Source organism: Mesorhizobium robiniae, assembly GCF_040545535.1.
Classification (GTDB): domain Bacteria; phylum Pseudomonadota; class Alphaproteobacteria; order Rhizobiales; family Rhizobiaceae; genus Mesorhizobium; species Mesorhizobium robiniae.
Map to the genome: position 1 here is coordinate 55,855 of NZ_JBEPMC010000004.1, position 451,542 is coordinate 507,396.

At 61.9% G+C, this 451,542-nt stretch carries 437 protein-coding genes, 5 tRNA genes, 6 pseudogenes and 2 riboswitches (1 of these 450 only partly in view); of the genes and pseudogenes, 256 read left to right on the plus strand and 192 right to left on the minus strand.

Annotated elements, in window-relative coordinates; genetic code table 11:
- The first annotated feature begins 91 nt into the window (after nucleotides 1-91).
- Nucleotides 92-832 (plus strand): pyridoxine 5'-phosphate synthase, encoded by a 741-nt coding sequence (locus ABID19_RS12145; RefSeq protein ID WP_354490765.1) that lies wholly within the window; start codon nucleotides 92-94, stop codon nucleotides 830-832.
- A 103-nt stretch (nucleotides 833-935) separates the two neighbouring features.
- Nucleotides 936-2,849, plus strand: coding sequence for a potassium transporter Kup (locus tag ABID19_RS12150; protein ID WP_354490767.1), 1,914 nt, complete (start codon nucleotides 936-938; stop codon nucleotides 2,847-2,849).
- A 154-nt stretch (nucleotides 2,850-3,003) separates the two neighbouring features.
- Here the strand turns inward: ABID19_RS12150 and ABID19_RS12155 are convergent, their stop codons facing one another.
- The gene (locus ABID19_RS12155; protein WP_354490769.1) at nucleotides 3,004-3,894 is read right to left on the minus strand and encodes an SDR family oxidoreductase; all 891 of its coding nucleotides are present in this window, start codon (nucleotides 3,892-3,894) and stop codon (nucleotides 3,004-3,006) included.
- A 135-nt stretch (nucleotides 3,895-4,029) separates the two neighbouring features.
- Between ABID19_RS12155 and ABID19_RS12160 the strand changes: the two genes are divergently transcribed.
- Both ABID19_RS12160 and ABID19_RS12165 read left to right on the plus strand, forming a co-directional pair.
- Complete coding sequence (locus ABID19_RS12160; protein ID WP_354490771.1) at nucleotides 4,030-4,440, plus strand: winged helix-turn-helix transcriptional regulator; 411 nt, start codon at nucleotides 4,030-4,032, stop codon at nucleotides 4,438-4,440.
- Nucleotides 4,441-4,536: 96 nt separating this feature from the next.
- Nucleotides 4,537-5,775 (plus strand): FAD-dependent oxidoreductase, encoded by a 1,239-nt coding sequence (locus ABID19_RS12165; protein WP_354490773.1) that lies wholly within the window; start codon nucleotides 4,537-4,539, stop codon nucleotides 5,773-5,775.
- On the opposite strand, the gene ABID19_RS12170 is transcribed toward ABID19_RS12165, so the two are convergent.
- The gene (locus tag ABID19_RS12170) at nucleotides 5,723-6,499 is read right to left on the minus strand and encodes a glutathione S-transferase family protein (RefSeq protein ID WP_354490775.1); all 777 of its coding nucleotides are present in this window, start codon (nucleotides 6,497-6,499) and stop codon (nucleotides 5,723-5,725) included. The genes ABID19_RS12165 and ABID19_RS12170 overlap by 53 nt on opposite strands.
- Nucleotides 6,500-6,595: 96 nt before the next feature.
- On the opposite strand from ABID19_RS12170, the gene ABID19_RS12175 reads away from it, so the two are divergent.
- Entirely contained in the window at nucleotides 6,596-7,054 is a 459-nt protein-coding gene (locus tag ABID19_RS12175) for a MarR family winged helix-turn-helix transcriptional regulator (protein WP_354490777.1), read from the plus strand.
- A 34-nt stretch (nucleotides 7,055-7,088) separates the two neighbouring features.
- Here ABID19_RS12175 and ABID19_RS12180 read toward each other — a convergent pair whose 3' ends face one another.
- Nucleotides 7,089-7,517, minus strand: coding sequence for a DUF1772 domain-containing protein (locus ABID19_RS12180; protein WP_354490779.1), 429 nt, complete (start codon nucleotides 7,515-7,517; stop codon nucleotides 7,089-7,091).
- 164 nt (nucleotides 7,518-7,681) lie between these two features.
- Between ABID19_RS12180 and ABID19_RS12185 the strand changes: the two genes are divergently transcribed.
- The gene (locus tag ABID19_RS12185; RefSeq protein ID WP_435528718.1) at nucleotides 7,682-8,335 is read left to right on the plus strand and encodes a TetR/AcrR family transcriptional regulator; all 654 of its coding nucleotides are present in this window, start codon (nucleotides 7,682-7,684) and stop codon (nucleotides 8,333-8,335) included.
- A gap of 138 nt (nucleotides 8,336-8,473) precedes the next feature.
- Nucleotides 8,474-9,493 carry a ketol-acid reductoisomerase gene (gene ilvC / locus ABID19_RS12190; RefSeq protein WP_112618716.1) on the plus strand — a complete coding sequence of 340 codons (1,020 nt, stop codon included), beginning with the start codon at nucleotides 8,474-8,476 and terminating at the stop codon, nucleotides 9,491-9,493.
- 225 nt (nucleotides 9,494-9,718) lie between these two features.
- On the opposite strand, the gene ABID19_RS12195 is transcribed toward ilvC, so the two are convergent.
- Nucleotides 9,719-10,297 (minus strand): BA14K family protein, encoded by a 579-nt coding sequence (locus ABID19_RS12195; protein WP_354490781.1) that lies wholly within the window; start codon nucleotides 10,295-10,297, stop codon nucleotides 9,719-9,721.
- 166 nt (nucleotides 10,298-10,463) lie between these two features.
- On the opposite strand from ABID19_RS12195, the gene ABID19_RS12200 reads away from it, so the two are divergent.
- Nucleotides 10,464-11,576 carry an endonuclease/exonuclease/phosphatase family protein gene (locus tag ABID19_RS12200; RefSeq protein ID WP_354490783.1) on the plus strand — a complete coding sequence of 371 codons (1,113 nt, stop codon included), beginning with the start codon at nucleotides 10,464-10,466 and terminating at the stop codon, nucleotides 11,574-11,576.
- Nucleotides 11,577-11,748: 172 nt separating this feature from the next.
- Nucleotides 11,749-12,477 (plus strand): hypothetical protein, encoded by a 729-nt coding sequence (locus ABID19_RS12205; protein WP_354490785.1) that lies wholly within the window; start codon nucleotides 11,749-11,751, stop codon nucleotides 12,475-12,477.
- Nucleotides 12,478-12,567: 90 nt separating this feature from the next.
- Here the strand turns inward: ABID19_RS12205 and ABID19_RS12210 are convergent, their stop codons facing one another.
- The 4 genes from ABID19_RS12210 to ABID19_RS12225 all read right to left on the minus strand — a co-directional run bounded on the left by ABID19_RS12210 (nucleotide 12,568) and on the right by ABID19_RS12225 (nucleotide 16,162).
- Nucleotides 12,568-12,810, minus strand: a complete 243-nt coding sequence (locus tag ABID19_RS12210) for a hypothetical protein (RefSeq protein WP_352932113.1) — start codon at nucleotides 12,808-12,810, stop codon at nucleotides 12,568-12,570.
- Nucleotides 12,811-12,940: 130 nt separating this feature from the next.
- Nucleotides 12,941-14,158, minus strand: coding sequence for an ABC transporter permease (locus tag ABID19_RS12215; RefSeq protein WP_354490787.1), 1,218 nt, complete (start codon nucleotides 14,156-14,158; stop codon nucleotides 12,941-12,943).
- The gene (locus tag ABID19_RS12220; RefSeq protein ID WP_354490789.1) at nucleotides 14,155-14,868 is read right to left on the minus strand and encodes an ABC transporter ATP-binding protein; all 714 of its coding nucleotides are present in this window, start codon (nucleotides 14,866-14,868) and stop codon (nucleotides 14,155-14,157) included. The genes ABID19_RS12215 and ABID19_RS12220 overlap by 4 nt, the downstream gene beginning before the upstream one ends.
- A gap of 4 nt (nucleotides 14,869-14,872) precedes the next feature.
- Nucleotides 14,873-16,162, minus strand: a complete 1,290-nt coding sequence (locus ABID19_RS12225; protein ID WP_354490790.1) for an efflux RND transporter periplasmic adaptor subunit — start codon at nucleotides 16,160-16,162, stop codon at nucleotides 14,873-14,875.
- Between the two features lie 114 nt (nucleotides 16,163-16,276).
- Between ABID19_RS12225 and ABID19_RS12230 the strand changes: the two genes are divergently transcribed.
- Entirely contained in the window at nucleotides 16,277-17,188 is a 912-nt protein-coding gene (locus tag ABID19_RS12230; RefSeq protein ID WP_354490792.1) for a PhzF family phenazine biosynthesis protein, read from the plus strand.
- Nucleotides 17,189-17,292: 104 nt separating this feature from the next.
- Nucleotides 17,293-17,368 (plus strand) — tRNA-Lys (locus ABID19_RS12235).
- A 111-nt stretch (nucleotides 17,369-17,479) separates the two neighbouring features.
- Here ABID19_RS12235 and ABID19_RS12240 read toward each other — a convergent pair.
- The 8 genes from ABID19_RS12240 to cbiE form a co-directional block, all read right to left on the minus strand.
- A complete protein-coding gene (locus tag ABID19_RS12240; RefSeq protein WP_354490793.1) occupies nucleotides 17,480-18,016 on the minus strand; it encodes an MgtC/SapB family protein in 537 nt (178 codons plus the stop codon).
- 107 nt (nucleotides 18,017-18,123) lie between these two features.
- The gene (gene cobT, locus ABID19_RS12245) at nucleotides 18,124-19,134 is read right to left on the minus strand and encodes a nicotinate-nucleotide--dimethylbenzimidazole phosphoribosyltransferase (RefSeq protein ID WP_354490794.1); all 1,011 of its coding nucleotides are present in this window, start codon (nucleotides 19,132-19,134) and stop codon (nucleotides 18,124-18,126) included.
- 24 nt (nucleotides 19,135-19,158) lie between these two features.
- On the minus strand, nucleotides 19,159-19,926 hold the full coding sequence (cobS, locus tag ABID19_RS12250) for an adenosylcobinamide-GDP ribazoletransferase (protein WP_354490796.1): 768 nt from the start codon (nucleotides 19,924-19,926) through the stop codon (nucleotides 19,159-19,161).
- On the minus strand, nucleotides 19,923-21,236 hold the full coding sequence (locus ABID19_RS12255) for a cobyrinate a,c-diamide synthase (RefSeq protein WP_354490798.1): 1,314 nt from the start codon (nucleotides 21,234-21,236) through the stop codon (nucleotides 19,923-19,925). The genes cobS and ABID19_RS12255 overlap by 4 nt, the downstream gene beginning before the upstream one ends.
- Nucleotides 21,233-22,051, minus strand: coding sequence for a uroporphyrinogen-III C-methyltransferase (cobA, locus tag ABID19_RS12260; RefSeq protein ID WP_354490800.1), 819 nt, complete (start codon nucleotides 22,049-22,051; stop codon nucleotides 21,233-21,235). Before cobA ends, ABID19_RS12255 begins: the two co-directional genes overlap by 4 nt.
- Nucleotides 22,048-22,812 carry a precorrin-4 C(11)-methyltransferase gene (gene cobM, locus ABID19_RS12265; protein ID WP_354490801.1) on the minus strand — a complete coding sequence of 255 codons (765 nt, stop codon included), beginning with the start codon at nucleotides 22,810-22,812 and terminating at the stop codon, nucleotides 22,048-22,050. Before cobM ends, cobA begins: the two co-directional genes overlap by 4 nt.
- A complete protein-coding gene (locus tag ABID19_RS12270) occupies nucleotides 22,809-23,195 on the minus strand; it encodes a cobalamin biosynthesis protein (protein ID WP_354490803.1) in 387 nt (128 codons plus the stop codon). Before ABID19_RS12270 ends, cobM begins: the two co-directional genes overlap by 4 nt.
- Nucleotides 23,192-24,433 carry a precorrin-6y C5,15-methyltransferase (decarboxylating) subunit CbiE gene (gene cbiE, locus ABID19_RS12275; RefSeq protein WP_354491593.1) on the minus strand — a complete coding sequence of 414 codons (1,242 nt, stop codon included), beginning with the start codon at nucleotides 24,431-24,433 and terminating at the stop codon, nucleotides 23,192-23,194. Before cbiE ends, ABID19_RS12270 begins: the two co-directional genes overlap by 4 nt.
- Nucleotide 24,434: 1 nt before the next feature.
- Between cbiE and ABID19_RS12280 the strand changes: the two genes are divergently transcribed.
- Nucleotides 24,435-25,202, plus strand: a complete 768-nt coding sequence (locus ABID19_RS12280) for a cobalt-precorrin-6A reductase (protein ID WP_354490804.1) — start codon at nucleotides 24,435-24,437, stop codon at nucleotides 25,200-25,202.
- On the opposite strand, the gene ABID19_RS12285 is transcribed toward ABID19_RS12280, so the two are convergent.
- The 8 genes from ABID19_RS12285 to ABID19_RS12320 form a co-directional block, all read right to left on the minus strand.
- Nucleotides 25,166-25,930, minus strand: coding sequence for a precorrin-3B C(17)-methyltransferase (locus tag ABID19_RS12285; RefSeq protein ID WP_354490806.1), 765 nt, complete (start codon nucleotides 25,928-25,930; stop codon nucleotides 25,166-25,168). The two genes, ABID19_RS12280 and ABID19_RS12285, sit on opposite strands and share 37 nt — an antisense overlap.
- Nucleotides 25,927-26,688 carry a precorrin-2 C(20)-methyltransferase gene (locus ABID19_RS12290; protein WP_354490807.1) on the minus strand — a complete coding sequence of 254 codons (762 nt, stop codon included), beginning with the start codon at nucleotides 26,686-26,688 and terminating at the stop codon, nucleotides 25,927-25,929. The genes ABID19_RS12285 and ABID19_RS12290 overlap by 4 nt, the downstream gene beginning before the upstream one ends.
- Nucleotides 26,685-27,317 (minus strand): precorrin-8X methylmutase, encoded by a 633-nt coding sequence (locus ABID19_RS12295; protein WP_354490808.1) that lies wholly within the window; start codon nucleotides 27,315-27,317, stop codon nucleotides 26,685-26,687. Before ABID19_RS12295 ends, ABID19_RS12290 begins: the two co-directional genes overlap by 4 nt.
- 2 nt (nucleotides 27,318-27,319) lie before the next feature.
- Complete coding sequence (gene cobG / locus ABID19_RS12300) at nucleotides 27,320-28,810, minus strand: precorrin-3B synthase (protein WP_435528719.1); 1,491 nt, start codon at nucleotides 28,808-28,810, stop codon at nucleotides 27,320-27,322.
- Entirely contained in the window at nucleotides 28,807-32,466 is a 3,660-nt protein-coding gene (cobN, locus tag ABID19_RS12305; protein ID WP_354490810.1) for a cobaltochelatase subunit CobN, read from the minus strand. Before cobN ends, cobG begins: the two co-directional genes overlap by 4 nt.
- A gap of 18 nt (nucleotides 32,467-32,484) precedes the next feature.
- Nucleotides 32,485-33,522, minus strand: coding sequence for a cobalamin biosynthesis protein CobW (gene cobW, locus ABID19_RS12310; RefSeq protein ID WP_354490812.1), 1,038 nt, complete (start codon nucleotides 33,520-33,522; stop codon nucleotides 32,485-32,487).
- Nucleotides 33,519-33,953, minus strand: a complete 435-nt coding sequence (locus tag ABID19_RS12315) for a DUF1636 family protein (RefSeq protein WP_354490814.1) — start codon at nucleotides 33,951-33,953, stop codon at nucleotides 33,519-33,521. The genes cobW and ABID19_RS12315 overlap by 4 nt, the downstream gene beginning before the upstream one ends.
- Nucleotides 33,954-33,992: 39 nt before the next feature.
- Nucleotides 33,993-34,196: riboswitch (cobalamin riboswitch) on the minus strand.
- A gap of 29 nt (nucleotides 34,197-34,225) precedes the next feature.
- Entirely contained in the window at nucleotides 34,226-35,425 is a 1,200-nt protein-coding gene (locus tag ABID19_RS12320) for a winged helix-turn-helix domain-containing protein (RefSeq protein ID WP_354490815.1), read from the minus strand.
- Between the two features lie 335 nt (nucleotides 35,426-35,760).
- Between ABID19_RS12320 and ABID19_RS12325 the strand changes: the two genes are divergently transcribed.
- The 22 genes from ABID19_RS12325 to ABID19_RS12430 all read left to right on the plus strand — a co-directional run bounded on the left by ABID19_RS12325 (nucleotide 35,761) and on the right by ABID19_RS12430 (nucleotide 59,305).
- A complete protein-coding gene (locus ABID19_RS12325) occupies nucleotides 35,761-36,126 on the plus strand; it encodes an NADH-quinone oxidoreductase subunit A (protein ID WP_023798850.1) in 366 nt (121 codons plus the stop codon).
- Complete coding sequence (locus tag ABID19_RS12330) at nucleotides 36,117-36,698, plus strand: NuoB/complex I 20 kDa subunit family protein (protein ID WP_027156092.1); 582 nt, start codon at nucleotides 36,117-36,119, stop codon at nucleotides 36,696-36,698. The genes ABID19_RS12325 and ABID19_RS12330 overlap by 10 nt, the downstream gene beginning before the upstream one ends.
- A gap of 8 nt (nucleotides 36,699-36,706) precedes the next feature.
- Nucleotides 36,707-37,309 (plus strand): NADH-quinone oxidoreductase subunit C, encoded by a 603-nt coding sequence (locus ABID19_RS12335; RefSeq protein WP_354490817.1) that lies wholly within the window; start codon nucleotides 36,707-36,709, stop codon nucleotides 37,307-37,309.
- Nucleotides 37,310-37,511: 202 nt separating this feature from the next.
- Nucleotides 37,512-38,702 carry an NADH-quinone oxidoreductase subunit D gene (locus tag ABID19_RS12340; RefSeq protein ID WP_354490819.1) on the plus strand — a complete coding sequence of 397 codons (1,191 nt, stop codon included), beginning with the start codon at nucleotides 37,512-37,514 and terminating at the stop codon, nucleotides 38,700-38,702.
- The gene (locus ABID19_RS12345; protein WP_354490821.1) at nucleotides 38,703-40,025 is read left to right on the plus strand and encodes an NADH-quinone oxidoreductase subunit E; all 1,323 of its coding nucleotides are present in this window, start codon (nucleotides 38,703-38,705) and stop codon (nucleotides 40,023-40,025) included. It abuts the gene before it with no gap.
- Between the two features lie 10 nt (nucleotides 40,026-40,035).
- Entirely contained in the window at nucleotides 40,036-41,340 is a 1,305-nt protein-coding gene (nuoF, locus tag ABID19_RS12350) for an NADH-quinone oxidoreductase subunit NuoF (protein WP_354490823.1), read from the plus strand.
- A 128-nt stretch (nucleotides 41,341-41,468) separates the two neighbouring features.
- Nucleotides 41,469-42,158 carry an NADH-ubiquinone dehydrogenase gene (locus ABID19_RS12355; protein WP_354490825.1) on the plus strand — a complete coding sequence of 230 codons (690 nt, stop codon included), beginning with the start codon at nucleotides 41,469-41,471 and terminating at the stop codon, nucleotides 42,156-42,158.
- Between the two features lie 75 nt (nucleotides 42,159-42,233).
- Nucleotides 42,234-44,315: an NADH-quinone oxidoreductase subunit NuoG gene (gene nuoG / locus ABID19_RS12360; RefSeq protein WP_354490826.1), complete on the plus strand. Its 2,082-nt coding sequence runs from the start codon at nucleotides 42,234-42,236 to the stop codon at nucleotides 44,313-44,315.
- 2 nt (nucleotides 44,316-44,317) lie between these two features.
- Nucleotides 44,318-45,361 carry an NADH-quinone oxidoreductase subunit NuoH gene (nuoH, locus tag ABID19_RS12365; RefSeq protein ID WP_095483491.1) on the plus strand — a complete coding sequence of 348 codons (1,044 nt, stop codon included), beginning with the start codon at nucleotides 44,318-44,320 and terminating at the stop codon, nucleotides 45,359-45,361.
- On the plus strand, nucleotides 45,361-45,852 hold the full coding sequence (nuoI, locus tag ABID19_RS12370; protein WP_352932055.1) for an NADH-quinone oxidoreductase subunit NuoI: 492 nt from the start codon (nucleotides 45,361-45,363) through the stop codon (nucleotides 45,850-45,852). The genes nuoH and nuoI overlap by 1 nt, the downstream gene beginning before the upstream one ends.
- 232 nt (nucleotides 45,853-46,084) lie before the next feature.
- Nucleotides 46,085-46,705, plus strand: a complete 621-nt coding sequence (locus ABID19_RS12375; RefSeq protein ID WP_354490828.1) for an NADH-quinone oxidoreductase subunit J — start codon at nucleotides 46,085-46,087, stop codon at nucleotides 46,703-46,705.
- Between the two features lie 3 nt (nucleotides 46,706-46,708).
- Complete coding sequence (gene nuoK, locus ABID19_RS12380; RefSeq protein WP_006335669.1) at nucleotides 46,709-47,017, plus strand: NADH-quinone oxidoreductase subunit NuoK; 309 nt, start codon at nucleotides 46,709-46,711, stop codon at nucleotides 47,015-47,017.
- 11 nt (nucleotides 47,018-47,028) lie between these two features.
- The gene (gene nuoL, locus ABID19_RS12385) at nucleotides 47,029-49,002 is read left to right on the plus strand and encodes an NADH-quinone oxidoreductase subunit L (RefSeq protein ID WP_354490830.1); all 1,974 of its coding nucleotides are present in this window, start codon (nucleotides 47,029-47,031) and stop codon (nucleotides 49,000-49,002) included.
- The gene (locus ABID19_RS12390; protein ID WP_352932048.1) at nucleotides 49,002-50,507 is read left to right on the plus strand and encodes an NADH-quinone oxidoreductase subunit M; all 1,506 of its coding nucleotides are present in this window, start codon (nucleotides 49,002-49,004) and stop codon (nucleotides 50,505-50,507) included. The genes nuoL and ABID19_RS12390 overlap by 1 nt, the downstream gene beginning before the upstream one ends.
- 18 nt (nucleotides 50,508-50,525) lie before the next feature.
- Nucleotides 50,526-51,962, plus strand: a complete 1,437-nt coding sequence (gene nuoN, locus ABID19_RS12395; RefSeq protein WP_354490831.1) for an NADH-quinone oxidoreductase subunit NuoN — start codon at nucleotides 50,526-50,528, stop codon at nucleotides 51,960-51,962.
- Nucleotides 51,963-51,966: 4 nt separating this feature from the next.
- The gene (locus ABID19_RS12400) at nucleotides 51,967-52,788 is read left to right on the plus strand and encodes a biotin--[acetyl-CoA-carboxylase] ligase (RefSeq protein ID WP_354490833.1); all 822 of its coding nucleotides are present in this window, start codon (nucleotides 51,967-51,969) and stop codon (nucleotides 52,786-52,788) included.
- 66 nt (nucleotides 52,789-52,854) lie between these two features.
- Nucleotides 52,855-54,525, plus strand: a complete 1,671-nt coding sequence (locus tag ABID19_RS12405; RefSeq protein ID WP_354490834.1) for a ribonuclease J — start codon at nucleotides 52,855-52,857, stop codon at nucleotides 54,523-54,525.
- Between the two features lie 142 nt (nucleotides 54,526-54,667).
- Nucleotides 54,668-55,072 (plus strand): methylmalonyl-CoA epimerase, encoded by a 405-nt coding sequence (gene mce / locus ABID19_RS12410; RefSeq protein ID WP_354490835.1) that lies wholly within the window; start codon nucleotides 54,668-54,670, stop codon nucleotides 55,070-55,072.
- Entirely contained in the window at nucleotides 55,069-55,353 is a 285-nt protein-coding gene (locus ABID19_RS12415) for a DUF1467 family protein (RefSeq protein WP_354490836.1), read from the plus strand. The genes mce and ABID19_RS12415 overlap by 4 nt, the downstream gene beginning before the upstream one ends.
- A gap of 660 nt (nucleotides 55,354-56,013) precedes the next feature.
- Nucleotides 56,014-57,342 carry a proline--tRNA ligase gene (proS, locus tag ABID19_RS12420; protein ID WP_354490838.1) on the plus strand — a complete coding sequence of 443 codons (1,329 nt, stop codon included), beginning with the start codon at nucleotides 56,014-56,016 and terminating at the stop codon, nucleotides 57,340-57,342.
- On the plus strand, nucleotides 57,339-58,625 hold the full coding sequence (locus ABID19_RS12425; protein WP_354490840.1) for a lipoprotein-releasing ABC transporter permease subunit: 1,287 nt from the start codon (nucleotides 57,339-57,341) through the stop codon (nucleotides 58,623-58,625). Before proS ends, ABID19_RS12425 begins: the two co-directional genes overlap by 4 nt.
- The gene (locus tag ABID19_RS12430; protein WP_174654574.1) at nucleotides 58,622-59,305 is read left to right on the plus strand and encodes an ABC transporter ATP-binding protein; all 684 of its coding nucleotides are present in this window, start codon (nucleotides 58,622-58,624) and stop codon (nucleotides 59,303-59,305) included. Before ABID19_RS12425 ends, ABID19_RS12430 begins: the two co-directional genes overlap by 4 nt.
- A gap of 371 nt (nucleotides 59,306-59,676) precedes the next feature.
- Here the strand turns inward: ABID19_RS12430 and lipB are convergent, their stop codons facing one another.
- Entirely contained in the window at nucleotides 59,677-60,420 is a 744-nt protein-coding gene (gene lipB, locus ABID19_RS12435) for a lipoyl(octanoyl) transferase LipB (RefSeq protein WP_354490842.1), read from the minus strand.
- A gap of 304 nt (nucleotides 60,421-60,724) precedes the next feature.
- Here lipB and ABID19_RS12440 point away from each other — a divergent pair.
- Nucleotides 60,725-60,809, plus strand: a tRNA-Leu gene (locus tag ABID19_RS12440).
- 381 nt (nucleotides 60,810-61,190) lie between these two features.
- Nucleotides 61,191-62,897 (plus strand): GH32 C-terminal domain-containing protein, encoded by a 1,707-nt coding sequence (locus ABID19_RS12445; RefSeq protein ID WP_354490844.1) that lies wholly within the window; start codon nucleotides 61,191-61,193, stop codon nucleotides 62,895-62,897.
- Nucleotides 62,898-62,937: 40 nt separating this feature from the next.
- Here the strand turns inward: ABID19_RS12445 and ABID19_RS12450 are convergent, their stop codons facing one another.
- From ABID19_RS12450 to ABID19_RS12470, 5 genes are all read right to left on the minus strand, one after another.
- The gene (locus ABID19_RS12450; RefSeq protein WP_354490846.1) at nucleotides 62,938-63,711 is read right to left on the minus strand and encodes an HAD-IIB family hydrolase; all 774 of its coding nucleotides are present in this window, start codon (nucleotides 63,709-63,711) and stop codon (nucleotides 62,938-62,940) included.
- Entirely contained in the window at nucleotides 63,708-65,045 is a 1,338-nt protein-coding gene (locus ABID19_RS12455; RefSeq protein WP_354490848.1) for a glycosyltransferase family 4 protein, read from the minus strand. Before ABID19_RS12455 ends, ABID19_RS12450 begins: the two co-directional genes overlap by 4 nt.
- 152 nt (nucleotides 65,046-65,197) lie before the next feature.
- Entirely contained in the window at nucleotides 65,198-66,523 is a 1,326-nt protein-coding gene (locus ABID19_RS12460; protein ID WP_354490850.1) for a HAMP domain-containing sensor histidine kinase, read from the minus strand.
- Nucleotides 66,520-67,284 (minus strand): response regulator transcription factor, encoded by a 765-nt coding sequence (locus ABID19_RS12465; RefSeq protein WP_354490852.1) that lies wholly within the window; start codon nucleotides 67,282-67,284, stop codon nucleotides 66,520-66,522. Before ABID19_RS12465 ends, ABID19_RS12460 begins: the two co-directional genes overlap by 4 nt.
- Before the next feature lie 27 nt (nucleotides 67,285-67,311).
- On the minus strand, nucleotides 67,312-68,172 hold the full coding sequence (locus ABID19_RS12470; RefSeq protein ID WP_352932013.1) for a MipA/OmpV family protein: 861 nt from the start codon (nucleotides 68,170-68,172) through the stop codon (nucleotides 67,312-67,314).
- Between the two features lie 420 nt (nucleotides 68,173-68,592).
- Here ABID19_RS12470 and mgtE point away from each other — a divergent pair, with 420 nt between their 5' ends.
- On the plus strand, nucleotides 68,593-70,011 hold the full coding sequence (mgtE, locus tag ABID19_RS12475) for a magnesium transporter (RefSeq protein WP_352932011.1): 1,419 nt from the start codon (nucleotides 68,593-68,595) through the stop codon (nucleotides 70,009-70,011).
- A 113-nt stretch (nucleotides 70,012-70,124) separates the two neighbouring features.
- Complete coding sequence (locus ABID19_RS12480; protein WP_023685221.1) at nucleotides 70,125-70,511, plus strand: MerR family transcriptional regulator; 387 nt, start codon at nucleotides 70,125-70,127, stop codon at nucleotides 70,509-70,511.
- 3 nt (nucleotides 70,512-70,514) lie between these two features.
- On the opposite strand, the gene ABID19_RS12485 is transcribed toward ABID19_RS12480, so the two are convergent.
- Both ABID19_RS12485 and ABID19_RS12490 read right to left on the minus strand, forming a co-directional pair.
- Entirely contained in the window at nucleotides 70,515-71,021 is a 507-nt protein-coding gene (locus ABID19_RS12485) for a methyltransferase family protein (protein ID WP_354490855.1), read from the minus strand.
- The gene (locus tag ABID19_RS12490) at nucleotides 71,018-72,013 is read right to left on the minus strand and encodes a DUF1624 domain-containing protein (RefSeq protein WP_354490857.1); all 996 of its coding nucleotides are present in this window, start codon (nucleotides 72,011-72,013) and stop codon (nucleotides 71,018-71,020) included. The genes ABID19_RS12485 and ABID19_RS12490 overlap by 4 nt, the downstream gene beginning before the upstream one ends.
- A 314-nt stretch (nucleotides 72,014-72,327) precedes the next feature.
- Between ABID19_RS12490 and ABID19_RS12495 the strand changes: the two genes are divergently transcribed.
- Complete coding sequence (locus ABID19_RS12495; protein WP_354490859.1) at nucleotides 72,328-73,527, plus strand: MFS transporter; 1,200 nt, start codon at nucleotides 72,328-72,330, stop codon at nucleotides 73,525-73,527.
- Between the two features lie 3 nt (nucleotides 73,528-73,530).
- Here the strand turns inward: ABID19_RS12495 and ABID19_RS12500 are convergent, their stop codons facing one another.
- Complete coding sequence (locus ABID19_RS12500; protein WP_354490861.1) at nucleotides 73,531-74,712, minus strand: aromatic ring-hydroxylating oxygenase subunit alpha; 1,182 nt, start codon at nucleotides 74,710-74,712, stop codon at nucleotides 73,531-73,533.
- 117 nt (nucleotides 74,713-74,829) lie between these two features.
- On the opposite strand from ABID19_RS12500, the gene ABID19_RS12505 reads away from it, so the two are divergent.
- The 5 genes from ABID19_RS12505 to cobO all read left to right on the plus strand — a co-directional run bounded on the left by ABID19_RS12505 (nucleotide 74,830) and on the right by cobO (nucleotide 77,923).
- Nucleotides 74,830-75,522, plus strand: coding sequence for a gamma-glutamylcyclotransferase (locus ABID19_RS12505; protein ID WP_354490863.1), 693 nt, complete (start codon nucleotides 74,830-74,832; stop codon nucleotides 75,520-75,522).
- A gap of 66 nt (nucleotides 75,523-75,588) precedes the next feature.
- Nucleotides 75,589-75,784: riboswitch (cobalamin riboswitch) on the plus strand.
- Nucleotides 75,785-75,821: 37 nt separating this feature from the next.
- Nucleotides 75,822-76,001 carry a CbtB domain-containing protein gene (locus tag ABID19_RS12510; protein WP_091575531.1) on the plus strand — a complete coding sequence of 60 codons (180 nt, stop codon included), beginning with the start codon at nucleotides 75,822-75,824 and terminating at the stop codon, nucleotides 75,999-76,001.
- A gap of 15 nt (nucleotides 76,002-76,016) precedes the next feature.
- A complete protein-coding gene (locus ABID19_RS12515; RefSeq protein WP_352931994.1) occupies nucleotides 76,017-76,784 on the plus strand; it encodes a CbtA family protein in 768 nt (255 codons plus the stop codon).
- A gap of 19 nt (nucleotides 76,785-76,803) precedes the next feature.
- The gene (gene cobU, locus ABID19_RS12520) at nucleotides 76,804-77,304 is read left to right on the plus strand and encodes a bifunctional adenosylcobinamide kinase/adenosylcobinamide-phosphate guanylyltransferase (protein WP_435528725.1); all 501 of its coding nucleotides are present in this window, start codon (nucleotides 76,804-76,806) and stop codon (nucleotides 77,302-77,304) included.
- A gap of 1 nt (nucleotide 77,305) precedes the next feature.
- The gene (gene cobO, locus ABID19_RS12525; protein ID WP_354490868.1) at nucleotides 77,306-77,923 is read left to right on the plus strand and encodes a cob(I)yrinic acid a,c-diamide adenosyltransferase; all 618 of its coding nucleotides are present in this window, start codon (nucleotides 77,306-77,308) and stop codon (nucleotides 77,921-77,923) included.
- A 217-nt stretch (nucleotides 77,924-78,140) separates the two neighbouring features.
- On the opposite strand, the gene cbiB is transcribed toward cobO, so the two are convergent.
- On the minus strand, nucleotides 78,141-79,109 hold the full coding sequence (cbiB, locus tag ABID19_RS12530; RefSeq protein ID WP_354490870.1) for an adenosylcobinamide-phosphate synthase CbiB: 969 nt from the start codon (nucleotides 79,107-79,109) through the stop codon (nucleotides 78,141-78,143).
- Between cbiB and cobD the strand changes: the two genes are divergently transcribed.
- Together cobD and ABID19_RS12540 are read left to right on the plus strand one after the other, a co-directional pair.
- Nucleotides 79,108-80,151, plus strand: coding sequence for a threonine-phosphate decarboxylase CobD (cobD, locus tag ABID19_RS12535; protein ID WP_354490872.1), 1,044 nt, complete (start codon nucleotides 79,108-79,110; stop codon nucleotides 80,149-80,151). The genes cbiB and cobD overlap by 2 nt on opposite strands.
- On the plus strand, nucleotides 80,148-80,657 hold the full coding sequence (locus ABID19_RS12540; RefSeq protein WP_354490874.1) for a tyrosine phosphatase family protein: 510 nt from the start codon (nucleotides 80,148-80,150) through the stop codon (nucleotides 80,655-80,657). The genes cobD and ABID19_RS12540 overlap by 4 nt, the downstream gene beginning before the upstream one ends.
- Before the next feature lie 57 nt (nucleotides 80,658-80,714).
- Here the strand turns inward: ABID19_RS12540 and ABID19_RS12545 are convergent, their stop codons facing one another.
- Together ABID19_RS12545 and ABID19_RS12550 are read right to left on the minus strand one after the other, a co-directional pair.
- On the minus strand, nucleotides 80,715-81,518 hold the full coding sequence (locus ABID19_RS12545) for a creatininase family protein (RefSeq protein WP_354490876.1): 804 nt from the start codon (nucleotides 81,516-81,518) through the stop codon (nucleotides 80,715-80,717).
- 102 nt (nucleotides 81,519-81,620) lie between these two features.
- Entirely contained in the window at nucleotides 81,621-82,004 is a 384-nt protein-coding gene (locus ABID19_RS12550) for a RidA family protein (protein WP_354490878.1), read from the minus strand.
- Nucleotides 82,005-82,258: 254 nt separating this feature from the next.
- Here ABID19_RS12550 and ABID19_RS12555 point away from each other — a divergent pair, with 254 nt between their 5' ends.
- From ABID19_RS12555 to ABID19_RS12585, 7 genes are all read left to right on the plus strand, one after another.
- Nucleotides 82,259-83,263 (plus strand): ABC transporter substrate-binding protein, encoded by a 1,005-nt coding sequence (locus ABID19_RS12555; protein ID WP_354490879.1) that lies wholly within the window; start codon nucleotides 82,259-82,261, stop codon nucleotides 83,261-83,263.
- A gap of 9 nt (nucleotides 83,264-83,272) precedes the next feature.
- The gene (locus ABID19_RS12560) at nucleotides 83,273-84,103 is read left to right on the plus strand and encodes an ABC transporter ATP-binding protein (RefSeq protein ID WP_354490881.1); all 831 of its coding nucleotides are present in this window, start codon (nucleotides 83,273-83,275) and stop codon (nucleotides 84,101-84,103) included.
- Nucleotides 84,090-84,941: an ABC transporter permease gene (locus tag ABID19_RS12565; protein WP_354490883.1), complete on the plus strand. Its 852-nt coding sequence runs from the start codon at nucleotides 84,090-84,092 to the stop codon at nucleotides 84,939-84,941. The genes ABID19_RS12560 and ABID19_RS12565 overlap by 14 nt, the downstream gene beginning before the upstream one ends.
- Nucleotides 84,942-85,391: 450 nt before the next feature.
- Nucleotides 85,392-86,690, plus strand: coding sequence for a cytosine deaminase (locus ABID19_RS12570; protein WP_354490884.1), 1,299 nt, complete (start codon nucleotides 85,392-85,394; stop codon nucleotides 86,688-86,690).
- Nucleotides 86,687-88,087, plus strand: a complete 1,401-nt coding sequence (locus ABID19_RS12575; protein ID WP_435528720.1) for an FAD-binding oxidoreductase — start codon at nucleotides 86,687-86,689, stop codon at nucleotides 88,085-88,087. Before ABID19_RS12570 ends, ABID19_RS12575 begins: the two co-directional genes overlap by 4 nt.
- Nucleotides 88,088-88,118: 31 nt before the next feature.
- Nucleotides 88,119-88,700, plus strand: a complete 582-nt coding sequence (locus ABID19_RS12580) for an NAD(P)H-dependent oxidoreductase (protein WP_354490886.1) — start codon at nucleotides 88,119-88,121, stop codon at nucleotides 88,698-88,700.
- Nucleotides 88,700-89,287, plus strand: a complete 588-nt coding sequence (locus ABID19_RS12585; protein ID WP_354490888.1) for an NAD(P)H-dependent oxidoreductase — start codon at nucleotides 88,700-88,702, stop codon at nucleotides 89,285-89,287. The genes ABID19_RS12580 and ABID19_RS12585 overlap by 1 nt, the downstream gene beginning before the upstream one ends.
- Before the next feature lie 147 nt (nucleotides 89,288-89,434).
- Here the strand turns inward: ABID19_RS12585 and ABID19_RS12590 are convergent, their stop codons facing one another.
- The 5 genes from ABID19_RS12590 to ABID19_RS12610 are packed head-to-tail and all read right to left on the minus strand — an operon-like array spanning nucleotide 89,435 to nucleotide 97,040.
- Entirely contained in the window at nucleotides 89,435-91,909 is a 2,475-nt protein-coding gene (locus ABID19_RS12590; protein WP_354490890.1) for a GcvT family protein, read from the minus strand.
- A complete protein-coding gene (locus tag ABID19_RS12595) occupies nucleotides 91,906-93,087 on the minus strand; it encodes a pyridoxal phosphate-dependent aminotransferase (protein ID WP_354490891.1) in 1,182 nt (393 codons plus the stop codon). The genes ABID19_RS12590 and ABID19_RS12595 overlap by 4 nt, the downstream gene beginning before the upstream one ends.
- Nucleotides 93,087-93,986, minus strand: coding sequence for a homocysteine S-methyltransferase family protein (locus ABID19_RS12600; protein WP_354490893.1), 900 nt, complete (start codon nucleotides 93,984-93,986; stop codon nucleotides 93,087-93,089). Before ABID19_RS12600 ends, ABID19_RS12595 begins: the two co-directional genes overlap by 1 nt.
- The gene (locus tag ABID19_RS12605; protein ID WP_354490894.1) at nucleotides 93,983-96,436 is read right to left on the minus strand and encodes a GcvT family protein; all 2,454 of its coding nucleotides are present in this window, start codon (nucleotides 96,434-96,436) and stop codon (nucleotides 93,983-93,985) included. Before ABID19_RS12605 ends, ABID19_RS12600 begins: the two co-directional genes overlap by 4 nt.
- Before the next feature lie 16 nt (nucleotides 96,437-96,452).
- Entirely contained in the window at nucleotides 96,453-97,040 is a 588-nt protein-coding gene (locus tag ABID19_RS12610) for a helix-turn-helix domain-containing protein (RefSeq protein WP_354490895.1), read from the minus strand.
- A 291-nt stretch (nucleotides 97,041-97,331) separates the two neighbouring features.
- Here ABID19_RS12610 and ABID19_RS12615 point away from each other — a divergent pair, with 291 nt between their 5' ends.
- The gene (locus ABID19_RS12615; protein WP_352931955.1) at nucleotides 97,332-98,036 is read left to right on the plus strand and encodes a nitroreductase; all 705 of its coding nucleotides are present in this window, start codon (nucleotides 97,332-97,334) and stop codon (nucleotides 98,034-98,036) included.
- Nucleotides 98,037-98,090: 54 nt separating this feature from the next.
- On the opposite strand, the gene ABID19_RS12620 is transcribed toward ABID19_RS12615, so the two are convergent.
- Genes ABID19_RS12620 through ABID19_RS12635 form a run of 4 tightly spaced genes read right to left on the minus strand, consistent with a single transcriptional unit; the run spans nucleotide 98,091 to nucleotide 103,273 of the window.
- Nucleotides 98,091-98,708, minus strand: coding sequence for a sarcosine oxidase subunit gamma (locus tag ABID19_RS12620; protein ID WP_354490897.1), 618 nt, complete (start codon nucleotides 98,706-98,708; stop codon nucleotides 98,091-98,093).
- Entirely contained in the window at nucleotides 98,701-101,709 is a 3,009-nt protein-coding gene (locus ABID19_RS12625) for a sarcosine oxidase subunit alpha (RefSeq protein WP_354490899.1), read from the minus strand. The genes ABID19_RS12620 and ABID19_RS12625 overlap by 8 nt, the downstream gene beginning before the upstream one ends.
- A complete protein-coding gene (locus ABID19_RS12630; RefSeq protein WP_354490901.1) occupies nucleotides 101,706-102,002 on the minus strand; it encodes a sarcosine oxidase subunit delta in 297 nt (98 codons plus the stop codon). Before ABID19_RS12630 ends, ABID19_RS12625 begins: the two co-directional genes overlap by 4 nt.
- A gap of 11 nt (nucleotides 102,003-102,013) precedes the next feature.
- Complete coding sequence (locus tag ABID19_RS12635; RefSeq protein ID WP_354490903.1) at nucleotides 102,014-103,273, minus strand: sarcosine oxidase subunit beta; 1,260 nt, start codon at nucleotides 103,271-103,273, stop codon at nucleotides 102,014-102,016.
- Between the two features lie 218 nt (nucleotides 103,274-103,491).
- Here ABID19_RS12635 and ABID19_RS12640 point away from each other — a divergent pair, with 218 nt between their 5' ends.
- The 14 genes from ABID19_RS12640 to ABID19_RS12705 all read left to right on the plus strand — a co-directional run bounded on the left by ABID19_RS12640 (nucleotide 103,492) and on the right by ABID19_RS12705 (nucleotide 121,472).
- Nucleotides 103,492-105,981 carry a mechanosensitive ion channel family protein gene (locus tag ABID19_RS12640; RefSeq protein ID WP_354490905.1) on the plus strand — a complete coding sequence of 830 codons (2,490 nt, stop codon included), beginning with the start codon at nucleotides 103,492-103,494 and terminating at the stop codon, nucleotides 105,979-105,981.
- 291 nt (nucleotides 105,982-106,272) lie between these two features.
- Nucleotides 106,273-106,536 carry a hypothetical protein gene (locus ABID19_RS12645; protein WP_354490906.1) on the plus strand — a complete coding sequence of 88 codons (264 nt, stop codon included), beginning with the start codon at nucleotides 106,273-106,275 and terminating at the stop codon, nucleotides 106,534-106,536.
- Nucleotides 106,537-106,803: 267 nt separating this feature from the next.
- Complete coding sequence (locus ABID19_RS12650) at nucleotides 106,804-108,237, plus strand: UbiA family prenyltransferase (RefSeq protein WP_354490908.1); 1,434 nt, start codon at nucleotides 106,804-106,806, stop codon at nucleotides 108,235-108,237.
- Nucleotides 108,238-108,239: 2 nt separating this feature from the next.
- Nucleotides 108,240-109,592: an FAD-binding oxidoreductase gene (locus tag ABID19_RS12655; RefSeq protein WP_354490910.1), complete on the plus strand. Its 1,353-nt coding sequence runs from the start codon at nucleotides 108,240-108,242 to the stop codon at nucleotides 109,590-109,592.
- Nucleotides 109,593-109,715: 123 nt separating this feature from the next.
- Nucleotides 109,716-110,162, plus strand: coding sequence for an EamA family transporter (locus tag ABID19_RS12660; RefSeq protein WP_354490912.1), 447 nt, complete (start codon nucleotides 109,716-109,718; stop codon nucleotides 110,160-110,162).
- The gene (locus ABID19_RS12665) at nucleotides 110,159-111,166 is read left to right on the plus strand and encodes an NAD-dependent epimerase/dehydratase family protein (protein WP_354490913.1); all 1,008 of its coding nucleotides are present in this window, start codon (nucleotides 110,159-110,161) and stop codon (nucleotides 111,164-111,166) included. Before ABID19_RS12660 ends, ABID19_RS12665 begins: the two co-directional genes overlap by 4 nt.
- A 23-nt stretch (nucleotides 111,167-111,189) precedes the next feature.
- Nucleotides 111,190-112,662 (plus strand): aspartate aminotransferase family protein, encoded by a 1,473-nt coding sequence (locus tag ABID19_RS12670; RefSeq protein ID WP_354490914.1) that lies wholly within the window; start codon nucleotides 111,190-111,192, stop codon nucleotides 112,660-112,662.
- A gap of 21 nt (nucleotides 112,663-112,683) precedes the next feature.
- Entirely contained in the window at nucleotides 112,684-113,913 is a 1,230-nt protein-coding gene (locus ABID19_RS12675) for a hypothetical protein (RefSeq protein ID WP_354490915.1), read from the plus strand.
- A 279-nt stretch (nucleotides 113,914-114,192) separates the two neighbouring features.
- On the plus strand, nucleotides 114,193-116,754 hold the full coding sequence (locus ABID19_RS12680) for a GcvT family protein (RefSeq protein WP_354490917.1): 2,562 nt from the start codon (nucleotides 114,193-114,195) through the stop codon (nucleotides 116,752-116,754).
- 118 nt (nucleotides 116,755-116,872) lie between these two features.
- Complete coding sequence (locus ABID19_RS12685; protein WP_354490918.1) at nucleotides 116,873-117,721, plus strand: DUF1194 domain-containing protein; 849 nt, start codon at nucleotides 116,873-116,875, stop codon at nucleotides 117,719-117,721.
- A 232-nt stretch (nucleotides 117,722-117,953) separates the two neighbouring features.
- Nucleotides 117,954-118,871 carry a metal ABC transporter substrate-binding protein gene (locus ABID19_RS12690; protein WP_354490920.1) on the plus strand — a complete coding sequence of 306 codons (918 nt, stop codon included), beginning with the start codon at nucleotides 117,954-117,956 and terminating at the stop codon, nucleotides 118,869-118,871.
- Nucleotides 118,868-119,773, plus strand: a complete 906-nt coding sequence (locus ABID19_RS12695) for a manganese/iron ABC transporter ATP-binding protein (RefSeq protein WP_354490922.1) — start codon at nucleotides 118,868-118,870, stop codon at nucleotides 119,771-119,773. The genes ABID19_RS12690 and ABID19_RS12695 overlap by 4 nt, the downstream gene beginning before the upstream one ends.
- Entirely contained in the window at nucleotides 119,770-120,627 is an 858-nt protein-coding gene (gene sitC, locus ABID19_RS12700; protein WP_354490924.1) for an iron/manganese ABC transporter permease subunit SitC, read from the plus strand. The genes ABID19_RS12695 and sitC overlap by 4 nt, the downstream gene beginning before the upstream one ends.
- Nucleotides 120,627-121,472, plus strand: coding sequence for a metal ABC transporter permease (locus ABID19_RS12705; RefSeq protein WP_354490925.1), 846 nt, complete (start codon nucleotides 120,627-120,629; stop codon nucleotides 121,470-121,472). Before sitC ends, ABID19_RS12705 begins: the two co-directional genes overlap by 1 nt.
- A 10-nt stretch (nucleotides 121,473-121,482) precedes the next feature.
- Here ABID19_RS12705 and ABID19_RS12710 read toward each other — a convergent pair whose 3' ends face one another.
- Nucleotides 121,483-121,926 carry a Fur family transcriptional regulator gene (locus tag ABID19_RS12710; protein ID WP_354491596.1) on the minus strand — a complete coding sequence of 148 codons (444 nt, stop codon included), beginning with the start codon at nucleotides 121,924-121,926 and terminating at the stop codon, nucleotides 121,483-121,485.
- A gap of 256 nt (nucleotides 121,927-122,182) precedes the next feature.
- On the minus strand, nucleotides 122,183-123,121 hold the full coding sequence (locus tag ABID19_RS12715) for a GlxA family transcriptional regulator (RefSeq protein WP_348627380.1): 939 nt from the start codon (nucleotides 123,119-123,121) through the stop codon (nucleotides 122,183-122,185).
- A gap of 343 nt (nucleotides 123,122-123,464) precedes the next feature.
- Here ABID19_RS12715 and ABID19_RS12720 point away from each other — a divergent pair, with 343 nt between their 5' ends.
- Nucleotides 123,465-123,746, plus strand: a complete 282-nt coding sequence (locus tag ABID19_RS12720; RefSeq protein ID WP_354491645.1) for a hypothetical protein — start codon at nucleotides 123,465-123,467, stop codon at nucleotides 123,744-123,746.
- A gap of 303 nt (nucleotides 123,747-124,049) precedes the next feature.
- On the opposite strand, the gene ABID19_RS12725 is transcribed toward ABID19_RS12720, so the two are convergent.
- The gene (locus tag ABID19_RS12725) at nucleotides 124,050-124,238 is read right to left on the minus strand and encodes a hypothetical protein (protein ID WP_354491598.1); all 189 of its coding nucleotides are present in this window, start codon (nucleotides 124,236-124,238) and stop codon (nucleotides 124,050-124,052) included.
- 219 nt (nucleotides 124,239-124,457) lie between these two features.
- Here ABID19_RS12725 and ABID19_RS12730 point away from each other — a divergent pair, with 219 nt between their 5' ends.
- A complete protein-coding gene (locus ABID19_RS12730) occupies nucleotides 124,458-125,357 on the plus strand; it encodes a LysR substrate-binding domain-containing protein (RefSeq protein ID WP_354490927.1) in 900 nt (299 codons plus the stop codon).
- 1 nt (nucleotide 125,358) lies between these two features.
- Here the strand turns inward: ABID19_RS12730 and ABID19_RS12735 are convergent, their stop codons facing one another.
- The 12 genes from ABID19_RS12735 to ABID19_RS12790 all read right to left on the minus strand — a co-directional run bounded on the left by ABID19_RS12735 (nucleotide 125,359) and on the right by ABID19_RS12790 (nucleotide 135,084).
- On the minus strand, nucleotides 125,359-126,342 hold the full coding sequence (locus tag ABID19_RS12735) for an alpha/beta hydrolase (RefSeq protein WP_354490928.1): 984 nt from the start codon (nucleotides 126,340-126,342) through the stop codon (nucleotides 125,359-125,361).
- 261 nt (nucleotides 126,343-126,603) lie between these two features.
- A complete protein-coding gene (locus tag ABID19_RS12740; RefSeq protein ID WP_354490930.1) occupies nucleotides 126,604-126,789 on the minus strand; it encodes a hypothetical protein in 186 nt (61 codons plus the stop codon).
- Between the two features lie 287 nt (nucleotides 126,790-127,076).
- The gene (locus tag ABID19_RS12745) at nucleotides 127,077-129,107 is read right to left on the minus strand and encodes an ASKHA domain-containing protein (RefSeq protein WP_354491599.1); all 2,031 of its coding nucleotides are present in this window, start codon (nucleotides 129,105-129,107) and stop codon (nucleotides 127,077-127,079) included.
- Between the two features lie 38 nt (nucleotides 129,108-129,145).
- A complete protein-coding gene (locus tag ABID19_RS12750) occupies nucleotides 129,146-129,487 on the minus strand; it encodes a hypothetical protein (protein WP_354490932.1) in 342 nt (113 codons plus the stop codon).
- Between the two features lie 37 nt (nucleotides 129,488-129,524).
- On the minus strand, nucleotides 129,525-130,499 hold the full coding sequence (locus ABID19_RS12755) for a methyltetrahydrofolate cobalamin methyltransferase (RefSeq protein ID WP_292714590.1): 975 nt from the start codon (nucleotides 130,497-130,499) through the stop codon (nucleotides 129,525-129,527).
- Between the two features lie 79 nt (nucleotides 130,500-130,578).
- Entirely contained in the window at nucleotides 130,579-131,670 is a 1,092-nt protein-coding gene (locus ABID19_RS12760; protein WP_354490933.1) for a methylenetetrahydrofolate reductase, read from the minus strand.
- Nucleotides 131,667-132,278: a methylenetetrahydrofolate reductase C-terminal domain-containing protein gene (locus ABID19_RS12765; RefSeq protein ID WP_354490935.1), complete on the minus strand. Its 612-nt coding sequence runs from the start codon at nucleotides 132,276-132,278 to the stop codon at nucleotides 131,667-131,669. Before ABID19_RS12765 ends, ABID19_RS12760 begins: the two co-directional genes overlap by 4 nt.
- Nucleotides 132,271-132,573 (minus strand): virulence factor, encoded by a 303-nt coding sequence (locus ABID19_RS12770; RefSeq protein ID WP_354490937.1) that lies wholly within the window; start codon nucleotides 132,571-132,573, stop codon nucleotides 132,271-132,273. The genes ABID19_RS12765 and ABID19_RS12770 overlap by 8 nt, the downstream gene beginning before the upstream one ends.
- A gap of 225 nt (nucleotides 132,574-132,798) precedes the next feature.
- Complete coding sequence (locus tag ABID19_RS12775; RefSeq protein WP_354490939.1) at nucleotides 132,799-133,314, minus strand: GNAT family N-acetyltransferase; 516 nt, start codon at nucleotides 133,312-133,314, stop codon at nucleotides 132,799-132,801.
- The gene (locus tag ABID19_RS12780; RefSeq protein ID WP_354490940.1) at nucleotides 133,302-133,559 is read right to left on the minus strand and encodes a type II toxin-antitoxin system TacA family antitoxin; all 258 of its coding nucleotides are present in this window, start codon (nucleotides 133,557-133,559) and stop codon (nucleotides 133,302-133,304) included. The genes ABID19_RS12775 and ABID19_RS12780 overlap by 13 nt, the downstream gene beginning before the upstream one ends.
- A 67-nt stretch (nucleotides 133,560-133,626) precedes the next feature.
- Nucleotides 133,627-134,409: a formyl transferase gene (locus ABID19_RS12785; RefSeq protein WP_354490942.1), complete on the minus strand. Its 783-nt coding sequence runs from the start codon at nucleotides 134,407-134,409 to the stop codon at nucleotides 133,627-133,629.
- 102 nt (nucleotides 134,410-134,511) lie between these two features.
- Nucleotides 134,512-135,084 carry a DUF4893 domain-containing protein gene (locus ABID19_RS12790; protein ID WP_354490944.1) on the minus strand — a complete coding sequence of 191 codons (573 nt, stop codon included), beginning with the start codon at nucleotides 135,082-135,084 and terminating at the stop codon, nucleotides 134,512-134,514.
- A gap of 123 nt (nucleotides 135,085-135,207) precedes the next feature.
- On the opposite strand from ABID19_RS12790, the gene ABID19_RS12795 reads away from it, so the two are divergent.
- Nucleotides 135,208-136,131: an NAD-dependent epimerase/dehydratase family protein gene (locus ABID19_RS12795; RefSeq protein WP_354490946.1), complete on the plus strand. Its 924-nt coding sequence runs from the start codon at nucleotides 135,208-135,210 to the stop codon at nucleotides 136,129-136,131.
- Between the two features lie 8 nt (nucleotides 136,132-136,139).
- On the opposite strand, the gene ABID19_RS12800 is transcribed toward ABID19_RS12795, so the two are convergent.
- Nucleotides 136,140-136,769: a DUF1638 domain-containing protein gene (locus tag ABID19_RS12800; protein ID WP_354490947.1), complete on the minus strand. Its 630-nt coding sequence runs from the start codon at nucleotides 136,767-136,769 to the stop codon at nucleotides 136,140-136,142.
- A gap of 52 nt (nucleotides 136,770-136,821) precedes the next feature.
- On the opposite strand from ABID19_RS12800, the gene ABID19_RS12805 reads away from it, so the two are divergent.
- Entirely contained in the window at nucleotides 136,822-136,962 is a 141-nt protein-coding gene (locus ABID19_RS12805) for an EncA/B family entericidin (RefSeq protein WP_352931893.1), read from the plus strand.
- Between the two features lie 266 nt (nucleotides 136,963-137,228).
- On the plus strand, nucleotides 137,229-137,441 hold the full coding sequence (locus ABID19_RS12810) for a hypothetical protein (protein ID WP_354490949.1): 213 nt from the start codon (nucleotides 137,229-137,231) through the stop codon (nucleotides 137,439-137,441).
- Nucleotides 137,442-137,564: 123 nt separating this feature from the next.
- On the opposite strand, the gene ABID19_RS12815 is transcribed toward ABID19_RS12810, so the two are convergent.
- Nucleotides 137,565-138,263 carry a corrinoid protein gene (locus tag ABID19_RS12815; protein WP_008876431.1) on the minus strand — a complete coding sequence of 233 codons (699 nt, stop codon included), beginning with the start codon at nucleotides 138,261-138,263 and terminating at the stop codon, nucleotides 137,565-137,567.
- A gap of 265 nt (nucleotides 138,264-138,528) precedes the next feature.
- Here ABID19_RS12815 and ABID19_RS12820 point away from each other — a divergent pair, with 265 nt between their 5' ends.
- From ABID19_RS12820 to ABID19_RS12845, 6 genes are all read left to right on the plus strand, one after another.
- Nucleotides 138,529-140,103, plus strand: a complete 1,575-nt coding sequence (locus ABID19_RS12820) for a trimethylamine methyltransferase family protein (protein ID WP_354490950.1) — start codon at nucleotides 138,529-138,531, stop codon at nucleotides 140,101-140,103.
- Between the two features lie 137 nt (nucleotides 140,104-140,240).
- A complete protein-coding gene (locus ABID19_RS12825) occupies nucleotides 140,241-141,023 on the plus strand; it encodes a hypothetical protein (protein WP_354490951.1) in 783 nt (260 codons plus the stop codon).
- 20 nt (nucleotides 141,024-141,043) lie between these two features.
- Complete coding sequence (locus ABID19_RS12830; RefSeq protein WP_354491600.1) at nucleotides 141,044-141,715, plus strand: hypothetical protein; 672 nt, start codon at nucleotides 141,044-141,046, stop codon at nucleotides 141,713-141,715.
- 102 nt (nucleotides 141,716-141,817) lie between these two features.
- On the plus strand, nucleotides 141,818-142,549 hold the full coding sequence (locus tag ABID19_RS12835) for a dienelactone hydrolase family protein (RefSeq protein WP_354490953.1): 732 nt from the start codon (nucleotides 141,818-141,820) through the stop codon (nucleotides 142,547-142,549).
- A 90-nt stretch (nucleotides 142,550-142,639) separates the two neighbouring features.
- The gene (locus ABID19_RS12840; RefSeq protein ID WP_354490955.1) at nucleotides 142,640-143,200 is read left to right on the plus strand and encodes an RNA polymerase sigma factor; all 561 of its coding nucleotides are present in this window, start codon (nucleotides 142,640-142,642) and stop codon (nucleotides 143,198-143,200) included.
- Between the two features lie 2 nt (nucleotides 143,201-143,202).
- Entirely contained in the window at nucleotides 143,203-145,287 is a 2,085-nt protein-coding gene (locus ABID19_RS12845; protein ID WP_354490957.1) for a YfbK domain-containing protein, read from the plus strand.
- A gap of 112 nt (nucleotides 145,288-145,399) precedes the next feature.
- Here the strand turns inward: ABID19_RS12845 and bmt are convergent, their stop codons facing one another.
- Nucleotides 145,400-146,416 carry a betaine--homocysteine S-methyltransferase gene (gene bmt, locus ABID19_RS12850; protein ID WP_354490958.1) on the minus strand — a complete coding sequence of 339 codons (1,017 nt, stop codon included), beginning with the start codon at nucleotides 146,414-146,416 and terminating at the stop codon, nucleotides 145,400-145,402.
- A gap of 89 nt (nucleotides 146,417-146,505) precedes the next feature.
- Complete coding sequence (locus tag ABID19_RS12855; protein ID WP_029351899.1) at nucleotides 146,506-147,348, minus strand: helix-turn-helix domain-containing protein; 843 nt, start codon at nucleotides 147,346-147,348, stop codon at nucleotides 146,506-146,508.
- 229 nt (nucleotides 147,349-147,577) lie between these two features.
- Between ABID19_RS12855 and ABID19_RS12860 the strand changes: the two genes are divergently transcribed.
- Nucleotides 147,578-148,588: a fatty acid desaturase gene (locus ABID19_RS12860; protein WP_354490960.1), complete on the plus strand. Its 1,011-nt coding sequence runs from the start codon at nucleotides 147,578-147,580 to the stop codon at nucleotides 148,586-148,588.
- A 95-nt stretch (nucleotides 148,589-148,683) separates the two neighbouring features.
- Nucleotides 148,684-149,484: a phosphate/phosphite/phosphonate ABC transporter substrate-binding protein gene (locus ABID19_RS12865; RefSeq protein ID WP_354490962.1), complete on the plus strand. Its 801-nt coding sequence runs from the start codon at nucleotides 148,684-148,686 to the stop codon at nucleotides 149,482-149,484.
- Between the two features lie 5 nt (nucleotides 149,485-149,489).
- Here ABID19_RS12865 and ABID19_RS12870 read toward each other — a convergent pair whose 3' ends face one another.
- The 5 genes from ABID19_RS12870 to ABID19_RS12890 all read right to left on the minus strand — a co-directional run bounded on the left by ABID19_RS12870 (nucleotide 149,490) and on the right by ABID19_RS12890 (nucleotide 157,393).
- Nucleotides 149,490-150,809, minus strand: coding sequence for a M24 family metallopeptidase (locus tag ABID19_RS12870; protein ID WP_354491602.1), 1,320 nt, complete (start codon nucleotides 150,807-150,809; stop codon nucleotides 149,490-149,492).
- Between the two features lie 66 nt (nucleotides 150,810-150,875).
- Nucleotides 150,876-152,546: an ArnT family glycosyltransferase gene (locus ABID19_RS12875; RefSeq protein WP_354490963.1), complete on the minus strand. Its 1,671-nt coding sequence runs from the start codon at nucleotides 152,544-152,546 to the stop codon at nucleotides 150,876-150,878.
- Nucleotides 152,547-152,584: 38 nt separating this feature from the next.
- Nucleotides 152,585-155,170 (minus strand): GcvT family protein, encoded by a 2,586-nt coding sequence (locus tag ABID19_RS12880; protein ID WP_354490965.1) that lies wholly within the window; start codon nucleotides 155,168-155,170, stop codon nucleotides 152,585-152,587.
- Nucleotides 155,167-155,652, minus strand: coding sequence for an endonuclease domain-containing protein (locus ABID19_RS12885; RefSeq protein ID WP_435528721.1), 486 nt, complete (start codon nucleotides 155,650-155,652; stop codon nucleotides 155,167-155,169). Before ABID19_RS12885 ends, ABID19_RS12880 begins: the two co-directional genes overlap by 4 nt.
- Nucleotides 155,653-155,815: 163 nt before the next feature.
- Nucleotides 155,816-157,393: a trimethylamine methyltransferase family protein gene (locus tag ABID19_RS12890; protein ID WP_354490967.1), complete on the minus strand. Its 1,578-nt coding sequence runs from the start codon at nucleotides 157,391-157,393 to the stop codon at nucleotides 155,816-155,818.
- A gap of 210 nt (nucleotides 157,394-157,603) precedes the next feature.
- Between ABID19_RS12890 and ABID19_RS12895 the strand changes: the two genes are divergently transcribed.
- A complete protein-coding gene (locus ABID19_RS12895; protein ID WP_354490968.1) occupies nucleotides 157,604-158,764 on the plus strand; it encodes an MFS transporter in 1,161 nt (386 codons plus the stop codon).
- A 26-nt stretch (nucleotides 158,765-158,790) separates the two neighbouring features.
- Here the strand turns inward: ABID19_RS12895 and ABID19_RS12900 are convergent, their stop codons facing one another.
- The gene (locus ABID19_RS12900) at nucleotides 158,791-159,330 is read right to left on the minus strand and encodes a hypothetical protein (RefSeq protein WP_354490969.1); all 540 of its coding nucleotides are present in this window, start codon (nucleotides 159,328-159,330) and stop codon (nucleotides 158,791-158,793) included.
- Nucleotides 159,331-159,465: 135 nt separating this feature from the next.
- On the opposite strand from ABID19_RS12900, the gene ABID19_RS12905 reads away from it, so the two are divergent.
- The 3 genes from ABID19_RS12905 (at nucleotide 159,466) to ABID19_RS12915 (ending at nucleotide 164,410) form a co-directional block, all read left to right on the plus strand.
- Nucleotides 159,466-161,541: a prolyl oligopeptidase family serine peptidase gene (locus ABID19_RS12905; protein ID WP_354490971.1), complete on the plus strand. Its 2,076-nt coding sequence runs from the start codon at nucleotides 159,466-159,468 to the stop codon at nucleotides 161,539-161,541.
- Between the two features lie 218 nt (nucleotides 161,542-161,759).
- A complete protein-coding gene (locus ABID19_RS12910; RefSeq protein WP_352931861.1) occupies nucleotides 161,760-163,139 on the plus strand; it encodes an aspartate aminotransferase family protein in 1,380 nt (459 codons plus the stop codon).
- Nucleotides 163,140-164,101: 962 nt separating this feature from the next.
- Nucleotides 164,102-164,410 (plus strand): DUF6422 family protein, encoded by a 309-nt coding sequence (locus ABID19_RS12915; RefSeq protein ID WP_354490974.1) that lies wholly within the window; start codon nucleotides 164,102-164,104, stop codon nucleotides 164,408-164,410.
- 310 nt (nucleotides 164,411-164,720) lie between these two features.
- Here the strand turns inward: ABID19_RS12915 and mmsB are convergent, their stop codons facing one another.
- Together mmsB and ABID19_RS12925 are read right to left on the minus strand one after the other, a co-directional pair.
- Complete coding sequence (gene mmsB, locus ABID19_RS12920; protein ID WP_354490976.1) at nucleotides 164,721-165,605, minus strand: 3-hydroxyisobutyrate dehydrogenase; 885 nt, start codon at nucleotides 165,603-165,605, stop codon at nucleotides 164,721-164,723.
- Nucleotides 165,606-165,683: 78 nt separating this feature from the next.
- Nucleotides 165,684-166,850: an isobutyryl-CoA dehydrogenase gene (locus tag ABID19_RS12925; protein ID WP_354490978.1), complete on the minus strand. Its 1,167-nt coding sequence runs from the start codon at nucleotides 166,848-166,850 to the stop codon at nucleotides 165,684-165,686.
- A 131-nt stretch (nucleotides 166,851-166,981) separates the two neighbouring features.
- On the opposite strand from ABID19_RS12925, the gene ABID19_RS12930 reads away from it, so the two are divergent.
- Nucleotides 166,982-167,596 carry a dimethylsulfonioproprionate lyase family protein gene (locus tag ABID19_RS12930; RefSeq protein WP_354490980.1) on the plus strand — a complete coding sequence of 205 codons (615 nt, stop codon included), beginning with the start codon at nucleotides 166,982-166,984 and terminating at the stop codon, nucleotides 167,594-167,596.
- Nucleotides 167,596-169,065 (plus strand): cobyric acid synthase, encoded by a 1,470-nt coding sequence (locus tag ABID19_RS12935; protein WP_354490982.1) that lies wholly within the window; start codon nucleotides 167,596-167,598, stop codon nucleotides 169,063-169,065. Before ABID19_RS12930 ends, ABID19_RS12935 begins: the two co-directional genes overlap by 1 nt.
- On the opposite strand, the gene ABID19_RS12940 is transcribed toward ABID19_RS12935, so the two are convergent.
- From ABID19_RS12940 to ABID19_RS12950, 3 genes are all read right to left on the minus strand, one after another.
- Entirely contained in the window at nucleotides 169,062-169,484 is a 423-nt protein-coding gene (locus ABID19_RS12940) for a VOC family protein (RefSeq protein ID WP_354490984.1), read from the minus strand. The two genes, ABID19_RS12935 and ABID19_RS12940, sit on opposite strands and share 4 nt — an antisense overlap.
- Before the next feature lie 98 nt (nucleotides 169,485-169,582).
- Nucleotides 169,583-170,416 carry a helix-turn-helix domain-containing protein gene (locus ABID19_RS12945; RefSeq protein ID WP_354490986.1) on the minus strand — a complete coding sequence of 278 codons (834 nt, stop codon included), beginning with the start codon at nucleotides 170,414-170,416 and terminating at the stop codon, nucleotides 169,583-169,585.
- 204 nt (nucleotides 170,417-170,620) lie between these two features.
- Nucleotides 170,621-170,791, minus strand: coding sequence for a hypothetical protein (locus ABID19_RS12950; protein ID WP_095486751.1), 171 nt, complete (start codon nucleotides 170,789-170,791; stop codon nucleotides 170,621-170,623).
- A gap of 219 nt (nucleotides 170,792-171,010) precedes the next feature.
- On the opposite strand from ABID19_RS12950, the gene ABID19_RS12955 reads away from it, so the two are divergent.
- Entirely contained in the window at nucleotides 171,011-171,442 is a 432-nt protein-coding gene (locus ABID19_RS12955) for a TerB family tellurite resistance protein (protein WP_354490988.1), read from the plus strand.
- An 18-nt stretch (nucleotides 171,443-171,460) separates the two neighbouring features.
- Here ABID19_RS12955 and ABID19_RS12960 read toward each other — a convergent pair whose 3' ends face one another.
- The 5 genes from ABID19_RS12960 to ABID19_RS12980 all read right to left on the minus strand — a co-directional run bounded on the left by ABID19_RS12960 (nucleotide 171,461) and on the right by ABID19_RS12980 (nucleotide 177,857).
- Entirely contained in the window at nucleotides 171,461-173,104 is a 1,644-nt protein-coding gene (locus ABID19_RS12960; protein WP_354490990.1) for an ABC transporter ATP-binding protein, read from the minus strand.
- Entirely contained in the window at nucleotides 173,101-173,970 is an 870-nt protein-coding gene (locus ABID19_RS12965) for an ABC transporter permease (RefSeq protein ID WP_354490992.1), read from the minus strand. Before ABID19_RS12965 ends, ABID19_RS12960 begins: the two co-directional genes overlap by 4 nt.
- Nucleotides 173,967-174,914 (minus strand): ABC transporter permease, encoded by a 948-nt coding sequence (locus tag ABID19_RS12970; RefSeq protein WP_354490993.1) that lies wholly within the window; start codon nucleotides 174,912-174,914, stop codon nucleotides 173,967-173,969. The genes ABID19_RS12965 and ABID19_RS12970 overlap by 4 nt, the downstream gene beginning before the upstream one ends.
- Nucleotides 174,915-174,936: 22 nt before the next feature.
- The gene (locus ABID19_RS12975; protein ID WP_354490995.1) at nucleotides 174,937-176,418 is read right to left on the minus strand and encodes an ABC transporter substrate-binding protein; all 1,482 of its coding nucleotides are present in this window, start codon (nucleotides 176,416-176,418) and stop codon (nucleotides 174,937-174,939) included.
- A 164-nt stretch (nucleotides 176,419-176,582) separates the two neighbouring features.
- A complete protein-coding gene (locus tag ABID19_RS12980) occupies nucleotides 176,583-177,857 on the minus strand; it encodes an acetylornithine deacetylase/succinyl-diaminopimelate desuccinylase family protein (RefSeq protein ID WP_354490996.1) in 1,275 nt (424 codons plus the stop codon).
- A gap of 213 nt (nucleotides 177,858-178,070) precedes the next feature.
- On the opposite strand from ABID19_RS12980, the gene ABID19_RS12985 reads away from it, so the two are divergent.
- Nucleotides 178,071-178,499, plus strand: a complete 429-nt coding sequence (locus tag ABID19_RS12985) for a L,D-transpeptidase (RefSeq protein WP_354490997.1) — start codon at nucleotides 178,071-178,073, stop codon at nucleotides 178,497-178,499.
- Nucleotides 178,500-178,554: 55 nt separating this feature from the next.
- Here ABID19_RS12985 and ABID19_RS12990 read toward each other — a convergent pair whose 3' ends face one another.
- The 3 genes from ABID19_RS12990 to ABID19_RS13000 all read right to left on the minus strand — a co-directional run bounded on the left by ABID19_RS12990 (nucleotide 178,555) and on the right by ABID19_RS13000 (nucleotide 182,480).
- Nucleotides 178,555-180,414 (minus strand): ABC transporter ATP-binding protein, encoded by a 1,860-nt coding sequence (locus ABID19_RS12990; RefSeq protein WP_352931828.1) that lies wholly within the window; start codon nucleotides 180,412-180,414, stop codon nucleotides 178,555-178,557.
- Between the two features lie 265 nt (nucleotides 180,415-180,679).
- Nucleotides 180,680-181,723, minus strand: a complete 1,044-nt coding sequence (locus ABID19_RS12995) for an aldo/keto reductase (RefSeq protein ID WP_354490999.1) — start codon at nucleotides 181,721-181,723, stop codon at nucleotides 180,680-180,682.
- A 130-nt stretch (nucleotides 181,724-181,853) separates the two neighbouring features.
- Nucleotides 181,854-182,480 (minus strand): SDR family NAD(P)-dependent oxidoreductase, encoded by a 627-nt coding sequence (locus tag ABID19_RS13000; RefSeq protein WP_354491001.1) that lies wholly within the window; start codon nucleotides 182,478-182,480, stop codon nucleotides 181,854-181,856.
- A 122-nt stretch (nucleotides 182,481-182,602) separates the two neighbouring features.
- Here ABID19_RS13000 and ABID19_RS13005 point away from each other — a divergent pair, with 122 nt between their 5' ends.
- Nucleotides 182,603-183,238 (plus strand): TetR/AcrR family transcriptional regulator, encoded by a 636-nt coding sequence (locus ABID19_RS13005; RefSeq protein ID WP_354491003.1) that lies wholly within the window; start codon nucleotides 182,603-182,605, stop codon nucleotides 183,236-183,238.
- Between the two features lie 230 nt (nucleotides 183,239-183,468).
- Here ABID19_RS13005 and ABID19_RS13010 read toward each other — a convergent pair whose 3' ends face one another.
- The 6 genes from ABID19_RS13010 to ABID19_RS13035 all read right to left on the minus strand — a co-directional run bounded on the left by ABID19_RS13010 (nucleotide 183,469) and on the right by ABID19_RS13035 (nucleotide 189,270).
- Nucleotides 183,469-184,464 (minus strand): lipid A biosynthesis lauroyl acyltransferase, encoded by a 996-nt coding sequence (locus ABID19_RS13010; protein WP_354491005.1) that lies wholly within the window; start codon nucleotides 184,462-184,464, stop codon nucleotides 183,469-183,471.
- Nucleotides 184,465-184,502: 38 nt separating this feature from the next.
- A complete protein-coding gene (locus tag ABID19_RS13015) occupies nucleotides 184,503-185,531 on the minus strand; it encodes a zinc-binding dehydrogenase (protein ID WP_354491007.1) in 1,029 nt (342 codons plus the stop codon).
- 37 nt (nucleotides 185,532-185,568) lie between these two features.
- A complete protein-coding gene (locus ABID19_RS13020) occupies nucleotides 185,569-186,840 on the minus strand; it encodes a beta-ketoacyl-ACP synthase (protein ID WP_352931816.1) in 1,272 nt (423 codons plus the stop codon).
- A gap of 16 nt (nucleotides 186,841-186,856) precedes the next feature.
- Nucleotides 186,857-188,050 carry a beta-ketoacyl-ACP synthase gene (locus ABID19_RS13025; protein ID WP_354491009.1) on the minus strand — a complete coding sequence of 398 codons (1,194 nt, stop codon included), beginning with the start codon at nucleotides 188,048-188,050 and terminating at the stop codon, nucleotides 186,857-186,859.
- A gap of 57 nt (nucleotides 188,051-188,107) precedes the next feature.
- Complete coding sequence (locus ABID19_RS13030; protein WP_006335407.1) at nucleotides 188,108-188,389, minus strand: acyl carrier protein; 282 nt, start codon at nucleotides 188,387-188,389, stop codon at nucleotides 188,108-188,110.
- 392 nt (nucleotides 188,390-188,781) lie between these two features.
- Nucleotides 188,782-189,270, minus strand: coding sequence for a RidA family protein (locus ABID19_RS13035; RefSeq protein ID WP_354491012.1), 489 nt, complete (start codon nucleotides 189,268-189,270; stop codon nucleotides 188,782-188,784).
- A 193-nt stretch (nucleotides 189,271-189,463) separates the two neighbouring features.
- Between ABID19_RS13035 and ABID19_RS13040 the strand changes: the two genes are divergently transcribed.
- Complete coding sequence (locus ABID19_RS13040; protein ID WP_354491014.1) at nucleotides 189,464-190,159, plus strand: TetR/AcrR family transcriptional regulator; 696 nt, start codon at nucleotides 189,464-189,466, stop codon at nucleotides 190,157-190,159.
- A gap of 35 nt (nucleotides 190,160-190,194) precedes the next feature.
- Here ABID19_RS13040 and ABID19_RS13045 read toward each other — a convergent pair whose 3' ends face one another.
- On the minus strand, nucleotides 190,195-190,743 hold the full coding sequence (locus tag ABID19_RS13045) for a histidine phosphatase family protein (RefSeq protein WP_354491016.1): 549 nt from the start codon (nucleotides 190,741-190,743) through the stop codon (nucleotides 190,195-190,197).
- A gap of 167 nt (nucleotides 190,744-190,910) precedes the next feature.
- On the opposite strand from ABID19_RS13045, the gene ABID19_RS13050 reads away from it, so the two are divergent.
- The 3 genes from ABID19_RS13050 to ABID19_RS13060 all read left to right on the plus strand — a co-directional run bounded on the left by ABID19_RS13050 (nucleotide 190,911) and on the right by ABID19_RS13060 (nucleotide 194,655).
- Nucleotides 190,911-191,858, plus strand: coding sequence for an AEC family transporter (locus ABID19_RS13050; protein WP_354491018.1), 948 nt, complete (start codon nucleotides 190,911-190,913; stop codon nucleotides 191,856-191,858).
- A 209-nt stretch (nucleotides 191,859-192,067) separates the two neighbouring features.
- Nucleotides 192,068-193,525 carry an NAD-dependent succinate-semialdehyde dehydrogenase gene (locus ABID19_RS13055; RefSeq protein ID WP_354491020.1) on the plus strand — a complete coding sequence of 486 codons (1,458 nt, stop codon included), beginning with the start codon at nucleotides 192,068-192,070 and terminating at the stop codon, nucleotides 193,523-193,525.
- Nucleotides 193,526-193,623: 98 nt separating this feature from the next.
- On the plus strand, nucleotides 193,624-194,655 hold the full coding sequence (locus tag ABID19_RS13060; protein WP_354491604.1) for an aldose epimerase family protein: 1,032 nt from the start codon (nucleotides 193,624-193,626) through the stop codon (nucleotides 194,653-194,655).
- A gap of 163 nt (nucleotides 194,656-194,818) precedes the next feature.
- On the opposite strand, the gene ABID19_RS13065 is transcribed toward ABID19_RS13060, so the two are convergent.
- Nucleotides 194,819-195,574 carry an SDR family oxidoreductase gene (locus ABID19_RS13065; protein WP_354491021.1) on the minus strand — a complete coding sequence of 252 codons (756 nt, stop codon included), beginning with the start codon at nucleotides 195,572-195,574 and terminating at the stop codon, nucleotides 194,819-194,821.
- A 142-nt stretch (nucleotides 195,575-195,716) separates the two neighbouring features.
- On the opposite strand from ABID19_RS13065, the gene ABID19_RS13070 reads away from it, so the two are divergent.
- Entirely contained in the window at nucleotides 195,717-196,607 is an 891-nt protein-coding gene (locus tag ABID19_RS13070; protein WP_354491023.1) for an AraC family transcriptional regulator, read from the plus strand.
- Nucleotides 196,608-196,877: 270 nt separating this feature from the next.
- Nucleotides 196,878-197,666 carry a DUF899 domain-containing protein gene (locus ABID19_RS13075; RefSeq protein WP_354491025.1) on the plus strand — a complete coding sequence of 263 codons (789 nt, stop codon included), beginning with the start codon at nucleotides 196,878-196,880 and terminating at the stop codon, nucleotides 197,664-197,666.
- A gap of 197 nt (nucleotides 197,667-197,863) precedes the next feature.
- Here the strand turns inward: ABID19_RS13075 and ABID19_RS13080 are convergent, their stop codons facing one another.
- On the minus strand, nucleotides 197,864-199,837 hold the full coding sequence (locus tag ABID19_RS13080) for a putative bifunctional diguanylate cyclase/phosphodiesterase (protein WP_354491606.1): 1,974 nt from the start codon (nucleotides 199,835-199,837) through the stop codon (nucleotides 197,864-197,866).
- Nucleotides 199,838-200,160: 323 nt separating this feature from the next.
- Between ABID19_RS13080 and ABID19_RS13085 the strand changes: the two genes are divergently transcribed.
- The gene (locus tag ABID19_RS13085) at nucleotides 200,161-201,207 is read left to right on the plus strand and encodes a class I SAM-dependent methyltransferase (RefSeq protein WP_354491027.1); all 1,047 of its coding nucleotides are present in this window, start codon (nucleotides 200,161-200,163) and stop codon (nucleotides 201,205-201,207) included.
- 62 nt (nucleotides 201,208-201,269) lie between these two features.
- On the opposite strand, the gene ABID19_RS13090 is transcribed toward ABID19_RS13085, so the two are convergent.
- Nucleotides 201,270-202,190 (minus strand): sugar kinase, encoded by a 921-nt coding sequence (locus ABID19_RS13090; RefSeq protein WP_354491029.1) that lies wholly within the window; start codon nucleotides 202,188-202,190, stop codon nucleotides 201,270-201,272.
- A gap of 234 nt (nucleotides 202,191-202,424) precedes the next feature.
- On the opposite strand from ABID19_RS13090, the gene ABID19_RS13095 reads away from it, so the two are divergent.
- Both ABID19_RS13095 and ABID19_RS13100 read left to right on the plus strand, forming a co-directional pair.
- Complete coding sequence (locus tag ABID19_RS13095; protein ID WP_354491608.1) at nucleotides 202,425-202,874, plus strand: FixH family protein; 450 nt, start codon at nucleotides 202,425-202,427, stop codon at nucleotides 202,872-202,874.
- A 38-nt stretch (nucleotides 202,875-202,912) separates the two neighbouring features.
- Nucleotides 202,913-204,076: a cytochrome-c peroxidase gene (locus ABID19_RS13100; protein WP_354491610.1), complete on the plus strand. Its 1,164-nt coding sequence runs from the start codon at nucleotides 202,913-202,915 to the stop codon at nucleotides 204,074-204,076.
- A 261-nt stretch (nucleotides 204,077-204,337) separates the two neighbouring features.
- Here ABID19_RS13100 and ABID19_RS13105 read toward each other — a convergent pair whose 3' ends face one another.
- Nucleotides 204,338-204,790, minus strand: coding sequence for an Lrp/AsnC family transcriptional regulator (locus ABID19_RS13105; protein WP_023676441.1), 453 nt, complete (start codon nucleotides 204,788-204,790; stop codon nucleotides 204,338-204,340).
- Nucleotides 204,791-204,952: 162 nt separating this feature from the next.
- Here ABID19_RS13105 and putA point away from each other — a divergent pair, with 162 nt between their 5' ends.
- On the plus strand, nucleotides 204,953-208,564 hold the full coding sequence (putA, locus tag ABID19_RS13110; protein WP_354491032.1) for a bifunctional proline dehydrogenase/L-glutamate gamma-semialdehyde dehydrogenase PutA: 3,612 nt from the start codon (nucleotides 204,953-204,955) through the stop codon (nucleotides 208,562-208,564).
- Nucleotides 208,565-208,661: 97 nt separating this feature from the next.
- Here putA and ABID19_RS13115 read toward each other — a convergent pair whose 3' ends face one another.
- From ABID19_RS13115 to ABID19_RS13130, 4 genes are all read right to left on the minus strand, one after another.
- The gene (locus ABID19_RS13115; protein ID WP_354491033.1) at nucleotides 208,662-208,976 is read right to left on the minus strand and encodes an antibiotic biosynthesis monooxygenase family protein; all 315 of its coding nucleotides are present in this window, start codon (nucleotides 208,974-208,976) and stop codon (nucleotides 208,662-208,664) included.
- A 69-nt stretch (nucleotides 208,977-209,045) separates the two neighbouring features.
- Nucleotides 209,046-209,924, minus strand: a complete 879-nt coding sequence (locus ABID19_RS13120) for an energy transducer TonB family protein (protein ID WP_354491035.1) — start codon at nucleotides 209,922-209,924, stop codon at nucleotides 209,046-209,048.
- A gap of 226 nt (nucleotides 209,925-210,150) precedes the next feature.
- Complete coding sequence (locus tag ABID19_RS13125; protein ID WP_354491036.1) at nucleotides 210,151-210,594, minus strand: hypothetical protein; 444 nt, start codon at nucleotides 210,592-210,594, stop codon at nucleotides 210,151-210,153.
- A 5-nt stretch (nucleotides 210,595-210,599) separates the two neighbouring features.
- Complete coding sequence (locus tag ABID19_RS13130; protein ID WP_354491038.1) at nucleotides 210,600-212,840, minus strand: TonB-dependent hemoglobin/transferrin/lactoferrin family receptor; 2,241 nt, start codon at nucleotides 212,838-212,840, stop codon at nucleotides 210,600-210,602.
- 210 nt (nucleotides 212,841-213,050) lie between these two features.
- Between ABID19_RS13130 and hemP the strand changes: the two genes are divergently transcribed.
- From hemP to ABID19_RS13155, 5 genes are all read left to right on the plus strand, one after another.
- On the plus strand, nucleotides 213,051-213,257 hold the full coding sequence (hemP, locus tag ABID19_RS13135; protein ID WP_352931786.1) for a hemin uptake protein HemP: 207 nt from the start codon (nucleotides 213,051-213,053) through the stop codon (nucleotides 213,255-213,257).
- Between the two features lie 21 nt (nucleotides 213,258-213,278).
- On the plus strand, nucleotides 213,279-214,340 hold the full coding sequence (locus tag ABID19_RS13140; RefSeq protein ID WP_354491039.1) for a hemin-degrading factor: 1,062 nt from the start codon (nucleotides 213,279-213,281) through the stop codon (nucleotides 214,338-214,340).
- Between the two features lie 68 nt (nucleotides 214,341-214,408).
- The gene (locus ABID19_RS13145; RefSeq protein ID WP_354491040.1) at nucleotides 214,409-215,299 is read left to right on the plus strand and encodes a heme/hemin ABC transporter substrate-binding protein; all 891 of its coding nucleotides are present in this window, start codon (nucleotides 214,409-214,411) and stop codon (nucleotides 215,297-215,299) included.
- Between the two features lie 11 nt (nucleotides 215,300-215,310).
- On the plus strand, nucleotides 215,311-216,411 hold the full coding sequence (locus ABID19_RS13150; RefSeq protein ID WP_354491041.1) for a FecCD family ABC transporter permease: 1,101 nt from the start codon (nucleotides 215,311-215,313) through the stop codon (nucleotides 216,409-216,411).
- Nucleotides 216,412-216,453: 42 nt separating this feature from the next.
- The gene (locus tag ABID19_RS13155) at nucleotides 216,454-217,242 is read left to right on the plus strand and encodes a heme ABC transporter ATP-binding protein (RefSeq protein WP_354491043.1); all 789 of its coding nucleotides are present in this window, start codon (nucleotides 216,454-216,456) and stop codon (nucleotides 217,240-217,242) included.
- Between the two features lie 154 nt (nucleotides 217,243-217,396).
- Here ABID19_RS13155 and rirA read toward each other — a convergent pair whose 3' ends face one another.
- The gene (gene rirA / locus ABID19_RS13160; protein ID WP_354491044.1) at nucleotides 217,397-217,858 is read right to left on the minus strand and encodes an iron-responsive transcriptional regulator RirA; all 462 of its coding nucleotides are present in this window, start codon (nucleotides 217,856-217,858) and stop codon (nucleotides 217,397-217,399) included.
- Between the two features lie 199 nt (nucleotides 217,859-218,057).
- Between rirA and ABID19_RS13165 the strand changes: the two genes are divergently transcribed.
- The 3 genes from ABID19_RS13165 to ABID19_RS13175 all read left to right on the plus strand — a co-directional run bounded on the left by ABID19_RS13165 (nucleotide 218,058) and on the right by ABID19_RS13175 (nucleotide 220,580).
- Nucleotides 218,058-219,353 (plus strand): DUF445 domain-containing protein, encoded by a 1,296-nt coding sequence (locus tag ABID19_RS13165; protein WP_354491045.1) that lies wholly within the window; start codon nucleotides 218,058-218,060, stop codon nucleotides 219,351-219,353.
- A gap of 96 nt (nucleotides 219,354-219,449) precedes the next feature.
- Nucleotides 219,450-219,878: a phasin family protein gene (locus ABID19_RS13170; protein ID WP_354491046.1), complete on the plus strand. Its 429-nt coding sequence runs from the start codon at nucleotides 219,450-219,452 to the stop codon at nucleotides 219,876-219,878.
- A gap of 204 nt (nucleotides 219,879-220,082) precedes the next feature.
- Nucleotides 220,083-220,580 (plus strand): MaoC family dehydratase, encoded by a 498-nt coding sequence (locus ABID19_RS13175; RefSeq protein ID WP_354491047.1) that lies wholly within the window; start codon nucleotides 220,083-220,085, stop codon nucleotides 220,578-220,580.
- Between the two features lie 11 nt (nucleotides 220,581-220,591).
- Here the strand turns inward: ABID19_RS13175 and ABID19_RS13180 are convergent, their stop codons facing one another.
- Entirely contained in the window at nucleotides 220,592-221,995 is a 1,404-nt protein-coding gene (locus ABID19_RS13180) for an aminotransferase-like domain-containing protein (RefSeq protein WP_354491048.1), read from the minus strand.
- Nucleotides 221,996-222,101: 106 nt separating this feature from the next.
- On the opposite strand from ABID19_RS13180, the gene ABID19_RS13185 reads away from it, so the two are divergent.
- Nucleotides 222,102-222,965: a DMT family transporter gene (locus tag ABID19_RS13185; RefSeq protein WP_354491050.1), complete on the plus strand. Its 864-nt coding sequence runs from the start codon at nucleotides 222,102-222,104 to the stop codon at nucleotides 222,963-222,965.
- 54 nt (nucleotides 222,966-223,019) lie between these two features.
- On the opposite strand, the gene ABID19_RS13190 is transcribed toward ABID19_RS13185, so the two are convergent.
- From ABID19_RS13190 to maiA, 3 genes are all read right to left on the minus strand, one after another.
- A complete protein-coding gene (locus ABID19_RS13190) occupies nucleotides 223,020-223,946 on the minus strand; it encodes a hypothetical protein (protein ID WP_354491052.1) in 927 nt (308 codons plus the stop codon).
- Between the two features lie 223 nt (nucleotides 223,947-224,169).
- The gene (locus ABID19_RS13195) at nucleotides 224,170-225,210 is read right to left on the minus strand and encodes a zinc-dependent alcohol dehydrogenase family protein (protein WP_354491054.1); all 1,041 of its coding nucleotides are present in this window, start codon (nucleotides 225,208-225,210) and stop codon (nucleotides 224,170-224,172) included.
- A 32-nt stretch (nucleotides 225,211-225,242) separates the two neighbouring features.
- Nucleotides 225,243-225,893, minus strand: coding sequence for a maleylacetoacetate isomerase (gene maiA, locus ABID19_RS13200; RefSeq protein WP_354491055.1), 651 nt, complete (start codon nucleotides 225,891-225,893; stop codon nucleotides 225,243-225,245).
- A gap of 113 nt (nucleotides 225,894-226,006) precedes the next feature.
- On the opposite strand from maiA, the gene ABID19_RS13205 reads away from it, so the two are divergent.
- Nucleotides 226,007-226,690 carry a response regulator transcription factor gene (locus tag ABID19_RS13205; RefSeq protein ID WP_354491056.1) on the plus strand — a complete coding sequence of 228 codons (684 nt, stop codon included), beginning with the start codon at nucleotides 226,007-226,009 and terminating at the stop codon, nucleotides 226,688-226,690.
- A 452-nt stretch (nucleotides 226,691-227,142) separates the two neighbouring features.
- Here the strand turns inward: ABID19_RS13205 and ABID19_RS13210 are convergent, their stop codons facing one another.
- Both ABID19_RS13210 and ABID19_RS13215 read right to left on the minus strand, forming a co-directional pair.
- Nucleotides 227,143-228,483, minus strand: a complete 1,341-nt coding sequence (locus tag ABID19_RS13210; protein ID WP_354491057.1) for an ATP-binding response regulator — start codon at nucleotides 228,481-228,483, stop codon at nucleotides 227,143-227,145.
- An 8-nt stretch (nucleotides 228,484-228,491) separates the two neighbouring features.
- Nucleotides 228,492-229,661, minus strand: coding sequence for an FIST signal transduction protein (locus tag ABID19_RS13215; RefSeq protein WP_354491611.1), 1,170 nt, complete (start codon nucleotides 229,659-229,661; stop codon nucleotides 228,492-228,494).
- A gap of 220 nt (nucleotides 229,662-229,881) precedes the next feature.
- On the opposite strand from ABID19_RS13215, the gene ABID19_RS13220 reads away from it, so the two are divergent.
- From ABID19_RS13220 to ABID19_RS13240, 5 genes are all read left to right on the plus strand, one after another.
- The gene (locus ABID19_RS13220) at nucleotides 229,882-230,313 is read left to right on the plus strand and encodes a DUF6841 family protein (protein WP_354491058.1); all 432 of its coding nucleotides are present in this window, start codon (nucleotides 229,882-229,884) and stop codon (nucleotides 230,311-230,313) included.
- A 261-nt stretch (nucleotides 230,314-230,574) separates the two neighbouring features.
- A complete protein-coding gene (locus tag ABID19_RS13225) occupies nucleotides 230,575-231,066 on the plus strand; it encodes a (2Fe-2S)-binding protein (RefSeq protein WP_354491059.1) in 492 nt (163 codons plus the stop codon).
- A gap of 108 nt (nucleotides 231,067-231,174) precedes the next feature.
- Nucleotides 231,175-233,523: a xanthine dehydrogenase family protein molybdopterin-binding subunit gene (locus ABID19_RS13230; RefSeq protein WP_354491060.1), complete on the plus strand. Its 2,349-nt coding sequence runs from the start codon at nucleotides 231,175-231,177 to the stop codon at nucleotides 233,521-233,523.
- A gap of 116 nt (nucleotides 233,524-233,639) precedes the next feature.
- Nucleotides 233,640-234,437: an FAD binding domain-containing protein gene (locus ABID19_RS13235; protein WP_354491061.1), complete on the plus strand. Its 798-nt coding sequence runs from the start codon at nucleotides 233,640-233,642 to the stop codon at nucleotides 234,435-234,437.
- Nucleotides 234,438-234,666: 229 nt separating this feature from the next.
- Nucleotides 234,667-235,689, plus strand: a complete 1,023-nt coding sequence (locus ABID19_RS13240) for an acyltransferase family protein (RefSeq protein WP_354491063.1) — start codon at nucleotides 234,667-234,669, stop codon at nucleotides 235,687-235,689.
- Nucleotides 235,690-235,699: 10 nt separating this feature from the next.
- Here the strand turns inward: ABID19_RS13240 and ABID19_RS13245 are convergent, their stop codons facing one another.
- The 3 genes from ABID19_RS13245 to ABID19_RS13255 form a co-directional block, all read right to left on the minus strand.
- Entirely contained in the window at nucleotides 235,700-236,200 is a 501-nt protein-coding gene (locus ABID19_RS13245; RefSeq protein WP_354491064.1) for a GNAT family N-acetyltransferase, read from the minus strand.
- Nucleotides 236,197-236,961 (minus strand): copper homeostasis protein CutC, encoded by a 765-nt coding sequence (locus ABID19_RS13250; RefSeq protein WP_354491066.1) that lies wholly within the window; start codon nucleotides 236,959-236,961, stop codon nucleotides 236,197-236,199. The genes ABID19_RS13245 and ABID19_RS13250 overlap by 4 nt, the downstream gene beginning before the upstream one ends.
- Nucleotides 236,962-237,064: 103 nt before the next feature.
- Nucleotides 237,065-237,973 (minus strand): LysR family transcriptional regulator, encoded by a 909-nt coding sequence (locus ABID19_RS13255; RefSeq protein WP_354491068.1) that lies wholly within the window; start codon nucleotides 237,971-237,973, stop codon nucleotides 237,065-237,067.
- A 122-nt stretch (nucleotides 237,974-238,095) separates the two neighbouring features.
- Between ABID19_RS13255 and ABID19_RS13260 the strand changes: the two genes are divergently transcribed.
- The 4 genes from ABID19_RS13260 to ABID19_RS13275 all read left to right on the plus strand — a co-directional run bounded on the left by ABID19_RS13260 (nucleotide 238,096) and on the right by ABID19_RS13275 (nucleotide 240,773).
- Complete coding sequence (locus tag ABID19_RS13260) at nucleotides 238,096-238,599, plus strand: nuclear transport factor 2 family protein (RefSeq protein WP_354491069.1); 504 nt, start codon at nucleotides 238,096-238,098, stop codon at nucleotides 238,597-238,599.
- A gap of 58 nt (nucleotides 238,600-238,657) precedes the next feature.
- Nucleotides 238,658-239,653 (plus strand): alpha/beta hydrolase, encoded by a 996-nt coding sequence (locus ABID19_RS13265; protein WP_354491071.1) that lies wholly within the window; start codon nucleotides 238,658-238,660, stop codon nucleotides 239,651-239,653.
- Nucleotides 239,650-240,201 (plus strand): nuclear transport factor 2 family protein, encoded by a 552-nt coding sequence (locus tag ABID19_RS13270; RefSeq protein WP_354491072.1) that lies wholly within the window; start codon nucleotides 239,650-239,652, stop codon nucleotides 240,199-240,201. Before ABID19_RS13265 ends, ABID19_RS13270 begins: the two co-directional genes overlap by 4 nt.
- 125 nt (nucleotides 240,202-240,326) lie before the next feature.
- A complete protein-coding gene (locus ABID19_RS13275) occupies nucleotides 240,327-240,773 on the plus strand; it encodes a nuclear transport factor 2 family protein (protein ID WP_354491073.1) in 447 nt (148 codons plus the stop codon).
- Nucleotides 240,774-240,825: 52 nt separating this feature from the next.
- On the opposite strand, the gene ABID19_RS13280 is transcribed toward ABID19_RS13275, so the two are convergent.
- Nucleotides 240,826-241,257 carry a cupin domain-containing protein gene (locus ABID19_RS13280; RefSeq protein WP_354491074.1) on the minus strand — a complete coding sequence of 144 codons (432 nt, stop codon included), beginning with the start codon at nucleotides 241,255-241,257 and terminating at the stop codon, nucleotides 240,826-240,828.
- 69 nt (nucleotides 241,258-241,326) lie between these two features.
- Nucleotides 241,327-242,145, minus strand: coding sequence for an AraC family transcriptional regulator (locus ABID19_RS13285; RefSeq protein WP_354491075.1), 819 nt, complete (start codon nucleotides 242,143-242,145; stop codon nucleotides 241,327-241,329).
- A 105-nt stretch (nucleotides 242,146-242,250) separates the two neighbouring features.
- On the opposite strand from ABID19_RS13285, the gene ABID19_RS13290 reads away from it, so the two are divergent.
- Entirely contained in the window at nucleotides 242,251-243,423 is a 1,173-nt protein-coding gene (locus tag ABID19_RS13290; RefSeq protein WP_354491076.1) for an amidohydrolase, read from the plus strand.
- 82 nt (nucleotides 243,424-243,505) lie between these two features.
- On the opposite strand, the gene ABID19_RS13295 is transcribed toward ABID19_RS13290, so the two are convergent.
- Nucleotides 243,506-243,949: a hypothetical protein gene (locus ABID19_RS13295; protein WP_354491077.1), complete on the minus strand. Its 444-nt coding sequence runs from the start codon at nucleotides 243,947-243,949 to the stop codon at nucleotides 243,506-243,508.
- A gap of 71 nt (nucleotides 243,950-244,020) precedes the next feature.
- The gene (locus ABID19_RS13300; protein ID WP_352931734.1) at nucleotides 244,021-244,320 is read right to left on the minus strand and encodes a DUF1236 domain-containing protein; all 300 of its coding nucleotides are present in this window, start codon (nucleotides 244,318-244,320) and stop codon (nucleotides 244,021-244,023) included.
- Between the two features lie 247 nt (nucleotides 244,321-244,567).
- Here ABID19_RS13300 and ABID19_RS13305 point away from each other — a divergent pair, with 247 nt between their 5' ends.
- From ABID19_RS13305 to ABID19_RS13315, 3 genes are all read left to right on the plus strand, one after another.
- Entirely contained in the window at nucleotides 244,568-244,759 is a 192-nt protein-coding gene (locus tag ABID19_RS13305; protein ID WP_352931732.1) for a DUF3606 domain-containing protein, read from the plus strand.
- A 227-nt stretch (nucleotides 244,760-244,986) separates the two neighbouring features.
- Nucleotides 244,987-246,396 (plus strand): sensor histidine kinase, encoded by a 1,410-nt coding sequence (locus tag ABID19_RS13310; RefSeq protein WP_354491079.1) that lies wholly within the window; start codon nucleotides 244,987-244,989, stop codon nucleotides 246,394-246,396.
- Entirely contained in the window at nucleotides 246,396-247,070 is a 675-nt protein-coding gene (locus ABID19_RS13315; protein ID WP_354491080.1) for a response regulator transcription factor, read from the plus strand. The genes ABID19_RS13310 and ABID19_RS13315 overlap by 1 nt, the downstream gene beginning before the upstream one ends.
- Before the next feature lie 30 nt (nucleotides 247,071-247,100).
- On the opposite strand, the gene ABID19_RS13320 is transcribed toward ABID19_RS13315, so the two are convergent.
- Together ABID19_RS13320 and ABID19_RS13325 are read right to left on the minus strand one after the other, a co-directional pair.
- Nucleotides 247,101-247,619, minus strand: coding sequence for a hypothetical protein (locus ABID19_RS13320; RefSeq protein WP_354491082.1), 519 nt, complete (start codon nucleotides 247,617-247,619; stop codon nucleotides 247,101-247,103).
- Nucleotides 247,620-248,401: 782 nt separating this feature from the next.
- Nucleotides 248,402-249,190 carry a DUF1236 domain-containing protein gene (locus ABID19_RS13325; protein WP_354491084.1) on the minus strand — a complete coding sequence of 263 codons (789 nt, stop codon included), beginning with the start codon at nucleotides 249,188-249,190 and terminating at the stop codon, nucleotides 248,402-248,404.
- Between the two features lie 460 nt (nucleotides 249,191-249,650).
- On the opposite strand from ABID19_RS13325, the gene ABID19_RS13330 reads away from it, so the two are divergent.
- On the plus strand, nucleotides 249,651-249,953 hold the full coding sequence (locus ABID19_RS13330) for a DUF982 domain-containing protein (protein ID WP_354491085.1): 303 nt from the start codon (nucleotides 249,651-249,653) through the stop codon (nucleotides 249,951-249,953).
- Nucleotides 249,954-250,354: 401 nt separating this feature from the next.
- Nucleotides 250,355-250,810 (plus strand): BA14K family protein, encoded by a 456-nt coding sequence (locus ABID19_RS13335; protein WP_354491086.1) that lies wholly within the window; start codon nucleotides 250,355-250,357, stop codon nucleotides 250,808-250,810.
- Between the two features lie 112 nt (nucleotides 250,811-250,922).
- Here the strand turns inward: ABID19_RS13335 and ABID19_RS13340 are convergent, their stop codons facing one another.
- The 7 genes from ABID19_RS13340 to ABID19_RS13370 form a co-directional block, all read right to left on the minus strand.
- A complete protein-coding gene (locus ABID19_RS13340; protein ID WP_354491088.1) occupies nucleotides 250,923-251,453 on the minus strand; it encodes a dihydrofolate reductase family protein in 531 nt (176 codons plus the stop codon).
- A 249-nt stretch (nucleotides 251,454-251,702) separates the two neighbouring features.
- The gene (locus tag ABID19_RS13345; RefSeq protein WP_354491090.1) at nucleotides 251,703-252,452 is read right to left on the minus strand and encodes a ribonuclease activity regulator RraA; all 750 of its coding nucleotides are present in this window, start codon (nucleotides 252,450-252,452) and stop codon (nucleotides 251,703-251,705) included.
- A 23-nt stretch (nucleotides 252,453-252,475) separates the two neighbouring features.
- The gene (locus tag ABID19_RS13350; protein WP_354491092.1) at nucleotides 252,476-253,639 is read right to left on the minus strand and encodes a mandelate racemase/muconate lactonizing enzyme family protein; all 1,164 of its coding nucleotides are present in this window, start codon (nucleotides 253,637-253,639) and stop codon (nucleotides 252,476-252,478) included.
- A gap of 33 nt (nucleotides 253,640-253,672) precedes the next feature.
- Nucleotides 253,673-254,770, minus strand: coding sequence for an ABC transporter ATP-binding protein (locus ABID19_RS13355; protein WP_354491094.1), 1,098 nt, complete (start codon nucleotides 254,768-254,770; stop codon nucleotides 253,673-253,675).
- A 10-nt stretch (nucleotides 254,771-254,780) separates the two neighbouring features.
- A complete protein-coding gene (locus ABID19_RS13360) occupies nucleotides 254,781-255,671 on the minus strand; it encodes a carbohydrate ABC transporter permease (RefSeq protein WP_354491096.1) in 891 nt (296 codons plus the stop codon).
- Nucleotides 255,668-256,627 carry a carbohydrate ABC transporter permease gene (locus ABID19_RS13365; RefSeq protein ID WP_354491098.1) on the minus strand — a complete coding sequence of 320 codons (960 nt, stop codon included), beginning with the start codon at nucleotides 256,625-256,627 and terminating at the stop codon, nucleotides 255,668-255,670. Before ABID19_RS13365 ends, ABID19_RS13360 begins: the two co-directional genes overlap by 4 nt.
- A gap of 77 nt (nucleotides 256,628-256,704) precedes the next feature.
- Nucleotides 256,705-258,183 (minus strand): ABC transporter substrate-binding protein, encoded by a 1,479-nt coding sequence (locus tag ABID19_RS13370; protein ID WP_354491100.1) that lies wholly within the window; start codon nucleotides 258,181-258,183, stop codon nucleotides 256,705-256,707.
- Nucleotides 258,184-258,395: 212 nt separating this feature from the next.
- On the opposite strand from ABID19_RS13370, the gene ABID19_RS13375 reads away from it, so the two are divergent.
- The 5 genes from ABID19_RS13375 to ABID19_RS13395 all read left to right on the plus strand — a co-directional run bounded on the left by ABID19_RS13375 (nucleotide 258,396) and on the right by ABID19_RS13395 (nucleotide 263,385).
- Nucleotides 258,396-259,106: a GntR family transcriptional regulator gene (locus ABID19_RS13375; RefSeq protein WP_352931706.1), complete on the plus strand. Its 711-nt coding sequence runs from the start codon at nucleotides 258,396-258,398 to the stop codon at nucleotides 259,104-259,106.
- Nucleotides 259,107-259,160: 54 nt separating this feature from the next.
- On the plus strand, nucleotides 259,161-260,327 hold the full coding sequence (locus ABID19_RS13380) for a mandelate racemase/muconate lactonizing enzyme family protein (RefSeq protein WP_354491102.1): 1,167 nt from the start codon (nucleotides 259,161-259,163) through the stop codon (nucleotides 260,325-260,327).
- Nucleotides 260,328-260,392: 65 nt separating this feature from the next.
- On the plus strand, nucleotides 260,393-261,748 hold the full coding sequence (locus ABID19_RS13385) for a mandelate racemase/muconate lactonizing enzyme family protein (RefSeq protein ID WP_354491104.1): 1,356 nt from the start codon (nucleotides 260,393-260,395) through the stop codon (nucleotides 261,746-261,748).
- Nucleotides 261,749-261,849: 101 nt separating this feature from the next.
- Nucleotides 261,850-262,176, plus strand: a complete 327-nt coding sequence (locus tag ABID19_RS13390) for an NIPSNAP family protein (RefSeq protein WP_095486584.1) — start codon at nucleotides 261,850-261,852, stop codon at nucleotides 262,174-262,176.
- 9 nt (nucleotides 262,177-262,185) lie between these two features.
- Nucleotides 262,186-263,385 (plus strand): mandelate racemase/muconate lactonizing enzyme family protein, encoded by a 1,200-nt coding sequence (locus tag ABID19_RS13395; protein ID WP_354491106.1) that lies wholly within the window; start codon nucleotides 262,186-262,188, stop codon nucleotides 263,383-263,385.
- 269 nt (nucleotides 263,386-263,654) lie between these two features.
- On the opposite strand, the gene ABID19_RS13400 is transcribed toward ABID19_RS13395, so the two are convergent.
- A tRNA-Asn gene (locus ABID19_RS13400) sits at nucleotides 263,655-263,729 on the minus strand.
- 220 nt (nucleotides 263,730-263,949) lie between these two features.
- On the opposite strand from ABID19_RS13400, the gene ABID19_RS13405 reads away from it, so the two are divergent.
- From ABID19_RS13405 to ABID19_RS13445, 9 genes are all read left to right on the plus strand, one after another.
- On the plus strand, nucleotides 263,950-264,213 hold the full coding sequence (locus tag ABID19_RS13405) for a hypothetical protein (RefSeq protein ID WP_352932233.1): 264 nt from the start codon (nucleotides 263,950-263,952) through the stop codon (nucleotides 264,211-264,213).
- A gap of 329 nt (nucleotides 264,214-264,542) precedes the next feature.
- Nucleotides 264,543-264,616 (plus strand) — tRNA-Cys (locus ABID19_RS13410).
- A 107-nt stretch (nucleotides 264,617-264,723) separates the two neighbouring features.
- A complete protein-coding gene (locus ABID19_RS13415) occupies nucleotides 264,724-265,392 on the plus strand; it encodes a protein-L-isoaspartate O-methyltransferase family protein (RefSeq protein ID WP_354491108.1) in 669 nt (222 codons plus the stop codon).
- 184 nt (nucleotides 265,393-265,576) lie between these two features.
- Nucleotides 265,577-266,968: a TolC family outer membrane protein gene (locus ABID19_RS13420; protein ID WP_354491110.1), complete on the plus strand. Its 1,392-nt coding sequence runs from the start codon at nucleotides 265,577-265,579 to the stop codon at nucleotides 266,966-266,968.
- A gap of 213 nt (nucleotides 266,969-267,181) precedes the next feature.
- Nucleotides 267,182-268,039: a PopZ family protein gene (locus tag ABID19_RS13425; RefSeq protein ID WP_354491111.1), complete on the plus strand. Its 858-nt coding sequence runs from the start codon at nucleotides 267,182-267,184 to the stop codon at nucleotides 268,037-268,039.
- Between the two features lie 294 nt (nucleotides 268,040-268,333).
- A complete protein-coding gene (locus tag ABID19_RS13430) occupies nucleotides 268,334-271,117 on the plus strand; it encodes a valine--tRNA ligase (protein ID WP_354491113.1) in 2,784 nt (927 codons plus the stop codon).
- A 432-nt stretch (nucleotides 271,118-271,549) separates the two neighbouring features.
- On the plus strand, nucleotides 271,550-272,815 hold the full coding sequence (locus ABID19_RS13435) for an OmpP1/FadL family transporter (RefSeq protein WP_354491115.1): 1,266 nt from the start codon (nucleotides 271,550-271,552) through the stop codon (nucleotides 272,813-272,815).
- Between the two features lie 290 nt (nucleotides 272,816-273,105).
- A complete protein-coding gene (gene ilvD / locus ABID19_RS13440) occupies nucleotides 273,106-274,830 on the plus strand; it encodes a dihydroxy-acid dehydratase (RefSeq protein ID WP_354491117.1) in 1,725 nt (574 codons plus the stop codon).
- Nucleotides 274,817-275,653, plus strand: coding sequence for a tetratricopeptide repeat protein (locus ABID19_RS13445; protein ID WP_354491119.1), 837 nt, complete (start codon nucleotides 274,817-274,819; stop codon nucleotides 275,651-275,653). The genes ilvD and ABID19_RS13445 overlap by 14 nt, the downstream gene beginning before the upstream one ends.
- 81 nt (nucleotides 275,654-275,734) lie before the next feature.
- Here the strand turns inward: ABID19_RS13445 and ABID19_RS13450 are convergent, their stop codons facing one another.
- The 4 genes from ABID19_RS13450 to erpA form a co-directional block, all read right to left on the minus strand.
- On the minus strand, nucleotides 275,735-276,028 hold the full coding sequence (locus ABID19_RS13450; protein WP_354491120.1) for a hypothetical protein: 294 nt from the start codon (nucleotides 276,026-276,028) through the stop codon (nucleotides 275,735-275,737).
- Between the two features lie 99 nt (nucleotides 276,029-276,127).
- Nucleotides 276,128-276,922: an exodeoxyribonuclease III gene (gene xth / locus ABID19_RS13455; protein ID WP_354491121.1), complete on the minus strand. Its 795-nt coding sequence runs from the start codon at nucleotides 276,920-276,922 to the stop codon at nucleotides 276,128-276,130.
- A gap of 7 nt (nucleotides 276,923-276,929) precedes the next feature.
- A complete protein-coding gene (locus ABID19_RS13460) occupies nucleotides 276,930-277,322 on the minus strand; it encodes a VOC family protein (RefSeq protein WP_354491123.1) in 393 nt (130 codons plus the stop codon).
- A 2-nt stretch (nucleotides 277,323-277,324) separates the two neighbouring features.
- A complete protein-coding gene (gene erpA, locus ABID19_RS13465) occupies nucleotides 277,325-277,672 on the minus strand; it encodes an iron-sulfur cluster insertion protein ErpA (RefSeq protein WP_354491125.1) in 348 nt (115 codons plus the stop codon).
- A 73-nt stretch (nucleotides 277,673-277,745) separates the two neighbouring features.
- On the opposite strand from erpA, the gene ABID19_RS13470 reads away from it, so the two are divergent.
- The 13 genes from ABID19_RS13470 to ABID19_RS13530 all read left to right on the plus strand — a co-directional run bounded on the left by ABID19_RS13470 (nucleotide 277,746) and on the right by ABID19_RS13530 (nucleotide 294,158).
- Complete coding sequence (locus ABID19_RS13470; RefSeq protein ID WP_354491127.1) at nucleotides 277,746-278,960, plus strand: deoxyguanosinetriphosphate triphosphohydrolase; 1,215 nt, start codon at nucleotides 277,746-277,748, stop codon at nucleotides 278,958-278,960.
- Nucleotides 278,961-279,021: 61 nt separating this feature from the next.
- Nucleotides 279,022-280,779, plus strand: a complete 1,758-nt coding sequence (gene argS / locus ABID19_RS13475; RefSeq protein WP_354491128.1) for an arginine--tRNA ligase — start codon at nucleotides 279,022-279,024, stop codon at nucleotides 280,777-280,779.
- A 103-nt stretch (nucleotides 280,780-280,882) separates the two neighbouring features.
- Nucleotides 280,883-284,515, plus strand: a complete 3,633-nt coding sequence (locus ABID19_RS13480; RefSeq protein ID WP_354491130.1) for an SPOR domain-containing protein — start codon at nucleotides 280,883-280,885, stop codon at nucleotides 284,513-284,515.
- A 158-nt stretch (nucleotides 284,516-284,673) separates the two neighbouring features.
- Nucleotides 284,674-285,693, plus strand: coding sequence for a beta-N-acetylhexosaminidase (nagZ, locus tag ABID19_RS13485; protein WP_354491132.1), 1,020 nt, complete (start codon nucleotides 284,674-284,676; stop codon nucleotides 285,691-285,693).
- A gap of 61 nt (nucleotides 285,694-285,754) precedes the next feature.
- On the plus strand, nucleotides 285,755-286,555 hold the full coding sequence (locus ABID19_RS13490) for a segregation and condensation protein A (protein ID WP_354491613.1): 801 nt from the start codon (nucleotides 285,755-285,757) through the stop codon (nucleotides 286,553-286,555).
- The gene (scpB, locus tag ABID19_RS13495) at nucleotides 286,552-287,331 is read left to right on the plus strand and encodes an SMC-Scp complex subunit ScpB (protein WP_354491134.1); all 780 of its coding nucleotides are present in this window, start codon (nucleotides 286,552-286,554) and stop codon (nucleotides 287,329-287,331) included. The genes ABID19_RS13490 and scpB overlap by 4 nt, the downstream gene beginning before the upstream one ends.
- A gap of 180 nt (nucleotides 287,332-287,511) precedes the next feature.
- Entirely contained in the window at nucleotides 287,512-287,733 is a 222-nt protein-coding gene (locus ABID19_RS13500) for a twin-arginine translocase TatA/TatE family subunit (protein ID WP_352938419.1), read from the plus strand.
- Nucleotides 287,734-287,762: 29 nt separating this feature from the next.
- Nucleotides 287,763-288,452, plus strand: a complete 690-nt coding sequence (gene tatB, locus ABID19_RS13505; RefSeq protein ID WP_354491137.1) for a Sec-independent protein translocase protein TatB — start codon at nucleotides 287,763-287,765, stop codon at nucleotides 288,450-288,452.
- Nucleotides 288,453-288,496: 44 nt separating this feature from the next.
- Nucleotides 288,497-289,306 (plus strand): twin-arginine translocase subunit TatC, encoded by an 810-nt coding sequence (gene tatC / locus ABID19_RS13510; RefSeq protein WP_354491615.1) that lies wholly within the window; start codon nucleotides 288,497-288,499, stop codon nucleotides 289,304-289,306.
- 217 nt (nucleotides 289,307-289,523) lie between these two features.
- Nucleotides 289,524-290,828 (plus strand): serine--tRNA ligase, encoded by a 1,305-nt coding sequence (gene serS, locus ABID19_RS13515; RefSeq protein ID WP_354491139.1) that lies wholly within the window; start codon nucleotides 289,524-289,526, stop codon nucleotides 290,826-290,828.
- A complete protein-coding gene (gene surE, locus ABID19_RS13520; RefSeq protein WP_128241825.1) occupies nucleotides 290,828-291,586 on the plus strand; it encodes a 5'/3'-nucleotidase SurE in 759 nt (252 codons plus the stop codon). The genes serS and surE overlap by 1 nt, the downstream gene beginning before the upstream one ends.
- Nucleotides 291,583-292,248 (plus strand): protein-L-isoaspartate(D-aspartate) O-methyltransferase, encoded by a 666-nt coding sequence (locus ABID19_RS13525; protein WP_354491141.1) that lies wholly within the window; start codon nucleotides 291,583-291,585, stop codon nucleotides 292,246-292,248. Before surE ends, ABID19_RS13525 begins: the two co-directional genes overlap by 4 nt.
- Before the next feature lie 419 nt (nucleotides 292,249-292,667).
- Nucleotides 292,668-294,158 (plus strand): peptidoglycan DD-metalloendopeptidase family protein, encoded by a 1,491-nt coding sequence (locus ABID19_RS13530; RefSeq protein WP_354491143.1) that lies wholly within the window; start codon nucleotides 292,668-292,670, stop codon nucleotides 294,156-294,158.
- 224 nt (nucleotides 294,159-294,382) lie between these two features.
- On the opposite strand, the gene ABID19_RS13535 is transcribed toward ABID19_RS13530, so the two are convergent.
- Nucleotides 294,383-295,258, minus strand: a complete 876-nt coding sequence (locus ABID19_RS13535) for an ATP-binding protein (protein ID WP_354491145.1) — start codon at nucleotides 295,256-295,258, stop codon at nucleotides 294,383-294,385.
- Between the two features lie 263 nt (nucleotides 295,259-295,521).
- Here ABID19_RS13535 and yajC point away from each other — a divergent pair, with 263 nt between their 5' ends.
- The 5 genes and pseudogenes from yajC to ABID19_RS13560 all read left to right on the plus strand — a co-directional run bounded on the left by yajC (nucleotide 295,522) and on the right by ABID19_RS13560 (nucleotide 300,971).
- Nucleotides 295,522-295,860, plus strand: coding sequence for a preprotein translocase subunit YajC (gene yajC, locus ABID19_RS13540; protein ID WP_354491147.1), 339 nt, complete (start codon nucleotides 295,522-295,524; stop codon nucleotides 295,858-295,860).
- Between the two features lie 52 nt (nucleotides 295,861-295,912).
- Nucleotides 295,913-296,977, plus strand: a pseudogene (locus ABID19_RS13545) (SecDF P1 head subdomain-containing protein); the annotation flags it as partial.
- 148 nt (nucleotides 296,978-297,125) lie between these two features.
- A complete protein-coding gene (gene secDF, locus ABID19_RS13550; protein WP_354491148.1) occupies nucleotides 297,126-299,678 on the plus strand; it encodes a protein translocase subunit SecDF in 2,553 nt (850 codons plus the stop codon).
- Nucleotides 299,679-299,692: 14 nt separating this feature from the next.
- Nucleotides 299,693-300,082, plus strand: coding sequence for an Mth938-like domain-containing protein (locus tag ABID19_RS13555; protein WP_354491149.1), 390 nt, complete (start codon nucleotides 299,693-299,695; stop codon nucleotides 300,080-300,082).
- A 1-nt stretch (nucleotide 300,083) separates the two neighbouring features.
- Nucleotides 300,084-300,971, plus strand: a complete 888-nt coding sequence (locus ABID19_RS13560; RefSeq protein WP_354491151.1) for a phytoene/squalene synthase family protein — start codon at nucleotides 300,084-300,086, stop codon at nucleotides 300,969-300,971.
- 58 nt (nucleotides 300,972-301,029) lie between these two features.
- Here ABID19_RS13560 and ABID19_RS13565 read toward each other — a convergent pair whose 3' ends face one another.
- From ABID19_RS13565 to trmFO, 3 genes are all read right to left on the minus strand, one after another.
- A complete protein-coding gene (locus ABID19_RS13565) occupies nucleotides 301,030-301,362 on the minus strand; it encodes a type II toxin-antitoxin system RelE/ParE family toxin (protein ID WP_354491153.1) in 333 nt (110 codons plus the stop codon).
- Entirely contained in the window at nucleotides 301,346-301,636 is a 291-nt protein-coding gene (locus tag ABID19_RS13570; RefSeq protein ID WP_354491155.1) for a type II toxin-antitoxin system ParD family antitoxin, read from the minus strand. Before ABID19_RS13570 ends, ABID19_RS13565 begins: the two co-directional genes overlap by 17 nt.
- 74 nt (nucleotides 301,637-301,710) lie before the next feature.
- On the minus strand, nucleotides 301,711-303,120 hold the full coding sequence (gene trmFO / locus ABID19_RS13575; protein WP_354491157.1) for a methylenetetrahydrofolate--tRNA-(uracil(54)-C(5))-methyltransferase (FADH(2)-oxidizing) TrmFO: 1,410 nt from the start codon (nucleotides 303,118-303,120) through the stop codon (nucleotides 301,711-301,713).
- Nucleotides 303,121-303,210: 90 nt separating this feature from the next.
- On the opposite strand from trmFO, the gene ABID19_RS13580 reads away from it, so the two are divergent.
- The gene (locus ABID19_RS13580; RefSeq protein ID WP_354491159.1) at nucleotides 303,211-303,819 is read left to right on the plus strand and encodes a hypothetical protein; all 609 of its coding nucleotides are present in this window, start codon (nucleotides 303,211-303,213) and stop codon (nucleotides 303,817-303,819) included.
- Between the two features lie 375 nt (nucleotides 303,820-304,194).
- Here the strand turns inward: ABID19_RS13580 and ABID19_RS13585 are convergent, their stop codons facing one another.
- A complete protein-coding gene (locus ABID19_RS13585) occupies nucleotides 304,195-304,335 on the minus strand; it encodes a DUF1127 domain-containing protein (protein ID WP_095485458.1) in 141 nt (46 codons plus the stop codon).
- A gap of 54 nt (nucleotides 304,336-304,389) precedes the next feature.
- The gene (locus ABID19_RS13590) at nucleotides 304,390-304,530 is read right to left on the minus strand and encodes a DUF1127 domain-containing protein (protein WP_006335194.1); all 141 of its coding nucleotides are present in this window, start codon (nucleotides 304,528-304,530) and stop codon (nucleotides 304,390-304,392) included.
- 237 nt (nucleotides 304,531-304,767) lie between these two features.
- Between ABID19_RS13590 and ABID19_RS13595 the strand changes: the two genes are divergently transcribed.
- The 3 genes from ABID19_RS13595 to ABID19_RS13605 are packed head-to-tail and all read left to right on the plus strand — an operon-like array spanning nucleotide 304,768 to nucleotide 307,946.
- Entirely contained in the window at nucleotides 304,768-305,883 is a 1,116-nt protein-coding gene (locus tag ABID19_RS13595; protein WP_354491162.1) for a DUF2157 domain-containing protein, read from the plus strand.
- Nucleotides 305,880-306,461, plus strand: coding sequence for a GDYXXLXY domain-containing protein (locus ABID19_RS13600; protein ID WP_354491164.1), 582 nt, complete (start codon nucleotides 305,880-305,882; stop codon nucleotides 306,459-306,461). Before ABID19_RS13595 ends, ABID19_RS13600 begins: the two co-directional genes overlap by 4 nt.
- 36 nt (nucleotides 306,462-306,497) lie before the next feature.
- Complete coding sequence (locus ABID19_RS13605) at nucleotides 306,498-307,946, plus strand: aromatic amino acid lyase (protein WP_354491166.1); 1,449 nt, start codon at nucleotides 306,498-306,500, stop codon at nucleotides 307,944-307,946.
- Nucleotides 307,947-308,325: 379 nt separating this feature from the next.
- On the opposite strand, the gene ABID19_RS13610 is transcribed toward ABID19_RS13605, so the two are convergent.
- Nucleotides 308,326-308,410, minus strand: a tRNA-Leu gene (locus ABID19_RS13610).
- Nucleotides 308,411-308,851: 441 nt separating this feature from the next.
- Here ABID19_RS13610 and tig point away from each other — a divergent pair.
- The gene (tig, locus tag ABID19_RS13615) at nucleotides 308,852-310,324 is read left to right on the plus strand and encodes a trigger factor (RefSeq protein WP_354491617.1); all 1,473 of its coding nucleotides are present in this window, start codon (nucleotides 308,852-308,854) and stop codon (nucleotides 310,322-310,324) included.
- 58 nt (nucleotides 310,325-310,382) lie between these two features.
- On the opposite strand, the gene ABID19_RS13620 is transcribed toward tig, so the two are convergent.
- From ABID19_RS13620 to dgoD, 3 genes are all read right to left on the minus strand, one after another.
- Nucleotides 310,383-311,132, minus strand: a complete 750-nt coding sequence (locus tag ABID19_RS13620; RefSeq protein WP_354491168.1) for a FadR/GntR family transcriptional regulator — start codon at nucleotides 311,130-311,132, stop codon at nucleotides 310,383-310,385.
- An 80-nt stretch (nucleotides 311,133-311,212) separates the two neighbouring features.
- Nucleotides 311,213-311,989: an SDR family oxidoreductase gene (locus ABID19_RS13625; RefSeq protein WP_354491170.1), complete on the minus strand. Its 777-nt coding sequence runs from the start codon at nucleotides 311,987-311,989 to the stop codon at nucleotides 311,213-311,215.
- A 24-nt stretch (nucleotides 311,990-312,013) separates the two neighbouring features.
- On the minus strand, nucleotides 312,014-313,186 hold the full coding sequence (gene dgoD / locus ABID19_RS13630) for a galactonate dehydratase (RefSeq protein WP_354491172.1): 1,173 nt from the start codon (nucleotides 313,184-313,186) through the stop codon (nucleotides 312,014-312,016).
- A 289-nt stretch (nucleotides 313,187-313,475) separates the two neighbouring features.
- On the opposite strand from dgoD, the gene ABID19_RS13635 reads away from it, so the two are divergent.
- The 5 genes from ABID19_RS13635 (at nucleotide 313,476) to ABID19_RS13655 (ending at nucleotide 319,078) form a co-directional block, all read left to right on the plus strand.
- Entirely contained in the window at nucleotides 313,476-314,453 is a 978-nt protein-coding gene (locus ABID19_RS13635) for a substrate-binding domain-containing protein (protein WP_354491174.1), read from the plus strand.
- Nucleotides 314,454-314,590: 137 nt separating this feature from the next.
- Nucleotides 314,591-315,640: a zinc-dependent alcohol dehydrogenase family protein gene (locus ABID19_RS13640; RefSeq protein WP_354491176.1), complete on the plus strand. Its 1,050-nt coding sequence runs from the start codon at nucleotides 314,591-314,593 to the stop codon at nucleotides 315,638-315,640.
- Nucleotides 315,641-315,643: 3 nt separating this feature from the next.
- Nucleotides 315,644-316,534: an aldose 1-epimerase gene (locus ABID19_RS13645; protein WP_354491178.1), complete on the plus strand. Its 891-nt coding sequence runs from the start codon at nucleotides 315,644-315,646 to the stop codon at nucleotides 316,532-316,534.
- 14 nt (nucleotides 316,535-316,548) lie between these two features.
- Nucleotides 316,549-317,544, plus strand: a complete 996-nt coding sequence (locus ABID19_RS13650) for an ABC transporter permease (protein ID WP_354491180.1) — start codon at nucleotides 316,549-316,551, stop codon at nucleotides 317,542-317,544.
- 22 nt (nucleotides 317,545-317,566) lie between these two features.
- Nucleotides 317,567-319,078 carry a sugar ABC transporter ATP-binding protein gene (locus ABID19_RS13655; protein ID WP_354491182.1) on the plus strand — a complete coding sequence of 504 codons (1,512 nt, stop codon included), beginning with the start codon at nucleotides 317,567-317,569 and terminating at the stop codon, nucleotides 319,076-319,078.
- Between the two features lie 35 nt (nucleotides 319,079-319,113).
- Here ABID19_RS13655 and ABID19_RS13660 read toward each other — a convergent pair whose 3' ends face one another.
- Entirely contained in the window at nucleotides 319,114-319,440 is a 327-nt protein-coding gene (locus ABID19_RS13660) for a hypothetical protein (RefSeq protein WP_354491184.1), read from the minus strand.
- Entirely contained in the window at nucleotides 319,437-320,402 is a 966-nt protein-coding gene (locus ABID19_RS13665; protein WP_354491186.1) for an alpha/beta fold hydrolase, read from the minus strand. The genes ABID19_RS13660 and ABID19_RS13665 overlap by 4 nt, the downstream gene beginning before the upstream one ends.
- Before the next feature lie 294 nt (nucleotides 320,403-320,696).
- On the opposite strand from ABID19_RS13665, the gene ABID19_RS13670 reads away from it, so the two are divergent.
- The 3 genes from ABID19_RS13670 (at nucleotide 320,697) to ABID19_RS13680 (ending at nucleotide 323,316) form a co-directional block, all read left to right on the plus strand.
- Nucleotides 320,697-321,077 (plus strand): c-type cytochrome, encoded by a 381-nt coding sequence (locus tag ABID19_RS13670; protein WP_354491188.1) that lies wholly within the window; start codon nucleotides 320,697-320,699, stop codon nucleotides 321,075-321,077.
- A gap of 135 nt (nucleotides 321,078-321,212) precedes the next feature.
- A complete protein-coding gene (locus ABID19_RS13675; RefSeq protein WP_354491189.1) occupies nucleotides 321,213-322,160 on the plus strand; it encodes a heme o synthase in 948 nt (315 codons plus the stop codon).
- Between the two features lie 337 nt (nucleotides 322,161-322,497).
- Nucleotides 322,498-323,316, plus strand: a complete 819-nt coding sequence (locus ABID19_RS13680) for a DUF2189 domain-containing protein (RefSeq protein WP_354491190.1) — start codon at nucleotides 322,498-322,500, stop codon at nucleotides 323,314-323,316.
- A 58-nt stretch (nucleotides 323,317-323,374) separates the two neighbouring features.
- Here ABID19_RS13680 and ABID19_RS13685 read toward each other — a convergent pair whose 3' ends face one another.
- From ABID19_RS13685 to coxB, 6 genes are all read right to left on the minus strand, one after another.
- Complete coding sequence (locus ABID19_RS13685; protein ID WP_352938339.1) at nucleotides 323,375-323,848, minus strand: aminoacyl-tRNA deacylase; 474 nt, start codon at nucleotides 323,846-323,848, stop codon at nucleotides 323,375-323,377.
- 191 nt (nucleotides 323,849-324,039) lie between these two features.
- Nucleotides 324,040-324,444 (minus strand): cytochrome C oxidase subunit IV family protein, encoded by a 405-nt coding sequence (locus ABID19_RS13690; protein ID WP_354491192.1) that lies wholly within the window; start codon nucleotides 324,442-324,444, stop codon nucleotides 324,040-324,042.
- 30 nt (nucleotides 324,445-324,474) lie between these two features.
- Nucleotides 324,475-325,197: a heme-copper oxidase subunit III family protein gene (locus ABID19_RS13695; protein ID WP_354491194.1), complete on the minus strand. Its 723-nt coding sequence runs from the start codon at nucleotides 325,195-325,197 to the stop codon at nucleotides 324,475-324,477.
- Nucleotides 325,198-325,210: 13 nt separating this feature from the next.
- Complete coding sequence (locus tag ABID19_RS13700; RefSeq protein WP_354491195.1) at nucleotides 325,211-325,915, minus strand: cytochrome c oxidase subunit 3; 705 nt, start codon at nucleotides 325,913-325,915, stop codon at nucleotides 325,211-325,213.
- Nucleotides 325,912-327,681 (minus strand): cytochrome c oxidase subunit I, encoded by a 1,770-nt coding sequence (gene ctaD, locus ABID19_RS13705; protein WP_352938329.1) that lies wholly within the window; start codon nucleotides 327,679-327,681, stop codon nucleotides 325,912-325,914. Before ctaD ends, ABID19_RS13700 begins: the two co-directional genes overlap by 4 nt.
- A gap of 85 nt (nucleotides 327,682-327,766) precedes the next feature.
- Nucleotides 327,767-328,582, minus strand: a complete 816-nt coding sequence (gene coxB / locus ABID19_RS13710) for a cytochrome c oxidase subunit II (protein ID WP_354491198.1) — start codon at nucleotides 328,580-328,582, stop codon at nucleotides 327,767-327,769.
- Between the two features lie 461 nt (nucleotides 328,583-329,043).
- Between coxB and ABID19_RS13715 the strand changes: the two genes are divergently transcribed.
- Nucleotides 329,044-329,568 (plus strand): hypothetical protein, encoded by a 525-nt coding sequence (locus ABID19_RS13715; RefSeq protein WP_354491200.1) that lies wholly within the window; start codon nucleotides 329,044-329,046, stop codon nucleotides 329,566-329,568.
- A gap of 52 nt (nucleotides 329,569-329,620) precedes the next feature.
- Here ABID19_RS13715 and ABID19_RS13720 read toward each other — a convergent pair whose 3' ends face one another.
- The 8 genes from ABID19_RS13720 to ABID19_RS13755 all read right to left on the minus strand — a co-directional run bounded on the left by ABID19_RS13720 (nucleotide 329,621) and on the right by ABID19_RS13755 (nucleotide 337,848).
- On the minus strand, nucleotides 329,621-330,937 hold the full coding sequence (locus ABID19_RS13720) for a M20 family metallopeptidase (RefSeq protein ID WP_354491202.1): 1,317 nt from the start codon (nucleotides 330,935-330,937) through the stop codon (nucleotides 329,621-329,623).
- Between the two features lie 3 nt (nucleotides 330,938-330,940).
- Entirely contained in the window at nucleotides 330,941-331,897 is a 957-nt protein-coding gene (locus ABID19_RS13725; protein WP_354491204.1) for an ABC transporter permease, read from the minus strand.
- Complete coding sequence (locus ABID19_RS13730; RefSeq protein ID WP_354491206.1) at nucleotides 331,894-332,871, minus strand: ABC transporter permease; 978 nt, start codon at nucleotides 332,869-332,871, stop codon at nucleotides 331,894-331,896. Before ABID19_RS13730 ends, ABID19_RS13725 begins: the two co-directional genes overlap by 4 nt.
- Nucleotides 332,872-332,881: 10 nt before the next feature.
- Nucleotides 332,882-333,868, minus strand: coding sequence for an autoinducer 2 ABC transporter substrate-binding protein (locus ABID19_RS13735; protein WP_354491208.1), 987 nt, complete (start codon nucleotides 333,866-333,868; stop codon nucleotides 332,882-332,884).
- Between the two features lie 33 nt (nucleotides 333,869-333,901).
- Entirely contained in the window at nucleotides 333,902-334,672 is a 771-nt protein-coding gene (locus ABID19_RS13740) for an ATP-binding cassette domain-containing protein (RefSeq protein ID WP_354491210.1), read from the minus strand.
- 25 nt (nucleotides 334,673-334,697) lie between these two features.
- A complete protein-coding gene (locus ABID19_RS13745) occupies nucleotides 334,698-335,474 on the minus strand; it encodes a glutamine amidotransferase (RefSeq protein ID WP_354491211.1) in 777 nt (258 codons plus the stop codon).
- On the minus strand, nucleotides 335,471-336,736 hold the full coding sequence (locus ABID19_RS13750; protein WP_354491212.1) for a carbohydrate kinase family protein: 1,266 nt from the start codon (nucleotides 336,734-336,736) through the stop codon (nucleotides 335,471-335,473). The genes ABID19_RS13745 and ABID19_RS13750 overlap by 4 nt, the downstream gene beginning before the upstream one ends.
- A 221-nt stretch (nucleotides 336,737-336,957) precedes the next feature.
- Nucleotides 336,958-337,848 carry a LysR family transcriptional regulator gene (locus ABID19_RS13755; protein ID WP_354491214.1) on the minus strand — a complete coding sequence of 297 codons (891 nt, stop codon included), beginning with the start codon at nucleotides 337,846-337,848 and terminating at the stop codon, nucleotides 336,958-336,960.
- A 146-nt stretch (nucleotides 337,849-337,994) separates the two neighbouring features.
- Between ABID19_RS13755 and ABID19_RS13760 the strand changes: the two genes are divergently transcribed.
- A complete protein-coding gene (locus ABID19_RS13760) occupies nucleotides 337,995-339,437 on the plus strand; it encodes an MFS transporter (RefSeq protein ID WP_435528726.1) in 1,443 nt (480 codons plus the stop codon).
- A 127-nt stretch (nucleotides 339,438-339,564) separates the two neighbouring features.
- Here ABID19_RS13760 and ABID19_RS13765 read toward each other — a convergent pair whose 3' ends face one another.
- Nucleotides 339,565-340,137, minus strand: coding sequence for a TetR/AcrR family transcriptional regulator (locus ABID19_RS13765; RefSeq protein ID WP_354491217.1), 573 nt, complete (start codon nucleotides 340,135-340,137; stop codon nucleotides 339,565-339,567).
- A 214-nt stretch (nucleotides 340,138-340,351) separates the two neighbouring features.
- On the opposite strand from ABID19_RS13765, the gene ABID19_RS13770 reads away from it, so the two are divergent.
- From ABID19_RS13770 to ABID19_RS13795, 6 genes are all read left to right on the plus strand, one after another.
- Complete coding sequence (locus ABID19_RS13770) at nucleotides 340,352-340,972, plus strand: (2Fe-2S)-binding protein (protein ID WP_354491219.1); 621 nt, start codon at nucleotides 340,352-340,354, stop codon at nucleotides 340,970-340,972.
- A gap of 3 nt (nucleotides 340,973-340,975) precedes the next feature.
- A complete protein-coding gene (locus ABID19_RS13775; protein WP_354491221.1) occupies nucleotides 340,976-341,992 on the plus strand; it encodes an FAD binding domain-containing protein in 1,017 nt (338 codons plus the stop codon).
- A complete protein-coding gene (locus ABID19_RS13780; protein ID WP_354491223.1) occupies nucleotides 341,992-344,106 on the plus strand; it encodes a xanthine dehydrogenase family protein molybdopterin-binding subunit in 2,115 nt (704 codons plus the stop codon). The genes ABID19_RS13775 and ABID19_RS13780 overlap by 1 nt, the downstream gene beginning before the upstream one ends.
- Before the next feature lie 68 nt (nucleotides 344,107-344,174).
- On the plus strand, nucleotides 344,175-344,609 hold the full coding sequence (locus tag ABID19_RS13785; protein ID WP_354491225.1) for a DoxX family protein: 435 nt from the start codon (nucleotides 344,175-344,177) through the stop codon (nucleotides 344,607-344,609).
- A gap of 47 nt (nucleotides 344,610-344,656) precedes the next feature.
- Nucleotides 344,657-345,886: a PQQ-dependent sugar dehydrogenase gene (locus ABID19_RS13790; RefSeq protein ID WP_354491227.1), complete on the plus strand. Its 1,230-nt coding sequence runs from the start codon at nucleotides 344,657-344,659 to the stop codon at nucleotides 345,884-345,886.
- Between the two features lie 120 nt (nucleotides 345,887-346,006).
- A complete protein-coding gene (locus ABID19_RS13795) occupies nucleotides 346,007-346,396 on the plus strand; it encodes a nuclear transport factor 2 family protein (protein WP_435528727.1) in 390 nt (129 codons plus the stop codon).
- Between the two features lie 76 nt (nucleotides 346,397-346,472).
- Here the strand turns inward: ABID19_RS13795 and ABID19_RS13800 are convergent.
- Together ABID19_RS13800 and ABID19_RS13805 are read right to left on the minus strand one after the other, a co-directional pair.
- Nucleotides 346,473-346,634 (minus strand): annotated as a pseudogene (locus ABID19_RS13800) (JAB domain-containing protein); the annotation flags it as partial.
- A gap of 106 nt (nucleotides 346,635-346,740) precedes the next feature.
- Complete coding sequence (locus tag ABID19_RS13805; RefSeq protein ID WP_127670121.1) at nucleotides 346,741-346,971, minus strand: helix-turn-helix transcriptional regulator; 231 nt, start codon at nucleotides 346,969-346,971, stop codon at nucleotides 346,741-346,743.
- A gap of 265 nt (nucleotides 346,972-347,236) precedes the next feature.
- Between ABID19_RS13805 and ABID19_RS13810 the strand changes: the two genes are divergently transcribed.
- Nucleotides 347,237-347,560, plus strand: a complete 324-nt coding sequence (locus ABID19_RS13810; RefSeq protein ID WP_354491618.1) for an OsmC family protein — start codon at nucleotides 347,237-347,239, stop codon at nucleotides 347,558-347,560.
- Nucleotides 347,561-347,576: 16 nt separating this feature from the next.
- Here ABID19_RS13810 and ABID19_RS13815 read toward each other — a convergent pair whose 3' ends face one another.
- Complete coding sequence (locus tag ABID19_RS13815) at nucleotides 347,577-348,461, minus strand: LysR family transcriptional regulator (protein WP_354491231.1); 885 nt, start codon at nucleotides 348,459-348,461, stop codon at nucleotides 347,577-347,579.
- A gap of 137 nt (nucleotides 348,462-348,598) precedes the next feature.
- Between ABID19_RS13815 and ABID19_RS13820 the strand changes: the two genes are divergently transcribed.
- The 7 genes from ABID19_RS13820 (at nucleotide 348,599) to ABID19_RS13850 (ending at nucleotide 353,922) form a co-directional block, all read left to right on the plus strand.
- The gene (locus ABID19_RS13820; RefSeq protein ID WP_127670118.1) at nucleotides 348,599-349,249 is read left to right on the plus strand and encodes a hydrolase; all 651 of its coding nucleotides are present in this window, start codon (nucleotides 348,599-348,601) and stop codon (nucleotides 349,247-349,249) included.
- 284 nt (nucleotides 349,250-349,533) lie between these two features.
- Nucleotides 349,534-350,268: a nuclear transport factor 2 family protein gene (locus ABID19_RS13825; RefSeq protein WP_234843589.1), complete on the plus strand. Its 735-nt coding sequence runs from the start codon at nucleotides 349,534-349,536 to the stop codon at nucleotides 350,266-350,268.
- A 35-nt stretch (nucleotides 350,269-350,303) separates the two neighbouring features.
- A complete protein-coding gene (locus ABID19_RS13830) occupies nucleotides 350,304-351,377 on the plus strand; it encodes an LLM class flavin-dependent oxidoreductase (protein WP_354491234.1) in 1,074 nt (357 codons plus the stop codon).
- A 35-nt stretch (nucleotides 351,378-351,412) separates the two neighbouring features.
- Complete coding sequence (locus ABID19_RS13835) at nucleotides 351,413-352,243, plus strand: SDR family NAD(P)-dependent oxidoreductase (protein WP_354491236.1); 831 nt, start codon at nucleotides 351,413-351,415, stop codon at nucleotides 352,241-352,243.
- A 33-nt stretch (nucleotides 352,244-352,276) separates the two neighbouring features.
- Nucleotides 352,277-352,567: a GNAT family N-acetyltransferase gene (locus ABID19_RS13840; RefSeq protein WP_127670112.1), complete on the plus strand. Its 291-nt coding sequence runs from the start codon at nucleotides 352,277-352,279 to the stop codon at nucleotides 352,565-352,567.
- 8 nt (nucleotides 352,568-352,575) lie between these two features.
- Nucleotides 352,576-353,469 (plus strand): pirin family protein, encoded by an 894-nt coding sequence (locus ABID19_RS13845; protein ID WP_354491237.1) that lies wholly within the window; start codon nucleotides 352,576-352,578, stop codon nucleotides 353,467-353,469.
- Between the two features lie 51 nt (nucleotides 353,470-353,520).
- Complete coding sequence (locus ABID19_RS13850) at nucleotides 353,521-353,922, plus strand: RidA family protein (protein ID WP_354491238.1); 402 nt, start codon at nucleotides 353,521-353,523, stop codon at nucleotides 353,920-353,922.
- A gap of 41 nt (nucleotides 353,923-353,963) precedes the next feature.
- On the opposite strand, the gene ABID19_RS13855 is transcribed toward ABID19_RS13850, so the two are convergent.
- The 3 genes and pseudogenes from ABID19_RS13855 to ABID19_RS13865 form a co-directional block, all read right to left on the minus strand.
- Nucleotides 353,964-354,308 carry a nuclear transport factor 2 family protein gene (locus ABID19_RS13855; RefSeq protein ID WP_354491620.1) on the minus strand — a complete coding sequence of 115 codons (345 nt, stop codon included), beginning with the start codon at nucleotides 354,306-354,308 and terminating at the stop codon, nucleotides 353,964-353,966.
- 72 nt (nucleotides 354,309-354,380) lie between these two features.
- Nucleotides 354,381-355,232: pseudogene (locus ABID19_RS13860) on the minus strand (alpha/beta fold hydrolase); the annotation flags it as partial.
- A 117-nt stretch (nucleotides 355,233-355,349) separates the two neighbouring features.
- Entirely contained in the window at nucleotides 355,350-356,090 is a 741-nt protein-coding gene (locus tag ABID19_RS13865) for an SDR family NAD(P)-dependent oxidoreductase (protein ID WP_354491240.1), read from the minus strand.
- Nucleotides 356,091-356,605: 515 nt separating this feature from the next.
- Between ABID19_RS13865 and ABID19_RS13870 the strand changes: the two genes are divergently transcribed.
- Both ABID19_RS13870 and ABID19_RS13875 read left to right on the plus strand, forming a co-directional pair.
- Nucleotides 356,606-357,103 carry a nuclear transport factor 2 family protein gene (locus ABID19_RS13870; protein ID WP_354491242.1) on the plus strand — a complete coding sequence of 166 codons (498 nt, stop codon included), beginning with the start codon at nucleotides 356,606-356,608 and terminating at the stop codon, nucleotides 357,101-357,103.
- Nucleotides 357,104-357,222: 119 nt separating this feature from the next.
- Nucleotides 357,223-357,954 (plus strand): SDR family NAD(P)-dependent oxidoreductase, encoded by a 732-nt coding sequence (locus ABID19_RS13875; RefSeq protein ID WP_354491244.1) that lies wholly within the window; start codon nucleotides 357,223-357,225, stop codon nucleotides 357,952-357,954.
- A gap of 140 nt (nucleotides 357,955-358,094) precedes the next feature.
- Here ABID19_RS13875 and ABID19_RS13880 read toward each other — a convergent pair whose 3' ends face one another.
- From ABID19_RS13880 to ABID19_RS13890, 3 genes are all read right to left on the minus strand, one after another.
- The gene (locus ABID19_RS13880; RefSeq protein WP_354491245.1) at nucleotides 358,095-359,207 is read right to left on the minus strand and encodes an alpha/beta hydrolase; all 1,113 of its coding nucleotides are present in this window, start codon (nucleotides 359,205-359,207) and stop codon (nucleotides 358,095-358,097) included.
- Entirely contained in the window at nucleotides 359,176-360,093 is a 918-nt protein-coding gene (locus ABID19_RS13885) for a LysR family transcriptional regulator (protein ID WP_354491247.1), read from the minus strand. Before ABID19_RS13885 ends, ABID19_RS13880 begins: the two co-directional genes overlap by 32 nt.
- Before the next feature lie 200 nt (nucleotides 360,094-360,293).
- Entirely contained in the window at nucleotides 360,294-361,322 is a 1,029-nt protein-coding gene (locus ABID19_RS13890; protein WP_127670099.1) for a LysR substrate-binding domain-containing protein, read from the minus strand.
- Nucleotides 361,323-361,438: 116 nt separating this feature from the next.
- Here ABID19_RS13890 and ABID19_RS13895 point away from each other — a divergent pair, with 116 nt between their 5' ends.
- From ABID19_RS13895 to ABID19_RS13905, 3 genes are all read left to right on the plus strand, one after another.
- The gene (locus ABID19_RS13895; protein WP_127670097.1) at nucleotides 361,439-362,305 is read left to right on the plus strand and encodes a pirin family protein; all 867 of its coding nucleotides are present in this window, start codon (nucleotides 361,439-361,441) and stop codon (nucleotides 362,303-362,305) included.
- A gap of 127 nt (nucleotides 362,306-362,432) precedes the next feature.
- The gene (locus ABID19_RS13900) at nucleotides 362,433-363,068 is read left to right on the plus strand and encodes a hydrolase (protein WP_127670095.1); all 636 of its coding nucleotides are present in this window, start codon (nucleotides 362,433-362,435) and stop codon (nucleotides 363,066-363,068) included.
- Nucleotides 363,069-363,183: 115 nt separating this feature from the next.
- A complete protein-coding gene (locus ABID19_RS13905; RefSeq protein WP_354491249.1) occupies nucleotides 363,184-364,026 on the plus strand; it encodes an alpha/beta fold hydrolase in 843 nt (280 codons plus the stop codon).
- Between the two features lie 126 nt (nucleotides 364,027-364,152).
- Here the strand turns inward: ABID19_RS13905 and ABID19_RS13910 are convergent, their stop codons facing one another.
- The 3 genes from ABID19_RS13910 to ABID19_RS13920 all read right to left on the minus strand — a co-directional run bounded on the left by ABID19_RS13910 (nucleotide 364,153) and on the right by ABID19_RS13920 (nucleotide 366,775).
- A complete protein-coding gene (locus ABID19_RS13910; RefSeq protein ID WP_354491250.1) occupies nucleotides 364,153-364,374 on the minus strand; it encodes a helix-turn-helix domain-containing protein in 222 nt (73 codons plus the stop codon).
- Between the two features lie 557 nt (nucleotides 364,375-364,931).
- Nucleotides 364,932-365,660 carry an SDR family NAD(P)-dependent oxidoreductase gene (locus tag ABID19_RS13915; protein WP_354491252.1) on the minus strand — a complete coding sequence of 243 codons (729 nt, stop codon included), beginning with the start codon at nucleotides 365,658-365,660 and terminating at the stop codon, nucleotides 364,932-364,934.
- A gap of 44 nt (nucleotides 365,661-365,704) precedes the next feature.
- The gene (locus ABID19_RS13920) at nucleotides 365,705-366,775 is read right to left on the minus strand and encodes an alcohol dehydrogenase catalytic domain-containing protein (protein WP_354491253.1); all 1,071 of its coding nucleotides are present in this window, start codon (nucleotides 366,773-366,775) and stop codon (nucleotides 365,705-365,707) included.
- Between the two features lie 206 nt (nucleotides 366,776-366,981).
- On the opposite strand from ABID19_RS13920, the gene ABID19_RS13925 reads away from it, so the two are divergent.
- The 5 genes from ABID19_RS13925 to ABID19_RS13945 all read left to right on the plus strand — a co-directional run bounded on the left by ABID19_RS13925 (nucleotide 366,982) and on the right by ABID19_RS13945 (nucleotide 371,726).
- Nucleotides 366,982-367,869, plus strand: coding sequence for a fumarylacetoacetate hydrolase family protein (locus ABID19_RS13925; protein ID WP_354491255.1), 888 nt, complete (start codon nucleotides 366,982-366,984; stop codon nucleotides 367,867-367,869).
- Between the two features lie 93 nt (nucleotides 367,870-367,962).
- Nucleotides 367,963-368,763, plus strand: coding sequence for an SDR family NAD(P)-dependent oxidoreductase (locus ABID19_RS13930; protein ID WP_354491257.1), 801 nt, complete (start codon nucleotides 367,963-367,965; stop codon nucleotides 368,761-368,763).
- An 11-nt stretch (nucleotides 368,764-368,774) separates the two neighbouring features.
- On the plus strand, nucleotides 368,775-369,788 hold the full coding sequence (locus ABID19_RS13935) for a zinc-binding alcohol dehydrogenase family protein (RefSeq protein ID WP_354491259.1): 1,014 nt from the start codon (nucleotides 368,775-368,777) through the stop codon (nucleotides 369,786-369,788).
- A 42-nt stretch (nucleotides 369,789-369,830) separates the two neighbouring features.
- A complete protein-coding gene (locus tag ABID19_RS13940) occupies nucleotides 369,831-370,721 on the plus strand; it encodes a sugar phosphate isomerase/epimerase family protein (RefSeq protein WP_354491260.1) in 891 nt (296 codons plus the stop codon).
- Nucleotides 370,722-370,856: 135 nt separating this feature from the next.
- Nucleotides 370,857-371,726 (plus strand): sugar phosphate isomerase/epimerase family protein, encoded by an 870-nt coding sequence (locus tag ABID19_RS13945; protein ID WP_354491261.1) that lies wholly within the window; start codon nucleotides 370,857-370,859, stop codon nucleotides 371,724-371,726.
- A 45-nt stretch (nucleotides 371,727-371,771) separates the two neighbouring features.
- Here the strand turns inward: ABID19_RS13945 and ABID19_RS13950 are convergent, their stop codons facing one another.
- Nucleotides 371,772-372,653 carry an NmrA family NAD(P)-binding protein gene (locus ABID19_RS13950; RefSeq protein WP_354491263.1) on the minus strand — a complete coding sequence of 294 codons (882 nt, stop codon included), beginning with the start codon at nucleotides 372,651-372,653 and terminating at the stop codon, nucleotides 371,772-371,774.
- A 153-nt stretch (nucleotides 372,654-372,806) separates the two neighbouring features.
- On the opposite strand from ABID19_RS13950, the gene ABID19_RS13955 reads away from it, so the two are divergent.
- The 10 genes from ABID19_RS13955 (at nucleotide 372,807) to ABID19_RS14000 (ending at nucleotide 382,801) form a co-directional block, all read left to right on the plus strand.
- A complete protein-coding gene (locus tag ABID19_RS13955; protein WP_354491264.1) occupies nucleotides 372,807-373,898 on the plus strand; it encodes a sugar ABC transporter substrate-binding protein in 1,092 nt (363 codons plus the stop codon).
- Nucleotides 373,899-373,906: 8 nt separating this feature from the next.
- Nucleotides 373,907-374,953, plus strand: coding sequence for an ABC transporter permease (locus tag ABID19_RS13960; RefSeq protein WP_354491266.1), 1,047 nt, complete (start codon nucleotides 373,907-373,909; stop codon nucleotides 374,951-374,953).
- Nucleotides 374,950-376,467, plus strand: coding sequence for a sugar ABC transporter ATP-binding protein (locus ABID19_RS13965; RefSeq protein ID WP_354491268.1), 1,518 nt, complete (start codon nucleotides 374,950-374,952; stop codon nucleotides 376,465-376,467). The genes ABID19_RS13960 and ABID19_RS13965 overlap by 4 nt, the downstream gene beginning before the upstream one ends.
- Before the next feature lie 58 nt (nucleotides 376,468-376,525).
- Nucleotides 376,526-377,500 (plus strand): ABC transporter permease, encoded by a 975-nt coding sequence (locus ABID19_RS13970; protein WP_354491270.1) that lies wholly within the window; start codon nucleotides 376,526-376,528, stop codon nucleotides 377,498-377,500.
- A 50-nt stretch (nucleotides 377,501-377,550) separates the two neighbouring features.
- Nucleotides 377,551-378,444 carry a VOC family protein gene (locus ABID19_RS13975; protein ID WP_354491272.1) on the plus strand — a complete coding sequence of 298 codons (894 nt, stop codon included), beginning with the start codon at nucleotides 377,551-377,553 and terminating at the stop codon, nucleotides 378,442-378,444.
- 16 nt (nucleotides 378,445-378,460) lie between these two features.
- A complete protein-coding gene (locus ABID19_RS13980; protein WP_354491274.1) occupies nucleotides 378,461-378,859 on the plus strand; it encodes a nuclear transport factor 2 family protein in 399 nt (132 codons plus the stop codon).
- Between the two features lie 93 nt (nucleotides 378,860-378,952).
- On the plus strand, nucleotides 378,953-379,909 hold the full coding sequence (locus tag ABID19_RS13985; RefSeq protein ID WP_354491276.1) for a VOC family protein: 957 nt from the start codon (nucleotides 378,953-378,955) through the stop codon (nucleotides 379,907-379,909).
- Between the two features lie 54 nt (nucleotides 379,910-379,963).
- A complete protein-coding gene (hisD, locus tag ABID19_RS13990; protein WP_354491278.1) occupies nucleotides 379,964-381,271 on the plus strand; it encodes a histidinol dehydrogenase in 1,308 nt (435 codons plus the stop codon).
- Nucleotides 381,268-382,047, plus strand: coding sequence for an SDR family NAD(P)-dependent oxidoreductase (locus tag ABID19_RS13995; protein WP_354491280.1), 780 nt, complete (start codon nucleotides 381,268-381,270; stop codon nucleotides 382,045-382,047). Before hisD ends, ABID19_RS13995 begins: the two co-directional genes overlap by 4 nt.
- 91 nt (nucleotides 382,048-382,138) lie before the next feature.
- A complete protein-coding gene (locus tag ABID19_RS14000) occupies nucleotides 382,139-382,801 on the plus strand; it encodes a GntR family transcriptional regulator (protein ID WP_354491281.1) in 663 nt (220 codons plus the stop codon).
- Between the two features lie 1,359 nt (nucleotides 382,802-384,160).
- Here ABID19_RS14000 and ABID19_RS14005 read toward each other — a convergent pair.
- From ABID19_RS14005 to ABID19_RS14040, 8 genes are all read right to left on the minus strand, one after another.
- Entirely contained in the window at nucleotides 384,161-384,793 is a 633-nt protein-coding gene (locus tag ABID19_RS14005; protein WP_354491283.1) for a hypothetical protein, read from the minus strand.
- A 318-nt stretch (nucleotides 384,794-385,111) separates the two neighbouring features.
- Nucleotides 385,112-386,170 carry a 3-carboxy-cis,cis-muconate cycloisomerase gene (locus ABID19_RS14010; RefSeq protein WP_354491284.1) on the minus strand — a complete coding sequence of 353 codons (1,059 nt, stop codon included), beginning with the start codon at nucleotides 386,168-386,170 and terminating at the stop codon, nucleotides 385,112-385,114.
- Nucleotides 386,167-386,781, minus strand: coding sequence for a protocatechuate 3,4-dioxygenase subunit alpha (gene pcaG / locus ABID19_RS14015; protein ID WP_354491286.1), 615 nt, complete (start codon nucleotides 386,779-386,781; stop codon nucleotides 386,167-386,169). The genes ABID19_RS14010 and pcaG overlap by 4 nt, the downstream gene beginning before the upstream one ends.
- On the minus strand, nucleotides 386,781-387,539 hold the full coding sequence (gene pcaH / locus ABID19_RS14020; RefSeq protein WP_354491288.1) for a protocatechuate 3,4-dioxygenase subunit beta: 759 nt from the start codon (nucleotides 387,537-387,539) through the stop codon (nucleotides 386,781-386,783). The genes pcaG and pcaH overlap by 1 nt, the downstream gene beginning before the upstream one ends.
- Nucleotides 387,536-387,940, minus strand: coding sequence for a 4-carboxymuconolactone decarboxylase (gene pcaC, locus ABID19_RS14025; RefSeq protein ID WP_354491290.1), 405 nt, complete (start codon nucleotides 387,938-387,940; stop codon nucleotides 387,536-387,538). Before pcaC ends, pcaH begins: the two co-directional genes overlap by 4 nt.
- A complete protein-coding gene (gene pcaD, locus ABID19_RS14030) occupies nucleotides 387,937-388,737 on the minus strand; it encodes a 3-oxoadipate enol-lactonase (RefSeq protein WP_354491622.1) in 801 nt (266 codons plus the stop codon). Before pcaD ends, pcaC begins: the two co-directional genes overlap by 4 nt.
- Before the next feature lie 5 nt (nucleotides 388,738-388,742).
- Entirely contained in the window at nucleotides 388,743-390,635 is a 1,893-nt protein-coding gene (locus ABID19_RS14035) for a bifunctional sugar phosphate isomerase/epimerase/4-hydroxyphenylpyruvate dioxygenase family protein (protein WP_354491292.1), read from the minus strand.
- A gap of 84 nt (nucleotides 390,636-390,719) precedes the next feature.
- The gene (locus ABID19_RS14040; protein WP_354491294.1) at nucleotides 390,720-391,403 is read right to left on the minus strand and encodes a TetR/AcrR family transcriptional regulator; all 684 of its coding nucleotides are present in this window, start codon (nucleotides 391,401-391,403) and stop codon (nucleotides 390,720-390,722) included.
- Between the two features lie 177 nt (nucleotides 391,404-391,580).
- Here ABID19_RS14040 and ABID19_RS14045 point away from each other — a divergent pair, with 177 nt between their 5' ends.
- From ABID19_RS14045 to ABID19_RS14080, 8 genes are all read left to right on the plus strand, one after another.
- Nucleotides 391,581-392,489: a shikimate dehydrogenase gene (locus tag ABID19_RS14045; protein ID WP_354491296.1), complete on the plus strand. Its 909-nt coding sequence runs from the start codon at nucleotides 391,581-391,583 to the stop codon at nucleotides 392,487-392,489.
- A 48-nt stretch (nucleotides 392,490-392,537) separates the two neighbouring features.
- Nucleotides 392,538-393,524, plus strand: coding sequence for a TRAP transporter substrate-binding protein DctP (gene dctP, locus ABID19_RS14050; protein WP_354491298.1), 987 nt, complete (start codon nucleotides 392,538-392,540; stop codon nucleotides 393,522-393,524).
- A 79-nt stretch (nucleotides 393,525-393,603) separates the two neighbouring features.
- Nucleotides 393,604-394,122 carry a TRAP transporter small permease gene (locus ABID19_RS14055; protein WP_354491300.1) on the plus strand — a complete coding sequence of 173 codons (519 nt, stop codon included), beginning with the start codon at nucleotides 393,604-393,606 and terminating at the stop codon, nucleotides 394,120-394,122.
- Nucleotides 394,119-395,420 (plus strand): TRAP transporter large permease, encoded by a 1,302-nt coding sequence (locus tag ABID19_RS14060; protein WP_354491302.1) that lies wholly within the window; start codon nucleotides 394,119-394,121, stop codon nucleotides 395,418-395,420. The genes ABID19_RS14055 and ABID19_RS14060 overlap by 4 nt, the downstream gene beginning before the upstream one ends.
- Nucleotides 395,421-395,424: 4 nt before the next feature.
- Nucleotides 395,425-395,859 carry a type II 3-dehydroquinate dehydratase gene (locus ABID19_RS14065; RefSeq protein ID WP_354491304.1) on the plus strand — a complete coding sequence of 145 codons (435 nt, stop codon included), beginning with the start codon at nucleotides 395,425-395,427 and terminating at the stop codon, nucleotides 395,857-395,859.
- A 173-nt stretch (nucleotides 395,860-396,032) separates the two neighbouring features.
- Nucleotides 396,033-396,788, plus strand: coding sequence for a cyclase family protein (locus tag ABID19_RS14070; RefSeq protein ID WP_354491306.1), 756 nt, complete (start codon nucleotides 396,033-396,035; stop codon nucleotides 396,786-396,788).
- Nucleotides 396,789-396,929: 141 nt separating this feature from the next.
- On the plus strand, nucleotides 396,930-397,766 hold the full coding sequence (locus ABID19_RS14075) for a beta-keto acid cleavage family enzyme (protein WP_354491308.1): 837 nt from the start codon (nucleotides 396,930-396,932) through the stop codon (nucleotides 397,764-397,766).
- A 609-nt stretch (nucleotides 397,767-398,375) separates the two neighbouring features.
- Nucleotides 398,376-398,732 carry an iron chaperone gene (locus tag ABID19_RS14080; RefSeq protein ID WP_354491310.1) on the plus strand — a complete coding sequence of 119 codons (357 nt, stop codon included), beginning with the start codon at nucleotides 398,376-398,378 and terminating at the stop codon, nucleotides 398,730-398,732.
- Nucleotides 398,733-398,810: 78 nt separating this feature from the next.
- Here the strand turns inward: ABID19_RS14080 and ABID19_RS14085 are convergent, their stop codons facing one another.
- Entirely contained in the window at nucleotides 398,811-399,293 is a 483-nt protein-coding gene (locus tag ABID19_RS14085; RefSeq protein WP_354491312.1) for a DUF2867 domain-containing protein, read from the minus strand.
- A gap of 331 nt (nucleotides 399,294-399,624) precedes the next feature.
- Complete coding sequence (locus tag ABID19_RS14090) at nucleotides 399,625-399,903, minus strand: hypothetical protein (RefSeq protein WP_354491313.1); 279 nt, start codon at nucleotides 399,901-399,903, stop codon at nucleotides 399,625-399,627.
- A 206-nt stretch (nucleotides 399,904-400,109) separates the two neighbouring features.
- Between ABID19_RS14090 and ABID19_RS14095 the strand changes: the two genes are divergently transcribed.
- On the plus strand, nucleotides 400,110-401,336 hold the full coding sequence (locus ABID19_RS14095) for an alpha/beta hydrolase family protein (protein WP_354491315.1): 1,227 nt from the start codon (nucleotides 400,110-400,112) through the stop codon (nucleotides 401,334-401,336).
- A 73-nt stretch (nucleotides 401,337-401,409) separates the two neighbouring features.
- A pseudogene (locus tag ABID19_RS14100) lies at nucleotides 401,410-402,449 on the plus strand (NADP-dependent oxidoreductase).
- Here ABID19_RS14100 and ABID19_RS14105 read toward each other — a convergent pair.
- Entirely contained in the window at nucleotides 402,450-402,872 is a 423-nt protein-coding gene (locus ABID19_RS14105) for a winged helix-turn-helix transcriptional regulator (protein WP_354491316.1), read from the minus strand. It abuts the pseudogene before it with no gap.
- 95 nt (nucleotides 402,873-402,967) lie between these two features.
- Here ABID19_RS14105 and ABID19_RS14110 point away from each other — a divergent pair, with 95 nt between their 5' ends.
- A complete protein-coding gene (locus ABID19_RS14110) occupies nucleotides 402,968-403,696 on the plus strand; it encodes an SDR family NAD(P)-dependent oxidoreductase (protein ID WP_354491317.1) in 729 nt (242 codons plus the stop codon).
- Nucleotides 403,697-403,828: 132 nt separating this feature from the next.
- Here the strand turns inward: ABID19_RS14110 and ABID19_RS14115 are convergent.
- A pseudogene (locus tag ABID19_RS14115) lies at nucleotides 403,829-404,097 on the minus strand (recombinase family protein); the annotation flags it as partial.
- 502 nt (nucleotides 404,098-404,599) lie between these two features.
- Here ABID19_RS14115 and ABID19_RS14120 point away from each other — a divergent pair.
- Together ABID19_RS14120 and ABID19_RS14125 are read left to right on the plus strand one after the other, a co-directional pair.
- Nucleotides 404,600-405,022 carry an AtaL-like protein gene (locus tag ABID19_RS14120; protein ID WP_354491624.1) on the plus strand — a complete coding sequence of 141 codons (423 nt, stop codon included), beginning with the start codon at nucleotides 404,600-404,602 and terminating at the stop codon, nucleotides 405,020-405,022.
- A 67-nt stretch (nucleotides 405,023-405,089) separates the two neighbouring features.
- Nucleotides 405,090-405,745, plus strand: a pseudogene (locus ABID19_RS14125) (NAD(P)-dependent oxidoreductase); the annotation flags it as partial.
- A 21-nt stretch (nucleotides 405,746-405,766) separates the two neighbouring features.
- On the opposite strand, the gene ABID19_RS14130 reads toward ABID19_RS14125, so the two are convergent.
- Complete coding sequence (locus ABID19_RS14130) at nucleotides 405,767-406,522, minus strand: SDR family oxidoreductase (protein WP_354491319.1); 756 nt, start codon at nucleotides 406,520-406,522, stop codon at nucleotides 405,767-405,769.
- A 98-nt stretch (nucleotides 406,523-406,620) separates the two neighbouring features.
- Here ABID19_RS14130 and ABID19_RS14135 point away from each other — a divergent pair, with 98 nt between their 5' ends.
- The 24 genes from ABID19_RS14135 (at nucleotide 406,621) to ABID19_RS14255 (ending at nucleotide 435,113) form a co-directional block, all read left to right on the plus strand.
- Nucleotides 406,621-407,583 (plus strand): AraC family transcriptional regulator, encoded by a 963-nt coding sequence (locus tag ABID19_RS14135; RefSeq protein ID WP_354491321.1) that lies wholly within the window; start codon nucleotides 406,621-406,623, stop codon nucleotides 407,581-407,583.
- Nucleotides 407,584-408,081: 498 nt separating this feature from the next.
- Nucleotides 408,082-408,780, plus strand: a complete 699-nt coding sequence (locus ABID19_RS34335; RefSeq protein WP_435528722.1) for a sulfotransferase — start codon at nucleotides 408,082-408,084, stop codon at nucleotides 408,778-408,780.
- 174 nt (nucleotides 408,781-408,954) lie between these two features.
- Complete coding sequence (locus ABID19_RS14150) at nucleotides 408,955-409,812, plus strand: adenylate/guanylate cyclase domain-containing protein (protein WP_354491323.1); 858 nt, start codon at nucleotides 408,955-408,957, stop codon at nucleotides 409,810-409,812.
- 713 nt (nucleotides 409,813-410,525) lie between these two features.
- Nucleotides 410,526-411,779 (plus strand): SGNH/GDSL hydrolase family protein, encoded by a 1,254-nt coding sequence (locus ABID19_RS14155; protein WP_354491325.1) that lies wholly within the window; start codon nucleotides 410,526-410,528, stop codon nucleotides 411,777-411,779.
- A 393-nt stretch (nucleotides 411,780-412,172) separates the two neighbouring features.
- Nucleotides 412,173-413,333, plus strand: a complete 1,161-nt coding sequence (locus tag ABID19_RS14160) for an ABC transporter substrate-binding protein (protein WP_435528728.1) — start codon at nucleotides 412,173-412,175, stop codon at nucleotides 413,331-413,333.
- Nucleotides 413,334-413,430: 97 nt separating this feature from the next.
- A complete protein-coding gene (locus ABID19_RS14165) occupies nucleotides 413,431-415,605 on the plus strand; it encodes a YbhB/YbcL family Raf kinase inhibitor-like protein (RefSeq protein WP_354491327.1) in 2,175 nt (724 codons plus the stop codon).
- Nucleotides 415,606-415,642: 37 nt separating this feature from the next.
- On the plus strand, nucleotides 415,643-416,047 hold the full coding sequence (locus ABID19_RS14170) for a hypothetical protein (protein WP_006326052.1): 405 nt from the start codon (nucleotides 415,643-415,645) through the stop codon (nucleotides 416,045-416,047).
- Nucleotides 416,048-416,068: 21 nt separating this feature from the next.
- On the plus strand, nucleotides 416,069-417,025 hold the full coding sequence (locus ABID19_RS14175) for an alpha/beta fold hydrolase (protein ID WP_352932840.1): 957 nt from the start codon (nucleotides 416,069-416,071) through the stop codon (nucleotides 417,023-417,025).
- Nucleotides 417,026-417,054: 29 nt separating this feature from the next.
- Nucleotides 417,055-418,428: an ABC transporter permease gene (locus tag ABID19_RS14180; RefSeq protein ID WP_354491330.1), complete on the plus strand. Its 1,374-nt coding sequence runs from the start codon at nucleotides 417,055-417,057 to the stop codon at nucleotides 418,426-418,428.
- Complete coding sequence (locus tag ABID19_RS14185; RefSeq protein WP_354491331.1) at nucleotides 418,425-419,828, plus strand: ABC transporter permease; 1,404 nt, start codon at nucleotides 418,425-418,427, stop codon at nucleotides 419,826-419,828. Before ABID19_RS14180 ends, ABID19_RS14185 begins: the two co-directional genes overlap by 4 nt.
- A gap of 9 nt (nucleotides 419,829-419,837) precedes the next feature.
- A complete protein-coding gene (locus ABID19_RS14190; RefSeq protein ID WP_354491333.1) occupies nucleotides 419,838-420,527 on the plus strand; it encodes a bacteriorhodopsin in 690 nt (229 codons plus the stop codon).
- A 59-nt stretch (nucleotides 420,528-420,586) separates the two neighbouring features.
- The gene (locus ABID19_RS14195; RefSeq protein ID WP_354491335.1) at nucleotides 420,587-422,779 is read left to right on the plus strand and encodes a flotillin family protein; all 2,193 of its coding nucleotides are present in this window, start codon (nucleotides 420,587-420,589) and stop codon (nucleotides 422,777-422,779) included.
- A gap of 27 nt (nucleotides 422,780-422,806) precedes the next feature.
- Entirely contained in the window at nucleotides 422,807-423,271 is a 465-nt protein-coding gene (locus ABID19_RS14200) for a hypothetical protein (protein WP_354491337.1), read from the plus strand.
- Nucleotides 423,268-425,145, plus strand: a complete 1,878-nt coding sequence (locus tag ABID19_RS14205; RefSeq protein WP_354491339.1) for a hypothetical protein — start codon at nucleotides 423,268-423,270, stop codon at nucleotides 425,143-425,145. The genes ABID19_RS14200 and ABID19_RS14205 overlap by 4 nt, the downstream gene beginning before the upstream one ends.
- 12 nt (nucleotides 425,146-425,157) lie before the next feature.
- Complete coding sequence (locus ABID19_RS14210) at nucleotides 425,158-426,108, plus strand: LysR family transcriptional regulator (RefSeq protein ID WP_354491341.1); 951 nt, start codon at nucleotides 425,158-425,160, stop codon at nucleotides 426,106-426,108.
- Between the two features lie 77 nt (nucleotides 426,109-426,185).
- Nucleotides 426,186-427,148 carry a LysR family transcriptional regulator gene (locus tag ABID19_RS14215; protein WP_354491342.1) on the plus strand — a complete coding sequence of 321 codons (963 nt, stop codon included), beginning with the start codon at nucleotides 426,186-426,188 and terminating at the stop codon, nucleotides 427,146-427,148.
- 116 nt (nucleotides 427,149-427,264) lie between these two features.
- Nucleotides 427,265-428,431: a CaiB/BaiF CoA transferase family protein gene (locus tag ABID19_RS14220; RefSeq protein WP_352932865.1), complete on the plus strand. Its 1,167-nt coding sequence runs from the start codon at nucleotides 427,265-427,267 to the stop codon at nucleotides 428,429-428,431.
- On the plus strand, nucleotides 428,428-429,762 hold the full coding sequence (locus ABID19_RS14225; protein WP_354491344.1) for an MmgE/PrpD family protein: 1,335 nt from the start codon (nucleotides 428,428-428,430) through the stop codon (nucleotides 429,760-429,762). The genes ABID19_RS14220 and ABID19_RS14225 overlap by 4 nt, the downstream gene beginning before the upstream one ends.
- A complete protein-coding gene (locus tag ABID19_RS14230) occupies nucleotides 429,762-430,919 on the plus strand; it encodes an acyl-CoA dehydrogenase family protein (protein ID WP_354491346.1) in 1,158 nt (385 codons plus the stop codon). The genes ABID19_RS14225 and ABID19_RS14230 overlap by 1 nt, the downstream gene beginning before the upstream one ends.
- Nucleotides 430,920-430,931: 12 nt before the next feature.
- Nucleotides 430,932-431,792, plus strand: coding sequence for an HTD2 family dehydratase (locus ABID19_RS14235; protein WP_354491348.1), 861 nt, complete (start codon nucleotides 430,932-430,934; stop codon nucleotides 431,790-431,792).
- A gap of 41 nt (nucleotides 431,793-431,833) precedes the next feature.
- Nucleotides 431,834-432,619, plus strand: a complete 786-nt coding sequence (locus tag ABID19_RS14240; RefSeq protein ID WP_354491350.1) for an HpcH/HpaI aldolase/citrate lyase family protein — start codon at nucleotides 431,834-431,836, stop codon at nucleotides 432,617-432,619.
- An 11-nt stretch (nucleotides 432,620-432,630) separates the two neighbouring features.
- Entirely contained in the window at nucleotides 432,631-434,118 is a 1,488-nt protein-coding gene (locus tag ABID19_RS14245) for an NAD-dependent succinate-semialdehyde dehydrogenase (RefSeq protein ID WP_354491352.1), read from the plus strand.
- Nucleotides 434,119-434,287: 169 nt separating this feature from the next.
- The gene (locus ABID19_RS14250; RefSeq protein WP_354491354.1) at nucleotides 434,288-434,554 is read left to right on the plus strand and encodes a diguanylate cyclase domain-containing protein; all 267 of its coding nucleotides are present in this window, start codon (nucleotides 434,288-434,290) and stop codon (nucleotides 434,552-434,554) included.
- Nucleotides 434,555-434,723: 169 nt separating this feature from the next.
- Nucleotides 434,724-435,113 (plus strand): M20/M25/M40 family metallo-hydrolase, encoded by a 390-nt coding sequence (locus tag ABID19_RS14255; RefSeq protein ID WP_354491356.1) that lies wholly within the window; start codon nucleotides 434,724-434,726, stop codon nucleotides 435,111-435,113.
- Nucleotides 435,114-435,131: 18 nt separating this feature from the next.
- Here the strand turns inward: ABID19_RS14255 and ABID19_RS14260 are convergent, their stop codons facing one another.
- The 3 genes from ABID19_RS14260 to ABID19_RS14270 form a co-directional block, all read right to left on the minus strand.
- Nucleotides 435,132-436,025, minus strand: a complete 894-nt coding sequence (locus ABID19_RS14260; RefSeq protein WP_354491358.1) for an IclR family transcriptional regulator — start codon at nucleotides 436,023-436,025, stop codon at nucleotides 435,132-435,134.
- A gap of 168 nt (nucleotides 436,026-436,193) precedes the next feature.
- Nucleotides 436,194-436,439, minus strand: a complete 246-nt coding sequence (locus ABID19_RS14265; RefSeq protein WP_354491360.1) for a hypothetical protein — start codon at nucleotides 436,437-436,439, stop codon at nucleotides 436,194-436,196.
- Nucleotides 436,440-436,864: 425 nt separating this feature from the next.
- On the minus strand, nucleotides 436,865-437,293 hold the full coding sequence (locus ABID19_RS14270; RefSeq protein WP_354491362.1) for a YidB family protein: 429 nt from the start codon (nucleotides 437,291-437,293) through the stop codon (nucleotides 436,865-436,867).
- Between the two features lie 231 nt (nucleotides 437,294-437,524).
- On the opposite strand from ABID19_RS14270, the gene ABID19_RS14275 reads away from it, so the two are divergent.
- The 4 genes from ABID19_RS14275 (at nucleotide 437,525) to ABID19_RS14290 (ending at nucleotide 439,414) form a co-directional block, all read left to right on the plus strand.
- On the plus strand, nucleotides 437,525-437,743 hold the full coding sequence (locus ABID19_RS14275) for a KTSC domain-containing protein (protein ID WP_354491364.1): 219 nt from the start codon (nucleotides 437,525-437,527) through the stop codon (nucleotides 437,741-437,743).
- A 357-nt stretch (nucleotides 437,744-438,100) separates the two neighbouring features.
- A complete protein-coding gene (locus ABID19_RS14280; protein ID WP_354491366.1) occupies nucleotides 438,101-438,385 on the plus strand; it encodes a DUF982 domain-containing protein in 285 nt (94 codons plus the stop codon).
- 451 nt (nucleotides 438,386-438,836) lie between these two features.
- Complete coding sequence (locus ABID19_RS14285) at nucleotides 438,837-439,136, plus strand: DUF1236 domain-containing protein (protein ID WP_354491368.1); 300 nt, start codon at nucleotides 438,837-438,839, stop codon at nucleotides 439,134-439,136.
- Nucleotides 439,137-439,252: 116 nt separating this feature from the next.
- On the plus strand, nucleotides 439,253-439,414 hold the full coding sequence (locus tag ABID19_RS14290; RefSeq protein WP_354491370.1) for a hypothetical protein: 162 nt from the start codon (nucleotides 439,253-439,255) through the stop codon (nucleotides 439,412-439,414).
- A gap of 257 nt (nucleotides 439,415-439,671) precedes the next feature.
- Here the strand turns inward: ABID19_RS14290 and ABID19_RS14295 are convergent, their stop codons facing one another.
- Nucleotides 439,672-439,857 (minus strand): hypothetical protein, encoded by a 186-nt coding sequence (locus ABID19_RS14295; protein ID WP_354491372.1) that lies wholly within the window; start codon nucleotides 439,855-439,857, stop codon nucleotides 439,672-439,674.
- Between the two features lie 357 nt (nucleotides 439,858-440,214).
- Here ABID19_RS14295 and ABID19_RS14300 point away from each other — a divergent pair, with 357 nt between their 5' ends.
- Nucleotides 440,215-440,415, plus strand: coding sequence for a hypothetical protein (locus tag ABID19_RS14300; RefSeq protein ID WP_354491374.1), 201 nt, complete (start codon nucleotides 440,215-440,217; stop codon nucleotides 440,413-440,415).
- 12 nt (nucleotides 440,416-440,427) lie between these two features.
- Nucleotides 440,428-441,102 carry a hypothetical protein gene (locus tag ABID19_RS14305; protein ID WP_354491376.1) on the plus strand — a complete coding sequence of 225 codons (675 nt, stop codon included), beginning with the start codon at nucleotides 440,428-440,430 and terminating at the stop codon, nucleotides 441,100-441,102.
- A gap of 3 nt (nucleotides 441,103-441,105) precedes the next feature.
- On the opposite strand, the gene ABID19_RS14310 is transcribed toward ABID19_RS14305, so the two are convergent.
- Entirely contained in the window at nucleotides 441,106-442,905 is a 1,800-nt protein-coding gene (locus tag ABID19_RS14310; protein ID WP_354491378.1) for a PAS domain S-box protein, read from the minus strand.
- A 187-nt stretch (nucleotides 442,906-443,092) separates the two neighbouring features.
- On the opposite strand from ABID19_RS14310, the gene ABID19_RS14315 reads away from it, so the two are divergent.
- Nucleotides 443,093-443,275, plus strand: coding sequence for a CsbD family protein (locus ABID19_RS14315; protein WP_354491380.1), 183 nt, complete (start codon nucleotides 443,093-443,095; stop codon nucleotides 443,273-443,275).
- A 111-nt stretch (nucleotides 443,276-443,386) separates the two neighbouring features.
- Nucleotides 443,387-443,596: a hypothetical protein gene (locus ABID19_RS14320; RefSeq protein WP_354491382.1), complete on the plus strand. Its 210-nt coding sequence runs from the start codon at nucleotides 443,387-443,389 to the stop codon at nucleotides 443,594-443,596.
- A gap of 1 nt (nucleotide 443,597) precedes the next feature.
- Here the strand turns inward: ABID19_RS14320 and ABID19_RS14325 are convergent, their stop codons facing one another.
- Together ABID19_RS14325 and ABID19_RS14330 are read right to left on the minus strand one after the other, a co-directional pair.
- Entirely contained in the window at nucleotides 443,598-443,786 is a 189-nt protein-coding gene (locus ABID19_RS14325; protein WP_354491384.1) for a hypothetical protein, read from the minus strand.
- A 12-nt stretch (nucleotides 443,787-443,798) separates the two neighbouring features.
- Nucleotides 443,799-444,032, minus strand: coding sequence for a hypothetical protein (locus ABID19_RS14330; RefSeq protein ID WP_354491386.1), 234 nt, complete (start codon nucleotides 444,030-444,032; stop codon nucleotides 443,799-443,801).
- Between the two features lie 210 nt (nucleotides 444,033-444,242).
- Here ABID19_RS14330 and ABID19_RS14335 point away from each other — a divergent pair, with 210 nt between their 5' ends.
- A complete protein-coding gene (locus tag ABID19_RS14335) occupies nucleotides 444,243-444,377 on the plus strand; it encodes a hypothetical protein (protein ID WP_354491627.1) in 135 nt (44 codons plus the stop codon).
- A gap of 888 nt (nucleotides 444,378-445,265) precedes the next feature.
- Here ABID19_RS14335 and ABID19_RS14340 read toward each other — a convergent pair.
- From ABID19_RS14340 to ABID19_RS14355, 4 genes are all read right to left on the minus strand, one after another.
- The gene (locus ABID19_RS14340; protein ID WP_354491388.1) at nucleotides 445,266-445,511 is read right to left on the minus strand and encodes a hypothetical protein; all 246 of its coding nucleotides are present in this window, start codon (nucleotides 445,509-445,511) and stop codon (nucleotides 445,266-445,268) included.
- Between the two features lie 186 nt (nucleotides 445,512-445,697).
- Nucleotides 445,698-446,390 carry an SOS response-associated peptidase gene (locus tag ABID19_RS14345; RefSeq protein WP_354491390.1) on the minus strand — a complete coding sequence of 231 codons (693 nt, stop codon included), beginning with the start codon at nucleotides 446,388-446,390 and terminating at the stop codon, nucleotides 445,698-445,700.
- Between the two features lie 9 nt (nucleotides 446,391-446,399).
- Nucleotides 446,400-446,675, minus strand: coding sequence for a hypothetical protein (locus ABID19_RS14350; protein ID WP_354491392.1), 276 nt, complete (start codon nucleotides 446,673-446,675; stop codon nucleotides 446,400-446,402).
- 99 nt (nucleotides 446,676-446,774) lie between these two features.
- On the minus strand, nucleotides 446,775-447,371 hold the full coding sequence (locus ABID19_RS14355) for a hypothetical protein (protein ID WP_354491394.1): 597 nt from the start codon (nucleotides 447,369-447,371) through the stop codon (nucleotides 446,775-446,777).
- Nucleotides 447,372-447,577: 206 nt separating this feature from the next.
- Here ABID19_RS14355 and ABID19_RS14360 point away from each other — a divergent pair, with 206 nt between their 5' ends.
- Nucleotides 447,578-447,748, plus strand: coding sequence for a hypothetical protein (locus ABID19_RS14360; RefSeq protein ID WP_354491396.1), 171 nt, complete (start codon nucleotides 447,578-447,580; stop codon nucleotides 447,746-447,748).
- A gap of 102 nt (nucleotides 447,749-447,850) precedes the next feature.
- On the opposite strand, the gene ABID19_RS14365 is transcribed toward ABID19_RS14360, so the two are convergent.
- Nucleotides 447,851-448,090 (minus strand): hypothetical protein, encoded by a 240-nt coding sequence (locus tag ABID19_RS14365; protein WP_354491398.1) that lies wholly within the window; start codon nucleotides 448,088-448,090, stop codon nucleotides 447,851-447,853.
- A 946-nt stretch (nucleotides 448,091-449,036) separates the two neighbouring features.
- Nucleotides 449,037-449,519, minus strand: a complete 483-nt coding sequence (locus tag ABID19_RS14370) for a pyridoxamine 5'-phosphate oxidase family protein (protein WP_354491400.1) — start codon at nucleotides 449,517-449,519, stop codon at nucleotides 449,037-449,039.
- A 194-nt stretch (nucleotides 449,520-449,713) separates the two neighbouring features.
- Between ABID19_RS14370 and ABID19_RS14375 the strand changes: the two genes are divergently transcribed.
- The 3 genes from ABID19_RS14375 to ABID19_RS14385 form a co-directional block, all read left to right on the plus strand.
- Nucleotides 449,714-450,079, plus strand: coding sequence for a low affinity iron permease family protein (locus tag ABID19_RS14375; protein ID WP_095485146.1), 366 nt, complete (start codon nucleotides 449,714-449,716; stop codon nucleotides 450,077-450,079).
- 241 nt (nucleotides 450,080-450,320) lie between these two features.
- Nucleotides 450,321-451,241, plus strand: coding sequence for an endonuclease/exonuclease/phosphatase family protein (locus tag ABID19_RS14380; protein WP_354491402.1), 921 nt, complete (start codon nucleotides 450,321-450,323; stop codon nucleotides 451,239-451,241).
- A gap of 61 nt (nucleotides 451,242-451,302) precedes the next feature.
- Nucleotides 451,303-451,542, plus strand: the 5' end (the start) of a protein-coding gene (locus ABID19_RS14385) for a phospholipase D family protein (RefSeq protein WP_354491404.1). It continues 1,161 nt past the right edge of the window; 240 of the gene's 1,401 nt are visible here — the first part of the coding sequence; its start codon is at nucleotides 451,303-451,305; the stop codon falls past the right edge of the window.

A 451,542-nucleotide genomic window follows, 5' to 3' on the forward strand; every position in this document is an offset into this window, starting at 1 on the left:
TCATCCGTCCCTCTGGAACACCGGAAACCCCCTGTCTGTTCCCGCCAAAGGCGGTATAGATGGCCGCTAATACATCCGGACCAGAGAAGCCATGCCTGCAAAACTCTCCGTCAATCTCAATGCCATCGCCATGCTTCGCAACCGGCGAGACCTGCCATGGCCGAGCGTCACAGGGCTCGGGCGCATCGCACTTGCCGCGGGTGCGCATGGACTGACGGTGCATCCGCGACCCGACGAGCGGCACACAAGGCATTCCGACCTGCCGGAGATCAGGGCGCTGATCGACGACGAATTCCCCAAGGCAGAGTTCAATATTGAGGGCTATCCGAATGAGGATTTTCTGGCGCTTGTGGAAAAGCACCAGCCGGAGCAGGTGACGCTGGTGCCGGACGACCCTGCCCAGGCTACCTCCGATCATGGTTGGAACTTCGTTGCCGACGCGGCGTTCCTGACACCGATCGTCAAGCGCCTGAAGAAAACCGGCATTCGCGTGTCGTTGTTTTCTGATTCGGACCCAGCAGGCGTGAGGGCCGCGCGCGACACCGGCGCCGACCGGATCGAGCTCTACACGGGCCCGTATGGCAGCTATCATTCCGATTCTGCAAAAGCGGCGGAGGAGCTGGAAAGATTGGGAAAAACCGCGGATGCTGCGCTTGCCGCCGGGCTTCAGGTCAATGCCGGGCATGATCTGGTGGTGAACAACCTGCCGGCATTGGCAAAGCGCATCCCGGCGCTGGCCGAAGTGTCGATCGGACATGGGTTGACAGCCGATGCGTTGGAGTATGGCATGGCCGGCACGGTCAAAAGGTTTCTGAAGGCCTGTGGGTGGTAGAGATGGAAGCTTCGCTTTGCGGACATGGCAGCCATCACGTTGGGGCACTTGATATTGCATCGCAGCAAGCGTAGAGCACCGCGCGCTTATCGGAGTGTTGTCCATGGCCCTTACCAATAGTGGTAGTGAGGCAGAACCCGTCGAACAATCAAGCCATTCTGAAGTTGGACAGCACAGCACCAAGGTACTGATGCTAGGCGCACTCGGCGTGGTCTATGGCGACATCGGTACCAGCCCGATCTACGCGCTTCGCGAGGCGCTGCATGCTTCGTCCGGCACCGATCCGCGCAGTGCCGTTCTGGGCATTCTGTCGCTGATCGTCTGGGCGCTGACGATTATCGTGACAATAAAATATGTCGCCTTCGTGCTTCGGGCGGATAACAAGGGTGAAGGCGGTACGCTGTCGCTGATGGCGCTGGCCCGGAAAGCTTATCCAGCTGGTTCCGGCAGCATTCTTGTCATTGGTCTTTGCGGAGCCGCATTGTTTTTCGGCGACGCGATCATAACGCCGGCCATCTCGGTGCTTTCAGCGGTGGAAGGCTTGAGCGTCGTGACCCCGGCGTTCGATCCGTATGTGGTTCCCATTACATTGGTGATTCTTGCGGTTTTGTTTGCCGTGCAGCGCTTCGGGACCGGTAGAGTGGCCTCCGTTTTCGGGCCGGTGACGGCGCTCTGGTTTTTGGCGATCGGCATTGCCGGATTGCTGCACATTCTTGACGACCCCTCGGTACTTTTGGCGATCAACCCCTACTATGCAGTCGTCTACCTTGCCGAAGCCAAAACGGGCGCATTTCTCACAGTCGGCGCGGTTTTTCTGGCGGTCACCGGTGCTGAAGCACTGTACGTCGATCTCGGCCACTTCGGCCGCCGTCCAATCGTCCTAGCCTGGTTCTGGATCGTCTTCCCCTGCCTGCTATTCAGCTATTTTGGGCAAGGCGCATTCGTTCTTGCGCACGGTGGGGTGCCCGACAACCCGTTTTTCCAGATGCTGCCGGATTGGGCACTGATACCGATGGTCGGGCTCGCAACAGCGGCGACTGTCATTGCCAGTCAAGCCGTCATCTCCGGGGCGTTCTCGCTGACTCGGCAAGCGGTGCAGCTCAATCTTCTGCCCAGAATCGAAGTTCAGCATACTTCCGAGATGCAACTCGGCCAAATTTACATGCCGCGCGTGAATCTCATTCTCGCGCTCGGCGTAATGCTGCTGGTCGTCGGCTTTGGCAGTTCGAGTTCGCTCGCTTCCGCCTATGGAATTTCGGTGACAGGCGAAATGCTGATGACGACTATTTTGCTATTCGTGGTGATGCGCTGGCAATGGAAATGGCAGACCGCGCTCGCTGCAGCGCTCGCGCTGCTCTTTGGCACGATAGACACCGGTTTCTTCCTGGCAAATATTGTGAAATTCGTGGAAGGCGGATGGGTTTCGATCGCTGTTGCCTGCATCATGGGGCTGATCATGGGAACCTGGATACGCGGCAGTCGCTATCTATTCGACAAGACGCGCAGGAACGAGATCCCGCTCGATTTCCTTGCCGGCAATCTGTTGAAGAAGAAACCGCAACTGGTGTCCGGTACGGCCGTGTTCCTCACCAGCGATCCCGTCAGCGCGCCGACCGCGCTGATGCACAGCCTGAAGCATTATAAGGTGCTGCACGAACAGAACGTCATCCTCTCGGTGGTGACGGCGCAGCAGCCCGTCGTGCCCGACAGTGACCGGGTCAAGATGGAAACGATCAACGAGCTGTTCATGCGGGTGACGCTGACCTTCGGCTACATGGAGCAGCCCAACATTCCGCGTGCGCTGGCGATCTGCCGCAAGCAAGGCTGGAAGTTCGACATCATGACGACGTCCTTCTTCCTGTCGCGGCGCTCGCTCAAGGCATCACCCAATTCCGGCATGCCGGTGTGGCAGGACAAGCTGTTCATCGGGCTAGCGCGCACGGCAGCGGATGCGACCGAGTATTTTCAGATCCCGACCGGGCGTGTGGTGGAGATCGGAACGCAGGTGGCTATCTAGGCATGCCGATATTCAGGTGAGGCCGGCCTGCGAACGGCGGGTTCCTGCGCTTCCGGTACTCACGGACCAATGTCCGCTCCGTTCCGGTTCTCGGAACCCACCATTCTCGACTCGGCCTGACCTGAATCTCGACATGCCCCTGACCACGGCCGACTCAGCCGGCTAGCACTGCTTTGTTCGCTTCAAGAAATTGCTTCAGCGGTTGCGGCTTTTTGCCTGAAAGCGTCTCGATCGTGTCCGTCACCATGTTGATGCGGCCGGATCTCGTGTTGGTGTCGAAGGAGACGATGATGGGGGCGAAGCCTTCGGGAACGCCTGCCGCCTTCAGCCCTTCGGTCAGGGCCTCGTCCGAAAGCTGGATGACCTCGATGGGCTTGCCGGTGACGTCGGTCACCAGGGCTGCGATCTCAGCGACCGTGTGGGCCTGCGGACCCGTCAGTGTGTATGTCGTGCTTTCGGTCGCGCCCGAGGCAAGGCCGGCGGCGATCGCCGCGGCCATGTCGTCGCGAGCGCCATGGGCGATGCGGCCATCGGCCGCCGATGTGTACCACTGCCCTGAGGCAATGGCGTGTGGCAGCGACATGAACAGGTTCTCCTGATACCAGCCATTGCGGAAAATCGTGTAGGGGATGCCGCTCGCCTTGATCGCCTGCTCGGTGCCGTAGTGATCGCCCGCAAACAGCACCGGCGATCCTGGCTCAGGATTGGGCATCGAGGTGTAGAGCAGATGCGAGACGCCGGCCGTCTTGGCGGCTGCGACAGCGGTCTGGTGCTGCTTCAGGCGTTTGCCCTGAAGTGCGAGCTCGTCGGTTGAGATGATCAGGACCCTGTCAGCGCCCGTGAATGCCTCGACGAGCGACGCGGTATCATCGAAATCGGCCCGCCTGATGGCGATGCCGCGCGCCGCGAGGTCGGCGAGATTTGCCGGATTGCGTGTGGTGGCGATGATGCGTGCGGGCGAGACCTTGAGCGTATCCAAGAGGTGATGGATGACGCCGCGGCCGAGCTGGCCGGAGGCGCCGGTTACGAGAAGAGTTTCGGTCATGGGAGGTCCTGTCGTTGCGCCAAAGCGGCGGGTGCTTATTTAGTCTCAAAAAGAGACCAGCACTAAAATAGGAATTGACCGACCCTCGTAAAGAAGGCAGTTTTGCGGGAGGTAGGCACACGCAGGGAACCAGTCGTGGACAGCAAGATCGTCAATCTGAGATCGAAGATAGCGGTCTACAAGGCCATGACCGACGGGGGCAATTTTGCCGACTGCCCCGTTCGCGACGTGATCCAGGGCATCAGCGGCAAATGGAGTTCGTTGCTGGTGATGGCGCTGGCGGAGAGGCCTTATCGCTTTGGCGAATTGCGGCGGCTGGTGCCTGACATTTCACAGCGCATGCTCACCCAGACGCTGCACGATTTGCAGCGCGACGGCTACGTCCATCGCGAGGTATTCCCGACCAAGCCGCCGAGCGTCGAATACAGTTTGACCGATCTCGGACGCTCGATGTTCGGACCGCTGCAGCAGCTGCTCCAGTGGGCCGAGCTCAATCATGGCGCTGTGCGCGCCGCGCGCGCCGCCTTCGACGCTACCGAGGCCTAATCATGGATGCCAGGAGCGGCAATGCCATGAGCGATGGCTTGATTTGGCGATACTGCTGAAGGACTGTCCGGCCCGGGCGGAAAGATTCGGCGGGCAATGGGCATTTCTTTGGACATCGCGATTGCCGGGGCAGGTCCGGCCGGACTGGCCACGGCACTCTATCTGAGGCGCGCCGGGCATCGGGTCACCATCTTCGAGCGCTTCGACGTGCCAAAGCCGGTCGGATCCGGGCTGATCCTGCAACCGACCGGGCTGACGGTGCTTGCCGATCTCGGTTTGCTCGACGACATCCTCGCGTTGGGCAGCCGCATCGACCGCCTGCATGGCGCCGATGCGAAAACCGGCCGCACCGTCCTCGACGTCCGCTATGATGCACAGCGCCACGGTCGTTTCGGGCTGGCGGTGCACCGGGTGGCCTTGTTCGGCGTGCTTTTCCGAGCTGTCTGGCGCGAGGCGATCGTCATCGAAACCGGCGTCGAGCTCGAGACACAGGAAGCCGGCGAGCGCGCAATGCTGGTCTGCGGCAACGGGCGAAGGACAGGGCCATTCGACCTGATCGTCGATGCCAGCGGTTCGCGCTCCAAATTGCGGCAGTGTGTGCAGAATCCGGGTGAACCGCGGCCGCTCGCCTATGGCGCGTTCTGGGCGTCGCTCGGCTGGCGCGGCGACAGTTTCGATGCGCACGCCCTGCTGCAGCGTTACGACAGAGCGAGCGTGATGATCGGCGTACTGCCGATCGGCCGGCCGGAGCCGGGCGCCGAGGAGATGGCGGCGTTCTTTTGGAGCCTGAAGCCGGCGGACGCCGGGCAGGTGAGGGCGGCAGGCCTTGACGCGTGGAAGGCGAGGGTTGTTCGGCTTTGGCCCGAATGCGAGGCGTTCACGAGCCAGATCGACAGTTTCGACCAGCTTTCGCTGGCGCGCTACGGCCATCACACGCTCAAGGTGCCGGCCGCAAGGCGATTGGCTGTGATAGGCGATGCGGCGCATTCGACCAGCCCGCAGCTCGGGCAAGGGGCGAACATGGCGCTGCTCGACGCGGCGGCGCTCAACTACGCGCTGCTGCAGACTGACGGCGTCGACGCGGCGCTGGAGACTTATGCCAAGGCGCGGCGGTGGCACGTCCGGGTCTTTCAGGCGCTGTCGCTGATGCTGACGCCGTTCTATCAGTCGGATTCGACCGTGATGCCGTTTGTCCGCGACAGACTGGTGGCGTCGGTGGCAAAAATTCCACCGGCGCCAAACATCCTTGCCTCGATGGTGGCTGGAACACTGGTCGATCCGTTCAGGCGGATCGGGATTGAGGAAGCGCAGTGGCTGCCTCGGTGCGGCGGATGAGTTTCGAAAGATGCGAACCCCTCGCTAGCAGGAATGCATGAAGGCGCTGTGGATAATCCGGAGTGACAGCGCCCTTCACCGACTTGCGTTCGTGCAATCCTTTGCGCCAGGCGTCGACAAGCGGCTTTCCGCTCAGGATGCCGAAATCGCCGATCCGATCGAAAGCGTCGAAATAGCGGAAGATTGGTCCATAGACAGCATCGACCAATGAAAAGCGCTCGCCGGCGAACCATGGTCCAGCTCGGCCAGCCGCCAGTTCCGCTTCGAGACGATCGAACATCGCCGACAGACCTTCGCTTTCGACAAGGAAGGCGGCCTCGGTCGGTGCGGAATAGAGGCGACCGATGGCGTTGAGGATCGCCGAGCCGTACTCGATCCAGGCGCGATGGCGGGCGCGGGCCAGCGGGTCGGCAGGGTGGAGTGAGTTGATCTGCGTCTCTTCAAGGAATTCGAGGATGACCGCCGATTCGAAGATCGCCGTTTCCTCGCCATCCCGCTGCACGCGCAGCAGCGGCACCTTGCCGAGCGGCGATATCGCCTTGAACCAGGCCGGTTTGTTGGCGAGATCGATGGTGATCCGTTCGAACGGCACGTCCTTTTCGGCGAGCGAGATCGCCGCGCGCTGCACATAGGGACAAAGGTGGTGGCTGACGAGAACGAGCTTGTCGGTCACCAGGCTGCCCGTCTCCGGGATGTCGGCGATCTTGCAGATTTCATGTTCCATGACAGCCTCCGTTATAAATGCAATTGCATCTATATGGACGCAATTGCATCCACTGGCAAGCTTGATGCATTTGCATCTATCACCTATGCTGCAACCATGACGGAGAAAACCAATCCTTCGCCCGTGGCCATCAAAGCCTGGGCGCGCCTGATGCGCGTTTCGCGCCAGCTGGTGGAAAGAGCTGAAGACGCGCTGAAGGACAGCAGCTTACCGCCGCTTGCCTGGTACGACGTGCTGCATGAGCTTGCCGAAGCGGGTGAGGGCGGGTTGCGGCCGTTCCAGCTGATCGAGCGCACATTGTTTGCGCAATACAACATCTCCCGGCTGCTGGCGCGGCTCGAAGCCGACGGGCTGGTCGAGAAGCTCAGGGTTGCCGATGATGGGCGAGGACAAACTATCCGCATTACGGGCAAGGGGCGCGAGACGCGCCGCCGCATGTGGGCCGTCTACGGACGATCGATCGCGGAGCTGGTCGGCGCCAAGCTTTCCAACGACGACCTCGAAATCTTGTCGGCTCTGCTTGGGCGGCTGCGCCATCCAGCCGCCCTGGAGTGATGTCGCCGTTGGCGCTGAAGGTCGATTGCAGCCGTCAGGCACTGCCCCACAGAAATGCCGACGCCGCCAGAACGCCAAGCGCGACGCGGATCAGGTGCAGATTGCCCCATTTGATGATTAATGCCCGGGACTGTGGATTGGCGGCGGCCGCGTCCATCGCCTCCAGCAATCGGTTGGTCGGCATCATTGCGATCAGCGTCCATGGCCAGGGCAGGATGATTAGCACTGCCCCGGCCAGATAGGCGAGGCTGCCGGTCTGCCACCAGGCAACGACACCAAGAACACAGGCGACAACGGCGATCGACGCCTGCATGGCGGCGCCGCGCTTGTAGGAAGGCTGCCATTCCTGCAGCAACGCCCGGTCATCGAGGCGAAGCCGCGCCGGCTGCTCGGCGACGCTGACATAGATGGCGGCGCCGGCGAAGGCGGCGGTAAAGGTCAAGGCGAGCAGGCCGATGAGCATCTTCCCTCCGTGATACGCCGTTCCCGTAAGGGCCGTCCTACTGGAAAGCGTCAAAATGGAGATAGGGGCTTGCACCGGTTCGGACAATACGTCATAGAGTCAGAACCGTAACGTACGGTACGGCCTTCTGATCGAATGCCGCCGTCTTCGAGCAGGAAAAGAGTTTGTTGCAGGCAAGCGCCGACATCGAGACCAGCGGGGTGCTGACGGAGCGGCAGAAAGCCGTGCTCGACGCCGCCCTGCGCCTGCTGGTCGAGGAGGGCGATCAGTTGACCATGACCGCCGTAGCGCGGCGGGCGAGCTGTTCCAAGGAAACGCTCTACAAATGGTTCGGCGATCGCGACGGGCTTTTGACGGCAACGGTGCAATGGCAGGCGTCCAAGGTGCGAGTGGTGCCGGTCGACCGCAAGGGGCTTGACCTTGCCTCACTGACGGCGAGCCTCGAGCGCTTCGCTTCGGATTGGCTCAAGGTGATTTCGAGCGACACCTCGATTGCGCTCAACCGCGTCGCGGTCAGCCACGCCGGATCCGGCAAGGACGATCTCGGCGCGATCGTGTTGGAGAATGGCCGCTTCGCGCTGGCCAGGCGCCTGAAACCGGTGCTGGACGCAGGCCAGCAGGCCGGGCTTCTCGAATTCTCGGATGCCGAAGCGGCATTCCGTACCTTTTTCGGGCTGGTCGCCCGTGACGTGCAGATTCGCCTTCTGCTCGGCGACCGGCTGGAAATGACTGATGCGGCGATCGGCGGCGATGCCGTCCGGGCGACGCAGCAGTTTCTCGCTCTCTACGGAGCAAAAACCGGGCCGCGAGGCCTCTAGAGCCGGATGATTCCAGGTCAAGTCGATCTGAAATCGGAATCCGGCTCTAATTCAAAGAGATAGAGCATGATGTCGTCCGAAAACCGCTTCACACTTTTCGGCATCATGCTCTGAAATTCACAACGGGAAGGAAGAAAAATGCGTGTCTATTACGATCGCGACGCCGATCTCAACCTGATCAAGGGCAAAAAGGTCGCCATCATCGGCTATGGCAGCCAGGGCAGGGCGCATGCGCTCAACCTCAAGGATTCCGGCGCCAAGGACATCGCCATCGGCCTCAAGGCCGGCTCGGCGACCGCCAAGAAGGTAGAGGCTGACGGGCTCAAGGTGATGAGCGTGGCGGACGCTGCCAAATGGGCCGACCTGATGATGATGGCGACGCCGGACGAATTGCAGGCCGACATCTACAAGAACGAGATCGCGCCGAACATCCGCGACGGCGCAGCGATCGCTTTTGCCCACGGCCTCAACGTGCATTTCGGCCTGATCGAGCCGAAGGCCTCGGTCGACGTCGTCATGATCGCGCCGAAGGGTCCCGGCCACACCGTGCGTGGCGAATACCAGAAGGGCGGCGGCGTGCCGTGCCTGGTCGCCGTCAACCAGGACGCTTCGGGCAACGCGCTCGATCTGGCTTTGTCCTATGCCTGCGGCGTCGGTGGCGGCCGTTCGGGCATCATCGAGACCAATTTCCGCGAGGAATGCGAGACCGACCTGTTCGGCGAACAGGTTGTGCTGTGCGGCGGCCTGGTCGAGCTGATCCGCGCCGGTTTCGAGACGCTGGTGGAAGCCGGCTACGCGCCTGAGATGGCCTATTTCGAGTGCCTGCACGAGGTCAAGCTGATCGTCGACCTGATCTATGAGGGCGGCATCGCCAATATGAACTACTCGATCTCGAACACTGCCGAATGGGGCGAATATGTTTCGGGTCCGCGCATCATCACCGCCGAGACCAAGGCCGAGATGAAGCGCGTGCTGAAGGACATCCAGACCGGTAAGTTCACCTCGGAATGGATGCAGGAATACCGCGCCGGCATGTCGCGCTTCAAAGGCATCCGCCGCAACAACGACAGCCATCAGATCGAGGAAGTCGGCGCCAAGCTGCGTGCGATGATGCCGTGGATTTCGAAGAACAAGCTGGTTGACAAGGCCAAGAACTGATCGAGATCCAGTTCATTTCCTTGCGCGTCCTCGGGCTTCGGCCTGCGGGCGCGCGGGAGATTTCCAAGAACAAGCTGGTCGACAAGGCCAGGAACTGATCCGCAATTTCATCTTGCGCAGGCAGAAGCCGGCGGATCGCTCCGCCGGCTTTTCCACGAGTGCGAAGGCATGCTGTTCCCGCCTCGCCTCTCCTAGTTTCGTCGACCGCCGGAATGCATCAGTCGATCAGCTGTAGGGCGACCAGCACTGCTGGCGTGGACCGCCATAGGGCTGGAATGTGTTGTCCCAGGCGCGATACGAGCGGTAACGATTATAGCACCAGCGGACGTGAGCGCTCGACCCTGCACGATAATAGCGGCGCGGGGGCGGCGCATCGTAATAGTTGTAGTTGTTGTACATGCTGCCAAGGCCGAGCCCGAGGCCCAGGCCGAGAATCGCGGCACCCGCGCCATCATCGTAGTAGCGGCCGCGGTAATGGCGGCGATGATGACGCCAACGCCAGTCGTCTCCGCGATTCCAGTGTCTGCGGTTCCAGTTTCGGCGGTTCCAGTCACCGCGGTCCCAGTTACCCGACCTTGAGAAACGGCGCCCGTCATTGCGACGCCATTGCCACTCGTTGAAGCGCGGGTTGTTGCCGCCGGCCCAGCTATCGCGGACAGGCGTGATTGTCGGTGCAACGGTGCTGGCGGGCACCGAGATTTCGGGTTGCATGATCGGGCCGGCGGCGGACGGCGCCGTGATGCCGGAGATGAGACCCAGGGCTATCAGCCCGGATTTTACCGTCGAAGAAAAGAGCGAGTTCATTGCACTCTCCAAGAGATTTCAGGCCCCACGCCCAGAATACCCCGGGGAAGAACATCATTCATGGAACCTCCCGCCTGAACGGAGGATGAACGAAAAGGTTCCGTCAACCATAACGGGCAAGGCAGGCTCTTGTTTTCGGGCCCGCTTGTGGGCAAAGGTCACCGCCATGTCGCTGCGCCTCGCTACTTTCAACGTCGAAAACCTGATGAACAGGTTTGATTTTTCCGGATACCGCAACCAGCTCAACGAAGATCGCACGCTGGCGCTCTTCGATATCCAGAGCGAGGCCGAATACAGGATGCTGGAGCAGGCGCGGGCGATCGCGCAATCCGACGATACGCGCCAGCTGACGGCGCTGGCCATTGCTGCCACCCGCGCCGACATCATCTGCATGCAGGAAGTCGACAACATCGAGGCACTGAAGGCATTCGAGTACGGTTATCTGTTCAAGATGGTCGGGCACGGCTATCGGCAGAAATACACCACCGCCGGCAATGATTCGCGCGGTATCGACGTCGCCGTGATGATGCGCAACGAGACCGCGCAGGGCCAGCCGATCGAATTCGTGCGGATGACAAGCCACGCCTATGTCACGTTCGAGCAGTTCGGCCTGCACACGCCTGAACTGGCGGCGCTTGGGCACCAGGCCAATCAGCGCATCTTCCGGCGCGACTGCCTTGAAATCGACCTGAAGGTAGGCGGCGTGCCGCTGACGCTTTATCTCGTGCACTTCAAGTCGATGGGCTCGCCCCGCAACGGTCTTGACGGGCGCGAGGCGACGATGCCGCTGCGCATTGCCGAGGCGCAAGCGGTGCGCCGGATCATCGAGGAGCGTTTCGGTGAGGATCATGCAGCCGACAAGCGCTGGGCGATCTGCGGCGACATGAACGACTATCGGCAGCGCGTAAAGGTCTCCGGCGACGCCTTTGACGGCTACCGCTTCGAGGTGATCAACGAGAGCCAGTCCTGCCTCAACGTGCTCACCGCCGGCGGCTTTTGCGAGAATGCGGTCGAGCGGCGGCCGGAGATGGACCGTTGGACTTTCTATCATACGCGCGGGCCGGAAGAGCGGCATTTATGCCAGCTCGATTACATTCTGTTGTCGAAGGCGCTGGCCAGCACGAATGCGACGGCCGTTCCCGACATCATCCGCAACGGCCAGCCATGGCGCACGATTTTTCCGGCGGGCCAGGAGGTGGACCGCTTTCCGCGTGCCGGCTGGGACCGGCCGAAGGCGTCGGACCATTGTCCGGTGGCGATCACCCTGGACATGGCATAGAGCGAAACGAGGTCAAATTGGAACTTCTCCCGGGCTGGTTTGGGCCAAATCCATCGGCCTTTGTCTTGTCCGTACTTCCGGTACGGCCTGCGACAAAGCCGTCGACCTTGACCCAAACCACAACCGGCAGAATGCTCCAATTGGACCTCATCTCGCTCCGAGGATCGCTCCGTTGAGCTTCGACCTGCCGCGCAACGTCATTCTGCCGGTCGACGCCGTCGACGTCAGGCTCGACCCCGGCCCGCACCCGTTCGAACGCGATAATGCGCAGGCGATCGCCGAGAACTGGGGCCGTGAGATCGCGGCCAACCCGGCGCTGTTCGATGGCACCGTGGTGCTGCTTTCGGCGCTGAGCTATCGCGATAACAGCCTTGTCGGCCGCTGCCATGCGGTGCGCTATTCGACCTTCATGCTTTGGCGCGGCAATCGGCAGGTGGCTGGCGCCGAGCACGCCTATGCCCATGCCATGCTGGTCGCCGGCGACAATGCGCTGGTGGCGATCCGCATGGCGCCGCACACGGTCAATGCCGGCCGCGTCTATTTCGCCGCCGGCTCATTCGAGCCGACCGATTTCCGCGACGGGCTCGTCGATGTCGACTTCAACATGATCCGCGAGGTGCAGGAAGAAACCGGCCTCGACCTTGCCGGCGTGACACGCGGCAAGCGCTACTATGCCCTGTCGACGGCAAGCGGCACGGTGATCTTTCGCCGCTATCGCGCGCCGGCATCCGCCGATGAGATCGCGCAGCGCATCAGCGCCTTTGTTGCCGCAGAGGCTGATTTAGGGGCAGAGCCGGAAATCGAAGGGCCTGTCATCATCCGCACTGCCAAAGACCTGCCGGACGGGCTGATGCCGCACATGAAGCCGCTGATCGAGTGGCATTTTGCCGGCGGGGATTAACGATCGGCCCGAAAATCGGAATCGATTTTGGGAAGAGCAGATTCAAAGTGTTAGAGCGCGTTTTGTGCGTCCAACTGGACGCACGTCGCTCTAGCGACGCGTTTTGCCTGCGGTGGCTTTGCGGTCGTTGCGGGCGGCAACGAAAAACAGGACGATCCCAAGACCCAGCAAGCCCCCCATCGCAATTCCCATCGTCTGGCCGATGACTTGCTGGAAATCGGCGGTGACGCGATCGGGATTGGCCATGCCATAGCTGGCCAGATACCACCAGAGGCCTGCCAAGGCGGCCTCGACGATCACCATCGCCAGAATCAGGCGTTCTTTCTTGCTCATACTTCCCACCCCCCCTGAGGGTCATATTAGCCCTGACGACTATACTAGCACCGCAGGTTGACTGACGACAGGGAGGAGGCGAAAGACCACCAAAAGAAATTTAAACAGCCGAAACGTCGCGTGACGCCGTCTATTCATGCCTCAACGCGTCGATCGGATCGAGCCTTGCGCCACGCAGAGCCGGGAAGAAGCCGAATACCATGCCAATCAGCGCGGAAAAACCGACCGCGAGCAGCACGACCGCCGGGCTTGGCGCGAACGGGATGGCCAGCGTCAGCGAGGCAAGACCGGCCAGCGCCAGGCCGATCAGGATGCCGATGATGCCGCCGAGCAGCGACAGCACGGTCGCCTCGACCAGGAACTGGATGAGGATGTGCTTTTCATGCGCGCCGATGGCCAGCCTTATGCCGATCTCGCGGGTGCGTTCGGTGACCGACACCAGCATGATGTTCATGATGCCGATGCCGCCGACGAGCAGGCTGACGCCGGCGACCGCGCCCAGCATGCCGGTCATCGTCGTGGTGGCGCTCGCCATGGCGTCGGCGATCTGGGTCATGTCGCGGATGGAGAAATCGTCCTCCCGGTCCGGCGTGATGCGGCGCGTGTCGCGCAAAATGTCCTCGACGCGCGGCAGCAACTCGGTGGTCGGCGTCCTGTCGTCGGCGGCGACGTAGATCGATTCGATGTCACGGTTGCCGGCGATGCGACGCTGATAGGCGGCGAGCGGCATCAGCACGACATTGTCCTGGTCCTGGCCGAAGCCGGTATAGCCCTTCGGCTCGAGCAGGCCGATGATCTTGCAGGAGGTGCGATTGACGCGGATGATCTCGCCTTCGGGGTCGCCGGCGCCGAAGAACTGCTGGCGCACCGTTTCGCCGATCAGGCAGACGCCGGTGCCCGAGCGGGCCTCCGAATCGCTGAACGGGCGGCCCGAAACCAGCTTCCAGTCGCGTGCATCGAGATAGACGCTATCGGTGCCGGTGACACCCGACGTCAGGCTTTCCGTGCCGAAGATGACGCGGACCTGCTTTTGCGAGGCCGGCGAGATGGCGCGGGCGCCGCTCAGATGGGCGACGAGCGCGGCAAGGTCCTTTTCGGCAAGCGGACGGACCACCTGGTCGAGCCCTCCCGGTCCGCCGGGCCCGGCCGGGCGGCCGGAACGGACGACGAGCAGATTGCTGCCGAGCTTGGAGATATCGGCCTTTACCTTTTCGGTGGTGCCCGAGCCGATGGTGAGCATGGCGATGACGGCGGCGACGCCGATCACGATGCCGAGCAGCGTCAGAAACGAGCGCAGCACGTTGCGGCGGACCGAAAGCAGCGAGAGGCGGACGGTTTCCCAGATCATAGCGAGGCCATATCGAGATTCACGGTGTCGGAGGCGACGTGGCCGTCGAGGAAGCGAATTGTGCGCTCGGCATAGGCGGCGACGTTGGCCTCGTGCGTGACCATTGCGATGGTGAGGCCAAGCTCGGTGTTCAGCCTGGTCAGGAGTTCCATGATCTCGTGGGTGCGGGCGGTGTCGAGGTTGCCGGTCGGCTCGTCGGCGACGAGCAGGGTCGGCCTGGTGACGATGGCGCGTGCGATCGCTACGCGCTGCTGCTGGCCGCCGGAAAGTTCGGCCGGCGTATGGTGCTCGCGGCCGATGAGACCGACTTCGGCCAGCGCTTTCATGGCGAGGTCATGGCGTTCGCGGGCGGCGACGCCGCGATAGATCAGCGGCAGTTCGACATTTTCCACCGCTGTGGTGCGCGGCAGGAGATTGTAGCCCTGGAAGACGAAGCCGACATAGAGATTGCGCAGCATGGCGCGGCGGTTGCGGTCGAGACGGCCAGCATCAATGCCTATAAAGCTGTAGGTTCCGGCCGTCGGCGTGTCGAGACAGCCAATGATGTTCATCGCCGTCGACTTGCCCGAGCCCGACGGTCCCATGATGGCGACGAATTCACTGCTGCGGATCGCAAGGTCGACACCAGCCAGCGCATGGACCGTGGCCTCGCCCTGGCCATAGCTCTTCCAGACCTTGTCGAAGGTGATGAGGGTCGCGCTCGCCGCCACGGTCTTAGTTCCGCTGCTGCGCGGTAATGACTTGGGCACCCTCTCCGAGGCCGGAGATGATCTCGGTCAGTTCGCCGTCGGTGGAGCCAGTCTTGACGTTGACCGGCCTAGGCCGGCCATTCTCGAGCACGTAGAGCGTGCGTGAGCCGTCGGTAGGGGTCGTCGTCGCCTGGCGCTGGCGGTTGCCGCCCGGACGGCCCATGCGGCCTGTGAACAGGTCGCTCAGGCTCCACCCGCGGGCGGCCGTTTGCGCCGGCCGGTAACGGAAAGCCGTCGACGGCACGGTGAGCACGCCCTTGGCCTCTCTGGTAACGACGGAAACGGTGGCAGTCATGCCCGGCCGCAACAAAAGCTCGTTGTTGTCGACGTCGAACCGCGCGTCGTAAGTGACGACGCCGTCAGTGGTGACCGAGGCATAGGAGATGTCGCGGATCTCGGCATCGAACGGCCGTTCCGGAAAGGCGTCGACAGTGAAGCGCGCATGCTGGCCGGGCTTGACCGCGCCGATGTCGGCCTCGTCGACCGCTGCCTTCAATTCCATGTTCCTGAGGTCGGCGGCGATGACGAACAGCACCGGCGCCTGCAGCGAGGAGGCGACCGTCTGGCCGGGATCGACCGAGCGCGTCAGGACGATGCCGTCGATGGGGGCATAGATGGTGCTCTTGGCAAGGTCGGTCTGCTGCGCCTTGAGGTCGGCATTGGCGATGGCAAGATTGGCTTTGGCGCTGTCGAGCGCTGCCTTGGAGCGGTCGCGCGTGGCGGTCGCCGCTTCAAGCGACTGGTCCGTCGCCATGCCGCGCTTGGTGAGTGCCGCGGCGCGCACAAGCGCTCTTTCACTTTCGGTGAGGGTTACCGTGGCGGTCTCGACATTGGCGGCCGCCGCCTTGGCGGAAGCCTCGGCGCGTTCGATCTGCACCTCCAGCTTGGCCGTGTCGAGCGCCGCCAGGACATCGCCCTTCTTCACCTGCTGGTTCTCGTTGACCGCGACCGAGCGGACGACGCCGGACAGTTCGCTCGAAATGTCGACCTGGGTGAGCGGTTGCAGCGTGCCGGTCGCCGACACCTCGACGGTGAGGTCGGCGACAGCGGCCGGCGCCGTGGTATAGTCGATCTTGGCGGGAGATCCGGCATACCATTGGTAGCCGGCGATGCCAGCCGCGACGACGATCAGAGCAAGCAGGCCATAGAGCCAGAAGCGACGCCGTTTTTTCTTCAGGCCCTGGTGGTCAAGCCCGAGCGCCGTCTCGATGGTGGAAGCGGATTCCACTTTTGGCAGATTGACAATCTGGTCCACGCCGGACCCCTATAATATCAGTGATGTCCCAATCAGTGCACAGATCAGGCCTAATGGTTCAAATATCAAATTAAATTTCGCCCATGTTGGGATTGAGGCAGAAGGCTTACTACGATGCTGACCCGGAATTACTTACTTTACGACGTGTTCACGAACGAGCGGCTGGCCGGCAATCCGCTGGCCGTCGTGCTTGACAGTAAGGGGCTGGACACGGCCGCGATGCAGGCCATCGCACGCGAGTTCAACCTGTCGGAAACGGTCTTTGTGCTGCCGGCGGACAATCCCAAGCACCGCGCCCGCATCCGCATCTTCACGCCCGATTACGAAATGCCGTTCGCCGGCCACCCGACCGTCGGCTCCGCGATCGCGCTTGCCGAAATGGCTGCGAACAGCGACACCGCCGGCATCTTTGTCCTGGAAGAGAATATCGGCCCTGTGCGCTGCGCCGTCAGCAAGCATGATGGCGCGGCCTTTGCCGAGTTCGACCTCGCCAAATTGCCGGAGCAGTTGGAATTGTCCGCCGACCCGGAGGCGATCGGGGCAGCACTTGGCCTGGGGCCGCACGAAATCGGCTTCGAGAATCACCGCGTCTCGTTCTGGTCGGCCGGCGTGCCCTATGTGACCATTCCGGTCGCCGATCTGGAGGCGGCGGCGCGGATAAGACTGGACAACCAGGCGTGGTCGGAATTGGCACCCCGCAAGAGCGAATGGGCCTTCGCCAGCCCGTATGTCTACTGCCGCGAGACGGTGAACCACGACAGCGCGTTCCATGTCCGCATGATCGTGCCGGGCAATCCTTCCTATGAAGATCCGGCGACCGGTTCGGCAGCGGCGGCCTTTGCCGGCGCGATCATGCATTTCGACGGCCCGAGAGAGGGTGTTTCTCGGCATTGGATCGAGCAAGGGCTGGAGATGGGGCGGCCTTCGCGCATCCGCCTCGAATTGACTGTCGAAGGCGGCAAACTCGCCGCCGCCCGCATCGGCGGCCATGCCGTCAAGGTGGCGGAAGGCCGGTTGTTTGTCTGATCGCGATCGGCTCAAGGCGATTTGTCGGGAAATGAATCCTGCAGGGCTGGACATGGCGGATGGCGGCGGCTATATGCCCGCCGACGCTGGTTTTACCGGCGAGTGGGTGCGTAGCTCAGTTGGTAGAGCAGCTGACTCTTAATCAGCGGGTCACAGGTTCGATCCCTGTCGCACCCACCATTTATTCCGTTGATTTCCCGCTTTTTCGCTGCTTGGAAAGAGTGTTGCGAACATAGCGGTTTTCAAACCTGACGGTTGATTTCCAATTCGCGTTCGGTTCCAGTTGCAGCCTCAGCCTTTGGGCCGCTTGGGCACGTCTTGTTCAGACATGCGCTTTTCTGGTCCGGTGTTCTCGCCAATACCGGACTTGGCGGCAAAACTATAGAGAAGGCCTGCTACGACAAGTACCAAAAGCGTGCCGAGTGCTGCCACTTGCCACAGACCGAGCCCGCTCGCCACGCCAATTGCCCCTGACAGCCACATGCCAGCTCCGGTCGTCAGCCCGTGGATCTCGCCTTTCGAAAACAAAATCGATCCGGCAGCAAGGAAAGCGACGCCAGCGGTAACCGCTTCGACAACACGAATCGGATCGACCCTCACGGAATCCTGCAGAAACATCGGCGCGTGAATGATTTCAATCGTCAGAATACCGAACGTAGCCGCTGCCACGCAGACCAGGATATGGGTGCGAAGCCCGGCAGGACGATTTCGCCATTCGCGCTCGAACCCGATCGCCGCACCGAAGATCGACGCCAGTAGAAGCCTCGCCGCAATAACGGGAAACGGGACGTATGTCGGATGGCCGAACTCCTGGAAAAGCTGTTGCATGCGTAACCCCGGGCTGACCGGCCACAACGTGCTCGGGCCTGCCAGGTTCCCCGATGCCGCCGTGATCCATCGAGGAATCGATCGAGACTTGATTCAGTTTGAGGAGATTAGTTCTCTGAAACACCAGCCTCGGCGAAGCTTGCCATGCGGGCATGGCATTCGAGCGCCGAGCGGACGATGTTGACGGCGAGGCAGGCGCCGGAGCCTTCGCCGAGCCGCATGCCAAGATCGAGCAGCGGCGGCAGTCCGAGCGCTTCGAGCAGGCGGCGATGGCCGGATTCGGCCGAGACATGGGCGGCAAGCGTGTGGGCGAGGCCGGCAGGGTGCAATCTTGCCAGCGGTGCGGCGGCGGCGGTGCAGACGAAGCCGTCGAGCAGCACCGGTACGCCGTGATGTCGCGCGGCTAGCGTCGCGCCGAAAATGGCGGCGAGTTCGCGCCCGCCAAGGGCTGCCGCGACCAACAGCGGGTCGGCAAGGGCCTCGTTATGGCGCTTGAGGCCGGTCTCGATGGCGGTGATCTTGCGCACTAGACCGGCATCGTCGACGCCGGTGCCGCGCCCGGTCCATTTTTCCGCGCCGCCGCCGAACAGGGCGGCCGAAATGGCAGCCGCCGGCGTGGTGTTGCCGATGCCCATTTCACCGAAACAGACGAGATCGAGGTCTTTCGTCACCGCGCCGTAGCCGGCCGAGACGGCGGCGAGGAAGGCTTCGTCGTTCATCGCCGGCACTTGCGTGAAATCGCCGGTCGGGTGATCGAGGTCGAGCGGAATGACGTCGAGCTCCGCACCGGCGATGCGGGCAAGCTGGTTGATGGCGGCACCGCCGCCGGCGAAATTCGCCACCATCTGCACGGTGACCTCCGACGGGTAGGCCGACACGCCCTGTGCGGTGACGCCGTGGTTGCCGGCAAAGACGAAGACTTTGACGCGGTCGAGCTTCGGCATGTCGCGGCCCTGCCAGCGCGCCAGCCACGCCGCGATGCCTTCTAGCCGGCCAAGGCTGCCTTGCGGCTTGGTCAACGTGTCCTGACGGCGGGCAACGGCACTGGCCGCGGCGTCGCTGCCCAGAGGCAGATCGAGGCAGGCCGCGCGCAGTTCATCAAGCGATTTGAATGGCATGGGGGCAAAGTCTCCGAAACAGAGTCAGGAAAGGCAAACGGAAGCGACGAGCAGGACTGCGATTTCGCCAAGCTGCTGCAGAGCGCCGACCGTATCGCCGGTCTGGCCGCCGATCTGGCTGAGGCACAGCACACGGAAGGCGGCAAACACCAGGCCGAGCAGGATGAGCGCAGCGACCGCGCCACCGAGCCCGAGCGTCAGCAGCGCCACGGCGCCGAGCACGGCGCCGGCAATGGCGGTCTCGGCCGACACCATGCCTGCATCCGCCGAGAGGCCGTCAGAGCGAGCCGCCGGCAACAGATGCATGAAAGCGCCGAACAGGCCGCGCGAAGCGGCATGCGCGGCGATGAGAGCGGCGAGAACTTGCGCCGGGCTGGCGAATTCCGAAAGCGCGCTCCAGCGTATCAGCAGCGTGAGACCAAGCGCGCAGGCGCCGTAGGCGCCGATGCGGCTGTCGCGCATGATCTCCAGCTTTTTCTCGCGCGTCTTGCCGCCGCCAAAACCGTCGGCGACATCCGAAAGCCCGTCTTCATGTATGCAGCCGGTGATGAGCAAGGTTGCGGCAAGGGTCAGTGCTGCCGCCGGCCCACCGGGAAGACCGAGCCTTGTCCCGATGGCGTAGACCACGGCGCCAATCAGCGCGGCGGCGAGACCGGCGATGGGCGCTGCCCAGATCGCACTGGCCAGTCTGCGATCGCGAAAGTCGAAAACTGGCAGCGGCAGCCGGGTGAAGAAGACAAGGCAGAGCGCGATGTCGTCGAGGGCTTGCCGGGGTGAGGGGACGACCGTCATTCGCCTCTCGCAATGGCATGGAAGAACGTGCCGCTGACATGGCCGCGCCGATAGCCGGAGGCACCGAGCGGATTGCCCTGGCCGTCGGCGAGGTCGGCCAATGGCTCGTCATTGCCGGTCGCAATCATCTGCGCATAGTGGAATTCGTGGCCGCGGATCTGCGTGCCTTGGGCTCCCAGCGGGCAATCGGCCCGCAGCCGCGCCTCGCGGTAGCCGAGATTCATCTTGCGTTTGGCGAAGCTGGTCGAGTGGCCGAGCAGACCGAGCATCTTGTGTGTCTCGCCCGATGCATCCTCCAGCGCTTCGCCGAGAGCCATGAAGCCGCCGCACTCGCCATGCACCGGCCGCGTTGCCGAAAACGCTTCCATGCCGGCCCGGAAATGCGCAGCCGCCGCGAGGCGGCCGGCATGCAGCTCGGGATAGCCGCCGGGCAGCCAGCAGACATCGCAATCGTGGCTGGGCGCTTCGTCGGCGAGCGGCGAGAAGGGGACGATTTCCGCCCCGGCCTTGCGCCAATGCGCGGCGACATGCGGATAGAGGAAAGTGAAGGCGGCATCCTCGGCCAATGCGATGCGCTGGCCGGGCGGCGGCAGTGCGTCGCTGAAGCTGCCCGATGCAGGCGTCAATGGCGCCGCCAGCGCCATAATGGCGTCGAGGTCGAGCGACCTTTCGACCATGTCGGCCAGTCGGTCGAGATGCGCCATTAAATTCTCATATTCGCCGGCCTGAACGAGGCCGAGATGGCGCTCGGGAAGGTTGAGCGAGGGGTCACGCAATATGGCGCCGACGACAGGCAGGCCGATCGCCTCGATGGCATCGCTGCAAAGCCGCCGGTGACGCTCGCTACCCAGCCGGTTGAGCACGACGCCGGCCATGCGCGCGTCGGGGTCATAGGTAGCAAAACCCTTGGCAACGGCCGCCGCCGTGGTCGACTGCCCGGAAACGTCGAGCACCAGCAGCACCGGCAGGCCATAGAGCCGGGCAAGATCTGCCGCCGAGCCGGTGCGGCCCGGAGCAGCGGGAATGCCGTCGAACAGGCCCATTGCGCTTTCCAGGAAGACGAAATCGGCATCTTCAGTAGCGTCACCGGCCAGCGCGTTGAGCAACGCAGGCGGCATCGCCCAGCTGTCGAGATTGACGCCGGAAAGTCCGGTCGCGGCGGTGTGGAAGCCGGGGTCGATATAGTCGGGACCGGATTTGGCGCCGCGCACTTTCAGGCCGCGCCGGGCGAGCGCGCGCAGAATACCGATGGTGACGCTGGTCTTGCCCGAACCCGAGCGCGGCGCGCCAATGATGATCGCGCGGGTCATGGCTCGCCCGCCAGTGCCGCGCGCATCGCGACGATGCCGCCGACGACGATCAGCGCCGGTGCGGTCAACCCGGCTGCCGCCGCTTCCTCGGCGATGGTGGCGAGCGTGGCGACGACGATGCGCTCCTGCGGCGTTGTCGCGGCAACGATCACCGCCGCCGGTGTCGACGGCGCCAGTCCGCCCTCGAGCAGCGAGGCTGATATCAGCGGCAGATTGGCCATGCCCATATAGACGACGACCGGCTGGCCGGTGCGGGCGATTGCCGCCCAGTCGAGGTCGTCATCGGTGCCGGCGGCGTGGCCGGTTGCCAGGATTACCGCCTTGTTGATGCCGCGCATGGTGGCCGGGATGCCGGCGCCGGCAAGCGCGCTGAGGCCCGAAGTCAGGCCGGACAGAACGCGGAACGGAATGTTTTCACGGGCAAGTGCCAACGCCTCTTCGCCGCCGCGCCCGAAAATATAGGGGTCGCCGCCTTTCAGCCTGACGACGCGCCGGCCTTCGTGCGCCAGCCTGACCAGCAAGGCGGTGATGTCGTCCTGCTTCATCGACGGCTGACCGCCGCGCTTGCCGGCATAGAACAGCTCGGCACTGGCCGCCACTGCCGCGACATCGGGAGACACCAGCGCGTCGTAGACGAGGGCATCGCACTGCCCAAGTGCCGCCAGCACTTCCAGCGTCAAGCAGCCGGGATCACCGGGGCCGGCGCCGGCCAGCCAGACATGACCCGGCTCCAGCTGGCGCGGCTTAAAGTTCAGCCGGGCCAAAGCCTGTTCGACTGAAGCGTTTCCATTTCTGTTTCCGGTACCGTCGTTCACAAGCCGTCCCGTCCGCGAAAACGCCGCTGGTAGTGGGCGTCGTAAAGTGAACTCTCGCTAAAGCCTTCCGCTGCCAGCGAACGGCCGACGAAGATGATCGCCGTGCGTTCCATCGGATCGGCGGCCAATTGCGCCTCGATCGTCGCCAGCGTGCCGGTCAGCACGCGCTCGTCCGGCCAGGAGGCGCGGAAGACGACCGCCACCGGGCAGTCGGCGCCATAGAATGGCGTCAGCTCGGCGACGACACGGTCGATGGCGTGGATGGCGAGGTGGATGGCCAGCGTCGCGCCAGTGCGGCCGAAGCCGGCCAGCGTCTCGCCGGGCGGCATTTTCGAGGCGCGGCCGGAAATGCGGGTCAGCACCAGGCTTTGCGCGACTTCGGGAATGGTCAGTTCGCGGCGCAGCGCTGCCGCGGCGGCGGCGAAGGAGGGCACGCCCGGTGTCAGCGTATAAGGGATGTCGTGCCTCTCCAGCCGACGGATCTGCTCGGCGACGGCGCTCCACACCGAGAGATCACCGGAATGGAGGCGGGCGACATCGTGGCCGGCCTGGTGAGCTGCTAAATATTCCGCTTCGATCTCGTCGAGCGACATCGGCGCGGTATCGATCAATTTCGTGCCAGGTGCGCAGTGCTGCAGCAGCTCCGGCGAGACGATCGAGCCGGCATAGAGGCAAACCGGGCAGCTTGCCAGCAGTCTGCTACCGCGCAAGGTGATGAGGTCTGCCGCGCCAGGTCCGGCGCCGATGAAGTGGACGGTCATGCCATGTCTCCGCTGATGGCGATGGCGCAGGTGACCGGGCCGAGCACGGTGCGCGGCCCAAGCAGTTTCGCGCCTTTTCCGGCAGCGGCAAGCGCGGAGGCTTCGGAAACCGACGGCGTGCCGGCATGTTCCTGCGACAGGCTCGAGCGGCTGATGACGTGCGAAGACGCGGCGTTGAGCGCATCGTCCTCGACAACAATCACGGGCAGGGCGAGCTCCCCGCCCGCGGCGAAGATTGCCTGCTCGCCCTGCTTCAGAGAAGCGGTGGCGAGCGCCGAAAGCGCCGTCATCGCCAGGCCATGCGTTTCCAGCGCGGTTTCTATCGCGGCAAGCACATCCCTTGCGCTGACGTCTTTGCGGCTGCCGATGCCCGCGACCATCATGGCTTGACCCAGCTCCATTGGGTGACCGGCATCGCTGGCCGCCAGGCCTGCATCGAACCGACCGGTGACACGCGCGACAGCGCGATGCGGGTGAGATCGCCACCGAGCGCAGCGTGACGAGCGAGAAGCAGCGCCTCCATCTCCAGCGTCACGGCATTGGCAACCAGCCGGCCGCCGACGCGTAGCGCCTTGATGGCCGCGCCCAGCACGCCGGTATCGCTGCCGCCGCCGCCGATGAAGATCGCATCGGGCGTGTCTAGCTTGGCAAGCGCCTTTGGTGCAGAGCCTTCGACCACGACAAGGCCGGGCACGCCGCAGTGTGAAGCGTTGCGGCGGATGCGGGCGGCGCGGGTCGGATCGGCCTCGACGGCAATGGCGCGCATCGAGGGACGGGCCAGCATCCATTCGATGCCGACCGAACCGGAGCCGGCGCCGATATCCCACAGCAACTCGCCGCGCCTGGGGGCGAGGGCGGAGAGGGTAATGGCGCGGATCTCGCGCTTGGTGATCTGGCCGTCATGCTCGAACAAATGGTCGGCAAGGCCTGAAGACAGCGGCAGGATGCGTGCTTCGGAAGTTGAGTCAACCTCGATCGCCAGCACGTTGAGCGGGTTGATCTTTTCGAGATCGAAGGCGTCGGCTCGCGCCGAGCGCAGCCTTTCGTTCGGGCCGCCCATTGCCTCCAGGATTGTCAGCCGCGAGGCGCCGAAGTCGAGCTCGGTCAGCAGCCCCGCAATCGCCGCCGGTGCATCGCCGTTCGAGGTCAGCGCGAGGATGCGGTTGCCCTGGTGCAGCAGCGGCCGGATCAGGTCGAGCGAGCGGCCATGCAGCGAAATGGTCTCGATATCCTGCAGCGCCCAGCCGAGGCGGGCGGCGGCCAGCGAGAAGGCCGAAGGGGCGGGGATGACGCGCGTCTCTTGGGAAGGAACCTTGCGAGCAAGGGTGACGCCGACACCATGGAAGAACGGATCGCCGGAGGCCAACACGCAGACCTTTTTGCCCGCAAGTGCCAGCACGTCGCGCATCTCGACGTCGAAAGGGATCGGCCACGCACGTGCTTCGCCTTTGGCAAGTGACGCGACAAGGGCAAGGTGACGCGTGCCGCCGAACACGAATTCAGCCTCGGCTATCAACCGCTTGGCCTCGTCACCGAGACCCGCTACACCGTCCTCGCCGATGCCAACGATTGTGAGCCATCTTGAGTTGAGCTTGGCGCCGCGCGGACCCTCAGCAGGCATGATGACCCACCGCATTCTGATCCTCGGCGGAACGACCGAAGCCCGGCAACTGGCGGGAAAACTGGCCGCGCGCGCCGATCTTGCAGTCACGCTGTCGCTGGCCGGCCGCACCGAAAACCCTGTCGCGCAGGACGTGCCTACCCGTACGGGTGGTTTCGGCGGCGCCGGCGGGTTGGCGGCATATCTCCGCCAGAACTACATCGACCTGCTGATCGACGCCACGCACCCCTATGCGGCGCAAATCTCCGCCAACGCGGCGGAAGCGGCGGGCAACACCGGCGTGCCGATCGTTGCGCTGAGGCGCCCCGGCTGGGAGCCTGTCGAAGGCGACCGATGGACGCTGGTCGCCAATGTTGCCGGCGCGGTGACGGCGCTGGGATCGGCTCCACGCCGCGTTTTCCTGGCGCTCGGACGGCAGGAGGTGGCCGCTTTCGAGGCCGCACCCCAGCATCACTATCTCATCCGCAGTGTCGATGCGGTCGAGCCAAGGCTTGCTGTGTCCGATGCGACTTATCTCTTGGCACGTGGGCCGTTCCGGGAGCCGGACGAACGCGCGCTTCTCGAAAGCAGTGGCATCGATGTCGTCGTTTCCAAAAACAGCGGAGGCGAGGCGACCTACGGCAAGATCGCCGCAGCGCGGGCGCTCGGCATCGAGGTGGTCATGATCCGCAGGCCGGCGCTGCCGGATGTCCCGTCGGCGGAAACGGTCGAAGCCCTTGCTGCGATGGTCAGTCATTTTCTTGGGCCCGCTGCCGAACGCGGCGTGTAGACCAGCGCCGGTTTTTCACCGCGCTTGATGATCCTGGTTTCCGGCGAGCCGATGATGATGCAGGTCGCCATATCGGCCTTTTCCGCATCGGCGTCCGCCAGCAGAAACACCTCGATGCGCTCGTCGGGACGGCCGGCAGCGCGGCCGAAGATCACCGGCGTGGTGCCGGGCAGGATCGCGGTGAGGCATTCGAAGGCGCGGCCAAGCTGCCAGGGGCGCGCCTTGCTGATCGGATTGTAGAGCGCGATGACGAAACCGGCGCCCGCCGCCGCCAGCAGCCGTAGCTCGATCAGGTCCCATGGCTTTAGATTGTCGGACAGCGAAATGGCGCAGAAATCATGGCCGAGCGGTGCGCCGATGCGGGCAGCGACCGCGAGCATTGCGGTGATGCCGGGCAGCATCGCGACATCGACGGCGCGCCATTCGGCCGGGCCGGCCTCGATCGCCTCGCAGACGGCCGCCGCCATGGCAAAGACGCCGGGATCGCCGCCCGAGACGACGGCGACATCGTGGCCCTGCGCAGCCTTTGCCAGAGCGTCCTTGGCGCGGGACAGCTCTTCTCGATTGTCCGAGGCGACGCGGGTCTGGTCGGAGCGGAGATCGAGCCGGTCGAGATAGGGTTTGTAGCCGTAGAAGAATTTTGCCTCGGCCACGGCGCGGCTCGCTTCCGGCGTCACCTGGTCGGCATTGCCGGGTCCGAGGCCGATGACGGTCAGGCGGCCGCTCATGCCCCGGCCTCCATCAATGCTTCGGGACGGCCGGACCAGCCGGCCACCAGCACGATGGCAAAATAGGGCGCCTTGTCGTCCTGCTTGTCGGCCAGCCGCATCGAGACGCCGCCCGGCATGGTGCCGCGCTCGACATAGACGGCACGCGCCAGCTTGTCGGTCGCCTCCAGAGCGCGCCTGATCTTGGGCAGGTTGCGGCCAACCTTCATGATGACGGCGGCATCGGTGTCGGCGAGGCGGCGGGTCAGCTCGAATTCGCTCATCGTGCCCGGCAGCACGGTCAGCACGTCGTCGCCCTGCACGATCGGCGTTCCGGTCGCCGACCAGCAGCCGGACATGGCAGTGACGCCGGGAATGACCTCTGTCGGGAAGCGGTGCGCCAGCCTGACGTGCAGATGCATATAGGAGCCGTAGAAAAGCGGATCGCCCTCCGAGAGCACGGCGACCATCCTGCCTGCGCTGAGGTGCTCGGCGACCTTTTCGGCCGACTCTTCATAGAAATCCGTTATCTGCGACCGGTAATCGCCGTGGTCCTTGTCGATTTCGGTGGTCACGGGATAGAGCAGCGGCAACTCTATCAAATCGGGACGAAAATGGGCGCCGACGATGGCGCGCGCATTGCTGTTGTTGCCGCGCTTGGCGAAATGCGCAACCACGTCGGCCTCGGCCAGCGCGCGCACGGCCTTGAGCGTCAGCAGCTCGGGGTCCCCGGGACCTGTGCCGACGCCAATAAGCCTGCCTTTTGCAATCGCGTTCACAGGCCCGGCCTCGCCAATGCGTTGAGTGCTGCGGCGGTCATGGCGCTGCCGCCCAGCCTGCCGCGCACCATGGCGTAGGGCACGCCATAGGAATTTTCGGCCAGTGCGTCCTTCGATTCGGCGGCGCCGACGAAACCGACCGGCATGCCGATGATGACAGCCGGCTTCGGCGCGCCGTCGCGCAACCTTTCCAGCAGGTAGAAAAGTGCTGTCGGCGCATTGCCGATGGCGACGACCGAACCGGCCATCCGCTCGCCCCACAGGTCGATGGCCGCGGCCGAGCGGGTGTTGCCGATCTTTTTGGCGATATCAGGGGTTTGCGGATCGCGCAGCGTGCAGATCACCTCGTTGCCGGCCGGCAGCCGGGCGCGGGTCACGCCGCGCGAGACCATCTCGGCGTCGCAGAAGATCGGCGCGCCACCCGCCAAAGCCGTGCGTGCTGCGGTGACAAAACCCTCGGAAAAAACAAAGTGCTGCGCGGCCTCGACCTGGCCGCAGGCATGGATCATGCGGATGGCGACATCGGCCTCGGCATCGGAAAACCGCGACAGGTCGGCCTCGGCGCGGATGATGGCGAAGGAGCGCTCATAGATCGCCGTGCCGTCATGGATATAGTCGTAGGCGGTCATGTTCATTCCTGTCGGTAGAGTTCGGTGACACCGGCCGCGCCAAGCCTTGCCAGGCAGGCGGCGGTGGTCTCGCCGCGAAGTCGTGCGCGGCTGACCGCTGCTGCAATACGGCCGATGCCGCGCGCGGCCTCATAGCCCGGCCTGTATCCGGCAGGAAGGGCCTTTGCCGTCCCGTCCACGACAAGTCCGGCTCCGTTTTCGCCGCCGACCAGTGTCAGCGCCGCTGGCCCGGGATGCGCGCAGCCCTTGGCGCAGCCGGAAATGTGAAGCTTGAAGGAGGAATCGAGGATGTCACCGTCTTCCGCTGCGATAGTCTCGGCGATATCGCGCGTCGCGATCCGGCCGGAGGCGCAGGCGGGAGCCCCGGGGCAAGCGGCGATCCTGGTGCGCGGATCGGTGGGGTTGGTGACGAAGCCGAGGGTGGCGGCGGCTTGCTGAAGGCTCTGATTGGCGGCTGCAGGCTGACCAAGGAAGAGAAGCGTGCGGCCTGGTGCGAGGCGGATTTCGGTTGTGCCGAGGGTGAGAGCACTCTGCGCGAGGTCGATGAGCTTGCCTGCTGGCATGCTGCCGAAGGGCAGGCCGATGCCGAGGGCACGGCCGTTGCTCAGGTCGAAGACACCAATGGGCGGGCGAGAGCGCTCGACGGCGCCCCCCTCTGTCCTGCCGGACATCTCCCCCTCTAGGGGGGAGATTGCCCCTTGGTATCCGCCTTCGCTAATCGCCGAAGTCGCGCCGAATACCAAGGCAGCAGAAGGACGGCCGTCGGCGGAACTGCCGATCTCCCCCCTAGAGGGGGAGATGTCCGGCAGGACAGAGGGGGGCGCGAAGGAATGCCAACTTGCGAGAGATCTCAGCTGTCTCTCCGTCAAATCCCGTGCATGGGCTTCGCGGCCTTTTTCGGCGACCATCCTGAGCATCGCGACTGCGATATCGCGCGCCGCATCCTCCTCGACTATGACGAGGGATTTCGCATGTTGTCCGTCTCCGGCAACGGACATCTTCCACTGAATTGCCGCGTCCATCCGCACCGCAGCCAGCCTGACGTCCGCCGTCACGGCGTCCATAGCCAACTGCCCACCGCCATCGACAATCACCGAAACCTTCGGGCCAAGGCGTTGCGTAAGCCCGGCATCCTCGATGGCTTTGCGAATCCGCTCCGCCAGCGGGCGCGGGTCAGCAACTTCTTCCGGATCCAGCCCCGCCAGCGGGCCGGTCTCGACTGGTACGCCGGTGCGCACCGCAATCCCGAGCGCGTCGACCTCCATTGCCAGCAGCCGTGCGCTTGCCGGCGTCAGGCCGCGGATCTGCAGGCTGCCGCGGGCCGTCACTTCCATGATGCCGTTGCCATGGCGCAAGGCGGATTCACCTAGCCCGATCAAGAATTTCGGCAAGAGTCCTCCGGCGACCGGGTTGAGTCGCACCAAAAGGCCGTCGCCGGTCTGCATCGGCGCGGACAGAGCAGGGCAGGCGCCACGTCGGGAGAAGGCGTTCATGCCGCCACCCCCAGCGCCTGGGCCTCGGCGATCAGCGCGGCGAGATCGTCATCGATGGAATTGCGCAGCGGATGCCACAGACCACGCCGCCGTGCCGACAACAAGCGCTCGGCGATGACCTTCGCGGCGGAAGGGTTTTCGCGCAGGATGAAGGCGCGAACCACGGGGTCGCCTAGATAGGCATCGTGCACGGCCTCGATCAGCGCGCCCGGTATGGCGTGGGTGGTCTCGGCGAAACCGACCAGCCGGTCGACCGTCTCGGCGAATTCCGAGGCACCGCGCGGCCCGTGCCGCATCTGGCCTGATATGAAGCGCGGGTTGACCGCGCGGGCGCGAACTACCCGAGACACCGCCTCGCCAATCGAGCGCGGCCTCGGCTTTTGCGGGTCCGTGGTGTCGAGCACGATGACATCGGCGTTCTTGCCGAGTGCCGCAAGCGCTGCTGAAAAGCCGCCGATGAAGGCGACGTCGGCGGAGCCTTCGAGGATGTCGCGGCCGGGGTCGTCGCCGGTGTGGACGAGAAGGTCGGCCTCAGCGATACGATCCTCGAAGGCGCCGGGCACTGAGACACCTTCGCCCTCGGCGCCGCCATAGGCGTGCGAGGTGGCATCGAGGTAGGCGCGGCCGATCTCCTCGCGCGCGCCCCAGTCGCCGCTCGACAATAAATCCTCGACGCCGGCGCCGTAGGTGCCAGGCGAGGTGCCGAAAATGCGCGGGCTGATCTTCCCGTCCGCGCGGGTCCTTGCCGCGAGCGGGTTTTCCGAAGCGTCCTCGTCACGGGCTGCGACGGCGTTGGCGGCGGCATCGATCAGGGCGATCTGGGTCGGGAACATGTCACGGAATAGGCCTGATATACGCCAGGTGACGTCGACCCGCGGGCGGCCAAGGGCGGCCGGCGGCAGCACCTCGATGCCGGTGACGCGGCCGGTGGCGGAATCCCATTGCGGCCGGCAGCCCATCAGCGCCAGGCCTTGCGCGATCTCCTCGCCGCCGGTGCGCAGCGAGGCCGAGCCCCACAGGTCGATGACCAGCGAGCGCGGCCAGTCGCCATGCGATTGCATGTAGCTGCGTACCACCTCTTCAGCCGCCGCCTTGCCGAGATCGAAGGATGTCGGCGTCGGCATGGAGCGCGGATCCGATGTGAACAGGTTGCGGCCGGTCGGCAGCACATCGCGCCGCCCCCGCGCCGGCGCACCGGCAGGACCGGCGGCGACATGGCGGCCGTCTAGGGCGGCAAGCAGCGCTGCTTTCTCGGCCGCCGCACTTTGTTCGCGCAGCGGATCGGCCTCGCCTTCCGGCGACCGGCCGTAGATGTGCAGGCCGTCCTTGACGGCGAAGTCCTTGAGGTCGCAGAGCCAGGCGTCGATGCGGCGCAGTGCTTCGTCTGGCGCGTCGGTTTTGGCAACGCCGGCTTCGGAAGCGAGACCGGTCTTCTGCGCGGTCTCGACGATCAGCTTCGCCAGGCGGTCGCGGCGGCGGCGGTCGAGCCCGTCGGCCTGGGCATATTCGTCGACCAGCCGTTCAAGCCGGTGCTGGTTTTCGTCGAGCCCGGCGCCAGTCAGCGGGGGCGGCAGATGGCCGAGGGTGACGGCGGCGATGCGCCGCTTGGCTTGTGCTGCCTCTCCTGGGTTGGATACGATGAAGGGATAGATGACGGGCAGGGGACCGGTGACGATCTCGGGAAAACAGGTTTCGCTGAGCGCAACGGTCTTGCCAGGCAGCCATTCCAGCGTGCCATGGGCGCCGACATGGATGAGGGCATGGACGCCGAGCGTCTTGCGCAGCCAAAGACCAAAGGCGATCAGCGCATGGCGCGGCGGCAATGTCGGGTCGTGGTAGTCGGCGCGGCGGTCGGCCGAGCGCCCGCGGTCAGGGGCGAGGGCTACGGTGATGTTGCCGAGGATGGCGGCGCGGAAGGGGAATTTTGCAAAAGTAGGCGCTTGAACACCCCCCTCTGTCCTGCCGGACATCTCCCCCTCAAGGGGGGAGATTGCGCTGTCGTCTCTGCCTTCGCCAATTACCGAGGATGTTGAGGGAGAGCCGTCGTCGAAACTGCCAATCTCCCCCCTTGAGGGGGAGATGTCCGGCAGGACAGAGGGGGGCGCTTCGCGCAACCCTGTCTCATCTTCCGCCTTCCCCCAAGCCGCCTCTACTGCAGCGAGCGCCGCTGTCGGCAATTCCGTGGAGAAGGTCAGATAATCCGCAAGTCCCAGTCCTTCGTCACCGCGCTCCAACGCATCCAGCAACTCACGCGGCGTTCGCGGAATCCCTTCAACGGCGTAGCCCTGTTCGCTCAGGTCATGTAGCATCGCCAACACACTGGACGGCACATCGAGACCGACCGCGTAGCCGGTGCGGCCGGGGGCGCTTGGATAGTCGGGGATCAGGATCGCAAGCCTGCGTTCCGCGCGCGATGTGCGCTGCAAGCGGATGAAAGCCTCGACACGGTTCGCCACCTGCGCCACCCGGTCCGGCTCTGGCCGGTTGGCGAAGGCGCGAAAAGCCAGCGCTGGATCGGTTTCGACCTCGCCTTTGAAGGAGATCGCGCCGGCAAGGATGCGGCCGTCGAGCTCGGGCAGGACGACATGCATGGCAAGGTCGGCAGGCGCCAGGCCGCGCTGATTGTTTTGCCAGATGTCACGGCGTGTTGTCGCGACGATGACCTGGAACACCGGCACGCCGGCGCGGTCGAAGATGGTTTCGACGCCGGGCCCGGCGCTGGAGGCGAACGCCGTGGCGGTAATGATGGCGGCGGGCTTCAGGGTCGCGAGCGCGGTTTCGACAAAGGCGAGCGATGCCGGGTCCTTGAGGCTGGAGACGAAGATGGGAACGGGGACCATGCCGCGCTGTCCGAGCGCCTCGAACAATGCATCGATGGGCGCGACATCGGCGGCAAGAAGCATCGAACGGTAGAAGAGGATCGGGATGATGGGCGCGGCGTCTCCCTCCCCCTCGAGGGGAGGGTGGCCCGCAGGGTCGGGTGGGATCGCTGCGGCAGTGCTCGACGTTTTTTTCTGTTGGCGCGTGTCAGAGGCGACCCCACCCCCGGCCTGCGGCCGGACCCTCCCCTCGAGGGGGAGGGGGACGCCGCGCTCGAGAACCCCCAGTCCCGGTTGATAGTAGCCGGCTTTTGGCACGCTGACAGGTTCAGCGACCGCTACACTCGATCCGGCAAGACTTGCCAGCCTCTGCACCAGCGTCTTCATATTCTCCGGGCCGCCCTCGCGAAAATAGCCGAGCAGGCCGTCCAACTCCTCGCGGGGCAGCGTCGAGCCTTCGATCAGCCGCAAATCCTCGTCGTGGCTCTCGCCGGGTAGGAGCGCCAGCTTGATACCGCGATCTCGTGCGACAACGGCAAGCTGGTCGCAGCCATAGCGCCACCAGTCATAGCCGCCGAGGATACGAACCAGGACGACCTTGGCGTGCTGGGCGACGCTGTCGATCCAGAGGTCGACGGACATCGGATGGCGCAGGTCGCGCAGAGCCGCAAGCCGCATCGACGGCAGGCGATCCGCGTCCGCCTTCCACGCCGCCGCCAGCCCGGCCAGATCGCTGTCGGTGAAGGACAGCGCCACGACATCCGCAGGCGTCTGCCTGAGATCGACAGGCTCGGCAAGGTCGTCGAGCGAGGCGGATGTTGTGGTGAGGATGTGCATCGCGGCTCGTGCCTGAGGTCAGCCAGCGAGGATACGTTCGATGGCCGGGCGGTTCAGCCCTTTCAGGCCGATGACGACGAGGCGCGAGCGGCGGTCATCTTCAGCGGTCCAGGCGCGGTCGTAATAATGATTGACCCGCGGCCCGACAGCCTGCAGCAACAGCCGCATCGGCTTGCCGCCGACCTCGACGAAACCCTTGACGCGCAGCACATTTTCTTCCTCCGCCGCCGTGGCGACGCGCAAAGCCAGCTCATCGGGATTGGCGATCGACGGAATATCGATGACGAAGGAATCGAAGTCGTCGTGCTCGTGGTCGAGCTCGTCGTCGTGATGGGTCTTGCGGTTCTCGATGTCGTCCTCGACGGCGAGGCCGAGGCCGAGCAGCACAGATGGATCGACCTTACCCTGCGAGGCCGGCACGATCTTGACGGCGCGCGCGGCGTGCTCGCCGATGATGGCCTTGGCACGGGCCGAGCCGGCGGCGTCCATCAGGTCGCTCTTCGACAATATGATCAGGTCGGCGCAGGCGAGCTGATCCTCGAACACTTCCTCGACCGGATCGTCGTGGTCGAGCGTCTCGTCCTGCGCGCGCTGCGCCTGCAGGGCGTCCATGTCGTTGGCAACGCGGCCTTCGGCCAGCGCCGGTCCGTCGACCACGGCAATAACGCCGTCGACCGTCACCCGGCTTTTCACCGTCGGCCACTGGAAGGCTTGGACCAGCGGCTTGGGCAGAGCGAGGCCGGAGGTTTCGATCAGGATGTGGTCGACCTTCGGCGTCAGCGACAGGATCTGGTCGAGCGCCGGGACAAAGTCGTCTGCGACGGTGCAGCAGATGCAGCCATTGGCCAGTTCGACGATGTTTTCCTCGGGGCAGGTGTCGATGCCGCAGCCTTTCAGGATCTCGCCGTCGATGCCGATATCGCCGAACTCGTTGACGATGATAGCCAGCCGCTTACCCCCGGCGTTTTCGAGCAGATGGCGGATCAGCGTCGTCTTGCCGGCGCCGAGGAAGCCGGTGACGACGGTGCAGGGCACGCGGGAGACGGAAGTGGTCATGTCTGGTCCTTCAAAAGGTCGAGGGGAGGAATGCGGGCGACGAGGCCGCGCTTCAGGCAATCGGGGCGGCCGCGCCATGGAATGAGGCCATCGGTCGAGGTGGCGAAGAGCTTTGCGCCGGCGACGAGATCGGCGCCGCTGGTCGCGGTCAGGTCGCCGAAGACATAGCTCCAGCAGCCGTCGCGCAGGATCGCGGCGCTGAGGCGGCGCTTGCAGTTGCCGAGGCACTCGACGGTGCGGATACGAATATTTTCGCCTGATGCGGCGCGGCGCGTGTCCTCGGCAAGCAGTTCGCCGGCGCGGGGATGGCCGTCGGAGCCGGTCTCGTCGCGGCAGGAGGCGCAGACGATCACGGTGACGCCGGCCAAGGTATCACAATCGCCGGACGATACGTCCGCTGTCTCAGCTGGAAAACTGCTGTCGCGTTCCAAATCAGGCTCCTTGCCCGGAAAACCCGCCAGGCGATCGGATTCTTTAAGTCCTAGACGGCAGGTCTCCTGGCTCGCGGGTCATCGCCTTGGTGCCACCTTCCCGGGACCGTCCCAGTGGTTTTCGGCCTTGGCTCGTCGCTTACAGTTGCGGGGACAGCCGCGGATTTGAAATCGAGATTTCGCACCGCATTCCCTCTTGGCTCCTCCCTTTGCCGAGAGGAGACCGTCTGAACCGGATTTAGGCTTGTGTATGCAGGCGTGTCAACGCGTGTCTACGACGCGATGATGTCGGCCAACGCCGGACCTAGATCGCCTGCGGGCGTGACTTCAATCTGTTCCAGGCCGAGCCAGCCCTGCATCTGCTTCAATTCCTCGACCAGCGCGGCCGCTGTTTCGGCCGGTGCGCCGGGTTCGGCATAGGCCGCATGGACGCGCAGCACGCCGGCGGGGCGGTCGGCCTTGAGGTCGACGCGCGCCACGATCCTCTCGCCGAGCAGGAACGGCAGCACATAATAGCCGTATTGGCGCTTTTCGGCCGGGGTGTAGATCTCGATGCGATAGCGGAAGTCGAACAGCCTTTCCGTTCGGGAGCGCTCGAAGACAACGGGATCAAACGGAGCGAGCAACGCGCGCGCCTGGATCTTGCGCGGAAAACGGGCGTCCTTGTGAAGGTAAGCCGGCTTGCTCCAGCCTTCGACGCGCACCGGCAGCAATTCGCCCAACTCGACCAGTTCCTCCAGCCGGCCCTTCATGTCGGCCGGCGACAGGCGGAAATAGTCGCGCAGGTCGCCTGATGTCGCGATGCCATGGGCACGGGCGGAGATGCGCAACAATTCGCGATGCGCATCCTCAGGGGAGGGCACCGGCAGGTCGAGCACCGCCGGCGGTAGCGCCCGTTCGGGCAGATCGTAAAGCCGCTCGAAGCCACGACGCGATGCCGTGGTGATGCGGCCGGCCCAGAAAAGCCATTCGAAAGCGTGCTTGGCATCGCTCCAACCCCACCAGCCGCCGTTTCCCTTTTGGCCTTCGAGGGCGGAAGCAGCGATCGGGCCGCGCCCGACGACCTCGCGATAAATCTCTTCAATGTAGGCGGCACGCTCGTGGCCCCACTTCGCCAGCCCGTTATACATTTCCTCGCCGCGCTCGGCCCGCTGCATGCGCCAGCGCATCAGCGGATAGGTTTCGACCGGCAGAAAGGAGGCTTCGTGCGCCCAATATTCGAAAACCAGGCGCTTGCGTGTCACGGCGGCATTGTCGAGCAGTGCCAGCGGGTAGGGGCCGAGGCGTGAATAGAGCGGCATGTAGTGAGCGCGCACCACCGCGCTGACGGAATCGATCTGCAACAGGCCGGTGCGGGCAAGCACCCGGGTCAGATGGCGGCGATCCGGCGTGCCGTTAGGCCGAGGGTCGGTGAAACCCTGGGCGGCGAGCGCGATGCGCCGGGCTGCGGCGAGTGAGATTTTTTCCTTCATGCAGGCGAGGCCCTGAGGGTGTTTCGAACGAGAAGCGACCAATGATTCCGCGCTATGCTAGCAGGGTTTTGGCGGGATATATGTCAGGAGAGAAAAGTGGAGTAAAAAGTGAAGGAAATCAAACAGGAGCGGATCGGACCAGTTTATCCGGATATGCCGTCCAGCACCGTGTTTTGAACAAGGTTTGACTTGCTTCGCCGAAAGCCCTGCGCTAACCCTCGCCGCGTTGCAGCATAGAGCCCCCTAAAACGGTTCAGTGGTTAAACTGTCACGCTTCCGCAAGTGGGTCCGGTGCTGTAATCAGAGTGGATTGGCCGCTAACGGAAAGCCGCAGCATGAACGCATTGTTGAGTTCGTACCTGCCCATCGTCCTGTTCATCGGCGTGGCGCTGGTCGTCGGCCTGGCGCTGCTTGCCGCACCCTTCCTGGTGGCCTACCGCAACCCAGATCCGGAAAAGCTTTCCGCCTATGAGTGCGGTTTCAACTCGTTCGACGACGCCCGCATGAAGTTCGACATCCGCTTCTACCTGGTGTCGATCCTGTTCATCATCTTCGATCTGGAAGTGGCCTTCCTGTTCCCGTGGGCGGTGTCTTTCAGCCAGATCGGCATGCTCGGGTTCTGGTCGATGATGGTGTTTCTGGCGGTGCTGACCATCGGCTTTGCCTATGAATGGAAGAAAGGAGCGCTGGAATGGGATTGAGCGACAATTCCGGCACGCTCGTCGCGCCGAAGCCAAAAGGCATTCTCGACCCCAGCACCGGAAAGCCGGTGGGGGCGAATGATCCTTTCTTCCTCGAGATCAACAACGAGCTGGCCGACAAGGGTTTTCTTGTCACCTCGACCGAGGCGCTGATCACCTGGGCCCGCAGCGGCTCGCTGATGTTCATGACCTTTGGCCTCGCCTGCTGCGCGGTCGAGATGATCCATACCTCGATGCCGCGCTATGACAGCGAGCGCTTCGGCGTCGCACCGCGCGCGTCGCCGCGCCAGTCCGACATCATGATCGTTGCCGGTACGCTGACCAACAAGATGGCGCCGGCGCTGCGCAAGGTCTACGACCAGATGCCGGAGCCGCGATACGTCATCTCGATGGGCTCCTGCGCCAATGGCGGCGGCTACTACCACTATTCCTATTCGGTGGTGCGCGGCTGCGACCGCGTCGTGCCGGTCGACATCTACGTGCCCGGCTGTCCGCCGAGCGCTGAGGCGCTTCTCTACGGCATCCTTCTGTTGCAAAAGAAGATCCGCCGCACCGGCACGATCGAGCGGTGAGCGGGATGATGAGCCTGTCGTTGAATGAACTCTCGACCTATCTCGGCGAGAAGCTGAGCGGCCGGATAAGCGATGCGGTGTTTGCCTATGGCGAACTCACCATCTCTGTCGAGCCGCACGATCTGATCGAGGTGGTGACCTTCCTGCGCGACGATAAAAACTGCCAGTTCATTTCGATCATCGATGTCTGTGGCGCCGATTATCCGTCGCGGGCCAAGCGCTTTGACGTTGTCTATCATCTGCTGTCGCCGAAGCAGAATATTCGCATCCGCATCAAGGTCCAGGCCGACGAGGAGACCGTGGTGCCGTCGATCACCGGCGTTTATCCCGGCGCCGACTGGTTCGAGCGCGAAACCTACGATCTCTATGGCGTGCTGTTCTCGGGCCATCCCGATCTCAGGCGGATTCTGACCGATTACGGCTTCGAGGGTCATCCGCTGCGCAAGGATTTCCCGCTGACCGGTTTCGTCGAGGTGCGCTACGACGACGAAGCCAAGCGGGTCATCTACGAGCCGGTGGAATTGAAGCAGGAATTCCGCAATTTCGATTTTCTCTCGCCATGGGAAGGGACGGATTACGTCCTGCCAGGAGACGAGAAGGCAAAACAATGAGGGCGTGTTGATGGGCAGCTTCTCCGTTTTTCATTGGCTGATTATCATGATCATTTTTGCGTCTTTGATCGTGCCGTACTGGCGAATCTTTCCGAGAGCCGGTTGGCCCTCCGCATTGAGCATCTTGATGGTTGTCCCGCTTCTGAATCTCGTTCTTTTGTGGGTTGTGGCGTTCAAGAAATGGCCTGGAGACGCGTGAGCCGTGGCTGAGACTTCTGTCCGCAACTTCAACATCAATTTCGGCCCGCAACATCCTGCGGCGCATGGCGTTTTGCGCCTCGTGCTGGAGCTCGATGGCGAAGTCGTCGATCGCGTCGATCCGCATATCGGGCTGTTGCATCGCGGCACTGAAAAGCTGATCGAAGCCAAAACCTATCTGCAGGCCGTGCCTTATCTCGATCGGCTCGACTATTGCGCGCCGATGAACCAGGAGCATGCCTTCGCGCTTGCCGCCGAGCGGTTGCTCGGCATCGAGGTGCCGAAGCGCGGCCAACTGATCCGCGTGCTCTATTGCGAGATCGGCCGCATCATGTCGCACATTCTCAATGTGACGACGCAGGCGATGGATGTCGGCGCGCTGACGCCGCCGCTGTGGGGCTTCGTCGAGCGCGAAAAGCTGATGGTATTCTATGAGCGGGCCAGCGGCTCGCGCATGCATGCGGCCTATTTCCGGCCCGGCGGCGTCCACCAGGACCTGCCGCAGAGGCTGGTCGAGGATATCGGCAACTGGATCGATCCGTTCCTGAAATCGCTCGACGATCTCGACGCACTGCTGACCGGCAACCGCATCTTCAAGCAGCGCAACGTCGACATCGGCACCGTCTCGCTGGCCGATGCCTGGGCCTGGGGCTTTTCCGGCGTCATGGTGCGCGGATCCGGCGTCGCCTGGGATCTGCGCAAGTCGCAGCCCTATGAATGCTATGCCGAGATGGATTTCGACATTCCGATCGGCAAGAACGGCGATTGCTACGACCGCTATCTCGTGCGCATGGAAGAGATGCGCCAGTCGGCGAAAATCATGCGCCAGTGCGTCGACCTGCTGCTCGGCAAGGAAGGCAGCGGGCCGGTGTCGAACCTCGATGGCAAGGTGGTGCCGCCGAAGCGCGCGGCGATGAAGCGCTCGATGGAAGCGCTGATCCATCATTTCAAGCTCTATACCGAGGGCTACCGCGTGCCGGCAGGCGAGGTCTATGCGGCGGTCGAAGCCCCGAAGGGCGAGTTCGGTGTCTATCTCGTCTCCGACGGCACCAACAAGCCCTACCGCTGCAAGCTGCGCGCGCCAGGTTTCGCCCATCTGCAAGCCATGGATTTCCTCTGCCGCGGCCACATGTTGGCCGACGTCACCGCCGTGCTTGGCTCCCTCGACATCGTGTTTGGTGAGGTCGATCGCTAAATGTCAGTCCGCCGTCTCGCAGAAGCCAGCCTCCAGCCAGCCTCCTTCGCCTTCAACCGGGCGAATGCGGCAGCGGCGAAGCAATGGATCAAGAAGTATCCGAAGGGCCGCGAGCAATCCGCGATCATCCCGTTGCTGATGCTGGCGCAGGAGCAGGAAGGCTGGGTGACCAAGGCGGCGATCGAGACGATCTCCGACATGCTCGACATGCCTTATATCAGAGGGCTCGAAGTTGCGACCTTCTACACACAGTACCAGCTCAATCCGGTCGGCACCCGCGCGCATATCCAGGTCTGCGGCACCACGCCCTGCATGCTGCGCGGCTCGGAAGCGCTGATGGACGTGTGCCGCTCGAAAATCCATCACGACCAGTTCCACACCAACGACAAGGGCACGCTGTCGTGGGAAGAGGTCGAATGCCTCGGCGCTTGCGTCAACGCGCCGATGGTGATGATTTTCAAGGACACGTTCGAGGACCTGACGCCGGAGCGGCTGGCCGAGATCATCGACCTCTATGATGCCGGGAAGGGCGCCTCGGTGACGCCGGGGCCGCAGAACGGCCGCACCACCTCCGAGCCGCTTACTGGCCTGACGACGCTGAAGAGCGAAAAGGCAATCCTCAAGACGACCCGCGACAAGGAAGCCAAGGCAGCGGCCGAGGCCGCGCAAGGTGCAGCGTCGACTGTCGCCGCCGCGCCGGCAGCCCCGGTCGCGCCGGCATCGGCTTCCCCCGTTGCGCCGTCGAAAGCCAGCAAGCCGAAGACCGACGCGCCCGAAACCAGCCCGGCGCTGGAGTCGCCTTCGGCCACAAAGGTCGCACCAGAGACCGAAAAGGCGGCAAGCGTCGCCGCACCGCGGCATTCGGCTGCGAACGCCAACAAGGCCGCGCCGGAGGTCGAAAAGGTTTCGAAACAGCGTAGCGGCCCCAAGAGCAAGGCTGAGCCAGCGGCTGCTTTCAAGGCGCCGGAGTTGAAGGAGGCGCCGTTCGGCGCTGCCGGCAAAAAAACCGGCGCCAAGACGACCAATGCCAAACCTTCACTCGAGGACAAGAATCGCCCGGCCGGCATCGCAAGGCCGGCACTGGCCGACGATCTCAAGCTGATCTCAGGCGTCGGTCCGAAGATCGAAGGCATCCTGCATTCGCTTGGCATCTTCACTTATGCGCAAGTCGCGTCCTGGAAGAAGGCCGAGCGCGAGTGGGTCGACGGCTATCTCAGCTTCCACGGCCGCATCGACCGCGAAGACTGGGTCAAGCAGGCCAAGGCGCTCGCCAAGGGCGGGGTCGCCGAATATATCCGCGTCTTCGGCAAGAAGCCGGTCTGAGGAACGAACAATGCTTCAGGACAGAGACCGCATCTTCAACAACATCTACGGCCTTTTCGACAAGTCGCTGGCCGGCGCGATGGCGCGCGGTGCCTGGGACGGCACGCCCGGCATCATCGCCAAGGGGCGCGAATGGATCGTCAACGAGATGAAGGCCTCGGGCCTGCGCGGGCGCGGCGGCGCCGGCTTTCCAACCGGGCTGAAATGGTCGTTCATGCCCAAGCAGAGCGACGGCCGGCCGAGCTATCTCGTCGTCAATGCCGACGAATCCGAACCCGGCACCTGCAAGGACCGCGATATATTGCGCCACGACCCGCACACGCTGGTCGAGGGCTGCCTGATTGCCGGCTTCGCCATGGGCGCGGTCGCCGCCTACATCTATGTGCGCGGCGAGTTCATCCGCGAGCGCGAGGCGCTGCAGCGCGCCATCGACGAGGCCTACGAGGCCAAGCTGATCGGCAAGAACAACACGTCCGGCTACGATTTCGACATCTACATGCATCATGGCGCCGGCGCCTATATCTGCGGCGAGGAGACGGCGCTGCTCGAAAGCCTCGAAGGCAAGAAGGGCCAGCCTCGGCTGAAACCGCCGTTCCCGGCCAATGTCGGCCTCTACGGCTGCCCGACGACGGTCAACAATGTCGAATCCATCGCTGTGGCGCCGACCATCCTGCGCCGTGGCGCTGCCTGGTTCTCGTCCTTCGGGCGGCCCAACAATGTCGGCACAAAGCTGTTCTGCATCTCCGGCCACGTCAACAATCCGTGCACCGTCGAAGAGGCGATGTCGATCCCGTTCCGAGAGCTGATCGAGACGCATTGCGGCGGCATTCGCGGCGGCTGGGACAATCTGCTGGCGGTCATTCCAGGCGGCGCTTCGGTGCCGCTGGTGCCGGCCGAACAGATCATCGACGCGCCGATGGATTTCGATGCGCTACGCGACCTGAAATCGGGTCTCGGCACGGCAGCTGTCATCGTCATGGACAAATCGACCGATATCGTGAAGGCGATCGCGCGGCTTTCCTACTTCTACAAGCACGAGAGCTGCGGCCAGTGCACACCGTGCCGCGAAGGCACCGGCTGGATGTGGCGGGTGATGGAACGGCTGGTGCGCGGCGAGGCGCAGAAGCGTGAGATCGACATGCTGCTCGACGTGACCAAGCAGGTCGAGGGCCACACGATCTGCGCGCTGGGCGATGCGGCGGCATGGCCGATCCAGGGCCTGATGCGGCATTTCCGCGGCGAGGTGGAGCGGCGTATCGAGGAGTTTTCGCGCAATGCGCACCGGGCAGAGCCGGTGATGGTGGCGGCGGAATAGACAAGAATTCGAAGCGGGCAAAAGCCCGATTTGAAATACGGGCGAACGCCCGATTTGAAATACGAGCGAGAGCTCGATTTGAGGAAACAGGCTCGGGGCATACGGAAGAAACGACCAGGAGACCACCTATGTCGCTGAATTCGAAACCCGATCATTTGATGCCAGATTTGGACCCGTTCGAGAAGATGAACCAGGACCTGACCAGGATGATGCCGAAGGAGATGGCGAACGCCGTCAATCTCCTGGCGCACCCTGTCGCGGGTGCGGCAGCGATGTCGGCGCTCGGCATCGGGCTTGCCAATCATGCCTTCGGCGTTTGGATGGGCGCGCTCTCGGGCGCCGCCGAGGCCTCGCAGCGCCTCTTTCAGCCGATCGTCGACGATTTCGAGGCCAGGGTCGAACGCTTTTCCGAGACAGGAACGAGTTCCTCGACCAAGGCGCGCGCGGCGACGAAAACCTTGATTGCCGAGGCGCAGTCCTTCGCCAGGGACGTGAATGACATAGCGGCAAACAGCATGGATGATGCACGGAGCGTGGTGGATACGGCTGCCGAGCCGACCAGGTTGATTCCGGAGGATTTCAAGCAGCCCAAAGCTATGGAAAGGCCGGCAAATCCGGCCGATCTCAAGGCGATATCCGGCATCGGGCCAAAGCTGGAAACGGTGCTGAACGGCTTGGGCATCTGGACGTATGGCCAGATCGCGGCATGGACGCCGGAAGAGATCGCCTGGGTCGACGATTATCTGTCGTTCAACGGCCGGATCGACCGCGACGACTGGCTTGGTCAGGCGGCGGCGTTGGCCGAGGCCAAACATTGAATTGAATACGTGGCGCGGCTTCGGCTGTGGCCCGGAAAGAAAGATTGCGGAACGTCCGCAGGGGTTTGAGACGACATGGCAAAGCTCAAGGTCGACGGGAAAGAGATTACTGTACCCGACCACTACACGCTGCTGCAGGCGGCCGAGGACGCCGGCGCGGAAGTGCCGCGCTTCTGCTTCCATGAGCGGCTGTCGATCGCCGGCAATTGCCGCATGTGCCTGATCGAGGTGAAGGGCGGGCCGCCCAAGCCGCAGGCGTCCTGTGCCATGGGCGTGCGCGATCTGCGCCCCGGCCCGAATGGCGAAACGCCGGAAATCTTCACCAACACGCCGATGGTCAAGAAGGCCCGGGAAGGCGTGATGGAATTCCTGCTGATCAACCATCCGCTGGATTGCCCGATCTGCGACCAGGGTGGCGAGTGCGACCTGCAGGATCAGGCGATGGCGTTCGGCGTCGATTCCTCGCGCTATCACGAGAACAAGCGGGCAGTCGAAGACAAATATATCGGGCCGCTGGTCAAGACGATCATGAACCGCTGCATCCATTGCACGCGCTGCGTCCGCTTCACCACCGAAATTGCCGGCATTTCCGAGCTCGGCCTGATCGGCCGCGGCGAGGACGCCGAGATCACCACCTATCTCGAAAGCGCGATGACCTCGGAACTGCAAGGCAACGTCATCGACCTTTGCCCGGTCGGTGCGCTGACCTCCAAACCCTACGCCTTCCAGGCGCGGCCGTGGGAGCTGACCAAGACCGAATCCATCGACGTGATGGATGCCGTCGGCTCGGCGATCCGCGTCGATAGCAGGGGCCGCGAGGTGATGCGCATCCTGCCGCGCACCAACGAGGCGGTGAACGAGGAGTGGATTTCCGACAAGACCCGCTTCATCTGGGATGGCTTGCGCACCCAGCGCCTCGACCGGCCATACGTCCGCAGGGGCGGCAAGCTGGCCCCGGCAAGCTGGGCCGAGGCTTTCTCCGCGATCAAGGAAGCGGTGTCGAACGCAGCGCCCGACAAGATCGGCGCCATTGCAGGCGATCTCGCCGCCGTCGAGGAAATCTATGCGCTGAAGCTGCTGATGGCCTCGCTCGGCTCGAAGAACACCGACTGCCGTCAGGATGGTGCCGCGCTCGATCCGTCGCTCGGCCGGGCAAGCTATGTCTTCAACCCGACCATCGAGGGCATCGAGCAGGCCGACGCGGTGCTGATCATCGGCGCCAATCCTCGCTTCGAGGCGTCCTTGCTCAACGCCCGCATTCGCAAGCGCTGGCGGGTCGGCAACCTGCCGGTCGGCGTCATCGGCGATGTCGGCGATACGCGCTACGACTACGAGCAGCTCGGCGCCGGGCCGGAATCGCTGAAGGAGCTGGCCGACGGCAATGGCAAGTTCTTCCAGGTGCTGAAGAAGGCGACGCATCCGCTTATCATCGTCGGCCAGGGCGCACTGGCACGGGCCGATGGCGCGGCCGTGCTCGGCCAGGCGGCCAAGCTTAGCCTGGCCGTCAACGCCGCGAGGGCCGACTGGAACGGCTTTGCCGTGCTGCACACTGCTGCAGGGCGTGTCGGCGGTCTCGATGTCGGCTTCGTGCCGGGCGAGGGCGGCAAGAACGTGGCCGGCATGCTGGGTGATGCGGACGTGTTGTTCCTGCTCGGCGCCGACGAGATCGACATGGCCAAGACCGGCGGCGCCTTCGTCGTCTATATCGGCACGCATGGCGATCAGGGCGCGCACCGTGCCAACGTCATCCTGCCGGGTGCTGCCTATACCGAAAAGTCGGGCACCTACGTCAACACCGAGGGCCGCGTGCAGCAGACCAACCGCGCCGGCTTTGCGCCGGGCGATGCGCGTGAGGACTGGGCAATCCTGCGGGCGCTGTCGGATGTGCTTGATAAGAAGCTGCCGTTCGATTCGCTGCCGCAGCTTCGCGCAAAACTCTATTCGGAATACCCGCATTTCGCTCGCATTGACCAGGTCGCGGCAGGCAATGCTGACGATATCGCCGAGGTGGCGAAGCTCGGCGGGCGGCTGAACAAGGGCGCCTTCACCTCGCCGGTCGAGGATTTCTACCTGACCAACCCGATCGCGCGGGCTTCCGCCGTGATGGCGGAATGCTCGGCGCTGGCGAAAAACGGCTTCAGGCAGGCGGCGGAATAAGCATGGACACCTTCTTCTCCTTCTACGTGCTGCCGGCGCTGATCATCCTGTTGAAGTCGGTCGTGCTGATCGTCGTGCTGTTGATCTTCGTCGCCTACATCCTGTACGCGGACCGCAAGATCTGGGCGGCGGTGCAGTTGCGCCGTGGCCCGAACGTCGTCGGCCCATGGGGCACGCTGCAGGCTTTCGCCGACCTTCTGAAGTTCGTGTTCAAGGAGCCGGTGATTCCGTCCGGCGCCAACAAGGGCGTTTTTCTGCTGGCGCCGCTGGTGTCGGCGGTGCTGGCGATCTCGGCCTGGGCGGTTATTCCGGTCAATGAGGGCTGGGCGATCGCCAACGTCAATGTCGGCATCCTCTATGTCTTCGCCATCTCCTCGCTCGAGGTCTATGGCGTGATCATGGGCGGCTGGGCGTCCAACTCGAAATATCCATTCCTCGGCGCGCTGCGCTCGGCGGCGCAGATGGTGTCCTACGAAGTCTCGATCGGTTTCGTCATCGTCACCGTGTTGCTTTGCGTTGGTTCGCTCAACCTGTCCGACATCGTGCTGTCGCAGCAGGATGGGCTGGGCACCCGGGTTGGCCTGCCCAACACCTTCCTCGACTGGCATTGGCTGTCGCTGTTCCCGATGTTCGTCATCTTCTTCATCTCGGCGCTGGCCGAGACGAACCGCCCGCCTTTCGACCTTGTGGAAGCAGAATCGGAACTCGTCGCCGGCCACATGGTCGAATACTCGTCGACGCCGTTCCTGCTGTTCTTCCTCGGCGAGTATGTCGCCATCGTCTTGATGTGCGCGCTGGCCACCATCCTGTTCCTCGGCGGCTGGCTGCCGCCCTTCGACTTCGCTCCCTTCACCTGGGTGCCGGGCCTGATCTGGTTCGTTCTCAAGGTCTGCCTGGTGTTCTTCATGATCTCCATGGTGAAGGCCTTCGTGCCGCGCTACCGCTACGACCAGCTGATGCGGCTCGGCTGGAAGGTCTTCCTGCCGATCTCGCTGGCGATGGTGGTGATTGTCGCCGCGTTCCTCAAGATCACGGGGTTTGCGTGATGTCCGCTCTATCCCAAGCCGCAAAGTCGCTGCTGCTGCAGGACTTCGTCAGCGCCTTCTTCCTGTCGATGCGCCAGTTCTTCGCGCCGAAGGAGACGATCAACTATCCGCATGAGAAGGGACCGGTGAGCCCGCGCTTTCGCGGCGAGCATGCGCTGCGCCGCTATCCGAACGGCGAGGAACGCTGCATCGCCTGCAAATTGTGCGAGGCCATCTGCCCGGCGCAAGCCATCACCATCGAGGCCGGCCCGCGCCGCAATGACGGCACGCGCCGCACCGTGCGCTACGACATCGATATGGTGAAGTGCATCTATTGCGGCTTCTGCCAGGAGGCCTGCCCGGTAGACGCCATTGTCGAGGGGCCGAATTTCGAATTCGCGACCGAGACGCGCGAGGAACTTTATTACGACAAGGACAAGCTGCTGGCCAATGGCGACCGCTGGGAGCGCGAACTGGCGCGCAACCTCTCGCTGGATGCGCCGTACCGCTGACATTTGACGCATGGACGAGGCGAGGGCCTCGTTCAGAGGATGATCCCGAAAAGGTACAGACCTTTCGGACAAGATCATCCTCAGGAATTGAAAAGTGTCGCATGTTTTTCTTTCGATCGGGTCTTTCAACCCGATCGAAACATGCGATAGGACAACGCAACTTGCCGGCCGGAGGCGGTGGCAAACATCGAACAGGACGAACGTCCTGTTTGGACAGGAACCGGGGGAACCCATGCTGAACGGACTAGAGGCGGCCTTTTTCTACCTCTTCGCCTTTATCGCGGTGGCGTCGGCGTTCATGGTCATTTCGGCGCGCAATCCGGTACATTCGGTGCTGTTCCTGATCCTGACCTTCTTCAACGCCGCAGGCCTGTTCATGCTGACCGGCGCCGAGTTCCTGGCGATGATCCTGCTCGTCGTCTATGTCGGCGCGGTCATGGTGCTGTTCCTGTTCGTGGTCATGATGCTCGACGTCGATTTTGCCGAAATGAAGGAAGGCGCCTTGCAATACGCGCCGATCGGCGCACTGGTCGGGCTGATCCTGGCGGCTGAGCTGATCGTCGTGCTCGGCGGCTATTCGTTCGCGCCGCAACTGGCCGCGACAGTTTCGAAACCCATTCCGGACCTTGCCGCACGTTCGAACACGGCAGCGCTCGGCGACATCCTCTATACCGACTACCTCTACTACTTCCAGATTGCGGGCCTCATACTGCTGGTTGCCATGATCGGTGCCATCGTGCTGACGCTGCGCCATAAGCCGGGCGTCAAGCGGCAGTCGATCGCAGCCCAGGTCGGCCGCACGCCGGCAACGGGAATGGAAATCCGCAAGGTCAAGACGGGCGAAGGAATCTGAGAGATGACCGTCGGCATCGCACATTATCTGACCGTATCGGCGATCCTGTTCACGCTCGGCGTGTTCGGCATTTTCCTCAATCGCAGGAACATCATCGTCATCCTGATGTCGATCGAGCTGATCCTGCTCGCGGTCAACATCAATTTCGTCGCCTTCTCGGCAGCACTCGGCGATCTCGTCGGACAGGTATTTGCGCTGTTCGTGCTGACGGTCGCGGCGGCTGAAGCGGCGATCGGCCTCGCCATTCTCGTCGTCTTCTTCCGCAACCGCGGTTCGATCGCGGTCGAAGACGTGAACATGATGAAGGGTTGACGGAAACCAACATGTATCAGGCCATCGTCTTCCTTCCGCTGCTCGGCTTCCTGATCGTCGGCCTGTTCGGCACGTCGCTCGGCGCCAAGGCGTCCGAATACATCACCTCAGGCTTCCTGGTGATATCAGCCGTGCTGTCGTGGGTCGCCTTCTTCTCGGTCGGCTTCGGCGAAGGCGAGGTATTCACCGTGCCGGTGATGCGCTGGATCCAGTCGGGCGGGTTGGAGGCCGCATGGGCGCTCAGGATCGACACCCTGACGGTGGTGATGCTGGTCGTGGTCAACACGGTGTCGGCGCTGGTCCACATCTACTCGATCGGCTACATGCATCACGACCCGAACCGGCCGCGCTTCTTCGCCTATCTGTCGCTGTTCACCTTCGCCATGCTGATGCTGGTGACATCGGACAACCTCGTGCAGATGTTCTTCGGCTGGGAAGGCGTCGGCCTGGCCTCCTATCTGCTGATCGGCTTCTGGTACAAGAAGCCGTCGGCCAATGCCGCCGCGATCAAGGCCTTCGTCGTCAACCGCGTCGGTGATTTCGGTTTTGCGCTCGGCATCTTCGGGGTGTTCGTGCTGTTCGGCTCGGTCAATCTCGGCACCATCTTCGCCAATGCGGCGACGTTCATCCCGGCCGAAGGCGCACCGCAGGGTGCTGCCGTGCTGACCTTCCTCGGCTATGCGCTCGACAAGCAGGCTGCGATGACCGTCGTCTGCCTGCTTTTGTTCATGGGTGCCATGGGCAAGTCGGCACAGGTGCCGCTGCACACCTGGCTGCCTGACGCGATGGAAGGCCCGACGCCGGTCTCGGCGCTTATCCACGCCGCCACCATGGTGACCGCCGGCGTATTCATGCTGGCGCGGCTGTCGCCGCTGTTCGAGCTGTCGCATTCGGCGCTGATCGTGGTCACCTTCATCGGCGCCTTCACCGCTTTCTTCGCGGCGACCGTGGGCCTCGTCCAGAACGACATCAAGCGCGTCATCGCCTATTCGACCTGCTCGCAGCTCGGCTACATGTTCGTGGCGCTCGGCGTCGGCGCCTATGGCGCGGCCATCTTCCATCTGTTCACGCATGCCTTCTTCAAGGCGCTGCTGTTCCTCGGCTCCGGCTCGGTGATCCATGCCGTCTCCGACGAGCAGGACATGCGCAATATGGGCGGCCTCAGGACGCTCATCCCGAAAACCTACTGGATGATGGTGATCGGCACGCTGGCGCTGACCGGCGTCGGCATTCCGGTAACGGTCATCGGTACCGCCGGCTTCTTCTCCAAGGACGCGATCATCGAAAGCGCCTTTGCCGCGCACAATCCGGTCGCCGGCCTTGCCTTCGTGCTGCTGGTCGTCGCCGCCTGCTTCACCAGCTTCTACTCCTGGCGGCTGATCTTCATGACCTTCCACGGCCAGCCGCGGGCGAGCCACGAGGTGATGCACCATGTCCATGAATCGCCGCCGGTCATGCTGGTGCCGCTGTTCATTCTGGCGGCGGGCGCACTGTTCGCCGGTGTGATCTTCCATGGCGCCTTCATCGGCGAGGGCTATGCCGAGTTCTGGAAGGCGTCGCTGTTCACGCTGCCGGAAAACCACATCCTGCACGACATGCACGAAGTGCCGTTGTGGGTGAAGCTGGCGCCGTTCGTCGCCATGCTGATCGGCTTTGCGATTGCCTGGCAATTCTACATCCGCGCGCCGGAGATGCCGAAGAATCTGGCGGCGCAGCATCGCGGGCTCTACGCCTTCCTGCTCAACAAGTGGTATTTCGACGAGCTCTACGACTTCCTGTTCGTGCGGCCGGCAAAACGACTGGGCCACTTCCTATGGAAGACCGGCGACGGCACCGTTATCGACGGGCTCGGTCCGGACGGCATTTCGGCGCGCGTCGTCGACGTCACCAACCGCGTCGTCAAGCTGCAGACCGGCTACCTCTATCACTATGCCTTCGCCATGCTGATCGGCGTTGCCGCATTCGTCACCTGGATGATGCTCTGATGACCGCCTGGCCGATCCTCTCGCTGGTCACCTTCCTGCCGCTGGTTGGTGTGCTGCTCATCCTGTTCGTGCGTGACGACAGCGAAAATGCCCGCCGCAACATTCGCGCCATCGCTTTGTGGACGACGAGCATCACCTTCATCATCTCGCTGTTCATCTGGACCGGCTTTGACAATTCCGAGCCCGGCTTCCAGTTCGTCGAGAAGGTTGCCTGGCTGGATTCCGGCATCTCCTACCATATGGGCGTCGACGGCATCTCCATGCTGTTCGTCATCCTGACCACCTTCCTGATGCCGCTCTGCATCCTGGCTTCATGGGAATCGATCGAGAAGCGCGTCAAGGCCTACATGATCGCCTTCCTGTTGCTGGAGACGCTGATGATCGGCGTGTTCTGCGCGCTGGACATCGTTTTGTTCTACGTCTTCTTCGAGGCCGGCCTGATCCCGATGTTCATCATCATCGGCGTGTGGGGCGGCAAGCGGCGCGTCTACGCCTCGTTCAAGTTCTTCCTCTATACGCTGGCCGGCTCGGTGCTGATGCTGCTCGCCATCATGGCGATGTTCTTCCAGTCCGGCACCACCGACATCCCGACGCTGCTGACGCACAACTTCCCGGCCACCATGCAGACCTGGCTATGGCTGGCCTTCTTCGCGTCGTTCGCCGTGAAGATGCCGATGTGGCCGGTGCACACTTGGCTGCCGGATGCCCATGTCGAGGCGCCGACGGCCGGTTCGGTGATCCTGGCCGCCATCCTGCTGAAGATGGGCGGTTATGGCTTCCTGCGGTTCTCGCTGCCGATGTTTCCGATCGCCTCGGAGATGTTCGCGCCGCTGGTCTTCGCGCTGTCCGTCGTCGCCATCATCTACACTTCGCTGGTGGCGCTGATGCAGGAGGACATGAAGAAGCTGATTGCCTATTCGTCGGTCGCTCATATGGGCTTCGTCACCATGGGCATCTTCGCGATGAACCAGGAAGGCGTCCAGGGGGCGATCTTTCAGATGCTGTCGCACGGCCTGGTCTCCGGCGCGCTGTTCCTCTGCGTCGGCGTCATCTACGACCGCATGCACACGCGCGACATCGACGCCTATGGCGGGCTGGTCAACAACATGCCGAAATACGCCACCGTGTTCATGATCTTCACCATGGCCAATGTCGGCCTGCCCGGCACCAGCGGCTTCGTTGGCGAGTTCCTGACCATGCTCGGCGTGTTCCGGGTCAACACCTGGGTGGCGTTCTTCGCCGCCACCGGCGTTGTCCTGTCGGCGGCCTATGCGCTCTGGCTCTATCGTCGGGTGATCTTTGGCGCGCTGACCAAGGACAGCTTGAAAAATCTGCTCGACCTGTCGGCGCGCGAGAAGGTGATCATCTATCCGCTGGTCGTGCTGGTCATCTTTTTCGGCGTCTACCCGGCGCCGGTCTTCGACGCGACTGCCGAATCGGTCAAGGCGCTGGTCACCAATGTCACCGCATCCATCGACGCCGCGCAGACCGCGGCGGCGAACTGACTGGGAAGTTTGCGAACCATGACGCCGGACCTTCTCTCCAGCCTGTCGCTCTCGACGCCAGAGCTGATCCTCGCCATCGGCGCCCTGGCGCTCCTGATGCTGGGCGCCTATTCGCGCGCCAACACGACAACCACGGTGAGCGGCCTTGCCGTCGCCGTGTTGGTGGTTGCCGGCGTCTGGACGATCTTTTCGACCGGGCAGGGCAGTGCCTACGGCGAAGCCTTCGTCCAGGATCCCTTCGCCCGCTTCATGAAGGTGCTGGCGCTGATCGGGTCGGCGGTAACGCTGGTCATGTCGATGCGCTTCGCCAAGGCGGAGCATTTCGACAAATTCGAATATCCGGTGCTGATCCTGCTGTGCACGCTCGGCATGATGCTGATGATCTCGGCCAACGGCATGATCGGGCTCTATCTCGGCCTCGAATTGCAATCGCTGGCGATCTATGTGCTGGCGGCGATCAACCGCGACAATCTGCGCTCGACCGAGGCGGGATTGAAGTATTTCGTCCTTGGTGCGCTGTCGTCGGGCATGCTGCTTTACGGCATCAGCCTGGTCTACGGCTATACCGGCAACACCGGGTTCCAGGAGATCGCCACGGCGCTGGGCGGCGGCGAGCGCCAGCTTGGCCTCGTCTTCGGCCTGGTCTTCGTGCTGGCCGGCCTCGCCTTCAAGATATCGGCGGTGCCGTTCCACATGTGGACGCCCGACGTCTATGAAGGCGCGCCGACACCGGTGACGGCCTTCCTCGCGGCGGCGCCGAAGATGGCGGCGATGGCGCTGATCGTGCGCGTTACCATGGGCGCGTTCAAGCCGATCGCCGCCGACTGGCAGCAGATCATCGTCTTCATCTCGATCGCCTCGATGGCTCTCGGCGCGTTCGCGGCCATCGGCCAGACCAACATCAAGCGGCTGATGGCCTACTCCTCGATCGGCCATATGGGCTACGCGCTGGTCGGCCTCGCCGCCAACAGCCAGGCCGGCGTGCGCGGCGTCGCCATCTACATGCTGATCTATCTGGTGATGACGCTCGGTACCTTCGCCTTCATCCTCGCCATGCGGCGCAAGGAGGGCAATGTCGAGCAGATCGGCGATCTGGCCGGCCTGTCGTCGACCAATCCGATCATGGCGACGATCCTCACCATCCTGATGTTCTCGCTGGCCGGCATCCCGCCGCTCGCCGGCTTCTGGGGGAAATGGTACGTGTTCCTCGCCGCCATCAATGCCAATCTCTACGCGCTGGCTATCATCGGCGTGCTGGCCTCGGTGGTGGGCGCCTATTATTATCTGCGCATCATCAAGATCATGTGGTTCGACGAACCGGTCGGCGGCTTCCTGCCGATGGCGACCGAGCTTCGCGTCGTGCTCGGCGTCTGCGGCGCCTTCGTGCTGTTCTACGTGCTGATCGGCGGGCCGATCGGCACCTATGCCGAAGCCGCCGCCAAGACATTTTTCTGACAGGATGGCATTTCGGCTGGCCCCAACAGCTGAGACGGAAGGGTTCCGACTCGAGGCACATGACACGGTTGGTTCCACGAATGCGCTGGCGCTGGAGCACGCGCGGGCGGGAGACCCGGGCAAGCTCTGGGTCGTTTCGAAAAAACAGGAAAGCGGGCGTGGCCGGCGCGGCCGGGTGTGGGCGACGCCCGAGGGCAATCTTGCGGCGACGCTGCTGGTGGTCACCAATGCCGATCTTCGCTTGGCCGCGACGCTCGGCTTCGTTGCCGGCCTGGCGCTCGCCGATGCGCTCGACGCCGTTGTGCCGAAGGGCAGGATAGCAATCGGCCTCGACGGCGGCAGCGATGGGAAGAACCGTTTCGAGCTGAAATGGCCGAACGATGTGCTTGCCTCCGGTGCCAAGCTTGCCGGCATCCTTCTGGAATCGGCGATCCTGGATGGCGACCGCTTCGCGGTGGCGGTGGGCATCGGCGTCAATGTTGTGGCTTATCCCGAAGATTTGCCTTATCCGGCGACATCGCTTAGCGCGCTGGGCTCTGCTTGCGATGCCGAGACATTGTTTCTGGCGCTGTCGGATGCCTGGAGCGCGAATGCGCGGCTGTGGAATGAAGGGCGTGGGCTTTCTGCCGTCAGGCGGCGCTGGCTGGCACGCGCGGCAGGGCTTGGCGGGCAGGTTGCTGTCAGAATTGACGGTAATGTGGTGCGCGGCACGTTCGAGACCATTGACGAGGACTGCCGTTTCGTGATCCGCGACGATGAGGGTTCGGTTCTGACGATCGCCGCCGGCGATGTGCATTTTGGCGCGGTCGCGTCGGCTCAGGTTTGACGGGCCCAGGTTGGACGGGCCCTAGATTTGATGGGCTTGGTTTGACCGGCCAGGAAAGGAAAGATCATGGCGAAAGCTGAAAACGCCGAACTCGTCTTCGTGCCGCTTGGCGGCGTCGGCGAGATCGGCATGAATTTCGCCCTCTATGGCTATGGGCCGGCCAATGCGCGCGAATGGATTGTCGTCGATGTCGGCGTCACCTTTCCCGATGCCAGCCTGCCTGGCGTCGACCTGGTGCTGCCCGACACGCGCTTCATCGAGGAGAACATCGCCAATCTGCGCGGCATCGTCATCACGCACGCGCATGAGGACCATTACGGCGCGCTGCTCGACACATGGCCGAAGCTCAAGGCGCCGGTCTGGATGACGCCGTTCGGCGCCGGACTGCTGGAAGCCAAGCGGCAGGGCGAGCAAGGCGCACCGAAAATCCCGTTGACGATCTACCGCGCCGGCGAAAAATTCACCATCGGCCCGTTCGAGATCGAGGCCATTCCCGTCGCGCATTCTATACCCGAGCCGATGTCGCTGGCGATCACCTCGCCGGCCGGCACCGTCATCCACACCGGCGACTGGAAGATCGATCCGGCGCCGACGATCGGGCCGATGACCGACGAGGCCCGCTTCCGCGCCTATGGCGACAAGGGCGTGCTGGCGCTGATCTGCGATTCCACCAATGCGCTGCGGGAAGGGGAGTCGCCATCGGAAGTGGCGGTGGGCGAAGGCCTCAAGGGTGTCATCCAGAGCGCCAAGGGGCGTGTCGCGGTCACCACTTTTTCCTCCAATGTCGGGCGCATAGTCTCCATTGCCAGGGCGGCAAGGGACGCCGGCCGGCAGTGCCTGGTGCTCGGCCGCTCGCTGAAGCGCGTCATCGATGTTGCCGGTGAGCTCGGCTATATGGACGGGCTGCCCGAATTCATCGCCGAGGAGGATTTTGGCTTCATCCCGCGCGAGAATCTCGTCATCATCTGCACCGGTAGCCAGGGCGAGCCGCTTGCGGCACTGGCAAAACTGTCGCGCGACGAGATGAAATCAGTGTCGCTGACAGCAGGTGACACGGTGGTGTTTTCCTCGCGCACCATTCCCGGCAACGAAAAAGGGATACTCGAGATCAAGAATCGCCTGATCGATCTCGGCATCAAGATCATCGAGGACGGCGATGCGCTGGTGCATGTCTCCGGACATCCGCGCCGCAGCGAATTGCGCAAGATGTATGAATGGGTGCGCCCGCAGATCGGCGTTCCCGTGCATGGCGAGGCGGCGCATCTGGTGGCGCAGGGCTCGCTGATGTCGACGTCGGGCATCGGCCAGGTGGCGCAGGTGCGCGACGGCGACATGCTGAGGCTCTATCCGGGTGCTGCGACGATCATCGATCAGGTACCGTTCGGCCGCATCTACAAGGACGGCAGGCTGATCGGGACCGACCAGGCGATGGGCATTCGCGACCGTCGCAAGCTGTCCTTTGCCGGTCATGTCGCGGTCAATGTCGTGCTCGACGACAAATATGAACTTGCCGGCGATCCCGATCTGGTCGCAATCGGCGTCGCCGAGGCCGACGCGCGCGGCGAGAGCCTGGAAGATCTGATGATCGATGCGGCAATCGGCGCCGTGGACTCCATCCCTCGTCAGCGCCGAAAAGACCTCGACCTCGTGCAGGAGGCAGTGCGTCGCGCCGTACGCGGCGCCGCCAACGAAGCGTGGGGCAAGAAGCCGCTGGTGACAGTGTTCGTCACACGGTGACGAACAAGGGAGTAGGGGAGTAGGGCAGTAGGGGAGTAGGCAAGTAGGAGGTAGGAGCGCAAACAGTCTGCACTTCTAGATCCTGTTTTTCCCTACTCCCCTACTGCCTTACTCCCCTACTCCCCTAACCCGGGAGTATCCTATGCTCGGACGCCTGAACCATGTCGCGCTTGCCGTGCCGGATCTGGCCGCGGCGACAGCGGCCTATCGTGATACGCTCGGTGCTCGGGTGACCGCGCCGCAGGCGCTGCCTGAGCATGGCGTAACGGTGGTGTTCGTCGATGTCGGCAACACCAAGATCGAATTGCTGGAGCCGCTCGGCGAGGGTTCGCCGATCGCGGCATTCCTCGAGAAGAACCCCTCGGGTGGCATGCATCACGTCTGCTATGAGGTCGACGACATTCTCGCCGCGCGTGATCACCTCAAGGCCAGCGGCGCCCGCGTCCTGGGCGACGGCAACCCGAAGATCGGTGCGCATGGCAAGCCGGTGCTGTTTCTGCATCCCAAGGATTTCTTCGGCACGCTGGTCGAATTGGAGCAAGCATGAGCTGGGTTTCGTTTATCGCCCTGTTCTTCATCACATGGTGGGTGGTGCTGTTCGCCATCCTGCCGTTCAGCGTGAGAACGCAGGACGAGGATCAGGACGTCACGCTGGGTACGGTGCACAGCGCGCCTCGCGGACCGCATATGCTGCGCGCCGCGTTGCGGACGACGATCGTCACAATGGTTCTTCTTGGCATCTTTTACGGCATCACGAGGGGGCTCGGCCTCGGCATCGACGACATCCCCCACATCGTGCCGGACTTTAGCCAGAGCCCCAAGACTTAGCTTAGCCGGCAACGCACAATTCGTTGCCCTGAACGCGAGCGCCGATGGGGTGGCAAAACAAAGCCGGCTTCCGGATTTGTCAGCCGCCGCGAGAGCGCCGCACACCCCGCGGAATGTATATTTACGCGCGTCAATTTCTTGTTTTATGCATGGCGTTATCTCAGAAGCGGTCGCGCATCTTCGACTGACACGTCTGGATAAACTGATTTGGCAATCCGTCGTGCTAACCAAATGATTGCACAAAAAAAATGCAAGGCACGAGGCCTTGCAATTTAAACGCGTCCGATCTGTTTCCGGTGTCCGGCGGCAGCGAGTAACCGCGCCTAGATCGCATCCTCCCAAGACTTTGACCGCGTAGGAGGGCAGATTTTTTTCCGCCCTCTCGGTTATCGGGGCACATTAGACCAAGGCGGGTTAAAATGTCACGCAGAATTTTGCCTGGAAATAGGCAATCTCGTGCTGCACTGCACAATAGTATGGCAGGCGTTGCTTGCGAAACGACCAGCAAGTCGGATGCGGCACTGCGGCACCTTTGCGGCGCCCCAATGGGCGCCCTAGGGGGCGGGTTTCCATTCGGTCATGAAATGGCTATGAAGCCGGGGCAAGCAAGCCAGCGCTGCGCCGATTCCGGTGCGGCAACTCTCTCTCACGGACCAGTCCATGCGTTTGTCGCGCTATTTCCTGCCTATCCTCAAAGAAAATCCGCGCGAGGCCGAAATCGTCTCGCACCGGCTGATGCTACGCGCCGGCATGATCCGCCAACAGGGGCAAGGCAGTTTTTCCTGGCTGCCGCTCGGCAAAAGGGTGCTGGACAAGGTCTGCCGGATCATTCGCGAGGAGCAGAACCGTGCCGGCGCGCTCGAGATCCTGATGCCGACCATCCAGTCGGCCGAGCTGTGGCGCGAAAGCGGCCGTTATGACGATTACGGCAAGGAGATGCTGCGCATCAAGGACCGGCAAGATCGGGACATGCTCTATGGGCCCACCAACGAGGAGATGGTCACCGAGATTTTCCGCGCCTATGTGAAGTCGTACAAGGATCTGCCGCTCAACCTCTATCACATCCAGTGGAAATTCCGCGACGAGGTGCGGCCGCGATTCGGCGTCATGCGTTCGCGTGAGTTCCTGATGAAGGACGCCTATTCCTTCGATCTCGACTTCGAAGCCGCCAGGGCGGCCTATAACAGGATGTTCGTGTCCTATCTCAGGACGTTCACGCGCATGGGGCTGCAGGCAATCCCGATGCGTGCCGACACCGGGCCGATCGGCGGCGACCTCAGCCACGAATTCATCATCCTGGCCGACACCGGCGAGAGCCAGGTCTATTGCCATCGCGACTATCTCGCGCTTGATGTGCCGGGGGCGGACACGGACTTCTCCAACGATGCCGCGATCGGCGATATCGTCAAGACATGGACGACGCCCTATGCCGCGACCGACGAGATGCACGACGAGGCGGCGTGGGAGAAGGTTGCGACGAGCGACCGTGTCTCGGCGCGCGGCATAGAGGTCGGCCACATCTTCCATTTCGGCGACAAATATTCGAAACCGATGGGCGCCAAGGTAACCGGGCCCGACGGCAAGGATCATTTTGCTTCCGGGGGATCCTACGGCATCGGCCCGTCGCGACTGGTTGCGGCGATCATCGAGGCCAGCCATGACGACAACGGCATCATCTGGCCGGAGGCGGTGGCGCCTTTCGACATTGGCCTGATCAACATGAAGGCCGGCGACGCCGACTGCGACCGCGTCTGCGATGAACTCCATGCAGCGTTTGTCGCCGCCGGCAAGGACGTGCTCTACGACGACACCGACCAGCGGCCGGGCGGCAAATTCGCCACCGCCGACCTGATCGGCCTGCCGTGGCAGGTGATCGTCGGGCCGCGCGGCGTGGCAGCCGGCGAGATTGAAATCAAGAACCGCAGGACCGGTGAGCGTGAGACGCTGCCGATCGCAGACGTGAAGAAGCGTTTCGGTTCTGCCGCATGAGCGAAGCCGCAGTAGCGAAACCCCTGGCCGCCGGACCCTTTTCCGTCTTCGAACGCATGGTCGCGTGGCGCTATCTGCGCTCGCGCCGCAAGGAGACGGTGATTTCCGTCATCGCCTCGATCTCCTTTCTCGGGATCATGCTGGGCGTCGCCACGCTGATCGTGGTGATGGCCGTCATGAACGGGTTTCGCGCCGAACTCCTGACGCGCATTCTTGGCGTCAACGGCCATCTGATTGTGCAGCCGCTCGACATGCCGCTGGAGGACTACGCGCAGGTTGCCGACCGCATCAACGGCGTGCCTGGCGTCAAATACGCCATTCCCCTGATCGACGGGCAGGTGCTGGCGCAAGGCAATGTCGGCGGCGGCTCAGGGGCGCTGGTGCGCGGCATACGCGGCGAGGATCTGGGCAAGATTTCTATCGTCGCCGACAACATCAAGCAGGGCTCGATCGCCGGCTTCGACACAAGCGAGGGCGTCGCCATCGGCAGCCGCATGGCCGAGAATCTCGGTCTTGTGCTCGGCGACACCATCACGCTGATCGCGCCCGATGGCGATGTCACCCCGCTCGGCACGACGCCGCGCATGAAGGGCTATCCGGTTACGGCGATCTTCGAGGTCGGCATGTCGGAGTATGACAGCTCCATCGTCTACATGCCGTTTTCGGAAGCGCAGCTCTATTTCAACATGGACGGAAGGGCCCAGACGATCGAGCTCTATGTCGACAATCCCGACAATGTCGACGCGCTGAAGCCGAAGATCGAGGAGGCGTCGCAGCGGCCGATCACCATGGTTGACTGGCGAGAACGCAACAGGACATTTTTCGATGCGCTGCAAGTGGAGCGCAATGTGATGTTCATGATCCTGACGCTGATCGTGCTGGTGGCGGCGCTCAACATCATTTCGGGCCTGATCATGCTGGTGAAGGACAAGGGCCACGATATCGCCATCCTGCGCACCATGGGCGCCACGCGCGGCGCGATCCTGCGCATCTTCCTGATGACTGGCGCGGCGATCGGCGTGGTTGGCACCATCGCCGGCGTGCTGCTCGGCGTCGTCATCTGCCTGAACGTCGAGCGAATCCGCCAGTTCTTCTCCTGGCTTGCCGGCGAGAGGCTGTTCAATCCCGAGCTCTATTTCCTGAGCCAGCTGCCTGCCCGCATGGACGCCAGCGAGACGATCTCGGTGGTGCTCATGGCGCTGGTGCTGTCGTTCCTGGCGACGCTGTTTCCGGCATGGCGCGCGGCCAGGCTCGATCCGGTCGAAGCGCTGAGGTACGAATGATGGCCGAGGCCATTATCGAGCTGAAGAGTGTCGAACGGCACTATGTCCAGGGGCCGCGCAAGCTCACGATCCTCAACGGCGCCGATTTTTCGCTGAAGCGTGGCGAGATCGTGGCGCTGGTGGCGCCTTCGGGCACCGGCAAATCGACGCTGCTGCACACTGCCGGACTGCTGGAACGGCCGGACGCCGGCGATGTCATTCTGGCCGGCCGCGCCTGCGGGCGGCTTTCCGACGACGAGCGCACGGCGATCCGGCGCAATGATGTCGGCTTCGTATATCAGTTCCATCACTTGCTGCCGGAGTTCACGGCGCTGGAAAACATCATGATGCCGCAACTGATAAAAGGGCTGACGCGCAAGGAGGCCGCCGAGCGGTCGGCGCAACTGCTCGACTATATGCAGATCGGCAAGCGCGCGCAGCACCGCCCCTCCGAACTATCCGGCGGCGAGCAGCAGCGCGTCGCCATCGCGCGCGCCGTCGCCAATGCGCCGCTGGTGCTGCTGGCCGACGAGCCGACCGGCAACCTCGACCCGGTCACCGCCTCCTATGTGTTCGAGGCATTGGGAGCGCTGGTCCGGCAATCGGGCCTGGCGGCACTGATCGCCACCCACAATCACGAGCTTGCCTCGCGCATGGACCGTCGCGTCACGCTGGCCGACGGCAAGGTTGTTCCGCTCTAAGCGCGCCGTCCGGCATGTCCTGATGTTCTTTTCACGGGCGTTCGCCGTGCGAACGGCCGATATTTGCCCATAAACCTTTCCTTAACCGTGCCGAACTGAGCGTCCGGAATTTCGCGGCACACTAGGATTGCGGTCGTTGACATTCGAACAAAATCAGAACAAAATACGAACATACTGAAAACAGGAGAGAGTTATGACCGGTCTTGTTCAGGATGTCGTGTCACTGGTGTGCATGAGCACGTTTCTCATTTCCATGGCGATCTGGATCGGAGCGATGTAAGGCAGCGCTGAAGGGCGCGGCTCAAACCCTGACCTCCCGTTCTTCACGGGTGAGGTGCGGCGCCGGAACTCATTGGTTCAGCGCTGCTTTGTCAGCCGGCCTTGCGGACCGTTTCGGCAAGCAGGGGTGCGGCGGGTCCGAAGACATCCTCGAAAGCGGATTTCAGCGCGAGATCGAGGTCGGCCATCCCCAGGGGAAGTCCGAGGTCGACGAGACTGGTGACGCCGTGTTCCTGCACGCCGCACGGCACGATGCCGCTGAAATGGCTGAGATCGGGCTCGACATTGATGGCGATGCCGTGAAAGCTCACCCAGCGTCTCAATCTGATGCCGATGGCGGCGATCTTGTCCTCGGCCGGCGATCCGTCTGCCAGGGTGGGGCGATCCGGCCGCACCACCCAGACGCCGACGCGGTCCTCGCGCCGTTCGCCGCGCACGTTGAAGGCGGCAAGCGTGCCGATGATCCATTGTTCAAGTGCGGCGACGAAGGCGCGGACATCCTCGCGCCGACGCTTCAGGTCGAGCATCACATAAGCGACCCGCTGGCCTGGCCCATGATAGGTGTACTCGCCGCCGCGCCCGGCGGCGAATACCGGGAAACGGTCGGGCTCGATCAGGTCCTCGATACGGGCGCTGGTGCCGGCAGTGTAGAGCGGCGGATGCTCGACCAGCCAGACCATCTCGCCGGCGGCGCCGCTTCGGATCGCTTCGGCACGCGCCTCCATTACGGCAAGCGCATCCGGATAGGCGGTGAAGCCAGGTTCGATCCGCCATTCGACCGGCGCCGAACCGGGCAGGGGCAGGAACGACGTGGCGATCTGGCTGCGTTGTGTCATGGCGTATCTCGTCTAAAGCGGCCGCGTTTGAAGGAACCGTGGGCGCGCTTTAAATTTTGTTTTATGCATATCGTCGTCCCAAACCGCTGCGCACCTTCGGTTCAAGCCCGAGGGCATGTTTTTGGGCGACATGCATTGGCCTCACATATGGCGGCAATCGGCTGAAACGTCCAGTTCCGAACACGTTCCAACCCTTTGCAGGCTAATGCCGAATCCTGGGGCAATTAATGCACGACGCGCCCTTGTTTCGCCGGAGACGATTTGCTACACGCCGCGAGCCGGTTCGTTTCGGCTCCTACCACGTGCGGTCGTGGCGGAATTGGTAGACGCGCAGCGTTGAGGTCGCTGTGGGGCAACCCGTGGAAGTTCGAGTCTTCTCGACCGCACCAGCTTTACCCAATAAGCTGCTTTTTTTATTGCGCAATTTTCTGTTTCCCCGCAGCTCTTCCCAAGACTGTTTGTGCGAACTGAAACACTGCGCGAAGCTGCAGATGGTTGGGCGCGGAATGCCGCGCCCTGGTTTGCCCCGCCTCAATGCCGGATGCTTCGAAGACCGACCTGTGCCGCGAAGCGGACCACCGAGAACCCTGCCTTGCGCCAAGGAGCTGAGACCGACGCTGGCGGCGATTGACGTCGAAGACCGTCGATCCGGGGAATGGCTTTGCCAAAGTGAAAATCCAGTTTTAACCTCCTGCGACACATTTCCAGTTCGATAACCGGGTTTGATACTCTATCTGTCCGGGAACGCCGCACAGAACGGAGCCATCTTCATGAGTGACAGCCAGGTAAGGATTGCGGGGAACACCATTCGAAGCCTGCATGCCGACCTGCCAGTCAACGCCACGTTCCATATCTGGCTTAAAGCGACCAAGCCGGACGTTCCGGGCTCACTGTCTTTTTCCAATGTCCGTGGCAAGTTCGGCGAGGTCAGCGTTACGAACGCCGAAGAGTATGAATTCAGAATTTTTCACGTCTTTGGCGGTGGCAGCGTCGAACTGGATTACGACACGGATCAAACCTCGGTATCGGTTGCCTACTGGTTCGCACTGGCCGATGTGCTGGAGACAGGTATTACAGTTCTCCACACCAATCCGGGAAATGCCCCGCCGAACATCCCCGACAGCTATCATTTTCGTCCGCCGTTCGGCTGGATGAACGATCCAAACGGATTTGGCCGGTTCGAAGGCCGCCCACATCTCTTTTATCAGCATTATTCCCATGGGCTTCGGTGGAATACGATGCATTGGGGGCACGCCGTATCTTCGGATTATTTGCGATGGCGCCACATGCCTATCTTCCTATTCCCATCGGAAGATCTTACCGCAAGGCCCGACAAACGGGGCGGTGCGTATTCCGGCTCGGCCATTCCGCTTGCCGATGGTCCGGGCATTCGCGTCTTTTTCACCGAGCAGGTGCAGGACCGTATCCCAGAACAGCAAATCCAACTCACCGCCACTTCCAGCGACCTGATCACGGCGGGAAATGCGGATGTCGTCCTGCCCTACCGCCCGCTTGACCAGGGACTGACAGCGGATTTTCGCGATCCATACGTATTCAAGGGACCGGATGGCCGCTGGAAAATGCTGCTGGGCAGCCAGAGCGATGAGGGTGGCGTCGTCCTGCTCTACGAAACCCATGACCATACGGCCGCCACCGGCTGGACCTATATCGGCAAGCTTCTGGTCGAGAAACACTATCGGACGACGGCGATCGAATGTCCCTGTCTGCTGCCGCTCGACGGCCCTGCGACCGATCCCGCGACGCGATGGGTTCTAATCCTCGGGCTGATGAACAGCGAGGACCAGTCCACCCGGCGCAAGAACCTGACAATGGCCATCGTGGGCTGGTTCGATGGCCAGACCTTTGCCAAGGAATTCGAACAGGAACTGGACTTCGGGACGGACAACTACGCCTTCCAGGCCTTCGTCGATGGCGATGCTATCGTCGGCGTGGGCTGGCTCGCCAACTGGGCCGATACTGGCCCGGCGATCGATTTCCCCACGGCCATGACGCTGCCTCGCAATATCCGTCTGTCTGCCGGCGAGCTGTATACCCCGCCCATCGGGGCTGCCGAGAGCCTGCGGAGCCATATTCTGGACCGAACACGCCTTGCAGCCGGAGAGCAGGTGAGCTTTATCAACGGCGCCGTCGAAATCCTGTTCGAGTTGGAAAAGCCGGGTGCCCATTTCCACCTGAAGCTCGAACATCCAACTGTCCGCCTCGAAGTTGTGGGCGATGAGGAGGGGCTTGCCATTCGCCATGAAGACGGCGGCGCGGGCCCTCACTATATCGCCAAGGGAGCCCGCCCAAAACGGCTGCGGATATTCCTCGACTACGGATCGATCGAGGTCTTCGCGGATCGCGGTCGTTGGGCTGGCACGAAACGGATCAACGGTTTTGAGCCGGTACAATCCGCACGTCTTATCGCCGAACCGGGCGCCGTTCTACACGCGACGGTATGGGCGCTCAAACCGTGACAACGAGATACTATTTCCAGTTCAGGATTGGACTTCCAGCTCAGGATTGGGCGTTCTCAAACACCGACCAGTGAACGAGACCCTCGACGACACCAAGCGCGAACTGTTCCTTAGCGCTGTAAATCAGCGGGTTGTCCCGAGCCATGTCGAGCAGTTCGGGAAGCGCGTTGGCGACGACAATCCCCCGCGCATCCGGCAGCTCGAACATACTGCGATCATTGTTGGTATCGCCGGCGACGACCACCTCATCGAGGCCGATGCCGAGTTCATTGCAGAGCCAGGTCAGCGCCTGTCCCTTGTCGGCTGAGCGCGGCAGTATGTCGAGATCGCGTCCGCTCGAATAGACCATCGTCACCGACAGGCCGGCTTCGATCAGCGCACGCTCGATATCGGCTAGGGCGTCCGGACTTGCGTCATGCAGGTACCAGCTCGATTTGAAGGCGTGTTGGTAACCGTCGGGTTGCCGGACGGTGTCTTTAAGCGATCCGAGCACCGCATCGACCTTTTCAAGGGACCAGCCTTCCGAAAACCTCTGGGTAAAGTGCGCCAAATCGGTAAGCTTTGCGGGGCGCGAGCTGTGCCGCGGGCCGGAGAGCATCGTGCCGACACCCCCGATCACGTAGTCCGGCGTTGGCAGGCCGACGTCGTCGACGAAGTTCAAAATGTCGTCGGCCAGACGACCGCTGTTGTAGACGAGAACCGGCCGATGCGCGGGGTCGAGCGCTTCCCATTTGGAACGAAAGCGCGCCGTCGCCGGCGCATCGCCTGTGAGGGTGCCGTCGAGATCACTCGACAAAAGTGCGATCGGTCTCAATCGCCGTCGTTCCACGGCTCGTCCCAATCATGGTCGTCGACCGCCTTCAGCACCGGACGTCCCTCGACGAGGCTGACCAGCTGCTGCGCGATACCTGTCCAGGTGAACAGGCTGCGCGCCTTGTGCGCACCCATGCGACCCAGTCGGCCGTAGAGGCGCGGGTGCTTCATCGGCTTGACGATCGTGATGCCCAGATCTTCCTTGTCGAACGGATCGCCGAAGAGCGCGTGCCGGCCATAACTGATGCCGCGATAGAGGCCGCCATGGATCGTAACCACGGTGGGCGTCCCGCAGGCCATGGCCTCGATCGCGGTCATGCCGAACGGCTCGTAGCGGCTCGACAGGACGAACATATCCGCCGCCCGATAGGTGTCGGCCAGATCCTCGTCGGCAACATAGCCTGAAAAGACGACACGATCCTGCAAGCCTAGCTGTTCAACCTGTTCCTTGAGCTGGTTCAGGATTTTTTGTTCTTGCTCGTCCATGTTCTCGCCGCCGACCGCGAGCCTCAGGACCGCATCCGGCACACGCGGCGCCACTACGGAAAACGCGTCGATCAGCAGGTCGTAGCCCTTGTTGGTGGCGAGCCGGCCGAGCGCCAGGATCGTTCGGCCCTCGAAGCCGAGCCGGTGGCGGATCATGCGGCGAGACGCCTCGCTGACGGGGAAGAACCGGTTGTCGTCGTAACCGGGTGGGATCATGTGCACGCGGTCACGGTCGACGCTGTAGTCCTCGACCAGCATATCGACCTGCGGCGGCGTTGTTGCAATCACCATGGCGCAGCTTCGATAGATGATCGTCTCGTGCTTTATGCGCTCGGTGAAATTGAATTCGGCTTCGAATGTATCGGCCTTATCAGGGTAATCCGTCTTCATCTGACGCTGCTTCCATATGCCAAGGGAATGCGGCGTATGGATGTGCGGGATGGTGAGCGCTTCCGAGAGTCGTTGCCCCGCGACGCCCGCGTCCCAGTAGTGACTGTTGATGAAGTCGTAGGAGAGGTTTTCCCTGCGGATTAGGCGCAGCGCGTTTTCACACCACTCGAGCAGGTGGCGATGGAGGTATTCCTTCGGAATGAAATCGGGTCCGCCACAGGCGACACGCAGAACACGAACCCCATCGGCCACTTCATCGACAGGAGGTTGGTCTTCAAATCGTCGTGTCCAGATATCGACGGCATAGCCCAGCTGGGCCAGTTTTTTGGCCAGTTCCAGGACATAGACCACCTGTCCGCCGGTATCGGCCGCACCAAGTGGCGGGTTGGCTGCAACGTAGCCGTGGGTTGAAATGAGTGCAATTCTAGGTATCGCCGCATCCGAGTTGTCGTTCGGCATCTCTATCCTTCTCTACGATTGATCTCCGCACGCCCGCGGTCGAAGCAAGCGCAGGTTCAACTATATAGGGAACCCAGCCTTCATCGGCAAATGTTGAGAGACCCGATTTGCCGCCCTGCTCCAACGCATCGTGTCCTCTCGGTGCGGACCGTCTATGACGGCTGGACACTTGGTCCATTCGGCAGATCGACGGTAACGACGAGTCCGGTTGGCTGGTTGTCCTGCAATTCGATCTTGCCGCCGTGGCCCTGGATGATGTCCGCAACGATCGAGAGGCCCAGACCGAAGCCATGCTTCGACGTACCGCCGCGCGATGTGTCCTCCTTGAAGAACGGTTCGAAGACACGGGCGCGCGCGGGTGTCGGAATGCCCGGCCCATCGTCAACGACCTCGATGCGCGCCGCTGTATCGGTCTGCGTCAACGCGACGGTGACGTTACCGGCGAACCTGACCCCGTTGTCGCACAGATTTGTGATCGCCCGCGCCAACGCGTTGGGTTTGCACCAGCCCAGAAGCCGATCCGGCCCGGAATATGAGACCGGAAACCCGACATCCGAAAATTCGGCGCAGACGGTTTGCAGCACGCTGGCAATGTCGACACGCTGCAGCTTCTCCGTCGAGACATCGTTGCGCAGATAGGTCAAGGTCTCGTCGATCAGATCGTCAATATGCTGGATATCGGACAGCATCGCGGTTCGGATGAGCCCATCATCCATGCGCTCGGCGCGAAGGCGCAGTCGCGTCAAGGGTGTGCGCAGATCGTGGCTGACGCTGCGCAACATGCGCGTGCGGTTTTCGATCATCGTCCGGATGCGTGTTCGCATCCTGTTCAGCGCGCGCGCCAGCCCGGCCATCTCGATAGAGCCGCGTTCGACGAAAAGCTCGTCGCCATTCTCGATCTCGGCCGAGCCGACGGCCGCCGAGATGCGTTTCAATGGCTCCGTCACGGCCCATACCGCAAAGAACCAGATCAAGGTCGGCAAGGCGATGAAGGCCATAAACTTGTAGAACAAGGAACGGATGAGGTCTGATGTCAGTAAGGCATCGGGTACTCCGAGGTGAGCCAGGATGGTCTGCTGATCCAGGCCAATGACAAACGCGGATCGACCATCGACAGTCACCCACCGTCCCTCAATCGGCCTCTTCCCGAACCCGAGAAACCGTTCGACGTTTCGCCACTGCGCATAAGAATATGGAATACCGTCGATCTGTTCTTTCGAAAATATCTTGAAATCCAGGCCCGCACGAGCCGTCGCTGCCAGAATCTCGTCACGAGCCTCCGCTGGTGCTTCGCGCAACAGGCCTGCAATCACGGTGGCGCGCAGGAGACTGTCGTCAATAACGGGCAGGTCGATATTCCTGGTAAACCTTTCGACGACCGATCCGGTAGACATGATCACAATCACCGCGACGAAAATGATTGCCGCGAGTTGCCCACGCACTGACTGCGGCAGGCTACGGCGGATGAAATTCCTCATGCTTCCTCCACCGTCGCGGTGAAGATGTAGCCGCCCAGCCGAACAGTCTTGAGAAGCACCGGATCGCGTGCATCCTTTTCGATCTTCTGGCGGATCCGGCTGATATGGACATCGACGCTTCGCTCGATCGGGCCGGCAAGCCCGGCATGGGTTACGCCGAGCAGTTCCTCGCGTGAGAGAACCCGGCCGGCATTGCGGCAGAACGCAAGCAACAGGTCGAATTCATGCATCGTGGTTGAAACCCGCGCATTGCTCGGATCATGCAATTGCCGGCGTACCGGATCGAGCCGCCAGCCGTTGAAGCGAAGCACCCTCGAGCGATCCCGCTCTTCGGGAGCGCTGGCGGTGCGGCGCAGCAACGCTCGTATCCTGGCCGTCAGCTCGCGCGCGCTGAATGGTTTCGTCATGTAGTCGTCAGCGCCGATCTCCAGCCCGAAGATACGGTCGATTTCTTCGCCAAGCGCGGTCAGCATCAGGATCGGAACGTTCGTGTGGGCGCGAAGACGGCGGCAGATGCTGAGGCCGTTTTCGCCGGGGAGCATGACATCGAGCACGATGAGATCGAATTTCTGCTTGCGAAGCGCGGCGTCCATCCGGATGCCACTCTCGGCTATTTCCACGATCATGCTGTTTTCAGTGAGCGTCTCGCCCAGCATGCGCGCGATTTCGACATCGTCTTCGACAATGAGGACATGCCAAACTTGGCTTGTCGATTTGGACTCGGCGTTCAAATCGCCTTGGTGTCGTGCGACGTTTGCCATTGCCTGGACTGGTACCTGTGTGGGCGGTCAGAACCGATATCCGACGAGAAGCATGCCTGAAGGCTGGATCTTTTCGGCGACGATCGGACTGTCGGCGGCGTCACCGACGAGAACGCCGACTCCCGCTTCGCCGCGCACCATCCAATTCTGGTTGAGCATATATGTGGCGGACACCGAAAAATCGGCGCGCTTCAATCCGGCGCCGGCATCGTAGCGCGCCAGCCCCGAGCGAGCCGATTGTTCCGGCGTGACGCCGAAATAGGCCTGCATGTGATTTTCGTCGGCAAAGACGGCGGAGGCGCGGGCGCCGACCATCAATGATTGGGACAGCGGGTGGTTGACCTCGATCCCGACCTCGCCCACCAGGCCATCGCTGCCGCCGATGGTCTTGTCCACTTGCGCGAAGATTTCAGCCGGGCCGAAATTCACCGTGGCCTTCGCGCCCACGGTTCCACCCATGCCGATGTCTCCCAGCCCGCGCAGACGGTCGGCATCGTCTTCATCGCGGCCCATTTCATAACCAAGCCGCGCACTGAACTCGAACCGGTCCTGTTCATAGATGGCGATGTCGGCGCCTCTCGGATCGATCGTCACCACGTCGCGGAATGTCGCCGTGACAAAGGGCACCGGCATGACCTTGAACTCGTCGCTGCCCTCGTATTTTGGAACGATGATCGCGCCGCCGCCCAGGACGACATGCCAGTCGGACAGTTTTTGCTCGAAACGGGCGAAACGGGAAGGTTCGGGCGGTGGAAGGGTGAGATCGTCCGAATTCACCGCAATGGCGTCGGCGGCAAGTGCTATTCCCGGATGCGTTGAAAACAGGATGGCCATTGCTGCAAGAGATGCCCGGCCGGCAAATATTCCAGAATCCATTTTGGCGAACATGCGTGCTCCAGTATAGCGAGGCGATATGCCTCCGATGCTCTCACCATTTCAGATGAAAGTGGCCGCATGCGTGGAGTGATGTTAAGTTTTGTTGCGCAATCGTGGTTTCATCTTGGCGCTTCTAAGAGAGAACGATGATGGCAGATGATCGATCCGTTCCCGCCTCGGGCGATCAAGAACGACCTCCCGTCCGCTAACCCGGTCGCATCGGCTTCCGCCTCGTACAGAACAGGGCGCATTTTCGGCTGATATTTCCGTGCGTTGCGCCATGGGAGCAGCGGACTCCCAAGCCGGAATCGTTCCACTGCCCTATCTTTGTGTTTGGGCATCGGATTCTGCCAAAACCGGTTTCCACTTTTAGGTCCGATGCTCTAGACCTGACGGGCACCTTTTCCGGAATTCTGATGGCGGGAGGCGCTGGTGGAAGGCCAGGACGAACAGACGACCGGCGCCAGAGCCGCTGAAGACAGCCACGCCGACATCTATGGCGAGGACGGCGCCATTCTGTCCTCGTTCCTGGCTCAGATCGGCGCTGCGATCGCCGATCGCGACACGCTGACGCTGAAGCGTGAAGTCGACGACCTGCACCAATCGGAACTCGGCGATCTGCTCGAGGCGCTTCATCCTGAACAGCGCCGCGCGCTTGTCGAATTGTTGGGTACCGACTTCGATTTTTCCGCGCTGACCGAGGTCGACGAGGCGATCCGCCGCGATATCGTCGACAGTCTGCCCAACGCGCAGATCGCCCAGGGGGTGCAGGACCTCGATTCCGACGACGCGGTCTACATTCTCGAGGATCTCGAAAAGGAAGACCAGGACGAGATCCTGTCGCAACTGCCGTTCACCGAGCGGATCAGGCTGCGCCGCTCTCTCGACTATCCCGAAGAGACCGCTGGCCGCCGCATGCAGACCGAGTTCGTCGCGGTGCCGGCGTTCTGGACGATCGGCCAGACCATCGACTACATGCGCGAGGACCAGAACCTACCCGACCGCTTCAGCCAGATCTTCGTCATCGATCCGAGCTTCAAGCTGCTTGGCGCCATCGATCTCGACCAGATCCTGCGCACCAAGCGCTCGGTCAAGGTCGAAGAGGTCATGCATGAGACCAGGCACGCCATTCCGGCGACCATGGACCAGGAAGAGGCCGCGCGGGAATTCGAGCAGTATGACCTTTTGTCGGCTGCCGTCGTCGACGAGAACGACCGGCTGGTCGGCGTGCTGACCATCGATGACGTGGTCGACGTCATCCAGCAGGAAGCCGAGGAGGATCTGCTGCGCATGGGCGGTGTCGGCGACGAAGAACTGTCGGACAGCATCCTTTCGACCTCGCGCTCACGCGTTCCGTGGCTGCTGGTCAATCTGCTGACGGCTTTCCTGGCGGCTTCGGTAATCGGTCTGTTCGACCGCACGATCGAGCATATCGTGGCGCTGGCCGTACTGATGCCGATCGTGGCCGGCATGGGCGGCAATGCCGGCTCGCAGACGATGACGGTCACGGTGCGAGCGCTGGCGACCAAGGATCTCGACATCTACAATGCCGGCCGCATCATCCGTCGCGAGATGGGCGTGGGCTCCATCAACGGCATCATCTTCGCCATCCTGATCGGCCTCGTGGCGGCTGCCTGGTTCCGCGATCCCAACCTGGGCGGCATCATCGCAGCGGCGATGATCATCAACATGTTCGTGGCCGCACTTGCCGGCATCCTGATCCCTCTGCTGCTCGACCGGTTCAAGATCGACCCGGCGGTGGCGTCGGCGGTTTTCGTCACGACGGTCACCGACGTTGTCGGCTTCTTTGCCTTTCTCGGCCTCGCCACATGGTGGTTCGGCGTGCGCTGAGCGAACGCGCGGTTACGCCCACAATTGACTTTTACGTAAGTGCCATGCGAGGTTCCGACGCTGGCGGGGTCCGGCCGATTCCGGCGCGGCCGATTAGGCATTTTGGAGTGATGATGCGGGAATATTATTCGATCACCGAACTGACCCGCGAATTCGACGTTTCGACGCGGACGCTGCGCTTCTACGAGGACGAGGGGCTGGTGCAGCCGGTGCGGCGCGGCCGCACGCGGCTGTTTCGCCCGTCGGACCGGCATCTCATCCGTCAGATCATGCGCGGCAAGAGGCTCGGCTTTTCGATCAACGAAATCCGCGAAATCATCCAGATGTACAAGGAACCGCCCGGGGAGGTCGGTCAACTCAATCTGATGATCAAGCGCATCGAGGAAAAGCGCGAGGATCTGCGCCAGAAGCGCCGCGACCTCGAAGAGACGCTGGCCGAGCTCGACCAGGCCGAGGAATCCTGCGTCGAGCGGTTGGTGGAGCTCGGCGTCAACACCTGAACCTTAAATCCAGCGTCGCACCTTTTTCGCGTAATCCCGGTATTTCTTGCCGAATTTCGCCGTCAGAACTCTTTCCTCGCCTTCGATCGCCATCTTTTGGGTAAGGAAAGCCGCGATGATCGCCAGCGGCAGGAACCATACGATCCCCGAGACAAGCGCCACGCCGATCAGCAGCAGCGTGTTGGCCAGATATATCGGGTTGCGGCTGACAGCGAAGGGGCCTGATGTGACCAGATGATCCGGCACGGCATTTGGGTGGAGCGTCGTCTTTGCCCGGATCATGGCGCGGATTGCCGTGAACCAGAGTGCGACGACGCCGAACAATGCCACGCAGCCGGCAGCGAACAGGATGTCGCCCAAAAGGCCGCCGATCCATGGCAGCGGGTAGAGCAAGCCAAGCGCGATGCTGACGGCGATGGCTGCGAGATAGATCAGCGGCGGCCACGGTATAAGGCCCGGTTTCGGCTGCCCTGGTTTTGGCTGACCCGGTTTGGTCTGATGGTCGGTCATCGTGCTCCTCCCTCCATCAAAGTGCTGTCGGCCTTGGCAGTGCAGGCACCGGCGAGCTCGTCGAGATGCGTCTTCCAGTCCGCAGCCTGGTCGTTGCGGTAGAGCCGATCAAGCGTGGCCTCGCCCTCGAGCGTATCGAGCATGCACACACAATAGCTGGAGCAGAACTCCGTGTCGCGCGATTGCTCGCACGACATCTGGCATTCTTTCAGGAAGGTCACCTGCCTGGTTTCGACCGGTGCCGGCATGATCTGCGAAAACAGCCAGACCGAGCCGATCAGCACCGGCTGGTGGATCAGATAGAAGGCGAGGCTGTGCCGGCCGATAAAGACCAGCGGATTTGTCCAGCGGCCGGGCGTGACGCTCGCCAGCCGCATCAGCAGGCCGGAAGCCGAGGCGAGCTTTGCCGCCGCGACGCCGGCAAGCACGGCGCCGAACCACGGCAACAGCGGGACATAATCGTTAGAGCGTGGATTGGTTGCCGACAGGCCGACCCACCACAGGGCCGGATGGTCGAAGATCCCGGACCTGAGATAGGGCGGAGCGGTGATGACGAAAGCTGCGACGACAAGCGTCAGCAGCGCCGGCAGCCGCAGAAACGCCAGGCCGAGCAGGCTGGCCAGCGCGATCTCGTGCAGGATACCGAAGAAGATGAAGCTGTCGGGCGTGGCAAACCTTGTGGCGGCCGATATGGCGAGCGCCGCCCCGGCGACCATGGCGAAGCGTTTCCAGAAGCCGTTCCAGCGGATCTGTTTGCCATGGGCGAGGAACAGGCTGACGCCGACCAGGAACAGGAAGGTCGAAGCGATGCAGCGCGCGTAGAATTTCCACCAGCCGACGGCGGTCAGGCCGGGATCGGTGTAGCCGAAGAATTCGAGATCCCAGGTGAAATGGTAGCTCGCCATGGCAAGCAAAGCGATGCCGCGGGCGACGTCGATGGCGATGATGCGCTTCGTCTTCGATTGATCCTGAACGGGCGTGTCGATGCTCATGGTCTCGCAATTCTGATTCAGCAGAGCACGACGACTATCACGATTGCCCCGGACAAAAGAAGGCGGCCACGCACGGCCTCTGCGCCGGTTCGTGCCGGCTTTAGAGCGACGTGCGTCCAGCTGGACGCATCGTGCTTTTTCGAAGATCGATGCCGATTTTCGGGCCGACGCGTTAGGCCAGCGCCGGAAAGCCTTTGACCAGCTTCGCTTTTTGCCGTGAACGGGTCGGTTTCCTGTTACCGGCCCAGGGATGGCCACGGCAGATTTGGCCCCCACGTCCTGCATTGGGCGATTCTGCTTCGGGGGGAACAGAAATGGCTACCCATGTGCGCCATCCAATCGGGCTTCCGGCGTTGCGGCCGGCGGATGCGCGCACCTTCGCCTCGCTCTATGCGGTCGAATCCTTCGCGCGCGCCACCGTGTCGAGCGTCATCCCGATTCAGGCCTACGAAATCCTCCGCAACGAGCAGATCGTCTCGATCCTCTACACCGTCGTGGCGCTGCTCGGCCTGTCAGTGACGCTGTTCATGCCGATGCTCATCCGGCGCTTTGCCCGCCGTTGGGTCTACACTGCAGGTGCCTGCCTGCTTGCCGTCGGCTCGCTGTTCTTTCTCACGCACACGCTTGCCGGGCAGTTGGCGGGCATGCTGTGCCGCGTGATGGGCGCCAGCGCGTTGTCAATCACGCTCAGCCTCTACATCATGGACCACATCCGCAAGACCGATTTCATGAAGGCCGAATCGCTGCGCATGGCGTGGTCGATGCTCGCCTGGACCAGCGGACCGACACTCGGCATTTTCCTCTACACGCGTTTTGGCATCTATGCCGCGCATGGCGCGGTCGCCATTTTCGCCATGGTCCTGCTGGCGCTGTTCTGGACCTACCGGCTCGGCGACAATCAGTCGATCCGCCCGGGCAAGACGCGGCCGGCCAATCCGCTCGCCAACATCGGCCGCTTCGTCGCGCAGCCGCGTCTCAGGCTGGCCTGGCTGATCGCCTTCGGTCGCTCCTGCTTCTGGACGACGTTTTTCGTCTACGGGCCTTTGTTCATGGTGATCACGGGCGAGGGCGAGATCGCCGGCGGCCTGCTGGTTTCGGCGGGCAATGCGCTGCTGTTCACGGCCATCTTCTGGGGCAAAGTAGGACAACGTTTTGGCGGCCGGCGAACCATGACATCAGCCTATTTCGCCATGTCGGCCACGCTGTTGGCGGCGGGCGCCGTCGGCGAATCCGTGCCGTTTCTTACCGGCGCCTTGCTGCTGTGCGGCGCGTTCTTCGCCATCGCTCTCGATGCGCTGGGCTCGACCGCCTTCATGCGTTCGGTGCGCTTCTATGAGCGGGCGCAGATGGCCGCGGTCTATCGCACCTATCTCGACTTTTCCGAGCTGACGCCGCCGCTGGTCTATTCGGTGGTTCTGGCGTTTTTCGGGCTGGGCTCAGTGTTCGCCACGCTCGGTGTTTTGGCCGCGGCCTGCGGCTATGTCACGTGGCGCTATCTGCCGAAATCGTTCTGACGCTCATGGTTTGGATATAGGCGCAGAATGGCGTTCGCGTACCCAGTTGTGGAAGCGGTGCAGTTCATATTCCTCGGGCATCAGCACCCCGGCCTTGTGGCGCATCGAGCGCAGGCCCTTCTGGTTGACCTCGCAGATATCAGCATCTTCCTCCAGCACCTGCCTGCCGAAGGCGACGATGTTGTCGATATCGGTCGTCGGATCGGCGAGCGCTTCGGGCGAAAAAAGCCATTCGGCGGTCAGTTCGGTCTGCTCCGGGCCGAGCGGCACCAGCCGCACGGTCCTGACATAGTCGACATGGCCAACGATGAACATCGACGGCAAATGGGTGGCGTAGGTCTGCCCGGCGGCGCGCTCGGCTGAAGTCAGGTCGGAAAAGACTGGGCCGTGGACGCGCCCGTCGCGCGACCAGGTCTCGGCTCCGGCCCGCAGGCCACCGGAAAACTCCGGCGCATCATTGTCGGCGTGACGGGCCCATTCGGGATCGTCATGCCGCCCCATCAGGCCGCGGCCATAGATCGGCACCAGCCGCGACAGGTCCTTGTGAACACCAGGGCAATGCAGGCACTCGTTGAAGTTCTCCCAGAAGATCTTCCAGTTGCAGTTCATCACCTTGCGCAGCACATGGCCCGACACCAGCGTTTCCAGCGGCCAGTTGGCGAGATCGCCGGATGCGGGATCGAAGGATGTTTCAGCCGAACCGGCGGCATCCTCCTCCAGATTGACGAAGATAAAACCGCGCCATACCGACAGGTCTACGCGATAGAGCGGGTGATCGGCCTTGTCGAAACCTTCGGGCAGCGATTTCGACGGCACCCGCACGAGATCGCCGCGCAGCGAATAGGACCAAGCGTGGTAGGGACAGGTGATCAGCCGCGCCTTCAACCGTCCCTCGCTCTCCCGGCAGAGCTGCGAGCCGCGATGCCGGCAGGTGTTGTGGAAGGCTCGCAGCTCGCCGGTCTCGTCGCGCAGCACGACGATCTCCTGCGTGCCGACACGGAATGTCCTGAAAGCCAGCGGCTGCGCAAGGTCAACCTCGCGGCAGACGAGCAGCCAGCTTCGATACCAGATGGCGTCGAGATCGCGCTGATGGACGTCGGCGTCCCAGTACGCCGATGACGGCAGTGCCGGTTCAAGCCGGGTCAAACCGCTATAGGGATCGTGCTCGCTCTGGCTGGGTTGCATGGCTGGCTCCTGTTATGGGCCAGCCGACACCCCGGCAAATCTTTTGTCAATTGGGGCGACAGCATTGCCGGATTCGGTCGTGATGCCTAATCATGCAGGAAGCAAAGGGATTGGGACATGGCCGCACGACAGATGTCGCTAACAGCCGAACTGGTGGCGCGCTGTTGGCGCGAGATCGAGGATGCCGGTCCCGATCCGGATGCGGCGCATCTGGACGACCGCGACTATGACGCAATGCTCGACGAATTCCAGGCTGAACTCCCAACCTCCGAACCGCTGTGGTTGTTCGGCTATGGCTCATTGATCTGGAAGCCGGAAATCGACCACGTCGAGGAACGTGTCGCCGTAGCGCGCGGCTGGCACAGATCTTTTTGCATGAACATGACGCGCTGGCGCGGCACCAAGCAGAGCCCGGGGCTGATGATGGCGCTGAACCGTGGCGGACAGTGCAAGGGTGTAGCCTTTCGGCTGAGCGATGGCGATCGCCGGGCGCAGCTCGACAAGCTTTTTCGGCGTGAGGTGACGCTGAAGCCGACGAGCTATCGTCCGCGCCTGCTCTCGCTGGCAAGCGACAGCGGGCCGTTCAAGGCGCTGGCCTTTGTCATCAACCGCAAGGGGACGACCTATGCCGGACCGCTCGGGGAAGAAGAGGTGGTCGAAAAGCTCTCGACATCCTGCGGGCACTGGGGATCAGGCGCCGACTACCTCTACAACACGGTGAAAAACCTGGAAGAGCGCGGCATTCACGACCGCCATCTGTGGCGGCTGCAGCAGCTGGTTGCCGAGCGGATCAGTGCCTCGAGGCCTTGAGACCGCATGGCGCATTCACGCTGGTAACGGGCGGAATTTGGTTTGCCGGCCGCGACGATTCTGCCTATAGTCAAAGCTGTCGTCGGTTCCGTTAGGGACCAAGAGGGAATGCGGTGAGGGTAAATTTCTTGCCCAATGCCGTGGCTGCCCCCGCAACTGTGTGCGGTAGTCCTCTCCATATGCCACTGAAGAGTTTCTTCGGGAAGGTGGGGAAGGGCGCTGATCCGCGAGCCAGGAGACCTGCCGGCGACAGGAGAACTGACTTCTATGCCCTCGGGTGGAGGGCGAAAGGACAAGACATGAATACCGCTTCCGTCTCGCTCGGCGCTTCCGTCTCCTCGCAGTCGCGCTTCATGCAGCTGGCGCTTGCTGCATTTCTCGGCATTTTCGTCATGGGCTTTGTCGGCTTCTCGCATATCGATGCGGTCCACAATGCCGCCCACGATTATCGCCATTCGATGGCGTTTCCCTGCCACTGACGAGGGGCTGACATCATGACACTGTTTCGCAACGTCGTGTTCATCGCGGCGATCGCAGGGCTTGTGGCCGGCGTCGTCCTCGCCTGCATGCAGGCCTATGCCACCGTGCCGCTGATCCTGAAGGCGGAGGTCTACGAACAGGCCGGCGGAGGCCACACGCATGACCATGCCGCTGTCCCCGCCGCAGATACCAATGCCATGGCCAGCGCCGCACCGGCGCCGGCCGAAGTTGCCGCTCCAGAAGACGACGGCTGGGCGCCGGCCGATGGTTTTGAGCGCTTTGCCTTCAACGTGGTTGCCAATGTCGTCACTGGCATCGGCTTTGCGCTGATCCTGGTGGCCGCTTCGGAGTTCGCCGGCGGCATTGGCAATTGGCGTCAGGGCCTGTTCTGGGGCCTGGCCGGCTTCGCCGTGTTCACGCTCGCTCCAAACCTTGGCTTGCCGCCCGAACTGCCGGCGATGCCGGCCGCCGATCTCACCCAGCGCCAGATCTGGTGGATGGCGACAGTGGTGGCGACGGCCGCCGGTCTCGGCTTGCTCGCCTTCCGCAAGTCGCTGCCGCTGGCGCTGCTTGCCGTGGCGTTGATCGTGGCGCCGCATATCGTCGGCGCGCCGCAGCCCGACAGTTTCGAGTCGCCGATTCCGGAAGGCTTGCACCACCAGTTCGTGGTGGCGGTGACGCTGACCAATCTGGTGTTCTGGCTGGTGCTCGGCGCCGTCGTCGGCGTGGTGCGTGGCCGCTTGACCGGTACAGCGACCGGCCTGCGCGACAGCTTTGCCTGATCGCGTTGCTTCTGGCGGGATGCTGACCCTGGTCATCGGCGGTGCGCGCTCCGGCAAGAGCGCGCATGCCGAAAGACTGGTGACGGCCTGTCCGGCGCCATGGGCCTATATCGCCACGGCGCAAGCCTATGACGACGAGATGCGCGAGCGCATCGCGCTGCACCGGTCGCGGCGCGGCGGGGGCTGGACAACCGTCGACGCGCCGCTCGATCTCATCGGCGCGATCGAGGCGCTGCCTGACGGCCGGCCTGTCCTGATCGACTGCCTGACGCTGTGGCTGGCCAACCATATGCTGGCCGAACACGACATCGAGGCCGAATGCCAGGGGCTGGCGGATGTGCTGTCGCGACCGCGCGGGCCATGGTTCGTGGTTTCCAACGAGGTCGGCCAGGGCATCGTGCCGGATAATGCGCTCGCCCGTCGGTTTCGCGACGCCGCCGGCCGGCTCAACCAGCAGGTCGCGGCCGTGGCCGACACGGTGCTGATGATGGTGGCGGGGCTGCCGCTCAAGGTGAAATGACATGGCCGATACTATCGATCCCAAGGACGAGGAACGCCACCGCGCCAAGATGGCCAAGCGCAAGGCAGTGCAGGACGCCGAGGTCGCGGCAAAGACGGTCGAGAAGGGGCTGCTGATCGTCAACACCGGTCCAGGCAAGGGCAAGACCACCGCCGCCTTCGGGCTGGCGCTGAGGATGCTCGGCTACGGCAAGCGCGTCGGCGTCGTCCAGTTTATCAAGGGCAAATGGCACACCGGCGAGAAGGACGCTTTTGCGGCTTTCGGCGATCGGGTCGTTTGGCACACGATGGGCGAGGGTTTTACCTGGGAGACGCAAGATCTGCAGCGTGACATCGCTGCCGCCGAAGCCGCCTGGGCCAAGGTGCTCGAGCTGATGGCCGACCCGTCGATCAGCCTTCTGGTGCTCGACGAGCTGAACATCGCGCTGCGCTACGACTATCTCGATCTGGACAAGGTGGTGGCGGCGCTGAAAGGCCGCCGCGATGGGCTGCATGTCGTCGTCACCGGCCGCAACGCCAAGCCGGCGCTGGTCGATGCCGCCGATCTCGTCACCGAGATGGGCGTGACCAAGCATCACTTTTCCGCCGGCGTGAAGGCGCAGCAAGGCATAGAGTTCTGAGAGGTTTGCCCGCTTGCTGGGTAGGGCTGTACGGGGAGAAGTGCCCGGCAGGGCGATGAGGGGCAGCGCAAACCTGAAGCGATTGGCCACGTCGTGGTCCGAAATCAGTTGCTTTGTGCCGGCAGTTATGCTAGGAATTTATTCATGGTGCAGATTCGCGCCAGCGACCTGCCCTTGAGGCAGGTTTTTGTTTCGCCGATCTCGACCGGATTAAGCGTCACGCAGCGATGACGATCACCGACAGCAAGCCGAACAGCGCGATCAGCAGAAGGTCGGCCGTCCGGTAGAGTTTCAGCGCTCGCCTGATGTCGGCGCTCTCGATATCGCGGCGGCCGCCTTCGCCCATGAACGCGTCGTCGACCATGACGCCGTCATACGACCGCGGCCCGGCAAGTGCCAGGCCGAGCGCGCCGGCCATCGCTGCTTCCGGCCAACCGGCATTGGGCGAGCGGTGCTTTTTCGCGTCGCGCTGCACGGTGCGCCAGGCGTTGCCGGCATCGGCGTCTTTGACGAAGAAAGAGGCACCCACGATGAGCAGTGCGGTCAGCCGCGACGCCGGCAGGTTGATCAGATCGTCGAAGCGCGCTGCCGCCCGGCCGAAGGCCTCGTGGCGCGGGGTGCGGTGGCCGATCATCGAATCGGCGGTGTTGGCGGCCTTGTAGGCGACGCCGCCGGCCAGCCCGCCGACGCCGATCCAGAAGACGGGAGCAACGACGCCGTCGGAAAAATTCTCGGCCAGGCTTTCGATCGCCGCGCGGCAGACGCCTGATCTGTCCAGCTTTTTAGGATCGCGGCCGACGATCCGTGAGACGGCAACACGGCCGATATCGAGTCCACCATTGTCGAGGCCGTCGGCCACCGCCTCGACATGCTCGGTCAGGCTCTTCTGCGACAGCAGCGACGTCGCCAGAATTGCCGTGAGGACCAGCCCGGCGGGAATGCCCGCAAGCATGGTTTCAACTGCGAAAGCGATGGCGGCCGGCACCAGCACGATGATCAGCAGCGCATGAACACCGCGCCGGCGACGCAGGGCGTCGGAATCAGTATCGCGGTTGAGCCTGGTATCGAGAAAGGATATCAGCCTGCCAAACCAGGTGACGGGATGGCCGATGGCGCCGAACAGCCAGGCTGGGTAGCCCACGGCGAATTCAATAACCAGTGACAGGAAAGCGATCAGGATCGACATGAAGTCTCTTGATGGAGCGGCGACAGTGGTGGATCACGGCGGAAGCCTTGGCCGGGCGAGGGCGCTTTTCCCGCACGCTCCACAACCCTTCGTCGACCTCTCGACCGGTATCAATCCGCACTCCTATCCGTTTTTCGAGTTGCCCGCCACCGCCCTTTCGCGATTGCCGGAAGCCGCGCGGGTTCGTGATCTGGCCGAGATCGCGGCAAGCGCCTATGGCGCGCCGTCGGCGGCGAATGTGATGGGAGCGCCGGGCACGCAGATCCTGTTGCCGCGCGTCGCCTCGCTGGTGCGGCCCGGCAAGGCGGTGGTGCTCGGACCGACCTATGCCGAACATGCCCGGGCAGCGGCGATCGCCGGTCATGCGGTGACGGAGGTCGATGATTTCGAGGCGCTGGCAGGGGCCGACCTTGCCATCGTCGTCAACCCCAACAATCCGGACGGGCGCGTCGTCGAACGCGAGAAGCTGCTTGGGCTTGCCGGAAAATTGCGCGCCGAAGGCGGGGTGCTGGTCGTCGACGAGGCGTTCATGGATGTCGGTCCGCTTGGCGAGAGCCTGGCCGGCGATGTCGAGCAAGGCGGCATCGTCGTGCTGCGTTCCTTCGGCAAGTTCTTTGGGCTGGCCGGCCTGCGGCTTGGCTTTGCGCTGGCCGACGCCCTGACGGTCGAACGGCTGGACGCGCAATTCGGGCCGTGGGCGGTGGCCGGACCGGCGCTCGAATATGGTATCCGCGCGCTTGCCGACACCGGCTGGCAGGTCGAGATGCGGCGCCGTTTGACCGAGGAGGCCGCGCGGCTCGATGCGCTGTTCGGCCGCTTCGGCGTGCCTGTCGTCGGCGGCACCACGCTGTTCCGCTACATCAGGCTGGCGGACGCCGCCGGCCTGTTTTCGACGCTTGGCGAGCGCGGCATCCTGCTTCGGCATTTCTCCGGCCGGCCGCATGTGCTGCGCGCCGGGCTGCCGGGCCCGGAGGAGGAATGGCAGCGGCTCCAATCGGCTCTTGCCGAGTGGGCGCAGCAGATAGAGGAAAAGGTACGATGATCCATGTCTGCTCTCTATCGAAGGTCGAGGAAACGGTTGCGAGGACCGGCGCCGAGCGGCTGCTTTCCCTGCTGGCCGCCGGTACCGAGGTGACGCGCCCGGCCTCGATCGCCAGGGAAAACCATCTGCATCTGGTCATGCACGACATCGCCGTGGCGCAGGATGGCATGACCATGCCAGGCGAGGAGCATGTCCGGGACCTGCTCGATTTCGCGCGCCGATGGGATCGTTTAAGGCCGCTGGTCGTGCATTGCTATGCCGGCATCAGCCGTTCGACGGCCTCGGCCTACATCATCGCGGCGGCATTGGCGCCGAAGCGCGACGAGGTCGAATTGGCTGAGACGCTGCGTGCGCTATCACCCTCGGCGACACCCAATCCCCGGCTGATCGCGGTCGCCGACGCGCTGCTCGATCGCAACGGCCGCATGACCAACGCGATCCAGGCGATCGGGCGCGGCGCGGATGCCTTCGAGGGCACGCCTTTTGCGCTGAAGATCGACGGCTAGAGTTTGACCATGATCTTTTCCGAAAACCGGATTCCACTTTTCGGGATCATGGTCTGACTACGCCAACCAGTCGGCGAGCTTCGCCTTGCGCACGTCCTTCAAGAGGCTGATGAAACCGTCGGCTTGATGGTTGGCGGTCAGTCGGCCCTTTTCGGCCGTTGCAATGCTGGCGTCGCCGACCACGCCGTTCGGGTTGAGGTCGGTGGCGATCCAGGCGAAAGCGTGGGTTCCGGTGTGGCGCAGCAGTGAAAATTCCTTTTCAGCGCGGGCGACGTTGGACACGAAATTGTCGGCCTTTGCCATGTCGACAAGATCCGGCCGGAAATGCAGCATCAGCGAGGTCTCGACATCGCCGCCATGGATGCCTTGGCGATCCTCAAGCTCGGTGTACATGCCGGCCGGCCGGCCAAAGCGCTGCCAACTCGTCTTTACCGCCAGCATCTTTGCACGCACGCGCAATTCGCGGGTGATGATGCCCATGATCTCCTCGTTGCCGCCATGCGAGTTGACGACGACCAGCTTCCTTAACCCGGCCCGCGCGATCGACAGGCCAAGCTCGGTCCAGGCCTCTATCAAGGTCGCCGCCGGCAACGTCAGGGTTCCCGGCGCATGCAGGTGCTCGTTCGACTTGCCCACCGCCTGGACGGGCAGGATGCGGATGTCGAGATCGCCAGGCAGGCGCTCGATCACCGTTTCGAGCATGCCGTTCATGATCGAGGTGTCGGTCGAAACCGGCAGATGCGGCCCGTGCTGTTCGATTGCCGCCACCGGCAGAACGGCGATCGTCGCCTCCGGGTCGATGGTGGCGTATTCGGTGGTCCGATAGTCTCCCCACCACACGCGTCTTTTCGCAACGGTCATGTCACGCCTTTTTTCGATAGACCGGCCTTTTTCGATAGATTGGCCTTTTCGATAGGCTGGCCTCTTCGATGCAGACCTAGCGCGGGAAGGATCGCCTGTCGATCACCCTGCCGCGATGACCTCGATCTCGACCTTGAATTCCGGCCGGGCGAAACCGGACACGATCATCAGCGTCGAGGCGGGTGCCGGGCTGGTGAACAGGCGGTCGCGGACGTCCATATAGGGTCTGAGGAAAGCGCGGTCCGTGACATAGGCGTTGATGCGCACGATGTCGGAGAGTCCAAGTCCGGCCTCGCCGAGAATCGCGGCAATACTGCGAAAACAGAGTTCAGCCTGTGCGCCGGCATCCTCCGGAATCTGATCGTCCGGAGTGATGGCGACCTGGCCAGAACACAGCACCAGCCTCTTGCCCGGCGGCACCTCGACGCCATGGCTGTAGCGGGCGAAGGGCGGTTTGATCGACTTTGGCGTCAGGAATTTGAACATGGCAATCTCCGGTTCGGCGCCAGCCTAAGACCAGATTAGCCAAGCCTTCAAGATGCAGTGCATGTTGTCAGGGCGATTGTGGACAGGCGTCCAAAAAATAGGCACGATGCCTCCGGTACGGCATGACCAGTCCGGCCTTCGCGCACGACTGTTGCGCAGGCAGGCGGTCCCGGCGATGGCATGTGTCTTGCTTCTTGAATCGATGGTGTCGAGCTCGGCGTGTGATGCGCCCGAGGCAACAAAGGGTGGTGTGGATGGACGGAAAACTTAAGATTTCGGCTGGCGCGATCGTGCTGCTTGCCGCTAGCACGCTGATCGCGGCAGCGAACGAGAAAGTCACCTTCGGCACCAACTGGCTCGCCCAGGCCGAGCACGGCGGCTACTATCAGGCCGTGGCGGACGGCACCTATGCCGCTTGCGGGCTTGACGTAACGATCATGCAAGGTGGCCCGCAGGTCAGCGGGCGGCCGCTGTTGCTCGCCGGCAAGATCGACTTCTACATGGGTGGCAACATGCTGCAGGCCTTCGACGCCGTCCAGCAGGAGATTCCGCTGCGCGTGGTCGCCGCCTCCTTCCAGAAAGAGCCGCAGGTCATCATGGCCCATCCGGGTCAAGGGCTCGATAAATGGGAGGATCTGAAGGACGCGGACCAGTACATCATCGCTGACGAAGGTGCACAGAGCTTCTTCCAATGGATGGTAACGGAATTCGGCTTCGATCCGGCCAAGCGCGTGCCCTACACGTTCAACCCCGCACCTTTTATCGCCAACAAGAAGTCGATCCAGCAAGGCTACGTGACCTCGGAGCCGCATGCGGTCGCCAAGGAAGGCGGCTTCCAGCCCAATTTGTTCCTGCTCGCAGACTACGGCTTCGATACGTATGCGACGACGATCGAGACCATGCAGGCGACGATCGACAAGCGGCCGGAGGTGGTTCAGTGCTTCGTCGATGGCTCGGCCAAGGGCTGGTACAACTATCTCTACGGCGACAACGCTGCCGCGAATGCAGCGATCAAGAAGGATAATCCAGACATCAGCGACGAGCAGATCGCGTTTTCGATCGAGCAGATGAAGAAATTCGGCATCGTCGATTCCGGCGACACGGAAAAACTCGGCATCGGCGCGATGACCGAGGAGCGCATCCAGAGCTTCTACGACAAGATGGTCAAGGCCAAGGTCGTGCCGGCCGATATCGACATCAAGAAGTCCTACACGCTGACCTTCGTCAACAAGGGCGTCGGGATCGACCTGAAGAAATAGTACCCGGGCATGATGCAGGAGAAAGTGGCGCAAGCGCCGGCAAGCGCATCGGGCAAGGGTCCGCTGCTGCTGGCGCTGCGCGGCGTCGGCAAGGTTTTTTCCAATGGCGTGACAGCACTCAGCGATGTCGACCTGACGATCCGGGAAGGCGACTTCCTCAGTCTGCTCGGACCGTCGGGTTGCGGCAAGTCGACGGCCTTGCGGCTGATTGCGGGTCTTGCGACGCCGACCTCCGGCCTGCTCGACTGGCGCGGCAGCAGCTCTGTCGACCGCTCTGACATCGGCTTCGTCTTCCAGGAGCCGACGCTGTTGCCCTGGGCCGATGTTTTCGACAATGTCTGGCTGCCGCTTCGGTTGAAGGGCGTGTCGCGGACCAGGGCTGCGCCAGCGGTGAGGGAGATGCTGGCGCGGGTTCACCTGACCGGCTTCGAGAACGCCGTGCCGCGCGAATTGTCCGGCGGCATGAAAATGCGCGTCTCGATCGCCCGCGCCATGGTGACCAAGCCGCGCGTTCTTTTGATGGACGAGCCGTTCGCGGCACTGGACGAGATCACCCGCTTCAAGCTCAACAACGATCTTCTGGAACTATGGCAGGACGAGCGCTTTACCGTCGTCTTCGTGACCCACAGCGTCTTCGAAAGCGTTTTTCTCTCCAACCGCGTCGTCGTCATGGCGGCGCGACCGGGCCGCGTATTCAGGGAAATTGCCATAGACGCGCCCTATCCGCGCAACGAAGCCTTCCGCACCTCGCCCGCCTATGCCGCGCTCTGCCGCCAGGCATCCGATGTGCTGATCGGCGCCATCAACTCAACCGCCGGACCGCATTATGACGGCCATTGAAGAACACGCACTGACGCTCGACCCCGAGGAGGCGCGTCGGGTCCGCCAGGAGCGGCTCGAGCGCATCGGCCGTTGGCTGCTGCCGCTGGCGATCATGATCTCGGCCATCTGGCTGTGGGATCGCATCTGCGTCTGGAACGACATCCCGAAATACATTCTGCCGCGCCCCGGCGTGGTGCTGCAAACGCTCTTCGACGATGCCGGGCTGCTGTTCTCCTCGCTGCTGGTGACGCTGCGGATCACCTTTCTCAGCCTGCTTCTCGCCGTCATCGGCGGGGTCGGACTTGCGGTGCTGTTTGCGCAATCGAAATGGGTGGAGATGTCGTTCTTCCCGTTTGCCATCGTGCTGCAGGTGACGCCGATCGTCGCGATCTTCCCGCTGATCAACATCTATGTCGACAATCAGACGACGAAGCTTCTGCTGTGTGCCTGGATTGTCGCCTTCTTTCCGATCCTGTCCAACACCACGCTCGGGCTCAACTCAGTCGATCGCAATCTGCGCGACATGTTCAAGCTCAACGGCGCGACCCGCTGGCAGCAATTGCGTTATCTCAGGCTGCCGGCGGCGATGCCCTATTTTCTCGGCGGGCTGAAGATCGCCGGCGGCCTGTCTTTGATCGGCGCGGTGGTGGCGGAGTTCGTCGCCGGGGCCACCGGCCAGTCGTCGGGACTGGCCTCGCGCATCATCGAGGCCGGTTATCGGCTCAACGCGCCGCGGCTGTTCGCGGCGCTGATCCTGATCTCGTTCACCGGCATTCTGATCTTCCTGGTGCTGTCGCTGATCTCGCATCTCATTTTGCGGCGCTGGCATGAAAGCGCGCTGAAGCAGGAGCGGTAGGATGGGTGACGCGATTGAGAACGGTGAGGGGCTGCTTGGGCCAGAGATACGGCGAACCGCCGTGCGGAGACATCGTGAACAGTTTTGCGCCACCGCTACGCTCGAAGGGAACGGCATGGATCCTAGGGTCTGCGCGTCCGCTTCGCTCCCGCTCCGCCCTAGGATGACGAAGGGAAAGGATGCCGCCACCAATCGCAAACGTTGGAGATACCGGGGTTCCCACCAATCCGCAGCATTGGCGATTTGCATATGCCTTCCCGTCTTTCGTCATCCTCGGGCGGAGCGGGAGCGAAGCGGACGCGCAGACCCGAGGATCCATGCCGTTACGGTCACCGAAGAATACGGCGGTGCAAAACTGTTTGCGATGTCTCCGTCCGCCTGTTCGCGGTGTCTCCGATCCAAACGACCCCTTGAGGGAACGGCGTTGCATAGGTCAGAGGGGGGGAAGTCTTGATACCAGCCTCTGGTTCTTACCGTCTCAGCAACGTCCGCCTTCACCGGTCGCTGACACCTGGTCTTGCCGCTGCTTTCGACTCTGACGGCCTCGCACTCGCCGACATCGCCGTCGCCGACGGCAAGATCGTGAGCACCAGCGCGCATGGAAAGTTGCCAAAGGCAGAGGCGACCGACCTTGGCGGCCGCATCGTCATGCCGTGCTTCGTCGACTGCCACACCCATATCGACAAGGGCCATATCTGGTCTCGGAAACCAAATCCCGACGGCACGTTCATGGGCGCGCTCAATGCCACCGGCGCCGACCGCGCTGCACGTTGGAGCGCCGAGGACGTCGCCCGTCGCATGGATTTTTCGCTGCGCTGCGCCTACGCGCACGGCACCAAGGCTTTGCGCACCCATCTCGACAGCGTTGCGCCGCAGGAAGAGATCTCCTGGCCGGTGTTCGAGGCTATGCGGGAGAAATGGCGCGGCCGCATCGAACTGCAGGCGGCCTGCCTGCTCGGCATCGAAGCCGTTCGCGACAAGCCATGGTTCGAAAAATTGGCCAAACGCGTGGCTGCGGCCAAGGGCGTGCTCGGTGTCGTCACCTATATGTTGCCGGACCTGGAGGAGCTTCTCGACCAGGTGTTTGCGCAGGCGATCAAGCATGGCCTCGACCTCGATTTCCATGCCGACGAGACCGACGCCGTCTCGGCGATCTCGCTGAAGAAAATCGCCGAGGCCGCCCTGTGGAACGGTTTTGAGGGAAACATCCTCGTTGGTCACTGCTGCTCGCTGGCGCGCCAGCCCGATCTCGATGTGCTCGACACGCTGGACAAGGTGGCGAAGGCGGGGCTTGCCGTGGTGTCGCTGCCGATGTGCAATCTCTATCTGCAGGACCGGCGGGCTGATAACACCACGCCGCGCTGGCGTGGTGTTACGCTGCTGCACGAGATGAAGGCGCGCGGCATTCCCGTCGCCGTCGCCTCCGACAACACCCGCGATCCGTTCTACGCCTATGGCGATCTCGACATGCTGGAGGTCTATCGCATGGCGACGCGCATCCTGCATTTCGATCACCCGGTCGGCGACTGGCCGCAGGCGGTGACGTCGACGCCGGCCAAGGTGATGCGGCTCGATGGTTTCGGCATGCTTGCCGCCGGTGGTGCCGCCGATTTCGTCGTCTTCAGGGGACGAAGCTGGACGGAATTGCTGTCGCGGCCCGAATCGGATCGCATCGTGGTGCGCGAGGGTCGCGCCGTCGAGCGCCGATTGCCCGACTATGCCGAACTCGACGATCTGATGGTGGGATGATGGATATTGCAGCGCTCAAACACGACCTCGATGGCCTGAAGCTCGACGACCATCCAGCAATCGTCCAGCAGAAGAGCCGCGACTTCTACTGGTATAGCCCGGTGCTGAAGCAGCAGCTCGACCACGTCACCGGCGACCTGATCGTGACGCCGAAATCGGAGGACGAGGTTATCCGCGTGCTCGCCGCCTGCCACCGACATGGCGTGCCGGTGACGCCGCGCGGCAGCGGCACCGGCAATTACGGGCAGGCCATGCCGCTGTCCGGCGGCGTCGTGCTCAATCTCGCCGAGATGAATGCGGTCAAGGCGATCGCGCCCGGACGCGTCGTCACTGGGCCTGGCGCGGTTCTGGCCGAGATCGACAGGGCGACGCGCGCGCATTCCGGACAGGAGCTTCGGATGTCGCCGTCGACCTACAACACCGCGTCGATCGGCGGTTTCGTCGCCGGTGGATCGGGAGGCGTCGGCTCGATTCGCTGGGGTGGACTGCGCGACCTTGGCAATGTGATCCGGCTCAGGACCGTGACGATGGAGGCGGAGCCGCGCGTCATGGATCTCACTGGCGAGGAGGTGCTCAAGGTGATGCATGCCTACGGCACCAACGGCATCATCACCGAAGTCGAGATGCCGCTGGCCGCGGCTTACGACTGGGTCGACGTCATTGTCGGCTTCGACGATTTCATGGATGCGGCCGGCTTCGGCGACGACCTCGCCGTCCAGGACGGCATATTGGCGAAACTGATCACGCCGATCGCAGCGCCCATCCCGTATGATTATTTCAAGCGCCATCAGAAATTCTTCCGGCGCGAGCAGAGCATCGTCGTCCTGATGATCGCGCCGCATGCGATGGACGCCTTCCTCGCGTTCACGGCGCGCAGCAAGGGCGAGATCGTTTTCCGCGCCGACAAGGAGGCCGACCTGAAAGGCCTGCCGCCGGCTTATGAACTGACCTGGAACCACACGACATTGCGCGCCATCAGGGTCGATCCCACCATCACCTACCTGCAGGCCCGCTACCCGTCGCCCGACCATCTTGCTCATGTCAAGGCGATGGTCGACCGCTTCGGTGACGAAGTGCCGTCGCATCTGGAATTCATCCGTTTCGACGGTGCGATCGGCGTTGCCGGCCTGCCGCTGGTCCGCTTCACCACGACGGAGCGGCTCGACGAAATCATCCGTATCCATGAGGACAATGGCTGCTGGATCTTCAACCCGCACCGATACACGCTGGAAGAGGGCGGCATGAAGCGGACCGATGAGGTGCAGCTTGCCTTCAAGCGCGAGACCGACCCGCAAGGGCTGCTCAACCCCGGCAAGATGATCGCCTGGGAAAACCCTGACTACGACTATCGCTCGAACAAGTCGTTCCTGTTCAAGGGGTTGCAGAAGGCAGGGTGATGAGGAGCGTGTGGCGCCTGCGAGGACTTCGATGAACATCCTCGTGCTTTACGCCCATCCGGTCGAGACCAGTTTCAATGCCGGTCTGCACCGGACGATCGTCGAGCGGTTGACAGCGGCCGGCCACGCCGTCGACGACTGCGATCTCTATGCCGAGGATTTCGATCCCAGGCTGACGCGCGCCGAGCGGGTTAGCTATCACGACGAGCGCAGCGCCGACGATCCGGCGGCCGCTTATGTCGAGCGTTTGCAAAAAGCCGAGGCGCTGGTGCTGTCGTTTCCGGTGTGGAATTACGGCTATCCGGCGATCCTAAAGGGCTTCTTCGACCGCGTTTTCCTGCCCGGCGTGTCGTTCAAGCTGGTCGACGGCAAGGTGCAGCCGTCGCTGCACAACATCCGTAAGCTGGCGGCGGTCACCACCTATGGCGGCAGCCGGTTCCGCGCCATGCTGATGGGGGATCCGCCGCGCAAGCTGGTCAAGCGCGTGCTGCGCGCCACCATCAAGCCAGGTGCCTCCGTGTCCTATCTCGCGCAGTATTCGATGAACCTGTCGAGCAACGAAACGCGCAAGAGGTTCCTGGCGAAAGTCGCCGCCGCCATGGACACCTTCTGATGCGGGTCCTGGTGGTTTACTGCCATCCGATGCCCGAGAGCTTTTGCGCCGCGATCCGCGATAATGCCATCGAGGTGCTGAAGGCGAGAGGTTGGGAGGTGCGGCTGCTCGACCTCTATGCGGAAAATTTCGATCCGGTCATGGGCTGCGGCGAGCGACGCTCCTACAATGAGCATGCCCCGCAGGACCCGGCGCTCAAGCCGCACATCGACCACCTCAACTGGGCCCAGGCAATCCTCTTCATCTATCCGACATGGTGGTACGGGCTGCCGGCAATGCTGAAGGGGTGGCTAGACCGGGTCTGGGCAACCGACGTCGCCTTCAAGCTGCCGGCGGGCAAGGGACGGATCCAGTCGCTGATGAGGCACGTGACGAAGATCGGAGTGATCACGACCTGCGGCGCACCGACCTGGTGGAGCGTGGTCGTCGGCCAGCCGGGACGCAAGACAATCCTGCGCGGCATGCGGGCGCTCTGCGCCACCCGCTGCAGGACGTTCTTCCTGGCGCACTACCTGATGGATGCATCGACGCCGAAGACGAGGGCGGCGTTTCTCGCGAAAGTGCGAAAGAGGCTGGAGCGGTTTTGAGAGATGAGCGTCCTTCTCCCCGTTTACGGGGAGAAGATGCCGGCAGGCAGATGAGGGGCAGCGCAAACATTGCGGAAGCTGGCGCCGCCCCTCATCCGACCCTTCGGGCCACCTTCTCCCCGTAAACGGGGAGAAGGAAGGGGTGCCTTACATCCGCACCCGTTCCGCTTTCGGATCGTACATCGGCTTCAGCGACACTTCGGCGGCGAAGCGTTCGCCGGCGATCTCGATTTCGTAGGACGACGACAGCAGATCCACCTCGCTCTCGCCCTTGCACTCGATGTAACCGAGCCCGATGGCGCCGCCGAGATGGTGGCCGTAATTGCCTGAGGTGACCGGGCCGACGATCTTGCCGTCGCGCAGGATCGCCTCATTGTGGAAGAGCAAGGGTTGCGGGTCTTTCAGGCGGAACTGCACCAGCTGCCGGCTCAATCCGGCTTCCTTTTTCCTCAGCACGGCATCGCGGCCGATGAAGTCGCCCTTGGCCGTTTTGACCGCGAAGCCGAGGCCTGCTTCGAGCACATTGTCCTCGTCGGTGATGTCATGGCCGAAATGCCGGAAGGCCTTTTCGATGCGGCAGGAATCCAGCGTGTGCAGGCCGCAGAGTTTCAGGCCGACATCTGCGCCGGCGTCCTCGATCGCCTCGAAGACATGGGCGGCCTGGTCGGTCGAGACATAAAGCTCCCAGCCGAGTTCGCCGACATAGGTGACGCGGTGGGCACGGGCAAGTCCCATGCCGATTTCTATCTCCTGAAACGTCCCGAATGGATTGGTTTCGTTGGAGAAATCGTTGGGACTCACCTTCTGCATTAATTTTCGCGAGTCCGGGCCCATCAGGCAGAGAACGGCTTCGGCAGCGGTCACATCTGATATGACGACGAACTCGTCGGCAAGATGCTTGCGCAGCCACGCGAGATCACGCTGCAGCGTCGCGCCGGGCACGACGAGGAAGTAGGCCGTTTCAGACAGCCGCGAGACGGTGAGGTCGCTCTCGATGCCGCCGCGCCGGTTGAGCATCTGGGTGTAGACGATCTTGCCCGGCGCCACATCCATGTCGTTCGCGCAAAGCCTCTGCAGGAAGGCACAGGCGTCACGGCCTTCGACGCGGATCTTGCCGAATGAGGTCATGTCGAACAGGCCGACGCCGTTTCGGACCGCCAGATGTTCGTCGCGCTGGTTATCGAACCAGTTCTGCCGCTTCCATGAATAGCGGTATTCGCGCTCCTGGCCTTCGCGGGCGAACCAGTTGGCGCGTTCCCAGCCGGCAACCTCGCCGAATACCGCGCCGCGTGCCTTCAGATGTTCATGCAGGGGGGAGCGCCTGATGTTCCGCGAGGTCGCCATCTGGCGATACGGAAAATGATCGGCATAGAGCAGGCCGAGCGTCTCGGAGACGCGCTCTCTGAGGTAACGGCGGTTCTTCTGGAATGGCTGGGCACGGCGAATGTCGACCTCCCAGAGATCGAAAGGGGCTTCGCCATCGTTGATCCATTGTGCCAGCGCCATGCCGGCGCCGCCGGACGAGACGATGCCGATCGAGTTGTAGCCGGTCGCCATCCAGTAGCCGGAAAGCTCGGGCGCCTCGCCGAGATAATAGCGATCATCGGGGGTAAAACTCTCGGGACCGTTGAAGAAGGTGTGGATGCCGGCGCTGGCCAGCATCGGCATGCGGTTGACGCCCATTTCAAGGATCGGCTCGAAATGCTCGAAATCCTCGGGCAGCTGGTCGAAGCAGAAATCTTCGCTTATGCCGTCCATGCCCCAGGGCTTGGCCACCGGCTCGAAGGCGCCGAGCATCATCTTGCCGGCATCCTCCTTGTAGTAGGCGCATTCGTCGGGCACGCGCAGCACCGGCAGGCGGGAGAGACCGGGGATCGGCTCGGTGACGAGATAGAAATGCTCGCAGGCATGCAGCGGGATGGTGACGCCGTTCTGGCGCCCGACCTCGCGCGCCCACATGCCGGCGCAGTTGACGACGATGTCGGCTTCGATCGTGCCATGCTCGTCGCCTTGCGCCCAGGACACGCCGGTGACGCGGCCATCCCTGGTATTGACCTTGGTGACCTTCACATTCTCGACGATCGTCGCACCGCGCTGTCGCGCGCCCTTAGCCAGCGCCATGGCGATGTTGGCGGGATCACACTGGCCGTCGAGCGGCAGGTGGACTGCGCCGACCACGTCGGAAATGTTGAGGTGCGGATACATCTCCTTGACTTCACCAGGCGAAATTTCGCGCACGTCGATATCGAAGGCGCGGGCGAGGGACGCCTGCCTATAAATCTCGTGCTTGCGCTCCTTGGTCAGCGCCACGGTGATCGAGCCGACCTGGCGCATGCCGGTGCCGACATCGGTTTCGGCTTCCAGCTTGACGTAGAGGTCGGCCGAATATTTCGCCAGCCGCGTCATGTTCTGCGAGCCGCGCAACTGGCCGATCAGGCCGGCGGCATGCCACGTCGTACCCGATGTCAGCTGCTTGCGTTCGAGCAGCACGATATCGGTCCAGCCGAGCTTGGCCAGATGGTAGGCGACCGAACAGCCGGAGACGCCGCCGCCGATGATGACGGCCCTTGCTTTCGGAGGAATGGTCTTCGTCGGGATTGCTTTCGGGGGCAGGGCGCTCATGCGGCCTCACGGCGATAGGTGGAAGCGAAGCGGCGCAAGCGAAGGGCTGCTTCTAAAAGTATCGCCTCGGGCTGGCAAAGGCTGACGCGAATATGGCCGGCGGCCGCCTGGCCGAAGCTCGAGCCCGGCATCACGCCGACCTTTTCCTTGTCGAGGAGAGCCCAGGCGAATTTCTCGTCGTCCGGCTCGACAGCCGATATGTCGAGCATGACATACATGCCGCCTTCGGAGCCGCGCACGGTGACGTTGTTCATGCCGCGCATGGCGTCGAGGACGACGCTGCGCCTTGCGGCATAGCGTTCGGCGATCTCCTTGACGCCGTAGCCGTTTTCCAGCGCCTCGGCGCAAGCGAGGCTGATGAAGGCCGGCAGGCCGTAGGTCGTCACCAGATTGAGATTGATCAGCAGCGAGATCATCTCTTCGGGCCCGGTCAGCCAGCCCATGCGCCAGCCGGTCATGCCGTGGCTCTTCGACATGGAATTGATGACCAGCGTGCGTTCCGCCATGCCGGGCAGCGAGCGCGGCGAGATGTGCTCGCCGCCACCCAGCGTCCAGTAGACCTCGTCCGATAGCAGCCAGAGGTCATGTTCCCGGCAAATCTGCGCCAGCTCTTCCAGCCGCTCTCGTGAATAAACCGCACCCGTCGGATTGTTCGGCGTGTTGATGAGAATGGCCCGCGTGTTCGGGCGAAGGGCGGCGCGAATGTCGGCGGCGCGCGGCTGAAAACCATCCTCGGCGGGTGTCTCGACCACGGTGAAATCGGCGCCCGCCGCGCTGAATGTGTTGGGATAGGTCGCGTAATAGGGCGCGACCACGATGGCATGGTCGCCCTGGTCGAGAACGGCCTGCACTGCCGCATACAGCGCTGCCTGCCCACCCGGCGTGGCGATGACCTGGTCGGGGTTGGTGGCAACGCCGGTGCAGAGGGTCGAGGTCGCCGCCATCGCATTGCGCAGACGCGGAAGGCCCGGCAGCGGGGTGTAGTGGTGATTGCTGGCGCGTACCGCCGTCACGCAGGCTTCGATCGTCTGCGCCGGCGTATCGAAATCATGGTCGCCGACCGACAGCACGATGATGTCCTCGCCGGCCTCCCTGCGTGTCCAGGCGGCGAAATGGACCTCCCAGCCGTCCTTGCCGGAGGGCACGATGCCGGAAATGCGCGATGATGGTCTGGGCATTATGGTACTCCCGAAATTTCATAGCCGGCCTGCTCGAGCCGGTCGCGCAGGGCGGCGATATGGGGCGGTCCGACTTCGCAGCAGCCGCCGACGATGTCGACGCCAGTCTCGACCCAGCCGACCGCCTGGCCGGCATAGGCATCCGGATCAAGGTCGTGGCGGGCGTGCAGCACTTCCACTGTGCCGCCATGCTTGAGCGCCTCAATCGAGGTGAAGCCGTTGGCATAGGCGCCGACCGGGCCGCCGAGACCGATCAGTTCGGGCAGCGCTGCAGCGATCGCTTCGGGCCGGCAGCAATTGATCAGTCTAGCTGCGACGGGCAGGCCGTCGAGAGCGCTCGACGCAGCCGCAATGGTTTCGCCGCTGCGCAGCCGTGGTGCGCCGTGATCGGCAAGCGTCCACGACACCCAAACCGGTTTGTCGCTTTCCGACGCCGCGGTGACAGCCGCGCGCGCCTCCTCGGCCGACGCCATGGTCTCGCACAGGAACAGATCGACGCCATCAGCCTGTTCGGCAACGATGCGGCGGTAGATGTCGAGTGTATCCTGGAAGGATATCGTCAGCGCCGGTGCGTAGCTGCCGAACAGGGGAGACAGGCAGCCGGCGATCGCCGCGTCGCCGGCCTGGTCGCGAGCCTGCCTTGCCAGCTCTATGCCGCGCTTCTGCAGCGGCCTGAACAGTTCTTCCGCTCCCTCCCGCGCCAGCCGCTCGGGTGTTGCGGAATAGGTGTTGATGGTGATGACACGGGCGCCGGCCCGGATGAACTCCGCATGCAAGTCGCGCACCAGGTCCGGTTCGTCGATCAGCACCCTGGCTGACCACAGCGGCGTCGGCTCGGAACTGCTGCGGCGTACCAACTCCTGGCCCATACCGCCGTCTGTGAGAATGATGGACTTCATGCACGCAATCTCTCGTTCTTTGGATCCCATAGCGGTTCGTCGTTCTGCACGACCGCCTGAAAACGCTCGCCGAAGATCTCGACCTCTACCGTGGTTCCCGGTTCGGTCAGATCGGCGCGCAGCATGCCGAGCGCGATCGACTTGTCTATGCGATGACCCCAGCCGCCGGACGTCGTCTCGCCGACGATCTCGCCGTCATGCCACAGCGTTGACATTGTGGGCGCGTCGCAGTCGCCGGGGTTTTCGACGACCAGCGTGACGAAACGCTTCTTCACGCCCTGCTGCTTCTCGTTTTGCAGCGCCGCCCTGCCACGGAAATCCGGCTTGTCCCATTTGACGAAACGCTCCAGCCCGCCCTGCAGGATCGTATAGTCGGTCGACAGGTCACCCTTCCAGGCGCGATAGCCTTTTTCGAGCCGCAGCGAATCCAGCGCATACATGCCGAATGGCTTTAGGCCATGCCTCTGCCCGGCCGCCCAAACGGCGTCGAAGATTGCGGCGGTATCACCGACCTTGGTGTGGATTTCCCAGCCGAGTTCGCCGGCGAAGGACACGCGCACCAGCTTCGCCCAGCGGCTTGCGATTATTGTCTCCTGGTGCGTGAGCCAGGGCAGAGCAAGATCGGCGGCGCAGACATCGGCGAGGATTTTTCGTGAGTTGGGCCCGGCGAGGATCTGCGTGGAGTAGTCCTCGGTCCGATCGACCAGCTTGAACGTCGCGTCTTTCGGCATGCGCGATTTCAGCCACTCGAAATCATGCCACTGCGCCACCGCGGCGGTGATCAGCGTCATCAAATTCTCGTCGTGGCGAACGACAGACATTTCGGTGACGATGCGGCCCTTGTCGTCGGCAAAATAGACAAGGCCGATGCGGCCGGGTTTTGGCACGATGCCGGTGACCTGCTGGCTCAGCCACTCGGCAGCGCCGGGACCATCGAGATTGAAGCGGGAAAAACCAGGCAGGTCCAAAATGCCGGCGGCGTCGCGCACGGCGAGGCATTCTTCGCGGACGCGATGCTGCCAGGGCCCGTCGCGGCGGAAAGTCAGCGTCGCGGCTTCGGAGACGTCGTCGCCGGCTTGCGCGTACCAGGTGGCGCGCTCCCAGCCATTATAGGCGTCGAAGCAGGCGCCGAACGCCTTGATGCGATCGTGGATCGGCGACAGTTTGCGGTCGCGTCCAGCCGGCCAGGCATGGCGCGGAAACTGGATCGCGTATTCGTTGCCGTAGATCTCCATGCCCTTGGCGACGCAGTAGTCCGGGGCCGAGGCAAAGCTGGTGAAACGGCGCGGATCGCAGGACCACATGTCCCATTCGGTCTGGCCCTCAGTCACCCATTCGGCCAGCACCTTGCCGGCGCCGCCGCCCTGGGCGATGCCGAAGGTGAAGACGCAGGCCTCGAAGGCGTTCGGCACGCCGGGCATCGGGCCGATCAGCGGGTTGCCGTCCGGTGCATAGGGGATCGGGCCGTTGATGACCTTGGACAGGCCGGCGGTGCCGAGGATAGGCACGCGGGCGACGGCATCGGCCAGATAGTCCTCCAGCCGGTCGAGATCGTCGGGGAACAGCTGGAACGAAAAATCATCGGGCATCGGATCATTGTGGCCGACCCAATGCGCACGGCAATTGCGCTCGTAGGGCCCGAGATTCATGCCGTTCTTTTCCTGGCGCAAATAGTAGGAGGTGTCGACGTCGCGCAGCAGCGGCAGTTTCTTGCCTTGCTCCTTCGACCATGCGGCCAGTTCGGGAATTTCCTCGAACAGGATGTATTGATGGCTCATCACCATCATCGGCACGTCGCGGCCGAACATCCTGCCGACTTCGGCCGCACGATAGCCAGCGGCGTTGACGACGATTTCGCAGCGGATCTCGCCTTGCGCTGTTACAACCACCCACTCGTCCTTGTCGCGGCGCACGCCGGTGACCGGACAGAAACGGATGATCTTCGCACCCATGTCGCGGGCGCCCTTGGCCAGCGCCTGGGTCAGCTGCGCCGGATCGATGTCGCCGTCGCTTGGATCGTAGAGCGCGCCTTTCAGCTCATGTGTTTCGATGAACGGGTAGCGGCGCTTGATCTCGTCGAGCCCGACCACATCGATGTCCATGCCTTGATAGCGGCCCATGCCCTTGGCCCGCTGGAACTCCTGCATGCGCTCGGCCGTATGGGCCAGCCTGAGCGAGCCGGTGACGTGGTAGTTCATTGGATAGCCGACCGCGTCGGCCAGTCCGCGATAGAGCTCGGTCGAATAGCGCTGCATGTTCATCAGCGACCATGAGGAGGAGAAGGTCGGCACGTTGCCGGCCGCATGCCAGGTCGAGCCGGAAGTGAGCTCGTTCTTTTCGAGGAGTACGCAGTCGGTCCAGCCCGCCTTGGCGAGATGGTAGAGCGAGGAGGCGCCGACGACACCGCCTCCGATGATCACCACACGTGCCGTGGTTGGCAAACCGGCCATGTTCTTCTCCAAACCTCTAGTAAACAGGTGGTGAAACCACCCAGATGACTACTGCCGGCTCCGCTCCAGGATTGCGCCAGCGGAACGGCTTGCCGTCGAAGCGAAAGGAGTCGCCCTCACCAAGCCGGTGCCAGACGCCTGATATCTCGATGTCGAAGCTGCCGGACGCGACATATCCGGCTTCCTCCGTCGGCCGGCGCGCTTCGGTCTTTAGTTCCGCACCCGGCGCGAAGACCGAACGCAGCATCTCGAAGCTACCGCCGAGATCGGGCGACAGAAGCTCCTCCACAAGGCCGGAATCGCTTGTGCCAAGGGTGCGGCGGCTGCCGGCGCGCACGATGACGCCGCGCTCGTTCTCGACAGGCACGTCGTGGCTGAAGAACAGGCTGACCGGCACCCCGAACACTTCCGCGAAGGTCCTGAGATCGCCGAGCGACGGGATCGACAGGCCGCGCTCGACCTGACTGACCCAGCCGACGGAGCGGCCGAGCTTCAGGCCGATTTCGGCAAGCGTCAGCCTGCGCGCCTTACGCAGCGCCCTGATATCGCCGGCCAGCAGCCGTTCGCGGTTTTCCTGCTCCGATCTGACGGCTGTTGCGGGCAACGTTATTCTCTTGAAATTCCCATGGTGAAAAATTGGGTGCAAATTTCATGAGAGGTCAAGTTCGTGAAAAAATCAAGACGATTTTCATGATGCCACAAGATTTGCTTGCGCCATTTTGGCGGTTCAGGCAAAGGCTCGGCCACGTACGGCGAGTGAGGGCGCCCGGTCGAGGTTTGCGATAGAGCGCCACGCGTCAATTGGATCCGCAATGATGCTCTCTCATTTTCTGGACGGCGCATGATCTTTCCGGAATCGATTCCGGGTTAGGGATTACGCGTAAAGGGACGGCCCATGCTGGAAAACAACACCCGGATTGCCAAGGATGCGGCGATCGTCGACGAGGCGATCACGTCACGCCGTTCTGTGCGGGCCTTCCTGCCCGACATGGTCGATGATGAGACGATCCGCGCCATTCTCTCTGTTGCCGCGCGTGCCCCTTCGGGCACCAACATGCAGCCCTGGCGGGTCTATGTCACCAAGGGCGAGGTCAAGCAGCGGATCACCGACGCCATCCTCAATTCCGGCATCCGCGCCGAAAAGGCCGACTGGGACGAATATCGCTATTACCCCGACCAGTTCTTCGAACCGTATCTCACCCGGCGGCGCGCGAACGGCTTCGGCCTCTACGGCGCGCTCGGCATCGGCCGGCGCGAGGTGGACAGGATGCGTGCGCAGCACGACCGCAACTTCGTCTTCTTCGACGCACCGGTCGGCATGATTTTCACGGTCGACCGGCGGCTGAACAAGGGCTCGTGGATCGATTACGGCATGTTCCTGCAGAACATCATGGTAGCGGCGCGGGGCAGGGGCCTGCATACCTGTCCGCAGGCGGCCTTTGCACCGTATCACAAGCAGATCAGGCCGGTGCTCAACATTCCCGACGAGGAGATCGTCGTCTGCGGCATGGCGCTCGGCCATGAGGACAGATCCAAGCCCGAAAATGAGTTCCGCACCGACCGCGCGCCGCTGGAAGAGTGGGTGACGTTCGCCAAATGAGGTGAGGCGCCAAATGAGGTGGCGCCAAGTGAGGTGACGACGCGCCGCCTCTGTCTACTGCACTTCGTAGCCGACTTCCTCGCTGGCGTGACAGAGCGCCTTCCAGAACGAGCGCGCAAACGACCGGAATACGTAGATGTCGAACTGGTCGGCGCCGGTGCGCTGGATCTGGGCGAAGACGTCATGATGCGTGGTCGAGCGGCCGGCACCGATCGGGAAAGCCGGCAGCGCGAAGTCGATGGCGAAGAATTTCGCCAGCACCCATTCGGCCTTCGGTCCGGCGATGCGGATCGCCGTGCGGCCATGCGATAGATCGGTCACCGTGCCGATATCAGGGGTGACGGCACTGGCAAAGGCCGATGCCAGGCCTTCGGCCTCGTCCACTACGGTGAATTTTCCAGGCGCAAAGCCGAATGCGGACCTCGCGCCGTTGGTGCTGCCGGCGCCGGCGCCGTCGGGCAGGGCAATGCCGGTAACGGCGCGGATACCAGAAATCAAATTCTTCTCCTGGCCCGGCCAGGCAGCGAGCTGCAGGATCGACCCCGGCCTGGTTTCGGAGAGGATGACATCGATGCCGTGTTCGAAGTCGCCATGCGAGCCGGTGCGCAGTTCCGGCTCAAGCGGGGCCAACTCGATGGGTGCCACATCAAGCGGTGATTGGCGCTCAACCATGCATGCGGCTCCCGTCAGGGTCAAAGAAGTGGTTGGAGACGATCTCGACCGGGCCGAACCGGTTGCGCAGGGGATCGGAGATATGGGCGCGCGTGCCGCGCCGTGCCTTGCCGTCCTTGACCAAAGCGAGCGCGATGTACTTGCCGAGTGCGGGCGAATAACAGCAAGCGGTGATGTGGCCGATGGAATCGTGCGGATTGGCTTCGTCGAGTTCCTCGACGATATGTGCGCCGCCGTTGAGCGGCTGGTTATCAAGCGAGATCAGGCCGACGAGTTCCAGACGGCCGGGCGCGATCAGGCCCTCGCGATCCATCATCGCCGAGCCGATGAAGGGCTTCTTCTTCGACAGCATCCAGTCGAGATGCAGATCGCGCGCCGTGGTGCGGCCGTCGATCTCGGCGCCGGTGACGTGGCCTTTCTCGATGCGCATCGTGCCCAGCGCCTCAAGCCCGTAAGTCACCAGTCCGAACGGCTTGCCGGCTTCGATCAACGCTTCCCAGACATGGGTGCCGTACCCGGCGCCACAGTACACTTCGAAGGCCATTTCGCCGGAGAAGGAAAGCCGGCAGATCATGACAAGCACGCCTGATATCTTGCCACGCACGATGCCCATGAATGGCAGAGTGGCGTTGTCGACGGCAGTGCCGGTGACGCAAGCAGCAAGAATGTCTCGCGCCTTTGGCCCGCCAATCGCGGCACCCGCCCATTCGTCGGTCACCGACGTGACATGGACCTTCAGCTCCGGCCAGATGACGTCGAGGAAATACTCCAGATGCTGCATCACCCTGCCGGCATTGGCCGTGGTGGTGGTCATCAAGAAGTCCTGTTCGCCGAGCCGCCATGTCGTGCCGTCGTCGAAGGCCAGGCCGTCCTCGCGCAGCATCAGCCCATAGCGGGCCTTGCCGACAGCCAGCGTCGAGAACATGTTGGTGTAGACCCGATCGAGGAATTCCGCCGCATCCGGACCCTGGACGGCGATCTTGCCCAGCGTCGAGACATCGACGATGCCGGCGCTCTCGCGCGTCGCCCTGGCTTCGCGCACATAGGCCTGCTCGATCGTCTCGCCGGGATGGCCATAAATCATCGGGCGATACCAGAGGCCGGCCGAATACATGGTCGCGCCGTTGGCGACGTGCCAGTCATGCATCGGCGTCAGCCGCTCGGGCCTTAGATCGCCGAACCGCTCGGCGGCGAGTGAGCCGATCGACACCGCCGAAAAGGGTGGGCGAAAGCGGGTCGTGCCGACTTCCGGGATCGGCTTGCCCAATGCTTCCGCCATGATGGCGAGCCCGGGTATGTTGGAACTCTTGCCCTGGTCGGTCGCCATGCCGAGCGTGGTGTAGCGTTTCAGATGCTCGACCGAGATGAAGCCTTCACGATGCGCCAGTCGCACATCCTCCGCTGTCACGTCGTGCTGGAAATCGACGAAGCTTTTTCCATCGGCCTTGATTTCGAACACCGGCGCCGGATCGGGATTGCCGGGGGCTGCTTCGACGACCGGCAAGGCTGTTGGTGCACCTGTTCCACCCGACGCCGAAAGCCCGGCGGCACGGCCTTCGGCGATTGCCTCGGCTGTGGAAAAACTGCCGGTGAAGGCGCCGGCGCCAATCCATCGCTGGGTTGGCCATTGCTGGTTGGGCTTCGGTGGCAGGAAAGCCTGTCGGGCGGCATTCCACTCCGCCTTGGCCCCGGCCTGGCTGGCCAGATGGATGGTCGGCGACCAGCCTCCCGACATCAGCAGGCAGTCGGCGTGAATGCTGCGCGCATCGCCGGCAAGGGCGCCGTTGGCCATGTCGAAGCGCTGCACCTTGACGCCGGACAGCGCCTTGCCGCCCTCGGTGGCGACCACGGCGTGACCGGCAAGGCTCTTGGCCTCCGCTTCATTGGCGAGCCCGCGCATCTCGCTCGATAGCTCCGGGCGCACGTCGACGATGGCGACGATGGCAGCACCTGCCTTCTTCAGCGCAAGGGCGGAGCGATAGGCGCTGTCGTTGTTGGTGAAGATTGCGATCTTGTTGCCTGGCAGCACGCCGTATTCGTTGGCATAACGTTCGGCGGCATGCGCCAGCATCACACCCGGCCGGTCGTTGCCCGGAAACACCAGCGGCCGCTCGTAGGAACCGGTGGCCAGCACCACCGATTTGGCGCGGATGATCCAGTAGCGGTGGCGCGGTTCGCCCTTGCCAGGGCTTTCCTTATGATCGCTGACCCGTTCGAGCGCGGCGAGCGTGTTGCCGTCGTAATAGCCCCAGACCGTGGTGCGCGGCAGCAGGCGGACATTGTCATAGCCTCCGAGCTGGCCGGCGGTTCGCGCTGCCCAGTCCGCCGCCGGCATGCCGTCGATCGTCTCGCCCGACCAGTTGGCCGAGCCGCCGAAATGCGGTTCGAGCTCGCTGAGAATGACACGCGCGCCCTGGTCGGCGGCTGCCCTGGCGGCCATCAGCCCGGCCGGACCGGAGCCGACCACCAGCACATCGCAGAAAGCATTCATGCGCTCATAGCGCGCCGTGTCGCGGGCGACGCCGGCGCGGCCGAGACCGGCGGCGCGGCGGATGAAATGCTCACAGAACATCCAGAAACGCGTGCCCTTCAGCGGGCCGATCGCGGGTCCCATGAAGGTCTTGTAGTAGAAGCCGGCGGATAGAAGCTTGCCGCCGAGCTGGTTGGCCGCGCTGACATCCCAGGACAGCGACGGAAAGCGGTTCTGGCTGACAGCGGTCAGCCCGTCATAGATCTCGACCATGGTCGCGGCGATGTTGGGCTCGCGGACCTCGCCGCGCAGCACCGTCACCAACGCGTTCGGCTCCTCGACGCCTGATGTCAGCACGCCGCGCGGGCGGTGATATTTGAACGAGCGACCGAACAGGGTGACGCCGTTGGCCAGCAGCGCTGAGGCAAGTGTGTCGCCGGCATGACCTGTGTAAGGCGCGCCGTCGAAGGTGAACCGGATGGTCCGCAGCCGGTCGATCCGACCACCGGCATGGGTACGGCGAGGGCTCATGACTTGCCCCCCGCCTTGTGCCGGGCCGCGATTTTGTGGTCGCCGCGCGCGAAGGCGACGCTGGAGATCTCGTGCGTCAGCGTGTTGCGCACGACCCTGAGATGGGCGCGGCAGCCGCCGGAATGCTGCCAGATCTCATTGTGGTCACCCGCCGGGTTCAACCGGTCATAGACATAGGCGTTCCAGGCATCGAGGTTCTGTGAGGCAGGCTGAGGGCGCTCGCGGTTGCCATCGCCCTGATAAGTGAACTCGATGACGTCGCGCGGGCCGCAATAGGGGCAGGTAATCAGCATGGAGTCCTACCCTAATGCAGCCTAGGCGTCGCGCCCTGGCCCTTGTCGTCGATCACCAGGCCGCGATAGAAACGGTCGAGCGTGAAGGGTGCGTTGAAGTCGTGCGGCTCGTCCTTTGCGATGGTCCAGGCAAAGCACCAGCCGGAGGCTGGCGTCGCCTTGAAGCCGCCGTAGCACCAGCCGCAATTGAGATACATGCCCGGCAGCGGACCGGTGGTGATGATCGGCGAACCGTCCATCGACATGTCGCAGACGCCGCCCCATGAACGTAGCATGCGCACGCGCGCAAGCCCCGGAAACAGCGCCAGCATCTCGCTCATCACCTCATCGACGACAGGCAAACTACCGCGCTGGGCATAGCTGTTGTAGCCATCGAGGTCGCCGCCATAGACCAGGCCACCCTTGTCCGACTGCGAGATATAGAAGTGGCCCATGCCGAATGTCAGGATCGTGTCGATGATCGGCTTCAGCGATTCCGACACGAAGGCCTGCAGCACATGGCTTTCGATCGGCATGGTTTCGATGCCGGCAAGCTGCATGACGCGTCCGGTGCTGCCGGCAACCGCAAGCGCCACCTTCTTGGCGCGGATCTCGCCGCGCGTCGTCGATACGCCGGTAATGCGGTCGCCGTCGCGCAGGAAGCCGGTGACCTCGCAATTCTCGATGATGTCGACGCCGCGGCGATCGGCGCCGCGTGCATAACCCCAGGCGACAGCGTCGTGACGGGCGCTGCCTGCGCGCCGCTGCATCAGGCCGCCGATAACAGGGAACCGCGCCGAACCGGAAACGTCGAGCGCCGGGACAAGGCGCTTTATCTCTGCCGTCGTCATCAGTTCGGCGTCGACGCCGAGATGGCGCATGGCGTTGCCGCGTCGGGCAAGATCATCGAACTGGCCGGACGTATGGGCAAGATTGAGGCAGCCGCGCTGCGAGAACATGACGTTGTAGTTGAGATCGTGCGAAAGGTTCTCCCACAGCTTCATCGAATGTTCGTAGAAGCGGGTGTTGGCAGGCAGCAAATAGTTGGAGCGGACGGCCGTCGTGTTGCGGCCAACATTGCCGGAGCCGAGCCAGCCCCTTTCCAGCACCGCGACATTGGTGATGCCGTGCTCCTTGGCCAGATAATAGGCGGTCGACAGGCCATGACCGCCGCCGCCGATGACGATCACGTCATAGGATGACTTCGGGTCCGGCTTGCGCCAGGCCGGCTTCCAGTCCTTGTTGCCGGTCAGCGCGTTTTTGAGAAGCGAAAAGGCCGAATATTCCGCCATTCTTTCTGTTATCCGTTCTGGCTTTTTGTCGCCCGTTCCGGGCGATGCGGCACAGTATAGAGCAGGCCGTCGCCGCAAAGCCAATATTGCGCCATCGCTTTTCGAATGGCCGACGCCGAAATCGGCGGGCGGAGCGGGACGGCTTGCTCCCAGGTATGAGCGTCTTTATCAAGGGCAAGCTTTAGAACGCCTTGCCGCCCGTGAGTCGCCAAACAATCATGCTTTTCCGACTGCTCCGCTTCGTTCTGATCTTGGCTATCGTCGCCTCAGCGCCGCTGTCGCATGGCGCGGCGGCACAGGGGCTTGATCAGGCTTCCTCCGGGATAGTCGCCGATCAGCAGAAAATCCTCCAGGGCCTGACAACAAGGACCGACAATCTCGAAAAGAAGATCCAGGAAGACGGTGTCGACGACGCCAGCCTTGTCGATATCCGCCTACAGCTCGAGGAATTGTCGCGCGACGCACTGAACAGCGCGCTTGCCTTCCGCCCGCGCCTTTCGGAGATCAACGCAAGGCTCGATCAGCTCGGGGCGCCGCCGGCTGCGGACCAGCCACCCGAGCCAGACATCGTGGCCACCGAACGCCAGGCGCTGGCGTCCGAAAAGGCCGAGATCAATGCTGTCATCGCCGGGGCGCAAAACCTGTCGATCCGCATCAGCGGCCTCATCGACAAGATCGCCAATATGCGCAGCGAGCTGTTTCGCAACCTGCTTACCAAGCGCTACGTGCTGTCCGATGCACTGAGCCCTGAGGTCATTTCCGACGCCGACGCTGAATTCACCGGGTTCTACAAGGCGGTGTCATCGTGGCTAACCTTCGCCTTCAAGTTCAAGTTCCAGGCCGTGCTGGCCGCGACCTTGACGGCACTTTGCCTGGCGGCAGTGCTTTTTGTCGGGGGGCGGCGTCTGTTCGGGCGTGTTTTCGAAGCCGACCCTTCCGTGGAGGACCCCTCCTATCTCAGCCGGCTGTCGGTGGCGTTCTGGTCGACACTGCTGCCGACGCTGGCGGTCGGCGTCTTCCTGGTTTCGACGGTGTTCTTTTTCAACTACTACAACGTGTTGCGCGGTGACATTGGTGTTTTCCTGAATGCGCTGGTCGCGGTCATCGCGGTGGTGTTCTGCGTCAACCGGCTGACCAACGCGGCGCTGGAGCCGCGGCTGCCGAACTGGCGGCTCATACCGGTTGAAACGGGCCCGGCACGCTGGCTGGTGCGGCTGACGACCGCGATGGCGGTGGTGATCGGCGTCAACAACTTCCTGTCGGTCGTAAACGACAAGATGGGCTCCCCGCTGTCGCTGACCATCGCCAGAAGTTTTGTCGCCACGATCATCGTCGGCGTCATCCTGATCCTGATGGGACTGTTGAAACCGTTCAAGGCGCCAGACGGAAGCTGGCGGCCCTGGCCGGCGTGGCTGCGCTACACCGCCATCGCGCTAGGCCTATTCACCATCGCTGCGGCGCTGCTCGGCTATATCGGTCTTGCCATCTTCGTCTCTCTGCAGGTCGTGGTTACCGGCACCATCCTGGTCACCGCCTATATCGGCTTCCTGTCGGCGCGGGCGATCAGCGAGGAAGGCGGCTTTGCCAACACGTCGATCGGGCGCTGGCTGTCGGTCAATTCCAGCTATGAGCCGACCGCGCTCGACCAACTCGGCCTGGTCGTCAGCGTCGCCATCAACGTCATGATCGTGCTGGTGTTCCTGCCGCTGATCCTTTTGATGTGGGGCTTCCAGCCCGGCGACATCCAGGCCTGGGGCTACAAGCTGGCGACGGGCCTTACCATCGGCTCTGTGACGATCTCGTTGACCGGAATCCTGAGCGGCATCGTTGTCTTCATCATCGGCTATTTCCTGACGCGCTGGTTCCAGGGCTGGCTCGACGGCTCGGTAATGGCGCGCGGCAAGGTCGATACCGGCGTGCGGAATTCGATCCGATTGGCGGTCGGCTATGCCGGCGTCGCGCTCGCAGCACTCGTCGGCGTCTCGGCGGCGGGCATCGACCTCTCCAACCTGGCGCTTGTCGCCGGCGCCCTGTCGCTCGGAATCGGTTTTGGCCTGCAGAATGTCGTCTCCAATTTCGTCTCCGGCCTAATCCTGTTGGCCGAGCGGCCATTCAAGGTCGGCGACTGGATCGTCGCCGGTGACATCAGCGGCACGGTCAAGAAGATCAGTGTGCGCGCCACCGAGATCGAGACGTTCCAGCGACAGTCGGTGATCCTGCCCAATTCGAACCTGATCAACAATGCCGTCGGGAACTGGACGCATCGCAACAAGCTCGGCCGCATCGACATCAAGGTCGGCGTCGCCTATGGCAGCGACGTCAAGCAGGCCCATGCCGTCCTGTTGGAGATTGCGAGCAGCCATCCGCTGGTGCTGAAGAATCCGGAACCTTTCGTGCTGTTCACCAATTTCGGGCCGGCCGCTCTCGAATTCGAAATCCGCGTGTTCCTGGCCGACGTGATGAACGGCAATATCGTGCAGAACGACATCCGGTTTGCCGTCCTCGATGCGTTCGCCGATCAGCATATCGAAATTCCATCGGCGCCGCGCGCCGTCGTCGAGACCAAGAAGCATGAGGCGTGGCCAATCGACGACGATAAGATCGAAGTCGATTTCGCCGAACAGGAGCGTGCGGCGGCTGAAGCCGCAGCCGAGACGAAACGCCTGGCCAAACCGAGGCGCAGGACCCGCAAGCCGGATCCCGATTAGGATATATCGATATTCAGGTGATGCCGGCCTGCGAGCGGCAGTTTCCTGCGCTTCCGGTACTCACGTACCCAAAAGTACGCTCCGTTCCGGTTCTCGGAACCCACCACTCTCGGCTCGGCCTGACCTGAATCTCAACATATCCTCAAGTCAGGCTCCAAAGCAGCGAAAGCAATTGCGGCATGAATGCGGCATTCAGTTGCCGTTCAGCTTCCATGTCATATAAGCTCGTATGCAAAGGGCGAGAATGCCTTGCGAAATGCAACAGAGGCGGTGGAAACACCGATATTGCAAATGTGGAAGTCTCTCGTCGCCGCCGTCGCTTTTCTTGCCGTGGGCGGTTCAGCCTTCGCCGCTAGCGCGACCAACAAGGACGCCGAGACCCGCACGCTCGTCGTGACCGAAGGCGGCGGCAAGACGGAGCTGGCGCTGGCCGCCGGCGAAACCGCGGAATTCTGCCCGAGCGGGTGCTTCGTTACCATGCCGAATGGCGACCTTGAGGCGCTGACCGGTTCGGAAACGATCGAAATCTCGGGCGGCGTCGCCCGTATCAAGTAACCCGCGTCAAGTAGCGTTGGCTGCTTGTTTCGAAGGCCGGGCAAATGCCCGGCCTTTTATCGTTTCGGGTCATCGCTGCTTAACGATGAAGGGGGAAATACCGTCACGCGGACCAGGCCGTGCCGAGCGTTTTAACGTTCGCTGCGCTGTTCCCCGCTATACCGGGCCGAAGACGCCAAAGCACGGCGCAGGTTTTGGATTCGGCGCGTGATCCTTTCCGAAAAATCGGTTTTGGGGTCATGCGGTTTTAGGCAGGGCAACGGAAAAATGGACGCGCGGTCGGACAGGAACGCAATTCCGCTTGCGGTCGATCTCGACGGCACGCTGATCGCGACTGATTTGTTGTGGGAGGGGCTGTTCATCCTTCTTAAGAAGAATCCGTTTTATGTTTTCCTGGTGCCGTTCTGGCTCGCCGGCGGGCCGGCGAGGTTGAAACAGGCCATCGCTCACCGCGTCGATATCGATCCTGCGTCGCTGCCTTACCGTGAGGCGCTGCTTCAGCGCCTTCGCTCCGAACATGGTGAGGGCCGCCAAATCGTGCTTGCGACCGGCACGCCGCGCAAATTCGCCGAGGCAATCGCCGCACATCTCGGCATATTCGACCGCGTCCTCGCGACCGACGGCCCCTACAACATGACTTCGGGCAGAAAGCGCGCTTCGCTTGTCGCCGCTTACGGCGATGGCGGATTCGACTATGTCGGAAACAGCCGGCACGATCTTCAGGTGTTCGACGCTGCGCGCACGGCAATCGTCGTCGCGCCCGACCGTCATGCCGCGCGCTGGCAGGCCGTGCACAGTGCTGAAATGATGCCGGCGCCGAAGCCGACAATCAGAACCATCGTCAAGATGCTGCGTGTCCATCAGTGGCTGAAGAACTCGCTGATCGCGGTGCCGATGGTGCTATCGCACGAATACTTCAACGCCGACATGATCTGGGAATGTCTGCTGGCATTCGTCTCGTTCAGCGCGGTGGCTTCCGCCATCTACATCCTCAACGATTTCTTCGATCTCGCACTCGATCGCAAACACCCGACCAAGCGCAACCGGCCATTCGCCAGCGGCGCGCTGTCGATTCCGTTCGGCCTCGGTTCGATGGCGGTGCTGCTTGCAATAGGTCTTGGTGCAGGACTTCTGCTGCCGATCGAATTCCTCGGCGTGCTCGGCGGCTATATCATTGTCACCACCGCCTATTCATTGTCGTTCAAGCGCATGTTGCTGATCGACGTGCTGACGCTGGCCGGTCTTTACACGATCCGCGTTCTGGCGGGCGCCGCGGCGACCGGTGTCGACGTCTCGTTCTGGCTGCTGGCCTTCTCGATCTTCTTTTTCCTGTCGCTGGCGCTGGTGAAGCGTTTCGTCGAGCTGCGCACGACCGCCATTCCGGCCGGCGAGCGCATTGCCGGCCGCGGCTACCGCACCGAAGACCAGGAGATCGTCGCCCAGGCGGGCATGGCCTCGGCCTTTTCCTCGGCACTGGTACTGGCGCTCTATATGGACAGCGTTGCGGTGCGCGAGCTCTATCCGCACCCCTGGCTGGTCTGGCCGCTGGCCCCGATCGTGCTTTACCTGACTATGCGCGTCTGGATACTTGCCCGCCGCGACGAGATGCATGACGATCCGGTCGTCTTCATCATCCGCGATTGGCGCAGCCAGATCGTTGTGCTCATCGGCGCCGTGTTTCTGGTCGCCGGAGGCTGGTAGGCATGGCGAAGGAGCGGTTCCAGAGCTTTGGTCTTGCCACCCCGCCGGCGTCCGGCGCGATCATGGCGGCTGAAGCCATCGCGCTGCTGAAGAGCGGCAAGGCGACAAGCGATGCCTTGCTCGCCTACGGCAACGGCCGCTCCTATGGCGATTCCTGCCAGAACGAGGCCGGCAGCGTCGTCGACATGCGGCTGCTGAACCGCATCCGCGCTTTTGATGCCGAGACCGGCGTGATCGAGGCCGAGGCCGGCGTGCTTCTGCCCGACATCATCGCCCATGCGGCGCCCTACGGCTTCTTTCCGGCGGTCGTTCCGGGCACGCAGTTCGTCACGCTCGGCGGCGCCATCGCCAATGACGTCCACGGCAAGAACCATCACCGGCGCGGCACCTTCGGCTGCCACGTCGAATCCTTCACGCTGCTCAGGTCGGATGGACGGACCCATTACTGCTCGGCCACCGACAATGCACGCCTGTTTGCGGCGACGATCGGCGGCATGGGGCTGACCGGATTGATCCTGTCGGCATCGATCCGGCTGATGCGGGTGCCATCGCTCGACATCGTCGAGACGGCGACGCCGTTCCGCGACCTCGGCGAATTCTTCGAGCTTGCCGAAGCGGCCGACCAGGCCAACGAATACGTCGTCGCCTGGATCGACCAACTTGCCGGCGGCCGCCGACGTGGGCGCGGGCTGCTGTTCACCGGCAATCACGCCGAGCATGGCTCCCATGTTGCCCTGCGTGCTGGCGGCAATCTTTCGGTGCCGTTCCAGCCGCCGTTCAACGTGCTCAATCGGCCGTTCCTGACCGCCTTCAATGCCGCCTACCGGTGGAAGAAGGGCCGGTCCACGGCGCCGCGCAAGGTCGGCTACCAGGGGTTTTTCTTTCCGCTCGACGGCGTCGGTAACTGGAACCGGCTCTACGGACCGAACGGGCTTTTCCAGCACCAGAGCGTGGTGCCGGAAGACGCTGCGCGGCGCGCGGTGCCGGCGTTGCTTGCGGCGGCAAAGCGGGCCGGGCAGGGATCGTTCCTGACAGTTCTGAAGCGCTTCGGCGGGGTCCGTTCGCCGGCACTGCTGTCGTTCCCGCGCCCGGGTTTTACGCTGACGCTGGATTTTCCCAACCGTGGCCGGGCGACCCTGGCGCTGCTGAAGGAGCTCGACCACATCACGATCGAGGCCGGCGGCGCGGTCAATCCTTATAAGGACGCCCGCATGGACGCGGAGGTCTTCGCCGCGTCCTTTCCGGAATGGCAGCACCTCGAAGCCATCCGCGACCCCGCCTTCATGTCGAGCTTTTGGGCGCGAACGGCGAAAAAGCTCGAAGCGCGGCACGCAACCGCCGAAGCCGCGGAATAGCTAAAATCCGAATAGTTCATGGTTAATGGATCGTTAAAATGCAGGGTTTGATCGAAGTGTTTGCTACTTCACGAAATGTTTGCAGATTTTAGATAGACCGATGAATGGGCTTGTGGAAATAACATGAAATACATCATTTTCATTCTATTCACGGTCATGACCAATGCCGCCGCGCAGCTCATGCTGAAGCAGGGCATGATGTCGCTCGGTCCGATTTCCTTCGAGGGCGCCAATCCGTTGTTGAAACTGTTGCAGATCGTCTTCAGCCCGTGGGTTTTCCTTGGCCTGTGCACCTTCGTCATCTCGATGGCGTCGCACCTTTATGTGCTGTCCAAGGTCGAGCTCAGCTTCGCCTATCCGTTCCTCAGCCTTGCCTACGTCGCCGTTGCGATCTTTGCCTATTTCATCTTCCGTGAAGACCTCAATGCCTGGCGTGTCGCCGGCATCGCTTTCATCTGTGTCGGCACGGTGCTGATCGCGCAAAGTGGCCGGGATTTGGGTGGGCGCGGGCATGACGAGGAAACGGCCTCCCTTTCGTCCGACAAGATTCACAGCGGGATCGTTCGATGAGACATGTGATCTTCGGCGGTGACGGTTTCGTCGGCCGCCACCTAGCCCCGAAATTGGTGGCAGACGGCGAGGAGGTGATTGTCGCCGACATCGCCAAAAGCGATCTGCCGCATTACCGCTCGGTCCGATATGCCAGGTGCGACGTAACCGATCCCGCCTCGGTCAGTTCGGTCGGGCTGAAGGCCGACGACATGGTCTACAATCTGTCGGCGAAAATGCTGTCGCCGATCCAGGTGCGCGCCAAGCGGCACGAGTTCTTCTTCCCAGTGAATTTCCACGGCACCGAGCACATCATCCAGGCGATGGACAGGGCCGGTGCGGCCAAGCTCGTCCATTACACGACCGACATGATCTACGGCCATACCGTCACGCAGCCGATGACGGAGGAACATCCGGTCGCGCCGCTCGGCGAATATGGCTGGTCGAAGCAGAAGACCGAGGAACTGGCCGCCGAATGGCGCGAGCGCGGCATGTCGATCTCGCTGTTTCGGCCGCGCCTCATCATCGGCCCCGGCCGCCTCGGTATCCTCGAAAAACTGTTCAAGCTGATCGACTGGAACCTTCCGGTGCCGATGATCGGCTCGGGCAAGAACCCGTATCAGTTCATCTCGGTGTTCGACTGCGCCGAGGCCGCGCGCGCCGCCTGGAAGGCGGGGGTGCCTGATGAGGCCTATAATCTCGGCTCGCTCAATCCGCCGCCGGTCAGGAAACTACTCGGCGATCTGATCAGGCATGCCGGTTCGAAGTCGATCCTGATCCCGACACCGGGTTGGGCAGTCAAGCGCACGCTCGACCTGCTCGACCTCTTGAACATGCCGATCATGGATCCGGAGCAGTATCTGATCGCCGACGAAGATTGCGTGCTCGACGTGTCCAAGGCCGAACGCCAGCTCAGCTGGGTGCCGCAATATCGCGACGAGGACATGCTGATCGCCGCCTACGGCGAATACCGCGCCAACAAAGACGGCCATGCCGTCGCCGCCAAACATGTGCCCGCCGAGTGAAGGGCCAGCAGGAGACTCTCGAGATGACCGTCATGACCAAGCCAGACCACACGACTGCGCGCGCCACGGTCAGTGCGCCGGCGCTTTCGCCCGCCACCATCGCCAAGCCCGATCTGATCAGCGTCGAGCAGGCCAAGGCGATGGACGTCGCGCGCATGACCGACCTGTTCAAGGCGCATCTCAACCCCGGCCAGCTGCATTTCATGAAGCTGCTCGGCTTCCACAAGATCAAGATCGAGCGCGCCGAAGGCATGTTCTACATCGATCAGAACGGCCGCAGGATCTTGGATTTCTTCGGCGGCTTCGGCTCGCTGGCTTTCGGCCACAATCATCCGCGCCTTCTCGAAGCTCGCAAGAAATTCCAGGAGGAGAAGCGGCAGGAGATCGCCATCGCCTTCATGTCGCAATATGCGGCGGCTCTGGCGCACAATCTCGCCAAATGCTCGCCCGGCGATCTCGACATGGTGTTTCTGGGCTCGTCCGGCTCGGAAGCCATGGAAGCGGCGGTGAAGCTCGCCGAGCGCGCCGCCGGCCCGAAGCGGCCGAAGGTCGTCTACGCCGAGAATTCCTTCCACGGCAAGACCAAGGGCGTGCTGGCGATCACCGACGGCTCGCTTTACCGCGCCGACTTCAAGGTCGCCGACAATGCCGTGCGTATCCCGTTCGCCGACATCGAGGCGGTCGAGCGCACCTTCCGCTCCGATCCCGAGGTCGGCGTCATCGTGCTGGAAACCATCCAGGGCGGTGGCGGCATCATCCAGGCGCCTGCCGAATACTGGCAGAAGCTGCGCGCGCTCTGCGACCAGTATGGCGTGCTGTGGGTCGCCGACGAAGTGCAGTGCGGCTATGGACGCTCCGGCCGCTTCTATGCCTTCGAGCATTACGGCGTCGTTCCTGACGTGACGGCGCTGGCAAAGTCGCTCGGCGGCGGCAAGGCGGCGGTCGGTGCGATGATCGCGCGGCGCGAGGTCTACATGAAGGCCTATGGCACGCCGAAGACGGCGATGATCCATGCTATGGCCACCTTCGGCGGCATGGGCGAAGCCTGCGTCACTTCGATCGAGGCACTCAACGTGCTTTACGACGAGGGGCTGATCGACAACGCCGCAGTGACCGGCGATTACCTCCTGCAACGCCTGCAGGCGCTGAGGGAGAAGTACCCGAAGATCATCAAGGACGTCCGTGGCAAAGGCTTGATGGTCGGGCTGGAATTCCACGACTTTTCGCAGACCTTGCCGATGGTGCTGCGACCTGTGGTCAGCGTGCTTGACGAGAAGCTGAAGGGATCCTTGTCCGGCTTCGTCGGAGCACTGCTGCTGCGCGACTACGACGTGCTCGTCGCCTTCACCGAATACAACCGCAACGTCATCCGTCTCGAACCGCCGCTGATCTGCCAGCGCGAACATGTCGACCGCTTTATCGAGGCGCTCGACAGCTTGCTGTCGCGTGGCATCGTGTCGATCGTGAAGGATTTCGTCAAAAGCCAGGTCCGCTAGGCAGGTCCGCTGAGCGAAACCATGCTGACCAAATCCCCCGTTCCGACAAACCTGCTCGACCGGCTCACCGAGGCCGGTCTGGCGTGGGGCGAGGGCGCCTATGCGCGTCTTGCTGCACCGATCGGGGCGGCAGCCTTCGCGCTCTACATCCTTTTGACCGCCGGGATGGCATGGTTCATGCCCGACGCCAATTGGGACATGCTGCCCTATCTCGCGATCGCCGAGGAGGGCACCTATCCTGATGTGCAGGCGCTGCACGACTATGCCTATGGCACGGTCAGGGACGGTGTATCGGCGGGCGACTACAAGGCGCTGGTCGATGACGGTGGCGGTTTCCGCAGCCATATGGCTGGAAATGCCACCGACTTCCATTCGCTGCTCGGCATGTATCGGGTCAAGTTCCTCTACGCCGAAATCCTTTCGACGATGAGTTCTGTAATGTCGCCGGTCGAGGCGATGCGGCTGCTACAGGTATTGTCGGTGCTGTTGTTCGGTGCGATCGCGCTGCTCTGGCTGCGTGCGGAAGGCGCGCTGGCGCTGGCGCCGGTCGCCGGCGCGGTACTGATCATGGCCGAATTCGGCGATGTGGGGCGGGCCGCGACGCCGGATCTGCTGTGTTCGGCGCTGTTCCTCGGCGGGCTTTTTGCCTATGTGCGCGGTCGCGAAGTGGCAACGGCGATCTTGCTTTTCCTCGCCTTCATGGCGCGGCCCGATAACATCGTCTTTCTCGCCATCTTCGCCGTGCTGCTGGTCGCCTTTCGGCAGAGGGCGTGGGGCGCGCTGGCCGGCTTCGCAGCCTCCCTGGTTGCCTATTTCGCCATCTCGCATTGGGCGCAGCATCCCGGCTGGTGGCCGCATCTGTGGTTCTCCAGCATCGAGCAGCACTACAATATGGACGGTTTCGATCCGCCGTTCTCGGCTGTCGCCTATGTCCGGGCCTTTGCCGCCTCCCTGGTCCGCGCCGTCAGCCTGAACAACTGGGTCGGCGTCTCGGTGCTGGCGCTGGCGGGGTGGTATGCGACCAGCCGCGCCGACTTCAAACTCGACCGCCGCGCCGGCATCCTGTTTGCGGCGCTGGTGCTCGGCGTGCTGGCCAAGTTCACCGTCTTCCCGATCCACGACACCCGCATCTACTTTCCCAACCTGATCCCGCCGTTCCTGTTGCTCGCCGGGCCCTCCATGGCGCTGTGGGCCAGCATCAAAGGGCGTCGCGCCGCAGTGTTGCACGTCGTTCCGGGAGATAGACCATGAGCTCCGTCTGCAACCTGGCGCGCATCATTTCCCCTTGAAACAGCTGATCTCAAAGACCCGTGCCGCGCGTCCTTTTAAGCCCACGAGGACGCTGTAGAGGTTTCTTCGGCGCGTGATCCCGGCGAAAACCGATTCCGATTTTTCGGGGTTATGCGCAGGGGTCGCGCCGCACGTGCGGCGTGTCGCAAACAGGCGGTAGCGCGATGGCCGTCGCCTGCATATTGTGCGCCGGTCACGCGGGCGCCGGCGCCCGCAACAGCACTTTTGGAGTCGCGGGCAATGGCTGGATTTCCGGAAAAGGCGAAGGTCGTCATCGTCGGGCTCGGCGGTATTGTCGGCGCATCGGTCGCCCATCACCTTATCGAGCGCGGATGGGACGATATCGTCGGCATCGACAAATCAGGCATCCCGACCGATATCGGCTCGACAGCGCACGCCTCCGATTTCTGTTACACGACCAGCCATGATTTCCTGTCCTGCTGGACGACGCTCTACTCCATCGATTTCTACGAGAAGATGGGTCATTACGCCCGCATCGGCGGCCTCGAGGTTGCTCGCGTCGGCGACGACGATCGCATGGCGGAGATCAAGCGCAAGATCGCCTCGGCAAAGGCTTTTGGCACACGCGCGCGCTTGATCGAACCGGCTGAGATCAAGGAAAAATTTCCGCTGATCGAAGAGCAGATGGTGCAGGGTGGCCTGTGGGATCCCGATGCCGGTCTTGTCATCCCGCGCTCGCAGACCGTTGCCGGCAAGCTGGTCGACCAGGCGGAAGCCTCGGGCAAGCTCAAATCATTCGCCAACACGCCGGCCAAGTCGCTTATCGTCGAGAACGGCCGCATCAAGGGGGTGGTGACCGACCGCGGCACAATCAAAGCCGACTACGTGATTGTTTGCGCGGGTATCTGGGGCCGGTTGATCGCGGAAATGGTGGGCGAGGACCTGCCTGTCATGCCGATCGATCATCCGCTCACCTTCTTCGGCCCGTACACCGAGTTCGCCGGCACGGGCAAGGAGATCGGCTGGCCGCTGCTGCGCGACCAGGGCAATTCGGCTTACATGCGCGACACCGGCGATCCCAAGACCGCCGAAGGCGGGCAGATCGAATGGGGCTATTACGAAGAGACCAATCCGCGCCTCTGCCACCCGCGCGACCTTCTGGAGAAGAACCAGGCCCGTCTTTCGCCCTCGCAGCGCGACCTCGACATGGAACAGATCCTGGCGCCGCTCGAGCGCGCCATGGAACTGACGCCGATCCTGGGCGAACTGGGCTACAATGAGAGCCATTCCTTCAACGGGCTTCTGCAGGTGACGGCGGATGGCGGCCCCTCCATGGGCGAGAGCCAGAAGGTGCGGGGCCTCTGGTATGCCGTCGCGATCTGGGTCAAGGACGGCCCAGGCATGGGCAAGCTCATCGCCGACTGGATGACGGATGGCCGGACGTCGATCGACCACCACGCCATCGACTATGCGCGCTTCTATCCGCACCAGACGCAAGAGCAGTTCATCTGGGACCGCTGCACCGAAACGGCGATGAAGGTCTATAATCCGGCGGTCCATCCGCGCGAGCCCTTTTCAAAAGGCCGCAATGTGCGCCGCTCGCCCTTCTGGGAGCGCGAGAAGGAACTCGGCGCCTATTTCATGGAACTGGGCGGCTGGGAGCGTGCCCATGGCTATGCCGCCAACGAGCATCTGCTCGAGAAATACGGCAACCGCGTGCCGGTGCGCGAAAGCGAATGGGACAACCGCCATTTCTGGCGCGTCTCCAATGCCGAGCATCTCGCCATGAGCGAGGATTGCGGCATCGTCAACCTATCGCATTTCGCGATGTACGACGTCGAAGGCCCGGACCATGTCGCGCTGATGGAATGGCTTTGCGCGGCCAAGATCGGCGGTGATACCAACGTCGGTAAGGGCATTTATACCCACTTCCTCGACGACCAGGGCATGGTGCGTGCCGACCTGACCGTCATCCGCATGGCCGACCGCTGCCGCGTGATCGACGGCGCCGATGCCGGTCCGCGCGACTTCCAGTACATCAGGCGGACGGCGCAGGACAAAGGCTTCGACGTCACCGTCACCGACGTGACCGAGAAGTACGTCACCGTCGGCATCTGGGGCCCGAATGCGCGGTCGACATTGCAGAAGGTCGTCGAGGACCCGGATGGCCTGACGCCGGAGAATTTTGCCTTCGCAGCGATCAAGCCTGTCAGGATTGCCGGAACGGACGTGACCGCTTTCCGCATCTCCTATGTCGGCGAGCAGGGCTGGGAACTGCATATGCGATACGAAGACGGCCTGGCCGTCTGGGATGCGCTGCGTTCGACCGGCGTGATGCCTTTTGGCGTCGAGACCTATGCCAACAGCCGCCGCATGGAGAAGAGCCTGCGCCTGCAGAACGCGGATCTTCTGACCGAGTACAATCTGCTGGAGGCCGATCTTGCCCGTCCGAAGGTCAAGGAGGCCGACTTCAGCGGCAAGGCAAAGCATCTGGAATATCGCGCGCGCGCCCATCAGCCGGCCATGCTTTGCACGCTCGTCATGACGGACAATGTCGATTCCAAGGGCGTTGCCCGTTATCCGGTCGGCACGATGCCGGTGATGGACCCGCAAACGGGCGAGACGCTGGTCGACGAACTCGGCCGCCGATCCTTCACGACCTCGATCGCCTACGGCCCGACCATCGGCAAGAACATCGCGCTCGCCTACCTGCCCTGGACGTATTGCCAGGAGGGCCGCAAGCTGACAGTCGAATATTTCGGCGAGACGTACCCGGTCGAAGTGGCCGCTGTCGGCTACAGGCCGCTCTACGACCCGGAGAACCTCAATCCACGCAGCTGAGCGTTGATGGCATGCCGACCGCTACGACGGCTGGCCTCGCAAAAACGTGAACGCAAGAGCCCAGCCCAGCGCTGGGCTTTTCGCTTTGTGACGCGACGATTCTCGCTTACCTTGCGGCATGTCTGCTTTTTCCCGCGCAAGACATCTCCTCTCAGGCGCCGCCGCGCTGGTATTGATGCTCGTGCTGGCGCCGGACTCCCGCGCCGCCGAGCCGGTCGACATCGAGCTGGTTCTTGCCGTTGACGTTTCGCTTTCGATGTCGCCGGCCGAGCTCGAAATCCAGCGTCGCGGCTATGTGGCGGCACTGACGCATGACACGGTACTGCAGGCCATCGCCGATGGCGCCTATGGCAAGATTGCCGTCACCTATGTCGAATGGGCCGGCACGACCTGGCAGCACGTCATCGTGCCATGGACGGTGATCGCCAATCGTGCCGACGCCGAGCGGGTGGTCAAGCAGCTCTCCGCCCATGCGCCCAACAGCGCCCGCCGCACCTCGATTTCCGGCGCCTTGCAATTCGGCAGCGATCTCTTCGCCGAAAGCGGCTTTCGGGGCGCCAAGCGCGTCATCGACATTTCCGGCGATGGCCCCAACAATCAAGGTGCTCCTGTCGATATGGTTCGTGACGGGTTGGTCAAGCAAGGCATCACCATCAATGGCCTGCCGCTGATGACCCGGAGCGGCTTCACCAGCGTTTATGACGTCAACTATCTCGACCGCTACTATACCGACTGCGTCATCGGTGGGCCCGGCGCGTTCATGATCCCGGTCAATGAGTGGACGCAGTTTCCCGAAGCGATTCGCCGCAAGCTGGTGCTCGAGCTTGCCGGGCCTGCCTCGCCGCAATGGGCTGCGGATGAAGCGGCGCATCCACCGGTGGTGCTGGCACAAGACAAACCGGGCACCGATTGCCAGGTCGGCGAGAAAATGTGGCGCGACCGAAGCTGGATGTACGAAAGCCGCTAGAGCGGTTGCGTTTCACGGTAACGCCGAACCGCTCTATCTCTTTGTTTTTGCGCAAACACATCCTCTGGCCGACCGTCGTGCGGTCAAGCTTTCTCCAAGTTTTTCCTGGAACCGTCTTGCAATTAAGTCGCATTTGCAGAATATGAGCATGTGGCACCCCCGCAGCGTCATGCAAATGATTTCAATTGCACAATCGGCGCCGCTAGGCATTGAAGCGCGAGAGGAAAAGCGAATGATTGAGAGGGTACTACGATCGGCACTTGTAGCGCTGATGGGCGTGACAATTGCTGCCGCGGTTTTCGGTCCCGCGGTCGCGCAGGAGAAATTCAAGGCGGTCACGACCTTCACGGTCATCGCGGATATGGCGAAGAACGTGGCGGGCGATGCCGCCATCGTGGAGTCGATCACCAAGCCTGGCGCGGAGATCCATAATTATGCGCCGACGCCTGGAGATATCCAGCGTGCGCAAGGAGCGCGGCTCATTCTCTGGAATGGGCTCAATCTCGAACTTTGGTTCGAAAGGTTCTTCCAGAACCTGAAGAACGTGCCGGGCGCCGTTGTTTCCGAAGGTGTGGAGCCGATGGGCATTGCGGAAGGGCCGTATACCGGCAAGCCGAACCCGCATGCCTGGATGTCGCCGCAGAACGCGCTGATCTATGTCGACAACATCCGCGACGCCTTCGTGAAACATGATCCGGCGAACGCCGGAACCTACAAGGCCAACGCCGAGGCGTACAAGGCCAAGATCGAGGCGACCATCACGCCGATCCGCGAGAAGCTCGGTACGATCCCCGAGGACAAGCGCTGGCTGGTGTCGAGCGAGGGCGCCTTCTCCTATCTCGCCCGCGACTTCGGTATGAAGGAACTCTACCTCTGGCCGATCAACGCCGACCAGCAGGGCACGCCGCAACAGGTACGCAAGGTGATCGATGCGGTCCGGGAGCACCAGATCGCCACTGTGTTCAGTGAAAGCACCGTGTCCGACAAGCCAGCCAGGCAGGTCGCGCGCGAGACGGGCGCGCACTATGGCGGCGTGCTTTACGTCGACTCGCTTAGCGAGACCGACGGTCCGGTGCCAACCTACATTGATCTTCTGCGCGTGACCTCCGACACCATCGAAAAAGGTCTCGCGGAAGGGCTGTCGCAATGAATGCAGCCGTTGCGAATCCTGTCCCCCCGTCGTCTGATGCAGGGGCAGGCATTTCCGTGATGAGCGCCACCGTCACCTATCGCAATGGTCACACCGCCTTGCGCGACGCCACTTTCAACACTCCGACCGGAACGATCACGGCGCTGGTGGGCGTCAACGGATCGGGCAAGTCGACGCTGTTCAAGGCGATCATGGGTTTCGTGCGGCTCGCCAAGGGCGAGATACGAGTGCTCGGCATGCCGGTCAAGCTGGCGCTGCGCAACAACCTCGTCGCCTATGTGCCGCAAGCCGAGGAGGTCGACTGGAACTTCCCTGTGCTGGTCGAGGATGTCGTCATGATGGGGCGCTATGGCCATATGGGCATGATGCGCATCCCAAAAGCGGCAGACCGCGAAATTGTCTCGGCCGCGCTCGCCCGCGTCGGCATGAGCGAGTTCCGCAAGCGCCAGATTGGCGAATTGTCCGGCGGCCAGAAGAAGCGCGTCTTTCTTGCCCGCGCGCTGGCGCAGGACGGGCGGGTCATCCTGCTCGACGAGCCCTTCACCGGCGTCGACGTGAAGACCGAAGACGCCATCGTCGACCTGCTGCGCTCGCTGCGCGACGAGGGCCGCGTGATGCTGGTCTCCACGCACAATCTGGGCAGCGTGCCGGAGTTCTGCGATCGTACCGTGCTGTTGAAGAATACCGTGCTCGCCTACGGCTCGACCGCCGAGACCTTCACTCAAGCCAATCTGGAAAAGACATTCGGAGGCGTGCTCAGGCATTTTGTGCTCGGCGGAGCCGGGCTGCACGAGGACGACGACAAGCGCCGCCTCGCGGTCATCACCGATGACGAGCGGCCGCTGGTCTTCTACGGCGAGAACGCGGCCATGCGGCAGCAGGTGCGGGAGCCGGACGAATGATGGATCTGCTTCTTGAACCGTTCAGCTATCAATACATGCTCAACGCCATGTGGGTTTCGGCACTGGTCGGCGGGGTCTGTGCCTTCCTCTCCTGCTATCTTATGCTCAAGGGCTGGTCGTTGATCGGCGACGCACTCTCGCATTCGATCGTGCCCGGGGTGGCCGGTGCCTATATGCTCGGGCTGCCTTTCTCGATCGGTGCTTTCTTCTCCGGAGGGCTCGCCGCCGCCGCCATGCTGTTCCTCAACCAGCGCACCAAGCTGAAGGAGGACGCGATCATCGGCCTGATCTTCTCGTCCTTCTTCGGGCTCGGCCTGTTCATGGTCTCGCTGTCGCCGACCTCGGTGAACATCCAGACCATCGTGCTTGGCAACATCCTCGCCATCACGCCGGAGGACACGCTGCAGCTTGCCATCATCGGTGTCGCCTCGCTCGCCATTCTGCTCGTCAAGTGGAAGGACCTGATGGTTGTCTTTTTCGATGAGAGCCATGCGCGCTCGATCGGCCTCAACCCGACGGCACTCAAGATCATGTTCTTCACATTGCTCTCGGCCTCGACCGTGGCAGCGCTGCAGACCGTCGGGGCCTTCCTCGTCATCTGCATGGTGGTGACGCCCGGCGCGACGGCCTATCTGCTGACAGACCGCTTTCCGCGCCTTCTCGTCATTGCGGTCGTGATCGGTGCTGCGACCAGTTTCGTTGGCGCTTATGTCAGCTATTTTCTCGACGGCGCGACCGGCGGCATCATCGTCGTGCTGCAGACGGCGATCTTCCTCGTCGCCTTCTTCTTCGCACCCAAGCACGGCATGCTCGCTGCCCGCCGCCGCGCTGCGCAAGCGCTGGAGAATGCGTGATGAGCCTCATCGACACGCTTCTGTCGCCTTTTCAGTTCGGCTTCATGATCAATGCATCGGTGATCTCAGTGCTGGTCGCCTTGCCGACAGCGCTGCTGTCTTGTTTTCTCGTGCTCAAAGGTTGGTCGCTGATGGGCGACGCAATCTCCCATGCCGTGTTTCCCGGTGTGGTCATTGCCTACATCGTCGGCTTTCCTTTCGCTGTCGGTGCTTTCGCCGCCGGCATGGTCTGTGCACTCGCCACCGGATTCCTCAAGGACAACAGCCGGATCAAGCAGGACACGGTGATGGGGATCGTCTTTTCGGGCATGTTCGGCCTTGGGCTCGTGCTCTACGTCAAGATCCAGTCCGACGTGCATCTCGATCACATTCTGTTCGGTGACATGCTGGGCATAGGCCTGCGCGATATCGTCGAGACGGCCGCCATCGCGGCAATCACGGCCGGCACCATCGCCATTAAATGGCGGGATTTCCTGCTACACGCCTTCGATCCGGCGCAGGCGAGGGCCGTCGGCCTGAAGGTCAATCTGCTGCATTACGGCCTGCTCTGCCTGATCTCGCTCACCATCGTGGGGGCGCTGAAGGCGGTCGGCATCATCCTCGCCATAGCCATGCTGATCGCACCAGGAGCCATCGCCTTCCTGCTGACGAGGACGTTCAGCACGATGCTGGTCCTGTCCGTGGTCATTGCGGCCGCCGCGTCGTTTCTCGGTGTCTACCTGTCTTTCTTCATCGACAGCGCGCCGGCTCCGACCATCGTGCTGCTGCTATCGCTCGTCTTTGTCGCCGCCTTAATCGTCACGACGCTCAAGGCAAGTCGGATGGAGACCGAGGAGGGCGCTTGACGTCAGGCGGTCACTTGCCGGGTTGAGGCGCGCGCCGCGGCTTCTGGATCGGCTTCACGTAGATCTCCAGGCGGTGGCTGACGATCGTGAAACCATGTTTCCTGGCGATCTCCTCCTGAAGCCGCTCGATCTCCGGCGAATGGAATTCGACGAGGTCACCAGTTTCGATGTTGATCAGATGATCGTGATGCTCCCGGGGAGCGGTCTCGTATCTGGCGCGCCCGTCGCCAAAGGTGTGCCGCTCGAGAATACCCTTTTCCCGCAAAAGATTGACAGTGCGGTAGACGGTAGCCAGCGCAATCGTCGGTTCGATGGCGATGACACGGCGGTGGAGTTCCACGACGTCCGGATGGTCGCTGGATTCGGAAATGACGCTCAGGATAACGCGCCGAGGGCGGGTGAGGCGCAGGCCGAGTTTCTTACAGAGGGCGGCGATCGTCTGTTCCGAGGGCAATATGTGCAGCTCCGATTGTCTCGACAGGCGTGTCGCAACCCGGTACATGCCGCGGGCTGGTACATGCCGCAAGACACGTCAGTGTCCTATCTCAAATGCGTCGCAATTGCAAAAGGAGCGCGAGACAGGCTACATGCCAAGATGCTGGAAGTTGCATCGTCGAACCGCTTCCCGACCGGCGCGTCCCCCGGCATCGTCTTACCGTTTCTGGCGCCATTTCGACATATTGTTCGACCTCGACCTCACGCCGAGCGGGTCAGGCCGCCAGCAACTGCTTGCGATCTACGCGCTCCTGCTGCGGCGAGCGCGCATAGAGCTCGCGGTAGCATTTGGAGAAATGCGAGGCGGAGACGAAGCCGCAAGCGACCGCCACTTCGACCACCGGCATCGACGATTGTATCAGCAAGTGCCGAGCCCGATCGAGCCGGATTTCCAGATAGTAGCGGGCAGGGGATCTGCCCATCTCGGTGCGGAACAGGCGCTCGATCTGCCGGCGCGACAGGTCGACATGGTCGGCGATCTCGATCAGCGACAGCGGCTCGGACAGGTTCGCTTCCATCAATTCGATGATGGTCAGCACCTTGGAGTTCTGCACGCCAAGGCGCGCGCGCAGCGGCAGGCGCTGGCGATCGGTCGGGCTGCGCACGCGGTCGGTCAAAACCTGCTCGCACACCCGGTTGACGAGATTGTCGTCGAAATCGTCGCCGATCAGCTTCAGCATCATGTCGAGCGCCGCAGTGCCGCCGGCGCAGGTGTAGATGTTCTGGTCGATCTCGAAGAGGTCGGCGAAGACATTGGCTTTCGGGAACGCCTCGGAAAAGCCCGGCAGGTTCTCCCAATGAATGGCGCAGCGCTTGTTGGACAGGAGGCCGGCGGCGGCCAGTATATGCGCGCCGGTGCACAGGCCGCCGAGGGCGACGCCGCGGTTGTATTCCTCGCGCAGCCAGGCGAAGGCCGATTTGTTTTGGTAGCGCTCGACATTGATGCCGCTGCAGACCACCGCCATGTTCGGCCGCTCCGGTCCGGACATCTTCTTACGTTCGTCCTCCAGCGAGGTGTTGACGGCGCATTCGACGCCGTTCGAGGCGCGCACCGGCTTGCCGTCGATGCTGGCGAGCCGCCAGCGGTACGCCTCGTAGCCGAGCATCCGGTTGGCCGAGCGCAGCGGATCGAGCGCCGTCGCAAAGGCGATCATGGTGAAATCCGGAACCAGGAAGAATACAAACGATCGCTTGATCGGATGATTTACGACGTTCACAGGGTAACCCTCACGCTGTAATGGCGCGAACAGGATGTCGCGATCAGCATAGCGACATCAGGAAAAACCTTTCCTGTCAATTGGCTAGGTGCCAACAGAGGGACTTTATTTGCGACATGGGTCGCAAATGGGCAATCGCTATGCGGTGACCGACCCAACATGCTGCCGGATTGAGCAATGCCGGATGTGGTCTGTGAACAACAAAACACCGCCTCGGCAAAACCGAAGCGGCGCTGTTACCAGTCCCTGCCTAGCGGCAAGCTGCTATAGGGAAGTCATTATGTTAGGCGACGAAACCGAGGCGCGCCGCATTCATGGCGCCGGTCTGGCCGGGCATGGTGTTGGCAAGGCGCTGGCGCTCGAGCGCAGTTGTCAGGTTCATTTCGCGACGGGGAAAGAGGCGGGCAAAAAGCTTCATGATCATCTCCATTCGGTTGCTCAGCGCATCGGCCCGAAATCGGAATCGATTTCGGAAAGCGCGATGCGCAGACTCAAAGTGTTAGAGCGTACTTTGTGCGTCCAAATGGACGCACGTCGCTCTAAACGGGTCGCCTTCGCTTGATGGAGTGGGGCAGCTCGTTTGCTGGCGCTGATATAGGCTTACGTGAGGGGAAACTAAATCGCAAAAGCGAAGCACTTGATATGAAAAGCGACACGGAATGCGACATATCTAGGCATTTTCTAGGCATTTCGCCTAAGATTTATGATCACTTACAAGGCGTTAGTTCGAAATTTCGTGTGCCATGCAGCCCGTTCATATGCGTCATGCAGCCGCGACATGGCTCGGAAAGTCATTTGACTGCAAATAAAAAGGCCTGCCGGGCAGCGTCTGCGCGGCAGGCCTTCAGCTTTGAATACACACGATCTATTTTTCTCCACCAGCCCAGGATCCGACGCCGTAACGCGTGCTGGTCTTGCTGTCGGCGGCTTCAGGCCAACCGATATCCTTCTGCAATTCGATCGGCAGAGAACGGATGGCGCGTTCGGTCTGATAGCGGGTGCGGGCCGCGTTGAATTCGGTCGCAATGCGGCCGATGGATGACAGGATAGACATTTCAATCTCCTTTGCGTTGGTTGGGGAGTTGCCGGTCACTGGGCTACCTCATGTTTGTTTCAGCTTCATTTCGTGTCGATTGCAGATCGATGTCGTGATCGTTTCAAGACCATTTTCTATACGTCTGCCTTCGATGGAGTTGACTATCCTCCCAAAGTGATGTTCAATCAAACGAAATGGAATGATGGTTTGCATCAGAAAAATTGAAGGCTGGCTCCCATGAACGCCCCACTCAATCATCCGTTGCCGCTGCTCGATCTCGACGTTTTGCGTACTTTCGTGGCGATCGCCGAGACCGGCAGTTTCACCACTGCTGCCAATGCCGTCTTCCGCACGCCGTCGGCTGTTTCCATGCAGATCAAGAAGCTGGAGGACATTCTCGGCCGCTCGGTGTTCGCGCGCGACGCGCGTTCGGTGACGCTGACCACGGATGGCGAGATGCTGCTTGGCTATGCGCGCCGGCTGTTGTCGATCAACCGCGAGGTGGTGTCGAAGTTCATCATTCCCGACATTGTCGGGGTGGTGCGGCTCGGCTCGCCGGACGATTATGGCGAGCGGGTGCTGCCGCATGTGCTGAAACGTTTTGCGCAGTCGCATCCCTCGATCGCTGTCGACGTGACCATCGACCAGAGCAGCAATCTGCGTCGGCGCATGGACGACCGTGCGCTCGACATCACGCTCCTCACCAATTCCTACAAAACCAGCGCGCTCGGCGCCGAAGTGCTGCTCACCGAGCCGATCGTCTGGGCCGGCGCCAAGGGCGGCTGCGCGCATCTGCGCGAGCCGCTGCCGGTCTCATTGTGGGAAGAGGGCTGCGCCTGGCGGGCAGGCGCCCTCGAAGCGCTCGGCCGTGAGGGCCGCAACTATCGCGTCGCCTATATGAGTGCGCACACGGCCGGCCAGCGTGCCGCGATCATGTCCGACCTCGCGGTGGCGCCGCTGCCGAAATCGTTCCTCGGCAGCGATATGGTTGAGCTTTGCCCGAAGGACGGCATGCCTGACATCGGCACCTACAATCTGGCCATGATCGTGGCGCCGGACGCCAGCGCGCCGGTGAAGGCCGTCGCCGATCATATCCGCGCGACCTTCGAGGTGTTCAGGGAAACCGGGAAGTTCTGATTTAGAACCTCGACGGCGCAGCCAGGTTGTGAGCGGGGGCGCCACGACCTGTCCTTTGCAGCGCCAATTCGCCGGCTTTGGCGTGATAGCTTTCGGTGTCGCTGGTTAAAAACGTCACGATGCTGTCTCGGGCGCGCCGCGCTTCAGGCATGTCGATCAGTGGCCAGACATGGAACATGCCTTGCTCGTGGACGACCTCTATCTCGACACCGGCGGCACGAGCCTTTTGTGCGAAAATCAGATTGTCGGGGGTTAGCATATCGCGCGAACCGGTCAGAAGCAGCGTTTTCGGCAACACCGAGAGGTCGCCGTAAAGCGGGCTGATGCGCCAGTCGCTGGAATTTATGCCGGCACTGTAGAGCCGGACCGCCTCCAGCCCACCCGGAATTCCCAGCCACGGATCGTAGCGTTCCGCCTCGAACACTTCGGGGTTGGCGAGCGACACGTCGAGGCCGGGCGAAATCAGCACATGGCGCGACGGCAAGGGCTGGGCGTCTTCCGCGGCCATCATGGTCAGCACCACGGCCATGTTGCCGCCGGCGGAATCGCCCATGAAGACGATGTCCTGCGCTTCCGTTTCATCGAGCATCTGGCGGTAGACCTCGCCGACCATGCCGAACATGGCGTGGAAATCGTGTTCGGGAGCAATGGGATAGATCGGCACGGTGATGCCGAAGCCCAACCGGTCGGCCATATCGGCGATCAGTCCCCAATGATAAGACGTGATTTGAAAGACATAGGCGCCGCCGTGCAAGTAGAGGATACGCTTTCGCTCGCCGCCCTTGGGCGCGATCTCGTAGACGGGAAAGCCGTCCACGCTGCGCGTCGTGATCTCTAAACGCGATCGCAGCGCTACGGGCGGCTGGTGGTTTTCCGTCTTGCGCGCATAGGCAATCCAGCGCTGCAGGTTTTCCGGGCTGGAGAAGGCCTGCTTGCGGCTGTACCTGAGCACGAAGGAAACGACGTGGCTTTTGAGACTGGGCATGCGGACACACGGACTTCGGCTGAGCCGACTAAGAGAACCCCCAAGTCTCCGAAGATCGTGTCTTCGCCAAAATTGTCAAGATTTGCAGTGGGACAACACGGTTGTGTGATCTGGCTGGCAATCAAGGCCAGCATCCGGTCGTGGCTCGCTGCAATGCTCAGCGCCGGGGCAGCAGCGCGGCGCGCAGCCGATTGTCGCTTGCCGGAGCCGCATGACGGCTCCGGCGCTTGGCCAGCAGCTTGCATTTGTCGGCGAAGGTCATCAGCGCGCCGAACCCAGAAGCAGGGCCGAGAAGGTGACCTGCGGGTCTTCGCGCGGTGACACGGGCCAGCCGATGTCCTTCTGAATTTCGGGCGGCAGGCTGTTCAGGGCCCGGACGGACCTGTTCCTTTTGTGTGCATTCCTGATGGCCGTACCATAGCGGCCGAGGCTTTCGAACATCGACATCTTCATCTCCCTTGGAGTGCTGCAGCGGCTGAAAGTTATTTCCTGCCTGCCGTTCGATGCCGGTTAAATGCGCCGCACATGTATCTGGTGGATTTCACGAAAAACAGCGCCTTGTTTCAGTTTGGGCTGATCCGGAAACATTTGCATGCATATGAAATTGAGTGAGGGTGGCGCCCCCTCTCATCCGTCGCCTTCCGGCGTTGGTGATCGGCGAAAAGCCGAAGCGACTTCCGATCTCCCGCGCAAGGGGGAGATCGGAAGCGTCGCCGACGACGCCTGTTGTCTCCTTAGTTCCCTCGGCCGCGGCGGGCGGCGTGGCCTTCGCGCGAACGCCGCCGCGGGGCGGCATCGCCGGCAATGCCGTCCTCGCTGACCGTCTTGCGCGGTGGCAGTTTCACTGCTGCCGACAGTTTAGGGAACGGGTCCACCTTGTTCGGCAGCGCCATGGCGTAGACGAAGTGCTCCTGGAATTTCGGCTCCAACGCGGTCTCGATCTTCTCGATCCGGCTCACCGTTTCCTCGATCTCGCGGCGATAACCGCGGTTCAACAGTGCCATGCGCGCGCCGGCGCCGGCCGCGTTGCCGACAGCCGAAACCTTGTCGAGATCGCAGTCGGGGATCAGTCCCAGCACCATGGCATATTTCGGATCGATGAACGAGCCGAAGGCGCCGGCGAAGTGGATGCGGTCGACATGATCGGTGTTCTGCTTTTCCATCAACAGCTTGGTACCGGCATAAAGGGCGGCCTTGGCGAGCTGGATGGCGCGCACGTCGGTCTGGGTTATGGTGATCCTGGGCTCGCCTTCCTTCAGCACGTAGGAGAATGTACGGCCACTGGCGGTGACGCGCGGCGAACGGGCGGCAAGTCCGCCGTCGACGACGCCGTCCTCGGAGATGATGCCGGCCAGATACATCTCTGCGACCACCTCGATGATGCCGGAGCCGCAGATGCCGGTGACGCCGGTCGCCTGCACGCTGTCGAGGAAGCCCGGCTCGTCGGACCACAGCTCCGAGCCGATAACGCGGTATTTCGGCTCCAGCGTATCGGGATCGATGCGGACACGCTCGATCGCGCCGGGCGCCGCGCGCTGGCCGCCGGAGATTTCCGCACCCTCAAAGGCCGGGCCGGTGGGCGAGGAGGCCGCCACGACCCGTTCCCGATTGCCGAGCACGATCTCGGCATTGGTGCCGACGTCGACGATCAGCATCATTTCGTCCTGGCGGTGCGGGCCTTCCGACAGCGTCACCGCCGCCGCATCGGCGCCGACATGGCCGGCGATGCAAGGCAGCATGTAGAGCCTGGCGCCCTGGTTGAGCTTCAGGCCGATGTCAGACGCCTTGATATGCACGGCGCCCGAGACGGCCAGCGCGAACGGCGCGCCACCGAGCTCGGTCGGGTCGATGCCGAGGAAAAGGTGATGCATGATCGGATTGCCGACGAAGACGGAATCCAGGATGTCGTTGCGCTGTACATTGCCTTCCGCGCAGACCTTGTCGACGAGGCCCGAGATCGCCTCGCGCACCGCGACCGTCATGCCTTCGCGACCGTCCGGGTTCATCATCACATAGGAAACGCGGCTCATCAGATCCTCGCCGAAGCGAATCTGCGGGTTCGAGGTGCCCGACGAGGCGGCGACGCGGCCCGACAGCAGCGACACAAGATGCATGGCGATGGTGGTCGAACCGATGTCGCAGGCAAGCCCGTAGGCCTCGTTCTTCAGGCCTGGCCACAAAGAGATGACCCGCGCGGTCTCGCTCTCGGCATCCTTGTGGATGGCCGCGGTCGCAGTCCAATTGCCCTTGCGCAGGATACCTTGCACCTGCGGCAGGAGATGGAAATCGAAATCGAGGCTCTTGAGCCCCCAGTCCTTCATCAGCGCGATCTTCAGGCGGTCGAGATCGCCCAGCGGCTTGTGCATGTCGGGCTCTTCGATCTCGACATAGCACATGTGGATTGCCGAATCGCGCGCGATGACCCTGGTGTCGGCGTCCTTGCGGATGGTCTGCGCGTTGATGACCGTGTCCTGCGGTACATCGACGACGAGGTCGCCGAGGATTTGCGCCGAGCAGGACAGGCGCCGCCGTTCGGGAAGGCCGCGCACGCGTTCGTAGCGCTCTTCCTTGGCGCCCTTGGGCGAGATGTGGTCGTTGGAGGAGACGATCTTGTGCTTGGCGAAATTGCCTTCCTGCACCTCGATCTGGCAGCGTCCGCAAGTGGCGCGTCCACCGCATACGCTCTCGACATAGACGCCGAGCTGGCGCGCAGCATCGAGCACCGGCGTGCCGACCGGAAACCGGCCGCGCTTGCCCGACGGCATGAACAGCACGAGGGGGTCGGTGATGTTGGCAGGAGAGTTCAAAGCACTACGACACTTTCACCGGTTTCGTTCAAAGATGGATTATGTTGCAACTTAACGCTGGCAAAGACGGCGACTATGGCCAAGATTAGCACGGCCAAACTGGACCAGAAGAAAATATTTAATATTCGTTTCTGTCGAGAGTGGTCGATTTCGTTCACTATCATAATAATCACGACCCAAACGGCTAACGATGCTACGATTAGCGGAGCCACATATCGCCTCAATTCTTTTGCAAACAAGGCGAATTCACTGGCATTTTCGAACAGCGTATAGCGCGCGATCGCTACCACTGGCAGCAGGATCACTATCGTAAAAAAAAGCCGTTTGAGCTCAAACAACAAGGTTAGCCACTCGCTGCTTTCCTAAGAAGTGCCTCTATCCTCGGGCCATACGGGCTTCACGGCCACCGCGCCGGCGGCCGCCATTGCCATTGCCTTCACCCGGCGCGTTGACTTGCGTGGGCGCCGCGACCGCCTGGCCGCCTTCGGCCGGCTTATAGTCCTTGTAGGTCCTGATCCAGTTGGTGCAGTTCTCGTCGGTGCCATTCAGCACGTTGGCGCCGCGTACGGCTTCCATCTCCTGCGGACGCACCGGGTTCATGATCGCCGAGGTCATGCCGGCGCCGATCACCATCGGGATGAAGGCGGCATTGATGCCATGGCGATGCGGCAGGCCGAACGAGATGTTTGACAAACCGCAGGTGGTGTTGACCTTGAGCTCTTCACGCAGGCGGCGCAGGAGCGCAAAGACCTGACGGCCGGCATCGCCCAGCGCGCCGATCGGCATGACCAGCGGATCGACGACCACATCATGGGCCGGAATGCCGAAATCGGCGCAACGCTCGACGATCTTCTTGGCGACGGCGAAGCGCACGTCCGGGTCCATCGAAATGCCGGTCTCGTCGTTTGAGATGGCGACCACCGGAACGTTGTATTTCTTGACCAGCGGCAGGATCGCCTCAAGCTTTTCCTCCTCGCCGGTGACGGAGTTGACCAGCGGCCGGCCCTTGGCGACCTTCAACGCCGCCTCGATCGCTGCTGTGACCGAACTGTCGATCGACAGCGGCAGGTCGACCAGTCCTTGCACGATCTCCAGCGTCTGCACCAGCAGGCCGGGTTCGGTCTCGTTCGGGTTGACAGAGGTGACGCCTGCATTGACGTCGAGCATGGTCGCGCCGCAGGCGGCCTGTTCCAGCGCGTCCCTAATGACGGTGTCGAAATTGCCCGCGATCATCTCCGCCGCGAGCTTCTTGCGCCCGGTTGGATTGATGCGCTCACCGATCACGCAGAAGGGCTGGTCGAAGCCGATGATGATTTCTCGTGTCGCTGAAGCGACGATCGTCCGGGTCATGAAATCTCTCCGTCGTGATATAAAGACTTCTTTATATCGTTTCTGATTTCGATCAAGCGAATGGTGGCCGTCCGCACCTTCAATGCGCGGTCTTGACCATGTCGACCTGCGTTTCGGTTATCTCATCGTGCAATATGTGGTCGAGCCGATCGGCGACGAGCTGGTCGTCGCGGCGGATTTCGCGTTTCCAGGGCTGGCGGCCCTTCAGCACGCCCGATTCATCGACGATCTCGGCGACATATTCTTCCTGGCGATAGGCCATCACATGGACGCCGGAGACGCCGGGAATTTCCTTCACTTCGTTTATGATGTCGATGCAGAGCTGCTTGCCTTCCTTCTTCTGATCCTGAGCGCCCTCCAGTCGCTTGACGACCTGATCGGGGATATGAATGCCCGGCACGTTGGAGCGGATCCATTTGGCGGTCTTGGCTGAAGCCAGCGGTCCGACGCCACACAGGATGAAGCACTTTTCCGTAAAACCGAGATCGCGGACCTGCTGCATGTAGGTGCGGAACATCGGCACGTCGAAACAGTATTGGCTCTGCACGAATTGCGCGCCGGCGGCGATCTTCTTGCCCAGCCGGTAGGGGCGGAAGTCGATCGGTGGCGCGAACGGGTTGATCGCCGCGCCGAGGAAAAGCTGCGGCGGCGTCGTCAGCTTGCGGCCGGACAGGAACTTGCCGTTGTCGCGCATGATGCGGCAGGTTTCGAGCAGCGACATGCAGTCGAGATCGAATACCGGCTTGGCGCCGGGCTGGTCGCCGGCCTGGACGCCGTCGCCGGTCAGGCACAGCATATTGGCGACGCCCATCGCCGCCCCGCCCAGCACGTCCCCCTGGATGGCGATGCGGTTCCTGTCGCGGCAGGCTATCTGCATGATCGGGGCATAGCCCATGCGGGTCAGCAGCGCACAGATGCCGACCGACGACATGTGGCAGTTGGCGCCCGACGCGTCGACGGCGTTGATGGCGTCGACCCAGCCGTCGAAAATCTTTGCGCGGTTGTAGACGTCTTCCGGATCGGCGCTGTCGGGCGGGTTGAGTTCGGTCGTTACTGCGAACTCGCCGCGCCGAAGCACGCGCTCCAGGCGCCCGCGCGAGGTGTGGCCCGGCAGGGGTTCGAGCGGCAGATGAATGCCGGCCGGGTTCTCGTCGCGCTGGCGGCCGATCATGCCGATGCCCCGGTGTTCGAAGTATTCTGGGCCGCATGGCGGGCGGTTTCGCGCGCGGTGGCAGCCTGTGCTGTCACCCGCAACCATGCCGAGGTTTCGCGCAGCGACTGGTCGACCGGCTTCTGCACGTCGAGGATCTTGTCGCCCTGCACCATGTTGCGCGAGCCTTCCCACGCCTTGACCCAGACGCAGGGCATGTCAGGCTCGACCTCGCAATTGCCGTTGGCGCGCACACCGCCGCAGGGGCCATTGCGCAATTGCTTGGGGCAATTCATCGGGCACGACATGCCGGTCGAGGAAAGGATGCATTGGCCGCACATGCGGCAATCGAACATAAAACCCTTGACGCGTTTTTCGACGAATTTGATCGGTCTTTCGACCCTGCCGTAGCCGATGCCTTTCCACAAGGGATGCAGCAGCAGGAACATATCGGCGAACCTGGAATAGAACCATTCGAGCAATCGCGAATGGCGGATCGACCACAGCCGCACTGCGAAGGAGCGCTGGACGCGCCGCTGCGGCGACACGTCGGCTGGCTTGTAGTCGGACTTCGGCGCTGCCTTCTTGACCAGAGTGGCCTGGGTAACCGCCGGGGTTGTTTCAGACATTTTCTTTTCCGCCCGCCTTGACCAGAGCGACCAGCCGCTCGCGGTCGTATTTCGCGTCGAGCTCCTGAAAGGCTTTTTCAACCTCGGCTTCGAGGTCGTCGCTGACCGGCACGGGATCGGCCTTGCGCCATTCGGCCAGGTAATCGTCGGTGCCGCCGGCGCCGGTGCGCATGGCACACATGTCGATCGCCTCGGTAAAGCGGAGCGGCAGTTCGCGCTTGGCGTTCTGCCGGCCCTTCTTGACGATGACCTGGGCGGGGATGTCGCGCCAGTAGACGACAATCAGATCGGCCATGAATTCTCACTCCTGCAGGGCGCTTTACGTCTGGTTGGAAAGGGCGCCCTACCAACTTAGCGCAGCCGCATCGTGCTTTCCGACGATCGATTTCGATTTTCGGGCCGATGCAGTGGTTTCGAGCATTGCCGCAAGCGCCACTAGCCTGCTTGTTATGGGACGACGCGCGCGCATTCAAAAGCGACGCAATCGCTTGCCGCCAAGGGAAAGCCATCCAGGCCTCCCTCATTCGTCGCCAAAGCCATTGTGCCTCAAATCGGCGATCCGGACGATCATGCTTCGTTTTGGATCGAATGGTAGGTCTTGGAAATCAAAGCCGCGATAGAAGGCTCTCACGGTCTCGTCGAGCGGGTGTGAGAGAACGCCGAAGCAGCCGATCTCACTGGAGAAGCGAACCGCTGTCCTGAGCGCGAACAGAAGCAGGGAGCGCCCACAGCCGCGCCCTTGATAGCTGCGGTCGACGGCAAGTTGGCCAAGCAATATGACGGGAATGGGATCGGGCCGGTTGCGTTGCGCCGGTTTTGGCAAATACGCGCGTTCGATTTGACCGGCGCTCAAGGCTACATAGGCGGCGATGCCGCCGTTCGCCGCATCGCAGACGACGGTCGTGCGCGATACGCCATCTTGCTGATTGCGCCAGGCATGGCGGCGAAGCCAGTTGTTGAGCGACTCGCGACCGCAATCGAACGTGTCCCTGTCGTCATCTGTAGCAAGCGGCCGCGGCGGCGTCAGTCCTGCCATACTGGCCGTGACGCCGCGAGCCTACGCAGCCCGGGAAGGGTCTTCGGCGGCGACTTCGCCCACGCCTCGAATTTTTCCCAGTCGGCTGCGGGAATCGTCACAACGCGCCCGTCCAGCACCTCCATTTCGGCGGCTTCTACCGCCTTGCGTCGGATGAAGTCGCTGAGGTTGGTATGTGCCTGCCTGGCGGCGGCTTCGAGAATGTCACGTTCGTCCGCGGTGACGCGAACGCTAACGGGGGCCATGCTGGACATCGGATAAAATCTCACTTTCTGTATGACAATAGCATACGAAGTGGCCGGCCGCCAGCGCCTACCACACGCCGCGACGCAATCCGGTCCAAAGGTAGAACCAGATCGTTGGATGGTACCATTGTTTCGAGGGCAGGCCGGGATCCGATGTAGCAAGCTTGCCCGCCAACGCGTCCCTGACCGCCTCGACGCAGATGTCGCGCGAGAAAGCCGCCTGCCGCAGCGCGTAGCTTGAAATGGTGTCGCCCGGGTCAGGCTTGCCGCGCGCCTGCCGCAGCACGCCGCCGGTGTCGACGCCGGCGTCGACCAGATGCACCGTAGTGCCGAAATTTTCCGTATCGCCCGACGCCAGCGCCCAGTAGCCGCCGTTCGTGCCGCGATATTTGGGAGTGATGCCGGCATGGTAATTGAGGACCGGGCAAGGGATATTCGCCAGCGTCTGTCTCGACAGCAGGCGGCAGCCGGCGAGCAGCACGACGCCGGGCCGGATATTCGCGATCGCCTGCAGGCACTCCGGCGCGTTGGCCGAGGGAACATGGGTGATTGCCTGTCCGGGCCTGGGTTCGGTTTGCAGCTTCTGTTCGGCGATGATGCGTGCTGCGTGCCCGGCGAAAAACCGCTTGCCGAGCCGCGTCAGCACCATGGTGCCGAACTGCCCAATCGCCTGTGGCCAGCCTTGGCGGCGGGCACGCCCGAGCAGCAATTGCTTTTTGGATTCAGGGGTTTCGAGAATGACGCTGACGGGACCTAGTCGGTCAGTAATGGCGTTGACGATGGCCCAGATATGCGGACCGCCTTCGGTAATGACGACGATCGGCGGCAGGTTCGATTTCTGGCGTTCCATGGTTCGCGACGTGCCGCCCGTAAAGACATGGTCCTAGCGCGCGGGATGTTAGGCGGCCCGGGTTAATCCTTGGTGATAGGCCAAGGTGTCAGAGCCGCAGGCTCAGCGCTTGAATTCAAGGATGTCGAGCTTCGATTCGTAGTAGGGCGCCGGGAACTCGATGCGCCATTCGTCGGCACTGCTGCGAAGGGCGTAGCCGACCTGGTCGCTTTCCGGGCCGCTGCCATAGGGTTTCGCGGGATCGTTGTTGACGGAAAAGGAGCCGAGATAGATCGCACGCTTTTCGCCATCGTCGAAGAAACGGCCCTTGGTGCGTTGCGAGCCGGTGGTCTTTTCCAGCCTCCAGCCCGAACCATCGTCGCTCACCTTGCATTTGAACCAGCCATAGATGACCAGCGCGCCGGGCCCGCCCGCCTTGATGGTGCGGCATTGCCAATTGCCGGTCAGGTCCTTGTCGGAAAACGAGACCAGCGGCTTTGCCAGCAAGGCGTCGAGCTCTTTGACCTCGGCGGCGTTACCGGCCTTGGCTTCGTCGAGCGCTGCCTTGCGCGTCTCGTCATATTTGTCGAGCCGCGCCTTGTCGGCGGGCGTGATCAGCTTCTGCACCTCGCCGTCGGCGAGCGCGGGCAGGGCGAAGCAGACAATTCCTGCAGCAATCAGGAGGCGAGTGATCATCGGTGCGTTTCCCGGTCGATGGCTGGAGCAGCCTGTTTTCTCGTTTGGCACATAACTTACCTGTTCGCGGCTGCCTGTCATCCGTGCTTAACAGCAGTCAGATTAAAAATCGTGGTTTCGCCGATGCGGATCTTGCTTACGGGATCGTCAGGCTGGCTGGGCAGCGTGCTCGCGCCGCGCCTGCGGGATCTTGGCCATGACGTGATCGGTTTCGATCCCGTTCCGTCGGCGCAAACGCAAATGATCGGCTCGGTTGCCGACCGTGATCTGGTCATGCGGACAGTCAGGGAAAACCGCATCGAGGCTATCGTCCACAGCGGCGCGTTGCACAAGCCTGATATCGAGCACAACCGCAATGAGGATTTCGTCGAGACGAATGTGCGCGGCACGCTGAACCTGCTCGATGCGGCGGTGGTATCAGGCGTTCAGCGCTTCGTTTTCACGTCGACGACGTCGCTGATGATCTCGCAAGCCATCCGCGCCGGCTTCACCGGCGGTGCGCGCAAGGCTGCCTGGCTGACGGAAGAGATGTCGCCCGAGCCGCGCAACATCTACGGCGTCACCAAGCTCTCGGCCGAACATCTTTGCCGTCTGTACCACATCGAGCACCGCCTGCCGGTGATCGTGCTGCGCACGGGGCGCTTCTTTCCCGAAGCCGACGACATGGCGCATGCGATCGAACAGTCTGACGCCAACACCAAAGCCAATGAGCTGTTGTTCCGCCGGCTGACTGTGGAAGATGCAGCGGATGCCCATGTCGCGGCACTGGAGAAGGCGCCGCAACTGGGCTTCGACACCTTCATCGTCTCGGCGCCAACGCCGTTCAGACCCGACGATTGCGAGGCATTGATCGCGGACGCACCGTCCGTCGTCGCGCGCTATTTCCCGGAGTTTCCGGCGCTCTACGCCCGCAAAGGCTGGACAATGTTTTCCTCGATCGACCGCATTTACGATGCGTCGCGAGCGAGGGACAGGCTGGGCTTCGTCTGCAAGACGAGCTTTGCCGACGTGCTCGCCACCATTGCAGCGGAAGAAGGAGCCGCCTGATCGAAAGATCAGCCGCGTGCCGCGGCGCTGGCCAGCTCCGTCGGCAGGTCGCCATAGCCGGTCGAGCGACGCTCATAGGCGAGGCCGAGCATTTTCGCGGCTTTCTCGGCGACCTTGTCGAGTTCCGGATCGTCGGTCTGGGCGATATAGATCAGCTTCTCGTAATTGCCGAAATAGTCCTTGATCAGCTCCGGATGCCTGTCGAGGCCGAGCGGCTTCATGAAGAAGGCATCGAACTGGCGGCACAGGAAGTCGGTCATGTAGAACGACATCATGTCGTCGTCGGCGACCTTCGCATAAGCGTCCATACCCTGGTAGAAGGCAAAGCAATGCGGCCCGGCCATGCGCTCCACGCCATGCTTCTCGCAGACGCGGTCGAGCAGGCCGCCAGTGCCGCAATCGGCGTAGCCGACGAAGATGTTTCTGTAGCCGTCGGCCTTGGCCTTCTCGATTGCCTTGTCCATGGCCGGGGCGATGCGGTCCGGGTAGAAATGGAACTCCGCCGGCAGGCAGGTCAGGTCGAGATGGTCAAGCCCCAGCTGCTCCTTGACGGCCAGAATTTCGCGCGCAATCATCCCGCAGGCGATGACGAGTAGCCTGGCGCCTTGATCGGGTTGTAGTTTTCGTACGGCGCTCATAGAACGGTTTTCGTGCTATTGTTTCGAATCTATCGAACGAGGGAGACTATCCATGAAACTGTTGCGCCTTGCACCTATTGCCATTCTAGCTAGTGCCCTGGCACTTTCGGCCTGCGCCAACACCGTCCGCGGCGTCGGCAAGGATGTCAAATCGACAGCCAACGCGGTTGAGGACACGGTCGAGAATCCCTGATCCGCAATCTTATCAACGCGCATCGCGATCAACATAGTTCAAGCGATGCGCGTTAAGTCCTTCTAACATCTGGGAGCAACAAAGTCGCGCTGCAAGGCGCGGCTTGGTTATTGTCCGTGCCGAATACTCCGGGCCGAGCCGCGGACGTCGTGTCCGCCTGTTGCGATTGCTTTCGTCAGGGCGGGCACGAAAAGTTGACTTTTCGAGCAGGGGATATGCCGTTACCCTTTTCTAGTACCCTCAACAACGAAGCTAGGAGCCTTAGGATGAAGACCGCTCTCTTGGTTGTCGCCGCACTGGGCCTTTCTGTGTCCGGCGCCGCAGCGGAATGTGTTGGCCACACTAAAACGACGGCTTCCGTAGATCAGCAGACCAAAGCTGCAAGCGTAGATCAGCAGACCAAAGTCGCAAGCATCACGAATACGACAACTGCCGACACGCCGGTCTTGAAAAAGGAAGAGGCGAAAGAGGCGGAATAGTCATCGGCATGTCCGCTGCGCGGACCACTGTCGCTTGCTGCCAGGCGTTACGCGCCGCTTCGGCCTGTGTCATGGCATAAGTACGGGCTTTCGTACTTATGCTCCTGTCTTCTCCTCGTCAGCTCAGGCCGAAGCGCGGACGTTGTGCTTGCGCTTCATGAAGTCCTTGGCGGTCTCGACCGCCACGGCCGCGTCACGGCAGTAGGCGTCGGCCCCGACCGCCTTGCCGAATTCCTCGTTGAGCGGGGCGCCGCCGACCAGCACGACATAATCGTCGCGGATGCCCTTTTCCTTCATCGTGTCGATGACGACCTTCATGTAGGGCATGGTTGTCGTCAGCAGCGCCGACATGCCGATGATGTCAGGCTGGTGCTGTTCGATGGCGTCGAGATATTTTTCCACCGCATTGTTGATGCCGAGGTCGATGACGTCGAAACCGGCGCCTTCCATCATCATACCGACAAGGTTCTTGCCGATGTCGTGGATGTCGCCCTTGACGGTGCCGATCACCATCTTGCCCTGCTTCGGCGCGCCGGTGGCGGCAAGCAGCGGACGCAGGATGAACATGCCGGCCTTCATCGCGTTGGCCGATAGCAGCACTTCGGGAACGAACAGGATGCCGTCGCGAAAATCCTCGCCGACGATGCGCATGCCTTCGACCAGCGCCTCGGTCAGCACCTTGTAAGGCGCCCAGCCGCGCTCGAGCAGGATCTGGGTGCCTTCCTCAATCTCTTCCTTCAGACCGTCATAAAGGTCGTCGTGCATCTGCTGCACGAGTTCGTCGTCGGAAAGCTCGGAAAGGATGATCTCGTCGTCGGCCATTTTTTCTCAGGCTCCTCGCCGTGTGGAACAATCACGGCAGCTCAAAAAATATTGCGTCAATACCTAACCCGCGAGGGCCGCTTGTCCATAGCTGATTTGCGACTTCCCGCAAAAGGAAAGCGACCGCAAATCTATTGGAATTCTTGTCGATTTTGCGACAGGCGTTGGCGCTGGCGGGCCGTTTCGAATAGGGTGCATGACTACGATCCGGCCAGAAGCCGCGATATGCGGCCGCAACAGTTTTCGGGTTTCAGGGAAGAAGATCATGAGTGAGAACGCGCCGGTCGATCAGGAAGCGTCAAATGCGCGGCGCGGGCGCGCCGCAAGCGGTGGCGCTGCTGCCCGGCGGGCGGCGCGCTCGGGCGGCGGCCCCGGCACCCAGCTCACCTATATCAAGCGCAAGATCAACTTTTATGAGGTGCTTGATGAAGAAGGGCTGGCGCTGATCGAGAAGAACACCGACACGGTGCTCGAGGAGATCGGCATCATCTTTCGCGACGACGCGGAGGCGCTGCAGCTGTGGAAAGAGGCCGGCGCCGACGTCAAGGGCGAGCGTGTGCATTTCCCGAAGGGCCTCTGCCGTTCGCTGCTGAAGACCGCGCCGTCTACCTATACCCAGCACGCCCGCAACACCGAGCGCTCGGTGCAGATCGGTGGCAACGCCACCGTTTTCGCGCCGGTCTACGGACCACCCTTCGTGCGCGACCTCGACGGTGTCAGGCGCTACGCGACGATCGAGGATTTCCGCAATTTCGTGAAGCTCGCCTATATGGCGCCGTCGATCCACCATTCGGGCGGCACGGTATGCGAGCCGGTCGACGTGCCGGTCAACAAGCGTCATCTCGACATGATCTACAGCCATATCAAATATTCGGACAAGCCGTTCATGGGCTCGGTCACCGCGCCGGAGCGCGCCGAAGACACTGTGGCGATGGCCAAGATCGTGTTCGGCGACGATTTCGTCGAGAATAACACCGTGCTGACCAGCCTGATCAACGCCAATTCGCCGATGGTGTTCGACGAAACCATGCTGGGAGCGCTGAAGGTTTATTCGCGGCACAACCAGGCCTGCATCGTCACACCGTTCATCCTGGCCGGCGCGATGAGCCCGGTGACGGTCGCTGGCACGCTGACGCAGGTCCTGGCCGAAGTTCTGGCCGGCGCGTCGTTCACGCAGCTGATCCGGCCGGGCGCGCCGGTGCTGTTTGGCACCTTCGCCTCGTCGATCTCGATGCAATCGGGCGCGCCGACCTTCGGCACGCCGGAGCCGTCGCTGGTCTCCTATGGCGCGGCACAGCTCGCGCGCCGGCTCGGCCTGCCGTTCCGTACCGGCGGCTCGCTGTGCGCCTCGAAGATACCAGACGCGCAGGCCGCCTATGAGAGCGCCAATACGCTGAACTCGACGATCCTTGCCGGCACCAATTTCGTGCTGCATTCGGCCGGCTGGCTCGAGGGCGGGCTCGCCTCCTGCTACGAAAAGTTCATGATGGACATCGACCAGCTCGGCATGACGCAGAAGTTCTCCGAAGGCGTCGACCTGTCGGAAAACGGCCAGGCGATGGACGCCATCCGCCAGGTCGGTCCGGGCAGCCACTATCTCGGTTGCGACCACACCCAGGCCAACTTCCAGACCGCCTTCTACCGTTCCAACATCGCCGATAACAATTCCTACGAGCAGTGGCTGGCCGAAGGCGAAAAAACCGCACCGCAGCGCGCCAACGAACTCGCTCGCCGCTGGCTGGAAAGCTACGAGGCGCCGCATCTCGATCAGGGCATCGACGACGGGCTGAAGGAGTTCATCGCAAAGAAGAAGGCGTCGATGGCCGACGCCTTCACCTGAAAGGAGCCCGAGTCAGGCGGGGCTAAAGTCGCCAACATCATCCACAAGGAAGTCTGGCGGAGCGCTTTCTCCGACCCGGACAAGAAGGGATAATTTGCGCGTCGCGGGTGAGGACGAGCGGCGAGGGAACTGTGCCAATGCCTTTCAATCCAACCAGGCGAAACCGGAACATTGGCACGCCGAAGCAGGGCCATGGGCAAAACAACCGCATGATCGTTCCCCGACCGTGGACATCCGCTGGATGGTGTGCGGCGCAGCTCAATCCTGGCCAGACGCTGCGCAGGACGGTGAATGGCAGGGACGTAACACTCATTGTCGAAAAGACGAGCGGTGGGTGTGTTCACGCTTGCTCGGTCGAAGATGTTGTCTTCCTTCTCTCTCATGTTCCTCTCGCTGACTGGGCCGGGCTGGAAACATTTGTCTTGCGCCAACCGACGCGAAAAGCGCGCGTACTCAGACCGGCGTGGGGGCGAATGTTTTATTATGCCGATCTTGGTTTTCGCGGATCCTCCATTGAAAAAAGTGGTCCGGCCTTATTTTTGGAAGCCTGTAACGTTGGCGACACCATCGAATGGTCCACAGCGCTGGACCCTGAGGATGCGGCAGAGTTGGACAGACTTCGTTTGGATGGTCACAAAGTTAGCCGGGTTGGGAAGAAGCATCTCGTTTCCACCTCACTCGATTCCGTGCGAGCCACGCAGCTCTATCGCACGCTTCTGCATGAGATCGGTCACTGGGTTGATTGGCTTGGAAAAGTGGAAGCGCCGTTCGCCCAAGGTGAGGACTATTCAACACTTTATGACCGCTATTTTGCCCGGCCCAAAGTTGAAGTAGAGGCGTTTGCGCATCGCTACGCCGATAATTTGCGTGAGACGCTTGAGAAAAAGGGAGTAATCCCGTTTTCAAGGATCGAAGGGTGACAGGAATCCTCGAACGCAGCATGATCGACGCCATCGCGACTGCGCTTTTCGCCCACGCCCTCATTCTGCGCGGCGGCTTCAATTTTGCAGGCGGTGAAGAAACGCCTCCTGGTCTCTCTGGCGCTGCCGCCAGATCCATTCTGTTGGTAGGGCAGGCGGGTGCTGCGCCATGGCCGCATTTCCTACGCTGGAAGGAAAGCCAATCACGGACGATCGCCGATCCGCTCGACATATGGTCGCGCGAAGTGATCGGCGCGGCCGCGAAGAAATTCGGCGCGCGTGCCGTATCACCGTCCGACAGGCCGTATCTGCCGTTCCAGCAATGGGGGATGCGGGCGGAGGGCTTGCGGCCGTCGCCGCTCGGCATCCTCATGCATCCGCAATACGGGCTCTGGCACGCCTATCGCGGCGCGCTGCTGTTCGAGGACGAGATTGCGCTGCAAGAACCTCGCGGCGTGATTCATCTCTGCGATACATGTCTGGAAAAACCTTGCCTGAAATCCTGCCCGGTCGATGCGTATTCTGCGGATGGTTTCGCGCACGAAACTTGTCTGGTGCATGTGCGTGGGCAAAACGGCGCGCCTTGCCGAACCGGCGGCTGTCTCGACCGCAACGCTTGTCCCTATGGTACGGACTACCGCTATCCCCCAGAGGTTCAGGCTTTTCACATGGCGGCGTTCGCGCGTCTGTAGCGCGCCGAATGCCGCACGGAATCTTGAATAGGGTTGCCGCATTACGGCTTGCCCCGATGGCTTGCATGGATATGTATCGCACGACAAGCCAAGGAATGGGTGATGGCGAAGCGGGACATTCAGATCAAAACCAGCGACGGCTTGGTAAAAGCCGGTCTGTTCCGCTCGGCAGCCCAGGCCAAGGCCGCAATCATCCTCTATATGGACGCTTTTGGCCTGCGGCCGGCGCTCGACCAAATGGCGGAACGGCTTGCAGGCGACAATTACGCGGTATTGGTCCCGGACATTTTCTACCGCAACGCGCCCTACGGTCCTTTCGAGGCCAAGACCGCATTCAGTGACGAGAAGCGCAAGGCCGTCATTATGGGTCTTCTCAGCGGCACGACACAGGACATGACCATCCGCGACAGCGGCGCTTTCCTCGATGCGCTCGATGCCGAAGGGGTGGCCGGACCGGTCGGCACCGTCGGCTACTGCATGGGCGGAGCGCGGGCGCTGAATGCTGCCGCAGCCTATCCCGGTCGCATCCTTGCCGCGGCCAGTTTCCATGGCGGCAATCTGGCGAGCGATGCCGCCGACAGCCCGCACCTCAAGGCTGCGTCGATCAAGGCGCGGGTCTATGTCGGCACGGCTGGTGTGGACCGCAGCTTCCCACCCGAACAGTCGGCGCGGCTGGCCGAAGCGCTGCGCACGGCCGAGGTCGACCATGTCATAGAAAACTATGCCGGCATGGCGCATGGCTGGTGCGTGCCGGACCACAGTGCCTTCGATGCTACCGGCGCCGAGCGCCACTGGAAACGATTGGCGACGCTGTTCGCGGAGACGCTTGGATAGGGCGTAGACGGTCTTCATGTGACCGCCTGCCAAAAAATTTCTTCCCTCATGCCAAGGAATCGCCACTAGCCTTCGTCCAACAGGCAAATGATGGCGCTGATGCTGGATGAAAGCGAAGCCTCCGACGCCGAACTGATCGGGCGGGCGAAGGACGGAGACAGGGGGGCTTTCGGCACATTGCTCGAAAGGCACTATGATTTCGTCTATCGCGCCGCCTATCGCTGGTGCGGAAAAAAGGCCGACGCCGAAGACATCGCCCAGGAAGTCTGTGTCCGACTTGGCCGGGCGATCCGCGACTATCATGGCAGCGGCGCCTTCACCACCTGGCTTTACGCCATGACACTGAATGCGGCGCGCGACATGATGCGCAAGACTGCACGCGAGACGGTCAAGACCCGAGCCTATGGCGCTTACGAGCTGATCTCGGGAGAAGCCCCGGCCGAGCCCGAAGATCCGGCCGAGGCGCTTTGGGCGGCGGTGCGGATGCTGCCGGGCAAGCAGCGCGACGCAGTGCTGCTCGTCTATGGGGAAGGGCTGAGCCACGCAGCCGCTGCCGAGGCGATGGCGATCTCTGAGACGACGGTTTCCTGGCATATCCATGAAGCGAAGAAACGGTTGAAGACGCTCATGCGTTCAGCCGGGGAAGTGTGATCATGGTCGACGACAACGAACTCAAGAGGCTGCACGACATCGCAGCGCCGGCACCGGGTACCGACGCGAAGGCGCGTGCCTTCGCAGCCGCCATGCGTGCCTACGACATAGACGAAAAAACTTCACCTGCCGCCCAAGGATCGGCGGGCGGGCTTCGTCTCACAGAGCGAGCACAAAAGCTCTGGAGCGAAATCATGCAAAAGAAACTCTTCGCCACGCCGGCCATTGCCGGGCTCGTCGCCCTGCCGATCGCCGGATACGCCACCATCTATATGCTGCAGGAGCAGCCGTTCCGTTCCGGTGGGGACGAGAAGATCACCGAAACGCTCGCCGACAAACCTGTGGCCAATGCGCCGCCAACGGTGACGCCGCTCACCGTCACCGAGGCTGACAAGCGGAAGAAAGCCGATGTCGACGTTGAAAGCCGCGTCGCAGCCGAGGCACTTGCGCCGGCATCGCCACCGAAGCCCGAATCGGCGGCTGTCGGCGGCATGGCAAGGCAGGATGCGCTGACCCGCAATGCGCCCCCGCCGGCGCCGATCGGCGAGCTCGCACGGGACGGCGGCGCAAGCGCCCCAGCGGTCGGCACAACAGCCGAATCCAAACTGATGGCGCAGCCCTCCACCATGCCGGCTGACCAGATCCTGCCGCAGGAGCAAAACCGCGACCGCGTCGAGGGTTTCAAGACCAATCCGGTGCGTGCCGCGCTCGAAGCTCCGGTCTCGACGTTCTCGATCGATGTCGACACGGCCTCGTATTCCTTCGTGCGACGTTCGTTGAAGGAAGGTCTCCTGCCGCAGGCCGACACGGTTCGCGTCGAGGAGATGATCAACTACTTCCCCTATGATTGGAAAGGGCCTGAGACCGCCTCGACGCCGTTCAATTCGACCGTCAGCGTCATGCCGACGCCATGGAACGAGCACACCAAGCTTATGCATGTCGCTATCAAGGGGTTCGACGCCAAGCCGGCCGAGCAGCCCAAGGCCAATCTGGTGTTCCTGATCGACGTGTCGGGCTCAATGAACGAGCAGGACAAGCTGCCGCTCCTGCGGTCGGCCTTCCGGCTCCTGGTCGGCAAGCTGAGACCCGACGACACCGTCTCGATCGTCACCTATGCGGGCGATGCCGGCACGGTGCTCGAACCGACCAAGGTTTCGGAGAAGGACAGGATTCTCAATGCCATCGACACTTTGAGGCCTGGCGGAAGCACGGCCGGCGAGGCGGGCATCAAGGAAGCCTACCGGCTGGCGCAAAAGTCCTTCGTCAAGGATGGCGTCAACCGGGTGATGCTGGCCACCGATGGCGACTTCAATGTCGGCCAGACCGACGACGACGATCTGAAGCGGCTGATCGAGCAGGAGCGCAAGACCGGCGTATTCCTGTCGGTGTTCGGCTTCGGCCGCGGCAATCTCAACGACCAAATGATGCAGACCATTGCCCAGAACGGCAACGGCACCGCTGCCTATATCGACACGTTGGCCGAGGCCGAGAAGGTGCTGGTCGAGGATGCGTCCTCGACGCTGTTCACCATCGCCAAGGACGTGAAGATCCAGGTCGAGTTTAATCCGCAAAAGGTCTCGGAATACCGGCTGATCGGCTATGAGACGCGCGCCTTGAATCGCGAGGATTTCAACAACGACCGCGTCGATGCCGGCGAGATCGGTTCGGGGCATTCGGTCACCGCGATCTACGAGATTACGCCGAAGGGCAGCGGCGGCGAGAAGATCGATCCGCTGCGCTACGGCCAAGCTTCGGTGAACAATGGCGGCGTTACCAACGCCGACGAATATGCCTTCGTCAAAATCCGCTACAAGCTACCGAACGAGGACGCCTCGAAGCTCATAACCACGCCGGTGACATCGGCCAACGAGGTGGCGAGCTTTGACCAGGCCAGCACCGACCAGCGCTTCTCCGTTGCCGTCGCGGCCTTTGGCCAGAAGCTACGCGATGAGGATGCGATCGCGAAGTTCGGCTACGACAAGATCATGGAGATTGCCACTGCCGCCCGGGGAGCCGACCCGTTTGGGTACCGGTCCGAGTTCCTCTCGCTTGTGCGCCTTGCCTCGGCGCTTGGCGGCAACCGGTAGTGGCGATACGGCCGGTTTTCTTCAGATGGGATCGTTCTGGTAGGGGAAACCGACCCATGGGCGGGTGAGGCAGGCCGGCAAGGGAAACCTTGCCGGCCTTTTTCAACATTTGTCAGGCGCGGCTGCGCCGACGCTCGCGGCGGGCTTCGCTGGTCTCGGCGGTGTTGACCGTCGCTTGCTTGTTGCGCATCGGGCCGATGCGCTCGACAATTTTCTCGACGGTCGGGCGATCCGACCTGGTGTGTGCGTCGAGCGCCTTGCGCATAGCGGCTAGGTGGGCGAACGAGGTGCCGCAGCAACCGCCGACGATTTTGGCGCCGGCATCGACGGCGAGCCTGACATAATCGGCCATCAGTTCGGGCGTGCCGGAATAGTGGATCTCGGTGCCGCGGAATTCCGGAATGCCGCAATTGCCCTTGACGATCACCGTCGCCTCCGGCTTCGCCTCGGTCATGTCGAGCAGCGAAGCGAGGATGTCGGAGGCGCCGACGCCGCAATTGGCGCCGACCCCGAGCGGCGCCTGCGACAGTCCATCGGCGACGCCGTGGATGTCTTTCGGCAATAGCCCCATCATGGTGCGGCCGGCGGTGTCGAAGGAGCCGGTATAGGTATAGGGCAGGCCGACACGGATCGCGGCTTCGGCTGCGGCGCGGATTTCGTCCGGTGCCGACATCGTCTCGATCCAGGCGACTTCGGCGCCGCCGGCCTTGAGACCTTCGATCTGTTCGGCAAAGGCGTCGACCGCCTCGTCATAAGTCATGGCGCCGAGCGGCACCAGCAACTCGCCGGTCGGGCCGACCGAGCCCGCCACGATGACCTTGCGGCCGGCTTTATCGGCGACAGCGCGGGCGATCTCGGCGGCGCGCTTGTTCAGCGCGTGCACGCGCTCCTGCGCATGGTGCAGCTTCAGCCGGTGGCGGGTGCCGCCGAAGGAGTTGGTGAGGATGATGTCGGCGCCGGCATCGACAAAATTCTGGTGCAGGCTGGTGATGGTGTCGGGCGCCGTCTCGTTCAACAGCTCGGGAGCTTCGCCGGCCTCCAGCCCCATGGCGAACAGATTGGTGCCGGTGGCACCATCGGCAAGCAGAACGCCCTTTTCGGCAAGCAGCGCGTCAATCGGGTTGGTCATGGTGAAATACGCCTTCCGGAATTCCCTATTGGGATAAAGACATAAAGAACTCTTTATATGGCGTCAATGTCAACGCAGGAAACAGGCCGTCAAAATCGCATTTCCGCCAACCTTTGCGTGAAGCTGGCGGCTTCATGCGCGTTGATGTCGGCGGCGCGGATCAGATTGTCGAAATGGCTGGTCAGCGTGCGGACCGGCTGGGTCGCATTCAGCACCAGATACATGTCGCCGACATAGATGGCGGCGCGATAGGGCCCGAAGATGGTGTAGGGGATCGAATAGCGCATCCGCCCGTCATAGAGAAACAGGCGGAAGGTCGGATAAAGATCGTCGAGTAGCGTCGCCATGTGGAGAAGCTGCTGGTGGCGGTCGGCCTCCGGGAAACGGTCCCACACGCCTAAGCCCCGGGCAAAAATCTCCAGCGTATGGCGCGGCATGCAGACTTCCATGTCGGTTTCCGGCCGTCGGTTGTAGTCGATGCGGTACTGCGTTTCGCCGGCCTGCGCCTCGCGGCTCTTGTTGGCAATGCCGGCTTCGTAATCGACAAGCGCCTCGGTGCGCAAAAGATCGGGAATGCCGGCCGGCACGTAACGGATTTTCGTGCCTGCGGCCTCGGCATGCCACCTGGCCAGTAGCGTGCGGTCGAAACCGTCGGGCGCTTCCTCGATCTCCAGGCTCTCGCGGATTTCGCCGGTGACGCCTTCGTCCTGGCTGAGGCCGAGCAGCCAGTCGAGCGACACCTTGAATTCGGCGGCGATGTTGAGCAGCGTTTCGGCGCGCGGAAGGCGTGTCGAGGCGCCGGAGAGAAGCTGTGAAAGTGCTGAACGGTCAATGCCCACCGCCGTCGCAAAGGCGGACTGGTTCAAATCGGACCTTGTCAAGAGCATTTTCAGGCGCTCCCGAAAGATCGTCGACAGGTCGCGTTTGTCCATATCGTCATTCCGGCCGTTGGAAGGAAAAAAATCTGCCGAAGCCCCCAAAGCGGCGCTTCCGGCGTAAATTAATCCTCGATGTTGTTTACAATACATAACATGTGCGGCTGAAAATGCGCAATCGCAACATCTTGTGCGCTTTGTCGCGTTGCAGCAATTCAACGCTCCTGACACAATGTTGTCAGGAATCAAAAACGATTCCGGCGACTGGAAGGGCAGTGGTCGATCCATGACGAGCACGAACAACAGACGACGCAGTGCACCGGCCATCGAATGGCCGACCGTGTTTCTGGCGTTTTTCTGTTACGGCACCTGGCTCGCCGCCGGCTTGCTCATCTGGCCATTGTATCCGCTGTTGGCGCTCGCCGTTCTGGCGTTGGTCGCCGCACTGCAATCCTCGTTGGCTCACGAAGTCCTGCACGGCCATCCGACCCGCAATGCACTGCTCAATGAAGCTTTTGTCTTCCTGCCGATCGGCCTCGTCTGGCCGTTCCGCCGGTTCAAGACCATTCACCTGCGTCACCATGCCGACGAACGGCTGACCGACCCGCTGGACGACCCCGAAAGCTACTACAAGGCGCTGTGGCACCATGACGAATTGCCGCCGGCGATGAAATTTCTGTTGAAGATCAACAACACCATGGTCGGCCGCTTCGTGCTCGGCCCTTGGCTCTCTTGCATCGGCTTCTTCATCGACGATGCCAAGCAGATACTTGCCGGCGACAAGGCGATCCGCAAGGCGTGGTTGCTGCACGCCGTCGGCCTCGCCGTGGTGCTGCCCATCGTGCAATTCGGCTTCGGCATTCCGTTGTGGCTCTACATCCTGGTGCCGGTGTGGCTTGGCCAGTCGCTGATTTCGATCCGCACCTTCGCCGAGCACCAGTGGTCGGAGCATCCGGAAGGCCGCACGGTGATCGTCGAGCGTTCGCCGCTGTCCTTCCTGTTTCTCAACAACAACCTGCATTTCGTCCACCACAAGAGTCCGACAGTTGCCTGGTATCGGCTGCCGAAGCTGTTTGCCGACCGCCGTGACGAGTGGCTGCGGATGAACAATGGCTATGCGTATCCGAACTATTTCGCGCTGCTCAGGGCTTATGCATTCAAGGCTAAGGAGCCGATCGTCCATCCGGTGCTGAGACGCACGCCGGAGCCGGGGCGGGCGTTCAAGCCGCGCATCAGGGCGCGCAGCTTGAATGGACTTGGCAGCGCGCCAGTGCCCGCCGAGCCGCCGAAGGAATGATTTTGCGACTTTGCCGCGCTAGCGGCTATCCTTGTCGTGGGCGCTTGGCGCCAATGGTACCATCAACCCCTCTGGCATAATGGTCGATTCCCGGCATGAGCGAATTCATTGCGGCCTTGCCGATGTATGACTGGCCTGAAGTGCGCCACGAAGTCGACGCCCAATGGGCGCGGCTGCGTGACGCCTTTCGGCAAAAAGACATCGACGTGCCGGAGACCCTCATGCGCCGCAATGGCGACCTGCCGCCGGTGCCGGGTGGTGTTCGCGATGCCGCTGGAAGCGTGATCGCGCCCGATCCGGCAACATTACCGCCGAACGAACTGGATTTTCACAAGCTTTGGCTGCATCCCGCGCTGCTGTTCGCGCAGAGCTGCTGGGGGCCGATGGAACTCGGCCTGTCGAAGCATGTTCAACTGGTTGGCCAGCCGAGCTACTCCGCATTCGAGGGCGGGCAGGGTGAACTCTATTCGAGCGCGCTCGTGATGCGGGCAGGTGAGCTGCCATCGGTCGCATCACCTGCCGACGGCAGCGCTCTCATCCCGGTCGATCTGCTGCGCGGCAAGCGCTTTACCTTTAACAGCCTTGATTCGATGTCGGGCATCATCGCACCGACGCGCGATCTGGAAGCGCTTGGCGAAGGCCTGGACATCTTCTCGGAGCGCAGCGAGAGCGGTGGCCACCGGGCTTCGATCATCGCCATTGCCGAGGGCAAGGCCGATGTCGCGGCCATCGACTGCCAGAGCTGGGCGCAGGCGCAGCGCTTCGAGCCTGCAGCCGAAGCGGTGGCGGTGGTTGGTTGGACAAGGCGGCGCAAAGGCCTGCCATTTATCACCGCCAGGACGACGCCGGAGAGGATCGTGGTGGCGTTGCGCGAGGCTGTTGCTGCGCTCGCATAAAACAATCAGCCGCCGAGCAGCCGCTCGTCGAGCGGGTAAGCCGAAAGCTTTTCGTTGCCGGTTTCGGTGATCAGGATCTGTTCCTCGATCTTGACGCCCTCATGGCCGCCAAGCCGGCCGATATAGCTCTCGACGCAAAGCACCATGCCTGACGCAAGCACGCCGTCCGGCGTGTCGTCAGTCCAGTCGATCGCATGCGGCAGCGTCGGGTATTCGTCGGCCAGGCCGACGCCGTGATAAAGCACGCCGTAGCGCGTCGGGAAACAGTCTCCGGGTGGCACCGCCGAGCGTTCGACAAGATCGCGGAATGATGTCCCCGGCTGCATCAGGCCGGTGTTGTGGGCGATCTGGTCGGCGGCGATGCGAAACAGGTCTCGTTGTTCGTTAGACGGATTCGCGTCGCCGCAAAGCCAGGTACGCGACAGGTCGGCACAGAAGCCGTAGGGGCCGATCAGATCGGTGTCGAAGGCGACGAGATCGCCGGCTTCGATAATTCGCGACGAGCATTCCTGAAACCACGGATTGGTGCGCGGGCCCGAGGTCAAGAGGCGGGTTTCGATCCATTCGCCGCCACGCGCAATGTTGCCGCGGTGGAGTTCGGCCCACAATTCGTTCTCGGAAATGCCTGGGACGAGTGCGGCTTCCATTTCGCTCATCGCCGCCTCGCAAGCTACGATCGAGCGGCGCATGGCCAGGACTTCGTCGTGCGATTTGATCAGACGTGCATTTTCCATCAACGCTTCGCCATTGCCGATCGAAATGCCGAGGCGGGCGAGCGCTTCCACGCCCTCGGGATTGATATGATCGACGGCGATGCGGTTGATGCCGCCGCCATGCTCCCTCACCAGATCGGCGATGCCGGCCGCCCAGCGGCGGGTCTTTTGCTCGGTCAACTCGCCGCTATAGAGATACATCCACGACACAGCCGGCCGCACCTCGTCGACGACGCCGGAATGGTCGGAAAGGTGCTCGCAGGAAAAATAATCGAACAGCACCACCGGGCCTTCGGTGGCGACGAAACAATGCCTGGTCGGATTGTGCGCGACCCAGAGCTGCATGTTGGTCGAATCCGTCGCATAGCGGATGTTGATCGGATCGTAGAGCAGGGCTCCAGCATAGCCGCGACGCTTCAGCTCGGCTCGGATGCGGTCGAGGCGGTACCGGCGCATGGCGGGCAGATCGGGAGCAGCAATTCCGGCGGCTTGCCACTCGGCTTCCGCCAGCGCGCCATAACCGAGCACGTGCTGGTTGAGCTCAGCGGCCTTCTGCCGCGACTTCAGGCGCAACGCCTCGATGGAGCCCGCTTCGTCCGGCTCGAATGGCATGATCTTGCGGTGGCGACCGAACCGTCGCTCGACGCCTGGCTCGCTCACTTTCCTATCCTTCCGATCTCAATCGGCCGCAGGAGCATTGGCATTTCGCTTTTTCAACTTGACGACGGTCACTAGCCTGCCTTCGCTGGAACCGAGAAATTCGGGAACCCTGAGGCTGCGGCGTTCACTGTCTAGGACGAAACCAGCCTGATTGATGCGGTCCAGGATTTCCGGTTCCGGATCTGGTTTGTCGAGCCAGACCAGAACGGCGGGTTCCTGCAGCAACGCGGCGAAATCAGGCACCTCGTCCCCGAGAATGATAAGGTCGGGATCGACGAGCCTGAGATTGCCCACCCAGTGCCAGTCCGACGTGACCGTCTTGACGGCGCCATCGGCCGTCAGATCACGATACAGCGTCGGGTAGTCCAGGCGGACGACGCGTCCCTGGCCCGTTCCGCCGTAGACCTGATAAGCCCATGTCGCCGGCAAGATCAGTATGGCCAGTGCTGCTGCAACGGTGATGATGAGGTTTTGCGCTGTCCTGCCTTTGTCGCCGAGGGCCTCCATGCGAGCAGCGAAAGCGACAGGCAGAAAAAGCAGGACCGGCAACAACCAGCGCGCCTTGAACGTGGTGGCGCCGCTGGCAATCACCAGCACAATGGTGATGCAGAGCCCGAAGCCGAGAATGCGCCACAATAGTTTTTCCGACTCTGGAAGCCGCTGGCGGAGCGTCGATGGAACGACCCGCCCCGCCAGCATCGCCACTGCAAGAATCACGACCGGCAGGATGGCAAAATTCAGTACGGCATCGCCAAAGGCGATGATGCCTTTCAACGCGACGACGAAAGCACCGTCGCCTCCATTGATGCCGAACTTGTAGCTGCGCGCCAGCAATTCGCTCGGATGCGTGGCGGTCCAATACAATGTCGGCAGGCAGACCAGCAGCGCCACAGCCATGCTGATCATGATTTGCGGGCGCAGGATGACGTGGCGGGTTTCGCGCAACGTCAATGTCGCCGCCAGCATCGCGGCAATCAGGATGAAAAGGTTGTATTTCGCCAGCACAGCTGCGCCGATCGCCAGGCCGAACAAGGCATAGGCGAGCAGCGATTTGCGCTGCAGCAGCTCGACGAGCGCAAGCAGCAGCAGCCCCGAAAAACAAAAGGCGGCAACGGTATGCGACAAGGTGTGCTGCATTTCCCAGATCAGCTGAGGAAACAGTAACAGGCCTAGAATGGAGGCAACCGCGGTGCGCTGGGAATAGCCCAGTTTGCGCACCGTGACGAAGATGGACGCCAAGGCTACGAAAATCAGGGAGTATTTCAGTAATTTCAGCGTGAAGATGTTGGTTCCGAACACCGACGACGTCAGCCAGCCGAGCCAGGAGTAAAGCGGCGGCTGCGAGCCGCCATAGCCCGCCCACAAAAACCTGATATACATCAGCTGTTCGGAGTCATCGACACCGACCCCAGTTCCCGCCCAGAGGCTCGCCAGCGGCAGCACGACGATCTGTGTGCAGCAATAGAGCGCGACCAGCACGATCGCCGCGGGGAAGGGGCCGATCCTGCCCTCGGCAAGCCATTCGGCCCATCTCATCGAATATTTCAAGGAATTCTCGTCGTCAGTGCCAGTTGCCGGCTCCGCTAGCATGAAGACCGCTTCCTGCACAATGTGGCAGCCCTGATCGCTGCTAGAGCGGCGGTCTTCCAAGTCGAATCGTACCGCCGCACTATCTCTTTGCTTGAGCATCGGATTTCCCAACCGGACCCACTTTTGGGTCCGATGCTCTAGGTCCGCATCTTCTCGCCCCTCGGGTCGAACGGCGGCTCGATATTGATGCGGGCCGGCCGACGGCTTCCGAGGATTTCGATCTCGAACAAGCCGGCGCTCTCGTTCTCGGCCAAGGCGGCCGGCACATAGCCTTGCGCCATCGACTTTTGCACGTAATGCGCGTAGCCGCCGGAGGTGACCCAACCGACCACGCGCCAGTCGCCGTCGACGATGCCACGCACGGCCGAGGCGCCTTCCGCAGCCCTGGAGCCGCGCACTTCCTTGCCGTCCGCACCGAAACGCGGCGCGCCATAGCCATGCGGCTTTTCCACCGTGCCGTAGTCCTTGCCGCCGACCTTGGCCCAGATCGGTTCGTCGCCCATGACATCGGCATCCGCGGCATCGACGATGAAGGAGACGCGGCGCAGTTTCGGCCCTTCCGCATGCTCCCGGGCCGCCGCTTCGCGTCCGATGAAATCGTTCTTCTCGAGCTTGATGAAGCGATCCATTGCTCCTTCGAACGGGCCATAGATCGGGCGCAGTTCGCGGAACCAGGTCGGAAAATTCTTTTCCAGGCGCATCGACAGCAAGGCGCGCATGCCGAAATCGACGATGCCAAACTCCTCGCCGGCATCCTTGATCGCCTTGTAGACCAGGCGCTGATAGGCTGGCGCCATCCAGATCTCGTAACCGAGATCGCCGGTATAGGTAACGCGATTGACCATGCAGGGTGCGCCGCCGACCGCTATTTCGCGGAAATCCATGAAGCGGAAAGCCTTGGTCGAAACATCCACGTCAACAAGCTTCTGCAGCAGGTCGCGTGATCTCGGCCCGGCGATCGAGAGGCCGACAAGCGTCTGGTCGAAGCGGTGGATGCGGACCTGTGACGCCCTTGGACCATCCTTCGGCAGGTGCTTCTCGAACCAGCGCATATGATACTTCTGCGCGGCCGACGAGCCCCAGATCATGAAACGCTCTTCGCCCGCCTTGGCGATGGTGAAGTCGCCGATCAGCCTGCCGAATTCATTGAGCATCGGCGTCAGCACGATGCGGCCGGTCTTCGGCATGCGGTTGGTCATCAGCCGGTTGAGGAAATCCTCGGCAGCCGGCCCGGAAACTTCGTATTTGGCGAAGTTGGCGATCTCGGTGACGCCGACCTTCTCGCGGGTGGTACGCACTTCCTCGCCGATCGGCCCGAAATCGTTGGAGCGGTGGAAGGAAACGATATCCTTCGGCTCCGTACCTTTCGGCGCGAACCAGAGCGGCGTTTCGAGGCCCCACGAGTCGCCCATGACGGCGTTGTTGGCCAGCATCGTGTCGTAGAGCGGCGTCGTCTGCGCCGGCCGCGCGGCCGGCAATTCCTCGTTGGGAAAGCGGATGGAAAAGCGGCGCGAATAGTTTTCGCGCACCTTGGCATTGGTGTAGCGCAGTGTTGCCCATTCGCCGAAGCGGGCGACGTCCATGCCCCAGACGTCGAAGCCGGGGTCGCCATTGACCATCCAGTTCGACAGCGCCAACCCGACGCCGCCACCTTGCGAGAAGCCGGCCATGACGGCGCAGGCGCACCAGAAGTTGGTCAGGCCCTGCACCGGGCCGACCAGCGGGTTGCCGTCCAGCGCGAAGGTGAAGGGACCGTTGATGATCTGCTTGATGCCGGCCTTCTCGATGCCGGGGAAATGCTTGAAGCCGATTTCGAGCGACGGCGCGATGCGGTCGATGTCGGGCTGCAGCAATTCGTGGCCGAAATCCCATGGCGTGTTGACCGGCGACCATGGCTTGCAAGCCTTTTCATAAGTGCCGAGCAGGATGCCGTTGCGCTCCTGCCGGGTGTAGATCTCACCCTTGAAGTCCATCACGCCGATCATCTCGCGGCCGGTCGATTTGTTGAATTCTTCGACCTCCGGCATCGGCTCGGTCAAAAGGTACATATGCTCCATGGCCAGCAGCGGCAGCTCGACACCGACCATGCGGCCGATCTCGCGCGCCCATAGGCCGCCGCAGTTGACGACGTGTTCGGCCTTGACCGTGCCTTGCTCGGTGACGACGTTCCAGGTGCCGTCGACTTCCTGCGTCAGCTCGACGACGCGGTTGCGCAGCACGATTTCGGCGCCGAGCTTCCTGGCAGCCTTGGCATAGGCGTGGGTGGTGCCGGAAGGATCGAGATGGCCTTCGACCGGATCCCACATGGCGCCGACGAAATTCGTCTCGTCCATCAGCGGGAACATCGCCTTGGCCTCGGACGGCGTGATCAGCTCGGTGTCCATGCCGAGATAGCGGCCCTTGGCGTGGGCAAGGCGTAAAAAGTCCATGCGCTCGGGCGTGTCGGCCATCATCACGCCGCCGGTCAGGTGCAGCGAACAGGACTGGCCGGAAAGCTCCTCGATCTCCCTGTAGAGCTGCACCGTATAGGCCTGCAGCTTGGCGACGTTGGGGTCGCCGTTGAGCGTATGGAAGCCGCCCGCCGCATGCCAGGACGAGCCGGAGGTGAGCTCAGAGCGCTCGATCAGCATGATGTCGGTCCAGCCGGCCTTGGCCAGATGATAGAGCACCGAGCAGCCGACGACACCGCCGCCGATGACAACTGCTTTTGCATGAGATTTCATGAAGATAGTTCCGTTTTTGAAGAGATCGAATCGAGTGAGCGGGGCGTGAAAACAAAGCGGAGGTCGGATACAGCGATGTTTTCGGCGAGCCTGCCATCAAGCACGGCTAGGATGGTTTCACAGACGGACGTACGATGTTTCAGGACGTCATGGTTCCAAAGACGCAGGATCGAATAGCCTTGGGCACGCATGAAATCGTCGCGGCGGCGATCATATGAGCTGTCGGCGTGTTGGTGTCCGTCGACCTCAACAACAAGCCATTTTTCGCGGCAAGCGAAATCTGCAAAAAAGGGGCCGATGGAGAACTGACGCGTAAAGCGGTAGCCGCCGAGCTTGCGCGTCTTTAGTTCAAGCCAAAGCAGTGCTTCCGCCTGATTGCCCGTTTGCCGAAGGTTACGCGCTCGCTTCGTTGTCCCGGTTTTGCGGCGACTGCGCGTTTCATGAACGGCTTCCCCCACTCCGTCGCCGCTTCGCGGCGCCACCTCTCCCCCCTCCGGAGGGAGAGGAAGGGTGTCAGCCGGAATCGCTTCGCGCCCTTCCTCCCCCCCGTCGATCGGGGGAGAGGTGTCGAGCGTAGCTCGACGGAGTGGGGGTCGACCGTTCATCAAATCCATACGAATGATCAGTTCATCAACGACACAATCATCAAAAATCGGTCGGCGCGCCGCCTTCGGACCGGCGTTTTTCGACGAATGCGTTGAGTTCTTCGCGAATGGCCGGGTCCATGTAGGGCTCTTCGTAGGACGCCAGCCGTTCCTTCCACACCTTGTTGGCCTTTTCGAGAGCCGTTGGCGATCCGGCTTCGGCCCAGGTCTCGAAATTGCGCCAGTCGGAGATAACAGGGGAATAGAAGGCGGTCTTGTAGCGGTCCTGGGTGTGCTGGGTACCGAAGAAATGCCCGCCGGGTCCGACCGACTGGATAGCGTCGAAGCCGAGTGCTTCCTCCGAAAGGTCGAGCGGGGTCAAAAATTCCGCCACCATCTGCAGCAGGTCGATGTCCAGAATGGTCTTCTCATAGGAGCAGCGCAGGCCGCCTTCCAGCCAGCCGGCCGCATGCATCATCAGATTGCCGCCACCTTGGATGGCGCCCCACAGCGAGAACACGCTTTCATAGGCCGCCTGCGCGTCGACCGTGTTGGCGGCGCAGGTGTTGGAGGTGCGGTAAGGGATGTTGTAGCGGCGGGCGAGCTGGCCGCCGACCAATTGCGCCTTCATGTATTCCGGCGTGCCGAAGGCCGGCGCGCCGGACTTCATGTCGACATTGGAGGTGAAGCCGCCATAGCCGACAGGGGCGCCCTTGCGCACCATCTGTGCGAAGGCGATGCCGGACAGCGCTTCCGCATTCTGCTGCACCAGCGCACCGGCGATGGTCACGGGCGCCATCGCGCCCGACAGGGTGAACGGCGTGACGATGACGACCTGGCCCTTGCTCGACATCTGGATAATGCCTTCCATCATCGGCACATCGAGCTTGAGCGGCGAATTGGTGTTGATGATGGTGAACACCGACGGCTCTTCGAGCAGTTGCTCGTCGCTGATGCCGCGCGCGATCCTGGTGATCTCGATGCCATCGACATTGCGCTCTTTGCCGAGCGAATAGATGTGAAACACCTTATCGGTGAGCATGCTCAAATCGCGGATGCATTCCAGGTGCCGGACGGACGGATGGATATCGATCGGCTCGACCGGATAACCGCCCGTGCAGTTCAGGATGTTATGCATCTGCGCGAGCTTGAGGAAGTTGCGGTAGTCCTGCTGGTTGCCCGGCCTGCGACCGCGATCGATGTCGGAACAATTGGGCGCCGACGCCATCATCGAGATGATCAGATTGTCGCCGCCGAAGCGAACATTATGCGCCGGATTGCGGGCGTGGATGGTGAATTCCGACGGGCAGTGCGAAACGAGTTCAAGGATCATGTCGCTGTCGAAGCGGACCCGCTCGCTGCCTTCGCGGACATCCGCGCCATGCGCCTTCATGATGCGTCTTGCCTCGTCGTGCAGCACGTCGACGCCGATTTCCCTGAGAACGCGCAGCGAGGCGAGGTGGATCGATTCCAGCTCGTCGTCGGATACCAGCTTCGTCGGCGTCAGCGGAATTTTCAGCTGACGGAAAGGCGGCTGCTCGAACGCCACCGCTGCGCCGGCGCGCTTCCCCGCGCGGCCGCCACGACGGGCGCGGTCGTTTGCCAGTGCCGGTTCGGCGGGATGAAGGGCGGCGGTCATAATAGGCCTCGTACGCTGCGACAGTGCGGCGGCATAATGGACCGCCAGCCGTCCCGCCATTGCGGAGGCGGCGACCACTAGGACGAGGGAAGCGACATGACGGCTCCGGGGCTGAAGGGCTTCTCTGGCTGGCGCAAGCGGTTCTCGCCGCCGGTGCTTCCCGGCACGCCGCCGAAACGCTAATCGTGCAGGTTCCTTATTGGTGCGATCATGATCCGGGTGGACCAGAGCGACAGCGAGAGAATGCAGTGGGCGGCGATCACCGGCGTGATCGCCACCGTTTCGGTGTTCGCCATCGCGCAAGGGCTGAGTTATCCGCTGTTGAGCTTCATCCTGCAGCGCCAGGGCGTCTCGCCAGCCATGATCGGGCTGTCGGCGGCGATGACGCCGGTCGGCTTTATCGTTTCGTCGCCGCTCATCCCGGCGCTGGCGCGCCGGTTCGGGGCAGGGCGCACCGCGCTCACCTGCGCCGCCCTTTCCGCGATCGTTCTAGCGCTGATCGGCTGGACGCAAAATGTGTACCTATGGTTTCCGCTGCGCTTCCTGATCGGCGTGGTGACCAATCCGCTCTATGTGCTGAGCGAGATCTGGGTGATCGCGCTGGCGCCGCCGAAACGCCGTGGTCGTGTCATGGGGATCTATTCCACAGTCATTTCGGCAGGTTTCGCCGCCGGTCCGCTGTGCCTGCTTGCCGTCGGCACCGAAGGCTGGCCGCCATTTCTCGTCGGCATCGCCGCGTTCGTCTTTTGCGGCGCCTGCCTGGCGCTGGTGCTGCGACGGCTGCCAAAGGTCGATGAGGCCGGGCACCGAGTTTCGGTCATGGGGTTTATACCGATGGCATGGCTGCTGTTGTCCGCGGTCGTCGTGGCCGCCGGTTTCGAACAGGGAGTACTGGCGCTGCTGCCGGTCTATGGCACGCATTATGGCATCGCGGAATCCCGCATGTCGGCGCTGCTGTCGATGATGATAGCCGGCAACATCGCCATGCAGGTGCCGCTCGGCCTGCTGGCGGAACGGCTGACGGCGCGTCTGGTGCGGTTTATCTGCGTTTCAATGACGGTGCTCGGATGCGCGTTGTTGCCGGTTCTCATCGAAACGCCGCTGATCTGGCCATGCGTCTTTGTCTGGGGCGCGGCTTCTTACGGCATCTACACGATGTCGATCATCGAGCTCGGCGAGCGGTTCACCGGCTCGGCGCTGGTCGCCGGCAACGCCGCCTTCTCGCTGATGTGGGGCGTCGGCGGCATCGCAGTGCCGCCGCTGGCGGGCGGCGCCATGAATATTCTCGGTGCGGGCGGCCTGCCGATCACACTCGGCGCGATCTGCCTGGCGCTGGCGGTTACAACCGTCATGCGGCGGCGGATCGTGTGAGATTCGTATCGAAGTGCTGTAAGCCCTCAATTGCCTTGCCGTCTGAAAATAGCCCATAGGTCACAATCGGCATGGTGTTCCGGTGGATAGTATTTGCTGCGTAGCGTTCCTTGAATTTCAACAGCACGATCAAAGTCTGGGATCAGTCCGACGCTGGAGAGTTCCGAGTTCGCGAATGCTTCCGGAAAGCCGCCGCAATTGGTTAGCGCGCTTGTTGAGACGTCCTGGTCCAGCAAGTCGTAGCCAAGGAACGTGAATCCATTCCAGTCAAGGTGGCGCACGTCCGTTGAGGGCCGTCGGATCACACCAAGGACGTTGAGGTCGTTCGCGTCGACCAATTCCGAAAGAAGGAAGTCCAGATCCACAAAGAAGTCGAGCATGTAGTCTTCGTTCACAATATGAGGCCAGTAGCTGTCCTTCGTATCTGCCAGTGCGACCGGGCAGAGCATCCCGTCGAGCGTGACGACCTCGCTCAACTGTGTGAGGCCCGACCACTGGATGTACTCCTTCCATCCTGTGCCGTTGACCGCATCAAACTTCTCATTCGCAATGTAGAGACGTTGCATGAAGTTCCCTTGCACCCTACGCAGAAGGCTTGCCTATGGAGACTACGGAGTCTGTTCGTTTTACGTGTTTCAATTGAATCTCGATAGCGCCATGCCGATGTTTGCGGCACCGAGCTTGACGATTTCGGAGACCACATGACCAAAGCTATGACACAAAAGCAGCCAGATTCATCCGGCGTGGCCGAGGATCCCTTTCTCTGGCTGGAGGACAGGACAGGCAAGGAAGCGCTCGACTGGGTTCACCGTCAGAACGCGGTTACAACAGGTGAATTGCAGGGCGATCCGTCCTACCAGGCCGCCTTCCAGACCGCGCTCGACCTGATGACGGCCGAAGACAACATTGCGGTCGGGTCTGCACTCAACGGCCACGTCTATAATTTCTGGCAGGACGAGACCAATGTGCTCGGCCTCTGGCGACGCACGACGGTCGCTTCCTACAAGACCGACAAACCGCAGTGGGAGACGATCATCGACTTCGACATGCTGTCGGCGAAAGAGGGCGTGAAATGGGTGTTCAGCGGCGCCAGCCGGCTTTATCCCGACTTCACCCGCTGCCTGCTCTCGATGTCGCCGGATGGCGGCGACGCCAGTGAGATGCGCGAATTCGACATCGACACCAAATCCTTTGTCGAGGGCGGCTTTCGCGCACCCGCCTCGAAGTCCGGCTTCGGCTGGCTGGACAAGGACACGGTCATCGTCTCGGCTGCCTTCGAGGAGGACGAAAAAACCCAGTCCGGTTATCCGCGCGTGGTCAAGCTTTGGCAGCGCGGCGCCAGGCTGGAGGATGCGACGCCGATCTTCGAGGCGCAGAAGCAGGATCTCGCCGCCGGCGGTTCCCTCGAATACGACGGCGACAAGCGGCATCTGTTCCTGACCCGGACGCTCGACTTCTTCGCCTCGCACAGTTTTCTGCGTCTGCCTTCCGGCCAAAACAGGCGCATTCCGCTGCCGGATGACGTCACCGACACGGCACTGTTTCGGGATCAGTTCGTCTTTGGGGTGCGCAGTCCGTGGACGGCGCCGGACGGCACGCTGTGCCAGCCTGACGGCCTCTATTCGCTGGATTTCGCACGCTGGATCGAAACCGGTGCGCTAGATCAGGTGGAAACCGTGCTCCAGCCGGCGCAGCGCGTTTCCATCGCCGGCATTGCCCGTACGCAGGACCGGTTGTTCATCAATCTGATGGACAATGTACGCGGCAAGGTCGTCGTCTGCGAGCGCAACCATGACAGCTGGTCGCTAGAGCCTGTCGCGCTGCCGGAGAATGGCAATGTCGGCATCGCCCATGCCGAACATTTCGGCTCCAGCGTCTCCTTCTCCTTCACCGATTTTCTGACGCCGAGTTCGATCATCTGGTCGGACGACAATGCTGCGACGCTTATGACGGTGAAATCGCAGCCGGCGCGTTTCGATTCTGCCTCCCTTGTCTCGGAACAGTTCGAGGCACGCTCGAAAGACGGCACTATGATCCCGTACTTCGTCGTCAGGCGGCGCGACCAGGACGGGCCGGTGCCGACGCTGCTTTACGGCTATGGCGGCTTCGAAGTGCCGTTGCTGCCCGGCTATGCCGGTGTGCGCGGCAGGCTGTGGCTGGAAAAGGGCAATGCCTATGTACAGGCCAATATCCGCGGCGGCGGCGAGTTCGGCCCGAACTGGCATCAGGCCGCGCTCAAGGCCAATCGTCAGAAGGCCTTCGACGATTTCGCCGCGGTCGCGCAGGACCTGGTGAAACGTGGCATCGCCACGCCGGCGACGCTCGGTATCCAGGGCGGCTCGAATGGCGGCTTGCTGACTGGCGTTTCGTTGACCCAGCATCCGGAGCTTTTCGGTGCTGTGATCATCGACGTGCCGCTGCTCGACATGCTGCGTTATACCGAGCTGCCGCCCGGCTCATCCTGGATGGCCGAGTATGGCGATCCGGCGAAGCCGGAGGAGGCCGCGTGGCTGGCCGCTTACTCACCTTATCAGCATGTAAAGACCGATGCGGCCTATCCGCCGGTGCTGCTGACAACGTCGACCGCCGACGACCGCGTCCATCCCGGCCATGCGCGCAAGATGGCGGCGCGGCTGCAGGCCGCCGGGCACGCCAATACGCTGTTCTTCGAGGAGACCGAGGGCGGCCATGGCGGGCGCGGCGATCGTCGGCCGCAGGCAGCACAGGCGGCGATGAAGTATGTCTTCCTGCAACGTGCGCTGAACGGAACGGCCTGAACGGAACTGCTTGAACTGATCGTATCGGGCGGCATAAGGTGCTGCATGGCTCGGATGAAGACATGTCGCGCATTTGGGGTGGCGGTGACGCCGTCGCCGCGCACGCTTCGCGCCGAGCTTTTGCGGCTTTGCGCCCGCATCGGCTATTCGCCGCCCGCGCACCTCTGACGAATCCGCCCCGGCAAAACGCCGATTGGTTCAAAGAGGAAAGATCAGACATGACTTATCAAAATTATTCGCTGAAGCAGCTTCAGCAGATCGATGCCGCGCATCACCTTCATCCGTTCACCGACCATAAGGAGATGCGCGAGGCGGGCTCACGCATCATCACCCACGCCAACGGTCCGTTCATCTACGATTCCGAAGGCACGGAAATCCTCGACGGCATGGCCGGGCTATGGTGCGTCAATGTCGGTTACGGACGCGACGAGCTGGCCGACGCGGCTTACGCCCAGATGAAGGAACTGCCTTATTACAATTCCTTCTTCAAATGCTCGACACCGACCCCGGTACTGCTGGCCAAAAAGCTGGCGGAACTGGCGCCGAAACACGTCAACCAGGTGATCTACGGGTCGTCCGGTTCGGAGGCCAACGACACGGCGCTGCGGCTTGTCCGCCACTATTGGGCACTGGAAGGCAAGCCGGAGAAGAACCGCATCATCTCGCGCAAGACGGCCTATCACGGCTCGACCATTGCCGGTACGTCGCTGGGCGGCATGGAGCCGATGCACAAGCAGCTCAACGGCGCGGTTCCCAACATCGTCCATGTGATGATGCCTTATGCCTACGAGCTGGCTCTGCCTGGTGAAAGCGACCATGATTTCGGCCTGCGCGCGGCCAAGGCCGTCGAGGATGCAATCCTCGAAGCCGGCGCCGACAAGGTCGCCGCCTTCATCGGCGAACCGGTGATGGGGGCAGGCGGCGTGAAGATACCGCCGATGAGCTATTGGCCGGAAGTACAGCGCATCTGCCGCAAATACGATGTCCTCCTGATGCTGGACGAGGTCATCACCGGCTATGGACGCACCGGCGAGTGGTTCGCAGCTCAGACCTTCGGCATCGAGCCCGATACCATCACCACCGCCAAGGCGCTGACCTCCGGTTATCAGCCGCTGTCGGCGCTGCTGGTCGGCGACCGCATCGCCGCGACTCTGGTCGAGAAGGGCGGCGAGTTCAATCACGGCTATACTTATGCCGGCCACCCCGTGGCCTGCGCCGTGGCGCTGAAAAACCTCGAGATCATGGAGCGGGAAGGTCTGGTCGATCGGGTCAAGAACGACACCGGACCCTATTTCGCCAAGGCGCTGCAGGAGCACATTGGCGGTCACGATCTGGTCGGCGAAGTGCGCTCGATCGGGCTGATGGGGGCGATCGAGATCGTCAGGGACAAGGCGACCAAGGAGCGTTTCCTGCCGGCCGGGAGCGCGGCCGTGATTGTCCGCGACCACGCAATCGCGCAAGGCATGATGCTGCGCGCCACCGGCGACACGATGATCTTGTCGCCGCCGCTGATCTGGACGAGCGAGACGATCGACATGGCCTGCGAACGCATCGCCAAGGCGCTTGATCTGGCGCAAGCCGATTTGCGCAAGCGGTAAGGCAAGGACAATTGCCGGGCGTCCTGCAACCGGACGCCCGGCGTTTGAATGCCCCATTCTGCCGAAGAGCTCGCCAGGCGAGGATCGGCCGCGAGGGCGGCAATCAGGTCTCTACGCCCTGAAATACAACCCTAGAGGGTCAGCTATCAGAAACATTCGATGGGTCATCGAACGCAACATCAATCTGATACGCGCCGTATCGGTTCTGCCCCAGGTCGATATCCCGGAACAGCCGCTCACCAGGGGTCGCTACGAGCACTCCGGCAGTGACGCGCAATATTTACCTTAACGTGTGAGAAGTAGAGAGACATCGACACGAGGTGCGAAAAAGCAACGCCAATACAGCTGATTAGTTACGGCGTATGTATTCTCGCAGATATGGTATTGGCCGTCAGGGGATTCCTGTACGCGGTCCCTTGGAATAGTGAAGTTATGCGGCAAATAAGTGTAACCGCCGTCTATCCTGGACCGCACCGAAGACCGAGGTATGGCGCGGCAATCAGAGCCACCGCAACACTTGAATTTCGTCTGTGGGTCAATCTTGTCTTCGTACCAATCGTGGGCGTTGGCGGCTGTTGCGGCGGCGATACACATTGCCGTGAAGATGAACTTTCGCATGGCTTACCTCAAGTATTGGCAGGCGCTGCTCGTCCGAGCGTCCATGTATATTAGTGTTCCGTTAAAAATACCATTGGGTCTCCGACTGATTGACCGAGTTCCAGCAAGCGGCGCTCGCGACTGAAAGACCGCATTGGGTTACGGCTTCCATCCGAAGCGGCCTTTCGAGAAAGCGAAGAGATCGACCGCCAGCCGCTCAGCCGTGACGTTCGTAAGCCATCTGTAAGTCCGGTGCTGTCAACTTCACCCGATCGGCAGCGAGAGGAAATTGCGCGCCTTTCGATCAGCTTGGCTGTCAAGGATGTGTACTTCGTCGGGTTTGTCGGAAGCAGAGGGAGTGACACGTGTTTAAACATCTGTCTCGGGAAGATCTCACGGTTGAACAATCGGAAGTTCTGGAAAAAGCCGCGTTCTTGATCATCAGCGCGAGGAAAGAGGCCGCAGCGATGCTGGCGCGAGCAAGTGTACAGTTGCCTGACGACGGGTTTGGGTTCGGGAGTCCGTGCCACGCGCATATTGAGGGGCACGGCAACTGTGGGTGCCCCGATTACACAGGCGATGGTGGGACCTGTTTAACGCTGGTCACCGTCGATCCGGGCTTCCCTCCCGTGCGCAGTTGCGGCCATCCACCATCAAAACATCTTTCCACGTAAGCTCGCACGATACGGCGAAACGCAAAAACCGCGCTCCATCGGAACGCGGCTTTGCCAGATACGCATGGCGCTTCGCTACCAGAACACTTGCGAAACTTACGGGCTCCGGTACGCGAGACCTGATCCGGAGCGCCGGGCGGATGCGATATGCCGCCTCGCATTCCGTTTTACAGGCACATCGTTACCGGCGGGTTATCGAGAGTTTAAGCAAATCTAAATTTGCGATGTTTCTTTGCCAGGAAATCAAAAAGCCCTGTCGAGTTGCGCACCCTCGGGTCAAGCCCGAGAGCAAGCTTTTGGGCGACATGCATTACGCAGGGGTACCGCGCAGGAAATTTATGATGCCAGAAAAATCGACACCGGCGTGTCCCTGGGCGTTGAACAGCGCGTAGAGCTGGGCGGCCTCGGCGCCGAGCGGCGTCACGGCACCGGCGCTTTGCGCGGCTTCCTGCGACAGTTTCAGGTCCTTCAGCATCAGTGCTGCGGCAAACCCCGGCATGTAGCCATTGTTGGCCGGAGATGTCGGCACCGGGCCGGGCACCGGGCAGTAGGTGGTCAGCGACCAGCACTGGCCCGACGAGGTCGAGGCGACGTCGAACAGCGCCTGATGCGACAGGCCGAGCTTTTCCGCCAGAACGAAGGCTTCGGCGACGCCGATCATCGAAATGCCTAAAATCATGTTGTTGCAGATCTTTGCCGCCTGTCCGGCGCCATCGCCGCCGCAGTGGACGATGCGGCCGGCCATCGGCGTGAGGATTGGCTCGGCTTTGGCGAAGGCATCCTCCGAGCCCCCGGCCATGAAGGTCAGCGTGCCGGCGGTTGCGCCGCCGGTGCCGCCGGAAACCGGCGCGTCGATCGACAGCAACCCATGTTTGGCAGCAATGGCGTGGGCTTTTCGCGCCGATTCGACGTCGATGGTCGAGGAATCGATGAACAGCGCGCCTTGTTTCGCCTTGGGCGCGATGTCTTCGTAGACCGACAGGACGTGCTTGCCGGCCGGCAGCATGGTGATGACCACATCGGCCCCCTTCACCGCGGCAAGGGCATTGGCCATGACGACGACGCCATGATCCCTGGCGATGACAAGGTTCTCCGGCATCAGGTCGAAGCCGTGCACTGTGTGTCCCGCCTTGACGAGGTTGGCGGCCATCGGATTGCCCATGTTGCCGAGGCCGATGAAGGCGATGGTGGTCATCGTTTTTCTCCGATTTTTGTTTTCATGCATGTCGTTATCCCAAAACCGCTGCGCACTTTTGGGCGACATGCATTGGCGTCAACGGCCGATCAGGGCACGTGCGATGATGACGCGCATGATCTCGTTGGTGCCTTCGAGGATCTGGTGGACGCGCAGATCCCGCACCAGCTTCTCGATGCCGTAATCGTGCAAATAGCCGTAGCCGCCATGCAGTTGCAGCGCGTCATTGGCGACGTCGAAGCCGATGTCGGTGACGAAGCGCTTGGCCATCGCCGACCATTTCGAGGCATCCGGGGCCTTGCGGTCGAGCTTCGAGGCGGCGGCGTAGAGGAATATCCGTGCTGCCTGCAGCTCGGTCTCCATGTCTGCGAGCTTGAATTGCAGCGCCTGGAACTGGTTGATTTTGGAGCCGAAGGCCTTGCGCTCGGCGGTGTAGGACAGCGCCTTGTCGAGCGCCGATTGCGCGCCGCCCAGCGAACAGGCGGCGATGTTGAGCCGGCCGCCGTCGAGCCCGCCCATGGCGATGGAAAAGCCGGCGCCTTCGGCCGAGAGCAGGTTTTGCGCCGGAACCTTGCAGTCCTCGAACACAACCTGGCGGGTCGACTGCATGTGCCAGCCCATCTTGTGCTCGTTGGAACCGAAGGACAGGCCGGGCGCATCCTTCGGCACGACGAAAGTGGAAATACCCTTCGGCCCATCGGCACCGGTGCGCGCCATGACGATGTAGATGTCGCTGTCGCCGGCGCCCGAGATGAACTGCTTGACGCCGTTCAGCACATAGTCGCCGCCGCTTTTCATCGCGCGCGTCTTCAGCGCCGCCGCATCCGAACCCGAGCCCGGCTCGGTCAGGCAATAGCTGGCCAGCCATTCCATCGAGGTCAGCTTCGGCAGGAAGTGCTGGCGTTGCTCGTCGCTGCCGAAGCGGTCGATCATCGACGCCGCCATGTTGTGGATCGAGATGAAGGAGGAAAAGGCCGGATCGGCGCGCGAAAGCGCTTCGAAGATCAGCACCGCGTCGAGCCGGCCGAGCGCCGAGCCGCCGACATCGTCACTGACATAGATGCCGCCGAGGCCGAGCGGGCCGGTTTCGCGGATCACATCCGCCGGAAAATGCTTGTTGCGGTCCCAGTCGAGCGCGTTCGGCGCGACGCGGTCGGCGGCGAAGGCCTCGGCCATCTCCTGGATCGCGCGCTGGTCCTCGTTGAGTTCGAACTGGCTGGTGCTCGCATCGACAGCGGCGTCCATGGCGTGCTCCCTGATGTTTCCGGCCTGCTGGCCTGTCGTTTTTGGCTTTGCGCGCGCACCAATCTAGACCAATGATGCCGCCGCGCAAGCCGACCCTCCGCGGAACGGCTGTGCGTGAATCGGAGCCAGATGTGTCGACGAATTCAAATGAACTGCTTGAGCATTTCCGAACCTATCTCGAAACCTTCGATGATGCGCTGGTAGGCGATGCGGTGACCCGGATCGGCTGGGACATGCCGGTCCGTCCGCTCGAGCCGCATCGCCTGCCTTGCCTTCGCTATCTCGATCGCGCAGCGGAACTTGCGCCGCCAGATGCCAGATCGCTGGCGCGGTTCCTCACGGCGCATCGCAATGAGCTGCGCTGGGGCCAGACCTACAGCGCTGCCGATTTCGGCGCGGAATTCCTGGCCAGATACGGCTGGCTGGAGATCTTTGGTACGCGCGGCCATTTCGTCAATGACGAGGTTGCGGCCGGTCTGCTGATCCTCGGACCTGACATCGTCTATCCCGACCATCATCACGTCGCCGAGGAGATCTACATTCCGCTGACCGGCGGCACGCAATGGCGCATGGGCGAGGGGGAATTTCGCAGGCGCGAGGCGGGTGAGGTGATCCACCATGCCTCCAATGTCAGCCACGCCATGCGCACCGGCAAGGAGCCGCTGCTTGCGCTCTACATCTGGCGTGACGGGCCGCTGGCGGCAAAATCGACGATCACCGGAACGACGGCACAGGGCAAGGACTGATGGCCAGGGCGATCATGCTGCAAGGCACGGGCTCCGATGTCGGCAAAACGGTGCTGGTCGCGGGTCTGTGCCGCGCGGCGAAAAAACGCGGGCTGAAGGTGCGGCCGTTCAAGCCGCAGAACATGTCGAACAACGCTGCCGTCGCCGACATTCCGGGTGACAAACTCGGTGGCGAGATCGGCCGCGCCCAATGGCTGCAGGCGATCGCTTGTGGCGTGACGCCTTCCGTCCACATGAACCCAGTGCTCCTCAAGCCGCAGACCGATATCGGCGCGCAAGTGGTGGTGCAGGGCAAGGTGTTCGGCGAGGCAAGGGCGCGTGACTACCAGGCGCTGAAGGGGCGGCTGATGGATGCGGTGCTGGACTCTTGGACAAAGGTCGGTGAGGGCGCCGATCTGGTCATCGTCGAGGGCGCCGGCTCGCCGGCCGAGATCAATCTCAGGAGCCGCGACATTGCCAATATGGGCTTTGCCACGCGCGCCAACGTGCCGGTGATCCTCGTCGGCGATATCGATCGCGGCGGCGTCATCGCCTCGGTCGCCGGCACACACCTGATCCTGCCGGAAGAGGACCGGCGCATGATCGTCGGCTACCTCATCAACAAGTTCCGCGGCGATGTCTCGCTGTTCGAGGACGGCATCAAATCGATCGAAAAATTCACGGGATGGCGCTGCTTCGGCGTCGTGCCGTGGCTGAAGGCGGCGGCGCGGCTGCCATCAGAGGATTCGGTTGTGCTGGAACGGCTGGCCTCTGGCGAGAAACGGGCGCTGAAGGTGGCGGTGCCGATGCTCGGCCGCATCGCCAACTTTGACGATCTCGACCCGCTCAAGGCCGAACCGCAGGTCGAGGTGGTCTTCGTGCCGCCGGGAAAGACGCTGCCGCAGGATGCCGGGCTGGTGGTCATCCCCGGTTCGAAATCGACGATCGCCGATCTCCTGAAATTTCGCGAGAATGGCTGGGATCGCGACCTTCTCGCGCATCGCAAGCGCGGCGGCTACATTGTCGGCATCTGCGGCGGCTTCCAGATGCTGGGCAAAATCGTGCGCGATCCCGACGGTATCGAGGGCAGTGTTCCCGAGACCGAAGGGCTTGGCCTGCTCGACGTCGAAACGGTGATGGAGCCGGAAAAGACGGTGCGCAATGTCAGCGCGCGCTCGGTGCAATTCGACCTGCCGCTGCAAGGCTACGAGATCCATCTCGGCCGCACCACCGGTCCGGACACGCTGCGGCCGTCCGCCGTCATCAACGGCATCGATGACGGCGCCATCTCGACCGACGGCAAGGTATCGGGCACCTATCTGCACGGGCTGTTTTCCGCCGACGCTTTTCGGGCGAAATTCCTGGAAAACCTTGGCGTCAAAGGCGGCGGCATCGACTATCGCGCCGAGGTCGAACGGGCGCTGGACGAGGTCGCAGCCGAGCTGGAGATACACCTCGACTGCGACGCCATCTTTGGCCTCGCGCGTTAGCTGGCGGGCTCGGCGGCCTTCGGCCAGTAGGTACCAAACGACCAGACATTGCCTTCCGGATCGCGGCAGATGAACTCGCGGCTGCCATAGTCGCGGTCAGTCAGCTCTTCCAGTATTTCGGCTCCGGCCTTTTTTGCTTTGGCATAGGCGGCATCGGCATCGTCAACGGCAACGTAGATCGATCTGCCACCACCCTGGCTCGGTGCACCGACCATCTGGCCAAACTTGTCGTCGCGTGCAGTGCCCAGCATGATCATCGAGGAGCCGAAAGTCAGTTCGGCGTGATGGACAATATCGCCTTCGCCGTAGCGGGCATGAACGGCAAAGCCGAAGGCTTCACCCAGCCAGTCGATCATCTTTGCGGCATTGCGATAGCGCAAGGTCGGATAGAGCCGGGGCGGTTCGACTGATGTGGTCATGACGGTCTCCTTCAGTTGGGTTGGTCGATACCCCAGTCTGGGCGAAGGCCGTTTCGGCGTCTTGAAGAAATGTTACCTGAGGCAAGGACCCTGCGCGTCTATGCCTGGACGGCAAGCGTCGTCGGCGTTTCGCCGGCAAGATCGCGGAATTCGCGAACCAGATGCGCCTGGTCGGCATAGCCGCAGTCGGCGGCGATATCAGCCCAGTCGGATTTGTCCCGCTTTGAATGGCCGAGCGCCCGGTTGAAGCGGACGATGCGCGACAATGTCTTTGGCCCGACCCCGATCGCGTTGGAGAATTTCCCCAAGAGATGCTTGCGGCTCCAGCCCAGCCTGTCGGCGAGCGATGAGACGCGAATGCGGCCGCCCGAGGCGATGATCCGTTCATAGGCCCAAGCGATTTCGGCCTGCGTTTCCCGGGCCTCAGCCAGCCGTTCGGCGACGAACGCCTCGACGATGGCAAAGCGCGCGCTCCAGTCGCGCGCGTTTCCAAGCCTTTCGCGCAGCGCGATGCCTTCAAGGCCGAGCACATCGTCGAGGCCTACCATGCGGTCGGTCAGCTCGCTCATCGGAAGGCCGAAGAAGCGGCGGGCGCCGAGCGGCGTGAAATTGACCTGGACGCAGCAGGCGCCACCGTAGGATTCGATCACCACCGGACCGGCGTAGAGGCCGGCGGCGAAACTGGCGAAGCGGTCATTGTCGCTGGGGTCCTTGCCGAGACCGATGGAGAAGGGTTCGGCAAAGCTGATGACCAGCGGCACGGTCAGCGATGCATATTCGACGTCGCGGAAATAGCCCGGTGCCGTTTCGCGATAGAAGCAGATGTCGGTGACCGCGCCGTGAAGCCCAAGGCCGGGCGCGCACCGCATCATCTCGAACTGGCCGAGGCCGGGGCTGTGATGATTGCTGCCGTCTTCGCCTTTGGCGGACATGAATTTTCCTTCCGCTGGGGAACTGTAGCAGACCAGCCCTCAGAATCAAAAGCGCCCGGCTTGTGGCCGGGCGCTCCGAATTGCCTGAGATTTGAGTGCTTAAAGCGCGTCGCGTCCGCAAAAAATCTATGCAACGCGCTTTAAGCCTTTGTTTTTATGCATATCGTTGACCCAAAACCGCTGCGCACTTTTGGGCGACATGCACTAGGCGCCGCGCATCAAGCAGCCACCGGCAAGCACGATATAAGCGATGAGGGCAATCCAAACCGCGGGTATGGGAATGAACGCAAGGACGCCGAAAGCGGCAAGGAGGCCGAGAATGGCGATAACAAGGGATATGATGAAAATAAGCTGTGTAGGCGCACTGAGATTCATGTGTGGCTCCTCCAACATGATTCGTACGACCACATACTATCAGGCGCGCCGTCACACACCAATCAGCGTGCGCAGCGGGTTTGCGCATGACGACGATCTGGGTGGCAAGATCGAACATCGGATGGTTGCGGGGAGAGAGACGTCCGGCGCGTTCGACCACCCGTTTGCGCAAGGCCGATTCCGCGCTACCTATTCGCAACGAATCGGAAAGGGACGCTGATGGCATTCGCTTTGCTGGACCAGATACGCTCGATCTTCGATGGCGACCCCGGTGTGCGCAAGGTTGCCGACGATCCTGTTCTGTCGGCGGAACTGCTCATGCTGTTTCGCATGATCCTCGCCGACGGCTCGGTCACAGAGAGCGAAATGGCCGCCTTCAGGCGCATCTGCCGGGAAGCCTTCGCCATTCCGGAAGCCAGCATCGACAGTGTCATCGAATATCTCAACGAGTTCGGCTACGAGACCAACAGCTCGCAAGCCATCGCGCAGTTCCGTGACCTCGACGTCGAACGGCGCACGCTGCTTGCCCGCCACATGGCCGAGATCGCCAAGGCCGATTCGCAGCTTGCCGGGACCGAGATGCAGCTCTTGCGGCGCACGCTCGACCTACTCGACATCAGCCCTGCCGATGTGGTGAAGCCGCAAACGTAAGCTTCAACCGCCCGCCGCTCAGCCTTGTTCCTGTAACCGGCGCGCTATCGCCCGGTGCAGGTCCGGAGCCGCAGCGACCAGCGCCTTCGCGGCTTCGGACTGCGGATGGTCTAGAACCTCGCTCGTCTTGCCGCGCTCGACGATCCTGCCGTCATGCATGACCATCACCTGGTCTGATATGGCGCGGGCGACGGTCAGATCATGGGTGATGAAGAGGTAGGCGACGCCGAGTTTCTGGTTGAGCTCGGCGAACAGGTCGAGCACCTGGGCGCGGATCGAGACATCGAGCGCCGAGACCGGCTCGTCGGCGACGACCAGTTTGGGGCGGGTGATGATGGCGCGGGCGATCGACAGGCGCTGGCGCTGGCCACCGGAGAATTCGTGCGGATATTTGTCCATGTCGCGTGGGCTGAGGCCGACCTCGTGCAAAGCCTTTGCCACCATTTCGCGCCGCTCGGCATTCGTCGGCTTCTTCTCCAGGACATGCAGCGGCTCGGCGACCAATTTTTCGACCTTCTGGCGCGGATCGAAGGAGCCGTAAGGATCCTGGAACACCACCTGCATGTCGCGCCGTGCTGGCTTGAGCTCAGTCTCGCTCTTGCCGGTGATGTCTTGCCCACGAAACCGGATCGTTCCCGATGTCGGCCCGTCCAGCGCCAGGACTATGCGGGCAAGCGTGGACTTGCCGCAGCCGGAACGCCCGACCAGCGCCACCGACTGGCCCGGTGCCATCGAAAATGAAACATTGTCGACGGCGCGGATCGGGGCCGCCCGCTTCAATAGCGATGTGCGACGTCCCGGATAGTCCCGCGTCACGCTGTCTACCTGGAGCAGAGGCTTGGCACCATGGAGCAGGGGGTTGCCTTGACCGACCTCGTGTGCCTTGGCCCGCGCGGGCACATGCATCGAGGCCTGCGCCAGCTGTCGGGTGTAGGGATGAAGCTGTTCGGACAAGGTGCGCGCCGTGTCGCCGGCCTCCATCACTTCGCCGTGGCGCAGGATGGTGATGCGATCCGCCATCTCGGTCACCACCGCGAGGTCATGCGAGATCAGGAGCAGGCCCATGCGATTTTCCGCGACCAGATCGCGCAACAGGTCGAGGATCTGCGCCTGCAGCACGACGTCGAGCGCCGTCGTCGGCTCGTCGGCGATCAGCAGCTTGGGCTTCAGCGCGCAGGCAATGGCGATGACGACGCGCTGGCGCTGACCGCCGGACAGTTCGTGCGGATAGCGTGACAAGGGAAACTGCGCCGCCGGCAGGCCAACCCGGTCGAGCATTTCTCGCGCCCGGCCCTCGCCGTCGGCGCGGCTTACCCCGGTGTGCCAGCGGATGCCTTCGGCGACCTGTTCGCCAATGGTCTTGACCGGGTTCAGCGCCGTCATCGGCTCCTGGAACACCATGCCGATATCGTCGCCGCGCAACGCGCACATCTGGTCTTCGCTGGCCGCAAGGATGTCGATGCCGTCGAAGGTGACGCGCCCGGTGGCGCGCGCCGCCCAAGGCAGAAGCCGCATCACCGTCAGCGCCGTTATCGACTTGCCCGAGCCGGATTCGCCGACCAGCCCCATCACCTCGCCGGGCGCGACGGAGAGCTCGACATCCCTCAGGATCGGTGTGTCGCCGATGCTCAGGGACAATTTTTCGATTTCGAGCAGGCTCATCGCTTCCGCCGCGATTTGGGATCGAGGATATCGGCAATACCGTCGCCGAGCAGGTTCAGTCCGAGCACGGTGATGACGATCGCCATGCCTGGAAAGATCGCCATCCACGGCGCCATCACCATGCGGGTCTGCGCATCGAACAGCATCCGCCCCCAGCTCGGCATTGGCGGCTGTGTGCCGAGCCCGACATAGGAAAGCCCGGCTTCGGCCAGGATGCCGAGCGCGAACTGGATGGTGCCTTGCACCAGAAGCAAGGTGACGATGTTGGGCAGCACATGTTCCAGCGTGATCAGCGTCTTGCCCTTGCCGGCGGCGCGCGCGGCAAGGATGAATTCGCGCGGCCAGATCGCCAGCGCACCGGCCCGGGCGACGCGGGCAAAGACCGGGATGTTGAAGATGCCGATGGCGATGATGGCGTTGAGCGCGCCAGGGCCGAAGATGGCGGTGATCATGATCGCCGACAGCAGGGCAGGGAAGGCGAAGACCAGATCGTTGAGCCGCATCACCGCTTCGTCGAGGATGCCGCCGCGGGCCGCGGCAAAGGCGCCGAGCGGCACGCCGACGCCCATGCCGATGCCGACCGCCACAAGCGCCACGGCGATCGAATTGCGGGCGCCGACCATGATCATGGAAAGAATGTCGCGGCCGAAATGGTCGGTGCCGAACCAGTGCGCCGGCGAGGGTGCCTGGGTTCTGTCGGCGATGATCAGCCTGGTGACGTCAAAAGGCGTCCAGAAAAACGAGACGACGGCAATCGCTGCCACCACCACGGTGATGACGAAGCCGGCGAGAAACGAGCGATTGGTGAAGGCCTTGACCAGGATGTCGGCAAAATTCTCCTCTGGGATGTCGAAGCGCAGCGTCATTGGCGGCTTCTCAGGCGCGGATCGACGACCGCATAGGAGAGATCGACTAGCAGGTTGACCGCAATGACGGCGGCGACCAGCAGCATGACGACGCTTTCGACGACGATCAGGTCGCGCTGGGTAATCGCCTGGAACACCAGCCGGCCGAGGCCGGGAAGATAAAAGACGTTCTCGATGATGATGGTGCCGGCGAGCAGGAAGGCGAACTGCAGGCCGAGAATGGTCAGCACCGGGATCATGGCGTTGCGCAACGCATGCCGCCACAGGACGGCGCGATAGGGCAGGCCCTTGGCGCGGGCGGTACGGATATAGTCCTCGTTCAGCACTTCGATCAGCGCCGAGCGGGTGACGCGGGCGAGGATCGCCGCTTGCGGCAGGGCGAGCGCGACTGCCGGCAGGACCAGTGATTTCAGCGCCGGCCAGACGCCCGCACTCCATCCCGGAAAACCACCTGCCGGCACCAGCCGCAGCCAGACGGCGAAGAGGTAGATCAACATCAGCGCAAACCAGAAGTTAGGCACGGCGACGCCTAGCTGGGCGGCGCCCATCGCAATCGTGTCGCCGGCCCGTCCGTGCCGGCCGGCTGAAAACAGCCCGACCGGAATGGCAATGACGGTGGACAGCGCCAGCGCGATCAGCGCCAGCGGCAGCGAGACGACGACGCGCTCGCGGACAAGCTCGATAACCGGCACCGAATAGGTGTAGGAGCGGCCGAAATCGAGGCTCAGCAAGCCGCCCGCCCAGTGCAGATAGCGCGCGGCAAGGGGGGCGTTGAGGCCCATCTGGTTGCGCAGCAACTCGACCTGCTCGGCGCTGGCGTTCAGGCCAAGCATCAGCCGCGCCGGGTCGCCGGGAATGATCTCCAGCACGGCAAAAACCACCATCGAGGCCAGAACCAGGGTGATGAGGGCTATGGCGAGACGTTTGAGGAGATAGGCGGTCATGGTGGCGGGCCGCTGCGCAACCTCACTCCGTCCACTTCACCTTGGTCAAGTCGTTCGCCTGGATCGGTGCGTTTTCCCAAAAACCCTCGAGCTTGGCGTCCCAGACGCCGACTTTCGGCAGTTCGTAGAGGAAACCGACCACGGCATCGTCGGCCAGTATCTTCTGCGCCTCGCCGAGCAGCGTCATGCGCTTGGCCTCGTCCGAGGTGAGGTTCAGATCGGCGATGATCTTGTCGAAGGTCGGATTGTCGTAATTGAAGTAATAATCCTTGCGCGAATAGATATCGATGTCGTTGGGCTCGGTGTGGGAGACGATGGTCAGGTCGTAATCCTTCTTGGTGAAGACCTGGTCCAGCCACTGCGCCCATTCCACGGGTACGATCTGCAGATCGATGCCGACATCGCGAAGCTGCGAGGCGATGATCTCGCCGCCCAGCCGCGCATAGGGCGGCGGCGGCAGTTTCAGCGTCGCCTTGAAACCGTTCTCCAGGCCGGCTTCCTTCAGCAGCTCCCTGGCCTTGTCGACATTGTGCGGATAGAGGCCGGTGAGGTCGACATAGGCTTTGCTCGCGGGCGACATATGCGAGCCGATCGGCACGCCGAGCCCGGCCGAAGCGCCGTCGATGATCGCCTTGCGGTCGAGCGCAAAGGAGATCGCCTGCCTGACCTGCAGTTTGTCGAAAGGCGGCTTCTTGTTGTTCATCGAAAGGATGGTCTCACCCTCGGTCGCGCCGATCACCACCTTGAAGCGTGGGTCGCCCTGGATCTGCGCGACGCTGTCGAGATCGGGGAAGAAGGGAAAGGCCTGGACGTCGCCGGAAAGCAATGCCGGCACAGCGGCGGCGGCATCGGGAACGATACGGAATTCGGCCTTGTCGAGAGCAACCGGAGCACCCCAGTAAGTGTCCGACTTGATCAGCGTGATCGACGAGCCCTTGGCCCAGCTCTGGAACTTGAACGGGCCGGTGCCGACAGGCTTTTCCTTGTTGGTGTTGGCTGTCTCAGGCGCGACGATGACCGCGTCGCCCCAACCCATATTGTAGAGGAAGGAACTTTGCGGGTTCTTCAGCGTGATCTTGACCGTCGTCGGATCGACCACCTCGACCGCATCGATGGCGGCGAACAGGCCCTTTTGTGCATTGACGGAGTTGTCGGCGCGGGCGCGGTCGAGCGAGAATTTCACGTCGTCGGCGTTGAAGTCGGTGCCGTCGTGAAATTTCACGCCGGTATGCAATTTGAAGGTGTAGGCCTTGCCGTCATCGGAAATAGTCCAGCTTTCGGCCAGATCCGGCAGCACCTCGCCGTTCGGACCGATGCGGGTCAGCCCCTCGAACACGTTGGCGTACAGCACTTCGTCGATCGCCGCCGCAGCACCCGCGGTCGGGTCGAGATGCGGGGGTTCGAGCGTGATGCCGATGACCAGATCGGTCCGCGCGGCAAATACCGATGTTCCGGCAGCCAGCACCAGGCCTGCAGCGGTGAGAATGGTTTTCCACAATTTCATCGTGCAGCTCCCGATATGCTCAAAAAGATGCTCAGAACTCGGTGGATAGAAGCGTGATTTCGCCGAGGAGTAAATTGCGTTTCGTGCTTTCCGGCAGCGCCGGCAGGAATGTTTTTTCGTTAGCCGCCGACTCTGGCGATTGAAGCTTGCCCGTCGCTGCCGGATTACCGTGCGCCGGTGAGCAGTATGTTCAGCCCGATCGCCATCACCTTTGCCGATTCGACCATGTCTGATATTCCGACCCATTCGTCGGGCCTGTGGGCGAGGTCGAGAATGCCCGGACCGTAGGCGATGCAGTCGTAGATGTGGCCGATGCGGGCAATGTGCTTCTGGTCGTAAGTGCCGGGCGAAATCACATAGTCGGGCTCGCGGTCGAATACCTCCATGATGCCCTGCGCCACCGCCTTCACCACCGGCGCATCGCGCTCGGTCATCAGCGGCAGCACCTCCATGAGGTCACGGATTTCGTAGTCGAATTTCTTGCGCTCGCGCTTCAGCCGGTCGAGGATATCGGTCACCTCGCTTTTGACGGTGCCCAAATCCTCTTCGAGCAGGAAGCGGCGGTCGATGGTCAGCCGGCAGGAATCGGGCACATTGGGCGAGGGCAGGCCGGGCCGGAAATCCTCCGTCTGGCCGCCATGGATCGAGTTGATGTTCATGGTCGAGCGCTTTGCGCCGTCGGGCACGACCGGCATGCGTGTGATCTTGCGGTCGAGCGCCGGGAACAGCTCGTCCTCGAAAGCCCTCAGCACGGCGCCCATGTGGCGCACCGCATTGTCACCGAGGAACGGCATCGAACCGTGGGCGATCTCGCCTTTGGTCTCGATCTCCGCCCACCACACGCCGCGATGGCCGAGGCAGATGCGGTCCTTGTTCAACGGCTCGGGGATGATGACATGATCGACCTTAGGCCTGGAGAAATAGCCGAGCTTTGCCAGATGCGCGACGCCGCCAAAGCCGCCGGACTCCTCGTCGACCGTCCCTGAAATTTCGATGGCGCCGGGAAAGTCGGGGAAGACCTCCATGAAGGCCTCGACGGCGATGATCGAGGCGGCCAAGCCGCCCTTCATATCGCAGGCGCCGCGGCCGTAGATCTTGCCGTCCCTGACGATGCCGGCGAAGGGATCGAGGCTCCAGCCGTCGCCGGCTTCGACCACGTCGATATGCGAGTTGAAATGCACGCAGGCGCCGGGCGAGCGGCCATCGAAGCGGGCGACGACATTGACGCGCGGGTAGCGGTCGGTGTCGCCGGGGGTGCCTTCGGCGCGGATGAATTCGACTTCGAAACCGCGCTTCTTCAGCCGCGCTCCGACATATTCGGCGCATGGCCGGTAGGCTTCGCCGGGCGGATTGACGGTCGGAAAGCGGATCAGATCAGCGGTCAGCGCGACCAGGTCGTCGACCCTATCATCGACCGCTTTCAGGAGAAGTTCGTTCATTCGGCGAATTGAGCAGCCAACGGTGCGGTTTGGCAAGCCTGTCGGCGGACCCCGACGCGTGCTGTTGCGGCAACTATCGCGGGAAATCGTTCAAATTCGCTGCTTTGGATTGGTGAATTCGTCAAGGAGTATGTGGTTACCTCACTTGCGATTTAAAAAATCAAGAATAGCGTGCAGGCAGGCAGGCAAGGGCAATCAAAGGGGTTTGATCGCATGAAAAAGACCGTTCTCATGGCAGTGTTACTGCTAACGATGCTGTTCGGTTCTTCGGTCGAGGGCTGGGCAGCCAAGCTGGTTGCAAGGATCGACGTGTCATCGCAGACGATGACTGTAAGATACGGTCAGGCGGTTTACCGCTGGCGCGTGTCCACGGCGCGCCAAGGTTATATCACGCCGCGCGGCAGCTACCGGCCGCAACGAACTGCACGGATGTGGTACTCGCGCAAATATGACATGTCGCCGATGCCTCATTCGGTGTTCTACCGCGGCGGCTACGCCATCCATGGCACCGGCGCGGTGAAGTCTCTCGGGCGCCCGGCGTCGCATGGCTGCGTGCGGCTGCACCCGGCCAATGCCGCCGCCTTCTATTCGATGGTGCGGCAAGCCGGCTTCCGCAACACGCGGATCGTGGTGACCAACTGACTGTAATTGGCCGCAAGCGAAGGAAGCGAGAAGCAGAGGGTTCGCGGCTGGCGGCTCATATCTCCTCGACGGCGTCGGCAATGTAGCCGCCGGTCTGCCGCTTCCACAGCCGGGCATAAAGCCCGTCGCGTTCGAGCAGCGCCGATGGCGTTCCCTCCTCGACGATTCGACCTTTGTCGAGAACGACGATCCGGTCCATCCTGGCAATCGTCGACAGGCGATGAGCGATGGCGATCACCGTCTTGCCCTCCATCAGGAGCGCGAGCTTATCCTGGACCGCCGCCTCGGCTTCGCTGTCCAGTGCTGATGTCGCCTCATCAAGAACCAGAATTGGCGCGTCCTTGAGCAACACCCGGGCGATCGCGACGCGCTGGCGCTGGCCGCCGGAAAGCTTCACTCCGCGGTCGCCCACGAAGGCGCCATAGCCGGTGCGGTCTTCGCTATCTCTGAGATCGGCGATAAAGCCGTCCGCCTCGGCCAGCATCGCAGCGTGCTCCAATTCCCCTTGCGAGGCATCGGGCCGGCCGTAGCGAATGTTGTCGCCGACGGAGCGATGCAGCAGCGAGACATCCTGGGTGACGACGCCGATGCTCTCCCGAAGGCTGGCCTGGGTTACGCCACGAACATCCTGTCCATCGATCAGGATAGCGCCGCCCTTCAGGTCGAAGAACCGCAGGAGCAGGCTGACAAGGGTCGACTTGCCGGCGCCGGAGAGGCCGACGAGCCCGACCTTCTCGCCGGCACCCACGGTGAGCGACAGGTCTTCGATCACCTTTTGACCCTCTCGATATTCGAACCGGATGTTCTTGAACTCGACTTTGCCTGCCGTAACAGCAAGCGGCTTGGCATCCGGCGCATCTTTTATGGTTGGCGGCGTCGTCACGACCGGCATCGCGTCGCGGATCGTGCCCACCGCCTGGAATATCTGCTGACCCATCTGCAGGAAGGCACGGGAGTTGGCATTGAGCCGCTGAACGATGGCGATCGAGGCGGCGAACTGGCCGATCGTGACGAAGCCGGCGACAAACCCCCAGAGCCCTATGGCGACGTTGGTGAGAAAGAGGGCAACGTTGAGCAGGACGACGCCAATATCGGTTGTCAGATAGATGCGCCTTTCGCGCTGCTGGGTCTCGATGGCGTTTTCCATGATGGCGCGCATCGCACCCGCCTCGCTGTCTTCCGCCGCAAACAGCTTGACCATCTGGATGTTGCTGTAGAGGTCGGTCATGGCGCCGACAACAAGGCTGCGCCCCCGTGCCGACCGGCGCGATCGTTCGGAATATTGGGGCACCGCCACCACCGCGATGGCAATGTTGGCGGCGATCCAGACGAAAACGGGAAGCGCCAGTGGCCAGGACAAGGCGCCAAGCAGAACCAGCGAACCGACGAGCTGCACAAAAAACAGCGGTATTCTGTAAAAGGCGACGACGATCTGCTGCTGCACGGCGGATGCGACTTGCGAAATGCGCGATGCAACCTGGCCTGCGAAGAGATCGTGGAAGAAGGCAAGGTCCTGGCGTTCCACCGCCTTGTGGCCCTGCCATTGCATTGCCGCCGGCATACACACGGCCACCGTCTGGGAGTTCAGCGCATTACCCAGGAAGATGAGCAGCGGCAGCACGGGGAAAACCAGAACGCCGAGAACGGCTAGCGTCAGCCAATCCTCCTGCAGGAAAACCGCCGCGCCCTTGGCACTCACCCCGTCGACGATGAACGAGGCCCCCCAGATCGTCGCGAGGTTGATCCCCTCGACCGCCATCATCAAGACGGTAATGGCCGCAAGAGTACCGCGGAACATCCGCGCGAAATGCAGGAGCAGCGCAAATGGCCCGCTCGCAGGCAACGGCGTCGGTGGGATATCCAGCGGACGGATAATCGTCTCGAAAGGGCGATAAACGAGATCAGAAAACCACATGGCGATGCAAAACAGGCGAAGGAGACGGCGACCGCCGGTACTTAAACACGGATTGGGCTCAGCGGGAAAACGCGCGATTTGTTTGTTAACCGCTACCTTGACGTAGACGTTCCCGATTGGTTTGCCAGTTATCCTGTAGCTTTCCACCACGATGCCGACAGAGTGAAGCGGGGAAGAACCGACTCCCCGGGCATTCGGCGATCATGCGCCACATGCGGCGGCGCCTGCGATGGCGATCGGAGTTTCTCCCTGTGAGCGAAACAATTCATGCTTGAACCGCAATCCTTGCGTTGCGCTCTGTACTCGGACGACGGCGCAGCTTTGCCTGTGCGATTTCCGGGGGCTGGTAAGCAGCTTCCAAGGCTCCGACATCGGTGCCCGGAGGAACGATCTCGTCGATCCGGTCGAGAACTTCGTCGCTCAGCACGACGTCCGCTCCCGCAAGCAGATCGTCCAGGTGTTCCATCTTGCGCGGTCCGATGATGGCCGAGGTCACGCCCGGATGCGCAATCACGAAGGCCAGCGCCATATGGGTCAGCGACAGGCCAGCGTCCTCGGCGAGTGGAATAAGCTGCTCCACCACATCCAACCGGCGTTCGTCCGACATCTGTTTGGCAAAGTAATCCACACGCAGGCTCTCGGTGTGCTGCCCTTTGCGGTACCGGCCGGTCAACATGCCCATGGCCAGCGGGCTCCAAACCATTGCACCCATTCCGTACCGCTGGCAGACAGGCAGAACATCGCGCTCGATGGCGCGATTGAGGATCGAATAAGGCGGCTGTTCGGTGCGGAAGCGGGCCAGACCGCGACGCTCGGCAACCCAATGTGCCTCAACGATCTCCGCGGCCGGCAGAGACGATGCCCCAATCGCCCGCACCTTACCAGCCCGCATCAGGTCGGTAAGGGTCGAAAGGGTCTCTTCGATGTCGGTGTCCGGCGCGGGGCGGTGGATCTGGTAGAGATCGATGTAGTCAGTCCCGAGACGGCGCAGTGAGTCCTCGACAGCGCGGGTCAGCCAGCGGCGCGAATTGCCCTGCATGTTCGGATCGTCGCCCATTGGGAGAAACGCCTTGGTGGCGAGCACGACGTTGTCACGGCGCCCCTTAAGAGCTTTGCCGACGATCTCCTCGGATTCTCCGCGGTTATAGGCATCGGCGGTGTCGATGAAGTTGACGCCGGCATCCAACGCCTTGTGGATGATCCGGACGGAGTCGTCATGGTCGGGGTTGCCGATCTTGCCGAACATCATAGCGCCCAGGCAGTAGGGGCTGACTTTGATGCCGGTTTTTCCGAGCGAGCGATATCGCATGGTCTGTTCCTTTGGTCCTTGAATGGCGGTCAGCGCGCGTTGCCGAGTCAAAATTCACGGGGAACGGCCGGTCCTGGCTCGGGAACATGCCCATCGGACCGTTCGCGTCGAGGAGCGCGGCCGAACGGGTTCACGCGGCCCGTTCGGCCGTACCCTCGAAGGTGTTGAGGTTCGTCGAAGTGAAGCCGGGGCAAGCGGCGTTGGCCTCGATGCCAGCGTCCTCAAATTCGATGGCGAAGGCGAGCGTCGTCGGATCGAGGCCAGTCATCGAGGGGCTGTAGACGGGGCCGAACAATGTGCGACGTGGATTGGACGGGTCTACGTTGACGATGCGCGCCGCCGGCGCCTCCTCGAGAAGCCGCAGCATCGCCTGCGTGACGGCGATGACGCCGAACACGTTTGTCTCGAACACCGCAGGTACCTCGTCGAGAGACGCGACGCTCGGGCGACCCGGCTTTCCCGCATGGGAAATGCCCTGCTTTCCCGCTTGGGAAACACCTGCATTGTTCACCAGCACGTCGAGACGGCCGAATTCACTGCGGATGCGCTCTGCCGCGGCGGCGATCGAGGCTTGGTTCGCGACGTCGAGCTGGAGGGCGCGGGCATCCGCTCCGACGCTCTTTGCAGCCGTCTGCGCATGCTCGAGGTTACGCGATCCCACGAGCACGGTGAGGCCGTGCATCGCCAGATCCCTGGCGATTTGGAGACCGATTCCCTTGTCGGCCGCGGTGACCAGGGCGACTGGTTTGTCCTGCATGGTGGTCTCCTCTTTTTTGCATTGACGCGTAGGCAACGAAGCCATGCTGTGCTAATTTCCCCAAGCGGAACTTCATTCCGTTTTTATACGGAACATTGTTCCGTTTATCAAGTGGAAAAGTGATGGACGACAAATCGCAGGAGCGGGGTGGTGACTCGGAGCCCGTAAACTCGACGGATCGGCGCGTGCGTGCGGACGCGCAACGCAACTCGAAGGCGCTGCTCGAAGCGGCAATGGCAGTCTTTGCAACGTCCGGGGTCGATGCTCCGGTGCGAGAGATCGCCGATAAGGCCGGCGTTGGCGTGGGTACGCTCTATCGCCATTTTCCGCAGCGTTCGGACCTGATCGTGGCGGTCTTCCGTAACGAAGTGGATGCCTGCGCAAATGCTGCATCTGTCATTGCGGCCGAATATGAACCCGGCGAAGCGCTGGCCCGATGGATGCAGCGTTACGTGGATTTTATCGCGGCCAAGCGCGGACTCGCGGCGGCTTTCTCCTCAGGCGATCCGGCATACGAGTCCTTGCCGCTCTATTTTCTCGAGAAACTTCGGCCCGCGCTGCAGACCTTGCTGGATGCCGCGACCGAAGCGGGCGATGTTCGCGCGGACGTCGATGCCAAAGAACTATTGTTCGCGATAGCCAGACTCTGTTCACCAGACCACTATGGCGGAGGCCCCGAACAAGCACGACGCATGGTCGGCTTGCTGGTGGACGGGCTTCGCTATGGCGGCGCCCCTTCGGTTGGCCCTAAAACCTAGAAGAAAGCTGTCAGTCTCGCTCGGACGCCTGCGTGAGTTCTCGAAAGTCGGATTGGTCTTGCCGGGGCAGGTGGCCGCCGAGCGGTCGGCGGCCAAACAAAAACCCGCCTCGGGGTCCGGGCGGGTCGTTGGCGCAAATCAGCACCATGAATAAATTCCTAGCATAGCTGCCGTCACCTGTCAAGTTGAAACCGTCACATTTTGCGGTTTCTACATGTTGCAGCTTCTGCTCAGGCGGCTTCGCCGCGCTGTCTTGCCGACCGGCGCTTTTTGCGCCGGCCGCTGATGTCCCACCTTTTGTGGAACCACATCCACTGGCCGGGATCCTCGCGCACCCAGCGCTCGACCACGTCGTTGAGAAGCTGGGTGGTGCCGTGGACGTCGACGCTGCCGCCGGCGGTGCGCGGTAAGGTCAGCTTGTCCTCGATCTCGAGCCGGAAGCGGTTGCCCGGCAGGCGCATGCAACGCGCCGGATAGACATCGCAGTCATAGTGGCGCGCCAGAGTGCCCAGGACCCGGTTGCTCTCGCATGGGCGGCCGAAGAATGTCGTTGCGAGCCCGCCCGAGAATTTCTGGTCGACCAGCACGCCGATATTGCCGCCTTTCTCCAGGATGGCGGCAAGCGCGAATGAAGCGCCGGTCGAAGAGGGCAGCAGCGACCCCATGGTCGAGCGGCGCGTCGAGAGGATGTAATCGGCAAGGTAAGGGTTGTTGGGCGGGCGAAACAGCGCCGTGATGTTCATGCCGAAAGTGGCTGCCGCTACCGGAAGCAGCTCGAAATTGCCGAGATGCCCGGTGAAGATGATATGCGGTTTTTGCTCGCCGGCGATCTCGACGAAATGATCGATGCCGCGGACCTCGACGCGGCCCGGCTTCGTCGCTTTCGGGTCGTAGTCGAAGAGCGCATCGAGAAATATGTATTCCGCGGCGAGGCGAGCCATGTTGCCCCACATGTCGGAAGCGATGGCCTGGATCTCGCTGTCGCTCTTTTCCGGATAGGCCTTGCGCAGATTGGCGACGGCGACGTTGTGGCGTCCCACCCAAGGCCCAACGCGGCGGGCGACGCGGTCGGCGAAATTGAGCGCGCTGTCGACCGGCAGCAGACGCAGCACCCAGATCATCGTCATCGCGGCGCGCGCAAGCAGCCAATAGTTGAACTGGCGCAGCCGCCTGCCGTGGCGGAACGCCAGGTCCCTGCGGAGCTTCCTGAAGGCGTCGCCGATCATCCCTAGACCATGATGTTTTCAGACAGCAACATCACGGACTAACCGACGCGCAGTATGATCTTGCCGAACACGTCGCGGCCTTCCATGCGCTTCAGGGCCGCGTCGATGCCGTCGAAGCCGACCTCGGTGTCGATAACCGGAGACACCAGTCCCGCCGCCATTTTCTGCATGGCGTCGGCCATGTTTCCCATGCGGCAGCCGAAGGAGCCGAGCAGCTTCAGCTGTTGCTGGAACAATTGCATCAGATTGATCTGCGTCGAGACGCCCGAGGTCGAGCCGCAGGTCACCAGGCGACCGCCACGCTTCAGGCACAGCATCGAGGCGGCAAAGGTGTCGGCGCCGACATGCTCGAAGACGACGTCGACGCCTTTCTTTTTGGTCAGCTTGCGCACGACGCCTTCGAAGCGGTCATCGCGATAGTTGATGACGTGGTCGGCGCCAAGCGCCTTCGCCTTGTCGATCTTATCGTTCGAGCCGACCGTGGTGATCACGGTGCAGCCCATTTTCCTGGCGAGCTGGATCGCGGCGGAGCCGATACCCGAGCCGCCGGCATGGATGAGGATGGTTTCGCCGGGCTGCAGCCGGGCATTGTCGAACAGCATGTGCTCGACCGTGCCGAAGGTGACGGGTGCGACGGCCGCCCCGATATCCGTCACGCCGGGCGGGGCAGGGACCAAAAGGCGCGCCGGCAGGTTTATCTTTTCTTGCGCAAAGCCGTCGAGATGAAAGCCGTGAACGCCCGAAACATGCTCGCAGAGATTATCGCGGCCTTCGCGGCAGGCACGGCAAAGCCCGCAGGTGCGCGCGCCATAGATCGACACAAGCTGCCCGGGCACAAGGCTGGAGACGCCGGGACCGACAGCCTCGACCTCGCCGGAGGCTTCGGCGCCGACGACCAGCGGCAGCTTGCGCTTGGCGAAGGCCATGCCGCGCCAGCCCCAGACGTCGATATGGTTGAGCGCCACGGCCTTGATGCGCAGCGTCACTTCACCCAGCGCAGGCTGCGGCGGGGGCGGCAGGTCCACCGTTTCAAGGCGGCGGTCCTCGATAAGTTGCAATGCGCGCATTAGGCCTGTCGGTTCTGTTGAGCTGGAAAAGGCTCGCTTAGACCGGTTCCCGCGCCATGACAAGGCAGGTGTTCTGGCCGCCGAAGCCGAAGGAGTTCGACAGCACCGTGCCGACCTCGGCATTGCGCTTCGTGTTCGGCACCACGTCGAGCACGATCGCCGGATCGGGATTGTCGTAATTGATGGTCGGCGGGATGACGCTTTCGCGCATGGTCATCAGCGAAAACGCGGCCTCGACGGCGCCGGCTGCCGACAGCGTGTGGCCGATCATCGATTTGTTCGACGAGATCGGCATCGAGCCGATCCGCTCGCCGAACACGGTCGACAGCGACAGATGCTCCATCTTGTCGTTTTCCGGGGTCGAGGTGCCGTGGGCGTTGACATAGTCGATCTCGTCTTCGCTCAGGCCTGCATCGGCAAGGGCGGCGCGAACCGCCGCGATCGCCGGCGAACCGTCCGGCTTCGAGCGGGTGCGATGGAAGTCGTCGGCCTTTTCGCCGCAGCCGCGCAGGATGCCGAGGATGGTCGCGCCGCGGGCGAGTGCTGCCTCCAGCGATTCCAGCACAAGCGCGCCGGAGCCTTCAGCAAGGACAAAACCGTCGCGATCCCTCGAGAACGGCTTGGACGCCTTTTCGGGGATGTCGTTGTGGGTGGAGAGCGCCGAAAGCAGCGAGAAACGGATCAGCGCCTCGGCGGTCGCCGAACCGTCGGCGCCGATCGACAGCGCCCTGTCGCATTCGCCGCGGCGGATCGCCTCGACGCCGAGCTGGATCGAAGTGGCGCCCGAGGCGCAGGCGGTCGACAGCGTGATCGGCAGGCCGCGTGTCCCAAACTGGTCGGCGAGCCGGTCGGCGATCGACCCGAACTGGGTGGTTTCGAAAATATCGAGTTCCTTCAAACCCCGCGCCACGCGAAGCAGCCTCTCGGCGCCGATGTCGTCCTTGTCGGAATTGTAGAGCGAAAAGCGCTCGCTCCAGTCGAGTTCGACCGGCGGCGAGGCGAGGAAAAGCGGCCCGCCGAAATCGCCCGAATTAAGGCCGGCTTCGGCCACGGCTTCCTGCGCGGCTATCTCGGCGAGATCGTAGGTAAGAAGGCTGGCGCCCTTGGAGCTCGACGGCAGGAAATCGACCGTGCCGGAGATGCGGGTGTTCAGATGGTCGACCGGAAAGCGGGTGATCGGATGGATGCCAGACTTGCCCGCGGTGAGCGCTGCCCAATTGTCGGCCTTGCCGACGCCCAGTGACGTCACCACGCCGATGCCGGTGACGGCGACGATCGGCCTGCCCAAGTGGTCGTTCAGATTGGCCATGACTTGTCCTGGACCTTTAATCGGCGGCGTTGACCAACGCCATGCCCTCGAATTGGTGATAGCCGATCGCCGTTGCAAGGACGGTCGCGGGAATGCCGTCGAACGGCTTCTCGTTGGCGGCGTCAAAAGCCGGGTAGGCGGCCTTGCGCTCGACGGCCAGTGCCGCCAGCGCCACGGCGAAGGGAAACTGCGCTTCCTTCATGTGGCCGGTCAGCGTCGAAAAGCCGCGTGCGGCAATCGCCGGATGGGCGTCGAGCACCGATTTCTCGGCAGCAGTAGCGGCATGGGCGCCCGAAGCGCCTGAAATCGTCAGCAACTCGCCGTTCGGCAATGCTGCCTGCCTGAGCAGTGCGGCAATCTCGGCATCGAGCTCGCCCTGCCGGCGCCTGGCGCGTCCGGATACGACCGGGCCGAGTTCCGCATAGATCTTTCGCCCGCGGCTGATCGCGTGTTCGCGCTGTTCCAGGACGAGAAACGCGCCGCCGGATCCGGTCACTACGCCACCGCCTTCGGCGCCCTGTCTCTGCCAGACCGGTTTCCAGGGGCCACGATGCAGGTAGCCGGCCAGTTCGTAGCCAAGCAACATGTCGGAATGCTCGGTCTGGAAGGCGCCGCCGACCAGTATATGCGTCGACTGGCCGGAGCGGATGCGTGCGGCGGCCGTCTCGACGGCGGCGACGCCTGCCCCTTCCTCGCCCATGAAGGTGCGCGACGATCCCGTCACCTTGTGGACGATCGAGATGTTGCCGGCGAGCAGGTTTGAAAGCTGCGCCAGAAACAGCGTCGGCCGCAATTCGGTGGTCAGTTTCTCGTTGAGCAGCACGTCGCGATCGTTGCGGCTTTCCGAAGCGGCGAGAATGTCGGCGTCGACCGCCTCGTCGCGCTCGCCGCCGCCGGCAGCCACCACCATGTCCATGGTCGTGCAGAGTTCGTCATTGCCCTTGATGCCGGCGTCGTCTAGCGCCATGCCGGCGGCGTAGGTGCCGAGCCTCTGCCAGGTCTCCATCTGCCGCTGGTCGCCGCGCTTGGCGATTTGCAGGTTCCAGTCGATCTCCGGCAGCGGGTGGACGGTGTAGGGCGAGAAGCGCGCGGGTTCGAGCACGGGTTCCAGGCCCGGCTGGACGAGTTTGCGCCAATGCGCATCCGGACCTTCTCCCAGCGAAGAGACAAGGCCAATGCCAGTTATGACGACGTGGTGGGGGCTGCTCATGAGCGGCTTTGTGGGTCAGGCGGCGGAGCGCGTCAAGATCACGCGCTCAACTGGACGTCAGGCGTTCTTGGCCGCAACCAGTGCGTCGATCTTGGCGCACAGGTTTTTCATGACGAAGTAATCGTCGGTCGAGGCCTTGCCGTCATTGACCTCTTGCGTCCACTTTTCCAGCGGCACCTTGATGCCAAATTCCTTGTCGATGGCAAAGACGATGTCGAGGAAGTCGAGGCTGTCGATGCCGAGATCGTCAATAGTGTGGCTTTCCGGAGTGATCGTGTCGATGTCGATCTCACTGGTGTCGGCGATGATCTTGGCGACTTTGTCGAACGTGGTGGACAAGGGCTTTTCCTTCGGGTTGCGGGCGGAATCTGTCCGCATGTGTTTGCGCGCTGTCTAATCGGTTTTTCCGGGCAGGAAAAGGGCCTGATGTGCCGGGCGCAGATGGGGTGACTGTTCTGCCAGGGCAAGAGGGTCGCCGGCAACCCGTTCGGCGATGTGCCGAAAACCTTAGCGGCGACCCTGGAAACGATCGGCCATTTGCAGCGCATCTATGGAATGGAGCTTGGCGCAGCGGCAGCCACCATCAGGCGAAAACCGGCGGGGAGGGAGATGCCGAGCTGCCTTGAGCGCAGCCACAGAACCGTGCTTCGGCGCCAGTCGACAGCGTTGTGAGCGCGCAGCTGGCGCGCCCACCATCTCAATTCAAGCGATCAGGCCAACAGCGGCGCCCGTTAGTCAAGCACGACCACGGCCTCCACCTCGAACAGCATGGGGTCAATTGCAAGCTTGGGGACGGGAACCAGTGTCTGTGCCGGCAGCGTGTCGCCGAACATCTCCTTGACGTTCTTGGTCAACACCTCAAGCTTTGACATATCGTGATCGACCACGAAGACCGTGAGCTTGGCCACTTGATCCGGCCTGGCACCGAGCGCATCGAGGGCGGTGCGCAAATTTGCGTAGGCCTGCTTAACCTGGACAGCGAAGTCGGGCGACAACGCTCCCGTGCTGTCTTGTCCGCCCTGTCCGGAGATGTAAGCCACTCGGGTATTGCTGGGCGTGATCACCGCCGTGCTGTAGCCATTCGGCGACGGGTCGTAGAGGTTTTGCGGATTGACGATGGTCAGCTTGAGATCATTCTCATTCGCTGTCGTCGCAGTGGGAATGCCCATGGTCATGATGATTAACCCTCCGATAAGCAGATGCTTGATTGCGCGTGACATGATTTTCTCTTGGCTCTGCGGAACTGCGAGCAACGTATCCTCGCGGCCGCATGATTGAATTTTTGCATATCGCCCATACGACTCGTACGAGGTACGATTTAATCGTATAGTACGTCGTACGAGTCAATCGTTCAAGATCGACATTCGTCGCGTTGCCGGTCAAAATCGACATTCTCAACAGCGAGGAAGAAGGATGGCAGCCAAACACACCGGCGCCCGGAGCGAACGCTCTCAACGGACAAGCGAGTGGCTCCAGCCAGCGGGAGAGCCGCGCAGCGAACCGCCTCTCTCTCGGGAACGCATCGTGGCGGCCGCGGTAGAACTGCTGGACGCTCATGGGGTCGACGGATTGACGATGCGCCGGCTGGCCGATGGCCTCGGCTCGGGCGTGATGAGCCTATACTGGCACGTCGACAACAAGGAGAATGTCTTCGATCTGGCGCTCGACTCGGTGCTCGAATATCGCGGGCCGCAAACAGCTCAGCAGGCTCAAGACTGGCGCGCAGAAGCCGTTCATATGCTCGAAGACTGGCGCGCCAGCATGCTGCGCCATCCTTGGTCGGCATCGCTGTTGCCGCGCCGGGCGCTCGGGCCGAACATTCTCAGCCGCCTAGAGGTGCTGAGCAAGACCTTGTCCAGAGCCGGTGTTGCGGACGCAGATCTGAACGTCGCGATTTGGTCGCTCTGGAACTATGTGATGGGCGCCACCGTCACCCGGGCAAGCTTCGATCTCTCGGACGAGGACAGGGCGGCAGCGCAGCAGCGCCTTACAAGTCTCAGCGAACGCTACCCGACAATCGAACGTTCTCGTCTGCTGCTGGACAACGATTGGGATGGTGCTTTCCGGCAAGGCCTCGGGTTCCTGCTCGATGGCCTTTCTCCAAGATAGTGACTTCCTGACATGAATGCTGGCTCCAGCGCGGATTAGAAGGTGACGCGGCCGAGCACGCGCAGACCGTCGTCTTGCGGCTCGACGATCACGGCTTCGCCTTCGCGCGGCGAGATGCCGGTGAGGGCCATTATGTTTTCCAGATGGGTGACCATGACCACATTGTCGGAGCCGGAATAATTGCGGATCTCGGTCATGATCGCCTCGAGCTGAGTGGCTTTCTCGCTCGCGTCGGTCTTCAACAGGTCAAGCGGCGCGAACGGTTCCGGCTCTGCTCTGAAAGCGATGCTGGCGGTGTCGAGGCAGCGGCAATAGCGGCTCGACAGCATGCGCTCGATGGGCGCGGCGCGGGCGGCAAACAGTGCACCGATCTTGCGCGCCTGCTGCTTGCCACGCACCGAGAGGTTGACCTGGGTCGCACATTTCTCGATGTCGAAATTCGCCGGATCGGTGGCGCCGGTGACCATGGCATGGCGGAGCAGCACCACATGCCCGCCGTCGCGCAACAGCGCCCAGCCGGCTTCAGTCGCATGGGCCGCGGCGGGAACGACGAGCAGCAATAGAGTCAGCACAAATCGAAGCATCAGACGTCCTTTTCCGGCCACCGCAGATGGGTTGCGGTGACCTGATATAGGGACGGCAAAGCCGGCTGAAAAACAAGGCATGACCGATCCCGGCTGTTTGCCAGCACAGGCCGCTTCGGAAGGCGGGGCGATTGCGCTGCAATCGCGGCTCGCCTATCAGGAGAAAAATGTCTCCACTCATCGAAACCGTCCTTTTTGTCTTCGGTCTTGTCGCGCTCGGCTATCTGGCCGGGCTCACCGGCTATTTGAAGGCCGAGGCGGGCGCGGCCATCGCCGAATTCGCCGTCGGGGTGGCGATGCCGCTGCTTCTGTTCCGCACCATGGTCAACGCCGATTTCCATGGCGCAGCGCCCTGGTCGTTCTGGGGAGCGTATTTTGCGGCGGCGGCCATCACGTGGGCCGCCGGCCATCTGGTCACCACACGGGTGTTCAGGCGCGATGCGCGCGCCGGCGTCGTCGGCGGCGTGTCGTCGGCGTTTTCCAATCTGGTCCTGCTCGGCATCCCGTTCGTGCTCGGCACATTCGGGCCAGATGGCTTCGAAGTGCTGTCGCTGCTGATTTCCGTGCATCTGCCGACGATGATCATGGCGTCTATCATCCTGTTTGAAATCTTTGACCGCGGTGACGAGCACGTGCATCCGCTGCGCATCATCCGGCGCTTCTTTCGAAAGATGCTCTCCAATCCGCTGATCATCGGCATCCTGGCCGGATGGGTGTGGCGTTTCACCGACCTGCCACTGCCGGACCTAGCCGTCCGGCTGGTCGACGCGTTGGCCAATATCGCCGGACCGGTCGCGTTGTTTGCCATGGGGCTTGGCCTATGCCGTTTCGGCATTTCCGGCAACGTGCGGCCGGCGCTGGCGCTGTCGGCGTTGAAGCTGTTGCTGATGCCGGCTGTTGCACTCGGCCTGGTCTGGCTGTTTGGGCTGCCGCCGCTGTCGGCGAAGGTGGCGGTGGTGGCGGCCGCGCTGCCGTCCGGGGTCAATTCCTACCTGATTGCGACCCAGTTCAACACCGGCCAGGCACTGGCGTCGAACCAGATGACCATCGCCACCGCATTTGCTGTCATCACCACGGCCTTCTGGCTGACGGTGGTGGTTCATGTCTTCGGCTAGGTAATCTCAACACCCTCGAGCGAGATCGAAGCGCAAAACCGGCCTCGCCTTGGCTGGCCCAAACCCTATATGCCATCTTGCGATTGATTGCGGGGCTCGCCCTAGGTAAAGAGCAGTGGCTCCAGGCGTGCCGGCATCGATGCCGTTGCGCACGCCCACCAAAGAAATCCAGATACCGGCCCGTCAGTGCGCCGAACGGAGGCTAGACCATGCTTCAGAAAACCAGCCATTTCATGCGCCAGGCCAATCTTATCAATGGCGAGTGGGTGCAGGCCGACAGCGGCCAGACGGTCGACGTTAACAATCCGGCCACCGGCCTCAAGATCGGCACCGTACCGAAATCGGGCAAGGCCGAGACCCGCCGCGCCATCGAGGCCGCAGACGCCGCCTTCAAGACATGGCGCAAGACGACTGCGCTCGAACGCTCGAAGCTGTTGCGCAAGCTGCATGACGCGATGATGGACAATCAGGATGTGCTGGCCGAGCTGCTGACCATCGAGCAGGGCAAGTCGCTGGCCGAATCGAAGGGTGAGATCGGTTCTGCCGCGTCCTACATCCTGTGGTTCGCCGAAGAAGGTCGCCGTACCTACGGTGACGTCGTGCCGTCGCCCTGGGCGGACCGCCGCATCCTGGTGACCAAGGAGCCGGTCGGCGTCATCGCCGCCATCACGCCGTGGAATTTCCCGTCCTCGATGCTGGCCCGCAAGCTCGGCCCGGCGCTTGCCGCCGGCTGCACCGCGGTCGTCAAGCCGGCGTCGCAGACGCCTTATTCAGGCCTTGCCTGGGGCGCGCTCGCTGAAGAAGTCGGCTTCCCCAAGGGGGTCATCAACATCCTGACCGGCGCCGCCGGCGAGATCGGCGACGAGATCTGCGCCAACCCGCTGGTTAAGAAGATCACCTTCACCGGCTCGACCGAGGTCGGCAAGATCCTGATCCAGAAATCGTCGACGACCGTGAAGAAGGTGTCGATGGAGCTTGGGGGAAATGCGCCGTTCCTGGTCTTCGACGACGCCGACATCGAGCGTGCCGTCACCGGGGCGATCACCGCGAAATATCGCAATTCGGGCCAGACCTGCGTGTGCACCAACCGCTTCCTGGTTCAGGCTGGCGTCTATGACAAGTTCGTTGAAAAGCTCGCCGCCGCCAGCAACGGCCTGAAGGTCGGTTCCGGCCTCGAAGACGGCGTGCAGCAGGGGCCACTGATCGACGAGAAGGCAGTCGAGAAGGTCGAGGAACTGATCGCCGACGCCACCGCCAAGGGCGGCAAGGTCGTCGCCGGCGGCAAGCGCCATGCGCTGGGCGGCTCGTTCTTCCAGCCGACCGTGATCGCGGATGCAACGCCGAAGATGCGCTTCATGAAGGAAGAGATCTTTGGCCCGGTCGCGCCGGTATTCAAATTCGAGACCGAAGAGGAAGCGATCGCGCTCGCCAATGACACCGAATTCGGCCTCGCCTGCTATTTCTACACCGGCGATCTCGGCCGCGCCTTCCGGGTCATGGAAGGGCTGAAATACGGCATGGTCGGCGTCAACGAAGGCCTGATCACCACGCCTGAGGCGCCGTTCGGCGGCGTCAAGGAATCGGGCCTCGGCAAGGAAGGCGGACATCAGGGCATCGAGGATTATCTCGACACTAAATATGTCTGCATCGGCGGCCTCGGCCTTTGATTGGCGCCGATCTCTGATTGAGTTGGGTCTGTTGACTATCGACAGACCCAAGCCGGCCCGAGAGGCCAGGCGGGAATCAACCAACTGGCGTTTCGGGCATAGCGATGAAGGACGGCGAAGTCTTCGGCACGACGCAAGCGGGTGAGGCCGTCCGCCGCTTCACCATCCGCGGCGGCGGCCTCACCGCCAACATCATAGGACTGGGTGCGATTATCCAGGATCTGCGCCTGACCGGGCACGATGCGCCGCTGGTGCTCGGCTATGACAGTTTCGGGCCCTACGAGACGGACACGGCTTTCTTCGGAACCGTCGTCGGACGCTATGCCAACCGTATCCGCGACGGCCGCTTCACCATCGCCGGCCAGCGCTACCAGACCGAGCGCAATTTCCTCGACAAGCACACGCTGCATGGCGGCTCGCAAGGTTTTTCCCACCGGCCATGGGAGGTTTCGCTGCATGGCAGGGATTTTGTCACCCTGACCCTGCATGATCCCGACGGCACGATGGGCTTTCCCGGCGCGCTCGACGTGACCTGCACCTACAGGCTGAAAATCCCCGGCACGCTCAGTGTCGAGATGACCGCTACCTGCGAGGAGCCGACGCTGTGCAACCTCACCCAGCATTCCTATTTCAACCTGGACGACGGCGGCGCCGGCGACATCCTCGACCATCGGCTGATGCTGAACGCCGGCGCCTATCTTCCCGTCGACGGCGACCTGATCCCGACCGGCGTCGTGAAGCCGGTCGACGACACGCCGTTCGATTTCCGCCAGGCGCGGCTGCTGCGCATGGAGAGCGAGGGCAAGCAGCTTGCCTACGACCATAATTTCTGCCTCGCCTCGACGCGCGGACCACTCAGGCAGGCGTCATGGGCACAAGGGGCAAATTCCGGCGTCGAGATGGAGCTCTGGACCACGGAACCGGGCGTCCAGCTCTATACCGGCCAGTATCTGGCGCCGCCTTTGCCGGGACTTGGGGGACGTCACTACAAGGCTTTTTCGGGCTTCTGCCTGGAACCGCAGGTCTGGCCGGATGCGCCGAACCGGCCGTATTTCCCGCAGGCCACGCTATGGCCGGGCCAGATCTACCACCATGTGACGGAATACAGGTTCAGGCTGCCTTACGCATGAGCTGGAAGCCGGTACCGGATTTTACGGTACTACCTTCGGTTCGGAAAGCGATCATGTCCGCCGTCGAGGCAAACATATGCCCTGGTCGAGACAGCAGGTCCGCTCTAAGGAGCAGACGCTCCCAAGCGGACCTGAAGCCAATCACGGTGTAGTAGCTGCTTCGTCAAATGGCTTGGCCGCCGGACACTTCGATCCGCTGGGCATTCACCCAGCGATTATCCTCGGATAACAAGCTGGCGATCATCGGCCCGATATCGTCCGGCATGCCGACGCGGCCGAGTGCAGTCATTTCCGCGAACACCTTGTTGAGATCAGGCATGTCGCGGACAGCGCCGCCAAGGAAATCGGTTTCGATCGCGCCCGGCGCCACCGTGTTGACCGCGATGCCGCGGGCGCCCAACTCCTTCGCCATATAAACGCTAAGCACCTCGACCGCGCCCTTGACCGCGGAATAGGCGGCGAAGCCCGGGTACGACATCCTGGTGAGGCCCGAGGAGAGATTTACGATACGGCCGCCGTCCGCGATCAGCGGCAGCAGCTTCTGGGTGAGGAAGAACACACCCTTGAAGTGGACATTGACCAGCCGATCGAACTGCGCCTCGGTCGTCTCCGCAATCATTGCCATGTCACCATGGCCGGCATTGTTCACCAGATGATCGAACGTCTCGCGCTGCCAGGTTTCGCGCAACGCCGCCTGCAGGCGCTCAGTGAAAGAAGCGAAGGTGGCAACGTCGCCGGTGTCGAGTTGCAGGGCGACCGCTCTGCGACCGGTTGCCTGAATCTCTGCGACGACGGCCCGAGCGTCCTCGCTCTGGCTGTGGTAGGTGAGCACAACGTCACCGCCGCGGCGTGCGATGCTGAGTGCGGTGTTGCGCCCGAGCCCGCGGCTGGCGCCAGTAACGAGGGTGATCTTGGTCATGGCCTGCTCCTTGTTTGCACCACTGCTGTGGCCGCGCTGATATCGGCCCGGTGGGCAGGCTTTTGTTGCCGGAAGCTCGATCGTTTTTGCCTAATCCTCCAAACTCTTTGCGTTTCGGGCAGCAAGGGAATAGTTTCGGTCCATGACCGCGCTCCTCAATGCCGTCCGCCGCTATGCAGACGCCAATGCCGACCCAGACGGCATGGCGCACACCCCGATACCGGGTCTCAACACGGTGCGGGCGACGGCACCCAGCGATCTGGTCTACGACATCTCCCGACCGCTTGCCTGTCTGGTGGTCCAGGGGAGCAAGCACGTCACGATGGGTACTCAGGGCTTCGCCTTCTCCGCCGGAGATTCGCTGCTGATCACTGCGGACGTGCCAACGGTGAGCCAGATCACCCGCGCCAGCATCGCAACCCCTTACTATTCGGTGGTTCTGGAACTCGACCCGGCGGTCATCGCGGAGCTGAGTGTGCAAATAGGCGCCCAGCATGTGGCCGACCACGCGCCCGTGCGGGTTGACCCGACTGACGCTGAGGTCGCCGATGCGGCCCTGCGTTTGATGCGGCTGCTCGATCGCCCGGCATCGGTCCCGGTGCTGCAGGCCCAGCTTGTGCGCGAGATGCACTATTGGCTGCTGGCCGGACGGCACGGGTCGGCGATCCGACGTCTGGGGTGGCCAGACGGTCATGTGCAGCGCGTGGCGCGCGCGGTCGCAGTGCTTCGGGCAGAGTTCGCACAGCCTTTGCCGGTCGAGCGCCTGGCGGCTTTGGCCGGGATGAGTACGTCGTCATTCCACCAGCACTTTCGCGCCATAACCTCGCTCTCTCCCCTGCAATTCCAGAAGCAGTTGCGCCTGATCGAGGCGAGGCGGCTGATGCTGTCGGAGGGAAAGACTGCGAGCAGCGCGGCATTCGCGGTCGGCTACGAAAGCGTGTCGCAGTTCACCCGGGAATATGGTCGTCTGTTCGGCCGGACGCCTGTGCGGGATGCCAAAGAAGCCAGAGGCAGAACCTTGGCCGCCGCTTGAGGGCCCGACACCCGGAGGCGCAAAGCAGCCACGAAGCGAGCGGAGAGCACCGTCGCGCGTCGAGCCGCAGAAGGCGATCATCCGCTTCGGGCGAACGTGCGACGCCTGTAATTGCCGATTCCCTCGGAATGCCGCCACACTTGTTACTCCCACCTTCCGCTTTCCGGTGACAAACTATCCCCCACGACGACAACGCGCGGTGGGCAGCGAATGAAACGGCGCTTCAGTCACGGGCGCCGGAATTCGCGAAAATCAGGAGGTATCGAAGTCATGACTGCATCAGCCAAGAACGGACGGACAAGCGGACAGCCCGCCATGCATACACCACCGGTCGTGTCGCCGCAGGCGTGGGAGGCGGCCCGCGAGCAGCTGCTCGTGAAGGAAAAGGCCCAGACCCGCGCCCGTGACGCGCTGGCCGCCGAGCGGCGGCGGATGCCGTGGATGGCGGTGGAGAAGAATTATGCGTTCGAGGGGCCTGACGGAAAGGCCAGCCTGCTCGACCTGTTCGACGGTCGGCGTCAGCTGATCGTCTACCGCGCCTTCTTCGAGCCCGGCGTGTTCGGCTGGCCCGACCATGCCTGCCGCGGCTGCTCCCTGGTGGCCGACCAGGTCGCCCATGTCGCTCACCTGAACGCCCGCGACACCACCCTTGTGTTCGTCTCGCGTGCGCCACAGGCCGATATCGCGCGGCTGAAGGCGCGGATGGGCTGGGAGATGCCGTGGTTCACGCTCACCGACAGCTTCGACGCCGACTTCGGCGTGGACCAGTGGCATGGTCACAACGTGTTCATCCGCGACGGCGACCGCGTGTTCCGCACCTACTTTATCGACAACCGCGGCGACGAGCAGATGGGGGGTACCTGGAATTACCTCGACATCACGCCGCTGGGCCGGCAGGAGGCCTGGGAGGACTCGCCCGAAGGCTATCCCCAGACCCCGGCCTACAAGTGGTGGAACTGGCACGACAGCTACGCCGCGGATCCAGCAGCCGACAAGAAGTGGGCCGAGGTGTCGGAGGCTGGAGAGGCGGCGTTCCGGGAGGCCAGCACGAAGGCGTGAGTAAGGCCTGTTCCGGTGAATCGGGCGGACGGCGACGGTTGGTCTGAGGACCATCGATCCGCCGCCGCTCCTGATCGCGTTTGGTCATGAGTTATACGGTCCCCGGTCTTGCGAACACCGGACGGATCTTCCGCGCGCTCTCATCACGCTTCTGCGGCGACGACGGCTTGCAGTTACTCAGGGCGCGCCGCCGCTACTCATGCGGATTTGACGACCAAAAATGGGCGCTTGTGGGTGGCCGGTCTCGCCCGGAATCTCGCGGCGGGAGCCGGACGGCCGACATAAAAGCCCTGGATTTCATCTATGTCGAATTCGCGGACTAGAGCCATCTGCTTGTCTGTTTCCACCCCTTCGACCAAGATTTTATGGCCGCGGTTTCGGACCAGGGCGATGATGTCTTGCAGCATCGCCTTGCCCCTTGGGGTGCCGCAGTCATGAAGAAACGAGCGGTCAATCTTCACCGTATCGAAGTCGATAAGACGAAGCCATGAGAGGCCGGCGAAGCCGGTGCCGAAATCGTCAAGCCATATCCTGATACCAAGCAGCTTCAGGTCGCTGATACAGCGAAGAATGTCGGAGTGCATCTCCATCTCCAGCCCTTCGGTGATTTCGAAGGCAAGCCTGCTGCCGGCTACGCCGGTCTCGCTCAAAATGGCTGCAACAGACGTTGCGAAGCCGGGCGTCTTGAGCTGAATTGGAGAGACGTTGACACTCACGACGCGGATGTGATCGTCGACCAGGAGTTCAGCGCACACTGTCTTTATGGCCCAGCGCCCGAGTTCCAGGACTGCGCCTGTTCGTTCCGCGACGGGAATGAACAGGCCCGGGGGAACCGATGTGCCGTCCAACATCTTGAGGCGCATCAGCGCCTCGACAGCTTCAACTCGGCCCGACGCAACATTCTGGATTGGTTGGTAGACGAGTGAAACGAGATCCTGGCCGATCGCGATCTTCAGCAAAGCCGCGACGTTCTCGCTCTCATCGCTGCTCTGGGGATCGTTGGGATCGAACAGCCAAGTACAATTGCGGCCGCCCGCTTTTGCCAGATAGAGCGCGCGATCGGCCTCATAGATGATCTTCTCCAGCTTGGCGCCAGTCTGCGCCCTGGTGAATGCTGCGCCAACGCTCACCGTTACCACCGAGGTTCCATCTCTGCGGTGCTCGTGGGGAAGCGCCAGGTTCTGCACCGTGCTTCGAATGGCCTCCGTAATATCTGCGACCTGTTCTCTTTTTTCCATGCGGGCCAGGACAATGAATTCTTCACCGCCGTAGCGACCGATCGAGCCATTGCGCTGCTTGACCATATCGGCAAGGGCATTGGCGACAAGAACCAGACAGCGGTCGCCCTCTTGATGTCCATAAAAGTCATTGAACCTTTTGAAAAAGTCCACGTCGATGAGGATCGCAACAAAACTGCTGCCAGACCTTTGCCAGTCGCTCCAGTAGTCCCGCAGCTTTTCGTCGATCGCCCGCCGATTCTCCAGGCCTGTAAGAGGATCGGTTCTCGACAGACTCAGCAGTGCCTGTCCGCGTTCGGTGGCTTCCTTGTGCTGGATTTTGGCTTCGAGGGCATTCAGGAAGACGTTGTAGCGCTCCTCATTCAGCTTCCAGTTTACGTAAGACGTAAAGGTGAAGCATGATATGTAGAAGGTTCCAAATACCATTTTGTACGTTAGCGTGGACGGCACAAAATAATTTACGATATATAGTATAACAAGTATTATTGCCGAAGTTAAGATAGAAACGCTGAATTTAAAAGTGAAAAATAGATTAGCACTCATCATGAATATGGTGCCGAATACCATATAGTAAGAGACACTTTCCTTGTCGGCGCCCATAACCGCTGGGCAAAGCCAGCCAACATAGCCAAAGATGATGGCTCCGGCGCAAGTCACGTCGATCCATTCCGTTGCGACTCCCCGGCGAAGTTGCGCCTCCAAGATCAGGAGCGCAGTCATTCCGACCGCGAAGCGTGCCGTGATCGTATAGATCGCCACATCCGGAATCAGCAGCAGATCCGTTGCCGAAAACATCAGATAGATGGCAACGGCGATCCAAAGCCCCGGCCTGGCGTCCATTCTTCGCTTCGCCTGGCCTTCCTTTCGGTAGAGGTCGCGAAGCTCGTCGGACCGCGGTTCGTAGTGCAGCTCGAACGGTTCCGCATCGGCCATATCCGCCAATGCGGGTGACGCGCGTTCGTTCGTCACGACAAATCCCGTTTGAACGGGGCTTTGCATTCCAAAATCATTCCTGGCTTCTGCCCCCACGCCGGCCGACTCCTCAGGCGCGACAGCGATTGCGGCGCCTCGCACACAATATGCAGTCGCGCAAATAGGCTTTCGTTAACTCGTATCGGGAATCCGGCCCGCAAGGCGTCCAAAGAACTGGGATGGTTGGCGAAGAATTAACGACACCGCTAAAATGCCGAGGGTGTGTGTCTTGGCAAAGGTAAAATTTTACGCAATATCTAGCTAATATCTAGCTAATTGTAACTATGGAGTCTGCGGTGGCAACCATCCTTGATGGCCAGAGTCTGATCACTGCCGAGACGATCGCCGCCAGTCTCCCTCGAGGAAAGCTCGAGCCCCATCGCGAAGCGTTCGAAACCGCCCGAGCGGAGCTTGCGCTCGTTCTTCACTCGACACACCAGCAAGTCGAACAACGAAAAGATCCCGCGGAGGTCATTCGTCGTCTGATGTCGTACCTCGACGCAACGCGTTCCAAGGTTCATCCGGACGTTTGGCAAGCATTGATACCGGTCGTGCAGAACCACCCGATCCTGGAATACTTTCTAGAGGATCCGCTCACGCGGTGGTCCCATGACAAGCCCAGAGGTTATTCTGGCGACGCGCAGCTGCTCGACTACATCTATTGTGATCCGCACGTGGCTGAGAGCGTGGCAAACGCCTCGGAGATCGGCAAGGCACTCTATAGCCATACCAAGGATGTACCGTCGTGCGTCGCGGCACGGGAGCGACGCGATCTTTTGACCCGGTATGTCGATGAGATTGCGACCAAGAATGGGTCGCAGACCGAGGTCCTGGCGATTGCGGCGGGCCATTTAAGGGAGGCCAACCGCTCAGTCGCCTTACGAGAAAGCCGTCTCAAGCGCTGGGTTGCGCTCGATCAGGATCCTCAGAGCGTTGGATTGATCACGCGAGACTTCCAGGGCACCGCGGTCGAGGCCATCGACGGCTCGGTACGAACCGTGCTTACGAGAGGCCACAAGCTTGGCAAATTCGACTTCATCTACGCCTCCGGCCTTTACGACTACCTTGCGCACAACGTCGCCGTGAAGCTCACGAAAACCTGCCTGCAGATGTTGAAGCCGAACGGGACATTCCTGTTCGCGAATTATGCAGAGGGCAATCCCGACGCCGGCTACCGGGAGACGTTCATGAACTGGGTGCTGCTGCTGCGGTCGGAAGCCGATATGTGGAACATCATCAATGCCAGCGTCGACCGCAACACCGTCGAGGCGCAGGTGTTCTTTGGCGAGAATCGCAACGTGCTTTATGGCGTGATCGAAAAGCGCGGATAACGATCGCCTTGGGCTGCAAGGAGCCGTCCATTGGCGGCAGCCATCGTGATTGTATTTTGTTGCTAATCTTCGAACGCGGCCCTTAGCGTCTCGAACGGCGCCAGCGCGCCGCGCACCTGGACGACGCTTGCTGCGACGCGATGCGCGCGCAGCACGGCCTCGGTCGGGGCATGACCGGCAAGCCGGGCGGCGAGATAGGCGCCATTGAAGGAATCGCCAGCACCGGTCGTATCGACGGGCGCGGCGACATGCACGGCCGGAACGAGCCGTAGCGTTCCGTTGGCGGCGATCAGCGCCGGCTCCTCGCCATTCTTGACGACGACTTCGCCGACCAGCTTTCCCAGCCGTTGCGCGGTTGCCCGCGGCGCTGCGTCGCCGAACAGCATCTGCTCGTCGGGGAAGGTTGGCAGCGCTATGTCGGTGACTGCGAGTGCGTCGAGGATCGCGGTCTGCGCTTCTTCACGCTGGTGCCACAAGCGCGGCCGGTAGTTGGGGTCGAAGGCGACGAGCGAGCCGGCGGCGCGCGCCTTGGCCACGGCCGACAGCAACGTCTTGCGCGCGGCTTTGTCCAGAATTGCCAAAGTGATTCCGGAAAAGTAAACAAGCGACTGATTTTCAAGGCTTTTCGCCAAGGCGGCTGCGTCGGACGCTAGCTGCCTTGCGGCGGCATCGCCACGCCAGTAGGTGAAGGAGCGTTCGGCGCCGGTCAGCGTGATCGCATAGAGGCCGGGCCGGGCGCCTGGTATGATCGGGCTGGCACCGATGCCGATGCCATTTTGCGCGAAGAAACCGATCTGGTCGCGCGAGAACGGGTCGTCGCCGAAGGCCGACACATAGGTCGCCGGCCGATCGCCGCTCAGCGCATGCAGCGCCCACAGCGTGTTGAACGTGTCGCCGGCAAAGCCCATGCGCCAGTTCGGCCCCGTCTGGCCTGAAAGTTCGAGCATGCATTCACCGATCGAGGCGACGCCGTTTGCTGTCATGAATCTTTCCTCCTAGTGCATGTCGCCCAAAAGCTTGCCCTTGGGCCTGACCCGACGCTGCGCAGCGGTTTTGGGACAACGACATGGACAAAACCAAAGACCCGGTGCTGTAGCTTTTTGCGGCCGGCAGCGCCATGCTTGGCAGCAGCAGATTTTGCGCCAGGTTCGTTTTCTCAACGGCGCGGCGGGACGCTATCTGCCCAGCGAGACGTTATCTCTGGAAGAGGAACCGGTTTGGCATCGTTATGGCGTTATGTTCTGGCAGGTCTTGGTCTGGCTGCCTTGCTGGCTGGCATTCTTGCCGCCGTCTACCTGACCGCGCCGCAAGCGCCGCAACGTGCGGTCTCCGAGATTGCCCGTTCGAAGAAGACGGCACACGGGTTATTCGTGGCCAGTTTCGAGCCGGAGCGTGGTGTTATCAGGCAAGGCGAGCTGCAATCGTGGCTGCTGACCCTCAAGACAAATGCGGGCGCCCCGGTGGAGGGCGCCGCGATCACGATTTCCGGTGGCATGCCGCAGCACAGGCACGGCCTGCCGACCAGCCCGCAGGCGACCGGCTATCTGGGCGATGGGTGCTACCGCATCGACGGGGTGAAATTCACCATGAGCGGATTGTGGCAATTGCATTTCGCCATTTCCGCGGCGGCCGGATCCGACACGGTCGTCTTCGATGTGCTGCTGTGAACTGGGGCCGCCCCTTGCGTCTTCTCGCGCTGCTGGCGATGGCCGTGCTTGCCGGCTGCGGCAAACCGGAGTTTTCCGATGCCGAAAAGATGACCATCGCCTCGCTGGCGCTTTCGGCGCTGCCGCCGCTGAAAACCGACACCACCAACCGCTTCGCCGATGTGCCGGCCGCCGCCGCGCTTGGTTCGACGCTGTTTTTCGACGTCGGAATGAGCGGCGACGGCAAGGTTTCCTGCTCGACTTGCCATAAGATCGACCGGCAGTTCCAGGACGACCTGCCGCAAGCGGTCGGCGTCGGCCGCACCAACCGGCGCACCATGCCGCTGGCCGGCGTCGCGCATGATCCATGGTTTTTTTGGGACGGGCGGCGCGATAGCCTGTGGGCGCAGGCGCTGGCGCCGCTGGAGAATCCGCTGGAGCAGGCGGGCAATCGCGCCGCCTACGCGCATTACGTCAAGGCGCGCTTTGGCGAGCGCTATGAACGCATCTTCGGGCCGTTGCCCGACCTTTCGACTGTGCCGGCCAATGCCAGCCCGCTTGGCAATAATGCCGAAAAAGCGGCGTGGAACGCCATGCCCGCTGCGCAGGCCGAGGGTGTCAACCGCGTCTTCGCCAATATCGGCAAGGCGATCGCCGCCTTCGAGCGATCGATCGCGCCACCGCAGACGCGCTTCGACCGGTTCGCCGCCGCCTTGGCTACCGGTATACAGCCGCGAGGCGACGATGCCTTTTCGCCTGAAGAAATCCTCGGACTGAAACTGTTCATCGGCAAGGCCAATTGCGTGACGTGCCACACCGGGCCGCGCTTCACCGACGGCAGTTTTCACAACACCGGCGTGCCGCCGGTTGCGAATTTGCCGCCGGATCGCGGCCGCATAGATGCGGTACGCCAAGTCGAGGCCGATCCGTTCAACTGTTTCGGTGCGTTTCGCGATGGCGACGCCAGCGCCTGTGGCGAGCTGCGCTTCATGGTCAAGGCCGGACCGGAACTCGTCCGCGCCTACAAGACGCCGTCGCTGCGCGGTGCCGCGACCCGTCCGCCCTACATGCATGCCGGGCAGTTTTCCTCGCTCGACGAGGTAGTGGCGCATTACTCGAAGGCGCCGGCCAGTGTCGAGGGTGTGTCCGAGGTCCACCCGCTGCAGCTTTCGGACCGCGAACGCGCGGCGCTGGTGGCGTTCTTGAAGACGCTGGTGGAGTGAGAGGGTTGGCGGCGATACGATCAGTTGAAGGAATATCGCAAAAAATTTCGACTCTACGAAGTTTTGGAGGAGAAATTCGCGTTAGTGGCAAATCGCAAGCCTTGGAGATTAGCTGAAACACCCCTCCCTTCGTCATCCCAGGGCGGAGCAAGGAGCGAAGCGACGCGGCGCAGACCCTGGGATGACGAAGTGGAGGGGGACCTATGGCTAATCGCCAGCTTTGGAGATTGGCAGCTGGAGATCGGTCTCTGAGCAGAGATACTACCGATCCTTCACCGTCTCCATTGCCACGAAGGTCGAGGTCTGGGCAACGTGGGGGAGGGCGGAGATGCGCTCGCCGAGCACGCGGCGATAAGCGGCGATGTCGGTGGTGCGGACCTTCAGGAGATAGTCGAAACTCGACGCCATCATGTGGCACTGCTCGATCTCCGGCACCGCCTGCACCGCGCGGTTGAAAGCGTCGAGTGCGGCCGAGCGGGTGTCTGACAGTTTCACCTGAACGAAGGCGACATGGCCTTCGCCCATGCGCTCACGGTCGATGATCGCCTGATAGCCCCTGATAAAGCCGTCCTTCTCCAGCCGCTTGACCCGAGCCTGCACCGGCGTCTTCGACAGGCCGACCTTTGCAGCGAGCTCCGACATGGAAAGCCGGCCATTGCTGCCCAGTGCCGACAGGATGTTCCTGTCGATGCGGTCCAATTGATCTTCTGTCATGAGAATTCTGGTCAAATCGGTGACGATCAGCCGTTATGATAGATCAAAGGGCCTGCACTGTCGATTTCTTTGGACCGACTGTAATCAGGCTTTGTGCTAGTTTGCGCCATTCGGTCCGGCGACCGCCGGCCCGCTCCCTGATGTTCGCTCTACAGGACCGCCATGCCAGCGCTCGATGCCATCCGCCAGCAGATCCGTGCCAATTACTTGCCTGACGAAGACGAGGCCGTGAAGCGGCTGGCCGAAGAAACAGGGCTTTCGACGAATGAGCGGAAGGCGATCTCGGTCCGCGCCGCCGATCTGGTGCGTGCGGTGCGCGGCTCGTCCGATCCGCGGCTGATGGAGGTCTTCCTTTCCGCCTACGGCCTTTCCACCAAGGAGGGCGTGGCGCTGATGTGCCTGGCCGAGGCGCTGCTGCGGGTGCCGGACACCGAGACGATGGACGATCTCATCGCCGACAAGATCGCGCCGCATGACTGGTCGGCGCATTCGGGGGACTCGAGCTCGATCTTCATCAATGCGTCGACATGGGCGCTGATGCTGACCGGCCGGGTGCTTGACGAAGGCGAGGGCGGTATCGAAGGCACGCTGCGCGCCATGGTGCGCCGGCTGGGCGAGCCGGTCATCCGCAAGGCGGTCGCCGCCGCCATGCGCGAAATGGGCGAGCAGTTCGTGCTCGGCCGCACGATTGCCGAGGCCGTCAAGCGCGGCCGGCCGATGACCCAGAAGGGCTATCTCTATTCCTTCGACATGCTGGGCGAGGCGGCCCGCACCGAGGCCGACGCCTTGCGCTACCACAAGGCCTATGCCGACGCCATCTCGTCGCTCGATGCCGGCGCCAACGGCCCCGATATCCGCCAGAACCACGGCATCTCAGTCAAACTTTCGGCGCTGCATCCGCGCTATGAAGTGACGCAAAAGGAAAAGATGCTGCCCGTCATGGCCGAGCGGCTTTTGTCGCTGGCGCTGGCGGCGCGCCATTCGCGCATGGGCCTCAACATCGATGCCGAGGAGGCCGACCGCCTCGACCTGTCGCTCGACGTCATCGAACGGGTGCTGGCCGAGCCGGAGCTTGCCGGCTGGAACGGTTTTGGCGTCGTCGTCCAGGCCTATGGGCCGCGCGCCGCCTTCACCATCGACTGGCTCTATGCGCTGGCGAAGAAGTACGACCGCACCATCATGGTGCGGCTGGTCAAGGGCGCCTATTGGGACACCGAGATCAAGCGGGCGCAGACGCTCGGGCTCGACGGTTATCCCGTCTTCACCCGCAAAGCCAATACCGACGTGTCCTACCTGGCCTGCGCGAAGAAGCTTTTGTCGACGACCGACCGCATCTATCCGCAATTCGCCACTCACAACGCCCACACCGTCGCCGCCATCCTGTCGATGGCCGGCGATCGTGACTCCTTCGAATTCCAGCGCCTGCACGGCATGGGCGAGGCGCTGCACGAGACGGTGCGGCGAGCCGAGGGCACGCGCTGCCGCATCTATGCGCCGGTCGGCGCGCATTCCGACCTGCTTGCCTATCTGGTCCGCCGGCTGCTCGAAAACGGCGCCAACTCCTCGTTCGTGCACCAACTCACCGACGAGGAGGTCGAGCCGGAGGATATTGCTCGCGACCCGCTTGAGACCGTCGAGAAACAGGGTCCCGCCGCCAATCCGGCGATCGCCCGACCATCGGCGATCTTCGGTGCTGCCCGACGGAACTCGAAGGGATTCGACATCACCGATCCAGTGACGCTCACCGCCATCGACAAGGCGAAGACCGAGTTTGCCGGCCCGGACCGCTGGCACGCCAAGCCGATCACGCGGGCCGCCGGCTATGGCAAGCAGCGCCGGGTGGTCAATCCGGCAAAGCCCGACGACGTGGTCGGCACGGTCAGCGAGGCCACCGCAAAGCAGGTCGCGACCGCCGTGCGCATCGCGGTGGAGGCGCAGCCGGCATGGGCAAGGCGTGCCGTTGCCGAGCGTGCCGCCATTCTCAACCGCGCCGCCGATCTCTATGAGGCCAACGCCGTCGAATTCTTCGCGCTAGCCATCCGCGAAGCCGGCAAATCGCTGGCCGACGGCGTCGCCGAAGTGCGCGAAGCGGTCGATTTCTTGCGCTATTACGCCGCCGAGGCGGCCAATGCCGAACCCGGCACGGAAGCGCGCGGCGCGATCGCCTGCATCTCGCCGTGGAATTTTCCGCTCGCCATCTTCACCGGCCAGATCGCGGCAGCACTCGTCACCGGCAATTCGGTGATCGCCAAGCCGGCCGAGCAGACGCCGCTGATCGCCTTCCGCGCCGTCGAATTGCTGCGCGAGGCCGGCGTGCCGGAAGATGTCATCCAGCTTCTGCCCGGCGACGGCCCCTCTGTCGGCGGCCCGCTGACATCAGATCCGCGCATTGCCGGCGTCTGCTTCACCGGCTCGACCGAGGTCGCCAAGCTGATCGAAAAGCAACTGGCCGAGACCGCCGCGCCCGACGCGATGCTGATCGCCGAGACCGGCGGGCTGAACGCGATGATCGTCGATTCCACCGCACTTCCCGAACAAGCGGTGCGCGACATCCTTGCCTCGGCCTTCCAGAGTGCCGGCCAGCGCTGCTCGGCGCTGCGCGTGCTCTATGTGCAGAAGGACGTCGAGAAGAAGATGCTGGAGATGCTGAAGGGCGCGATGGAGGCGCTCAGCGTCGGCGATCCTTGGCAGATCTCCACCGATGTCGGCCCGGTCATCGACGACGAGGCGCAAAAATCGATCCGCGACTATTGCACCAAAATGGGTCTGCAGGGCCGGCTGATCGCCAAGCTCGAAGCGCCGAAGGATGGCCGCTTCGTGGCGCCGCATGTCTTCCGGGTCAAGGGCATCGAGGAGATGGAGAGCGAGGTGTTCGGGCCGGTGCTGCACGTCGCCAGCTTCGATGCCGACGAGATCGATGCGGCGATCGCCGCGATCAACCGCAAGGGTTATGGGCTGACCTTCGGGCTGCACACCCGCATCGAAGGCCGCGCCCAGCATTTCGTCGACGGCATCCATGCCGGCAATATCTATGTCAACCGCAACCAGATCGGCGCCGTGGTCGGTTCGCAGCCGTTCGGCGGGGAAGGGCTTTCCGGCACCGGCCCGAAGGCCGGCGGGCCGCATTATCTCAGGCGCTTCCGCAAGGGGCCGCAGGCCGGCACGCCTGTTCTTGACGGCCGCAAGGTGACGGCGACAGAGCTTGCCGACAATCTGCCAGACCCAGAGCTTGGCGGCTGGTCGACGCGGGCGGACCGCGTTGCCGTGCTCAGGAAGCATCTGCGCGGCAAGGGTGCTGCGGCCATCGGCGCCGCCGCCGGCATCGATTTCGGCCAGGTCGATCTGCCCGGACCGACCGGCGAGGCCAACACGCTGTCGCTGTCGCCGCGTGGCCGTGTGCTCTGCCTGGGACCGGACGCCGACACGCTGCTTGCCCAGACGATCCAGGCGCTCGCCGCCGGCAATGCGGTGCTGGCCGTCGCGCCGGGTGCGCCGGCTGCACTGTCGTCACTGACCGGCAAGGGGCTGCCGCTGGCGGCCATCGACGGCCGTCCCGACCCGGTCGAGGCACGCGCGCTGCGTGTTGATGTCGTCGCATTTTCCGGCACGCCCGAGGCCGCACGCATCGTGCGCAAGGTGATCGCCGACCGCGCCGGCCCGATCGTGCCGCTGGTCAGCGAAGTGCTCAATCCGGCCGCCTACGCGCATGAACGCGCCGTCTGCGTCGACACCACGGCGGCGGGCGGCAATGCCAGCCTGCTGGCGGCGGCGTGAGGTTCATTGACAGGTGGGAGGGACAGCACCCCCCTCTGCCCTGCCGGGCGTCTCCCCCGCAAGGGGGGAGATCGGCAGCTTCGTCGACGGCGCCTGCTTACGCGCCCTCGACGACCGAAAAGCCCTCGAATTGCGGATGACCGAGATAGTGCGCCTTGGTGGTGCCGGTATTGCGGTGCGCGGCGCGAAAGTTCTCGGATTTGGTCCAGGCGACGAAATCCTCATGGCTCGCCCACACGGTGTGCGAGGCGAACAGCGTGTAGCCTTCGGCCTCGTTGACCGGACCACGTAGCAGATGAAATTCCTTAAAACCTTTCATTTCGGACAGGCTGGAATCACGGTTCTTCCAGACGTCCTCGAAGGCGGTCTCAGACCCGTTCTGGACCTTGAAACGGTTCATGGCGATGTACATTGGTGGTTCCTTTCGGGATTGCGGATTATGATGCTTGGTGGATTGCCTGAAACGCTGAGGCGCAGGCTGTTAGAAGGGACCGATCCGCGCTTTAAACACCCAACTTGATTTGCCGGTTTCGGTTGGAATGGGAGGGAATGGTGCTTGCTTGCGCACCAGCGTCAAAGCGAATTGATCAAGCTCCTGAGATCCTGAGCTTTCGGCAAGCTGTATGTCGCTGATGCTGCCGTCTGCCATGATAACGAAAACGACCCTGGCATTGTTGCGAGCGCTGGCTTGTATCGATTTCGAAACACGACGGTTGGCACGGGCAAGCTTCTTTTGAACTTCACCGCTGTAGCGGGTTTCAATCGCATTGCCTGCCGCTTCCTGCTTCTTGCCCTTGCTGGCAGTCACCGCGCCGCGTTCCTCGCCATCCAGCGCGCCGCGGGCATCGTTCGTTTCGCCCGCCACGCCAAGACCTGCTGTCGCGCTTGGCCTCGCGGTCGGGATCGGCGGCTGTCCGAAATCGGTAGGAGGCGCCTCGGTGCTTTCGGCCGGAGCAGCCGGCTCCGCCGGCGCTTCAGTCTTCGGAGCCACGTCCGGTTCGTCCAGCCGTGGGGTGTCGGCCATCAGTATGTCTGGGGTGGGGGTGGGTTGTTTGGCGACCTGCGGCAAGGGCGCGGAGGACTGCGCGGCCATTTCCCTGGCGGGCCGGTCGGCAGGCTGCTCGGGCTTGACCTCAGGCTTGGCCGGCTGCGGGTCGGGCACCAAGGTAACGTTCATCGCGCCCGGGACCTGACCATCCAAGGCGCTGCCGACCACGTTGGCACCGGTTTGATCGGTGCCTTCCATCTGGATAGCGTCCCTGGAATCGAATGTGCCGGCAGGTGTGATGAGAAAAGCGGCCGCCACCGCGGCATGGAACAGGCAGGAGGCGATGATAGCCGCCGTCCATTTGCGGCTCATGGCTGACGGCCGGGCCGGCGCAAGCGGTTCGGTCGGTGCAATCGCCAGTTCGCCATTGGCGTCGGGGAGGGGACTGATTTCCTGCATGGTTCGCAACGAGACCTGCCGCGACCGGTGCGGACTTGTCAAATCAAGATCGCTGGCATCGCGCGACCACAGAACGGAGGTGGCCAAAGGCCACGCCACGATGTTCCGTCCGAGTGCGGGCCCAAGTCCCACTCTCTTCTCAGACCCCGAAGGCGATGCCGGTCTTGGTTTCGGTCTTCAGCTTGCGCATGCAAGCGTCCGGCTCGATGCCGGTGCCTGCGCATTCGGTCGCGCTGTTGATCAGCACGCGGCTGACCTTGGCGCAGTCGGCGCCGGCAAGATCGAACCGCGTCACCTTGGTCTTGCCCGCCGGAAGGTCCTTGAAGTCGAGCACGGTCAGCCGGTCAACGACGCCGGCCTCGTTGAACAGCGCGATCTCGAACGCCGCTTTCGAGAGGTCGGCGCCGAGAGTGTTGTTAACCACGAACGTCAAACGGCAGCCCTTGTCGGAGGGTTGTGCACCATTGAGTTCAAGCGTGAGACCAGGGGCCGGCGCGGACTCTTGCGCCCACGCCGGACCCATCACAAGCGGCATTGCCAGCACCGAGGTCAGCAGGCGAAGCGATGCCGTCAAGCTTGCCATTGTCGTCAGCCTCCAAATCGCATTGTTGCCGCCAGCTTCAACGTGACGCCGGGCTCGTAAATTACACTCGTGGCCGATCCGTTCAACGGATTGGTGTATTTCTCGTCGAACAAATTGTCGGCGCGGAAATCGACCTTGAAGTTGTCGGTCGCCTGGTAGCTGGCGAAGGCATTGACCAGCGTGTAGTCCCTGGCCACTTCGTTGCCCTTCGGCTTGCCATTGTACTGGACCTCGCCGCCGACGGTCAGCTTATCCTCCAGAAAGCGCAAGCCGAGTTGCGCGGTGACTTGGGACGAAGGGACGGTGACGAGGTCTGCCCGCTCGCCTTCATAGGAGATGGTGTGGCCATCGATAATCGAGGCCGACAGCCCGGCGAAACCCCAGCTGGCGTCATAGACAGCTTCCATTTCAAAGCCGCGGATCTTGGCTTCTGCGAAGTTCTGGTACTGGAAGCAGATCGGAATGCCGGGGCCGAACGGGCAACCGCTGGTCGGATCGAAGGCCGACAGGGTGACGCCGTCGATGTAGTCTTCGACATCGTTGTTGAAGTAGGCCGCCTTGAAACGAAACGCGTCGCCGGCTTCGAGGACGTCGTCCTGCTTGTAGTTGACACCGAATTCGACCGTTTTGCCGATTTCAGGCTTCAGGTTGGGGTTGGGCAGAAACGGAAAGCTGACGCCAGCCGGATGATTGCCGCTGATAAGGGTTTCCGACAGCGACGGGGAGCGATATCCCTCCGCATAGGTGCCGTAGAGTTGCAGTCCCGAAAGGCTGGCGGTTTCAAACGGCGAGACGCCGACGGTGATGCGCGGCGACAGCCGGTCGCCGGAGGTTTCGCCGACATCGCTTTCGAGCTCGTAGCTGTCGTAACGCAGGCCGGCGATGACCTCGAGCCAATCCCCGGTGAGCTTGTCCTGGACGTAAGCGCCGGAAACGTTTCGCTTGCCCGAAGGGGTATAGAAACTGGCGCCGCCTGCCGCACCCCCCGTCTCGACGTCGTCGCCAACCCAGTCGCCACCGTAGGTCAGCTCGTGCGCAATGCCGGCGGTCTCGAACCGCGAGGTGTTCCAGATGTCGATGCCTGAAGTGCCGATATCGAAGGTAGACATCGAACCCGCCGGCAGGACGATGGGAAGACCGGTGACTGGATCAAACCGGTTTTGCGGAACAAGGCTCGTCATGTCCAGATTGGTCTTGTTGTAGGAGGCGCCGATGTGGAGATCGAGCCAGCTCTTGTCTTCGTCGGTGATGTTGTAGCGACCGGTGAAGGTGTTCGCTTTCAGGTCGACGTCATTCACCGGCGTGCCGCCGCTGACCTCGTTCCACCCGTCGCTCGTGCCATTCCAGCCCAGTTTCAGCTCGCTGTTTTCAGTGGGGCGGATGGTCGTCTTGAGAAGGCCGCTCAAAACGTCGAAGCCGGTGCCGTTCACCGTATCGCCGCCGCCATCCTTGTAGTCGTCGTAGTCGCGATAGACGATGTTGCCGAGGACATCCCAGTTCTCATTGAAACGATAGGCACCAGCGGCGCTGGTGGTCCAGCCTTCGCCGTTGGTCTCGTAGCGCCCGGTCGCGGACGCCGCCCATGTCTCACCGTCGCGCAGAAAGTCCTCCGCGTCTTTGGTCTCGAACAAGACGACACCGCCAATGGCGCCCGAGCCGTAAGTGTTGGCAACCGGGCCGCGGGTGACGTCGACGGATTTGATGAGCTCCGGGTCGATATAGAAGGTCGATTGCGTGCCGTGATCGGAGCGCTGGAAGTTCTGCCGCGCACCGTCGACGATCACAGCGACGCGGCCGAAGTCCTGAAGGCCACGGATGTTGATGGAGGAACTGACGCGCCTTGCGTCCGCCTGGACCGTTATTCCAGGCACACCGAACAGCATTTCGTTAGGCGTCGTTGCCATGCGCCGATCCAGCTGCTCCTGGTCGACATGACTGGTCGAAGACAGGGATTCGATCGCCGTCTCGCCGGTGCGGCTGATGACCAGGATCTGGTCGAGCAGCGTTGCGCCCGCCGGAGCCGGCCCGGCCTGTTCAGGCGCCTGCGCTTGTTCGGCCTGCTGTTGGTCTGTTGGCGGCTGGGCGGCCTGTTGAGCAGTGGCCGGCGGCGTCAGCAGCGCAATCGCTGCAGCACCCGCCAGCAAAGCGGCTATTCCCTTTGCCACCGGCCGATACGCCGGACCTCGATACGCCGGACCTGGGCTGCTATTCGCCAGACCCGGCCGTCCCCAATTCGCCAACCCCATGCCCCAACTCCAAAAGTCCTGGTTCGATGCTGGCTGGCTTGGAGCTTGCTGGCATTTTTCGTCGTGTCCGGCGTCTTAAATGTTGACTCACTTAGTCCGGTATTGCACTGACTAATAAACATGATTATTCAAGTCAAGAAATGAATCGGCATTTCACGCAAGCCTAGAGCCAGCTGACCAAGCCCCGGCCCAGGAAAGGGATCGAACCAGATGAACACGCACAATCCCAGTGACTTTCGCTATCGCGTCCGCCGTTCCGACGACAATTCGGCTCGTTTCGAACGGGTTCCGTTGACCGTGAGAACCCTGTCCAGCAACACGCTGTTCCAGGGCGAGCACGAGATCGGCATCGAGCATCACGGAGCGCTCTACCGGCTGAAGATCACCCGCCAGGGCAAGCTCATCCTCAACAAGTAGGCAAGAGTAGGTATTTTAGAGATGGACCAGCGCGTAAAGCCCGCTCCGCACGAGATCCGGCGGGCGCGGGAAGACAATCCGAAGACGCGCGAGCGCGATCTCGCCGCCCAGCTTGGGATTTCGGAGGCCGAGCTGGTCGCTGCGCATTGCGGCGACGGCGTCGTCCGCGTCGAGCCGCGCGTCAACGACCTTTTGACCGGCCTCGAAGCCGTCGGTGAAGTCATGGCGCTGACCCGCAATGAAAGCGCTGTGCACGAGAAGATCGGCGTCTACGACAAGATCGTCACCGGCAACCACAACGCCATGGTGCTTGGCGAGAACATCGACCTGCGCATCTTCCCGAAAGTCTGGACGCACGGCTTTGCCGTCGAAAAGCGCGAGGGCGATGATATCAGGCGCAGCCTGCAGTTCTTCGATGCAGCAGGCGAGGCGGTGCACAAGGTGCATCTGCGGCCCGCGTCCAGCCTCTATGCCTATCAGAAGTTGGTGGGCGAACTCGAATCGCCGAACCAGGAGCCGACGGTTGCGGTTTCGGAGGGCGGATTTGCCGACGAAGCCGAGACTTCCGATGCTTCCGCCGATGTCGACGATCTACGCGACCGCTGGAGCCGGCTGACCGACGTGCATCAATTCTTCGGCATGCTGAAGACGCTGAAGCTCGACCGCCGCCAGGCAATGCGCATGGTCGGCCAGGATTATGCCTGGCTGCTCGACAACGATGCCGTCAGCGCCATGTTCCATCATGCCGCCGAGGGCGAGATGCCGATCATGTGCTTTGTCGGCAATCGCGGCTGCATCCAGATCCATTCGGGCCCGATCAAGTCGATCAAGCCGATGGGGCCATGGATCAACGTGCTGGACGAGACCTTCCATCTGCATCTGCGGACCGACCACATCCAAGAGGTCTGGGCCGTTCGCAAGCCGACCAAGGACGGCCATGTCACGTCTCTCGAAGCCTACGGCGCCGACGGCAAGATGATCATCCAGTTCTTCGGCAAGCGCCATGAAGGTGAAAGCGAGCGCGAGGACTGGCGGTTTCTGGCAGAGAACCTGCCGCGCATTCCAAGCCCGACCGCAGCCTGAGGACGACGACAATGGTTCCTTTGCTTAAGCGGGCGGCTCCTTTGCTTAAACGGGCGCGTGTTTTTAAAATGGCGCCCCTTTTCAAACGGGTGCTTGGGGCCACGATCGGCCTTTCCCTGGCCTTCGCCGCGTTGCTGCCGGCCCGCGCCGCCGAAGGCACAGAGGTGTTCGCCGACCCGTCGAAGATAGCCGCCATAGGCGGTTCGATCACCGAGATCGTTTTTGCGCTCGGCGAGCAGGATCGGCTGGTCGCCCGCGATTCGACCAGCCGTTATCCCGAGGCGGCGCTCAAGTTGCCTGACGTCGGCTACATGCGCCAGCTGTCGCCGGAAGGCGTCCTGTCGGTCAATCCGTCGGGCATCCTGGCGCTGCACGGCAGCGGGCCAAAGGAAGCCGTCGACGTGCTGAAGAAAACGAGCATCCCGTTCATCGAGGTGCCCGAGCGCTACGACCATGAAGGCATTCTCGAAAAGGTCCACATCGTCGGCAAGGCGCTCGGCGTGGACGCCAAAGCCGACGCGCTGGCAGCCGAGATCGATGCCAAGCTGAAGGCCGCCGAAAAGCAGACCGCCTCGATCAAGGAGCGCAAGCGCGTCCTGTTCGTGCTGTCGATGCAGGGCGGCAAGATCCTCGCTTCCGGCAGCGACACCGCCGCCGACGGCATCATCAAGCTTTCGGGCGGGTTCAACGCGATCGACGGCTTCTCCGGCTACAAGCAATTGTCCGACGAGGCGCTCATCACCGCCAAGCCGGACGTGATCCTGATGATGAACAATGCCGGTCCTGCCGCATCGGATGACGAATTGTTTGCGCACCCTTCCATCTTGTCGACGCCGGCGGGTGCGGCACGTAAGGTGATCCGCATGGATGGCGGCTATCTGCTCGGCTTCGGGCCGCGCACGGCCGACGTCATCCACGACCTTGCCGCCTCGCTTTATGGCGGGCAGGCCGGGGACTGAGCGGGCTTCCAATGGTGGATCAATCGATCGCTGGTGCGGGCACTATGGCGACAGCATCCGACGGCGACCGTTCGGGGCGGGCGCGCATCGTTATCCTGCTTTTATGCCTGGGACTTGCTGTTGCCGTCCTGTTCTCGCTGACATCAGGCGCGTCCGATGCCTCGGCCGTCAGCGTCATCGGCGACTGGCTGTTGGGTGCAGCACCCGGCAATGAGGCGCTGAGCGCGCGCGACCGCCTGATCGTCTACGATATCCGCCTGCCGCGGGTCATCCTCGGTGTGCTGATCGGGGCAGCACTTGCCGTCTCCGGCGCGGTCATGCAAGGGCTGTTCCGCAACCCGCTGGCAGACCCCGGCCTCATCGGCGTTTCGGCTGGGTCGAGCCTCGGCGCGGTCGCCGTCATCGTGCTTGGCGCCACGGTGCTGGCGCCGATAACTTCGGTGCTGGGCACGCTCGCTCTGCCGCTGGCGGCGTTCTGCGGCGGACTGGCGACGACATTGGTGCTCTACCAGGTCGCCACCAGGCAAGGCCAAACCTCGGTCGCCACCATGCTGCTTGCCGGCATTGCGCTGGCGGCCCTTGCCATGGCGCTGACCGGTATCCTGATCTTCATGGCCGACGACCGGCAGTTGCGCGACCTTACCTTCTGGCAGCTCGGCTCGCTCGCCGGCGCGACGTGGCAGAAGATCGGCTCCGTCGGGCCGATCATCGTGCTGGCGCTGGCGGCAATGCCGTTCCTGGCGCGCGGCCTCAACGCGCTGGCGCTGGGCGAAGCCACCGCCGGCCATCTCGGCATCCCGGTGCAGCGGCTGAAATACACTGCAATCATCGGCGTTTCGGCGGCGGTCGGGGCATCTGTCGCCGTCAGCGGCGGCATCGGCTTTGTCGGCATCGTCGTGCCGCATCTGCTGCGCCTGGCTATCGGGCCGGACAATCGTTACCTGCTGCCGGCCTCGGCCTTGCTCGGCGCTTGCCTGCTGCTGCTGGCCGATGCCGTGGCACGCACCATCGTAGCGCCGGCCGAGCTGCCGATCGGCATCGTCACCGCGATCGCCGGCGCGCCGTTCTTCCTCTGGATCCTGCTGCGTAAGCGTGGCGTCATTGACCTATGAGAGGGGACCTATGCGAGGGTTTTTCATGATCGAAGTGCGGGCATGATCGAAGCGCGAGATGTCTCGGTGGCAATCGGCGGCACGCGTATCGTCGCCAATGTCGATTTCGACATCCGCCCCGGCGAAATCGCGGCCATCGTCGGCCCCAACGGTTCAGGCAAGACGACCTTCCTCAAGGCGTTGTCCGGCGATCTCGCCTATTCGGGAGACGTCACCATCAACGGCCGCGACCTGTCGGCGATGAAGCCGGTCGAGGCGGCCATGCTGCGCGCCGTGCTGCCGCAGGCGACGACATTGTCCTTTCCGTTCACGGTGCGCGAAATCGTTCGGCTCGGCCTGCTCGGCGGGCGGTCGGGCGCGCTGCCCGGCGAGGATGAGCGCCTGCCCGAACGGGCGCTGGCGCGGGTCGATCTCGATGGCTTTGCCGGCCGTTTCTACCAGGAGCTTTCGGGCGGCGAACAACAGCGCGTGCAGTTGGCCCGCGTGCTCTGCCAGGTCTGGGCGCCGGTGCTCGACGGCAAACCGCGCTATCTGTTTCTTGACGAGCCGGTTTCCAGCCTCGATATCAAGCACCAATTGATCATCATGAACATCGCCCGCGATTTTGCCAGACGGGGCGGCGGCGTGGTCGCCATTCTGCACGACCTCAACTTGACGGCCATGTATGCCGACCGGATTTTCGTCATGCACCGCGGCAGGCTTGCTGCCACCGGCTCGCCGCAGGACGTGCTGAGCGACGATCTGATCGAAAAAGTGTTCGATTGCCGGCTGAGGGTCGGCGTTCTGCCGGCCGGTGACATGCCGTTCGTCCTGCCGCAGTCGGTCTATTGATATTCAGGTGATGCCGGCCTGCAAATGGCGGTTTCCTGCGCTTCCGGTACTCACGTACCCAAACGTACGCTCCGTTCCGGTTCTCGGAACCCACCATTTTCGGCTCGGCCTGACCTGAATTTCAACAGACCTATCCCACCGCGATGACCCGGAATCAGGCGGCCGGCGCCCTCTGCACCAGCATGTCGATGCCGAGCAGATGCCGCACATTCGGGCGTGCCGCCACCATGTCGGCGATCGTATGGCGCTCAAGCACGGCGAAGAAGGCGTTGAGCGCCTCGCGCAGCGCCGAATTCAGCGCGCAACTGTCGACCAGCGGACATTCGGCGGCGTCGTTCTCGAAGCACTCGGCCATGGCGAAACTCTCTTCGGTCACGCGTACGACGTCGAACAGGGTGATGGTTTCGGCCGCGCGGCCGAGCCTGACGCCGCCGTTCCTGCCGCGCACTGTCTCGACCAGACCATGCTCGACCAAAGGCTGCAGGATCTTGAAGAGAAAAAGCTCGGACACCGAGTAGGCGGCCGCGATCTCCGGGATGCGGCTCAGCCGATCGGTATTCGCGGCGCAATACATCAGGATGCGCATGGCGTAGTTGGTCTGGCGTGTCAGCCGCATTTTGTCCTCGCGAAGCAGTAGCTCGAGCCCAATATGGCCTATACCTTGGAATAATTCCAGACAAGCACTGCATAATAGATGAATTTTCTTGTCAAGTTTGTGTGCACGTTTTGCAAACCGTAGCCTTGCTTTGGCAGGCATTCGGCTGGGCGGATGCCTAAATTAAGGGTTCGCGAGATCGACCAGGAGCAGCTCATCCATGTCACAATCAGCACCGGCTTTGGCATCCGCCCGGATCGATGCCGACGCGGACGCCAAGCTTTCGGCGCTTCGGCGCACCAAGTTTGTCGCCGCGGCAGCGCTCGCTCTCTGCGTCCTCATCTTTGCCGTGGCCAAGTCGTTCGAGGGCCGCTATCCGTGGCTGGGATTCGTCGCCGCTTTCGCCGAGGCAGCGACGATCGGCGGGCTGGCCGACTGGTATGCGGTGGTGGCGCTGTTCAGACGGCCGCTCGGCCTGCCGATCCCGCACACCGCCATCATTCCGGAGAACCAGAACCGCATCGCCGACAATCTCGGCCGGTTCATCGAGGTTAATTTCCTGGCGCCGGAGCCGGTTCGCGAAAAGCTCGCCGAGGTCGACTTTTCCGCGCTCGTTGCGGATTGGCTGGCCGACCCCAACCGCGCCGCCGATCTGTCGCATTTCGTCGGCCGGCTGGTGCCGCAGACGCTGGCGGCGGTCGGGCAATCCGGCCTGCGCGGCTTCGTCACCAGCCGCATGCTGGAGCAGATCGAAAAGGTGCCGCTGGCGCCGCTCGCTGCCGAGCTGCTGTCGGCCCTGACCGACGACCGCCGCCACCAAAGGCTGTTCGACGAATTCACCAAGGTCGTCGGCCGCTTCCTGAGCGACGAGCAGGCGCTGGCGACGATGCGCGAGAAGATCCGCGAGGAACTGCCGTCGCTGTTCAATCTGTTTCGCGCCGATGCCTATCTGCTGAAGAAGATCGTCGCTTCCGCCGGGTCCCTGCTCGACGAGGTGAGGGCCGATCCCGATCACCCGATGCGCGCCGAATTCGACAGTTTCGTCCAGGCCTTCGTCGAGCGGCTGAGGACGTCCAAGCAATACGCCAAGCGCGCCGAGAAACTGAAGCGCGATTTTCTCGCCAGGCCAGAGCTGAAGGCGCTGGCCGGCGATATGTGGGAAAGCCTCAGCCTGTTCATCGAGCAGGACACCAAAGCGCCGGACTCGATGATCCGCGCGCATCTCGCCAACATGTTCGTCGAGGTCGGCCGCCATCTTGCCAGCGACGCGCAGATCAGGGCCGACATGAACCAGGGTTTCGTCGTGGCGCTGTCCTCCTTCGTCGAAAGCCAGAAGAGCGGCGTCTCGAAATTCATCGCCGATCAGGTCAAGCGCTGGGACCTTGCCCAGCTCACCAGGCTGATCGAAATGAACATTGGCAGGGACCTGCAATATATCCGCTTCAACGGCATGGTCATCGGCGGCCTTGCCGGCCTCGTGCTCCATACGGTGGAATTGCTGTTCCTCGTTGGCTGAGGGCGATCTATTGCGCCTCCGAATGGACCGCGAAGCGCCAGTGCCCTATTCTTCTCCTCGGGTGCCGCACTCGCAGCAACAGGGGAGAGAACCACAATGGCAAAGCAACCGGATTCCGGGTCTTTCATCGACATGTTTGGCCGGTTCGGCCGCGACCTGAAGTTGCCGAACGTCGATGTCGAGGCGATCCTCAACCATCATCGCAAGAACCTCGAAGCGCTGGAAAAATCAGCCAGGGCAGGTGCCGCGGGAGCGTCGTCGCTGTTTTCCAGACAACGCGAGATGCTGCAGGACACGCTGCACGAAATCGCCGACATGGCGCAGAGCTACAGGGCGCCGGGCGATCCCAGGGAGTTGATGGCCAAGCAAGCGGCGTTCGCCAGGAAATCGTTCGAGACCACGTTGAAGAATGCCGGCGAGGTGGCCGAACTGGCCAGGAAATCCGGCACCGAATCGATCGAGATCCTGCGCGACCGCATCAAGGAGGCGATGGAGGAAATCCGTACCGGCTACGATAAGAAGTAGGCTGTTCCCAAGCCAGACGGACTTTTCTCCCGTTGTCCGGCTCCTGAAAGTCGTATTGTTGATTCTCGGTTCGGCCGAGGCACACTGACGCGATACGGCCGAGGTACCGCAGCGGAACGCACGGAGCGAATTGACAGAGGCGGCCGGTTCGTGGTCCGGAGGCAGGGCAAGTGATCGGGAAAGCAGGCGATCGGGAAAGCAGGAATGACGCAAACACGGCTGACGACGCCGCCGACCTACGAGCAGCTCCGGACGATGACAGGGCAGGAGCTTGGCGTGTCGGACTGGACGACGGTCGACCAGAGCCGCATCGACCAGTTCGCCGAATGCACGGGCGACCGGCAGTGGATCCATGTCGATCCAGAGCGGGCGAGGCGGCAAAGCCCATTCCGCACCACCATCGCGCATGGCTATCTGACGCTGTCGATCATCGGCGCGCTGGCGCTCGACATGGGCATCGTCCCCGAAAATACGCAAGCTGCCTTCAACTATGGCTTCGACAAGGTGCGATTCCTGGCGCCGGTCAAGGCCGGCGCTCGCATCAGGCTGCGCATCACGCTTTTATCCATGGAGGACAAGGGCCCAGGCCAGTATCTGATGAAGGCCGCCAACATCGTCGAGATCGAAGGTGAGCAGAAGCCGGCTCTGACGGCCGAAACGCTCGTCATGCTCTATGAGCGCCGGAGGCGGGCAGGAGCCTGAAACAATTCAGATCAACGCGACATCGCTGTTTCGAGCGTTCTGAAAATTCTCTCGTCTGCCGACTGCGCAACGTTGAAGCGCAGGAAACGGCTGGCTGTCTGGGACAGGCTGAACGCGTTGCCGGGCGCCAGCACGATATTGTCCGCCAAGGCGTGGCGGGCCATTTCAGCCGCATCCACGCCGTCCGGCAGGCTGCACCACAAGAACATGCCGGCCGGCTGGTCGATCCAAGGCGTGATGCCGATCGCCTTCAGCCGCGTGCTTGTCTCAGCCATGGCACGTGAAAGCCGCGTGCGGAGCAAATCGACGTGCTTGCGATAGAGACCGTCCTTCAGCAGTGTCAGCACCAGTTCGGAGGCAAGCCTGCCGCTGCCGAAGGACGTAGCGATCTTGAGGTCGGTCAGCCTGTCCATCCAGTCGCGCGGCGCAGCGATGAATCCGCAGCGCACCGACGCCGAAAGCGTCTTGGAGAAGCTGCCGATATGAACGACGCGACCAAGACCGTCGAACGCCGCCAGCCTGGGCGCGGGCGTGTGTTCGAAGTCGGCAAAGATATCGTCTTCGATGATCGTCAGGTCCGATTGGTGGGCGAGCTTGAGCAATCGATGGGCGACGACCGGCGACAGAATTGCACCCGTTGGATTGTGAAGTGCGGAATTGGTGATGTAGAGGCGCGGCCGGTGCTCGATCAGCGCCTGCGCAAACAGCTCGATATCCGGCCCCGACGGCGTATAGGGAACGCCGACCACCTTGGCCCGGTGGGCGCGCAACAGGGCATGGAAGTTGAAATAGCAGGGATCGTCCACCAGCACCGTGTCGCCGGGTTCGAGCAGGAACCGGCACAGGAGGTCGATGGCCTGGGTGCCGGATTCCGTCAGCATGATCTGGCCGGGAGATGCCTCGATGCCATGCTCCGCCATGCGCCGTGCGAGCAGATGACGCAGCGGCGGCAGCCCGAGCGGGGTGCCGTAATCGGTCAGCGTGACATCATCGCCGCGTGCCATAGTCCGCAGTGCCCGGCGCAATCCAGCCTCCGGCATCCACGAGGCAGGCAACCAGCCGCAGCCGGGTTTGAGCACATCGTCGCCGGCTTCCAATGACTGGCGCGAAACCCAGAGCGGATCGACAGCCCGATCAAGCCTGGGGCCGATCTCGGCCAGCGACAAGGGAGCCAGCGGCCCGGCGGCATAAAAACCCGAACCTGGACGCGAGCGGATGATGCCCTCCGCCGCAAGACGCTCATAGGCTTCGACCACGGTGGATTTGGAAACCTGCATGGTCTTCGCGAAAGCCCGGATCGACGGCAGTCGTGTTCCCGGCGTCAGGCTGCGCGCGGCGATCCTCTGCCTGATCGTCGCCATGACGCTCTCGACCAGCGTCCCATTGCCCTGAGTTGCTGTTGCCTGTTCATCCATCCGTACTGCTCAGCCTGCCATGACAGTTTCGCTAAATTGTACCTCATTGTCTCTGGTGGCGCCATATGTCCGGCCCGATAGAGGGCGAGAACATCAGGAGCATGCGATGGACAAGGTGGCGGGTGGCTGGATCAACGGATTCGTAGGCGTGCTGATTTTCAGCGGATCGCTTCCGGCAACGCGTGTTGCGGTGATGGATTTCGATCCGACCTTCCTAACGGTCGCCCGTGCTGCCACAGCGGGCATACTCGGCCTCGCGCTTCTGCTCATTTTCCGCCAGAAGCGTCCGGAGCGGCAGGATTTGTTGTCGCTGGCCATCGTGGCGCTCGGCGTCGTGGTCGGCTTTCCCTTGCTGACAGCGTTGGCGCTCAAGCATATCACCTCGGCCCATTCCATCATCTTCGTCGGCCTGTTGCCGCTGGCGACCGCGATCTTCGGCGTCATCCGCGGCGGCGATCGGCCCAAACCGGCTTTCTGGCTGTTTTCGTGCCTTGGCAGCGCCCTTGTTGCCGGATTTGCGGCGACGCAAGGCGTTTCGGCTTCGCCGGTTGGCGACACGCTGATGCTGGGCGCAATCATCCTGTGCGGACTGGGTTACGCGGAAGGAGCCACGCTGTCGCGCAAACTTGGCGGCTGGCAGGTGATCTCATGGGCGCTGGTGTTGTCGCTGCCGGTCATGCTGGCCCTGACGCTCATCATGATGCCACCGTCGCTCGAAAGCGTCGGCAACGCCGCCTGGATCGGACTGGCCTACGTCTCGCTGTTCAGCATGCTGATCGGCTTTGTGTTCTGGTATCGCGGACTGGCGCAAGGCGGCATCGCTGCGGTCGGACAGTTGCAGCTTCTCCAGCCTTTCTTCGGCCTCGGCCTGGCGGCAATGCTGCTGCACGAGCAGGTCAGTTCCGCCATGATCGCCGTCGCCGCTGCCGTGGTGCTTTGCGTGGCCGGCGCGAAGAGATATGCGAAATAGGCGGCTGCTTGGATGCAGCAGTTGAGGCGTTGTCTTGAGCGCGCCTAGGCGCGCTCAGCCTGTTCGCAGCGTTGACCGTAACCTGTCATATGTTGGCGCAAGTGTTCGCAGCGCAGCGGCGGCTGCCGCGTCGTCGCCAACGACCAACGGGTGCTGAGTCGAGCCAATCAGCTGGGCCTGTTCGGCCGCGATTCGCGAGGCTTCGGTGTATCCGGCTCGCGCCAAGCAGGTCGCGGCATCTGCAACACGGCGAGCGCCAACCCGGATCGCAAAGTGGATCAGATGGCCACGCAGTTCCTCGCCACAGCCGTTTTCGATGAGCGCGGCGAGACCTTCAGCGGCTTCGCCGTTGCCGAGACTTCCAGCTGGCATGTTGTGATCACCGCACATCGATAGCCACTGGATGGCGGTGGGGATCGACGCCTTTATGGCTTCAATATCGGATACTTTCGCGAACTGACTGAAGCCAGTGCGCATCGTATAGGGCGTACCGTAGTCGATCGTCTCGGCTCGCCAGGCCGCTACGAAGTCCGACAGCGGCAGAGAAGTATACGGATAGCCCTGGGGGTCGTGCATGAGAACACGGTCGTCGACCACATCGAGGACGACGACATAATGATCCGCCCCGATCGGCCCCGTCTTGCCCGGTTGATGCGACAGGTGTCCCATCTCGACCGGGCCGATCCATACCGGACCATCCGCAAGGGAGACCCGCAAGCGGGCGAGGGCGTCTGTGGCATTGCTGCCGCTAACCACCGAGGACGTCCAGCCGAGCGCGGTCAATGCCGCGTCAAAACCTGCCTCGGGCGTCCAGCCATAGGGGTCGAAGAACGGCAACGTGCCGCCGATCAGCTGCATGCCAAATGGGCTGCCTGTAGCGATCTCAATGACTGCCGTGGGCGGCGCATCGGCTCCAAACATCATCGCAAACGAGTTCGCGTAGCAGTACGGACCAGAGCCGGTGTAGGGAACGTGCGTCATCTTGCTGTCTCTCACCAAAATTTCGGAACGAGACATAACAAAGGGGGCAAATTCACGAAAATTGTCAATCTGGAACCGGCTCTGAGTCGCCCGAAACTAAGTGAGAGCGCCCCGCCTGAACTCGATGACCTGAAGAGGTGGAACAGTGCCTTTCCGTGTTCGCAAGAAGCTTGAAAATCAACGTGAAGGAGTGCCTTTCTGGCGTCGAAGAACAGTCTGCTCTTTAGAACCTAGTCACCACGCCGATGCCGATGCCTTCGAAGCCGCCCATCGCCATCAAGGCCGCGGGCGCTTCGTCGAGGCTGATCCGCTTGCCGACAAGCAGTTCAGGCTTCAGCTTGCCGGTGCGGATCATCTCCATCATCGCCTGGTAACGGTAGGCCTGCATGCCGTGGCTGCCGCGGATTTCGAGCTCGAAGGCGATCACCTTGTCCATCGGTATCTGCGGTCTGGCATGTTCGCCGAGCATCAGGCCGACCTGCACATGGCGGCCGCGCCGGCGCAGGTTCGCGATCGAGTTGAACGAGGTACTGGAGTGGCCGAGCGCGTCCATCGACATATGCGCGCCGCCATTGGTGATCTGTTTGACCGCCTTGACCACATTCGGTGTCTTTGAGGCGTTGATCGTCGCCACCGCGCCGATCTTGCTGGCGAAGGCCAGCTTCTCGTCGGTCAGGTCGATGGCAATCACGTTGGCGCCCATGGCGCTGGCGATCATGATCGCCGACAGGCCGACGCCGCCGCAGCCATGCACGGCCACCCATTCGCCTGGCGTCACCCGACCCTGGTCGACAATGGCACGGAACGAAGTGACGAAGCGGCAGCCGAGGCTGGCGGCGGTAGCGAATTCCATCTCGTCCGGCAAGCGGACCAGATTGGTGTCGGCATGGTCGATGGCGACATATTCGGCGAATGAGCCCCAGGCGGTGAAGCCGGGCTGGGACTGGTGCTCGCAGACCTGATGGTTGCCCGAACTGCATTCGAAGCAGTGGCCGCAGCCGACGGCGAACGGCACGGTGACACGCTCGCCGGCCTTCCAGCGGGTCACCTGGCTACCGGCGGCCACCACGACGCCGGCCAACTCGTGGCCGGGCACGTGCGGCAGGCTGATGCCGTCGTCATGGCCCATCCAGCCATGCCAGTCGCTGCGGCAGAGCCCGGTCGCCTCGACCTTGATGACAACGCCGTCCAGTGCCGGCTCCGGATCGGGAACGGTCTGGATCGTCGGCGTTTCGCCGAATTTTTCGAAGACGACGGCTTTCATCGGCAATTCCTCATGCTTCAATCCAACTTGCTCTATTCGGCATCGATCTGGTTCTCGGGCGCCGCCTTTTGGAAGGCCGGCAGCGCCATGCAGGCGGCGTGGATGCGTGTGATCGTCGGGTAGGGCGCCATCTCGACGCCGAAACGGGCGTTGCTGGTGACTTGTGCGACCAGACAGATGTCGGCCAGCCCCGGCGTGTCGCCGTGACAGAATGTCCCGGTTTCGGGCGAGGAAGCCAGAATCTTTTCAAGTGGCTGGAAGCCTTCGTTCACCCAGTGCCGGAACCAGTTGACGACGTCCTCGTCGCCGGCGCCGAACAGCGTGCGCAGCGAAGTCAGCACGCGCAGATTGTTCACCGGATGGATGTCGCAGGCGATCATCTGCGCCAGCATCCTGACGCGGGCCCGGCCAAGCGCCTCCTGCGGCAAAAGCGGCGGTTCGGGCCTTGTCTCATCGAGAAATTCGATGATCGCCAGCGACTGCGTCAGCAGCGTGCCGTCGCCCAGGATCAGTGCCGGCACCAGCCCTTGCGGATTGACCGAGAGATAGGCGGGCTCCAGATGCTCGCCGTGCCGAAGATGATGCGGCACATATTGGTAGGTCAGGCCCTTCATCTCCAGCGCGATCCGCACCCGGTAGGAGGTGGAGGAGCGGTAGTAATTATGAAGGACGAGGTCGCTCATTCCCGCACATTCGACCGATTTGGCCGACCGGGCAAGGTATGGATGTACTATTTGCCAATAATCTGGCCATGGTCGCTGGGCTATTCTATCCTGCCTGAACTGAAACGAATGCCATGACCGCAGTCAACGATCGCGCCCGGTTTCTGATCATCGACGACCACCCGCTGTTTCGCGAGGCGCTGCACAGCGCCGTGCAAATGGCCTATCCGGACGTCGACACTGTCGAGGCGCGTTCGATCACCGAGGCATTTGAGCTTCTAGCGGATGCTAAGCCATTCGATCTCGCACTGCTCGACCTCAGCATGCCCGACGTGCATGGCTTCGACGGGCTGCTGCAGCTTCGGACCCGCTATCCGCGTCTGCCGGTGGTTATCGTTTCGGGGCATGAGGAGCCCAAGATCATTTCCGAGGCGCTGTCCTATGGCGCGGCCGGTTTCATCCCGAAATCGGCGCGCAAGAGCGATCTGGCCGCCGCCATCCGCTCGGTGATGGAGGGTGCGATCTACGTGCCCGAAACCTATGAAGGCCAGCCGCCGGACGCCGAGAGCACCGACCGCGCCGAGATGGTGCAGCGCCTCGCCAAACTGACGCCGCAGCAATTGCGGGTGCTGCAGATGCTGCGCCAGGGCTTGCTCAACAAGCAGATCGCCTACGAGCTGCAGGTCGGCGAGACCACTGTTAAGGCGCATGTCTCCGAGATCCTGCGCAAGCTCAACGTCTACAGCCGGACGCAAGCCGTCATCGAGGTTTCGAAGCTCGACAGTGCCGAGCTGTTTCGCGGCCAGGCAGGGTTTTAGGCGGCGCCGGCTGCGGACAGGCGTTCCGCTACAAACCACGAAAGCCGAGTTCTTGCGGTCGATGACGTCGAGCGCGCCTGCCGTGCCGGCCACCGCAAACGTTGGGAATTTGGCCCAGCTTCGTCATCCCTGGGCGGAGCAGGAGCGAAGCTCCGTCGCGGAGACCCTGGGATCCATGCCGTAACCTGGGTCGAAAAATGCAGCGGAACTGAATTCTGCACCGCGGCAGCGCTCGGAAATCGCGGCATGGATCCTCGGGTCTGCGCTGCGTCGCTACGCTCCTTGCTCCGCCCGTGGATGACGAAGTGATAGGCGTTTTCAGCCAGTCTCCGGAACATGCGATCTGCCTACGTAAGCGCTGTCCGACCTGTCGAATTAGCCCGCCGTGAATTACGGTGACAGTGCACCATTTTTCCTGGCGCTCGCGGTCTTCTGCCGGTGTCTTTGGGGGATCAAGCCAGCAAATGCGCCAGCAGCGCGCGCAGTTGTGCCGGTTTTAGCGGCTTGCGCATCAGCTCGATGCCGGCGGCGCGGGCGGCTTTGGCAACGGTCTCCGAACCGTCGGCGGTGACGATCAGCGCCGGCACGGCGCGGCTGAGATAATCGCGGACCTCGGCAATCGTCGTGGTGCCGAGATCACCGCCGTCGAGATGCTGATCGGCTATGACGATGTCCGGCACCCAGTCCGTATCGCCAAGCATGTCGAGCGCAGCATCGGTCGAGGTGGCGGGGCGCACCAGGCATTGCCAGCGCTCGAGCAGGGATGTCATCGCCTGCAGCACCTCGACGTCGTTCTCGACCAGCAGCACCTTTGTGCCGAACAGCCCATAGCCGCGCGGCCGCTCCATCTCGGCGGTGCTGGCAATTGCATCGGCTGTGGCGCCGATCCCGACCGGAACGTCGATATGGAAGATCGTGCCGTGACCGACCTTTGACGAAAACGTCACGGGATGGCCGAGTGCGGCAGCGATACGGCGCACGATGGCCAGGCCTAGTCCCAGCCCGCCGCCGGCAAGCCCGGCATCGGTCGGAATTGTGCCGCGGTGGAATTCCTCGAACACCGCCTCGCGCTGGTCGTCGGGAATGCCGCAGCCGGTATCGGCGACATCGATACGGATCGTATCGCCGCGATGCCTGGTGCCAACCAGCACGCCGCCGGAGCGGGTATAGCGCAGCGCGTTGGAAAGGATGTTCTGCAGGATGCGGCGCAGCAAGGTGCGGTCGGAGCGCACGACGGCGTTGACAGGCCGAAACTTCAGCGTCAGGCCCTTCATCTTCGCGATCGGCTGAAAATCCGAACGCAGCGACGAAAACAGCGTCTCCAGGCTGACGTCGCCGATATCGGGCTGCACGACGCCGGCGTCGAGCTTGGAAATGTCGAGCAGGGTGCGGAGCAGATCCTCCATCGTCTCCAGCGACCGCTCGACCTGCCGGACCAGTTTCTTGCCTTCGTCGCTGGTCTGGACCTCGGCCAGCGCCGAGACGGAGAGATGCGCGGCGTTGAGCGGCTGCAGAACGTCGTGGCTGGCGGCTGCCAGGAACCTGGTCTTGGACAGGTTCGCCAGTTCGGCGTTTTCCTTGGCCGCGCTCAGATCGATGTTCGACTGTTCAAGCCGGCGCAAGGTCGAATGCAGTTCCTCGGTGCGCGTGCGCACTCGATTTTCGAGCGAGATCGCGGTCTGGAACAGTGAGAACGCGTTGCCCTGCTGTTCCATCGACCGCTCGACACGGCTGACAAGGGCTGCGTTGATCTTCTTCAGCTTCTCCAGGTCGTTGATGTCCCTGAGCGGCATAAACCCTCCTACTCCGCCGCCTGCCGCTCTCCGAAGGCTATGCCGGTGAAAGTCTGGTTCAGATGCATCGACCGGTACTGTTCGCCATAGGTGCCGAAGCCGATGACGTTGTTTACCTTGTAGAGTTCCGAAATCTCGCGAAAGACCTGCCGGTTGCGCGCGTCGAGCCTGCGCAGCACGCAGTCGAAACCGAGGATCATGTCGATGCCGCCAAGCCTTTCCTCGACATCCCTAAGGGCGGCACGTGTCGATTCAACCATGTTCTTGGGCTGGGCGATGGAAAGGACGACACCATCGTCAATGGCGCAGAAGAACGACAGCGAGCCGTCCGCGTGCATCTTCTGAATCGAGCGGCAATAAAATTCGCCGCCCACTTTCACCACCACCGGGTGCGAGGCGAAACTCAGTGGCGTCAGCATCTGCGGAATGACGCCGACCGAGGCGGCATATTCCTCGGCGGCATTGGTGGCATTGAATTCGCGCACGATGCGGTGGTCCGGATCGGATGCCGTCACCACCAGCTTCTCGTCGGTGGGAACGAAATTGTCGGTCTTGAACACGTGGAAAGGAATTTCAGTGGTGATCAGCACGATAATGGCGCTGTCGGAGGCTACCTTGCCGTTCGAGATCAGCCGCGTCGTCTCGAATTTCAGATCGTCGCCCGCCGAACCGCCGATCAGCGGAATATCGTCGAGGCCCCAATGAATGGCGGAGGTCACCGCTTCCTCGGCATAGGACAGTCCGTCGATGAAGCAGAGCGCGAAGGTGGTGTTGGTCCGTTCGTACCCGACGCGGCTCTGCAGCGAGCGCCGCAGCGACCCGACTTCATCGGTGATCCTGTCCATGCTCGACGAAGCGAGACTGTCGACCATGGTGCTTGCGACCGAAAACGATGCAGACGGAAGCAGCAGGGCGAGAACCTGGCCGTCCTCCAGACCGCGCGGCGTGATTTCGCCGGCGGTGGAGCAGCCGGCATAGGCTAATCCCGGCGCGTTTACCTTCAGCGCGTCCGACAGGGCCGCAGCATCGACCAGGCTCTGGGAGAAAAAGAGCAGGGCGAAGCCGGCATCGATGGCTGCGGCTTCGGCCGCGATCGCCTGGGTGAACGCATTGGCGTCGGGCTCATCCGTGGTGAGCGCCGACAGGCCGCATGCATAGCGCGTCCGTGAACTGGCCAGCGGCTTCCTCCTAACTTTCCTCCGACGCTCTTTTTGTGCGCGTCTAGCGCGCCGGCGTCGAACTCATTGTTGTCTTCAAGTGCCGCTTTGGCAATGAGCCAACATGACGGATTTCAAGTTTCTGCTATTTTTGGCGGCATCAGCACCCAGAAACGTCAAATCCAAAACCACGCTGGCCAGAACTACACTGGCCAGAACTACACTGAAGGGAGCGTGATCCATGGAAGCCCAGGTCAGGAAGCTGTTTGAAAGGTACGAGCAGCTTTTCCGGAAATCCCTCGCCGGCGATGCCGACATGGATGAGGTGGTATCGGTCTATACCTCCGCCTTCATTGCGGCGTCGCCTGCCGGCGTCATGGTCGGGAAGAACGACGACCAGCTCAAGCAGGTTATGGAACAAGGCTATGCTCACTATAGAGCGATCGGCACGAAGGAGATGCGGATACGGGACGTTCGCATCTCGCCGATAGACGAGCATCATTGCGTTGCCCATGTCGCCTGGACGTCGGTCTATGCCCGCAAAGACCGACCGGACGTCACGATAGATTTCGACGTCCACTACCTCGTGCAGAAGCTGGACGGCGAGCCGAAAGTATTCGGGTGGATATCAGGCGACGAGCGGGAAGTTCTCAGAAAGCACGGCATCGGCTGAAACTGGCGTGGCCAGAACCAGCCGCTCATGGCTCGGAGGCGGCTGCACACGGCGATCGAAGTTTTCGCTTGGTTGCGCCGTTTGCCTGCCTTTGCGTGACCGAAAGTACAATATGCGGATTCTGGGACGAACTGCATTCTCGCAATCTCGGCATTCCGCGGCACTTTTCCCTTGCTTTATGCGGTATAAGAATAGCGGACAGATGGAGGGCTCGGGCACCACCGACGCCAGAACGACCAAGGTAGCACCCAGGGAGGTTTCATGTCGGAAATATCGTTGACGGTGAACGGAAAGCGGGTCAGCGGCGCTGCCGAAGACCGTACGCTTCTGGTTCATTTTTTGAGGGAGAATCTCGGCCTCACCGGGACGCATGTCGGCTGCGACACCTCGCAGTGCGGCGCCTGTGTGGTCCATGTCGACGGCAAGGCGGTCAAGTCCTGCACGATGCTTGCGGTTCAGGCCTCCGGATCGACCGTGATGACGATCGAAGGCTTGGCTGATGGCGCCGACCTGCATCCGATGCAGGCAGCGTTCAAGGAGCATCATGGGCTGCAATGCGGTTTCTGCACGCCGGGCATGATCATGGCGGCGACCGACATGGTCAACCGTCACCCGGAAGGCCTCGACGAGGCCACCGTGCGGGCCGAGCTCGAAGGCAATATCTGCCGCTGCACCGGCTACCACAACATCGTGAAAGCGATCCTCGCCGCATCGGAGACGATGTCCAAGGGCGGGGCCAGGAAAGCGGCATAAGGCAGTAGGCAGTAGGGCAATAAGGCAGTAGGGATTTAGGAGCCAATTTTCCTACTCCCTTACTGCCCTACTCACCTACTCCCTTACATTTTGGGAGGAATTTCTGCGATGGGCATTGAAGGTATTGGCGCTCGCGTGGCGCGCAAGGAAGACAAGCGGTTCATTACCGGCGCTGGGCGCTATGTCGACGACATGGTGGTTCCCGGCATGAAGCATGCGGCCTTCGTGCGCAGCCCGCATGCGCATGCGCAGATCAAGACCATCGACGTTAGCAAGGCACAGGCCATGCCGGGCGTCATCGGCGTGCTGACCGGCAAGGAACTCAAGGCAGACGGCATCGGCAATCTCATCTGCGGCTGGATGATCCATTCCAAGGACGGTTCGCCGATGAAGATGGGGGCGTGGTCGCCGCTGGCCTTCGACAGGGTCCGCTATGTCGGCGACGCGGTGGTCGTCGTGGTTGCCGAAACCAAGGGCCAGGCGCGCGACGCGGCCGAAGCGGTCGACATCGCCTACGAGGAACTGAAGGCAGTCGTCGATGCTCCGAAGGCGCTCGAAAGGAGTGCGCCACAGATCCATCCGGAAGCCGACGGCAATCTGATTTTCGACTGGGAGCTCGGCGACAGCACAGCGACCAACGCGGCAATCAAGGCCGCTGCCCACATCACCCGCATGAAGATCGTCAACAACCGGCTGGTGCCCAACGCGATGGAGCCGCGCGCGGCACTTGGCTATTACGACAAGGCCGAGGACCATTATACCTGCTGGACGACCTCGCAGAACCCGCATCTCGCGCGCCTGGTGATGAGCGCCTTCTACAATGTCGCGCCCGAAAACAAGCTGCGCGTCATCGCGCCGGATGTCGGCGGCGGCTTCGGCTCGAAGATCTACATCTATCCGGAAGAAATCATCTGTCTGTGGGCCTCGAAGAAGACCGGCGTGCCGGTCAAATGGGTCGCCGACCGCACCGAGAGCTTTCTCACCGATGCCCACGGCCGCGACCATGTCTCGACGGTGGAGATGGCCTTCGACAAAAACAACAGGATCACCGGGCTGAAGGTCGACACCATCGCCAATCTCGGCGCCTACATGTCGCTGTTTTCGTCGTGTGTGCCGACCTATCTCTACGCGACGCTGTTGTCGGGCCAGTACGATATTCCAGCGATCCACGCCAATGTGCGCGCCGTCTATACCAACACCGCACCGGTCGACGCCTATCGCGGGGCAGGGCGGCCGGAGGCCACCTATCTGCTCGAGCGCACGATCGAGACCGCCGCACGCGAATTGGGCGTATCGCCGGCGGAGCTTCGCCGAAAGAACTTCATCACATCGTTCCCGCACCAGACGCCGGTCATCATGAACTATGACGCCGGCGATTACGCCGCTTCGCTCGACGCGGCGATGGCGGCTGCCGATTATGCCGGCTTTCCCCAGCGCAAGGCCGACGCCGCCAAGAAAGGCAAGCTGCGTGGTATCGGCTTGAGCAATTACATCGAGGCCTGCGGCCTGGCGCCGTCGGCGGCGGTGGGCAGTCTTGGAGCGGGTGTCGGCCTTTGGGAAAGTGCCGAGGTGCGCGTCAATGCCGCCGGCACCATCGAGGTGCTGACCGGCTCGCACAGCCACGGCCAGGGCCATGAGACCACTTTTGCGCAGCTGGTCAACCAGCGCTTCGGCGTGCCGATAGACAGTGTCTCGATCGTCCATGGCGATACCGACAAGGTGCAGATGGGTATGGGCACCTATGGTTCGCGCTCGGGCGCCGTCGGCATGTCGGCCGTCGCCAAGGCGCTGGATAAGGTCGAGGCCAAGGCCAAGAAGATCGCCGCGCATCTGCTCGAAGCCGACGAGGGCGACATCGTCATCGAAGACGGTGCCTTGAAGGTCACCGGCACCGACAAAAGCGTGCCATGGTTCCAGATGGCGCTTGCCGCCTACACCGCTCATAATTTGCCCGGCGGTATGGAGCCGGGGCTGAAGGAGACCTCCTTCTACGACCCGTCGAACTTTACCTTCCCGGCCGGCTGCTACGTCTGCGAGGTAGAGATCGATCCGGAGACCGGCGTGACCGAGATCGTCCAATTCGTCGCCGCCGACGATTTCGGCAACATTATCAACCCGATGATCGTCGAAGGCCAGGTGCATGGCGGCATCGCGCAAGGCATCGGCCAGGCCTTGCTGGAAGGCGCCAACTACGACGCCAGCGGCCAGCTGCTGACGGCCAGCTATATGGATTACAGCATGCCGCGCGCCGACGATCTCCCATCGTTCGTGGTCTCGACCTCGAACACGCCGTGCCCGGGCAATCCGCTCGGCATCAAGGGTTGCGGTGAGGCCGGCGCCATCGGCTCACCGCCGGCGGTGATCAACGCCATCACCGACGCCATCGGTATAACTGATATCGCCATGCCGGCATCGCCGTCCACGGTCTGGGCAGCGATCCGGGCGACGAAACACTGATAAGCAAATAGCGAATAGGGAGTAGCGAATAGGAAACAAAGAGCGTGCGAAGGGGTAGGCCCTATTCGCTATTCGCTATTTCCCTATTCGCTCTTTCCCCGAAGGGAGAAAGACAAATGTACGCAGTCAACTATCACCGCGCCGCCTCGGTCGCCGATGCCGTCAAGCTGCTCGAGAGCGGCGATGCGAAGCTGCTGTCGGGCGGCATGACGCTGATCCCGGCGATGAAGACGCGGCTTGCCGCACCGTCCGATCTCGTCGACCTTTCGCATATCGGGGAATTGAAAGGCATCGAGGTATCGGGCAGCACGATCACCATCGGCGCCGGCACCACGCATTACGACGTCGCCCGCGACGAGAAACTGAAGAGCGCCTGTCCGGCTTTGGCCCACATGGCTTCTCTGATCGGCGATCCAGCGGTGCGCTACAGAGGCACGATCGGCGGCTCGATCGCCAACAACGACCCGGCGGCCGACTATCCGGCGGCACTTCTTGCACTCGACGCCAAAATCGTCACCAATAAGCGCGAGATCGCCGCTGCCACATTCTTCAAGGGCCTGTTCGAGACGGCGCTGGAGGACGGCGAGATCGTCACCGCGGTGACCTTCACTGCGCCATCCAAGGCGGCCTATGAAAAATTCCGCAATCCGGCATCGCGCTACGCGATTGTCGGTGTGTTCGTGGCCAAGGGAGCGGAGGGGGTCCGTGTCGCCGTCACCGGAGCCGGCGACGACGGCGTGTTCCGTTCGAAGGAAATCGAGGCGGCACTTGCCTCGAATTTCGACGCCGCTGCCCTCAGCGGGATGAAAGTGCCGGCGAATAATCTGATGAGCGACATCCACGCCTCGGCCGATTACCGGGCCAATCTGATCGTTGTGATGGCCAAGCGCGCCGTGGCTGCCGCCAACGCCTGAAGATACCGATTGCCGGGTCTTGGGATTGCCAGTCATTGGGAAGGGGCCTTCGCGGCCCCTTTTTCGTTGCCCTCGCGCCTGACGGCAAGACATGCCGGTGTGTTGCCGTCTCGCACTTGCACAACGCTCTATTGCACTGCAATATGCCTGGAGGAAATGCGAGCCGGGGCTCGGAGCGCACAGTCATAGCCTGCAGCCCTTTCGCATCGTTCAATGCGAAGGGACCGGCATGACGGATATCTCCGCGACGCAGCTTGTCGTGTCCCGACCCGCCGCCGACACAGCGTCGAGAACAAGGCTGGCCTATCTCGACGGATGGCGCGGCCTGTCGATCGCACTGGTGCTGATCGGCCATTTCTTTCCCATTCCCGGAATCAACCTCGGTGTCATGGGCGTCGAGTTCTTCTTTGTGCTCAGCGGCCGGCTGATGGCCGAGATACTCTTTGTCGAACACTATCCGCTCAAGGCGTTCTTCAAGCGCCGGTTCTCTCGCATCTATCCGGCACTGCTGGTTTTCGTCATCGCTTCGATGGTTGCCTTGTCCGGTACATTTCTCGCCTTCAAGTGGAAGGCGGCGCTGACGGCGCTGACATTCACCTACAATTATGCTGGGATTCTCGTCAGCCGCGCTGGCGCCCTTGACCATATCTGGTCGCTGTGCGTCGAAGAACACGCCTATGTCATCCTGGCGCTGATCAGCTTTGTCGTTTCGGGACGTGCCCGCGTCGTCATGTTGCTCAGCGCGCTGTCGGTGCTGGCCATGGCGAACGGCGCGATTTCGTACTGGGTCTTCGGAATGGACTACGAAACCACCTATTGGCGGACCGATGTGCACATCGCCTCGATCCTGCTGTCGGCGGTCATATGCCTGCTCAAGGCCGACGACAGGCTGCCGGCCTTGTTCAAAGGGCCGCATGTCGCCGTTGCAGCGTCCGTCGGCGCGGTCCTTCTGTTCATGGACACGGTGCCAACGCCAATCCACTATCTGGTTGCGGTGCCGCTGTTGGCGCTCGCCGTCAATTCGCTCGATTTCAGCACTCGGTACCTGACCGGATTCCTGTCCTCCTGGCCCATGGCGACGCTGGGGCTGTGGTCGTATTCGCTCTATCTGTGGCAGCAGCCGTTCTACAAGTTCGTCTATGCGCAGGGCAGCGCGCCGCTGCTGATGCTGGCCGGGGCGTTCGCTTGCGCCTTGTGCAGCTACTACATCGTCGAAAAGCCGGCCCGCGCCTGGCTGAACCGCAACTGGTAGAACTGTCGGCTCAGCCGGTGATCTGTCTGGTATAGTAGCGCACTGCCTTCTTGCCGCCGTAGATAATCGCGTCGCCGACCTCGACGAAGCCGAGCGCTGCGTGAAAGGCATCCGAAGCCGGATTGGGCGGGTCGGCATTCACCTCGCAAGTGACGATGGTCTGGCCGGCGCGCGAAACATGGTCGAACAGATCCTCATAGAGCCTGCGGGCATGGCCGCGGCCACGCGCGTGGCCTGCGACGACGACACGGTCGACATAGACGAAGCGCGGATAGCGCTCGCGGAACCAGAGGAAGTTAGGGCTGTCGTAGCTTGCGTCCTGGTCGAAAGTCATGATGAACGCTTCGAGCGCACCGATGCGGCGCGCATAAAACGCTTCGCCGAGCAGGAAGGACAGGCGTTCCGGCTCAAGCCACGACAACTCGGCCGCGTGCTCGTTGTTGAGGGCAAGGACGGCCGGCTCCTGCGCCGGCGAGACCCGGTCGATCTGCGAGGGTGTGTCGATGATCATGTTCTCGCTGCCGCAATCGTCGCCGCCACCAGCGCTTCGTCGGTCACCGTGTTGCGGTACTCGCGGTCGAGGTCGGCGCCGCCCATCCCAACTTGGGGATTGCGGTAGCGCATGGCGCTCGGCACGTCCTTGAGTGCGGCGAAATGCATTTCGGTCAGCCCGGCTCTTTCCCGCACCTCAGCGATATTCCCGGGGTCGAGCCCGCCGCAGCCGAGGATGATGATGCGCTTCCCGGCCTGCCGGACGAGGTCCGCCAACAGGGTCACGCCTTCCAATGCGGTGTCGCGCTGGCCGCTGGTCAGCACGCGGCCAACCTTGCTGCGGATCAGCGCTTCCAGCGCTTCAGCTGGGTCGCGCGTCATGTCGAAGGCGCGGTGGCAGGTGACGTTCAAGGGTCCTGCCGCCTGCACCAATTCGCTCATGCGCTTTTCATCGATGGTGCCGTCGGCGTTCAGGCAGCCGACGACGACACCAGCCACGCCAAGCTCGCGCAGCGCGCCGACATCGGCGAGCATCGAGCTGTAGTCGGCCTCGCTGTAGAGAAAATCGCCGCCGCGCGGCCGCACGATGACATGGAACGGGATCGTCGCCAGTTCGAGGGCGGCGCGCACGGTGCCGAAGCTTGGCGTGATGCCGCCTTCGATCAGGCTGGCGCACAGCTCGACCCGGTCGGCACCGGCGGCCTGGGCGGCGAGCAGGCCGTCTATGCCTTCGACGCAGATTTCGATCAGCGGCAGGCGAGGGCGGTCGATTTCGGTCACAGGGGATCCATTGGTCAATTCGGCTGATCCTGCCCTAGCATTGGGTCTACTGCCACGAAAGCTGGAATTGCTGGCTCAGCCGCTGCTTGGCCGCAGCGGCGCATCAGATCCGCAAATTGTGAGCGTTCGCGCGCACGAAATCGATGAAGGCCCGCAGCTTCGGCGGGACGAGGCGGCGGCTGGGATAATAGAGGTGGAGCGGTTCGTAGGTGGGACAGAAGGGCTCCAGTACCTTGACCAGCGCGCCTGAGGCGAGAAGCGGCGCAGCGAGGCCTTCGACGGCGAAGGCGAGGCCAAGCCCTTGCGCGGCGGCCGTGATGCAGAGCGGAAGCGTGTTCACGACCAGACGTGCGTCGGGCGTGAACTCGACCTGGCGTCCATCGACGACGAACTCCCAGGGCGAGATGGCGCGGGTGCGGGTGAAGGCGAAGGCGATGCAGCGATGGGCGGAGAGGTCGGTGGGTCGCGTGGGCGTGCCGTTGCGTGCCAGATAATCCGGGCTGCCCAACACGACCGTCTGCAGCGGCCCGCCCAGACGCGCACCAATCATATCCTTCTCGAGAAGCTCGCCGATCCGCAAGCCAGCATCGAAACCCTGAGCGGCGATATCGACGAAATTGTCGTCGAAGGTCAGGCTAAGCCGCACGTCCGGGTAAGCGTCCATGAACGGCCCCATCAGCGGCTCGATCAGCAGCGGCGCGGCAATCCAGGGCAGACTCAGCCGCAGCGTGCCGGCGGGGCGATCGCGGGTCTCGCGCAGCGCCGCGCCTGCCGCCCAGATCTCTTCGGCCGCCGGACGTACATGGTCGAGGTAGTGGGCACCGGCTTCGGTCAAGCCGACGCTGCGGGTCGTGCGGTTGAGGAGCCGCACCCCCAGACGCTCCTCGAGCCCTTTGACGGCCTCGCTCAGCGAGGCCGGAGCGACGCCGAGTTCGGCGGCGGCGCGGGTGAAGCTCTTGACCTGCGCGACCTTCACGAAGGCGACGATGCCGCTGAACTGGTCGAGGCGCATTGTGAGGATATTCCAAATAGGCTTGTCGAACTATACGGATTTTTCCGGTCAACCAAAAGCCTCATAGTGGATCCAACGGTATCGCTGCTGCGACGGCTTGAAAATTCAAGGAGACAGGACCAATGATCAGGCTCGCTTCGCTCGCCGCCGGCGTTCTCCTGTCGGTGTCCGCCGCCCCCGCCAACAGCGGTCCGCAGGAAGACCGCAACATCCAGCTGATCAAGGACTATTACGCGGCTTACGCGACCGGGAACCCGGAGGCCGTACGGACCTTCCTCGCGCCCGACATCGTGTGGCGCATTCCCGGCCATCATCCGCTCGCCGGCGACAAGCGCGGGCCGGAGGAGGTGGTCGCCTTTTTCCGCGGCCTGGCCGACGGCAAGTTCAAGGCCGAGCCGATCTTCTTCCAGGCGCAGGGCGATCTCGTCGTAGACATCCACCGCGGCTGGTCGAACGTCGGCTCAGCTCCCGAGATCGACCAGCTCTACGCCCTGATGTTTCGGATCAAGGATGGCAAGATTACTGAAGCACAGAATTTTTTGACCGACATGTACCAGTCGGACGCCTTCTACTGGGCGCACTACCCGCTGAAGCCACTGCCTGGCCGACTGACGGATGATCGCTGAGACGTTGGCTTTCCTCAACTTGCCGCGCTTTCTCGCTCCAAACCAAAGGAGACTTGCGATGCTGAGAACCCTGACGCTAGCCGCGGCAACCGCCGTCGCGCTCGCCTCCACTGCCGCCGCCGCACCGCGCATCGAGGGCGTCACGTTCGCTTCGCAAGGTGAGCAGATCGTCGGCGACCTTTATCTGCCTGAGGATATCGACCCGGCGAAACCTCGGCCCGCGCTGGTCGTGACCGGCGCCTGGATGACGGTGAAGGAACAGATGCCGGCCCGCTACGCCCGCGAGATGGCTGACCGCGGCTTCGTCGCCTTGACCTTCGATTTTCGCGGTTGGGGCGAAAGCGGCGGCGCACGTCGCCAATACGAGGATCCCAGCGCCAAGATTGCCGATATCGAGGCGGCGGTCGCCTATCTCGCGACCCGGCCCGAGACCGACAAGGGCCGCATCGGCGGGCTCGGCATTTGCGCCAGCTCCGGCTACATGGTCACTGCCGCCGCCAAAAATGCGGCGATCAAGTCGGTCGCTCTCGTCGCACCCTGGCTGCACGACGCCGACGTGGTCGAACAGACCTATGGCGGCAAGGACGGCGTCGCGCAGCTCGAAGCTGTCGGCGATGCGGCCGAGGCCGCGCATCGCAGCACCGGCAAGCAGGCATTCCTGCCCGCCGCGAGCCTGACCGATGAGCGGGCGATCATGTTCAAGGTACCTTATTACACCGAGCCCGGTCGCGGGATGATCCCGGCCTGGCGCAACGAGGCCGATCCGGCCTTCTGGCGCGGCTGGCTGGCGTTCGACGCGATCCAGGCTGCTCCGCGCCTGCGCCAGCCCTTTCTGATGGTGCATAGCGAGGCGGCTGCCATCCCGCAGGGTGCGCACAAATTCTACGCGCGGCTGACCAGCTCCAAGCAAGAGCTGTGGCTCGACAACGTCAGCCAGTTCGATTTCTACGACCGTGCCGCGCCGGTGAAAGCCGCGAGCGACGCCGTCGCTGCCCACTTCCGCACCACGCTGGGCGATGCGGGGCTGGGCAATGCTGGGGAGGTGGGACAATGAGCTGCGTCAGCCGCCGGCATGTCGTCTCGGCAGTCTTCGCCGCGACGCTTGCCGCTTCACCCGCTTTGAGCGCGTCGCAGCCCACGGCTGCGCTGACGGTCGAAGACAGGACCGCCATCGGCGAGGCCGTGGCGGGAATCGGGCTCTATGCCGATTTGCGCGAATGGAACCGGGTCAGATCCTATTTCGCGGCTCGTGTCACGACCGACTATACCAGTCTTTTCGGCGGCGAAGCCGCGACCAGCGACCGCGACGCGCTGGTCGCTCAGTGGCAAGGTCTGCTGCCGGGGTTCGACGCTACGCAGCACCTCATCACCAACATCGTTGTCGAAGGCGCGGGCAACGACGCGATCGCGCGCAGCCATGTTCGCGCGACACACTGGATCGACAGTCGGTTCTGGACGGTCGGCGCCAGCTATCTCCACCGGCTGGTGCGGACACCAGAAGGCTGGCGGGTCAGCGCCATCTCCATCCATCGCTTATACGAGGAGGGCGACCGCGCCGTGCTGACCGCCGCCGCGGACCGGATGAATGCAGGGGCTAAGTGAGCATTCCGATTTGCGCATGCCCGGTCGTGCGGGTTGCTAGGAGCATCATCGACGTGAATATTGATCGACATGTCGGGGTAGCTTGGCGCATGCGGCATTAGTGCCGCCAATCGCGGAGGCAAGACATGATTCTTTCACTGCAGGAGATTTCGGATCGGCTTGAAATCGAACAGCTGCTTGTTCGCTATTGCTACGCCGTGGACGATCGCGACTGGGAAGCCTATCGGAACGTATTCACGCCCGATGCCGTGCTTGACGACACTGTAACGGGCGGGATCAGAAGCGGCGTGGATGAACATGTTGCTTTCATGAAGGGCGCCCTGTCGAAAATATTGATCTCGCAGCATGCCATTTCGACAATTCTTCTTGAGGTCCGAGCAGATGAGGCAAGCGCGCGCGTGCATTGTTCATGCCCAATGGTGGTCGACCTCGGCGAAGGCAAAAGGCAGGTCTTCTTCCAGGGGCTCTGGTATCGCGACCATGTCGTGCGCACGCCTGAGGGCTGGCGCATCAGCGAACTCGTCGAGGAAGGGTATTGGACTCACAATTTGCCGGAGGGGTTCACGTTCTGACCTCTGACGCCTCTGAGCGGTCCGCCACGGACGCTGTGTTCAGAAGTGGCAGCTACTGGCGCAACACCGTGTTCTTGGTGCCTTCTTCGATCTGGTCGATGACCAGCAGCTTGACCGGATCTGCACCGACATTGGTGGCCTGATGCCACTGCCCGATCATTTCGATGATGAAATCGCCTGACTTGTACGTGGTGCTCTTGCCGGTCTCGACATTGGTGACCTGAAGCGTTCCACCCTCGACATAGGCATAGCGGGGGAACGGGTGCTTGTGGACCGGTAACGTCGCGCCCGGTGCGATCTCATAGGACGAAACCAGCACCTGAACGTTCTTCTGCGGCAGCGTGATCGGCTGGCCGGACGCCGTCTCGGTACGCGAGGCAAGCGGGGTCACGACAACCGGGGTGCCGCTGGCGTCCAGCGCGTGCGCGGCGGTTGCGGACAGGGCTGCCGTTAGCAGCAGCGCAGATGCCAAGATTTTTTGCATGATTCCCCCCGAGTTGCGTCAGCATTACGCGGCGAGCATTCGCACGCAAGCGTGGCTGTTCAGGAGCGCCTAGCCTGCTCTCCTGAACATGCCTGGCGTCATGCCGCGCGTCGCCCGGAACGTGCGGGAAAGATGGCTCTGGTCGGCAAAACCCGCAGCAATGGCTGCATCGGCGAGGCCAAGCCCCTGTTCGATCAAGGAGCTGGCGCGACGCAATCTCCGGTCGCGGATGTAGTGCGCGGGCGTCAGGCCAATCGCCTTCTTGAAATCGCGGATAACCTGGAACCGGGTGACACACGCGGCGTCGGCAAGCCGCTGCAGGTCGAGCTGCGAGCCAAGTTGGCTTTCGACAAGGTCCTGGTAGAGCGAGAACCGCTGTCGCGATCCCGAGCTTTCGACCCCTTCGGTTCGCCCGCTCCAATCGCCATGCCGAACAATGAGGCGCCTCAACGCGACGAGCAGGGACGCCTCGGCCTGCGTCGCGTCCTGGGACGTCGAGCCTTCATGCGCTGCCGCCAAGGCCGCGGCGAGATGGCCGTCTTCGATGATCGCGCGTGAGAAGACCGGAGCGCCATTCCCGCCCAACTCGCGGGCGATCGCCGTCATCAGCGGCACCGAGGGATAAAAGGTTCGGTAAGCCCAGCCTTCATCCGCACCCTGTTCGCCGTCATGCCACTCCTCGGGATTGACAACGGCAATGGTGCCTGCCGGAGCGACAACGCTTTGGCGGCCGATGCAAATGCGTTCGCAGCCAGACGTAATCAGCGCGATCACATAGGTAGGATGCGTGTGCAGTTCGTAGCGGTGCTGCGTGAAGCGCGCCTTGAACAGGCCAAGATCAGGGAAGCAGGGATGGCGCCAGTACTTACTGGTCTCTGCGGCGTGCATGGCTTTTGTCCTGCTGCGGTCAACCTGGTTCAAGACGCTCTTGTGTAGCCCTGCAATCATGATCCCGGATCAAACCGCCCCTTTTGCCGGCGGAAGGAGAGCATCGTGCTGCACAATGACCCCATCGCCGCCCTGACGCCAGAGGTGATTGCCTGGCGCCATCATATCCATTCCAATCCCGAACTCGGATTCGATGAAAACGAAACGGCGCGTTTCGTTGCCGAGAAACTGCGCGCCTTCCACTTCGACGAGGTTCATGAGGGGATCGGCGGCACCGGGGTTGTCGGCGTCCTGCGCAGCGGCACGGGGGCACGCGCCATCGGTCTTCGCGCCGAGCTGGACGCGCTTCCGGTCGTGGAGAAGACCGGCTTGCCTTATGCCTCCAGGAATGAGGGCGTAATGCACGCCTGCGGTCATGACGGCCACACCGCCATGCTGCTCGGCGCCGCCAGGCTGCTCAGCCAATCCCGCGCCTACGATGGCATTGTGTACTTCATCTTTCAGCCGGCCGAAGAAAACGAAGGCGGCAGCATGCGCATGATCGAAGACGGCCTGTTCGAGCGTTTCCCCGTCGAAGCGGTGTATGCCGCCCACAATTGGCCGGGTCTCAAGCTCGGCACGATCGCCGCTCGCGCCGGAGCGCAAATGGCGGCTGTCGACAATTTCGAACTGACCTTCGAGGGTCTTGGCGCACATGCCGCCATGCCGCAGCGCGGCGACGACCCGATTCTGGCCGCGGCCGCCTTCGTCCAGGCCGTCCAGCGCATCGTCAGCCGCTCGGTCGACCCGCAGAGCGCGCTGGTCGTCAGTCTCACACAGATCCATGGCGGCAATGTCGGCAACATCGTGCCTGGCAAGGTCTGGCTGCAAGGCACCTGCCGCTTTTTCGAGCCCGGTCATTCCGATCATTGCGAGAAGCTGATCGGCGAGATCGCCCGGGGCATTGCCGCGGCCCATTCGCTCAACGCCACGCTCGACTACAGGAAGGGCTATCCGCCGCTCGTCAACACGGCTGACGCGACAGCCCGCGCCGTCGAGGCCGCCGCCGCCACCGTCGGGAGGGAGAAGGTCTTGACCGAGTTCAGCCCGAGCCTCGGCTGCGAGGATTTCGCCTTCATGATCCGCGAGGCAGGCGGCTGCTACGCGTGGATCGGCGCCGGCGATGTCGGCCCCGGCGAGGGTCTGCACGGTGATCGCTACGTCTTCAACGACCAGATCGTCCCGACCGTGATGCAGTACTACGTCAATCTGGTCGAGCAGACGCTTGTTCCGCGCTGAACCGTCGGAGGGGAACCTGATGGTTCAGCGAGAAATGCGGATCTGAATGCGCTTCGTCGTCTGCGTGCCAACCCGACGCGCCTCACCCGGCTGTGGCCACGAGTTGCTCTACGGGAACGGGATTTCCGAGCGCCGCCTGCGCCTTATTGGCCTGCTCTTCATCGACATGCGCCATCACGAAAATGACGCCTTGTATAACGTGCGGCTCACCCGGTTTTTTGGCAGGATCGGCGAATGCCTGGAGAAGCCCGCCGGCAAAGCCGCCGCAGGCCCCACCGACCAGGACCATGCCAGCCACCGCTCCGACAGGGTCGATGCCGGTGGCTCCAAAAGCACCCAGGCCGACTAACAGACCAGCTGCCGCGCCCAGGGCGGCACCGCCCGGACCGCGCATAACGGCGCCGATTTCGTCGTCGTAAGGGCCGATGACGCTGATCTGTTCGTGAGAAATTCCTGCCGCCTGAAGCGCGGCAACGGCGCGCGCCGCCTCATCGTGGGAATCGAAAAGTCTGCTGATTGTTCGCATTTGACACTGCCCATAGCACATCGCCCGCCGCTCGTTTCGAAGCGGCGGGCGTCTCCTCCCTCTCGTTCAGATCACTGAATGATCTTGACGATCTTGCGTGTGCCTGGATCAACGACAACGGTCCGATTGTCGACGACAACGTACCGGTATTCGACGTCGGGAACTTCATGAAGCTCGACCGTCTCGGGCACCGTTGAGCCGATATTGAGCTCTACCCCAGGGAGTTCCACCGATGCGAGTGGCTGTTTTTCCACATATTCCCTGATGACGGTCTCCTGCTCAGGCGCGATGATCACGTCCTGAGCGGCAGCAGCGCCGATACCTGCCAAGAGCAGAAATCCCGCGGCTGCGGTTGAAAGACGCATTTTCATAGTTTGCCTCCTGTATGTGAGCTCTCTTGCATGTGAGCTCGCTTGGCACAATCTTCGCGCTAGGCCCACTCAACCATGAGACCGCTGCAAACGTTCCTTGGCTGGGCTTCGGTCCGATCCGAGAGGTCTTGCCGTTGGACTTAAGTCTGATCTGCCGCGCGCAATGGGGCCGGAGGTCGAACGGTCCGGAACTGCGACGGCACGCATCCGTTCGCCCGCAAGTTTACGGGAGGATCTCATGGAGAGGATGGCCGACGAAAAAAGCAATCGAGACTTCCTCGACCGCAAGCGACTGTCGGTCGACGAGTATTATGAGGTGGAGCATTTCGCGCGAGAAAATGGCGTCTCACCCAGCCAGGTCAGCAGACTGATCAAAAAGAATGGCAGTGATCGGATGACCCTTACTCAAGCGATAAGAGCCTTGCGCGACCGGAAGTGAAAAACCGCCGCGAGGGCGATCAGGCGTTGCGCCATCTGTGCCGGCGAGATTGCAAGCATCGGAGTTGGCACATAACACAGGGCAGTGGAGCTTACGCAAAAAATCGTCGGGTGCGGTTTCCGTCCCGCCCGTAAAGCCCTAAGTTCCCTAGCAATTGATCGGTTGCAGATCAAAGATGGCGTCGCTTAGCGCTGGCGCGACGCGCCGCCGACCGGGCCGGTGGGGACATGGCGCCATACAGAGCGACAAGACTGATCGATCGATGGAATGCACTGTCGCTGGCCACCCAGTTTCTGCTCGCGGGCGGGCTATTCTCATTGTCGGCGATGATCGTGGTGGGAATTTCCGTGACAAGCCAGATAGAAGCCGCGGTCACCCGGAACTCGGCTTCCGCCACAGCCCTTTACGTCGACAGCGTCATCGCGCCGCTGCTCCCCGACATGCGCAGGAGCGAAGTGCTGGAGGAGAGCGTTGCCCATGCGCTGGATGAGACGCTGGGGCAGGGCGCGCTCGGCAAAAGGCTCCAATCCTTCAAGCTCTGGCGCCGCGACGGAACCATCCTCTATTCGACCAACAAAGATTTGGTAGGGAAGCGTTTTCCACCCAACGACAATCTCCGGGCCGCATTTGCAGGCGATATGGTCGCTGAATTCGACAGGCTCGATGACGCGGATAGCCAGGCTGAGCGGGACAGCGGCCTGCATCTTCTTGAAATCTACAATCCACTGCTTCAGCCGTGGTCGGGCGAAGTCGTGGCTGTTTTGGAATTCTACGAAGTCGCCAACGATTTTCAAAAGGACCTTCGGCAGGCGCTCGTCCGGACCTGGTTGGACGTCGCTGCCGTCACCGCGGTTTTTTTCCTCGGACTTTCGGCGATCGTTTTTCGCGGCAGCCGCACGATTCGTTCCCAGAGCCTGTCATTGAAGCAGCGCATTGCCGAACTTTCCGATCTGCTTGCTCAAAACCGAATGTTGAGATTGCGGGTGCAGCGTGCTTCGCAGCGCGCCACGGCGCTTAACGAACGTTACCTCAGGCGGATCGGCGCGGACCTGCATGACGGGCCGGCGCAACTGGTTGCCCTCGCTGCGTTAGGAATCGATAGCCCGATGCTTTCTGATCCTGCCACGCCGGCTGCGGCGCGTGCACGCGAATTGCAGGCCGTCAAAGCCAATTTGGACGGCGCGATGCGAGAAATCAGGAACGTCAGCAAGGGCCTTGTGCTGCCGCATGTCGAGAATGCCGAGCTGACCGAAATCCTAGAGCTTGCCGTGCGAGCGCACGAAGAGCGGACCGGCGTCAAAGTGATGCTGTCCATGACCGGGGGGCACACATCCTTGTCGCCAGCGGCCAAGATCTGCATCTTTCGCTTCATCCAGGAGGCGCTGAACAACGGCTTCCGCCACGCCGGAGGTGCCGGCCAATCGGTCGCGAAACATTTCGACGGGGAGCGCGTTTTTATCGAGGTTTCCGATACCGGCCCCGGTTTTGACCCGAAGATCGTCCACCCTGAAGGCCTGGGGCTCGTCGGGTTGCGTGAGCGGGTAGAAAGCCTCGGCGGCCAGTTTGCCGTAACATCTTCACAAAATGGCACGATGGTGAAAATGGTTCTCAACACAGTTGAAATGGGACAGGCGTGATGCCAGCAGCCATAAAACTCGCCGTCATCGACGACCACCCGCTGTTCAGGGAAGGCGTGGTGCGCACTCTCGAGCAGATCGGCGGCTTCGAGATCGTTGCGCAAGGCAGCAGCAGAGATGATGCCTTGCGGATATCGGAAAACCAGCAGCTCGATATTCTCCTGATGGACATCTCGGTGCCTGGAGGGGGTCTGAGCGCAATCGAGCCGGCTCTCCAGCGACACCCGGATCTGAAAATCGTGATGTTGACGGTTTCGGAGGAGAACCAGGACGTGGTGACCGCCTTGCAGAGCGGGGCACGAGGCTATGTCCTGAAAGGTGTCGGATCGAGAACCCTGGCCGCCATACTGCGCACGGTGGCGCTAGGTGAAAGATATGTTTGCCCGCAATTGTCGGCGCGCGTGCTGGTCGACCTGTCTACCCAATCAACTCCGACCGCCAAAGCTGACGTGCTGGCCGAACTCACCGGTCGCGAAAGAGAGATCCTGACGTTCGTTGCCGCAGGATTGAGCAACAAGCGGATTGGTCTTCAGCTGAACCTGCACGAGAAAACCATAAAGCATCACATGACGCGCATTCTCTCCAAGCTCAACGTGAGCAACCGGACCGAAGCCGCGATGACATTGCGCGACGCGACCGAGCGTCAGCATTCGCCTGTCCGCCATTCTGCATGAGGCAAGGCCTTGTGGCTTGTGGGCGCGTCGTCACTCGATCATGGCGAGCAGCCTTGCCCGATCGGAGTTTGTTGCCTGGCGCCGGATGATGGTGCGGCCCCTGGCATCCCGCATTTCATAATGGCCACCGTCGATGCGCTCGCTGAGCCCGTTGGAATGCACCACACCAACGCTCGGTCCGCGCACCTCGATCCGATCTCCAGTGGTCGCGTTGACATATAGTTTTGGCTTGCGGGGGTTTACCGCTGTGGCCGCGTTTTCAGGAGTGGTAGCCGCATTTTCGGGAGGATTGTCCTTTGGCGATTTTGATTTGCCCTTGCCGGCGTTACCACCGGAGTTGGATTTCCCGGAACTCCCAGCATTTCCGGAGTTACCGTCGTTTCCAGAATTCCCCGAGTTTCCAGAATTCCCGCCGTTTCCAGAGTTCCCTCCGTTTCCGGAATTCCCCGAGTTTCCAGAGTTACCAGAAGCCCCTTGCCCGCCATTCTTTGCCCACGCGGCCTGCGGCGTCAGCGACAGGCCGTCTTGTGCCACGCGGTAGGGGATCATGACGAGAATCAAGGTCGAGGCAGAGAGGCATATGGCGATGCGAAGCCGCGGTGGAGATTTGAGCCTCCGCAGCCATGTCGTGCCTGTGATCAATGAACTTGCCAATAGCACGCTAGAACATCCTCTAACCCTTACAGCCTCGACGGCGTCCTACCTGCTGTTTCGAATTCGCCCGAGCCAATCCCCCAAGCCAATCCTTTGTTTCCTTCCACCGATGTATCACGCTTCCGTCATCGTCAGGCGGTGTCAAGACCCACCAGTCTCACGGGGAGAAACTGGTGGGTCTCGCTAGCGCAGGAAGGGACTCATTACTGCGCAAGTGTGTTGCCTTCATCAAGCGGCCCCATCAGCCGATAACAAGTCCGATGGCTGCGACCCCGAACACCAAGCCAAATACCGGAACAAGCAGCCAACGTGCCTGGTGAATGCTGGGGTCCATTGCAGCCTCCTGTCACGGGTCGGCACCGCAACGGCGCCTGCGGGGAATCGGTTCCTGGAAACACCTCCACCTCAGGCTTTTGCGATAGCCGTTCCGGACCAAAGCACTGCCTGCGCCGGCCCATGGTCGGCCAGCAGGCAGACCGAAGTCCTATTCTCGGGCCTTTTTGGACATGAGAGGGCGGTCCTCAACACACCAGAAGCCCCGCCGCTCGAACAGCGGCGTACTGGCGACGTAAATGACCGTCGCCGTTCGCTGAATGGGACTGCTGTCCAACTTTGATCGGTCGATGAATGTTGAAGGGGTCCGCGCGGCGGCGGACCCCTCGCGCCGAACGAGCGCGTTAGGTCAGAATAAGGACGATCTTGAGCGTGTCCGGATCGACGATGACGATTCGGCCGTCAGCCAGCATGAAATACTCGTAGGATTCGTAAGCCGGGACGATCTCGACGATACGCGGTGGCAGACGGCGCAATCTGACCTTCTCCCGCGGGACTTCGATGCCCACGGAGATGTCAAAATCGACGTCGGAAACCTGCTCGACCTTCTCCTCCTTCAGGATCTGAGTGATTTCCGTTTTCTGTTCGACGGTCACATTCTCGATCGAGCCGGTCGAGGTTTCATCCTGCTGAGTGGACGTCTTGCCCTGGGTTTGCTGCTCGGTGGTAGTGCCGGCCTCGCCTTGGGTCTGCTGCTCGGTCCGGCTCTTCGCCTTGTCCTGGGCCTGCTGCTCGGTGGTAGTGCCAGCCTCGCCCTGGGTCTGCTGCTCGGTCTGGACCTTTGCCTTGTCCTGAGCCTGTTGCTCGGTGGTGCCGGCCTTGCCTTCGGCCTGATCCTCGGGCTTGACCTTCATCTCGTCTTGCGCCTGCTGGTCGGTGGTGGCGCCAGCCTCGCCCTGGGCTTGTTCATTGGTCCGCATCTTCGCCTTGCCTTGAGCCTGCTCCTCGGTGGCGGTACCGGTCTCGCCCTGGGTCTGTTTACCCATCGACGAACCACTAGGACAATCGGCTGAGCCGGGTGCGCAACTGGTGCCGGCGCCCGATTGGCTTTCGGCCGGCTGCTGTTCCTGAGCGAGTGCTGCTCCACAGCCAACGCCGATGGCCAGCATACTAGTGATCAGAACTTTTTTCACGAGACATCTCCTTCGAAAAGTCTGTCCCTTCAGGGGGAAAACCACCTCCAGGAAATTTAGTTCCAGGCGAATTGACCGGGCGGGGCAGGGTGCACGTTCCCTGGTCGAGGAGAATTTCATCGCGGCCAATCTCGAACCTGAGACGGCGATTTTTTCCCCTCAGGATGGAACACTGTCCTGCGACAAAAGTTTAACGCGAGCAGCATGGTATTGTCCCCTCATACAAATGCTGCGATCGGTGGCGCCGATCAGCCCGCGTCCTCTCCCGGAGGGCGCGGGCTTTCTGCTGTTGTCGGGCACGCCACGAATGGTGCCGACGGGTGGCCTGCGGGAATCCTGCTTCGTTCCCGAATTGACCGTCTTCCTTGACAGCAAAAAATGGTCTTCACATATTTCCCGCAGCCGTCGCTCACGGCTCTCATGGAAGCTCAAACACTCGTTCAGTTGAATGGAGGTTCTAATGAACGACAGGACTTTCGACCGGCCTGTTTTCGTCAAAAAAGGCGAGTTTATGGTGGAGGAAATCGGATGCTTGGCTGATGCTTTCGAGTTTCTGGAGGAATGGCCTAGGAATCGCAGAGGGCCTATCTTTGACACGGCGCTGCGAGCTTGCCAGCGCGCCTATGATGGCCAGGTTCCCATCTCAGTTGCACGCGAAGCTTTCGCCGGCTTCGCCAAATCGGCCAGGATCTTCGAGGACGTCTCTGCAGCTATGCCCTGGATGACGGCGCCGAAAGCCGGCCGCGGAGGGGTGACGACGTAACCTAGGTAGTACCCAGCGGAAGATGGCCGGCGCCGCAGGGGGCGGGGAAGTGGGTTGCCCAGGCTGGCGCCGGCCAAGCGGCATGGAACTAGCCACTAAAAAGGACTTCGCCGGATGAAGCGATCGCGGAAATTCGCCGCACCTGTCCGCAGCCGCTGCAGATCGACGCGTCCTGTTGGCGCGCTAGCCTCTCGTCTGGCGGCTGTAGTGCCGGACGAGAGGTTCGGGCGTTACGACGCTACAGTAAAGTGGATTAAATCGTAATTGACCATACTCGCTACTTTATCAAGACTAGGCCGTTTTCGTGGTTTTTGTCTTTGAAAAATTGGGCCGAAATAGTACGGTGATCTGCAACATTCGCTTTAGGGAACTGAGTCTCAACTTTCGTTCGCGGAGAAATCATGAACAAGATCATGTCGGGTTTGCTGGCGGCCGCGTTGTCGGTATCGTTCGCGGCCACCACAGCAGTGCCTGCGGACGCAGCTCAGGTATTCTTTCCGCAAGCCCCGTCCGTTTCGACTGATGTGCAGAAAGTTGACAATAATCGGTGGGTGAAGCGTCACAACCGCAAAAACCGCAGGTTTTCGCGCCACGATGGCTCGCACTGGAACGGCCATCGCGGCCACCGTAAATACCGTCGCGGCTATCGCCGTCATGGCGACTACTGGTTCCCGCTGGCTGCTTTCGCGACCGGCGCGGTGATCGGCGGTGCGATCGCCAACAACAACCAGAACCGTGTCAATCGAGGCGACGCCCATGTGGAGTGGTGCTACGACCGCTACCGGAGCTATCGCGCTTCAGACAATACATTCCAGCCCAACTACGGACCTCGTCAGCAGTGCAATTCGCCCTACTGATCCGGTGAGCTGAGATCTTGAAAAGCCCGTGCCGGCAACGGCGCGGGCTCTTCATGTTGATCGGCGGTGTTTTGGCACAAAGCCGTTCTCCCAGGTTGCCAATTTGCCCAGATCAAGCAGGGACGTAGGTCAACCTGATCACGTCCTCGCCAATCCGATCATTAGTCATGAGGCGGAGCGGCGGCCGGGGTCCGGCGAAATACGGCGTGCCGTGGCCAAGCACGACGGGGTGCAGGTAGATGCGATACTCATCGATCAGGCCGAGTTCCGTGAGGCTTCGCGCCAGGTCAGGGCCGGCAACTTCGATCTCGCCGGAGCGCTCGGCCTTCAGCTCGCGGATCGCGCCCTCAAGATCACCGTCAACAAGCGTAGCGTTGGGCCCGACGGATTTCAACGAGCGCGAGACGACCCATTTCGGCTGGCTCCGCCACGCCGCCGCGAACGCGTATCGATCTGCATCCCACTCAGGATGATCGTCGTCCCAATACCGCATGATCTCATACATTTGACGACCATACACGCTGCCTGCCTGGCCCTGAGCCTCCTTGATGAAGTGGCGGAAGAGCAGGGGGCTTGGCGCAAACTCCGTATGGTCGACGTAGCCGTCCAGGGACTGGTTCATTCCGAACACGAGCTTAGCCATACCGACTTCCCTTCCTTACGCGGCCTATCCGTGCAATCTGATTGCATTATACAATCGGTCGCAAACTAGATCGACTGATTTTACATCGCAATTGGTTTTTGCAGTGCGCATGAACGCCATCAGGCCGCGCCGAGTTCGTCATTAGGGATCGTGCCGCTTTGATGATCTCGCCACTTAGGTCTTCGCGCAGGACTCCGCTTTTTCGCGTAGATGCCTGAAGGTTGCTGCCCGCCGCAGGGTAATCCTGCCCTAATTCGGGTTCTCCGAGCGGTTTGTTTTGCGCCACTCCTCATACTCCCCGCGGGCATCGTCATGCAGCGGATAATAGCGCTGCAACGACCCGCCCCCCATGAGCTTCACTCGGGAGAACTCCTCCCAGTCGTGATGCTTCTGTGATTCTTCGATCACCTTTGCGGCCATTGCGACGGGGAGCACCACCACGCCATCGTCGTCGGCGACGATGATGTCGCCGGGGATCACCGTGACCCCGCCGCAGGCAATCGGAACGTTGACGGCATTGGGATAGATGCTGGTCTGCACATGATAATTTGGCGTCCAGCCGCGCAGCCATAGGGGCAGATCGAGCTTTTCAACATTCGGCCGGTCGCGCATGCACCCGTCGATGACGATACCCGCGCCGCCCCTGCCTTTGAAATACGTCGACATCATATCGCCGAAGACGCCCGAGCTCATGTCACCGCGCGCGTCGACCACGACCACATCGCCCTCCTGCGCGTGATAGAGCACGTGCCGGTGCAGTTGCGTCTCCGGATCGGCATATTCTCCCTCGCTGAAGAGGTCCGGCCGCTGCGGCAGGAACTGCAGCGTCAGCGCCGGCCCGACGATCGACTTCCCGTGGTTCTGCGCCACCGGTCCGACCATGTGCGGATTGCGAAAACCCATATGGCCAAGGGTGCCGGCAACCGTCGCGGCGCCGATCTCCCTTAGCGCGTCGATCAGGTTTTTTGGCGGCCGCGTGATGTCAGGAGCATGTGTCATCGTGGACTCCGGTTGAAAGAGAACTACCAGTTCGTAACGGAACCGTCGCGGCGCTTGAGGTGAGGCGCTTCCCAGAAACGAAAGCTCTGCGCCTGGATCGCTTTTTCGTCGACCTCGACGCCTAGCCCCGGCAGGTCACTGACCGGATAGTCGGCGCCATCGAGTTGTGGTTGCACCGGGAAGAAGTCGGAATTGTCGAAGCCCAGCTTTCTTTCAGGCGCTCTGGTCTCGAGCCACGCGAAGTTGGCGACCGCGGCGCCGAGATGCATGGTCGCGGCCGTGCACACCGGGCCAAGCGGATTGTGCGGCATCAGGTCGACGTAGTGTGCTTCGCTCCAGCCAGCGACTTTCATCGCCTCGGTGAGCCCGCCGACATTGCAAACATCGAGCCGGTTGAACTGGTGGATGCCGCGTTCGATGTAGGGCAGGAACTGCCACTTGCTGGCAAATTCCTCGCCGATGGCAAAGGGGATGTCGGTCATCGTGCGCAGGGATTCATAGGCCTCCGGTGTCTCGTCCCGTATTGGCTCCTCGAGGAAATCGAGCACGCCGCGACCGAGCTTGTTGCAGAAGCTCGCCGCCTCCGCCACCGAGAGCCGATGGTGATAGTCGATGCCGAGGACGACGTCATCGCCCAGCGCCTCGCGCGCCTTGTTCATCATACTCGCGGTAGCGCCGATCGACTCGCGCGGCTCGAAGATGTCCCTGCCGTTTTGCCCGATGGGGAAGAAGCGGATCGCCTGCCACCCCTGCGCGCGGAGTTCGCGGGCTCGTTCGATGGCAACATCGCCCTCGGCCTCGTCTCCGGTCGAGGCGAAGGTGGGGATGCGGTCGCGCTGCTTGCCGCCCAGCAACTCGTAGACAGGCACCCCCAATGCCTTGCCCTTGATGTCGTGAAGGGCGATGTCAATGGCGGAAATCGCCGCCTGCAGAACTCGCCCGCCCTCGAAATACTGGCTGCGATAAACCTCCTGCCAGATCCGGCCAATCTGCATCGGGTCGCGGCCGACGAGAAACTCGCGATAGTGCTCGATCGCGCCGGCCACGGCCTTCTCGCGACCGCTCAAGCCGCTCTCGCCCCAGCCGAAGATGCCCTGGTCGGTCTCGACCTTGACGAGCATCTGGTTGCGCGTTCCTACCCACACTGGATAGGGCTTGATCGCGGTGATCTTAAGCTTCTCAGTCATCCACGCCCACGTCCCACACGCATCCGCCCCGTCTCAGTTGGCCTTGAGGGCCATTTCGGTTTCGCCGTCGAACAGATGCATCCGCTCCTGATCGAACTCGAGCCAGATCTGTTCGTCAGGTGCGACTGCAATATTGGGGGACACGCTGATGTTGACGATGGCGCCCGAGAGGAACGCCTGCACGAAGGTGACGTCTCCGGTTGGTTCCACCGTAAAGGCCTTGGCCGGAATGGCGCCGGGAACCGCGCTGTTGTGCAGCTTGATCGTCGAGTGTCGCGCTCCGAGCACGACCTTCTTGGTCGTCGCCCTCTGGACCTTGCGCGCGTTGAGTTGCGACAGCTCGAGGCTCCAGCCTTCCGCGCTGGTCAACACGGTGTTGCCGTTTGCCGTCGATGCCTCCAGCGGAATAAGGCTCATCGCCGGGCTGCCTATGAAGCTCGCGACAAACATGTTCACGGGATGGGCGAAAACCTGTGCTGGCGAATCGTACTGCTGCAGGTAGCCGCCGTTCATCACCGCCATCCTGTCTGCCATGGTCACGGCCTCGAGCTGGTCGTGCGTTACATAGATGATCGTCGCCTTCAGGTCCTGATGGAACCGCTTTATTTCGGACCGCATCTGCACGCGCAGTTTGGCATCGAGGTTAGAGAGCGGTTCATCCATCAGGAACACGGCGGGGTCGCGGACGAGGGCGCGGCCCAGGGCCACACGCTGCTGCTGCCCGCCCGAAAGTTCGCGCGGCTTGCGCTCGAGCAAGTGCGTCATGTCGAGCACTCGCGCCGCTTCCTTGACCTTCTTGTCAATCTCGTCCCTGGGGAGTTTGCGCATCTGCAACGGGAACGCCAGGTTCTTGTAGACCGATTTCTGCGGGTAGAGCGCGTAGTTCTGGAACACCATTGCGATGTCGCGATCCTTGGGGTCGAGGTCGTTGACCACTCGTTCCCCGATGACGATGTCGCCCGATGTGATCGGGATCAGCCCCGCGACGAGATTAAGCGTGGTCGTCTTGCCGCAGCCTGAAGGGCCGACGAGCGCAACGAATTCGCCGTCATTGACCGTCAACGAAACGTCGTTGACGGCTTTGAAGCTGCCATAGGTCTTGACGAGATCTTTGAGGACCACGTGGGCCATCGGCAACTCCCTAATGCTTGACCGCGCCTTCTGTGAGGGCGCGTACGAAGTATCGTTGCAGGACGAGGAACAGCACCACGACGGGCACGCTCATCATAAAGCTGGCCGCCATCAGGCCCGGAAAGTCCGTCGTATTTTCCGAGAAGAAGCGCTGGATGCCGACCGGCAGTGTCAGCTGTTCATTCTTGGAGAGGAAGGTGTAGGCGTAGATGTACTCGTTCCACGCGCCGATAAAGGAATAGATCGCGGTGGCGATGATTCCCGGTGTCGAGAGCGGCATCACGATCAGCATGAAGGCCTGGAACCGCGTTGCGCCATCGATGCGCGCCGCCTGCTCGAGCTGCACCGGGATGTTGTCGTAAAAGCCCTTGAGCAGCCAGATCGCCAGCGGCAGGCCGAAGGTGAGATAGGTGAGGATCAGCGAGCCATGTGTGTTCACCAGCCCCAGCACGCGCATCAGGATGAAGAGCGGCACGAGAAAGATCACCGCCGGGAACATGTTGCGCAGCAGCACCGAGAAGAACAGGAAGTTTCGGCCGGGGAAACTGAAGCGCGAAAACGCGTAGGCCGCAGGGACAGCCACGATCACCGAAAGGATTGTCGTGACGGTCGAGACGAAAAGGCTGTTCCAGAAGAAGCGGAGGAAGTCCTGACCGACGCTGTTCTGCGGATCGAGCAGCTTCTGATAGCTGGCGAGGGTAGGCTGGTCCGGCCACCATTGCGGTGGGAATTGCATCGCCGCGAACCCGGACTTGATCGAAGTGATCAGCATCCAGATCATCGGCAACGCGGTGTAAAGCAGCATGAAAACGAGGAAGATGCGCCCGGCCCACCGCCATCCGTCGACGCGCATGCGGCGCCGGGTCTGGCCTCGAGGGGCTGTCTCGGCAATCGTGCTCATGCGCTCCCTTCTTTCCGCTCGTTGCCGCTAAGCGCACGGACGTAGAAGTAGCCCAGCGTCATCAGGATGAGGAACAGGAGCACCGAATAGGCCGATGCCACGCCCCAGAGCTGTCGGCCGAAGGCGAGCTCATAAATGTGGGTGATCCAGATATGCGATGCGTTCGACGGCCCGCCGCCGGTCATGATCCAGGGGATGATGAAGGAATTGAAGTTGGCCACCGCGAGCAGCAGGATCGTCACTGTCGAGACGTTGCGCAAATGCGGGAAGGTGACGTGCCAGAAGCGCTGCCATGCACTGGCTCCGTCGACTTTTGCGGCGCTCAGCAACTGTTCGGGGACTGTCTGCAGGCCGGCCATCATCATGATCATGGCAAAGGGAAACTCGCGCCAGATATTGACGACGATCAGGGATGGCAGCACCGTGCTGACGCTGTCGATGAAATTCGGCGGCCGGTCGGCCAATCCGAGGCCGACCAGCACTGCGCCGATGATCCCGAAGTCCGAATGGTAAATCCACCTCCAGATATAGGAGGCGGCGACCGCACTGATGACCCAGGGAATGATCAGGATGGCGCGCAGGACACCACGGCCGATGAAATCGCGGTGAAGCGCCAGCGCGGCGGCAAACCCCAGGACAAAGGAGATGAGGGTGGATCCCAGCGTCCAGATCAGAGTGTTCCAGGTGACTTTCCAGAACACGCGACTGGCGAGGATGGTCGTATAGTTGTCGAAGCCGATGAAGGTCTTGTCGCGGAGCTGCAGGCCAGGCGGCGTCTTAAAGAACGACAGCTCGATCGTGTAGTAGATCGGATAGGCGATGACGATGAGCATCACGGCGATCGCAGGGAGCACGTATGCGTAGTCGGCGCGATGCTCCCACATCTTCCGCAACAGGCCAGATTTACCGGGTTGCAATATTCGGCGAGCCTCGGCCTTGCCGGTCACGATCGTCACTGTGGCGTGCCCTCGTTCTTCGGAACGAGCCGGCTGCACTATCGGCGCAGCCGGCCAGATCGCAGGTCAGGCTTGGACTAGAGTCCGCCCATCAGGTCTTTTACCTTCTCGGCTGCGTCGTCCGCTGCCTCGTCGACGGTCATCGCTCCGGTAAGGGCATTCTGCAGCATGTCCGGGATGATGATGTTCATGATCTCGGGGGATTGCGGCAGCGCTGGGAACGGGATGCCGTATGGCAGCATCGAGGTCGTCACATCGAGAAACTCGATGTTGTCGAGGCGTTCCTTCATCCATTTGGTCTTGAAGCCGTTAAGGTTGCCCGGGTTAGAGCCGGCGTAGGCCATTTTCAGCGACCATTCAGGGCTCGTCCACATGCAGATGATAGCCTTTGCAGCCGGCTCGTCTACCTTGCCGCCCTCGACATATTCGGGCTTCAGGATGTGAATGTTCGAGCCGCCGAACACGACGGCGCGCTTGCCGTCGGGGCCAGTCGGAATCAGACCGTAGCGCATGTTGTCGATGACGGTCTGCGCCTTGTCCTTGTCGGCGCCCGTCGCCTTCTTCTGCAGGTCGAGCATCACGTCGTAGTCGGACGGGTGCGAGATCATCATGCCCAGCTGGCCGGCGACGAACAGGGGCTGGTTATCGGCCTGCTGGTTGGTGAGTGCCGAAACCGGAACCGACTTGTCGCGAACATACATGTCGTACGAGGCTTGCAGCGCCGCCTTGCTCTGCGGGCTGTTGAGCTGAACCTCCTCATAGGTCGGGTTCGCGGTGGCTTCGTCGAAGACGCCGCCGCCATAAGCCCATAGCTGTGGCATGAAACGGTACGGCGTATTGCCGGCATTCTTGCGAGCCACGAGGCCGTAGCCGGCAATGCCGAGCTTGTCATGGATCTGCTTGGAATATTTGACGACGTCGTCCCAAGTTGCCGGCGGCTTGTCCGGATCGAGGCCCGCCCGCTTGAAGATGTCGGCGTTCCAGATGAACGCCATCGTCTCGTTGTTGGTCGGAATGCCGTAGGTTACGTCCTCCCAGGTTACGGCCTTCATGGCGCCGGGCCAGAAATCATCGGTCGAATAGCCGACATCCTCGGGTTTGAGCGGTTCCAGATAGCCCTTTGACGCGAACTCGGTACCACCCAGGATTTGCAGGCGGACCGCCATCGGCGCGGCATTGCCCAGGAGCGCCGTGCGGAACTTGTCGAGAAGGTCGTTATAGGTGAGGGCTTGTTCCTCAAGCTGGATGTTCGGATAGGTTTTGCGGAAGGTCTCGAAGAATTCCTTGTAGTACTGGCGCAGGAGGTCGGGGTCGCCCTCGAACACGCCCTGATACCAGAACGTCAGTCGTCCCTTGTAGTCGAGCGGGGTGACCTTGGCGCAATCGGCTGCCGTGTCAAAATCCTGTGTGCCGGCAATGGAGCGCACATATTCCGGCGACCACTTGCTCAGGTCGACCGGCGGCGCACCGAGTGCGGATGTGGACATCAGCGATGCCATCAAAGCAGTGGCGACAGTGCCGCGCAGGACCGCACTGCCGAGCGTAATCCTCGTCATAGGTATCCTCCCTGGTTCTCCATGCCGCCCTGCGTTGAGGCAAAGCGGCCTAGCTCATTCGACCGCGGGACACCTCCCTGTTCTATGTATCCCTTCGATCACCTTGTACGTTTTCAGATCGTGGATTGCCTGTCAACGCATAGGATCGTACATTGTTTGCGGAAACCGTGTGTGATATCGGGCAGAGTATGTACTGAATAGGGGAGCCGGCATTGGCCGAAACAAGTGATTTTAAAGCCAAGCCACCGGCGGAGATTGACCCCATAGGGGCCTCCAGCGAGGGCGCCTCAGTTTACGAACTGATTAGGGAAGACATCATCGAAGGACGGCTCGCCGCCAACGAACGGCTTGTGGTCACCGATCTCGCCCGGCGTCACGGCACCTCGACCAACCCCGTGCGCGAGGCCCTGCAGCTCTTGCGCGGGGAGGGATTTGTCATATTTCTCCCCAACCGCGGTGCGCGCGTCCGACCGATAGATCAGGATTTTGTGCGGGATATCTATGAGATTGGTGTTCTGATCGAGCCGGCCCTGACGCGATGGTTTGTGAATATGGCGACCGGCGAGGACATCGCCGAGCTCGAACGTCTCCAAGGCCTGATCGAAGAGAACAACTTCGCCGACACGTTCAGACACAGCGAGCTGGATACGGCTTTCCACACCGTGATGTATCAGCGGCACTATAACCGCCATGCCGCCGAACTTTGGTGGAAGCATCGCGAAGTGCTGCGAGCCGTGAGCCGGCGTTTCAACTTCACGCTTGCCCGGCGGGCCGCGATCATTCGCGAGCACCGCGAACTCATCGCGCTCGTAAAGGCGGGAGAGGCCGACAAGGCGGCCGAACTCGTTTCTCGCCATGTCGAGGGTTCGGGCCGGCATATTCTCGAACAGATGCGTGCGCGCAACGCCGCTCGGGCCGGGTAGAATGTCCAGTCCAGAACATCGTTAGCCCGACCGTTTCAGAAAAAGGTAGCTGAGATGAAAATCACGAGCATTCGGCCGTGGCTGATCAAGTCCGATGCTTCCTATTGGGGAGAGTTCCTGTTCGTCGAGGTGACGACCGACGAAGGGGTGAGCGGCTGGGGAGAGATCACCACCACCACAAGGCTCGCCAACCGCGCCCTGTGCACGATCCTGCGCCAGATCGGTGTCGCCGTGACAGGCGAGAATCCGGCTCATATCGAACATCTCTGGCACAAGATTTTCCGCAGCTTCACCTACATGGGCAGCCGCGGCGCCGCCGTCGAATGCGTGAGCGCCATCGATATAGCCCTCTGGGATATCAGGGGCAAAGTCTTGGGTAAGCCGATCTACGAGCTGCTGGGCGGACCGGTACGCGATGAAATCGCGCTCTATACCCATCCTAACCAGGCCAAATTCACTAGCAAGGAGGCTGTGGTCCGCGAAATTTTGGACATCGTCGAGTCCGGACACACTGCGCTCAAATTCGATCCTTTCCCTCACCAGGGCCGCACCGCCGATGGGCTGTCCCGCGAACAGCGGGACGGTTACCTCGATGGCAGCATGACCCGCAAGGACGAGCGCGAAGCGGCCGAACTCACGGCGCTGATCCGCGAAACGGCGGGGCCTGACATCGACATTCTCATCGATGCGCATGGCCGCTTCGATGTTCCCACCGCCATTCGCCTCTGTCGGAGCCTAGAGGAAGCCGGCCAGATCGACTGGTTTGAGGAGCCCTGTCCGCCCGAGAGCCTTAACGCACTCAAGCAGGTGCGTGAGAAGGTCAGTGCCGCTATCTCGTGGGGCGAGCGCGGCCACACGAAATGGGATTTCGTGCCGGTACTCGAGAACAAGCTCGCTGACTACATCATGCCTGACGTGACCTGGACCGGCGGCATTACCGAACTCAAGAAGATTTCGGCCCTATGCGAAGCCTACTACATTCCGGTCTCACCGCATGACGCCGCGGGGCCGATCAACGTAGTTGCGGGAGCGCAGGTGATGATGACCGTTCCCAACTTCTACAAGCTCGAAACGTCGGAGTGGAACTTGGGCAAATACGATCACCTTATCGACAGATCTCTCGACGTTTCGAATGGCACCCTGAAGCTGACGTCGAGGCCCGGTCTCGGCATTGAGATGGACCGCGACTACCTTCAGGCCCACGAGATTGAGCTGGGCTAGCAACGCACTATGCCGGCCCAGCGTGCGGGGCGGCAAGCCCCGCCGACCTAGAACGAGGATGAGTCATGCCAAAGACGGGTAGTGCCGACGAGGCACTCAATCGGGTGAACACCAACTCCAAGCCGTCCGACCTTCGCATCACCGACATGCGGGTAGCCGAAATCGTCGGCGCGCCGTTCACCTCGGCGCTCATCAAGATCTACACCAACCAGGGCATTGTCGGCCTGGGCGAAGTGCGTGACGGCGCTAGCGCGACCTATGCGCTGATGCTGAAGAGCCGGTTGCTGGGCGAGAATCCCTGTGACATTGACCGACTGTTCCGCCGCATCAAGCAATTTGGTGGCCATGGCCGGCAGGGCGGCGGCGTCTCGGCGGTCGAAATCGCGCTGTGGGATCTCGCCGGCAAGGCCTATGGCGTGCCGATCTACCAGATGCTTGGCGGCCGGTTTCGGGAAAGGGTGCGCGTCTATTGCGATACCGACGCCGAAAAACCGAGCGGTACCGAAACCGGAAAGCGCCTAAAGCAGCGCATGAACCTCGGGTTTACCTTCCTCAAAATGGACCTGGGCTTGATGCAGATCTCCCATGTCCCTGGCGCCGTCGTTGCGCCCGCCGGCGCGCTCGAAGGCTTTTACGCCAATCCACGCGGCCGTGGCGGCACGCTGGAGGAGCGTAAGGCTCGTAATCTCGCCTACGATGCGCAGAACGTGCAGCACCCGTTCACGGGCCTGCATTTCACCGAAAAGGGTATCGACCTGCTTGAGCAGTATATCCACGAGGTTCGCGAGGTGATCGGATACGAGATCCCGCTCGCCATCGATCATGTCGGCCACATCTCGCTGCAAGACGGCATCCGTCTCTCCCGGCGGATCGAGAAGTATGCACCGGCCTGGCTCGAGGACGTGATCCCCTGGCAGTACACCGAGCAGTATCGGCAGTTGCAGCAGGCTACGTCCGTGCCGATCTGCACCGGTGAGGACATCTACCTCAAGGAAGGCTTCGAGCCGCTGCTCAACTCAGGCATCTCGGTCATCCATCCGGACCTGCTGACCACCGGCGGCATTCTCGAGACCAAGAAGATCGGCGACGCGGCACAGGACCATGGCGTCGCCATGGCGATCCATATGGCGGAAAGTCCAATCGCGGCAATGGCTGCGGCACATGTCGCGACCGCGACCGAAAACTTCATGGCGCTCGAATATCACTCCGCCGATGTCGACTGGTGGGACGATATCGTCACCGGCGTTCCCAAGCCGCTCGTCAAGGACGGCTTTATCACTGTTCCGGACAAGCCGGGCCTGGGGATTGACGACGTAGTCGACGAGGTAATCTCGCTGCACCTGCAACCGGGTGTCACGGGGATATGGCAATCCACCGAGCATTGGGACAATGAATATAGCTGGGACCGGACCTGGAGTTAGCCCAGAGCCTTCCCTCATTCCCCCAGGCTCACAGGGCCAACGACCGACCATTCGTGTCGACCTCTCCCAAGGGAGAGGCGAAGAAAGAAACGGACGAAACCATGATATACGAACTGCGTATCTATGACTGCCTGCCGGGCAGGCTGCCGGCTTTGCTCAAGCGCTTTTCCGACCAAACGCTGGCCATCTGGGAGAGGCATGGCATCCGCCAAGCCGGGTTTTTCACCACGGCGATCGGCGAAAACAGCAATCGCCTCACCTATTTCCTCGCCTGGGAATCGCTGGCCGAGCGTGAGGCGAAATGGGCGGCTTTCGTCACCGATCCGGCATGGCACAGAGCCCGGGACGAGTCTGAGCGCGACGGGCAGATCATTGCCAATATCAGCAGCCAGCTGCTCACGCCGACAGCTTTCTCGTCTGTGAAATAGGACTGCGCCATGAGGATCATTGATCTCCGGTGCGCCGTCATCGGCAAACATCCCATCGTTCGCATCGTGACCGACGAGGGCCTCTATGGCCTGGGCGAGGTCGAGTACACCAAGCCCTACCTCAAACCCTGGGTGCTGCATTTCCGCGAGGCCCTGATCGGCGAGGACCCGACCGACGTCGAGCGGGTGATGCTGAAGATCCGCCAACGCGGCTCTTTCAAGCCCTATGGCGCGGCGGTGAGCGCTATCGAGCATGCGCTATGGGACATTGCCGGTAAGGCTGCAGGCGTGCCGGCCTACAAACTGCTCGGCGGCAAGGTGCGCGACAAGGTGCGCGTCTACAACGGCTCGATCCGTCAGAAACGCACGGGCGACCGGCCGGAGGACTACGCCGCTGATGTCAAATGGATGATGGAGCAGCCTCAGAACTTCTTCATGATCAAGCAAGGGATCTCGTTCCACTCCAACATGAAGGACACTATCGAGGGCTTCCATTACGGCGTGACGCAGAAGAAGGCAGGCTATCACGGCGCCATGGATCAGGGCATGATCAGCGAGCGCGGTTTCAATCACATGCTCGACTGCGTGATCGCAATGAAGGAAGTGCTGGGCGACAAGGTCAGCCTGGCGCTCGACTGCGGCCCGGGCTGGATGCTGCCGGATGCGATCAAGTTTGCTCGCGCTGTCGAGAAATATAATTTGATGTGGCTCGAGGACATGCTGACCGGCGACTATGTGCCGTGGGTCAATCCGCAGGCCTATCGGGAGCTGACCACCTCCACCTCGACGCCAATCCATACCGGCGAGCAGATTTACCTCAGGCACAACTTCAAGGAGCTGATCGAGACGCAAGCGGTGCGCGTCATCGGCCCCGATCCTGCCGATATCGGTGGCATTGCCGAGCTCAAATGGGTCGCCGAGCACGCCTATATGCACTCGATCCTGATGGCGCCGCACGGCACGGCGAACGGCCTGCTCGGCCTCGGCGCGCTGATCAATGTCTGCGCCACCTTGCCCGCCAATTACGTGGCATTCGAATATCCCAGCGCTTCGGACCCGTGGTGGAACGACATCGTCATTGGCCTGCCTAAGCAGGTCGTGAAGGATTCGATGATCGATCTGCTCGAAGCCCCCGGGCTCGGCCTCGACATCGATGCCCAAGGCGCCAAGAAGTATCTGCTGGAAGAGGACGCCGGGTTCTTCGACTGATTGGGAATCGAGGCCATTCCGGGCGAGCCACCGGGCCGCGGACGCAAGGCGGTGTTGTGCGCCGGCTTCGCTCAGTCGCGCTTCGGGAGAACACCCGCACGGCAATCCGCCACCGCGGTTTTTAGGAACATCGTGCAGAGGGCAGAAGTTGGAACGGATCAAATCGTGATCCGTGGATCGGCTCTTCAACCCTTCCATCTCTAGTGTCGTCCAGAGGAAAGCCTGAAGTGGGACCGCGTGTAAGCGGCGTTCGCAACTTTGATCTGAAGTGGCTCCCCGGGCCGGATTCGAACCAGCGACCAACCGGTTAACAGCCGGTTGCTCTACCACTGAGCTACCGGGGAACAGAGGCTCTCATGTGAGTGGCGCAGCCTATAGCAAACCCGTTTCGGCTTTGCAAAGAAGCATTTCGTTTTTTTCGGCGCTTTTTCACGCCCCGATTTCTGGCAATCATTTGCGGGCGGCCTCATATGAACCGTCTGACAGGGAGCGCGGAACCGAAAAGCGGTTGCGGCTTTTGTTAGCTGGTGCTTTTACTTTGCCCGAACGGACCATCAACCAGACATGAGCGCAGCAAGCCACAACCATCCACCGGCACGCAAAATATCGATCTTCGGCCGTCAGTTCACGATGCCGCGCTCGCGCGGCCTCAGGATTGCGATCGGCGCCGTGCTGATCTTCGGCGGCATTCTTGGCTTCCTGCCGCTCCTGGGCTTCTGGATGATACCGGTTGGATTGCTGGTGCTCTCCTACGAGTTCGCCCTGGTGCGCCGCCATCGGCGCCGGCTCGTCGTGTGGTGGGAACGGCGGCGGCGGCGGCCGAACTGACGGGTTTGCACCGCGCGGTAAGCCTCTACGAAGAGGCGTCTTTCCGGCCCGACTCAACCTGACTAATGTCCGGAGCGCTTTCGGGCCTGTCGCAATTCTCCTTAGAACGGCGGAACTTTCTGCTTACCCGACGTAAGATCCAGGCGCAGACTTCCCTTTGCCATATTCCGTACTTAACAGATAACTAATGTATTAAATGCAGCATGTCTAAACGACGATTAGACACGTGGCATCATGGCCCAGGGGAAACCGTCCAGAATGCACCATGGCCGCTTGACGGCATTTTCGCCGCAACCTATTGGAACCGGGTGGAACGCCGGGAGCAATGAGGCCTCGTGGCGGAGTGGTTACGCAGAGGACTGCAAATCCTTGCACCCCGGTTCGATTCCGGGCGAGGCCTCCAATTGCTCAAGCTCCCGCGCACCAGCGCCAGGGAGCTTGAGTTCCGGTCGAAATGAGCCGCGGTCTTGGCGCGGCAAGCAGATTGGTTTTGGGCGGATTGGTTGGAACATGAGCGCTGATTTTGCCGAACGCCGGGTGAAAATGGTCGATGGCCAGATCCGCACCACCGACGTGACCAGCGCGCCGCTGCTAGACGCAATGCTTGCCGTGCCGCGCGAGGCCTTTGTCGCCCCTGAACAGCGCGATCTCGCCTATATCGACGAGGACATCCGCATTGCCAATGCAGCGGATGGCCTGCGCTATCTCATGGAGCCTTCGCCGCTGGCCAAGCTGATGCAGCTGGCCGAAATCGACCCGGACGATTCGGCGCTCGATGTCGGCTGCGGCACCGGCTATGCGGCGGCGATCCTGTCGCGGCTGGCAAAGTCGGTCGTCGCGCTGGAAAGCGATCCGGTATTGGCAGAGACTGCCATGTCGACGCTTTCGGCGCTGGGCTGCGACAATGTTACCGTAGTCAAGGGATCGCTGCCGGAAGGCCATGTCGCAGGGGCACCCTACGACGTCATTTTCATTGGCGGCAGTGTCGAAAAGGTGCCGGCGGCGCTGCTCGACCAGCTTGCCGAAGGCGGCCGTCTCGTCGCCGTCGAAGGGCAGGGGAATTCGGGTGTAGCCCGATTGTTTTTTAAGACAGGGGGGGTTGTAACCGGAAGAGGCGCATTTAATGCGGCAATTAAGCCACTACCGGGATTTGAACGTATCCGTGCGTTTGAGTTCTGAATGATTTTGGCTTGCAGCAAAAGCGTTGTCATGTTCGCTTGCGCTTGAACAATCGTTGCTGATCCGCATGACTGGGGTACTCTTGGGGGCTGACAGCAGGGAACCTGAAACACATCGCGCCGGCTGCTCGAATGGCAGGAGCCGACGCGGTGTGGTTCCCATGCAAAACGAATGAGGGAATAACGTGCCGTCTTTACGCAAGAGTCTTTTTGCCGCTGTCCTTGTTTCCGCGACCGCGCTTTCTCCAGTGGCCGCCTCGGCGGAAACCATTCTTGGCGCACTTTCAAAAGCCTACCAGAACAATTCCTCGCTCAATTCGGCCCGCGCCGGCGTCCGCGTCACCGATGAGGGCGTTGCCATCGCCAAGTCCGGCTGGCGCCCCACCATCAACGGTTCCGCTGATATCGACTACTCCAGCAGCCATCTCAACGGCTCAAACCGAAGCGTGCGCTTGACCACAGGCAACTTTGGCGTCCAGATCGACCAGACCCTGTTCGACGGCTTTCAGACCAGGAACAACGTCGCCGCCGCTGAATCGCAGGTCCGCGCCTCGGTCGAGAGCCTGCGCAACACCGAAGAGAACATTCTGTTCAACGCGGCAAGCGCCTACATGGACGTGATCCGCGATCGGCAAGTGGCGGTGCTGACGGAACAAAACCTGCAGTTCCTGACCGAGCAGGCGCGCGCGGCGCGTTCGCGCTTCGAAGTCGGCGAAGGTACCCGCACCGATGTGGCGCAGGCCGATGCCGAGCGCTCCTCCGCCGTGGCGGAACTGGCCGCCGCCCGCGCCCAGGCGCTGGCAAGCGCTGCGACCTATCGCCAGATCGTCGGCGACGAGCCGGGCAGGCTCAGGGCCGCTTCGCCGTTGTCGAAGCTGTTGCCGTCGAACCTCGATGCGGCGATTGCGATCGCGTCCAGCGAGCACCCGGCCATCCTTGCTACCCAGCATCTGGTCGACGCGGCGGCGTTTTCGGTGAAATCGGCCGAAGGCGCGCTGCTGCCGCAGCTGTCGGCCTCCGCCGGTCTTTCCAGCGCCTACCGCAACACCGTGCCGGGTGTCTTCGGAACGACGCAGGATGGCACAACCAATTCGGCCAGCATCGGTGCTACGCTGACCGTGCCGATCTATTCGGGCGGACGGACGTCGGCGATAGTGCGTCAGAACAAGGAATCCCTCAGCCAGGCCCGGATCGAGGTCGACGTCAGCCGCGACACCGTGCGGCAAGCCGTGACCTCGGCGTGGACGCAATATACTGCCGCTCAGCAGACCGTGGTGGCCAACAGGCAGGTGATCGCCGCCGCGCAGCTTGCCTTGAGCGGCGTCATCGAGGAGCGCAATGTCGGCCAGCGCACCACGCTCGACGTTCTCAACGCGCAGGCCACTCTCATCACCGCCAAGATCAACCAGGCCAGTTCCGAACGCGATTTGGTGGTGGCGAGCTATGCCATCCTCTCGGCGATCGGCCATCTTTCGGTCGACCGTCTCGCTCTTCAGGTGACGAAGTACAGACCCGAAGAACATTACAATGCGGTCAAGGACAAGTGGATCGGCCTGCGCACGCCAGACGGCCGCTGATCGGTCCACCAGTTCCAAATTCCGTCCAATTTCCAGGCATTAGAGCCCGCGCGTTCCCAAGGAATGCGCGGGCTCTAATCTGTTGAAATCCGATACGCCCTCAGTTTGGGGATTCTCGTAAGGCGATCCGTGGGTTACGCTGTCGCCATGATTCGAATCCGGCTTGGCCGGACAGGAAATCTGCAACGAGTCACAAGGGCGGCGGATGTGACGATGGCAACGGCAAGCAGCGTGCAGCGCGAACCTTCCATGGAAGAAATACTGGCTTCCATCCGAAGGATCATCGAGGACAACGATACCGTTCGCAAGCAGCCGGACGAAGCGGACGATCTGCTGCAGGATCTGGCGTCGGTAGCGATGCCGGCGTCGGCGACAGGCGGCGCGGCACGGCAGGCAGGCAAGGCGCTGCCGGAGGCAGGCGAGGCGGCGCCGGAGGTGGGTGCGTTTCGCGCCGAATTGCGTCCGGGATTTGACGCGAGAAAGGCGGCCACGCTGGCTGAGGTGCAGGCGCCACCGTCGGGCGCCGAGCCCGCCGTCGCGCGCATGGAGCCGCCAATACGTTCCGGTCCGGCTCCGCTCAAAGCTCCGGTGACGCTTGCCGGGGGCGCCGTTCCGGCGCCGGCCGCCAAGCCGGATGCGCTTGCGACGGAGACCGCTGCGGAGACGACCGACAGCATCGTTTCCGATTGGCGGCGTGAGATCGCCGCAGTCGGCGAAGCGATGAACGTGGCCAAGCCTGACGGGACCCCAGACAGGGCCGAATTTATCGAGGACGCGGCCGAATCTGCTTTTGAGCCGGAGCCGCCACGAAGCGGGTTGGAGCGGCCGGCGGCAAACGAGGCATCGTCCACTCGTCCAGCGATCCTTTCCGAACATACGGGCCGGCAGGTTGCCGCCGCCTTCGGCGAGCTTTCCGATGCGTTCGCCAGCCGCAGCAAGAAAACCTTCGACGAGATGGCCGAAGAGATGCTCAGGCCCATGCTGCAGGACTGGCTGGACAACAATCTGCCGACGCTGGTCGAGCGGCTGGTGCGCGAAGAAATCGAACGCGTGGCGCGCGGCGCGCAATAATTTCAGAAACCTGTCGAGGACAAAACACCGCCTCCGGGCGGCGTTTTGTTGAACTGCCCTTCTTCTGCCTGCGGGCTTCTTTCTCCCGTCACTATGCGGGGAGAAATGCCCGGTGGGCCAAGGCAGCGCAAACCTGAAGTGATTGCCCGGCGAGGGTCACTTCGGTGAGTTGTCTCGAACTATCCAGGCGCTATCTATTAGCCACCGCTGTCTGCCGCTCGCTTGTGGTTGACTTGCCAACTGCCTTCCGATTTACACCGAACCAACATATCCCGACAGCTCGGACCTCTTTCCATGCTCGAAAAAACCTACGACGCCAAAATCGTCGAGCCGAAGATCGCCAGAATCTGGGAGGAGGCCGACGCCTTTCGCGCCGGCGCGGGCGCCGAAGAGGGCGCGGAAGCCTTCACCATCGTCATCCCGCCGCCGAACGTCACCGGCTCGCTGCATATGGGCCACGCGCTCAACAACACGCTGCAGGACATTCTGGTGCGCTTCGAGCGCATGCGCGGCAAGAACGTGTTGTGGCAGCCCGGCATGGACCATGCCGGTATCGCCACGCAGATGGTGGTCGAGCGCCAGCTCATGGAAAAGCAGATCCACCGCCGCGACCTGACGCGCGACGAGTTTATCGAGAAAGTCTGGGAGTGGAAGGCTGAATCCGGCGGCGCGATTCTCAACCAGCTGAAGCGGCTGGGGGCTTCGGCCGACTGGAGCCGAGAGCGTTTCACCATGGACGAGGGCCTGTCCAAGGCGGTGCTCGAAGTGTTCGTCACGCTCTACAAGGAAGGCCTGATCTACAAGGACAAGCGCCTTGTGAACTGGGACCCGAAGCTGCTCACTGCGATCTCCGACCTTGAGGTCGAGCAGCAGGAGGTCAACGGCAATCTCTGGCATTTCCGCTATCCGGTCGAGGGCGTGGCCTTCGATCCGGAAAACCCTGAGACCTTCATCACCGTGGCGACCACACGTCCCGAAACGATGCTCGGCGACACCGCTGTGGCGGTGCATCCAGAGGACGAGCGTTTTCGGCATTTGGTCGGCAAGAACCTCGTCTTGCCGATCGTCGGCCGCAAGATTCCGGTGGTGGCGGACGACTATTCCGATCCTGAAAAGGGCAGCGGCGCGGTCAAGATCACGCCGGCGCACGATTTCAACGACTTCGAGGTCGGCAAGCGCCACAAGCTGCCGGCGATCAACATTCTCACCGTCGAGGCGGCGGTGAACCTGACCGACAATGAGGATTTTCTCGCCGGGCTGGAGGTGACGCCCGAGCGCCAGGCCGTCTGGGATGAACTCAACGGCCTCGACCGTTTCGTCGCACGCAAAAAGATCGTCGAACTGATGGAGGCGGGCGGGTTCCTCGAAAAGGTTGAGCCGCATCGTCACGCCGTGCCGCATGGTGATCGCGGCGGCGTGCCGATCGAGCCGCTGCTGACCGACCAGTGGTATGTCAATGCGGCCGAACTCGCCAAGCCGGCGATCGCATCCGTGCGTGAAGGCCGCACCAAGATCATACCCGGCAGTTGGGAGAAGACTTACTTCCAATGGATGGAAAACATCGAACCCTGGTGCATCTCGCGCCAACTCTGGTGGGGACACCAGATCCCGGCCTGGTACGGGCCGGACGGGCGTGTCTTCGTCGAGAAGACCGAGGAGGAGGCGCTCGGCGCCGCCGTCGAATATTACCTGGCGCTGGAGGGGCCGTGGAAGGCCTGGGTCGAGGACAAGCTCGAGAACTTCAAGCCGGGTGAGATCCTGACCCGGGACGAGGATGTGCTGGACACATGGTTCTCGTCGGCGCTTTGGCCGTTCTCGACGCTCGGCTGGCCGGAAAAGACGCCGGAACTGAAGACCTACTACCAGACCGACGTGCTGGTGACCGGCTTCGACCTGATCTTCTTCTGGGTCGCTCGCATGATGATGATGGGCCTGCATTTCATGGACGAGGAGCCGTTCCATACCGTCTATATGCACGCGCTGGTGCGCGACAAGAACGGGCAAAAAATGTCGAAGTCGAAAGGCAACGTCATCGACCCGCTCGATCTCATCGACGAATACGGCGCCGATGCGCTGCGCTTCACGCTGACGGTGATGGCGGCGCAAGGGCGCGACGTGAAGCTCGACCCGGCCCGTATCGCCGGCTACCGCAACTTCGGCACCAAGCTGTGGAACGCAACGCGCTTTGCCGAGATGAACGAGGTCGCGAGAAATGACGATTTCTGGCTGAACGACGCCAAGCTGGCTGTCAACCGCTGGATCCTGACCGAACTGACGCGGGCCGCACGCGAGATCACCGATGGCATCACCTCGTACCGCTTCAACGACGCGGCGGGTGCGGCCTATCGCTTCGTCTGGAACCTGTTCTGCGACTGGTACCTGGAACTGCTGAAGCCGGTCTTCATGGGCTCGGACGAGGCTGCCAAGGCCGAGAGCAGAGCTTGCGTCGCCTTCGTGCTCGACGAGATCTACAAGCTGCTGCACCCGATGATGCCGTTCATGACCGAAGAACTTTGGGCTGAGACATCAGGCGAGGGCAAGCAACGGCCATCGCTGCTTTGCCATGCCGCGTGGCCGTCGCCCGACTTCGAGGACGAGGCAGCGGCCGCCGACATCAACTGGCTGGTCGACCTCGTCTCAGGTATCCGCTCCGTGCGCTCGGAGATGAACGTGCCGCCGGCGGCGATCGCGCCCTTGATGGTGATCGGCGCCAATGCCACGACCCGGGAAAGGCTTGAGCGCCAGGCATCGGCCATCAAGCGGCTGGCGCGCGTCGGCGACATCTCGCTGGTCGATACGGCGCCCAAGGGCTCCGCGCAGATCGTGCTCAACGAGGCGACAATCTGCTTGCCGCTCGGCAGCCTGATCGACCTTACTGCCGAGGCAGCGCGGCTGCAGAAGGAATTGGCCAAGGTGACCGAAGAGATCGCCCGCCTGCACAAGAAGCTGTCCAACGAGAAGTTCGTCGCCAACGCACCTGAAGATGTGGTGGAAGCCGAGCGCGAAAAGCTCACCGATTATCGCGAAGCGCAAGAAAAACTTTCCGTGGCGCTGACACGAGTGCGCGAAGCCGGTTGATCTGGTCTCTAGGTTCGGGCGCCGGATTGTCTGAGCATCGAACTGTCTAAACCGGCGTTCCGGTTTGGTCCGTTGCGCTGGATTCGCGAGTCTTTTGATCTGCTTCCGGACAGGGCTTTCTGCCACGAAAATAGGCATTCCGCAGCGTAAATCTTGACGTAAACGGAATGTTTTGGGCCCATTGTTGCCATAATGTAACAATGGGGCTGGTTTTCGCAAAATGGCCCATTTTTGCCTCCTTCTATGCGAGTTTTCCGAATTTTTTCGTCGATTTGCGTCCAAATAGGCCGTTTTCCGGCCTTGCGGCGGAAGCTGCAACTTTGTCGAAAATGCGGTCGGCCAAGGCGTACGTGTACACATCGAGAATTCATTGTTGCGCCGTTAACCTGAATTGGCTCTAGCTTGATCCACTCGTATTCGGGGAGGACATTCATGAACAATTTGCGTCTGAAAGCGCTGCTGGGGGCAGGGTGCTTTTCACTGGCTTTGATAGGGGCGGCGCATGCCGGCGGCCTCGAGCGCAGCGGCTACAACATCGACCTGCTTTTCGATCCGGCGCCTGTCGCCGGAGAGCTTTCGGGCACTTATGTGATGCCGGAACGGAAGATCAAGAATGCCGTAGACACGGATACAAGCAGTGGTTTTCCACCGCCCGGTACTGGTCCTGGCGGTGGCGATTTGAACTCTCGGTCCAGTTCTGCCGATGATTCGGAGAGCTATTTTGTTCCCCGCATGGGAATCAAGGTTGGAGTCGGGCCCCACCTCGATTGCATGGGCGATTATTCTCAACCTTGGGGAATCCATTCGGCCCCCGGTCTGAATTGGGCAGGCGCCAACAGCAATATCGAAACCAAGATCAAAAGCGAAAATTTTGCAGGCACCTGCTCCTACAAAATGGATGTAGGCAAAGGCCAGTTTCGCTTCATTGGCGGTGTGTTTTACCAGGATATCAGTGGCTTCAAGGAGCGGTTGGTCCAAGATTTTACTGGTCTTCCTGTGCCTCTCTCCGGCGTAGGTCGGATCGACCTCGAAGGCAACGGGGTTGGCTGGCGCATCGGCGCCGCTTACGAGATTCCGGAAATCGCGCTCCGAGCCAGCTTGGTCTACAACAGCGCCGTTGATTTGGGAGATGTGACCGGGGACGTCGATCTTACGCAGGTTGGCCGGGGTGTAGTTCCTGTGGTCGGTACGGCGAGCATGCCGCAGTCGGTCGAGTTCAAGGTCCAGTCGGGTATTGCTCCGGACTGGCTTGCCTTCGGGTCGGTGAAGTGGGTCGACTGGAGTGTGCTGCAGATTGTCAATTTCTGCGCCGTCGGCGCTCCGGTTCCCTGTACCTACGGGGGGCCGAGCTTCGTCACGTCTCTGGATCTGCTCTATCGCGACGGATGGACCGTCTCAGGCGGTATCGGCCACAAGTTCAACGACCGGTGGAGCGCTGCAGCGACGCTTACCTGGGATCGCGGAACGACCACGGGCTTGAGCACCCAAACCGATACCTGGACGGTTGGTGCCGGCGCGTCCTTTTCGCCCAACCAAAACGTCGAAGTCCGCTTCGGCGGTGCCGTCGGCATCCTGACCAGTGGATCAGTCGGCGTGGTCCTTGATAAGGACGGCATTCCTCACGGTACAGACGTTTCATACGATTTCGGCAACGATCTCGTGACCGCCCTTTCAGCTTCCTTCAAGGTCAAGTGGTAGGCTACTAAAATTAAACGATAAAAAGGCCGGGCACCGCCCGGCCTTTTTGGTTGAATGGGCTTTCTGGCCGACGGTCCCAAGTCGATTGCATCCGTCAATCATTGCAAACACGCCATATCCCGCTGCCTTCTGCCATTGTGACGTTTTGGCAACAGTTCCTGCGCATCGGTCGCGCCACAGTGGTGCCCGGGAACATTGCCTATTTCCCGCCATAAACCCGGCGCACCTCGAATTCGTCTCGGGGCCAAAAGGCAAAGGGGCAGTCCGCACCGCGCGCGGCAAGGAAGAGCATGGACACTAAAGTCATCTCCAAGGCCAAGCTGCCCAGCCGCTATGTGACCGTCGGTCCGGCGCGCGCGCCGCACCGCTCCTATCTCTATGCGATGGGATTGTCGGCGGCCGAGATCGCACAGCCGTTGGTCGGCGTCGCGAGTTGCTGGAACGAGGCGGCACCCTGCAACATCTCGCTGATGCGTCAGGCGCAGGTGGTCAAAAAGGGCGTCGCCGCGGCTCACGGCACGCCGCGGGAATTCTGCACCATTACCGTCACCGACGGCATCGCCATGGGCCATCAGGGTATGAAATCGTCGCTGGTGTCGCGCGAGGTCATCGCCGATTCCGTCGAACTCACCATGCGCGGCCACTGTTACGACGCGCTGGTCGGCCTTGCCGGTTGTGACAAGTCGCTGCCCGGCATGATGATGGCCATGGTGCGGCTCAACGTGCCGTCGATCTTCATTTATGGCGGCTCGATCCTGCCCGGTTCCTACAAGGGCCGGCAGATCACCGTGCAGGACGTGTTCGAGGCTGTCGGCCAGCACTCGGTCGGCACGATCGGCGACGCTGAACTGCTTGAAATCGAGCAGGCCGCCTGTCCGTCGGCCGGCTCTTGCGGTGCTCAGTTCACTGCCAACACCATGGCCACCGTCGCCGAGGCTATTGGCCTGGCGCTGCCTTATTCCTGCGGGGCGCCGGCGCCTTACGAGATGCGCGACCGCTTCAATTTCGCCTCCGGCGAAAAGATCATGGAGCTGATCGCAAAGAACATCCGTCCACGCGACATCGTCACGCTGAAGGCGCTGGAGAATGCGGCAACCGTGGTTTCGGCCACTGGCGGCTCGACCAACGCTGCGCTGCATTTGCCGGCAATCGCGCATGAGGCCGGGATAAAGTTCGACCTCTTCGACGTGGCCAGGATCTTCGAGAAGACGCCTTACATCGCCGACCTGAAGCCGGGTGGCAAATATGTCGCCAAGGACATGTTCGAGGCCGGCGGCATTCCGCTTTTGATGAAGACGTTGCTCGACCACGGCTATCTGCATGGCGATTGCCTGACGGTGACCGGCCGCACTTTAGCCGAAAATATGGAGCACGTAGCCTGGAATGATAGCCAGGATGTGGTCCGTCCAGCCAATCGACCAATCACCCAAACGGGTGGTGTCGTGGGCTTGAAGGGAAACCTTGCCCCCGAAGGCGCGATCGTGAAGGTCGCAGGCATGTCGGAGCTGAAATTCTCCGGCCCGGCGCGTTGCTTCGATTCGGAAGAGGAATGTTTCCAGGCGGTAACGGATCGCAGCTACAGCGAGGGCGAAGTCCTCGTCATCCGCTACGAGGGACCGCGCGGCGGTCCGGGCATGCGGGAAATGCTATCGACGACGGCGGCTCTCTATGGACAGGGCATGGGCGGCAAGGTGGCTCTCATCACCGACGGACGCTTTTCGGGCGCGACACGCGGTTTCTGCATCGGCCATGTCGGGCCGGAAGCCGCCGTGGGTGGTCCGATCGGGCTGCTCAGGGATGGCGATTTAATCTCGATCGACGCGGAGAACGGCACGATCGAGGTTGATCTGTCCGACACCGAACTGGCGACCAGAGCAAAGGCATGGAAGGCGCGCGCAACCGACTATCAGTCGGGCGCGATCTGGAAATATGCACAAACGGTAGGGCCTGCCCGCGACGGCGCAGTTACCCATCCCGGTGGTGCGAAAGAAACACATTGTTATGCGGATATCTGAGTTGCTGAGGTTGTCTGTCTTTTCGGCACTGGTCGCGATCGCCACTTTTGGCGCGACCTTGGGCGCCGCGGGCCAGGCCATGGCCTTCGACGACAAGGTGTTCGACGACAAGACCGGCGTGAAGCCGCAGTCGAGCCCGTGGGCGGTGTTCCAGTTCGGCTTCTCTGCCTACAAGAACGGCCGCAAGGAACAGGCTGCGGAGGCTTATAAATACGCGGCCGAAAACGGCCAGATCGGCGCCACCTGGAAGCTTGCGCGCATGTATGCCGAGGGCGACGGCGTGGAGCGTGACGATTACGCAGCATTCAAGTTCTTCTCGGAGATCGTCGACCAGGACGTCGAGCCGGGTTCGCCGGAAGAGAGTTATGTATCGGATGCGCTCGTGGCGCTCGGCGATTATTTGAGGAAGGGCATCCCCGGCAGCCCCATCACAGAGAACGAGGTGGCGGCCCAGGAATACTACATGCGCGCCGCCGCCAACTACCGCAACCCGAATGCGCAGTTCGAGATGGGCCAAATCTTCCTGAACGGCAAGGGCGGCGTCAAGGCCAGCATCAAGCAGGCCGGACGCTGGTTCCAGCTCGCTGCGGAAAAGGGCCATGCCGGCGCGCAGGCGACGCTCGGTAACCTGCTCTTCCAGAGCGGCAAGATCGTTCGGGGGCTGGCAATGATGACCGCGGCACTTGAACGGGCTTCACCTTCCGACCAGCCATGGATACGCGGCATGCAGGAAGAGGCGTTCGCCGCGGCGGGCGAGGCCGACCGCCGCACCGCGATTTCGCTGGCCGATGACATCCTCACCAAGGGTGGCAGCGACCAGTAGGATTGGCGCTCGCTAAGGACTGAACTGGGGACTCTTTAGAGTAGCGAGTTCAGCTTTCGAAGCTTTGCACCATACAAATAATCAGTTCTCGATGAGCTCCGCCGGCACCGGGCTTGGCGCCGGTGTCGAGATTGGCGTGGCGTGCGGACGCGGCGTCGTATTTTCCGGACAATTGTCCCGAATCTTTGTCCACGACGTGTTGTTGAGAACCATGTCGCAACGGGCGAGGTGACTCCGGCCGGAGAGCGTCAGGCAGGCGACCTGGCCGATCTGGAATGATTTTCCATTGGCCAGGCATTCCGCATCGGCAAAAGCCGGGGCCGCCGCGAGGGCGAGCGCCGCAGCACATGGGCAAAGCGCAAACCTGGTCGTCATCCTGAATCCCAGCCGAACCCGAATTGCAGCGGAACCCCGGATTGTGGCGATATGACGGTCTGTCAGCCGAGAATCCGGGCGATCCGGACCTCGAAATGATCAGATTGGCGCAAAAGCCAGTTCGACGGCCACCGGCACGTGGTCGGAGGGTTTTTCCCAGGCGCGCACGTGCTTTTCGATCGAGGCTGAGGAAAAGCGGTTGGCAGCTTCGGGTGAAAGCAGCAAGTGATCGATCCGGATGCCGTTGTTCTTCTGCCAGGCACCGGCCTGATAGTCCCAGAATGTATAGGTGTCCGGCGCGTCGGTGACTGCGCGCACGGCTTCGGTGAAGCCCAGATTCTTCAGTCGCCGGAACGCCTGCCTTGTCTGCGGCTGGAACAGCGCATCGCCCAGCCAGTTCTCCGGGAATTTTGCGTCGATCGGTTCCGGGATGACATTGTAGTCCCCGGCCAGCACCAGCGCCTCTTCGAGCGCGAGCCGTTCTTCGGCCCAACGCTCCAGCCGCGCCATCCAGGACAGTTTGTAGGAGAATTTCTTCTCGTCTTCGATCGGGTTGCCGTTCGGCAAATAGAGCGAGGCGACGCGCAACGCGCCACTGTCGGTCGAAAACACCCCCTCGATGAAACGTGCCTGCTCATCGGCATCGTCGCCCGGCAGGCCTCTGATGACCTCGTCGAAGCGCAGCTTCGACAGGATGGCGACGCCGTTGAACCCCTTTTGGCCATGGGTTTCGACATTGTAGCCAAGCGCTTCGATCTCGGCCCGCGGAAACTGCTCGTCGACCGTCTTGATCTCCTGCAGGCAAGCGATATCGGGCGCGCTTTCCGTCAGCCAATGGGTTAAATTGCCGAGGCGGGCCCGAACGCCGTTGATGTTCCAGGTGACGATTTTCATGACGGCCTCATTGCTGTTCCGGCTTCTGGCGTTCGACGAGGCCGATCGTATTGCCTGCCGGGTCCTTTAGGAAGGCCATCCATTCGCTTTCCCCTGCCGGCCCGAACAGGCCTTCGGTATCGCGATGGACGAGCATCGGCGGCGCAGTGAAGGGGACGCCGGCGGCTTTTGCCGAGGCGTGGAAATCGTCGAGGCCTGATATGTCGAGATAGACAGTGCCGGCCGGCAGGCCATCGGTGAACAGCAGCCGCACGTCGCCGGCGATGATGAAGGCGATGCCGGGCGGATCGAAGCGCACGTGGACCGTCATGCCGAGCACGTCGTGCCAGAACGCCAGCGTTGCATCGAGATCGCGCCCGGCTGAAAGCGCGACCTGACGGACCGCGCCAATGGCAGGCATTTCTATATGCTGAAGCTGGTGCCGCAGCCGCAGGAGGCGACCGCATTCGGGTTCCTGATCTGGAACGACTGGCCCATCAGATCGTCGACGAAATCGATCACCGAGCCGCCCATATAGATCAGCGAGAGGTCGTCGATCAGCACGGTGGCGCCGTCTTTCTCAATGGCGACGTCGTCATCGTTGCGGGTGTCGACCAGGTCGAACTTGTAGGAAAAGCCGGAGCAGCCGCCGCCCTCGACCGAAACGCGCAGCGCCTTCTTGCCGGCTTCGCCGGATACGATCTTGGCGATCCGCCTGGCGGCGGCGTCGGTCATCTCGACTTTCATAGCAGTCTTGGCATCAGCGCCCATGGGCGTCACCTTGCTTTCGGTTTCACATGATAGGTATGAAGCGCGAGGGGGCAAGTCAACTGCGGTATCGGCGATGACCAACGAGTTGGGCGACATCGGGTTCGGCTATCGGCCGCGTGCAGCCTATGCCTGCGATCCGGCAAAGTCGCGCGGGCGGCTGTTCGATGAGGTGGAGAGCCCGACCCGAACGCCGTTCCAGCGCGACCGCGACCGCGTCATCCACTCGACGGCGTTCCGCCGGCTGAAGCACAAGACGCAGGTGTTCGTCGCGCATGAGGGTGACCATTACCGCACCCGGCTGACCCATTCGATCGAGGTCGCGCAGATTGCGCGTGCCCTGGCGCGGGCGCTACGCGGCGACGAGGACTTGGCCGAGGCGGTGGCGCTGGTGCATGATTTCGGCCACACGCCCTTCGGCCATACCGGCGAAGACGCGCTGAACGAGAAAATGGCCACCTGGGGCGGCTTCGACCACAATGCGCAATCGCTGCGCGTGGTGACGCGGCTGGAGAGCCGCTACGCCGAGTTCGACGGGCTTAACCTCACTTGGGAAACGCTGGAGGGATTGGTCAAGCACAACGGACCGCTGACCGACGCCAGGGGAAAGGGCCTGAAGGGGCCGGTGCCGCAAGCGATCCGCGACTATTCGGAGTTGCACGATCTCGAACTCGACCGCTTCGCCAGCATCGAGGCGCAGTGCGCGGCGATCGCCGACGACATCGCCTACAACACCCATGACATCGATGACGGCCTGAGATCAGGGCTCCTGACGCTGGACATGCTGGAGAAGATCTCGTTGCCGGGGTCGATCCTGGCAGGCGTGCGCCAGCGCTATCCGGCGCTGGACGATGTGAGGACGGGGCACGAACTGATGCGACGGCAGATCACGATGATGGTCGAGGATGTCATCGTGTCGACCACCGCCAACCTGGCGCGCTTCAAGCCGGAGAGCGCCGATGCGGTGAGGGCCGCAGGCGAGACGATGGTGACCTTTTCCGCCGAAATGGCCGCCGCGGAAAAGGAATTGAAGGCCTTTCTCTACAAGCATCTCTACCGGCATAGCGAGGTCATGCGCGTGCGCACCGAGGCCGAGCAGATCGTCAGGGACCTGTTCGACGTCTATTTCGCCGATCCGCGCGCCATGCCCGATGGCTGGCGCGAAGGGCTCGACCGGGCCGACGATCGCATCAAGGCGCGCAGCGTTGCCGACTTCCTGGCGGGCATGACGGACACCTACGCTTTGAAGGAGCACCGCCGTTTGTTTGACCATACGCCTGAATTGAGCTAGGGCGGGCTCGATTTTGCCGGCCAATGAGCCGGATCCCTGCAAAGCCGTCAGAGCCACACCTATGAACATCTTCGCCGATTTCAACGCGCGAATCATAAAAGCCGTCGAAGCGCTTGATTTGAAAGACAAGGACGGCAGTACGCTGGACCTATCGCGCATCGCCGTCGAGCCGCCGCGCGACGCCAGCCATGGCGATCTGGCGACCAATGCGGCAATGGTGCTGGCCAAGCCGACCGGCCAGTCGCCACGCGTATTGGCTGAAAGGCTGGCGCAGGCGCTGCGCACCGACACCGACATCGCCGCCGCCGAGGTTGCCGGCCCGGGCTTCGTCAACCTCAGGCTCAAAGATGCGTTCTGGCAGGTGCATCTGACCACGCTGCTCGGCGAAGGCCGCAACTACGGCCGCTCGACGGTCGGCGGCGGCAAGAAGGCCAATGTCGAATATGTCTCGGCCAACCCGACCGGACCGATGCATGTCGGCCATTGCCGCGGCGCCGTGGTGGGTGATGCGCTCGCCAATCTGATGGCCTTCGCCGGTTATGAGGTGACCAAGGAATATGTCATCAACGACGCTGGTTCGCAGATCGACGTGCTCGGCCGCTCGGTCATGCTGCGTTACCGCGAGGCGCTTGGCGACGAGATCGGCGAGATTCCGGCCGGGCTTTATCCGGGCGATTATCTGGTCCCGGTTGGCCAGGCATTGGCCGGCGAATTCGGGCGCTCCTTGCTGCAGATGCCGGACGAGGAAGCGCTTGCGATCGTCAAGGACAGGACGATCGACGCGATGATGGCGATGATCCGCGAGGATCTGGCGCTGCTCAACGTGCATCACGACGTCTTTTTCTCGGAACGCACGCTGCATGCGGACAATGCTCGGAAAATTCGCTCGGCAATTAACGACCTGACACTCAAGGGCCATATCTACAAGGGCAAGCTGCCGCCGCCCAAGGGCGACAAGCCGGACGATTGGGAAGATCGCGAGCAGACGCTGTTCCGCTCGACGGCGGTCGGCGACGATCTCGATCGGCCGCTGGTCAAGTCCGACGGCACCTTCACCTATTTCGCCGCTGACGTCGCTTATCTGAAGGACAAGGTCGATCGCGGCTTCGTTGAGCTGATCTATGTGCTTGGCGCCGATCACGGCGGTTATGTGAAGCGCCTGGAAGCGCTCGCCCGGGCGATTGCCGGCGACGAGGTGAAGCTTACCGTGCTGCTTTGCCAGTTGGTGAAGCTGTTTCGCGACGGCGAACCGGTGCGCATGTCGAAACGGTCGGGCGATTTCGTGACGCTGCGCGAAGTGGTGGAGGAGGTCGGCCGTGATCCGATCCGCTTCATGATGCTCTACCGCAAGAACGATGCGCCGCTCGATTTCGACTTCGCCAAGGTGACCGAGCAGTCGAAGGACAATCCGGTGTTCTACGTGCAGTACGCCTCGGCGCGCTGCCATTCGGTGTTCCGGCAGGCGAGCGAACAGTTGGGCGAGGCCAATTTCGACCGCAATCGGCTGGCCGCCGCCACCGCTTCGCTGACAGACGAAGGCGAGATCGGCCTGATCAGGAAGCTTGCGGAATACCCACGGCTGATCGAATCCGCGGCCCTTGCGCTCGAGCCGCACCGGCTGGCATTCTACCTCTACGACCTCGCCTCCAGCTTCCACGGACATTGGAACCGCGGCACCGAAAATCCTGACTTACGTTTTGTTAAGGTTAACGACCGACAATTGACGCATGCCAGACTAGGGCTGGTGCAGGCTGTTTCGGACGTTTTGACGTCCGGCCTGACGCTGATCGGAGCCGATGCGCCCACCGAAATGCGTTAGGTTTGACTAAAAAACCTGTCACCTTTTGCCCACATTGCGCTGGTAAGGGCCAACCCTACGCGACGTCCATGGCGTCCGAATGAGTGCGAGTTCGGGAACAATAATGGCAGACAGAACCCAGCTGAGAGCAGCCGCCCAAAACGATATCGCCGACGATGATCCGTTCGCGGAATTGACCAGGATCATGGGGTTCGACCCGCGCCAGCCGGTCAAGCCGCAGGCTCAACCGAAGGCGGCTCCCGGCAGCCAGCCGGTGGACGAGGGCAATTTCGACATCGATCTCGAGAAGGAGTTGATGGGCGAATTCGGCGCCGACGATGATGATCGCGCCGCCGCCGAGGTTCGCGAGCCGGCTTTCGAAGCCACTGACGCATTGGCCGACGAGCTTGGGGACGACGAGCTTGCTGCGTCGCTCGAACAGGATTTCCTGCTGGACGACGATGCGGCTGATGAAACCGCCCATGCCGTTGCCGCCGACGACCCGCGTTCCGGTGTTGCCGAAACATTCGCGCCGGCTGCCTTCGATGACGGTCTCGACGATGCACTCGCCAGTTCGCTCGAAGATGTGTCGCCATTCGAAGACGATTTGGTAGCGGACGACAAATTTGGGGACGACGAGCTTACCGCGTCGCTCGAACAGGATTTCCTGCTCGACGACGATGCGGCGGACGAGGCCGAACAGAATACTGCCGTCGCCGGTTCGGCGTCGACGGCAGACCCCATCCTCGACGATGACTTCGATTACGCGGTCGCAAGCTCGCTCGAAGACGAACTGATGCTGGACGAGCACGTGCCGATGGAGCACGCCGCTGCCGAAGCCGCCGCGCCGGCTGCCGAACCCGCTTTCGACGATGACTTCGACAATGCGGTCGCAAGCTCGTTGGAAGACGAGTTGACGCTCGACGGACATGTGGCGATGGACCATGCCGCCGTTGCCGAAGCCGCCGCGCCGGTCGCCGAATTCGCCCTCGACGATGACTTCGACAATGCCGTCGCAAGCTCGCTCGAAGACGAGTTGATGCTCGACGAACATGCACCGATCGAGCAGGCCGCTGTTGAAACTCCTGCCGCGCCTGTTCGGGCCGTTTCGGAAAAGTCCGAAGAGGAATTCGTCGGCCATTTCGAAGACGCCATGGCCGATATCGACATGGATTTCGACGTTCGCCCGGCTGAACAAGTCAATATTGACGCGTCCGAAATTGACGAACCGGAGGCGATCGCCACCAATGACGGGCGGTCCGCCGTGATCACGGAAGACGCGTTAGACGACGATTTCGACCTGAATTTTGATGACGCGCTTGCCGAGGAGCCGGTTGCTCAGGCCCCCGTCGTCGCAATCCAGCCGACGGCGCCAACTGCCGCGGTCCAGCCGGTCGCGCCAACCGCCGTCGCTGACGAGCGGAGCCTTGAAGACGAACTGAACGCGCTGTTGGGCACGATGAGCACACGGGTTGCCCCCGCGGCGGTATCCGCGGCCAGCGGGCCTGCCCCGGTTCAGCAGCCTGTGGCCGCGGCTGAAAAGGGCGCCGGCAAACCAGCGGTCGACGAACTGGACTGGAACCTTGACGAGCAAGAGCTTTCGGAGCAGCCGGAGGATAGCGCGGTTCAGGTCGCCGATGCCGATCTCGACACCGTCCTCTTCGATGAGCTTGAGGGCCAGGATTTCAGTGCTGAGGATTCGACCGGACCGGCCGATGTCGATTTCGACGACGATGCATTGCATGCTGCCTTCGCCAAGGACATCGGTCTGGATCATGGCGACGACGATAGTGCTGCGGCGGCCGCTCCCAGGGACGACTCGCTCGACTGGCTGGCGGCACGCTCCGCCACGCCGGAGCCGGCCCGTTCGTGGAGCCGCGTAACGCCGGTCGCACAGTCGCAGCCTACCTTTGCAACCCAGCCGACGGCTTCGGCGAGGACCGCGGAAGTGGCCTCGGCAACGCCGCCAATGGCTGCGGCGCCGTCTTATCAGGATGAGCCGGCGCAAGACGATGCCGCCAATGCAGCATCTGCGCCAGCGCAAAGCGAGCAGCCTTCGGCGTATGACGAGATGCCCGATGTCGAGACGGTCGATGTGCCCGAGCGTGTCGTGGCGCTGGCGGACGACCTCGATATTCCGGAACTCGACTTCAACGAAGACGAACCGGCGGCCCCTGTTTATGACGATCTCGATACCGAGTTCGCCAGTCTTCTCACCGAAATGAACACCGTGGACGTCGCTGCCGCCCCGGCGCGCAGCGCGGCGTATGACGACGAATCCTACAATGCTGGCTTTCAATCGGCCACTGGGTTCCATTCGGCGGCTGCGTTCCAATCAGGGACTGGGTTCCCATCGGGCTATGAGCCCGACCGCGTTGAAACGCGGACCTACGCGGCGAGACCCGCAGAAGCCTCCGTCAGTGCGGCTTATGCCGATGCTGCCAGCGGCTTCGACCTGCCTGCCGGCCGGCCGGTTTCGCAGGCCGACGACTTTGGCTTGGACGAATTTGACTACGATCCCGAATTGGATGAGGCCATGTCGGTTCCAGGCTTGGCCGAGCACGAGGCCGCGAGGCCCCGGAGCCGCGGCCTGCTGATCGCCGCGGTCGTAGGCGCCGTGGCGATCGCCGGCGGTCTCGGCGCCTTCGCGCTGTCTTTTGGCGGCAACGGCGGCAGCGCTGCGCCGGTCATCGTCAAGGCGGACAACGCACCGATCAAGGTCAGACCTGAAAATCCGGGCGGCACCGTCGTGCCGAACCAGGACAACAAGGTCTATGATGCCGTGGCCAAGGGTGGCACGAAGCCTGCCGAACCGGTCCAGGAAAAACTGGTTACCAACACCGAAGAGCCGGTGGACGTGACGGCCAAGGAGCCGCCGCAGAGCCGTGTGGTTGATCTTTCGCCCGACGATGTCGCCGCCGCTGAAGAAGCCGATGCGGCCGGCGGCACGCAAGCGGCCGGCGGCACGCAAGCGGCCGGGAATACCGACATCGCCACCCCGACACCCAAGTCCGAGGATCGTATAGCCCAGGTTCTTGAAGAGGCCGACAGCGGCATCGAACCCGATGTCGTCGCCGTTGCGCCGCGCAAGGTGAGAACCATGGTCGTCAAATCGGACGGTTCACTGGTTGCGCGGGAGGATCCTGCGCCTGCGACAGCTCAGGTGGCCGCCATCGATCCTGTCGATCCGGCGCCGCAGCATGTGGCCCCAGCCGGTCAGGCTGGCGAGGCGGAGCAGACCGGTACGGTACCGCCTGTTGCCGATCAGGCTAGTGATAGCCCACTGGGTGGTGACCAGACTGAAACCGCCAATCCGGCAGCAGCAGCCGATCCGGCGGCCGCGCCCACGCCTGACGCCCAAGCCGCTGAAACTCAAGCCGCCCAGCCTGCCAATACGCCGGCTACGGTTCCAGTGGCGCCGCAACGTCCGTCCGACCAACCGGTCGATGTCGTCGGCGAGGTCAAGCCCGATCAGGTGGCATCCATCGATCCAGCGACGGCCTCTACCGGCGGTGGCTCATGGTCGATGCAGATCGCCTCGCAACCGACTGTCGAAAGCGCGCAGTCCAGCTATGCGGACCTGCAGCGCCGCTACGGCAGCGTGCTTTCCGGCCGCACCGCCAACATCGTCAAAGCCGAGATCGCCGGCAAGGGAACGTTCTACCGCGTCCGCGTTCCGGCGAAGTCGCGCAACGACGCGATCGATTTGTGCACCAGCTACAAGGCAGCCGGCGGCAACTGCTTCGTGTCGCGCTAAACATTCCAAATGTCCCCGCCCTTGGGCGGAAGAAACGGCGCGGTCGCAGACCGCGCCGTTTCTCATGGAAGAGAGATCTTGTGTGTAAAAGATTTGGCGCAACCGCATGTGGTCCAAGTCGATTCCCTTTGTCGGCGTGACGTTCTAAACTCCTGTCCATGACCGAATCAAAAGCCATGATCCTCGGCTGCGCCGGGAAATCGCTCACACGCGACGAAATCAACTTCTATCGCAATGAATGCCCGTGGGGATTCATCCTGTTTGCGCGCAATATCAGCGAGACCGAGCAGATCCGCGATCTGATCGCCGCCATGCGCGACTGTATCGAGCGCCCGGACGCCCCGGTGTTCATCGACCAGGAAGGCGGCCGGGTGCAGCGCTTGCGGCCGCCGCTGGCGCCGAACTATCCGGCCGGCGGCGCGCTCGGCGCCTTGTGGCGCGACGACCACGACGCCGGCAGCCGCGCCGCCTGGCTGATGGCGCGGCTGCACGCCTTCGATCTCTCGCGCTATGGCATATCAGCGGATTGCCTTCCGGTGCTCGATGTTCCGATCGAGGGCGCCAGCGACGTTATCGGTGCGCGCGCCTACGGCAACGAGCCTCGTGCCGTCATCGAACTGGGTCGCGCGGCGGCTGAAGGGTTGATGTCGGGCGGCGTGCTGCCGGTCATGAAGCATATCCCCGGGCATGGACGGGCTTTTGCCGACACGCATTTCGAACTTCCGACCGTCGATGCATCGATGAGCGATCTGCAACGGCATGATTTCGCGCCGTTCAGGGAACTCAATCATTTACCGATGGCGATGACGGCGCATGTCGTCTACAGCGCGATCGACCCGAAGAACCCGGCCACGACGTCCGGCAAGGTCATCGACGAGATCATCCGCGGCGAAATCGGCTTCGACGGGCTGCTGATGAGCGACGACACCTCGATGAAGGCGCTTTCTGGGGATTTCCCAACAAAGGCGGCTGCGATCCTTGCGGCGGGCTGCGATCTGGTCCTTCACTGCAACGGCGTTTTCGAGGAAATGGCCGGTATTGCGTCGCGCACCACGGGGCTTGACGGCAAGTCGCTGGAGCGTGCCAAACGGGCACTGACCTACATAAAGGACCGCGACGCGGCTGAAGAAACCGAGATACGCGCCGAATTTGCAACTTATTTCGACGCTGTGGCCTAGCACCAAAGGGAAACGGGAAGTGGCGGAAACATTGGACAGTAAGGCCGGCAAGGCCGCACCGATGGACCGCTTGTGGGCCTCGAATGACGATTCGAGGCTGAGCAGCGATCCCGCGCTGGTCGTCGACGTCGCCGGTTTCGAAGGGCCGCTCGACCTTCTCCTGCATCTTGCCCGCAACCAGAAGGTCGATCTGTCGCGCATCTCGATCCTGGCGCTGGCCGAGCAATATCTGGCCTTCGTCGAGAAGGTGAGGGCGCTCAGGCTGGAACTCGCCGCCGACTATCTGGTGATGGCGGCATGGCTGGCCTTCCTCAAGTCGAAGCTTTTGATCCCCAAGCAGCCCGGCGACGACGGCGAAAGCGGCGAGGAACTGGCAGCGGTGTTGCAATTCCGGCTGAAGCGGCTGGAAGCAATGCGCGACGCGGCGGCACGGCTGGTCAACCGCAACCGGCTCGGACGCGACGTGTTCGCGCGCGGCATGCCGGAAATGGTCATCGTCGAGAAACGCAACGCCTACTCGGCCTCGCTCTACGATCTGTTGACCGCCTATGCGCAGCAGCGCCAGAAACAAGCAATCAACAATGTGACCATCGCCAGGCGCGGTGTGTGGTCGCTCAAGGACGCGCGCGACATCCTGAACAGGCTGATCGGCACGCTTGCAGACTGGACGGCACTGGACAGTTTCCTGGTCGAATATCTGACCGGCCCGGACGAGCGGCGTACCGCGATCGCCAGTTCGTTTGCGGCCACGCTGGAACTGGTGCGCGAAGGCAAAATGGAAATGCGGCAGGACGAGGTGTTCGCGCCGCTCTATCTGCGCGGCCGTGCGCAAGGCATCAGGGCAGTCGAGGTGGCATCATGAGTGAACGCGCCAACGCTTCGGTCATTCCGTTCAAGGTCGACGACGAGACCGAAGAGGGCGTGCTCGCCGAACCCCCGGCAGAAAGTCAGGCCCAGAACTTGCCCCAGAATCCCGGCGAGCGGCTGCATATGGCGGAGGCCGTGCGGATGGCCGAGGCGATCGTTTTCGCCAGCGCCGAGCCGGTCAGCGAAAAGCAGCTTGCCGCACGCCTGCCCGACGGCATCAACATCGCCGCGGCGATGGCCGATTTGCAGCAGATCTATGCGCGGCGCGGCGTCAATCTGGTGCGCGTCGGCGATGCATGGGCGTTCCGCACCGCCGGCGACCTGGCTTTTCTGATGAGCCGCGACACGGTGCAGCAGAGGAAGCTCTCCCGCGCGGCGCTCGAAGTGCTGGCGATCATCGCCTACCACCAGCCGGTGACGCGCGCCGAGATCGAGGACATCAGAGGCGTCGAGACCTCGAAGGGCACGCTGGACACGCTGATGGAGACCGAATGGGTGAAGATGCGCGGCCGGCGCCGCACGCCCGGTCGTCCCGTGACTTACGGCACCACCGACATCTTCCTCGACCATTTTGCGCTGGAGGAGATCCGCGATCTTCCCGGCATGGAGGAATTGAAGGGCGCCGGGCTGCTTTCGGGCCGCATGCCATCGAATTTTTCCATCCCGATGCCGCCGGCCGATCCGGATGCGCTGACCGACGACGAGGATCCGCTGACCGACATAGACCTCGAGGAACTCGGCCTGTTGACGCCGCGCGTCGAGGAAGATTGAGCATCCCAGGCGTGCCGAAAAGCCGTTGGTTTTTCGGGGCTGCGCCGATTGGTAGCGGCCAATGGCACCGAAAGTGCGTGACTTCGGCCATTCATTTATAAACTCTGTTGCGGTTGTGTTTGAATCCCGGCGCGAAAGCGCATAGATCATCGTCAGAGAAAACATTCGAGAGAGATTGTTATGGGTTCATTTTCGATTTGGCACTGGATGATCGTGCTGGTGATAGTGCTGCTGGTGTTCGGCCGCGGCAAGATACCCGAGCTGATGGGTGACATGGCCAAGGGCATCAAGAGCTTCAAGAAGGGCATGGCCGACGACGATGTTGCCGAGGACAAGCGCACCGTCGAACACCGTGCCGACGAAACCGTTTCGGCCGTGAAGGAAAAGGCCAGCAAGGGCTGAGCCAAAACTTTTAGTCGGAACGTATCGCCATGTTCGACATCGGCTGGACCGAGATGCTGGTGATCGCGATCGTTATGATCGTGGTCGTCGGGCCCAAGGATTTGCCCAAGATGCTGCGCACTTTCGGCCGCACGACGGCAAAGATGCGCGGCATGGCAGCCGATTTCCAGAAACAGTTCAACGACGCGCTGAAGGAGGCCGAGCTTGACGATGTCAAGAAGTCGGTCGATTCACTCAGGAGCCTCAACCCGGCCGCCGAGATCAGAAAACAGCTCAATCCGTTCGAGCAAGCGGCAGCCGACGTGCGCTCAGGGGTAGACGCGGCTATGAAGCCGAAGCCGGCCGTGGACGCGGCCACGCCAGCGGCTTCGACGCCGCAGGACACCGAGCTGAAGAATGGCGCGACGGTGTTGCCTGATATCAATGCCCCGGAAGCGGCGCCGCCAACCTTTCCGGCGATGACCGATGAGTCGGTGGTGATACAGACGCCTGTCGGGACGGCGCCGCCGGCGACATCGCAAAAGACCCCGGCAGCGGAGAAGAAGGTTGCGCCAGCGAAAGCGACGCCGGCCTCGAAGGCCGCAGCGAAGCCAGCGGCAGCAGCAGTAAAACCTGCCGTGAAAAAGGCCGCAGCTAAAAAGGTCGAGCCGAAGCCTGCACCGGCAGTGGTGAACAAGCCGACTGCAGCCGCCAAAAAGACGGCGGGAGCCGCCAAGTGAGCGTTTCGGAAAAGGACGAGATCGAACAATCGGCGGCTCCGCTGATGGAGCATCTGATCGAGTTGCGCCGGCGGCTGATGTGGTCGATCGGTGGGTTCTTCGTCGCCTTCCTGTTCTGCTTCTTCTTCGCCAAGCAACTGTTCAACCTGTTGGTCATTCCGTTCAAATGGGCGACCCAATGGGCAGGGCTCGACCCGCACAAGGTCGAGCTGATCTACACGGCGCCGCAGGAATTCTTCTTCACCCAGGTCAAGCTGGCGATGTTCGGCGGCATGGTGATCGCCTTTCCGCTGATCGCCACCCAGATCTACAAATTCATCGCGCCCGGCCTCTACAAGAACGAACGCAACGCTTTCCTGCCGTTCCTGATTGCTTCGCCGATCCTCTTCCTGATGGGCGCGTCGCTGGTCTATTTCTTCTTTACGCCGATGGTGATGTGGTTCTTCCTCGCCATGCAGCAGGCCGGCACCGACGATCAGGTGCAGATTTCGCTGCTGCCGAAAGTATCGGAATATCTCAGCCTGATCATGACGCTGATCTTCTCCTTCGGCCTGGTGTTCCAGTTGCCGGTGGTGACCAGCCTGATGGCACGGGTCGGCATGCTGTCGTCGCAGGCGTTGGTCGAAAAGCGCAAATGGGCGATCGTCATCGCCTTCGTCGTCGCGGCCATTCTGACACCGCCCGACCCGATAAGCCAGATCGGCCTCGCCATCCCCACGATCATTCTCTACGAGGTCTCGATCTGGTCGGCCCGGCTGATCGAGCGCAGCAAGGAACGGGAACGCCTGGCGCGCGAGAAGCGGGAGGCCGCAGAAGAGGTGGCCGAAAAGCCCGCTGACGTGTCGTCGGCGTAGGTCTCATCTTTTCAAACTCTGCGGGACAGCACTCCCCTCTGTCTGCCGGACAGAGGGGCGCGAAGGAACTCGGCCTTGACATCTTGCATCGATCAAGGATGCGGTTTACGCCCTCTGGCCTGAAACGCGATGCGTTTTAGGTCTCTGTTTTGGGCATGTCGCTGTCCCAAAACCGCTGTGCACTTTTGGGCGACATGCCCGCCGAGGACGATCAGACATGCTCGACATCAAATGGATTCGCGACAACCCGAAGGCCCTAGTCGAGGCGCTCAAGAAGCGCTCGTGGTCAGCTGAGGACGCGCAGTCCACGGTCGATGATCTGATCGCCCGGGACGAGGCGCGGCGCGAACATCTGACCGAGCTGCAGACCAGGCAGGAGCGCCGCAATGCCGCCTCGAAAGAGATCGGCAACGCCATGCGTTCGGGCGACGCCGCTCTTGCCGAAAAGCTCAAATCCGAAGTCGGCGAGATCAAGGCTTTCATCCAGAACGGCGAGGCGCGCGAACGCGAACTCGACAAGGCGCTGAACGACGCACTGGCGGTGCTGCCCAATGTGCCGCTCGACGATGTGCCGGTCGGCAAGGACGAGCACGACAATGTCGTCAAGCGCATCGTCGGCAAGGTGCCGACGCGGCCGAACTGGGTGAAGGAGCATTTCGAGATCGGCGAAGCGCTCGGCATGATGGATTTCGAGCGGGCTGCGAAGCTTTCGGGCTCGCGCTTCACCGTGTTGAAGAGCGGATTGGCGCGGATGGAACGCGCGCTCGGCCAGTTCATGCTGGATTTGCATACGACGGAGCATGGCTACGAAGAGATTCAGCCGCCGCTGATGGTGCGCGACGAGGTGCTTTTCGGCACCAATCAGTTGCCGAAATTCGAGGAGGATCTGTTCTTCGCCCCGCATGGAGACGGCAGGCTTGGCCTCATCCCGACCGCCGAAGTGCCGCTGACCAATCTTGCGCGGGAAGAAATCACCCCGCATGAAAAACTGCCGCTGCGCTACACCGCGCTGACGCCATGCTTCCGTTCGGAAGCGGGCTCGGCCGGGCGCGATACGCGCGGCATGCTGCGTCAGCACCAGTTCTACAAGGTCGAGCTGGTGTCGATCACCGACCAAGAGTCCTCGCTCGCCGAGCACGAGCGGATGACCGAATGCGCCGAGGAAGTGCTGAAGCGGCTCGGCCTGCCGTTCCGCACCATGACGCTGTGCACCGGCGATATGGGCTTTGGCGCGCGCAAGACCTACGACATCGAGGTCTGGCTGCCGGGCCAGAACGCCTATCGCGAGATTTCGTCCTGCTCGGTGTGCGGGGATTTCCAGGCGCGGCGCATGGACGCCCGCTACAAGGACAAGGACGGCAAAGGCAACCGCTTCGTCCACACGCTGAACGGCTCGGGCACCGCCGTCGGCCGCGCTCTCATTGCTGTCATCGAAAACTACCAGAATGAGGATGGCAGCGTAACCATTCCTGAAGCGCTTCGGCCTTACATGGGCGGTCTGGAAAAGATCGAATCAAAATAATGCGCATCCTCCTGACCAATGATGACGGCATCCATGCCGAGGGCCTTGCATCGCTCGAACGCGTCGCCCGCACGCTGTCGGACGATGTCTGGGTGGTGGCGCCGGAGCAGGACCAGTCCGGCTACGCGCATTCGCTGTCGATCTCGGAGCCGCTGCGTCTGCGCAAGATCGGCGAAAAGCACTTTGCCGTCCGCGGCACGCCGACCGATTGCGTCATCATGGGCGTGAAAAAGATCCTGCCCGCAGCACCCGACCTGATCCTGTCCGGCGTCAATTCCGGCGCCAACATCGCCGACGACGTCACCTATTCGGGCACCGTCGCCGGCGCCATGGAAGGCGCGCTGCTCGGCGTGCGCTCGATCGCGCTTAGCCAGGCGTACTCCTATGTCGGCGAGGATCGCGTCGTTCCCTACGAAACCACCGAGGCGCTCGCGCCGGCGCTGCTCCAGAAGCTTGTCGCCATGCCGCTGCCCGACGGCGTGCTGCTCAACGTCAATTTTCCCAATTGCGCGCCAGAAGAGGTCGCCGGCACGGTTGTCACCTCGCAAGGCAAGCTCGTCCACAGCCTATGGGTCGACGAGCGCCGCGACGGCCGCGGACTTCCCTATTATTGGCTGCGCTTCGGCCGCGAGCCGGTCGAGGGCAAGCAAGGTACCGACCTCTACGCCCTGCGCAACCGGCTGGTGTCGGTGACGCCGCTGCAGCTCGATCTCACAGCCCATGAAATCCGCGATCAACTGACCAAGGCGCTCGCATGAACCTGAACCACAGCCCGACGCTCGACGACCGCGAAGGCTTCGCCGCCTTCCTGCTCCGCTTGCGTGGCAGGGGCACGGTGCCGAAGGCGCTGATCGCTGCCTTCGAGGCGACGCCGCGGCGCGGCTTTCTCGCCGCGCAGTTCCATCCGCTCGCCTGGTCGGACCGGATGCTGCCGATCGAATGCGGCGAGGCGATCGAGGGCGCCGACCTGCAAGCCGCGGTGATCGCGGCACTTGCCATCGAGCCGGGCAACCGCGTGCTGGAGATCGGCACCGGGTCGGGCTACACGGCGGCGGTGATCTCGCGGCTTGCCGCGCGGGTCGTCACCATCGACCGCTACAAGACGCTGGCCGAGCAGGCCAAACAGCGCTTTGAGGCGCTCGGCATCGGCAATGCCATCGTGCGCCAGGCTGACGGCTCCAACGGACTGGCCAATGAAGCGCCGTTCGATCGCATCGTCGCATGGGCGGCGTTCGACAGTCTGCCGCGCTTCCTGCTCGACCAATTGTCGAGCGGCGGCATCGTCATCGCTCCGATCGGACCCGAGGAGGGCGAGCAGGTGCTGGCCAAACTGACCAAGGTCGGCAGCCGCTTCGACCGCGAGGACATCGGCCTGGTCCGCCTGCAGCCGATCCTGCGCAGCGTAGCGGCGGTCATCTGATTATCCCGAAGCATCGCGCGCTTGGGGGATCGATCAGCCGAAGCCTCTCGGTCGTCATCCTAGGGCGCAGCAAGGAGCGAAGCGACGCAGCGCAGACCTAGGATCCATGCCGCGCCATCAAGGCGTTGCAACGGTGCGGAATGCTGCTCCCCTGCATTCTTCGGCTAAGGTAACGGAATGGATCCTAGGGTCTCCGCGACGGAGCTTCGCTCCTGCTCCGCCCTAGGATGACGAAGCTGAGGCCTTCGGCCAATTCTTCGACTCCGGCGCGGCCTAACCTGAATCTCGACATACCCCAAGCACCCCAGCCTTAAATATTTTAAGAAAATTTGCGTCTGATTCTAGAGGTTTAACCGACCAGTAACATTAACGCGCTTTAATCACGGTCAGTCTGTACCGGGTATCTGCGGGTAAATGTGATGCAATTCAGTATTTTGAAGGCAAACGGACGCAACCTGGCACGCGGTTTCGCTGTCCTTATGGTTGCGGGCACCGCGGCGGGATGCAGTTCCCAGGTCTCGCGGTTCAACAGTGTCGATGACGTCTTCACCTCCTCGACCAACAACCAGCGCACCATCATCGACAAGCAGAACGCCGCCCAGCCTTATCCCGGCGATGCCCCGGTTTCGGCCGCGCCGATCGACGGCAGCCATACCCAGTCGGTCAGCCGCTCAAGCCTCGAACCGGTGACGACGCAGCAATTGCCGCCGGTCAGCCAGTCGCAGCCAGCTCCCGCGTTGGTGCCGGCCCGCACCGCTTCGGCGCCACCGGTCGACCGGACTGCAACTGGGACAGTGGCAAGGCCGTTCAAGAACGCGCAGCCTGACGCTCCGCGCATGGCGACGGCGGGCAGCCAACCGCGCGCCACCGAGATCATCGTCAAGGACGGCGAGACCATTTCCGGCCTGTCGCGGCGCCACGGCGTGCCCGCCGACGCGCTTATGAAGGTCAATGGGCTGAGCGAGACCAACGGGCTGAAGGCCGGCCAGAAGCTCGTCATCCCGGCCTACGCCTATTCGGGCAAGAAACCGGCGCCGAAGCTTGCCGACGCCAAGCCTGCGAACGATACCAAGCGCGATTTGCCGGCCAAGGCGCCAGAGATGGTGGCTGTGCTGCCGCAGCAGCCGAAGCTCAAGGAGGGCAAGCCCGCCGCGCAGCTGGACGCCTCGACCGCAGCAAACCAGCCGAAGGACGGAAAAGCCGCGCCCAAGGCGACTGGCGCTGGTGGCACCTATACCGTCGAGCAGGGTGATACGCTGTCGGCGATCGCTAGGAAGACCGGCGTCGGCGTGGCTGCATTGAAGCAGGCGAACGGCATGCAGGACGGCCTGCTCAAGATCGGCCAAACCCTGAAGGTGCCGGCCGGCGGAACCGCGGCGGTTGCCAGCGCCAAGCCGGCCAAGGTCGATCCGGTAACGACGGCTACCACGCCGCCAGCGGCGAAGACCACGCCGACGGAAACCCTTGCTTCCTACACGCCGCCGAAGAAGGATGCGAAGGTCATCCAGCAGGCCGAGGATGATGACGCGGTGGCGCCAAATGCCACTGGAATCGGCAAGATGCGCTGGCCGGTGCGCGGCCGGGTGATCTCCGGCTTTGGCGGCGGCAAGGACGGTGTCGACATCGCCGTGCCGGAAGGAACGCCGGTCAAGGCGGCCGAGAACGGCGTCGTCATCTATGCCGGAGATGGCCTCAAAGAATTCGGCAATACGGTGCTGGTGCGCCACGAGAACGGGTTGGTCACGGTCTATGGCCACGCCCGTTCGATCGAGGTCCAGCGCGGCCAGAAGGTCAAGCGCGGCCAGGAAATCGCGCAGTCCGGCATGAGCGGCACCACCGACTCGCCGAAACTGCATTTCGAAGTCCGCAAGAATTCGGCGCCGGTCGATCCCTCGACCTATCTTGAGTAAAAGAAAGCCGATCTTCGACCTATCTTGAATAAAGAAGTCGATCCTTCGACCTATCTTGAATAGAAGAAGAAAAGCGATTGCGAGCCGCCTGACCTCCAGTCCGGCCCGCCGGCTCAGCCCGCTCCGCAAGGGGCGGGCTTTTTCAGTTGCTTTTCTAGACCGTGATCTATCCGAAAACCTGGCTCCACTTTTCCCTGACGCGGACCTTCGGTTCCGATCAGGGTCTAATCCTTGAGCGATTTGCCGAGCCGGCCTGCCAGATCCTGGGTGAACTGCCAGGCGACGCGGCCCGAACGGCTGCCGCGCGTCGTCGCCCATTCCAGCGCCTCGGCGCGCAGCGTCTCGGGATCGATGGCAAGGCCATGATGGCCGACATAGCCGTCGACCATGTCGAGATACTCGTCCTGCGAGCATTTGTGGAAGCCGAGCCAGAGGCCGAAACGGTCGGACAGCGAGACTTTTTCCTCGACAGCCTCCGACGGGTTGATGGCGGTCGAGCGCTCATTGTCGATCATGTCGCGCGGCAAAAGGTGGCGCCGGTTCGAGGTGGCATAGAAGATGACATTGGCCGGGCGGCCTTCGACGCCGCCTTCGAGCGCCGCCTTCAGCGACTTGTAGGAGGTGTCGTCATGGTCGAAGGAGAGGTCGTCGCAAAACAGGATGAAACGGTAAGGTGCTGCTTTCAGCAAGTTCATCAGCTTCGGCAGCGTGTCGATGTCCTCGCGGTGGATCTCGATAAGCTTGAGCGGCAGGTCCAGCTTAGCCGACGCATTGATCGCCGCATGCACTGCCTTGACCAGCGAGGACTTGCCCATGCCGCGCGCGCCCCACAACAGCACGTTGTTGGCTGCGTAACCGGAAGCAAAGCGTTCGGTGTTGTCGACCAATATGTCGCGGACGCGGTCGACGCCGCGGATCAGCCCGATGTCGACGCGGTTGACCTTGCGCACCGGCTCCAGATGGCCGGGATCGGCCTGCCAGACGAAGCAATCGGCCTCGCCGAGGTCGGTTTCCGGCACCGGCGGCGGGGCGAGGCGAGCGACCGCCTCGATCAGGCGGTCAAGCTTCTTGTTCAGGGCTTCGATGGTGCTGTCGCTCATTTTATCTTGCACTCAGGAGGATATGACACGAACCTACTTGGTTCCGGCGTTTCGGAACCAGTTCCAACCTTTTGTTAGAGCATGATCTTTTCCGAAAACCGGGCTTCGTTTTCGGGAACATGCTCTAACACGGCTCAACCAGCCGGAAAAGCAGCCGAAATGCCCGACCGCAGTTGCATTGGCAACTTTACCGACTATATTCCGGCGAAATTTCACGGGGCCGCCAAATTGGCGGCTGTTTTTCAAAATTCAGGAGTACTTCGATGTTCGTGACACCGGCATACGCTCAAGGCGTCGGCGCCTCCCCGGATATGTTCATTAGCATTTTGCCGTTTGTCCTGATTTTCGTGATCATGTATTTTCTGATCATCCGGCCGCAGCGCGCGCAGTTGAAGAAGCGCGGCGAGATGCTGGCGGCAGTTCGCCGCGGCGATACGGTCGTCACTGGCGGCGGCTTCGTCGGCAAGGTGACCAAGGTGATCGACGACAATGAGCTCGAGATCGATCTCGGCGGTGGCACCAAGGTAACGGCGCTGCGCTCGACGATCGCCGATGTGCGCGTCAAGGGCGAGCCGGTGGCGAACCAGAACGCCAAGAAATAACCGAGATTTCTGGCGGAGCGATCCGCGGATACGCCCTGACGGACGACGCCATTTGCTATATCTTTCGCGCTTCAAGATGACTCCGATCTGGGTGGCCGTGGCCATCACAGGGGTTCTTGGTGCGCCCGGTCTTTTCGCCGCCAGTCCGCTCGCCAAGCAGCCCGACGGGGTACCGAAACTCCAAATCGCGGGCGACCTCGATCAACAGGGCGGTTCGCACATCCTGCTCAGCTTGGATCTGGACGACTTGATCAAGGGCAGGCTGGAGACGACACGCGATGAAATCCGCTCACTGCTGCGTTCCGCCCGCATAGGCTATACGGGCCTTGCCAGGTCAGGACGCACGGTTCAAGTTCGCATCTCGGATTCCACGCAGGTCGAAGCGGCCAAGACGGCGTTGAAAACATTGACCGATCCAGTCGCCGCCAGCGGCTCCATCCAGGAGACGACACTGGATGAGTCGGAGCCGGGGGGGTTGCTCAAATTCACCGCAACAGACGCGGGTATCACATATGGCACTTCAACTGCGCTTGCGCAGTCGATAGAGGTCATCAAACGTCGTATCTACGAACTCGGCATCACCGAACCGATCGTGCAGCAGCAAGGCGACGACCGGATTCTGATTCAAATGCCGGGCTTGAAAGATCCGAAAAGGCTGAGCGAAATCCTCGGCCGGACGGCCAAACTGACCATCCAATTGGTCGATCAGTCGATGCCGGTGCGAGATGCGCTCAGTGGCCAGCCACCGATTGGGTCCTCGGTGCTTTATTCGCAGGATGATCCGCCGGTTCCGTATCTGATCGAGAACCGCGTCATCGTTTCAGGCGAGAATCTCATAGATGCGCAGGCGAAATACAACTCCCAGAGCAACGAGTCGGTGGTTTCGTTCCCCTTGGATTCCAAGGGAGCGGCACGCCTTGGTCAGGCGACCTCACAGAATATCGGCAAGCTGATTGCCATCCTCGACGATCAGGTGATTTCGGTTCCGGTGATCCGCGAGCCGGTCCTCGGCGGCAGTGGCCAGATATCAGGCAACTTCACGGCTCAGAACGCCGAAGATATTGCCTTGATGTTGCGCGCGGGTCCGTTGCCGGCAAGATTGACAATAGTTGAAGAAAGCCCGATGGCAGCACCAAAGTGAACTGCCTTGTGCCCGACATCAACTGTGTGCGCACCAAAGGCGAGCCGATGGCGAACCAGAACGCCCAGAAATAACCCAATTCCAGGCGGAACGATCCGCCAGAACGCCTTACGGACGACGCCATATGCTTTATTTCTCGCGCTTCAAGATGATCCTGATCTGGCTGGCCGTGGCCGCCACAGTGATCCTCGCTGCGCCCAACCTTTTCTCTGCCAGCACGCTGGCCCAGCTTCCCAGTTGGGTGCCGAAGCGTCAGATGACGCTCGGCCTCGATCTGCAGGGCGGCTCGCATATCCTGCTTAGGATGGATCCTAACGATCTGATCAAGGATCGGCTGGAGACGACGCGCGACGAAATCAGGACGCGGCTGCGCGACGCCAAGATCGGCTACACCGGCCTTTCCGGATCAGGCCGGGCCGTGCAGGTCCGCATCACCGATCCCGGTCAGGTCGATGCCGCCAAGGCGGCGCTGAAGACGTTGACCGACCCCGTGGCCGCCGGCCTGTTCAGCGGCGGCTCCGTCCAGGAGATGTCACTGGATGATTCCGAGCCCGGCCTGCTCAAATTCACCGTTACCGATGCCGGCGTCAAATACCGCACGTCGACGGCTCTGGCGCAGTCGCTCGAGGTCGTCGAGCGCCGCGTCAATGAACTCGGCACCACCGAGCCGATCGTGCAACGTCAAGGCGACGACCGCATTCTGGTCCAGGTGCCGGGCCTGCAGGATCCGCAACGGCTGAAGGACATTCTTGGCCAGACCGCCAAGCTGACCTTCCAGATGGTCGACCAGTCGATGCCGGTGCAGGATGCGCTCAACGGCCGTCCGCCGGCGGGATCCTCGGTTCTGTATTCCCAGGATGATCCGCCGGTTCCCTATCTGATCGAGAACCGCGTCATCGTTTCGGGCGAAAATCTCGTCGATGCGCAGGCAACATACAATTCCCAGACCAACGAGCCGGTGGTTTCGTTCACCTTCGATTCCAAGGGAGCGGCGCGTTTCGGCCAGGCCACCTCGCAGAATGTCGGCAAGCTGTTTGCCATTATCCTCGACAATCAGGTGATTTCGGCGCCGCAGATCCGCGAACCGATCCTTGGCGGCAACGGCCAGATCTCGGGCAATTTCACCGCCGAGAGCGCCAACGACCTCGCAGTTCTGTTGCGTGCCGGTGCGCTGCCGGCGACGCTGACGGTGATCGAGGAGCGCACGGTAGGCCCGGGCCTCGGCGAGGATTCCATCCGCGCCGGCAAGATTGCCGGCGTGATCGGCTCAATCCTCGTCGTCGTGTTCATGTTCGTGGCCTATGGCTTTCTCGGCTTCATCGCCAATATCGCGCTGGCGGTGCATGTGGGCATGATCATCGCGTTGTTGTCGTTGCTTGGCGCGACACTGACATTGCCCGGCATCGCCGGCATCGTGCTGACCATCGGCATGGCGGTCGATTCAAACGTTCTCATCTACGAGCGCATCCGCGAGGAGCGACGAAACGGTCGCTCGGTAATCCAGGCGATCGACACCGGCTTTTCGAAAGCGCTGGCGACCATCGTCGATTCGAACGTCACCTCGCTGATCGCCACCGTCGTGCTGTTCTGGCTCGGGACGGGACCGGTGAAAGGCTTTGCCGTAACCTTCGCCATCGGCATTCTGACCACAGTCTTCACCGCCTTCACCTTCACCCGGCTGCTGGTATCGATCTGGCTTCGCCGCGCCCGCCCCAAGGAGTTGCCGCGCGCGCCGGTGACCTTCGTCCCGCCTGGCACGAGAATTCCGTTCATGGGCATCCGCCGCTGGACATTCGCACTGTCCAGCATGCTGTCGATCCTGTCGGTCGTGCTGTTCATGACCGTCGACATCAATTACGGCATCGACTTCAAGGGCGGTTCGCTGATCGAGGTCCAGGCCAAGGATGGCACCGCCGATATTGCCGACATCCGCGGCAGGCTTTCGGAACTCAATATCGGCGAGGTGCAGGTGCAGCAGTTCGGCGACCCGAACGACGTTCTGATTCGCGTCGGAACGCAGGATGGCGGTGAGAACGCCGAACAGACCGTTATCGACAAGGTGCGTGGCGAACTGCAGGACAATTACGATTTCCGCCGCGTGGAAGTGGTGGGACCGACGGTTTCCGGCGAGCTTGCCAAGCAAGGCACCATCGCCATGATCATCGCACTGCTCGGAATCCTGGTCTATGTGTGGTTCCGCTTCGAATGGCAGTTCGCGGTCGGCGCTATCATCGCGACGGTCCACGATGTCGTCATGACGATCGGCTTCTTCGTCATTACCGGCCTCGAATTCAACCAATCGTCGCTAGCGGCGATGTTGACCATCGTCGGCTATTCGCTGAACGACACGATCGTCGTCTATGACCGTGTTCGCGAGGATCTTCGAAAATACAAAAAGATGCCGCTGCCGCAATTGTTGAACAACGCCATCAATGAAACGCTGTCGCGAACGACGCTGACCTCGGTGACGACAATCCTGGCGCTGCTGGCGCTGGTGCTGTTCGGCGGCGAGGTGATCCGCTCGTTCACGCTGGCGATGCTGTTCGGCGTCGTGTTCGGAACCTATTCGTCGATCTTCATTGCCGCGCCACTGCTCATCCTGTTCAAGCTGCGGCCGCAGGCCGCGACATCCGATGAGGAGAAGCCGGTGAGCGGCGGCAAAGCCCTGGCAACCTGACGATTGCTCCGCCCGTGGCAAAAGGCATAGTCATCCGCGAAGCGCATTTCCCCGGCCGTGCGCCGATCGAGGCCTATGGCAATGGCGGGTTTCGTTTCGCCGAAATGTCTCATCGCGGCTCGCTTCTGTGCTTGCCTTCGGGCATCTATGGCTGGGAGCCGGCCGATCCCCAGGCACTGACGGCGGCGGATTTCGTCAAACTGCTCAATGAGGCTGACAAGATCGAGATCCTGCTGGTCGGCGCCGGCAAGGACCTCAAGCCGTTGCCGGCGGCGTTGCGTGCCGCGCTGAAGGCGGCGGGCATTGCTGCCGATCCGATGTCGACTGGTGCTGCCGTGCGGACCTACAATGTTCTTCTGGCGGAAAATCGTGCGGTGGCTGCCGCGCTGATAGCCGTCGACTGACGTGAGCGAAAACGCCAAAATCGTCATGGAGACGGTGCGAACCGCCGACCATGACCGCTATGTTTCCGCGCTCTACGCGCCTGAAGACAAGCGTGACGCGCTGTTTTCGCTCTATGCCTTCAATGCCGAGATATCAGGCATCCGCGACCGCATCCGCGAGGCACTGCCCGGCGAAGTGCGGCTGCAATGGTGGCGCGATGTCATCGCAGCCGAGAACGATGGGGCAGGCGAGGACGATGGGGCCGCCGAGGACGGTGGGGCAGGCACCGGCCATCCTGTCGCGGATGCGTTGAAGGCGACGATTGCCGCCCACCGGCTGCCGAAACTGGCGTTCGAGAACATGCTCGAAGCGCGCGTCTTCGATCTCTATGACGACCCGATGCCGTCGCGCACCGATTTGGAAGGGTATTGCGGCGAGACGGCAGCAGCGCTCATCCAACTGGTGGCGATGGTGCTTGATCCGGCTGAAGCGCCGCGTTTTGCCGAGCTTACGGGCAGGGCAGGCTGCGCCCAGGCGATGACCGGCCTTTTGCTGCTGCTGCCGCAGCACCGCAAGCGTGGGCAGTGCTTTGTCCCGGCCGACATTCTGGCGGCAGCAGGGTCGTCGCCGGAAGAGTTCGTTGCGGGCGATGGTGGGCCTGGAGCGCAACGCGCTGTCGCGGCGATGATTGCACTGGCGCGGGAACATCTTGCCGCTTTCGAAAGCGGCGCATCGGCTTTGCCGGTTTCGCTGCGCCCGGCATTTCTGCCGCTGGCCCTCTCGCGTGCCTATCTCGGCAAGATGGAAAGTTCTCGCCATTCACCGCTCGATGGCGCGGTGCGGCTGTCAGCTATGCGCCGGCATTGGCTGCTGTTCCGGGGCGCGACGCGAGGCTGGCCGGACGCCTGAAGGCGGCCAGTAAAGGAATCCAGAAAGCCGGAACTATCGCCGCAGCCGTTGAGGTCTGTCACGATGGATCGCTCGATCCGGCATCGCGCATCAGCGTCCCGTAGTCGCGACCACCATAGAAGATGTTGACGACGCGGACGAGATCGTCGCTGACAACGTAAGCAATGATCGCGGAGTGCTCGAACGGTACCGTTCGCAATCCCGGAACAATGTCGTCACGCGATCGGCCGCCGCGAGGCGCATTGCCGATGCCCTGACAGCGGTCTTCGATGCGCAAGACGAACTTCAGCGCGACATCCGGACTTCCGCCAGCTTCTACGATGTTTCTGAAAATGTCGGCGAGATCATTCCTGGCAGTTTCTCGATACTCGACTTCAAGCCGCTGAATCATCAGCACGGCTCGAATGTCGGGCGACGAATCCCCGAAGGTGAGCGCGAACCTCTTCTCCCGAATAGCCCGGCCGCTTATCCTCGATCGATGCCTTTACGCGCGCTCTGATCGACGCCATGCGCTCGGCATGCTCTTCCTCCTCACGCTGGAACGCGCGAAGCGCTGCGCGGATGACCTCGCTTGCCGATCCGAAAGAGCCATCCTCGACTTTTTCGCGGATCATGCGCGCCATGGCGGGCGTGACGGTTACGGACAGTTTCTCGGCGGGCTCCATGAAGCGGCTCTCCCTTAAAGTAGGATACTATCCGACTTTATGCCGTGGGTCCAAGCCTAAACCGAGGAGGCTTGCTACTCCGCTGCTTCCGCCCGTGATGGCAGCCCCAGCCAATCGCGGCAGTCGGCCAGCGCGCGCGACGTCACCGCTCGCCGCTTGGCGATGGTCTTGTCCTTGCCGCGCAGGCGCTTTCCCTCTGACTTTGGCGCTTCCACTGGAGGGAACAGACCGAAATTGACATTCATCGGCTGGAAGGAGCGCTTTCCCGGTTCGTCGTCGGAAACAATGTGGCCGCCGGTGATGTGGTTGAGCAGCGCGCCAAAAGCTGTAGTCAACGGCGGCAGCGCCGGCGTGTGGCCCAACCGCTCGGCGGCGGCAAAACGCCCGGCAAGCAGGCCGATAGCCGCACTTTCGACATAGCCTTCGCAGCCGGTGATCTGGCCGGCGAAACGCAGGCCGGGCCGCGATTTCAGCTGCAGCGAATGGTCAAGCAATGTCGGCGAATTGATGTAGGTGTTGCGGTGCAGACCGCCGAGGCGGGCGAAGTCGGCGTTTTCGAGACCCGGGATGGTGCGGAACACGCGCACCTGCTCGGCGTGCTTCAGCTTGGTTTGAAAGCCGACCATGTTGTAGAGCGTGCCCAGCGCATTGTCCTGTCGAAGCTGTACGACGGCATAGGCCTTTACCGAGGGATTGTGCGCATTGGTCAGCCCCATCGGCTTCATCGGCCCATGGCGCAGCGTCTCGACGCCGCGCTCGGCCATGATCTCGATCGGCAGGCAGCCGTCGAAATAGGGCGTGCCTTCCCACTGCTTGAACTCGGTCTTTTGGCCCTCCACAAGCGCCTGCACGAAAGCAAGGTACTGTTCCCTGTCCATCGGGCAGTTGATGTAATCCTTGCCGGTGCCGCCCGGCCCGACCTTGTCGTAGCGCGACTGGAACCAGCAAATGTCCATGTCGATCGTGTCGAAGTGGACGATCGGCGCGATGGCATCGAAGAAGGCGAGCGCATCGGCGCCGGTCGCTTCCGCGATCGATTGGGCGAGCCCAGGTGCGGTCAGTGGGCCGGTGGCGACGATCGCCTGGTCCCAGTCAGCCGGAGGCAAACCGGGCACTTCTTCGCGCTGGATGGTGATGAGCGGGTGCGCTTCGAGTTTTCTGGTCACCGCTTGCGAAAACCCGTCGCGGTCGACGGCCAGCGCGCCACCGGCCGGCACCTGGTGAGCGTCGCCAGCGCTCATGATCAGCGAACCGGCCAACCGCATTTCGGCGTGCAGCAGGCCGACGGCGTTGGTTTGCGCATCGTCGGAGCGGAAGGAATTGGAACAGACGAGCTCGGCCAGCCCATCAGTCTTGTGCGCATCGGTGCCGCGCACGGGCCGCATTTCATGCAGGACGACCGGAACGCCGGCTTCTGCCACCTGCCATGCTGCTTCGGAACCGGCGAGGCCGCCGCCGATGATATGAATGGGATTTTTGCTCATGAGCGCCGAAATAGGCGCTTGTAGCTGCGATTGCAATTGCCCGACTTAGCCGCGCTGTTGCCAAGTGCTGCAATCGTCTACTGTCGGAGAATGCACGGGAGCCTCGGGATCTCTGCCAAAGCGACATTCCTGACAGTCGTGATCGCCGTGGGGGGATCAGCGGCCGCCGGCGAACTGGCCGCGACGGCCACCAAGCGGATCCCCATATGCCACGGCTACGGTTGCAACTACCGCACGACACTCACGCTTGGCCCCGGTGACGGCACGCGTTTGCGCTCTATCTTGCGCGCGGGCGCGGGTTCGCCCCAAGCCGAGCGTTCCGCTATTTCGAAGGCCGTCCGCTATTTCGAGCAGCGCATTTTGCGGGCCACCGGTATTCGCGATCTGCCGCAGTCGGAATTCGGTGCATCGCGCATCAGGGGCCAGATGGACTGTGTCGACGAAGCGACCAATACGCATGCGCTGCTGGTCTATCTTGCCGAGCGAAAATTGCTCAGGTTTCACAAGGTCGAGGACAATGCCTCGCGAGGCCTGTTTGTCGACGGGCGCTATCCCCATTGGACGGCGGTGATCGGCGACCGCCGGGGTACCGAATGGGTGGTGGATTCCTGGTATGCTGCGATGGGCGGCGCACCAGACATCTTTCCGCTGAGCCAATGGAAGAAACGGGGCGTGCTGGAAAGTGGTGCGCTGGACTGACCTCGGGGGCCAAAACGGCTCTCCTAAAATCGCTTCAAAGTGCCCTGGAAACAACAACACCCGCCGGGGGAGGAGGTCCGGCGGGTGTCGTTTTGCTGGCCGATCCTCGGGAGGAGGTGAAGATCGACCGTATTCGTCATCGCCGGGGAGGAGGTCGGCTTTGACGAAATTCCTTTCGCCTGATGAAGGGGGCGAAACCCCGGGACGAAACTCGTTTCGTCCTTGGGGACGAAAAGTTCTTTCGCCCCTGGAAACAGCGCCCGCCGCGGGAGGAGGTGCGGCGGGCGCCGTTTTTGTGGTCAACCCTCGGGAGGAGGTGAAGGCTGACCGTATTCGTCAGGGTCGGGGAGGAGGTCGACCCTGGCGAAATTCCTTTTAGATCGCCTTGCGGGCGATGATCTTGATCTCGTCGCGGACGATACCGAGATCATGCAGCTGGCGGTTCGAAAGGCGACCCAGCTCGGTAACCGTCGAGCGATAAACGCGCCAGTTACGATAGTTGCGGATCAGGTTCATTGTCGTTCTCTTTTCAAGTCAAACTGGTTCGGACCATTTGCGGTCCGAAGAGGATTAGACCGCCTTGCGAGCGACGTAGTGGATGTCGCTGCGGCTAATGCCGAGGTCGGTCAGTTCGCGGTTGCTCAGGCGGCTCAGCTCGGAAACGGTGTCCCGGTAGCGGCGCCAGTTGCGGTAGTTGCGGATCAGGTTCATGGTATTTCTCGTTTCGTCTTTCTTTCGGATCATTCCGTCTTTGTGTACGCCCTCAAGATAGGTGGGGTCATATCGATTTAAAAGCGCTATTGGTGCATGGCAGCAATGCAAATTGTGCAATGCACCATCACGGGGCGTTCACGTGTTCGACATAGATAAACCGGAATCGGAAAATGTCGTGGCGTCAACGATTTGGCCGGGTCGGCTGAAAAAAAGACCGAGCTGGGGGAGAAAGGTATGGCGAGCTATTCGTCACGCGTCAGGGCCGATATCGCACGATGGCTGCAGGCCGGCCTGATCGATGCCCCGACAGCCGACGCGCTGACGCGCGACGTCGAAGCCAATCAACGGAGATCGCTGAGCTTCGGTTCGATCCTGGCGATGATGGCGGCGCTGCTGTTTGGCGCGGCCGTCCTGATCTTCGTTGCCGCCAATTGGGAAGCGATTCCGCGGCTGGCGCGGGTGGCGGCGCTCTTCGCGATCATCATCGCCGGCTATGTCGGCGGCGCGGTGCTGAAGGCACGCGACCATGCTGCGCTCGGCGAGGCACTTTGGATCGTCGCTGCGGCGGCATTCGGCGGATCGATCGCGCTGATCGGCCAGATGTACCACCTGTCCGGCGACGAGGCATCCGCCCTGATCACCTGGGGCGCAGGCACGGCCTTGGCGGCGGTTGCGCTACGCTCGAACCCGCTGACCGTTGCGGCGGTCGGAATCGCCGATGCATGGCTGGTCCTCACCGGGTTCGACTATTTCAGGCACACGGAATTTCCGCACCTCTTCGTCGTCATGGCGATCGTACTGTTCGCCATTTCGTTCTGGACGCGCAGCCAGGTGGCTCGGCATTTAATCGTCTTGTCGATCATCTTCTATCTCGTGCTATTGGTGATTCATTACGACACGCTGCAGGTCGCCATCCCTCTCGTTGTCGCGTCGGCGCTGCTTTTCGCGGCAGCGATCTTCGCTGCCGGGCCCGTCGACAGGTTGGTGCAGCTTGGCGGCCGGCTGCCCTTGCATGCGCTGATCGGATTTCTCACCGGCCTGGCGATGACCCAGCTCGAGCTGGCCGATGAAAGCAACAATGGCGGCTTTGCCATCGCTTCGGCCATTGCGCTTGCCGGCATTGTCGCTGCGATCGTTCTCGGCGGCCGCGAAAGCAGGGGATTGCGTTGGGCTGCCTATGCCGGCTTCGCGTTCGAACTCGCCATCATTTATGTGGTGATGCTGCAGTCGATGCTTGATACGGCAGGCTTCTTCCTGGCGGCAGCCGTGCTTCTCGGCATCCTTGCCTTTGTCATCCTCCGCATTGAAAGGCGAATGAGGGCGCCCAGCGCAGAAGGAGCAGCGGCATGATGACCGGCAAAAGACTTGTTATTTCGGCGCTGGTGCTGGCGCTCGTCCAGATCGGCTTCCTGAGCTGGATCATCGCCGGCCGGGCGGCGATCTTGCGCGACGGCAAGCAAGTGCTGCTCAGGGTCGAACCGGTCGATCCGCGCGATCTCCTGCGTGGCGACTTTGTTCGCCTTGGCTATGAAATTTCGCAGATACCGGTGAAGCTGATCGCCAACGTTCCGGCTGGCAAGCTGTCTAGTGACGACACCTCTATTGTGGTCAGGCTGAAGCAGGGCGCTGACGGCTATTGGGAGGCGACCACGGCCTGGTTCGGAAAAGCGCCTGCGCCGGCAGCATCCGACGAAGTCGATATCGTCGGACAGGTGGCCGAGGGGTGGGATCTCAGTGCAGCCACGACGATCACGCCGGACTATGGCATTGAACGGTTCTATCTGCCGGAAGGCGAGGGCATAGCGATCCAGAACGACATGCGGGTGCGGCCATTCGGCATCCGTGTCGCCATCGCCAGGGATGGCACCGCGCAGATCAAGGCGCTGATGGACGGCGACAAGACGCTGTTCGAGGAACCGCTTTATTAGAATGGAAAAGCGTGGCCGGCTCGGACAGCATCAAACATGACAATTATCCTGACGACACGAGAAGACATAAATCTCAGTTCCGTTTTTCGCGTCGCCTGGAAGAATGACACGGTGCAGATCAGCGACAAGGCCTTGCAGCGCATCGCAGAGTGCCGCGCGTCCTTCCTGCGTCTCATTGAAACCGACCCCGTTCCGGTCATCTATGGCGTGACCACCGCCATGGGAGAACTGGCGAGCCGGCGGCTCGAACTAGGCGAGCGGGATCGCCATGCGCGCATCAAGGCGTTTGCAGCCGCCACATCGTTCGGCGAGCCTTTGCCGGATCGCGTGGTAAGGGCGATCGTGCTCGCCCGTCTGGCTAACTTCCTCGAAGGAAATGCGGCGACGACACCGCGCATGGCGGTCGCCGTCGCGGCGATGCTGGACGGCGGACCGATGCCCATGGTGCCATCCTCCGGCCAGGGCGGCGCCGGTGAAATCCTCGCCCTCTATCCGCTCTTTGCAGAGCTTTCGACGCGCTTCGACCTGGAAGTCAAGGAACGGGGGTCTTTGATCAATGGCTCGCCCTGCGCTGCCGCACTCGTGGCTGATGCGGCCTTGGCGGCTCGCCGCCGCGTTCGCCTTGCCGAAAAGGTCTTTGCGCTTTCGATCGAAGCGTTTCGCGCGCCGCTCGAACATTACGATCCGGCGCTTGACGCGCTTTGGGGCGATGAATACGAAGCCGCGGCCCTGCGGGGATTGAGGGCGTTTCTTGCCGGCGCCGGCACCGGGCGTCGCAATTATCAGGCGCCGGTCAGCTACCGCATCGTCCCTCGCGTCCTCGGACACGCGCATCGCGCGCTGGCATCGGCGGAGCGGGCGGCCACCGTGTCGCTCGCCTCAATATCGGACAACCCGGTCTACATCCCGCCTGACGACGGGCATCCGTTCGGGCGTTGCATTAGCACCGGCGGCTATCACAACGCCATGGCAACACCCGCCCTGGACGATCTGGCGGCGATATGGGCCGATATCTGCCTGTTGTGCGACCGCCACGCCTCGAAGCTCCTGAACGGCAAGGTATCGCTCCTGCCCGACCTGCTTTTGACGGGAAGGGACTGGAGCGACAGCGACGGTCACGGCAATGTCGGCTATGTGCCGATGGCGATCACAGGTTACCTGGAGCAGGCCAAGCTTTCGGCGCAGCGCACCTTCATCCCGGGAACCGAATCGGCGGGCGCCGGCCAGGACGATGTCGCGACGACGGTCTTCCTCGCATGGACGAAGGAAGCACGCGCCGCCCGCTGCCTCGACGCCGCTATGGCGATGCTGGCCGTGATCGCCTCGCAGGCATTACATGTCACCGAGCGCACGGCTCCTCCGGCGCTTCAGTCGTTCGTCGCGGATATCAGGAGCATCGTGCCGCCGGTCGGCGGCGATCGCGTGCTGGGGCCTGAACTGGCGAATTTGACCGAATGGTTCACGCGCCAGGTCTTTGAAGAGTAGGCCGCGGCATAGGCCCGGATGAAGAGGCTCTCGACTGCCTTACCGGCATCGCCACCAGTTTCACGATGCCCAAGAGTAGCTTAAGACCAGAACGGCCCAAGGACGAACACGGCCATTAGGGAGACGAAAAGCATAGCGATGATCACGACGCCCCACATGAGGACGTTTCCGGTGCCGCGTTTCTCCTCCTCGCGAGATAAGTGTTTCGCCATTGCACGATCCTTTTTGTAAGGTTCATGACTTAGCAACGTGTCTTGCCGAGGCTGGTTCCCGGCAGTCATCTTGAGCAAGATCAGCTTTCAGAAGGACCGATTGATGGCTCCCGAACAAGCCGCCACCGGGAAAACGTCAGCGTTTCCGGGCCTTCTGGCGAAAAACTTGGTGCGGATGAAGGGACTCGAACCCCCACGCCTTTCGGCACTGGAACCTAAATCCAGGGCGTCTACCAATTCCGCCACATCCGCGCAGCCCGGCAATCCCATGTAGCCATCATTCTGTCAATGTCGCGGTCAAAATAGGGCCGTTCGCCGGCGTATGATCGCGAAAATCGAAAAGCCGATTTCGCGATCATGCGTCAAAATCAAGGTGCTACAGCGTCCTTTGCGCGTCCAAGAAGACCCGCGGCGCTGTGGATGCGAAGATGGTTGAAAATTAGCCGCGCGTGTGACAAAAGGCGTGTCGAATGTGACGGGATGCGACGATCCGCTTCTGCAGAATGTGATAAGAAGTAGGAAAAACAAAGACTTATTCACATTTTGGAGCGTATTTTTGAACGATTTGAACCGCGTTGGGCGGACAGATCGCCAAGTCCCGCACCAAAAGCCATTCCCGGCAAGATTATACCGGCAGGCTGTAAACGGCAGGGGCCGTTTGGCGGCCTCATTGGTGGAAACAAAGGTTTTATGATGCAGGTCACCGAAACGCTCAACTCCGGTCTCAAGCGCGAGATCAAGATCACCGTGCCGGCCGGTGACATGGAAGCCAAGCTGATGGCGCGGCTTTCCGATGCTAGGAACAAGGTCCGCATCAACGGCTTCCGCCCCGGCAAGGTGCCGGTGCAGCACCTGCGCAAGGTCTACGGCAAGTCGTTCATGGCCGAAGTGGTCAACGAGATCCTCAACGATTCGACCCGTTCGATCATCACCGGGCGCGGCGAAAAGGCCGCCATGCAGCCCGAAGTGATCATGACCGAGGACGAGAAGGAGGCCGAGAAAATCCTGGCCGGCGGCGCCGACTTTGAGTTCCGGCTGAACTACGAGGTCATTCCGCCGATCGAGATCAAAGATTTCTCCGACATCAAGGTGACACGTCAGGTGTTCGACGTCCCTGACTCCGAAATCGACGAGCAGGTCCAGCGTGTCGCCGAATCGGCGCGCAGCTATGAGCCGAAGACCGGCAAGGCCGCCGAAGGCGACCGCGTCACGATCGACTATGTCGGCAAGATCGACGGCGAAGCCTTCAGCGGCGGCGCCGGTACGGACCAGCCTCTGGTGCTCGGCTCCAAGGAATTCATTCCCGGGTTCGAGGATCAGCTCATCGGCAGCAAGGCCGGCGACGAGACCCAGGTCACGGTCACGTTCCCGGAAAACTACCAGGCGGCGCATCTGGCCGGCAAGGAAGCCACCTTCGACGTCACCGTCAAGGAAGTGTCCAAGCCCGGTGCGTTGGAAATCAACGATGAAACGGCCAAGAATCTCGGCCTGGAGTCGCTGGAGCGCCTGCGGGAAGTGGTGCGCACCCAGATCGAGAACCAGTTTGGCTCGATGACGCGCCAGAAGATCAAGCGCCAGCTGCTCGACCAGCTCGACGCCGCCTACTCGTTCGAGGCGCCGTCGAAGCTCGTCGAGGCCGAATTCAACAACATCTGGAGCCAGGTCAACCGCGATCTGGAAGCCGCCGGCCGCACCTTCGCCGACGAGGAAACGACGGAAGAAGAGGCGCGCGCCGAATATATGCGGCTTGCCGAGCGCCGCGTGCGTCTCGGCCTGGTTCTCGCCGAAATCGGCGAGAAGGCCGGCGTCACCGTGTCGGACGACGAATTGCAGCGCGGCCTGTTCGAGCAGGTGCGCCGCTATCCGGCCAACCAGCAGCAGGAAGCTTTCGAATTCTACCGCAGCAATCCCGAAGCGCTGAACACGCTGCGTGCGCCGCTGTTCGAGGAGAAGGTGGTCGACCATCTGCTCGGCCAGGTCTCGGTCACCGACATCAAGGTCAGCAAGGAAGAGCTGATGGCCGACGACGAGGACTCCGAGACGGCCAAGGTGAAGCCGGCGAAGAAAGCCGCCGCGAAGAAGGCCGATGCCAAAAAGGCCGACGACGCGGAAGAGCCGAAGAAAAAGGCCGCGCCGAAGAAGAAAGCGGCCAAGGACGCCGAATAACACCGCGTTCTCAGGATGGTCAAAGGCCGCCCTCGAGGCGGCCTTTTCTTTTTCTGGACTAGGCGACCTGCAGATCGTCGGCAGCTATATCGAGCAGCCGGTTCATCGCGGCCCTGGCTCCGGCCGTGTCGCGCATGCGGATCGCCTCGAGCACTGTTTGATGCGCCGCCAGCGCCCGCGACTGTGCTTCCATCAGCCTGTTGGTGACGAGGAAGGACGCGCTCAGCGCCGCCTCCAGCATCCCGATCAATCCTTTCAAAACAACGTTGTGGCTTGCCGCGATCACGCTGCGGTGGAAGGCCAGGTCTGCCCGGCAGACCCCATCGAGATCATGTGGGATCGAATCGCGCATGGCGTTGAAGGCGGCCTCGATCGCGGCGAGATCGGAGCCGGTGGCGCGCCTGGCGGCAAGTTCGGCCGCCGCCGGTTCGAAGATGCGGCGCGCCTCGATCAGGCCGGAAATCAGCTCGTGGTCATTCTGGATATCTGGGTGCCAGCTCAGCACCACGGGATCGAGCAGCCGCCAGTCATCGCGCGATAAAACGCGCACGCCGACCCGGCGCCGCGCCTCCACCAGCCCCTTCGCCGACAGCACCTTGATCGCTTCGCGTATCGAGGTGCGGCTGACACTCAGCATCGCGCAGAGCTCTTCCTCGCGCGGCAGCATTTCGCCTTGCCGATAGACGCCGCCAAGGATGCGGCTGCCGAGAACGTTGACCACGGAATCGTGGATGCGGCTGCCGCCGGCGCCTTCGGTTTCGACGCGGCGCCACGAACCGTCTTCAACCACGCCAAGGTCAGATGCCATGTCTTCCCAGCCCTTCTCCAGCCTGCAACTCATAGGCGCGACCGGCACCCTGCGCAACGCCGGCCTCGGTCATGATCCCCTCAGTCATGGTAGAGCACCGAGCGGCCACCATCGACGACGATGCAGGCGGCGTTGAGGAAAGGTGCCTCGTCAGAGGCGAGGAACAGCGCCGTCATCGCCACTTCCTCGGGTTTACCGATGCGTTTTTGCGGGTGCAGATCGTAGGTACGCCGACGCTCGGCCTCGGGGTCTGGAAAAGTGTTCCAGTAGTCGACGGCGATCTGCGTCTCGATATAACCAGGCGCAATGGCGTTCACCCGCACACCCCTGGCTGCGTAGTCGATGCCGAGCGCCCGGGTGAGACCCAAAAGCCCGTGCTTGGCGACGGGGTAGGGGAAGCAACCAGGGATGATCGAAAAACTGTGCGTGGATGCAATGTTGACGATCGAGCCGGCGCCCTGGTCGAGCATAGCCGGCAGCACAGCCTTGCTCATGCGCCAGACCCCGTCGAGATCGATGTCGAAGCAGCGCCGCCATTCGGCCTCGCTGGTCTCCAGCGGATCGTGGAAGACGTTGATGCCGGCATTGTTGACGAGGATGTCGATCCGGCCAAAGGTCTCCTTCGCCAGGGCGGCGACGGCTTCGACGGAAGCGGTATGGCGGACGTCACAGGGCACAAACAGGGCGCTTGCCCTGTTTGGCGAAAGATCTTTTGCGAGCGCTTCGCCGGTCGCCTGATCGATCTCGGCGATGACGACTTTAGCGCCTTCGCGGTGGAAGGCCCGAGCGATCGCCTCGCCGATGCCGCGCCCGGCGCCGGTTACGATCGCGACCTTGTGCTGCAGGCGTCCGGTCATTTCATCCTCACCAGTGGGTCGTCCTCACCAGTCGACGATGGTGCCGTCCGGCATTACGGCGTTCTGCGTGTGCAGCACCTCGGGCGCGAAGGGATAGCGCGCGCAGACCGCCTCGTCGACCTCGATGCCGAGACCCGGCGCTTCGGGAACCTGCCAAAAGCCATCAACCATGCGGATCGGGCCTTTGACCACGTCGAAATACCACGGCACCGCGCCGACCATTTCCTCCTGGATGATATGGTTTGGCGTCGAGACGGCGAAGTGGAGAGCGGCGACGCCGGCGATCGGCCCAAGCGGGTTATGCGGGGCGACGCCGACGCCGACGGCCTCGGCATGGGCCGCAATCTTCTTGGCCTCGGAGAGGCCGCCGCAATGGCAGATGTCGGGCTGAATGATGCTGACCGCGCCTGCCGAAAGCAGTTCGACGAATTCGGCGCGCTCGACCAGTCGCTCTCCGGTCGCCAGCGGCACCGAAGTATGGGCGGCGAGGGCTTTCAGACCGGCCGTGTCGCCGGGCGGCAACGGCTCTTCGATGAACATCGGCCGGCCGGGAGCGAGGGCCTCGACATAGGAAAGCGCGGCGGAAACCGAGGCCGGGCGGCCATGGAAATCCACCATGATCTCGATCCCCGGTCCAACTGCCTTGCGCAGGGCCTCCATCAGCCGCGCTACCTTGTCCACGTCGGGCAGCGGCGCGTGGTAGTGGGTATAGGGAATGAACACCGCCTTGAAGGCGCGATAGCCCTTTTCGACCACGGCATGCGCGCGTTCGACCAACGGATCGGCCTCCATCGTCTCGTAGACGGCGCGCATGTCGCCAAGGCCGAGATGGGTATAGACGCCGACCTTGTCGCGCACCTTGCCGCCAAGCAGGCGCCATACGGGCACGCCGAAATGCTTGCCCATGATGTCCCACAAGGCCATCTCGATGCCGGAGATCGCGCTCATGCCGATGGCGCCGAGCCGCCAGAACGACTGCTTGCGCATGACCCGCACGGCCTGTTCGATGTCGCGAGGATCACGCCCGACGATCAGCGGCGCCAGATCCTCGACCGCGCCGACCACTGCCCGCGTCTTCCATTCCAGTGTCGCTTCGCCCCAGCCATGCAGCCCCGGCTCGTCGGTCAGCACTTTCACGAACACCCAGTTCCGCATTTCCGCATTGACCACGCGGGTCTCGATACTTGTGATCCTCACTTGGGAGCTCCCGCGCAATCGCAATAGATCATATCTATAAGGCACGTTAGTCGACTTTGCCGATGTGTTCAACGCCAAACTGCAGCGCAGCAACGGCGCAGCGCTGGTTAATGTGGTGTGAGAAAGGCGTTGACAGCCGTATCAAACATAGTATCTATAAATTAGTTTGATCCGATCTAGATGTTAAGTCGATCTCGGATTGGGCAAGTCCCGTAGGGAGAGGTTGCCTGCAGTCCGACTTGCTGCGGCGCCGCGACGGGCACAATTCACGATCCGTTGGGAGGACGACATGAAATCCATAAAGCAGTTTGCCATCGCAGCGCTTGCGGCCGCCACGGTTGGTTCGGCGGCAGCGCCGGCGCTGGCCGATTCGACCGGCATCGGCGCCATCTATCTCGACGATGTCGGTTTCTATGCCGCCGTGCGCAAGGGCATCCAGGACAGCGCCAAATCGATGGGCAAGGAGGTCGACCTGCTCGAGACGAATGCCCGCGCCGATCCGGGCGCCGAGGCCTCTTTCATCGACCGCCTGATCTCTGCAAACGTCAAGGCGATCATCCTGTCGGCCGTCTCCGCCGACGGTTCGGTGCGCGCCATCAGGCGAGCGCATGAGGCCGGCATTCCGGTCGTGTGCTATAACACCTGCATCAACGACGCCGACATGAAGAAATATGTCTATGCCTATGCGGTTGCCGATCCGACGGAGTTCGGCCGCCAGCTCGGCGACGTCGCTGCCGATTATTTCATCGCCCAGGGCATCAAGGAGCCGAAGATCGGCGTGCTGAACTGCGAATTCGTCGAGGTCTGCGTCAAGCGCCGCGAGGGCTTCGAGGCGGCCCTCAAGGCCAAGGTTCCCGGCTATGTCATCGCTGCGAACCAGCGCGGCACGGTGCTCGATGACGCCGTTTCGGTGAGCGACCAGATGCTGTCGGCCAATCCTGAGATCAACGCCTTCTTCGGCGAGGGCGGCGATGCCGGCACCGGTGCGGTGCGGACCATCAAGCAGCGCGGCCTGACCGGGAAGGTCGTCGTCTTCGCTGCCGACATGACGTCTTCGGCCGCGACCGAACTCGCCGACTTCTCGGTGATGAAGGCAGTCGCCGACGTGTCCGGCCAAGGCATCGGCAAGCTGGCGTTGGAACAGGCGCTGAATGGCGCCGAGGGCAAGAAGGCCGCCGACATCATCGTGCCCATGGGCATATCGATCTTCAAATCGGCCGACGATGCCAAGAAGTGGCTCGAAACCCACAAGGACGGCCTTTCCTGATCGCATCCTCCCGAACCATGCGATACTGGCCGCCGCATCCCGGCGGCCAGTTCTTTCGGGAACTGATAATCTTTCGGGAAACCGACAATCTCGGATACTGCCCGCGGTCGAAAAGAACCGGGGTCCGGAGCCTGATCATGCCAAAAATGCTTGCCGCCTACCTTCCAGGCAATTCCACCGTCGACTTGCGCGAAATTGACCGCCCGCAGCCAGGCATAGGCCAGGTGCTTCTGAAGATGAAGGCGTCCGGCATCTGCGGCAGCGACATCCACTACATCTATCACAAGCATCTCGGCGACGATCCGCGCACGTCCTATCAGGGCGTGGTGGCGGGCCACGAGCCGGCCGGGCAGGTCGCCGAGCTTGGCGCCGGCTGCCGGCATTTCAAGCCGGGCGACCGTGTCGCCGTCTATCATATTTCCGGCTGCGGCTTCTGCCGCAACTGCCGCAAGGGGTTCCAGATCTCCTGCACCGACCCGCAGCGCGCCGCCTATGGCTGGCAGCGCGATGGCGGCCACGCCGAATATCTCGTCGCCGACGAGCGCGACCTTGTGCATCTGCCTGACACGCTGTCCTATCGCGACGGCTGCTTCATCTCGTGCGGCGTCGGCACCGCTTACGAAGCGGTGCTGCGCGGCAATATTTCGGGCAGTGATGCGGTCCTCGTCGTCGGCCTCGGGCCGGTCGGCATGGCAGCGCTGATGCTGGCCAAGGGCCGTGGTGCGCGCCTGGCGATCGGCGTCGACACCCAGCCCGACCGGGTCGAGACAGCGAGGAAGCTTGGCCTGCTCGATCACGGTCTCGTCGCCGGGCCCGACGCGCTCGGCGCCATCAATGAGTTGACCAAGGGCGGTGCCGCGGTCGCCATCGACTGCTCCGGCAATCCGCGCGGGAGGGTGCTGGCGCTGCAGGCGACGCGCACCTGGGGACGCTGCGTCTATATCGGCGAAACCGGCAAGGTCGAGTTCGACGTCAGCGACGACCTTCTGCACCGCCAACGCACCATCTACGGCTCATGGGTGACCAGCGTCCACAATATGGACCAGTGCTGCGAAGACCTCGACGCCTGGGGCCTGCACCCGCACGACATCATCACCGATGCCTTCCCACTGGAAAAAGCACCAGAGGCCTATGCGCTTATGGCCGGTGGACGCTCCGGAAAAGTCATCGTCGAGTTCCCGGACTGAACGATGGCGGATATCGACATCGCCAACGAAGCGCTGAGCCTCACCGTCACCACGACCGGTGGAGCGGTCTGGCGGTTTGTATCGCGCTCGGGCGATGTGGAGACGCCGCTGTTTCGCGAGCCGCCGCAGGGACCGGAACGAGAAGCGCTGAAATCGGGCTCCTTTCCGCTGGTGCCTTTCGGCAACCGGGTGCGCGACAACCGCTTTTCCTTCGAAGGCCGGGAGTATTCGCTCAAACCCAACATGGATTGGGACAAGCACTATCTGCATGGCGACGGCTGGACCGGCGAATGGCAGATTGTCCGCCACACGAGCACCGAGATCGTACTTGTGTTCAGCCATCGCAGCGGCACTCCGTATGTCTATGAAGCCGAACAGCGCTTTTCGATCGACGGCTCTACACTGACGACAACACTGTCCGTCACCAATCGCGGCGAGTTCGCGCTCCCATTTGGCCTCGGCTGGCATCCCTATTTTCCGCTGACGAAAGGAACCACGCTCAAGGCGGCCGCTCGCTCCTGTTGGGACGAGGATTCATCCTGGCTGCCGACTGTCGAGCATCCGGTCGCCGCTGATACCGACTTTGCCCAGCCGCGCGGCCTGCCGCGCCGCTGGGTCAACACGGTTTTCGAGGGCTGGAACGGCGCGGCTGACATCGCTTGGCCGGAGAGCGGGATTTCACTGAGGATCGATGCTGACCCCATCTTTTCCCGCTATCTGGTCTTCGTCTCCGATCCGGCCTTCGATGCCGGTTACGACTATGATTTCTTCTGTTTCGAACCGATGAGCCACAGCGCTGACGGGCATAACATGCCCTCCGGCGGCGGGCTGGTGAGGCTGGCGCCCGGTGAAAGCCTCACGGGCTCCGTTCGCTATACCTGCCAGCGGCCTTGACGAGGAAGATTGCGATGAGCGTCACCACAACCACAACCGACCGTCGGCGCGGCTTTCGCTTGTTTGCGCTCGACATGAACGAGATTGGCCTAATCGTCATTTTGCTTCTACTCTATTTCGGCTTCGGCGCGACCACCAACGGCTTTCTGTCGGCCAACAACCATCTGTCGCTGCTGCGCGACGCGGCCTCCATCGCGATTGCCGCCTGGGCGGTGACGCTGATCATCATCGCCGGCGAGATTGACGTCAGCGTCGGGCCGATGGTCGCTTTCACCTCGGTCTGCCTGGCCTTCATGCTGAAAGCCGACGTCAACGTCGCGCTCGCCATCCTGGCGGCGCTTGCCATCGGTGGCGCGCTCGGCACTTTCGCCGGCTCGTTGCGCGCCTATTTTGGGGTGCCGTCCTTCGTCGCCACGCTCGGCCTGTGGAGCGCGCTGCGCGGCATGTCGTTCTTCACCACCAACGCGCTGCCGGTCACCTTTCCCGACAACGCCTTCCTCGACATCCTTGCCGACAACATGTTCGGCATCCCCACCTCGGCTATCGTCATGCTGGTGCTGTTCGCCGTCTTCTCCTTCATCAGCCAGAAGACCGCCTATGGTCGGTCGATCTTCGCCGTCGGCGGCAACGCCAATGCGGCCGAACTCTGCGGCATCAATGTTGCGCGCATTCGCGTGCTGATCTTCACCACGTCGGGCGTGATGGCGGCACTTGCCGGCGTGCTGTTGACGGCGCGGCTCGGCTCCGGCAATGCCGGCACCGCCTCCGGCCTCGAATTCGACGTGATCGCCGCCGTCGTCATCGGCGGCACGGCATTGTCGGGCGGGCGCGGCTCGATGCTCGGCACGCTGCTCGGCGTCTTCGTCATCACGCTGATCGGCAACGGGCTGGTGCTGCGCGGCATCAATCCGTTCTTCCAGGAAGTGGTGCGCGGCGTCATCATCGTTGCAGCAGTGCTCGCCAACATCCTGGTCACGCGCTATCGCGAACGCCGCATTTTCGGCGCGTGACGGAAACCCGCAAGGATCAGCCATGCAAACCGCCCGCCAGCAGGATCCGCAGACCTTGGTCGCCGCAGTGCATGGGGCGACCAAGCAGTATCCCGGCGTCCTTGCGCTGGACGCTGTCGATTTCGAGATCAGCCGCGGCGAAGTCCGCGCCCTGCTCGGCAAGAACGGTGCGGGGAAATCGACACTGATCCGGCTGCTGACCGGGGCCACGGTGCCTGACAGCGGAGAAGTCACCATCGATGGTGCGGCGCTGACCGGTTCCGGCACTCAGCGGACGGTCGAAGCGGCCCGGCTCGGCGTGCGCGCCGTCTATCAGGAGCTCAGCCTGATCGTCGGCATGAGCATCGCCGAGAACCTCTTCCTCGGCCGCTGGCCGTCCAGCATGGGCGTGCTTTCCCACGGCGACATGGAACATCAGGCGCGCGAGACGCTGGCTCGGCTCGGGCTGAAGCTCGATCCGCGCCGCCGCGTCGCAACGCTGAGCCCGGCCGAACGGCAGCTCGTCGAGATCGCCCGCGTCATGATCGGCGAACCGAAGCTCGTCATTCTCGACGAGCCGACCAGCTCGCTTGCAGCCGCCGAGGTCGAACTCCTGTTCAAGGCCGTGCGCAGCCTGGCCGCTGCCGGTATTGCGGTGATCTATGTCAGCCACCGCATGAGCGAGATAAGGCAGATCGCAGAGGCGGCCACGGTGATGCGCGACGGCAAGGTTGCGGGGACTGTCGAGCTTGCTGGCGCAGACACCGCCGAGATCATCCGGCTGATGCTCGGCCGCAGCGGCCAGGAAGATCGGCTGGTCGGCGAGGCAAGGGGAGGCGCTACCGTGCTGTCGGTGCGCGATCTTGCCGTGCCGCCAAAGCTTTCGGGTGTTTCGTTCGATCTGAAGCGCGGCGAGGTGCTGGGATTTGCCGGTCTGCTCGGCTCGGGTCGCACCGAGCTGCTGAGGGCGATCGGCGGGCTCGATGCCGTGCGCGCCGGCACGGTCCTGCTCGATGAAAAGGACATCACCCGCGGCTCCTATGGCGAGCGGGTCAAGAGCGGCATCGGCATGACGCCGGAAAGCCGCAAGGAAGACGGCATCGTGCCGCTGCTCGGCGTGGACGAAAACACCGTCGCTACCGATTTCTCGAAGGTGGCGGTCAACGGCGTCATCTCGGCGTTGAGGATGGCGGAAGCGGCTGGCGACATCATCCGTCGTATCGGGATCAAAACGGCGCGTATCGATACGCCGGTCGGCACGCTTTCTGGCGGCAACCAGCAGAAAGTGGTGATCGGCCGCTGGGTCTATGCCGGCAGCCGGATCCTGCTGCTCGACGAGCCGACCCGTGGTGTCGATGTCGAAGCGAAATCGCAGATCTATGCTCTCATCCGCCAGCTTGCCGCCGAGGGCAAAAGTATCATTTTCGTGTCCAGCGAGATCGAGGAACTGCCGAAGGTCTGCGACCGGGTCCTGGTGTTGAAGGACGGGAACTTCGTGCAGGAATTTTCCGCACCGGGGATTGAGACCGATACGCTGATGGCCGCCTGCCTTTAGGGCTCCGCTGACGAAAATCGCGTCACCGCCGCGGCCTAATCGCGAGGCGACTGATTGACGAGGATCCGCATCACGGTCACTCGCTTTGGCAGTTCAACGAGAAACTCTTCGTCGCGCGGCAGGTGATGGACCTTGTGCGGATCGTCGCCGGTGAAGCTCGCCATGGCTTCGACGTCAGGCCAGTATGAGATCGTCACGAACTCCGTTTTTTCTTGGCGATCTTCGCGAAACAACTGCACGCCAAGCGCCTTCTCCTGAAGCGGCGGAATGCCTTCGCGGCGCAGATATGGCTCGTAGGCGTCTGCCAGATCGCGGCGCGTCCTTCCCCGCCAGATCCGGGCAATTGTGGCGTTGTCGTTCATGAAGTGCTCCTCTCGATAGTTTGTGATGTGGATGGGGAGCGATGGCGGGATCCGCTGCGCTGTTGGGCGGGCGAATAATGCAGGACCTCGCCGAGAAACCCTCGCACCAGGGGCAGGGCGGCCTCGAAATGGGTTTCCAGCAGCCAATGCCCGGCTTCGTTCAGCAAATGCAGCTTGGCCTCGGGGAGATCGCGCAGATAGGCGCGCGCTGCCGGCTCGGGCATGTACTCGTCCTTCGGCCCCCAAAGGATCATTGCCGGCGGCCGCTGTTCGCGCAGGTATTCCTGGTAACGAGGGAACCAGTCGAGGTTAGCCTTGAGCTTCTCCATCAGTCCGACCGAAAGTGCGCGGCGCACCGGCGTATCCATCAGCGGCCAATGCAATTTCCACAGATCGGGCGGGACACGTTGGGCGATGTCGTCATCGACTTCGCCGACGAACTCGGCGCGAAAGCCGTCCTCGCTCACCGCTTCTTCCAGCGGCGCGCGGTTCTCTGGTGAAGGATCCCGCCAGAAGCGCTGGATCGTTTCGTATTTGGGGCCAAGCGCATCCGCGTAGATGTCGCCGTTCTGGATGATGAGGGCCCTGATCCGCGATGGATGCGCTATAGCGTGGCGCAGGCCGATCTGAGAGCCGTAGTCGTGCAGCCACAGCGCGTAGCTGCCGAGCCCCAGCGCGTCGGCGAACCGCTCCAGGAAAGTCGCGTAGGCGTCGAAATCATAGCCGAACCGTGCCGGATCTGGGGTCCCACTGTAACCAAAGCCGGGGAAGTCCGGCGCGACAGTCCGCCACCGATCGGCGAGCGCCGGCATCAGCCGGCGATACTGGAAGGATGAGCAGGGATAGCCATGCGGAAGCAGCAGCACCGGCGCGGCTTGAGGGCCTGCCTCTCTGTAGAAGACCGTCTCGCCGTCGATCGTGAGGGTGCCGTGGCGCACCTCCAGGACGCTGCTGTCGTTCATGGACGCTTCTCTGATCTTTGATCTTGCTGACGCTGAACCGTAGCTGGTCTAACGCCTTTGGCCGGCATGCGTTCCGACCGCGTTCGACGCCGATCGAACTGTCCGTTGCTTCGGCGGCAAATCTTGCTGGTCGGCTTCTTCTATCTGCCGGCCAGATTCTGTGGTATGTAGATGCCGCAATTCCATGCGGCAGAAGCGGATATTCCGCTCTGTCGTGCAAGGGGCGCATGCCGGCGAAAGTGTCGGCACGCGCAGATCGTCCAACGCAGATTTGGCGATCGGGGAGGAAATGCCATGCGCGTGATCGCTTTTGTCGCCGCCGTGTCCGCTGCGACGTTCATCACCAACCAATGCCAGGCACAGGATGCCGCCGCGGGTGAGAAGGTCTTCACCAAATGCAAGGTCTGTCACGTCGTGGACAAGGACCAGAACAAGGTCGGTCCGTCATTGAGCGGCGTTATCGGCCGGACGGCCGGCACGCATCCGGGGTTCAAATATTCTAAAGCCATGACCGAGGCCGGCAAATCCGGCGTCAAATGGGATGAAGCCACGCTGACGAATTATCTTCGCGATCCCAAAGGCATGATCAAAGGCGGGAAGATGGCGTTTCCCGGTCTCAAGAAGGACGAGGACCTTGCCAACGTCATCGCCTATCTGAAGCAATTCTCCAAATGACCCGGTTTTTCCGTTGGGAAGTAACCCGGTTCTTCCGCCAGGAAGTAACCCGGTTCTTCCGCGAGGAAGTAACCTGGTTCTTCCGCCGACCGATCGGCCGGCCAGATTGCCTGCCCCCATCTGGGGTCGCCTGAAATGTCGACTCAGGAAAGCGGCCTCAAGGATACCGGTATCCAGATCTCGGAAGCGACGGTCACTGATTTCTTCGCGCTTCTGAAACCCCGTGTCATGGCGCTTGCCGTCTTTACCGCTTTCGTCGGCCTGATGGTGGCGCCCGGAATGACGAATCCGATCATCGCGGTGATTGCAATCGGCGCAATTGCAGTTGGAGCGGGAGCGGCCGGGGCGCTCAACATGTGGTACGATGCCGATATTGATGCGTTGATGTCGCGCACGTCAAAGCGGCCAGTCCCTTCAGGCCGGGTCACGCCAGGCGAAGCTCTCGGCTTTGGCCTGGTACTTTCCGTGCTTTCGGTCCTGACGCTCGGTGTGCTGGTAGGATGGCTTGCCGCATCGCTGCTGGCCTTCACCATCTTCTTCTACGTCGTCATCTACACGATGTGGCTGAAACGCTCGACGCCGCAGAACATCGTCATAGGCGGTGCCGCCGGTGCCCTTCCTCCTGTCATCGGGTGGGCGGCGGCCACCGGCGCCGTCGGGATCGAGAGCTTCGTTCTGTTTCTCATCATCTTCCTGTGGACGCCGCCGCACTTCTGGGCACTCGCGCTGTTCAAGATCGGCGACTATGCGGCGGCCGGCATCCCAATGATGCCGAACGTGGCCGGCCAGGCTTCAACCCGAAAACAGATCTTCGTCTATTCGCTGATCCTGACGCCAATCGGCGTGCTGCCTTGGGCGTTTGGATTCGCGAGCGGATTCTACGGGATTGTTTCGGCCGCATTGGGCGCGGGCTTCATCTGGCATGCCTGGAAGCTTCTGGTCGACAAAAGCGGGGGTGAAGGGCGGGAGATGAAACGCGCTAAGGCGCTGTTTGCCTATTCCATCTTTTATCTTTTCGCGATCTTTGCCGTGCTGCTTGCCGACACAATTGCAATGCGTGCCGTCATGTCGGCCGGAAATTGACGGCACCTGCCTGAACAAGGTCTGTCCTAACCTGCTCAAACCTCACGTTGGCAGCGCACAGAATCCCAGCAACAGCAGAATAACTATGCCAAGGCCGAGTATGAGAACGGTCTTTCCATCCATGACCTTCACCCTTCAACCCACTTTGGAGATTATCGAAGAAAGGCCGTTAGAGCTAGCCTGATCACCGGAGCCGCGCTGTTCTGACAAAGGGCGACAAACGCCATGCAAGAGAGTATGTTGATCATGGTGCAGGTCGCGGTTTTGCGTGGCCAGTCACGCTGAACGACGGCACCATGAACCGCGACCTTACCGGACCTGGTCTGGAGGAATGGTCATGGCAAGTTTTCACGTGATTGCAGGCGCCAGCGAGACGCTGGAACATACCAGAATTCGAAGAATCGGCGTTTCCGACCTTTTCGACGCGCTCAAGCGCGGCGTCGACGATTTCATGGTCAAACCGTCGCACATCGTTTTCCTCTGCCTGATCTATCCGCTTGTCGGCGTCGTGCTCGCCGTCTGGACATCGGGCAACAATGCGCTGCCGCTGCTGTTTCCGCTGGTGTCGGGTTTTGCGCTGATCGGTCCATTCGCGGCGCTCGGCCTCTATGAGATCAGCCGGAGACGCGAGGCCGGACTGGACGCCTCCTGGAGCCACGCCTTCGAGGTCAGGAATTCTCCGGCACTGCCGGCCATCGCGGCGGTTGGCATCATGCTGCTTGCGATCTTCATCGCCTGGCTTTTGACCGCGCAGCTGTTCTACCAGCAGGTGTTCGGCCCGGCCCCACCGGAGTCGCTATCCAGCTTCATCAGTGAAATATTTGCCACCGGGCGCGGCTGGACGCTGATTATCCTGGGCCACGCGATTGGCTTCGTCTTCGCCGCGGTCGTGCTGTGCACCACAGTCGTCGCGTTCCCGTTGTTGCTCGACCGCGACGTCGGCGCCTATGAAGCCATCCACACCTCGGTGCGGGTGGTCCTGGCGAATCCGGTCGTGATGGCCGTCTGGGGATTGATCGTCGCCGTCGCGCTGATCATCGGCTCGCTGCCGGTGTTCGCCGGGCTGGCGGTGGTGCTGCCGATCCTCGGTCACGCCACCTGGCACGTCTATCGCAAAGTTGTGGAATCGCCGGCCTCGACCAGGCCGGCCGACTGAAAAATCCGGCCTTTGCCGCACCGGCGAGAGCGCCGGTGCGGCAGGCTGGCCAGAGTGTTCAGTAGGCCGGGTAGCTAAAGCGGGCCTGGCGGGCGTCGCTGGTCAGGTTGCGGAAATCCTTGCCGCTGACATGCACCAGCGTCCTGTGGTCGCCACCCTCGAAATAGATGTCGGCGGCCTTGCCGAGGCTTTCATCGAGAATAACAGGCACATCGTAGGCCGCGCCGATCGGCGGGATGGCGCCGGTGTCGCAATCCTGGAAAATCGACTCCACCTCGTCTTCGGAGGCCAGGCCGATGCGTTGGTCCATGACGTCCTGCAACGTGCCGAGCTCGATCCTGTGGGTGCTGGGGACCACGGCCAGCGCATAGCCACGGTCATGGTGAACGACCACCGACTTGGCCATTATGCTGCCGGGCACATGGGCCGCTATGGCGGACTGCCTGCTTGTCGAGGTGCGGTGGTGCTCGACGGTGTCATAGGAAATTCCTTTCCCGTCGATAAAGTCCTTCAGTTTGTTGGCGATCGTCATCTTGAGCCTCCCTTGCTGGAGTTCGCGACGCATGGGGAAACGAGCGCAATCATTCTGCTTCTGTCGTTTCCCGTACCACCAAAAATGGGCCAGCTGCCGATCGTTTCAAGGCAGACAGGAGCGGACCGCAAAGAACGCTTCCAGCGCTTTGACGGGGACGCCGTGGACAAACCCTGTGCCCCGATTGCGCGTCAGGGGCCGGCCCCAAAAAACACCGTCCGGGTGAGGAGCGTGTACTCCGATTCGAAGACCATCATCGCCACGAACACCAGCACCAATATCGGCGGCAAGATGATCGCATATGTCAGCGCCAGCCTTTCCCAGGCCATGTGCATGAAGACGGCGACAATCAGCCCGGCCTTGAGCATCATGAAGATCAGGATCAGCGACCATCTGAGATAGCCCTGGAGACCGATGTAATCGACCAGATAGGAGCAGGCGCTGAGGATGAACAGCCATGCCCAGACCACCAGATAGAGCTTGATCGGGTGCTCCTGGTGTACCTCCGCCGGCGCGATGCCGGTCGCTGTCGGATCATGCGCCTGAGCTCCGTGCAGCGCGTGTTGCCCCAGGCCGTTTGCGGTCGCCTCAGCCATATCTGCCTCTCACCAAAGCCATGTCTGCTCTCACCAAAGGTAGAAGAATGCGAAAATGAACACCCAAACTAGGTCGACGAAATGCCAGTAGAGCCCCATGATCTCGACATTCTCGTAGTTGCCCTTGCGGCTGGTGAAGAATCCAGGCCGTCCCGTGTCGTAATCGCCGCGCCAGACCTTTCGCGCCACGATGATCAGGAAGATCACCCCGAACGTCACATGGGTGCCGTGGAAGCCGGTGATCATGAAGAAGGATGATCCGAACTGCGCCGCGCCCCACGGATTGCCCCAGGGCCGTACCCCTTCGCTGATGAGCTTGGTCCATTCGAACGCCTGCATGCCGACGAAGGTCGCGCCGAGTACGGCGGTCAGAAGCATGAGAATCGCCGTCTTGCGGCGGTCGCGGCGGTAGCCGAAATTGACCGCCATCGCCATCGTTCCGCTGCTTGAGATCAGCACGAAAGTCATGATGGCGATAAGGATCAGCGGAACATTCGAGCCGCCAATATGAAGGGCAAAGACCTCGCTCGGATTGGGCCACGGCACTCGGGTGGACATGCGCGCGGTCATGTAGGAGAGCAGGAAGCAGCCGAAGACGAAGGTGTCGCTGAGCAGGAAGATCCACATCATGGCCTTGCCCCAGGAGACGTTCTTGAACGCGCGCTGATCCGAGGACCAGTCGGCGGCGACGCCTTGCAAACCCGTCGGCCGCGGCTGTGTCCTACCGATCCGCGTCAGTGTCGTGTCTGCCATCCGCCCGGCCCTCCTAGGTCAGCAACTGTCGGCAAATCTCGATAAAAGTCGCGGCCCAGCCAGCCAGAAGCACGAAAATGGCAAGCCAGACGAAAAGCAGGAAATGCCAGTACATGGCGCACAGTTCGACGCTGAGACGAAGCCGCTCCGGCCGCGCTCCGTCCCATGCGCCGGCAGTCGTTCTGCCCAAGGCGACCAGCCCTCCCAGTATGTGCAGGCCATGCATCCCGGTTATCAGGTAGAAAAAACTGTTGGCCGGATTGGCGGTCAGCAGATAGCCGTCGGCGGTCAGTTCCCGCCATGCCACAAGCTGCCCGATCAGGAAGGCAAGGGCGGTGAGCCCGGCCGTGACGAGGCCGAGCCTGACCGTGTCGATCTGGCCCCGGCGCGCGGCGACCGCGGCGCATTGCAGCGCGACGCTGCTCAGCACCAGCACGCCGGTGTTGAACCAGAGCACGCGCGGCAGCGGCAGCGCCTGCCAGTCCGACAGCGCCATGCGCATGAAATAGGCGCTGGTGAAAAGCGCAAACAGGCAGCCGACGACGGCGAGGAAGACACCGAGGCCGATCTTGGCGGTCGGCAGCGCCGATCCTTCCGGGCCGATAATATCCCCGATCACACCTTGCTCGAGCCATGGCTTGGCCATCAGTCGCTGGTGGGAAAGCCACCATGCGGCAAAGCCGACGATCACCAGGAGGAAGACCAGAATGACGCTCATGCCGGCTCTCTTGAGGATCCGAAGGTGCCCGGCATGTTTTGCGGGATAAAGTCCTCCTTGGCGCCCGGCACGCTGTAGTCATAGGCCCAGCGATAGACGATCGGCAGGTCCTTGCCGAAATTGCCGTGGGCAGGTGGTGTTTGCGGCGTTTGCCATTCGAGGGTAGTGGCGCGCCACGGATTGCCGCCGGCCTCGCGGCCATGGCGGATGCTCCAGATCAGATTGAACAGGAACACCATCTGGGCGAAGCCGACCATCAACGCCATGATGCTGATGAACGAGTTCAGGTGCTGGGCCGATTCCGTCATGACCGTCGTGTCGGTCAATTCGTTGTAGCGCCGCGGCACCCCCATCAGGCCGATGTAGTGCATGGGAAAGAAGATCAGGTAAGCGCCGAGGAAGGTGACCCAGAAGTGGAACTGGCCCATCGCCTCGTTCAGCATCCTGCCCGTGACCTTCGGGTACCAGTGATAGATCGCGCCGAAGATCACCAGGATCGGAGCGACGCCCATGACCATATGAAAGTGGGCAACGACGAACATCGTGTCAGATAGCGGAACGTCGACGACGACGTTGCCGAGGAACAATCCGGTCAAGCCGCCATTGACGAAGGTGACGATGAAGGCCAGGGCAAAAAGCATCGGAATGGTGAGGTGGATGTCGCCGCGCCACAGCGTCAGCACCCAATTGTAGACCTTGATCGCGGTCGGGACGGCAATGATCAAGGTCGTGGTGGCGAAGAAGAAACCGAAATAGGGATGCATGCCGCTGACATACATGTGGTGCGCCCAGACGACGAAGCTCAGCGCGCCGATGCCGACGATGGCCCAGACCATCATCCGGTAGCCGAAAATGTTCTTGCGCGCATGGGTGCTGATCAGGTCGGATACGATGCCGAAGGCCGGCAGCGCCACGATGTAGACCTCGGGGTGGCCGAAGAACCAGAACAGATGCTGGAACAGGATCGGGCTGCCACCGCCATGCTGCAATTGCTCGCCCATTTCGACGATCGCCGGCATAAAGAAGGAGGTGCCGAGCGCACGGTCGAACAACATCATCACGCAGGCGACAAACAACGCCGGGAAGGCGAGCAGCGCCATGACGGTCGCGGTGAAGATACCCCAGACGGTCAGCGGCAGGCGCATCAGCGTCATGCCGCGCGTGCGGGCCTGCAGCACCGTCACGACGTAGTTCAAGCCGCCCATGGTGAAGCCGATGATGAACAGGATCAGCGAGATGAGCATCAGCATGATGCCCCAGTCCTGGCCGCCTGGTGTGCCGGTCATGATCGCCTGCGGCGGGTAGAGCGTCCAGCCGGCACCCGTCGGTCCGCCGGGCGCAAAGAAGCTCGACACCAAAACCAGCACGGCGAGCAGGTAGATCCAGTAGCTCAGCATGTTGACATAGGGAAAGACCATGTCGCGCGCGCCGACCATCAGTGGGATCAGATAGTTGCCGAAGCCGCCCAGAAAGAGGGCCGTGAGCAGGTAGATCACCATGATCATGCCGTGCATGGTGATGAACTGGTAGTAGGCTTCGGGGGTGATGAAATCGAACGTGCCGGGGAAGCCGAGTTGTAGCCGCATCAGCCAGGACAGCACCAGCGCCACCAGGCCGATTGCCGTCGCCGTCGCCGAATACTGGATGGCGATGACCTTGGCGTCCTGCGAGAAAACGTATTTCGTCCACCAGCTGTGCGGATGGTAGAGCTCCATTTCCGCGACTTCGGCCGGCGGTACCGCATCTGCAGGTGTGATATCGACCATAGGAACACCTCCGTGCCCTTTTCGGCCAGGCCCGACAGTTCGAGGCCTGCCGTAATTTCAATCACGTCGCCGTCTTTGCCGGCGTCTACTCTGCCGAGCCCACTTGTTGAGGGGCCGACAATTGCGCAAAAGTCTGCTGTTCGCCGAGCCACGCCGTATAATCTTCCTGCGTGTCGACCATGACCACACCATGCATCAAAGGATGCCCTTGCCCGCAAAGTTCGGCGCACAGGACCTGGAAGCTGCCAGTCTTGGTCGGGGTGAACCAGAAATAGGTGACCGAGCCCGGGATCATGTCCATCTTGGCGCGGAATTCCGGCACGTAGAAATCGTGCAGCACATCGATCGAGCGGAGCAGCATCTTGACCGGCTTGCCGACTGGCAGATGGAGATCGGCGGCTTCGACCACGACATCGTCCTGGCCGTTGGGATCGCTGGCGATGACGCCAAGCGGATTTTCAGCGGTGACGTTGCGGGTATCGGATGTGCCTAGCTTGCCGTCCTTGCCGGGCAGGCGGAAGCTCCATTGCCATTGCTGGCCGACGACTTCGACCTCGGTCGCGTCGCTTGGGACGCTGACGAACTGGTTCCAGACGAATAGGCCGGGGACCAGCATGGCCGTGACCCCGATTGCGGTGGCGATCGTCAGCCACCATTCGAGCCGCCTGTTCTCGGGTTCGTATGCGGCCTGATTGCCTTCCCGATGACGGAAGCGGAAGACGCAATAGGCCATGAATAGGACGACGGCGGCGAAGACGACGCCGGTGATCCAGAAGGTAATGATGATGGTGTTGTCGATATAGTCCCAGTTCGAGGCAATCGGCGTCCACCACCATGGGCTCAGGAAGTGGAACAGCACCGAGCCCACGACTACCAAAACGAGTACAAGCGCGGTGGCCATATCCCGTTTCCTCCCAGCATTCCAAGGGCGCGAAGCCGTCCCAGGAAATGCCAAGTGCATCATAGCTCGATTTCCGGTCTAAATTCTAGTGCGGTCTTCCGGTCAGCCGAAAAGGCAATGGCGATGATGTGGATAACGCTAAGAAGAAGAGGGCTGCGGCGAAGAAAAAACCTGCTGAGAGCGCCGAACAACACGGCATTCCGCCGAATTGTGAAAGGACGCCCTCAATGCCGCCTTTTTCGTTGTGATCTTAGAGCGACGTGCGGCCACTTGGACGCACAAAGTACACTCTGAACTCTTATTTTCTTGGCATCGGGCTGTTCGAGAATCGATTCTGATTTTCGTGCGGATGCGGTAGCGGCAGATTCGTGCCCAAGCGGCGGGTGGCGGCTGGCGATACGAGATCTTGATCATTATCTGGGGTTGTGTTGTTGCAAAGTGCAGGGTTGTTGGAGGCATCGTTGAAGCTATTCGTCGGTACCGGAGGCGCGGTCGTAGCAGCCTTCCTCCTCGCCTCGGCCTGCGGCATCGCCCAGGCAAGCAGCGCTCTCGACAATTGGCGGTTCGACACCGGCAGCGGTGGTCTGGTCACGGCCTCGCTGCATGCCACCAACAAGCTCATCACCGGCGGCGGCGCCTTGAGCTACAGTCCGGTCCTGACCATTGCCTGCCGGGCGAATGGCGAACCGCGCTGGAGCGAATGGTTGCAGTTGAACGATGCCGTCTCCGCCAGCCGGACCGTCACCGTGTCGGTGACCGTCGACAAGGCCAGCAAGGTCAACGAAAGCTGGTCGGTCGGCCCGCGCCGCAGGACGCTGGTTCGGGATGGTGCCGACGGTATCAGGCGGCTGGTTTCCGCGGACCGGCTGCTGCTGTCCTGGCGGTTCGGGCTGCTGTCGGGGCGAGGCGAGGCCGACTTCGACCTTGCCGGGTTCAGCGAGGCCGTCGCACAGATCGCCGGCACCTGCAATACCGAGGTGCCGTGACCGGATCAGCAACGGCAGGCGGCGGTCGGTCCGCCGCCGAGATCAACGCGGTTCACCGGCACCAGCGCTCGACCGCAAGTGCGATCGCCTTAGTGCAATCGACGAGATCGCGGACTGACACGCGCTCGTTGGGTTGATGAGCTTGCGCCGGATCTCCCGGGCCGAAATTGACGGTCGGCGTATTTCCCAGGCCCGTCGGCAAGCCAATATCGCTATGCGCTCCGAAACCTGACAGTGCCGGCGACAGATTCGCTTTTTCGACCGCGCCTTGGAATACGGCAACAAACGGGTTATCGGCCGGGATTTCCGCGCAATCGGCATCGAGTATCCATTCGACGCGGGCGGGATGTTGGCGCAGATAGGGATCGGCCTGGCAGATGTTCAGGACATGTTCCTCGATTTCGCGTTTGACATTGCCGCCGAGGCCGAACTCGTCTTTTTCGCTCGGAAGGTACTGGGCATCAATGATGATCTCGGCCCTGCCGGCCATGGAGGAGGGGTGCTCGCCAGCGTTCAGCTGGGTCACGATAATTTGGTTCGGCAGGTCCATGAGAGGATGGTTCTTCTTGGGATCGAACGTCCAGCGGCGGTTCAATATGTCGATGCCGTCGAGCATCTGCCTGCATAATTGTACAGCATCGACCGGACCGCTCGAATACCAGGCATTCGGGGTCAGCTCGGCATGGCCGCCGACGCCGTCGATGACGATCCGCCCCCAGAGGATGCCGTGGCACAAGGGCGCGATCTTGTTGGCAGTGGGCTCCGTCATGATGCCGGCATCGGCGCGAAAGCCGCGATCGACCATCGCGAGCGATCCCATGCCGCCGATCTCTTCATCGACCACCGTGGTAAAGACGATGTCGCCCGAAAGCGGAATTTGAAGGTCCTTCAGGATTTCGACGGCCATCAGCATGCAGGCAACGCCGCCCTTCATGTCGACGGTCCCACGGCCATGCAGAAAACCGTCCTTCAGGACAGGCTGGAACGGATCGGTTGTCCAGTGCTCGGGCGCTCCCGGCGGCACGACATCGATGTGACCAGTGAGCATGATCGATCGGCCGCCGCCCTTGCCTTTCAGGACGCTACCGAGATTTGGCCTGCCATCGAATGTCCGGCCTTTGTTGGCCCCGGGTCGGCCTTTGTACTTCTCGTAAAGCGCCGGGCCGTCAGGATCCCAGAGGTCCGTTGTGAAGCCCAGCCTATCCAGCCGTTTTTGCAGATAGAGCTGGCAGTCCCTTTCGCCCGGGCCGGCATCTTTCGGATTCGACTTGACGATGGATGGGAAGGCGACGAGGTCGCTCAGTGTTCCAACGATGCGTTCGGCTTGTGCTTCGACCCGCTCCGCAATGATGTCTTCGAAAGACGGCATGAATCATCTCCAATTTTGGGAAAGTCGATCGGCGAGAAGCACGAACACCAGGAGAGCGCCGACGATACCCAGCTGCCAGACCGTGTTGACGTTAAGCTGCAAAAGCCCGGTCTTGAGCGTTACCAGCAGCATGACGGCGGCAAAGACGCCGCCTACGCCGCCGCGGCCGCCGGTGATCGCAATGCCGCCCAGCATTGCGGCGGTAAGCGATTCCAGTTCGAGATTCTGCCCGATATTGGGCCGGCCGCTTCCGAGCCAAGCCAGCGAGATCAGTGCCGCGGCGCCCGAAAGTGTGCCGCTTAAGCCGTACAGGATGAGCCGTGCACGATCGACCGGAATGCCGACCAGACGCGCTGACCGCTCATTAAATCCCATCGCATAGATCCAGCGGCCCCAGGCCGTCCACATCAACACGGTCCCGGCGATGGCAAAGACAGGAATTGCGATGGTGAGGAAGGGAACCGGAATGCTCGAGAAGACGCCGCGCCCCCAGGCCAGCAGCCAACTCGGCACGCCCGATTGTGCCGCCCCTCCGGTTAGAGCCAGGGCAAGGCCCGAGTAGACAAAGAACGTGCCCAGCGTTGCGATAAGCGGCAAGATGGAGAGTTTCGTTACGAGAACGCCATTGAAGGCACCCAGAACGGCCCCGGCGAAAACACAGGCTGCCGGCAGCAGAAACGACGGCAGGCCCGCCTTGAGAGCAAGCATGCCGAATATTGCCGAAAGCGAGACAATGCCGCCGACGGAGAGATCGATGCCCGCTCCGCCGGCCATGACGACGATTGCCTGCCCCAGAGAGACGAGCGCCAGTATGGTTGAAAACTGCAGGATCGTCGTAACGGTTGCCGGGCTGAACACGGATGGCTTCAAGATCAGCAGGACGAAGACAACGATGACCCACAAAAGCGCCAGAAGGGTGAGGACAAGCGCCGGACCCTGCAGATTGCGAATGCGGTTCATTTGCTGGCCCATCTAAACTGGGAAAGGGACAGGCGATTGGAAAGGACCTCGAAACCGAGCACGCCGATCAGCAGTCCTCCGGTCACCACCGGTTGCCACAGTGAGGGAACCCCTGTCAGCAGTAGCCCATTCTGGAGGATCCTCAGCAGCAGGACACCGAGGACGGTGCCGACGAGGCTGCATTTTCCTCCCAGTATGCTGGTTCCTCCGAGAACCACAGCCGCGATGGCATCGAGCGCCAAGGTGCTGCCGACGGTCATTTCGACGTTGCGATAATTGGCGACATAAAAGGTGGCGGCGAGGCCGGTGAGGGCGCCGCTGACGATGAAGGTCGCAAATCTGACCTTCGTGACTGGAATGCCGGACAGGCGTGCCTTTTCCTCCGAGTTGCCGATAGCAAGGAGATGCAAGCCAAACGGCGTTCGCCGCAGAGCAATCCAGACGGCAAGATAGGCGAAGGCGATCACGTAGGCGGCGACTGGCAGGCCGAGAATGGTCGTTCCAAGCAGGATCGTCAGCCCGGTCGGCAGACCGGAAAGCCATTGGCCGCCAAGCAGGACGAAGATTGCCGTCCGGTAGACGCCGAGAAGGCCAAGCGTCCCGACAATGGCCGGTACACGGCCAAGCACAATGACGGCGGCCGTCACAAGGCCGAGCAGCGCACCTGTGAGCGGGCCGACAAGCGCTGTGAGCACCGGGTCGACATCGGCTCCAAGCGCCCGGCCAACCCAGATTGCCGCAAGGCCCATGACGACGCCGACGGATACGTCGATACCGCCCATGGCGAGGAGCAGCATCATTCCCAGGCCAACCAGGAGCAGCTCGATACTGTTGCGCAAGACCGTCCCGGCATTGCCAAATGTGGCGTAATGGGGTGACGCGACAGAAAAGACGATGATCGCCAAGATGCAGGCGGCGAGCAGGGACCACTCGCGCCCGTTCAATGAGAAAACACCGTCCCTGAACCGTCGCATCGTATCCGGCTCAGAAATCGAATTTATCGACGTTTTCAGCCGTAAACACAGCCGGCGGGCCGAGCAGCAGAACGCCCTTCGTAGCGTCGTAGGTGACGGGATTGTCGAACCCCGGAACCTTGTTTTCCGCTTCGAATGGCTTTCCGTCGATCAACTGCTTTCCGGCCCAGACCGTAAGATAGCCGAGCTGTGCCGGGTCCCATAGAACGGTGAAGCCGAAGGCGCCGCTCTTGAGGTAGGAGCGGGCGGTGTTGGGGCTGCAATAGCCCGCGCCGACCACGGTGCCGATCTTGCCGGCGGTTTCGATAGCCTGCGCGACGCCTGGGCATGTTGTGGACGCAACTGCGATGATGGCCTTGAGGTCGGGATTGGCAGCCATAAGGTCGCCGGAAATCTGGGCGGCGCGCTCTGCCGTGCCGCCGGCATATTGGGGCTCTAGAAGCTGCAGCTTCGGGTATTTCGCCGATGCCTGCTTCTGCATGAAGCCGATCCAGGCGTTCAGATTGGACGCCGTTGCTTCGCCGGAAACGATGCCGATCTTGGCGTCTTCGCCGACACGCTTGACCAGTTCGTCTACGATGGTGGCACCCAGACCCTCGTCCGTTGCCTGGGCGACGTAAACCGCACGGCCACTGTCGGGCGCATCGCTGTCGCTGGTGAACAGCTTGATGCCCTTGGCCTTGGCGGCGTCGACGACGGGGGCGATGCTGGAGGCATCGAGAACGCTGACCGAGATCGCGTTGACGCCTTGATCGATAAGGTTCTGCACGATCTGCAACTGGTCGACCGGATTGGTGTCGACGGGGCCGCTGTAGATGAAATCGACGCCGAGCTCCTTCGCAGCGCGGTTGCCGCCAGCTTCCATGGCGTTGAAATAGGGAATGCCGATCAATTGCGGGACGAAGGCTACTTTTGGCTTATCCTGTGCAAAGGCGGCGCTCGAAACCGCGAGAGACAGCGCCGAGACTACAAGAGCTTTCCTGATGTGCTTAAGCATGATTTGAACCTCTCTGGAATTGACGCGCATCTTCTAGTTTGTTTTTTCAAGCGCCCGCACGCCGGGATGAGCGCCTGTTATGAACGAAACGACTTCTTCGGGATTGGTCTCAGTACGCTGCCGTTCGGCGACTTTTCGGCCGCGCCTGAACACGACGATTCGGTCGGCAACCTCGAAGACCTCTGAGATGTTGTGGCTAATGAGCACGACGGCGCAGCCACGCTCCGCAAGACGCCGCGTCAGAGCCAGAACTTTGCGTGTTTCGGCCACGGCCAGTGCGGCTGTCGGCTCGTCCATGATCACCAGCTTGGCGTTCAGATTGAGCGCGCGGCAAATGGCGACAGCCTGACGCTGACCGCCCGAGAGGCTGCCGACCGGGGCTTCCGGATCGGAAATATGCGCGTCGAGTTCCCTAAGCAGGCTATCGACGCGCCGCTGCATTTCCGTGCGGCGGAGAAACGGAATGCCGAGAACAGAGCGGTTGAGCTCGCGGCCAAGAAAAACGTTTTCCGAAATCGACAGATTTTCGGAAAGCGCCAGTTCCTGGAAGATCGTCGCAATCCCCGACGATGCCGCATCCTTCGGCGAGGAAAATGCAACCGGCATGCCCTCGATGACAAGCTCGCCTTCGCTTGGGGGATGCGCGCCTGCCAGGATCTTGATGAAGGTCGACTTGCCCGCACCATTGTCACCCAAGAGGGCCAGCACTTCTCCAGGTCGGATTTCCAGGTCGACGTCGGACAGCGCGGTCAGCGCGCCGAAACGCTTGGCTATCCCTTTGGCAACGAGAAAAGGAGCGGTCATGGCGATAATTTCCGAAGGTTGGTTGTTAGGCTGCCTTGCTCACCCAACTCAGCACGTTCTTCCAAAGGCGCGCATAGCCCGGCCATTCGACAAAACTGTTCGGTAGCCAGTGCGGGCCGATGTCGGAGGTCCAGGCCACCGTGCGCCCCTTGCCGTAGCGCCCAGTCACGAGCAGGGGGTGACCACCCTGATCCCGCGGTAATGACGCCAGCACCTCGATGTCGTCGCGATCCTTTGCGACGACTTCGTTGGCGCCGAGAAGGAGCGGCCAATCGCCCTCGATGCCGGCAAGGATCGGGTGATCCTTCGAGCCGGTGATCGAAGGGCGAAATCCTTCCGGTATCTCGAGGCGGTCGTCGTTTGGAAGACAGGTTACGGGCAGCGCTTCTTCCACGGCCGTGCGGTGCCAGCGGGCCTTGCCGTCGATGCCCTGGAAACTGAAATAGCCGCCGACCATGACCAGGCCGCCGCCCGCACTCGTCCAGTCCCGCAACAGTTTCAACCGGTTCGGCACCGTCTTGCCGTGCAGCCAGACGTCCGGATGCAGCAGCAACGAATTGGCACCGATGTCGGAGAGAACGATCGCATCATACTGGGAGAGGCCTTCGATGGTGAACGGCAGCTTTTCCACCGCTTCATGGGCCGGCATGTAGTCGAGTTCGAATTCGCTGTCCTTCAGCGCCTTGACCAGCGGTTCGGCGCCCAAATGAAACGTCACGCTGCCGAATTGATCGAAGCCCTTGTAGTGCGTTGCCGCGCTGACCCAGCTTTCTCCAACCAGAAGGACTTTTGTCTTGCTCATTGTACGATCTCCTGTCCGCGCCGCCTGTGCTTTGCGCTGATCCGTTCGCTGTTCGTGTCGGGTGCGGTGTGGTCGATGGCCTTATCGGCGGCCATGGTCTTGTTCGGCGTGAGCGCGGCGTTCAGTTCCTCGAAATTCGCAACATGCCCCTGCGCGCCTTCGGCGGTTGTTGTCAGGCTGCCACCGATCGCAGCGTATCGCGCCGCCTCCTCAAGCGAGGCCCCATGCAGCCACAGGCCGAGAAAGATGCCGGCGAAGCTGTCTCCGGCACCCGTAGCATCGACCCTGTCGACGGGGAGCGCCGGAACCTCGATCTGCGGTCCGCCGCTTCTGGGAAAGACGACCGCCCCGAACTCGCCAAGCGTCAGCACGACAGTGCCGCGTTGCTTAATCCGGACGAGGGTGTCGCGGATCTGCTGGATCATTGTCGCCAACGGCGTACGGAGATCGAAAATTTCGCGCAGCATGACATCGTTGATGAAGGTCAGATCGACTCGTTTGACCATTTCGACAAAGGCGTCAGGGGTTCTCGAACTCCGGGGCAGGCCAGCCGAATGCAGGCTCACTTTCCAGCCCGCCTGATGGAAGCGATCGATGGAACCGATCATGCTCTCATAGTGAAAACCTTCGATGTGAAGACAGGCTGGGCGGGCCTCGGCTTGAACATCCATATTAGCGGTGAGATCGAATTCGCTGAGTTCGAACGGTTCGCTGATGATCGTCCGGCTGCCGTTGAGTTCGATGATGACGATCGCCTGCGACAGCCGATTGTTGAATGTGCGCCGGATCGGCAGGGCGTGGACACCGAGCTTCGAAAGCTCTGCCAATGCCCAATCGCTTTCGGGGTCGTCGCCGACGGCCGTCGCCAGTTCGACATCCAGGGCAAACGGTGCGCCGATGCCTGCGGCGGCAACGGCCAGATTGGCGGCGGGGCCGCCCAGAGCCTTTTCGATGTGCCTGGCGGTGATGCGGTCGTCGCGATGCGGCAGAACATCGACGCGGCAGAGAAAATCGACGCTTACACGGCCGACGACCAGCAGCCGTGGCAATCCCTCGAGATCCCTCGGCCTGCGTGGAGCATGACCCGGCAGCGAGCGCGCAAACGCGCTTGGCCGGTACATCAGATCGGAGATGGCTTTTTGGATGCGTTCGCGCGTGGTGTCTTTGACGACCGCTGTATCGTTGATGAAGTTCGACACCGTGCCGATGGAAACGCCGGCCGCATGTGCGACATCAGCTATGGTGGGGCGCTTGCGCTGCACTGTGTTCGACCCAATTGAAGCGCTTCAACGCTAACAAGCGATCGCCGTATCCTCAATAGAATTCTGTTCCAATTGTGCCGGATTTTCGCGGGGTCAGCGGCCTGCGTTTCGAGTTTGTGGAATTTCGTCCTCTATACCGCGCCTTTTTGAAATTATTTCAATTTGCATCGCAGCACTGGATTAGTCGTCAGGTTGGCGCTGCGCGCCGGTGGGTCTGTGATCTATTCGGCGCAAACGTCTCGAACGCACCCGCGCAGCCAGCGGTGCGCCGGATCGGCATCCAGCCGCGGGTGCCACAAAAGTGAAACCGTGATTTCCGGCAAGGGGACCGGCAGAGGGAAAGAGAACATTCCGTCGCGCAGGTTTCCCGTATAGCGCTCGGGAACGCTGGCGATCAGGTCCGAGGCGCGTGCCAGGGCCAGAGCTTCCGAAAAACCGCCGACGACCGTCACGATCTCCCGTTTCAATCCTAACGGCTCAACGGCGTCGTCGATCGGTCCCCTGTCGAGCCCGCGACGGGAGACGAGGATATGCCGGCCGGCTGCATAGCGGGCAGGGGTGATCGAGATCTCGCATAGTGGATGCCCCATCCGCACGACGCCGACGAAGCGATCACGGAACAGCGCTTGCGCGCGCACCTCCGGTCCTGTGGCCTTTCCGACGACGCCCGTTTCAAGATCTACGCTGCCGTCGCGCAGGGGCGTGTTGTCCTTGTCCGGCTTCAGCACAAAACGCAGCTTCACGCCCGGTGCCTGTTCGCTGACGCGCGCAATGAGATCCGGCCCGAAATTCTCGACAAAGCCATCCCTGTTTCTAAGCGTGAAGGTTCGCACGAGCCGTTTCAGGTCGAGCGTCGCAACTGGACGCAGAACGGCTTCGGCGTCCTGCACAAGCTGACCGACGCGCTCGCGGAGCTCGAGGGCCCGGGGTGTGGGGACGAGGGCGCGCCCGGCCCTGACCAGCAGCGGATCGCCGGTCGTCTCCCGCAATCGCGCCAGCGCGCGGCTCATCGCCGATGGGCTCAGCCGCAACCTCTTGGCGGCGCGCGCAACGCTGCCTTCCGTTAGCAGCACATCAAGGGTGACAAGCAGATTGAGGTCGGGATGCGACATCAACGGAACGTAGCATGGCCGGCACGATCTGACATAGCGTCAAACGCAATGATTTAGTGCGAATGGTGCGTCTTCCGCCACATATAGCAAGGGACTACGTGTCTGCCAGCTCCGTTTCGGGAGTCGCTGAAAGAACGGAGTTCATGTTGAAGCCAATCGATGCAGAACGAGCAGTCGCCGAAGATGCGGAACGGGCACCTTCGGTTCGATGGGCGCTCGCCAGCCTTTCGCTGTCCATGTTGCTGTCCTCGCTCGGCATCAGCATCGCCAATGTCGCCTTGCCGACGTTGGCGGAGGCGTTCAATGCCTCGTTTCAGGAAGTCCAGTGGATCGTGCTGGCCTATCTCCTCGCCATCACCACCACGATCGTCAGCGTCGGGCGGCTCGGTGACCTTATCGGCGGCCGGCGGCTGCTGCTGGCCGGGCTCTTCCTGTTCACGACGGCCTCGGTCCTGTGTGGCGTCGCGCCGACGCTCTGGCTGCTGATTGCCGCCAGGGCGGTGCAGGGAGTAGGGGCGGCTATCATGATGACCCTGACCATGGCTTTTGTCGGTGAGATTGTTCCGAAGGCAAGGACCGGCAGCGCCATGGGGCTGCTCGGAACGATGTCGGCGATCGGCACCGCTCTCGGTCCATCGCTCGGCGGCCTTCTGATTGCCGGAGCCGGTTGGCGGGCGATCTTCCTCGTCAACATGCCACTGGGTTTGCTGGCTTTTGTTCTCGCCTACCGCTATCTGCCGGCTGATCGCCGGGAGCCGAAGACGGATCGGGCCGGCTTCGATGTTGTGGGCACGCTGCTGTTTGCCTTGGCGCTTGGCGCCTACGCGCTCGCGATGACGGTCGGGCGTGGCAATTTTGGTCTGCTCAACATGGCGCTATTGGCAGCGGCCGTTTTCGGAGCCGGCCTCTTTGTGCTTGTGGAGGCGAGAGTGGCGTCGCCCTTGATCCGATTGGCAGCGTTCCGCAATGCGACGCTGAGTGCAAGCCTGGCCATGAGCGCGCTCGTTGCGACGGTGATGATGGCGACGCTGGTGGTCGGGCCGTTCTACCTGTCTCGTGCGCTTGGGCTCGATGCTGCTCTCGTTGGCATCGTCATGTCGGTCGGTCCGCTTGTCGCCGCGCTGACCGGTGTGCCAGCTGGTCGCATAGCGGACCGTTTTGGCGCTGGGCGGATGACCGTCATTGGGCTGGTCGCGACAGCGGCAGGTTGTTTCATTCTGTCCATAATGCCGGCAACGCTCCCTGGCTATATCGCCCCGATCGCAATCATCACATCAGGCTATGCGCTGTTCCAAACCGCCAACAACACCGCTGTCATGTCAGATATCCGCGCGGACCAGCGGGGCGTCATTTCCGGCTTGCTCAATTTGTCGCGCAATCTTGGGCTCATTACTGGCGCATCCGTCATGGGCGCCGTGTTCGCGGTTGCCTCAGCGACGACCGACATCATGACGGCGCGCCCAGAGGCCGTTGCCGCCGGTATGCGGATCACGTTCGCGGTCGCGACGATACTGATCGTCGTCGCGCTCGCCATCGCGGTCGGAGGCCGTGCTCTCGCGGCACGCGCTTCGATGTCTGGCGTGTCATGACGCCGTAGTCTGAGCGCAACCCGGATGTTTTCGACGAGATGCCGGTGCGTGTTCAGATCGGGCGTCAGATCAGCGCCAGGCCCTTCCCTTCTTAACAGTCCCTTGGATCGTCCGGCAAATCTGCGTCCTAGCCTGCGACTTGGCGCAGGCCTGCCTGAAACTCGGTAAGAGCCGCCTGCACGTGACTTGGAAAGGGCTTCTCTGTTTCGTCGGCATGCCAGTTCTCCAGCGCAACTTTCCAGATTGCCGCGCCTATCTCTGCTACTGCGCGCGAAAACGAGGGCCGGATACCCCGCTGCTGCAGAGCCAGATCGATTGCGGAAGCGAGCTTATGCAGCTTCATCAGTTCCCGCTCCTGCAGGTCGCCATGCGTGAATATCAGACGCTGGCGCAGCTTTACGATGGCGCGGTGGCCGTCGATGAAGGGAGCGACCGAGTCAAAGGCGCGAGCCACCACTGTCAGTGGATGCACGCCGGCGCGGGCTCTCCCTATTTCGTTTGCTATCGTGACCTGGTGATCACCGGCTCGCCAGAACATGACTTCTCGCTTGTCGGTGAAGTAGCGGTAGAACGTCCGCTCCGTTAGCCCGGCTTCCGCAGCAATTTCTGGAACAGTCGTTGCAGCGTAGCCCTGCTGCCTGAAAAGACTGTATGCGGCGGCCTCGAACCGCTCGCGCGCATTTTCTGCCCTCTTGACCATTCCAAACCCTTCTCAGTTTTGTGAACATACGACAATTGTCAGGCTCTGACAATGATGCTAAAGATTGTCAGAGCCTGCCAGTGTGGCACGAGTGCTAGCGCTCGTACGCTTGGTCAATGCGGCGGCGAACACGCACAACGGTCCGACCTTCGGCGCAAAGTTCGCAGGCACAATCACGGCTCCAACTTGGAAGCGCGAAAAGGGATGCCCGACAATGGAAGACGAACGGTCCGAGACTACACAGACCTGCGGCGTCACGCGTCGCGTTGTGCTCGCTAGCGGAGCTGGGGCTGCTGCTGCAAGCATCTTGCCGCTCGAGCAACGAGCCCAAGCACAACAACAGTTCGCGCGTACCGAAACAGGCCAAACGGTTCAAGTCTCGGCGAACGTGAACGGCCGGCCGGTGATCCTTGAGATCGATTCCCGCGCTTCTCTCCTCGATTTGCTGCGTGAACGGCGAGAGCTGACCGGGACCAAGAAGGGCTGCGATCACGGACAATGTGGGGCTTGCACGGTTCATCTGGATGGCCGGCCTGTCTCGTCCTGTCTCACGCTGGCGGCCAAGATCGATGGACGGCAGGTCACCACGATCGAGGGCCTCGCCGAAGGCGCGGACCTTCACCCAATGCAGCAGGCCTTCATAGACAATGATGCGCTTCAATGTGGGTATTGCACGCCAGGACAGATCATGTCCGCGGTCGCCTGCGTGACTGGAGGGCACGCGACCAGTCCAGATGCAATCCGCGAGTTCATGAGTGGGAACATCTGTCGGTGCGGCGCCTATGTCGGGATTCTCGCGGCCGTCCAGCAAGCAGCCAAGGTCATGGAGGGCTGACGGATGAGGGCGTTGAGCTACACTGTTGCCCGCTCTGCCGAAGCCGCCGTGGCACGTTTTGCGGAGGCCGAAGGATCGGCGCGATATATCGCGGGTGGCACCAATCTGTACGACCTGATGAAGCTCGGGATCGAGCACCCGGCTCATCTGATCGACGTCAGCCGAATCGACGGCATGGACGCGATCGAAACAGACGGCGACGTTCTGCGCTTCGGCGGCCGCGCTCTGATGACCGATGTAGCCTACACGCCGGTCGTGCGCGACCAGTATCCCGTGCTTTCTGAAAGTCTGCTCAAGGCTGCGTCACAGCAGTTGCGGAACATGGCCACGGTGGGCGGCAACCTTCTGCAACGCACCCGCTGCATGTACTTTCGCAACGGTGCGGGATCGACCTCGATGGTTGGCGTTTATCCTTGCAACAAGCGCGAGCCTGGCTCCGGTTGCTCGGCCATCGGCGGGCTCGATCGCACTCATGCTGTTCTTGGCACAAGTGAGGCTTGCACCGCGGTGGCGCCTGGCGACTGGCCGGTCGCGCTGATGGCGATGGACGCGACGATCGAGATGCTCGGGCCCGAGGGTCCGCGTACCCTTCCGATTGCTGAATTCTACCGCCTTCCAGGTGATACGCCCCACCGCGAGTTCAATCTTCATCCGGGCGAACTGGTGACGGCGATCACCGTCCGGAAGACGCCTGCCGGCCATGCATCGACCTATCATAAAATCCGCGACCGCGAGAGTTACGCCTTCGCATTGGCCTCCGCCGCGGTGGCACTCGAGATGGATGGCGCCACCGTCCGCACCGCCCGCATTGCGCTCGGCGGCGTCGCGACCGCACCTTGGCGATCCCGCGCCGCCGAAGCCATTGTTGCTGGTTCACCACTCACACCTGAACTTGCCCTTCGGGCCGGAAGGGCGGCTTTCGCCGACGCCCGCGGCGGTCAGCACAATGCATTCAAGATCGAACTCGGCGCGAGAGTTATCGCCGATGCGCTGATCATCGCCGCTGAAAGGAGGGCGTAATGCCTACGCAAGCCTTCTTGGAAATTGCACGTGTCGATGCGAGAGACAAAGTTCTCGGCCGGGCGCAGTACGGTGCCGACGTTAAGCTGCCCGGAATGCTATATGCCATGCTGGTGCCTGCGACTGTCGCGAAAGGCAAGGTAAGTGCCCTCGATGTAGCGCCTGCCATGGAAACCCCCGGCGTTGTCCAGGTGCTGGGCATAGGAGATTTCCCGGCACTTCGTGCAGAGATATCGTATCGGGGCCAGCCCATTGCGCTGGTAGTTGCCGAGACCGTCGAGGCGGCGATCGAAGGCGCCGAAGCGGTGACGGCGGTTTACGAGACGGCGCCATATATTCCGTTGATGACAAGCCCTGGTGCGCAACGCGTAGATGCCGAGGGATTCAACACAGGCGACGTCGACAGGGCATTCCAAAACGCAGCCACAATCGTTGAGGGCGTCTTCGAGACGCCAACCCAGCATCACAACGCCATGGAGTTGTTCGGCACCGTTGCGGAATGGACTGATGGGCGACTGACGGTATACGAGGGATGTCAAAATCTTGACGCCGTCAAGGCGGCGCTAATGAAAGCATTCGAGCTTTCACCCGATCAGATCGCAGTGAAATCAGGACAAGTCGGTGGTGGGTTCGGGCAAAAATCTCCTCCAAAAATACAGACGTTCCTGGTCGCACACGCGGCACGGTTGATACGGCGCCCGGTAAAGCTGGTGACCCCTCGCGGGCAACTCTTCCATATAGCCAACTATCGGCCGCGCAGTGTCCACAGCATCCGACTTGCTGCCAACGCGGAAGGACGTCTGCAGGCCATCATTTACGACGTGGTGCAAGAAAACATTCCGGACGGCGGCTTTCGCTCGACCGGCTACCATGAAGATATCGCCCGCTTGTATGCGATCGAGAACTTTCGGGCGACTGCAGGCGACATCCACATCGATCGTCAGATGCCGCGTCACACTAGGGGCACGCATCCCTTTCCGGCCGGCTTTGCATTGGAAAGCGTGATCGATGAAATGGCCTACAAGCTTAGCAAGGACCCCGTCGAGCTTCGCCTTGAACACGAGGCTAAGAACGACATCGTCGCTGGCCAGCCTCTATCGCCGCATTTTCTGAACGACTGCCTGAGAGAGGGGGCCAGCCGCTTCGGCTGGAGCAGGCGTCTTCCTGAACCGGGATCTATGCGGCTGGCCGACGGGACGTTGGTCGGCCTTGGAGTGGCGTGCGGCACCTTCGGTGCGTCGATGTCTGCGAGCGAGGCAACGCTCAGGGTCAGGGCCGATGGCACAACACGCATGATCAGCTCCGGACACGAGATGGGCCAAGGAATACTGACTGCGATTGCTAACGTCATCATCCAGGGTCTCGACATCAACCCCGATCGTCTGGAAGTCCTGCTCGGCGACACTACGTTGGGCCCACAGCTCGCCACGGTCGGCGAGCGCGGGACGGCCAGCTGTGTCCCAACGGCCGCAAAGGCGGTGGAGGCCCTACGCACCAGGTTTGCCGAACTCGCCGGGGCCAATCCGCCAGCCGGCAATTTGCACCAACAGCTCGCGCGCCTGAAGCGCCCCTATATCGAGGTCAAGGTTTCAGAGCTGGCGCCAGGTCAAGACGCGTCGGCCATCGAGGCCTACCGCACCGGCGGCCGTGCAGGCACAGGGCCCGATTACCCCGGCTTCACGTCCATGAGCTATATCGCGCAGTTCGTGGAGATTCACATCGATGCGACGACCCGGCGGATCCGTATGCCGCGCGCGGTCAGCATCGCGGACGTAGGGCGGGTCGTTAGCCCAAGGACCGCGAAGGGCCAGATGTACGGCGGTGTCGTCTGGGGGTTCAGCACAGCGCTTCGGGAAGAGTCGGAGGTCGATCCGCGCTTTGCCGGTTACCTAAATGACGATCTCGCCGACTACGTGATGGCGGTGAACGCCGATATCGGTGAGGTGGATGTCGGGCTGATAGATAAGCCTGATCCCAGGATCAACTCGGTCGGCGTGAAGGGAATGGGCGAGCTGGTGATGCTCGGAACAGCACCCGCAATCGCTAATGCCATCTATCACGCAACAGGCAAACGCATACGAAAACTGCCGATACGCATAGACGACGTGCTCTGACGAAGGAGAGCCGTTGAGCACTTGTTCTAACCCAACTCGCAATCCGTCTAGTTACCTTGGAGGCAAACATGCCCGCTCTGCAGATACCCTACATCCGAAACTTTGCACCTCATATTCTGAGTGTCTTGCGCATTTTTGCAGCAGGATCATTCTTCACCCATGGCACCATGAAGCTCTTCAGCTGGCCTGCACCCTTTGAATATCCTCTCAACCCGTTGCTGTTCACGGCCGGAGTTCTCGAAGTGGTTGGCGGCCTTCTATTAGTATTTGGCCTCTTCGCCCGCCCGGTTGCCTTCCTGCTTTCGGGATCCATGGCCTTCGCATACTTCATCGTGCACAGCTCGAATGGTTTCTTCCCGGTACTCAACCACGGCGAAGCAGCGATGCTGTACTGCTTCCTGTTTCTCTACATTTCCGCCGCCGGGCCGGGTGTCTGGAGCTTGGATGCGCTCCGGGAGCGCAAGGCTGGAACGACTTCGTCCCGCCTGGAGACGGCGACGTGATGTGATTGGCGCGTGGTCGACCTACAGCTTTTCAATGGAGAGCGTCTATGGAGAGTCGGGATTTTGATCGAAGAGCCAGTGCTGGCCATATGCGGGATAAGGCGCCGGGAACGGACGGGCGCGGTGTAGAAATCGCCGTGGTTCGGGCCTCGATGATCGCTCTCGCATTCACCATGCTCGGCTCCATATCGCTGCCGATCTCCTCCGGCGTTCACGCCCAGTCGTTTCGCTCAGTGGGCTCGCCGACATCGTGCGTAATGCCCGCGGCCACCCCCATCGAGATCGCTTCGGGGCTCAACATACCCTGGTCCGCCGTGCGCGTCGGCAGCGAGGTACTCGTCAGTCAGCGTGGTACTGGGGAGATCGTGGCGTTTCGGCTTGGCGAAACGCCACGGTCAGTCGGCACCGTGCCCGACGTCGTAGCCCGAGGCGATGGCGGGATGCTTGGACTTGCGGTGCTCACAGAAAGCGCGAACGTCTGGCTCTACGCTTACCACAGCACGATTTCGGGCAATCGCATCGTGCGGATGGCGTACAGCGAAGGCGCGCTCGGTGAAGTGCAACCCATCCTTGACGGATTGCCCGGAGGGCGCGGTCACAACGGCGGGCGCATCGAGTTTGGTCCCGACGGGATGCTCTATGCCACGGTGGGCGAGACGAGAAATCCCGACCTCTCGCAGGATCCAAACTCACTTGCTGGCAAGATCCTCCGCATGACGCCTACCGGCGGCGTCCCAACGGATAACCCTGTGAGAGGCTCTCTCGTCTACTCTCTCGGACACCGCAATTCTCAAGGACTGGCGTGGGATGACAGGGGACAGCTGTGGGCGACCGATTTTGGGGATGATGGATGGGACGAACTCAACCGCGTTGAGCCGGGGGGAAATTACGGGTGGCCGGTCATCGAAGGCAGGGGAGGCAACCCTGCTTACATAGACCCTGTCATGCAGTGGTATACGCAGGAAATGGGTCCAAGCGGGCTCGCCTACGTTGACGGCACCTTCTTCGTTGCAGGTCTGACAGGGCAGCGGCTGTGGTCGGTGACAATTGACGCCGCGGGCAATCCCGAAGCAACGGCACACTACGCCGGCGAGTTTGGGCGTGTTCGTCATGTACTCGAGGGAAGCGACGGCAACCTATGGTTCCTGACGAACGGGCGACGTGGCGACCCCGGCGGGCAGGTTCTTTCGGTCGCGCTCACGCGCGTGGCTGCATCCGAATGCTCACGCGCTTCGGCCGCCGGTGGCCGGGGTAGAGTTCCCGCAACAGTCCCATGAACCTCGCCAAACATAAGAGGGAGATGTCAATTGGCTCGGAACCTTCGTGCCTCAGCGGCCATCGCTTCGCTATGCCTGCCAATATCGCTTGCGGTCGCCCAGCCGGTGAGTCAGCAATGCGTGAACAGCGAGGTAGCCGAGAGGGAAGTTCTCGAGCTAGATTCCATGCGCATCGACGCATTGCTTCGCAAAGACGTGGAGTTTCTGGAAGAGATCACTGCCGACGACTATTCTCATGTCGAAAGCTCTGGTGGCGCTCGCAACAAATCGCAATTCATCGCAGGCCGCAGGGGTCAACGCGCGCTGTTTTCCACCTTCGTCATCGACGAAAACAAAGCGACGATCTACTGCAATGTCGCCGTTGTCGTTGGACGTTATCACAATGCGTACAGAACAAGCGGGGGATCTTCCGTAGTGAAGAGAGCCCGGCACCTTCGCGTATACGTTCATGAAAATGGGGAATGGAGGAATGTGGCGCATCAAGCGACCGAAATCGGCCGGGCCGATTGATCGAATGTCTTCCGAACATGCTGAAGCCAGCACCGGATGCTATCGACGAGATGCCGGTGCATGTTCAGATCGGGCCTCAGATCAGCAGCAGGCCCTTCATGCTGGCGTGGCCTTTCTTGCCGATGATGATGTGATCGTGGACAGCAATGCCGAGCGGTTTGGCCGTCTCGATAATCAGCTTGGTCATCTCGATGTCGGCGCGCGACGGCGTCGGGTCGCCACTGGGGTGGTTATGCGCCATCCTTGCCGATGATTTATCTATTTGATATCGTTGGATAAATCATTTGGCGATCTTGTGGTGGTGCCGGCAATTGGGATCGGCTTTCAATCCCCATCCGTGATCATCACGCGCGATCACTACGCTGCTCCGCGAGTCGCTTTGACGCACGGCACTGCACCCTGTTCTTCTCGTCCCACGCATCGAGCTCATCGATTGGGTATAAGACGGCCTTGCCGATCTTTATATACGAAGGTCCCACCCTCATCGCGCGCCAATTTCGCAACGTTCCAACGGAGATTCCTCCGCGGTAGCGTTCGGCCACCTCGTCCGGCGTCAGAAATTTGCTCTCAGTCATTCTCCCCTCCTTCGGCGGGCAATCGACCGGAGCCGAGTCGCCGAATCGTAAGCCAGTCTTCAGCGTGGAGGTGAGCTACGGGCCAGGACACTCTGGATCATCACTCGGACTGCCGCTACACGGCACCTCCCGCATTCGCACGGGCATAGTTGCGACGTGATGGGTTCGAGTGGAAGGTTTCGACTACCTAGGTGGGGAAAGTGGATACAAAAGGCGCTACAAAGGCGGGTTTGAGCATGTGCTTATCGGGGACGAGCCCGTCGCCATGGGCGGCGGCCGGCTCGGGCCGAGCCCCTTCGACCTGATGACCGCGGCGCTTGCGGAATGCACGGCCATGACTGTTCGCTGGTTCGCACGCCAACAAGATTGGCCTCTTGAGCATGTCGAGGTGACAGTCGATCACGCGAAAAAGCTCATTGCAGGATGCGTGATGCGTCCTGCTCGGGAACGCAGATCACGCAACGACGCGCTCCCATCCGAACGGTGCTCCCGCACGCGGACGGGCGTCGGTCTCCTCGATGTCTCGTCCCGCTGGCGCTCAGGTAGTGCTGCCTTTGGTGGTACTGTGTTGCGCGACGCGGAACGCTAGTCGTTGGTCAACGCGTTCATTGTGTGTTCAAGGCGGACTCGCCGAAGCACTCGATCAGCATCTCCGTGAGCGCGCGGATCTTGCGGGCAGGGTGCTGCCCCGGCGGCCGGATCACATATATGCCCAGTTCGGGCAGCGGATAGCGCGGCATCACCTCTACGAGGGCACCCGATGCGAGATGTTCGGTGATCAGCGCCTCGGGCAGCCCGGCGAGACCAATGCCTGCGAGCGCCGCGGCGACAAGCGCGACCGCATTGTCGGCTTTATATCGTCCCTGCGGTTTCATCAGGACGACCTTGTCGCCGTCCTTCGCCAGCCAACTCTCGGTGCCCTGCATGACGACCTGGTGAGTAACAAACTCTTCCGGCGTTTGCGGCGAGCCATGCTTCTCTATGTATCCGGGCGCGGCGACATATTTGGCCGTCGTCCAGCCCACCAGTCTGGCCATCATGCTGGAGTCGCTCAGATGGCCTACGCGGATGGCGCAGTCGAACCCATCTGCGATGAGGTCAACGAACCGGTCCGAATAGCATGTCTGAACCTGCAATTCGGGATTACGCAGCGCCAACTCCGCGATGACAGACGCGAAGTGGGTCGGTCCAAAGGTTAGGGGAGCCGCGATCCTGAAGCGCCCTCGTAGCGCACCGGCCGGGAGGATCGTTTCACGCGCTATGTCGATTTCGCCGCAAACCTTTGCAGCGTGATCCCGGAATGTTATCCCGGCTTCCGTCAGCGCTGCGCCCCGTGTCGTGCGCGCAAGGAGCTGGATACCCAGATCTGCCTCAAGCCGCGCCAGCCGCCGGCTGACTATCGACTTCGACACCCCCAGTCGCAGCGCCGCGGCAGTTACACCGCCTGCATCCGCGACCTCTACGAACGTACGCAGTTCTTCAATATCCATGCCGTGTTCCCAGATGCGCAACACAGCATAGCATGATGTGGAGCTACCGCGTCGGAAAAGGCGATGGCACACCCTCCGGGGGTGATGCCCAGTCCTGGTGTCTCCCGTAAACCGATTACGGCAGCAAAGGAACCGACATGACCTTCCGCAACGGCCTCGACTCACTTCTTCGCCCCGAAGACTCGGTGCTCGTGCTCATTGATCACCAGCCCTATCAGCTAGCGAACCTGAACAGTCACGATCCCCAAGCGGTCGTGAACAATACGACCGCTCTCGCCAAGACCGCCAAAGTCTTCGGCGTTCCGACGATCTTGACGAGCGTCATAGCGGCCCGCGGCGGCCTGATCTTCAAGCACGTCACCGACGTCTTCCCCGGCCAGGAGGTGATCGACCGTACGTTCATCAACACGTGGGAGGACAAGGCGGTCGTCGATGCTGTGAAGGCGACCGGCCGCAAGCAGCTGATCATCGCCGGGCTCTGGACGGAGATCTGCGTCGCCATGCCGGCCATCCAGGCAGCGGGGGAAGGCTGGGACGTGACGGTGATCACCGACGCATCGGGGGGCACCTCGGTCGAGGCGCACGAGGTCGCCATCCAGCGGATGATCGCGGCCGGCATCAACATGATGACGTGGCTGGCGCTGGCCGCGGAATGGCAGCGCGATTGGGCGCGCGTCGACACGGCCGGCCCGCTGACGCAGGTCATGATCGACCATGTCGGCGGCAGCGGCGTCGCCTATATGTGGGAACAGCAGCTGCTGAATACGCCGGTCCCGGCGGCGGGCTGAGAAGGCCGGATGGCGGAGCCGGCCGGATGCGTGGCCCCAGGCCTTATTCCTCGTCGGCCCTGCCATCCCCGCAGTCCCGACGGCGGAGCGCTACCGGCTCAATCTTTGGCTTCAGGCGCTGCCAACCGGGCGCGTTTCGATCGGGAGACCGGGTCGATGCGCACCATGCGGATCACCGGCGTGCTGGCGACCTGCCGCTGTTCACGATGGGACTTCATACCTCCTGCTCCGGTTCCTTTGTCGAACCTGGCGAGGCTGCAACGGCGCAATCAAGGAGAATGACAATGTCGGTCGCCGGTTTTCCGGTCGGACAGGAGATGAATGTCACCTATCCCGACTTCAAGGTCAGCCTGAAGCTTCACTCACTCACGCAGATGTCGTTCGACATCGCCGAGGGGCCATTCGCGCACAAGGAAACCGTCTCCATCCAGGTACGGCCGCTGGGCAACGGCATCTTCCTGGTGAGCTGGGCAGAGGAGAGCGGTGCCACGGTCACGAATGTGCAGGATTTTGATCGCGGGGTGGTGCACTCGTTCGTGACGTTGCCGGATGGGAATTTCTTGAGGATGGAGGGTTCGATCGAGGTCACCAGACCGGCCGACCTTCCCGGCGATGATCGTCCCGAGCGCAACAAGGCGCTGGTGCTCGAGGCAATGACCGCGCTCTTCCAGCAGCGCGACGCGTCGGCGGTCGCGCGGCTCTACGCACCCGATTATGTCCAGCATAACCCCAGCATCCCGCAGGGGCGCGCAGCGCTTGAGAAGCTCGTCTCGGAGCTGACGGAGGAAGTCTTCTACGAGCCCGGGATGATGATCGCCGAGGGCAATTATGTCGCGATTCATGGTCGCATCCGCGGTTGGGCTCCCTCGCCGCAGGTTGTGGTCGACATCTTCCGTGTCGAGAACAACAGGCTCGCCGAGCACTGGGACGTGCTTCAGGACGAGGCGAAGGCCGCAGCGGGCGGGCGAACGATGTTCGAGCCGGATGAGCGGACGCGCCAGCTGTCTGCGATTAGCTGAGCATCGCTGGTGGACCGACGCTGAAAGGACGACAGGTGGAAATCGGTATCGACAGCTTTGCCGCGATCCTTCCCGACCCGGCCACGGGCAGGCTTCCGTTCGCAAGCGATCGGATGGCTGACCTCCTCGAGGAGGTCGAGGTTGCCGACCGCGTCGGTCTCGACCTGTTTGGCATCGGCGAGCACCACCGCGCGGAGTTCCTCGACTCCGCCCCGACCGTCATTCTCGCTGCGGCGGCGGCTCGCACGAAGCAAATCAGGCTGACCAGCGCGGTCACGGTGCTGAGCGCCGCCGACCCGGTCCGCATCTTTCAGGAGTTCGCGACTCTCGACCTGATCTCCAAAGGCCGGGCGGAACTGGTCGTCGGCCGGGGTTCCTTCACGGAAGCCTTCCCGCTCTTTGGCCTCGACCTGCACGCCTATGATGACCTTTTCGCCGAAAAGCTCGATCTTCTTCTCGAGCTGCGCGAGACACCCAATCCGAATTGGGGAGGCCGCTTCCGACCGGCGCTGCGCGGGCAGGGCGTTTTCCCGCGTCCTCATCAGGCGCAGCTGCCGGTGTGGATCGGCGTGGGCGGGACGCCTCAGTCGTTCGTCCGGGCGGGAGCTCTTGGTCTTCCGTTGATGATCGCGATAATCGGAGGAAGCTTCGAACGCTTTCGTCCCCTTGTGGACCTCTATCGCGAGGCCGGCGCCGAGGCCGGCGTTGCGCCCGAAAGGTTGAAGGTCGGCATTCACGCGATGGGCTTCGTGGGAGAGACCGATACCACCGCTGCCGACGCCTTCTATCCTGGCTGGTCGCACCTGACCGGGACGATCGGACGCGAGCGCGGCTGGGCGCCGCCCACGCGCCGCGACTTCGACACCATGGCTGGTCCGGAGGGCGCCTTTCTTGTCGGTTCCCCGGCTACCGTCGCAGCCAAGGTCCTCCACGCAAGCGAAGCACTTGGCGGCATCACCCGCGTCACCTTCCAGATGAGCACTGCCTCGCTCGAAACGGCCGCGATGAAGCGGTCGATCGAACTTCTGGGCACCGAAGTCGCACCGATGGTGCGTGTGCACGCTGCGAGGGAGGGGGACCTCGGAACCCTTTCCGCTGAAGGCCGGTAATGTCACGACCCTCCCCCAAACGATTTCGATCCGTCGTGATCGCGGGCGCTGGCACCGGGCTGGGTCGGGAAGTCGCCCTCAAGTTCGCCAGTGAAGGAAGCGTGGTCTTCGGTACCGCAGAGTCGGCGGCCCAAGTTCAGGACCTGAAAGTCGCATCAGGCGGCCGGGTCAGCCTTGCAGCCTGCGATATCACCAACATGCAAGGGCTGAGGGCTTGGGCTGAGGGCGTCTCGGAGGCACTCGACGGCGCCGGGCTCGACGTCCTTGTGATCCTTCAGGAAGCCCACGAGACCGGTCCCCTCGAGGCTATGCCTCTTGACGCCATCAGGCGAGAGCTCGAGCTGAATGTTGTCGGCGCGATCGCTGTCATCAACGCATTTCTTCCGTCGCTGCGCGTAGCGCGCGGCAGGGTCATCCAGGTCAGTTCCTGGATTGCCCGTCTGGCCGTTCCGTTCGGTGGCCTCTCCGCAGCCTCGACAGCCGCGCTCGAGGCGCTGTCCGCGGCATATCGGGCGGAGGTGCAGCCTTCAGGTGTGGATGTGGTGATGGTCACGACAGACCTCATCGTGCCGGGTGATACTGACCGATCCACAAGGCCGGTGCGCCCGATTTCCGATCTGACGCCTGCGCAGCGCGACCTTTATGGGAAACGTCTGGCCACGGCCACGACCCGGCTGGAGGAGCTTGCGATCGGCGGCACCCATGTCGCCGAGGTTGCGGCGCAGGTGGTGCAGATAGCGCAGGCGCCCGCGGCGGCCAGTCATGTGCCCGTCGGCGACCGCGCGATCGAAATCGTAGCGGCCGCGCGATCGAAGAACGATGCCGACCTCGACGCTTTCCGCCTCAGCTTGGTCGGCTTGGGTTAGCCGGCATCACCGAAGCAACAGGAGACGATCCACTTGAGCACAGTCGACGACAATCCCGCCGAAAGACGCTTTGAACTTCCCATCGATGGCAGCCACGAGATCGCTGCCGTCTATTATCGGCTGCAGGGTGAAAGGCTTACCCTCACGCGCACCATCGTGCCGGAGCGGTTCTCAGGGCAGGGGATCGGTTCGAAGCTGGCGCGAGGCGTGTTCGAGCTCCTGCGAGCAAGCGGCCGCAAGGCGGTCCTGCGCTGCCCGTTCATGGCAGCCTATTACGCGCGCCATCCCGAATATGCAGACGTCGTAGACACTTCGGCAGAGTAGGAAAGACAATGATCGAGCTGGTCATCGAACAACGGCGGCGGAACCTTGGCGGCAGCTTCGAGGTGGGCCGGGTCTTGCCCTTCGCGAAGCGCCGGATGGTGGGCCCCTTTATTTTCTTCGACGATATCGGGCCGATCGACATCCCGCGCGGCGTTGATCGCAGCGCCGACGTTCGACCGCATCCGCATATTGGCCTCTCCACGGTCACCTACCTGTTCGCCGGCGAGATCATGCACCGCGACAGCCTGGCCTATGAGCAGGCGATCCGTCCTCAGGAAGTCAACTGGATGACGGCGGGGCGCGGCATCACCCACAGCGAGCGGCTGGAGCGCGCGCGTGCGCTGGGCGACCGGATCCATGGAATCCAGGCGTGGGTGGCGCTCCCAAGCGAAGTCGAGGAGACCGAACCGTCCTTCTCCCACCATAGCGGGAGCGACCTTCCGCAGTGGACCGAAGGCGGTGTCATTGGCCACTTGATCGCGGGCAGCGCATATGGGCTCACCGCAGGTGCGCAGACGCATTCGCCGCTCTTCTACGCGCACCTCGACCTGGCACCCGGCGCGAGCGCCGAAATTCCGGGCGGTCACAGCGAACGCGCGGTCTATATCGCCTCAGGCGCGCTAGTGGTGGACGGCCGGCGCTTCGATGCCGGACAAATGCTGGTTGTGGACGGCTCCGCTTCGCGCGTGACCGCAACCGAGCAATCCACGGTCATGCTGCTTGGCGGCGAGCCGGTCGGCCAGCGCTACATCTACTGGAACTTCGTGTCGTCCTCGCAGGAGCGGCTCGCGCAGGCGGCGGCAGACTGGAAGGCAGGACGAATGAAGCTGCCCGACGCCGACAATGCCGAGTTCATCCCGCTCCCGGACGAACCGGCTCCGCCGGCACCGCCGATGTCATGAAGAGAGACCCCGTCGGCGGGTCGTATGGATCAACGTTTGGAGGTTCTTGTCGTGGCAAAGCCGGAAATGTTCGTAACTGAGGGCGCCGGGCAGAAACTGTTCGACGCGCTGCATATGTCACAGACGCTCAAGGTCGGGAATCGGGTGGAGACGTCGGGACAGGGCGGGTGGGACGATTACCTGAACATCCCCGCGTCGATCGAAGACGAGATCGCGCAGGCGTTCCGCAACGTCGAGAAGGTGCTCGCTCCCGCCGGCGCCAGCTGGAAGGACGTGGTGCACGTCAATAGCTATCACGTCGGCGGTTTTCCGCCCGAGGTGAACGCGACGATCTCGCGCCTGTATCGCCACTACATGCCTGACCGGGCGCCGATCTGGACGCAAACCGGAGTCGAGGCGCTTGGCCTGCCGACGATGCGGATCGAAATCAGGGTAACGGCGATCATCGACTGACGGGTCCGGCCACGGGTGCGGCGCAGGCTTAGCCGGACGCGCTAAGCGCCTTGTGGATCAAGGAAGACATGCAGCGTCTTGATGAGGCCATGCTCGATGTGCGCCACGTCCAGCCCGGTGACCGCCACCGGGCCGCCGGACGGCCCGGCGGTCCATTGCAAACGCCCGACGCCATTGTGGCCGAGGGCTGGCCGAACGGCGGTGAAGACGAAATCTCGGGGCAGATGGCCGAGGAGCTCGGTCACGGCCCGGGAGACGGCTTCGTGACCGTGCACCGATCGATCGGGCTCGTGCAGGATGGCGTCGGGGGCGTATAGTTCCCGGATAGCCTCGATCCGGCGAGCGGGGTCGTGCTCGCCGAAGACGCGCTCGAGATTGGCGCCCATTAAGGCGGCAAAGTCGATATCGGCCGGTGGAGCGAGTGGCGAACCAGGCGAGCCCGCGCGCTCAGGAAGGACGCGTCCGAGAAAGTCGCGGATGTGCTGCGCGATTTCACGATGGTGCGTCTCGAGCGCGAAATGTCCTGTGTCGAGCAAGTGGATCTCGGCATCCGGGAGATCCTGCTTGTAGGCAAGCGCGCCAGCCGGAACGAAGGCAGGGTCATGCCGCCCCCACACCGCGAGGAACGGCGGCTGATGCTTCCGGAAATAGGCCTGAAATCGAGGATACAACGCGACGTTGCTGCGATAGTCGAGAATGAGGTCGAGCTGCACCTCCTCCGCGCCGGGTCGCGCCATATAGGCAATGTCGAGCTCCCGGCCGTCAGGGCTCAGCAGCTCGGGATCGGCGCCGGTGCCATATTGCCAATTGCGTATCGTCTCGGGCGACAGGGAGTCGCGGCACGCTTCGCGGTTCGCCTCGCTGGGATCGCGCCAATAGGCCTGCCACGCGCCCCATTCGTCGCTGAAGCCCTCCTCGTAGGCGTTGCCGTTCTGCGAGATGATCGCGGTGATCCGCTCGGGGTGCCTGATCGCCAGCCTGAGGCCGGTCGGCGCGCCATAGTCGAAGATGTAGAGCGCGAAGCGTTCGAGCCCGATGGCATCGACGAACCCCTCGAGGACCTCAGCCAGCTTGTCGAAGCTGTAGGTGAATTCGCTGCGGTCTGGCGCCCTGGTCTGCCCGAACCCGGGGAGATCGGGCGCGATCACCCGGTAGCGGTCCGCAAGCTCGGGCATCAGATCGCGGAACATGTGACTGGCCGTGGGAAAACCATGAAGGAGCAGCAGCACGGGAGCGTCGGCAGGACCCGCTTCCCGATAGAATATGTCGACCTCGCCGACCTTCTGCGTCCGGTAATGCACTTCGGTCATACAGAGCCTCGTGATCCAATCCTCGATCGGCGGCATGGTTATCGAAGGGCCGCCCTATTTGGGAGCGGCGCGCCTTCCGGCTACCATAGCCGTCACGCGCGCCGCTACCGTTGCGCATCAGGCGATCGCGCCGCCATCGACAGTCAGCGTCGCGCCGGTGATGATGCTCGCGGCCGGGCTGGCGAGATAGGCGACGGCGCTACCGATCTCGCGCGGGTCGGCATACCGGCCCACCGACGTCAGGCTGCGCTGGAAATCGGCCGCCTCGCCATCCGCAGGGTTCGAATCCGTGTTGGTCGCGCCCGGCTGGATCAGGTTGACGGTGATGCCCCTGGGCCCGAGCTCGCGCGAGAGGCCGCGGGTGAACGAGGTCAGCGCCGCCTTCGACATCGCATAGGTCGTAATGCCCGGGAACGGAACGCGCTCGCCAAGCGCCGAGCCGATCGTGATGATACGGCCGCCTTCGCCCAGGTGCGGGATCACAGCCTTCGCGAACAGCACGGGCGCGCGAACGTTGACGTCCATCACGCGCTGATATTCGCCAAGGTCGAGATCGGCGATCATGCCGGAATGGCCGATCGCGGCGCTGTTCACCAGAATGTCGATGCCGCCGAGCGCGGTGACCGCCTCGTTCACGGAACGGGCGATCGCCTCCGGATCGGCGCTATCCGCCTGGATCGCGACTGCGCGGCGTCCTGCCGCCTCGATAGACTTGACGACGCTCTGCGCCTTTTCAGCCGCATTCTGATAAGTAAAGGCGACGTCCGCCCCATTCTCCGCAAGCACCAAGCCGATCGCTGCGCCGATACCGCGCGATCCACCGGTTACCAGCGCCCGCTTGCCTTTAAGATCAATCATATACTCGTCCTTTTCTACCCTATCTGGCCCAGGTCACCCGCGTGTTGTCGCGGGATGGGAAAGGCGCACGATTTCCTGATCCGCGAACTTAGCGGTCGCGATCAGCGTTTCTTAGCTTCGGGAAGTGCCAAGCTGTGTTGCGTGAACCGGAACGCGGCGCGCTGGGCGCGGAATCTCGGCGTTCGAGCCGATGCTCTGCCTCATGCTCTCCGGAACAAGGTGCCGATGGCACGGCACGCGGTGAGCGTCGCGTATCCGGTCGGCTATGAGCGCTCGTGGCAGTTAGCAGAGAGCGCAAGAACATGTTCTTGAGGTCGCCGATCGCGAGATTCCAACGACGATGTTCCGGGTCGTGCAACACAGCTCCTCATAGATCGTGGCTAGAGAGCCGTGGGCGGAATCCCTATCACCGAAGAAAAGGTGTGCGACGCGGCGTGTGAGAGCGGGATGGCTGCCAGGTTTGAGGCACGCCGACACCTCAATTTCTGGAATAGCCCAATCATGAGGAACCCATCATGTCCCCTGCTGCACACTCCACAGCTGAGCCAGCGTCGCCGGCGTCGCCTCTGGCCGTCCTGCAGTCGATCCTGTCGAACCCGACCGATCTCGACTTCGTCAAGCAATTCACCACGGATGACTTCGTATACGTCTCGCTCAACTATGAGCACTCCGAACTGAAGCAGATCATGCCCTGGGCAGGGACGAACAAAGGCACCGATGGGCTGGTTCAGACCTTTATCGATGTCGGTCGGTACTGGAGGACAGACGATTTCCAGATCCAGGACAGCTTCGAAAATGAGAACGGCGCTGCAATCTTTGGTTCCTTTACCTACACATCAACCGTTTTGGGTAAGACGGTGACATCACCCTTCGCGGTTCTGGCGCGCGGCGAGAACGGCAAGCTGTCCTACGTGCAGTTTATGGAAGACACCTTCGCGACCGTCCGCAGCTTCCGGGAAAGCGGCGAGTATCTCATCAAGGCAAATCCAGACGGATCGGAAACCAGCGTCTGAGTCTCCGCCAAGGATAAGGCGCGATCATTTTCGTCGAGGGGGCCGGGGTAACCTTGGGCGACGTCTGGATACGACCGGCCCGCGCGGGTTCACAGCTTCGTTGCAATCAGGAGCTTCAGATGGATCGAATGGCGGGCAAGATTGCCTTGGTGGTAGGCGGCGCCAAAGGCATCGGTCTGGCGGTCGCGCAGCGACTGGCGGCAGAGGGCGCGACGGTGATCATCACGGGTCGCGCGCCCGATCAGGTCAACGCCGCGGTTGCGCAGATCGGTCATGGCGCCCAGGGGATCGCCGCCGATGCGGCATCGCCGCAGGATCTGGAGCGCGTGGTGGCCGAGATCCAGGAAACGCACGATCGCGTCGACGCGCTTGTGCTCAACGCGGGGATGAGCGAAGCGGCATCGCTGGAGGAGGTGACACCCGATCACTTCGATCGGCATTTCGCCGTCAACGTCCGCGGCGCCATGCTCGGATTGCAAGCAGCGCTCAAGGCCCTCGGCGACGGCGCCGCCGTCGTCCTGATGGGGTCCGTCGCCAGTTCGATCGGCCTGCCGAACTACGGCACCTATGCCGCGACCAAGGCCGCGCTGCGCTCCTACGCCCGGACATGGGCGGCGGAACTCGCGCCGCGCGGGATACGCGTCAACGTTCTTTCGCCGGCATCGACAGACACGGACATGATGGCGCGCGTGCCCGAGGAGACCAGGGCAGCGATTATCTCGACCATCCCACTCGGCCGCATGGCAAAGCCCGAGGAGGTCGCGGCAGCGGCCCTCTTTCTGCTGAGCGACGAAGCGAGCTTCATTACTGGGGTCGAATTGTTCGTGGACGGCGGCATGGGACAGGTCTGACCCGGCCGCCTGCCGAAGGGTAGCCTTTGGTGGAAGGATGCGGACTTCATCCGTCGTGATCAGCTTCCCGCCGGTTTCGCTGCGCTAGGGTGGATTGCGCACAAAGCGGTGCGGCCCAGCACCAAAGCGCCCGCCAAGGGTCAGCTTTTCCGACCGGTGCCTGGTCTCAAATGGTCGTCATACAATGACGCCAAGTACGCGACGGCCTCGTCCACATATTCCGGCACGTCGTACATGTCGTAATGGTCGGCACCGTCGATCACGACGAAGTCGCGCCGGTTCCGCGCGCGCTCCCACAGTCCGCGTCCCGCCTCGTGCGAAAAGGTCGTGCCGAGCTGGCCGCCGACGATAACCTGGAGCGGCTGGACCAACAGCTCCCCAACAAGGTGAAAGGCGTCGTATCCGATAAGGAGCGCGTCGCTCACGAACAGGCGACGGTTGGTCCGGCGATCGTGATGGCCACGCGGGGTGGCGTAATAGTCGATGGCGTTCAGAAGGCTCGGATCCTTGATCCCCGCTGACTTCGCTTCAGCGGGGCTGGGCAGCCAGTCGAGTCGTTTCTCCGACCCGCCCCGCGCCTCGAGTGTCCGCTGCTTCGCGACTGCGGCAAGCGTATCCTCGACTGCCGAAGCCTGGGGCTGCGAACGCCGCCATGCCGAACCGAGGTCATTGGCGACCACTGTCCCGACCGCCTTGAAGCGACGTTCGATCAGCGCGGCATTGATCGCATAGCCTCCGCCGGCGCAGATCCCGAGCAGACCGATCGCCTCCTCGTCGACGAAGGGCAGCGTTACAAGAAAGTCGACTGCGCAGCGAATGTCCTCGACCCGTGCTGCAGGGTCTTCGGTGTCGCGCGGAAATCCTTCGCTTTCTCCCTGGAAGGATGGATCAAAAACGAGCGTCAGATAGCCCTTCGCGGCCAGCTTCTCCGCATAGAATCCACCGGCCTGTTCTTTGACGCTGCTGCCTGGACCTACGACAATGACGGATGGATATTGCTGGTTCTCGGCGAAACCATCTGGCAGCCGAAGTTGTCCGACAAGCGCGCGACCGTCGCTTTTGAAGGTGACGCGCCGATTTTCGATACCCATCCCACCTCCTGGCGCGTGCTCTTTGACCGACTCGAAATCGCGTTCGATCGTGCCATTCGCACCAGGGGGTCGGTAGCTACACATCATGTCGTGCTGTGTTGCGGCACCAGGAACGCCAGGCCCGCAAATTTCAGCCTCGCTGATCCAGTCGGGGCGCGTCACGCAGCATGATTGCTTTGCAGAGGTTTTGGCAGCACGCGATCATCATCTCCGTCAGAACCCGCACTTTGCGCTCAGGATGCTGGCCGGGTGGCCGCACAACATAGATACCGAGATTCGGTGGTGGATAGCGCTTCATGACCGGTACAAGTGCCCCGGAATCCAGGTGCTCGATGATCAGCTCCTTGGGAATCCCGGCTACGCCCACGCCAGCGAGCACCGCCGCGACGAGCGCTACGGCATTGTCGGCCTTGAACCGCCCCTGCGGCTTCAGGTTGATCAATTTGTCCCCATCCATGGCAAGCCAGGTCTCGGTTCCGTGCATCACCACATCGTGGTTGCCAAACTCCTCCGGATTTTCCGGTGCACCGTGGCGCTCAATGTACTCAGGCGTCGCTACGTAGATCGCAGGTGTATATCCGACCTTCTTCGCGATCAGATTCGAGTCGCTCAAATGGCCGATCCGGATCGCGCAGTCGAAGCCTTCTGCAATCAGATCAACGAAACGGTCAGAATAGGAGGACCGGACCTGCAGGAGGGGGTTGAGGCGCGCCATATCGGCAATAACGGACGCGAAGTGTGTCGGACCGAAGGTGAGTGGCGCGGCAATTCTGAAGCTCCCGCGCAGTTCGCCCGCCGGCAGGATTGTCTCCATGGCAATGTCGTACTCCGCGCAGATCCTGGCGGCGTGATCCCGGAAGGTGATGCCTGCCTCTGTGAGGGCAGCACCGCGAGTAGTCCGCGCGAGCAATTGAACGCCTAATTCGGTCTCGATCCTCACGAGCCGTCGACTTACGATCGATTTGGAGACGCCAAGGCGCAAAGCGGCTGCAGTCACGCCGCCCGCGTCGGCGACCTCCACAAACGTTCGCAAGCCCTCGATATCCATCCAGCGTTCCCCATTACGCAACACAGTCAATTATATTCTACCATATTGTAGCGATATTTGCAATTAAGTTAGCGCCGCCCTCAATGTCCCGAGAGTAGGATGCGTGGGCTGTGCTCAGATTCTGCCAAGTAATACCAAGCCATGGGACGATTTCCGATTTGTCTTGATCCTCTGTCTACGGACCTGGCAAGTGGTCGCTACTATCGAACCTGGCTTAGCCACGGCGGCAACTCCTCGTACGGCCTTCTTGTCTTTTGAGCGCCATCCTCGCTGGCCGTAGTTCCGTCGCTCCAGCCTCGGGGCTGCAAGCCGGGCGGCACGATCTTCTCCGCGCGAGTGCGCTGTATCGCGCATTCGCGCGCGAAGAAGTCCAGCAGCGCGCGGACGGACGGGAGCAGCCCGCGGCGCGACGGGAAAACGGCATGAACGATCCCGGGCTGAGGTCGCCAGTCTGGGAGCACGTCGACGAGCCGTCCTTTCTTCACGTCATCGGAGACGAAGATCGTCGGCAACTGCACCACGCCCGCGCCAACCATCGCCGCGTCGCGGAGCACCGACATATCGTCGGTTACAAGGCGGGGCGTATGCGGAACCGTCGCCACCTTTCCGTCGGCATGGTGAAGTCCCCAGCTATGCTCACGGGTCGCACGCACCTGATCCAGACTTGGTAGGCCATGAAGGTCGGCCGGCGATTGCAGCTGCCCACCTACCAGCTTCGGAGCAGCAACCAGGCATTGGGCGCTCTCATCAAGGCGCCGCATTACCAGGCCGGTCGAGTCCAGCGGCGGAAAGCGCACCCGTATGGCGAGGTCCAATCCTTCGGAGATCACGTCGACCCGGCGGTTGGTGCTCTCCAGAAGAATTTGGACACGCGGATTGATCACCATGAAGCGCGCGATCAATTCGCCGAACTGGAACGACAGCAATGCGGTGGGGCAGCTCATGCGCACGACGCCGCGCGGTTCGCCCTGGACCTGCGCGGCTACCTGCTCCGCGGCTTCTGCCTCCACCAGCATCGCGATGCAACGATCGTAGAACTCGCGCCCAACCTCTGTGACGGAGAAGCGCCGGGAGGATCTGTTGAGAAGCCTGATACCCAGTCGCTCCTCAAGGGCCAGAACCCGACGGCTGAGCAGCGATTTCTGGATGCCGAGCGCCCGCCCAGCCGCGGAAAAGCCTCCATGATCAACGACCGCGGCAAAATAATAGAGATCGTTGAGGTCTTTCATCGTCCTTTCTGTAGGACGCTGCGTCGCTTCTGGCAATCTATTCATTTTGTCGTCCCGCCATAATCTACGATCCAGCACGCAGCCGCGCCCCGGCGCGTCGGAATCGGAGAACGCACATGGCCAAGGTCATCGGTCGGTACGGTAACGACCGGCAGCATTGGGTGGGCGACGGCTTTCCCGTTCGCTCGCTCTTTTCGTACAACGACCTGGGCGCGCACGTCAGCCCGTTCCTGCTGCTCGACTATGCCGGACCGCATCTGTTCGAGCCGACAAGCCAGCGCCGCGGAGTCGGCAAGCACCCGCATCGAGGCTTCGAGACGGTCACGATCGTTTACGAAGGGGAGGTCGAGCACCGCGACTCTGCCGGCAACGGCGGCGTGATCGGACCGGGCGACGTCCAGTGGATGACCGCCGCAGGGGGCATCATCCACGAGGAATATCACTCGCCCGGCTTCGCCCTGGCCGGTGGGCCTTTCCGCATGGTGCAGCTGTGGGTGAACCTGCCCGCAAAGGACAAGATGGCGCCGGCCGGCTACCAGGGGATTCTGAAGTCCGACATCCCGGTCGTGAAGCTCCCCAACCGTGCCGGCACGATCCGGATCATCGCGGGCGACTATCGGGGGACGCAGGGAGCTGCGCGTACCTTCACGCCGATCAATGTCTGGGACCTCAGCGTGAACGCTGGGGCGGACGTGAACCTCGATCTGCCTGCTGGGCACACGGCGATGATCGTTGTCCTCACGGGTCACGTCACCATCGCAGACAGGCAGGAGGCAGGCGAGGCGGAGATGGTGCTCCTCGACCGCGAAGGCGGCGACATTGCCATTCACGCCGATGGCGATGCCAAGCTGCTGGTGCTGACCGGCGAACCCATCGACGAGCCGATCGTCGGACGCGGCCCCTTCGTGATGAACAGCGAAGCGGAAATCCGGCAGGCCGCTGAAGACTTCAACAGCGGGCGCTTCGTCGCTGCTGCAACATGATCAAGGGGCCGGATGCAGAGCGCGTCCGGCCCCTTTTTCCTGCGGAGCGGTTGGCGCTCGATTCTCCGCTTGAACACGGGCGCAAGCCCGCCCCAGACGCGCGACTTGAACAGGAAAGGGACCAGTTATGGCCAGTGAGACCATCCGCAATCCGCAAACCGATCACCTTCTTACCCCCGACAACGCAGCCTTCATCATCATCGATTATCAGCCGATCCAGGTTTCCTCGATCCGCTCGATGCCGCGCGACGAGCTGGTGTTCAACATCGTGAGCACCGCCAAGGCGGCCGTGAACTACAATCTCCCGATCGTCCACTCGACGGTCAATGTCGCGACCGGCCGCAACAAGCCGCCGATCCAGGAGCTGCAGAACGTCCTTGGTCATCTGCCGACCTATGATCGCACCTCGATCAACAGCTGGGAGGACACCGGCTTCAAGGATGCGGTCAAGGCGCTCGGCCGCCGCAAGCTGATCATGACCGCGCTCTGGACCGAGGCCTGCCTCACCTTCCCCGCGCTGGATGCGATCCAGGAGGGGTATGAAGTCTATGTGCCCGTCGACGCGGTCGGCGGCACGTCGCTGGCCGCGCACGAGGCTGCGCTGCGCCGGGTCGAGCAGGCGGGCGCGAAGCTGATCAGCCGCGTGCAGATGTATTGCGAGCTCCAGCGCGACTGGGCCCGGGAAGCCACCGTTCCCGGCTTCATGGGCGTCTTCGAGAGCTTCGACGGCTTCAACCCCGAAAAGGCCGCGCACGCGGCCTGACGGCGAGCGCTGCAAGTGGCGGCGGCTCAGGTCGCCGCCACTTGCTCGCAAGGGGATCTGGCAGGCCATGGCGGCCTTCCTCCTACAACGCAATCACCATCACGGAGACCCTCTCATGTCCACGATAGTCACGAGCGACGGCGTCAGCATCTTCTACAAGGATTGGGGTCCGAAGGACGGCCAGCCGATCATGTTCCATCATGGGTGGCCGCTCAGCGCGGACGACTGGGACAACCAGATGTTGTTCTTTCTTGGCAAGGGATTTCGGGTGATCGCCCATGATCGGCGTGGCCATGGTCGCTCCGATCAGACCGATACCGGAAACGACATGGATACCTACGCCGCCGATGTCGCGGCGCTGGTGCGTGAGCTTGATCTCAAGAACGTGGTTCATATCGGCCATTCGACGGGCGGCGGCGAGGTCATTCGCTATGTCGCGCGCAGCGAGCCGAACCGGGTCGCGAAGGCGGTGTTGATCGGTGCGGTCACCCCCATCATGCTGGCCACCGACCGGTATCCTGGCGGCCTGCCAATGTCCGTCTTCGACGGCTTTCGCGACGCGCTCAGCCGCAATCGCGCGCAGTTCTTCCTCGATGTGCCACGCGGCCCCTTCTACGGCTTCAACCGCGACGGCGCGGAGGTCAGCGAGGGGCTGATCCGCAACTGGTGGCGCCAGGGCATGAGCGGTGGCGCCAAGGCGCACTACGATTGCGTGGCCGCGTTTTCGGAAACCGACTTCACCGATGACTTGAAAGCCGTATCCGTGCCGGTCCTGGTGCTGCATGGCGAGGATGACCAGGTGGTGCCGATCGACGCGTCGGCCCGCGAAGCAATCAAGCTGCTGTCGAACGGCATTCTCAAGACCTACCCCCGGCTGTCCCACGGGCTGTTCGCTACCCATCCCGACATCATCAACGCTGACCTATTGGCCTTCATCGAGCAGAGAGAGCGTGCATGAAGGTCGTGCGCCACCCGTCGTGACTGCATATCTGTTTGATAGTTAGAGGGAAATTGCGATGGTGAAGGTAGTGAGGGCGGTTTCTGGGGTGCGTAGGGAGCTCTATTCGGCGAGGTTCACGATTGCTCATGTTCCTTCCCGTTGAGTCGATCTTGTCGCGCGGCACCTAACGGTTTGCTGATTTGCCCATTGGTTTAGGTCGGCCACGGGATAGACGATGGACTTTCCAATCTTCACGAAGGCTGGCCCGACGCGCATTGCTCGCCAGTTGGCCAATGTCCCGGTCGAGATAGCGCGGCGAAAACGTTCGCTCACTTCCTCCGGTGTCAGATACAGTGGTTCCGTCATCTTCTACCTCGCAAGCCTCGGTTGGGATGATCGGGTCCGCGAATGATGAACGGAGACGACCTCCTACGCTCGGGTTCGACAAGGCAATCCTCATTGAGAACATCTGTCGATACCGCTGCCTCACGCATCTCTACGGCGACTTCGCCCAAGACTGAAAGGGGGTACTGACCACGGTAGGACCATCGCGGGCTGCCGGCTAGAAAAAGGCCGGATGGAAGTGCGATCAAAAATCTGATGCTCCGGGCAGCCCTCCGAAGGCAGAGGTAACACGGTCGAATCCTGTCGGCGCGCCACCACGCTGGTTGCCGAGCCGTCGGGAGCACCCCAGCGTAACGTTGGCAGCGATCGATGGCCGACAAAATGCTCCGACCGCGTCAGGCGATGACTGCTTTGCGCAGCATGTCGGCCGTTGGAAGCTGTCTTCGCATTGCCCGAAAGCAGACCATTCAGCACTTTGAGGAAAGGCGCGCGAAAGGCGGCTCGCAGCCATGCAGTACGCAGCTCGGGTCGCCTCAGCTACTCGGGATTCATTTCGCAAACTGGGAGGCAGTTATCGATCACTGTGCCAGATAGCCACCATCTATATTCAGTTCCAAGCCGGTTACGAAGGAGGACTCGTCGCTCGCCAAGTAGAGCACGCCAAATGCGATCTCTTCGGGCCTGCCCGCTCGCCCCATCGGAGTTACGGCAATGATGCCGTCGTTCATCTCCTTGCTCTGGCCTTCGATGAGCGGTGTCCAGATGATGCCCGGATGGACCGAGTTCACCCTAATGTTGTTCTTGGCGTAGCTGATGGCTGCGTTCTTAGTAAGCGTGCGCACCGCGCCTTTCGCAGCCTGATAGGGCGCTGCCCCCGCGGCGCCCGCCGTACCCCAGATCGACGAGAAATTCACGATTGCGCCCCCGCCGTTTTGTTTCATCACGGGGATGACCTCGCGCATGCCGAAGAAGGTTCCGGTCTGGTTGACCGAGATGACGCGGTGCCAAGCTTCGGTGCTCGTGGCGTCTATCTGGCCATAGTGCTCGACGATACCGGCGTTGTTCACCAAGACGTCCAGACGACCATGACGATCGACAATCTCCGAGACGACGGAGCGCCAATCATCTTCCTTCGAGACGTCCAGCCGCCGATGCTCGGCGCCAGTCGGCAGCTCTCCCTTCGATGACGGCTGTACGTCGCTCAGATAAAGCACTGCCCCTTCCGCAGCGAAAAGCTTTCCGATCGCCGCACCAATTCCCTGTGCTGCGCCGGTCACAAGCACAACCTTGCCCTCGAGACGGCCCATCGTTCTTCCTCCTTTGTCGAATGAAAAGTCGTTGCTTGCCGGGTCTAGGCTGCGACTGCGATCAGCACCTTCAGATGGTCCTGGTCCGATCTGGCCAGCGCATCGAAGCCTCCGGCAATTGCGTCAACCATGGTCACCCGGCCGGTGATGATCTTTTCGGGCTGGACCTGTCCGGCGGCAATCATTTGAACAACGCGGGGGCCGATGGTGATCGGAAAGCCCCAACTCGTTGTCAGCGTCACGGCCTTGGACACCAGCAGCCGCATGTCCACGCGGGGAGGATTGACGAAGATGCCCACCTGGACAATCGTTCCGCCGCGTCGCACAAGCCGGATACAGTCGGCCAGGGCGCGTTCGTTGCCGGCGCATTCGACCGCCACATCGACGCCGAGACATTCTTCGGTCGACCCCAGCACGGCATCGACAAAATCCGCTGAAGTGGGATCAATGACCTCGTAGCCCAGTCCGAGAGATTGCAGCCTGCGCCGTCGTGCCGGACTGGCTTCGGATACCAATACTCTCGACGCTCCGGCCGCTTTCGCGGCCATCGCCGCAAGGACGCCAATCGGCCCGGCGCCGGTGATCAGCACGCTGTCGCCGGCATGGACGCCACCCCGATCGGTCGCATTGAGAGCAACAGCCATCGGCTCGAAAAGCGCTCCCTGCTCATCGCTTACCTCGTCGGGCAATTTCACAACATTGTCTTGCGGGAGGACCGCATATTCCCCCATGCCGCCATAGGCCGAGGACAGGCCGACCAAGGCCGTGGAATCGCTGATGTGGCCCATTCCGCGGCGCACGAAATAGTCTCCCGGCCTGTTGAGATGCGGAAGGATCGCGACCCTGTCGCCCCTGGCGAAGCGGCTGACGCTTTGCCCGACCGAGGCGATCCTGCCGGAGAACTCGTGACCAAGCACGAGCGGCGCCGACGCCCCGGTGAGCGGGTGCGGCTCGGTCGATACGAATATCGGCCCGTCCAGGTATTCGTGGATGTCGGTTCCGCAGATCCCGCAGTGGCTGACCTGGACGATGACCTCGTCAGGCCTCGGATCGGCGGGCGGATCAATGTCTTCCAGGCGCAGGTCGCGCGCGGCATGAAAACGAAGGGCCTTCATTGTCAATCCTCCCAAACTGTCTTGCTGGCCGTCGTGCAGCCGGCGCTTAGTCACGCAGAAACCGGCTCCTCCTCAGCCAACCCGCGATGCGACTACTATGCCTGGGTTGATCAGACGGTCAACAGAAAAATAGATTTTTTGTTGACATATCTTATTTTTTGGAAAATCCTCGTTCCACCCTAACGACACATTGTGAGTGAGGAAGAATGCGCTTCGTGAGCTTCGAATTTGGCGGTCAACGCGGGTTGGGCGTGGAACGGGCAGGGCAGCTGCGCGGCTTGACCGCCGGTAGCAGCGGCCACACAGTTGACCTTGGACAGCTGATAGCTGCCGGCCCGGAGGAATTGCTGCGCGTCGGCCGTCAGCTCGCCGACGGCCCTGAATTCGATCCTGATGCCGTCACCTTTCTTCCGCCGCTGGCGCGGCCGCCGAAGATCATCTGTGTTGGGCTGAACTATGCCGATCACACCAAGGAGTCGCCATATGAGCAGCCGGACTACCCAACGCTGTTCGCGCGCTTCGCCACGACGCTGGTGGGCCACAATCAGCCGATCGTGCGGCCGCTTGCCTCGACGAGCCTGGATTTCGAAGGCGAGATGGTGGTTGTGATAGGGCGGGGCGGCCGTCACATCCCGAAGGCGCGAGCCCATGACCATGTGGTCGGCTATTCGATCTTCAACGAAGGGTCGGTCCGTGAGTATCAGTTCAAGTCGCCGCAATGGACTGTCGGCAAGAACTTTGATTCCACGGGCGGTTTCGGACCCGCACTGGTGACGGCTGATGAAGTGCCGGCCGGCGGCAAGGGACTAAGGCTCGAGACGCGCCTTAACGGTGCGACCGTCCAATCGGCGAACACGGACGACATGCTTTTCGACGTCGCGACGCTCATCGAGACGATCAGCGAGGCGATCACTCTCGAACCTGGCGATCTGATCGTCAGTGGCACCCCTGCCGGCATCGGATGGGCACGCAACCCGCGTTTGCTAATGAAGGATGGCGACAGGTGCGAGGTCTCGATCGAGGGCCTTGGAAGACTGGTCAATCCGGTTTGCGACGAAGTTCGCACCGAAGGCATGACGGGCAAGGCGGCCTGACGGGGAGATCCTGGAAGCGCTCGACAACAGCAGCACAGCCGGCGTTCCGCTGCGTCGAGGCGCAGCGCGGACCAACCATTCCTCGAGGGACACATGGATACTGGATTGCAAGGAAAGACCGTGCTCGTGACGGGTGCGGCAAGCGGCATAGGCCGGGCAACGGCGCTCGCGTTCGCGCGGGAAGGGGCACACCTGCGGCTCATCGACATAGATGCAGCGGGTCTGCGGGAGACAGAAGCGTCAGCCTCGGCGGCAGGTGTGAGCGTCACCATCGCAGTCGCCGATCTATCCACGGCGCAAGGTGTCGAAAAGGGCATCGCCGACGTATTTTCGGGCGAAAATGGCAAACTGGATGTTCTGGTCAACAACGTCGGTATCGTCGACGCACAACCCTTCGATAGCCTGACGGACGCTCATTGGCAGCGCACATTCGATGTCAATTTTCTCAGCAATATCCGCATGACGCGCGCGCTGCTGCCGCGCTTGCGCGAAAGCCGCGGCTCGATCGTCAACAACACATCGGATCTCGCGCGCCAACCGGAGACCATTCCTGCCGACTATGCCGCCCTGAAGACCGCGCTGGTGAGTGTCACCAAAAGTCTGGCCCGCGCCGAGGCTCCCCACGTTCGGGTCAATGCGGTCGCGCCGGGGCCCGTCTGGAGCCCACTCTGGTCCAGACCGGGCGGCTTTGCGGATACGCTGTCGGAAGTTCACGGCATGCCGCCGCGCCAGGCGGTCGACCACGAAATGAAGCTGCGGCAGCTGCCGCTTGAACGCATGGGCGAACCGGAGGAGGTGGCGGACATCATCGTCTTCCTCGCTTCGGAGCGCGCTTCCTTCGTCACATCGTCGGTTTGGGGCGTCGATGGCGGCTCGATCCGCAGTTTGTTCTAGGGGGCAGTCGGATGAAGGCAATCGGATTTACCAGGGCAGGGCCTGTCGATGCCCCTGACGCGCTCGTTGATGTCGAACTTTCCCGGCCGGGTGACCTGCAGGATCGCGATTTGCTGGTCGAAATAAGAGCCATTTCGGTCAATCCGCTCGACGCGAAGCTGAGGCGCACGGTCCATCCGGGGGGAGCGCTGAAGGTACCCGGCTACGACGCCGCCGGCGTGGTTGTTGCGGCAGGGCCAAAGGTGATGAACTTTAAGGCCGGCGATGCCGTGTTCTATGCAGGCTCGGTGGTTCGCCAGGGCAGCTACGCCGAATACCAGCTGGTGGACGAGCGGATCGTCGCGCGGATGCCGGAGAGCCTCGACTTCGCGCAAGCGGCGGCCTTGCCGTTGACGACGCTGGCAAGCTGGGAACTCCTGTTCGACAGGCTTGGCGCTCTTCAAAGGCCGGCTTCCGACGAGCGTGTCTTGTTGGTTATCGGCGGCGCCGGCGGAACCGGCTCCATGGCGATCCAGCTGGCGCGCGCTTTGACCGATTTGACTGTGATTGCAACGGCGTCCCGGCCGGAAACGGTCGACTGGTGCCGGGAGCTTGGCGCAATGCACGTGATCGACCACCGCCAGCCGTTGAAGCCGCAGGTGGAAGCTCTTGGCTTCAAGGGCGTGGATCTCCTGATGGCACTCGCCCAGACGCCTCGGCATCAGGGTCAGTTCGTGGATCTTGTTCAGCCGTTCGGATCGATCGGAGTGCTCGACGATCCCCATCCTTTTCCACTCACGACGTTGAAAACCAAATGCATCACCTTGCATATGCATTCAATGATGGCGCGGTCGGTTTTTCAGCGTCCGGACATGGCCGAACAGGGCGCAATTCTGCGCAAGCTGGCGCAGTTGGTCGACGCCGGGCACGTGCGAACCACGCTGGCCAAACGCATGGGGCCGGCGTCGGCGAACGCGCTGATCCAGGCGCATCGGGATATCGAGGCCGGTTCCGTGAACGGCAAGATTGTATTCGAAGGTTTTTGAGGCGCCACAGGCTTCGTGCCTGGCTGCGACAAGGAGGAGAGTATGGACAAGTCGTCGACGATAATGTGGGTAGGAACGGTGCGGTCGCTGCCGCTGAGGGAGCAGTTGCGCGCCTCGAGGCTGGCGGGCTGCGAAGCCATCTCTATCACGCCATGGCACTATTGCCGCTGGCTTGCCGACGGGATCACCACCAAGGACATGCTGCTTATGGCGGATGACGAAGGGGTGAAGCTGACGCAGCTCGATCCCTATGCGCGCTGGGCGACGCACTGGTTGCCTGACAATCTCGATCCGGCCGCGTTTTCGGTCGGCTTCTTCGGTTTCGACGAAGACGACTTTTTCCGCATCGGCGAGGCGCTTCAGGTCGACTCCATGAGTTGCATCGTCACCTGTCCAAAGAGCCAGGTGTCGATCGATCAACTGGTCGACGGCTTTGCCAGGACCTGCGACAGGGCTGCCGGCCTGGGCTGGCGCTGCGACCTCGAATTCATCCCATTCTGGGGCCTTCCTGATCTTGAGACCGCCTGGAAGATCATCAAGACCGCAGATCGCGACAACAGCGGCCTTGTCTTCGACTTCTGGCACTATCTGCGCGGAAAACCGGATCCGGCGCTGCTTGACACCATCCCCGGCGACAAGATCTCCACCGTGCAGATCGCCGATGCATCCGCCAAGCTGAAGCCCGGCCTGTCGCTGCTCGACGATTGCATCTTCCACCGCGTGGATGCCGGCACGGGCGGATTCCCCGTGGTCGAACTGCTCCAGCAGCTTCGCCGCATCGGCGGGCTCAACCGCTACGGGCCCGAGACCTTCTCCGGTCTCTACGACACGCTGTCGGCCGAGGAGATCGGCAATCGGAGCCGGGTTGCACTCGCCAATGTCTTCGACAAGGCGGGGATTCCACATCGTTTCGGCGCTGCGGCCGCCGCCTGACGCCGGCCGCACATCGAAACATCGGCGTTGAGCCCGATCATCGGGCTGTTCATCACGGCATCGGCCGACGCGGCGTGTCGCCTTTGCCGGTCGGTGTGCGTGCGGCGCTGCGACAAGACAAGGGAGGGATTTCTGATGTTGCCATCTATCGATTTCGTTTTTTGGCCTGCCTCGGCCCGCATTCACGGGTTTCGGGGGCATGTGGAGGCCGCGAAGGCCGGCGGCTTTACAGCTCTTGCCATCGCGCCCGAAACCTATCTCGATGGGCTGGAGTCTGGGCTCACCCCGTCGGACATGAAAGCGATGGCCGCCGATGCAGGAGCTCCGCTGCGCTATCTGGATTCGCTGACCGACTGGGCGCCCATCCGTGTCCCCGCGGAATGTTCGCCGGAGCTGCGCGCACGCTTCGACGTCAGCACCGATCACTCGTTTCGTATGTGCGAGAAGCTCGGTTTGACGTCGATCCTGGCAGTTGCGGGTTATGACAAGGGAACGGTCGAGCTTTCCCGGCTGGTCGATGGATTCGGGCGCCTGTGTGAGCGCGCCCATGCGCAGGGATACTGGATCGATCTCGAATTCATGCCATTCTGGGGAATGCCCAACCTCTCCGATGCCTGGGCGATCGTCAGCGGCGTAAATCCGTCCAATGCAGGCATCCTTGTCGATGTATGGCACTTCTCCAAGGGCGCCTATGAGCTCGATCTGCTCAAGCGCCTGCCAGGCAAGCATCTGGCCGGCATGCAGATCGATGACGGCGTGCGGCGGCAGGTGGGGAAGTCGCTCTTTGACGACACGATCAACTACCGGAATTTTCCGGGAGAAGGCGAGTTCGACGTCGTGGAGATCATCAAGATCGTTGCCGGCAAGGGTAACCTTCGCCACATCGGGCCGGAGGTCTTCTCGCTCGAGGCGGATGCGCTGTCGGCGAGGGATGCCGGAATACGGTCGGGAGACACATCGCGCAAGATGCTGGCGGAGGCGGGTGTCAGTCTAGCGACAGCCTGACACACTGACGCCGGAAGGCAACGCCGCCGGCATTTTCGTCCCTCTCTAACTTGCCTTCCGTTCGGCTACGAAACGCCGGGCAAAGTCCTCGAAGCTGGCAGGCTCCCGGCCGAGGATCATCGATGCCACCGCCGGATTGCCGCCCGGCAGGCCGAAGCGGTCATAGTGCCGGCACATCGCCTCGTAGATCCGAAGGTAGTCGTCGGGAAACCGGCCAGCATTTCGACGTCGCCATTCCGCCGGCGCGTAGCGCGCGGCGCGTATCGGCTTGCCCAGGAGTCCACTCAGGATCTTCGCCATGCCAGCGTGGGATAGCGGCTCTCGGCCGACCAGCTCGTACGCCCCTCCGACGTAGCGCGCGCTGGTGAGGACGGTTGCCGCCGCGTCGGCCAGATCGGCAAGGTCTATCATCGCCATCGAAAGATCCGTCCGATAGGGGCGTTCATAGATGCCTTCGGCTTCAATCCTTGCCCATTCGAGGGCGATGTTTTGCATGTACATCGCAGGCTGGAGGATGGTGTAGGGAAGGCCGGATTCGATCAGCATCTCTTCCAGGTCAAGCTTCTGCCGATGGTGGATCATGGTCCGGCATTGCGCGTGAAAGACCGAATGCAGGACGAAATGCCTCAGACCGGCGTTGCGGGCGACCGCTATGATGTTGGCCCCGAACGCCACCTCGCAGTCGTTGAAACGTGGTCCGATATGATAGAGCCTGGCAACACCTGAGACCGCGTCCTCCAGCGAGGATCGATCCCCGAGATCGGCCAGCACGATCTCATGCGCGCCTGCTGCGTGAAGCTCGTCCTCGCCCGCTCGCGAGCGAGTCATCGCGCGAACCCGCGCTCCGCGTTCGGCAAGCGCCGCGATGACGGCTTTGCCTGTCCGGCCTGCCGCGCCCGTGACGAGCACAGTTTCTCCCGTTTCCATAACCGATCCTCCACAGCCTGCAGCGAGAAAGTCATCACTTTTATCACTAGATAATTTATTAGTCTTTACAAAATAGATTTTTTGATGGAGTGTCGCTTTGCATGGACCGTGGAACACGGGCCTCGGACGGAACACGATCATCGGGAGGATGAAGTGACACTGCTGAAAAGGATTTCAGCCGCGGTAGCGGCTGCTGTGGCAATTGCCGTGGCAATGATCGGTCCCTTGGCCGGCGACAGCGCGGCCGCCCAGGAGAAGCCGAAGACCATCTATCTGGCGGTCGGAACGACCAGCAGCGAGTATTGGCAGGAAGTTATCTGGGGCGCCCAGCAGGTGGCGAACTCGGTCGGTGCCAAACTTGAGGTTTACGAGAGCGGGTTCGACGGCCAGAAACACATGCAGCAGCTGGGGGCAATACTTGCCGCCGGCTGCGAAGGCTGCGCCTTCGCCTGGTTTCCGGACTCCACGGCCTTCACCAAGGCCTTCGTCGAGCGGGCGGAAGCCGGGGGCGCCTTCATGACGACGATGTGGAACCGTCCTGAGGAGATCCATCCCTGGGACACGGCACCCGATGCCTGGATCGCCAACATCTCTTTCGACGGTGTCGATTCCGGCTACCAGAACGGCATGGCGCTGTGCAAGGCGATCGGTGGCAAGGGTGGCATCGCGGTTCTCAAGGGAACGCCGGACAATCCGCCGTCGAAGCAGCGAGAGATCGGCCTTTTGAAGGCGGTGTCGGAATGCCCGGGCATGACGATCCTCGACACGCAGATCGGCAATTGGGGACAGACCGAAGGTCAAAACATCACCCGCACGTGGATTGCGCGTTACGGGGAGCAGTTGAAGGGAGTCTTCGCGCAAAATGACGGCATGGCGCTCGGCGCGGTCGCAGCGTTGCGCGAAAAGGGCCTGGCAGGCAAGGTTCCCGTCACCGGCTCGGACGGATCGAGCGACGTGCTGAAGCTGATCAAGTCCGGCGAGATGCTGTCGAGCATGCGGATCAGCTCGCAGCTGCACGGAGCGGTCGCGGCAGCACTTGCCTACGCGGTCGCCTCGGGAGACTTCAAGATCGCTGACCTGGAGCAGGCGCAGCGCGATTTCTACCTGGAGCAAACGCTTGCGACCAAGGACAATGTCGATGCGATGCTCTCGGCCCAGCCGAATCCAGCCGACTTCTCCTACGACGCGCTCAAGAAGAATATCTGGGCTCGGTCAAAGGGTCAGATCCCGGTCGGTGTGAACTGAACCGCGACATGACCCAGGCGAAATTACACGCCCAGGACGCCAGCGCAATGGCTTCCCCGCGCCGCCGGGAAGCCGGAGCCCGGCAGCGATCTGGCCAGGCGGGAATCGGTGTCTTGAAGTCCGCCGGCCCCATCTTGTCGCTCCTGGCAATGGTGGCGGTGTTCACCAGTCTAACCCCGAATTTCCTTTCGGGGGCCAATCTGCAGGCGATCCTGGAGTCGGCGGCGGTCCCTGCCGTCGTTGCGATCGGGATGACTTTTGTGCTGGTGCAGGGCTCGATTGATTTGTCGAGTGAAGGGGTGGCCTCGCTTGCCAACATCCTGCTTTCGATCCTCATCGCGAACAGCGTCACGGCCCACGATCTTGGTGCGGGCGCGATCCTGGTCGCGCTGGCCGCGGGGCTGGCCGTCGGCGTCCTCAACGGAATTTTGTATGCCTACCTGCGGATGCCGTCGCTTATCGTCACGCTCGCCATGTGGCTGATTACGCTTGGCCTGGCTGCGTTGCTCTTTCCCTCGAGGCAGCCGCAAATCCTCGACAGCGGCTTTGTCGGGCTGGCCCTGCACAAACATTTCGGCCTCAGCGCGCTCGTATATCTGGCTGTGGCGTTCGCGTTCCTCGCCTTCGTTGTCGAGCGGCGCACAAAGCTTGGCCGTATCGGCTTTGCCATCGGCGCCGACGAGGCCCTCGTCCGTTTGGCGGGCGTGAATGTGCACCTCTACAAGGTCTGCGCCTTCGCCATCTGCGGAGGCCTGACGGGCCTGGCCGGAATTTTGACCGCGGCGCAAATCGGCGTCGGCAATCCGCTCGCCGGAGAGGGGCTGCTTTTTCCTGGAATCGCCGCTTGTGTGATTGGTGGCACGCTGCTGTCCGGCGGCCGTGGCGGCGTCATGCACTCGCTTATCGGCGTCCTGGTTCTCGTCGTCTTACGAAACGGCCTTGTGCAGACGGGAACGAATCCCCTGCTGCAAAAAGCCATCGAGGGCGTGGTGATCGTTGTCGCGGTTACCGCATCCACCTGGCACCTGCGACGCAAGACCAGAGTGGTAAAATGAGCGCACTCCTGTCCCTGCAAAACGTGTCCAAGCGCTTTCCCGGCGTGGTTGCCCTCGATGAGATCGATATGGAGCTGCGCGAGCACGAAGTTCTCGGCCTGATCGGCCAGAACGGATCGGGCAAGTCGACATTGATGAAGATTGTCGGCGGCCTCCATCAACCAAGCGCCGGGGAAATGCGTCTGCGAGGCTCGCTGGTGCGCTTCGGCTCTCCGCTCGAGGCGGCGCGAGCGGGCATAGGCCTGGTCCATCAGGAGCAGTCGCTGATCGGTAATCTCACCGTTGCCGAGAACCTTTTCATCGACAAGCCGACGGACTTCAGCCGCTTCGGATTCTATCGGCGCGGCCAGATGAACGATGCGGCCCGTGTCCAACTGGACAAGGTCGAACTGGACGTTGCTCCGGACACGCCCGTCGATCAGCTGACCTTCGCGCAGCGCCAGATGGTCGAACTCGCCAAAGTGCTGTCGCTTGAGGAATTGGTGGAGGGCCATCTCGTTGTCCTGTTCGACGAGCCGACATCGGTGCTGACGCCGACCGAGATCCAGGCGCTGTTCCGGCAGGTGCGGCGGCTCAGGGCCCGTTCGTCGGTTGTGTTCATCTCGCATCGCATGGACGAAGTGCTCGCAATCTCCGACCGGGTCTATGTGCTCTCCGACGGACGCAATGTCGCCGAAAGAACGAAAGGCGAGACTGATCCTGACGAACTCTATGAGCTGATGGTTGGACGCCAGCGCGCGGGTTCGGTCCTGCCGCGGAGCAATCCCCCCGACAAGAGCGTGCCAAAGCGACTGGAAGTCCGCGACCTGACGGTGCCGGGCAAGGTTGCGGACGTGACGTTCAACGTCGCGCCCGGGGAGATCGTCGGCTTGATCGGCGTCCAGGGATCCGGGGCGGAAGCGGTCTGCCGGGCGATTTTCGGCGTGGAAGAGCGTTATGGCGGCGAGATCGACTATGAGGGCCGGCCGGTGCGCATGAGCTGCCCGAGCGGCGCGGTGGGCCTCGGCATAGGCTACGTCCCCGCCGAGCGGAAGACGGAGGCCATGATGAAGGGGATGAGTGTTTGCGAGAACATGACCGTTACCTTCGGGTCCGATTACGGCTATGGCGGGCTCGTGCTGTCGAAGCGGCGCGAGCGGCGACAGGCGGCGAATTGGGTCGAGCGGCTCAAAATCAAAACGCCGTCGCTCGACCACCGCATCGACCAGCTCTCCGGCGGAAATCAGCAGAAAGCGGTGCTCAGCAAATGGCTTCTCGGTCGCTCGCTGCGGCTGCTGGTGCTCGATCATCCGACACGCGGTCTCGATCCCGGCGCGCGCGCCGATCTTTTCAACGCGATCCGTCAACTGGCCGAGGATGGCCTGTCGATCGTTTTCGTGGGCGATACGCTGGATGAGATGGTGACACTCTCCGATACGATCCTGGTGCTGCGAGACGGCAGGGTCAGCCAGCGCTTCGACGACGTCCAGACCAAACGGCCGTCAGAGGAAGACATCGTGAGGGCGATGGTATGAGCACGCGCCACGATCATCGCTATCGAGACTTGACCTCGCTGCCTCATCGGAACCTGTCATGACCCGCACACTTGCCCGAATGTTCCCATCGATCCGATCCGCGGACGACCTGCTGCGAGCGTGCGGGCCGGCCCTGGTCCTTGTTCTGGTGTTTGCAACCGTGGTCTGGATCGCGCCTGGCATTCTCAAATGGCGCGCGGTCAATGCGTTGCTCTTCGACGCGGCCCCATTGCTGATCCTGGTTATCGGCTGCACGCTTCCAGTGCTTCTCGGCTGCATCGATCTGTCTGCCGCCGCCATGGCGTCGTTTTCAGCGGTGGTCGTGGCGCTGCTTGTCCCTGAATTCGGCTCGGCCGCCGTGCCGATCGTGCTCCTCGCGGCGGGAGCGATCGGGGCTGCCCAGGGATGGCTGATCGGACGGCTTCAGATTCCTTCGTTCGTTATGACCCTTGGAACGCTTGGCCTGTTTTCGGGCTTGGCTCTCTATCTCAGCAATGCCTCGACCGTGGGCCTGGGTCCCGGAATTGCGCCGCTCGACTTCCTCGGCGGCAGAACGCATGGCGTGCCCAACGCCTTCATCACAGTTGTCGCAGTGTGGGTCTTCCTCGCCCTTTTGCTGCGGCTCACCCGCGTTGGCCGAGATATCTATGCCTTCGGAGCGAGCGAGCTGGCTGCCTATATGTCGGGCATCCGGCGTGATCTGATCCGGGGCTGTGCTTTCGCGATTTCGTCGGTGTGCGCCGCTCTTGGAGGGATAATGCTTCTATCGCAGACCCTCTACAGCGCGCCGACGATGGCAAGCAACCTGCTGCTGCCCGCACTGGTAGGCGTGGTAGCGGGCGGCACTGCGATCTCGGGCGGAGTCGGCGGCCTCTCCGCGAGCCTGATAGGCGGACTCACGGCAGTGATGGTCCGCGTTGGGGCGACGATTGCGGGCCTGCCGGGTGCTGCGCAGGACGTCGCCTTCGGCATCATCATCCTGGTCGCGGTCGCCGTGACGACGGACAGGACCAAGATCGGCATCGTCAAGTGATCCAGTTGACGGCCGAAAAAATCGCATCTCGGGAGGGTCCGGTGAGACCGATGGTTCAGCGGTTGGGATATGTCGCCCTCAACGTTGCGGACATCGACATTGCGATAGAGGACGCGTGCACAGTCGCCGGGCTCCGCGTTGTCGAACGGGAGAAAGGCCGCGCATTGCTGAGCTCGAACCGGCGTCATGCCGAACTGATCCTGTACGCCAGCAACAGCGACAGCGTCCGATCCATCGGACTGCAGGCGCATAATGCCGACGCCGTCGCGACGGTGCGACATCGCGCCGAGCAGGCCGGCCTCACGGTTCTCTCCGAACGTCCTTCCCTGCCGTGCATCGACCGCTCGGTGACTTTCGCGACAAGCGAAGGCCACATCTTTGAAGTCCATACCCCGATACCGCTGACGCAGCCGGTCCGCCATACAGGCCCGGGCATCCGTCCGCGCTGCCTCGACCACGTAAACCTGTCGAGCAGGGACTCGGAAGCGATCAGCAACGAGCTCGAGACCGTGCTGGGGCTTCGACAGTCCGAGAGGACAACTGGCCATGAAATCGTCTGGATGCGCGCGGCCGACAACCGCCACCACACGGTAGCGACCGTAAAAGGACCAAGCGGATTGCACCACTTCAGTTGGGAATTCGCCAGCTTCGACGATTTCAAGCGGCTGGGCGATACGCTTGATGCGCAGGGGCGCTTTCTCGTCTGGGGACCGGGGCGCCACGGTGCCGGGGACAATCTGTTCGCCTATTACATCGATCGATCCGGGTTTCTGGTGGAATGTATCGCCGAAATGGAGGTCATCGAAGATGAGAACCATCAGGCAAGAATTGCCGATCCGGGCGAAAACCTATCGAATCCCAAGGTCGTGAACCGCTGGGGTGCGTTGCCGCCCCGCCTCTGGACGGAGCATTTCGTGCCGTTCGCGCCGCTGATCACTGCCTGAAACTGCGAGGACAACCATGGATTTCCCCGAAGCAGGCCTTGCCGACGAGGTCCGCCGCCTCATCGAGATCCTCGAGCAGAAACGCTATTCGGCGATGCTGGCGTCCGATGTCGCGGTGCTCGAGGATCTTCTCGACGACGACTTGGTCTATACGCACTCGTTCGGAGAACGAGACGACAAGGTGGCTTATCTGAAGAAGGTCGCCAGCCGGTTCTTCGTCTACCACGAAATCCATCACAGCAGCGAACGCGTCATCGTGTGCGAGAGCTGCGCCGTCGTCGCCGGAACCATGAGCGCGAAGGCGACCGTTGGGACCGCGGTCCGGGAGATCAACAATTCTTGCATGGCGGTGTGGGGCAAGCGCGGAAAACAGTGGCGTCTCCTCGCGTATCAGCCAACACCACTGCCAAAGTAATTAGATCGCATTATTGACTTGAAAATATATTTTTCATAATGATCTCTGGTGTCCAGCGGATGTGAGGACGTTGGCACCCTGTGGAGGACGACGATGACGGCTATTCGCAAGCGGCAGCTCGAAGCAAGAGGCGAGGGCATCCTCGGCATCCATTCCGTCAACCATTTCGTTTTGGCAGTGCCCGACCTTAAGGAGGCCGAGCGCTTCCATCAGGCTTTCGGCCTCGACGTTGTCAACCACCGCTCCGGCTATGCCGTGCGCACAGAGGGGGTCGATCATGACTGGGGTTTCTTTGTCGAGGGCTCGCGCAAGCAGTTGCAGCATCTGTCCTTCGGCGTCTTCGACGCCGATTTCCAGCGTTTCAAACTGCATCTGGAGTCTAAAGGGATGGAGCTATTGTCTCCGCCCAAGGGCTTTGAATCCAACGGATTGTGGTTCCGCGACCATGACGGCAATTTAATCGAGTTGGTCGTGACCGCGAAGACGTCGCCGGATTTCAAGATGCAGGGAGGGCATGTATCCACTCCTGCGGGCATCGTCGGCGCGCCGCTGCGCAGCAAGGCGACGAAGGTTCGCCCGACGCGGCTCGCGCACATCCTGATCTTTACCCGCGATGTTCAGAAAGCGATCGACTTCTACACCGGCGTTTTAGGCATGGGGTTGTCCGACCGCTCGGGAGACAACATCGCGTTCCTGCACGGCCGCCATGGCAGCGACCACCACATGCTCGCCTTCGTCAAGTCGTCGGCTCCCGGCTTGCACCATACCAGTTGGGACGTGCCGCTGATCGACCAGGTCGGCCTGGGCGCAATGCAGATGGCCGACAAGGGTTTTTCACGCGGCTGGGGACTGGGGCGGCATGTGCTGGGCTCGAACTTCTTCCACTACATCCGCGATCCCTGGGGCAGCTATGCGGAATACTCGTGCGACATAGACTACATCCCGGCCGAAGTGGATTGGGAATCCCAGGACCACGACCCGGAAGATTCATTTTACATCTGGGGGCCGACTCCGCCCGACGACTTCGCTCGCAACTACGAGGCGGAGTAGGGCGGAACGCTTTTCGAAGGCTTCGGCGGAAGAACACAGAATGAGGGAAATTGCATGATCAGGATACTGAAGTCGGGTCGATCCGCGGAAGCCAAGTCGACCGATGCCAGCGCTGTCCGCGGCACCGTCGAACGTGTTCTCACCGATGTTGAAGCCCGTGGCGATGCGGCGTTGCGGGAACTGTCCGAGACCTTTGATCGGTGGTCGCCGCCATCTTTTCGTCTGTCGAAGGATGAAATCGACGCGTGCCTCGCCTCGCTGTCGCGCCGGCAACTGGACGACATCCAATTCGCGCAGACACAGATCCGTCGCTTCGCCGAAGTCCAGAAGGCCGCGCTTCAGGATGTCGAGGTTGAGACATTGCCCGGCGTGGTGCTCGGCCATCGCAATATTCCCATGAATTCGGTGGGCTGCTACGTGCCGGGCGGCAAATATCCGCTTGTGGCATCCGCTCACATGGGAATCGTCACCGCCAAAGTGGCCGGCGTAAAGCGGGTAATCGCCATGACGCCTCCGTTCCAGGGCAAACCAGCCCCAGCGGTAATAGCAGCCATGGCGCTGGCGGGAGCCGACGAGATATATGTCTTGGGCGGCATTCAGGCGGTGGCCGCGATGGCGATCGGCACGGCGACGATCGCGCCGGTCGATTTTCTAGTCGGCCCGGGAAACGCCTATGTCGCCGAAGCCAAGCGGCAACTCTTCGGCCGTGTCGGCATCGATCTGCTTGCAGGCCCGACCGAAACGCTGGTGATCGCGGACGAGACGGCCGATGCCGAGCTCTGCGCCACGGACCTGCTCGGACAGGCCGAGCATGGGCCGAACTCGCCGGCGATCCTGCTGACGACATCCGAGCAACTCGCGACGCAGACGATGGCCGAGGTCGAGCGGCTTCTCGGTATTCTGCCGACCGCACCAATCGCGAAACAGGCCTGGGGCGACTACGGCCAAGTGATCGTTTGCGACACCGATGAGGAAATGGTGAGCGAGGCGGACCGCATCGCCTCCGAGCATGTGCAGGTCATGACGCGAGACCCGGATTACTTCCTCCGCCGCATGACCAACTATGGAGCGCTTTTTCTCGGGCCAAGGACGAATGTCGCTTATGGCGACAAGGTGATCGGCACCAACCATACGCTTCCGACTTTGGGAACGGCGCGTTTCACGGGCGGGCTCTGGGTCGGCAAATTCCTGAAAACCTGCACCTACCAGAAGGTTCTCACCGACGAAGCTTCGGTGATGATCGGCGAATACTGCTCCCGGCTCTGTGTCCTCGAGGGTTTCCTCGGTCATGCCGAGCAGGCCAATGTGAGATTGCGGCGCTACGGTGCGCGCAACGTTCCCTATGCCGAGGCGGCGGAATGAACCCGTCGCCCGTTACGCTGCCGAAGGCGCCATCGTTCCGGCTGGACGGGCGCCGCGCGCTGGTGACGGGCGCGGGGCGAGGGATTGGATTGGCCTTGGCTACGGCGCTTTCGGAAGCGGGAGCCGAAACAGTCCTGGCCGCGCGAACCAGAAGCGAGGTAGAGGATGCCGCGATGGCGCTAAGAGATCGTGGCGGCAAAGCAGTGGCGTTCGTTCTGGACGTGACCGACATTTCCGGAACCCGCGAACTGATCGCGAAACAGCCGGCTTTCGACATCGCGGTGATCAACGCGGGAACCAATCGGCCTAAACTGATGGTCGAGGTGACCGAGGAGGACTATGACGTCGTCCTCGACCTCAATGTCAGGGCTGCCTATTTCTCCGCGCAGGCGGTTGTGCGTAAAATGCTGGCGGAGCGGATCCGGGGCTCGATCATCTTCACTACTTCGCAGATGGGTCACGTGGCGATGGCAGCGCGGACGCTTTATTGCGCGTCCAAGCATGCGGTGGAGGGGCTGGTGAAGGCAATGGCTGTCGAACTCGCGCCGCAAGGTATCCGGGTCAATAGTATTGCCCCCACCTTCATCGAGACGCCGATGACCGCTCCTTACTTCGAGAGCGAAGCTTTTCGAAATGAGGTATTGTCCAAAATCAAGCTTGGCCGTCTGGGGCGAGTCGAGGATCTCATGGGTGCCGTTGTCTTTCTGGGTTCGGACGCCGCTGCATTGATGACGGGCACCTCCATAAAAGTCGATGGCGGGTGGACGGCGGAATGATTCCTGCAGCTTTGACATACGACTCAAGTCAGCCAGAAAGCGGCGGCATGCCTAATGCATCACTTCCGCGGCTAAACAAGCGACATTAAAAATGGATCCCGTAGCCCGCACCATTGCAAACGACGTCTACGAGCAGCTTCGTCACGATATCATTTCGTGCCGCATGCTGCCGGGCTCAAAGATCAATATCCAGGCTCTCGTTCAGAAGTATGATGTGAGCTTGGGCGCCGTCCGCGAAGCGCTATCGAAACTTTCGGCTGAGGGCCTTGTCGACGCAAGAGCGCAGCGGGGATACACGGTCTCAGATGTGTCACCGGAAGATCTCGCCGAATTGACTGATGCGCGGGTCCGCATCGAGCAGGAGTGCCTCAAGCTCGCGATCGAGAAAGGCGGGCTTGAATGGGAAACTGACATCGTGGCCGCACTTCACCGCCTCAGCCACACGCCGTATACGATTCCTGGTGACGCCGCTGTCCTGGATCAGCGCTGGGTCAAGGCGCATCGCGAATTTCACCGAGCGCTGGTCTCAGGCTGTGGCAATCGCTGGCTGCTTCGGATCCGCTCGCAACTGTACGACCAGAGCGAGCGTTACCGGCAATTGTCAGTGCCGCTGGCACGAACGGAACGCGATGTCGCGCGCGAGCATAGGGACATCGCAGATGCCGTGATTGCCCGCGACGTTAAACGAGCCTGCACGGCGATCGCATCGCATATGTGGACGACAACGCAGATCGTCACGACGGCTCTGACTTGAGTGCAACGCAAGGCTTGCTATACGAACCGCGTGACCAGCTCGGAACAGGTCCAGGCGAAAGCTGCACGATGATCTTGTGCACTCACGGCAAATGTCGGCTTTTCTAGCTCAAACAGGGCAAGTCCAACCGGGAGTCACCGCGACTACAGCGTCAGCGACCGGACGATGCCAGCAACCTCGTCCATATGACTAGACTCACAGTCGTCGAATAGCTCCAGCCTCAAACGTTCCAATTCCGCGCTCTCCCGCCAGGCTTCATGTCCGTCGGTGAAGGCGCCCCAGTCGGTGAGTATCTGGTCGATGAGCTTTGATATCTGCAGCCGCGCCTCGTCGATGATGGCAGCCCGCGTGCGCGATCCGTGAAGTAGTCTTCTGGTGCAATGATGTAGGTTGGGGTGAACAGCAGATCGACACGCTTGGCCAAAATGTCGCCCGTTTCCGAGACGTTGCCCTTGTACCCCTCGTACGCAATATGTGCGCGCTCGATCCACTAGGCGGATTCTGACTTCACCCGCATCCTCAAGATGCTCGAAGGTGTCGTCATTTCGGTTGATCCCTCGATTGGCCGCGGTGCTGGCGACGTCGCGCCAGGCCGACCTCTCGGGGGCGGCCTCCTCGCTCGCGCCAGCCCGCGCGTAAACGCGAAGAACTTAGCCGCTGGCTTAAGCAGATCAAGCGAACACGTGCCGTCGTCGATATTGATGATGGTCGTCAAAACCCGCGGTTTGAGATTCGTCGGCAGGGACGGGGTGAGCAGGCATTCATGCAGGGGCGGTGTCCCGTGTCCGACCAATGCCTGAAACGAGACCCGCGACGCGGGGCAGGTCCATAGCGAAAGCGTATAGAGCGCATTTGAAAAATGTATTACCTCCAACGTCCTGATTGCCCGATAGTCCTCCGCGGGTTCCACTGAACTCAGCGTGCAGCTAGATGACGACCGGGTGTATCGGATCCGATCCTCAACCGGCAGCCGAACTCAAGGTCGCCAATTCGTTCCCGCAAACTGGACCACCATAGCGGCCAGATCACTATCCAGACATTTGCCAATTCGCCAATCAGGCCGAGTGATAACCGGACCTCGTATCTGGCGACCTCTCCAGCTCCTAAAACCAATGAATCGTCGGGTTAAAGCGCTGGGCGGGCTCCAAGGCGAATGCATACACATCCGACTGAAAAACTCTCCAGATTCCAAAGCTTCGTAGGTCCTTGCGTGCAAACGAGAGGCGAGCGCGTATCGCTCCGAGTAAGGCGCTGGAAACGACCGGCGTCTCCAGATAATAGTCTACAAAGTCTCCCCGTGGGCGCTTCGTCTTCGCCGTTAAACGCCGAGACCATATCGCTGCTCAGGAAACTGCCGCCCTAGCTGGTCGCTTGGGGCGGTGCTTCCTGTTGCCAGCCGGCCAGTTCCGGCAGGTCGTCAAGCCAGCTTTTCTCCGTCATCAAGGCATCGCCGGCCCGCGGCACAGCCTCGGTGGCGTTTTGAATGAGCCACTCCACCCAATTCCGATAGGTAACCGGATCCAGTTGCGGCGGCAGCACCTTGGCCTTGGCCAGCATGCGTTTGCGGAAACTGACCTGCCTGCGCAGTTTAGTGGTCGTGAACTTGATTGCTTTGCCTTGGTATTCAACCGTCCAGCGCCCATCCCCGTGGCAGGTGAGCCTGTCGATGGCGAAATCAACATCGACCGGTCTATCCCGCCAGGGAAGCTCGATGGCGTTCTTTCTCAGATCGAGCGCCCATCGCCTGTAGCCGGCCCCGGAACGCTGGGGCGGCAGCACACCTGCCTGTTCGAGTATCTTCCTGCGGAAGGTAGGCTGCTTCTTGATCTGGCCAGTCGTCAGTTCGATGCGATGCCCACGAAATTCGACGTGCCAGCGTATCCTGCCATTGCCGACATACTTTACCAGCCTATCGATGACGAACTCGTCCTCGAAAAGCATCACGCATCCCTGCCTGATCCTTTCGAGAATGAACTGGCTATCGGTAGGCATGACGCGACCTCGTGCAGGACCTCTCAGGAGCTTAGAGAAGCAAAAAATTAAGGGACGCTTTAGAAATCATCTGCTTCCTTTCGTAGATCCTCGGGCAATAGGGTGTTGCCGGCCATTGCCTTGTGGCAGAGCGCGGGGTTGGTACTTTCCGCTCCGGCTGCAAAAAGCCAATCCACCAGGGCCAAACTCGCGATCCTCAGAATGGCAGGCGCATCCTACTAAGCCCGGATCGGGCTCATCGCTAATGTACTGGACGTCACTGAACCAAAATGAACTCGCCGCCATCACTCGTTCGATGCAGCGGAAAGAGCCTTGAGATCAACTCACTTCGCCTCCGATCATCGCAATGGTTCGGACTGCCCTGTCCGCGACACGGGTCGATGCTCCAGCCGCCATGAGCATCTGCGGCAAGACCAACCATTCCAGCGACCAGGCTGCACCAGAACGCTCTTGCTCATGGATCAGCGCATGATGCATTCCCGACAATTGGACTGCGTTGTACCGGGCGAGTGTCACCAGCATCTCGGCATCGATGGGATTGCGCTTGTGCGCCATGGCGGACGATGAACCGCCGCCAGCCAGTTGAAGCTCGTCGCCTGCCTGCGCCATCAGCGCAACGTCCTGACCGAACTTGCCGAGGCTTCCCGTCACAAGCGACAGCCAGTTGGCGAGCTCGGTGACGCGATCGCGCTGACTGTGCCACTGCGGCGAGTCGCCGAGGCTCAGCCGCTGAGCCATTGTGGCACGGACAGCGGCACCCTTGTCTGCGAACTTATCGAGTGTCCCGACGGCGCCGCCGAACTGGATTACGAGAACCGATCTTCGCAGCGATTGAAGTCTCTCGTGGTGGCGCACGAGCGGTTCGCGCCAGCTTGTGACGCGGTCGGCTACGGAAATCGGCATCGCTGCCTGCATTCGAGTTCGAGCCATCAGCGAGCGATCACCAAACCGATGGCCGAGTTCGGCGAAGGCAACCACCAGGGCCGAAAGCCGTTCTTCCAACAGATCGATACAGGCGCGAATTCGCAGGATCATGGCCGTGTCGATCATGTCCTGGCTAGTCGCACCGAAATGCACATGCTCCGAATGCGGCTCTCCCACAGCCTGCCTGATCTGCCGCACGAGTTCCGGCACCACGACGCCGTCGAGCGCCGTTGCGGCCCTCAGGGCCGGAATATCCGGCCGGAAGTTGTCGAGGACGCGTCCGATTGCGCTTGCTGCAGCCGCCGGGACGATGCCGAGAGCGCCTTCTACGTCGGCGAGCGCTTTCTCGAATTGCAACATCGTCGCAAGTTCGACCTCGACGCCGAGCAGCGTCGCCATCTTCTCATCACCGAGAAGCCCGCACAGGAGCGGATTGTCGAATGCTGTGATCATATGTCGAAGAAGACCGTCTCGTTGAAGCCCTGGAGATGAATGTCGAACTTATAGATGTCGCCATCGCGCGGCGCGATCAGCGTTGATACGCGCTCCCTTTGCTCAATGCGCATCAGGACTGGGTCCTCGGCGTTGGCCGTTTCCTCGTCGCTGAAATACATGCGGGTGTGAAGGCCAATGTTGATTCCGCGCGCGACGATCCAGACCGTCAAATGCGGCGCCATCTTGCGGCCGTCAAAAAAGGGCACGCGACCGGGTTTGATGGTCTCGAACATGCATTCGCCCGTCGTCATGTCGGTGGGCAGCCGGCCCCAGCCGGTAAAATTCGGGTCGGCGGAGCCGCGCAGATCCGAGGGCGAATTGTAGATGCCGGCGGCGTCAGCCTGCCAGATCTCCACAAGCGCGTCTTTCAGCGGCGAGCCGGCGCCGTCGATCACCCGGATATTGACCCTGATGCGCTCGCCCTCGGTCTTGTCGGTGACCATCGTGGCGCCAAGGTCGCGTTCATAGACGCCCGAGATGCCGGCAAAGTTGGGTGTCAGCCCAATGTGCACGTAGGGTCCCGCGGTTTGCGAGGCGCTTTCCTTCAGCCGGCTGAGACCCTGGACCATCAGTCGCCCTCCATACGATTCTCGAACAGCGTCGAGCGGCGGCCGCGCAGTACAATGTCGAATTTGTATGCCCGCGCATCCATCGGTATCGTTGCCTCCATGTCGAGCGCGGCGGTGAGGCCTTCAACAGCGCGCCGGTCGTTGATGGTCCGCACGATCGGGCACCTCCAGATCATCGGGTCGCCCTCGAAATACATCTGGGTGATCAAGCGCTGCGCAAAGCCGTGCCCGAAGACCGAGAAATGGATGTGAGCTGGACGCCAGTCGTTGGGTCCGTTGGGCCAGGGATATGGCCCCGGCTGGACCGTGCGGAAACAATAGGAGCCATCCTCGCCGGTGATGGTGCGGCCGCAGCCGCCGAAATTCGGATCGAGCGGCGCGAGATAGGTTTCCTTCTTGTGTCGATAGCGTCCTCCCGCGTTGGCCTGCCATACCTCCAGCAGCGCACCGGCGACGCCGATGCCGCGCTCATCGAGTACGCGGCCATAGACGAGGATGCGCGGTCCGATCGCGCTTTCACCCGGCCCGGCAAAATTGTGTATGAGGTCATTGTCCAGTTCACTGAGAATATTGTGGCCGAAGACCGGCCCCGTAAGCTCCGACAGGGTGTTGTCGAGGGAAAGAAGCGGCCGTTGCGGCGAGCGCAGCACGGAAGTCTTGTAGGCCGGCGTGAAGGCCGGCGGATGCCAGTTGCGGTCGCGCTGAAAGAAGGCGCCGATTTCCGGCGTGCGGTTGGCGGGAAAGCGCGAGTTGGTCATGGTTTACCGGCTTGAGCGTCCATTTCGTCGAACGTCTTCCTGGCGATCTTCATCGCGTGATTTGCCGCCGGTACCCCGGCATAGATTGCCACATGCAGCAGCGCCTCGCGTATGTCGTCGCGCGTCGCCCCGGTATTGACGCTGGCGCGGATATGCATCGCAACCTCTTCATCCTGCTTCAGCGCGGCGAGCAGCGCGATGGTGATCATAGAACGCTCGCGCTTGGTGATGTTCGGCCGCGACCAGACGTGGCTCCATGCAGCCTCCGTGATCAGTTCCTGGAAAGGAATGTCAAATTCGGTCTTGGCCGCCTCTGCGCGGTCCACATGGGCGTCACCCAGGACAGAACGGCGCGTCGCCGTCCCTTCGACGTGTCGGGCGCCGTGTTGATGCTTGCTCATTTGCGCTCTCTTCGCACGTCGTTCAGGAAGCCACGGATCAGCCCGGCGAGCCTTTCCGGCTGCTCGACGCATGGGATGTGGCCCGCACCGGCGATGACTTCGAAGCGTGCGGTGGGGATCGAGCGGGCCAGCGCTTCCACCAGTTCAGGCGGCGTCGATCCGTCCTGGTCGCCGACAATGCAGAGTGTCAGCACTTTGATCGCGGCGGTCGTCGCGGTGAAATCGGCGTCGCGGATAGCCGCGCAGGCAGCAGCGTAGCCGGCCGGATCCTGGCGCGTCAGCATCGTTTTATACCCCGCCAGTTCCTCGCTGCGATTCTTGTGGAAATCCGGCGTGAACCATTTTTGCATCACGTCGTCGGCAAAGCTCGCAATGCCCTTCGACAGCGTCGCGTTGATGCGCCCGTTCCACATCTCGGCCGTGCCGATCTTCGCTGCCGTATCGCAAAGGATCAACCCCTCGATCAAATCAGGCCGCGTCTTGTAAAGGCATTGCGCAATGACGCCGCCGATCGAAAGCCCGCAGATCACCGCGCGCCTTACGCCAAGATGGTCGAGCAGCCCTGCAAGGTCCGTCGCATGGGTCTCGATTGTTTGCGGCGCGTCACCCAGTTCGCTCAGACCGTGTCCGCGCTTGTCAAACGCAACGAACGTACAGTCGTCGGCGAGCCTTCGCTCGACCTCGTTCCAGATGCGCATATCCGTGCCGAGCGAGTTCGCGAAGACGACCGTCGGCCTGCCTGCTGCGAGACGATGCCGATAATGGATCGTCGCGCCGTTGATGCAAGCAAAGGCCATACCGGTCATACCTTTGGCATTCCTTTGGGCCGCATCAACCGTTTTTGCGCGGCGATGCGGAATGGTGCGTTCGGCGCACCATATCCTGCATACGCGCCGCGCCGTTCAACGAACTCGATAATGAACCCCTCTCCGAATGTCGGCGCATAGAGCTGGAAAAATTCGCCGTTGTCGTCGCGGTCATAAAGGATATTGGCTGAGCGTAACCGATCGGCAACCTCCGGATCCAAGCCGAAGCGCGCTTCTACGTCGTCGTAGTAGTTCATCGATATCTGAAGCGGTTCGAAGCCGTCGGCCTGCAGCTTCGCCGCCGTCGCAAAGATGTCATCGGTCGCGAGTGCCAGATGCTGGACGCCGGAACCAAAAGTTTCGGCGATGAAATGGCCAGCCAGCGTGCGGTGGCTTTCGGCGCCGTTCAGCGTGAGTCGGAAGCGCTTGTCCAGACCTTCGATCACCTGGCTACGCACGAGGCCGGCCGGATCGACGATGTCGACCATGGGGGTCTTGGTCGTCCTGAAGATCGAGACATAGAACAGCAGCCAGCTCGGCATCTCCTCCTGTGCCATGGTCTGCCCGACATGATCGATGCGGGTGAGGCCGACGCCACTGCCGGAACTTGCCGGCACGACCGGCGTAAACTCTATGTCCCAGACCTTCGCCAGGTCGGTCTTGGCATCGAGGAAGTAGATCAGCCCTCCGCCGACGCCGCGGATCGCCGGGATCGACAACTCGCCAGGGCCGACCCGCTGGTGAAATATCTCCGCGCCCAGCGCCTCGGCGCGCGCAACCGTGGCGGCGGCGTCCTCGACCTTCAGACCCATCGCGTATGCCGACGTGCCATGGACAACAAAGGAAGAATGAGCGAAGCCCTGCCGCTCGGTATTGATGACAATATTGATCGCGCCCTGGCGGTAGAGCGTGACGTCCTTCGAGACGTGCCGACCGGCCTCGACAAAGCCGAGCATGCGCAACAGCGACCCAAGCTGCCCGGCGTCCTGGCGATCGGCCGCGAACTCGATGAACTCGACCCCTCCAACCCCGATGCGGTCGGGCATGGGCGGAATAGCCATGTCGAGTGCCGGTTCTTCACGCCGCACCTGATCCATCAACCATACGAGCGAACGCCGTCCGTCGACGGAGATCGCCTTTGCCGACCCGCCACGGAACTGGTCGTTGAAAATCTCGAGCGAGAGATAGCCGTCATAACCGGTTGCCGCGACCGCCTGCATGAACTGTCGCACCGGCAGATCGCCTTCGCCTGGCATGTTGCGGAAGTGCCGGCTCCAATAGAGCAAGTCCATTTCGATCAGCGGCGCGTCGGCGAGTTGGACAATGAAGATCTTGTCCGCGGGTATCGAACGGATGGAGCCGAGTTCAATCCTGCGGGCTAGCGTGTGGAAAGAGTCGAGAACCAGCCCGATGTTCGGGTGCTCGGTCCTGCGCACGATTTCCCACGCGTCGCGATGATCGTTGACGTGACGCCCCCAGGCCAGTGCCTCGTAGCCGACGCGCAGGCCGCGCTTGGCGGCGCGCTCGCCAAGCTCGTGAAAGTCCATGGCCGCTCGGTCGATCCCGCCAAGCGAGACCGGCGACACCGACGAGCATACCAGCATCAGGTCGGTGCCGAGTTCCTGCATGACGTCGAACTTGCGCTCGGCACGATCAAAGGCGCGGTTGCGCTGGGGCTCCGGTAACCCCTCGAAATCCCTGAACGGCTGGAAGAGCGTTATGGTCAGACCTGTGTCACCAGCCATTCGGCCGACGTCGCGCGGTGAGCCATCAAAGGCGAGGAAATCGTTCTCGAAGATTTCAACACCGTCGAAGCCCGCGGCGGAAATTGCCGCGAATTTCTCCGCCAGGTCACCGGCGATCGACACCGTCGCGATCGAAGTCTTCAAACGCGCCTCCTCCCGGGCTGGTATGAACGAACCAGTTCGTACATAATTAAGGCAACGCTGCCAGCACCGCAAGTTTCGGTGCGCTCAGCGTTCTGCGGGAGCTTCCTTCGCGACAAAACGCAACAGCATCTCCACGCTGTTGCGTTTGAGCCGCTCGAGTTGTGCCGGCGCGCCGAAATCGCGTCCGAAGATCATCGAAAAGGTGGCGCGGTTGGAAACGTTGAAGAAACACAGCGCGCTTACCTGCCAATGGAGTTCGACCGCGTCGAGTCCCGACCGGAAGACCCCCTCTTCGACACCGCGTGAATAGATGCGAGAGATATGGTCGATCGCAGTCACGTTTAGCTCTCGTATCGCATCCGATTGTTCGAGATATTGGCCGTGATGGATGTTCTCGATCATCACCATGCGGATGAATTCCTCGTGTCGGTGATGGTGGTCGAACGTGAACTCCACTAGGCGTGCCAGTGCCGCTACGGGGGGCAGACCTTCGATATCGAGTTGGGCCTCGCCCTCGCGCACCTGGCGATACGCGTTCTCGAGCGCGTGCAGGTAGAGGCCTTCTTTGTCGCCGAAGTAGTAGTAGATCATGCGCTTGCTGAAGCGCGTACGCGCCGCAATCTCGTCTATGCGCGCGCCCGATAAGCCGTTCAGGGCAAACTCCTTGGAGGCGATCTCCAGGATGTTGCGTCGCGTGCCCTCAGGGTCCTGGATACGCGTCGTGCTCGCGTCCGGCTTCGGCTTTCGTTCTTTCTTGATAACGGCCATGCAGTTTGAGTTCCCGCCCCGGCATCAGCCGGCAATTGACTAAACTAACCAGTTAGTACATCATTCGCAAATCGCGACTGACTTATTTACCGGCGCGTTTGTCGTGAACACAAGGGCGATCCAAGAATTGCCGCATTTGGGCCAGGAGGCGGCCCGCACAGGGAGGAATCTCGGGAGATGGGCGACAGCCTAGTCGACCTCCTTTGCCGTCTTGCGGACGAGCATAAGGGTGCCGCCAGCGGCGACAGCGAAAAGGTCGTAATTGGCCTTGTCGGACGCGGCATTCAGTCCTCGCGCACTCCCGGCATGCACGAGCGTGAAGCCCGGCGCCTTGGCATCGGCTATTCGTACCTTTTGCTTGATTTCGACAGGCTCGGATTTCCGGACGCGGCGATCGGCGACTTGATCGCGGCGGCGCAAATTGCGGGCTTTCAGGGCCTCAACGTCACTCATCCGTTTAAACAGGCTGTTATTCCCGTCCTGGATGCGTTGTCGCCGGAAGCGCGCGCGATAGGCGCGGTGAACACGGTCGTGTTCGCCGGCGGACGCAAGGAAGGCCACAACACCGACGGCTGGGGTTTCGCGCAGAGTTTTCGCGAAGCGATGACGGGCGCATCGATGGGCAGTGTCGCGATGTTCGGCGCCGGCGGAGCGGGCGCCGCAGTCGCCAACGCGTTGATGGAAATGGGCGTTGGCCGGCTGTTCGTCGTCGACAGCCAACCCGATCGCGCCTCGGACCTGGCGTCGCGCATGGGCGCCTTGTTCGGCGGTCGCGTCGAGGCGTGGCCGGACCCCGCCGCAGCGGTGCGCATGGCAAACGGCATCGTCAACACGACCCCGGTGGGCATGGCGAAATACCCCGGAACACCATTCGACGCGGCTCTTCTGACAGCCGAAAAATGGGTCGCCGACATAATCTATTTTCCGACCGAAACAGAGCTGTTGCGCGCTGCCCGTGCGATCGGCTGCAGAACGCTGCCGGGCATCGGCATGGCGATCTACCAGGCCGTCCGCGCGTTCGAACTCTTCACCGGGCGCAAGGCCGACCGCCGCGCCATGGCAAACCACTTCGAGGCCGCCGCATGAAGGCAATGACGCCTATAACCGCATGAAGACCACTGGGAGGAAATCGACATGAAAGCTGAAATGAACCGACGCATGTTCATGGTCGCTGCCGGCGCACTGGCGGCCGGGGCCGCCGTTCCCGCCTTCGCGCAGGACAAACCGAAGCTGCGTTTCTCGGCCGTGTTCTCGGAACAGGACATCCGGGCCGAGATGATGAAAATGTTCGCCGACGCCATCAAGGACGACTTTGCCTTCGAGGGTTATTACGGCGGCAACCTGTTCAAACAGGGCACCGAACTTGTCGCCATCCAGCGCGGCAACCTCGAAATGGGCAACATCGCCCCGCAGGACATCTCCAAGCAGATTCCGGCCTGGTCTATCGTCACCGCCGGCTACCTGTTCCGTGACGCCGCGCACCTCAAGGCCCTCTTCGCCAGCGATGCCGGTGCCGAGCTGAAGAAGATGACCGAGGACCAGCTCGGCGTGAGGGTGCTCGGCCCCACTTATTTCGGCCTGCGTCAGGTCGGCCTGAAGCCCGATAAGGAAATCAAGACCCCCGCCGACATGGCCGGCATCAAGCTGCGCATGCCGGGTGGCGACGCTTGGCAATTCCTCGGCCAGGCGCTCGGCGCGAATCCTACGCCAATGGCCTACGCCGAGGTCTATACCGGCCTGCAGACAGGAGCGATCGATGGGCAGGATAACCCTCTGCCCAACGTCGAGAACATGAAGTTCTACGAGGTCATGTCGCAGATCGTGCTGACCTCGCATCTTGTCGGTTTCGACCTTCTCAGCATATCGAAAAAGGTCTGGGACGAGATGGGGACCGAGAAGCAGGCAAAGGTCCAGGCCGCGGCGGACAAGGCGATCGACTTCTCGACAGAAAAACACCTGACGCGCGAGAAGGAACTCGTTGAAACATTCAAGGGCAAAGGCCTGAAGATCTACGAGCCCGACGTCGCTGCATTCCGCAAGCATGTGCAGGAACAATATCTTGCCTCCGACCTGGCCAAGGAATGGCCGGCCGGGATGGTCGACAAGATCAACGCGCTTTGACGCGACAAAACTCGCCGGCCGGTCCGCTTGTGACCGGCTGGCCCAAACTCGTTTAGCCAGGCGACGCCAGGGAGGCATGATGAACCCGGGATTGAGAAAGGTCGGCGGCTGGCTATACCGGCGCGCCGAGAACGCCATCGCCATCGCAATCGGCGCCATGTTCGCCGCGTTTCTGCTCCAGGTTGCTTTTCGTTACCTTCTCAACTGGCCGACCGGCTGGAGCAACGAGCTCACCGTCGTACTCTGGATTTGGGTTGTGCTGTTCGGCGCAGCGTTCGTCGTTCGCGAAGAAGAGGAAATCCGTTTTGATCTCCTCTACGCCGCAGTCGGTCCGGACATAAGGCGAGCGATGACGCTCGCCTTCGCGATCGCTCTCGTCGCGCTCTATGGCTGGTCCTTTCCGGCTGTCTTCGACTATGTGACCTTCATGAAGGTCGAGAGCACCGCCTACCTCAAGATACGCTTCGACTGGCTGTTCTCGATCTACCTCGTCTTCGTGGTCGCCGTGATTGCCCGCTACCTGTGGCTCGCGTGGCGTACTCTGCGCGGCGAAGCACCGGCGGAATTTGATCCCACGAAAGCGAGCTCCGGCGTATGAGCCTCGCGAGTCCCTTTTCGCTGTCAGTCGTTGCGATCACAGCGCTGGCCTTGCTTGGCCTGCCGATCGGTCACTCGATGATCGCCGGGTCGATCCTCTATCTCTGGCTTGCAGGGCTCGACATGGGCACGTCCGCCGAGCAGCTCCTCAACGGGCTCTACACGAGCTACATTCTGCTTGCCGTGCCGATGTTCATTCTCGCCGCGGAGTTAATGAACGCCGGAACAATGACCGACCGGCTGCTGCAATTCTGCAACGCTGTCGTCGGCCGTTTCCGCGGCGGCCTGGCGCAGGTCAACGTGCTGCAGTCGATCATCTTCGCCGGCATGTCCGGCTCGGCCATCGCCGACGCCGCGGGCACTGGCAAGATGATGCAGCAACTCATGACCAAGGATGGCAAGTACCCGGCGAGCTATGCCGCTGCGCTGACAGCCGTCACCTCCGTCATCGGCCCGATCATTCCTCCGTCAATTCCGCTAGTCATCTATGCGCTGATCTCGGATGCATCCATCGGCTACCTCTTCATTGCGGGTATCGTGCCGGGCCTTCTTCTCGCCCTGTCGCAGATGATCATCGTCGCCATCGACGCGCGCCGGAAGAACTTTCCGGTCGAGAAGCCGGTGCCGCTCAGGGAATTTCCGGGGATCACCTTGCGAGCGTTTCCGGCGCTGATGCTGCCGGTCGTTCTGCTGGTCGGCATAAGGGGCGGCGTGATGACCCCGACTGAGGCCGCGGCGGTCGCCGCCGGCTACGCGCTGCTCATCTCGGTCGCGATCTATCGTAGCGTGACGCTGGGCCAGCTCTACCATGCGCTTCTCAACAGCGCCCGCACCACCGCCTCGATCGGCATGCTCATCGCCGGCGCCCTGGTGTTCAACTACGTTGTCACGGTTGAGAACATTCCGCAGTCCCTGTCGGTGATCCTGCAGTCCTGGGATCTTTCGCCGATGGGTTTCCTGATCCTCGTCAACATCCTGCTGCTGATCCTGGGCTGCGTGCTGGAGGGCACGACTATTCTGCTGGTAATCGTGCCGGTGCTGATTCCGACGGCGAAAGCGCTCGGCGTCGACATGGTGCATTTCGGCGTGATGGTCGTCGTCAACATCATGCTCGGGCTCGTCACCCCGCCCTACGGCTTGCTGCTGTTCATCATGACCCGCATCGCAGAGGTGCCGCTGCGCGACCTGGTGCACGACGTAATGCCGTTTCTCTACGCCATGATTGCCGCCCTGATGCTGATCACCTTCTTCCCATCGCTGGTGCTGTGGCTGCCGCGCATGCTGGGCTATCAAGGATAGGACCATGACCAAGCCGATCTTCGTTCTCAACGGCCCAAACCTCAATCGCCTAGGCAGCCGCGAGCCGGAAATCTACGGGACGACGACGCTTGCCGAGATCAAGACGATGTGCCGGAAGGCCGCAGACGGGCTTCCAGTCCGCTTTCACCAGTCGAACTTCGAGGGCGAGATCGTCGGCTGGATCCACGAGGCGATCGACGAGGGCGCTGGCATCATCATCAACCCGGCGGGCTTCTCGTTCACCTCGATTGCCATCCTCGACGCACTCAAGATGTTTCCTGGACCGATCATTGAGCTCCACATTTCCAACATCCACCGACGCGAGGAAATCTATCACAAATCGCTCGTCTCGACGGTGGCGACGGCGGTCATCGCCGGGTTGGGGCCGCGAGGATACGCCACCGCGGTCAATTCGCTGAAGCAACTGATGGAAGATTAGGTGAGGCCACAGGCAAGGCGTGAAATCCGCAGCGGGAATATACTAACTGGATAGTACGACAATCGTCTCGTTAAGATCGCCAATGGGAAGGAAAAAACATGTGCCCTCCGGGATGCCTGCATTCAATCTGTGAGAAAGCCACACGTAGAGGTCTTCTCAAAACCGGCTTCACTTTGGGCCTCGGCGCCGCCGCCGCGGCGTTTCCTGGTACGCGACAAGCCCAGGCCGCTCCAACGAGCTTCACCGAGACGGTCGACCTTTCGCACGCGCTCTATGAAGGGTTTCCGACCTTTAGCGGCGAGAAATGGTTCACCGTCGAACATTTGGTCACCTTCGCAAAGGACAAGGTGAACCTGAACCGCTGGACGATCGTCGAACACAGTGGCACCCATATGGACGCGCCCATCCATTTTTCTGCCGATGGTTTGACGGCCGATCTGATTCCCATCTCCGACCTGATCGTGCCTGTCGCGGTCATCAATATTGCTTCGCGGGCGGCCGAGAATGCGGACACATCTCTCACCCCCGACGATATCAAAGCGTGGGAGGCAAAGAACGGGCCTCTTCCGGAGGGATGCTGTGTGGTGATGAATTCCGGATGGCACAAGCTTGTGGACGATCCAAAGTTCACCGGCAATGACGGCGAGAAGAGAAATCATACCCCCGGCTTTCACGTCGAGACTGCGCAATTCCTGATAGGCGAGCGGAATGTTAAGGGCATTGGAGTCGACACCCTCTCCCTCGACACGGGGCTTAACTCGGGCGGCGCGTTTCCCGTCCACTACGAATGGCTTGGAAGCGGTCGCTGGGGCGTCGAGTGCCTTGCAAATCTAGACGCGATTCCTGAAGTCGGGGCACGTCTCTTCCTCGGGATTCCGAAGGTGAGGGGCGCGACGGGCGGGCCGACTCGGGTGATCGCGCTTCTCTAGATCCACCCGGTTACGACTGCGGTAAAAAGACGATCTGCGGGCTCGGGAGTTTTGCGGTGAGGCGATTTGTGATTCCAGGTGTGGATGTGGATCAAACAGAGCCGTGGGCGGATGGACCAGGTCGACCGATAGTGCATCGCCATGTCTGAACCCTGTATTATCGCCGTTGCGATCACCGGCTCGCTGCCGCGCAAGGAAGACAATCCTGCGGTGCCAATCAGCGTGGTCGAACAGATCGAGTCGACCCAGGAAGCCTTTGAAGCAGGTGCGTCACTGGTGCACATACACGTGCGCAATGACGATCAGAGTTCATCGTCTGAACAAACGCGCTTCGCTGCCGTTCAGGAGGGGGTGCGTAGGCACTGCCCAGGCATGATCGTCCAGTTTTCGACCGGCGGGCGCGGTCGTGATCCTGCCGCGCGGGGGTCGGCACTTTATCTGAAGCCGGACATGGCCTCGCTGTCGACCGGTTCGGTCAACTTCCCATCCATCGTCTACGAGAACCATCCCGCCCTGATCGGTGATCTCGCAACCGCGATGAAGGCAAATGGTGTGCTGCCGGAGATCGAGATCTTCGACCTATCGCACCTTCACACTGCCAAGCGGCTGGCCGACGGGGGACTTATAGGTGAGCGCCCGCACATCCAGTTTGTCATGGGCGTGCAAAACGCGCTGCCTGCGGAGGAGAGATTGCTCGACGTGCTCCTCAGGGAAGCGAAACTCCTGTTTCCACAATCTACCTGGACGGCGGCCGGAATAGGCCGCAACCAAATGATCGTAATGCATTGGGCGTTGGCACGCGGAGCAGACGCAGTACGTACCGGACTTGAGGATAATATCAGGATCACCAAGGGACGCCTGGCGCGCAGCAACGCGGAGCTCGTCGAACTCGCGGCGGCCTCAGTCGAGAAGCTTGGCCGGCGCGTGGCCACCGTCAACGAGGCGCGCCAAGCGCTTGGTCTGGCATTAGGATCGTAGTTCCCCCCAAAGCAGTGGTGGTCCGGCCCTGCATTGGTGCAAGCGGCACCGAACGCGCACTAGGGCTGCGTGTGGTCGTGGGAGGAGTTTCACTCCGTCGCCTGAAATACTTGGCGATACGTCGAATATCCATGCTCCCATCCATCGAGAATAAAAGTGGCCACAACTAAGAATCTGAATGGACCGATTTTGCATGAGTTGCGGCCCGTGAACAATAGAGGAACAACCTCACGAGTTCCTTTTTCAACGAAGACGGTGATGTTCATCCTCATGAGCGTCGTTCAGGCGACTAACTCTGAAGGGCTAAGGATCCAGATCCACACCGCCGCCGATGAGGAGATTCGAACTCTTGCCACATTCCGCAGATCGGCTTCCGGTCAGAAGCGAACGCGAGAGAACAGAGGAACTTCAGTCTACGGCCTCACTTCTGTCGAACAGTACCGCGCCCAATTTCAGTCGCGTCGGCGGCATGGCGATTTCCAAAAGGCCGCCCGTCCGCTCAGGTTGCAGCAATTGGTGGGAACCGGCCGCTCGGCTGTTGGATCGACTTTTGGGATTTGCAGACATTTCCCCGGTTGCGCGAGCACATCCGATTGCCGATGATAATGCATGACCGCGTTTGCCCACCACGATGCCTACATCGCTGCGGCACCGGAAGCGCTCCGGCCGCTGCTTACGCTCGTGCGCGCCCGGCTTGGGCAAACGCTTCCTGACGTGAAAGAGGTCATCCAGTACGACATGCCAGGATTCGGTTGCGCGGGTTTAGTTATCGCAGGCTATGCGGCATTCAGCAAACAGTGCGGTCTGTACGTTAGCAAAGGCGCGATCAGCGCATATTCGGACGATATTGCCGCAGCCGGGCTCAAAGCGTCGAAGACCGGTGTCACATTCTCGCCGAGCAAGCCCATCCCGGACGAACTCATTGCCGCACTCGCCCTTGCTTCGCGAAAAGAGCTAGCCGTGTGAATGGCCGATGCCGCGGTGTCCGCCAACGAACTGATATTGCTGCCCAACCGCGAACGGCAGCCTTTTAAGATGCGGCGTCTAGGCCGAAGGCGCCACCAGCCTCCTGAGCGCGCCGCGGATGATGGCGCGGTGGAATGGCATCACCGCGGCGAGATAGGCGCGGCCGGCGAGATTGTGCCGGCGGATAACCGTCGTCAGCTTGATCCGCTGGCGCTCGGGACCGGCAGGCGAGAGCTGGACGATCACGCGGAAATCGAGGTGGCGGTCGTCGAAGCCGCCGACGAAGCGCGACGACGTCTCGGAGACGACCGGAAAGATACCGACCATTTCGCGGCCCGGCACGCGGTCCGCGCCTTTCAGCCCGAGCGGCAGGACGACGAGGTTGCGCAGGAGGAGGAGCGGCATCGTCCAAGCGGGAAAGGCGCGGACCATCGCTTCGGCCGCCGCGCGGGCCGTCGGAAACGGCCGCGCCGTCTCCGCCTCGTAGGCATCCGCCCAATCCGCGCCGTTGAGCGCCGGATCGGGCAGCCGCACCGCCACTTCCTCTACCGCAACCGCCATCGTCCCGTCTCCCGAACCGCCGGCCCCGGTGGCCGGCGCGTCTAGATCAGCATTGACGGCGGTTTCGTTCAATCCGGCGAAAGCGCGCAGGCCGCGCCGGCTCCATTTGGCAGCGTCCCGTCGGTTCTGCAGGAGGGCGTTGGAGGGTTGGCGGAAAGGAAATGGTTTTGCAAAGCAACGGCGACCTTATCGCAAGTAGGTCGGAGCGAGTCACTTCGCTGAATTCCAAACCTGGCCTTCTGTGTCGTCGTCCTGAATGACTTGATAGCGACCGATTGAAAAAATCAGGCAAGGTCACCGATTAATCCAACCGCTCGCGGCTCTGCTTCTGTCAGCGCACGCTAATGCCGTTGAGGAACAGATCAACGAGATGAGCGACGTGCATTTTCGTTGGGCCGTCCTTATCGAGCGCAACAGATATTATGCATGCTAAATTAAGGTCTGCGCAGCCGTCCAGCATAATACATCTAAGCAAGACCTCGGCCCCCAGGGAAATTTCCCACATATTGCTGGCGAACAGCGCGATTGGCGCTGTCGTAATGCCAAGGCCCCAGCCTGATTTTCCAATTACGCCTGAAGTGCTTGGCGCGCGCCCGAAAGGTTCGGTCAAGCCCCTCATCGATATACCTCGCGATATCTGCTTTACGAAAAGTGCGTAATTGACCGTAGATATAGGCTGTATATCTTATTGTGACGGTCGCGGGTGTTCTGAAGCGCGGTCAAATTGAAACCTCAAAGGCCTGACGCGCGATCACGGCTCCTTGGAGCCGTCTATCCGCGTGCGGTTTTTCCCTAGACTGAAATGGAGCACTTTTTATGCCTACAACACCATTGGGACGCGCGATCGTCAACGCGCTCGTTACCACCATGCTAATCTCCACGACGGTGAGTAGTAATTTCGTCGCTCCGGCCATGGCTGCCGAAGAAGCGCCAATGTCCGGCTCCGTAGTCTCCCATGCGTCGCACAAGATTTCTCCGGAAATTAAAGGGCATGCCGAACTCATCATCCACTTCATGCGGTCGGTTTCCGGAAGCCTGACCAAGGCCTCGACTCTGCTTTTTGTTCCGGAACGCCAGCCACCGGCAGGAGGATGGCCGGTCATCGCCTGGGCGCACGGAACCACGACGCCTGGCAACAAGCTGTGCGCGCCAAGCCTTACGGACGCGCTGGACGGCGGACTGACGAAGGATGGCTTCAACAGCGACTACCTGTTCGAAATCTCAACGCTGGTGAACGCCGGCTATGCGGTCGTCGCTCCCGATCTTGAAGGTCTAGGCGAGGTTGCGACAGTTCCCTACCCATATTTCAATGCAAGCAGTCTGGCGCGTTCATTGGTGAGCGGTGTCGTTGCGGCTCACAAGGTCAATGCCAACCTCTCGAAGGAATATGTTGCCGTTGGTCATTCCGACGGCGGTCATGCGGTTCTCGGCGTCGAAGCCTATGCCAAGGAAGCGCCGCAGTTCGAATTCAAGGGGACCGTGGCGATCGCACCTTACACATCCATCGACGCCTATGTGAAAGAGCTTGCACAGCGGGCAGCCGCAAACCCTGAAAAGGCGAACGACTTCCGTCTCCTCCAGAATTTCAACGTCGCTCTGATGACGACCGGACTTTGGGTGGTCGATCCTTCTTTCGAGGCTTCGTCGGTTATGGGGCCCGATCTTGAAGCGCAGTTGAAGGACTTCACCACGCGCTGCTCGGTCCCAGCTATTGGCGGACTGTCGAAAGCGGTGACGGCGAAGGGCGAGACATTCGACGGCCTCAAGGGAGATTGGGCTACCGCACCGAAGATGGCGGCGTTCCTTGCCGAAAACGATCCGGCGGTTGATCCCGACTTCCGTCTCAAGAAGCCGACCTTTATCGCACTCGGTCCGGACGATGCCTTCGTTTTCGAAAACACGACGCGGGCACTGGTCTCCCGGCTGAAGGCGGACGGGACACCGGTGACTTATAATGAGTATCCGCGCACCGACCATTTCACGGTCATCCGGGCATCGCAGCCCGACATCATGGGGTTTCTGAAACAGCGTTTCGCTGACTGACGGAACCATGCGACCGCCGCAGCCAACAGACGCTTGCGGCGGTCCGCACTGACGTATCTTGAAGCATCAAGCAATGACAGAATTCAATAGAAGAATCGTACTTGCATCCAGGCCGGTCGGTCGTCCGAAGCCGAGCAATTTCCGCGTCGAAGACGCAGCCATGCCGGAGCCCCGCGAAAGTCAGATTCTGCTCGAAACCATCTACCTGTCGCTCGACCCCTACATGCGGGGTCGCATGAGCGCCGCCAAGTCCTATGCCGAGCCGATCGAGATCGGCGGCGTGATGGTCGGCGCCACGGTCGCCAAGGTCAAGCAATCGCGTCATCCGGACTGGAAGGAGAGCGATATCGTTGTCGCTTACTCGGGTTGGCAAAGTCATGCCGTTTCGGACGGGAGCGACTTGCGGCGCATCGATCCCGCTATCGCTCCGATTTCGACCGGCTTGGGCGTTCTTGGCATGACTGGTTTCACCGCCTATGCCGGATTGCGCAACATCGGACATCCAAAACCTGGAGAGACTGTGGTGGTCGCAGCCGCCAGCGGGGCGGTCGGCTCCGTCGTGGGGCAGATCGCAAAGATCGGAGGCGCCCGTGCCGTTGGCATGGCGGGGGGCCGGGCAAGTGCGCATTCGTGAAGCACGAGTTGGGATTTGATGCGGTTATCGATCACCGCGATCCAGATTTCCCGCAGCGTCTCGCCGACGCCTGCCCGAACGGTATCGACGTCTATTTCGAGAATGTCGGTGGCCGCGTGTGGGATGCGGTCTTGCCGCTTCTGAATAACTTCGCGCGCGTTCCGCTCTGTGGAATGATCTCACATTACAACGACGACGCCTATTCAACGCCGGCCTTCGACAGGCTGCCTGCCTCCATGCGAGACATCCAGCACAAGAGCATCACGATCCGCGGTTTCATGAATGTGGAATTCATCGAGCAACAACCCGAATTCCTCAAGGAAGCGGCTGGCTGGATCGCCGACGCCCGGTTGACATGGCGCGAGGACGTCATCAACGGACTTGAGAACGCCCCCGATGCATTCATTGGTCTTTTGGAAGGCCGCAAGTGGTCAGGGTGTCGTCAAAGCAATAGAAAGCCTGCCTGGCCGGGGACGTGATCAGTCTCGAACGCGGTCGTATTCGTCCTGCGCGCGCTCGAGTTCCGGCCCGTAGGTCATCGACCATTCGTAGAGCGCCTCGAACGGTTGCCGAAGGGAGTGGCCGAGCGCAGTGATCGTGTATTCGACACCGACCGGCGTCGTCGTCGTTAGCACCTCACGGCGAATGAGACCGTTGCGTTCCAGACGCTTCAGCGCATCGGCGAGCGCCTTGTGCGTGATGCCGTCCAGACGCCGCATGATCTCGTTGAAGCGCGACGGCCTGGTGCACAGAACGGTCAGAATCAGGACCGACCACTTGTTGGCGATCTGCTCAAGCACCGGCCGCGCCTTTTGCACGTCTATCAACGCCTCGACGGAAACGGGCTTAGGACGACGGGGCGGGCTGACTTTGACGGGCAAGTCTTCAATCACGGCGGACATGGGTATACTCCTCGATATCTGCTTTACTTGTAGTGCGTAATTGACCGTAGGTATAGAGCATATATCTTGAGCCATCGATTTTTGATGGAGTTCACATGAGCAGATCAGCAAACAAGATCGCACTGGTTGTCGGCGGTGCCGGCGGTATCGGCGGGGCAGTTTCACAAAGGTTCGCCAGTGAGGGAGCGCAGGTCTATGCGACCAGCCGCAAGGGTGCGGACGGCGCCTTGGAAGCGGCGGGCACCGGCAGCATCCGGACGGTCCTGGCGGATGCAAGCAACAGAGCGGATCTTGAACGTGTGTTCGAGCAGATCAGATCGGAACGCGGGCGCATCGACGTGCTCGTTGTGAATGCCGGCCTTTCCGAATACGCCCCGCTTGAAGATATTTCGGAGGATCATTTCGACAGGACATTCGGCCTGAATGTGCGTTCCCTGGTTTTCGCCGCACAAGGTGCCGTCAACCTCATGCAGCCAGGCGGAACGATCGTGTTGATCGGCTCTATCGCAGGCGACATCGGCACCAAAGGATATGGCGTCTATGGCGCCACCAAGGCCGCTGTCCGTTCGTTCACCCGCACTTGGGCCAACGAACTTGCTCCCAAGGGCATTCGTGTCAACGTCGTCAGCCCCGGCCCGACCGATACGGCGATGATGGCCGGGGCCTCGCAAGAGATTCGAGACGCGCTTTCCAGCATGATCCCTCTCGGGCGCATGGGCCGGCCTGACGAGGTGGCCGCCGCGGTTGTTTTCCTCGCCAGCGACGAGAGCAGTTTCACAACCGGCGCAGAACTGGCCGTCGATGGCGGCATGGCCCAGGTGTGACGTGCGCCTTCGACCACTAAAAACTGGACAGCCGCCGTTGCGCGATGTGGCTTTACGCGTAAGCCGGAATAGAGTCCGGATCTCTGAGTTGTGGGCGTATGCGCTTGGAGGATACGGCGAAGTAGCCCTGACATCTGGCAGATGCGAGCCACGCCCATCCCAGTGCCGACTGGCGCGCTTGAGACCGGATTGCGTCCGCTCGATCAGCAAACCCCGCTCGAACTGGGCAACGGCGTTGAGCGCATTCATGGTCATCGTGCCGGCCGAGCTGGTAAGGTCGGCGCCGCCGAGTGCGAGGCAATAAACTCTCACGCCCATTTCACCCCAGTGCCCTTGACCGTAGTACCGACATCTATTGCGTCACGGTCGAGCTGGTCGAGTTTGGTAACGATCAAAATATCCCTACCGGCAGTTGCACGGTGGGCTCCCTTCAGGAGCTGGGTGAGGATCGGTCCTTGTCTATGCCGTTCAGGACCGTCCTCGCTCGCTCAAGGTCTTGCTGAAGGATACTCCGTTGAAGTTGGGACAGCCGCTTCTCCTTCAACAGGCTTGCGGCCTCCTCCGCGGAACGGGCCCATGCCGGTCGGTGTCTCGCAGTGATGCATTTGGACAAAGGGTCGGCTGGCAGAGCGCGGTTAGCGGGCCCTTGGCTCCGGTGGCCCTGCTTGCGCGCAGCTGTGCGCTTCTGGGGCGTACAATCTCCTGGAGGTACGCAGCCGCCGGCGCTGCCAACTTGGCCTCGGATAGTTTAGCCGCCGGCGCGCGAGCCTTGGATTCCCACAAGGCGACCAACGTGGTGCAGTTCCTCAGCGATCTTCCGTTAGGTGGATGCTAATGGTCGGAGGCGTCTCCAGTTGATCGGCAACGGCCTGCCAGCGATCGGCAAAATACCCATAGACCCGGCTGACCCGCGAGCAGATCTGGAAGGGCCTCGAACTCAAGGCACGCGATGCCCGGCTGTTCCTTCCGGCCGGCCTTTCCACACGCTGCGACGTCGTGGAGGAAAGCGCGACCCAGTTCGTGCGCGAAGCCACGATCGCGGGTTCCGACTTGCGCGAGATCATCACGCTGGAGGAGCAACGCAAGGTCACCTTCTTCCAGGCGACCGGTCCGCGTGCAGGCGCGATCGTCAACGAGCTTTTCGAGGATGAGGCGGGCGAACTGCAGCTCAAATTCCACTGCTACCTCGGACTGCGCGACAAGGCGCCGAGCGGCCCCGAGGAGCAGGCCGAGCAGCAGCAGTTCGACAGCGACAAGGGCTACAAGGCCGCCCTGCTGTCTACGCTGAAGCGCACACGCGACCTCGTGGCCGAAGGCCGGCTCTGAACCCACCCACACCTATCAATAACCGGATCGCGCCAACCGAGGCGTCCCGCTTTCGGAGGAATATACCATGCAACATTCTTCAGTCCCCGACACTGCCGCAGCCAGTCCGAAGCCTCTCGTTCTCGGGGCGACCGGGGGTACGGGGCGGCGCATCGTCACTCAGGCGATCGCCAGAGGATAGGACGTCACCGTGCTCGCTCGCTCTGCCAAAAAGGCAGGCCAACTCAGCGGTGCCAAGGTCGTCGTCGGTGATGCCCTCGACGAAGCGTCCGTGCGGCGAGCGCTGCGAGATCGTGACGTCGTCATCAGCGCCCTCGGCACGCCCGCGAGCCCCTTGCGGGAGGTGACGCTGCTTTCGTCCGCGACACGAGTCTTGGTCAACGCGATGAAGGCGGAGAACATCCGACGTCTGGTCGCCATCACCGGCATCGGCGCCGGCGACGGTGCCGGACACGGCAGCTTCCTGTTTGATCGGGTGATCTTCCCGCTGCTCCTTCGCCGCGTCTACGCGGACAAGAACCGACAGGAGGATATCGTTCGGGCGAGCGGCCTCGACTGGGTCCTCGTTCGTCCTTCGTTCTCAACGACGAGCCCGGCGGCCGAAAGATCCGGGCACTCACGGATCTTTCGCGCTTCCATGGCGGCACGATCTCTCGGGATGACGTCGCGAGCTTCGTTCTATGGAGGCCTCTGGCCGCTTGGCGTGAGAGGTCTCCATTGATAGCAAACCGTCGCAAAACTGTCTCAGGCTTCCCAGTCGGCCGCTGCCACGGCATCGGCACCGGCCGGAAGCTTCATGGGGCAGCTCGGGTCGGTGGCAGCGCGCCATACGGCCTCTGCAACATCCGACGAACGGGTGACGGGCCCTTGCGGCTGCTGCAGATTCGCGACCACCGCGTTGGTGTATTCGGCATAAGTCTCTGGGAACCCGCCCGCGCCTTGGATGCGGCCGAACGCATTCTTTCCGAAGCTCGTGTCAGGCGCGAGGCCAGGTAGCACGATCCGGACCGCCACGCCGAAGGGTTGAAGCTCCAGTGCAACGGATTCTGTAAAGGCGTTCACGGCCGCCTTGCTCGCTGTGTAGACGGACAGCAGCGGGAGCGGCTTCACTGTAACGGTCGAGGTGACGTTGACGATCGTGCCCGCCCGACGCTCGCGGAACTGCGGCAGGACCGCCTGCATGGTCCGCATGGTTCCGATGGTATTGGTTTCGAAGATGTCCCGGGCAATGTCCATCGGCGTGCCTTCCAATGCATTGAGCCAGCCGATGCCCGCATTGTTGACAAGGACGTCGATCGGACCTGCCGCCTCGACCGCCTGCCGGACGCTCTCGTCGCTCCGGACGTCGAGGGGGAGGATACGGAGGTTCTCCGAGGCGGGGAGGACGCTCTCGTCGGGCGTACGCATCGTTGCGATAACCTTCCAGTCCTGAGTGAGGAAATGCTTGGCGATGTCGAGGCCGAAGCCGGACGAGCAGCCCGTGATGAGGACGGTGTTCATGGTGTCTCCTTTGGTGTCTGTGCACGGGAGACATGTGGACGTCGCAGGGCGGACCCGCTATCATCGAAAGTCCGATTAGCATTCGTGAGCGTCCTGAAATGAACGATCCATTCGCCGAGGTGGTGGCGCTGCTCCAACCGAGCTTACCCTTCTCGAAACAGGCGAGCGGCGCGGGGTCGTGGCGGATCGACGTGTCGGTAACGAAAGATCCCTTGTTCTGCGTGATCCTGGAGGGGGCCGTGCGCCTGTCTTTGGAAGGGCGGCCAAAGCTCGAGCTAAAAGAGAACGACTTTGTGCTCGTCCCGGCGGCACGCGACTTCACGATGTCGAGCCTCGATGGCGGCCCGCCGAAGGGCCAGTCTGTGCATACGATGGTGGCAGACGAGATGAGGCACGGCGATCCGGAAGGGCCAACGAACGTGCGCATGCTGGCTGGCCGCCTTGCCTTCGGCTCGCCGGACGCCGGGCTGCTCCTGTCGCTCCTTCCGGAGCTCATCCACGTCCGTGGGCTGAAGAGGATCGCTACGCTGGTACAGCTCGTCAGGAATGAGGCGCAGGACGAAAGGCCTGCCCGGGAAATGGTCCTCGGGCGGCTGCTCGATGTGCTGCTCATCGAGGCGTTGCGGGCGGCGTCGGACGCCGCCGCCCCGCCAGGTCTTCTCCGTGGATTGGCTGACGCCCGGCTGGGGAGCGCCATACGCTGCATCCACGGCGACCCGCGCCATGCATGGACCGTGGAGCGACTGGCGAAGGAGGCGTCCATGTCGCGCTCGGTGTTCTTCGACAGGTTCCGCAGGGAAGTCGGCGTTCCGCCGATGGAGTATTTGCTGTCGTGGCGGATGGCCCTCGCCAGGAACATGCTGCGGCGCGGTGACGGCGGGGTGAAGGAAGTTGCGGAAACCGTCGGCTATGGCTCCGCCAGTTCCTTCAGCGTCGCGTTCACCCGGTTTGTAGGTATCCCGCCGATGCAGTTCGCACGCCAAGACGGGGTTAGTTGTATCCTAGAGCTGCAAGACCAAGCCGCTACAGGGAGTAAGAACGCACGGCTTCTACGACTCTAAAGGGTCGTTTGCGGATGACAGGTTTTCATCCTGACTTCATTAAGCTGACGTTCCGCTGTCGGCCCCGTTGCGGTCATAGCGCTCGCGAACCGGATCGGGGCGACGCAGTGCGGCGATCTGCTCTGCAACTAGGGCCCATCCAAAAAGCAAGAGCCGAAATCTGTTCAGATAGCAAGCGGCCAACCGCCGCTGATGGATTGGACGGATAGGGAGTAAAAATCAGATAGTTACGGAACGCTGTGTGCAAAAATCGCACGCGAAAGTTCTCCTTCTCTTCCATTTTCGTTCCCACGACAGAGCCGCCGACAGCTCTTTTCGGACGGTCTTTTGCCGCCGATGCTGACCGTTGCTGTGTGGACGTTCGCCAGAATATCCGTGAACCTCATCGTCCGCTGCAGTGTTAAGTTTGCATGGGGTTCTTGGAAGCTTTTCGAACTTTCTGTCTTGCGCCTCCAGCCGAGTTGCGAGCGCTTGTGAAGGAGATCGACATGTCACCACATGTTCGAAGTCATGGCCAATGACGACCAGAAGCGGCTTTGGCGTGCGCTGGCAAAGGGTACGGCACCGGACTGGAACCAGCTGTTTGCGGGCTACGCGTCCTGCATCGACTGGCCCTCCGCGTACTATTGGCGTGATCTGATTGAGTTCTATCCCGACGCGCGGGTCATCCTGACATACCGTTCGCCGGAAAGCTGGTGGGAAAGCTTCGCGAAAACGATCTTGGCGGGCATCAGCCAGAGCACGGACCAGGAGTCGCTGGGTCTTGCCTTGATCTCCAGGCAGGTCTTTGGCGGCCGGCCGCACGATCGCGCCCATGCCATCGCCGTCTACGAAGCGGTCAATTGCGACGGTGCCGTCGAGTCGGCTGCTGGTCCACAATCTGGGCGATGGATGGAAGCCGCTCTGCCTGCATCTTGGCGTGCCAGTACCGGATCAGTCCTATCCCAATCGCAACAACACGAAGGACTTTCAGATGGCTCTTGCACAGAACTAGTCGGACCGTCTGCAATGGGTCAGGTCACGACGATGTTCGCGACGACGGTCAGAACCGGACTTGGGGTAGCGTCAGCGCTTGACCCCCAGGCGACCCATCAATTTTCAACGACGACTTTGCGCCTTATGTCGGACGTCAAGATCAACCCTGCCGCTTCCTGTTCACCGGCCGCTGCTTCCTATCGCAAAAGCCTTTGCCGGTAATAATTTGGAGAGATGAGTGAAGGCAGCCGCCTGTCCGTCTGTGGCGATCACCCGAAGCATCGCCCCGGCCCCAAGGCAGATAGGTTGCAGGCAACTTGGTGTGTTATACACGCTGCGCTTTTCGGAGCGGATATGAGATCGATGGATCAGGAAAGACTTCTAGCCGCAGTCCTCTTGGCTGATGTCGTGGGCAGCACGCCCCTCTATGAGCGCATCGGCGACGATGCCGCTTTGCTGCAGGTTTCGGACTGCCTGGACGCAATGCGAGCGATCGTCGCCCAACACGGCGGTGATTTCATCTACTCGAAAGGCGATGACGTACTCAGCCTGTTCGAGAGCTCGGAGGCGGCGCTGAGGGCGGTCCGCCAAATCAGCTGCCAACTGAAGGAAGGGCCGTTGAGCGCCCGTATCGGATTGCATTTCGGGGCGGTCATTCGCGCGCGGGGCGCGGTATTCGGCGACGTTGTGAATGTCACCGCAAGGTTGTCCACCATGGCCAACCCCGGGGAGGTCCTGATCAGCCAGAGCTTCTTCGAAGCCCTTTCCGCGGGGAGCCGCAGTGGCTTGCGGCTCCTCGACAAAATGGCCTTCAAGGGGAAGCAAGAACTCTTCGACGTCTATACTCTGAGGAGCGACGATGGGGCCCTCGGTACGCGCATCGCCAGCCGGGGCACCATTATCGACAGGCGCTCCGCCCCGCCGCCGCAGATCAATCTGGTCATCCGTTATGAAGATCAGTTGCGATTCTGCCGACAGAACGAATTTGTGACCATCGGCCGATCTCCGGAATGCAACATCGTCGTCCAGCGGCCCTGGGTCTCAAGGCACCACGCGACCTTCACCATTTCGAATGGCAAGGCCCGGCTTGTCGAGCGAAGCTCGTCGGGCACATTTGTGTCGATGGGACCCGGCCATGAAGTATTCGTGCGCCGCGAAGATATTCTCCTCTTCGGCTCCGGCGTCATCTCGCCTGGACTGAAGTCGTCACTCGGCGAGGCCCAGATTCTTCACTACGAAATTGTCTCGGACTGACCCGGCCGGACTCGTAGCCGCGACCGGTGTCAAGCTGGTTCGCTGACGCCGTCGATGCCTTCACCGATGGGTGCCGAGGACAAACCTAGGAACGTCTGCTTTCCAGGTTGGACTGCGAAAAGCTGACTTTCCGTTTCCGGCCCCGGAACTGCCGGTCGAGGTTACGTCCCAAGTCGGCCCAGGTCAGATTTGCCAATACCCATAAGCAAATGAGTTGGATGGACCCATCCGCCGTGCAAAGCGGCCTGCCACCTAGACTAACGTCGCGGGTTGTACAGGCGTACTCGGTGGGCTGTTGCAGGAATACGGCACAGGTCGGCTGGCGCCGCCTGCACGCTGGGCCTGCTTATCACCATCGCCTTGTGCGCACTGTTCAACCTGCTGATTGGCGGCGCCCCGCAGGCGACATGGATCCGGTGCAGCAGACTGTGTCCATTCGGGAGACCCCGCAACCGCGGAACCACGCGCCGGCACCGGCAGTGCCGCCCGTCGCCAGGTGCTCCGTTTCGGCATCGCCGGAACTGGCGCGCTGGGGCGTGGCGCCGGACGCTGATCCGACAAAGCGTTACTGGCGGCAGCCAGAGCCCGATCCTCGATCGTTCCTGGATGTCGCACGGAACGTTGACAGCGATTCCCGGCCAGTTCAGTCTTCGCCTTGGGCAACAGGAGCGTCAACACGCTGGCAATCGATGTGCCGGCAAAGGGAGGACATTATGTACAGGCTTGTATCCGCAATTTTGGCGGGCGCGGCTCTATCCTATGTGTCATTGCTGCCCGCTACCGCGCAAGACTCGACCGAATGGATCGGTACTTGGACCGCAAGCCCGCAGCCGGCTTGGCAGGCCGACTTTCCGATCCCGCTCGGCTTTCCCAGCAACTATTTCCGCAGCACGATCCGGCAAATCGCGCGTATCAGCATAGGCGGCAGCAAGGTGCGGATCGTCCTCTCCAATGAGTATGGCACACAGCCGCTTAAGGTTGGGGCCGCCCATGTCGCCATCACCACCGACGGAGCGGCGATCAAGCCCGAGTCCGATCGCGTCCTGACCTTCGGCGGCGAAAGCTCTATCACCATTCCCCCCGGTGCTCCGGCGATCAGCGATCCCGTCGACTTGACGGTGGCGCCGCTTGCTGAACTCTCCGTCAGCCTGTACTTCCCCGAAAGCGCGGCTGCCACGACCATGCATTGGGACGGGCACCAAACTGCCTATGTGGCCGCCGGCGACAAGACCGGCGAGGCCGACCTGAAGGCGGACTCCACACAGACGCAGCGCGTGTTCCTGTCCGGGATCATGGTTGACGCGGTCGACGGCGCGCGTGCCGTGGTCCTTTTCGGCGACTCGATCACCGACGGCGATGGCTCCACCATCGACGGCAACGACCGCTGGCCTGATACGCTTGCCAAGCGGCTGCAAGAGGCCGGCGGGGCACCTGTAGCCGTGCTCAACCAGGGGATTTCCGGCGCAAAGATCCTATCGGATAGGATGGGCGTCAACGCGCTGGCCCGCTTCGACCGCGATGTACTCAACCAGGCGCGCGCCGACACGGTCGTGCTGATGATGGGCATCAACGATATCGGCTGGCCGGGAACCGGCCTGGCACCGTCCGACACCCAACCCACTGCCGAGCAAATCATCGCCGGCTACAAACAGTTGATCGCACGCGCCCACGCCGATGGCATGCGCATCGTCGGTGCTACCCTGACACCTTTCGGCGACGCTTTCGTAGGCTCGCCGTTCCAGGGCTACTACACCGAAGACAAAGAGAAGATCCGTCTGGCCGTGAACGACTTCATCCGTTCCGGAGCGTTTGACGCCGTCATCGACTTCGACAAAGCGGTGGTCGACCCGGCAAAGCCCGGCTACATCAAGGCGGAATTCGACAAGGGCGATCACTTGCATCCCAACCCGGCAGGCTACAATGCCATGGCCGGAGCTATCGACCTCGGCGTGCTTTCTGCTCAATAGCTGGGTAGCCGGGCTTGTGACAGCTAAGCGCATCGACGGCGTGGTGGCACCACACCACACCGCACTCGCGAAAGAAACTTCAAGCAGATCAAGGGAACACGTGCCGTCGTCGATATTGATGATGGTCGTCAAAACCCGCGGTTTGAGATTTGTCGGCAGGGACGGGGTGAGCAGGCATTCATGCAGGGGCGGTGTTCCGTGCCCGGCCATGGCCTGAAGCGAGATCCGCCAGTGGGGCAGGCCCATAGCGAAAGCGTATAGAGCGCATTTGAAAAATGTATTACCTCCAACGTCCTGATTGCCCGATAGTCCTCTGCGGGTTCCACTGAACTCAGCGTGCCCATGGCTCAATGCCCGGCACTAAGGGAGGAAAAATTGACGATATTCGCAACCATGTTGCGATCGCTTGCCGTTGTCGCAACGATCGCTAGCGTCACCCCTGCATTTGCCGGTGGCGTGGATGAGCTGCCAAAGAACATCCAGGATGAGCTCTATAACAAAGACATGATGGATCCGATGCAGCCGCTCGCGGAAAGCGCCTACCGCGACTGGAAGCCCAAGAAGGGTCCGCCGTGGACGATTGGGTACGCCAGCTCCTATGCTGGCAACACCTGGCGCGCCGACGTCATGAAGCGGCTCCAGGAAGAGATTATTCCGAAATGGAAGAAGCTCGGCCTGATAAAGGACGTGATCATCACCCAATCCAATCTGAACGACTCCACCCAGATCCAGCAGATGCGGCAGTTGGTGGATCAGGGCGTCGACGCGATCATCGTCTGCTGCTCGAACCCGACCTCACTGAACCAGACCGTCGAATATGCCCACCAGCGTGATGTCCCGGTCTTCTCTGCAGTTGGCTATCTCACTTCGCCTTATGCAGTGAACACTTCGGCGAACTTCGTCGTGGGTGGCAGTATGCTCGGCGAATGGATGGCCAAGCAGATCAACGGCAAGGGCAATGTCCTCGTGGTCGAAGGCATTCCGGGCGCGTCTGCTTCGGATTCACAGAACGTCGGCGTTCTGAAGGCCCTGGCGAAGTACCCGGACATCAAGGTCGTGGGCCAGGTTGCCGGCATGTGGACCGATCAGGTTGCTCAGGCCGAAATCCAGAAGTGGCTGGCCACCAATCCTGGCGATCTGAATGGCATCATCATTCAGTCGGCGTCTGAACTGGGCGCCTTGCGCGCACTGCAGCAAAGCGGCCGCGATATGATCCCGTTCTCGATCGGCGGTGAAATCGGCGCGCTTTGCTACTGGCGCAACAACAAGGATTTCGTCTCGGAGGCGATCCATGCCTGGCCACCGGGCGACGACTTCGAATTCGGCTGGAACGTAATGATGCGCACGCTCCAGGGTCAGGGCCCGAAGATCCAGTCCATCCTGACCAAGCCGCAGACCATGAATTACGAGCAGCTTGAAAAGGCCGTCCCGGCCGATTGCAGTGAAGATTCTGACGGCTGGTACAACGTCGGTGCCGAAAACTGGGCAAGCAAGGATTACCTGGACCAGTTTTTCCTTCGTCCGGCCGATCCCGAAGCGTTCAAGGCAAACTGACCGAAGGAGGTCCGGCCACCCCGTCAACGTTGACGGGGTGGCATTTCTTTCATTCCGTGCAAGTCTAGCCGACCGACGTCGGCCAACTGGACCTATGATGTCATACCCCACGGTTGAACTCTCATCGGTCAGGAAGACCTTCGGGCCGACTGTGGCGCTCGGCGGTTGCAACCTGACGGCCTACGCGGGGGAGGTTCACGCGATCATTGGCGGCAACGGCTCGGGCAAGAGCACGCTGGCGAAGGTCATCTCCGGGGTACTGATACCGGACAGTGGCCAGGTGTCGATCCTTGGAAAGTCGGCAACGTCTCCGCACGAGGCGCGCCAGCTGGGCATCTCAAATGTGTTTCAGGAGGTGCTCGTCGCGGACGAATGCTCGGTGCTGGATAACCTCTATTTGGGCGCGGATGGCCTTTTGGGCTCGTCCATGAACCGCGAAGAAAAAGAAATCAAGGCATCCGCATTGATGCGCGAACTCCTCGGCTTTGACATCGATCTCTCCGGGTTGGTGAGTGAGCTACCCCTGAGCGTCAAACAATGGGTGACGATAGCCAGGGCTCTTCTGACTGATCCCAAGGTCCTGATCCTCGACGAGTCCTCGGCTGCGCTCGACTTCGATTCCACGGAAAGGCTGTTCCGCAAGCTGCGGCAGCTCAAGCAAGGGGGGGCAAGCATTCTGGTCGTCACCCACCGTATCGCCGAGCTGGTGCGTATCGCCGACCGCGCGACGGTTTTGCGCGACGGCGTGGATGTCGGCAGGCTTGCGAAAGAAGAGATTACCGAGGCCAGGATTCTCGAACTGATTGCCGGTGCCGAGCGCAGCGGCACAAACCGCGATCAGCCGTTGCCGACGCGGCTCGGCGATCGGCCGGTCCTCCGCGCAACCGATTTTCGGGTCTGGTCAGATGCTGCCTTGATCAATTTCACCGTGTGTCCCGGCGAGATCGTCGGGATCACCGGACTAGACGGGCAGGGGCAGGCGGATTTCGTAAGATGCATCGCTGGCATCCAGTCTCCGATCGCCGGCCGGTTGATGGTGGTCAATGACGGCAAGGCCAGCGAGGTTACCGATCTCGCATCTGCGCGACGCTATAACATCAGCTATGTCAGCGGCGATCGCAAGAAAGAGGGCATCTTTGCCAATCTGAGCATTTACGAGAACCTGCTGCTTCCGGTGTATCGCGAATTTCGGTCCGGCGGGGTGCTCAACTTCATTAACCGCCCCAAGCTGACGCCGGTGTTTGAGTGGGAATCCAGCAAACTGGCCGTCAAGATGGGGAGCCCGGAGAACCTCATCACGTCGCTGTCGGGCGGCAACCAGCAAAAGGTACTGATTGCCAGGGCCTTCGCGGAAAAGCCGGTGGTTCTGGTGCTCAACGATCCTGCGCGCGGGATAGACGTAGGGGCCAAGCTCGATCTCTACCGCAATCTCAAGGAGTTCGCCGCGCGCGGCAACGCCGTGGTCTTCCTGTCCAGCGAACTGGAGGAGTTTCTGAACCTGTGCACACGGGTTCACGTGTTTCGCAATGGCGCTATATCGGCGGATTTCGAACCGCCTTTTAATGGCCATGCCATCCTCAACGCCATGTTTGGCCGCCGCGCGACGGCGCGCTTGCCCGGCGATGCCGCCAACGAGAACGGCCCTGGCAGCCCGGTCACGGTCGCCGAGAAGCACAATCCCAGACTTGAGCAGGGCAGGCCGGTGCCGAGACCTGTGACGCTGCTGAACCAGGAGGTAAACCATATGGCGGCCACCCCGTCTTTTATGCTGAGTTGTCCTGATATCGCGCCAGGTAGCGTCATCCCGGACCGGTTCGCTGAGGACAACCGGCTTTCGCCGAGACTCATTTGGTCAGGGCCGCCGGCAGGCACCCGCAGCTTTGCCTTGGCCGTTACCGATCCTGATCTGCCGGAAGCGTTTAACTTTCCCCGCTCGTTTGCGCACTGGCTGGTGGCGAACATTCCGGTCGAGGTTCGTGAACTACCGGAGGGCGCCAGCGGCAGCTTGCGGCTGCCGCACGGCGCTGCTGAGTTCAACAGCGACTTCGTGACATTCAAGATCCCGGGGTTCGGCAAGGGGTATGGCGGCCCTTGGCCACCGGACCGGGCTCACCGGTACTTTTTCACGCTCTATGCGCTCAAAGCGGACAAAGTCGAGTTGCCGGCTGACGCCGATCTTGGCGCATTTGCGGCCACGGTCATACCGGTGGCCATAGATGCAGCGTCGTTCGTGGCAGTCTACGGGCCGGCAAAGAAGTCTCTGCCCTCGTAAAAACCGGGCATAGTAATTCCCCAATCAGGAGGATCGCATGAGTAGATATGGAAGCAGGAGCAGCTTTGATCTGGAGTGGATCGAGCGATGGGCAAGGAAGGTCAATGACGACCGCATCTTGCCGGTAGTAGGGCGGTTTTTCACGAGCAAGTTCGTGCTTGGCTTCGACGACACGGAATATCTCGTCGACGTCCGGGGCGGCAAGATCCAGAAGATCGCGCAAGGCCTCACTCCGAACGACATGGGTGTCGAATTCTGGCTCAAGGCGCCGAGCAGCGCTTGGTCGAAGTTTGCCCAGGAAATCCCACCGCCGATGTTCAACGACATCTGGGCGATGGCGCATCCGCTGCACAAGCAGCTTATCATCGAGGGCAATTCGCTTCCGTTCTGGCAGAATCTGCGGGCGCTGACGCGCATGCTCTCGCTGATGCGACAAGTTTAACGGCAGCGCAGGAGAGTTGTCATGAATACACACGATCCAATCGTTGGGCGCTACGTCTACGTCCAGTGCGAAGGCAAGACGTACCGCACCTATTACGAGGAACACGGCGAGGGCATTCCGATGGTCTGCCTGCACACGGCCGGCACGGACGGGCGCCAGTATCGGCACCAGCTATGCGACCCGGATATCAGCCAGAATTTCCGCGTCATCGCTTTCGACATGCCTTGGCACGGCAAGTCGATCCCGCCGGCAGACTTTCACCTGATGGAAGACGAATACAAACTCACAACCAAATTCTACTGTGAGTTCATCGTGGCGTTCTGCCGGGCGCTGGATCTGCGCAAGCCGGTCCTCATGGGCCAATCGATGGGCGGCAACATCTGCCTGGCGCTGGCGTTGCGCCATGAAAGCGAGTTTTCGGCCTTTATCGCACTCGAGGCCTGCGACTATTCCCCGGGATGGTGGATCGACCCGCTGCATCACCCCCATATCCACGGTGGCGAGGTGGTCGCGACCTCTGTATTCGGTCTGATGGCACCGCAGTCCCCTGACGATTACCGGTGGGAGACCTGGTGGTACTATGCACAGGGCGGCCCCGGCATCTTCAAGGGCGACCTGTATTTCTACAGCGTCGATTCGGATTTCCGCGACCAGTGCCAGAAAATCTCCGGGAAGGTGCCGATCTACTTTCTGACTGGCGAGTATGATTTCGCCTGCACGCCCGAAATGACCCAGCGCACGGCCGAAAAGGTGAAGAATTCGGAATGTGTCATCTTCGGCGGTGGCCACTTCCCGACATCGGAAGATCCGGCGAAGTTCAAGGAAGTCATCACCCCGGTGCTGAAGAAAATCCTCAGCGCGGATCCGGAGCGGCGTGGCCAGGGAGGCAATGCCCTGTCGGGGCGCAGCATTTCCGAAAGCCGGTCGTCCTCTCGCAGCGAGCGGCCCAATGAGGGCCGGAAGGTCATTGAGTTCTAGGTTGCTTTGGCAACGAAAGACAAATGTTGATGTCGCAGTCCAGGGGTTCCCAAAACACCTACCTGTTGGTCCCGATCCTGCTGATCGCGCTGCTCCTGAGCACCGCGGTCATCAGGGGGCCGAACCTTGTATCCTTGTCGGGGTTCGGCAGCGCGATCATCGTGTCGGCCCCCCTGATCCTGGCGACATTCTCACTCATGGCTCTGGCCGTGGCGGGACGTGGGACAGTCGACCTGGCCGTCGGACCCTTGCTCGCTTTCATCAACGTGACGATCGTCAAGCTCAACGGCCTCGGCATCGTCACGGGTCCCTTTGGCGTCTTTCTGGTCGCCCTGGGGATCGGCGTTCTCTATCAACTCTTCTTTGCCCTCATCATCATTTTCGTGCGCGTCCAGCCGATCATCGTGGCGCTCAGTGGCTTTCTGGCCCTGACCGGTATCAACCTCGTAATCCTCCCAAGACCAGGCGGTACCGCACCGGACTGGATGTCGTCCTGGGGCCTCGGCAACACGATCTTTTCACCGATCCTGCTGATCGTGCTGCTGGCTATCGCGGCCTGGCTGCTGTTCACCATGACCTCGTTCTACGCGAATTTGCGTTTGATGGGCTACGATGAGCGTGCGGCTTATACGAGCGGTGTCCGCATCAATGTGGTGCGGATCGGTGCCCACGTCATCGCCGGCCTCTTCGTTGGCCTCGGCGCAATCTGCTATACCGCGCTGATCTCGTCCGGAGATCCGACACAGGGCACCACCATGACGCTGACGGCGGTGACCGCCCTGGTGCTGGGCGGGGTCAGCCTGTCCGGTGGACGCGGTGGCGTGGCAGGCGGGCTGCTAGGTGCGCTCAACCTCTTTCTTATTGGCTATGTTCTAGCCACGTTCAATTTCGGCTCCACGCAAGCCTTTGTGACGCAGCTTTTCTACGGGCTGATCCTCGTTCTTTCGCTCCTGCTGACCCTGCTGGTCCCCGTCATCGGGCGATACCTGCACTTCATTTCACCCTTTGCGGCCTTCGTGGTCCTGGGCTGCGTGGTCGTCGGGATCATGCTGTATGTCAGCACCCGCGATACCTACGGCGTGGCGGCCGTCGCCGGCGAGGCTTTCAAGTCCAATCCGGACGTGATGACGCGCTATCTGTTGCTGCCGATGCAGTCGGGGAGCGGGCCAGCTTTGCCCGACCTTACGCCGTTGCAAAAGATCGTCTTCGGCTTCGCCGTCACCTTGGCCGTGCTGACGTTCACTGTCCGCGTCATCGTGGCTGAAGCCGTTTCCGTGCGCCTGGGCGCCTTCATATATGTTTTCGTCTCGGCACTCATCCTGCTCCTGTTCCTGGTCATCGGCGAGCAAAGCCACGCGGCCGGAATTGTGGCGACAGGACAACCGTTGGGGATCGGGCCATGAGTCAGACTTTCACCGACGGCAGCCGCACAGGCGGCCTCTTCATCCCGCGTTCGCGCGCCCTGGTGTGGCTTAACCTCGCCGTCACATTCGTGGTGGCGGCGATCAGCTTCGGCCTGGGATTTTGGCAGGGGCTCAGCGCCCAGATCGTCATCCTTTACACCATCGTTCTGGCCGCCGTGCTCTTTTGGCTGATCAACTACGTCGCCGTCATCTTCGAGGCCCGATCTTCGTCGCTTGAAACCGACACTGCAACCCCGGCCGGCGCCGGTGGCGTCTGGGCCGGCAATCGGATCCTGATCGTCACCATGGCGGTGATGCTGATCGTATATCTGCTGATCACGGCCACGGTCCCGTCCTTCAGATCCCTCGGCAATTTGATGGCCTTCCTGCTGCTGGAAGCAATCCTGGTCTTTGCGTTCAAGGTCAGCAGCCGCTTCGCCCATGGCCGCAGCGCTTTTATTGGGCTGATCGTGCTGCTGGCGCTGATCGTGATCAGCTCCTTCACCATCAACGGGTTTCTCTCCGCCACCAACATCAAAGCAATTCTGCTGTTTGCAGCGTTCCTGGGCATCGCCTGCGTCGGGCAAACGCTCGTGGCGTTGCTGGGCGGTTTGGACCTTTCGATCCCGTTTGTCATCGGGTCTTCGAACATCGGGCTTCTGTTCCTGATCGGCCTTGGCGTCCCATCGGGGCTGGCCGTCATTTTTGTGCTGTTGATCGGCACCGCCCTGGGCTTCCTCAATGGCGTACTATCCTACCGTCTGCAGGGCCAGGCTCTGATCCTGACGCTCGGCATGGGCTTTGCTGTCGCCGGTCTCGTCCAGATCCTGACCAGCATCGGATCTTCGTTCGGCGGCAACGTCTTTGGAACCGTGCCCAAGTGGCTCCAGAACCTTGCCGCCATGAACGGCCGCACCTTCGGCCTGGCAGTCCCGCCGACAATTCTGATGTGGATCGTCATTGCCATTATCGTCATTGTCGGACTGCGCTACTCGGCCTTCGGCCGGTACATCTACGCCCTGGGCGGCAATCGCCGCTCGGCCAAGCTGATCGGCGTCTCCGAGTTCAAATACTGGACCATCGCCTACACCATCAGCGGCTTCTCAGCCGCCCTGACAGGATGCCTGTTGCTTGGCTGGAGCGGCGGCGGGTTCATCGGGGTTGGCGACCAGTATCTCTTCACAACCCTGGCTGCGGTGGTGATCGGCGGGACGTCGCTCATGGGCGGATATGGCGGCTATGGCTACACCGTGATCGGGGTTCTCGTCCTGCAAGTCCTGAGCGCCTTCCTGATCGGCATCGGGCTCAAATACGAATGGCAACAATTCATCTTCGGTCTTCTGATCCTGCCGATGGTCGCGCTCTACGGCCGCGCCCCTCACATCAGAGACCAGGTCTAGGGAAAGCCCATGTTTGGAACACTCTTTCAGTCCAGCGCCGTGGTCAGCACCGCGCTCAGCGCTGCAACCCTCGCCATGTTTGCCACGGCTGCACTGGCAATGCTGGGCCTGACATGGACGTCAGAGCGCTGGCGGGTTCCCCTGGCGCTGTCAGCCGTTGCGCTCCTCGCGTCGGGCCTTGAATACTATGCAGCCTCCAACATCTGGCTGGCGGGCCAGCAGCTCAGCGCCGCCTCACGCTACGTCGCGTGGTTCGTGGCCCAGCCGATGCAGGTCGCATCGGTGTTCTTTTTTGCGAGCATTGCTGGGAAAGTACCCGTGGGCGTGTTCTGGCGGACACTGGCCGCGGCAATCCTGATGGTGCTCGCCCGTTACCTTGGTGACGCACGGATCTTCAACCCGACCCTTGGCGTGCTGCTGTCGATCGCCTTCTGGCTCTATATCCTTGGCGAGTTGTATTTCGGCGCCATGGCGGACGCCATCAGCAAGTCGACGCGTCCGATCCGCCTCGGCTATTTCTGGATCAGGCTGATCATGACGATCGGCTGGGCAATTTACCCGATCCTGCATTTCGTGGACGTCGTTATCGGAACCGGGCACGTGGCGCCCATCATCGTGCTCTACACCATTGCCGACCTTGTCAATCTCATCGCCGTCTCAATGATCGTCCTCGCCGTCGCCGGCGAAGAGCGTTTCTGAAGGCTGTCAATCTTCGCGCCAACGTGCTCGGCGCTCGCGGTTAAGTGGAGGATCTTCCCATGAATGGCTCAGATGTGATTGCAGTCGTTATTCTCGTAACGATCATCATCGCGATTGGTGTCTATCTGCTGCACTGGCTCTACAGACACTCGTCCAAAGACCAGTCGTTCGTCCGCACCGGCCTCGGCGGCGAGCGGGTGGTCATGGGCGGCGGTGCGCTGATCATCCCGATTGTCCACGACATCACGCGCGTCAACATGAACGCGATCCCGGTGGAGATCCGCAGGCTCGGTGAGCAATCCCTGATCACCAGGAACAAAATGCGCATCGACATCATCGCCGAGTTCTTCGTGCGGGTGGTGCCGACGGAAGCCGGAGTGTCGACTGCGGCCCGCACTCTCGGTGACCGCACCCAGAACCCTGCCGCGCTGAAGGAGATCGTTCAGGGCCGGTTCGTAGATGCCATGTCGGCCATCGCCTCCACGATGACCATGGATGAAATCCACACCAACCGCGGCCGTTACATGAGTGAGGTGGCCGCCCTAGCGGCGACGACCCTGGGGTCGAATGGCCTCGAACTTGAAAACGCCTCTCTTACCAGCCTTAACCAGACCGACATCTCCGTGTTTGATCCCTCCAATGCGTTCGATGCCGAAGGCCTGACGCAGCTGACCGAGCAGATCGAGGAGCGCCGCCAGCTGCGCAACCGCATCGAAAACGAATCGCGGATCGGCATCAAGCTCAAAGATTTCGAAACCGAGCAGCGGGCTCTGGAGATCGAGCGCGACCTCGAATACGCCCGCATCGAACAGACGCAGGCGATCGAAATCCGCAAAGCCGCTCAACTGGCCGAGATCGAGGCCGAGCGATCAAGCTCCACAATCAGTATTCAGAACGCCAGGATCCGCAGCGAACAAGAAGGCGAGCGGATACGTATTGCCAAGGACCGGCTGATCGATTCCGAACGGATCAACACTCAGTCGGAGGTGCGGTCGCTTGAGATCAAGAAGCAGCAAGAGACTGAAATGACCGAGATCATGTCGCGCCGCGAACTCGAGATGCAGAGGATCCAGAACCGCCGCGAAATCGAGGCGGAGCGGATCGACAACGAGCAGCATGTGAAGGAGTCTGAAATCCGTTCGCGTCAGGAGCTGTCGATTATCGAAACGACGTCATCGGCCGAGATCGACCAGGCCAAACTGGATAACCAGCGGATAATCGAGTCGCGTCGAATCGAGACCGACAAAACCATTGAATTGCTGGCCGTCGCGAAGTCGAAAGAGGTTCGCATCAGCAACGAGCTTGCTGAGGCTGACCAGGAAAAGGCGCGCCTGAAAAAACGTTACGATGTCGATGTCGAACGCTTGAGGGTGGACGAGGAGATCGTGCAACTGGAGATCGAGAAGAACCAGAAGATCAAGCTTGCCGAAACCAAGGCGTTTCAGGAGATCCAGGACGCCTCGATCGCCGCCAACCGCCAGATCGACGAGTTGCGCATCGCTGCGCGGAAGTTTGTCGATAAGTTTGAGATCGAGCAGCAGAAGGAAATCGAAATCGTTGACAAGGAGCGCCTGATCGCGGTGATCAACAAGTCGATCGAGGAAGCCTACGCAAAAACCGAGGCGGCGGAAGCTCTGAAAAGACAGGTCGAACAGGAAGAGCAGGTCAACAGCGCTCGCGAAGAAGAAGTGGCCGAACGCATCAAGCGGATCGAGCTCATTCAGTCCTCGTCCAGGGTCGAGCGTGACGCCCAACGCGTCGTCTCGTCCGCAAAGGCCGAGAAGGAAGCAACCGAACTCAGGGCGCTGGCGGAAATTGCCGAGTCCAATGCGGCCGAGGTTCGCTATGCCAAGGACGCCGCCGGACAGCGAATGCTCAACGAGTCCGAAAACACCCGTTCGGATGCCAGCAGACGCAGCGCTATCTACGAAAACCTCGTCAGCAATCTGCCGAGCATCATCCGTGAGACGGTCAAACCGATGGAAAACATCGAGTCGATCAAGATCCTCCAGGTCGAAGGCCTGCCCGGCATCAACAGTCCTTCCGAGATGGCCGGCGGCGATGGCGGCTCGGGCGGCGGCAACATGACGGACCGCGTTGTGAATTCCGCCATGAAATATCGCACCCAGGTCGCCTTCGTAGACGGTCTCATGAAAGACCTGGGACTGCCGATCGAAAACCTCGGAAGCGCCGGCGGCATGTCGTTCCGCAACTTCCAGGGTCCGGATGCGCCGAAGGACAAGGACGACTGAGGCGTACGAAACTAGCGAGAGCAACCGATGACCCCGCTCGACAAAAACGAAGCGTTGGACCGCCACGCCCTGGTCATGGCCTGCTGGTTGGCAGCGGCCTTGCCCGCCGCGATCCTGTTTGAGTATGGATTTGCCCGGGGCGGAACACCCTATGTCCTTGCCGGGTTCGCGGCCATTCTGGTGGGCTTTGTCGCTCACGTGATCGTCAATGTGATCTACGCGACGGGTTTCTCGCCCCGAGAACTAGGACTCGGCCTGGTCATCTACGGACTCGCGCTTGTGCTGTTCGTTGTTCTCTCGCTGGTCAGGGTGCCGTTTGCCGCGAACAACTTCTTGCCGCTGAGCATCGGTTTTATCACAATGGGGGCTGTGGTCGTTTTCTACCTGATCACCCGGTACGGGGCACGGCAGGCCTTCGAAGCGTTCGACGTTATCCGGGACTTCCGCTCAGATGACCGAGATTCAAAACGCTCGCGGGGAGACCATACATGACCTCGCTCTTGGTTTCCGTGCTCGGCATTGTCGCGGTCCTGGGCCTTTACCTTGCGACCATCAGCGGCCGTCACGCCCAGCAACCCGGTGATTTCGTCGACGCGGGCTTGGCATTGCCGCCATGGATAATCATCTTCGCCGGCGCCGGCATCACCTTGGCCAGCCTTAGCCTTCCCGATCATCTGCTTTTGCTCGCCACCTTCGGCCTTCAATATAACCAGGTCGCGGTCGGCCTCATCTGTATCGCCCTTTGCGCCGCCATCACGCAGAAGCGCGTCTGGGTTGCCGCCAGGCTGACCTCGCTGCGCACACTTGGTGACCTGCTGGGCGATTACTTCGGTAGCACGACGCTTCGCATCTATTTGCTGTTCGTGCTGTTCCTTTTCAGCATCCCCTTTGCAGCGATGTTCCTGTCTCAGGCGGGTGCCCTGGTGAGCGCCGCGACCGCCAACGACGTTCCTGCCGGTGTCGCAATATGGTCGATCGCGTTTGCCCTGTTCCTCTGCAGCGTGATCGGAGGCTGGCGCGGGATTGCCTATCTTGTCGCCGCCCAGTCCCTGCTGATCCTGGCTCTCACGATCTTTTTCGGCGGTTTCACGAGCTTTGCACTCGACAAATTGGCATTCGCCGCCAACGGGATTGGTACAGCCAGCGGGGTTCTGCCGGACAAGATCCCTGGCGTGATCCAGTTTAGCGCCGGGATAGGCAAGGAGCTGCCGGCCGGGGGGCTCTGGACCACCTTCGCGGGACTGACGTTCGCCCTGTCTTTGGGCGGCATCGCGATCAGTCCCGGCTTCAGCTTTCTGGGCGTGACAAGCGCGCCGCGTCGCGGCTTTGCATTTGGCCAGGTCTGGATGATCGCGGGCCTCGCGGCTGGCGCTCTGATACTGATCGGGCCGGTTCTGGCCGCGGAGATTGCGGCCAATGGCTCGCTGACAGCCTTCACGACACGGCTGGCAACGCTCGATCCGATGGTGGCGGTGGGTTTTACAGTCCTTCTGGTCGCGTCGGGCCAGATCGCCGTCGCATTCTTTGCCGGATCCGGTGCATCGGTCTGCACCATCGAGCTGACGTCGCGCTACATCATCCCGGGCGTGGACCAGCGTTCGACGCGGTTTGCCGCGCGCGTGACCCTTGCGCTCGTCTACGCAGCTGTCGCCGCCGTCGCCAGCTATGCGCCGCTCAGCGCGACAATTTTCTCATCGCTCACGCTCAGCCTGTCTATGCAACTGCTGCCTGCGGTGCTCGGCCTGTGCTGGGTGCGCTGGATCAGCCGCAGCGGTGTTCTGGCCGGTTTGATTGTGGGCAGCCTTTGCGTGATGTTCACCGAGAGCTTTGGACTGGTGCTGTTCGAGCGGCTCTTCGTCGACCTGCCATGGGGCCGCTGGCCCTTGTCGGTCCATTCGGCGGGATGGGGACTTGCGACGAATTTCACGGCGTGCCTGCTTGTGTCCCTGTTTACGCGCAGCGGCGCCGAGCGGGATCGCAGGGATCGCCTCCACGACGCTTTCGAGGAGAGCCAGCCGGCGCGTAACGGGAGCCAGGCGGCCATAACGGCGAAATGGGCCCTCATGCTTCTGTGGGCGTTTTTCGCGCTCGGCCCCGGTGCGATCCTCGGCAACACATTTTTCAGCGAGCCGATTTTTGCTGGCGCGGTGGTGGCGCCGGGGGTGCCTTCGCTGCTGATCTGGCAGGTCCTGTTCTGGTTTGTCGGGGTATTCATCGTGTGGTGGCTGGCCTATCCGGGACGCCTGTCCGTCATCGATGAACGTGCTCGCCACAGGATCATCCTCGTGCCGGACGTGAACCCATTGTTTGAGCCCGTTACGACCCCGTGGATCGCACGGCTCCTCGACCGCGTGACGGGCCGGTAACCGGGGCAGGGCATGGAAGGCATTGACCTTAGGCGTCTGCGCTACTTCATCGCGGTTTGCGAGCACGGCGGCTTCTCCCGTGCGTCCCAATCCATAGGGGTCGCCCAGCCGTCGCTGACGCGACAAATCAAGCTGCTCGAAAAGGAAGTCGGTATCTCGCTGATCAACCGAAGTGGGCGCGGTGCCGAGCCAACGGCTGAAGGACGGTTCCTCCTGGGCCAGTCGCGCCTGCATATCGATGGGCTCGATGATGCAGTCCGTGAGGTGCGTGAGCGCTCGGATAAGCTCAAGGGCGAGATCTCACTCGGCATATGCCCGACCATCGTACCGCTGTTTCTGGAGAACATCCGCAATTTTGTGGACGCCCAGTACCAGGGTGTGACGCTGAATGTTGTCGAGGCCTACAGCGGCGACCTTGCCAGTCTCATGCGCGGCGGCCGGCTCGACGCTGCGCTCACCTATCGGCCCAGCGCGCCGGATCAGCTCGACATCCTCGATCTGTTCGCCGAGCGCCTCGTGCTGGTAACTTCCTATGCCCGCGCCCAGGTCGACGCGCCGCGCCAGTTGGGAGACATCAGGCGGTTAAAGCTGATATTGCCGAGCGAAATCCACGAATTGCGGCGGATCATCGATCAGGTCTACCGCGAACGGGGGATCGCGCTGCAGCCGGAACTCGAACTCGACTCGCTCAGCGCCGTGAAAGCTGTCGTCGCTGACAAAACTATTCAGTACGCGACCATTCTGCCGCACTCGAGCGTAACGCGCGAAGTGGCCGGGCACGTGCTGAGCGCTTATGCGATCGCCGACAGCGCCATGGCCCGCACGATTGCCGTGGTCCGGCCCCAGGGGGCCAGTACCCGGAGCGTGGTGCTCGCCGCTTTGATCGATGAAGTCCGCCGGCAGGCCGGGCGGATCAAGAGATCCATGGACAGCGCCGACGCGGCCTTGTTGGGACAGGGATAGACCCACAGCAGTTTTTTGTCGTTGCCTCAATAACAAAATCTTATACGCTAGCCCTTCGTGGAGTGTAGGGAGCCCTTTTGGACCTTCGGCAGCTAAGATATTTTTCCAAGGTCGTTGAGAGCGGCTCGTTCTCGAAGGCCGCGTCGCAGCTCCATGTGGCGCAGCCCGCGTTGAGCCAGCATGTCAGGCACATGGAAGAGGAGCTTGGCCTTGCTCTCCTCCATCGCGGGCCGCACGGCGTCAGTGCGACTGAAGCAGGCACGCGGCTGATGGTGCACGCTAAGAGCATCCTTGCCGAGTTTGCCGAAATTAACGACAGTGTCCGGGGCGCCGCCATAGCCCCTCGCGGCGAAGTGCGTTTCGGCCTGCCCGGTACGGTCAGCGAGCTTCTCGCGGCGCCGTTGATTGAGGCCGCCCGCGAGCGTTTCCCCGAAGTGCGCATCCGCATCGTTGAGGCGATGAGCGGCTACATTCTGGAATGGCTGAAGCGGGGCGAGGTTGACCTCGCGATGATTTATGCAACTTCGGATCCCCGGGGGCTCGCGGTCCATCACGGCTTGTCGGAGGAAATCTGTCTCTTTGCCAGCCCGTTGATGCAGGGCCATGCCGACTTGCAGGGCTCTTCCGTGGAGCTTCGCGACGTTGCCGGATTGCCCCTCGTTGTGCCAGGCCCAGGCCACGGCCTGCGAGAACTGATCGAAGCCGTGGCAACGTCAGTCCGGGTCGCCATCAATCCGGCCATCGAAATCGACTCCTACAGCCAAATCAAGAGACTGGTGACACGCGGGATCGGTTACGGAATCCTGCCGCGGATGGCGATTAACGCTGAGGCGCAGGCTGGCCTGTTTCGGGCGTGGAGTTTCCAAAACCCGCCGATTACACGGAAAGTGTACCTCGCTTACTCGACCGAACGCCCGTTGCAGACGGCGCCTCGCGCCGTCGGGCAGCTATCGTGGGAGATCCTGCGCCAACTGGTCAAGGACCAGGTCTGGAGCGCCGAGCTATCCAACGAAAACCAGCGACCCGCCCTCTTCGGCTAGGGTGCTGCGGGCGGGCGGCTGTACCGTTTCGCTATACCTCCCATTACAAAACGCTATTTGACGGAAGGACCCCTTCCGGTGCGATGGTGTTGGAAAAGCAGCATAAGGAGCGAGCCATGCCAGGCGCGCTGGAGGGAACAACCGTCATCTCGCTGGAGCAGGCCGTGGCCGCGCCATTGGCGACGTCCCGTCTGGCCGACGCGGGCGCGCGGGTCATCAAGCTCGAGCGCCCCGAGGGTGACTTCGCGCGCGGCTATGACGACTATGTTCACGGCCTCTCCAGCTATTTCATATGGAACAACCGCGGCAAGCAGTCCTGCACCGTCGATCTGAAGCAGCCCGATGATCATGCGCTGGTCGAATCCATGCTCGCGACCGCCGACGTGTTCGTCCAGAACCTTGCGCCTGGCGCAACCGACAGGCTCGGCATCGGCAGCGCCGACCTCAGGCGGCGGTTCCCAAGGCTGATCGTCTGCGACATCGGCGGCTACGCACCGGGAACACCCGACCACGAGCGGAAAGCCTACGATCTGCTGATCCAGGCCGAAGCGGGCTTGGCAGGGGTCACTGGGTCCGCAACGTCTGGCCCGACACGGGTCGGCATATCGCTCTCTGATATCGCTACGGGGCAGGGGGCCTACGCCGCTATCCTCGAAGCCCTGATCATGCGCGGCCGAACCGGGGAAGGGGCTCACCTGCAGCTTTCCCTTTTTGACACCCTCGCCGAATACATGAACGTACCATATCTGGCGCGCCATTACGGCGGCAAGGAGCCGCGGCGGCTTGGGCTCGCCCACCCCTCGATCGCGCCCTATGGGCTGTTTCAGGTGAGTGACGGGGAAATCCTGATCGCCGTCCAGAACGAACGCGAATGGGTCGTCTTCTGCGACACTGTCCTGCGCCAGCCATTGGTTGCAACGGACCCGAGATTCGAACGCAACGTGCTTCGCATCAAAAACCGCGAGCCGCTTGACGCATGCGTGCAGGCGATCTTGGCCACCTACACCATGTCCGGATTATGCGAATTGCTTGACAAGGTCAGAATTGCCTATGGCCGTGTGTCGACCATGGCCGATCTGGCGGTGCATCGCAGTGCCACCAAGGTCCCGGTGGAGACCTCCGTCGGTCAAGTCGAGCTGTTTGCGCCGCCTGTGACGGTCAATGGCAAGCGCACCGCGCTTGGCCGGGTGCCTTCACTCGGTGAACACGACGTGGTTTTGCGGCGCGAGTTCGGTCCTCCGGACACGGCGGATCCCAAACGAATAGGTAGTGCAGCACTATGAGCTTGACCCGTGACCTGACCCGCTTGATCCGTGAAAAGCCGGTGACCGACCGCGACCTCGAATGGGCATCGCTGTTCGTCCTGGATACGCTTGCCTGCGCCCTTGGCGCGTTGCCGACCGAGCCCGCCCGCATGCTGAAGGCGGTCGCCCCGCTGGCGCAAGCCGATACCGCTCGCAAGGCGTTCTACCTCGGCGGCCTAGCGCATATCTTGGAGATGGATGACCTCCACCGGGACTCGGTGACCCATCCGGGCAGCGTTGTCATTCCTGCCGCCTGGGCGGTAGCTCACGACCACGATCTTGGCGGTGAAGCGTTTCTTCGCGCAGTTCTCGCAGGATACGAGGCCTGCTGCAGGGTCGGCATGTCCGTAGGCAAGAAGCATTACCGTGTCTGGCACAACACCTCGACCTGCGGGCCGTTCGGTGCGGCGTTTGCCGTGGCGGAGCTCCTCGGCCTCGACGACACCAGGACGGTATGGGCGCTTGGGAATGCGGGTACCCAGTCATCGGGGCTTTGGGAGTTCCTTGCCGAGGGCGCCATGAGCAAACATCTTCACACCGCCAGGGCTGCGGAATCAGGCGTCCTTGCCTCATTCCTGGCCAAGGAAGGATTCACGGGCGCGCAGAACATCCTCGAAGGCGAGAAAGGCTTCTACGCCGGTCTGTGTCCGGACCCGATTCCGGAGGCCGTCACGGCAGGGGCTGAGCGGGCCTGGCAACTGATCAGCACCTCGATCAAGCCATGGCCGTGCTGCAGACACACCCATCCGGCGATAGACGGCGCGATCGCCTTGCACGACGAGATCGCCGGGGAGTCCATCGCAAGCGTTCATGTCCGCGCTTACCGGGCTGCCCTCGACGTATGCGACCGGCCTACTCCCGAAGATCCATACAGCGCCAAATTCTCGCTGCAGCACACGGTGGCGATAGCGCTTGCGGACGGCCGCGTCGACCAGGCCAGCTTCGATGCTGATTCACGGCAACGGATGGTCGGCGGACGCAAGAAGGTCAAGGTCGAGCTGGCACCGTCGATCGATGCCGCCTATCCGGAATCGTGGGGCGCCGAGGTGATCGTCGAGACGGCATCCGGCAGGCGCCTTTCCGCCGCCCGACACGACGCCAAGGGCGATCCCGACAACCCGGTGACGGCGGCCGAACTGTCTCAGAAGGCGCGCACGCAGCTCGTCGCCGGCGGCGCCACGCAAGCCCGTGCAGACGACCTGATCGCGGCTATCCTTGGCCTTACCGACAACCCTCCGGTGCGCTCGCTAGGTCTGTTTGAAACCGTTGGGGAGGCGCGTCCCCAGGTTTATGCCGCGCGGGGCGCCTGATGTTCAAGGACTTTGACAACGAGGACATCCGCGACGCCGTGCGCCGGCTCTGCGAGCGATTTCCGGGCGAATACTGGCGCAAGCTTGATGCCGACCGCGCCTACCCCGTGGATTTCGTCAACGCGCTGACCGAGGCCGGCTACCTTGCGACGCTGATCCCCGAGGAATATGGCGGGTCGGGCTTGACGCTTTCGGCCGCGGCCGCCGTGCTCGAGGAGATTCAACGGTCGGGATGCAATGGTGCGGCTTGCCATGCGCAGATGTATGTCATGGGCACGGTGCTTCGCCACGGCAATGAATCGCAGAAGCAGCGCTATCTTCCGCAAATCGCCTCAGGAGAATTGAGGCTGCAGGCGTTTGGTGTCACCGAACCGACCAGCGGCACCGATACCACTTCAATCCGTACCTTCGCGCGCAAGGACGGCGATCACTACGTGGTCAACGGTCAAAAAATCTGGACCAGCCGGGCCGAACACTCGGATCTCATGCTGCTGCTCGCCCGGACCACCCCTAAGGATCAGGTCGTAAAGCGCACTGACGGCCTATCCGTGTTCATTCTCGATATGCGGGAAGCACTCAAGCAGGGTCTCTCAATCCGGCCGATCCGGACGATGATGAACCATTCCACGACGGAGGTCTTTTTCGAGAATGTGAAGGTCCCTGCCGAAAATCTGGTCGGTGACGAAGGCAAGGGCTTTCGGTACATCCTCTCCGGAATGAATGCAGAGCGGATCCTGATCGCCGCCGAATGTGTCGGCGACGCCAAGTGGCTGATCAACAAGGCTTCCACCTACGCGTGCGAACGTAACATCTTCGGCAGGGCCATCGGCGCCAACCAGGGCGTCCAGTTTCCTATCGCCAGGGCTTACGCGAACATGCGTGCAGCCGAACTCATGGTCCGCGAGGCCACGCGGCTCTATGAGGCCGGTCAGGACTGCGGCGCTGAAGCGAATATGGCCAAGATGCTGGCTGCTGATGCTTCCAATGAGGCCGCGAACGCCTGTATCCAGACGCATGGCGGCTTCGGGTTCGCTGAAGAGTATGACGTCGAACGCAAGTTTCGCGAGACCAGGCTTTACCAGGTTGCGCCGATCTCGACGAACCTCATCCTGTCCTACCTCTCCGAGCATGTGCTCGGGATGCCACGTTCGTACTGACAGGCAAGGCTGATGGACGCGACCGAACAGAAGCCATTCGCCGAATGGATTGGCCGTCAAAGCGAGAGCTTCGATGTCGTTTCGGAGCGCCTCATAAAGAGCTTCCGCGCCATTTTCGAACCGCATCTAGCGCCGCTGCCCGCAGCTATCGCCCCGTTGGGCATCCATTGGTGTCTGTCACCGGCAGTCGCCGGAATGGACCAGTTGGGCGCTGACGGGCACCCCGCCAAGAGCCTGTCGTTGCCGCCCGTGCCGCTGCCGCGCCGCATGTGGGCTGGCGGTGAACTTCAGGTGCATGATCACCTTCACGTCGGTGACAAAGTCCGCAAGGTGTCCACCATCCTGGACATAGTACGCAAGCATGGCCGATCCGGCGAACTCTGGTTCGTCGCGGTCGGCCACGCTTATCATTCCGATCGTGGTCTCGCCCTGAGTGAACGGCAGGACATCGTTTATCGGGAAGCTGCGGTATCGGGAAATAGCGTGCCTCGAAACACCTCGTCGGCGGAGCCCACGATGACCCGGCCAGCAGCGCAAGTGTGGTCTGTCGTTCCTTCGTCGACGTTGCTCTTCCGCTACTCCGCGATCACCTTCAATGGTCACCGTATCCACTACGATCTGCCTTATGCGACCGAGGCTGAAGGTTATGAGGGGTTGGTTGTCCATGGCCCCCTCCAGGCGACGCTTCTCCTCAACCTCGCGGCGTCCCAAGGCGTCGGTATACCCCTGACATTTCGCTACCGCGGGATAGCTCCGGCGATTGCAGATCGTGAACTGACCGTCAGGGCCGGCGTCGATGGTCAGCGACTCTGGACGCAAGGCGGGAGTGGCGCCGTGCACATGGAAGCCGATATCGATCGGGGTGTGGCCTGATGTCTGCACAGCGGGACATGCATTCTACGACTGTCGCGCCTTTGTTCGTTCCGGCCGACCGGCCAGAGCGTTTTGAAAAGGCCGACCGGTCGGGAGCCGACGCGATCATTATCGATCTTGAGGACGCTGTTGCGCCCGCCGCCAAGGATGGCGCCCGGTCCAATCTTCACCATGCCCTGACATTGCGGAATCCCACCTACGTCCGGGTGAACAGCCAAGACAGCAACTGGTACACTGCCGACCTTGCTGCGGTCGGGGCGCTTGGGCTTCGGCGCATCTGCCTGCCGAAAGCGGAGTCCACGGCGATCCTCGACGCGATGGTTCGGATTTTGGGTGACGACATCGAGATCACGGCACTGATCGAGACGGCGCGGGGGCTGGAGGCGGCAGGCGCTTTGGCCGCTCATTCGCATGTCGCGAGACTCGCCTTCGGACCCGCGGATTTTGCGCTGGACTTGGGTGTTCCCGCCTCCAATGACCTCAAAGCGCATGCCATGATGCGGTTGGCGGTGGCGAGCAGGGCCGCTGGCAAGCCCCTGCCGTTGGATGGCCCGTCCTTCGAGGTCACGGACACCGCCAGGCTGGCCATCGAATGCCGGCAGGCCTTGGATCACGGCGCCGGCGGCAAACTTTGCATACACCCTGCCCAGACTTCCCATGTCATCTCGGCTTTCCAGCCGAGTGACGAGCAACTGCGCTGGGCGCAGCGTATCGTCGACTCGGCCCGGGACGGCGCAGCGCGCCTTGTCGACGGCAAAATGATCGACGCTCCAATTATCGCCCAGGCCCGGACACTTCTCGCGCGGGGCCGTCTGCAATCCAGTTAAGGTGTCTAACCATGGCCGTATCAGCGACACTCCTCAATAAGATCAAGGACAAGGATCTGATCCGGGAAGCTGGATTGATCGGCAAAGAGTGGCTCGGCCAATCCCGGTCCGGACAATTCTTCCAGGTCACCAACCCTTCGACCAGCGAAGTGCTGGCCACGTTGCCCGACTTTACCCGAGCCGAGATCGCCAAGGCGATCGATGAAGCCTATGTCGCTCAGAAGGAGTGGGCTGCCCGGACGGGCAAGGAGCGCGCAGCAGTCATTCGGCGATGGTATGATCTGACGATCGCCAATCTCGATGACCTCGCGACGATCCTGACCGCTGAAATGGGAAAGCCGTTCGCCGAGTCAAAGAGTGAGATCCTCTATGGCGCGTCCTACATGGAATGGTTTGGCGAAGAGGCCAAACGCGTTTATGGCGACACGATCCCCGGTCACGCCCGTGACAAGCGGATCGTCGTGATCAAGCAACCTGTCGGAGTCGTCGGCGCTGTTACGCCCTGGAATTTTCCGTCGGCGATGGTGGCCCGCAAGATCGCTCCGGCGCTGGCGGTAGGCTGCTCGATCGTCTTCAAACCGGCGGCCTTGACACCACTCTCCGCCTTGGCCCTCGCCGTACTTGCGGAAAGGGCAGGAGTGCCGGCCGGGCTGCTGAGCGTTGTCCCGATCACGAAGAGCTCGGACTTCGGCGATGAGGTTTGCGAAAACGAGAAGGTCCGCAAGCTCACCTTCACCGGGTCGACCGAGGTCGGCCGCACCCTCATGGCGCAAGCCTCCGCGCAAGTCATGAAGCTCAGCATGGAACTGGGCGGCAACGCGCCCTTCATCGTCTTCGACGACGCCGATGTCGATGCGGCCGTCGAGGGGGCCATCATCTCGAAGTTCCGCAATGCTGGCCAGACCTGTGTCTGCGCCAATCGCCTTTACGTGCAGAGCGGCATCTACGAAGAGTTCGCCGACAAGCTCGCGCGTCGCGTCAAAGCCTTCAAGATCGGTGACGGCTTCGCGGAAGGCACCGAAATCGGCCCGCTGGTCGACGACCGCGCCGTGGCCAAGGTCAGGCGTCACATTGAGAATGCCGTCGCTCAGGGCGCCAGCATTGTGGCGGGTGGGCCTGACCATCCCCTTGGCGGCAATTTCATCTGGCCGACTGTCCTGACCGGGGTAACCTCCAAGATGGCGGTTGCGCGCGAAGAAACGTTCGGGCCGTTGGCGCCCTTGTTCCGCTTCGGTACGGTCAAAGACGTCATTGCGATGGCAAATGACACCGAATTCGGGCTTGCGGCCTATTTTTACGCCAAGGACATCGGCCGTGTGTGGGCCGTCGCGGAGGCCTTGGAATATGGCATGGTCGGCATCAACACCGGGCTCATTTCGACTGAGGTCGCGCCGTTCGGCGGTATCAAGCAATCCGGTTTTGGACGGGAAGGTTCGAAATACGGCGTCGATGATTATCTGGAGCTGAAATACTTGTGTTTTGGCGGACTCACCAGCTAAGAAGCAACGCAAGGCTTTGTGACAATGTCAGAGAAAATGGCGGAGAGGTCGCGAGCATTCGGCCAATTCTTCGCGCCGGCTGGAATCTCGGCGCTCGCATTTCTCCCCACTCGTGCGAGCGTCAATTCAGTCATGCCCTTGGCGATTGCGCCCTGCAGATATTCCCGCGGTGGCGCACGAACGAACGCAGATCGTCGATATCGTCGGAAGGCTTGGTGGTGAGGAATGCGCGGTGTTGCTTCCCCGAACGCATAGCCGCGAGGGCGCGGTGATCGCACGCCGGCTCAAAGAGGCCATTTCTATCGCCGCGCGCGACGTCGGGGATCATCAGGTGCGCGGGACATTAGGCTTAGGCGTGGCCGTCGTACTCGGCGGCGAGACAGCTATCGGGGAAGCTTGGAGCGAGCCGATGCCGCGCTCTACCACGCCAAGCTGAATGGTCGTGATCGCGTCGAAGTTGACGCGGGTGGTCATAGCGTTCCGGTTGATCAAGGCAACCGGCTCCTGATTACACTCTCATGCGACAAGCCATACCGGCACATGTGCGAGCGGAATACAGGCGCCGTTGCAACTCGACGAACGCCACAGCGGTCATTCCCTCCAGAGTGCAGTTCACCATCGATGCGCGCCATCCCGATCCGGAGCGCTGCGAACGGCTCTATGCCACTCATGAGGGAATGATGCGCGAAGTGGCCGCTCGCCGGAATCTCGATCTGGACTGGACGGTGCAGATCGATCACCGGCCATGCCGCAGCGACCCGGCGGTCGTTTCCATGCTGCAGAAAAGCGCAGCCGAACAGGAGATACCGATCCTGACCATGGCCAGCGGGGCGGGCCACGACACACAGCAGATGGCCACCATCGCAAAGGTCGCCATGATCTTCGTGCGCAGCAAGGAAGGCCGCAGCCATACGCCCGAGGAGTTCTCCTCGATTGCCGACATAGTGGCTGGCATAAGGCTGCTGGCTGCCGGCATCCATAAGCTCGCCTACTGACGCGTCTGCCGCATTTCTTTACAGGATGGGAAAACTCTCCGGCGGCCGCGCCAGCGTGGCGCGATGGATTTCGGTGGCGGCCCGGATCATCTCGGCCGCCACCTTCTCCTGCTCGGGCAGGAAGCTGTCGATCATGAACGAGCAGTTGAAGATGAACGAAACCTGTCCGTCGCGGTCGAAGATCGGCAGGGCGATCGCCATGATGCCTTCCGTGAATTCGCCTTGGCTGAGCGCATAGCCGCGCTCGCGCGTAGCAACAACCGACGCCCGGATCGACTTCGCGTCAAGCGGTGTCTTCGAGGTGTAGCGGGCAGGCGTCCAATGCTCCATCCAGAGATCGAGCCGCTCCGGCGTTTGCCAGCCGAGATAGGCCCGCATCTGGGCGCAGGCATCACGCGGAAACCGATGTCCGATCGGGAAGGAGATCTCCATCGATTTCGGACCGTTAAATTTGTCGATGACGATGAAGGTGTCATCGTCCATGGGCTGGGTCAGTAGGCATGGGATGTCGATGCGCTGCACGAGCGCGCTGAGACTGCGCCGCACTGCGTCCAGAACCGGGGAATTGAGGAGGCTGGAGGCGGTGGATAGAAGCCCGGAGTGAAGACGGTAGGTCTTCGATCTGGGATCGAACTTCAGCCACTCGAAATGCACCAGCGTCTTCAAGATCGAGTGACAGTGGGTCTTTGAAATATCCAGCGCTGCTGTAAGGTCTACAAGCGCCGCCTCATGGGGCGGCGTGTCGTTGAGAAACTGCAGGATCGCAACTGCATTCTCCAGGGCGGGCACCAGGCCGGGCGGCTGTTTTACGACGCGTTCGCTTGCCTGCGGTGCAAGCAGCCAGTGAGTGCCGTCATGGTGAAGTTCCGCTCTGGAAGAGCGTTTGGGAATGTCGTCGCGGGAAGGGCTCACGGTAACCAGTTCTATTCGGCTGAACGAGTTCTTCTTATAGAATGAAGTTCTCTGAATAGCCATATCCGGCGGCACTGCGTCGGCGGCCCCATATAGAGGGGTACGGCTCGCATCGCCAACCAGTTTCGGAAGGTGCCAAGCTGATCTGCGCTGCCGACTGGAGGCGACCTAGAGTCCGCTGAGCGGCTCCGTGCTCTTCAGTAACGCGACCAACTCGCTCTGCTGCCGGGTGCGGATTTTGGAGAAAATCCGTTCCAGATAAGTGCGGCAAGGGGCGGCAAGGCGGCGTCGGCCAACGTGACCATGATCACCGCGCAACGCTCCGATGCCAGGCCATAGCGCGCGGGCATCGATGAATGGCGCAATCGACAGCACAAGCCGCGTCAGGTCGGAGCGCTTGTCAGCCGACGGCACGATCAGCGTTCCTTCGGTTCCCGGCAGAGCGTCGCCATGTAACGAGCAGGCATCCGCGACCAGCCGCTGAAGCTGCTGCGCATCCCTGAGATTTCTAAGCGGGATTTTGCTACAATCCCGGACGGCCGCTCGAATAGTGGTTATCCTAGCGCTTCTTGCCGCCTTCGCTTACGGATTCGCAAAACTCGTGGAACGTTACGGCGACTCCGGCGACAGGCCATCTCCGTGTGAAAAATGGCCACATCCTGATTGTCCAGACCCAGACGTGCCTCCTCAGGAGGAAGCCGAGCCTTGAGCGGGCGCCCCTCAGACGGTCTAGTCGGCAAGTCGTTGGCGCGTGTCCTCGCAGACAAATACTGTGCGATCGGATTGCCCGGTCACCCGCGCCCTGCCGGAGGCTGCGGTCTTTCATTTTCGGCCTGGCGCTAAGTGCGACTGCTACTAGGCCCTGGTACCTCGTCGAGGAGATTTGGACCTTTGCTCACAGGCATCTGGCCGTCGGGAGTAAGCTTGTCCACCGCGTCGGGCAATTCTCTTGTGAGCCGGTCGAGAAGTTCGTCGCGGGACAATCCGGTTTGCTCAGCGAGATCGCTCAACGTTTGCGGGTCGATCGCCTTCTCGACCTGGTCTCGCTGAACGGGGCGATTTGATCCAGTACCGACCCAAGAATCAACTTGATCACCCGCCCCAGCATTTCGGAGGCGGTCCAGGATATCGCCGAGCCCGCCGGGGGAGCCAGCGCTTTTGGGATCTGTCGAGTCCCTACCGGCGATTAGCTCGCCGATCTTGTCCCTGTTCTTGTAGGCAAGCAGGCCAAGCAAGGCTATGGCGACTTTTCCTATGTCAAGGCTCATTTCGCATCTCCTTCCATGAAGAACGGACAAGGCATGCGCCTTTGAAAGGTTCCACGGAATTGCTGCCGGGCTGGTATTCGGTTCGGTTAGGGCGATTGGGCCGCCCCGGTCGACTCCTTGCGAGCACGCGCGTCGCGCAGGAATGACGCCCGATCGTCCCATTTTGGGCTCCCCCAACAGGAACGTGACGGGCTTCCGATCGTTGACGGCTTTTAATCGAGCGACCGTCCCATGCCATCTACCTCGATACGCAAAACGGTATACGATCCGGAGCGCCAAGTACTTTCAGTGTGGTTCGTCGCCAGCGGTAGACGCTACGAATTTGAGGAAGTGCCGCCTGAGACCTTCGCCGCGTTCAAAGCCGCCTTCGCCAAAGGCCGCTTCTTCAACGACCACATCCGCAATCACTTCCGGTACCGTCGGGTTGCGGCCGGCAACGATCCTGAATGACGGTAGATAATTGGAGCATTCCAACTGCCGGTTGGTAGACGCGGCGCCGGCTGAGCCAATACGATTCTGCTTACCGGGCACATCACCCCGCCCATCCCTTGTGCCTGGTTTAACGACTGAGTCTCGCCCGCCGCACCGAAAGGTGCAGCGGGCTTTTTTTGCTTACCGTATGGAACACAGGCGAAGTCAGGAAGTTCGGCTCCTGCAGCATTCCCGTAGACAATGCTGTCTGATCGGATTGCCGATCCAGCCCGCGTCCTTCCCCTCCATGGGGCGCGGGCGCTTTGAATTCATGAGAGTGCAACCGCCGCCATGTCCGCGCGTTTAACCGCCTTCAATCCTTGGAGAGCGACAAAGATGCCGGCATTTATTCCGATTACAATTCACCTTAATCACAGGGCGATGTTGATCTCGTCGATAGCTGACGCGGCGAAAGCGCTTAAGAAACCATGGCCATTCATGGACAAGCAGTCCCGACTTGACGCAATCCGAATGGTCGAGGAATGTCTGGCTGGACATTGCAGTCACCAAGCTGCTTACGCCGCGTTCGAGGCGGCCGCATCTGAACAAGGCCTTCTTGAAAGAAAGCCCCCTAGCGTGGGTCTCAAGAGACTGGACGGGGTTGCTGAAGACCTGATGTGAGGTCATGCCGCCTACCCTGACACACCCTCGCGGTGGGCGGATCGTCGGTGATTGCGGACCACCCGCCAAGTCGAGGAATGGCGGGTGGTCGCTTATCAGCGCAGGAAGGGACTTAGCTGCGCGGATCTCAAATCGGGTGCCTTCAGCTAACAATGATGCCTATCGTTAGGAACGTGATCGATGCAACACCGGAGCCAGTAACCATCGAGCTTGGTGGACACTATTCTCCATGGTCTCTCTTCTGTGAGCACCTGGCGAGAACGAGTGCCGGCAGTCGCGGTTCCGGGCTGCACCCCGTCGTCGTCCTTTGCGGCAGCAAAGGTCAGACTTAGGTCCTACCTTGAGTAGACCGAAGCCCGTTCAAGGAACGTTTGCGGCCGCCTGAGGTTGGGTGAGGCTGGCGCGAAGTCGATGCCGTTCAGCGCAACAGAACTCAGGCAAGGAGCCAATTATGAGAATGCATCGTTCAACTTTCGCCGCGGGATTTCTGCTGCTGGCCGGTATCGGCGCCGCTGCCGCTCAGGACGTGATCATCGCGCCTGAGCAGGAGACGGTCATCAGGGAATACGTCAAAAAGCAGCCACTCGCATCGGTGGAACTCCTAGGGGTCGAGCTCAATATCGGCTCAACGTTGCCCGAGACGGTCGAGCTGCATGAAGTCCCCGACACCGAATATCGATATGTGGTGGTCGACAACCGGACAGTGGTCGTTGATCCGGGTACACGCAAGATCATCAAAGTCATCGAATAACCTAAGCGACTGGGAGGACAGCCCGCCGTGCCGAAAGGGTGCGGCGGGCCGCCAGCGACGGAGGAATGTGATCATCAATGTCGAACCATGAGATTGGAGCGTCGCAGGCCCTCCGAATGCGCGTCGCAGACCTCAATAACAGGATGCGCGGCGCCCGGATTACCGAGAATGAACTGAAGATCTTTCGAAAGGTCGCAGCCGTGATGGAGGACGGCAAGGGGAGGATCGATGCCGACGATTTGATCGCCGCATCCTTTGTCGTCGATACGCCGGACTAACCAGGCCCGTCTTTAAGCTCTCCAGAATGCGAGGCGCTGCAATGTCCCTCTCTCAAAGCCTATCCTCTGTTGGCCTGACCTTCCAATGCCCGCAATGCAACTTCGCCGTCGTCAAGAACGGCAGCTGGTTTCAGGTCATTTCCCATACAGGTGCGAGGGGTGCGGAGAGGATGTCCGGCTTACCTATCCCGACAAAATCGCCATCTTCAACAAGCATGCGCACCTAGCCACGACCCCGCCGGCGGGAGGGCGACCCGTCAATGTTCAGGCGTCAGCGGTTGATGCTCCGACTTTGCGTGATGAAGCACCGGGCCAAGATCGCGCATGTTTAAATCCTGCCCGCATATGGGGTAATGCTCGAGATACTGCGCCTCGGACTTGATCGGCTGGTCGTGATCTCTGCCCTTGAAGCCAGTCCCTTCCTCGTTGGTCCGATGTCTCACTTCTGCTCCCGCAGCGCCCTCGCGGCTTTTGTCAGGGCTGACCGATCATTGCCGTTCTTTTTGGTCAGCCTGCTGACCTGACTCGGCGAGATGCCATTCTCCCGCGCAAAATGTTCTACCTCGTAATACTCGTCGACCGAAACGATTCTGATCGTCTTCCATTTCCGTATTCCTACCAGGGTTCAAGCAAAGGCACGTTGAAAGGGCCATAGCAACGAGCGCTACACGTCCCGAACTTCCGTCTTAAATCTATGTTCCAGCGCAGCTAAAAAAGCCCGCGCCTCTGGCGGAGAGCCGGGCCTGATCGGGTTGCATGCGCCCTCTCAAGATGGCTGCTGTCGGGCGTCGGCCTCATCATTGACGAATTCGAACTGCTCGGGGTCGAACGCGAGCGGGGAAAGCCGGCGTTCGCGCTCCTCGGCGAGCCAGGCACCCGTCTTTGTCGGCTATTGCACCACGGCGATACCTGGTTCCGAGGAACGGCACCTCGCCAAGCGCGGTGCGGTCACGCTCGAATTCGTCGAAGACCTCGCCCGCCTGGTCGAAAGCGTCGATTAGATGTTTTCGTAAATGATCAAGGAATATCTGCGCGGCAACCACGTGCATCTCCTGGTGATGGGCGAATTGCAGTTCCGGTCCGGCACGCAACATCTGCACAATGAAGGCGGCATCGCCATCTCGCGCAATCCGTTCAGTGGCGCCAAGGAAGAAATCCAGTGGAAGGGCTTGCAAGGGCTGGCCAGGGTGTCGAACCTCGGCGCCTCGAAGATCGGCGCATCTAGGCAGGTGACGCGCACCCTGAACGCCGATGACCCAACGTTGAAGACGCTGTTTGCCGAGCACCAGCGCGACATCCGGGGCCGATTCTTTCGCTTCTGGGGGCAGTTCTACAACAGCGACCTGCAGCCGATCGATCCGCGTTTTCACCTCTACACCGGCATCGGCGACCGGCTGGCAATGAACAAGTCTGGGCCGTCCTCAAGAACGTTGACCCTGATGCTCGAGGACTGGTTCGTGCGCGTCTGGTCGATGGATTTTTGCCGCATGAGAATTCGCTGGTTGGCCTGTCGAACGCGGTGGCAGCGCTTACCGCCACGCTTCAGGCGGTGGCCGAAGAGAGGAACCGATCACCGCCACGCTGATGCCGACATGACCAGCGTGAAGGAAGTCACCGCCGAGGTGATGCGCTGGAAGCTGATGGTGCTTGGCGCACTTGGCGGCCGTTCTCGTCATGCATGTCAGTGAAGCTCACGTCGGCTCATTCCCGATAGACGTTTCCACATTAGCCAGCGGCGCTTCCAAGGTCCAGGTGATCCCATGCGGGTCGTGCTCTAAACTGCTCTTCCCCCCGACTGCCTCTGGTGCCACTCGCTTCAGCACCACGGTTCCAAAGCCGCCTTCGCCGATGGTTTGAACTTGCGGGCCGTCCGTTTCGGCCCAGGCGAGGTGAAAGAGTCTCGAGTTGCCAGAACCCGTCGTTTTCCATGTGACCGAAATCTGGCCATCGTCGGCTGAAAGCACGCCGTATTTAGCCGAGTTGGTGGCGAGTTCGTGAAAAGCAATGCCGAGATATTGGACTGCATTCGGGCTAAGAATGATGGACGGTCCGGACATTGAGATTCGCTCCTCATTGCCGAAGAATTTCGCCTGCGACAACAGGAGTTCGAAGATCGTCACGCCTCGCCAGTCGCCCGTGACAAGTAGATCGTGCGAGCGCGACAGAGCCATGATCCGCTCGCGAACCTGTCGTTCGAAAACGTCAGGGTTTTCGGCCCTCTTGTTGGTCTCGCGGATCATCGAAAGGATGACCGAATACTGATTTTTGACGCGATGGTTGACCTCGCGCATCAGCATGCGGATACGATGCTCGTTTTCCTTCGCCGACGTTATGTCCCGCGCAATCTTCGATGCACCGATGATCTGCCCGGTAGCGTTGTGCACGGGCGATACCGTCAGCGAGACCGGAACCAGGCTGCCATCCTTGCGCTGACGAATGGTTTCGTACGTTTCGACACTCTCGCCGCGGCGAATGCGCTCGAGGATGCGGGGTTCTTCGTCCTGACGGTCGGCCGGGATCAGCATGGTCACCGGCCTGCCTATCGCTTCGTCAGCGGTGTAACCGAAAAGCCGCTCGGCACCATGATTCCAGCTCTTGATTATGGTGTTCAAATCCTTGCTGACGATTGCGTCGAACGAGGATTCCACGATCGCTGACAAATGGAACCTGGCCTCTTCGGCACGGTGGCGGTCGGTAAGGTCGAGCAACATGTTGACGGCGCCGATCAGATTGCCGTCCTCATCCCGTATCGGTGTGGGAAAGGGCAGGAACGGGAAGAAGGTCCCGTCCGGACGCTGCGCTATAGCCTCCTTATTGCGCACAGGCCGGTTTTCCTTGAGTGCTATCGCCATCGGGCACTCGTTGTGCGGCAATTCCTCGCGGTCGGGAGTGAACAGCTTGAACGTCACGCACCATTTGTCCCTGCCGACTTCTGGCTCCCTCCCGGCCAACTCGGCGGCGGCGCGATTGTAGTAGGTGATCGTCCCATGCTGATCGGTCGTGTAGATGGCAACTGGAAGGCTGTCGAGAATCTGGCGATGTGTGTTGTCCCGGCGCTTCAGCTCGGTGCGCGCCCGCTGCAGGTCGGAGACATCGACGGTGAAGCATCTTGTATTGATCAGCTTGCCATTGCGGAAATGGCCGCTCGACGTGATTTCCACATGCTTGATTGATCCGTCACGGGCTCTCAATCTCGCGGGATATCTCGTGATCTTCTCGCCACGGGTAAGCCGACCCAGAATATCCTCGATCACCTCTCGGTCGGGATAGAATTCAGCAATGTGGCGGCCGATGTACTGCTCCGCAGGATAGCCGAGCAGGTCCAACTCTGCCTTGTTGGCATGCAGGATGACGCCGTCCTCGCTCACCAGATGAAGGGCAAGAGCGCCGTTCTCGAAAAAATCCTGGTAGTCGAAATCAGCATCAGCCTTGACTGACTTTGAATCGTGGAAGGCGACCACATTTGCGTGCGGCAATTCGTTCACGTCCATCCCCCGCTCAAGCTTTAACCCCCATCAACTCCACCACGTGGGATTTTGTTCCGTTCCGCCCGGTCCAGGTCGATCTATACGGCCAATTTGCAACTAAGGGGCTGGCACGCAAGAAGTAAGTCCTATTCGGAACCACCGGAACATTCAGGTTTCGCCCACGTTGAGTTCTGCTCAAAGGAGAAGAACGATGCACAAGGACGAAGTTAAGGGCTCTGCGAAGAAACTTCGCGGCGATGTGAAGAACAAGATCGGCAAGGCGACCGGAGACGACAAGCTTCGGGCTGACGGCGCCGCTGACAAGGCCGAAGGTAGCCTTCAGAAAGGCGTCGGCAAGGCGAAAGATAAAATTCGAGACGCCTTGAAGGATTGAAAGATAGGGCCCCGCATGTGAGTTCGGCCCGCCGTGCCGAAAGGTGCGGCGGGCTTTTTGTTTGCGTAAAATCGCTAAGTTGAATTACAGTTAGTTTGGCATAGAGGTCGAATGCCGATTTATCGAAAAGCTCAGGAGTCTGGCGTCTTCAGTTCATCTGAAGTCGCTTTGCTGGGCCGCGTGTTCGATCGGCTCAAGATGGACGGGCAATCCGAACAGCGACGGGAAGCGCTCGCATCCCGGATACTGGCAAATTACTCGGCCGGTCTGACCGACGAGGACGAACTTGTTTCGGCGTCCAAATTGCCACTGGGGCGGTGAGCTAAAAGCTTTTTCCAGGAGGCTTTTGGCGGCTCTTTAATATCCGCGCCTCACGTAGCAGGGACGAGCGATCTGTTCCGATCAGTTCGATCAGATCTCGCGCCTCAGCTTCAGTTATGCCGGTCTCTTTTGCGAGAGACTGGGCCTGGAACTGTTTCGTGCACTCGCGATCTGCGTTGTCGTCGCCCATGGTGCGTTCTCGTCAACTGTGCTCCAAACCTCCGGCACAGCGACTTGTTCCGTGTTTGCGGCTGAGCCTCTCGACCGTTTCAACGACCGCACTGGCGAGCGCCTCCGCCTCATGGATCAGCTCAGGGCCATAGAGACCGTTGACCATCTCTTCGCTCGGCAGCACGCCAGGCGGGCAATGTTCCTCTATCGTATGCCTGATAAGGGTAAGCGCGGCCCGGCACTCCGTCACGTCCTTCGTTGCCATAACCAATCCCACATACAATTTCGCTAAAATGCCCGGAACCGATTGCTGCCGGCGGCTTGAATCGCGTCCGGAGTTCGAGTGCATGCGTAACGCCCAAGAGCGTCTGAAGTTCATCAAGCCGTTGATGCCGACCCTGGGTGGAGAAGCCTCCCGAAGGGTGACGACTGGATTCACGAGGTCAAGTTCGACGGCTACCGCTCGCAGATCGTCATCGACGCCGGCGGGGTGCGCATCTTCACTCGCAACGGGCCCGACTGGACGAAGAAATACCGCGACCTGGTTGAGGCGGCCAAGGCGCTGAACCTCCAAAGCGCGATCATCGACGGCGAGATCACAGGCTACTAAGCTTTGTTTGCGATCAGCCTCAGCCGCCGAAGCTTATCGCACTGGCGGCGGAGCTTCAGGAGGAACTTGATCGGCGAGAGCGACAGTCGGCCGACGAAAAAGACCCTGATTAGGAGATATTCGACACGGCATCCGGCGTGTTTTTTGTTTCCGTATGGAACACTTGGATGACGGCAAAGTTCGGTGCCTGCGGTATCTCCTGTGAGATTGCTGCGAGGCGGGGAAGGTGGATGAGTGTCGTAAAAAGGGTCGGTCCAGTTCTAGATCAGGCAATCGCTGCGATCCTCAACAGGGCCGACCATGGGGACACTGTTTCGATTAAAGCGACTTTAGACCATATTCGGCACGCTGCGCCTGACCTGGTGGCATCCAACGACGATCTGGTGGAGGCTATTCTAGAGGCAGCTACGGCCCTAGGCCTGTCCGTGGCTTCCGATGCAGGCGAGTACCCCTGATGGATCTCCATTGGTTTCACCCTCCGTGCCATATCGAAACCGACAAGCCTGGGCTCACCTCCGTCTGCACCAATGTCGAGGGTGCCGCCGCGGAACTCATGAAGTGGACGAAGCGGGGACCTAAGTGGAAGGAGGCGGTCGAGGTCTGCATGGGTTTCTCATTGAAGGCGAGCGCACGGCCGACGACGTTAGAAACGCCTTCGAGGCTGCCGCCAAAGAGGAGGGAGTGCTGCGCTCCTCTAACTAGGGATCGGTTGCATCCCGCTGCTGGGTTTCAGCAATGAGGAAGGATGCGGACGAAGCCCGCGCTCCTCCTCTGAGCGCGGGCCGATCGGCTTGCAGCTCCCGATCTGCAGCGGGGTTTAAGCGGGGGGCATAGGCCCACTGCTTCCATCCAACTGTTAGAAACTACTAATGTTCCGCTTGGTCAGAGCTAGAGTGGTCGGCCGGCGCGCACCATGGCGCGGGCGATCGCAAGCTGCGCCTCGACCTTGGCGTTTTCCTTTTGCGTCATGTTGTCGGCGGCGACCAGCCGGCGCAGCGATCGCATGATCTCCCTACGCGTCCATCCCGCTTCTTCCATGCAATCGACGATCGCCTGGAAGCCCGGTTCCATTGCCTCCTGGCAATCGATCTCGCGGTCGAGATATTCACCTTGTCGTCTTGGCGGATTGATCATTCCGGCTTCCTCATAAATACCGCTCGCCGTCGGCCCGGTGCTCGAAACAGAACCAGTGCGATTGCTGCCGGGGCCTGGCAAAGCCCCATCCGGCATTCTTGCCGCAGCCGGGGTGTTCGCACCGATGGTGCTGAATACCTGGGCGGGTGACGGGCTCCATTGTGCCGGGGAGGCGGATTTCGTCGCTCATAGCAGCGCTATCGGATCGATCATGTGTTGGCTGTCGTTTGGCAGCTTGTTCTTGACGGAGGTGTTCACGTCGCGGCTGACACGGTAGAACTCCAGGTCCTCATCGAGGTTTTCGTGCAACAACTGTTTGGCGTCGTTCGGCGGCGTTTCCGGGTCCAGCCAGGCATCATAAACGTCCGGATCGAGGATCACCGGCTGCCGATCATGGATCTGGCGCATCGTCTCACCGGCCGGCATGGTGACAATCGAACAGCTCGTGAGGTCGAGGTTCTTATTGTAGGCCCAGATGCCGGCGAAGCTGAACGGCTGATGATCGGGCAGGAAGATATGCCAGGGGTCACGCCCCTTGTCAGCCGGGCTGATCGTCCACTCATAAAAGCCGTCGGCAGGAATCAGGCAGCGTTTCGACTTGAACGCATCCTTGAAGGCTCCAGAGGTATCAATGGTTTCTGAGCGGGCGTTGAACATTTTAGCCGTGGGGAGTTCCTTGGCATGCCAAGGAACCAGCCACCATCGACCTTGGCGGAGCTTGTGGCCCCCATTCTCGCCCGCCGTGACGAATGGCACTTCCTCGCTCGGCGCGATGTTGTAGCGAGGCGCGTCATTGCGTCCGATTTCGGCGGGCGCGGTCAGTCGATAGAGCCGGTGTATTTCCGACCATGGCAGATATCTGGTGTAGCGTCCGCACATGTCGTTGCCTCAGTTGCGCAGGATCTCGGGGACGCTGAGCGGCCCGAGATCGAGAATTCTCTTGTATTCGCCCGTTCGGCGCCAGACGCCGCGCGCATTGCCGTTTTCCCTGTCGCGCTTTGGATCGAACATCCCGCCCGGGAAATGGTCAAGGAACGCTTGAGCGGAAGCCTGATCCGTAAAGCAGTAGAGGCGCCAGTTTTCATAGCTGTGGTCCGGCCATATCGCCTGCACTAGCCTTTTCATCGGGGCCAGCCTGCGCCCTTCGCAGAATTCGCGGTTCAATGTGAAGCTGCGTCCAGTGCACAGGTCATCGGGCAGAGCGACTTGATACGTCCATTCCCGATCGATCCTGGCGGTCGATGGGCCACGGTTACGCATAGATCAGTGCGATGTCGATTTCTCGGTCGCCCTCTCAAGCGCGTCGATGGCATCGAGCACAGCTTTCCGCTTCGGCTCGATCGGTTCATCCGGCGTGAACTGCGCATGGGCCAGCGGCGTATAGGCAACAGTTACCGCGCTGACGAGGTCTCGCGCTAGCGTTCCATTGGGCATGTCGGCTGTAGCAGCGAGGGCGAGCAGGAAAACGCGCTCGTCGTGATATTCGCTACGACCGTCCTCTGCCTGGACAATGGCCCTGAGTTTCGCCAAGACCGTTTCCCGATCAGCAAGCTGCTCCTCGGGATCTGTCAGCAAATTCAAGCCAGCCGCCTGAACTCTTTTTTCATCTGGCCAACCCGCGCAGCAGGCCGCCAACGCTGCATTGTTTGCCTCGTACCAGACGTCGGCCGCCTTGTATTCTGCCTCCGATGGTTCTCCGTCCTCCGAAAACCCGATATCGTCCCAGCCTTCGACGGCAAACGCACCGCTGGCGGCTTCCTCCGCCGTCATTCCGGCTAGGGCGAGCACGACCTTCGCTGCCTCGATGCCTCTCTGCTTTTCCTCGGGCGTTGCGCCCCTGGCGTTCATGATCATGTCCATGACTGCCTCCTGTGACTGTCCTGCCGACAGTGAACGAAAAGAGAACATAGGAGTCAAGAGCCTCTTGACGAAGCAGGAATATGTTCCTTTTCTAGAGGGATGGCGCATGATCCGATCGACACGCTGGGCAAGGCGACCCGGCACAATATGCTCGTCAAGGCGGAATGCAGTTGCGGCAATGTCCGCTACTGTGTTCTGCAGACCTGATGATGGTCTATGGCGGCGGTGTCGATCCGCTAAAGCTGAAATTCGACTGCAACCGCTGCAAGCCTACGGTGACAATCACGCTCCTCAAGGTCCATCCCGAGCATTTGCCCAAGCGCCTGATGATCCATAAGCCGATGAAGATCGACGGCAAGATCCGCTGGACCACATAGCGGTTCAGGGGATAACCAGAGGTGGCTTGGCAGCTTGAGATTTCAGCGGAAACAAATTCGGGCTGATCTATGCTCCAGAGACGGGGTCTGCAGATCGCATCATCAGTCCCAAACTCTAACGTGGGGTGAACAATATCCTATGACGATGTCCATGATTTCACGAATGAAATCATCGTTCTCTGGTTGAGCTTCAAGCTTCACATTAAGAAAACCGTAAACCTGTTCTGCGGCCACACCGGCATTCTTGTATTTCTTGAGGACTTCAATGGCTTCATTTAGGTCCGACTGCCGAGCGATGGCCTCTTGCAATTCAAAATCAAGGGCTTTGTCGATCGATGTCATGAATCTTAGTCACCGGGAAACTCAGGATAGCGCGGAATCCGTATAACACTCCGGAGCGTTGCCGTCATGCGGGACCGCGGCCGCCAGAAGAGATGAGATGGCGCCCTCATACATGCGGCTTTTCGCCTGTTTACAGGCAAAGTCCCTGGGACCCGGTCCAAAGGGCTAACTTCCCAAGCTAACATTCCGCCGTGAAATGCTTTGCAGGTGGTGCGAGGCGCCGCCTTGCTCATTGCGAGACTATCCCGCAGCAAGACAGCGCCGAACGTGCTTTCAACAAGCTCACCAGGACATTCGCGGCCCAGGTGGAAGCTCTAAAGAAATACCGCACGGGCGGCCAGCAGCACGTCACAGTGAACGAAGGCGGCCAAGCTATTGTCGGCAACGTCTCGCCTGGCGGGCAGGGTGACCGAAAAAAATAACGTCAACCTCATGAACCTAGCGCCTCGGTGTCATGCTCGGTCGAAGCGGTCGGGTTGCCAGTGTCGATCGCCAGCGGTGAGGGCCAGCGCAGTCTGTCGCATGCACGGTGCGGGCGGTGGCGCACCTGAAGGCAAGCGGAACGGCAACTCGCAACGGAGGCAGGGCGAAACGCACAATGGTAGCCTTGGCGGTTGTCAAGGCAATGGCGCGGATATGTCGGCAGACGATTAATGATATACCGGATTAACTGGGAACTAGTCGCCATGCTGCTCGCCGCAGAAGCAATTCCGGACACCCGCCACCACCAAATCAGCATCGACGAGTGGGTGAAACGCTTCGCGCCGAAGCGCGTCGACCCCGGCTCGAACACCGCTCGCCGATGCAATGCGTTCTGGCATCGCATCGGCATTATGCCTTCGCCCCGAGAGATCAGCGACTCGCGGCGCGGCATGAATGGCTGCATACGGTCGGCAGTAAAAAGGGACGCCGTGCACTCCTCGCCTAGGTCCAGTCTAGAGGGCGGTTACTTCATGCGAACCTGTGCCACGCTGTCCCTGTAGTCCTCTTTCGGGTCGCCCATCCCGAGGAAAAGTTTCACCCCGGCGACGATGCTGGAAGCATCTTTCCAGATTTCGGCGTCAGCAGGATCGAACCTGAGCAAGCACACCTTCGGGTCATCCTTGCCTCCTTCGAACCAGGCGGCGACGAAGCGGTTCCACAAACGGTCGATGACTGCCGGATCATTGTCGATCCTCAGTGAGCCTTCGACGGTGGCGAACAGGTCATGTCCCTTAGCAGAGTAGACTAGTGTCGCTTCCTTTGCAGATGCAACGGCCTCGGCCAAGTCGGTGTCCTTCGCTGTGAAGAAGTAGATAACGTTGCGGTCACCATCGAACTGCGCTGTCATCGGTCGAGGGTGGACGCCCGGGACGCCGATCATTGCCGTCATGTCGGAACGGATCGAATCCCAAAACTTGCTTTTGAATTCCTCATCGTTGTCGGGCATGGCTTTTCTCCTGTGAGAACGCCAAACGCCACGTGTCTGCGGTGGTTCCAAGCGCGTACCGGCAAATAAGCGGAGTTCCGCCCGCCCCAGATCAGGACGGGCCGAGGACGTGGGCAGTAGCCCAACAAAAAAGAGGTGCCATTGACGAGCACCCGAAATGCGGTCCCAATCACATCGTACGTCCGGGGATTCGCATGAACCGATTTCTCTTCGTGATCGCCGACTTTCTGTCTCGTCCGCCCGGCTTCTATGTGCTGATCGTCGCGATGATAGCCTGCACTGCGATGGTTCCGTTTGGGCTCACAAACGTAATCACCTATGCGCTCTCAGTGGCTGCGATAGTGATTACCGGTGTCGTGCTGATCCAGGGCTATCGCGACACCGCTGCCATCCATGCGAAGCTCGACGAGATCATCGTTGCATTGAAGGAAACGAGGAACAATGTCGTCGGGCTGGAGCACGCCGAGCCTGAGGAGATCAAGGCCCATTTGGCGAGGCTTGAAAAGGAAGCGGCGGCGGCCGATCAAGAAGCTGAGCACGTGGGAGTCTCTGGCGCCTGAGCGCTACACTGGACGGAATTCAAGAGCGTACGCCGGCCAGTGCCACCACAAACAGATTGATCGCGTCGGCGGCAGGAGTCGGGTCGTCGCTGCCGTCCTTCAGACAGCTATAACGCCAACGGATCAACCCAGTTGCTCAAGAGCGTCCTCACTGATCTGAGAATCGGGCCTCGCAGCGGATGTAGCTGGCGGCATTGGTTGCCCTGCTCTCCGGCCTCGGTCGTATTGAACCCGGCCTTCGATGGAACTGTTCCTCCTCCACATCGTTGGTCAATCAACTCGTTTCTCGCTGCCCTGCCTTTGGTTTCTGGCAGTCTCCTCGAATGGCAACTTAATTTGCATGCTCGATCAGACTCCATCGCTTTCAACTTCGTTCGCAGCCGCTTGTTGCCGAGAACCACCAACGTCGATCAAGGCGAACCGCGTTCCCGGCAGCGTGACGATCGCCTCTTATAACGTCCATAAATGTGTCGGCACCGACGGCCGGTTCGATCCGCAGCGGGTTGGTGATGTCATACGCGAACTAGGCGCCGACATTATCGCTTTGCAGGAAGTTGATGAACGTACGGGAAGGCGGCAGGGCCTGTTGGATCTCAAGTCGCTTCGACGAGAAACCGATCTGGTTAGTGCACACACGCCTGAGAACCTTGGATCCCATGGGTGGCACGGCAATTTGATACTAGCTCGCAAGGGAGTGGTCCAGGCTGTCAGTCTAGTAAGGTTACCCGGCCTAGAGCCACGCGGTGCTTTGATCGTCGATTTGGAAATCGAAGGTGTGGTGCTGCGGGTGATCGCTGCACATTTTGGATTACTCCGGCGGTCGCGCACCAAGCAAGCCAGCGCGCTGCTTGAGGCGACGCGTTCGTTCCTAAGGCCAACCATTTTGCTTGGTGATCTCAACGAATGGCGGGTGCACAGCAGATCCTCGTTGCTGCCGCTACTGCCGCATTTTGGTCCAATTCACACCGTGCTGCCCAGTTTCCCTTCGCGATTCCCTTTGCTTGCGCTCGATCGGATTCTGGCCAAACCACCAAGTCTGATTTCCAACCTCGAAGTGCACCATACATCGCTATCTCGGATCGCCTCCGATCATCTACCGATCAAGGCGCGATTAAACCTCCAGGGTATTCGCCAGCTACATTTGCAACCAGATTACCTCTGAACGGTTCTTGCTATGATTTTGAGCAAGGCCGGCGTTCGATCGCTGAAGGTAATCAGTTTTTATGGAAACATCCATTTCGCGAATTGCGCACGACAAGATCAAAGCAGGCAAGAGCGGCTTACTGCTGATTCCGGACAATTATGACGCCTTCGCCGTGCGGGTCCTGGCTGCAAGGAGTTCCGTTCGCAGTCTCGACCTCATGTACTACCTTTGGCACGATGACCACACTGGCCGCTTGCTTTTGCAGGAAGTTTTCCGGGCCGCTGAGCGCGGCGTGCGTGTGCGCATGCTCCTTGATGAC

Coding starts and splice junctions, on each gene's coding strand:
- ABID19_RS13900 (WP_127670095.1), top strand. CDS start 362,433: ATGGCCAGTGAGACCATCCGCAATCCGCAAACCGATCACCTTCTTACC.
- ABID19_RS13145 (WP_354491040.1), top strand. CDS start 214,409: ATGGCGCCCCTTTTCAAACGGGTGCTTGGGGCCACGATCGGCCTTTCC.
- ABID19_RS13435 (WP_354491115.1), top strand. CDS start 271,550: ATGAACAATTTGCGTCTGAAAGCGCTGCTGGGGGCAGGGTGCTTTTCA.
- ABID19_RS13670 (WP_354491188.1), top strand. CDS start 320,697: ATGCGCGTGATCGCTTTTGTCGCCGCCGTGTCCGCTGCGACGTTCATC.
- ABID19_RS12345 (WP_354490821.1), top strand. CDS start 38,703: ATGTCAGTCCGCCGTCTCGCAGAAGCCAGCCTCCAGCCAGCCTCCTTC.
- ABID19_RS13895 (WP_127670097.1), top strand. CDS start 361,439: ATGGCCAAGGTCATCGGTCGGTACGGTAACGACCGGCAGCATTGGGTG.
- nuoL (WP_354490830.1), top strand. CDS start 47,029: ATGTATCAGGCCATCGTCTTCCTTCCGCTGCTCGGCTTCCTGATCGTC.
- cbiB (WP_354490870.1), bottom strand. CDS start 79,109: ATGTCGATCCTGATCGCTTTCCTGTCACTGGTTATTGAATTCGCCGTG.
- ABID19_RS13210 (WP_354491057.1), bottom strand. CDS start 228,483: ATGCCGCTCAGGGACATCAACGACCTGGAGAAGCTGAAGAAGATCAAC.
- ABID19_RS12635 (WP_354490903.1), bottom strand. CDS start 103,273: ATGGCGGAATATTCGGCCTTTTCGCTTCTCAAAAACGCGCTGACCGGC.
- ABID19_RS12515 (WP_352931994.1), top strand. CDS start 76,017: ATGACACTGTTTCGCAACGTCGTGTTCATCGCGGCGATCGCAGGGCTT.
- ABID19_RS13035 (WP_354491012.1), bottom strand. CDS start 189,270: ATGTCACGCGCAATCAAGCATCTGCTTATCGGAGGGTTAATCATCATG.
- ABID19_RS14055 (WP_354491300.1), top strand. CDS start 393,604: ATGAACCCGGGATTGAGAAAGGTCGGCGGCTGGCTATACCGGCGCGCC.
- ABID19_RS12500 (WP_354490861.1), bottom strand. CDS start 74,712: ATGCAACCCAGCCAGAGCGAGCACGATCCCTATAGCGGTTTGACCCGG.
- ABID19_RS12630 (WP_354490901.1), bottom strand. CDS start 102,002: ATGCTGATTACCTGCCCCTATTGCGGCCCGCGCGACGTCATCGAGTTC.
- ABID19_RS13040 (WP_354491014.1), top strand. CDS start 189,464: ATGGCAGCCAAACACACCGGCGCCCGGAGCGAACGCTCTCAACGGACA.
- ABID19_RS13120 (WP_354491035.1), bottom strand. CDS start 209,924: ATGAGCCGCAAATGGACGGCGGCTATCATCGCCTCCTGCCTGTTCCAT.
- ABID19_RS13755 (WP_354491214.1), bottom strand. CDS start 337,848: ATGTCGCATCCCGACCTCAATCTGCTTGTCACCCTTGATGTGCTGCTA.
- ABID19_RS13745 (WP_354491211.1), bottom strand. CDS start 335,474: ATGAGCAAGACAAAAGTCCTTCTGGTTGGAGAAAGCTGGGTCAGCGCG.
- cobO (WP_354490868.1), top strand. CDS start 77,306: ATGGCCGATACTATCGATCCCAAGGACGAGGAACGCCACCGCGCCAAG.
- ABID19_RS13405 (WP_352932233.1), top strand. CDS start 263,950: ATGAGCGCAGCAAGCCACAACCATCCACCGGCACGCAAAATATCGATC.
- ABID19_RS12375 (WP_354490828.1), top strand. CDS start 46,085: ATGCTGAACGGACTAGAGGCGGCCTTTTTCTACCTCTTCGCCTTTATC.
- erpA (WP_354491125.1), bottom strand. CDS start 277,672: ATGGGCGCTGATGCCAAGACTGCTATGAAAGTCGAGATGACCGACGCC.
- pcaG (WP_354491286.1), bottom strand. CDS start 386,781: ATGGTCCAGGGTCTCAGCCGGCTGAAGGAAAGCGCCTCGCAAACCGCG.
- ABID19_RS14005 (WP_354491283.1), bottom strand. CDS start 384,793: ATGCCTACCGATAGCCAGTTCATTCTCGAAAGGATCAGGCAGGGATGC.
- ABID19_RS13595 (WP_354491162.1), top strand. CDS start 304,768: ATGGCGAGCTATTCGTCACGCGTCAGGGCCGATATCGCACGATGGCTG.
- ABID19_RS13965 (WP_354491268.1), top strand. CDS start 374,950: ATGAGCGCACTCCTGTCCCTGCAAAACGTGTCCAAGCGCTTTCCCGGC.
- argS (WP_354491128.1), top strand. CDS start 279,022: ATGAACATCTTCGCCGATTTCAACGCGCGAATCATAAAAGCCGTCGAA.
- maiA (WP_354491055.1), bottom strand. CDS start 225,893: ATGAGCGACCTCGTCCTTCATAATTACTACCGCTCCTCCACCTCCTAC.
- ABID19_RS12890 (WP_354490967.1), bottom strand. CDS start 157,393: ATGACCGCCGCCCTTCATCCCGCCGAACCGGCACTGGCAAACGACCGC.
- ABID19_RS12415 (WP_354490836.1), top strand. CDS start 55,069: ATGAGCTGGGTTTCGTTTATCGCCCTGTTCTTCATCACATGGTGGGTG.
- ABID19_RS13675 (WP_354491189.1), top strand. CDS start 321,213: ATGTCGACTCAGGAAAGCGGCCTCAAGGATACCGGTATCCAGATCTCG.
- pcaD (WP_354491622.1), bottom strand. CDS start 388,737: ATGGCCTTTGCTTGCATCAACGGCGCGACGATCCATTATCGGCATCGT.
- ABID19_RS12560 (WP_354490881.1), top strand. CDS start 83,273: ATGATGCAGGAGAAAGTGGCGCAAGCGCCGGCAAGCGCATCGGGCAAG.
- pcaC (WP_354491290.1), bottom strand. CDS start 387,940: ATGAGCAAGCATCAACACGGCGCCCGACACGTCGAAGGGACGGCGACG.
- ABID19_RS12715 (WP_348627380.1), bottom strand. CDS start 123,121: ATGATCGCCTTTGCGACGGCGCTCGATCCGCTGCGCTCGGCCAACCGG.
- ABID19_RS14065 (WP_354491304.1), top strand. CDS start 395,425: ATGACCAAGCCGATCTTCGTTCTCAACGGCCCAAACCTCAATCGCCTA.
- ABID19_RS13690 (WP_354491192.1), bottom strand. CDS start 324,444: ATGGCTGAGGCGACCGCAAACGGCCTGGGGCAACACGCGCTGCACGGA.
- ABID19_RS13500 (WP_352938419.1), top strand. CDS start 287,512: ATGGGTTCATTTTCGATTTGGCACTGGATGATCGTGCTGGTGATAGTG.
- ABID19_RS12870 (WP_354491602.1), bottom strand. CDS start 150,809: ATGCCATTCGAGCCGGACGAAGCGGGCTCCATCGAGGCGTTGCGCCTG.
- ABID19_RS13935 (WP_354491259.1), top strand. CDS start 368,775: ATGAAGGCAATCGGATTTACCAGGGCAGGGCCTGTCGATGCCCCTGAC.
- ABID19_RS13065 (WP_354491021.1), bottom strand. CDS start 195,574: ATGACCAAGATCACCCTCGTTACTGGCGCCAGCCGCGGGCTCGGGCGC.
- ABID19_RS14230 (WP_354491346.1), top strand. CDS start 429,762: ATGTTCAAGGACTTTGACAACGAGGACATCCGCGACGCCGTGCGCCGG.
- ABID19_RS14085 (WP_354491312.1), bottom strand. CDS start 399,293: ATGGCGGTTGCGGTAGAGGAAGTGGCGGTGCGGCTGCCCGATCCGGCG.
- cobW (WP_354490812.1), bottom strand. CDS start 33,522: ATGACCACTTCCGTCTCCCGCGTGCCCTGCACCGTCGTCACCGGCTTC.
- ABID19_RS13605 (WP_354491166.1), top strand. CDS start 306,498: ATGACAATTATCCTGACGACACGAGAAGACATAAATCTCAGTTCCGTT.
- ABID19_RS12825 (WP_354490951.1), top strand. CDS start 140,241: ATGCCTTTCAATCCAACCAGGCGAAACCGGAACATTGGCACGCCGAAG.
- ABID19_RS12455 (WP_354490848.1), bottom strand. CDS start 65,045: ATGCCGAACGACAACTCGGATGCGGCGATACCTAGAATTGCACTCATT.
- ABID19_RS13580 (WP_354491159.1), top strand. CDS start 303,211: ATGCACGGGAGCCTCGGGATCTCTGCCAAAGCGACATTCCTGACAGTC.
- ABID19_RS13820 (WP_127670118.1), top strand. CDS start 348,599: ATGACCTTCCGCAACGGCCTCGACTCACTTCTTCGCCCCGAAGACTCG.
- dctP (WP_354491298.1), top strand. CDS start 392,538: ATGAAAGCTGAAATGAACCGACGCATGTTCATGGTCGCTGCCGGCGCA.
- ABID19_RS12800 (WP_354490947.1), bottom strand. CDS start 136,769: ATGAGCGCCGTACGAAAACTACAACCCGATCAAGGCGCCAGGCTACTC.
- ABID19_RS13995 (WP_354491280.1), top strand. CDS start 381,268: ATGAACCCGTCGCCCGTTACGCTGCCGAAGGCGCCATCGTTCCGGCTG.
- ABID19_RS14280 (WP_354491366.1), top strand. CDS start 438,101: ATGCCGGCATTTATTCCGATTACAATTCACCTTAATCACAGGGCGATG.
- ABID19_RS13355 (WP_354491094.1), bottom strand. CDS start 254,770: ATGGCCCACGTGGTCCTCAAAGATCTCGTCAAGACCTATGGCAGCTTC.
- mmsB (WP_354490976.1), bottom strand. CDS start 165,605: ATGACCACCATCGCCTTCATCGGCCTCGGCAACATGGGCAATCCGATG.
- ABID19_RS12600 (WP_354490893.1), bottom strand. CDS start 93,986: ATGAAGTCCATCATTCTCACAGACGGCGGTATGGGCCAGGAGTTGGTA.
- ABID19_RS14135 (WP_354491321.1), top strand. CDS start 406,621: ATGAACGATCCATTCGCCGAGGTGGTGGCGCTGCTCCAACCGAGCTTA.
- ABID19_RS13725 (WP_354491204.1), bottom strand. CDS start 331,897: ATGAACCGCATTCGCAATCTGCAGGGTCCGGCGCTTGTCCTCACCCTT.
- ABID19_RS12540 (WP_354490874.1), top strand. CDS start 80,148: ATGATCCATGTCTGCTCTCTATCGAAGGTCGAGGAAACGGTTGCGAGG.
- ABID19_RS12320 (WP_354490815.1), bottom strand. CDS start 35,425: ATGAAGGAAAAAATCTCACTCGCCGCAGCCCGGCGCATCGCGCTCGCC.
- ABID19_RS13025 (WP_354491009.1), bottom strand. CDS start 188,050: ATGAGCAGCCCCCACCACGTCGTCATAACTGGCATTGGCCTTGTCTCT.
- ABID19_RS12900 (WP_354490969.1), bottom strand. CDS start 159,330: ATGCAACGTCTCTACATTGCGAATGAGAAGTTTGATGCGGTCAACGGC.
- ABID19_RS13150 (WP_354491041.1), top strand. CDS start 215,311: ATGGTGGATCAATCGATCGCTGGTGCGGGCACTATGGCGACAGCATCC.
- ABID19_RS13640 (WP_354491176.1), top strand. CDS start 314,591: ATGCCAAAAATGCTTGCCGCCTACCTTCCAGGCAATTCCACCGTCGAC.
- ABID19_RS12565 (WP_354490883.1), top strand. CDS start 84,090: ATGACGGCCATTGAAGAACACGCACTGACGCTCGACCCCGAGGAGGCG.
- ilvD (WP_354491117.1), top strand. CDS start 273,106: ATGGACACTAAAGTCATCTCCAAGGCCAAGCTGCCCAGCCGCTATGTG.
- ABID19_RS12175 (WP_354490777.1), top strand. CDS start 6,596: ATGACGGAGAAAACCAATCCTTCGCCCGTGGCCATCAAAGCCTGGGCG.
- ABID19_RS13335 (WP_354491086.1), top strand. CDS start 250,355: ATGAACAAGATCATGTCGGGTTTGCTGGCGGCCGCGTTGTCGGTATCG.
- ABID19_RS13655 (WP_354491182.1), top strand. CDS start 317,567: ATGCAAACCGCCCGCCAGCAGGATCCGCAGACCTTGGTCGCCGCAGTG.
- ABID19_RS12980 (WP_354490996.1), bottom strand. CDS start 177,857: ATGAACGAACTTCTCCTGAAAGCGGTCGATGATAGGGTCGACGACCTG.
- ABID19_RS13245 (WP_354491064.1), bottom strand. CDS start 236,200: ATGATCATCGACACACCCTCGCAGATCGACCGGGTCTCGCCGGCGCAG.
- ABID19_RS12640 (WP_354490905.1), top strand. CDS start 103,492: ATGCTTTTCCGACTGCTCCGCTTCGTTCTGATCTTGGCTATCGTCGCC.
- ABID19_RS12595 (WP_354490891.1), bottom strand. CDS start 93,087: ATGCCCAGACCATCATCGCGCATTTCCGGCATCGTGCCCTCCGGCAAG.
- ABID19_RS13585 (WP_095485458.1), bottom strand. CDS start 304,335: ATGAACCTGATCCGCAACTATCGTAACTGGCGCGTTTATCGCTCGACG.
- ABID19_RS13765 (WP_354491217.1), bottom strand. CDS start 340,137: ATGGTCAAGAGGGCAGAAAATGCGCGCGAGCGGTTCGAGGCCGCCGCA.
- ABID19_RS12490 (WP_354490857.1), bottom strand. CDS start 72,013: ATGAGCATCGACACGCCCGTTCAGGATCAATCGAAGACGAAGCGCATC.
- ABID19_RS12165 (WP_354490773.1), top strand. CDS start 4,537: ATGGGCATTTCTTTGGACATCGCGATTGCCGGGGCAGGTCCGGCCGGA.
- ABID19_RS13645 (WP_354491178.1), top strand. CDS start 315,644: ATGGCGGATATCGACATCGCCAACGAAGCGCTGAGCCTCACCGTCACC.
- ABID19_RS14175 (WP_352932840.1), top strand. CDS start 416,069: ATGAATACACACGATCCAATCGTTGGGCGCTACGTCTACGTCCAGTGC.
- xth (WP_354491121.1), bottom strand. CDS start 276,922: ATGAAAATCGTCACCTGGAACATCAACGGCGTTCGGGCCCGCCTCGGC.
- ABID19_RS13525 (WP_354491141.1), top strand. CDS start 291,583: ATGAACCTGAACCACAGCCCGACGCTCGACGACCGCGAAGGCTTCGCC.
- ABID19_RS13230 (WP_354491060.1), top strand. CDS start 231,175: ATGGGCATTGAAGGTATTGGCGCTCGCGTGGCGCGCAAGGAAGACAAG.
- ABID19_RS14210 (WP_354491341.1), top strand. CDS start 425,158: ATGGAAGGCATTGACCTTAGGCGTCTGCGCTACTTCATCGCGGTTTGC.
- ABID19_RS13735 (WP_354491208.1), bottom strand. CDS start 333,868: ATGCTTAAGCACATCAGGAAAGCTCTTGTAGTCTCGGCGCTGTCTCTC.
- ABID19_RS12590 (WP_354490890.1), bottom strand. CDS start 91,909: ATGAGCGCCCTGCCCCCGAAAGCAATCCCGACGAAGACCATTCCTCCG.
- ABID19_RS13890 (WP_127670099.1), bottom strand. CDS start 361,322: ATGAAAGACCTCAACGATCTCTATTATTTTGCCGCGGTCGTTGATCAT.
- ABID19_RS12145 (WP_354490765.1), top strand. CDS start 92: ATGCCTGCAAAACTCTCCGTCAATCTCAATGCCATCGCCATGCTTCGC.
- ABID19_RS12855 (WP_029351899.1), bottom strand. CDS start 147,348: ATGGACAAACGCGACCTGTCGACGATCTTTCGGGAGCGCCTGAAAATG.
- ABID19_RS13395 (WP_354491106.1), top strand. CDS start 262,186: ATGAGGATCATTGATCTCCGGTGCGCCGTCATCGGCAAACATCCCATC.
- ABID19_RS14375 (WP_095485146.1), top strand. CDS start 449,714: ATGAACCGATTTCTCTTCGTGATCGCCGACTTTCTGTCTCGTCCGCCC.
- ABID19_RS12330 (WP_027156092.1), top strand. CDS start 36,117: ATGGGATTGAGCGACAATTCCGGCACGCTCGTCGCGCCGAAGCCAAAA.
- ABID19_RS13775 (WP_354491221.1), top strand. CDS start 340,976: ATGAGGGCGTTGAGCTACACTGTTGCCCGCTCTGCCGAAGCCGCCGTG.
- ABID19_RS14365 (WP_354491398.1), bottom strand. CDS start 448,090: ATGACATCGATCGACAAAGCCCTTGATTTTGAATTGCAAGAGGCCATC.
- ABID19_RS12650 (WP_354490908.1), top strand. CDS start 106,804: ATGGACGCGCGGTCGGACAGGAACGCAATTCCGCTTGCGGTCGATCTC.
- ABID19_RS12555 (WP_354490879.1), top strand. CDS start 82,259: ATGGACGGAAAACTTAAGATTTCGGCTGGCGCGATCGTGCTGCTTGCC.
- ABID19_RS14235 (WP_354491348.1), top strand. CDS start 430,932: ATGGACGCGACCGAACAGAAGCCATTCGCCGAATGGATTGGCCGTCAA.
- ABID19_RS12485 (WP_354490855.1), bottom strand. CDS start 71,021: ATGACCGACCATCAGACCAAACCGGGTCAGCCAAAACCAGGGCAGCCG.
- ABID19_RS13660 (WP_354491184.1), bottom strand. CDS start 319,440: ATGAACGACAACGCCACAATTGCCCGGATCTGGCGGGGAAGGACGCGC.
- ABID19_RS13205 (WP_354491056.1), top strand. CDS start 226,007: ATGACCGCAGTCAACGATCGCGCCCGGTTTCTGATCATCGACGACCAC.
- ABID19_RS13785 (WP_354491225.1), top strand. CDS start 344,175: ATGCCCGCTCTGCAGATACCCTACATCCGAAACTTTGCACCTCATATT.
- ABID19_RS13985 (WP_354491276.1), top strand. CDS start 378,953: ATGACGGCTATTCGCAAGCGGCAGCTCGAAGCAAGAGGCGAGGGCATC.
- ABID19_RS14270 (WP_354491362.1), bottom strand. CDS start 437,293: ATGAGCCTTGACATAGGAAAAGTCGCCATAGCCTTGCTTGGCCTGCTT.
- ABID19_RS13940 (WP_354491260.1), top strand. CDS start 369,831: ATGGACAAGTCGTCGACGATAATGTGGGTAGGAACGGTGCGGTCGCTG.
- ABID19_RS13190 (WP_354491052.1), bottom strand. CDS start 223,946: ATGACGCACGTTCCCTACACCGGCTCTGGTCCGTACTGCTACGCGAAC.
- ABID19_RS13100 (WP_354491610.1), top strand. CDS start 202,913: ATGGCCGTGCTTGCCGGCTGCGGCAAACCGGAGTTTTCCGATGCCGAA.
- ABID19_RS14345 (WP_354491390.1), bottom strand. CDS start 446,390: ATGTGCGGACGCTACACCAGATATCTGCCATGGTCGGAAATACACCGG.
- ABID19_RS12470 (WP_352932013.1), bottom strand. CDS start 68,172: ATGTTCGCCAAAATGGATTCTGGAATATTTGCCGGCCGGGCATCTCTT.
- ABID19_RS12465 (WP_354490852.1), bottom strand. CDS start 67,284: ATGGCAAACGTCGCACGACACCAAGGCGATTTGAACGCCGAGTCCAAA.
- ABID19_RS12270 (WP_354490803.1), bottom strand. CDS start 23,195: ATGATGGTCGCGGGCATCGGCAGCCGCAAAGACGTCAGCGCAAGGGAT.
- ABID19_RS12970 (WP_354490993.1), bottom strand. CDS start 174,914: ATGACCGCCTATCTCCTCAAACGTCTCGCCATAGCCCTCATCACCCTG.
- ABID19_RS12925 (WP_354490978.1), bottom strand. CDS start 166,850: ATGGACGCCGCTGTCGATGCGAGCACCAGCCAGTTCGAACTCAACGAG.
- ABID19_RS13055 (WP_354491020.1), top strand. CDS start 192,068: ATGCTTCAGAAAACCAGCCATTTCATGCGCCAGGCCAATCTTATCAAT.
- ABID19_RS12575 (WP_435528720.1), top strand. CDS start 86,687: ATGATGGATATTGCAGCGCTCAAACACGACCTCGATGGCCTGAAGCTC.
- tatC (WP_354491615.1), top strand. CDS start 288,497: ATGGAGCATCTGATCGAGTTGCGCCGGCGGCTGATGTGGTCGATCGGT.
- ABID19_RS12680 (WP_354490917.1), top strand. CDS start 114,193: ATGGCTGGATTTCCGGAAAAGGCGAAGGTCGTCATCGTCGGGCTCGGC.
- ABID19_RS13665 (WP_354491186.1), bottom strand. CDS start 320,402: ATGAACGACAGCAGCGTCCTGGAGGTGCGCCACGGCACCCTCACGATC.
- ABID19_RS13565 (WP_354491153.1), bottom strand. CDS start 301,362: ATGATTCAGCGGCTTGAAGTCGAGTATCGAGAAACTGCCAGGAATGAT.
- ABID19_RS12935 (WP_354490982.1), top strand. CDS start 167,596: ATGGCCAGGGCGATCATGCTGCAAGGCACGGGCTCCGATGTCGGCAAA.
- ABID19_RS12725 (WP_354491598.1), bottom strand. CDS start 124,238: ATGTCTATCCTGTCATCCATCGGCCGCATTGCGACCGAATTCAACGCG.
- ABID19_RS12545 (WP_354490876.1), bottom strand. CDS start 81,518: ATGACCGTTGCGAAAAGACGCGTGTGGTGGGGAGACTATCGGACCACC.
- ABID19_RS13950 (WP_354491263.1), bottom strand. CDS start 372,653: ATGGAAACGGGAGAAACTGTGCTCGTCACGGGCGCGGCAGGCCGGACA.
- ABID19_RS13165 (WP_354491045.1), top strand. CDS start 218,058: ATGTCACAATCAGCACCGGCTTTGGCATCCGCCCGGATCGATGCCGAC.
- yajC (WP_354491147.1), top strand. CDS start 295,522: ATGTTCGTGACACCGGCATACGCTCAAGGCGTCGGCGCCTCCCCGGAT.
- ABID19_RS12285 (WP_354490806.1), bottom strand. CDS start 25,930: ATGAGCGGCCGCCTGACCGTCATCGGCCTCGGACCCGGCAATGCCGAC.
- ABID19_RS12730 (WP_354490927.1), top strand. CDS start 124,458: ATGAACGCCCCACTCAATCATCCGTTGCCGCTGCTCGATCTCGACGTT.
- nuoH (WP_095483491.1), top strand. CDS start 44,318: ATGGACACCTTCTTCTCCTTCTACGTGCTGCCGGCGCTGATCATCCTG.
- ABID19_RS13450 (WP_354491120.1), bottom strand. CDS start 276,028: ATGACGACCAGGTTTGCGCTTTGCCCATGTGCTGCGGCGCTCGCCCTC.
- ABID19_RS12460 (WP_354490850.1), bottom strand. CDS start 66,523: ATGAGGAATTTCATCCGCCGTAGCCTGCCGCAGTCAGTGCGTGGGCAA.
- ABID19_RS13050 (WP_354491018.1), top strand. CDS start 190,911: ATGTCTCCACTCATCGAAACCGTCCTTTTTGTCTTCGGTCTTGTCGCG.
- ABID19_RS13315 (WP_354491080.1), top strand. CDS start 246,396: ATGCCAGCAGCCATAAAACTCGCCGTCATCGACGACCACCCGCTGTTC.
- ABID19_RS12735 (WP_354490928.1), bottom strand. CDS start 126,342: ATGCCCAGTCTCAAAAGCCACGTCGTTTCCTTCGTGCTCAGGTACAGC.
- ABID19_RS13865 (WP_354491240.1), bottom strand. CDS start 356,090: ATGATTGATCTTAAAGGCAAGCGGGCGCTGGTAACCGGTGGATCGCGC.
- ABID19_RS13360 (WP_354491096.1), bottom strand. CDS start 255,671: ATGAGCACGATTGCCGAGACAGCCCCTCGAGGCCAGACCCGGCGCCGC.
- ABID19_RS12210 (WP_352932113.1), bottom strand. CDS start 12,810: ATGAGCAAGAAAGAACGCCTGATTCTGGCGATGGTGATCGTCGAGGCC.
- ABID19_RS13285 (WP_354491075.1), bottom strand. CDS start 242,145: ATGCACGCCGCAGAGACCAGTAAGTACTGGCGCCATCCCTGCTTCCCT.
- ABID19_RS12505 (WP_354490863.1), top strand. CDS start 74,830: ATGGCCGCACGACAGATGTCGCTAACAGCCGAACTGGTGGCGCGCTGT.
- ABID19_RS12495 (WP_354490859.1), top strand. CDS start 72,328: ATGGCTACCCATGTGCGCCATCCAATCGGGCTTCCGGCGTTGCGGCCG.
- bmt (WP_354490958.1), bottom strand. CDS start 146,416: ATGACCAACCCGATTGACGCGCTGCTTGCCGAAAAGGGCGTTCTGCTT.
- ABID19_RS34335 (WP_435528722.1), top strand. CDS start 408,082: ATGTTCGAAGTCATGGCCAATGACGACCAGAAGCGGCTTTGGCGTGCG.
- ABID19_RS14380 (WP_354491402.1), top strand. CDS start 450,321: ATGGAACTGTTCCTCCTCCACATCGTTGGTCAATCAACTCGTTTCTCG.
- ABID19_RS13075 (WP_354491025.1), top strand. CDS start 196,878: ATGACTGCATCAGCCAAGAACGGACGGACAAGCGGACAGCCCGCCATG.
- cbiE (WP_354491593.1), bottom strand. CDS start 24,433: ATGCCTGCTGAGGGTCCGCGCGGCGCCAAGCTCAACTCAAGATGGCTC.
- ctaD (WP_352938329.1), bottom strand. CDS start 327,681: ATGGTCGATATCACACCTGCAGATGCGGTACCGCCGGCCGAAGTCGCG.
- ABID19_RS13270 (WP_354491072.1), top strand. CDS start 239,650: ATGAGCTGCGTCAGCCGCCGGCATGTCGTCTCGGCAGTCTTCGCCGCG.
- rirA (WP_354491044.1), bottom strand. CDS start 217,858: ATGCGGCTGACACGCCAGACCAACTACGCCATGCGCATCCTGATGTAT.
- ABID19_RS12875 (WP_354490963.1), bottom strand. CDS start 152,546: ATGCTCAAGCAAAGAGATAGTGCGGCGGTACGATTCGACTTGGAAGAC.
- ABID19_RS12985 (WP_354490997.1), top strand. CDS start 178,071: ATGAAAAAGACCGTTCTCATGGCAGTGTTACTGCTAACGATGCTGTTC.
- ABID19_RS13260 (WP_354491069.1), top strand. CDS start 238,096: ATGATCAGGCTCGCTTCGCTCGCCGCCGGCGTTCTCCTGTCGGTGTCC.
- ABID19_RS13170 (WP_354491046.1), top strand. CDS start 219,450: ATGGCAAAGCAACCGGATTCCGGGTCTTTCATCGACATGTTTGGCCGG.
- ABID19_RS13235 (WP_354491061.1), top strand. CDS start 233,640: ATGTACGCAGTCAACTATCACCGCGCCGCCTCGGTCGCCGATGCCGTC.
- tig (WP_354491617.1), top strand. CDS start 308,852: ATGCAGGTCACCGAAACGCTCAACTCCGGTCTCAAGCGCGAGATCAAG.
- cobU (WP_435528725.1), top strand. CDS start 76,804: ATGCTGACCCTGGTCATCGGCGGTGCGCGCTCCGGCAAGAGCGCGCAT.
- ABID19_RS14285 (WP_354491368.1), top strand. CDS start 438,837: ATGAGAATGCATCGTTCAACTTTCGCCGCGGGATTTCTGCTGCTGGCC.
- ABID19_RS13380 (WP_354491102.1), top strand. CDS start 259,161: ATGAAAATCACGAGCATTCGGCCGTGGCTGATCAAGTCCGATGCTTCC.
- ABID19_RS12790 (WP_354490944.1), bottom strand. CDS start 135,084: ATGATCACTCGCCTCCTGATTGCTGCAGGAATTGTCTGCTTCGCCCTG.
- ABID19_RS13280 (WP_354491074.1), bottom strand. CDS start 241,257: ATGCAAAAAATCTTGGCATCTGCGCTGCTGCTAACGGCAGCCCTGTCC.
- ABID19_RS14275 (WP_354491364.1), top strand. CDS start 437,525: ATGCCATCTACCTCGATACGCAAAACGGTATACGATCCGGAGCGCCAA.
- ABID19_RS14045 (WP_354491296.1), top strand. CDS start 391,581: ATGGGCGACAGCCTAGTCGACCTCCTTTGCCGTCTTGCGGACGAGCAT.
- ABID19_RS12945 (WP_354490986.1), bottom strand. CDS start 170,416: ATGTCCGCCAAAGGCGAAGACGGCAGCAATCATCACAGCCCCGGCCTC.
- ABID19_RS14185 (WP_354491331.1), top strand. CDS start 418,425: ATGAGTCAGACTTTCACCGACGGCAGCCGCACAGGCGGCCTCTTCATC.
- ABID19_RS13980 (WP_354491274.1), top strand. CDS start 378,461: ATGGATTTCCCCGAAGCAGGCCTTGCCGACGAGGTCCGCCGCCTCATC.
- ABID19_RS12785 (WP_354490942.1), bottom strand. CDS start 134,409: ATGGAACGCCAGAAATCGAACCTGCCGCCGATCGTCGTCATTACCGAA.
- ABID19_RS12445 (WP_354490844.1), top strand. CDS start 61,191: ATGAGTGACAGCCAGGTAAGGATTGCGGGGAACACCATTCGAAGCCTG.
- ABID19_RS12215 (WP_354490787.1), bottom strand. CDS start 14,158: ATGATCTGGGAAACCGTCCGCCTCTCGCTGCTTTCGGTCCGCCGCAAC.
- ABID19_RS12940 (WP_354490984.1), bottom strand. CDS start 169,484: ATGACCACATCAGTCGAACCGCCCCGGCTCTATCCGACCTTGCGCTAT.
- ABID19_RS12355 (WP_354490825.1), top strand. CDS start 41,469: ATGTCGCTGAATTCGAAACCCGATCATTTGATGCCAGATTTGGACCCG.
- ABID19_RS12605 (WP_354490894.1), bottom strand. CDS start 96,436: ATGGCCGGTTTGCCAACCACGGCACGTGTGGTGATCATCGGAGGCGGT.
- ABID19_RS13115 (WP_354491033.1), bottom strand. CDS start 208,976: ATGTACATCGCCATGAACCGTTTCAAGGTCCAGAACGGGTCTGAGACC.
- ABID19_RS12740 (WP_354490930.1), bottom strand. CDS start 126,789: ATGTCGATGTTCGAAAGCCTCGGCCGCTATGGTACGGCCATCAGGAAT.
- ABID19_RS12400 (WP_354490833.1), top strand. CDS start 51,967: ATGGCATTTCGGCTGGCCCCAACAGCTGAGACGGAAGGGTTCCGACTC.
- ABID19_RS14180 (WP_354491330.1), top strand. CDS start 417,055: ATGTCGCAGTCCAGGGGTTCCCAAAACACCTACCTGTTGGTCCCGATC.
- ABID19_RS14310 (WP_354491378.1), bottom strand. CDS start 442,905: ATGGACGTGAACGAATTGCCGCACGCAAATGTGGTCGCCTTCCACGAT.
- ABID19_RS13825 (WP_234843589.1), top strand. CDS start 349,534: ATGTCGGTCGCCGGTTTTCCGGTCGGACAGGAGATGAATGTCACCTAT.
- cobD (WP_354490872.1), top strand. CDS start 79,108: ATGAAGTCTCTTGATGGAGCGGCGACAGTGGTGGATCACGGCGGAAGC.
- ABID19_RS13415 (WP_354491108.1), top strand. CDS start 264,724: ATGAGCGCTGATTTTGCCGAACGCCGGGTGAAAATGGTCGATGGCCAG.
- ABID19_RS13480 (WP_354491130.1), top strand. CDS start 280,883: ATGGCAGACAGAACCCAGCTGAGAGCAGCCGCCCAAAACGATATCGCC.
- ABID19_RS12910 (WP_352931861.1), top strand. CDS start 161,760: ATGACTTATCAAAATTATTCGCTGAAGCAGCTTCAGCAGATCGATGCC.
- ABID19_RS13945 (WP_354491261.1), top strand. CDS start 370,857: ATGTTGCCATCTATCGATTTCGTTTTTTGGCCTGCCTCGGCCCGCATT.
- ABID19_RS13635 (WP_354491174.1), top strand. CDS start 313,476: ATGAAATCCATAAAGCAGTTTGCCATCGCAGCGCTTGCGGCCGCCACG.
- ABID19_RS12425 (WP_354490840.1), top strand. CDS start 57,339: ATGAGCGAAGCCGCAGTAGCGAAACCCCTGGCCGCCGGACCCTTTTCC.
- ABID19_RS14225 (WP_354491344.1), top strand. CDS start 428,428: ATGAGCTTGACCCGTGACCTGACCCGCTTGATCCGTGAAAAGCCGGTG.
- ABID19_RS13885 (WP_354491247.1), bottom strand. CDS start 360,093: ATGGATATCGAGGGCTTGCGAACGTTTGTGGAGGTCGCCGACGCGGGC.
- ABID19_RS13175 (WP_354491047.1), top strand. CDS start 220,083: ATGACGCAAACACGGCTGACGACGCCGCCGACCTACGAGCAGCTCCGG.
- ABID19_RS12760 (WP_354490933.1), bottom strand. CDS start 131,670: ATGATCGGCCGCCAGCGCGACGAGAACCCGGCCGGCATTCATCTGCCG.
- ABID19_RS14320 (WP_354491382.1), top strand. CDS start 443,387: ATGCCGATTTATCGAAAAGCTCAGGAGTCTGGCGTCTTCAGTTCATCT.
- ABID19_RS14325 (WP_354491384.1), bottom strand. CDS start 443,786: ATGGGCGACGACAACGCAGATCGCGAGTGCACGAAACAGTTCCAGGCC.
- nuoI (WP_352932055.1), top strand. CDS start 45,361: ATGTCCGCTCTATCCCAAGCCGCAAAGTCGCTGCTGCTGCAGGACTTC.
- ABID19_RS13340 (WP_354491088.1), bottom strand. CDS start 251,453: ATGGCTAAGCTCGTGTTCGGAATGAACCAGTCCCTGGACGGCTACGTC.
- ABID19_RS14040 (WP_354491294.1), bottom strand. CDS start 391,403: ATGGCCGTTATCAAGAAAGAACGAAAGCCGAAGCCGGACGCGAGCACG.
- ABID19_RS13720 (WP_354491202.1), bottom strand. CDS start 330,937: ATGCCGTCTTTCGAAGACATCATTGCGGAGCGGGTCGAAGCACAAGCC.
- ABID19_RS12510 (WP_091575531.1), top strand. CDS start 75,822: ATGAATACCGCTTCCGTCTCGCTCGGCGCTTCCGTCTCCTCGCAGTCG.
- tatB (WP_354491137.1), top strand. CDS start 287,763: ATGTTCGACATCGGCTGGACCGAGATGCTGGTGATCGCGATCGTTATG.
- ABID19_RS12480 (WP_023685221.1), top strand. CDS start 70,125: ATGCGGGAATATTATTCGATCACCGAACTGACCCGCGAATTCGACGTT.
- ABID19_RS12780 (WP_354490940.1), bottom strand. CDS start 133,559: ATGGCCCCCGTTAGCGTTCGCGTCACCGCGGACGAACGTGACATTCTC.
- ABID19_RS12675 (WP_354490915.1), top strand. CDS start 112,684: ATGCTGACCAAATCCCCCGTTCCGACAAACCTGCTCGACCGGCTCACC.
- ABID19_RS13680 (WP_354491190.1), top strand. CDS start 322,498: ATGGCAAGTTTTCACGTGATTGCAGGCGCCAGCGAGACGCTGGAACAT.
- ABID19_RS12905 (WP_354490971.1), top strand. CDS start 159,466: ATGACCAAAGCTATGACACAAAAGCAGCCAGATTCATCCGGCGTGGCC.
- ABID19_RS13385 (WP_354491104.1), top strand. CDS start 260,393: ATGCCAAAGACGGGTAGTGCCGACGAGGCACTCAATCGGGTGAACACC.
- ABID19_RS12810 (WP_354490949.1), top strand. CDS start 137,229: ATGAAGACCGCTCTCTTGGTTGTCGCCGCACTGGGCCTTTCTGTGTCC.
- ABID19_RS13815 (WP_354491231.1), bottom strand. CDS start 348,461: ATGGATATTGAAGAACTGCGTACGTTCGTAGAGGTCGCGGATGCAGGC.
- ABID19_RS14370 (WP_354491400.1), bottom strand. CDS start 449,519: ATGCCCGACAACGATGAGGAATTCAAAAGCAAGTTTTGGGATTCGATC.
- ABID19_RS12805 (WP_352931893.1), top strand. CDS start 136,822: ATGAAACTGTTGCGCCTTGCACCTATTGCCATTCTAGCTAGTGCCCTG.
- ABID19_RS13300 (WP_352931734.1), bottom strand. CDS start 244,320: ATGAAAATGCGTCTTTCAACCGCAGCCGCGGGATTTCTGCTCTTGGCA.
- ABID19_RS12625 (WP_354490899.1), bottom strand. CDS start 101,709: ATGAGCCCTCGCCGTACCCATGCCGGTGGTCGGATCGACCGGCTGCGG.
- cobN (WP_354490810.1), bottom strand. CDS start 32,466: ATGCACATCCTCACCACAACATCCGCCTCGCTCGACGACCTTGCCGAG.
- ABID19_RS12615 (WP_352931955.1), top strand. CDS start 97,332: ATGCTGGAAAACAACACCCGGATTGCCAAGGATGCGGCGATCGTCGAC.
- ABID19_RS12665 (WP_354490913.1), top strand. CDS start 110,159: ATGAGACATGTGATCTTCGGCGGTGACGGTTTCGTCGGCCGCCACCTA.
- ABID19_RS12580 (WP_354490886.1), top strand. CDS start 88,119: ATGAACATCCTCGTGCTTTACGCCCATCCGGTCGAGACCAGTTTCAAT.
- ABID19_RS12955 (WP_354490988.1), top strand. CDS start 171,011: ATGGCATTCGCTTTGCTGGACCAGATACGCTCGATCTTCGATGGCGAC.
- ABID19_RS13225 (WP_354491059.1), top strand. CDS start 230,575: ATGTCGGAAATATCGTTGACGGTGAACGGAAAGCGGGTCAGCGGCGCT.
- ABID19_RS13125 (WP_354491036.1), bottom strand. CDS start 210,594: ATGGCAAGCTTGACGGCATCGCTTCGCCTGCTGACCTCGGTGCTGGCA.
- ABID19_RS13010 (WP_354491005.1), bottom strand. CDS start 184,464: ATGATCGGCGACGCCTTCAGGAAGCTCCGCAGGGACCTGGCGTTCCGC.
- secDF (WP_354491148.1), top strand. CDS start 297,126: ATGCTTTATTTCTCGCGCTTCAAGATGATCCTGATCTGGCTGGCCGTG.
- ABID19_RS12975 (WP_354490995.1), bottom strand. CDS start 176,418: ATGAAATTGTGGAAAACCATTCTCACCGCTGCAGGCCTGGTGCTGGCT.
- ABID19_RS14340 (WP_354491388.1), bottom strand. CDS start 445,511: ATGATCAATCCGCCAAGACGACAAGGTGAATATCTCGACCGCGAGATC.
- hemP (WP_352931786.1), top strand. CDS start 213,051: ATGAACACGCACAATCCCAGTGACTTTCGCTATCGCGTCCGCCGTTCC.
- ABID19_RS13905 (WP_354491249.1), top strand. CDS start 363,184: ATGTCCACGATAGTCACGAGCGACGGCGTCAGCATCTTCTACAAGGAT.
- ABID19_RS13855 (WP_354491620.1), bottom strand. CDS start 354,308: ATGGGCGCCAATCTCGAGCGCGTCTTCGGCGAGCACGACCCCGCTCGC.
- ABID19_RS12820 (WP_354490950.1), top strand. CDS start 138,529: ATGAGTGAGAACGCGCCGGTCGATCAGGAAGCGTCAAATGCGCGGCGC.
- ABID19_RS13650 (WP_354491180.1), top strand. CDS start 316,549: ATGAGCGTCACCACAACCACAACCGACCGTCGGCGCGGCTTTCGCTTG.
- ABID19_RS13045 (WP_354491016.1), bottom strand. CDS start 190,743: ATGCTTCGATTTGTGCTGACTCTATTGCTGCTCGTCGTTCCCGCCGCG.
- ABID19_RS13695 (WP_354491194.1), bottom strand. CDS start 325,197: ATGGCAGACACGACACTGACGCGGATCGGTAGGACACAGCCGCGGCCG.
- ABID19_RS12655 (WP_354490910.1), top strand. CDS start 108,240: ATGGCGAAGGAGCGGTTCCAGAGCTTTGGTCTTGCCACCCCGCCGGCG.
- ABID19_RS13930 (WP_354491257.1), top strand. CDS start 367,963: ATGGATACTGGATTGCAAGGAAAGACCGTGCTCGTGACGGGTGCGGCA.
- ABID19_RS12255 (WP_354490798.1), bottom strand. CDS start 21,236: ATGACCCGCGCGATCATCATTGGCGCGCCGCGCTCGGGTTCGGGCAAG.
- ABID19_RS13875 (WP_354491244.1), top strand. CDS start 357,223: ATGGATCGAATGGCGGGCAAGATTGCCTTGGTGGTAGGCGGCGCCAAA.
- ABID19_RS13570 (WP_354491155.1), bottom strand. CDS start 301,636: ATGGAGCCCGCCGAGAAACTGTCCGTAACCGTCACGCCCGCCATGGCG.
- ABID19_RS12695 (WP_354490922.1), top strand. CDS start 118,868: ATGAATGCAGCCGTTGCGAATCCTGTCCCCCCGTCGTCTGATGCAGGG.
- ABID19_RS13305 (WP_352931732.1), top strand. CDS start 244,568: ATGGCCGACGAAAAAAGCAATCGAGACTTCCTCGACCGCAAGCGACTG.
- ABID19_RS14330 (WP_354491386.1), bottom strand. CDS start 444,032: ATGGCAACGAAGGACGTGACGGAGTGCCGGGCCGCGCTTACCCTTATC.
- ABID19_RS13185 (WP_354491050.1), top strand. CDS start 222,102: ATGGACAAGGTGGCGGGTGGCTGGATCAACGGATTCGTAGGCGTGCTG.
- ABID19_RS12390 (WP_352932048.1), top strand. CDS start 49,002: ATGACCGCCTGGCCGATCCTCTCGCTGGTCACCTTCCTGCCGCTGGTT.
- ABID19_RS12690 (WP_354490920.1), top strand. CDS start 117,954: ATGATTGAGAGGGTACTACGATCGGCACTTGTAGCGCTGATGGGCGTG.
- ABID19_RS13975 (WP_354491272.1), top strand. CDS start 377,551: ATGGTTCAGCGGTTGGGATATGTCGCCCTCAACGTTGCGGACATCGAC.
- ABID19_RS12645 (WP_354490906.1), top strand. CDS start 106,273: ATGTGGAAGTCTCTCGTCGCCGCCGTCGCTTTTCTTGCCGTGGGCGGT.
- ABID19_RS13345 (WP_354491090.1), bottom strand. CDS start 252,452: ATGACACATGCTCCTGACATCACGCGGCCGCCAAAAAACCTGATCGAC.
- ABID19_RS13770 (WP_354491219.1), top strand. CDS start 340,352: ATGGAAGACGAACGGTCCGAGACTACACAGACCTGCGGCGTCACGCGT.
- ABID19_RS12950 (WP_095486751.1), bottom strand. CDS start 170,791: ATGAATCTCAGTGCGCCTACACAGCTTATTTTCATCATATCCCTTGTT.
- ABID19_RS12325 (WP_023798850.1), top strand. CDS start 35,761: ATGAACGCATTGTTGAGTTCGTACCTGCCCATCGTCCTGTTCATCGGC.
- ABID19_RS13000 (WP_354491001.1), bottom strand. CDS start 182,480: ATGCAGGACAAACCAGTCGCCCTGGTCACCGCGGCCGACAAGGGAATC.
- ABID19_RS13105 (WP_023676441.1), bottom strand. CDS start 204,790: ATGACAGAAGATCAATTGGACCGCATCGACAGGAACATCCTGTCGGCA.
- nuoF (WP_354490823.1), top strand. CDS start 40,036: ATGCTTCAGGACAGAGACCGCATCTTCAACAACATCTACGGCCTTTTC.
- ABID19_RS12430 (WP_174654574.1), top strand. CDS start 58,622: ATGATGGCCGAGGCCATTATCGAGCTGAAGAGTGTCGAACGGCACTAT.
- ABID19_RS13080 (WP_354491606.1), bottom strand. CDS start 199,837: ATGGCCGATGCGGAACCGTTCGAGCTGCACTACGAACCGCGGTCCGAC.
- ABID19_RS12660 (WP_354490912.1), top strand. CDS start 109,716: ATGAAATACATCATTTTCATTCTATTCACGGTCATGACCAATGCCGCC.
- ABID19_RS12295 (WP_354490808.1), bottom strand. CDS start 27,317: ATGACCGCCTACGACTATATCCATGACGGCACGGCGATCTATGAGCGC.
- ABID19_RS13390 (WP_095486584.1), top strand. CDS start 261,850: ATGATATACGAACTGCGTATCTATGACTGCCTGCCGGGCAGGCTGCCG.
- ABID19_RS13090 (WP_354491029.1), bottom strand. CDS start 202,190: ATGACAGCAAACGGCGTCGCCTCGATCGGTGAATGCATGCTCGAACTT.
- ABID19_RS12960 (WP_354490990.1), bottom strand. CDS start 173,104: ATGAGCCTGCTCGAAATCGAAAAATTGTCCCTGAGCATCGGCGACACA.
- ABID19_RS13470 (WP_354491127.1), top strand. CDS start 277,746: ATGACCAACGAGTTGGGCGACATCGGGTTCGGCTATCGGCCGCGTGCA.
- ABID19_RS13295 (WP_354491077.1), bottom strand. CDS start 243,949: ATGCGAACAATCAGCAGACTTTTCGATTCCCACGATGAGGCGGCGCGC.
- ABID19_RS12770 (WP_354490937.1), bottom strand. CDS start 132,573: ATGGCCGATCTGATTGTCGTCTACTGGCGCGACATCCCCGCCCAGGTC.
- ABID19_RS13085 (WP_354491027.1), top strand. CDS start 200,161: ATGGAGTCTGCGGTGGCAACCATCCTTGATGGCCAGAGTCTGATCACT.
- ABID19_RS12765 (WP_354490935.1), bottom strand. CDS start 132,278: ATGTCTGAAACAACCCCGGCGGTTACCCAGGCCACTCTGGTCAAGAAG.
- ABID19_RS14075 (WP_354491308.1), top strand. CDS start 396,930: ATGTCTGAACCCTGTATTATCGCCGTTGCGATCACCGGCTCGCTGCCG.
- ABID19_RS12705 (WP_354490925.1), top strand. CDS start 120,627: ATGAGCCTCATCGACACGCTTCTGTCGCCTTTTCAGTTCGGCTTCATG.
- ABID19_RS12895 (WP_354490968.1), top strand. CDS start 157,604: ATGATCCGGGTGGACCAGAGCGACAGCGAGAGAATGCAGTGGGCGGCG.
- ABID19_RS13180 (WP_354491048.1), bottom strand. CDS start 221,995: ATGGATGAACAGGCAACAGCAACTCAGGGCAATGGGACGCTGGTCGAG.
- ABID19_RS13780 (WP_354491223.1), top strand. CDS start 341,992: ATGCCTACGCAAGCCTTCTTGGAAATTGCACGTGTCGATGCGAGAGAC.
- ABID19_RS12965 (WP_354490992.1), bottom strand. CDS start 173,970: ATGACGCTGCGCTTCGACATCCCAGAGGAGAATTTTGCCGACATCCTG.
- ABID19_RS13240 (WP_354491063.1), top strand. CDS start 234,667: ATGACGGATATCTCCGCGACGCAGCTTGTCGTGTCCCGACCCGCCGCC.
- ABID19_RS14290 (WP_354491370.1), top strand. CDS start 439,253: ATGCGCGTCGCAGACCTCAATAACAGGATGCGCGGCGCCCGGATTACC.
- ABID19_RS13960 (WP_354491266.1), top strand. CDS start 373,907: ATGACCCAGGCGAAATTACACGCCCAGGACGCCAGCGCAATGGCTTCC.
- hisD (WP_354491278.1), top strand. CDS start 379,964: ATGATCAGGATACTGAAGTCGGGTCGATCCGCGGAAGCCAAGTCGACC.
- ABID19_RS12865 (WP_354490962.1), top strand. CDS start 148,684: ATGAGCGAATTCATTGCGGCCTTGCCGATGTATGACTGGCCTGAAGTG.
- cobM (WP_354490801.1), bottom strand. CDS start 22,812: ATGACCGTCCACTTCATCGGCGCCGGACCTGGCGCGGCAGACCTCATC.
- ABID19_RS13275 (WP_354491073.1), top strand. CDS start 240,327: ATGATTCTTTCACTGCAGGAGATTTCGGATCGGCTTGAAATCGAACAG.
- ABID19_RS12990 (WP_352931828.1), bottom strand. CDS start 180,414: ATGTGGTTTTCTGATCTCGTTTATCGCCCTTTCGAGACGATTATCCGT.
- ABID19_RS12180 (WP_354490779.1), bottom strand. CDS start 7,517: ATGCTCATCGGCCTGCTCGCCTTGACCTTTACCGCCGCCTTCGCCGGC.
- sitC (WP_354490924.1), top strand. CDS start 119,770: ATGATGGATCTGCTTCTTGAACCGTTCAGCTATCAATACATGCTCAAC.
- ABID19_RS14170 (WP_006326052.1), top strand. CDS start 415,643: ATGAGTAGATATGGAAGCAGGAGCAGCTTTGATCTGGAGTGGATCGAG.
- ABID19_RS12995 (WP_354490999.1), bottom strand. CDS start 181,723: ATGCGATATCGCTCGCTCGGAAAAACCGGCATCAAAGTCAGCCCCTAC.
- ABID19_RS13320 (WP_354491082.1), bottom strand. CDS start 247,619: ATGATCCCCTACCGCGTGGCACAAGACGGCCTGTCGCTGACGCCGCAG.
- serS (WP_354491139.1), top strand. CDS start 289,524: ATGCTCGACATCAAATGGATTCGCGACAACCCGAAGGCCCTAGTCGAG.
- ABID19_RS12585 (WP_354490888.1), top strand. CDS start 88,700: ATGCGGGTCCTGGTGGTTTACTGCCATCCGATGCCCGAGAGCTTTTGC.
- pcaH (WP_354491288.1), bottom strand. CDS start 387,539: ATGACCAACTCGCGCTTTCCCGCCAACCGCACGCCGGAAATCGGCGCC.
- ABID19_RS13625 (WP_354491170.1), bottom strand. CDS start 311,989: ATGACCGGACGCCTGCAGCACAAGGTCGCGATCGTAACCGGCGCCGGG.
- proS (WP_354490838.1), top strand. CDS start 56,014: ATGCGTTTGTCGCGCTATTTCCTGCCTATCCTCAAAGAAAATCCGCGC.
- mce (WP_354490835.1), top strand. CDS start 54,668: ATGCTCGGACGCCTGAACCATGTCGCGCTTGCCGTGCCGGATCTGGCC.
- ABID19_RS12775 (WP_354490939.1), bottom strand. CDS start 133,314: ATGGCAGGACTGACGCCGCCGCGGCCGCTTGCTACAGATGACGACAGG.
- ABID19_RS14155 (WP_354491325.1), top strand. CDS start 410,526: ATGTACAGGCTTGTATCCGCAATTTTGGCGGGCGCGGCTCTATCCTAT.
- ABID19_RS12835 (WP_354490953.1), top strand. CDS start 141,818: ATGGCGAAGCGGGACATTCAGATCAAAACCAGCGACGGCTTGGTAAAA.
- nuoN (WP_354490831.1), top strand. CDS start 50,526: ATGACGCCGGACCTTCTCTCCAGCCTGTCGCTCTCGACGCCAGAGCTG.
- ABID19_RS13265 (WP_354491071.1), top strand. CDS start 238,658: ATGCTGAGAACCCTGACGCTAGCCGCGGCAACCGCCGTCGCGCTCGCC.
- ABID19_RS12620 (WP_354490897.1), bottom strand. CDS start 98,708: ATGGTTGAGCGCCAATCACCGCTTGATGTGGCACCCATCGAGTTGGCC.
- ABID19_RS12200 (WP_354490783.1), top strand. CDS start 10,464: ATGTCGCTGCGCCTCGCTACTTTCAACGTCGAAAACCTGATGAACAGG.
- ABID19_RS13445 (WP_354491119.1), top strand. CDS start 274,817: ATGCGGATATCTGAGTTGCTGAGGTTGTCTGTCTTTTCGGCACTGGTC.
- ABID19_RS13220 (WP_354491058.1), top strand. CDS start 229,882: ATGGAAGCCCAGGTCAGGAAGCTGTTTGAAAGGTACGAGCAGCTTTTC.
- ABID19_RS13810 (WP_354491618.1), top strand. CDS start 347,237: ATGGGCGGCGGCCGGCTCGGGCCGAGCCCCTTCGACCTGATGACCGCG.
- ABID19_RS12745 (WP_354491599.1), bottom strand. CDS start 129,107: ATGCCGTCGGGCAAGCGCGGCCGGTTTCCGGTCGGCACGCCGGTGCTC.
- ABID19_RS12280 (WP_354490804.1), top strand. CDS start 24,435: ATGACCCACCGCATTCTGATCCTCGGCGGAACGACCGAAGCCCGGCAA.
- ABID19_RS12685 (WP_354490918.1), top strand. CDS start 116,873: ATGTCTGCTTTTTCCCGCGCAAGACATCTCCTCTCAGGCGCCGCCGCG.
- cobS (WP_354490796.1), bottom strand. CDS start 19,926: ATGACGGTCGTCCCCTCACCCCGGCAAGCCCTCGACGACATCGCGCTC.
- ABID19_RS13790 (WP_354491227.1), top strand. CDS start 344,657: ATGGAGAGTCGGGATTTTGATCGAAGAGCCAGTGCTGGCCATATGCGG.
- ABID19_RS13530 (WP_354491143.1), top strand. CDS start 292,668: ATGCAATTCAGTATTTTGAAGGCAAACGGACGCAACCTGGCACGCGGT.
- ABID19_RS13195 (WP_354491054.1), bottom strand. CDS start 225,210: ATGAAAGCCGTCGTCTTCGAAAAATTCGGCGAAACGCCGACGATCCAG.
- ABID19_RS13490 (WP_354491613.1), top strand. CDS start 285,755: ATGGACCGCTTGTGGGCCTCGAATGACGATTCGAGGCTGAGCAGCGAT.
- ABID19_RS13460 (WP_354491123.1), bottom strand. CDS start 277,322: ATGCCTGCCATTGGCGCGGTCCGTCAGGTCGCGCTTTCAGCCGGGCGC.
- ABID19_RS12155 (WP_354490769.1), bottom strand. CDS start 3,894: ATGACCGAAACTCTTCTCGTAACCGGCGCCTCCGGCCAGCTCGGCCGC.
- cobT (WP_354490794.1), bottom strand. CDS start 19,134: ATGCCATTCAAATCGCTTGATGAACTGCGCGCGGCCTGCCTCGATCTG.
- ABID19_RS13685 (WP_352938339.1), bottom strand. CDS start 323,848: ATGACGATCGCCAACAAACTGAAGGACTTTATCGACGGGAAAGGAATT.
- ABID19_RS12240 (WP_354490793.1), bottom strand. CDS start 18,016: ATGCAACAGCTTTTCCAGGAGTTCGGCCATCCGACATACGTCCCGTTT.
- ABID19_RS12550 (WP_354490878.1), bottom strand. CDS start 82,004: ATGTTCAAATTCCTGACGCCAAAGTCGATCAAACCGCCCTTCGCCCGC.
- ABID19_RS14010 (WP_354491284.1), bottom strand. CDS start 386,170: ATGATCACAGCATTCGACAATCCGCTCCTGTGCGGGCTTCTCGGTGAT.
- ABID19_RS13970 (WP_354491270.1), top strand. CDS start 376,526: ATGACCCGCACACTTGCCCGAATGTTCCCATCGATCCGATCCGCGGAC.
- ABID19_RS14220 (WP_352932865.1), top strand. CDS start 427,265: ATGCCAGGCGCGCTGGAGGGAACAACCGTCATCTCGCTGGAGCAGGCC.
- ABID19_RS14305 (WP_354491376.1), top strand. CDS start 440,428: ATGATCAAGGAATATCTGCGCGGCAACCACGTGCATCTCCTGGTGATG.
- ABID19_RS13600 (WP_354491164.1), top strand. CDS start 305,880: ATGATGACCGGCAAAAGACTTGTTATTTCGGCGCTGGTGCTGGCGCTC.
- ABID19_RS13155 (WP_354491043.1), top strand. CDS start 216,454: ATGATCGAAGCGCGAGATGTCTCGGTGGCAATCGGCGGCACGCGTATC.
- ABID19_RS13535 (WP_354491145.1), bottom strand. CDS start 295,258: ATGAGCGACAGCACCATCGAAGCCCTGAACAAGAAGCTTGACCGCCTG.
- ABID19_RS13070 (WP_354491023.1), top strand. CDS start 195,717: ATGACCGCGCTCCTCAATGCCGTCCGCCGCTATGCAGACGCCAATGCC.
- ABID19_RS13915 (WP_354491252.1), bottom strand. CDS start 365,660: ATGGGCCGTCTCGAGGGCAAGGTTGTGCTTGTGACCGGCGCAGCACAG.
- ABID19_RS13925 (WP_354491255.1), top strand. CDS start 366,982: ATGCGCTTCGTGAGCTTCGAATTTGGCGGTCAACGCGGGTTGGGCGTG.
- nuoK (WP_006335669.1), top strand. CDS start 46,709: ATGACCGTCGGCATCGCACATTATCTGACCGTATCGGCGATCCTGTTC.
- ABID19_RS12815 (WP_008876431.1), bottom strand. CDS start 138,263: ATGGCCGACGACGAGATCATCCTTTCCGAGCTTTCCGACGACGAACTC.
- ABID19_RS14245 (WP_354491352.1), top strand. CDS start 432,631: ATGGCCGTATCAGCGACACTCCTCAATAAGATCAAGGACAAGGATCTG.
- ABID19_RS13020 (WP_352931816.1), bottom strand. CDS start 186,840: ATGGCCAATCTGAACGACCACTTGGGCAGGCCGATCGTCGCCGTCACC.
- surE (WP_128241825.1), top strand. CDS start 290,828: ATGCGCATCCTCCTGACCAATGATGACGGCATCCATGCCGAGGGCCTT.
- ABID19_RS13590 (WP_006335194.1), bottom strand. CDS start 304,530: ATGAACCTGATCCGCAACTACCGCAACTGGCGCCGCTACCGGGACACC.
- nagZ (WP_354491132.1), top strand. CDS start 284,674: ATGACCGAATCAAAAGCCATGATCCTCGGCTGCGCCGGGAAATCGCTC.
- ABID19_RS12170 (WP_354490775.1), bottom strand. CDS start 6,499: ATGGAACATGAAATCTGCAAGATCGCCGACATCCCGGAGACGGGCAGC.
- ABID19_RS12795 (WP_354490946.1), top strand. CDS start 135,208: ATGCGGATCTTGCTTACGGGATCGTCAGGCTGGCTGGGCAGCGTGCTC.
- ABID19_RS12860 (WP_354490960.1), top strand. CDS start 147,578: ATGACGAGCACGAACAACAGACGACGCAGTGCACCGGCCATCGAATGG.
- ABID19_RS13310 (WP_354491079.1), top strand. CDS start 244,987: ATGGCGCCATACAGAGCGACAAGACTGATCGATCGATGGAATGCACTG.
- ABID19_RS14360 (WP_354491396.1), top strand. CDS start 447,578: ATGATGGTCTATGGCGGCGGTGTCGATCCGCTAAAGCTGAAATTCGAC.
- ABID19_RS13430 (WP_354491113.1), top strand. CDS start 268,334: ATGCTCGAAAAAACCTACGACGCCAAAATCGTCGAGCCGAAGATCGCC.
- ABID19_RS13740 (WP_354491210.1), bottom strand. CDS start 334,672: ATGACCGCTCCTTTTCTCGTTGCCAAAGGGATAGCCAAGCGTTTCGGC.
- ABID19_RS14080 (WP_354491310.1), top strand. CDS start 398,376: ATGACCGCGTTTGCCCACCACGATGCCTACATCGCTGCGGCACCGGAA.
- ABID19_RS13700 (WP_354491195.1), bottom strand. CDS start 325,915: ATGAGCGTCATTCTGGTCTTCCTCCTGGTGATCGTCGGCTTTGCCGCA.
- lipB (WP_354490842.1), bottom strand. CDS start 60,420: ATGACACAACGCAGCCAGATCGCCACGTCGTTCCTGCCCCTGCCCGGT.
- cobG (WP_435528719.1), bottom strand. CDS start 28,810: ATGAACGCCTTCTCCCGACGTGGCGCCTGCCCTGCTCTGTCCGCGCCG.
- ABID19_RS13130 (WP_354491038.1), bottom strand. CDS start 212,840: ATGGGGTTGGCGAATTGGGGACGGCCGGGTCTGGCGAATAGCAGCCCA.
- ABID19_RS13255 (WP_354491068.1), bottom strand. CDS start 237,973: ATGCGCCTCGACCAGTTCAGCGGCATCGTCGCCTTCGTGAAGGTCGCG.
- ABID19_RS14195 (WP_354491335.1), top strand. CDS start 420,587: ATGAATGGCTCAGATGTGATTGCAGTCGTTATTCTCGTAACGATCATC.
- ABID19_RS13870 (WP_354491242.1), top strand. CDS start 356,606: ATGTCCCCTGCTGCACACTCCACAGCTGAGCCAGCGTCGCCGGCGTCG.
- ABID19_RS13350 (WP_354491092.1), bottom strand. CDS start 253,639: ATGACTGAGAAGCTTAAGATCACCGCGATCAAGCCCTATCCAGTGTGG.
- ABID19_RS14205 (WP_354491339.1), top strand. CDS start 423,268: ATGACCTCGCTCTTGGTTTCCGTGCTCGGCATTGTCGCGGTCCTGGGC.
- ABID19_RS14060 (WP_354491302.1), top strand. CDS start 394,119: ATGAGCCTCGCGAGTCCCTTTTCGCTGTCAGTCGTTGCGATCACAGCG.
- ABID19_RS14130 (WP_354491319.1), bottom strand. CDS start 406,522: ATGAACACCGTCCTCATCACGGGCTGCTCGTCCGGCTTCGGCCTCGAC.
- coxB (WP_354491198.1), bottom strand. CDS start 328,582: ATGGCCACCGCGCTTGTACTCGTTTTGGTAGTCGTGGGCTCGGTGCTG.
- ABID19_RS13805 (WP_127670121.1), bottom strand. CDS start 346,971: ATGACTGAGAGCAAATTTCTGACGCCGGACGAGGTGGCCGAACGCTAC.
- ABID19_RS13620 (WP_354491168.1), bottom strand. CDS start 311,132: ATGGCATCTGACCTTGGCGTGGTTGAAGACGGTTCGTGGCGCCGCGTC.
- ABID19_RS12880 (WP_354490965.1), bottom strand. CDS start 155,170: ATGAAATCTCATGCAAAAGCAGTTGTCATCGGCGGCGGTGTCGTCGGC.
- ABID19_RS13920 (WP_354491253.1), bottom strand. CDS start 366,775: ATGAAGGCCCTTCGTTTTCATGCCGCGCGCGACCTGCGCCTGGAAGAC.
- nuoG (WP_354490826.1), top strand. CDS start 42,234: ATGGCAAAGCTCAAGGTCGACGGGAAAGAGATTACTGTACCCGACCAC.
- putA (WP_354491032.1), top strand. CDS start 204,953: ATGCCAGCGCTCGATGCCATCCGCCAGCAGATCCGTGCCAATTACTTG.
- ABID19_RS14110 (WP_354491317.1), top strand. CDS start 402,968: ATGAGCAGATCAGCAAACAAGATCGCACTGGTTGTCGGCGGTGCCGGC.
- ABID19_RS12720 (WP_354491645.1), top strand. CDS start 123,465: ATGTTAGGCGACGAAACCGAGGCGCGCCGCATTCATGGCGCCGGTCTG.
- ABID19_RS14355 (WP_354491394.1), bottom strand. CDS start 447,371: ATGGACATGATCATGAACGCCAGGGGCGCAACGCCCGAGGAAAAGCAG.
- ABID19_RS14165 (WP_354491327.1), top strand. CDS start 413,431: ATGTCATACCCCACGGTTGAACTCTCATCGGTCAGGAAGACCTTCGGG.
- ABID19_RS12335 (WP_354490817.1), top strand. CDS start 36,707: ATGAGCCTGTCGTTGAATGAACTCTCGACCTATCTCGGCGAGAAGCTG.
- ABID19_RS13140 (WP_354491039.1), top strand. CDS start 213,279: ATGGACCAGCGCGTAAAGCCCGCTCCGCACGAGATCCGGCGGGCGCGG.
- ABID19_RS14200 (WP_354491337.1), top strand. CDS start 422,807: ATGACCCCGCTCGACAAAAACGAAGCGTTGGACCGCCACGCCCTGGTC.
- ABID19_RS14095 (WP_354491315.1), top strand. CDS start 400,110: ATGCCTACAACACCATTGGGACGCGCGATCGTCAACGCGCTCGTTACC.
- ABID19_RS12830 (WP_354491600.1), top strand. CDS start 141,044: ATGATCGACGCCATCGCGACTGCGCTTTTCGCCCACGCCCTCATTCTG.
- ABID19_RS12405 (WP_354490834.1), top strand. CDS start 52,855: ATGGCGAAAGCTGAAAACGCCGAACTCGTCTTCGTGCCGCTTGGCGGC.
- ABID19_RS14160 (WP_435528728.1), top strand. CDS start 412,173: ATGTTGCGATCGCTTGCCGTTGTCGCAACGATCGCTAGCGTCACCCCT.
- ABID19_RS12755 (WP_292714590.1), bottom strand. CDS start 130,499: ATGACCCGGACGATCGTCGCTTCAGCGACACGAGAAATCATCATCGGC.
- scpB (WP_354491134.1), top strand. CDS start 286,552: ATGAGTGAACGCGCCAACGCTTCGGTCATTCCGTTCAAGGTCGACGAC.
- ABID19_RS12195 (WP_354490781.1), bottom strand. CDS start 10,297: ATGAACTCGCTCTTTTCTTCGACGGTAAAATCCGGGCTGATAGCCCTG.
- ABID19_RS13425 (WP_354491111.1), top strand. CDS start 267,182: ATGGCAACGGCAAGCAGCGTGCAGCGCGAACCTTCCATGGAAGAAATA.
- ABID19_RS13910 (WP_354491250.1), bottom strand. CDS start 364,374: ATGACGGAACCACTGTATCTGACACCGGAGGAAGTGAGCGAACGTTTT.
- ABID19_RS12845 (WP_354490957.1), top strand. CDS start 143,203: ATGGTCGACGACAACGAACTCAAGAGGCTGCACGACATCGCAGCGCCG.
- ABID19_RS13845 (WP_354491237.1), top strand. CDS start 352,576: ATGATCGAGCTGGTCATCGAACAACGGCGGCGGAACCTTGGCGGCAGC.
- ABID19_RS12840 (WP_354490955.1), top strand. CDS start 142,640: ATGGCGCTGATGCTGGATGAAAGCGAAGCCTCCGACGCCGAACTGATC.
- ABID19_RS12670 (WP_354490914.1), top strand. CDS start 111,190: ATGACCGTCATGACCAAGCCAGACCACACGACTGCGCGCGCCACGGTC.
- trmFO (WP_354491157.1), bottom strand. CDS start 303,120: ATGAGCAAAAATCCCATTCATATCATCGGCGGCGGCCTCGCCGGTTCC.
- ABID19_RS12230 (WP_354490792.1), top strand. CDS start 16,277: ATGCTGACCCGGAATTACTTACTTTACGACGTGTTCACGAACGAGCGG.
- ABID19_RS12150 (WP_354490767.1), top strand. CDS start 936: ATGGCCCTTACCAATAGTGGTAGTGAGGCAGAACCCGTCGAACAATCA.
- ABID19_RS13015 (WP_354491007.1), bottom strand. CDS start 185,531: ATGCGCGCATTGCAACTTATCGAGGACCGCCGCCTTGAAACGGTGGAC.
- ABID19_RS14315 (WP_354491380.1), top strand. CDS start 443,093: ATGCACAAGGACGAAGTTAAGGGCTCTGCGAAGAAACTTCGCGGCGAT.
- ABID19_RS14190 (WP_354491333.1), top strand. CDS start 419,838: ATGTTTGGAACACTCTTTCAGTCCAGCGCCGTGGTCAGCACCGCGCTC.
- ABID19_RS13330 (WP_354491085.1), top strand. CDS start 249,651: ATGAACGACAGGACTTTCGACCGGCCTGTTTTCGTCAAAAAAGGCGAG.
- ABID19_RS14105 (WP_354491316.1), bottom strand. CDS start 402,872: ATGTCCGCCGTGATTGAAGACTTGCCCGTCAAAGTCAGCCCGCCCCGT.
- ABID19_RS13730 (WP_354491206.1), bottom strand. CDS start 332,871: ATGCGACGGTTCAGGGACGGTGTTTTCTCATTGAACGGGCGCGAGTGG.
- ABID19_RS13005 (WP_354491003.1), top strand. CDS start 182,603: ATGGACGACAAATCGCAGGAGCGGGGTGGTGACTCGGAGCCCGTAAAC.
- ilvC (WP_112618716.1), top strand. CDS start 8,474: ATGCGTGTCTATTACGATCGCGACGCCGATCTCAACCTGATCAAGGGC.
- ABID19_RS14000 (WP_354491281.1), top strand. CDS start 382,139: ATGGATCCCGTAGCCCGCACCATTGCAAACGACGTCTACGAGCAGCTT.
- ABID19_RS13370 (WP_354491100.1), bottom strand. CDS start 258,183: ATGACGAGGATTACGCTCGGCAGTGCGGTCCTGCGCGGCACTGTCGCC.